Origin of the sequence: Polaromonas sp. YR568 (assembly GCF_943372955.1) — a bacterium.
Taxonomy (GTDB): Bacteria; Pseudomonadota; Gammaproteobacteria; order Burkholderiales; family Burkholderiaceae_C; genus Polaromonas.
In genome coordinates this window covers 224,627-674,002 of record NZ_CALSAL010000002.1, presented here as the reverse complement: position 1 = coordinate 674,002, position 449,376 = coordinate 224,627, and the positions used below count along the sequence as shown (strand labels likewise).

Sequence of the window (449,376 nt, the reverse complement as noted above, 5' to 3'; positions counted from 1 at the left end):
CTTTTTCTTGCGCCGCAGAAGCCACACATACAGAACGACCAACAAGGGCAGCAGCAGCAGCAGCCAAAGAAATTCTGGCCAGAGGAAGTTGGGCAGCGGGATTTTGGGCATGGCGTTGTCGGGTCAGGAGAAATTCTTGGGTGAGCTGTCGACGTTCTTGTCCGGTGTTCTCAGGCCGCGTGCCTCAAGTGCGTGGGCAGCGAGCCGCCGCCCTGGGCCGCACCACTGGCGCGGCTGCGGCGCTTGCGCAGGTCGGCAAAGCGCATCAGCGTGTCGACCAGATCTTCGTCGGTGGACAACTCCAGCGCATCCACGCCGGCACGCGCGAGCGACTGCCGCAGGTCGGCCTCGCGCTGAGCCGCGATGCGGGCGAAGCGTTGGCGGAAGCCGGGATCGTGCGTGTCCACCATCAGTTGTTCACCGGTTTCCACATCGCGGATCGGAATCAGGCCCAGGTCGGGCAGGGCCAGCTCCAGCGGGTCCAGCAGTCGCACCGCCACCACTTCATGCCGCTGTGCGAGCTGGCCCAGCGGCTTTTCCCAGCCCGGTTCGCTGATGAAATCCGACACCACAAAAATGGTGGAGCGCCTGCGTACCGTGCTGGCGGCGGACTGCAGCAAATCCTGCAAGCGCGTCGCACCCTGCCGACTGCTGTCGGGGCGGCTTTGAAGTGTGTGCAGCAAGTGGAGGATGTGGTGCCGGCCGCCGCGCGCCGGGATCACGGTGTCTGCGCCCGAACCGTAGAGCATGGCGCCCACACGATTGCCATGGCGCGTGAGGGCCCGCGCCAGTACGGCCACGAACTGCGTGGAGACATCCCGCTTTTTCTGCTCGCTGGAGCCAAAGTCCATCGAGGGGCTGAGGTCCAGCAGGAACCAGGCGCTCATTTCGCGGTCTTCGGTGAATACCCGCACATGCGGCTGCGACAGCCGGGCCGTCACGTTCCAGTCGATGTGACGCACGTCGTCATGGTGCTGGTACTCGCGCAGATCGGCCAGGTCCATGCCAGTGCCGCGCAGCAGCGTGCGGTAATCCCCCTGCAGCAGACCGTCCAGCCGGCGCAGCACCGTCCATTCCAGCCGGCGCAGCAGCTGTTCGGCGTTGGACGAGGCGCCGGTCATCGACGGACTCCAGAAGACCAGCCTGCGACAGGTATTTCAGGCAAGCAGGAGCCGCGGGACTGGCTTTGCCAGACCGCAGGCGAAGCGAGCGACCGTGGGGGCTTTTTCTTCACCAGCGGAGCCGTGGAACCGGCTTCGCCGGGCCACAGGCGGACGGCCCCCCCGGGGGGCAGCGACCCGCGTAGCGGCGGAGCGTGGGGGCTCAACATCTACGCTGCAAGTTTTTCATGCGCCAGCGGCTTGGCCGGCTGCGGAATCTTGGCCATCACCTTGGCGATTACCGCATCGGCGGTCAGCCCTTCCGACAGCGCTTCGTACGACAGCACCAGCCGGTGGCGCAGCACGTCGGGCACCAGGTCGGTCATGTCCTCCGGCAGGGCGTAGCTGCGACCGCGCAGCATGGCCAGTGCGCGTGCGCCTTCGGTCAAGTTGATGGTGGCGCGCGGGCTGGCGCCAAAGGTGATGAAGCGCTGCAGGTCCTTCAGCCCGTGCTTGGTGGGGTTGCGCGTGGCGGACACCAGCCGCACCGCGTATTGCACGAGAGATGGGTCCACATAGACGCGGCGGCACTCCTTCTGCAACGCCGCCAGCTGTTCGGTGGTGGCCACGGCGGCCACATCAACGGCCGGGCCGGTGACGCGCTGGACGATGACGAATTCTTCCTCGTCCGTCGGGTAGTCGACCAGCACCTTCATCATGAAACGGTCCACCTGCGCCTCAGGCAGCGGGTAGGTGCCTTCGGTTTCAATCGGGTTCTGTGTGGCCATCACCAGAAAGGGCGCGGGCACCTTGTGGGTTTCGCCGGCAATCGTCACCTGCCGCTCCTGCATCACTTCCAGCAGCGCGCTCTGCACCTTGGCCGGTGCGCGGTTGATCTCGTCGGCCAGCAGCAGGTTGGTGAACACCGGGCCCAGCGAGGTGCTGAACTCGCCGCTCTTCTGGTTGTAGATGCGGGTGCCCACTAGGTCGGCTGGCACCAGATCGGGCGTGAACTGGATGCGCTTGAAGTTACCTCGCACGGTGTTGGCCAGCGTCTTGATGGTCAGCGTCTTGGCGAGGCCTGGCACGCCCTCGACAAGTAAGTGGCCCTGCGCAAGGATGGCCACCATGACGCGCTCCAGAAAGCGGTCTTGCCCGACCACCACGCGTTTGACTTCATAAAGAATCTGCTCCATCAACTGGGCGGTGTCGTGACTGAGTGCGATGTGGTCCGGAGAGGGATCGTTGGGGTGGGCGTCCATGGCGTGCTTTCAGGCTTTCACTGTCAGAGGTTCAGGAACTTGGAGGGTGGTCAGATTGGGGGCGATCAGAAGGGCGGCATGCCGGCTGCTGACGCCGCGTTTTCAATCGGCACGGCAAAGCCGATGCCGACAAAGGTGCGCTGCTGGTTGGGGTTGTAGATGGCGGTGACGATGCCGACCACCTCACCGTCCATGGTGACCAGCGGGCCACCCGAGTTGCCCGGGTTGGCGGCGGCGTCGAACTGGATCAGGTTGCTCATCATCTGCTTGCCCTCCGGCGAGCGGAAGCTGCGCTTTAGCCCGGAAATCACCCCGGCAGAGGCTGATGGGCCAATGCCGAAGGGATAGCCGACGGCGGCCACCTGGTCGCCGGGCATCAGGTCTGCGGTGGAACGCATGGTGGCGGCGGTCAGGTCGTCCGGAATCTTGTGGGCCTGCAGCACTGCGAGGTCGTTTTCGGGCTGCACGCCGGTGATGCTGGCGGTCGATTCCAGACCGTCGGCAAAGGTCACCTTGATGGTGGTCGCTCCCTGCACCACATGCAGGTTGGTGAGAATGACACCCTTGTCCACGATGACCACGCCGGTGCCGACGCTGCGTTCGCCGTCTTCCTTGCCGTCCTTGTCCTTGCCGAGCCCGACGATGCGCACCACCGACGGGATGATGGTGTCGTAGGCGCGGGCCACGGGCGAAGGCAGCACGGTGGTTTCCAGGGTCTTGAGCACTGCGGCGTTGATGTCGTCCTGCGTCAGCTTGCGGGTGCCGGGCTTCATCGACATCGCCATGCTGATGGACAGCAGCAGCGCCAGCAGCCCGACGGTGGACCAGAGCAGGGCCAGCTGGTGGGTGCGGATGCGGTCGGCCAGGCGTGACCAGCGGGTTGCAGCCGCCGGAGCGCCCCCCTCGGCGGGTGCAACCATCGGGTCAGACAACGGTGGTGCGGCGGAGCCGTCACCACCCGAAGCGGGCGCGGGTGCGCGTGTCGAGCTGCTGTAGAGTGCTGGCCTTCGCATCCGTTCACCTCTGGGTTGCTGGTGGATCGCTTCGAGTCCGGTTTGGCGTCATTCGGGGGCTCTGTCGGGGCGTTGCGCCGACCAAACCAGTGGTTGCACAGCGCCCACCCATTGACAACTGCACCGTATCACGATTTGTGCATCCATGCACGTCGTTCAGCTATCCTGAGTGACCCGCCATGCCATGTCCTTCGCCATGTCTTTCGCGCCCCGCCTGCCGGCCATCGTCTGAATCCTTTTGCCACCCCTCGATGAACGTTCGATGACCCTCTGGATAGACACCCACTGCCACCTGGATGCCCCCGAGTTCGATGCCGACCGGGCTGCCGTCCACGCGCGGGCGCTCGCGGCCGGGGTGGCCCACTGCGTGCTGCCGGCGGTTGAGGTGGCCAATTTCGGGACGGTTCGTGCGCTGGCGCACCAGGTGTCCTGCAGCTACGCGCTGGGCATTCACCCGCTTTGCGTGCCCACGGCCCGGGACTCCGATATCGCCGCACTCGACGAGGCACTGACCCGGCACGCGGACGATCCCCGTCTGGTGGCTGTGGGCGAGATCGGGCTGGACCATTTCGTGCCGGCGCTGATGACTCCCACCATGCGCGAGCGCCAGGAGTACTTCTACCGGGAGCAGCTCAAGCTGGCCCGGACGCACCAGTTGCCGGTGATCCTGCACGTGCGGCGTTCTGCAGACCGGCTGCTCAAGCACCTGCGCGAACTGGTGCCTGCGGCGGGCTGGCGCGGCATTGCCCATGCCTTCAACGGCAGCGAACAGCAGGCGATGGAGTTCATCAAACTGGGCTTCAAGCTCGGTTTTGGCGGCGCCATGACCTTCGACACCGCGCAGCAGCTGCGCCGTCTGGCTGTGGATCTGCCGCTGGATGCCGTCGTGGTGGAAACCGACTCGCCAGACATTCCGCCGCACTGGCTGTACGTCACCGCATCGCAGCGCGCGGCGGGGCAAGCGCAGGGGCGCAACGAACCGGCCGAGCTGCCGCGCATCGCGGCGCAGCTGGCAGCGCTGCGGGGCATGGAGGCCGAGGTGCTGGCCCATGCCACCACCGCCAATACGCTCGATGCCCTGCCGCGCCTGAAAGCCCTGTTGTCATGCTGACCGGCCTGCCGCCGCTGGTGTCGCCGCAAACGCGGCTGCTGATTCTGGGCAGTTTTCCCGGTGTCGCTTCCCTGGCGGCGCAGCAGTATTACGGCCATCCACGCAACCATTTCTGGTCCATCCTGCGTGCCCTCTGGGGCGGCGATGTGCCGGTCGAAGGAGCGGACAGCTACGCCCGTCGCTGCGACTGGCTGCTGGCGCACGGCCTCGGTGTGTGGGACGTGTACGCATCGTGTGAGCGGGAAGGCAGTCTGGACAGCCGCATCCGGAACGCGGTCGTCAATGATTTTTCCGCCTTACGCCAGAGCTGCCCGGCCCTTGAAGCCATCGCACACAACGGCGGCGAGAGCTTTCGCCATTCGGTGCACACCCGCCAGCTTGGGTTGCCGGTCTACCGACTGCCGTCTACCAGCCCGGCCAACGCTTCCTGGAGTTTCGAGCGCAAACTCAAGGCGTGGCGCGAGGTATTTGAACAACACGGATTGGTTGGATGATGTCCAGAGACAAGAACCTGCCCGCTGCGCCACTGCCGGAAGTGAATTTTTCGGACCATGGTGGTGTGCGTTTTCTGCATCTTGGTACCGAATGGGTGCAAGGCTCCATGCTGAGCGATGCGCCTTATGACATTCAGCTGGAATACGTCCAGCGCATGATGGCCGGGCTGCTGTTTGCCGACCTGTCCAGTGCGACCCCCTTGGCCAAACAGCATGCGATGCAGCTGGGTCTGGGCTCGGCCGCGCTCACCAAGTTCTGCTACAAGAAGCTGCGCATGAAGACCACGGCGATTGAGATCAATCCGCAGGTCGTCATCGCTTGCAGGTTGTGGTTCAAGCTGCCGCGTGACGACCTGCGCCTGCAGGTGATCGAGGCCGACGCTGCAGCAGAAATCCGCAAGCCGCAGCACCACGGCTCGGTCGATTTGCTGCACGTTGACCTGTACGACCATGAAGCTGCGGCGCCCGTGCTGGACAGTGCCGAGTTCTACGACGACTGCAAGCGCTTGCTCAGCGATGAAGGCGTGATGACCGTCAACCTGTTCGGGCGCGACTCCAGCTATCCGCGTTCGCTGGCGCGCATTGCCGAGGCTTTTGGGCGGGAGGCTGTGTGGGCTTTCACGCCGACCCGCGAGGGCAACACGGTGGTGCTGGCGCAGCGTACGCCCACCCGGCCCGATCGCACCGCACTTTTGCAGCAGGCCGATGCCATCGAGTCGCAGTGGGGGCTGCCAGCCCGCAAATGGCTGCGGCTGTTCAAGCCGGTGTTTTGAGGGGCGGTGCTTGGCTGCCCACGCGGGGTCTTCCCGCGGGAGGATGCGGTAAAGTGCCAGCATGAGTGCCCTGTCGCCCCCCAAGCCCCCCCGGGAACCGCAACCCGGCAAGGGTCTCAAGGCGCCTGCTGCGGGGCCGCTGGAATGGCGACGCCTCGTTGAGTGGCTGAGTGAAGACGGTGTGATCAGCCATGCCGAGGCCGACCGCACGATTGCCCGGTGCTCACAGGTGCAGAGCGCGCAGCATCCGCTGATTCGCCTGGCCAGTGTCAGCATGACCCGCGTCGCTGACGGCAAGCCTCTGGACATTGAAATGATTGCGCAGTGGCTGGCCGGCCGTGCCGGGCTCGGCTATCTGCGCATCGACCCGCTGAAGGTGGACGTAGGCAAGGTGGCCGACACCATGTCGGCGATGTATGCCGAGCGGCACAAGGTGCTGCCGGTGCAGGTCAGCCCGAGCGAGGTGGTGATCGCCACGTCAGAGCCCTTTGTCACCGACTGGGTGTCCGAGGTGGAACGCCAGGCCAAGCGCAGCGTGCGGCTGGTGGTGGCCAACCCGGTCGAGATCACCAAGTACACCGCCGAATTCTTCGCGCTGGCCAAATCGGTGCGCGCGGCCATCAAGTCGGGCGGCAGTTCGGGCTCCGCCAGCTTTGAGCAGCTGGTGGAGCTCAACAAGAGCAACAAGCAGCTCGACGCCAACGACCAGGGCGTGGTGCAGGTGGTCGACTGGCTCTGGCAGTACGCCTTTGACCAGCGGGCCAGCGACATCCATCTGGAGCCACGCCGCGAGCAGGGCGTGATCCGCTTTCGCATTGACGGCGTGCTGCACCCGGTCTATCAGTTACCGATGGGCGTGCACAACGCGATGACGGCGCGCATCAAGCTGCTGGGCCGTATGGACGTGGTGGAAAAACGCCGCCCGCAGGATGGCCGCATCAAGACGCGTAATCCGCGCGGCGACGAGATCGAGATGCGCCTGTCTACGCTGCCCACTGCCTTTGGCGAGAAGATGGTGATGCGGATTTTCGATCCCGACACCACCGTCAAGGACCTCGACGCGCTGGGCTTTTCGCAGCACGACGCCGAGCGCTGGGAGCAGCTCGTCAAGCGCCCGCACGGCATCGTGCTGGTGACCGGGCCGACCGGTTCAGGCAAGACCACCACGCTGTACTCCACGCTCAAGCGGCTGGCCACCGAAGAGGTCAATGTCAGCACGATTGAGGACCCGATCGAGATGATCGAGTCGGCCTTCAACCAGACCCAGGTTCAGGCGCATCTGGACTTTGATTTCCCCGAAGGTCTGCGTGCGCTGATGCGGCAGGACCCGGACATCATCATGGTCGGCGAGATTCGCGACCTGCAGACGGCCGAGATGGCGGTGCAGGCTGCACTTACGGGGCATCTGGTGTTCAGCACGCTACATACCAATGACGCACCGTCTGCGGTGTCGCGCATGATGGAGCTGGGTGTGCCGTCTTACCTGATCAATGCCACCTTGCTCGGTGTGCTGGCCCAGCGGCTGGTGCGGACGTTCTGCAACAACTGCCGCGAGCCCGATGACCAGGCCTCACGCGAGGTGCTCTCCGAGATGGTCAAGCCCTGGCAGATCAGCGGCGGCTACCGGCCCTACCGTGCGGTGGGTTGTGTGGACTGCCGGATGACGGGTTTTCGCGGACGCATGGGCCTGTACGAGTTGCTCACGGTGACCGAAGGCTTCAAGGAAAAGGTTTCCAAGGAGCCGAACATCGACGCCTTGCGGCAGCAGGCCATTGCCGACGGCATGCGCCCGCTTCGGCTGGCGGGCGCGCTGAAGGTGGCCGAGGGGCTGACCACCGTCGAGGAAATCCTGGCCACCACGCCGCCGCTGTCCTGAGACAGCGGCGGTGCCCTGTCACTGCAAGGTCGGAAGAGGTCGGAGGTCGGCGCGTTTCAGCCCGACCGACAACACGCCAGACGGTGCAGATTCCCCAATCCGGTGCTCAAGAGGCGAAAGCGAAGAAGCTTAAAAAGCGGCGACGGATGGCCGGGGCGCCAGAGATAAGTGAAAGCCACATACCCGCCGGACGCCATTGAATGCACAATGCAAGGTTGGTTATTTACACAGAGGAGACAAGCCGTGAACATCAAAAGTCAGAAAGACTTTTTTTCCGGTCTCATGTTCATGGGCATCGGGGGCGCATTTGCTTGGGGTGCCAGCACCTACAGCGTGGGCACTGGCGCTCGCATGGGGCCCGGTTATTTCCCGTTGATGCTGGGCGTGCTGCTGGCCTTCATTGGATCCCTGATCACGTTCAAGGCGCTGGTGGTTGAAACCGCCGGTGGCGACAAGATCGGCAAATGGGCCTGGAAGCCGCTGTTCTTCATCATCGGTGGCAACGTCACGTTTGGCATTTTGCTGGCCGGCGTGGCTTCCCTGAAGATTCCGGCGATGGGCATGATCGTCGGCATCTACGCCCTTGTTTTCATCACCAGCATGGCGGAAGACGGCTGGAAATTCAAGACCACCCTGATTCTGGCAACGGTGTTGGCGATAGGCAGTTATCTGGCATTCGTGGTGGCGCTGAAGTTGCAGTTCCCTGTGTGGCCTTTCTTCATCACCCGCTAAGGACACGTCATGGATCTCATTACCAACCTGTCCCTTGGCTTTGGCGTGGCCTTCACGCCCATCAACCTGCTGTATGCCTTCGTCGGTTGCGTGCTCGGGACGCTGATTGGTGTGCTACCCGGTATCGGACCGGTCGCCACCATCGCGATGCTGCTGCCCGCCACCTACGCGCTGCCCCCTGTGTCGGCGCTGATCATGCTGGCGGGTATTTACTACGGCGCGCAGTACGGCGGCTCGACCACGGCGATTCTGGTGAACCTGCCAGGGGAGTCGTCTTCGGTCGTCACCTGTATTGACGGTTACCAGATGGCCCGCAAGGGTCGAGCGGGGCCGGCACTGGCTGCCGCTGGCATGGGCTCGTTCTTTGCCGGCTGCGTGGGTACGCTGATTCTGGCCGCCTTCGCGCCGCCCCTGACTGAGCTTGCCTTCAAATTCGGCCCAGCCGAGTACTTCGCACTGATGGTGCTGGGTCTGATCGGCGCCGTGGTGCTGGCTTCGGGCTCGCTGCTCAAGGCGGTTGGCATGATCGTGCTGGGCCTGCTGCTGGGTCTGATCGGTACCGACGTCAACTCCGGCGTGGCCCGCTTCAGCTTTGACATTCCCGAGTTGACCGACGGCATTGGTTTCGTGGTGATTGCCATGGGCGTGTTCGGCTACGGCGAGATCATCAGCAACCTGTCGCAGCCCGAGCATGAGCGCGAGGTGTTCACTGCCAAGGTGACAGGCCTGTTCCCGACCAAGCAGGACTTCAAGGACATGGTGCCTGCCATGCTGCGCGGCACGGCCCTGGGTTCGGCGCTGGGCATTTTGCCGGGCGGCGGCGCCCTGCTGTCGGCTTTTGCGGCTTACACCATCGAGAAGAAAATCAAGGCCCGTCCGGGTGAGGTGCCCTTCGGTCAGGGCAACATCCGCGGTGTGGCTGCGCCCGAGTCGGCCAACAACGCCGGATCGCAGACCTCCTTCATTCCGCTGCTCACGCTGGGTATTCCTCCCAACGCTGTGATGGCGCTGATGGTCGGCGCCATGACCATCCACAACATCCAGCCCGGCCCGCAGGTGATGACCAGCAACCCGGAGCTGTTCTGGGGCCTGATCGCGTCGATGTGGATCGGCAATGCAATGCTGGTGATCCTGAACCTGCCGCTGATCGGCATCTGGATCAAGCTGCTGACGATTCCCTACCGCCTGCTGTTCCCCGCCATTGTGTTGTTCTGTGCGATTGGTGTGTACTCGACCAACAACAACAACTGGGACATCTGGATGGTCGCCATCTTCGGCGTGGTGGGCTACACCTTCATCAAGCTGGGATGTGAGCCTGCACCGCTGCTGCTGGGCTTCATTCTCGGCCCGATGATGGAAGAAAACCTGCGCCGTGCCCTGCTGCTCTCGCGCGGTGACTGGTCGGTGTTCGTGACCCGTCCGCTGTCCGCCAGCCTGCTGGGGGTGGCTGTCCTGCTGTTGGTCATCGTGATGCTGCCCTCGGTGAAGAGCAAGCGCGAAGAGGCCTTTGTCGAGGACTGACAGGTGCGCGATGGCCCGGGTTGCGAAACCCGGCCGCTGCTCCCCCAAAAGGCACCCTCGGGTGCCTTTTTTGTGGGCGGTTCACTGAGTTGGTGCATCCATAGGATGCGTTCCCAGTGCGTGAAACGCCGCTGCACCGGCATGGACAGCCGTTATGGCGAAGGCGGTTGGCATTCCCGCGACAAACCGCCCATCAATACAAAACGCCAAACGCCGGATAATTGGGTATGAACTTCAACTTCACCAACCCTTACTCGTCCAGCCGCATTCCCGTCTTTGCGCGCAATGTGGTGTCTACCTCTCACCCACTGGCTGCACAGGCGGGTCTGCGCATGCTGCTCAAGGGCGGCAATGCGGTGGATGCAGCCATCGCCGCTGCGGCGGCGATCAGCGTCGTCGAGCCGGTGAGCAACGGCCTCGGAAGCGACTCGTTCTGCATTCTCTGGGACGGCAAGAAACTGCATGGCCTCAATGCCTCCGGCCGTGCGCCGCAGAGCTGGACGCCGGAGTACTTCAAGCGCAAGTACGGCGACCACAGCGTGGCGCCGCCCAAGCGCGGCCCGGACTCTGTCACCGTGCCCGGTGCGGTGGCCAGTTGGGTGGCGATGAGCGAGCGCTTTGGCAAGCTGCCGTTTGCCGATCTGCTGGAGCCTGCGATTGACATCGCCGAGCGGGGCTATCTGGTCACGCCGGTGGTGCAGGAGAAATGGTCGGCCGCCATGGCAGAGCTGCAGTCGCAGCCCGGCTTTGCCCAGGCCTTTCTGCCCTGGGGCCGCGCGCCCAACGTGGGGGAGTTGTTCCGCTTCAAGTCCGCGGCGAGGGGCCTGCGCGCCATTGCAGCCACCAAGGGCGCGGCCTACTACGGCGGTGAGATTGCCGAAGCCATTGAAAAATTTGCTGCACAGAACGGCGCGAGCATCACCGCCAAAGACTTCGCCAGCTACAAACCCGAGTGGGTGGAGCCCATTTCCAAAAACTACCGTGGCCACACCCTGCACGAGATTCCGCCCAACGGGCAGGGTATCGCGGCACTGATCGCGCTGGGCATTCTCGACAAGTTTGACCTCGCCAGCCTGGCGGTCGATGGCGTGGACTCGCAGCACCTTCAGATCGAGGCCATGAAGCTGGCCTTTGCCGACGTGTACAAATACGTGGCCGAGCCATCGTCGATGACGGTGACCGCCGCGCAAATGCTCGATGACGGCTATCTGGCCGAGCGTGCCAAACTCATCGACATGAAAAAGGCGCAGGACTTTGGCGCGGGTAACCCGGTCAAGGGTGGCACCATTTACCTCACGGCGGCCGATGAAAACGGCATGATGGTGAGCTTCATCCAGAGCAACTACATGGGCTTTGGCTCCGGCTGCGTGGAGCCGGAGTTCGGCGTCAGCCTGCAGAACCGGGGCCATGCCTTCAGCCTGCTGCCGGGCGTCAACCAGGTGGCACCGGGCAAGCGGCCTTTCCACACCATCATCCCGGCCTTCCTGACCAAGGACGGCCAGCCGGTGATGAGCTACGGCGTGATGGGCGCCAACATGCAGCCGCAGGGCCACATGCAGACGCTGGTGCGCATGCTCGATTACAAGCAGAGCCCGCAGGCGGCTTGCGACGCGCCTCGCTGGCGCTACAACGAGGGCTTCGAGATCAACGTCGAGTCGGCCTTGCATCCGCAGACCGTGCAGGGCCTGGCCGAGCGCGGGCACCGCATGGAAGTGATCAACGACTCCTACCAGGACTTCGGCGCCGGCCAGTTCATCTGGCGCGCTGGCGATCCATCGGTAGAGGGCTATGTGGCTGCCAGCGATTCGCGCCGCGACGGTCAGGCTGTCGGCTTTTAAGAGACAGTGTTGATCGACGCGGCAGAGGCACCCCCTTCGGCAGCGGACTCGGCCAGAGCCCGCAAAAAGGTGGTGTCTGGTCTGGTGCTCGCCACCGTGGGTGCGATTGCCTTCAGTGGCAAGGCCATCATCGTGAAGCTGGCCTACCGCCATGGGGTGGATGCAGTCACGCTCATCATGTACCGCATGCTGTTTGCGTTGCCGATATTTGCGGCCATGGCGTGGTGGGCCACCTACCGGCAGGGCGGCCAGCGCAAGCCACCGCTGACCCGCAAGGACTGGCTGGGTGTGCTCGGGCTGGGGTTCACCGGCTACTACCTCTCCAGCTTTCTCGACTTCGCGGGCCTTGCCTACATCAGCGCCTCACTGGAGCGGCTGATCCTGTACCTCAACCCCACGCTGGTGCTGCTGCTGGGGCTGGTGGTGTTCCGGCGTCGGATCACTGGTCGGCAGGTGGTCGGCATGCTGATCAGCTACTGCGGTGTGGTGCTGGTGTTCGGCCACGAGATCACGTTTCAGGGCGCCGACGCCGCATGGGGCGCGCTGCTGGTGTTTTTGAGTGCCGTGAGTTATGCCGTCTATCTGGTCTACAGCGGCGAGATGGTGCAGCGTCTGGGCTCGCTGCGGCTGGTGGGGCTGGCAACCTCGGTGGCCTGCCTGTGTTGCCTGCTGCAGTTCGTGCTGCTGCGTCCTTTGAGTGCCGCTGTCGTGGCGTCCGAGGTGATCTGGCTCTCGGTGCTCAACGCCACGCTGTGCACCGCTGTCCCTGTGCTGGCGGTGATGATGGCGATTGAGCGCATCGGCGCCAGCATGGCGGCACAAACCGGCATGGTGGGCCCGATTTCCACCATCCTGATGGGCGTGCTGATTCTGGGTGAGCCGTTCACCGCGTGGATTGCTGCCGGCACCGTGCTGGTGATCTCCGGCATCTTTGTGTTCACCCGGGGCGGCGGCCGCTAGGCGTCTATTTTTTGGCCGGGGGCGTCGCAGCTCGCGCCGTAGGGCGCTGACCGGCAGCAGCCAGCCGTTTGAGGCGGTCGGGCACCGTGACAGAGGGTTGACCGGCATACGAATCCAGCCGGGTGCCCATGGCTTCTTCCAGCAGATTGAGCCGTGCCTGCGGTGCCGGGTGCGTGCTGAGCGACAAGGCAAACAAGGCATCACCAGGTGAGGCGGTGCGCAACTGCTGCAGCACTGCCACCAGACCGTAGGGATCAAAGCCCGCACGGGTGGCCAGCGCCACGCCCGAGCGGTCGGCATCAAACTCGTCCTGCTGGTCCAAGCCTTTACTGTACAGATTGCGGCCCAGCGCCAGGAACTGCGACGACACTAGGCCCGCCAGATCGTTCCTGAGCTGTGAGCCGATCAGCTGCGTCACCAGTCCAGCGCGGGCGGTCTTGTTCATCGCGATCAGATGGTGCTTGGCCGTGACGTGCGTGATCTCGTGCGCCAGAATGCCGGCCAGCTCGCTCTCGTCGGTCACGCGGTCCAGCAGGCCCTTGGTGATGAACACATAGCCGCCAGGCGCTGCAAACGCATTGAAGCCCGGATCGTCCAGCACGGCGAAAGTCCAGGGCAGGTTGGGGCGCGTCGATTGCAGGCTGATCCAGCGGCCCAGCTGGTTGACGTAGCGCTGCACCGCCATGTCCGGGTACAGCGGCTTGCTGCCCAGCAGCACCGCGGCAAGTTGCTGGCCGATCTGGATTTCACGCGGCTCGTCAATCTGTTCGATCGATTGCGACAGCAGCTGGAACAGGTCGCCTCCGCCAGCTGCCGGGTTGCCCGCTGGCGCGAGGGCTGCGCCGAGCACGGCACCCGCTACGCCCGCACCGGAATCGGCCGGGGTGGCCTGACCGGGGCGGATCAGCGACTGGAACAGGTTCAGCGCCTTGGCCGCATCCTGCGCTTGCGCCATCTGGCTCGTCAGGCACAGCAACAGCACACCGGTGAGGTGACGAACACCGGCGCGAACACAGGTGTGAATTGGGTTCAGGGCAGGTGTGTTCATCGTGAATTCATCCCTGAGTCGCCGCCGCCGGTGGAGGGGCTGGTGGGTTGCGGCACAGGCAAGGGCTCGACCGTACGCGTGGTCAATGCGGCGCCGCTGGCAAACTGCTGCGCCTGCCCCGCGTCCACGCGCATGGCTTCAATTTGCGTCACAGAAGCCATATTGGGTTGTGCGTTGGCCAGGTCGGCGGCATCGAGCCCGCGAATGCCGATGGTGGAAGTGGTGACCGTGCTGCCGCTTTGGGCCTGACTGCCGCCGCGGCCGAAGAAGTTGGTCAACCCGCTGGTCAGGCCGCGCAAGGCACTGGCGCCAGCGCCGCCCTGGCTGGCGGTGCTGGCCGAGGTGACGTCGAACATGTGCAGCCAGCCTGCAGTGCCATCGGCCATGCGCACCTGGATCCACGCACCCTGACGTTCACCTGTGCGGGTCAGCGCGGTTTGCACGGGCAGCGGTGCCAGGCTGCGTGAGGCTTCACCGGGCGCATCGCGAAGCTGCGCGGCACGTTTGACGACCAGCGCCTCACCTGATTTTTCCTGTGCGTGGGTGGCTGGCAAGAAGGCAGCCGCTGCCAGGGCCATCACGATGGCTGCAGCCTGCCGATGGCGTTTCTTCTTTATCATCGCTGACTGGCCTCCACTTAAGCTCCGCCTCTGGGGCGATCAAGGAATTATTATGGATTTGGGTATTGCAGGCAAATGGGCGCTGGTGTGCGGCGCCAGCAAGGGTTTGGGTCTGGGCTGTGCGCAGGCGCTGGTCCGTGAAGGTGTGAATGTGGTGATCGTGGCGCGTGGCGCCGAGTTGTTGCAGTCCGCTGCAGCGCAGTTGCGTGCCGATGCAGGCACACCGGCCGGCACCGCTGTCGAAGCAGTCGCAGCAGACATCACCACCACCGAAGGCCGTGCCTCGGTGTTTGCGGTTCGCAAGGATTTCGACATCGTCGTGACCAACGCCGGCGGCCCGCCACCCGGTGATTTCCGTGAGTGGGACCGCGACGCGTGGATCAAGGCGGTGGACGCCAACATGCTCACACCCATCGAACTCATCAAGGCCACGGTGGACGGCATGGCGGCACGCGGCTTTGGCCGCATCGTCAACATCACCTCCAGCTCGGTCAAGTCACCGATTGACGTGCTCGGCCTGAGCAATGGCGCGCGCAGTGGTCTCACGGGTTTTGTGGCGGGCGTGGCGCGCACCAAGCTCGCTTCGCAGGGCGTGACCATCAACAACCTGCTGCCTGGCGCGTTCGACACCGACCGCCTCAAGGGCGGCATGGCCACCGCCGCAAAAAAATCAGGTCAAAGCGTGGAAGCGGTGGCCGAAGCCCGCCGCAAGACCATTCCTGCGCTGCGTTTCGGCACGCCCGAAGAGTTCGGTGCGATCTGCGCTTTCCTGTGCAGCACGCATGCCGCCTACATGACGGGCCAGAACGTGCTGGCCGACGGTGGTGCCTACCCGGGTACGTATTGAGCTGACTGGGGCGGCATGCTTCGCCGCCCCGAAGGCCCGGAAGCGTTCCAGGCCTATTTGGCGAACAGCGAATTCATGTCGGCAAAGGCCTTGAATTCCACCGCGTTGCCTGACGGATCCAGAAAGAACATCGTGGCCTGCTCGCCCACTTCACCCTTGAAGCGGATGTGCGGCTCGATCACAAACGAAGTGCCTGCGGCCTTCAGCTTGTCAGCCAGTGCCTGCCACTGCGCCATCGGCAGCACCGCGCCGAAGTGACGCACCGGCACGTTGTGGCCGTCGACCGCGCTGGTCGAGCGGTGGCCCACTTCGCCGGGCGCCAGATGCGCCACGATCTGGTGGCCGTAGAAGTTGAAATCCACCCAGTCGGGCGAGCTGCGGCCCTCCGGGCAACCCAGCAAGTCGCCGTAGAAGCGGCGCGCCTCGGCGATGTCGTGGACCGGGAACGCCAGATGAAATGGCGGAATGGTGCTTGGGTTGGGCTGGGTGCTCATGGATGTCCTAGAAATTGAAACGATAAAAACTGGGTGTCGGAACTGCGGTTGTCTTCACGGGCCGGGATCAGAAAGCATTATTGTCCAACGCCTGTGAGGTGCCATGTGTGGTTATCACTGCCTCGGTAGCTGCACTGTCACTTTCGGGAGGACACCACGATGCCACCCACAATCAGCACAAAGGCGACTGCGTGGTACACGCGCGGCAACTCGCCGAGAAAAGCGGCCGACATCAGTGCGGCAAACAGCGGTGTGAGGTTGGAGAAAAAGCCTGCGGTGGCCGGCCCCACCCGCTGCACGCCCAGCCCCCAGCACCGGTATGCCAGCACCGCGGGGCCGACCGCCACGTAAATCAGTGCGGCGATCACTGGCCAGCTCCACTGGATGTGGGCGTCGGTCACCGCCCACTCGCCGGCGGCAAAGGCGCCAGACCAGACCAGGCCGAACACAATCTGCGCCATCAGGAACGCAGCCCAATCGCTGCGGATGTGGTCGGGCTCATTCGGTTGCGACAGCAGCCAGCTGTAGAAGGCCCACGCCAGGGCGGCCAGCAGCACATAAACATCGCCGGGCACCAGCTGCACCTGCATCAACAGCGCCCACTGGCCGCGCGAGAGCACCACCAGCACGCCGGCAATCGACAGCAGGGCCCCCACCAGTTGAAGCCGCGAAATGCGCTGCCCGAAGAACAGGCTGCCAACGATCAGCATCCAGATCGGGATGCTCGCCGCCACCAGCGTGACGTTCAGGGGTGTCGAAGTCTTGAGCGCGAGGTACTGCAAGGCGTTGTAGCAGCCCACGCCGAGCAGGCCCAGCATGGCAAAGCGCTTCCAGTTCGGCCACAGGTCGCTGTCCGCACGCAGCAGTCGATGGGCCAGCGGCAGCAGAATCAAAAACGCCAGTGCCCAGCGCAGAAAGTTGAGCGTCATCGGCGGCACCAGCCCCGAGACCAGACGGCCCACCACCGCATTGCCAGCCCAGAGCAGCGGCGGCACCACCAGAAGCAGGGCGGTGGCAGGTGTCAGGCGTTGGGTCATCTGCTCACTGTACCAAGCGATCCATGGGTCTGAAGGTTCGACACCTTGAACCAGTGCTGCATCAGCGCCTGAGGCAACCGTTGTTGATTCGTGGCACGATGACGGCTTTTGCCTGTGCCCCTATTTCCCGAGGAGATCTCATGACCGCCATCACATCCCGCGCCGTGCGCATTGACCAGCACGGTGGCCCCGAACAACTCAAACTGGTGGAGGTCACCGTGGGCGACCCTGGCCCGGGCGAGATCCGCATCCGCCACAAGGCCATCGGCCTGAACTTCATTGATGTCTACCAGCGCTCGGGTCTCTACCCGATGACCATGCCGGTGCAGCTGGGCATGGAAGCCGCCGGCATTGTTGATGCAGTGGGCGAAGGCGTGACGCACCTGAAGGTGGGCGACCGCGCTGCCTATGCCAGCCAGCCCCCCGGCAGCTACTGCGAGGTGCGCGTGATGCCCGCCAAGTGCGTGTGCAAGCTGCCCGACGCGATTTCGTTCGAGACCGGCGCCGCCATGATGCTCAAGGGCCTGACGGCCCAGTACCTGCTGCGCCGCACCCAGCCCCAGGGCGGCCTGAAGGCCGGTGACTTTGTGCTGTTCCATGCCGCCGCAGGGGGTGTGGGCTTGATCGCCTGCCAGTGGGCTCGCGCCATGGGCCTGCAGCTGATTGGCACCGCCGGGTCTGACGAAAAGTGCGCGCTGGCCAAGGCCCATGGTGCGGCGTTTGTCATCAACTACGCCAAGGAAGACTTTGCCGTGCGCGTGAAGGAGATCACCGGCGGCAAGGGCGTGAAGGTGGTGTACGACTCGGTCGGCAAGGACACCTTCGACAAGTCGCTCGACTGCCTCAGCCCGTTCGGCCTGATGGCCAGCTTTGGCAACGCGTCCGGCCCGGTGGCTCCGTTCTCTCCCGGCATCCTCGGCCCCAAGGGCTCGCTCTATGTGACGCGGCAAACGCTGTTCACCCACATCGTCTCGCGTGAAAGCACGCAGGAGATGGCCGATGAGCTGTTCGAGATGGTCACCAGCGGCAAGGTGGTGATCCGCATCGACCAGCAGTTCGCGCTGGCCGATGTGGCCGAGGCCCACCGCACCCTGGAAGCCCGCAAGACCACCGGCTGCACCATCCTCACGCTGTAGTCGGTTGATGACCGCATGCGTCCCTGGGCTTTGCCATGACGCCTCCTGCATCACCCTTGCGCCTGGATCCCGACTGGCTGGCCAGCGTTCGCGCGCGTGCCAGCCAGTCGCCCGTTCGCCCGCGGGTTCCGCTGTGGGCGGGTGAGGCGCAGATCGGATCGGTCGAGCCGGGCTTCCTTCGTCAACCGGCCCTGCGCCCATTGAGTGAGGGGCCTCACGCTGTGCTGCAGGAACGCGGTGGCGAGCATTCGGGGTGGTACCTGCTGGGTGATGTGACCGCCAGTCTCGACCGGGTGGCCTGTGCGCTGCGCGAGGTCGGGCTGTCAGGTGCGTGGCGCGACGAGCAGCTGGCGGTGAACGATCAACACGGTCAACGCCAGGGCACGGTGGAGCGCGCAGCGGTGCGTCTGCTGGGCATTGCCACGCACGCGGTTCATCTGGTGGGCGTCACGAGCGATGGCCGTGTCTGGGTGCAGCAGCGCGCCTTCAACAAACCGACCGATCCGGGCCTGTGGGATACGCTGGTGGGCGGCATGGTCCCGGCTGACGAAACCCTGGACAACGCGCTGGCTCGCGAAACCTGGGAAGAGGCGGGCTTGCGGCTCGGCGAGATGCAAGCGCTGCGGCAGGGTGGTCGGTTGACCGTCTGCAAACCTTCCAGCGACGGCGCGGGTGCCGGCTACATGCGTGAAGAGATCGACTGGTCCCTGTGCACCGTGCCCGATGGCATCACGCCCATCAACCAGGATGGAGAGGTCGCGCAGTTTGCGCTGATGGAGCGCGAGGAACTTGTGCACACGCTTCAGCGCGATTCGTTCACGCTGGAGGCGGCTTTGATGCTGGCTGAGGTGATCAACAGGAAGCCCTGAGTACACCGTCAGACAAACAATCAGCGTGCCCGGCGCACCCTCAGCAGCTCGTCGAGGATGAGGCACACGGCGCCGATGGTGATGGCGCTGTCGGCGATGTTGAAGGCGGGAAAGTGCCAGCCTGCATAGTGAAAGTCGAGGAAGTCCACCACATAGCCGTGCAACAGGCGGTCAATCACGTTGCCCACCGCGCCGCCCAGAATGCAGGCCAGCGCAAACGAGAACAGCTTTTGCCCGGCATGCGCTCGGAGCATCCAGACGATGAAGATGGCTGCCGCCACGCCGATGGCCGTGAAGAACCAGCGTTGCCAGCCCGACGCAGACGCCAGAAACGAGAACGCCGCACCCAGGTTGTGCACCCGCACCACGTTGAAGAAGCTGGTCACATAGGTGGCATCGCCCAGACGGTAATAGCCTAGGATCAGCACCTTGGTGAACTGGTCAGCGATCAGGATCAGCAGCGCCAGGCCCAGCCACGGCAGCATGGCGTTGGTGTTGGAGGAGGACTTGGCCATCAGGCGTGCGTCCGGGTTTCGCCGGTGCCAAACAGGTTGCTGGTGCAACGGCCACACAGCGTGGGGTGCGCTGCATCGTGACCGACGTCTTCGCGGTAGTGCCAGCAGCGCTCGCATTTCACGGCGGTGCTGGCGCTCACGGTGGACTTCAGCGCACTGCCGGCCATCAGGTCAATCGCAGACGTGATGAAGATGAACTTCAGGTCCTCGCCCAGGCTGGCGAGCAGCGCATGGTCCGCCGCGTCAACTTCAAGCGCCACGTTGGCCTGCAGCGAGGAGCCGACCTTCCCGTCGGCCCGCAGTGCTTCAATGTCCTTGTTCACCGCATCGCGGATCTCGCGGATGCGGGTCCATTTGGACAGCAATGCCGCATCGGGTGCGGGCAGCTCGGAGTAGGTCTCCAGAAAAATTGATTCCGAATCGCCAAACACCTTCCATGCTTCCTCGGCGGTGAAGCTGAGGAAAGGCGCCATCCAGCGCAGCATCGCGTGGGTGATGTGCCAGAGCGCGGTTTGCGCGCTGCGGCGCGCCAGCGACTTGGGGGCCGTGGTGTAGAGCCGGTCTTTGAGCACGTCGAGGTAGAAGGCGCCCAGGTCTTCGCTGCAGTAGATCTGCAGCTTGGACACAACCGGGTGGAACTCGTACACCTCGTAGTGCGCCAGGATGTCGGCCTGCAACTGCGACGCACGGCTGAGCGCGTAGCGGTCGATTTCCAGCAGCTGGTCCAGTGGCGCGGCGTCTTTGGCCGGGTCAAAGTCGCTGACGTTGGCCATCAAAAAGCGCAGCGTGTTGCGGATGCGGCGGTAGGCGTCCACCACGCGGGCGAGGATCTTTTCGTCAATGCCGAGGTCGCCCGAGTAGTCGGTCGAGGCGCACCAGAGGCGGATGATTTCCGCACCGAGCTTGTCGCTCACTTCCTGCGGCACCACCACATTGCCTTCGCTTTTACTCATCTTGCGGCCCTTGCCGTCCACCGTGAAGCCGTGGGTGAGCAGGCCCTTGTAGGGCGCGTGGTCGTACATTGCGCAGGCGGTGAGCAGCGACGAATGGAACCAGCCGCGGTGCTGGTCGTGGCCTTCCAGGTACAGGTCGGCCGGCCAGGTGGATTGGGCGGCGTGGCTGTGGCGCAGCACGTGCTCATGTGTGGTGCCGGAGTCGAACCACACGTCAAGGATGTCGGTGCTCTTGATGTAGTTCGGCGCGTCGTCGCCAATGATGGATTCGGCCGTGGCCTTGCTCCAGGCCTCGATACCGCCGGCCTCCACCATGGCGGCGGCCTGGTCCATGATCTCCATGGTGCGCGGGTGCAGCTCGCCGGTGGCGGTGTGGATGAAGAAGGGCAGGGGCACGCCCCAGTTGCGCTGGCGGCTGATGCACCAGTCGGGCCTGCCGGCAATCATGTCGCGTAGCCGGGCCTTGCCGTTCTCCGGGTAGAAGCTGGTTTCCTCAATGGCGGCCAGGGCCAGCTCGCGCAGCGTTTTCTTTGCCTTGTCCTTGGTGAACACGCCCACGCCTTCGTCCATGCGCACAAACCACTGGGCCGCGGCACGGTAGATCACCGGCGTTTTGTGGCGCCAGCAGTGCGGGTAGCTGTGGGTGATGTCATGGGTGGCAAACAGGCGCCCGTGTTCGCGCAGCTTCTCGATGACCAGCGGCGCGGCCTTCCAGATGTTGAGGCCGCCAAACAGCGGCAGTTCATCGACATAGCGGCCATTGCCCTGCACCGGGTTCAGGATGTCGTCGTAGGCGATGCCGTTGGCCACGCAGGAGTTGAAGTCTTCCACACCGTAGGCGGGCGAGGAATGAACAATGCCGGTGCCGTCGTCTGCGGTGGCGTAGTCGGCTAGGAACACCGGGCTGAAGCGGCGGTAACCCGCATCGACGTCATACAGCGGGTGCTTGAAGTTGATCAGCCCCAGTTTTTTGCCCTGTGTGGTCGCGACCACTTTGCCGGTAAGCTGGTAGCGCTCCAGGCATTTCTCGACCAGCACGGCAGCCAGCAGCAGCAGGCCGCGCTCGGTATCGACCAGCGCGTACTCCAGCTCGGGGTTGAGGTTGAGCGCCTGGTTGGCCGGGATGGTCCACGCGGTGGTGGTCCAGATCACGGCGAAGGCGTCTTTCGCAAGACTGGGCAGGCCGAAGGCGGCGGCAAGCTTTTCAGGCTCGGCGCACTGAAAGCCCACGTCCAGCGTGTGCGATTTCTTGTCCGCGTACTCAATCTCGAACTCTGCCAATGACGAACCGCAGTCGAAGCACCAGTACACCGGTTTCAGGCCACGGTACACAAAGCCGCGCTCCATGATGCGTTTGAGTGCGCGGATTTCATTCGCCTCGTTGGCGTAGTCCATCGTGCGGTAGGGGTTGTCCCACTCGCCGAGCACGCCCAGGCGCTTGAAGTCGGCCATCTGGCCGGCGATCTGCTCGGTGGCGAAGGCGCGGCTCTTGGCTTGCACTTCATCGCGCGGCAGGTTACGGCCGTGGAGCTTCTCAATGGCGTTTTCGATGGGCAGGCCATGGCAGTCCCAGCCAGGCACATAGATCGCGTCCAGCCCCTTGAGCTGGCGCGCCTTGACGATCATGTCTTTCAGTACCTTGTTGACGGCGTGGCCAATGTGGATCTTGCCGTTGGCATACGGCGGGCCGTCGTGCAGCACGAACTTCGGCTTGCCGCAGCGGGCGTCACGCAGCTTTTTGTAGATGCCTTTGTCGTCCCACTCTTTGGTCCAGCCGGCCTCGCGCTTGGGCAGGTCGCCACGCATCGGGAAGGGCGTGTCGGGCAGGTTCAGGGTGCTGCGGTAATCGGTTTTGGTGTCAGACATGAAACGCTCAGAAATTCAGTTCGGGCAGTGCCCGATCGGCTGTCAGGATGAAGAGGGAGAAACAGACAAAGGGCGGTCAGTCGTGCACCGCGATCTGGTGCAGTCAGCGCCCTGGTGACGGCATCGTCTAAATTCGGTCGCGCGTGATCTGGCGGCTGGTTTCGGTGTGCATAGCTGCCGGAAAAGACCCCTGGGCTGCGCTGAAGAACGCCCGTGCGTCGTCGCAGTCTTTGGCAATGCCCGCTTTCAGGCTGTCCAGACTGTCGTATTTCAGCTCGTCGTGCAGTTTGTGCAGCAGTTCCACGAAGATGATTTTACCGTATGCCCCCTCCGGCCCCAGCTCTGGCGGCCAGCTCAGGCAATGGGTTTCCAGCAGCACCCGCCCGCCATTGACGTCGTTGGGGTCCAGCGAGGGCCGGATGCCCAGGTTGGCCACCCCGGGAATGGCCTGGGCGCCCAGGCCGTGCACCCGCACCGCAAAAATGCCGCTGGCGGCCGGTTTCCAGTGGGAAAACCGCAGGTTCAGGGTGCGAAAGCCGAGGTCCCGCCCCAGTTTGCGGCCATGCACCACATGGCCGGAAATGCTGTACGGCCGACCCAGCAGGCTGGTGACCCGGTCCATGCGGCCCTGGGCCAGCGCTTCGCGCACCGCCGAGCTCGACACCCGCGTATTGCTGACCTCGTAACTGTTCATGCGCGCCACGTCAAACCCAAGGCGGCTGCCTGCTGCATCGAGCATGGCGTAGTCGCCGGTGCGTTTAGTGCCAAAACGGAAATCGTCGCCCACCAGCACGTAGCGCGCGCCCAGCCCCTGCAGCAGCACTTCCTCGATGAAGGCCTCGGCGCTCTGGCTGGCCAGCGCCGCGTTAAAGGGCAGCACCACGCACTGGTCGATACCGCAGCGCTGCAGCTCGGTCAGCTTGTCGCGCAGCGTGGCGATGCGCGCCGGGGCCAGCTCCGGTTTGCGGGCCAGCCGCGCGAAGTAGTCGCGCGGGTGCGGCTCGAAGGTCATCACGCAGCTCGGCACGCCGCGGTGCTGTGCCTCATTTTTCAGCAGCGCCAGCATCGCCTGGTGGCCGCGGTGCACACCGTCGAAATTGCCGATGGTCAGCGCGCAGTGCGGCGCCAAGCCCGGATGGTGAAAGCCGCGAAAAATCTTCATGCCCTGATTATCGTTTTTGTAGCGGAACAGCCCCAAGGGGCGCGCTCGGGACGTGGTGAATGCCTTGATTTGAAGGCGTTTGTCATCATTTCACTGTATATTGACAGACGTGTAGCCATACAACCGGTTCGACAACGCTGTTTCCATCGTGATGGAGGTTCGTTTTGAAGGTCTTGAAGCTATCAGCCCAGGGATTGCCACAGTCGTGGATCAGCCTCGAGGAGGCCGTGTTGCACTACGCGGCCGACGAAGTGCGCTGGGAAATGGGCGCACGCATCGTGACCTTCCACGGCGGCCACAACGCCATCACCGGTGAGCAGTCGATCATCACGGTCAACAGCATCATCGGCACCAAGGGCGTGCCGAACATCAACCCCTTTGACCTCAAGCCCAGCCTGACCAACAGCAAGCTGTTCGCCCGCGACCGCAATGTGTGCGCCTACTGCGGCGGCCACTTCCACGAGGAAGACCTGACGCGCGAGCACATCATTCCGTTTGCCCAGAACGGCATCGACACCTGGATGAACGTAGTCACCGCCTGCCGTGGCTGCAACCACCGCAAGAGCAGCCGCACCCCGGAACAGGCCCACATGCCGCTGCTGTACACGCCTTATGTTCCCAGCCTGTGGGAGGACTTCATCCTGCGCAACCGCCGCATCCTGGCGGACCAGATGGAGTTCTTGATGGCGCACATTCCCAAAACGTCACGCCTGCACGCGTGATGCCTTCGATCTCTTTACGCGTACGCGTGTAACGCTCCTGGTACGGTTGCACCTTGGGTCGAGGGCCACCGCGGAACCGGCTTTGCCGGGCCGCTGGTGGCGCCCCCTTGAGGGGGAGGCGGCCGCAGGCCGCTTCGGGGGGAACGTTACTTCTAGGCAAATACCCCAGCCGTGTCCTGCATTCGGGCAGACACCTCGCCCAGATGGTGCAGGGTGTCGCCAAAGGTCATTTCCAGCTGCGTGAGCTTCTTGAAGTAGTGGCTGACGATGTACTCATCGGTCACGCCGATGCCGCCATGCAGTTGCACCGCCTGCTGGCCGACAAAGCGCATCGACACACCCATCTGGTACTTGGCCCTGGCCAGCGCGCGGCGGCGTTCGTCGGCCGGTGCGTTCAGCTTGAGAGATGCGTAGTAGCTCATCGAGCGGGCCAGCTCCAGCTGCATCTTCATATCGGCAACGCGGTGGCGCAGTGCCTGGAAGCTGCTGATGGCTACGCCGAACTGCTTGCGCGTGTTCATGTACTCGACGGTGATGGCCAGTGTCTTGTCCATCACGCCCACGGCTTCGGCGCAGGTGGCGGCAATGCCGATATCCACGGCGTGTGCCAGCACGCTGGCGCCGTCTTGCGTGATCAGCTCAGCAGGTGCGTTGTTGAGCGTGACTTCGGCGGCGCGTGCGCCATCTTGCGTGAGATAGCCGCGCGTGGTCACGCCAGCGACGGTGCGCTCGACCAGGAACAGCGCCATCTGGCCGCCAGCCATGGCAGGCACCAGAAAAGCATCGGCGTGATCGCCTGCAGGAACGACGCTTTTGGTACCGCTGACCGACCACTGCCCGCCCGCCTGCGTTGCCGTGGCGGCGCAGGTATCCAGCCGGTAGCGCGCGCTGCGTTCCTGATGCGCCAGCACCACCAGCGCCTCGCCTGATGCGATGCGCGGCAACCAGCTGGCTTTGAGCGCGTCGGTGGCATGGCCGGCGAGCACCGCGCCAGCGATCAGCGTGTGGGCCAGTGGCTCCATCACCATGCCGCGGCCGAGCTCCTCCATGACCACCATGCCATCGACCGGTCCCATGCCAAGGCCGCCGTCATCTTCTGGAATGTAGAGGCCCGCGAGGCCCAGCTCGGCCAGCTCGCCATAGGCCTCGCGCGAAAAGCCACCCGCTGCCGTGATGCTGCGTCGGCGCTCGAAGTCATAGCCCTTGTCGACCCATTTGCGGACGGCGTCGCGCAGTTGTTCCTGGTCGTCGGTGAAATCAAAATCCATGGTGTTGTCCTTGTGACCGATGACGACCGTTTAACCCAGCACGACCTGGGAGACGATGTTGCGCTGCACTTCGTTGCTGCCGCCGTAAATCGTGGTCTTGCGCATGTTGAAGTAGGTGGAGGCGAGCGGCGCGTTGCCGGGCACCCCGCCGGGGAAGTCGCCCTGCCAGCCGGCTTCCATCGCTTCTTCGATGAAGGGCAGGCTGAAGGGGCCGGCGGCAAGCATCATCAGCTCGCTGTAGCGCTGCTGGATCTCGCTGCCGCGAATCTTGAGCAGGCCAGCAATGTCCAGCGAGTTCTTGCCGGATTTCTCGGCCGACAGCACGCGCAGCACCAGCATTTCGAGCGCCACCACATCCACTTCCAGTTTGGCGATCTCATCGCGGAAACGAACGTCGTCGTACACGCCTTCGGCCTTGGCGATGCGCTTGAGGCGCTCCAGCTCGCGCTTGGCGCGGTTCACGTCGGCGATGTTGGTGCGCTCGTGGCTCAGCAGGTGCTTGGCATAGGTCCAGCCCTTGTTCTCCTCGCCGATCAGGTTCTCGGCCGGAACCTTCACGTTGTCGAACCAGACCTCGTTGACCTCGGCCTCGCCGTCCAGCAGCTTGATGGGCCGCACGCTCACGCCCGGTGACTTCATGTCGATCAGCAGGAAGGAAATGCCGGTTTGCGGCTTGCCTTCGCTGCTGGTGCGGACCAAACAGAAAATCCATTCACCGTACTGGCCCAGCGTGGTCCAGGTTTTCTGGCCGTTGACGATGTAGTGGTCACCCTGACGGTCCGCCTTGCATTTGAGCGAGGCCAGGTCCGAGCCTGCCCCCGGTTCGCTGTAGCCCTGGCTCCACCAGACCTCGCCGCTGGCGATGCCTGGCAGAAAGCGCTGTTGCTGCTCGGCATTGCCGAAAGCCATGATCACCGGCGCAACCATCACCGGGCCAAAGGGCACCACGCGCGGCGCACCGGCCAGCGCACATTCCTCTTCAAACAGGTGCTTCTGCACGGCGTTCCAGCCTGGCCCGCCAAACTGCTTGGGCCAGCCATGGCCGAGCCAGCCTTTTTTGCCGAGGATTTTGGCCCAGCGCTGCATGTCTTCACGCGACAGCCGCAGGGCGTTGTGCACCTTGTGCGAAATGTCTGCGGGCAGGTGGCTGCGAACCCAGGCGCGAATCTCTTCGCGGAATGCCTGCTCTTCAGGCGTGAAAGCTAAATCCATGGTGTCGGTGTCTCCGGGTCGGTTGGCGTGCAGCGCGTTGATGCATCAACGTGCATCAACGGCCACCATTCATTTTTTAGCACGGGCGTTCGAAACGTCATGTCTCAGTTGGGACAAACCACACGGCGTCGGGTGGTTATCGGGTGGGTGGGCTGCCCCCGGCGCGCCCTTCAGCGCGGCGGGCATGACGTTCTAAACTAAGGGGCTATGGGAAGAGAATACAAGAACATCGTCATCCTGATCTCGGGGAGCGGCTCCAACATGGCGGCATTGGCCCGCGCTGCTGAGCGCGAGGACTGGGCGGGCACAGTGGGCGCGCGCATCGCGGCGGTGATCAGCAACCGCGCCGACTCCACGGGTCTGGCGCTGGCCCGCGAGCTGGGTTTGCCCACCGCCCTGGTACCGCACAAGGACTACGACTCGCGCGAGGCTTTTGACGCAGCTCTGATGGCCGCCATCGATGCGCATTCGCCGGCATTGGTGGTGCTGGCCGGTTTCATGCGTATTCTCACGCCGGGCTTTGTCGCGCATTACGCCGGGCGGCTGGTGAACATCCATCCGTCCCTGCTGCCCGCCTTCACCGGTCTGAACACCCACCAGCGCGCCATCGATGCCGGCTGCAAGGTGGCTGGCGCCACCGTGCACCACGTGACGGCCGATCTGGACCACGGCCCCATCCTCGCGCAGGCGGTGGTGCCGGTGCTGCCGGGTGACACGGCCGACACGCTGGCCGCGCGGGTGCTGAGCCAGGAGCACCGGATCTATCCGCAGGCCGTGCGCGAGTTGCTGGATACTCTGTAGCGCTGTGTAGCTTCGCCGACATCGCCTCCCGCGATGGACCACGGCCCTCTGAGGAGTTCGCCATGCCATCTGAAACCAGTCCTGTGCTGCTCGGCCGCGAGGGCGCCATTGCCTTCCTGACCCTCAACCGTCCCGCAGCCATGAACGCACTGGACATCCCGGCGGCCGAAGCCTTTCTGGCGGCCTGCAAGTCACTTGCCGCCGATGACACCGTGCGCGTCGTGGTGCTGCGCGGTGCAGGACGCGCGTTCGGGGTGGGAGGCGATCTGGCTGTGCTTCAGCACGATTCGCAGCGCACGGCCGATGTGCTGATTGGCTGCCTGCATGAAGCGGTGTTGCTGCTGGCTGGCATGAATGCCCCGGTGATTGCCAGCCTGCACGGTGTGGTGGCCGGTGGGTCACTCAGCCTGTCCATGGCCTGCGACCTGGCGATTGCGGCGGAGGGCACGCGCTTCAATCTGGCCTATGCCAACGTGGCGGCGAACTGTGATGTGTCGGGCTCGTGGAGTTTGCCGCGCCTGGTTGGTCTGCGGCGTGCGATGCAGATTGCACTGTTGTCCGAGACTTTTGATGCCGCCGAAGCCCTGAGTCTGGGCATCGTCAACCGCGTGGTGCCCGCCGCCGATCTGGAAGAAGAAACGCTCGCCTTGGCGACGCGGCTGGCCTCGGGGCCGACGCTGGCCTACGGCCGCATGAAGCGGCTGATGCGTCAGTCGTTCGAGAACGATTTGCCAACGCAGCTCGATGCCGAACGCGACAACTTCAAGGCCGGGACGCAGACAGCCGATTTTCACGAGGCGCTGCAAGCCTTCTTGGCGAAACGGCCACCGGTGTTTCAAGGCCGCTGAACGGCAGGAGATGACCATGACACGCGACGTTTTTGTAGCTGGGGTCGGCATGATCCCTTTCACCAAGCCGGGTGCCAGCGCCTCCTATGACGTTATGGGTGCAGAAGCCATTCGCGCTGCGCTGCAGGACGCGGGGCTTGACTACGCGAAAGTGCAGCAGGTCTATGCCGGCTATGTGTATGGCGACTCCTGCTCCGGGCAGCGCGCCGTCTATGCCGTGGGCATGTCGGGTGTGCCGGTGTTCAATGTCAACAACAACTGCTCGACCGGCTCGACCGCACTGTTCCTTGCGCGTCAGGCGGTCGCATCAGGCAGTGTGGACTGCGCATTGGCCGTGGGCTTCGAGCAGATGAAGCCGGGTGCGCTGGGTTCGATTTTTGAAGATCGCCCCACGCCGTTTGACCGCTTCGAGCAGGAGGCCGATGCCCTGCTGCAGGTCGAAGGCGTGCCGCTCGCGCTGCGCTACTTCGGCGGCGCGGGTCTGGCCCACATGCAGCAGTACGGCACTTCGCTGCGCACTTTCGCCAGCATCCGTGCCAAGGCCAGCCGCCATGCGGTCAACAACCCGCTGGCCCTGTTCCGCCAGGAGTTGAGCGAAGACGATGTGCTCAACGCGCCCGCCCTATGGCCGGGTGTGATGACACGGCTGATGGCCTGCCCACCCACTTGCGGCGGTGCGGCGGCGGTGGTGTGCAGTGAGGCGTTTGCACAGCGACATGATCTGGATCGTTCGGTGCGCATTCGTGCCCAGGCGATGACCACCGACTTTCCGTCTACCTTCGAGGCGCACGACATGCGGCAGGTGGTGGGGCTGGACATGACCCGCGAGGCAGCGCGCCAGGTGTACGAAGCGGCAGGCATCGGCCCGGAAGACGTGCAGGTGGTGGAGCTGCACGACTGCTTCGCGCACAACGAACTCCTGACCTACGAAGGGCTAGGCCTATGCCCTGACGGTGGCGCAGAGAAGTTCGTGCGCGATGGCGACAACACCTACGGCGGGCGCTATGTGACCAACCCGTCGGGTGGCTTGCTCTCCAAAGGCCATCCGCTCGGTGCGACTGGACTGGCGCAGTGTACGGAGCTGGTTCAACAGCTGCGCGGCAAGGCCGACAGGCGGCAGGTCGCTGGTGCCCGGCTGGGCTTGCAGCACAACCTGGGTCTGGGTGGTGCCTGTGTCGTGACGCTTTACGAAGCGGTTTGAATTCCTCTCTCGCGGTGTTGCGTCCTGTTAGCACCAGCGCGCGTGTTACACCCGGCTACGTTTGAATGACCTGCATCTCGCCATGGATTGAATCTGTGGCCGATGGGCTGCCGTATTCCTTGCAGCCGTTTGAATCATCCTGATTTCGGCTTGAGTTCTTTACTCAACCTTTCATTCAACTTCAGACCATCTAAGGGAATTCACATGCGCAACTCCAGCAAACTCGCTTCCATCGGCCTCGCATTGGCACTGTCCTGTGCAGCCGTCTCTTCATTTGCCCAGGTGACTGTGGGCGGCGCGCCCATGTTCGCCAACAAGGACATCATCGACAACGCGGTCAACTCCAAAGACCACACCACGTTGGTGGCTGCCGTGAAAGCAGCGGGCCTGGTCGATACGCTGAAAGGTCCGGGCCCCTTCACCGTGTTTGCACCGACCAACGCTGCATTCGGCGCGTTGCCCGCTGGTACCGTCGACACCCTGCTCAAGCCTGAAAACAAGGGCGCTTTGACCGGTGTGCTGACCTATCACGTTGTCGCCGGCAAGATGGATGCAGCGGCGCTGACCAAAGCCATTGCCGCAGGCGGTGGCAAGGCCACGCTCAAGACAGTTGCAGGCGGTAATCTCACAGCGATGGCCGCAGGCGGCGGTGTGACGGTCACCGACGAAAAAGGTGGCTCTGCCAAAGTGTCGATTGCCGACGTGTATCAGTCCAACGGCGTGATTCACGTGGTGGACAAGGTGCTGCTGCCCAAGTAAGTTCCACACCTCTGGTGAAAGACGCGGCGCACGCCGCGTTGCCATTCAAAGCCCGTGTAAAGCCCGTGTGCAGTGATGCCCACGGGCTTTCTGTCGTTTCAAAGCGTCATGTCACCGAGTCATGTGCTCTGCAACTGATGCAGGGCCGCGTTGGCAATGCTTCGCGCGTTGACGCTGAAGAACTCCCGCAGTGCAGCCCGCGTGTCGCTGCGGCCAAAGCCGTCGGTCCCCAGCGTCAGGTAGGAACGGCCTGCCGGTAACCACGCGCGCACGCTCTCCGGCACGGCGCGCACATAGTCGGTGGCGGCGATGATGGGGCCGGTGCTGCTGGCCATTTGCTGCGCGATGAAGGGCTCGGCTGCAGTCTGACCCTGCAGGGCTTCGCGTTGGGTCTCTGCGCCATCGCGTGCGAGTTCGCTCCAGCTGGTGACGCTGTAAACGGTGGCGTGAATGCCTTGCGCTGCCAGCAGTTGCGCTGCCTTGATCACTTCAGTGAGGATGGCACCTGAGCCCAGCAGCGTGACACTGCGTGCGGTCTGACCTGTGCTGCCCTCGTCTTGCGCTGCGTAGCGCTTGAACAGGTAGCAGCCGCGAATGATGTCGGCTTCGGCCCCCGGCACCAGGTCCGGCTGCGCGTAGTTTTCATTCATCAGCGTGACGTAATAGAACACGTCCTGCTGCTCGACCATCATCTCCTGCATGCCGCGGTTCAGGATCACGGCCAGCTCGCCCGCGAAGGCCGGGTCGTAGGCCTTGCAGTTAGGAATGGTGGCAGCGATCAGGTGGCTGCTGCCGTCCTGGTGCTGCAGGCCCTCGCCACCCAGCGTGGTGCGGCCCGAGGTCGCACCCAGCAGAAAGCCCCGCGCGCGCTGGTCGGCAGCCGCCCAGATCTGGTCGCCCACGCGCTGGAAGCCAAACATCGAGTAGTAGATGTAGAAGGGCAGCATCGCTAGGCCATGCACGCTGTAGCTGGTGGCTGCCGCCGTCCAGCTGGCCATGGCGCCCGCCTCGCTGATGCCTTCTTCCAGGATTTGGCCGTCGAGTGCTTCGCGGTAGCTCAGCACCGAGCCGATGTCTTCCGGCGCATAGCGCTGTCCCACGCTGCTGTAAATACCCACCTGCTTGAACAGGTTGGCCATGCCAAAGGTGCGCGCTTCGTCTGCCACGATGGGCACGATGCGCGGGCCCAGCGCGCTGTCTTTCAGCAGGCTGCCCAGCATGCGCACAAAGGCCATGGTGGTGCTCATCTCCTTGCCATCGGCCGCAAGAGCGAATTGCGCGTAGCCGGCCAGCGGCGGCACCGGCACCACATCGGCGGCGGTGTCACGGCGCGGCAGGTAGCCGCCCAGCGCGGCGCGGCGTGCGTGCAGGTACTGCATCTCGGGGCTGTCGGCGGCCGGCTTGTAGAAATCGATGCGCCTGGCCTGCTCGTCACTCAGTGGCAGGTTGAATCGGTTGCGGAATTCAATCAGGTCGGTTTCATCAAACTTCTTTTGCGAATGGGTGGTCATGCGGCCCTGCCCGGCACTGCCCATGCCGTAGCCTTTTTTGGTGTGTGCCAGGATCACCGTGGGCTGGCCACGGTGATTAGCGGCTGCGGCATAGGCGGCGTGGATCTTCACCAGATCGTGGCCGCCGCGTTTGAGGCGGTCGATCTGCTCGTCCGTCATGCCCTGGGCCAGGCGTGCCAGCTCCTCGTTCTGGCCGAAGAAGTTGTCGCGGTTGAAGCGCCCGTCCTTGGCGGCAAAGGTCTGCATCTGGCCGTCCACCGTGTGAGCAAAGGCCTGCGTGAGTGCGCCGGTCAGGTCGCGGGCGAAAAGACCGTCCCAGTCGCTGCCCCAGACCAGCTTGATGACGTTCCAGCCGGCACCAGCGAAAAGCTTTTCCAGCTCGTCGATGATGCGGCCGTTACCACGCACCGGGCCGTCGAGGCGCTGCAGGTTGCAGTTGACGACCCAGACCAGGTTGTCCAGGCCCTCGCGTGCGGCGAGCGTCAGGGCGCTCATCGACTCGGGCTCGTCCATCTCGCCATCGCCGAACACGCCCCAGACCTTGCGGCCAGTGCAATCAAGCAAGCGACGGTGCGTGAGGTAGCGCATGAAGCGCGCGTGGTAGATCGAGCTGATCGGGCCGATGCCCATGGAGCCGGTGGGAAACTGCCAGAAATCCGGCATCAGGTAGGGATGTGGGTAGCTGCACAGTCCTTGCGCCTGCTGCGCCGGGGCGGTGAGTTCCTGGCGGTAAAAGCTCAGGTCCTTTTCAGTGAGCCGGCCTTCGAGGTAAGCGCGTGCATACACACCGGGCGCGCTGTGCGGCTGAAAGAACACCAGATCCCCCCGGTGTTGCCCAGGCTCCGTACCTTCGCGTGCACGGAAAAAATGATTGAAGCCGGTTTCAAACAGGTCTGCTGCGCTGGCATAGCTGGCGATATGGCCGCCCAGTTCGCTGGAGCCGCCCGATTCCGACTGGTTGGCGCGCACCACCATCGCCAGTGCGTTCCAGCGCATCAGCGAAGCGAGTCGCTCTTCAATCGCCAGATCGCCCGGGAACACCGGCTGCTCGTTCACCGCAATCGTGTTCATGTAAGGCGTGCACAGCTCGGGCTGCCAGCCGATGCGACGCTCGCGTGCGACGCGCGCCAGGGCATCCAGCATCTGCCGCGCACGGACAGGCCCCTGCGTGGCCGCGAGCGCGTGGAAGGCTTCGGTCCACTCCGCGGTTTCCTGCGGGTCCGGGTCGGTGGCTGACGGCTCGGGCGTCTGGAGGAGGTGATGGGGTGTGAGGTCGTTCATGGCAGGACTGACTCTACGCCGGCAGGCGCCAAAGGTGTTGCCTCAATATCGGGGTGAATTCCACTATGACGGCATAAAATGCTTCTAATCAAACTAAAAAGAGAATATGAAGCTGGATAACGTCGACTTGAAGATTCTTCAGGAGCTGCAGCAGGACGGTTCGCTATCGAATGTGGAACTGGCCCGCCGCGTGCACCTGAGCCCGTCGCCGTGCCTGGCGCGCGTCAAGGCGCTGGAGTCTGCTGGCGTGATTGACCGCTATGTGGCCATTGCCAATGCCGCTGCCCTGGGTCTCGGCTTGAGTGTGTTCATCTCCATCAGCCTGCGGTCGCAGAACAAGGAGTCGCTGGCAGAGTTCGAGCGCCGCATTGCCGAGCACGACGAGGTGATGGAGTGCTACCTGATGTCGGGCGACAGCGACTACCTGATCCGTGTGGCGATTGCCGACATCGGCGCGCTGGAGAAATTCATCCTGGAGCAGCTCACGCCGATTCCGGGCATCGAGAAAATCCGTTCCAGTTTTGCGCTCAAACAGGTCCGCTACAAGACGGCCTTGCCGCTGCCGCTGGCCTAAGGGCCGGTCTACGGCCGGCGTTACTTCGCCGTATTACACCTTATGGCGCCTCAGGCCATGGGCTTGCTGAGTGGCCCCGGCTCGTCCCCATGCAGCGCCGGATGCGAGACCTCGATCGCATTGATCTTGGCCAGCAGCTCCTGCCGTCGAACGCTTTCTTCCGGCGGTGCACCAGCCGGTTCGCCAACCGCATCGACAAACTGCACGTAACGCTTGGGGCCGGGGCTCATTTGCCGCAACCGGGCTTTGAGGCTTTCGATGATCTGTGCGCCGGAATGGTGGTCAGGCGTGCCGTGCCAGATGGCGATGTGCAGGTTGAAGGCGTCAGGCTGGTCCAGCTTGCCTGAAAGCCGGATGCCGTCAGCGAGGATCTTGGTCGACACCTCGGACACGGCCTCGCGGTTCACCGGCCCTTCAATCAGCATCAGGAAGAGGTTTTCCTCGTAGCGAACCACCGTGTCCATGTCGCGGGTTGCACGGCGCAGGATTTCGCCGACGCGCGACAGGGCAACGCTGCGCTTGCGGTCATTCAGCTCGTCGGCGCTCGGGGCCTGGTTGAGCCAGCGAATCAGCAGGATGCCGCATTCCGAACTGCGGCGGCGTGCGCGCTGCAGCATGTGTTCCAGCCGCTCATCCAGCACGCGCGGCAGCATCAGCCCGGTGGCGGGGTCGTAGTTGGCCAGGGCAGAGATGCGGTGGTTGGAAAACAGCGCCGCCCGGCTGCGCCACGCCAGCACAAAAAAGATCCAGAGCAGCCCGATGATGGCCGACATAACGCCGGCGGCCTGGGCCGATTCGATGTTCAGCACCCATCCCGCGTTGTGGAGGATGCGCGCCAGGGCCGCCAGACCGATGGGCGCGCAGCCCAGCAGCAGCAGCAGGTTCCAGCGCTGCCCGCGCAGGGACATCCAGGCCAGGCTGCCGAGAATCGTGACGGTGGACAGCCCCAGCCACAGGTTGCGGAGGTCGCGCGGGATGAAGTCCTGCCCGACGGCCATGAGGCCCGCCATCAGCAGGCTGCCCGCTGTGACGGATGCCAGCAGCTTGTAGATGTGCGGATGGCTGCTGCGCGCGTAGCTGGCCTGGCTGCAGAACCAGGCGCCTGCGGCCAGGCTCAATGCGGCCGAGACCCAATTCATGACCTGATTGAGGTGCGCGCTGCCCGGCCACATGCGCCAGCTGCCATAACCAATCAGCACCAGCTGTGTGAACATCAGCGTGACCACCACCGCGCCAAACCAAAGGAACACCGTGTTGCGGGCCATCACGAAGGCGGCAATACTCAACGCCGCCAGCACGCTGAACATGCCCCACATCAGGCCGATCACCACGCCCACACGCGATGCGCCGTCCACGTACTCGACCGGCGACAGCAGCATGGGGCGGTCAGTCAGCGCGCGGTGATTCTCGAAGCGCATGTAATAGGTCTGCGGGCGGTCGTCGTGGGTTTGCAGTTCAAAACTCGGTACCCGCGTGCGCAGTGACCAGTCAGACGGTGCCAGCGCTTCCCCTGCCGCCTGCACCTGCCATTCCCCCTGCGGGCCGCGTGAAAAGAGGCTGACTTTCGTCAGCGGCTGGCCGGGCAGGCGGATGAACCAGGTCTGCAGCGATTCGGTAGGCGGTAGAGAAAAGGTGGCCCAGACGTCCTGATCGCTGGAGGTGGGCAGGACGGTGGTGCTGGTGTAAGGCTGGAATTCGCGGGTGCCAGAGGTGACCAGCGCATCCGGAGAGCTCACGCTGCCCCTGGGCACCGCCACCCACTGCAGCGGTTCAGACAGCTGGATGGTCACGCTGTCCTTGTAAAGGCGGACGAAGTCCTGCGCATGGCCCGGCTGCAACAGCAGCCAGAGCAGCAGCATCAGCCAACCCCGCCAGCCTGCCTTGGTGTTCATCCGCATAGCTTATTGCAAAACCGGGTTTTGTCGGCTGCGGTGTGGCTTCAGCTGAAGGCGGGAAAAATCACATCTTGGACTGGAACACCAGGCCGGCGTGCTCACGTAGCGCGTGGAACTTGATCTTGGGCCACTGCTGCTCCACCGCGCGCAAGGTGGCGCTGTGGTCCACCAGCAGTGTGGGGGCATCGACGGCGTCGAGCGCCACCCGGTGGGAGTTGGCGTCAATGAATTTCTTCAGCTCGTTCGGGTCATCGCTGGTGACCCAGCGCGCCAGATTGAACTGGCTGCCCATGATGCGCGCCTTGACACCGTATTCATGTTCCAGACGGTGAGCGACCACTTCAAACTGCAGCTGGCCCACGGCACCCAGCAGCAGCAGCGAGCCGGCGATGGGCCGGAACACCTGGATCGCACCTTCTTCGCCGAGCTGGGTGAGACCGGCACGCAGCTGCTTGCTGCGCAGCGGATCAGCCACCTCGACCGCGCGGAACATTTCCGGCGCAAAGAAGGGCAGACCGGTGAACTGCAGGGCCTCACCTTCGGTCAGCGTGTCGCCGAGCTGCAGCACGCCGTGGTTCGGGATGCCAATGATGTCGCCGGCAAAGGCGGTGTCGAGCAGCTCGCGGCGCTGGCTCATGAAGCTGACCACGGTGTTGGGTCGCAGCTCCTTGCCGCTGCGCACCACCTTCAGCCGCATGCCGCGGGTGAACTCGCCGCTGGCCACCCGCAGGAAGGCGATGCGGTCGCGGTGCGCCGGGTCCATGTTGGCCTGAATCTTGAACACCACGCCCGAGAATTTCTTCTCTTCAGGGTGCACCACGCGCTGGATGGATTCGCGGTCTGCAGGCGCGGGTGCCAGGTCCACCAGTGCGTCCAGCACTTCCTGCACGCCGAAGTTGTTGATGGCCGAACCGAAGAACATCGGCGTCTGCCGGCCCGCGAGAAACTCGTTGCGGTCAAACTCTGGCGTGGCGCCGGCGACCAGTTCGATCTCGCCTTGCGCCTGCGCGTATTCGGCGCCAAAGCGCTGGGCGGCCTCGGCGTTGTCGAGTCCGGCGAGGATTTCATCGTCACCGCCGGCTTTTTCCTCGCCGGGGCTGAAGACACGCATGCGGTCTTCGCGGCGGTCGTACACGCCATGGAACAGCTTGCCCATGCCGACCGGCCAGGTGAAGGGCACCACGGTCATGCCGAGTTCGCGCTCAATCTCGTCCATCACGCTCATCGGGTCCTGGACCTCGCGGTCCATCTTGTTGACGAAGGTGAGGATGGGCGTGTTGCGGGCACGGCAGACCTGCAGCAGGCGGCGCGTCTGAGGCTCGACGCCGTTAGCTGCGTCAATCACCATCAGCGCGGCGTCCACGGCCGTGAGCACGCGGTAGGTGTCTTCCGAGAAATCCTGGTGACCGGGCGTATCCAGCAGGTTGATCACGCAGTCGCGGTATTCCATCTGCATCACTGAGCTGGCCACCGAGATGCCACGCTGCTTCTCGATCTCCATCCAGTCCGAAGTGGCGTGGCGGGCCGCCTTGCGCGCCTTCACGCTGCCGGCGATCTGGATCGCGCCCGAAAACAGCAGAAGCTTTTCAGTCAGCGTGGTCTTGCCGGCGTCGGGGTGCGAGATGATGGCAAACGTGCGGCGGCGCTTGACCTGCTTTTCGATTTCAGTGGGAGCGTGGGATTCGGACATAACCCATGATTATCGGTGACCTCACATCGCCCCCACGCTTTTCACTCCGTGTAATACGCTGCCCCCCGAGGGGGCTGGCCTTGCTTGGGGCGGCCCGGCGTGGCGGCCATTTTTACCCCTTGGGTTATACGCGCCAGGTTTGGTGCTTTTAATTAGGTTGGCGAGCGAAGCGCGGCTGCTTCACGCCGTCGATCACCACCTCTTCATTGAACATCGCGGCAGGCCGCACCCACAGCCCCTTTTCACCGTACAGCGCGCGGTACAGCGTCATGGCCTCCAGACTTTCGCTGTGGCGCACGGTGCCGATCACCTCATACAGCATGCCTTTGTAGTGGCGATAGAGGCCCGGAGGGGTGTTCACGGCGGGTGGAAATTCTTCGGTCATACTGCTGATTCCTCTGGAAGACGGGATTCGCCAACGGTGCTGGTCGCGCGGGTGCTGCTGTGCCCGCACTGGTCCGGGGGTAAAGTTCCTGACGACAATTTTCGTTGCGTACAAGAAGGATGCCACGCCCCATGATCTGTTACACCCGCAACTTCGAGGACGTCATCCTGCAGCGGGTGTTCAAGGACATGCCCGTCGGACGCTATGTTGACGTCGGCGCCTGTTTCCCCCGGCAGGACAGCAACACCTACGCCCTGTATGAAAAAGGGTGGTGTGGGCTGGTTGTGGAGCCGCTCCTTACCGCCGAGATGCGCAGCGAGTGGACTCGCTTTCGCCCACGGGACATCGTGGCCGAGGTCGCGGTGGGGCAGGAAGAGGGACTGCTTGATTTCCACCTGTTTCCGCAGCGGCAGATCAGCTCGGGCGACCCCGCGACCGTGGAGCACTGGAAAAGGCACGGGAACCAGCCAGTGCAAACCATCAAGGTACCGAAGCTCCGGCTGAGCAGCCTGTACGAGAAGCATTTTCCGACCGGCGATTGGCATCTGTTGTCTGTGGATGTCGAAGGAATGGAGCTGGACGTTCTGCGCGGACTGGATCTGACGGCGCACCGACCGTGGATGATGGTTATTGAGGCCGTGCTTCCCGGTCTGCCAAGCCCGAATCACATGACCTGGGAGCCTCACCTGCTGGCGCAGGGGTACCAGTTCGCCTATTTTGACGGCGTGAACCGCTTTTATGTTGCGCATGAACGCAGGCATTTGCTCAGGCATTTCGATGTTCCGCCCAACGTCTGGGACGAGATCACCATGGCTACGGAGCTTGAATTGCGACGGCGGCTTGAGCTGGCAGACGCAGAGGTCGCCAGATTGCGAAGCGAGCTCGCTGCACTCCGGAAGTAGCGCTCAGGCCTGCTGCCGGTCAGAGACAAAGCTTCTCATGCGGCTCCACTCTTTGGTCAATGCCGCATGAGCTGGTGGGACAATGCAGGGCTATGCATCCCAAAGCCTTACTCGACAGCTGCGCCGAACTTCTCAAGCAGGTTCTCAAATTCGACCACCCCGCTGACATGGTGGTGTCGCGCTATTTCCGTGAACTGCGTCTGGGTCCCCGCGAGCGGGCCACGGTGGCGGAAACGATCTACACCGTGCTGCGCAAGAAAAATCTGTTCACCTATCTCGCCCAGCACGGCAGCGGTGCACCCGAGCGGCGGCTGGCCATCCTCGGTTTTGCGAGTGCCCGCGATTTCTTGTTGGGTGCGCTGACCGAGCAGGAAAAAGACTGGCTTGCCCGCTGCGACCAGGTCAAGCCCGCCGACCTGATGGAACTGCACCGCCACAACCTGCCGCAGTGGCTGGTGGAGCCGCTGAAGGAACAACTTGGCAACGATTTCTGGCCGCTGGTGGAAAGCCTCAACGCGTCTGCCGGGTTGGACCTTCGGGTCAACACGCTGAAGGACAAGCGCGCCGAGGTTCAGAAAGAACTTGCCAAGGCGGGCATCAAGACCACAGCCACACCGTTTTCCCCCTGGGGATTACGAATCGCTGACAAGCCCCAACTCGCCAAGCTGGATGCCTTCACCCGCGGCGCGATTGAGGTGCAGGACGAGGGCTCGCAATTGCTGGCCTTGCTGGTGGATGCCAAGCGCGGCGAGATGGTGGTCGATTTCTGTGCTGGCGCCGGTGGCAAGACGCTGGCGCTGGGGGCTTCCATGCGCAATACCGGCCGGCTCTACGCGTTCGATACGTCCGGGCATCGGCTGGACGCACTCAAGCCGCGGCTGGCGCGCAGCGGCCTGTCGAACGTGCATCCGGTGGCGATTGCCCATGAGCGCGACGACCGCATCAAGCGGCTGGCGGGCAAGATCGACCGAGTGCTGGTGGATGCGCCGTGCTCGGGCTTGGGCACCTTGCGTCGCAATCCTGACCTGAAATGGCGGCAGAACCCCAAAGCGATTGAAGAGCTCAGAGCCAAACAAACGGCGATCCTGCAGAGCGCTGCACGCCTGCTCAAACCCGGCGGACGGCTGGTTTACGCGACCTGCAGCATTCTTCGAGAAGAAAACGAGGCGATTGCGGAGGCTTTCACTGTAGCTAATAAAGAGTTCAACGTGCTTGAAACGGACCCTTTGTTGACCCATCTGGGGGTGGAACACGCTGACAAGTTGTGCCGCGGGCCCTATCTGCGGCTCTGGCCCTACCTTCATCAGACGGACGGGTTTTTCGCCGCCGTATGGCAAAAAACGTGATATTTTTAGCGGAAGTTAACGTAACTTAATCGAAAGTTCTCGTTTTTTTGACCGAACTTCGCGGGTTTTCGGCGCCGAAGGGCCTTCCGGATTCCGCTTGGAGTTTGGGCCTCCCAGCCCTACAATAGAGCGGCGTTCGACGAAGCTGCCCGCCAGATGGAATTCGGTAGCCACCGGGACAGAGCGCATATAAGGATGTTTATGATTTTGTTTGATGCCGCCATCGACTGGCTGGCCAATGGACTGGTTGCCGCCACGTGGTGGCAGATCGTGTTGTACACCCTGGTGACAACCCACATCACGATTGCCAGTGTCACGATTTACCTTCACCGCCACCAGGCACACCGTGCCATGGACCTGCACGCGATCCCCGCGCACTTTTTCCGTTTCTGGCTCTGGCTGGGAACCGGCCAGGTGACCAAGGAGTGGGTGTCGATTCACCGCAAGCACCACGCCAAGTGCGAAACCTCTGAAGATCCGCACAGCCCGCAGGCTTACGGCATCAAGACAGTGTTCTGGAAGGGCGCCGAACTGTATCGCGCCGAGAGCAAGAACAAGGAAACCATGGTCAAGTATGGCCACGGTACCCCCAACGACTGGATCGAGCGCAACCTCTATACCCGCTACAGCTGGCAGGGTGTGGGTCTGATGATGATCATCGACCTGGCCCTGTTCGGCATGGCTGGTCTGGCCGTGTGGGCCGTGCAAATGGCCTGGATCCCTGTCACGGCGGCCGGCATCATCAACGGCATCGGCCACTACTGGGGCTACCGCAACTTCGAGGCGCCAGACGCCAGCACCAACATTTCGCCCTGGGGCATCATGATCGGTGGCGAAGAGCTGCATAACAACCACCACACCTACCCCACGTCGGCCAAGTTTTCGGTCAAACCCTACGAATTCGACATCGGCTGGATTTACATCCGCGCGCTGGAGCGTGTGGGCCTGGCCACCGTCAAGAAGGTGCCGCCCAAGCTGCAACTGGGCGCCATTCAGCCGGTGGCTGACGAGAAAACCCTTGAGGCTCTGATCGCCCACCGCTATGAAGTGATGGCCGGCTACGCCCGGGAACTGCGTCGCGCCGGACGCGCCGAGATCGAGGCACTCAAGGCCCGCCAGGCCGATGTGTCTGTGCTGAAGGCCGCTAACCGCTGGTTGCACCGCGATGACGACAAGGTGCCCGCTGCTGCCCGGCCGCAAATTGCCCAGGCGCGTGCCGAGCACCCGGTGCTCGACAAGATGGTGACCATGCGCGAAGAGCTGCGCCAGATGTGGATGACCACCAATGCATCGCGCGAGCAACTGGCCGCCGACCTGCAGGCCTGGTGCCACCGCGCCGAAGAAAGTGGCATCGCTGCGTTGCGTGATTTCTCGATGAAGTTGCGCGCAGCTCGCAGCTGACCCTCAGTTCAGGTGGGGCTGGTTATGCCAGCCTTCGGCCGCACTCTTGTGAACCGCCTTGGCGCTACAGCGCTCAGGCGGTTTTTCTTTGGGCGCCTGCTTCTGTTGCCCTGTGGGGCGGCTTCAGTCGCTGAACGACAGAGGCTTGTAGACGGGGTGGGATAGCCCTGCGCGCAGCGTCACAAAATCAACGCCCATGAAAAAACCCGCTGGGTTGCAGCGGGTTTTTCTGTTTTGCCCTCGGGGCGGGACAGGTTGCCCAAGGTTTCAGGCCGAATTACTTCAGCTTGATTTCCTTGTATTCCACGTGCTTGCGTGCCTTGGGATCAAATTTCATGATCAGCATCTTGTCGGGCGTGGTTTTCTTGTTTTTGGTGGTCGTGTAAAAGTGACCGGTGCCGGCAGTGGATTCCAGCTTGATTTTTTCGCGCGCGCCTTTGGCCATGATCGTTCTCCTTAGACTTCACCGCGGGCACGGAGGTCCACCAGGACCGCGTCGATGCCTTTTTTGTCAATCAAGCGCAGACCGGCGCTGGTGATGCGCAGACGCACCCAGCGGTTCTCGCTCTCGACCCAGAAACGGCGGTACTGCAGGTTGGGCATGAACCGGCGCTTGGTTTTGTTGTTGGCGTGAGAAACATTGTTTCCCACCATCGGGCCTTTGCCCGTTACCTGACAGACGCGTGCCATGAGCACTCTCCGTATAAAAAATTGGAAATCGGATGCTGAACTGCCCCTGAGTGGCCATGCGAAATGGCCCGGAGGAAGTTCGGCTAAGCCAGCGATTATAGCCTGAAAACGGAATCTGTCCAACCATCTGGCTGGCCCATTGATTCAGGCGTCCTGGTCTGCTGGCTTGGGCTGTGGCCTATTGCTCGAGAAAGCGCTGTGCGTCCAGCGCCGCCATGCAGCCGGTGCCGGCGCTGGTGATCGCCTGGCGGTACACATGGTCCTGCACGTCACCGGCCGCAAACACGCCCGGCACGCTGGTCATGGTGGCAAAACCCTGAAGGCCGGTTTTGGTGATGATGTAGCCGTCCTTCATGTCCAGCTGGCCAGCAAAGATGTCGGTGTTGGGCTGGTGGCCGATGGCGATGAAGCAGCCTTTCAGGGCGATGTCCTTGGTGGCCTCAGTCTGCGTGCTTTTGAGCCGCACGCCGGTCACGCCGGAGGCGTCGCCCAGCACCTGGTCCAGTGTGTGGTGCAACTGCAGCTCGATCTTGCCAGCAGCCACTTTCTCGTGGAGCTTGTCGATCAGGATGGCTTCGGCCTTGAACTTGTCGCGGCGATGCACCAGCGTCACCTTGCTGGCGATGTTGGAGAGGTACAGGGCCTCTTCCACGGCGGTGTTGCCGCCGCCCACCACGCAGACTTCCTGGTCGCGATAGAAGAAACCATCGCAGGTGGCGCAGCCCGACACCCCGCGGCCCATGAAGGCCGATTCCGATTCCAGACCCAGGTATTTGGCCGAGGCACCGGTGGCGATGATCAGCGCGTCGCAGGTGTAGCTGCCGCTGTCGCCGGTGAGGGTGAACGGACGCTTGCTGAGATCCACCTGGTTGATGTGGTCAAAAATGATCTCGGTGTTGAAGCGCTCGGCATGCGCCAGAAAACGCTGCATCAGCTCCGGGCCTTGCACGCCGTCCACGTCGGCCGGCCAGTTATCGACTTCGGTGGTGGTCATCAGCTGGCCGCCCTGCGCGATCCCGGTGATGAGAACGGGCTTGAGGTTGGCACGCGCTGCATACACGGCAGCGGTGTAGCCCGCCGGGCCCGAGCCGAGGATCAGAACTTTGGAATGTTTCATGATGAAAAACCGATTGGGAAAGAGGGGGAAGTCAGGTAGATTTGGGTGGTGCTCGTGCAAAAGTCAAGCGCTGCAGTGGGAGTCAGCGAGTGGCCCGCGCCAGCCGCCATGAATCCGAGGCATTTCCGTTGCCGTACCATTGTATGAAGTCAAACGAGCCACTGTCGGCTCTGAGGTCGCGAGGGAGCTGATATGACAACGATGGTGTCCAATCTTGAGCTGATACGCCGGGTGCCGCTTTTTTCGATGTTGACACCCTCGCAGGCCGAGTCGGTGGCGGCGGCCGTTGTCAAGCGCCGTTTCAAACGCGGCGAGTCCATCGTGGAGCAGGGCAAGAAGTCCAATGCCCTGTCCATCATCCTCACCGGACGCGCGCGGGTCATGGCCACCGATGCGCGGGGCCGCGAAGTCATTCTGGCGACCATGCACCCGGGTGATTACGTGGGCGAGATGAGCCTGATCGATGATGAGCCCCATTCCGCCACGGTGCGTGCCGAAATCCAGACCGACGCGCTGATTCTGGGCCGGCAGGAGTTTGCCCGCTGCCTGCCCGAAAACAGCTCCATGGCCTATGCCGTGCTCAAGGGGCTGGTGCAGCGCCTGCGGCAGGCGGACCGCAAGATTGAATCGCTGGCATTGATGGATGTTTATGGCCGTGTGGCCCGCGCGCTGCTGGAGTCTGCCATCACCGACGCTGCGGGTGATACTGTGATCCGTGAGAAAGTGTCGCGCCAGGACCTGGCCAAGGTGGTGGGCGCCTCCCGCGAGATGGTCAGCCGGGTGATGAAGGACCTGGAAGAGCGCAGCTTCATTGAAACCCGCGACGACGGCTCTGTGCGCATCATGGAGCGGCTTCATACGCTGGGCTGACCGGGGGCCTGTTACCGGGTCATTTACCGGTCTGTCACCGGGTGTTTGAGCCGGTCAACTGCGTTAAGCTCTGCCCCGAGCCATGACTTACTCCCTAGACACCTTGAACTCCGCATCGAACGGCGCCCCTGCCGGCATCAAACGTTTTGCCCACGAGGTGAGCCTCATTCTGGGCGCTCTGGCTCTGGTGTTCTGGTTGGTTGCGCTGCTGAGCTATTCGGCCCTGGACGCAGCGTGGTCCACCTCGGGGGCGGCTGACGTGTCAGGCGCCGTGCCGCTGGTGCGCAACTGGGGCGGCCGCATGGGCGCCTGGCTTGCCGATCTCAGCTACTACCTGCTTGGTTTTTCCGTCTGGTGGGCGCTGCTGGCCGGGGGCCATGTGTGGCTCTCGTCGCTGGCGCGGTGGTTGCGCGGCGAGGCAGCCGGCACGTCCGATGCCACATCCCCCCGCCTGCGCTTCTGGCTGGGCTTGACCCTTCTTCTGGTGGCCAGCGCAGCGCTGGAATGGTCGCGTCTTTACCGTTTCGAGGTCCGTCTGCCCGGTCATGCCGGCGGCGTGCTGGGTTATCTGGCGGGCGGCGCTGGCGTCAAATGGCTCGGCTTTGCCGGCTCCGGGCTGGTGTTCATTGCGCTTGGCGTGATTGCCGTATCGGCTGTCTTCAGCTTTTCCTGGGCCCAGGTGGCCTTGCGCGTCGGCGCATGGATTGACAACCTCATCGAAGGCCGCCGCGAAAAGCGCGAGATGGCCGAAGACCTGGCCCTTGGCAAGCTCGCCGCGCGCGAGCGCGAGGAAACACTGGTCGATGAACGCATCGAGATCGAAGAGCACCATCCGGTGCCGGTGTTGATTGAGCCCACGCTGGTGGATATCCCCAAGAGCGAGCGTGTCGCCAAGGAGCGGCAAAAGCCCTTGTTCAGCGAGATGCCGGACTCCAAACTGCCGCAGGTCGATTTGCTCGATGGCGCGTTGTTGCGGCAGGAAACCGTGGCCCCCGAGACACTGGAGATGACCTCGCGGTTGATCGAGAAAAAACTCAAGGATTTCGGCGTCGAGGTCCGTGTGGTCGCAGCAGCACCCGGCCCTGTGATCACACGCTACGAGATCGAGCCGGCCACCGGCGTGAAGGGCTCGCAGGTCGTGAACCTCGCCAAGGATCTGGCGCGCGCTCTGAGCCTGGTGTCCATCCGCGTGATCGAGACCATTCCCGGCAAGAACTACATGGCGCTGGAACTGCCCAACGCCAAGCGCCAGTCGATCAAGCTCAGCGAGATTCTGGGCTCGCAGGTCTACAACGAAGCCAAGTCCATGCTGACCATCGGTCTGGGCAAGGACATCAGCGGCGCGGCGGTGGTGGCTGACCTGGCCAAGATGCCGCACTGCCTGGTGGCGGGTACTACCGGCTCGGGCAAATCGGTCGGTATCAACGCCATGATTCTGAGCCTGCTCTACAAGGCCGATGCGCGCGATGTGCGCCTGCTGCTGATCGATCCGAAGATGCTGGAAATGAGCGTCTACGAAGGCATTCCGCATTTGCTGGCGCCGGTGGTCACCGACATGCGGCAGGCGGCCCACGGCCTCAACTGGTGCGTGGCCGAGATGGAGAAGCGCTACAAGCTGATGAGCAAGCTGGGCGTGCGCAACCTCGCGGGCTACAACGCCAAGCTAGACGAAGCCAAGGCCAAAGGCGAGTTCATCTACAACCCCTTCAGCCTGACACCCGAGCAGCCCGAACCGCTGGAGCGCTTGCCCTACATCGTGGTCGTGATCGACGAACTCGCCGACCTGATGATGGTGGTGGGCAAGAAGATTGAAGAACTGATTGCCCGCCTCGCGCAAAAAGCCCGTGCAGCCGGCATTCACTTGGTGCTGGCCACCCAGCGCCCCAGCGTGGACGTGATCACCGGCCTCATCAAGGCCAACATTCCTACCCGCCTGTCCTTCCAGGTCAGCAGCAAGATCGACAGCCGCACCATCCTCGACCAGATGGGCGCCGAGGCGCTGCTCGGCATGGGCGACATGCTGTACATGCCCAGTGGCACCGGTTTCCCGATCCGCGTGCACGGCGCCTTCGTGAGCGACGACGAAGTGCACCGCGTGGTGGCATACCTGAAGCAACAGGGCGAGCCCAATTACATCGACGGCGTACTGGAAGGCGGCACCGTCGATGGCGAAGACGGCGATTTGCTCGGCGAGGGCGGCGGTGGTGGCGAGAAAGACCCGATGTACGACCAGGCCGTGGAGGTGGTGCTCAAGAACCGCAAGGCCAGCATTTCACTGGTGCAGCGCCACCTGAAAATCGGCTACAACCGCGCCGCCCGTCTGGTGGAAGACATGGAAAAGGCGGGCCTCGTCAGCGCCATGAGCGGCAGCGGCCAGCGCGAAATTCTGGTGCCATCGCGCGCCGAATGACGACATGACGGGGTTTACCGCGCCTATACCGCGCCGACACATGACTGGGGCAAGCTGAGGCTTTCCGTTTTGAGCCCACCCCTTTTGTTATGTTTTCTTATGGTTTGCACATCATGAACACCAAGACATCCCCTCAAGTCGCTGCTGGCATGTGGTCGCACCGCGCCGCCCGGGCCCTGCAGGCAACGGCCTGTGCAGCGCTTCTCTCGATTCCGCTGGCGGCCAGCGCGCAATCGGCGCCCAGTGCCGGGCTTCAGGCGCTGGAGTCCTTCATCAAGACCACACGCAGCGGCCGCGCCGCTTTCACCCAGGTGGTGACCAGCCCGACCAAGGAAGGCCAAACCGCCAAGGCCAAAACCTCCAGTGGCACATTCGAATTCCTGCGGCCGAACCGTTTCAAGTTCATCTACAAAAAACCGTTTGAGCAGAGCATCGTGGCCGACGGTCAAAACCTGTGGCTGCATGATGTGGACCTGAACCAGGTCACCTCGCGCAAGCTGGGGCAGGTGCTCAACGGCACACCTGCGGCGGTGATTGCAGCGGCTGCCGACCTGAAGGGGCTGGAGGCCGATTTCACGCTGGCACCGCAACCCGAGCGCGCTGGCCTGCAATGGGTGCAAGCCACGCCCAAGGCCAAGGATGGCCAGCTGCAGAGCATCAGCGTCGGCTTTCGACCGAGTGACAAGGGGAACGAGCTGGCCATGCTGGAAATCCTCGACAGCTTTGGGCAGAAGTCGGTGATGACTTTCACACAGTTTGAAATCAATCCGTCGCTCCCTGTGAGCAACTTCCAGTTCAAGCCGCCCGCAGGTGCGGACGTGATCCGGCAGTAAATCTCGCTGCATCACCGCATTCCCGCAGACAGACCCATGGCCTCCAGGACGGACCGCACGTCGCCGCAGGTGCCTCTGGCCGAGCGCCTGCGGCCTTCGCATCTGGGTGAGGTCATTGGCCAGCAACACCTGCTGGGCGAGGGCATGCCACTGCGCATCGCGTTTGAATCCGGCCAGCCGCACAGCTGCATCCTCTGGGGTCCGCCCGGCGTGGGCAAGACCACCATCGCGCGGCTGATGGCCAGCAGCTTTGACGCCCACTTCATCACCATCTCGGCGGTGCTCGGCGGTGTCAAGGACATCCGCGAAGCGGTCGAGCAGGCCAGCATCTGGCAGGCGCAGTCGGGTCGGCGGACCATGGTTTTTGTGGACGAAGTTCACCGCTTCAACAAGAGCCAGCAGGATGCTTTCCTCCCGCATGTGGAGAGTGGCTTGTTCACCTTCATCGGCGCGACCACCGAAAACCCGTCGTTTGAGGTCAACTCGGCGCTGCTGTCCCGGGCGGTGGTTTATGTGCTGCAACCGCTGGGCCCCGAGGATCTGCAGAAGATTGTTGATCGCGTTCTGGCAGAGCATGCCCTGCCGACCATCGCAACGATGGTGCCCGAAGCAGTCGACCGGCTGGTCGCCTATGCCGATGGCGATGCGCGGCGCCTGCTCAACACGCTTGAATCTTTGGGCGTGGCGGCCCAATCGGAAAAGCTGTCCGATGTCACCGACGCCTGGCTGCTCAAGGTGCTGGGCGAGCGCTTGCGGCGCTACGACAAGGGCGGCGAGCAGTTTTACGACACCATCTCGGCCCTGCACAAGTCGGTGCGCGGCTCCGATCCGGACGCCGCACTTTACTGGTTCATGCGCATGCTCGATGGTGGTGCGGAGCCGCGTTACATGGCCCGGCGCCTGATCCGCATGGCCAGCGAAGACATTGGTCTCGCCGACCCGCGTGCGCTGCGGCTGGCGCTGGATGCCGCTGATGTGTACGAGCGGCTCGGCTCACCCGAGGGCGAGCTGGCGCTGGCCCAGTGCGTGGTCTATCTGGCGGTGGCGCCCAAATCGAACGCGGTTTACAAGGCTTTCAACGAAGCCAAGGCCTTCATCAAGAAGGACGGCACCCGGCCCGTGCCGCTGCACCTGCGCAATGCGCCCACCCAGCTGATGAAGCAGCTGGATTACGGCAAGAACTACCGCTATGCGCACGACGAAGAGGACGGCTTCGCGGCCGGCGAGAACTATTTCCCCGAAGGCATGGCGCCGCCGCAGTTTTATCGGCCCGTCAACCGCGGTCTGGAAATACGCATATCCGATAAGTTGAATGATTTGAAAAACAAGAACAATAAGCCCAACTGATAAAAATAAAATCCGGCTGATAAAGCCGTTCAACAGGCCCTAAAAGCCCTCCTCGCGAGGGTAAACCCGGGAAAAACCGGGGTGTTGGCCCGATTCTCGCTAAGACTCGCTAGCTACAATTTCTTATCAGCTCGCCAACGACGCCAGTTCATCTGGTTTTGATCGGCGGGCTTTTTGTTAGCTCGTTTCAGCCTGTGGTGATCCTGCAGGCAGCGATGCCAACGGCGTTGGCAGCTTCAATCAATCGGGAGAGTGCGTTATGGAAGTCTTGCTTCAGCAGATCATCAACGGTCTGGTTCTGGGCAGCATGTATGCGTTGATCGCCCTGGGTTACACCATGGTGTACGGCATCATCAATCTGATCAATTTTGCGCATGGCGAGGTACTGATGGTGGGCGCGCTCACTAGCTGGACCATCATCGGGCTGATGCAGGCCTCCATGCCCGGCACGCCCGGCTGGGTGATTCTGCTGATCTCGCTGCTGATTGCCTTTGTGGTGTGCGGAGCACTCAACTTCGCGATCGAAAAAATCGCCTACCGGCCACTGCGCAATTCGCCCAAGCTGGCGCCGCTGATCACGGCCATCGGCATGTCGCTGTTGCTGCAGACGCTGGCCATGATCATCTGGAAGCCGAACTACAAGGCTTACCCCACGCTGCTGCCGACCGAGCCGTTCCAGGTGGGCGGTGCGGTGATCACCGTGACGCAGCTCTTCATCCTCGGCGCAACTGCCGTGTCGCTGGCCGTGCTGATGTGGCTGGTGCATTACACCAAGTTGGGCCGGGCCATGCGCGCCACGGCCGAGAACCCGCGTGTGGCGGCCTTGATGGGTGTGCGGCCTGACACCGTCATCTCTGCCACCTTCATCATCGGTGCGGTGCTGGCTGCGCTGGCTGGTGTGATGTACGCCTCCAACTACGGCACGGTGCAGCACACCATGGGCTTTCTGCCGGGTCTGAAGGCCTTTACGGCGGCGGTGTTCGGCGGCATTGGCAACCTCGGTGGCGCGGTACTCGGCGGCATCCTGCTCGGGTTGATCGAATCCATCGGTGCCGGCTACATCGGGCCGCTGACCGGCGGCGTGCTGGGCAGCCAGTACTCCGACATCTTTGCCTTCATCGTGCTGATTTTTGTGCTCACCCTGCGCCCATCCGGCCTGCTGGGTGAGCGTGTGGCAGACCGGGCCTGATCCCCGGCCGTCCCTAGGAGAACCTGAGATGCAATCGAACAAACTCGTGAAGTTCCTGATCGTCGCGGCGGCCCTGCTGGTGCTGCCGCTGATCCTGCAGCAGGGCGGCAACGCCTGGGTCCGCATTGTGGACATGGCGCTGCTCTATGTGCTGTTGGCACTGGGCCTGAACATTGTGGTCGGCTATGCCGGTCTGCTGGACCTGGGCTACGTGGCCTTCTTTGCCGTGGGCGCCTACCTGTTCGCCCTGCTTGGCTCACCGCATCTGGCGGAGGCTTTTCCCTTCATCGCGGCGGCCTTTCCGAACGGCCTGCATTTGCCTATCTGGGCCATCATCCCGGCGGCTGCCGTGCTGGCGGGGCTGTTTGGTGTGCTGCTTGGCGCACCCACGCTCAAGCTGCGCGGCGACTACCTAGCCATCGTGACGCTCGGCTTCGGCGAGATCATCCGGGTGTTCCTGAACAACCTGGACCGCCCGATCAACCTGACCAACGGCCCCAAGGGCATCAGCCAGATCGACTCGATGAAGTTCTTCGGTTTTGACCTGGGCAAGTCGCACACCTTTTTCGGCATCGAGTTCACCTCGGTGTCGATGTATTACTACCTCTTTCTGGTGCTGGTGATTGTGTCGGTGATCATTTGCTACCGTCTGGAAAACTCCCGCATCGGCCGCGCCTGGATGGCGATCCGCGAAGACGAAATCGCCGCCAAGGCCATGGGTATCAACACCCGCAACATGAAGCTGCTGGCTTTCGGCATGGGCGCCACGTTCGGTGGCGTGTCGGGCTCCATGTTCGCGGCCTTCCAGGGCTTTGTCTCGCCGGAATCCTTCAGCCTGATGGAGTCGGTGATGATCGTGGCCATGGTGGTGCTGGGCGGCATTGGTCATCTGCCGGGCGTGATTCTCGGCGCCTTGTTGCTGGCCGCCTTGCCTGAGGTGCTGCGTCACGTCGCTGGGCCGCTGCAGGCCATGACCGATGGCCGTCTCGACTCTGCCATCCTGCGTCAACTGCTGATTGCGCTGGCCATGATCACCATCATGCTGATGCGCCCAAGGGGCCTGTGGCCCGCGTCCGAGCACGGCAAGTCGTTGAACAAGACGGCCGGCAAGGACCCCATCCAGTCAATCAACCCCTGAGGAGAATGGACATGAGCGAAACCATTCTTAAAGTGGCTGGTGTTTCCAAGCGCTTCGGCGGTTTGCAGGCCCTGTCCGATGTCGGCATCCACATCATGCGCGGTCAGGTCTATGGCCTGATCGGCCCCAATGGTGCCGGCAAAACAACCTTTTTCAATGTGCTGACCGGCCTGTACACGCCCGACAGCGGCACCTTCGAGCTGGCGGGCAAGCCCTACAAGCCGACGGCGGTTCATGAAGTGGCCAAGGCCGGCATCGCCCGTACCTTCCAGAACATCCGGCTGTTTGCCGACATGACCGCGCTGGAAAACGTGATGGTCGGGCGGCATATCCGCACCCAGTCCGGACTCCTCGGTGCGGTCTTCCGCACCCCCGGCTTCAAGCATGAAGAGGCAGCCATTGCCAAGCGCGCCCAGGAGCTGCTGGATTACGTGGGCATTGGCAAATACGCCGACTTCAAGGCCCGCACCCTCAGCTACGGTGACCAGCGCCGTCTTGAAATTGCCCGCGCTCTCGCGACCGACCCGCAACTGATCGCACTCGACGAACCCGCTGCCGGCATGAACGCCACCGAGAAGGTTCAGCTGCGCGAACTGATTGACCAGATTCGCAAGGACAACCGCACCATCCTGCTGATCGAGCACGACGTGAAACTGGTGATGGGTCTGTGCGACCGCGTCACCGTACTGGACTACGGCAAGCAGATTGCCGAAGGCGCGCCGGCAGATGTACAAAAAGACGAAAAAGTGATCACCGCCTATCTGGGCACCGGTCATTGAAGGGAAACAGCAACATGGCGAACACACTTCTTAAAGTGACGGGCCTCAAGGTGGCCTACGGCGGTATTCAGGCCGTGAAGGGCGTTGATTTTGAAGTCAACGAGGGCGAACTGGTCACGCTGATCGGCTCGAATGGCGCAGGCAAGACCACTACCATGAAAGCGATCACCGGCACCCTGCCGATGCTCGATGGTGACATTCAGTACCTGGGTAAAAGCATCAAGGGCCGGGGCGCGTGGGACCTGGTGAAGGAAGGCCTGGCCATGGTGCCGGAAGGCCGCGGTGTTTTCACCCGCATGACCATCACCGAAAACCTGCAGATGGGTGCCTACATCCGCAGCGACAGCAGTGGTGTGGCGGCAGACATTGAAAAAATGTTCGAGCTGTTCCCGCGCCTGCGCGAGCGTAAGGACCAGTTGGCCGGCACCATGTCGGGCGGCGAGCAGCAGATGCTGGCCATGGGCCGCGCGCTGATGAGCCGCCCCAAGGTGCTGCTGCTGGATGAGCCCTCCATGGGCCTGTCGCCCATCATGGTCGACAAGATCTTCGAAGTGGTCAAAGATGTGTCCGCCCGTGGCGTAACGGTGCTGCTGGTCGAGCAGAACGCCAGCCGCGCGCTGGGCATTGCCAATCGCGGCTATGTGATGGAGTCCGGCAACGTCACCATGAACGGCGATGCGAAGGAACTGCTGAACGATCCCCGGGTGCGGGCGGCCTACCTCGGCGAGTAAGGTCAAGGGCCCTGCGCTAGGGAAGGCGCAGAAAGGCTTGCGTTACAGCGGTAACTTGGGCGAGTGGGTTGCGAGGGCCAAAACCCTTGCAGCGTCGCCATCCTGGACATAAAGTTCGTGGGCGTGTGCTTCACACCTTTGAATAGAAACCAGGAACACTGAATATGAACCCATCCACTCGCTGCCCAATGAGCCGTCATCTGGCCCTTGCAGGTGCCCTGGTGTCGGCCTTTCTCGCCTCGTCCCTGATCACTGGCGCCTCCGCCCAATCGCTGCGCTGCAAGGGTGATCTGGCGCAGATTGGCAACTCCAAAAGCACCATCCTGCAAAAGTGCGGTGAGCCTGTCATGAAAGACAGCTTTTGCAAACCCGTGCAGCAAACGGTCAATGGCGCACCGGTCGTCAACCCGGCCCTGCCTGGCAATGCCGGCACGGGTACCAGCGTAACCAACAACATCACCATCAACAATTGCCAGCCCGTTGAGGAATGGACCTACAACCCGGGTTACGGGCAGTTCATGACCATGCTGCAGTTCGAGGGTGGTTCGCTCAAAAGTATCCGCTACGGGGACCGCGTCACCCGCTGAACTTGGCGCCGGTCTGGCTGACGACGGCTTGTCTTTGCCCCGCAGGTGGTTCGGGCATCCAGACCCTTCCGGAAAGGGCGTTGCGCGCTAAGATGCGGACGAAGATGCGGGTCGGGAGGGGCGGGAAAATACGGCCGGCTCTCGTGCCCGCTGAGCACAAGGGCTCCTTGAGCACATCACCATGGAGACGGCCATTCACTCCCTGTCTGCGCGCTGTGTCGAACTATTGACCCGGACCGTCTGGCGCGGGGTGGTGCTGCTTTGCGGCTGGGCGCTGGCCTTGTCGGTGTCTGCTGCGCAGACCCTGCGGGTGGGTGTCTACAACAACAGCCCGAAAATCAACGTGGCTGCCGAAGGCAAGGTCGAAGGCATTTTTTACGATGTGCTGGAGGCTATTGCCCGCAAGGAGGGCTGGACGCTGCAGTACGTGCCCGGCACCTTCAGCGAAGGCTTGGCCCGCCTGTCGACGGGCGAAATTGATCTGATGACCGACGTCGCGTTGAACAGTGAACGCGAGAAGCTCTACCAGTTCCACAAGGAGCCGGTTCTTGCCAGCTGGAACCAGATCTACACGCGGCGTGACAGTGGTATCCGCTCCCTGCTGGACCTGTCCGGCAAGCGTATTGCGGTGCTGCGGGGGTCGATGCAGCAGGACTACGTGCAGCAGATGATTGGCGGTTTCAGCATCAATGCCACGCTGGTGCCCGAGCCTGACTTTGCTTCGGCTTTTCGTGCGGTGCGCGAGGGCCGCGCGGATGCGGTGGTCACCAACCGTTTTTACGGTGCCCGCCACGCAGCCGCCAGTGAACTGGACGACACCGCCATCATTTTTAACCCCTCGCAGCTGTACTTTGCCGGCTCCAGATCCCTCGACCCGGAGGTGTTGGCATTGCTGGACCGCAATCTGCAGGAGCTGAAAAAGAACTCCGCATCGCCATACCACCGCTCTGTGGAGCGATGGACAACCGGTGACCTGCGAACGGCATTGCCACCCTGGCTGAAGTGGGCGGTGCTGGCTGCCGTGGTGCTGCTGCTTGCCAGCCTGGCATGGGGGCTGGCGCTGCGCCGCACCGCATTGCGCCTTCAGCAAAGCGAGCAGCGGCAGCGCGAGCTGGCCAGCGAGCTGGAGCGGGTGTTCGAGAACTCGCTCGATGTGATCTGCATCTTCGACGCGGACCTTCGCTTCCTGCGGGTCAGCGAGGCATCGCTGAAGGTCTGGGGTTACCGCCCCGACGAGCTGGTCGGTCGTCCCTACATCGATCTGGTGCCCCCCCAGGACCGCGAGGCGACCCTGTCGGTGGCACGGCAAGTCCGCGAGGGCCATGCCGCGCGCGACCTGGAAAGCCGCTCCTTGCGCAAGGACGGCTCGGTGGTTCACATCGTCTGGTCGGCGGTGTGGTCACCGACCGAGCAGCGGCTGTATGGCGTGGCGCGTGACGACAGCGAACGCCGGCAACTGCTGGGCGAGCTGCAGCAGCGCGCGCAGGCGCTTCAGCAAAGCGCCCTGCAACTGGAAGTGGCCAAGGACGCCGCAGAGGCGGCCGACCGCACCAAGTCCGTTTTCCTGGCCACCATGAGCCACGAGCTGCGCACGCCGCTGAACTCCATCATCGGCTTCACCGGCATTGTGGTGCAGGGACTGGCCGGGCCACTGAACCCGGAGCAGGCCAAGCAGCTGGGCATGGTGCGCGACAGTGCACGCCATCTGCTGGCCTTGATCAATGATGTGCTCGATATTTCGAAGATCGAAGCGGGTGAGCTGGTAGTGGTGAACGAGCCCTTTGATCTGGCAGCGTCCATCCGCAAGGTCAGCGGCATTGTGGCCCCGCTGGCTGCCAGCAAGGAGCTAGCGCTGGAAATTGCAGTTGCCCCCAGTGTGGGGCGCATGACCGGTGACATGCGCCGGGTTGAGCAGATCCTGCTCAACCTGCTGGGCAATGCCATCAAGTTCACCGAATCGGGCAGCGTGAAATTCAGGGCCACCCTGATCGATCAGTGGCAGCCCGATGCCTCCCTCGGGTTCACGACGCTGGAGGCAGCATCTGCCGCGCCGTGCACTGCGGTGTCGCTTCAAATCACCGATACCGGCATTGGCATTCAGCCGCAGGATATTCCGCTGCTGTTCAAGCCTTTCCGTCAGGTGGATTCAGCCCTGTCGCGCAAGCACGATGGCACCGGACTGGGCCTGGCGATCTGCCGCCGGCTGGCCAGCCTGATGGGTGGCCAGATCGAGGTATCCAGCGTGTGGCAGCAGGGCAGTACCTTCACTGTCACCCTGCCGCTGGACGGCCAACGCCAGTAGGCTCGTCAATCCACCTTCGCGCCTGAGGCCTTCACCACCTTTTCGTATTTGGCGAGTTCGGCTTTCATGAACGCGCCGAACTGCTCGGGCGTGTTGCCCACCGGCTCTGCCATCAAGCCCGCAAACCGGGCCTTGGTTTCCGGCGACTCCAGTGCCGCCACAAAGGCCTGATTCAGTTTGGTCACCACATCACGCGGCGTGGCAGCTGGCGCCACCAGTCCCCACCAGGTATCAATCTCGAAGCCTTTGAGTGTTTCCGCCACCGCCGGCACATCCGGCAGCACCGCGCTGCGCTTGGCGGTGGTCACCGCCAGGGCCTTGAGCTTGCCTGACTTGATGTTGGCCGATGCGGTTGCCAGGTTGTCGAAGTTGAAGTCCACCTGCCCGCCGAGCAGCGCGAGCTGCGCCGGGTTGCCGCCGTTGTACGGAATGTGCAGCGCAAAAATGCCGGCTTGCGCCTTGAACATCTCGCCCGCCAGATGGCCAGCACTGCCATTGCCGCCGCTGGCGTAATTGAGCTTGGCCGGGTTGGCCTTGGCGTATTTAATCAGGTCGGCCAGCGTGTTGATGTTCAGGCGTTTGGCGGTGTCAGCGTTCATCACCAGCACGTTGGGAACGCGCAGCATCTGCGTGATGGGGGCAAAGTCGGTCGCCGCGTTGTACGGCATCTTGCTGTAGAGCCACGGGTTGATGGCGTGTGTGGCCACGGCGGCGATGCCGATGGTCATGCCATCGGGGGCGGATTTGGCGATGGCGTCCACACCGATGTTGCCACCACCGCCGGGCCGGTTCTCGACGATGACCGTGCCCAGCGTGTCTTTCACGCGCTCGGCCATCAGGCGTGCTGTGACATCGATCGGGCCGCCGGGGGCATACGGCACGATGATGCGCATCACCTTGGGCTGCGCCAGCACGGTGCCAGAGAAGGAAACGAGTAACGCCGCAGCGGCTGCGAGCAGGCGGGTTTTGATTGGGGAGGACGCGATGTTCATGCCCCTATTGTGGCAAAGCGGCCAGCGCCGCACCCCCTCGAAATCCATGAGAGTGCCTGAGAATGACCCAGAGCCCCCGAGAACGCCCAGCTATGGGCGTTGTTCAGGCGGCTGCCTTGGCCTTGTCCTTCTCGGTCACGAACGAGTCGGCATAGAACTCGTCAGCGGGCAAGCCGGCAGCCGTGTAGTCGGCTTGCGCCGAGTCGACCACAATCGGCGCACCACAGGCGTACACCTGATGGCCCGACAGGTCGGGAATGTCCTGCAGCACCGCCTTGTGAACAAAGCCGGTACGCCCGGTCCAGCCGTCTTCTGGCAGCGCATCCGAAATGACGGGTATATATCGAAGATGCGGCATCTCGGCTACCTTGGTCTGCACCCACTCGTGCATATAAAGGTCGGCCGGGCGGCGACCACCCCAGTACAGCACGGCAGGGCGGGTGATGTTCTTGAACTGCATGTGCTCAATCAGCGCCTTGATGGGTGCAAAGCCGGTGCCGGAAGCCAGCAGCACCATGGGCTTGGTGCTGTCCTCGCGCAGGAAGAAGCTGCCGTAGGGGCCTTCCACCCGCAGAATTTCCTTTTCCTTCATCGGGCCGAACACATGGTCGGTGAACTTGCCGCCTGGCATGTGGCGGATGTGCAGCTCAACGCCCGGTGTGTCCGTCTGTGTGTGTGGCGCGTTGCCCATCGAGTAGGCGCGCCGGTCGCCGTCGCGCAGCAGGAACTCTACATACTGGCCCGCGTGGTACTTGAAGACATCACTGGCGGGCAACTGCAGGCGCACCACCATCACGTCGTGCGAGGCCCGCGCCATGCTGGCCACGCGCACTGGCATTTTCTTGATGGGGTAGGCGCTTTCGTCGGTGACCTGGCGCGACTCGATCACCACATCGCTGTTGGCCGTGGCGCAGCAGGTGAGGATGAAGCCATTGGCCTCTTCCTCGGGCGACAGCGCCTTGGACTGGTGCGGGCCATGGCTCACGCTACCTTCGAGCTTTTTGCATTTGCAGGAGCCGCAGGCGCCGTCCTTGCAGCCGTAAGGCAGGCCAATGCCCTGGCGAATCGCCGCGGCCAGCAGCGCTTCGTCGGCTTGCGCCACAAAAGCCCGGCCGCTGGGTTGCACGGTCACGTTGAAGCTCATAGTCGTTATCCTTGGCAGGTGTCGTTCGATGCGTTGTTTTTATCCGGACCACGGTCCGACAGGCCTCAATTTTGCCCTCAAACCTGAATCCCCTTGGCGCCCTGCCTTTTCGCTTCCGCAGGCAGCGCGTGCTCATCGTCGGCTGCGGCGACGTCGGACTGCGCGTGGCCCGGCAGCTGCCCGCGCGCGTGCGCGTGCTGGCGCTCACCTCTTCGCCTGATCGCGTGTCTGCGTTGCGCACTGCGGGGTTGGTCCCTTTGCAGGGCAATCTCGACGAAGTGGCCGGCCTCAGGCGGCTCGCGGGCCTCGCCACGCGGGTGGTGCATCTGGCACCGCCACCCAACCACGAGCCCGACTGGAAGACCGACCCGCGCACGCTGGCGCTGATGCGCGCGCTGCGGCTGCGCGGCTTGCCACGCTCACTGGTGTACGGTTCTACCAGCGGGGTGTATGGTGATTGCGGCGGTGAGCAGGTGACCGAGGTCCGGGCCGTCAATCCGCACACCCCGCGCGCCTGGCGGCGGGTCGATGCCGAGGGGCAGGTCCGCCTGCTGGGTCGCGCCACGGGCACGCCGGTGCACATTCTGCGCATCCCGGGCATCTATGCGCCTGACCGGGAAGGTGGCACGCCGCGCGGGCGCCTGCTCAAGGGCACGCCCGTGCTGCGTACGGAGGATGACGTATACACCAACCACATCCATGCCGACGACCTGGCGCGCGCCTGCATCGCTGCGCTTTGGCGCGGCAAGCCCCAGCGCATCACCCATGCGAGTGACGATACGCGTCTGCTGATGGGCGACTACTTCGATCTGGCCGCTGACCTGTATGGCTTGCCGCGCCCGCCCCGGGTGGCACGGGATTCCGCGCAGGAGGCACTGCCCTTGATGCTGCTGAGTTTCATGAGCGAATCGCGCCAGCTGGACAACACACGGCTCAAGCGCGAGTTGCGTCTGGCGCTGCGCTACCCCACGGTGGCCCAGGGGCTGGCGAGCTCACCGGGCGCAGGTGTGTGAGCCCGAGGTGCGCGAGCTCAGATGCGTGAGGGCTGCTTGAGCGTCAGCATGCGGTCCTGCGCCCGGATGACCATGGTCTTGATGTCTGCGCCCTGCAGCACGGTGAGCCGGATCTCGGCGTCCGGTGCCGAGCGGTCCCACAGCTTTTTGTAGAAGGTCTCCAGCGAGGTCACCTTGGCGTCGTCCACGGCCAGCACCACATCGCCGGTTTGCAGGCCAGCCGTCTCGGCGGGGCTGCCCTTGCTGACGCGCACGATCTGCACCCGGCCGTTCTGTTCGGACGAGGTCAACCCCAGCCACGGGCGGTGACTTTTGACGCTGCTACCGGTCTTTTGCAGCTCCGCCAGGATGGGGCTGAGCAGGTCCACCGGTACAAACATGTTGCCGGGCAGCCGGCGATTGCCGCCAGTGGCGTCGGCCACCAGCAAGGAGCCGATACCCACCAGCTCGCCCTTCTGGTTGAAGAGCGGCGCGCCGCTGTGGTTGCCGCCGCTGGCCGCCACCGGCGGGCTGGTGAATAGCGCGGTGTCGATGTGGTATTCCCAGCTGCCCGAGAAAGCCCTGCGGCTGATCAGCCGGGTCATGCTCACATCGCCGTCGTCGTCAGCTTGCGGTCCGGTCACGGCCATCAGGGGCTCGCCGGCCTGCAGGTCCTTGCTGTTCCCCAGCTTGACGGGCGTGACTGCACTGCCCGGCGGCAGCGGCAGCAGGGGCCGCACCAGCCCGAAACCGGTGGCCAGGTCATAGGCCACCGCGCGCGCGGGCACGGCCTTGTTGTCCTGCGTGATGATTTCAATTTTTTCGGCTTCCAGCATCAGATAGCCGATGGTGAGTACCAGGCCGTCTGCGCCTATCACCACACCCGAGCCAGTACGCCGCTGCCCCAGCGTTTCAGAGGAGCGCGCTGACTCATCCACGCTGACTCTCACGCCGACCACTGCGGCACTGGCTTTGGCCAGGGCCTCAATGGTGGTTTGGGCCGCTACAGGCGCTGGGGTGGCCGCTCGGACCACGCCGGTCAGGCCGACCAGACACATGATGCCGACGATGGCCAGTGGCAGCGATGAGGCCAGCAGCGCAGAGGGTGCTGGAGGAACAAATGGAACAAACCAGGGGCGGACGGGGCGCATGACAGACTCCGGAATCTGCGGAAATGCCGCGACTCAAGAATGCGCCTTATTGAATGCCGTGGCAAGCCGGTGGGATAAATTTTCCAAGTGATTTTTCGGTAATGCAGCGGATGCCAGCCAGACGAAAAAAGCCGCCAGGGCGGGGTGCGCTGGCGGCTTCCATATAACTTTTTTGCAATCTGGTGCCCGGGGCCGGAATCGAACCGGCACGACTTTCGTCGGGGGATTTTGAGTCCCCTGCGTCTACCAATTTCACCACCCGGGCCGCGGGGAGCGAAGCCTTAAATTATGGCACAGTGTGGCGTATGAACTACCCCACGATCGAAGACGCGATTGGCAAAACGCCGCTGGTCGCGCTGCAACGCATTGGTGCCAAAGAGAACGCCGCCCGAGGCAATGTGATTCTTGGCAAGCTCGAAGGCAACAACCCGGCGGGTTCGGTCAAGGACCGCCCCGCGCTGTCGATGATCCGGCGCGCGGAAGAGCGCGGTGACATCCGCCCCGGTGACACGCTGATCGAGGCCACCTCTGGCAACACCGGCATTGCACTGGCGATGGCGGCGGCCATCAAGGGCTACCGCATGATCCTCATCATGCCGGAGGACCTGAGCATCGAGCGCGCCCAGACCATGAAGGCCTTTGGCGCCGAATTGATCCTGACCCCGAAAAGCGCCGGCATTGAATATTCGCGCGATCTGGCCGAGCAGATGCAGAAAGACGGCAAGGGCCGGGTGCTGGACCAGTTTGCCAACCCGGACAATCCGCGCATCCATTACGAGACCACCGGGCCCGAAATATGGACAGATACGTCAGGCAAGGTGACACATTTTGTCAGTGCGATGGGCACCACCGGCACCATCACCGGGGTGTCGCGCTACCTGAAAGAGAAAAATCCAGGCGTCCGCATCATCGGCGCCCAACCCAGCGAGGGCTCCCGCATTCCCGGCATCCGTAAATGGCCGCAGGAATACCTGCCCAGCATTTACGACCCCAGCAAGGTCGATGAACTGGTGCTGGTGAGCCAGGCCGACGCTGAAGACATGTGCCGCCGTCTGGCGCGCGAGGAAGGCATTTTTGCCGGCATCTCGGCAGCAGGCGCCTGCTGGGTGGCGCAGCAGATCGCCGCAAAGGTGAGCGACGCGGTGATCGTCTTCATCGTCTGCGACCGGGGCGACCGCTACCTGTCCACCGGCGTGTTTCCTGCATGACGCAGGCGTTCCGGTTCTGCCCGCAGTGCGCCACGCCGCTGGCCCTGTGCGCCGAGATGGAGGACGGCGGCGAAAAAGCCCGCCTGCGCTGCCCGGCCTGCAGCTACACCCACTGGAACAACCCCACGCCGGTGCTGGCGGCGGTGATTGAGTACCACGGCCAGGTGCTGCTGGCGCGGAATGCCGCGTGGACGGGCAAGATGTACGCGCTCATCACAGGCTTCATGGAGGCGGGTGAGACGCCGCAGGAGGGCATCACCCGCGAAATCCTGGAAGAAACCAACCTGCAGACCCACGCCCTGAACTTGATCGGCGTGTACGACTTCCAGCGCATGAACCAGGTGATCATTGCCTACCACGCGGTCTGCACTGGCGAGGTGAAGCTCTCACCCGAGCTGGTGGATTACCGGCTCTATGACTTGGGCCAGATCAAATGCTGGCCTGCCGGCACCGGCTACGCGTTGGCCGACTGGCTGCGTACGCGCGGGCATGAGCCGGAGTTTGTGGAATGGTCCAAGCGAACGGATTGACCGCCGCACAGGCGCAGCGCAGTTTGCCTAAAATAGCGGCAATTGAAGGATTTTCATGAACATCGACAAAGAACTCGACACCCGCGGCCTGAACTGCCCGCTGCCCATTCTCAAAGCCAAGAAGGCCCTGACGGAAATGACCAGTGGCCAGCTCTTGCGGGTGGTTTCCACCGACGCAGGTTCCACCCGCGATTTTCAGGCCTTTGCCAAGCAGACCGGCAATGAGCTGGTGGAACAGCAAACCACCGGCAGTGACTTCATCCACGTGCTCAAGCGCCGTTAACCGGGCTCCAACACGAGCTCAGTCCGGGCTCAATCCAGCTTCAAGCTCTGCAGGTAGCTGCGGAACTGCGCCCCGACTTCGGGGTGCTGCAACGCCAGCTCCACGGTGGCTTCAAGAAAGCCCTGTTTGCTGCCGCAGTCGTAGCGCTTGCCGCGATAGGGCAGCGCATAGACCGCTTCGTCGGCCAGCAGGCTGGCGATGCCGTCGGTCAATTGCAGCTCACCGCCCACACCGGCGCTTTGCCGGCGGATATGGCCAAAAATGGCTGGCGTGAGGATGTAGCGGCCCGCCACACCCATGCGCGATGGCGCCACCTCGGGGGCTGGCTTCTCCACAATCGCACGAATCTTCAGCAGGTCGGCGCCAGCGGCGTCGGCCGCCACAATGCCGTAGCGCCGGGTGTGGTCGGCCGGCACTTCCTGCACGGCGAGGATGGACTGTTGAAGGCTGGCAAACTGCGCGGCCATCTGGGCCAGCACCGTGGCGCCGCCGGCTTCACCGACCATCAGGTCATCGGCCAGCAGTACGGCAAACGGCTCATTGCCCACCAGGTGCTCCGCACACAATACTGCGTGACCGAGACCCAGCGAGCGCGGCTGGCGCACATAGGAAAAGTCCATGTCTTCGGGCTGCATCGATCGGACCATGGCCAGCAGTTCCTGCTTGCCGGCGACTTCCAGCTCGTTCTCCAGCTCGTAGGCGGTGTCGAAATGGTCCTCGATGGCCCGTTTATTGCGTCCAGTGACGAAAATCATGTGGCGGATGCCTGCTGAATAGGCCTCCTCCACCGCGTACTGGATCAGGGGCTTGTCCACGACCGGAAGCATTTCCTTCGGCTGGGCCTTGGTGGCAGGCAAGAAGCGCGTGCCCAGCCCTGCGACGGGGAAAACGGCTTTGTTGAGGGTTAATTTTTGCATCGACGTGGACCAGGGAAAGAATTAGAGTGTTGTGTTGCCGATACAAAAGCGCTGTCAGAAAACACGCCTGAAAGGCCTGCGACACGGGCGCAATCAGCGTCAATGTCGGTACAGAGATCAGTACAACGACTAACGGGTGGACTTCCGAGTGGATATCTTACTTCTTGACCCGCTGGTGCCCGAGGCCATGGCATGGCTGGAGACGCGCCACAGCGTGGGCTATCACCCCGAGCTGGCTGATGACATGGTTTCACTGTGTCAGGCCGCCTACAACACGAGGGGTATCGTGTTTCCGCGCCAGACGGTGGTGACCCGTGATTTGCTTGAGGACCTGCCCCAGCTGAAGGCCTTGGGACGGCTGCATGTGGGAACCGATAACACTGACCTGGAGGCCTGCAAGGAGCGCGACATCAAGGTCGTGCACGCCAGCAGCGCCAATGTGCGCTCGAACGCAGAGTATCTTTTGAGCAGCCTGCTGTTGCTCTATCGCCGCGGTCTGGTGTCGTCGCTGATGGGGCGTCGCCATCCGACCACCCAGATGGGGCGCGAGCTGCACGGCAGTACCGTGGGCCTGCTCGGACTGGCGCCCACAGCCCACACGCTGGCTGGCATCCTCAACGGTCTGGGTGTGCGCGTGATCGGTTACGACCCGGCGGTCCACCACACAGCGCCAATCTGGGACCGGCTTCGCGTCCAGCCCGTGACCTTGCCCGAGCTGATGAGCCAGGCCGACGCCGTGTCGGTGCAGATGCTCTACGCCACCCGATTCAGGGGCTTTATCAATGACAAATTGCTGGCGTCATGCAAGCGCGGCCAGCTCTGGGTGGGCATCAGCCGCAGCGAGATGTTTGACGAAGGTGCGCTGGCTGCCGCCTTGTGCGATGGCCGTATCGAGGCCTGTATTCTGGATGGCGCCGAGGCCAGCTTTCTGGGTGAAGACTCGCCACTCAAAGGCCTGAAAAATCTTTTCATCACCCCGCGCCTGGGCTCGCACACGCGTGAGGCGCGGCTGCGCTCCAGCTGGTATGTGGCGCACCGCATGCACGAGGCCATCGAAGGCCTCCACGCGGGCGCCGACAGCATTCCCAGCGCGCCCATGGATCTCGGCCAGGCCGGTACTGCGTCGCCTTCGCGGTGGGCAGAGCCAGCCTGATCCGCTTAGTTCGCCACGCCCTCAGCCCAGCCGCGCGAGCTGCTGGCGGATTTTCTCCAGCGTGGCGGTGAAGTCGGCCAGCCGCTTGCGCTCCTGCTCCAGCACTGCCGGCGGCACCTTGGCCACGAAAGCCTCGTTGGCCAGCTTGGCATTCACCTTGACCAGCTCGCCTTCCAGCCGCGCGGCTTCCTTGCCGAGGCGGGCTTTTTCGGCTGCCACGTCCACTTCCATGTGCAGGCAGACGCGGGCATCGCCCACCACCGCCACCGGCGCCGCCTGCGCCGCAGCGGCCCACTCGGCTTCGGTGTCGAACACGCGCACTTCGCTCAGCTTGCCCAGCGCCTTCAGCACCGGGGCCACGCCCGTGATGAACGCGCTGTCGCCCACCACATAGAGCGGCAGGCGGGTGGCGGGTGACACCTTCATCTCGCCGCGCAGGTTGCGGCAGGCGTCGACCAGTGTCTTGAGCTTGGCGACATGGGCCTCGGCCACCGGGTCGATTTTCTCGGGCTGCGCTTTCGGATAAGCCGCGCTGCCGATCAGCTCCACCTTCTTCATGCCGGCCACTGGCGCCACTTTTTGCCACAGGGCCTCGGTGATGAAAGGAATCACCGGGTGCGCGAGCCGCAGGATGCCTTCGAGCACGCGGATCAGCGTGCGGCGTGTGGCGCGCTTTTGCGCGTCGGTGCCGGTCTGGATCTGCACCTTGGCGATTTCCAGGTACCAGTCGCAGAACTCGTCCCAGACAAACTGGTAGATGCTGCCCGCCACGTTGTCGAGGCGGTAATCGGCAAAGCCCTTGGCCACGTCGGCCTCGACGCGCTGCATGGTCGATGAAATCCAGCGGTCGGCCTGCGAGAAGCTGAGGTAGCCGTGAAACTCGGCACCCGGTGCGCACTGCTCTTTGGTGTGCTCGGCGAGGCCGCAGTCCTGGCCTTCGCAGTTCATCAGCACAAAGCGGGTGGCGTTCCAGAGCTTGTTGCAGAAGTTGCGATAGCCCTCGCAGCGCTTGCTGTCGAAGTTGATGCTGCGGCCCAGACTGGCCAGCGAGGCGAAGGTGAAGCGCAGCGCATCGGCGCCGTAGCCGGGAATGCCGTTGGGAAATTCCTTCTCGGTGTTCTTGCGCACCTGCGGCGCGGTCTCGGGCTTGCGCAGGCCCTGCGAGCGCTTTTCCAGCAGCGGCGCCAGCTCGATCCCGTCGATCAGATCGACCGGGTCCAGCACATTGCCTTCGGATTTGCTCATCTTCTTGCCCTGCGCGTCTTTCACCAGGCCGTGGATGTACACGTGGTGGAAGGGAACCTGGTCTGTGAAGTGCGTGGTCATCATGATCATCCGGGCGACCCAGAAGAAGATGATGTCGTAGCCTGTGACCAGCACGCTGGAGGGAAGGAACAGGTCCAGCTCCTTGGTCTTCTCGGGCCAGCCAAGGGATGAGAACGGAACCAATGCGGAGGAGTACCAGGTGTCCAGCACGTCCTCGTCGCGGGTGAGCTTTTTGCCCGGTGCCTGGGCCTGCGCGGCGGCCTCATCTTCGGCCACATAGACCTTGCCATCTTCGTCGTACCAGGCCGGAATCTGGTGGCCCCACCAGAGCTGGCGCGAGATGCACCAGTCCTGGATGTTGTTCATCCACTGGTTGTAGGTATTGACCCACTGCTCGGGCACGAACTTCACCGCGCCGCTGTCCACCGCATCGCGCGCCTTCTGCGCAATCGATTTGCCGGTCGGGTCCTGGTCGCTGACTTTGCTCAGTGCCACAAACCACTGGTCCGTGAGCATGGGTTCGACCACCGCGCCGGTGCGGGCGCAGACCGGCACCATGTTCTTGTGCGGCACGGCCTTTTCAAGAAAGCCCTGGGCTTCCAGATCTTTCAGTACCGCCTTGCGGCAGTCGTAGCGGTCCAGGCCACGGTACTGCGCCGGGCCGTTCTCGTTGATCTTCGCGTCCAGCGTGAAGATGGTGATCAGCGGCAAATTGTGGCGCTGGGCCACCTGGTAGTCGTTGAAGTCGTGCGCGCCGGTGATCTTCACCACGCCGCTGCCGAAGGCCGGGTCCACATAGTCGTCGGCAATCACCGGAATCTGACGGTCGCACAGTGGGAGGTCGACCATCTTGCCGAGCAGGTGCTGGTAGCGCTCGTCATCCGGGTGCACGGCCAGCGCGCCGTCGGCCAGCATGGTTTCGGGCCGGGTGGTGGCAATGTGCATGCCGCGCAGGGGCGAGCCGTCAGCCGCTTTCTGCGGGCCGTCGCTGAACGGGTACTCGATGTGCCACATGAAGCTGTCGCGCTCTTCGTTCTCGACTTCGAGGTCCGACACCGCCGACTTGAGCACCGGGTCCCAGTTCACCAGCCGCTTGCCGCGGTAGATCAGGCCCTGCTGGTAGAGCTTCACGAAGGTCGAAGTCACCACTTTGGACATCTTCGGGTCCATGGTGAAGTACTCGTGCTTCCAGTCCACCGAATCGCCCATGCGGCGCATCTGGCGTGTGATGGTGCTGCCGGACTCTTCTTTCCATTCCCAGACCTTGGCGACAAAGTTCTTGCGCCCCAGATCGTGGCGACTCTTGCCTTCGCCTTGCAGCTTGCGCTCCACCACGATCTGCGTGGCGATGCCGGCGTGGTCGGTGCCGGGCACCCACAGCGTGTTGTCGCCCTTCATGCGGTGGTAGCGGGTCAGGCTGTCCATGATGGTCTGGTTGAAGGCATGCCCCATGTGCAGCGTGCCGGTCACATTGGGGGGCGGCAGCTGGATGGCAAACGAGGGTTTGGCCGCGTCCAGCGTGGGCGCGTACTGGCCGCTTTGTTCCCACAGCGGGCCCCAGTGGGCTTCAATCGCCGCCGGCTCGAAGGACTTGGCCAGCGATTCAAGGCCCGGTTGCGAAGGCGTGGATGCAGCAGCCGTGGCGTCAGACAGGGGAGCAGGGGAGGCGTTTGGGGTCATGGAGCTGAAACGGCATCACGAAGGATGCCGTTGCGGTGGGTTGGCGGGATTGCGCTGATTTTATCCGGCGGTGCGCCTGGGCGGGACGGGTCTCGCTGGCATTGCTATTGCTTCGGGTCACAAGCCCTTCTCCAGGAGAACCGAACATGGTCAACCAGCGTGTTTTCAGCAGCCGCCAGCATTTCCAGGCCACCTCAACACCAGCCGAAGAGCCAGTTCGCTCGGTGGTCACCGAGTCAGTTGATTGCACCGTTGTTGCGTGGCATGTGCTCCCCGGGCAGGCCATCAGCAGCCACGTCCATCCCGAGGGAACCGACGTGTGGACTGTTCTGGAGGGCTCGGGCGACTATGTGCTCGGGCAGGTTGCTGGCGAAGAATTCCCTAGCCGGCGCATCAACCCGGGTGACGTTGCTGTGGCTCGCCCAGGCGAAGTGCATGGGGTTCTCAACCGGGGCGCAGTACCCTTGCGTTTTATTTCAGTGGTGACACCGCTGACGGCGGGCTATCAGCCGGTCTGACTGCTGCCAGGCGTTTGGCGCGCGGCCTCAATGCAGGCCTTCAGCACAGCCGTGTCTGCGACCTGGTTGGCCAGCAGCAGAACCAGCCGTGCGTTCAGCGCTTCGGACTCTTCCCGCGACAGCCCCCGGTGCGCGTCCAGCAGGCATTCGTAAAACGCGTCGGCGTCCTGCAGGCGTAGGCCGTGCAGCGAGGCGGTAGGGGTCTTGATGGCGTTCATGCCGCCTCTCCTTGCAGGTGGTGGCTGGCGCCAAGTGCCATCGCCACGGCGTGAACCAGCGAGGCATCGACGCTCTCGCCGGTGGCAGCCACATGGCCATCCGGCCGCAGCAGTGCCCACGCGTGGCCAAACACATGGCAGGTGGCTTGCAGATGGCCTTCGGTGTCCTGCACGTGCTCCGCGGCCTGCGCCGACTGGCCGGGGGCGATGACCTGCACGCAGTGCACGTCGGTCTGTGACGACAGGGCGCGCAGCCGTGCGCAGGCATCAGCGCTCAGATTCCCGAACACCAGCAGCAACAAACGGCCACTGGCCCAGGTGATGAGCTGCAGCAGCTCGCCGGGCGTGCCGTCAGCCCAGGTCAGCGCCGCATTCTGGGTGGGCCGGCCATCCCCCGGCGCGCACACACCAGAGCGCGTGTAGTGCATGGGCGTTGACATGCGCCCCGTGTTGACGAGCTGGCGCGCAAACGGGTGCTGGCGGGCCAGCTGCAAGGCGGCAGAGCGAAAGAGCCGCTCCACGCCATCGGCCGGGCGCAAGAAACGCGCGGTGCGGTTGGTCACGCGGATGTTGTGCTCCGCCGCTTCGTGGCGTTCGTCGTGGTAACTCTCCAGCAGCGAGTGTGGGGCTCGGCCCTGGAGAACGGCGGCCAGCTTCCAAGCCAGGTTGTCGGCGTCCTGCACGCCCGAATTGCCGCCGCGTGCGCCAAAGGGGCTCATCACATGCGCCGAATCGCCAAGAAAAAACACGAGGCCATGGCGCAGCTGGTTCAGACATTCGCTGCGGTAGGCGTAGGGACCGACCCAGACGATTTCATAGTCTTCTTCCTTCAGCATGGGGTCGAACTGCGCCCGCAGCCGCGCCCGCACCACGTCGTCACGGCTGATGGCCTGCGGGTCAGCGTCGGGTGGCATCTGGTAGTCGATGCGCCAGACGCCGTCTGCCATCAGGTGCTGCCAGACGGCGCGGCCCTCGTTGAAGGGTGCTTCAATCCAGGTGTGGCGCTCCACCGGCGGCGGGTGCTTGAACCACACGTCGGCAATGCACCAGCGGTCGTCGCCCCGGCTGCTGGTGACGGCAGCGCTGCACCACGCCCTGAATGGACTGTGTGCGCCAGTGCAGTCCAGCACATGGTCGGCCTGCAGGGTGTAGCTGCCGGCGGGTGTTTCCAAGGTGAGCGTGGCGCCGGTCTCGTCCTGCTGGAAGGCGGTGATGCGGTGGCGCCAGCGCAGGTCGATCAGCCGCTCGCCTGCGTCGCTTTTCAAGAGCTGGTCAACCAGAAACGCCTCAACATAAAACTGCTGGATGTTGATGAAGGGCGGCTGCAGGCTCAGCGAATGGGTGGCCTGCTGGCGCAAGTCGAAGGCGTACACCTCGTCGCTGCCGGCAAAGGTGCGGCCCACGCTCCACTGCACGCCTTTTTGTGCGATGCGCTCGTAGATGCCGAGCCGCTTGAAGATCTCCAGCGTCTTCTGCGCGTAGCAAATGCCGCGCGACGACGCGCCTTTCACCCCCACGGTGTTGTCTTCATCCAGCAGCACAGCACGCACGCCGTAGTGCGCCAGCGCGCAGGCCATGGCGAGACCAGTGATGCCGCCGCCGGCAATCACCACTGCATGCCGGCGAATCTCGCCAGTGGCCACTTCCTCGGGCGCCACGAAGGGGTATTCGGGCAAGGTGTAGCCCTTGCCCGGAATAAATCCGAGTGCGTGCTTGCCGAGCGTGTGGTTTGCGCTGGTGGGGGGTGGCATGGCGAATCTTTGGGGCCCAAGGGCGAGCCCAGCTCTGAATGTGCAGCAAATCGCCACGCACGTCAAAGCCGGGCCCGGCGTGTTTCTTGCGGGGTTTTGGCCAGCGGCTTGCCGCGCGCCGCGCTGGCCTGTCGTAAAGTCAGAGCTCATCTGTTTGTCCCACCCCGCCCCAGACCATGCTCTTTCTGCTTTCCCCTGCCAAATCACTCGACTACGACACGCCTGCCCATGTGGCGGCGCATACCCAGCCGCTTTTTACGAAGCAGTCGGCCCAGCTGATTGACGAGCTCAAAACCCGCTCGCCGCAGCAGATCAGCACGCTGATGAAGCTGTCTGACGCGCTGGCGGGGCTGAACGTGGCGCGCTACCAGGCCTGGTCGCCCAAGTTCACCGCCAAAAACTCCAAGCAGGCGGTGCTGGCCTTCAACGGCGATGTGTACGAAGGCCTGAACGCCACGACCCTCAGCGAGGCGCAGCTCGAATGGGCGCAGCAGCATGTGTGCATCCTCAGTGGCTTGTATGGCGTGTTGCGACCGCTGGATCGCATGCAGCCTTATCGGCTGGAGATGGGCACCTCGCTGCCAGTGGGCGCGCACAAGAATCTGTACCAGTTCTGGGGCGCGCAGGTTTCGCAGTATCTCAATGCACGCGCGGCGGCCGATGCCTCGCCGGTGATCGTCAACCTCGCGAGCGAGGAGTATTTCAAGGTGGTGGACCGCAAGGCGCTCAAGCCGCGCGTGGTGCACTGCGCGTTTGAAGACTTCAAGGGCGGCAAGTACAAGATCATCAGCTTCAACGCCAAGCGCGCCCGCGGGCTGATGGCGCGCTACGCCATCGAGAAAAAAATCGGCACGGTGAAAAAGCTGGAAAGCTTCAACGCCGAGGGCTACCGCTTTGACGCGGGCGCGTCCGAGCCCGACCGGCTGGTGTTCCGGCGCAGGCTGGCCGACTGATCCACCGGCCGGTCCATCAACGGGTGGCGGGGCGACGGTGAGGGGCTGACAGGCCGGCAGGCCCTTGCGCATAATGGTCGGGTAGCGCCCCAGCCACCGACAGTCCGCCCATGAGCCCCACCCGCCCCAAGCTCCAGCCCGTCACGCCCGAGGCGCGGGCTTGGGCTGCCGACGCGCTGGCCCAGGGCGATTCGCGCACCACCATCTTTCACGCACTGCGCCAGGCGGGTTGGCAGCCGCTTGCAGCGTGTCAGGTGCTGGGGCTGTCGCCTGAAGAGCAGCAGGCGCTGAACCTGCCGCGCACCGAGCCCGACTGGCCGCCCGCCGTGCCGGTGCCTCAAATCGAAGCCTCACCAGCGCCGGCCGAAGCGGGCGCAGACACGCTGATCAACGCCGGTGACAAGTGGGTCAAGGCGCGCCGCCTGCAGGCGCACGCGCTGTATTCCGAAGCGCCGCAGGTGTGGGTGTTTGACAACCTGCTCTCAGCCCCCGAATGCGCAGCGTTGATGGAAGCCGCCAGCCCGCGGCTGGCCCGCTCGCTCACCGTGGACACCCGCACCGGCGGCGAGGAACTCAACCCCGAGCGCACCAGCGACGGCATGTTTTTCGGCAGGGGCGAGACGCCTTTGATTGCGCGGCTAGAAGCACGCATCGCCGCGCTGCTGCGCTGGCCGGTACAGAACGGCGAAGGCCTGCAGGTGCTGCGCTACCGACCCGGCGCGGAATACAAACCACATTACGACTACTTTGACCCGTGCGAGCCGGGCACACCCGCCATCCTGCGGCGCGGCGGCCAGCGCGTGGCCAGCCTCATCATGTACCTGCAGGAGCCCGAGGCGGGCGGTGGCACCATCTTCCCCGACCTCGGCTTGCGCGTGGTGCCCCGGCAGGGCAGTGCGGTGTTTTTCAGCTACCCGCAGGCGCACCCTGTCAGTTGCACCCTGCACGGCGGCGAGCCGGTGACGGCGGGTGAGAAGTGGATTGCGACGAAGTGGTTGCGTGAAAAAGAATTCAACTAACACCCCCGTCCAGGCTCACTGCGTGTAGCCCGTTCCCCCCTCTAGGGGGCGACGCCAGCGGCCTGGCGGAGCCAGTTCCGCGGCGCCTGCTGGTGAAAACTACGCCCGCGCTGATTTGACGGCGGTGCACATAATCGGTCCATGAAAATCAAAAGCAACGGAATCGACATCGAAGTCGAAGACAGCGGCGCAGCGCCGCATGCCGACGGCTCACCCCGGCCAGTGGTGTTGCTCATCATGGGCCTGGGCATGCAGCTGATTGCCTGGCCGCCCGAACTGGTGATGGCCCTGGTGGGGGCGGGCTACCGTGTGGTGCGCTTCGATAACCGCGACGCGGGCCTCAGCACCCGCATGGAGGCGCTGGGCTCGCCCAATCTGGTGTGGGAAGGCCTCAAGCACCGCATGGGCTGGCGCATTCGCCCGCCCTACAGCATCACCGACATGGCGGCCGACACGGTGGGAGTGATGGATGCGCTGCAGATAGCGTGTGCCCATGTGGTCGGCCTCAGCATGGGCGGCATGATCGCCCAGCGCGTGGCGCTTCAGGCCCCGGCCCGCGTACTGAGCCTGACCAGCATCATGAGCTCCAGCGGCGCCCGGGGCCTGCCTGAAGCCCAACCCGCCGTGCTGCGCGCCATGCTCAGCCGGCCGGCCGACAAAAGCATGCAGGCCGCGATTGAGCACACCGTCAAGCTCTTCAAGGCCATCGGCAGCCCCGGCTTTCCGATGAACGAGGCCGAACTGCGCGCCCGCGTCGCAACCGCCGCAGAGCGAAGCCTTTACCCCAAAGGCATTGCCCGCCAGATGCTGGCCGTGGTGGCCGACACCTCACGTGCGCAGGCGCTCGCCCGCATCACCGCCCCCACGCTTGTCGTGCATGGCCGCACCGACCCACTGGTGCCTTTTGCATGCGGCGAAGACACCGCCCGCCGCATTCCCGGTGCGCGCCTCGAGGGCATTGAGGGAATGGGCCACGACCTGCCGCCAGGCGTGGTGGAGCGGCTGGTGCCGATGCTGGTGGGGCATTTTCGTGGGGTGGAGAGTGATAGGGCTACTCGGCAATAAACACGCGGTTAGTTTCGGTGTTTGTTGTTGGGCTGGTCGCTTTCTTCTGAGAAAGCTGTGCTATTTGGGTCTATCGTGCTTGTGGATGGCCTGCAAAGCGGACGCTGAGATTTTGTGGGATTCGCGATACCTGATGTCGTACTCAGCTACATGTGGCAAGCTCTTAGGTTAAAAATCACTGTTAGATTGATGGCGGGGTTTTATCTGGCAGCTAGCCATGTTTCTCGGAGTTCTTCTGAATACATCAAAGTACCGTGAACCGGCTGAATTACTTTGACTCGGAAAGGGTGGCATGAGTAGAGCGCAAGAGCTAGTTGATCGTCCAGGCGAGAGTCTTTCTGTTGAATTGAAGCAATGGATCGACCCAGACTCTCCCGAGGGGATTGCGAAAATTGCGCGGTCCACCTTGGCCCTTCGTAATTTCGGTGGAGGGTATCTTGTTATCGGGTTCGTAGATGACACCCTTGAACCAGATACAACCAACGTACCCTCGGATGTTCGTAGCGCGTTTCATATCGACAAAATTCAAGGGCTTGTTTCCCGCTACGCGTCTGAACCTTTCGAAATCGCTGTATCGTTCCCGTCCCGTCGAGAGCAGCTATATCCGGTAATTGAGATTCCTTCGGGAGTTAAAACACCCGTAGCAGCAAAAGCCGACCTTATCCATAACGGTCATAAGTTGATAGCAGCAGATGACGTGTACGTAAGAACTCTTAGGTCAAACAACACACCGAGCACCTCAAAGGCCGGATGGAAGGATTGGCCGAAGGTTGTGGAGGTGTGTTTTGACAATCGCGAGGCGGATATTGGTCGATTTTTCCGTCGTCATATCAGCGGCGTAGGTTCGACTTCGCTGCAGGAGTTGTTGGCGGAACTCATGCAACGTAGCGAGCCATTGCCAACAGCAGAAGATTTCTCTAAGGAGTTACTCCAGCAAGGTGAAGCTAGATTTCTCGCCGCGTTAGCTCAGCGAAAGATCAATCTTCCGCAACATGGTGCGTGGGAGGTGGCGCTGGTAGTAAGCGGGGCTATCGGTGAGTACGGAGCGAATCGGGACTTTCTTAACCTCTTGGACTCGACCAATCCTGGCTATACGGGGTGGCCAGTCTGGCTTGATAGCCGGAGCTTTTCCGATAGTCAATCCCGCCCCTACGTTCTCGATGGAGGATGGGAGGCACTTATCGTCAGCTTGGACTCAGGCTGGTCGAATCACATCGATTTTGAGAGATTTGATCCCAAGGGTCGGTTCTATCTTCGGCGTGCACTCCAAGACGATATTTCAGGCACTAAGCACGCCCCGACTCCAATGATTGCAATGGACTTTGCCTTACAAGTTCTTAGAGTTGCAGAGGCTCTTGCGGTTGGGACCGCGTTCGCTAAGGCTATGTCGACTGATCCAGAAAAGACAGTTGCGACGTTCTCCATACGCTGGACCCGCCTGAAAGATAGGCAGCTGGATTCTTGGGCTAACCCAGAGCGATATGTCTCGCCGGGTCGCAGAGCACATCAGGATGAGGTCGTATCGACGATTACGATTCCAGCTGATATCGCAACATCGAGCTTAGATGTTTATGTGTCAAAAGCACTTGCTCCACTGTTTGAGGTATTTGATGGATTTGTTCTTGGACAAGCCGTTTATGAAGATCTGACCAAGCGTCTAATTGAAAGAAGGCTCTAGCCGAGGAGTGCTGTACACCTGACCTACGAAAATCCTTGGCAAGTTACCGACACTACCCCCATGAACACCCCCGACCAATCGCAACTGGGCAAGGCCTCGACCTATCTGGACCAGTACGACGCCTCGCTGCTGTTTCCCATCCCCCGTGCCGACAAGCGCGCCGAGATTGGTGTCGGCAGCGCCCCGCCGTTTTTTGGTGCCGATATGTGGACAGCATTCGAGCTGAGCTGGCTCACGCCGCGTGGCAAGCCGCAGGTGGCGCTGGCGCATTTCACGGTGCCTTGCGAAACGCCCAACATCATTGAGAGCAAGTCATTCAAGCTCTACCTCAACAGCTTCAACAACACCCGCTTTGCCGAGGCGGCTGAGGTGCAGGCGCGCTTGCGGACCGACCTGAGCGAGGCCGCGTGGCGTGGCTCGGGGCAGGTGGCCACGATCGGTGTGCGCTTGCTGTTGCCGGAGTTGTTTGACCGCGAGCCGGTGCATGAGCTGGACGGCCTGAGCCTGGACCGGCTCGACATTGAATGCACCCGCTACACACCAGCCCCCGAGCTGTTGACGGCGGCGTTTGACGAGCAGCCAGTGACCGAGGTGCTGACCAGCAACCTACTCAAAAGCAACTGCCTGGTGACGGGCCAGCCTGACTGGGGCAGTGTGCAGATCCGCTACAGCGGCCCGCAGATTGAGCAGGGTGGCCTGCTGCAGTACCTGGTGAGCTTTCGCAACCACAACGAGTTCCATGAGCAGTGCGTGGAGCGTATCTTCATGGACGTGTGGCGGCAGTGCAAACCGACGCAGCTCAGCGTGTATGCGCGCTACACGCGTCGAGGCGGGCTGGACATCAACCCCTTTCGCACCAGCCACCCGCAGGGCCTGCCGCCGAATGTGCGCATGGCGCGGCAGTGACCTGCATGGCGATGGCGGAAGGCTGAGCGGTCAGCCCAAATGCTCTCAGTTGCGCCGACGGCGCGGCGTCACGGTGAGCTGCATCACCTGCTTGGCCAGTGTGGCACCCACGGTGACTTGCGCCGGTGCGATGTCGATCAACTGTTCGGGCTGCCAGACCTTGACCTGAGCTGCACCGTCGGGCAGGTCTTCAAAAATGGCCAGGCCTTCAGCCGAGGTTTTGGTGGCCCAAGGGGAGTCACTGGCATAAACATAGCCACGCATGGAGCCGTGAAAGTGGCAACCGAGCAGGGTGGCACCGATCACACCCGCCTTGTTGAGCGTGATGTCCATGGACTTGGCAGGTTTGCCTTCGGACTTGCCTTCCAGTCGCAGCTCAAACCCCGAGTTGGTGGCGTTGAACTGACCCATGCCGGCGGGTGATGAGCGGACATGGTGATCCCATGGGTCGTTGTTCACAAAGGTGACTCGCGCACCGGTGTTGACCAGCGTCACGGCGGGCATGAACTGCATCTTTTCCTGATTGACCGTAGCCTGCATCGGCAACGGCGCCTTGGGCTGGGCTGCCTTGTTGGTGGGAATCACCACCACCACGGCATCGGGCACGGGCTTGCCGTCCTTGTCGAGCACGGACACCACGAGGTTGCCAGCTTGCGCGGTGGTGCAGAGCACTGCAAGGCTTGCCAGCACGGTGGCGGTGAGGTTGTTTTTCATGGTGTCCAGTTCGGGTCAGGAGAAGTCAGGTTGAAACAGGGGTGGCTGCAGCTTATTTTGCTGCATCTTCCTTCGGCGTGATGATGTCGCGGTGCATGGGCGCCAGCAGGGCCAGCATTTCGTTCTGCTTGCGGAACGGAATGCCCTTGGCGTCCATGCTCTGCTGCAGCACCTCGACCAGCGCATGGAAGTCCGATTTCTTGATGTCCAGGTTGGCGTGCGAGCTCTTCATGTCGGCGCCCTTGTACACACAGGGGCCGCCGCCCAGTGCGCAGAGCTGATCGACCAGTTGTTCTTTCACACGCTGCTGGTTGGATGGTTTGAAATGCGGGCCGGTGCGTGGGTCGGCCAGAAGGCGAACCATGAAGTCGTCCATCAACGAAACCAGGCCAGCTTTCTCGCCAAAGGCCTTATAGAGCTGGTCGTCTTTTGGAGCCATCTGGGCAGAAGCCACCCCGGAGGCCAACACGCCAGCGGCGACGAGAACGAGAGTGAGCAATGCTTTTTTCATGTCATGTCCTTGAAGAATGATGAGATGGATGTGGTTCAGAACGCGACTTGTGCAGAGACGTAGTAACCCGTCTGCTTGCGGTTACCCGAAGTGGCCGGCACGATCACACCGAGGTCCACATAGGCCAATGTGAGCGAGACGTTCTTGTTCGGCGCCCAGGCGATGAAGATGTCCTTCCAGTCTTCGGCGCGCAAGCCGTTGCCCAGCCCGGCGCCGCGGCCGGCAGTCTCCAGCTTGTTGCGCATGAAGCGGTATTCGGCGCCTATGGCCACGTTCTTGCTGAGCAGGTAAGCGATGGAAAACTCGGGCTGCAGCGAGTATTTGTTTTCGTTGCCACCCAGCGTGGCGCCAAAGCCGAGCAGGCCGTTCTGGTTGGCCTTGGTGGCGCGCAGCGTGCCGTTGAGCAGCAGGCTTTGACCCAACAACAGCTTGGTGGCGCTGACGTAGAAGTCGGTACCGCTGCGCTTGGCGCCCAGCGTGTTGAGGGTGCCGTCCAGGCCGGTGGAGCCCAGTTGCTTGTGCTGAAAGCCCACCGCAATCTGCGGCATCAGGTTGTCGCTGTCGAGCACCGCATCGCCAAACACGCGGACCTTGCCGCCGATGATGGTCTGCTTCAGGTGCAGTCCGGGCAGGTTGAGTGCGCGGCCGGTGTCACGGGTGTTGAAGTCCTGCTGGGCGATGGATAACTCGAAGCGGTCGTTGATGCCGATGGCTGCGCCGTAGACATTCAGACCGTAGTCGCGGGTGCCCACGTTGCTGAAGAATGCGGAGCCGCCGATCTCGTCATCGGTGGCGTTGGTGCCAATCACTGCCCACGGCGTGATACCGCCACCGGCTGCGCCTTCAATGGTGCTGACGCCGCCTGTGAGCAGCAGTTTGCCGGTATCGGCCTGGGCGCTGAGGCAGATGAGAGCCGTCGCGGCAGCAACAGCGGTGATGGAAAGTGGGCGGGTCATGGTTGTCTCCAGGCAAAGAAAAGACCAGTGTTGTAAGTAAATGCGTGCTTGGGATACGGGCGGGAACGCGGTCTGGATTCAGCCGGTTGTGAAATTCGTGCAGACAATCGGCAAATCACACAAAGATTCGGTATTTCGAATCCGGAGGGCGGGCTTCTGCGTACCTGTTTGAATACGTTGTCACGCCAGCAGCCGATCTGGCCTTTCGGGGGGAAACCGTTGTTGATTCGTTTGTTTCATCATTTAGTCCGCCTGCCAGCAGATGGCGCAGCGGGTCGCCCATCTCATTGCTCATGGGCGCTCAGCCTGCTGGGCTATACCGGTGTGTGTTTGATGGTGGCGGTGTTGGCGGGAGCCTCACCTGCGTTTGCCCAGACCACCTCAGCTGTACCGGCTGCCCGGCAGTGGGTCACCCCGCCGCCGGGTGATGTGGTTCGGGGCCAGGCCCTGTACCAGGCCCAGTGCACGGCTTGCCATAACGTCGACAGCAACAAGATCGGCCCCGCCCACCGCGGCGTGATGGGGCGGCGCGTCGGCAGCTTGCCGGGCTACAAGTATTCAGACGAGCTGGCTGCATCGCGGCTGCGCTGGACGCCGCAGACGCTGAATGTCTGGCTGGCCGACCCTGAGGATCTGGTGCCGGGGCAGCGCATGGGCTTTCAGGTCGATGACCTGCAGCAGCGGGCCGACCTGATTGCTTTTTTGGCCACCTTGCGCTGAAGCGCGCCCTTAAAGACGATCAGAACGATCAGAACAGCTGGTCGGTGGTGATATCGCCGGCAGACTCGGCTGGCTCTGCGATTGCGCGCGCTGCCTTGTCACTTGGTGCAGGTTGCTCACCGGCGCGCACCAGCGTCCCTGCGCGCACCCCCAGCAGGCGCAGCTTGCGCTGCAGTGGCACGCGCTTGAGGCACTGGCCCGCCAGTTGCCGGATGGTGTGTGCGTCGGCGGTGTAGTCAGGCGCCGTGTGGTCGCGGGTAGCGATCTTGAAGTCGTCATAGCGCAGCTTGATGCCGATGGTGCGGGCCACATAGCCTTTGCGCTGCAGGTCGTCGGCCAGGCGCGTGCACAGGTCGGTGAAGATGGCGCCGAGCGCGGCCTTGTCGCGCACCGCGTGCAGATCGCGGTCGAAGGTGGTCTCGCGGCTGATGCTGACCGGCTCGCTCTCGGTCACCACCGGGCTGTCGTCGCGGCCCCAGGCGGCAGCGTGCATCCACGCGCCGGTGGCACGGCCGAAGTTGTCGACCAGCCAGCCCGGGTCTTGCGCGGCCAGCTCGCCGATGGTGTGGATATGCAGGCGCTTGAGCTTTTCGTCGGCCTTGGGACCAATGCCATTGATTTTGCGACAGGCCAGCGGCCAGATTTTGGTCTGCAGATCTTCCGGCTGGACGATGGAAATACCGTTGGGCTTGTTGAACTCGCTGGCCATCTTGGCCAGCAGCTTGTTGGGTGCCACGCCAATCGAGCAAGTGAGCCCCGTCTTGTCGAAGATGGCCTTCTGGATCAGCCGCGCCAGCACGCGCCCGCCTTCGCGCTGGCCGCCGGGCACATCGGTGAAGTCGATGTAGACCTCGTCCACGCCGCGGTCCTGCATCACGGGGGCGATTTCGGTGATGGTGCTCTTGAATAGGCGCGAGAACCTACGCACTTCTTCAAAATCCACCGGGAGCACGATGGCCTGCGGGCAGAGCTTGGCCGCTTTCATCATGCCCATGGCCGAGCCCACGCCAAACTGCCGTGCGGCATAGGTGGCGGTGGTGATCACGCCGCGGCCCACGTAGTCCTTGAGCAGCGGGAAGTCGGCCACCGGAATGAAGCGCAGCTCGCGCTCGCCCTGGCGGGCCAGCAGTTCCTCATCCACCCGCCGCTTGCCGCCACCGATGACGACCGGCAGGCCTTTGAGCTGCGGGTAGCGCAGCAGCTCCACAGACGCATAGAAAGCGTCCATGTCGAGGTGTGCGATGCGGCGCGGGCGCGGGGTGGGCACGGGTTCAAAAGGGGAGTCGCTCACTCTTCAAGGATAGCGCGGGCCTGCACCAACCAGCGGCGCCCATGGGAACTATTCACGCCAGGCAGGGCTGCGCCTTACGGGAAATTGAGGATGTCGCTGCGACAGGGCGCCACCTAGAATTTTGAAAGGGCAGACAAGCACAGCGATGAACGCGACAGGCGTGGCGACAGACGAGGACAGGATCGGGCTATGAAGGGTTGGGTGAAGTGGTCTTTGGGTGGCGTGGGTCTCGCGATCCTGCTGGCTGCAGGTGCGGTGGTGGTGGGGCTGGAGCTGGCAGACGACAAGATGCAGCGGCAGGTCAAGGTCGACGTGCTGCCGGTGGCCATTGCGGCCGACGCCACCACGCTGCCGCGTGGCAAATACCTGTACGACTCCCGCGGCTGCGTGGACTGCCATGGTGCCAATGGCGCCGGGCGCGAGTTCATCAACGACGGCAAGGGCATGCGCGTGGCCGGCCCCAATATCTCGCCCGGCGCTGGCAATGTGGTGCTGCGCTACACCCCGGAAGACTGGGTGCGCACGCTGCGCCATGGTGTCAAACCTGACGGCCGGCCAGTGCTCATCATGCCCAGCGAGGACTACAACCGCCTGACTGACGAAGATCTGGGGGCGCTGGTGGCCCATGTGAAAGCCCTGCCGCCCGCGAGCGGCCCGGCTGCCGTGCTGGAGTTGCCGCTGCCCGTTCGGGTGCTCTACGGTTTTGGGGCCATCCGCGATGCTGCGCAGAAGATTGACCACCAGCTTCCACCCGCCAAGGCGGTGGCTGAAGGCGTGAACCCGGCGCACGGGGCTTATGTGGCCAATATGTGCATTGGTTGCCATGGCGCGGGTTTGTCGGGCGGCAAGATTCCCGGTGCGCCGCCTGACTGGGCGGCCGCCTCCAACCTCACACCCGGCGAAGGCAGTGTGATGGCGCGCTACCCCGATGCGGCGGTGTTTGTGGCCATGCTGCGCAGCGGCAAGCGACCCGACGGCACGGCCATCAGCGTGATGCCTTTTGAGTCGCTGCGCGCGCTCAACGATGTGGACGCGCAGGCTCTGTACGTGTTCCTGAAGACGGTACCTGCCCGCGCGGCTGGCCAGCACTGAGCGCTGGCTTGCCGAGGTCAGTGCGTCAGAACGTGCCTGGCAACAGGATGCCTTTGTCCACCGTGTTGATGTTGGTGTGGCCGCAGAAGGCCATGGTGAGGTCCAGCTCGCGGTGGATGATCTGCAGCGCCTTGGTCACGCCTTCCTCGCCCATCGCGCCCAGCCCGTAGAGGAATGAGCGGCCAATGTAGGTGCCCTTGGCGCCGAGTGCCCGCGCCTTGAGCACGTCCTGGCCGGAGCGGATGCCGCCGTCCATGTGCACTTCAATCTGCGAACCCACTGCCGCCACGATCTCTGGCAGGACCGAGATCGACGAGGGCGCGCCGTCGAGCTGGCGGCCACCGTGGTTGGAAACAATCAGCGCGTCGGCACCGGAGTTGACACCCAGCCGCGCGTCTTCCACGTCCTGAATGCCCTTGAGGATCAGTTTGCCGCCCCAGCGTTTCTTGATCCACTCCACATCGCCCCAGTTCAGGCCCGGGTCGAACTGCTTGGACGTCCACTCCGACAGCGAACCCATGTTCTCCACGCCCTTGACGTGGCCGACGATGTTGCCAAACTGCCGGCGCGGCGTACCCAGCATGCCCAGGCACCAGCGCGGCTTGGTCATCAGGTTGATCATGTTGGCCACCGTCAGCTTGGGCGGGGCGCTCAGGCCGTTCTTCAGGTCCTTGTGGCGCTGGCCGAGGATTTGCAGGTCCAGCGTGAGCACCAGCGCCGAACAGTTGGCGGCCTTGGCGCGGTCGATCAGGCTTTCGATGAAGGCGCGGTCCTTCATCACGTAGAGCTGGAACCAGAACGGGTGACCGTCGGTGCCCTTGGACACGTCCTCAATCGAGCAGATGCTCATGGTCGAGAGCGTGAAGGGAATGCCGAATTTCTTCGCTGCCCGCGCGCCAAGGATTTCGCCGTCGGCGTGTTGCATGCCGGTGAGGCCGGTGGGCGCAATCGCCACCGGCATGGCGACCTTCTGGCCAATCATCTCGGTGGCGGTGCTGCGGTTTTCCATGTTCACCGCCACACGCTGGCGCAGCTTGATCTTCTGGAAATCGCTTTCGTTGGCCCGGTAGGTGCCTTCGGTCCACGAGCCGGAATCGGCGTAGTCGTAGAACATGCGCGGAACGCGCTTTTGCGCCAGAACGCGCAGGTCTTCGATATTGGTGATGACGGTCATGCAGTGTGTCTCCTGAGCGCCTGATCGTAGTCAGTTTGGGCAGGGCAGGTGTGAAATAAATTGGGCGTGATGAAAATAATCTCATGCACCGCATGCCCGGGCCGGGCCGGGCCGGGCCGGGCTGGGCGAGGCGGGCCGCCGCTGCCAACCGCTGATTCAGGCCTTCGGAGCCAGGCGCTGCCGGTGTTTTGCCGCCTGCAGCTTCACCTGCGCTGGCGCTGTTCCACCCAGGATGTTGCGGGCGTTCAGCGAGCCGCGCAGGCTCAGCACGTCGTACACGTCTTTTTCGATCTTCGGGTTGAATTCCTGCAGCACGGCCAGCGGCAGCTCGGACAGGTCCACCGCGTGCGAGGTGGCGGCCTTGACGGCATGGGCCACGGTCTCGTGGGCATCGCGGAAGGGCAAGCCTTTCTTCACCAGATAGTCGGCCAGGTCGGTGGCGGTGGCGTAACCCTTGAGGGCAGCGCGCTCCATCGCCTCGGGCTTGACGGTGATGCCGCCCACCATCTCGGCAAAGATGCGCAGCGTGTCCTTGAGTGTGTCCACCGTGTCGAACAGCGGCTCCTTGTCTTCCTGGTTGTCCTTGTTGTAGGCCAGTGGCTGGCCTTTCATCAGGGTGATCAGGCCCATCAGGTGACCGACCACGCGGCCGGTCTTGCCGCGCGCGAGTTCGGGCACGTCCGGGTTCTTCTTCTGCGGCATGATCGACGAGCCGGTGGTGAAGCGGTCGGCGATCTGGATGAAACCGAAGTTCTGGCTCATCCACAGAATCAGCTCTTCGCTCATGCGGCTGATGTGCACCATGGCCAGCGAGGCGGCCGCGGTAAATTCAATCGCAAAGTCGCGGTCGCTCACGGCGTCCAGGCTGTTCTGGCAGACGCAGGGCTGGCCGTGTTCGTCAACCATGCCCAGTGTGCGGGCCACGCGCTCGCGATCCAGCGGGTAGCTGGTGCCAGCCAATGCAGCGGCACCCAGCGGCAGGCGGTTGACGCGCCGGCGCACTTCCTGCATGCGCTCGGCATCGCGGCTGAACATCTCCACATAGGCCAGCATGTGGTGGCCGAAGCTCACCGGCTGGGCTACCTGCAGGTGGGTGAAGCCGGGCAGGATCACTTCGGCGTTTTTTTCGGCCATGTCGACCAGCGCGGTCTGCAGTTCGACCAGCAACTCGGCGATCAGGTCAATTTCGCCGCGCAACCATAGGCGCACGTCTGTCGCCACCTGGTCGTTGCGGCTGCGGCCGGTGTGCAGGCGCTTGCCGGCGTCGCCAACGAGCTGGGTCAGGCGTGCCTCGATGTTCAGGTGCACGTCTTCAAGGTCCAGCTTCCATTCGAAGGCGCCAGATTCAATTTCGCTGCGGATCTGCGTCATGCCCTGCACGATGGCGGCATGGTCAGCGGTGGCAATGATGCCCTGCGCAGCCAGCATTTCGGCATGGGCCAGTGAGCCGGTGATGTCGGCCAGCCAGAGGCGCTTGTCAAAGAAAACACTGGACGTGTAGCGCTTGACCAGGTCGCTCATCGGCTCGGAGAAGAGGGCAGACCATGCCTGGGACTTTTTGTCGAATTGGTTCACGTCGGGCTTTCTGTCGGGCGGGTGTTTTGCGGGGCCGTGAGGCCCGGTTGCGTGGCGTGCTGGCGAGTTGTCTGCCAGGAGTCCGAAATAGCGTCTGGAATGGCAACCCAAAACGCCCCAAACGCCCGCAGCGGTGCAATACTTGCAGCAGTCATTTTATCCGCCGTCCCGAGCAGCCTGTGGCCAGCGGGGCCTGTGCGGTCTGCTTGTGTTTGCTTGCGTCTGCCATCACTCATTTTTGCCCCTGCTTTCCGGATGACCCCTTCTAAACCTCCTGCCGGATTCGGTGAATCCACGCTGTATGGCAGCTTCATCCCCGGGGAAGAGGCGGCGCCTGCTGCGCCAGCGCGTGCCGGCATGTTCGATGTGTGCCATGTGGGCGTGGTGCTGCGCACCGTGTTGCTGGTCGAGGCTGTGGTGGGCGTTGGAGCGATGTTTGTGTCCGAGAACTTCCAGGACTGGCTGCTGCGCTTTTCCCTGCTCACGGGTGGCGTGCTGCCGGCCACGCTGGCTTGGCTGATTGCCGCCTGCTCGCTCAAGAAGTACCTGAACCCGCTTGGGGCCTCAATGCAATGGGTGGCGGGTGTGTTGCTGGGCGCGCTGTCCGGTCTGTACGGCTGCGCCATGCTGGCTTTTACCGGCATGCTCAAGTCGCCCCCGTGGTGGGCCAGCGCGGCGGCGGGCGCATTGCTCTCGGCCATCGTGCTGGCGGGGCTGTTCTGGCGCGCCAAGGCCTTGACCCCAGCGGCCACTGCAGCCCGGCTCGATGAGCTGCAGTCGCGCATCCGGCCGCACTTTTTGTTCAACACCCTCAACAGTGCGATTGCGCTGGTGCGTGCCGAGCCCGTCAAGGCCGAGCGTGTGCTGGAAGATTTGAGCGAGCTGTTCCGCAGTGCGCTGGAGGACCCGGCGGAGTCGGTGACGCTGGCGCAGGAAATCGCGCTGGCGCAGCGCTACCTGGCGATTGAGCAGGTCCGCTTCGGCGAGCGCCTGCGCGTGAGCTGGAACCTGGACCCCACCGCCGATATGGCCCGACTGCCGCCCTTGCTGCTGCAGCCGCTGGTGGAGAACGCCGTCCGGCACGGCGTGGAGCCCAGCGCCAGCGGCGCGCAGTTGACCATCACCACGCTGCGGCGCGGTGCCACTGTGGTCGTCAAGGTGACCAATTCCACGCCTGGAGGTGCTGGCGAGCGCGGCCACGGCCTGGCTCTCGCCAACGTGCGCGAGCGCCTGATGCTGCTGCACGATGTGCAGGCCCAGTTCAAGACCGCACTGAAGGACGGCGTGTTCCAGGTGCGGCTGGAGATTCCGGCATGACGAGCCCGGCCCTGACATCGCCACTCACCTCGCCACTGACACTGCTGGTGGTGGATGACGAGGCGCTGGCGCGCTCCCGCCTGCGCACGCTGGTCGGTGATTGCACGGCGCCGCGCGCCGAGGTGCTGGCAGAGGCCGCCGATGCGGTGCAGACCATGAACGCCCTGCGGCGCGGCGTGTTCGATGCGGTGCTGCTGGACATCCGCATGCCTGGTGTGGATGGCATGCAGCTGGCGCGTGCCATTCAGGCCTTGCCGCAAGCGCCTGCTGTGGTGTTCGTCACTGCACATGCCGAGCACGCCGTGCAGGCTTTCGAGCTGGAGGCGGTGGATTACCTGACCAAGCCGGTACGCCTGGAGCGCTTGCAGCAGGCCCTGCACAAGGTGGAGCGTTTGAAGCAGGCGGCGCAGAAGCCCGAGGAGGCCGCCGCAGAGATGCTGGTGATCCAGGACCGCGGCCGTACCGAACGGGTGCCGATTTCCGAGGTGCTGTATTTCAAGGCCGAGCTCAAGTACATCACGGTGCGTACCGCACAACGCAGCTACATCCTCGACGGCTCGCTGAGCGAATTGGAAGAGCGCCATGCCAGCCGATTCATGCGCATCCACCGCAATGCACTGATTGCCCGTCGGGCGGTTCGAGCGCTTGAAAAACATTTTGACCCGGAAGAAGGAGAGGGCTGGGCAGTTCGCCTGGCAGGTCTTGACGAACTGCTGGCGGTGTCGCGGCGCCAGCTCAGCGCGGTGCGTGAGGCGATCACGGGCTGATCGCAGGTTGATCGGCGGATTGATAATCGCGCTGGCCTTTGACACCACCTGAACCGACTTCGCCCGTTCCCAACCCCAGAGATATTCATGCAAGCACGCGCCGATTTCATCCAACGCCGAATCGACACCTTCAAGAATGAGCCGGCCGTCGAGCAGGCGCTGGTGCAGGAATTTTTTCAGGGTCAGCCCGGGTTTTATGTCGATGTAGGTGCCAACGATCCGACGCTGGATTCCCAGTCCCACCACCTGGAAGGCATCGGCTGGACGGGCCTGCTGGTCGAGCCAGACCCTGACTGCTGCGAGCTGCTGCGTCGCAGTCGCAAGGGTGTGGTGGTCGAGATGGCATGCTCCAGCCCAGCCAACGCCGGCAAGCTCCTGCAGCTCAATCGCGCTGGCCCTCATTCAACACTCGAAGACCGTCCGATCGCACTGGGTGCTGTGGTGCGCTCGACGGTTTCGGTGGCGTGTGCGACGCTGGACAGCATTCTTCAGACCCACGCGGCGCCGGTTGGCTTTGATCTGCTGTCCATTGACATTGAAGGCCATGAGCTGGTCGCCCTTTCGGGTTTTGACATCGGCCACTGGAAGCCGCGCCTGGTGCTGATGGAAGACCACGTCACCCATTTGCAAAAGCACCAGTGGATGACAGCCCGTGGTTATCAACTCATTTTGCGAACCGGGTTGAACAGCTGGTACGTTCCCGCGCAGCTGTCCTACAGCTTTACCTTGGCTTCCAGGTTTGAATACATCCGTAAATACTATTTAGGGTTGCCGCTGCGCAAGCTGCGCTATTCGCGCACACCCGCGAGCACCTGAGGAGACCTATGACGGAAGAATCTGCTGCGGACGCCCCCCTGGCGCCGCCTGGCGAGGTTGCGCCTGCGCCTGAACTTGTGTCGGAACCCGCACGCCTGATGCTCCACATGCCAGTGGACATTCGCAGTGTGTCGCTGGCCCTGCTGGCCGCACTGGCGGCGCTGTTCGTGCTGCACTGGGCGCAGGCGGTCTTCATTCCGGTGATGCTCAGCGTGATCTTCAGTTATGCGCTGTCGCCGGTGGTCAACTGGCTGCAGGCCCGGCGCGTGCCGCGCTGGCTGGGGTCGGCCATCCTGATGCTGACCATCGTTGGTGTGGTGAGCGGCTCGGCCTACCTGCTGCGCAACGAAGCCTCCCAGTTGGTTGATGCCTTGCCAGCCGCCGCCCAGAAGTTCAGCAAGGCCATCAAGGCCCGCAGCGGCAAGCAGGACAGCACGCTCGAAGCGGTGCAGAAAGCCGCCTCGCAGCTGGAGCAGGCGGCACAGGAAAGCGCCGCTGTACCTGGTAACCGCGGGGCCATGCGAGTGGTGGTGGAATCGCCCCGCTTCAATGTGCGTGACTATCTGTGGTCTGGCACCAAAGGCCTGATGACTTTGGTCGGACAAATGACCGCGGTGCTGTTCCTCACCTACTTCCTCATGGTCTCCGGCGATGCCTTTCGGCGCAAGCTGGTTCGCGTCGCAGGCACCACCTTGAGCCGCAAGAAGATAACCCTGCAGGCGCTCAACGAAATCACCGGCCAGATCCAGCGTTACCTGCAGATGCAGCTGTTCACCAGCGCGCTGGTGGGCGTGTTGACCTGGGCCGCGCTGCTGGCGATCGGGCTGGAGAACGCAGCGGTCTGGGGTGTGGTGGCGGGCGTGCTTAACCTGATTCCTTATGTGGGTGCGCTGATTACCGCCGGCGCTTCGGCCCTCGTGGCCTTCCTGCAGTTTGGCAACCTCAACATGGCGCTGCTTGTGGGCGGCGCCTCGCTGGCGATCCACACCGTGGTGGGCAACCTGCTGACACCGTGGCTGACCAGTCGCACCAGCCGCATGAGCCCGGTCGCGGTGTTTGTGGGCCTGCTGGCCTGGGGCTGGCTGTGGGGCGTGTGGGGCCTGCTGCTCGGCATCCCCATTCTGATGATCGTCAAGTCGGTTTGCGACCGTGTCGATGACCTCAAACCGATTGGCGAGTTTCTGGGCTCCTAGGCGTCCGTCGGTCTTGGGAGCCATTGGCTGCCAATTGACCGCAACGCGATCAACCGGTGTTTCGCAGCCCCGCAGCAATCCCGTTGATGGAGATGTGGATACCCCGCTGCACCCGCTCATCGGCCTGACCCTCGCGGTAGCGCCGCACCAGCTCCACCTGCAGGTGATGCAGGGGGTCGATGTAAGGAAAACGGTGCCGGATGGAGCGCTGCAGTGCTGCGTTGCCAGCCAGGCGCTGTTTCTCGCCAGTGATCAGCGTCAGCGCCTCGGCCGTGCGGTGCCACTCTGCCTCAATGGCCGAGAAGATGCGCTTGCGCAGGCGCGCATCGCCCACCAGTTCCGAGTAGCGCGAGGCCAGTGCCAGGTCGCTCTTGGCGAGCACCATGTCCATGTTGCTGAGCAGTGTTCTGAAAAAGGGCCACTGCTTGTACATCTTCTGCAAAAGCGCCAGCGCTTCCTTGCGGCTCGCTGGCGTCCCGCCTTGCCGCAGGAACTGCTCAATGGCCGAGCCGAAGCCAAACCAGCCAGGCAGCGTGAGACGGCACTGGCCCCAGCTGAAGCCCCAGGGAATGGCGCGCAGGTCTTCGATCTTCTGTGAGGGTTTGCGCGACGCCGGGCGCGAACCGATGTTGAGCTCGGCGATCTCGCGGATGGGCGTAGCGCCGAAAAAGTAGTCGGTGAAGCCGGGTGTCTCGTACACCAGCGCGCGGTAGGCCGCCATGCTGGCTGCTGACAGACTGGCCGCCGTCTGCAGAAAGGCCGGTGTCGCCGACTTGGTGGGCTGCAGCAGCGTGGCTTCCAGCGTGGCAGCCACAAGGGTTTCGAGATTGCGTCGGCCGATCTCCGGGTTGGCGTATTTGGAGCCAATCACCTCGCCCTGCTCGGTCAGACGAATCTGCCCGCGCACAGTGCCCGGGGGCTGCGCCAGAATGGCCTGGTAGCTTGGTCCGCCGCCGCGGCCCACCGTGCCGCCGCGGCCGTGGAACATGCGCAGCTGAATGTTGTGCGAGTTGGCCAGCTGGTCGAACAGCTCCACCAGCGCAATCTCGGCGCGGTACAGCTCCCAGTTGCTGGTGAAAATGCCGCCGTCCTTGTTGCTGTCGGAGTAGCCCAGCATGATGTCCTGCTCGGCACCACTGCGCTGCACCTGCGCCGCGATACCGGGCAGGGCGTAGAACTCGCGCATGATGGGCGCGGCATTGCGGAGGTCTTCAATGGTTTCAAACAGCGGCACCACGATCAGGTCGTGCCGGGCCTGCTGGTCTACCGTCCCTTGCATCAGGCCGACCTCTTTCTGCAGCAACAGGACCTCCAGCAGATCGCTGACGGTTTCGGTGTGGCTGATGATGTAGTGGCGAATGGCCTCCTTGCCAAAACGCTCGCGCGCGACGCGTGCCGCCTCGAAGATGGCGAGTTCCCCCTGGGTGTGGGCGGAGTAGCCGGCGCCAACCACGCGCAGCGGCCGGGCATCGCTGAGCAGGTGCATCAGCAGCGTACGCTTGGCGGCTTCGTCCAGCTGGGCGTAGCGCGCCTCGATGCGCGCGGTAGCCAGCAGTTCGGCGACCACTTCCTCGTGCTTGTCCGAGCTCTGGCGCAAATCCACGGTGGCCAGATGAAAGCCGAACACCTCCACCGCGCGGATCAACGGGTGCAGGCGCTGGGCGATCAGCGCCTCGCCGTGGTGGCTGCGCAGGGAGGCCTCAATGGTGCGCAGATCTGCCAGGAACTCTTCCGACCGCAGGTAAGGGTTTTGCGGTGCCACCGCGTGGCGCGCCGCATCGCCGCCGGTCAGCGCCTTCAGCGTAGCGGCCAGCCGCGCGTAAATGCCGGTGAGGGCGCGGCGATAGGGTTCGTCGCGGCGGTGCTCGCTGGTGTCGGGTGAGCGCTCGGCCAGCGCCTGCATCTCGGCGCTGCAGTCCACCAGCATGGCCGACAGGGAGAGCTCGCCGCCCAGAAAGTGCACTTCTTTCAGGTGGTGGCGCAAGGCCATCTCGGCCTGACGGCTCAGCGCGTAATTCAGCGTGTCTGCACTGACGTTCGGATTGCCGTCGCGGTCGCCGCCAATCCACTGGCCCATCCGCAGAAAGCTGTGCACCGGCTGGTTGCCCAGTTCGCGTTCAAGATTCGCATACAGCTTGGGAATCTCGCGCAGGAAAGTCGCTTCGTAGTAACTCAGCGCGTTCTCGATTTCATCGGCCACCGTGAGCTTGGAAAAGCGCAGCAGCCGCGTTTGCCAGAGCTGCATCACGCGGGCACGCAGCTGGGCCTCGTTGGCGGCCAGCTCGCGTGGTGTGAGGGCATCTTTGCTGGCATTGATGGCCTGCGCCAGCGCCTTGATGTCGTCGCGTGCGGTGAGCAGCTGGGCGATGTCGCGCTCGGCATCCAGAATGCTCTTGCGCTGCACCTCGGTGGGGTGTGCGGTCAACACCGGCGATACAAAGCTGTGGGCCAGGGTGTTGGAGATGGCCTTGGCCGAAATACCAGCCCATCGCAGGCGTGCCAGCGCGACTTCAATGCTGCCTTCCTGCGTGTCGCCGGCACGCTCGTGCACCGCGCGGCGGCGGATATGGTGGCGGTCTTCGGCCAGATTGGCCAGGTGGCTGAAGTAGGTGAAGGCGCGGATCACGCTGACTGTCTGGTCGCCTGAGAGGCCCTTGAGCAGTTTTTTCAGCGCTTTGTCGGCCTCCTGGTCGGCGTCGCGGCGAAATGCCACTGACAGCTTGCGCACCTGCTCGATCAGCTCATACGCCGCCACGCCTTCCTGTTCGCGGATCACGTCACCGAGGATGCGGCCCAGCAGGCGGATGTCTTCCACCAGCGGCCGTTCGTTGTCGCGTGCGCGGGCTGAGGTGCTCGCGCCCGCTCCGCTGCTGCCTTTTTTCTTCTGTGTTGAGGTGACCATCTCCGCCCTTGTTGTGCGCTTTCGCGTGCCCTTGACCATGCCCGTGAACGCAGGAAACTACCTGATTTCCCGCGTAATTTTGCATGCTAGCATTCACTCACCCCCAAAGATTACAAACAGGTTACGAGTGGCCGCTGCATCCCCAACCCATCCCGTCCGCAACAACAAGGTGGTGATTGCCACGCGTGAAAGCCGCCTGGCGCTCTGGCAAGCCGAGCATGTCAAGGCCCTGCTGGAATCGCACTTCGGCTGGGAGGTGGAATTGCTGGGCATGACCACCCAAGGCGACCAGATTCTGGACCGCTCGCTCAGCAAGGTCGGCGGCAAGGGCCTGTTCGTCAAGGAGCTGGAAGTTGCGTTGAGTGAAGGCCGCGCAGACATCGCTGTGCATTCCCTCAAGGATGTGCCGATGGACCTGCCCGACGGCTTTGCGCTGGCCTGCGTGATGGAACGCGAAGACCCGCGCGATGCCTTTGTCTCCAACCAGTATGCGTCGCTGGATGATTTGCCGCAGGGCGCTGTGGTGGGAACCTCCAGCCTGCGCCGGCTGGTGCTGCTCAAGGCCTTGCGGCCTGACCTGAACATTCATCCCCTGCGCGGCAACCTCGACACCCGCCTGCGCAAGCTCGATGAAGGCCAGTACCAGGCGATCGTGCTGGCAGCGGCTGGCCTCAAGCGGCTGGGACTTGAATCACGCATTCGCACCACCTTTGAACCCGCGCAGATGCTGCCCGCCGCCGGGCAGGGCGCGCTGGGCATCGAGGTCTGCGCCGACCGTACCGATCTGCTGCAGGCGTTGGCTACACTGGCACACCAGCCCACCTGGTTTGCCGTGACCGCCGAGCGCACGGTGTCGCGCGCCATGGGCGGCAGTTGTTCCATGCCGCTGGCCGCTTTCACCTGCAGGCCGCAAGGCACTGTGGGCGATGCCCTGATGCAACTCGACGCCGCCTGGGGCGATCCGGTCGCTGTGGACGGCGCTGCTGATGGCGCTGCAGCGGTGGCGGGCCCGTTACCACCGCTGGTGCGCGTGCGCCAGTCCGCCGCTGTGCGCAGCTTCGCTGAAGCCGAGGCACTGGGGCAGGCTGTGGCCACCGAGCTTCAGGCGCGCGGCGCCGTCTGGGCTGGAAAAGCCGCAGACCACTGATGTCTGCCGGGTTGGCGTCCCCGGGCCGCAGCGCGCCGGCAGTCATCGTCACCCGGCCCGCCCGTGAGGCCGAAGCGTGGGTCACGCAGTTGCAGCAGGCTGGCTTTGCCGCAGAAGCCTTGCCCCTGATGGGCATCGTCGCCGCAGACAACCCGGCCGCCGTGGCCGAGGCGTGGCGGGGCTTGCACGCATTTTCCGCATGCCTTTTTGTGAGCGGCAACGCGGTGGAGTTTTTCTTCCGGAGCAAGCCCGCGATGCCCTTGCCGCCCCAGACCCGCTTTCTCGCGCCTGGCCCCGGCACGGCGGCTGCGCTCGTGGCGCTGGGCGTGGCGCCGTCGCAGATCGATATGCCAGCGGCCGATGCGTCGCAATTTGATTCCGAGGCCTTGTGGCGCGTGATCGGCTTGCGTGACTGGCAGGGCCAACGCGTGCTGGTGGTTCGCGGGGACAGCGACGGTGCCGGCACCGGCACGGCCAAACCCGGGCGCGACTGGATTTCAAACCAGTGGCAGGTTGCTGGCGCGCAGGTGGATTTTTTGAGCGTGTACCAGCGTCGCGCGCCACAGCTGAACGCAGCCCAGATGGAACGCGCACGGCGTGCCAGCGTGGATGGCTCGGTATGGCTGTTCAGCAGCTCGGAGGCCGTGGCTCACTTGGCAGCCCAAGCAGACATTGAAGGCATCGGCTGGCGCCAGGCGCGCGCGGTGGCCACGCACCCCCGCATCGCCGAGACCGCACGTGCGGCTGGATGGGGTGTTGTTGTGGAGTCACGGCCCTCGCTGAGGGACATCGGGCAGGCATTGCGCTCGATAGAATCCCTTTAGCCATGAGCGACAGCCCACCCGATCAGCCTTCTTCAGCACCGACGGATTCACCTTCCGTGCGGGAGCGCGGGCTGGTGCCGGCGGTTGCGGCTGGCCCGCACGACGCCAATGTCTGGATGGTGCCGCGTAGATGGGGCCTGCTGTTCGCCGCGCTGGCGGCCGGCGGTTTGCTGGTCAGCGTCCTGCTGTGGCAAAAACTCGGCAACATCCAGGAGGAACTGGCGCGCCGCAGCACAGACTCTGGCGCACAGGCCATCGAGGCCCGCGCTCTGGCGCGTCAGGCCCAGGAGGGCACGACCGAACTCACCGCCCGTCTGGCACTGCTGGAAACCCGCATCAGTGAAGTGAGCCTTCAGCGCACGCAGCTGGAAGAGCTGATGCAGAGCCTGTCGCGCTCCCGTGACGAGAACCTGGTGGTGGATGTGGAGTCGGCCCTGCGACTCGCACAGCAACAGGCACAGCTCACTGGCAGTGCCGAACCCTTGCTCGCAGCCCTACGGTCGGCCGACCTGCGCCTGGCCCGTGCGGCGCAGCCCCGCCTGAATCCGGTGCAGCGGGCGGTGGCCCGCGATGCGGCCCGCATCCGGGCGGCAGTGCTCACCGATGTGCCGGTGCTGACACTGCGCATTGATGAACTGGTGCGCCTGGCCGATGAATTACCGGTGGCCAATGCCATGGTCTCGCATACCACCACGCCGCGGTCGGTGCCTGCAGCACCTGCTGCGGGAGGTGAGTCCGGCAAGACGGCCTGGCCAGCATGGCTGGGTTCGGACAGGCAGGCTTTCAACGCGTGGTTCGCCAACGTGCTGGCCAGCCTGCGAGAGGAAGCCCGCAAGCTGCTGCGCGTGAGCCGCATTGAGCAACCCGAAGCGGCGCTGATCTCGCCCGAGCAGTCTTTCTTCCTGCGTGAAAACCTCAAGCTGCGCCTGCTCAATGCACGCATTGGCCTGCTGTCTCGCCAGACCGACGCCGTCCGGTCGGACCTGGCCAGCGCCAGTGCGTGGATGGGCAAGTATTTCGATCAGACCTCGCGCAAGACACAGTCGGCGCAGCAGCTGCTGGCGCAGGTGCAGGCCCAGGTCAAGACCAGCGAACTGCCCCGGCTCGACGAGACCTTGGCAGCGCTGGCCACGGCGGCAGCAGGCCGCTGACAGGCAGGGCACCGCATGCGCGCAGCTCTCTGGCTTCTGGCCCTGTTCGGCGTTGCAGTGGCTGTGGCCCTGATCGCGGGTAACAACCAGGCGGTGGTGACGGTGTTCTGGCCACCGCACCGGGTGGATGTGTCCTTCAACCTGATGGTGCTGCTGCTGGCTGGTTTTTTTGTGGTGCTGTACCTCGCACTGCGGGCACTGTCCGCGCTGTTCTCACTGCCGGCAGAGGCCTTGCGCTGGCGTGCGCTGCAAAAGGAACGCGCGATGTACGGTGCGCTGATGGACGCGCTGGCTCACCTGCTGGCGGGCCGCTACATCCGTGCCACCAAATCGGCGCAGAACGCACTGGCGCAGGAAAAAAGCCTGGATCAACTCGCCGAGCAGGCAGGCCATGCCACCGGCTACAGCGCCAGTCGTGGCAGCCAGTTGCGTGCGCTGGCCCATCTGCTCGTGGCCGAGAGCGCGCAGTCGCTGCAGGACCGTCCGGTGCGCGATGCCCATTTACAACTCGCCCTGCAAAGCGCTGCGCCGCGCCATGCGCAGGAGGTGCGTGAGGGGGTGCAGTTCCGCGCAGCGCGCTGGTCACTGGAAGACCGCGATGCACAAGGGGCCCTCGACTGGCTGGCGCAGTTGCCACAGGGTGCCGCCCGGCGCACGCTTGCGCTGCGCATGCGACTGCGTGCCGCGCGGCAGGCAAGGCAAACCACCCAGGCGCTGGAGACGGCGCGCCTGCTCGCCAAACACCGCGCGTTCTCGCAAGGCGCGGCCGAGAGTATCGTGCGCGGCCTGGCGCTCGAACTGCTGGGTAACGCACATGACCCGGCGCAGCTGCAGCAGGCCTGGATGTCGCTGGACGACAGCGAGCGCGCCATGCCGGAGCTGGTGGTGCATGCCGCAGCACGCCTGATGGCCCTGCACGGCGACCCTGATACGGCACGTGGCTGGTTGCTGTCGGTGTGGGATCAGGTCATGGCGCCGCAGTCGACGATGGGCGACAACCTGCGCATCAAACTCATCGGCGTGCTGGAACTGGGCCTCGACACACTTGACGCCGCCTGGCTGGCCCGCATCGAATCAGCCCAGCTCAATCGCCCGCGCGATGCCAACCTGCAGTACCTCGCCGGCATGGCGTGCCTCAACCGGCAGCTGTGGGGTAAGGCACGGCAACTGCTCTCGCAAGCCGCTCCGGCGCTGCAGGATGTGACGCTGCACCGCAATGCCTGGCGCGCGCTGGCCCTGCTGGCGGAGCAGCGCGAAGATGAACCGGCGGCGGCGCTGGCTTACAAGCGCGCGGCAGAACTCTGAGCACTGCGATCTAAGCACTGCGGGTTGGCGCAGACAAAGAAAAAGGCCCGCATGCGGGCCTTTTTCAGTGGGGTGACGCTGCCAGTGATTCGCTGGCGCTGCGCTGTCAGGCGCCAGGCGTTGCCGGTGTCTCAAACGGCAGCTTCATTGACGCCAGATCGCGACGCGTTTCCACCAGCACGAGCGGACCTTCGTCCGACACGACCAGCGGAGGACGTTCACGCGGCACATGCGCGGGCTTGACCTCGGCCGCCATGGCGGCTTGCGCCTCGGCGATGCGGGCAGGGTCAGAGTTGACCCACACCAGACCGGAGGTCTCGGCTACCTGCGCCAGTTCCTGCAATGGCAGCGTATAAGCCTGAACGACAGGCAAGGCGGCTGCTGCAGGTGCTGCACTCGCTGCGACCGGTGCCGCAGGCGCCGGGGCGGCCGGACGCGCCACTGGAGGCGCAGAGACTGGCTCAGCAGCTGGCGCCCAGACAGGCTGTTCCGTCGGCTGAGCGGCTTGTACCGGAGCGGGCTGGAAAGCATCCTGTGCCGGAGCGATAGGTGCGTCGGCGTTGCTGCCATCGCCTGACTCGTTTTCGGCAGGAGCGCCGTTCATGCCGGGCTGCTGGGCGCGGTCACCATCGTTGCGCTCGCGGCGGTCGCGACCATAGCGGTCACGGCTGCGGCGCTCGCGCGGCTGGCGCTGCTCTTCGCCTGCGGGTCCTTGTTCCTGGCCAGGCATCACGATCTGACCGGCGTCGTCGGCTCCGACAGGGGCCATGGCTTCACCGTTCATGGCGTCGGCAGCCACCGTGCTGGCACCTTCAGCGCCATCACTGCGACGTTCGCCGCGACGACCGTTGCGGTCACCGCGCTCACGGCGGCCTTCGCCACGGGGTTCGCGTGGCTCGCGCGGACCGTGATCGCCCTGAGGACGGTCGGCGTTGGCGCTGCCTTCTTGAACGGGACGTTCCTGGCGCTGTGGAGTGCCTTCACCCATCGCAGCGGCCATGGCCGCTTGATTGGCGAGTGCCAGATCCTGTTCGGCTGCGTCGCGCGGAATGCCACGGTCACCGCCGCGATCACCACCACGGTCACCACGTTCACGGCGGCCACGGCCCTCGCGGGGTTCCCGGGGCTCGCGCTGTTCACGCGGCTCGCGGGGTTCACGTCCGGCGTTGTCGGTGCGCGGCTGGCCTTCGACGGCTGTTTCCGGGCGGGCTTCACGAGGTTCACGTGGCTCGCGCGGTGCGCGCTCCTGGCGCTCGCCGCTCCGGCCTTCGTTGCGACCTTCGCCGCCAGCACCGCGGCCCTCGCCACGCGCGTCACCGCGTCCGCGTCCACCACGGCGACCATCACGGCCACCGCGTTCACCGCCAGCGCCGCGGCCCTCGCCTCGACCCTCACCGCGGCCTTCAGTCCGACCCTCTGGTCGGCCGTCACGGCGGCCTTCACGGCCTTCGGTGCGTTCGTCTTTCTTCACTTCGCGTGCCACGGGCGCAGGGGTGGGCGTTTCCGCGCCACCGAACAGGCCCTTGATCCAGCCAAAGAAACCTTTTTCAGCCGGTGCTGCCACCGGTGCAGGCGCGGGTGCCGTGCGCACGGGGGCTTTGGCCGCTGGTGCTGCGGGCGCCACCACTTCGGGGCGCGGCGCGGCAACGGGTGCAGGTGCGTCGGGCAGCACGCCCTTGATGATGGGTTCCTGCTTGTTGTGCTTTTCCTGGCTGCGGCGGGTGACGGTGGTCGGGTCTTCGATCTCGTCGGCCATCTTGTAGCTGGCCTCGATGTTGTCCAGACGCGGGTCGTCGTGCTTCAGGCGTTCCAGGCGGTAGTTCGGTGTTTCCAGCGTCTTGTTGGGCACCAGCAGCACGTTGATGCGCTGTTTGACTTCGATCTTCGCGATCTCGGAGCGCTTCTCGTTGAGCAGGAAAGACGCCACATCCACAGGCACCTGACACAGCACGGAAGCGGTGCTGTCCTTGAGCGACTCTTCCTGGATGATGCGCAGGATCTGCAGCGCCGAGCTTTCGGTGTCGCGGATATGACCGGAACCGCCGCAACGCGGGCAGGGAATCGATGCACCTTCCGAGAGGGCAGGCCGCAGGCGCTGACGGCTCATTTCCATCAGGCCGAACTTGCTGATGGTGCCGAACTGCACGCGGGCGCGGTCTTGCCGCAGTGCGTCGCGCAGGCGGTTTTCCACATCGCGGCGGTTGCGCGACTCTTCCATGTCGATGAAGTCGATGACGATCAGGCCGCCGAGGTCACGCAGGCGCATCTGGCGGGCCACTTCGTCGGCGGCTTCCAGGTTGGTGCGGGTGGCGGTTTCCTCGATGTCGCCGCCCTTGATGGCGCGGGCCGAGTTGACGTCCACCGAGACCAGCGCCTCGGTGTGGTCGATCACGATGGCGCCGCCGGATGGCAGCTGCACGGTGCGGGCGTAGGCCGACTCGATCTGGTGTTCGATCTGGAAGCGGCTGAACAGCGGTGCGTCGTCGCGGTAGCGCTTGACGCGGTGCTCGTGCTCGGGCATCACGTGGGCCATGAACTGGCGGGCCTGCTCGTACACGTCGTCGGTGTCGAACAGGATGTCGCCGATGTCGCTGTTGAAGTAGTCGCGGATGGCGCGGATCACCAGGCTCGATTCCTGGTAAATCAGGAAGGCGCCCTTGCCGCCTTTGCCAGCGCCGTCAATGGCCGTCCAGAGCTTGAGCAGGTAGTTCAGGTCCCACTGCAGCTCGGGCGCGCTGCGGCCGATGCCTGCGGTGCGCGCGATGATGGACATCCCGTTGGGATATTCCAGCTGGTCCATGTTTTCCTTGAGCTCGGCCCGGTCTTCGCCCTCGATGCGGCGGCTGACGCCACCGCCACGCGGGTTGTTCGGCATCAGGACCACATAGCGGCCTGCCAGCGAGACGAAGGTCGTCAGGGCCGCGCCCTTGTTGCCGCGCTCTTCCTTTTCGACCTGAACCAGCAGTTCCTGGCCTTCACGGATCACATCGTTGATGCGTGCCTGGTTGACGGGCACGCCCTGCGCGAAGTACTGCCTGGAGATTTCCTTGAACGGCAGGAAGCCGTGGCGGTCTTCGCCGTAGTCGACAAAGCAGGCTTCCAGCGAGGGCTCGACGCGGGTGACGACGGCCTTGTAGATGTTGCCCTTGCGCTGCTCGCGCCCTTCAATTTCAATTTCGTAGTCGAGGAGTTTTTGTCCGTCAACAATCGCCAGGCGGCGTTCTTCGGCCTGTGTGGCGTTTACCAGCATCCGTTTCATGGGTGGTGTCCTTCTTCGTTCGTCGTCGCATTGCTCCGGCCCGTCCTGTGGAGGAGCCGAAACGTCTCAAGCCCAAGCGGGCCAACGATGCCGGGAAGACGTCGTGCGAACGGAGAGGAATTGCCGGAGAGCTTTTGACAGCACCCCACGGGCCGCGTTTGAGGCGGTCAGTGGCGTGGTCTGGGCGTAGGCGCGTGGATGGAGGGAGCGGGGGTCAAACGGATGGGGGCTGCCAGAAGGGCAGCGGTTGTCACCCACTGAACAAGGGGTCCGGGCTGATTCCTGCGATGCGCAGAGCCGGCAGCCGCGGTGAGGCGCTGCAGGTAAAGGAAAATCAGACCGACCACTGTTGTCATCAGGGGGTTACCCGTTAAAGGACTTGATCTCACCTGGATCCGCATGCAGCCTGCAGTGCGAAACTGAAGGCTACAGGCATGGTATTCCGTGTTTGTGTTCGCAAAACGTCGACGTTCTCTGCAGCTCAACAACCGCCGCGAGGTGCCTGGCACTCGTCGCTTGCGGGCAATCACCGCATGGGCATCGACCTTCCAGCGAGGCTGTTTGCTTGCCTTTTTCAGAGGCGGGGGATGTGTGTGGACTAAACTCCAGACAAATCAACCACTTACAGCGTATCGCTAGTGAAACACATTATAGGGCTAGCGTCAGGCAAGGCAAGACGGAGCGGAAACCCCAAGGATCAGCCAGCAGCGCAGCCCCTGCGCCCCGAGCCGCAGGGGGCGTTGCCGACGCCGCCCGCACCCGCTTTGCCTGCCGCCGCGCAGGCCAGCCTGGTCACGGTCGATGAGGATTACGCCGGTCAGCGGCTGGACAATTTCCTGATCCGCCACCTCAAGGGCGTACCCAAAACCCACGTGTACCGCATCATCCGCAGCGGGGAAGTGCGGGTCAACAAGGGCCGGGCGCATGCCGATACCCGGGTCGAGGCGGGCGATGTGGTGCGGCTGCCGCCGGTGCGTACCTCTGAGCGCGCAGAGCAGAAGGCCGAGGCGATGGCCCGAGAGGTGGTGCGGCATGGCGCGATGTCCACCACGGGCGGGCAGGCGCCGTCGCGTGAATTTCCCATCCTGTTTGAAGACGACTTCGTGCTGGCCATCGACAAACCTGCGGGCGTCGCGGTACACGGCGGCAGCGGGGTGAGCTTTGGCGTCATCGAGCAGTTGCGCATGGCGCGGCCCGGGGCTGATTTTTTGGAGCTGGTGCACCGGCTGGACCGCGAGACCAGCGGCATCCTGCTGATCGCCAAGCGGCGTATGGCGCTCAAGCTGCTGCAGGAGCAGTTCCGTGAGCGCGAAACCGACAAGGTCTATCTGGCACTGGTGAATGGACCCTGGCCCGCCAACCACCGGGTGATTGACAAGGCGTTGCACAAATACCTGATCGACGGTGGCGAGCGGCGCGTGAAGGTGGTGGCCAACGACCACCCCGACGGTCTGCGCTCGGTGACGCTGGTCAAGGTCCGCGCATCGGTACCTGCCAGTGCGCTGGCGCCATCGACGCCCTTCACCCTGCTGGAGGTCACCATCAAGACCGGGCGCACCCATCAGATCCGGGTGCATCTGGCCAGCGAAGGCCACCCCATTGCCGGTGATGACAAATATGGTGACTTCGAGCTGAACCGGGAGCTGCAGAAATCGGCACCCGGCGCGGTGCCGCTCAAGCGCATGTTCCTTCATGCCTGGAGCCTGAAGTTCAATCATCCGAAAACCCGCAAGGCGATTCAGCTGCGGGCTGAGCTGCCCGCCGAGTTGCAGCAGTTCCTGCCCGCCGAGCCGGCAGAAAAACCGGCTATTGGGGACTGAGGTCACGGGCCAAGCGGCAGCCGGCAGAGGCAGCGACAATTGCCGGATGCTGAAGCGCAATTTCGACCTCATCGCCTTCGACTGGGATGGCACCCTGTTTGATTCCACTGGCATCATCGTGCGCTGCATCCAGGCGGCCGTGCGTGATGTGGGCGGCACCGTGCCCAGCGACGAGGCGGCCGGCTATGTGATTGGCCTCGGCCTGATGCAGGCGCTGGCCCATGCCGCACCCGATGTGCCGCCAGAGAAATACCCCGAACTCGGCGCGCGTTACCGCCATCACTACACCGCGCATGCAGACGACCTGAGTCTTTTCAGTGGCGTACTGCCGATGCTGGATGCCCTGAAGGAGAAGGGTCATCTGTTGGCGGTGGCCACCGGCAAGTCGCGCCGCGGTCTCGACGAGGTGCTGCGCAGCGTGGAACTGCAGGGCGTGTTTGACGGCTCCCGAACCGCCGACGAGACAGCTGGCAAACCCGATCCGCGCATGCTGCATGAACTGATGGCGCAGTTTGATGTGCCGGCACACAGGGTATTGATGGTGGGCGACACCACGCACGACCTGCAGATGGCGGTGAATGCGCGCTGCCCCAGCGTGGGTGTCAGCTACGGCGCTCACGAGCACGCGGCCTTCGAGCCACTGGCACCGCGGCATGTAGCCCACTCAGTGCAGGAGCTTCACGACTGGCTGCTTGCCAACGCCTGAGCCCCGGCAGAGCACCGACTGACATGGACAGCCCGCAGCCCCTTTGCAACAGTGCGCATCTGGTCGAGGGTGGCGATGCGGTGCCCTTCGATGTGGTGTACGCGGGGCAGACCTGCCGTGCCTTTGCAATTCGTTACAAAGGCGGTGCGCACGCGTATCTGAACCGCTGCACCCATGTGGCGATGGAGCTGGATTGGCAACCCAACCAGGTGTTTGACAGCAGCGGACACTGGCTGATGTGTGCCAGCCACGGGGCAGAGTACCGACCCGACACGGGTGACTGCGCCGGCGGGCCCTGCCGTGGCGGGCTGGTGAAAATCGCGCTGTCAGAGGACGGCGGGGTGGTTTATTGGCATCCGGCTTACAACCTTCAGCCCGTGTGGCTGTGAATACTTCTCTAAACTATCGGGCATGACTGAACCCAACCGCCCGGACGACACCAACCTCTCCTTCCCGCCTTCGCCAGACGATGCGGGGTCTGCGTCGGGGAACAGAAAAGCGTCCAGAAACAACCTGACGGACGCCCCGGGCTGGGAGCGCGCCACGCTGGAAAAGCTGGCGTTCGCCGCACTTAATGAACAGAAAGCAACGCGCCGCTGGAAAACCTTTGTGCGCCTGTCCTGGCTGGTCTTTTTCATCGCACTGATCTGGATGGCGATGCACCGCGGCACACCTGCCACCGATGCGGCGGTGCCGCACACAGCGGTGGTCGAGATCAAGGGCGAAATTGCGGACGGGGCGGACGCCAGTGCCGAGTTCGTCAACGCGGCGGTTCGCGCTGCCTTCGAGGACGAGGGTGCCAAGGCCATCGTGCTGCTCATCAACTCCCCCGGCGGTAGCCCGGTGCAGGCCGGCATGATGAACGACGAGATCCTGCGGCTCAAGGCCAAGCACAAGAAGCCTGTCTATGCGGTGGTGGAAGAGTCGTGCGCATCGGCGGCGTATTACATTGCCGTGTCGGCCGACAAGATTTTTGTCGACAAGGCCAGCATCGTGGGCAGTATCGGTGTGCTGATGGACGGCTTCGGGTTCACTGGCCTCATGGACAAGCTGGGCGTGGAGCGCCGGCTGATGACAGCCGGCGAGAACAAGGGCTTTCTCGATCCATTCAGTCCGCAAAGCGAGAAGCAGCGCGTGTATGCGCAAGCCATGCTGGACCAGATTCACCAGCAGTTCATCACCGTGGTCAAGGCCGGCCGTGGCAAGCGCCTGAAGGAAACGCCCGAGATGTTCAGCGGCCTTTTCTGGAGCGGTCAGCAGGCCGTGGAACTGGGGCTGGCCGACCAGCTGGGTAACCTCGACTACGTGGCTCGTGAGGTCGTGAAGACCGAAGAGATCATCGACTACACACGCCGCGACAACGTGGCGGAGCGTCTGGCGAAGAAATTTGGTGCGGCCATGGGCGAAGGTGTCATGAAAGCCTTCAAAGCCATTCCGGCGCTGCGCTGAACGCCGCTTGCCCATCTCAACAGCCCGCCGCGTGCGGGCTTTTGTTTGGATGCGTGTGTTTGTCTATTTGTGTATTTGCTTGTGACTGCTCTGGCCTCAGCGGCCGAGGCATAACACGGCGGGCAGGGCCAGCGGTGGGTTCGGCTTCTCGCGGTTCCAGGTGCTGACCAGCGCACTGCGCGACCATGCATTGGCCAGTGTCAGCCCGCAGCTGACGGACAACCGTGTGTTGGCCTGCAGGGTTTGCAGCAGGGCCTGCAGCAAGGCCGCGTTGCGATAGGGTGTTTCGATAAACAGCTGGGCTTGCCCGGTTTTCAGGGCGAGCGATTCCAGCTCCCGAATGCGCTGCACCCGCTGACCACCGTCCTGAGGCAGGTAGCCAGCGAAAGCAAAGTTCTGACCGTTCAGCCCGCTGGAGGCGAGGGCCAGCATCAGCGACATCGGGCCGGTCAGCGGTACCACCTGCAAACCCAGATCGTGGGCCGCGCGCACCGCAGATGAACCCGGGTCGGCAATCGCGGGCATTCCTGCTTCGCTGACCAGACCCATGTCCAGGCCGTCCAGCGCAGGCCGAAGCAGCGGCCGCGCATCGAACTGGCCCGCGTGGTCGCCTTTCTTGTGAACGTCGCGGGGCAACTCCTGGATCTGCAGTTCCTGCACCGGTCGGGCCAATGGGTACAGCTCGCCAACCCTTTTCAGATACGCGCGGGTGCTTTTGGCGTTCTCGCAAATCCATGCAGGCAGCCTGGCAGCGATCTGCAGCGTGCCAGCCGGTATCACCGCGTCCAGCGGTGTTTGGGTGTCGCAGCCGAAATCCAGCGGCGCAGGCACCAGGTAGAGCTGGCCTCGGGTACCCACACTCATGCGCCTGCTCCGGTCGGCGCAAGCAGTTCAATACCCGCGGCACGAATCATCGCGCAGGTGCGGATCAGCGGCAGGCCGACCAGCGCGGTCGGGTCGTCACTCTCGATCGATGACAGCAGTGCAATGCCCAGGCCTTCACTTTTGGCGCTGCCAGCGCAGTCGTACGGCTGCTCAGCAAGCAGGTAGTTGTTGATCTCGTCATCGGTGAGATCGCGGAAGGTCACCCGCACGGCGGCAAGGTCTGCCTGCTCGAAGCCCGACTCCTGGCACACCACGGCCACTGCGGTCTGAAACACCACGGTCTGCCCGCGCATCTGCTGCAACTGGCGCACGGCACGCTCGTGGTTTCCGGGCTTGCCCAGCGGCTCGCCGTGCAGGTCGGCGACCTGGTCCGAGCCAATCACCACCGCGCCGGGAAACTGGCGGGCGACCGCCCGCGCCTTGGCCAGTGCCAGCCGCTCTGCCAGCGCGCGTGGCGACTCGTTCGGCGCCGGGGTTTCATCGACATCCGGCGCGGCCACGTCGAAAGGGATCTGCAGCCGCGCGAGCAGTTCGCGCCGGTAGCGCGAGGTGGAGCCGAGAACGAGGGGCCGCGGCGTGTGCCGAGGTGTTTCGTGCCGGGGTGTTTCGCTGGCGAGTGAGGCAATGGTCATGGACTGATTCTCTTACACTGCTGCCATGGCCAAAATCGTTCAAGCGCGCAAGCTCAAAATGCAGACCTTTGCGCAGGAAGGCGTGCCGCTTCAGGAGGTCACGCCGATCAGCGATCTGCCGCGTCTGACGGCCGAAGCGGCCGAGCTGGCGCCCGGTGCGTCTGTCGAATGGACCGCCCAGGCCGAATTGCGCGCCAGCCCGGGCCATGACGACACCGTCTGGCTGCACCTGCAGGCCAATACAGTGGTACCGCTGACTTGCCAGCGTTGCATGAGCCCGGTGCCGATCACTGTGGCGGTGGATCAGCACTACCGTTTTGTGGCGACCGAAGACATCGCCATGGCCGAAGACGACCAGTCCGAGGAAGACCTGCTGGTCATGGTGCCGCAGTTCGATCTGCTGGAAGTGCTGGAGGATGAACTGTTGATGGCGCTTCCGCTGGTGCCCCTGCATGAAACCTGCCCTGTACCACCCCGGCTTAGCGCTGGTGAGGACGACATGGCTGACGTTGGGGCGGAAAAGCCCAACCCCTTTGCGGTGCTGGCACAACTCAAACCCAAAAAATAGGCATTTGGTATTACTTTTCGCGGCTACTCGTCTTTTTTAAGCGGCGAATTGAGGCCAAGCCTGGGCGGCTTGTGCGTCCCCCAACGTGGCCATTAGGAAAATCCCCCGCTCCGGGCTATAATCTAAGGCTTCGCGTGCCCATCGGGTGCTGCAGCCGCCGTCTGAAGTCAAGACGCCGGCGCCGCCCCACTGATGAGTGATTGAAAGATCTGGTGCGCCGCGTGCTCACAAACGTTACAACCTTACACCCCATCAGGAGCGGATCATGGCCGTCCAGCAGAACAAAAAGTCACCTTCCAAGCGCGGTATGCACCGTTCGCACAACGCACTGACCGTGCCAGGCATCGCCGTGGAATCCACCACCGGTGAAACCCACCTGCGCCACCACATCAGCCCCACCGGTTTTTACCGTGGCCGCAAGGTGCTGAAAACCAAAAACGAAGCGTAACCAAACGCCTCAAGCATCGGCCCGCACTCATCCTGCGGGCCTTTCTTTTGCCTGAACCATCATTTTTGACTGCACCGGTCTGACCATGATCAGGATTGCTGTCGATGCCATGGGCGGGGACGTCGGACCCGCTGTCACGGTGCCCGCCAGTCTGGCCTTTCTTGAGGGTCATCCTGATGCGGCGCTGGTTCTGATCGGCCAGCCCGAGGCGCTTGCCGCACAGCCCCTGTTCGCCCGTCTCCGCGCGCACGAGCGCTGCCAGTTTGTGGCGGCCAGCGAAGTGGTGACCATGGACGATCCGATCGAGATCGCCCTGCGCCGCAAGAAGAATTCCTCCATGCGCGTGGCCATGAACCAGGTCAAGGACGGCCATGCCCAAGCTGCCGTCTCTGCCGGCAACACTGGTGCCCTGATGGCGATTGCGCGCTACGTACTCAAGACACTCGAAGGCATTGACCGGCCCGCCATCGCGACCCAGCTTCCCAATGCGCGGGGCGCGGCCACCACGGTGCTCGATCTGGGCGCTAATGTGGACTGCACTGAAGACCATCTGCTGCAATTTGCCGTCATGGGTTCGGCGCTGGTGGCGGCTATTACCGACAACCCCTCACCCACCGTGGGTCTGCTGAATATCGGCGAAGAGACGATAAAAGGCAGTGAAACCATAAAAAAAGCGGGTGAATTGCTGCGATCTGCCGCCAACTCCGGCGATCTTAATTTTTACGGAAATGTCGAGGGCAATGATATTTTCAAGGGCACCACAGACATCGTGGTCTGCGATGGCTTTGTCGGCAATGTGGCGCTGAAGGCCAGTGAAGGCCTGGCGAGCATGATTGGTGGCTTCATCAAGGCGGAGTTCTCGAGAAATATTTTCACGAAAATAGCTGCCATCGTTGCTTATCCGGTGCTAACTGCGTTTAAAAACCGTGTAGATCACCGTCGCTACAACGGCGCAGCCTTGTTGGGTCTGCGCGGCCTGGTGTTCAAGAGCCACGGGTCGGCCGACGCCTTCGCCTTCGAGCGGGCGCTGAATCGGGCTTATGATGCGGCTCGGAACCATTTGTTGGAAAGGGTTCGTGACCGCATTGCCCATGCAGCACCGCTGCTGGCAGCGGTGGCGCCTTCGCAGGTGGAAGAACTGCCACCAGAAACCGTTTCCGGTGCATTGTCCGGGGCACCGTCCAGCGAGATGGCCGGTGAGACCAAGGCTTCTGTCTCCCTGCCTGCACACTGATCAATCAATGACCCGTTATTCACGCATCACAGGCACTGGCAGCTACCTGCCACCGCGCCGACTGACCAATGCCGACCTCGCCACCGAACTGGCGGCGCGTGGCGTTGAAACCTCCGACGAATGGATCGTGGAGCGCACCGGCATCCGGGCGCGCCACTTTGCCGCGCCCGAGGTGACCAGCAGCGATCTGGGTGTCGAGGCGGCCAAACGCGCGCTGGAAGCGGCGGGCCGCCAGGCCGCTGACATCGATCTGATCATCGTGGCTACATCGACGCCTGACATGGTGTTCCCATCAGCCGCGTGCATCCTGCAGAACAAGCTGGGTATTGCCGGATGTGCTGCTTTCGACGTGCAAGCGGTCTGCAGCGGTTTTGTCTATGCCCTCACGGTGGCCGACGCGATGATCCGGACCGGGTCTGCGAGCCGGGCGCTGGTCATCGGCGCCGAGGTGTTCTCGCGCATTCTGGATTTCTCAGACCGTACCACCTGCGTGTTGTTCGGCGACGGTGCAGGCGCCGTGGTGCTGGAAGCGTCGGATACACCGGGTATTCTCGCCAGCGACCTGCATGCCGATGGCAGCCATGTCGGCATCCTGTGCGTTCCCGGCAATGTGTCTGGCGGTCAGATTCTGGGAGACCCGCTGCTCAAGATGGATGGCCAGGCCGTGTTCAAACTGGCTGTCGGCGTGCTGGAAAGCGCGGCCCGCGCCACGCTGGCCAAGGCTGGTCTGCAGGAGAGCGACATTGACTGGCTGATTCCGCATCAGGCCAACATCCGCATCATGCACAGCACCGCCAAAAAGCTCAAACTGCCGCTTGAAAAACTGGTGGTCACGGTGGACCAGCACGGCAATACGTCGGCCGCTTCGATTCCCCTGGCGCTGGATGCCGCCGTTCGCAGCGGCAAGATCAAGAAGGGTGACAACCTCATGCTCGAAGGCGTGGGCGGTGGCTTTACCTGGGGCGCGGTACTGCTCACGTACTGAGATGAATCGCTCACCGCTGCCAGCGACAGACAGACGGGGGTTCATTTGAATTTCGCCGCCGCACGACTCCGCAACCACGGCGGCCTCGCACTGGTGCTGGCGGCCTTTGCGCTCGCTGGCTGGAAAGTGCTGCCACTCGGCACGCTTGCGCCCGCCTCGGCGCCCACACCTGCGCTGTTTGCTTCAACAGTCGCCCCTCCAGCGCCGGCCGCCGGGAGCAGCGGGGGCTCTTCTCCAATCGCTGGCCCTGCTGCTGCACTGGCTCCCGGTCGATTGATCCAGGACTCGGGCATTCCCGTCGAAACCCGTTTCATCCCGTCCACGCCGGGCATGGCGGTGCATGCCGCATCGCTGGTTGAACTAGCCAACGGTGACTTGCGGGCGGTCTGGTTTGCGGGTTCCCGCGAAGGTGCCGGCGATGTGGCCATCCGCTCTGCCGTGATGAACGGCACGTCGCTGCAATGGGGGCCGGAGACGACGCTGCTGAACCGCACGCAGATTGAGCGCGGACTCTGGCGTTATGTGAAGAAGATCGGCAACCCGGTGATTGCACGCGCACCCGATGGCTCGCTGATGCTCTGGATGGTGACGGTGTCTCTGGGCGGATGGGCGGGCAGCTCCATCACGTGGGCGCGTTCAAGCGACGAGGGCGCCAGCTGGAGCGCGCCGCGGCGGCTGGTCACTTCGCCTTTCATCAACATCAGCACGCTGGTCAAGGGGGCGCCGGTGACATACGCCGATGGTCAGATCGGGCTGCCGGTGTATCACGAGTTCATCACCAAATTCTCCGAAGTGCTGCGCCTCGATGCCGACGGCGAAGTGATCGACAAGTTGCGGGTTCCGGCCAGCCGGCGAACCCTGCAGCCTGTGGTGCTGGTCAGCGGACCGTCCACCGCCCAGATGTTCATGCGGTCCGATCGGGCGGAGTCGGTGATGACTTCCTCAACGACCGATGCGGGCCAGACCTGGTCGCCCGCCACGGCGATGGTCTGGCCCAATCCCGATTCCGCGCTGGCTGGCGCAGTCACCTTCACCGGCGGCCGCTGGCTGGCACTCAATCCGGCGCCGCGCGGGCGCGAGAGTCTGGCGCTGCTGGGCACGGCTGCCGGTGGCTCCTTTGACACCGCCACGCCATGGCTTGTGGAGTTTGCGGCGTCCATGATGGGGACTGACCGTTCCTTGCAAGCCCACGAGCGCGCGCTGACCACCGAGTTGCTGGCAAAGGGCGTCAGCGCGGCAGACGCGCAGGCTGACATCGCCAGCGCCAAGCGTCAGCTGTGCGGCACGGCGACGTGCGCGCCCGAGTTTTCCTATCCCTACCTGTTGCAGGGGCGGGATGGTTACCTGCACCTCGTATACACCTGGCACCGGGCGCGCATCAAGCATGTGCGGCTGGATGTTGCACGGGCGCCCGGGGCTGCAACCCCCTCATTGGCTGGAGCAAAGCCATGACCTTGCCGCCGGGCACTGATCTTTTCGCGCTGATGGGTGTGGCCATCGCCGTGTGTGCGGCGTGGGCGCGCTTGTGTTTGGCCATGGCGGGACAGTGCCGATGGCTCGGCTGGAGCGCCGGGCTCGTTTTCGCATTGCTCTGGGTGCCGGTCGGCGCCGCGTCGCTGCCTATCGTCGCTTATGTCCGTGGCATCACATCGGACCTGAGTGTCACGCTGGTGGCGATTTGTGCCCTCGGTTTATGGCAGCGATTGGCTGGGCGGACTGTAGAGGCGGGGCGCGAGCAGGCAGCCGTGTCGGCATTTGTTGCGGTGGCCGCTTTGATTCTTTATCCGACGGCCCTGGGTTGGGGCGACTGGGATGCCTACCGCCTGGGCTGGGGCAGCGCCAGCCTGTGGGGTGTGTTGGCGCTGGTGTGCTTGTTTGCATGGATGAAGGATCTGCGCCGGTTGCCGGTGCTGGTGGCGCTGGCGCTGCTGGCATGGACGTTCGGCTGGATGGAGTCGAATAACCTGTGGGATTACCTGCTGGACCCCTGGTTGGCCGTGGCCTGTCTGGTCAGCAGCGTGCGGATAGGGTTCGGGCGGCTGGCCCGGCTGGTCAGGCGTGAGCGCCCGCACTCGGTGTGAGGCAGCGTTTGAGGTGTTCTTAAAATTGGCGGGCAGGCCCCGGCGGGCAGTAGCCGCTTCGTCTGCTTGTAACTTTGGAGTTGTGGTTTGAAACCGTTTGCTTTTGTTTTTCCGGGTCAGGGCTCGCAGTCCGTCGGCATGCTCGACGTATGGGGTGACCATCCGGTGGTCGCGCAGACCCTTGCTGAGGCGTCTGAAGCGCTCGGCCAGGACATCGGTCAGTTGATTCGTGGGGGCCCCAAGGAAGAGCTGGCCCTGACCACCAACACGCAGCCTGTCATGCTGGTTGCTGGCGTCGCCGCATACCGCGCTTGGCTGGCCGAAACCGGTGAGGAGCCAGCGGTGGTCGCAGGCCATTCCCTGGGCGAGTATTCCGCTTTGGTGGCCGCAGGCGTGTTGACGCTGGCGCAGGCAGCCCCGCTGGTGCGCTTTCGCGCGCAAGCCATGCAGGACGCGGTGCCGGTGGGCGTGGGGGCGATGGCGGCGATTCTGGGCATGGACGCGGCCAGGGTGATTGCCGGCTGCGCCGAAGCCGCGCAGACGTTTGGCGCTGGCAGCGCTGAAGTGGTGGAAGCGGCGAATTTCAACGACCCGATGCAGACCGTCATCGCCGGCAGCAAGGCGGCGGTGGACAAGGCCTGTGAAGTACTCAAGGCCCAGGGTGCCAAGCGCGCGCTGTTGCTGCCGGTGTCGGCTCCTTTCCATTCCAGCCTGATGAAGCCTGCGGCTGAAAAGCTGCGCGAAAAGCTGGAGTCGCTGGAATTGGCGTCGCCGCGCATGCCGGTGATCAACAACATTGAAGTCGCCGTAGAGACCGATCCGGACCGGATTCGCGATGCGCTGTATGCGCAGGCATTTGGCCCGGTGCGCTGGGTGCAGTGTGTGCAGGCCATCAAGGCGCGTGGCGTGTTCCACGTGGTCGAATGCGGGCCGGGCAAGGTGCTGGCCGGCATGGTCAAGCGCATTGACGCGGAATTGACGGGCGCTGCCGTGTTTGATCCGGCCTCCATGGCCGAAGTGAAGGAGTTGCTGGCATGAGTGACAACAAGTTTGAAGGCCAGGTCGCGCTGGTCACCGGGGCGTCGCGCGGAATCGGCGCAGCCATTGCGATGGAACTGGCCCAGCGCGGCCTGAAGGTGGTCGGGACGGCCACCACAGACGATGGCGCCGCGAAGATCAGTCAGGCGCTCGCTGCCTTCCCGGGCTGCGCTGGCAAAAACCTCAACGTCAACGATGCGGCGGCTGCCGAGGCGCTGATCGACGGCATGGTCAAGGAACTGGGTGGGCTGCATGTGCTGGTGAACAACGCGGGCATCACCCGGGACATGCTGGCGATGCGCCTGCGTGACGACGACTGGGATGCGGTGCTGGACACCAACCTCAAGGCGGTGTTTCGCATGAGCCGTGCCGTCATGCGCACCATGATGAAGCAGCGCTATGGACGCATCATCAGCATCACCTCGGTGGTGGGTGCGTCGGGCAACGCCGGGCAGTCCAACTACGCGGCGGCCAAGGCCGGTGTGGCGGGCATGACGCGTTCGCTCGCACGCGAGCTGGGCTCGCGCAGTATCACGGTCAATTGCGTGGCGCCCGGATTCATCGAAACCGACATGACCGCCGGCTTGCCCGCCGAGCAGCAAAAGGCTCTCCTTGGTCAAATTCCGTTGGGGCATCTCGGCAAGCCGCAGGACATCGCGCATGCGGTGGCGTTTCTGGCCAGCCCGCAGGCCGCTTACATTACCGGCCAGGAACTCCACGTCAACGGCGGAATGTATATGTAGGCGTATGCGGAGTAGCAGGGTTTTCCTCCGCGGCGCGCCATCAAGCAAGGCAGCCAGCGGTGGTAAAACAGGGTCCATTCAAGCCGGTTTTCATCCGTCCGGCCCAGCGGCTAGGGAAACGACTCTAACGCGGTAAAATCACGGATTAATTTACAACCCTCAGAGGGAACTATGAGCGATATCGAAGCACGTGTGAAGAAAATCATTGCCGAACAACTTGGCGTGGAAGAAGGCCAGGTCACCAACGAAAAGGCCTTCGTGGCCGATCTGGGTGCTGATTCCCTTGACACCGTGGAGCTGGTCATGGCTCTGGAAGACGAGTTTGGCATCGAGATCCCGGACGAAGACGCCGAGAAGATCACCACGGTGCAAAACGCGATCGACTACGCCAACACCCACCAAAAGGCCTGATGGCGCGCAGCCCGCTCCGGGCTGACCGCTTTGCAGTCCCCCAACAAACCTGAAACTCAGTTGCTGATTTTCAGGTTTTTTTCAGGATCTACTGAATGAGCCGTCGTCGTGTCGTCGTGACAGGTCTGGGATGTGTGAGCCCGGTGGGCAACACCGTCGCCGAGTCCTGGAACAATTTGCTGGCGGGAACGCCTGGCATCGATCTCATCACCCAGTTCGATGCGAGCAGTTTCGCCTGCAAGTTCGCCGGCGAGGTCAAGGGTTTCAACATCGCGGATTACATCCCCGAAAAAGAAGCCCGTCACATGGACCGTTTCATCCATCTGGGTCTGGCTGCTGCTTTTCAGGCAGTGGCCGACAGCGGCCTGCCGACCGGCGATGCGCTGGGTGAAGAATTGGCCACCCGCATTGGCTGCAACATTGGCTCTGGCATCGGTGGACTGCCGATGATCGAAGAGACGCATTCGGAGCTGGTCAACCGCGGCCCGCGCCGGATTTCGCCGTTTTTCGTGCCCGCGTCGATCATCAACATGATCTCGGGGCATGTGTCCATCAAGTTCGGCTTCAAAGGCCCGAACGTCGCGGTGGTCACGGCCTGCACAACCGGCCTGCACGCCATCGGGCTCTCGGCACGGATGATTGAATATGGCGACTGCGATGTGATGGTGGCCGGCGGAGCGGAGGCGACGGTGTCGCCCCTGGGCATTGGCGGTTTTGCCGCAGCCCGTGCGCTGTCAACCCGTAACGACGATCCGAAAACCGCCTCCCGCCCGTGGGACAAGGACCGCGACGGCTTTGTACTGGGCGAGGGCGGTGGCGTGCTGGTGCTCGAAGAGTACGAGCATGCCAAGGCCCGCGGCGCGAAGATTTACGCCGAGGTCTCCGGCTTCGGCATGAGCGCGGATGCGTTCCACATGACTGCGCCGGACATTGATGGCCCCAAGCGCTCCATGGCAATGGCCCTGAAGAACGCGGGCATCAACCCGGACCAGGTGCAGTACCTCAATGCCCACGGCACCTCCACGCCACTGGGTGATCTGAACGAGACCAATGCGGTCAAGGCTGCTTTTGGCGCCCATGCGAAAAACATGGTCATCAGCTCGACCAAGTCCATGACGGGTCATCTGCTGGGCGGCGCCGGTGGCATCGAGTCGGTGTTCACCGTGCTGGCGCTGCACCACCAGAAAATCCCGCCCACCATCAACATCTTCAACCAGGATCCTGAGTGTGATCTTGACTACTGCGCCAACACGGCACGGGACATGAAGATGGAATATGCGGTGAAAAACAACTTCGGTTTTGGCGGCACCAACGGCACGCTGGTCTTCAAGCGGGCCTGAAACCCTCTCTCAGTCCTCGCAGGCCAGTCTTCACACTTTCCACCACCTTGACTGTCTACAACGCCCCACCGGTGATCTACCCGGTGGGGCGTTCCCGTTTTCACGCCTGCCTGCTGTTGGGTCTTTGGCTGGCCGGTGCGGGCGTCACGCTGTTGTGGACGCAGAGCGCCGTGCTTGCGCCGGGCGGGGCGCTGCTGGCAGGTCTGCTGGTTCTCGGTCTGGCTGGATTGGCCTTTCGGGTGTGGATTCAGGCGCCTGAGGGTCAACTGGCATGGGATGGTGAAGTCTGGCGCTGGGAGAGTGCCAGCTATCAGGCCGGGGAGGCCACTTACCGGTTAACGGTGGGTGCAGATTTTCAGCGCGTCCTGTTGCTGCGTCTTGAGAATTCCGACCGGGCATCGCTGTGGCTGTGGGTGGGTGCGGCAAGGCAGCCTGATCGCTGGCTTGACTTGCGGCGTGCTGTGTATTCGCCGGGCCGGACAGCCCGTTCCAGGCGACCGGATTCCCCTCAATTGCCGGCAGCGGGGCAAGGTGTGGCAGTATCGGGCGCCATGCAGCAGCGCGCCCGACACCCCGATACCCATCCCGCCCTGCGGGCGCGTGTGCAGGATGGCGGCCGCCCATGAGTGCCGATTTGCCACTCAACCCCGTGGAAAAACCGGGCGACAGCGATGCGCTTCTGGTGGAGCGCACCGTGGCCGGCGACCAGAAGGCCTACGAACTGCTGGTGATCAAGTACGAGCGCCGTATCCAGCGGCTCATCGGTCGGATGGTGCGGGATGTCGACCTGGTGGAAGACATTGCCCAGGAGACCTTCATCCGGGCGTACCGGGCGCTGGCCCAGTTCCGCGGCGAGGCGCAGTTCTACACCTGGCTGTACCGGATCGCCGTGAACACCGCCAAAAAAGCCCTGATGGACCTCAAGCGCGACCCGACCGTTTCGGAAAATTCCTTCAAATCAGGCCAAAGCGACGACAGCGATGAAACTTCGCCGCTCGAAAACGAACTAACCAGCTCGGAAACGCCGGATGCGGTGCTCGCGAGCAAGGAAATCGCTGAAATCATCAACGGGGCCATGGAGGCCCTGCCCGAGGAGCTCCGTCAGGCCATCACCCTGCGTGAAATTGAAGGGCTCAGCTATGAAGAGATTTCTGAAGTGATGAATTGCCCCATCGGCACCGTGCGCTCAAGGATATTTCGGGCGCGTGAGGCGATTTCGGAGAAGGTCAAGCCATTGCTTGAGAACCAGTCGGGGAAGCGGTGGTGACGCCGGCGGCCCTTGATGTCCAAGCTTGTCAGTTGATGCTGTTTTTTGAATGTCCTTTTTTCGGTTGATCCCACCATGAACTCGCGCAACCTCAATCCTCCCTCTGGCGAACTTGTTTCGGCCCTTGTTGACGGGCAACTGGGTCACGACGACGTGACTGCTGCGCTTCAGGCGTGCCGGGTTGACGGGGCGTCCATTCACCGGTGGAGCAGCTACCACGTGATCCGGGAAGTGCTGAGCACGCCCGATCAGGCCGGGTTGCCTGTCACGCGCGGTGCAGACCTGGACTTCGTGAACCGCTTCAGCCAGCGTCTGGCGCGTGAGTCGCTGACCACCGTTCCGTTGCCAGCGCCAGCGGTCGTTGGCCCTGCGCGCGGTGCGGCCGCCAACGACGGCACCTTCCGCTGGAAGCTGGTGGCGGGTCTGGCCTCGGTTGCCGCGCTGTCGGTGATCGCCTGGAATACCGTGGCCTTGCAGCAGCCCGCAGCCGGCAGCCAGTTGGCTGGATTGCCGCCGCAACAGGTGGTGGTGGATTCGCCCGCCGGCCCGATGGTGCGGGATGCGCGTCTTGAAGAAATGCTGGCCGCCCATAAAGAGGTGGGTGGGATGTCGGCGCTTCAGGTGCCGTCGGGATTTCTGAGGAATGCCACTTTTGAGACACCACGCAATGTCGGACGCTGAACGCATCACCGCGCTTGAAACCGGACTCTGCCGCCACGTCCGCGTGAGCTGCAAGCCGTGGCTGCTGGCGTGGGTGGTGATGTCGGCGCTGCCGCATGCTGCTGCACAGGCGCCCGCGACCCAGGCGACCACGCCGGCAGCCGCTGCGCCAGCCACTGCCGCCGAGTCCAGAAGCATCAATGAATGGCTCGCCCGCATGCATGAGGCGGCGAGGAACCGAAGCTACATCGGCACCTTCGTGGTGTCGTCCGGCTCGACCATGTCCAGCGCCCGCATCTGGCATGTGTGCGAAGGCAGCCAACAGATGGAGCGTGTCGAGGCCTTGACCGGTGCGCCGCGCTCGGTCTTCAGGCACAACGACCAGGTGGTCACCTTCATGCCCGAGCACAAGGTGGTGGTCAGCGAGCGGCGCGAGTCGCTGGGCCTGTTCCCAGACTTGCTGCAGTCCACCGATCACCGCATTGCGGATTTTTACAAGGCCCGCCAGGAAGGCATTGAGCGCGTGGCGGGGCTGGAGGCCGACGTGGTTGCCCTGGTGCCCAAGGACAACATGCGGTTCGGCTACCGTGTCTGGACCGAGCGGAAAAAGGGGCTGGTGGTCAAGGTGCAAACCCTCGATGCCGAAGGCAAGGTGCTGGAGCAGGCCGCTTTTTCCGAGCTGCAGCTGGACGCACCGGTCAAGATGGACAAATTGCTGCAGATGATGGGCAAGACCGATGGCTACCGGCTCGAAAAGCCCGTGCTGGTCAAAACCAGCGCCAGTGCCGAAGGCTGGCTGCTGAAAGCGCCGGTTGCTGGTTTCAAGCCGATGAGCTGCTACAAGCGGCCAGTTGCAGCGTCGGGCTCGGCAACGCAGCGCCAGGGCGGGGCGGGGGATGAGCCGCTCCAGTGGATTTTCTCGGATGGCCTCGCCTCGGTTTCCATTTTTGTGGAGCCTTTTGACCGGCAGCGGCATGGGCGGGAGTCGGCCCTGTCGATGGGGGCTACCCAGACCATGACCCGTCAGATCGACACGCACTGGGTGACCGTGATGGGCGAGGTGCCCATGGCCACACTGCGGATGTTCGCCAGCGGGCTGGAGCGCAAGCGGTGACGGTTGAAGTCCAGCCTCACCGCGGGCTGGACTGATCCAGACCATATGAAAACGACATGAAGACGACAGAAATTGACAATTTACAACGAGGTTGATGATGCTTGAAATGAACTGGAATCCGCTCCGTGCGCGCGCGGCAGCTCCCTTTTTGGTGGCGTTGGCGGTAGCGACCTTCGTGCCGGCGACCGGTGCGCTGGCGCAGGGCCGTGCGCTGCCGGACTTCACCGACCTGGTAGATCAGGTGGGCCCTTCGGTGGTCAACATCCGCACGATCGAGAAAACCAGGGCTTCCAGCGCCGGTCCCGCCGATGAACAGATGCTGGAGTTCTTCCGCCGCTTCGGCATTCCGGTGCCGCCGAATCTGCCGCGTGGTCCGCGATCCGAGCGCAGCCCGGGAGGCGAGGAAGAGCGAGAGCGCCCCAGGGGTGTGGGTTCCGGTTTCGTCCTGACGTCTGACGGTTTTGTGATGACCAACGCCCACGTGGTTGATGGCGCCGATGAGGTGCTGGTGACCCTCACCGACAAACGCGAGTTCAAGGCCAGGATCATCGGCGCGGACAAGCGCAGCGACGTGGCGGTGGTCAAGATCGAGGCCACCGGCTTGCCAGCCGTGAAGATTGGAGACGTCAGCCGCCTGAAAGTGGGCGAGTGGGTGATGGCCATTGGCTCGCCCTTCGGTCTGGAAAACACGGTGACGGCCGGCATTGTCAGCGCCAAGCAGCGTGACACCGGTGACTTCCTGCCCTTCATCCAGACCGACGTCGCCATCAACCCCGGCAACTCGGGTGGCCCGCTGATCAACATGCGTGGCGAGGTGGTCGGCATCAACAGCCAGATTTATTCGCGCTCGGGCGGCTTCCAGGGCATTTCCTTTTCCATCCCGATGGACGAAGCGGCGCGCGTGGCCGACCAGCTCCGCGCCAACGGCCGGGTGACGCGGGGGCGCATCGGCGTGCAGATCGATCAGGTGACCAAGGAAGTGGCGGAGTCGATCGGGCTGGGCAAGGCGCAGGGTGCGCTGGTTCGTGGCGTCGAAAGCGGCGCACCAGCCGAAAAGGCGGGCATTGAGGCGGGTGACATCATCACCAAGTTCGACGGCACGCCGATTGAAAAATCCAGCGATCTGCCGCGATTGGTGGGCAACATCAAGCCCGGCACCAAATCCATCGTCACCGTGTTCCGCCGGGGTGCGACGAGGGACCTGACGGTCGTGGTGGCCGAGATTGAGCCTGAGAAACCCGTCCGCAAGGCATCAGCCACCGAGCCCAAGCCGCCGGTGGCGGGCGCAGGCCAGGCGCTGGGTCTTGTGGTCAGTGAAATTCAGGACGCGCAAAAGAAGGAGTTGAAAATCAAGGGCGGTGTGAAGGTTGACACCGTCGATGGCGCTGCTGCGCGCGGTGGACTGCGCGAGGGCGATGTGATCGTTGCCATCGCCAACACTGAAATCTCCAGCGTGAAGGAATTCGAGGCCGCCTTGGCAAAGGCCGACAAGTCCAAGCCTGTCAACGTACTGTTCCGTCGGGGCGAGTGGGCGCAATACGCGCTGATTCGTCCCACGCGCTGATCGCAGGCGTTGCCTGCAGGCTTGGCCAGTCGATCCGCCAGTCCCGGGAAAGCCCCCATACCCTGCCGGGTCTGGGGGCTTTTGTCTCCTTCCAGCCGCGATGCGGCCCTGCTTTCAAATATATTTTTGCGCGCTCATCGCACAGGCAAGATAAAAGTGTGTGAGCGCAAACAAACAAATTAATCGGACGTGTGACGACTTTGGATAGAATGAGCGCTGAATACGGTTGATTTTTTGCATATCAATCGATTCATTCGGGCTGATTCCTCCGGATTTGAAGGTGTTCAACCTCGATTCACAGATCACCCACAAGTTGTCCAGAGACAACCTCTTTGAAATTGTGAATAACCTGTGCATAAAATTCATGTTGCTCACCTGCAACGGGAAAAATATGGCCGTTTGGGGACTGGTCGTTGCCGGCTTTTTGCCTACAATGAAGTTCCAACTATCGCAGTTGCCATAGATTGTTGGTTCAGGGCGCGTCGCAAATCGACGCGCCCTTTTTTATGGCCCATCGCGATTGACCCCCATCTCTTCGCAGTAGTTTCAAGTACTTAGGCGCTCCCGTTGATGAATCACATCAGAAATTTTTCGATCATTGCCCACATCGATCACGGCAAGTCCACGCTGGCCGACCGCATCATCCAGCGCTGCGGTGGATTGCAGGACCGTGAGATGAGCGCGCAGGTTCTGGATTCGATGGATATCGAAAAGGAGCGTGGGATAACCATCAAGGCACAGACCGCTGCGCTGCAATACAAGGCCCGCAATGGAGAGATCTACAACCTCAATCTGATCGACACGCCAGGCCATGTGGACTTCTCTTATGAAGTGAGTCGTTCGCTCTCGGCATGCGAAGGCGCTTTGCTTGTCGTCGATGCCAGCCAGGGCGTGGAGGCACAGACGGTCGCCAATTGCTACACAGCACTCGACCTCGGTGTCGAGGTGGTGCCCGTGCTAAACAAGATGGACCTGCCGCAGGCCGACCCTGACAACGCCAAGCAGGAAATCGAGGAGGTGATCGGCATTGATGCGACCGATGCGATTCCCTGCAGCGCCAAAACCGGCATGGGCATCGACGAGATTCTTGAGGCGGTGGTCGCACGCATCCCGCCGCCCAAGGGCAACCCGGCAGGCGCACTGCGCGCCATGATCATCGACAGCTGGTACGACGCCTACGTGGGCGTGGTGATGCTGGTGCGCGTGGTCGACGGGCGGATTGCCAGGGGCGAGCGCATCAAGCTGATGGCCAGCGAAGCAACCTACAACGCCGAGCAACTGGGCGTGTTCACGCCGCACACCCAGCCCCGCCAGTCGCTGGAGTCCGGCGAGGTGGGTTTCATCATCGCGGGCATCAAGGAATTGCAGGCAGCCCGCGTGGGCGACACGGTGACGCTCGTCAAGCCGGGAACCGGCGGCGCGGCATGGACGGCGACCGAGCCGCTGCCCGGCTTCAAGGAAATCCAGCCGGCGGTGTTCGCGGGGCTCTATCCGTCCGAAGCCAGCGAGTACGAATCGCTGCGCGATGCGCTGGAAAAGCTCAAGCTGAACGATGCGTCGCTCCACTACGAGCCCGAAGTCAGCGAGGCGCTGGGCTTCGGCTTTCGCTGTGGCTTCCTGGGCCTGCTGCACATGGAAATCGTCCAGGAGCGACTGGAGCGCGAGTTCGATCAGGACCTGATCACCACCGCGCCCAGCGTGGTGTACGAGGTGGTCAAGTCGGACGGCGAGGTCATCATGGTCGAGAACCCGTCCAAGATTCCCGACACCGGCCGCGTGAACGAAATCCGCGAACCCATCGTGACGGTGCACCTGTACATGCCCCAGGACTATGTCGGCGCCGTCATGACACTGGCCAACCAGAAGCGCGGCGTGCAGCTGAACATGGCCTATCACGGCAAGCAGGTCATGCTGACCTACGAGATGCCTCTGGGCGAGATCGTGCTCGACTTTTTCGACAAGCTCAAATCGGTGTCGCGCGGCTACGCGTCGATGGACTACGAGTTCAAGGAGTTCCGGGCGTCCGACGTGGTGAAGGTGGACATCCTGCTCAATGGAGAGAAGGTCGATGCGCTGTCCATCATCGTCCACCGCAGCCAGTCGGCCTACCGCGGCCGGGCGGTGGTGGCCAAGATGCGCGAGATCATTTCGCGCCAGCAATTCGACGTCGCCATCCAGGCGGCCATCGGGGCCAACATCATTGCGCGTGAGACAATCAAGGCGCTGCGCAAGAACGTGATCGCCAAGTGCTACGGGGGCGATATTTCACGCAAACGCAAGCTTCTCGAAAAACAAAAAGCAGGCAAAAAGCGCATGAAACAGATCGGTTCGGTCGAGGTGCCCCAAGAGGCATTTCTGGCCATCTTGCAGGTGGATGAGTGATGGGCGGCGCAATGAGTTCCATCACCGCGGTTCTCCTGGCTGCGTTTGCCGGATACGGCGCCGCCTGGTACATGGGGGTGGTGGAAGGCAATTTTTCGCTGATGCTTTTCCTGGCCTCGGTGGTCACGGGCGTCTATTGGCTCGCCGAGCGCTTTTACTTCCTGCCCCAGCGCCGTCAGGCCGTTGCAGCGCTGGAGTCGAGCGCGGCGCAGCGGCGTGAAGAGCTGGCCAAAATGGGCATCACGCAGGTCGACGACCAGACTGCCGACGCGCGTGCGCGCCTGATCATGCAACCCTGGTGGCTGGACTGGACCGCTGGCCTGTTCCCGGTGATTGTGATTGTCTTTCTGCTGCGCTCTTTCCTGTTCGAGCCGTTCAAGATTCCGTCGGGCTCGATGATCCCGACGCTGCTGATCAATGACCTGATTCTGGTGAACAAATTCCACTACGGCGTTCGCCTCCCAGTCATCAACGTCAAGATACTGGACAACAACAGCCCCCAGCGTGGTGACGTGATGGTGTTCCGCTACCCGCCCAAGCCCAGCCTGGACTACATCAAGCGGGTGGTCGGCCTGCCCGGTGACGAGGTGGCGTACCTGAACAAGAAGATCACCATCAACGGCGTGCCCGTGCCCCAGAAGCCGCTCCCTGACTTCTTTGACGAAGACGCGTTGCGCTACGCCAAGCAGTTTGAGGAAACGACCGGCAACAGAACCTATCGCCTGCTCAATGATGAGGATCGCCCCGCGTTCATCCCGGGTGCGGACGACTTTCCTTTCAAGGAGAATTGCCGCTACAGTAGTGAAGGCGTGGTCTGCAAGGTGCCGGAAGGCCATTACTTCATGATGGGTGACAACCGCGATAATTCGCTGGATTCACGGTACTGGGGCTTCGTGCCCGAGAAGAACATTGTGGGCAAGGCCTTCTTTGTGTGGATGAATTTCGGCAACCTCAAGCGCATTGGATCCTTTGAGTAAGTGCGTAAGGGCAGTCGGGTACAGCGCTGTCACTTCTTACAACTGACCTTCCGGATAGCAGGAGCAAACAATGAAACATCGGCAACGTGGCATTTCCTTTATCAGTATTCTGTTCATCGCTGGCGTTCTGGCGTGTGGTGCCGTGCTGGGCGCCCAGGTTCTGCCCACGGTGATCGAGTTCCAGGCGATCGTCAAAGCGGCCAACAAGGCTGCAGCCGAAGGCACGACCGTTCCAGAAGTGAAAGCCGTCTTTGACAAGGCAGCCTCCATCGACAACATCGAATCGATTGCCGGCAAGGACCTGCAGGTCACCAAAGAAGGCGACAAGGTGGTGGTCTCCTTTGCTTACAGCCGTGAGATTCACATGGCCGGGCCGGCCTACCTTCTGCTGAAGTACACCGGCCGCTCCCGTTAAGTGCCGGTGAGTGTTGCCCTTGGCCCGCAGCTGCAGGCGCTGCAAAAGCGCCTGCAACATGAGTTTGCTGACCCGCGGCTTCTGATCCAGGCGCTGACGCACCGCAGTTTTGCGACGGATCACAACGAGCGGGTCGAGTTTCTCGGCGATTCGGTGCTCAACCTTGCAGTCGCCGGCCTGCTGTACGAACGACTCAGTGAACTGCCCGAAGGTGATCTGTCGCGTGTGCGCGCCAATCTTGTCAAGCAGGACACACTGCACAGGCTGGCGGTCGATCTGGGCCTGCCGGCTCTGTTACGGCTGGGTGAGGGCGAGGCCAAGTCAGGCGGACAAAAAAGGCCGTCGATTCTGGCGGATGCGCTGGAGGCGGTGATTGGTGCAGTCTACCTGGACGCCGGTTTCGACACGGCGTCGGCCCTGGTTCGGCGCCTGTTCCAGAACGTCGAGATCAATCCGCAGATGCAGGCGATCGGCAAAGACCCGAAGACCGAATTGCAGGAGTGGTTGCAGGGGCGCAAAATGAATCTGCCGATCTATCGTGTGGTTGGCACCATGGGCGCGGCTCACAAGCAGACCTTTGACGTTGAATGCGAAATCACCGAGTACGGCCGCACCGAGCGCGGCATTGGCGGCTCCCGGCGCGCCGGTGAGCAGGCGGCGGCGGCGGCCATGCTCATGTTCGTCAAGACGCTGGATACCTGAGGTCGGTTGATGTCGCTTCAGGTCGCTTGAGGTCGAATTTCCGGCCGTTTGGGGAATCTCCCCTCCACTGAACACACCATGAGCACAGGCAAAAAGACTTCCCCTTCCAAGCCCACCAAGGCTGCAGCACAAGACGCTCAGACGGAGGATGGCGCAGCGGCGGACCAACCGGCGCAGGCACCCGACGACCTGGAAGCCATGCTGGCCCAGGCCTTCAAGGCGCGCGGCGCCGCCGTGCCCGCAGCCGAAGCGTCGGCCAGTGTGCCTGCCGCTGACGAGCAGCGCTGTGGTCTGATTGCCATCGTCGGCAAGCCCAACGTGGGCAAGTCCACCCTGCTCAACGCGCTGGTGGGTCAGAAAATCAGCATCACCTCGCGCAAGGCGCAGACCACACGCCACCGCATCACCGGCATGCGCACCGTGGGCGCCACCCAGTTTGTCTTCGTGGATACCCCGGGCTTCCAGACGCGACACGGCAATGCCCTGAACCGCTCGCTCAACCGTACCGTGGTGGGCACGGTCAACGACGTGGACCTGATCATTTTTGTGGTCGAGGCCGGGCAGTTCAACCTGGCCGATGCCAAGGTGCTGGCCTTGCTGCCCGAGAAAACGCCGGCCATCCTGCTGGCCAACAAGTTCGACCTGATCCACCGGCGCGCAGAGATCGCACCATGGCTGCGTTCCATGCAGGAGCGCCACGACTTCGCCGAATTCGTGCCGATGTCGGCCAACAACGCCAAGGACATCGAGCGGCTTTTCGGCATCTGCGAAAAATACCTGCCGCAGCAGCCCTGGATGTACGGTGCCGATGAGCTGACGGACCGCAGCGACCGCTTCATGGCCGCCGAGATCATCCGCGAGAAACTGTTCCGTCTGACGGGTGACGAGCTGCCGTACACCTCGACGGTGGTGATCGACAAATACGAGGAAGAAGGCAGCCTGCGGCGCATCGCGGCGACCATCGTGGTCGAACGTGATGGCCACAAGGGCATGATCATTGGCGAGAAAGGCGAAAAACTCAAGCGCATCGGCACCGAGGCACGGCACGAGCTGGAAGCGCTCACTGGCGGTAAGGTGTTTCTGGAAATCTGGGTCAAGGTCCGTTCCGGCTGGGCGGATGATGAGGCGCGGGTCAAAACCTTCGGGTATGAATAGGGCCCCCACGCTTGTCACTGCGTGTACTGCGCTGCCCCCCGAGGGGGCCGCCACGCCTGGGGCCGGGCGAAGACCGTTCCGCGGCTCTGCTTGGATTTTTCTCTCTGCGCATCTTGCGTGATCTGAGTTGGGCGAGTGGTTACCAAACGCATCACTGACGAGCCGGCGTACGTGCTCCACCGCTACGACTGGAGCGAATCGAGCCTGATCGTGGAGGTGTTCACCCGCACGTATGGCCGGGTGGCGCTGGTGGCGCGGGGGGCGAAGAAGCCGAGCTCGGGTTTCCGGCCCATTCTGCTGCCCCTGCAGCCGCTTCATGTGGCTTTTGGCGGGGACGCAGAAATCCGCACGCTGAAAAGCGCCGAATGGCAGGGCGGTCATGTCATGCCGACCGGCGATGCCCTGCTGTCGGGCTATTACCTCAACGAACTGCTGATGCGCCTGCTGGCGCGTGACGATCCGCATCCGCTGCTGTTTGATGCCTATGCGGCGACAGTGCAGCTGCTGGCCAATCAGAGTCATCAGGACACCTTGCAGATCGCCCTGCGGGCCTTTGAGCTGCGCCTGCTGCGGGACATCGGCTTGCTGCCCTTGCTCGACGCTGAAACCGCCACGCTGGCGCCACTGGAGCCCGCATCGCGCTATGTGCTGGTGGCAGAGTCCGGCTTGCGCCTGGCGCATGACGATGACCGCAGCAGCCTGCCGGGCGCGCAGTGGCAGGACTTGCAGCAGGCGCTGGCGGACGATGCGCTTTTCTCCGACACGGTGCGGGCCTGCATTCCGGGGCTGAACGAACTCAAGCACCAGCTGCGCGGGCTGCTGCACTACCATTGCGGTGTGAAGCTGCTGAAAACCCGGCAGATGATGATGGAATTGCAGGCGCTCTGACGCTCAAGCGCTTTAACCCTTGGTAAATCATGATCTCTGACCTGACCACTCTCCACGGCGGCGTGCGCAAGACGGCGCTGTCGGTCAATGTCAACAAGGTGGCCCTGCTTCGCAATACGCGGCACCTGGACATTCCCAGCGTTCGCCGCGCGGCAGAGCTGTGCCTGGAAGCGGGCGCGCAGGGCATCACGGTGCACCCGCGTCCCGACGAGCGGCACATCCGCCCCGACGATGTGTACGAGCTGGCCGCACTGATGAAAGACTGGCCAGACCGCGAGTTCAATGTGGAAGGTAATCCGCTGCAGAACCTGATGCACTTTGTGCGTGATCTCACGGCCCGTGGCCTGCCACTGCACCAGTGCACCTTCGTCCCCGACAGCGAAGACCAGTTCACCAGCGACCATGGCTGGACCTTTCCGGAAGATACAGAGCGTCTGGCGCCGCTGATCGAGCAGGCGCATTCGCGCGGCGTGCGGGTGAGTCTGTTCATGGATCCGGTCGCCGGCGCCATGGCAGCCGCCAAAGCCGTGGGTGCCGATCGCGTGGAGTTTTACACCGAGAGCTACGCCCGCGCCTGGCCCACGTCTGACAAAGAGGCAGCCCTGCAGTCATTTGCCGATGCAGCGCGTGCCGCAGCCGCTGCAGGGCTGGGTATCAATGCGGGTCACGACCTTAACCGCGACAATCTCACCGATTTCCTGCGTGCCGTACCCGGCGTGCAGGAGGTGTCCATCGGCCATGCCCTGATCGCCGATGCGCTTGAGCTGGGTTACACCGCCACGGTGAAAGACTATCTGCGCTGCATTGGCAACGCGTTTTTAACAACCACTGCCGAATGATCTACGGCATCGGTACCGATATCTGCGATGTGCGGCGCATCCGCGCCAGCATCGACAAGCACGGCGAGCGCTTCGCCCGCAAGATCCTCAGCGACGGTGAGCTGGCCACCTGGAAAACGCGGTCGGCTCGCTGGCCAGACCGTGGTGTGAGCTACCTGGCCACCCGCTTTTCCGCGAAAGAGGCGTTCAGCAAGGCGATTGGCATGGGCATGCGCATGCCGATGACTTGGCGCTCCTGCGAAATCGCCAAGGCGCGCAGCGGCAAGCCCGAGATCGTCCTGCATGGCGCACTCAAGCTGTGGTTCGAATCGCGCCAGCTCCGCGCCCACGTCTCGGTGACTGACGAAACCGACTACGCCGCCAGCTTTGTGGTGGTCGAACATTCAACTTGAGTCGCAGCGCATGCGCATCCTTCAATCACTTTTCCTGAACCACCCATCCTCATGACCTCCCACCACGCCACACAGGCTCCGCTCATCATCGATGTCGCAGGCCACACCCTGACCAAGGTCGACCGCCGCCGTCTGAAGCACCCGCTGACTGGCGGCATCATCCTGTTTGCGCGCAACTGGAAAGACCGGGCACAACTCACCGCCCTGTGCGTCGACATCAAGAGCATCCGCGCTGACCTGCTGATCTGCGTGGACCATGAAGGCGGCCGCGTGCAGCGCTTTCGCACCGACGGCTTCACCCACCTGCCACCCATGCGTGCACTCGGCGAGCTCTGGATGAAAGATCAGCTGGCTGCCACCAACGCGGCCACCGCCTGCGGTTATGTGCTGGGCGCAGAGCTGCGCGCCTGTGGTGTGGATTTCAGCTTCACGCCAGTGCTCGATCTGGACTGGGGCGAAAGCGGCGTCATCGGCGACCGCGCATTCGGACGCGACCCACGCGTGGTGACTCTGCTGGCCAAGAGCTTGATGCATGGGCTGCTGCAAAGCGGCATGACCAATTGCGGCAAGCACTTCCCTGGCCATGGATTCGTGAAGGCCGATTCCCACACCGAGATTCCGGTGGACAACCGCAGCCTCAAGCGCATCCTGGCTGACGATGCCGCGCCCTATGGCTGGCTGAACACGACGCTGACCAGCGTCATGCCTGCGCACGTGATCTACCCCAAGGTGGACGCACGTCCGGCGGGCTTCTCCAGTCAGTGGTTGAACTTCATCCTGCGCAGCCAGCTGGGCTTTGGCGGTGCGATTTTCAGCGATGACTTGAGCATGGCCGGCGCGCGGCTGATTGACGGCCGCGAAGTCAGTTACACCAAGGCGGCGGTGACGGCGCTGAATGCCGGTTGCGACATGGTGCTGCTCTGCAACCAGTCGGTGGGCGATGGCCAGCCCGTGGACGAGCTGCTGGATGGCATGGCCGAAGCCCTGGTCAGAGGCCAGTGGGAGGCACTGGAGTCCAGTGAATTGCGCCGGCGTGCGCTGTTACCGGTCAGCCCGCCAGTGCCGTGGGATGACCTGATGGTTCAGCCCGCCTATGTGCACGCGGTGGGCCTGATCCCCTGAGCGCCAGTTTCTTCAGCGGCCTGCGAAGAAATCGCGCGCCGCGCTGACCGTTGCCTCGATGTCTTCCGCGGTGTGCGCGGCGCTGACAAAGCCGGCCTCGTAGAGCGCCGGAGCGTAATAGATCCCCTTGTCCAACATGGCGTGGAAGAAGCGGTTGAAGGCGGGGCTGTCGGTGGTCATCACCGTGCCGTAGTTCTGCGGCAACTGGCCCAGCAGGAAGAAGCCGAACATGCCACCTTCGCTGTCGGCGCTGAAGGGCACGCCGGCCGCCTTGGCCGCTGCGGTCAGGCCGCTCGTCAAACTGCGGGTCCGTTCACCCAGGGCTTCATAAAAGCCAGGTCGCGAGACTTCACGCAGGGTGGCCAGACCACAGGCGGTTGCCACCGGGTTACCCGAGAGCGTGCCGGCCTGATAGACCGGACCCAAAGGCGCGAGCTGCTCCATCACCGCACGGCTGCCACCAAAGGCTGCGAGCGGCATGCCGCCGCCAATGACCTTGCCCAGTACGGTCATGTCGGGCTGGAAGCCGGGAATCAGCTTGGCGTACACGCTTTGCGCGCCACCGAGGGCAACCCGGAAGCCGGTCATCACCTCGTCAAACACCAGCAGCGCACCATGTTGCGTGCACAGCTCGCGGCAGCGCTTCATGAAGGGCACGCTGGCGCGCACGAAGTTCATGTTGCCGGCAATCGGCTCGATCATCAGGCAGGCCAGTTGCGGGCCGTGCAGGGCAAAGGCTTCTTCGAGTTGCTGCAGGTTGTTGTATTCCAGCACCAGCGTGTGCTGCACGACCTCGGGGGGCACACCTGCACTGGTCGGGTTGCCGAAAGTGGCCAGACCCGAGCCGGCCTTGACCAGCAGCGCATCGGCATGGCCGTGGTAGCAGCCCTCGAACTTGATGATCTTGCTGCGGCCGGTGGCGCCGCGGGCCAGCCGCAGTGCGCTCATCGCGGCTTCGGTGCCTGAACTCACCAGGCGAACCATCTCCAGCGAAGGCACCAGGCGCACGATCTCTTCGGCCAGCTCCACTTCACGCTCGGTGGGGGCGCCATAGGAGAAGCCTTCGAGCGCCGCTTTCTGCACCGCTTCCACCACCGCCGGGTGGCCGTGCCCGAGAATCATCGGGCCCCAGGAACCGATGTAATCGATGTAGCGCTTGTTGTCGGCGTCCCAGAAGTAGGCGCCCTGCGCGCGTTGCACAAAACGGGGCGTGCCACCCACCGCCTTGAAGGCGCGCACGGGGGAGTTCACGCCGCCCGGAATCAGTTTCTTGGCGCGTTCGAAAAGGGTGTCGTTGCGGGAAGTCGTGGTCACGGCGGTCTCAGTGTTTGGTTGTTCCATTGGGGGGCAGATCGATCACGTTTTTTAGAACCAGCGCGGCATCGTCGCCGGGCTGCGTGTCTTCGGAGTCTTCGTCGTCGGTGTCCACATCGGCTTGCGCCCAGAACAGGCGGTCTGGCACGATGTTGCCCATGCCGGGGTGAAAGCCGGCATCCAGGCTGTGGTCGAGGTAGGTCAGGGCTTCTGCGGTAGCCGCTTGCAGGTCGTGCCCATTGGCCAGCAGGGCAGACAGCGCGGCCGACAGCGTTTCGCCGGCACCTGCAAACACGGCATCAAAGCGCTCGAACTTCTCGCTGTAGAGCACGGTTTGCGGCGTGGCGAGAACGTTGTCGATGAACTGCTCAGGCGCCGGGATGCCCGTGACGAGTGTGTAAGGCACGCCCAGATCGGCGGCGGCCTTGGCAATGTCGCGCGCAGACGGGTTGCGCTCGCCGGCCCAGTCTGGCAACAGCCAGCGCCACAGGCTGCTGTGGTTGCCAATCAGAACCGTGGTCTGCGGCAGCATCAGCTCGCGGAAGGCGTCGAGGTAGCTGTCGATTTCGCTTTCATCCCACCACGACAGGTTGGGCATGTAGGCAATCAGCGGCACATCGGCGTAATCGGAGGCGATTTCGGCGATGGCGCTCACGTTTTCAGGGCTGCCGACAAAGCCGACCTTGATGGCGGCCACCGTCATGTCTTCCAGTGCCGAGCGGGCCTGGTCGGTGACAGCCTCTTCATCGAAGGCGAAATGGTCAAAGATCTCGGCGGTATCGCGCACATAGGCGCCTGTTACAACTGAGAGTGCGTGTGCGCCGGCCGAGATGATGGCTGCGATGTCTGCCGTCAGCCCGCCCGCGCCGCTGGGGTCGTTGGCATTGAAGGTCATCACGCAAGCGGGTGATGCGTCAGCGTCCTCTGCCTGAGTTTGCAGACTCTCCTGCTGAGGGGTGTTGGGGTTTGCCATAGCCTGCGATTTTGACCTGTACGCGAATAAGCAACGCCGCCTCGATACAATTGTTGCATTCTATTCGAAGGCAACTTAAGCTGTGACTCAATCAATGACGTGGATGTGTTTGATTTGTGGGTGGATCTACGACGAGGCAGCCGGAGCCCCTGAGCACGGCATCGCACCTGGCACCCCATGGGCTCAGGTGCCCATGAACTGGACGTGTCCCGAATGCGGTGCCCGCAAGGAAGATTTTGAAATGGTTCAGATCTGAGCCATCGGGCGTTTGCCGGGCCCCAGCCTGAGCATCCGGTGACAGGCACCTGCGCATACGGGCTGCAAATAGAGGAGCAATCTCAGTGAGCATTTCCAGTTCAGGGTTGAAGGTTTTGGTCATCGACGACAGCAACACCATCCGGCGCAGCGCCGAGATCTTCCTGAAGCAGGGAGGCCATGAGGTGCTGCTGGCAGAGGACGGGTTCGACGCCCTCTCCAAAGTCAACGACTACGAGCCCGACCTGATTTTTTGCGACATCCTCATGCCGCGTCTGGACGGGTACCAAACCTGTGCCATCATCAAGCGCAATGCGAAATTCTCGGCGGTTCCCATCGTGATGCTGTCCTCCAAGGACGGCGTTTTTGACAAGGCCAGAGGCCGCATGGTGGGGTCGCAGGATTACCTGACCAAACCATTTACCAAAGACCAGCTGCTGCAGACCGTGCAGGAGCTCGGTGCAGCAAAACAAGGAGTAGTTTGATGGCGATTAAAAAAATACTGGTGGTGGACGATTCCAAGACCGAGCTGATGTACATCACTGATCTGCTGGTCAAGAACGGATTCACAGTCAAGACCGCCGAGAACGCGGAGGATGCCTTCCGCCGGCTGGCAGAAGACAAGCCTGAACTGATCCTGATGGATGTCGTCATGCCCGGGCAAAACGGCTTCCAGCTGACCCGTGCCATCACGCGTGACCCGCTGTACTCGGACATCCCCATCATGATGTGCACCAGCAAGAATCAGGAGACCGACCGTGTCTGGGGCATGCGCCAGGGCGCGCGTGACTACATCACCAAGCCGGTCGATGCTGACGAACTGATGGCCAAGATCAAGGCCCTGGGCTGAGCGGCTCCCGACACTGAAGCATGGCGAACAGACAAGCCCTCAGAGAGCTCCAGACCCGGCTGGCTGACAGGTTGCAGGTGGCCCGTACTCAGGGCGTCGCCGCGTCATGGCTGGCCGTCGAGGCGGGCAGCAAAAAATACCTTTTCCCGCTCAGCCAGTCTGGCGAAATCTTTCCGTGGGTCGCCATGCAGGCCGTGCCGTACACGCAGGCGTGGTTCGCGGGCGTGGCCAATTTGCGGGGTGGTTTGTACGGGGTGGTCGATCTCGCCAGCTTCGTGAGCGGCCAGGCGCCGGCTGCCAAGACCGAGTTGTCCCGCACCGATTCACGGCTGGTCGCGCTCAACAGCGCGCTGGAAGTCAACTGCGCCTTGCTGATTGACAAGCTCTCTGGCCTGCGAAATCAGGAAGCCTTCATCGATTTTTCCGAGCGCAAGCCGGATGCGCCCGAGTATTTTGGCAATCAGTATGTGGACGCCAGCGGTGCCGTCTGGCAGGAAATCAACCTTCAGTCGCTTGCCCAGCAGGCCCATTTTTTGACGATTGGTGCCTAGCGCACCTCTCCTTTTGTTGTTCCCGGAAGGCTCACCATGTCTGTTCTAGCAAATATCCAGAAGCTGTTTAAAACCAAGTCATCCCAGCCCGACGACAGCATGGACATGGCATCCATGGGCACGCTGGGTGATCCATTGGCCAGCAGCACCATGGACGAGGCTTCGCTCCGTACAGCGGCGCTGCGTTCGTCGGATGCCACCGAGGAGTTCCCGGCGAGCCGCATGGCCACGGCGGAAGACGGCCTGGTGTCGGCCAATCCTGATCTGCTGACCCTTCCGCTGCTGGGTCGCCGGACCATCGGGCAGCACCAGCGGATTCTGGTGAGCTTGCTGGCCATTGCGGTCGCGGTTCTGGGTACGGTGACATTCCTGGCGCTGAATCAGGCGGAGAAAGTCGCTCAGCAGGTGGCGGCTACCGGTCAGTCCCTGATGCAGTCGCAGCGACTGGCCAAATCGGTATCGCAGGCGCTGGTGGGTAGCGCCCAGGCCTTCCCTGACGTGCGCGAAAGCGCGGACGTGCTGGCCAAGACCGTGCGCGGGTTGAAAGCTGGCGAGGAAAGCCTGCGTCTCGCCCCGGTGTCCGAGGAGCTTCTTCCGGATGTGGAAAAGGTGGTGCCGCTGATGGAGCGGGCCGAGAAGAATGCCAACACCGTCATGGGTCAGCAGAACATCCTGACGCAGGTGGGTACCGCTCTTCGCACCATCAACCGCCAGTCATCCGACCTGCTGGAGATCGCCGAAACCGTCTCCTCACTCAAACTGCAGCAGAATGCCGCGCCTGCGGAGATTTCCGCTTCCGGTCAGTTGGTGATGTTGACGCAGCGTATCGGTAAGTCCGCCAACGAGTTCCTGACGCAAGAAGGCGTGAGCCCCGAGGCCGTGTTCCTGCTGGGCAAGGACTTGAACTCCTTCAAGGAAATCGCACAGGGCCTGCAGGAAGGCAGCCCTGAATTGCGCCTGACAGGCTCCAAAGATCCACAGACCCGCGAGCGGCTCGATGCGCTGCTGGCGCTTTACGAGCAGACCCGCGTTCAGGCTGGCGCCATTCTGGGTAACCTGCAGGGTCTGGTGTCAGCGCGTGAAGCGCAGTCGTCCATCATTGCAGACAGCGAACCGCTGCGCCGGGCCTTGGAAGAAATTCAGGGCAAGCTCTCCTCGCAAACCGGTCTGGGTGCCGGTGCGCTGGCCACGCTGATCGGCGCCGCCCTGTTTGCTCTGCTTTGCGCTGCGGGTCTGGCCCGTTTGCAGGTGCAGGACAGCCAGCAGCGTCAGGCAGTGGCTGAAACGCAGCGTCAGGAAGCGAAGAGCCAGGAACAGGACGCCAAGCGCGTCAATGACGCCAACCAGGCCGCCATTTTGCGCTTGATGAACGAGTTGCAGACAGTGGCTGAGGGCGATCTGACACAGGAAGCCACCGTGACCGAGGACATCACCGGCGCCATCGCCGACTCGGTGAACTACACGGTGGAGGAGTTGCGACAGCTGGTGGGTAACGTGCAGAACACTGCGACCCGGGTGGCGCAGACGACTGCCCAGGTGGAAAGCACGTCGACCGAACTGCTGGCGGCCTCCACCGAGCAGCTGCGGGAAATTCGTGAAACCGGCCAGTCCGTGCTCGACATGGCGACCCGAATCAACGAAGTGTCCACACAGGCGCAGGAATCTTCCCAGGTGGCGCGTCAATCGCTGACGGCTGCCGAGTCGGGCCTTCAGGCCGTGCAGAACGCCATCGGTGGTATGAACTCCATCCGTGACCAGATTCAGGAAACCTCCAAGCGAATCAAGCGACTGGGCGAATCGTCGCAGGAGATTGGCGAGATCACCGAGCTGATTTCAGACATTACCGAACAGACCAACGTGCTGGCGCTGAATGCCGCCATTCAGGCCGCGTCCGCTGGTGAAGCCGGACGAGGCTTCTCGGTGGTTGCCGAGGAGGTGCAGCGACTGGCTGAACGTTCCGCCGATGCAACGCGGCAGATTTCCGCGCTGGTGAAGGCGATTCAGACCGACACACAGGACGCGGTGGCCGCTATGGAGCGGTCCACGCAGGGTGTGGTGGAAGGGGCCAAACTGTCCGACAACGCCGGTACCGCGCTGACCGAGATTGACCAGGTGTCACGCCGCCTTGCTGACCTGATTGAGCAGATTTCCACTTCCGCCTCCCGCGAAGCTGCATCGGCCAACGTGGTGGCAGGGAACATCCAGCACATTTTTGCGGTGACGGAGCAGACCGGAGAAGGTACCCGCTCCACAGCGCAGCAGGTGCGTGATCTGTCCCGCATGGCCGAGGAGTTGCGCCAGTCAGTGTCGCGATTCAAGATCGCCTGATTGCTGTTTGCCCGTGCGGACCCTGTCCGCAGCCGTTGGCACCGATTTCTGAACCAGTTTGTCCCTTATGCAACCCAACGCTTCGAATCTGAACGCCACCGAACCGGATGTCGCTGTCAACGATCTGGGTCCCTTGGCATGGGTGCTGGACGAACTGCGCAAGTCCCTGGACGGTGCAGCCAAGGCGCTCAAACGTTTCGTGCGCGATGCAGAGGCGGCACGCGGCTCGGATCTGGCAACCATCGACGCCAGCCACCTGCGAATTGCCCGTCAGCAGTTGCACCAAGCCGTCGGTGCACTGGAGATGGTGGGCCTGGCCGGGCCCGCGCTGGTGTTGCGCGCCATGGAGGCCGCCGTACAAAAATTCGTGCAACAGCCCGAGCAGTGCAGCCAGGACGCCGCTGCCCGGATTGAGCGGGCCAGTTTTGCCCTGACCGAGTACCTTGAAGGCATTCTCGCGGACAAGCCGGTGTCTTCGGTGTCACTGTTCCCGCAGTACCGCGAGGTTCAGGAACTGGTTCGTGCTGACCGTATCCATCCGGCAGACCTCTGGTCTTTCGAATGGCGCTGGCTTGACATGGAACTGCCCGTCAAGGCGGAGCCACTGGATTACAGCGACGCAGCACGCGCGCAGATGGATCAGTCGGTGCTGCAGATGATGAAGGGCAATGCGGCGCAGGCTGGCGAAACCCTCAAATCCCTGAGTCTGGGGTTCGCAGCCCGTCAGACCGAACGCCAGCCGCGTATTTTCTGGAAGATTGTGGCGGCGTATGCCGAGGCTGTGTCCCGGGGGCTTTTGAAGTCGGATCTGCATGTGCGCCGCGCTGCATCCCGCGTGTTGATGCAGTACGCAACGCTCGCCAAAGGCGATGTGGCTGTTTCAGACCGTTTGGCCCAGGACCTGCTGTTTTTCTGCTCGCAGGCACTGCCGATCCAGGTGGCGGATACCCCGTTGCTGGCGACAGTGCGTGCGGCTTATGGCCTGAACCGCTTCAAGCCAGTGGACTATGAACTGGTGCAATTCGGCCGTTTCGATCCGGCCCTGCTGGCACAGGCCAGAAAGCGCATCACGGCTGCCAAGGAAACATGGTCATCGCTTTCGGGCGGAGAAGTCAGCAAGCTCAAGACCGTGAGCGACCAGTTCTCGCTGGTCAGTGATTCGCTGCTCAAGTTGCACCCGCCGAGTGAGCCCCTGGCCCAGGCATTGACCCGCGCCATCGAGACCACCGTACGGTCGGCGCAGGCGCCGCGCATTGAACTGGCGATGGAAGTGGCGACTTCGGTGCTCTATCTGGAGGCGGTTTTCGACGACCTCGATCCAAACGATCCGCAGCTGGCGACGCGTACGCGCAACCTGGCCGAGCGTCTGGAGAGTGTGCGCGCAGGAGGCAGCCCGCAGCCGCTTGAGAGCTGGATGGAAGAGCTCTACCGCCGGGTCAGCGACAAGCAGACCATGGGCAGTGTGGTCGGCGAGCTGCGAATCGCGCTCGGCGAACTCGAAAAATCGCTCGATATTTTCTTCCGCAACCCACAGGACAAGGCGTCGCTTCAGGCCGTGCCGGGCCAGCTTTCGCAAATGCGTGGCGTGCTGTCGGTGCTGGGCCTCGACCAGGCCTCGCAGGCTGTCCTGCGCATGCGCGGCAGCGTGGAGCAGATGCTGGTGACCGAGGTCGATGAGCAGATGGCCAAGGCCGCTGGCACCTTCGACCAGTTGGGCAACAACCTCGGCGCCTTGAGCTTCCTGATTGACATGCTCAATTACCAGCCGGCGCTGGCCAAGAAGCTGTTCGTTTACGACGATGAAAAAGGCGAGCTGCGGCCTTTGATGGGTCGTACCCAAGCTGCAGCGTCCCCGGCAGATGCACCGGCACCCGTCATCGATGCCGTGTCCCAGGAACTGCAGTCGGTGGTGCGGGGCGCGAGCGCCGGCGCATCCGACGAGGTGCTGACGGTCAAGCTCGATTCGCTCGCCACCCAGGCGGCACTAGCAGGCCAGGCTGCACTGGCCAAAACCGCCCGCGACGCCTCACTCGCTGTTTCGGCAAACGATGCGGGCGCCGCAGCCCAGGCCATGACCACGCTGGCTTCGGCCGTGACACCCGCACCTGCGGCTCCCAGCGCAGCAGTGGATTTTGAAGAAGACGACCTGCGTGACATCTTCATTGAAGAAGCCCAGGAAGTGGTAGGCCAGGGCCTGGAGGCGCTGAATGCGCTCCAGGTCAACCCGGGTGACGTCGAGCAGCTGACGACGCTGCGGCGCGCCTTCCACACCCTCAAGGGCAGCTCCCGCATGGTGGGGCTCAACGAGTTCGGTGAGGCGGCATGGTCGCTTGAGCAGCTGCTCAACAGCCTGCTGGCTGACCAGAAATCAGCCACTGATGAGTTCAGGACGCTGGCGTCGGATTCCGTGAACGGTTTCGGGCGCTGGATTGCCGACATCATGGCGGGTAGAGAGGGCGCCTGGTCCGCTGCACCCTTCCGCGCCAGTGCTGACGCGCTTCGCACACGCGGCGAATACCTGCCACTGGCAATAGGTGTCAGCGGTGCAGCAGCCGCGGCGCCGCAGGCCGTTGAGGTGCCCGCTTCGGAGATGCCGGCTGCGGTGGCACCTCAGGCCATGGCGCTGGAAGTGCCTGAAGCACCAGCGGCACCCGAGGTACAGGCAGTGCCCCAAGACATCAGTCTTGCTGGGGCGTTCGAGGCGCCAGTCACCAAGCCATCCGTTTCTGAGCCACCCGCCCAAGCGCTGGCTGACTTCGACTTTGATCTGGAACTGGACGTCACGCCCCCCGCAGTACCTGCGAGTGCTGCCGCCCCCGTGCCGGCAGCGCCAGCCCAGGACGCCAATCTTTCGGATATTGACTTCGATCTCGTGTTTGACACCCCCGCGCCTGCTGCCAGTATGGCCCCGGTGGCGAAAGTCGTCGAGCCGGAGTTGCCACCGATGGAGATCGAGGGCATCGACTTTGACAGTCTGGCCGCCTTGTCGTCTGACCGTGTCAGCGCGCCTGCCTCGCCGGTGATCGCGCCTGTGGATGAGCTCCCGGCGATGGAGCCGATGGCACCGGTCGAGCCCGAAGCGGTCGAGATGTCAGCCGCAGAATTTGAAAAGCATTTCCAGCTGGAAGAGCCCGCAGTGGTTGCGGTCCCGGCAGCGGCGGAGCAGTCGGCGGTTCCGGAAGCAGAGTTGCTGGACATCAGCCTGGATGTGACGGATCTCGACGCCATTGCCGCATCGCAGGCGGACATTCCGGGCGATACAGACCGTGGCAGCGATGGTGATGAAGGTGATGAGCAGATCAAGGTGATCGGCGGCCTGCGCATCGGTATCCCGCTTTACAACGTTTATCTCAACGAGGCCGATGAGTGGTCGCGCCGTCTGGTGACTGAAATTGCCGAGTGGTCGCTGGAGCAGGATCAGCCTGTTGCCGACTCGACGGTTGCACTGGCCCACTCGCTCGCTGGCAGTTCAGCCACAGTCGGATTCGAGGCCCTGTCGGAAATGGCCCGGGCGCTGGAGCACGCCCTGCAGCAGTCGCAGGCGCACCATCAGAATGGCGCCAGCCGCTATGGGCAGGTGTTTGTGGATGCGGCAGAAGACATTCGCCGCTTGCTGCACCAGTTCGCTGCCGGTTTCCTCAAGCTGTCTGATCCGGGCGTACTGGCGCGGCTCAAGGAACTGGAGTTTTCCGACTCCGGCTTGCCACTGGCCAGCGAATTCGACGACCTCAATTTCGCAGCGCCCGAAGCCGCCAAGTCGGCCGCGGCGCCGCTGCAAGCCGTACCTGCCCCTTCGCCTGCGGCTGCACCTGTGGTGGCACCCCTGGCGCCGCCCGCTCCTGTCAGGGTCGAGCCCGTGGCGCTTGCCCCGGTGGTGGCACCCGCTGCACCGGTCGCTGCACCGGCACCCGCACCTGTTATGGCGCCGCCTCCACCAGCGCCTGCTCCGGCAATGGCTGCGCCAGCGCCCGCCATGCCAGCAGCGGTCATGCGCGACGAGGACAACGGTGATGACGACGACATTGATGCCGTCGATGCGATCGACCCGGATCTGTTCCCGATCTTCGAGGAAGAGGCAGCCGAGCTGATGCCGCAACTCGGTGGCGCGCTTCGCCAGTGGTCGGCCCGGCCTGACAACCAGGGCGCCCGCATGGAAGTGCTGCGCGCCCTGCACACCCTCAAGGGCAGTGCACGCCTTGCAGGCGCGTTGCGGTTGGGCGAGATGGCGCACCGCATCGAGTCTGAAATCGAACACCTCGGTTCCGCTGATGCGGCGAGTCAGGATTTCGAGCCGTTGCTCAATCGCTTCGACTCGATGGAGAACACGCTCGAGGCCCTGCGCCGCGCGGATGCCGCCATCACTGAGATGCCGATGGCTGCGCCACCCGCCGCGCCGCAAAGCGTTGCCGCGCCGACTGCAGCTGCATCGACCGACGTGTCTTCGGCTGCGCCCGTTGTGCAATCTGCTGCCACGAGCGAGCCAGCGGCTGCCGAGGTGGGTGCTTCGCGCAAACTCTCTGTCCCTGCACCGCAATCGATGGCGATGCAGCCCCTGCGTCAGGCGGCTTCCGCGTCTATCCGCGTGCGTTCGCAGTTGCTGGACCGCATGGTGAACCAGGCCGGCGAGGTAATGATCACGCGCTCGCGACTGGAGGCGGAGCTCAGCCAGCTGCGCGTTTCGCTCAACGACATGAGCGGTAACTTGAACCGTTTGCGCCAGCAGTTGCGCGACATCGAACTGCAGGCCGAAACGCAAATGCAGTCGCGCTTGGCCCAGGCGAAAGAGGCGCAGGCTGGATTCGACCCGCTCGAATTCGACCGTTTCACCCGGGTGCAGGAGCTGACCCGCATGATGGCCGAGTCGGTGAACGACGTGGCGACCGTGCAGCGTACCCTGCAGCGGACGGTTGAGGCGACCGAGGACGACCTGATCGCCCAGGCCCGTCAGACCCGCGAACTGCAACGCGACCTGCTGCGCACGCGCATGGTGGAGTTCGAGGGCATTTCGGAGCGTCTTTACCGAGTGGTCCGTCAGGCCAGCAAGGACACCGGTAAACAGGTGCGGCTGGACCTGCTGGGCGGCACCATCGAAATGGACCGCGGCATGCTGGACCGGATGACACCGGCGTTTGAGCACCTGCTTCGCAATTGCGTCGCGCACGGCATTGAAAGCGTCGACAGCCGCCGTGCTGCCGGCAAGGACCCGGTCGGCCTGATCACCGTGCACCTGCGGCAGGAAGGCAACGACGTGTCGGTCGATTTCAGTGATGACGGTGCGGGCCTGAACCTGCAGCGCATCCGCGAAAAGGCGGTCAGCCTCGGGCTGGTCTCCGCCGACCAGGCGCTGGACGATCAACAGGCTGCCAGCATGATCTTCATGCCCGGTTTTTCGACCGCCTCACAGGTGACCGAACTGGCCGGTCGCGGCATCGGCATGGATGTGGTCCGTTCCGAAGTCAATGCACTGGGCGGCCGGATCGAAACCTCCACCGTGGCAGGCAAGGGCACACATTTCAAGCTGGTGCTGCCGCTGACCACCGCTGTGACGCAGGTGGTGATGATTCGCGCTGCGAACCTGTCCATAGGCGTGCCTGCCAACGTGGTGGAAACCGTTCGCCGCGCCACCGCCAAAGAGCTTCAGCAGGCCTACAACACTGGCACACTGGATGTGGCTGGAGAAGCCGTCCCCTTCTTCTGGTCTGGCGCGTTGCTGCAGGCTTCGCACCGCAGCGCTGAAGTGCAGGGCAAGACGACGCCAGTCGTGATTTTCCGAAGCGCTGCGCAGCGGATTGCACTGCACGTCGATGAAGTTCTGGGCAACCAGGAGGTGGTGGTGAAGAACCTCGGGCCCCAGCTGTCTCGTCTGCCCGGTCTTGCCGGCATGTCGGTGCTGGCCTCCGGTGCGGTGGTGCTGATCTACAACCCGGTGGCGTTGGCGTCGGTGTACGGCGAGCAGGCTCGCGCCTTGAGTTCTGACCGTGCCGAGCCGCACATGCTGGAAGAGTCCGCAGGCGGCACTGCGGCGACCGCACCCATGGTGCCAGCGACGCCACAGATTCCGCTGATTCTGGTGGTGGACGACTCCATCACGGTACGCCGTGTGACGCAGCGTTTCCTGCAGCGCGAAGGATACCGGGTGGTGATGGCTGCCGACGGCTTGCAGGCGCTGGAGCGGCTGCAGGAAGAGCGTCCCGCGCTGGTGCTGTCCGACATCGAGATGCCGCGCATGGACGGCTTCGACCTGGCGCGCAACATCCGCGCCGATGTGCGACTGAGCAAGCTGCCCATCGTGATGATCACCTCACGGATCGCCGAAAAGCACCGCGAGCATGCCAAGGAACTGGGCGTGGACCACTACCTCGGCAAGCCGTACTCTGAAGAGGAGTTGATGAGCCTGGTGCGTCACTACTGCTCTGCAGAGGCATTGGCCGCAGCCGCCACTTGAGTGGCCACTGCCCCTGACCCGGTGGGTCAGCGGCGCAGGGTGGTCTCAGCTTTTCTTCACCACCGCATAGCGCTGCAGCGTTTTCGCGCGCGCCTCGTGGTGTGCAACGACCGGCATCGGATAGGTCTCACCCAGCGCTACACCGGCAGCTGCCAGTTCCAGCGGTTTGGCGGTCCACGGGCTGTGGATGGCCGGTGCCGGCAGTTTCTCCAGCGCGGGCAGGTACTTGCGGATGAACTTGCCCTGCGGGTCGAACTTCTCGCTCTGGCTCACCGGGTTGAAGATACGGAAGTAGGGCTGCGCGTCGCAACCCGTACTGGCCGCCCACTGCCAGCCACCGTTGTTGGCCGACAGGTCAAAGTCATTGAGTTTCTCGGCGAAATAGCGCTCGCCCCAGCGCCAGTCGATGCCGAGGTCCTTCACCAGAAAACTGGCGGTCACCATGCGCAGGCGGTTGTGCATGTAGCCGGTCTGGTTGATCTGCGCCATGGCCGCATCGACTAGCGGATAGCCGGTGCGCCCCTCGCACCAGGCCTTGAACAGCGCCTGCGCCGCATCGCCTGACTCCCACGCGATGGCGTCGTACTCGGGTTTGAACGCCTGGTGTGCAGCGTGCGGGAAATTGCTCAGGATCTGGGCATAAAAATCGCGCCAGATCAGCTCGCTCAGCCAGGTGGCTGCGCCCTCATCGCCTTCACGTTGGCGGTCGAGCGCGATCGCGGCCATGCGTCGCAGCGAAACCGTGCCGAAGCGCAGGTGAACGCCCAGATAGCTGGGCCCTTTGACTGCGGGGAAATCGCGGGTGTCCTTGTACTGCGCCATGCGACCGATGAATTCGTCAAACAGCGCCTGCCCGCCCTGGCTGCCCGTCGGAATCTTCAGCGCCTGAAGATTGGTGGGCTCAAACCCGATATCGGTCAACGAGGGAACGCCAGAGGGCTCGCCCGCAGGCGGTGGCGCCAGGGCCTTTGCGTAAGGTTCGATGGGGTAGGGTTTGAGGTAAAACGCATCGATCTTCTTCAGCCATGCGTTTTTGTAGGGCGTGAACACGCTGTAGGGTTTGCCGGCCAGCGTCAGCACCTCGTCGCGCTCAAAAATCACGTGGTCCTTGAAGCTGTGCCAGGCCCTGCCGGCGCTTTGCAGGCGGGCGTTGACTTCGGCATCACGGGCCAGCGCCGCGGGCTCGTCGTCGTGGTTGGTAAACACGGCGTCCACCGACAGGCGGTCGGACAGTGCTACCAAGGCGTCACTGGCCTTGCCATGGAACACCATCAGGCCTGCCCCTGTGCTGCCAGTCCCCCCAGCGCGCTGCGCCAACTGCTGCAGTTGCCCGTCCAGATCGACCAGCGATTCCCGGATGAATTCCACCCGCCGGTCGGCGCGCGGGAGTGGGCTCAGGATGTCGCTGTCAAAAATGAAAACGGCAAACACCTTTTCGCAGGATTTCAGCGCGTGGTGAAGCGCCGCGTTGTCGTCTGTGCGCAGGTCCCGGCGAAACCACATCAGGCCGGTCTGGTATTTCTTGGGCATCCGGGGATGGTAGCCAAAACAGCGGTCTGGCGCTGCGCCGTGGTCTGGCCACGGCCTTTCCGGAAACACCTGAAAGCGGGCGCTGCGCGTAAAATACGGGCATGGCCTCGGACCCCGGATCAATCAACCTCACGCACCACTTCCTCATCGCCATGCCAGGGCTGGACGACGAGGCGTTCGCCAAAAGTGTGGTCTACATGTGCGAACACAGTGACCGCGGCGCGCTGGGGCTGGTGATCAACAAGCCCAGCGACATCAGCCTCAAGAAGCTGTTCGACAAGGTCGAACTGCCCTTGCACCGCAGCGACCTGACCGAGGCGCCAGTGTTCCAGGGCGGCCCGGTGCAGACCGAACGCGGCTTCGTGCTGCACGAGTCGATGATGCCCGGCAATGAGTCCATCTACGCCTCGACCATGACCATCCCCGGTGGCCTCGAAATGACCACCTCCAAGGACGTTCTGGAGGCCCTGTCAACCGGCGCCGGCCCGCGCAAGGTGTTCGTCTCCCTCGGCTACTCGGCCTGGGGTGAGGGCCAGCTCGAATCCGAAATCTCGGACAACAGCTGGCTGACCGTGGCCGCTGATGCCGCGGTGATTTTTGATACCCCCGTCGAGCAGCGCTACGACCGGGCCCTGCTGCTGCTGGGCCTTCAGAGCTGGATGCTTTCTCCGGACGCTGGTCACGCATGAGCGCGAAGGCTCTGCCTTCCTCGGGCTCCAGCCCCCAGACCCCCCAGACATTTCTTGCTTTCGACTTTGGCCTCAAGCGCACCGGGGTGGCGAGCGGCAACACGCTGACCCGTACCGCAAGCCCGCAGGCCACCATCGCGGCCGAGGGCGATGCGCGCTTCACGGCGATTGCAGCAAGAATCAGGGAATGGCAGCCGGACGCCCTTGTTGTTGGCGTTCCTTTTCACCCTGACGGCGCCAGCCACGACAATACCGTGCGGGCGCGGAAGTTCGCCCGGCAATTGCGCGGGCGCTTCGGCTTGCCGGTGATGGAGGTCGACGAGCGTTACAGCACCACCGAAGCGATCGCCAGTGGCGCCGCAGACGCGGATGCAGCCTCGGCCTGCATCATTCTTGAGCAGTATTTAAGGAGCCTTCCATGAGCAGTTTGACCCTGGACGCCGAGGCGCTGTACAGCGACCTGCTGAGGAGCATGCGCGTCATGCTGACCTCCTGCGCCGAGCCGCCGCTGCTGGTCGGTGTGGCGTCTGGCGGCGCCTGGCTGGCCCAGCGGCTTCGCCGTGATCTCGGCCTGAAGGAAGAGGCCGGGGTGCTGTCGTCCTCCATGCACCGTGATGACTTCTCGCAACGCGGCCTAGCGTCCAGCGGCCAGACCCTGCTGCCCTTTGATGTGAATGGCGCTCACCTGATCGTGGTGGACGATGTGCTCTATACCGGTCGCACCATCCGCGCCGTGCTCAACGAGCTGTTTGACTACGGACGACCCGCCAGCGTGAAGCTGGTGGTGCTGGTGGACCGCGGCGGGCGCGAACTGCCAGTGCAGCCCGATCTGGCCATGGCCCGTGTGGCCCTGCCAGCGACGCAGACGCTGGAACTGGCGCAGTCCCCCGAGGGGGTGTTCAGCTTCCAGGTGCAGGACCGGTAAACCCCCAAAGACCCACGAGACACGAGCAACAACAAGATCAGGCGCTGACGAGGAACCCCACATGCTGTACCGACGAAATCCGCAACTCAACAAGAACGGCGAACTGATCCATCTGCTGTCCACCGAAGGGTTGCCCAAGGCCATCCTGACGCAGATCCTCGACACCGCCGCCAACTTCGCCAGCGTCAACAATCGCGAGGTGAAGAAGGTGCCCCTGCTGCGCGGCAAGAGCGTGTTCAACCTGTTCTTCGAGAACTCCACGCGCACCCGCACCACCTTCGAAATCGCGGCCACGCGTCTATCGGCCGACGTGATCAACCTTGACATCGCGCGTTCATCGGCCTCCAAGGGTGAGTCGCTGCTGGACACCATCGCCAACCTGTCGGCGATGGCGGCTGACATCTTCGTGGTGCGGCACAGTGAGTCGGGTGCGCCCTACCTGATCGCGCAGCATGTCGCGCCCCACGTGCATGTGGTCAACGCTGGTGATGGGCGCCACGCGCATCCGACGCAGGGCCTGCTCGACATGTACACCATCCGTCACTACAAGAAGGACTTCAGCAACCTCACCGTGGCCATCGTCGGTGACGTGCTGCATTCGCGCGTAGCGCGCTCCGACATCCATGCGCTCACCACGCTCGGCTGCCCCGAGGTGCGCGTGGTTGGCCCCAAGACGCTGGTGCCTGCCGATATGGCGCAGATGGGCGTAAGGGTGTGCAACACACTGGAAGAAGGTATCACCGGCGCCGATGTCATCATCATGCTGCGCTTGCAGAACGAACGCATGTCGGGTGCCTTGCTACCCAGCAGCCAGGAGTTCTTCAAGAGCTTTGGCCTGACACCCGAAAAACTGCAAATGGCCAAGCCCGACGCCATCGTCATGCATCCAGGCCCCATCAACCGGGGTGTAGAGATCGACTCGGCGGTGGTGGACGGCAAGCAGAGCGTGATCCTGCCGCAGGTCACCTTCGGCATCGCGGTGCGCATGGCGGTGATGAGCATTGTGGCGGGGAATGAGGCTTGAGCCCCCACGGTCGCTCACTGCGTGTAGCTCCCTGCCCCCCAGGGGGGCCGCCCGCCTGTGGCCCGGCGAAGCCGGTTCCACGGCTCGTGCTTGGGAATACCGGCGCCCACCGTCGCTCGCTGCCTGTAGCTTCCGCGGGCCCTGCTCGCTTCCAGAAAGACGGGTGCTTACCGAGCTGTGATCCCGCGCCTTGTTTTGTGCTTTGCGGAGAAAAAGAATGAAGATACTCATCAAGAACGGCCGGATCATGGACCCGGCTTCGGGGCTGGACGCCATTGGCGACATCGCGGTGGCCGCAGGGCGGATTGTTTCCATCCAGTCGATTCCTTCCGACTTCACGCCCAACCGCACGATTGACGCCAAAGGTTGCGTGGTTGCGCCTGGGCTGATTGATCTGGCGGCGCGGCTGCGCGAGCCTGGCCATGAGCATGAAGGCATGCTGGAAAGCGAACTGGCCGCCGCCGTGGCTGGTGGTGTGACCAGTCTGGTCTGCCCGCCGGATACCGACCCGGTGCTCGACGAACCTGGACTCGTCGAGATGCTGAAATTCCGCGCCGAGAAGCTGCACCAGTCGCGCGTGTTCCCGCTCGGTGCGCTCACCCGTGCGCTGCAGGGCGAAACATTGACCGAGATGGTCGAGCTGACTGAAGCCGGTTGCGTGGGCTTCGCGCAGGCTGAGGTGCCTTTGGCCAACACCCAGGTGCTGATGCGCGCGTTGCAGTACGCGGCCACCTTTGGCTACACCGTGTGGCTGCGGCCGCAGGAGATGTACCTTGGCAAAGGCGTGGCTGCCAGCGGGGCCCTCGCTACCCGCCTGGGTCTGAGTGGCGTGCCGGTCGCGGCAGAGACAATTGCATTGCACACCATCTTCGAGCTGGTGCGCGCCACGCGGGCCCGCGTGCACCTGTGCCGCATCAGCAGTGCCGCCGGTATTGCACTGGTGGCGCAGGCCAAGGCAGAGGGACTGCCCGTGACCTGTGACGTGAGCATCAACAGCCTGCACCTGACCGATGTCGACATCGGTTACTTCGACAGCCGCATGCGGCTGGACCCACCTCTGCGCCAGCAGCGTGACCGGGACGCCATTCGCGCGGCCTTGGCCGACGGTACGGTGGATGCTTTGGTGTCAGACCACACGCCTGTTGATGAAGATGCCAAGACCTTGCCGTTTGCCGAGGCCGAACCCGGCGCGACCGGGCTGGAACTGCTGCTCGGGCTGGCCTACAAGTGGGGTGCAGACAGCGGCGCCGGTCTGGCCCGTTCGCTTGCGGTGCTGACCTGCGAGCCAGCACGCGTGCTGGGCGCCTCGCTCGGCACGCTGCAGGCCAGCGCCGGACGTCTGGTGCGCGGCGGGGTGGCTGACCTGTGTGTGTTCGATCCCTCAGCCGACTGGACCGTGGTGCCTGAAGGGTTGCGCAGCCAGGGCCGGCACACGCCGTTTTCCGGTCACCAGCTGTCCGCCCGTGTGCGCTGGACTGTCGTGGGCGGCCAGGTCGCGTACGACGCGGCGCTGTGACCGAACCGCGAAGCTGGTGACGCCATGAGGTCGGCGGCTGTTGTCTGGAAACTGCTGCGTGCCAGTGTGCACGCGGTGCGCGGCTTTCTCACCATCAAGCTGCATTTCCCCAGGCTGGAGCAGGGCGAGCGGGAAGCCCGGGTGAATGTGTGGGCTGCGCAGATGCTGCGCATCGTGGACATCGAACTGGAAGTCATCGGCACCCCCCCAGCAGGCGGGCCAGTGCTGCTGGTGGCCAATCACATTTCGTGGCTGGACATCCTCGTCATCCACGCAGCGCGCCACTGCCGGTTTGTCTCGAAGTCCGACGTCAAGCAGTGGCCTTTTGTCGGTACGCTCGCCGACGGTGCGGGCACGCTCTACATCGAACGTGAATCGCGGCGTGATGCGCACCGCGTGGTCGGGCAGATGGCTGATCGCTTGCGTGCCGGTGACATCCTCGCCGTGTTTCCGGAAGGAACAACAGGCGATGGCATCAGCCTCAAGCCCTTTCACGCCAACCTGATCCAGGCGGCGATTGAGGCCTCGGTGCCGATACAGCCCGTTGCACTCAAGTTCATTGACGCCTCGACCGGACAAACCAGCTTTGCTCCCAGCTATGTGGATGACGAAACGCTGGTCGGCTCCATTTGGCGAACCCTGCAGGCACAGCAGCTCAAGACCGTGGTGCGCTTCGGTGAGCCCCAGCCGCCCGAAGGGCAATCGCGCAGGACCTGGGCCCAGGCGCTGCGCGACGAGATCGAGAGTCTGCGCGAGCGCTAGGCGGGCTTTCGCCTCAGTGCGACCTTTGGGTAATTCCGTCTATCACCTGTGTGGGTGAGCTGCGTTTTGTCTGCCGCTCGCGGTGGGCAATGGATGAGGCGTATGTCAGTGAGTACCTACGCCCATCGGACCCCGGTACCTACGCCTGGGTCAAAAACGTGAACCTACAGTGAATTCACCGCAGCACAAAGTCGTGACAGCAATCCTGCTGCTCACTGCAGTGCTGGTTTTTCAACTGTTCAAGGAGTCACTCATGAATCAGGACCGTATCGAAGGCAATTGGCTACAGTTCAAAGGCAAGGTCAAGGAGCAGTGGGGCAAGCTCACCGACGACGACCTGGACGTGATTGCCGGCAAGCGCGACCAGTTGCTCGGACGTCTGCAAGAGCGTTTTGGCATCACCCACGAGGAAGCAGACAAGCAGGTCAGCGAGTGGAAAGACCGCAATCCGACCAGCTTCTTCGAGCGCTATTAAGCACTCTCCAGCCACCGGGCTGACTGCACCAGCCCCTCACAGGAACGCGCAATGCCGCGTTCCTGTTCATCCCAAGGAGAAACCCATGAAAACACGATTGATGCTGTTGACCGCAATGATGTCCTGCACCCTGGCAGGCCATGCTATGGCGTTGACCAAAGACGAATACAGCGCTGGTAAAACCCGCATTTCTGCAGACTACAAAGCCAGCCGTGACCAATGTGGCGCCATGAAAGCCAACGCCAAGGACATCTGCGTCTCGGAAGCCAAGGGCGCCGAAAAAGTGGCAAAGGCCGAACTGGAAGCGCAATACAAACCCAGCACTAAAAATACCGAGAAAGTCGCACTCGCCAAAGCCGACGCCATGTACGACACCGCCAAGGAAAAGTGCGATGACCTTGCTGGCAATGCCAAGGACGTTTGCGTGAAAGACGCCAAGGCCGCTCAGGTCAAGGCCAAGGAAGACGCCAAGGTCATGAAGGTGGCGGCAGACACCAGCAAGGACAAGGCTGAGAAGATGACCGACGTCAAGAAAGACGCCACCGCCGAAAAGCGCGAGGCGGACTACAAGGCTGCCAAGGAACGCTGTGACGCCATGACAGGGGCCGCCAAAGACAGCTGCCAGAACGATGCCAAGCTCAAATTTGGCATGAAGTAAATGCGCTGCCTGCGTGTGATGTGAATCACTTCAGGCGCTACCTCAGGGGCTAATACCATCCACCAGTCACCATCCCGGTTGCCTTTGCGGGCACCGGGATGTTCCGCGTGTGCCTTGCCGATGTCACGGTGCCGTGGTGTCGGTGATCTGCGTTTCGGGTGACTCCGGCAGATACGCTGGGCCGTGGCCTTAGACCGTGCTTACGTACCCGCTAATGTGAAGCGGAATACCGCGCCTTGGTCGATCTCACTCTCGGCCCACAGCTTGCCGCCGTGTTTGGCAACGATACGTTTGACCTTCGCAAGGCCGATGCCCTGTCCGGCTGAGCCAGGCACGGTTTCGATGCGCTGAAAGGGTTCAAACAAGGTGTTCACATACGCCATGTCGAAGCCGGCCCCGTTGTCCCGAACAAAGAAAATGGTTTCGCCGTTCTCGCCGATTTCACTGCCAACTTCGATGAGGCTTTGGTCGCGGTTGGCAGTGAAATTCCATGCATTCAGAATCAGTTCGTGCATGGCCTCGGTCACCAGCTCAGGGTCTGCCCAGGTCAAAAGCTCAGGCTGCACCAGCGTGAGAAGTTGACGTTGGGGATGCTGGCGTTTCAGGTCAGACAGCTGGGCCGTGGCGAGTTGCCCGAGGTCGACGGTAGCCCGCTGAAGCCGGCGCCGGGACAGGTTGGCGAAGTAGAGCAATGCATCGGCGCGAAGATTGACCTGTTCAATGCTGGCAGCGATGCGCTCAAGGTAGTGTTGCCCCTGGTCGCTGACGACCTCTTCTTTCAAGCGGTGACCAAAGCCGCCGATGGCAATCAGTGGCTGGCGAAGGTCATGCGCCAGCGAGTAAGACAGCATCTGCAGATCCTCGGTGGTCCGCGCCAGCTCCGTCGTTCGCAGCAGTACCCGCCGCTCCAGATCGGCATTGAGCCTTTCAATTTCCTCGCGGACCTTTTTGCGTTCCGTGATGTCCCATGCCATCACGACAAAACCAGTCAGCAGGTTGTCCGAATCATGCAGGGGGGATGTGGACACCAGCACGGAAACAGTGGAGCCGTCCTTGCGGCGATAGGTCCAGTCCCGCATTTCGGGAATGCCCATGGCTGCGCTCCACCACATGCTCTCGCCCGGAGCCACGGCCTGATCCAGCTGGGTGCTCAGTTCGCTGGCGTGCGCCTTGAGCTCCTCGTCGAGATGGACAAGGCGTATGTTCTTCTGCTGAATCAACTCCGCAGCTGAATAACCCACCAGCCTCTCGAAAGCGGGGTTCACGCTGGTGATGAGGCCTGATGGCGTCATCGAGGCAACGCCCGCCATCGCGCTGTCAAACAGAAGTTTCTGGAAATTTCGTTGCCTCACCAGCTCCTGGTTCAGCTCCTTCTCGCGGCGCACCAGCAGCCGCAGGTCCATCTGACGAATGACTTGCCGGCTCAGTGCCTGCAGTGCAGTGATCTGCTGATCGGTCAGCGTCTTGGGCTGGTCGTCAAATACACACAGCGTTCCGATGGCGCTGCCGTTTTTGGTCAACAGCGGGGCGCCAGCATAAAAACGGATATTCGGGTCGCCCGTCACCGCCGGGTTGTCCACGAAGCGCTGGTCGTTGGTGGCATCCGGAATTTCGAAAACATCCCGCCCGAGAATCGCATGACCGCAGAAGGACACATCGCGGGCGCCTTCTTGGGCCTCAAACCCTACGCGACTCTTGAACCACTGGCGATCTTTGTCGACCAACGAAATCAGAGCCATCGGTACACCGCAAATCTGGGCAGCAAGCCGCGTGAAGTCGTCGAACTCGGCTTCAGCTGCTGTGTCGAGAATGTCGTACCGATAAAGCGCGGCGAGACGCTCGTTGTCGTTGACGGGGATGGGCGCTGGTTTCAAAGGGCCACTCCAGGGCGTTTGCTGAGAATCATCCAGATAGTGTCTCGAAACGACTGCCTTTTCAAGTCAGATAACCGCCCAAAGTGTTGCCACCGTTGTGCCCGGCTTGCCTGGCGGCAGCTGTCAGCATGTCAGGGTGAGATCAAAAGTAGTACCCGGTGACTGCTTTGGTCTGGGCTGTCATGGATATGACCCGGTGTGAACCTGAAAGTTGCATCAGGGTCGCTGCCGGAGTGGTTGGTAAGCGCACTGCGTGCTGAATGGTGCCGCTTGACATGGTCTGCGCTGCTCAATGGCGCCCAGAGGCCCTGATGCGCCCCACGCCACAGTCAGACGACTCGGCTCGGAGCGCTTGGGCGGGCAGAGATTTGCCTGATGCCTGCGCTGCAGGTATTGCCCGGCCGAACATTCGGCCGAGCATCGTGACAGAGAAGAAGCCAGTGCCCGGTCAGATCACGGGAACCATTGCGCCGTCCATCATCAGGTTGGCACCAGTCACGTAGCTGGCCTGGCTGGAAGCGAGAAAAAGTACGGCCTGTGCAATCTCTTCTGGCTGTGCGATGCGGCCCAAGGGCAGCTTGTCCGTGATGCGTGCCAGCGCCACTTCTGGTGAGATCTGCGCATTTTTTGCATCGAGGGCAATCGCCTTTCCCAGACGTTCCGTCAGCGTACTGCCCGGGCTGATGGCGTTCACCCGAACCCCCTGTGACGCATAAGCGTTGGCCAGGCCTGTGGTGGCCAGTATCAGGGCTGCATTGGCAGAGCCGCCCGGCAGGTGCACCGGATTGGCAACCTTTCCGCTGTTGCCGATGATGTTGATGATCACGCCCTCGCGCCTGGCGGCCATTTTCTTGATCACTGGATCGCAGATGTTGATGTAGCTGAAGAACTTGGACTGCATCGCATCCTGCCAGGACTGCGGCGTGAGGTCAGCTGCGGGCGTGCGTTTGGCGGCGCCTGCCGAATTGACCAGTACATCGACCGGTCCGCCCAGCGCCTCAGCTTCCGTAAGAGCTGTTGCTGCAGCCGTGGCGCTGGTCAGGTCGGCGCTGACGGTCTGAACTTTGGCGCCTTCCGGTGCGCCATCGATCAGGAGTTGGCGCGCACCGGCCAGGGTTTCTGCGTTGCGCGCGACCAGCGTGACATGGGCTCCCTCCTGCAAAAAAGCGGCAGCGCACGCCAGGCCAATGCCCTTGCTTCCGCCTGTGATGAGGATGTGTTTGTTCTGAAGGTGCAGGTTCATGTGAAGGAGTCAGCGGTTAGAGAGAAAAAGGAAAGAGAAAATAGAGAAGAGAAATCATGGCCTGCGTAAAGTCAGGTGGAAGAGTTCCGCGACATTGTCAGTCTGTGGAAGTTGTTGAAGCGCTTGCAAAAGCTCTGGTGCATCGCAATGCGGGGCGCCATAGGAGACGAGGTCATGAAACTTTCGCTCCAGCAGAGCGTCACTCATGGCAAGCGGCGACTGGCCGGGGACGCCTCGCACTTCGCTTGTCATGTGTTGACCACCGTGCAGGTGCACTTCCAGGTGAGCGTCTTGTGCCGTCAGATTCTCATCGCTGACGAGCCGTATCTTGTCGCGGAACGCGCAGAGCTCAGGGTCATTCGCCGCGGCGTCAGTGAATGCGCGCACGCCAGCATCTCCCCGCAGCAGGGCAACAGCCACCGCATGCTGAAGACTCAGTTTTGACTCCAGTCCGTTGCCGGGGTGAGGTCGGTCGGCCCGTACTTGCGCAAGGGGGTGCACAGCAATCACTACGCGCTCGATGGACTCTGCATCGCCCCTGGGTCTGTCGGAGTAGGCAAGGCACGCATCCAGTGCCGGATGAAGCAGAAAGCCACAAGGGTAGGGCTTGAAGGTGTTGCGCTCGGCTTCCCAGTGCTGGCCTAACCCTTCATACAAGGCGCTGTCGAAAGATCGTGGGCCCATCACTTCTGCGAATCCGAATCGTGTTTCGAGTGCCTGATGATTGGCTGTCATGCCGTGTTTTGCCCACTGCGCCGCGAGCAGGCCATTGCGCGCGGCGTGCCCGATGTTCAGGCTCTTGGCCATTGAGCCCAGGCTCGCAACCAGGCCGCTCGACTGGGTGGCCGCATGACCCAGGGCCCAGGCCATTTGCTGCGCTGAAAGCCGCATGACCTTGCCCGCTGCCACCGCTGCACCGAACACGCCACATGTGGCCGTGATGTGCCACCCGTGCTCGTAGTGTCCGGGCGACACGGCCATGCCGATCCGGCATTCGACCTCCATACCCAACAGGAACGCATGCAGGAAGTCTTTGCCACTTATTCTGGTGTGTCCTGCCAGGGCAACCAGTGCAGAGGCCACCGTACCAGCCGGGTGGATTGCCGTTGCCCAGTGCGTGTCGTCATAGTCGAGGATATTGGACGCAAACGCATGCACCAATGCTGCGGTGCCCGGGTCAGTGGTTTCTGAGCGGCCCAGCAAGGGGCATCGGCCGCTGCTGCCGATATCCTGCACCGCGCCGAGCAACTGATCGACTGCAGCATCGCTTGCGCCACCCAAGGCACAGCCCAGCCAGTTCAGCAGGGAACGCGAGGCTGCTGTCCTGGCTGTGGCGTCAATGTTTGACCATTGAGATTGAACCACCCAGTCCGCGAGGGTCTGGGTGGGTGAGGGAGGCGCTGAAGGCATCAACCGGGTGTCGCCGCTGAAGGAACGCTATGGACGTGCTCAGTTGGCGACGATACCGGCCTTCTTCACCACCGGACCCCAACGGTCCATCTCCTGGCGCATGTAGCTGGCGGCCTGCTCGGGTGTTCCGCCCAGTGCCTCGGTGCCTTGTGCGGCAAAGCGCTCGACCACATCAGGTGACTTGAGTGCCTGGTTCACTTCGCGGTTGAGGCGCGCAATGATGTCTGGTGGTGTGCCTGCAGGGGCCATCAAGCCGTACCAGAGCGCGACATTCACTGACGGGTAGCCCAGCTCTGCGAAAGTGGGGACATCAGGCAGCAGTGGATTGCGCTTGGGGCTGGCTGCGGCTATGGCCTTGATCTTTCCGTTGGTGATCTGCGGCAACAGCGAGGGTGCGCCATCGAACATGGCTTGCACCTGTCCACCCGCTAGGTCGACAACAGCCGGTCCGCTGCCCCGGTAGGGCGTGTGAATCATGTCGACGCCTGCGGCAATCTTGAACAGCTCGCCAGCCATGTGAGGTGCGCCGCCGGCGCCGGACGACGCGAACGCGAGCTTGCCCTGATTTTGTTTGGCAACGGTGATGAACTCGGGCAGGGTCGCCGCCTTCACGTCCGCGTTGATGGTCATGATCAAAGGCAGGCTGGCCAGCATGGTGATCGGCGTGAACGAGGTCACCGGGTCATAGGGTAGTTTGGCCACCAGAAAGGGGCCAATGCCGTGCGTACTGATCGAGTTCTGCAGCAAGGTGTAGCCGTCCGGTGCCGCCTTGGCCACAAAGTCGGTGGCCAGCGCTCCGCTTGCTCCACCTTTGTTTTCCACCACGACCGGCTGACCCATCGAGGCTGACAGCTTGGTCGCCAGCAGTCGTGCGATGAAATCAGCTGCGCCGCCAGGCGGCACTGTGACGATCAGTTTGATTGGGCGATTGGGGTAACTGCCGGCGCTCTGGGCCTGTGCCCATGAGGCACCTGTCACAACCAGCATCGCGAGGAGAAACTTGGATAACTTTGACGACCTCATGAGTATCACCTTTCGTAAAAAAATGGAAAACTTCCCGTAACGATCACCAGATGCGCAAATCCGTTCAGTATTCTTCAGGCCAGACTCACGAGGCCATGCCTGTCACCGTGTCCGTTGCCAGTGCATAAGAGCGGATGGGCCAACGTCCGCTGTCAGCTTGTGTGATGAATGAGCCCAGAATCCGGTTGAACTCGTCTGGCGCTTCCAGGTTGATGGTGTGCCCGCAATTCGGAATCACACTCATCACTGCCGAACGGATGGTGGCTTTCATCATGAGTGCTGGTCCGAGACAAGGCGAGTCCTCATCGCCGTTGAGGATGAGCGTCGGCAAGGTGAGTTGCGCCATCTTGTCCTTCAATGCGTAGAGCGATGGCCTGTGCAACTGCACACCGAGCTGGGTGTTCGCCAGCCCCAGCGCCGACTGCGCGGCGAGAGTCTTCTGGAACTCCGCATATCCGCGCGGGTCGTTTCGCTCAAAAGACAAACGCGTCGGTCCTCGCGAATATTTCATGGCAAAGGCCTCGATGCCCTGCTCCAGCAGCATGGCGGCAGTGTTCTGCGTTTCCCGTTTGAACACTTCCTGCTTGGCAGGCTCGGCACCGTAGCCCACACCCGCTATGCAGAGCGAGCGGGCGCGTTCCGGATAATCGAGACCCAGGTGCAGCGCAGCGAAGCCGCCCATTGAATGCCCGACCACATGTGCCTTGTCCACGCCAATGTGGTCAAGCACGGTGATCACATCCAGCACGGCGCGCTGCTGTGAGTAAGACGTCGCCTCGGCTGGAACCTGTGAGGGCGGGTAGCCACGCGCATTGAAGGTGATGCAGGTGTACCAGCGGCTGAAATGCCGCACTTGTGCTTCCCAGCTTCGGGACGTTGCAGCAAACTCGTGGATGAACACAATCGGGGTCCCGGAACCTGTCACTTCGTAGTGCAGATGGACTCCGTCGTCGGTCGTGGCGATGGTCATGGGATGGATCCGTTCTTCCGTTCGTCAATAGGCAGGTAGGCAGGCGTGGCTGGCGCTTTGATGAGTCGGGTTTAGTAGAGGCTGAAGATTCGTTGCAGTGCCGACTGCTCGTGCGACACGGTCAGCGCCAATGACAGCAAGATCCGGGCCTTCTGGCAGGTGAGGTTGTCGGCGGCTACCATGCCAGAGCCCGTCAGGTCGTGGGCCACGTGTGCGCGACCGGAGCCGGCGCGGGTCGAGATGGCAATGGCGATCCCCTCATTCAACGCTTCAATGCAGGCTTCTTTTTGCGCGGGCGACAGGCGTCCCCCAGGGAACCCGGCGATCACAATGCCCTTCGCACCCGCTGCTGCAAAGGCCCGGACTGCAGCGCCGTCCTCGCCAGCGTAGGAGTAGGCGATATCGACCCGCGGCAGCTGTTCGAGATGATCAATCCCGAATTCCGTGGCCGGGTAACTTCTCCTGATAGGCCGTCGGTAGAAGTTGACGCCATCGCCATTGACTTCACCCAGGATTCCAAAGTCCGGCGTGCGGAAAGTGTGCAGACGTGAAGTCGCGCCCTTGGTGACATCTCGCGCGGCATGAATCTCGTCGTTGAGGCAGACCAGAACCCCCATGCCGCGCGCATCAGGGCTGCCGGCCACGCGGACTGCATTCACCAGATTCAGTGGGGCATCGGAAGAAACAGCGCTCAGGGGGCGCTGCGATCCGGTCATCACGACGGGCTTGTCGGTCTTGAGACACAGATGAAGGAAATAGGCGGTTTCTTCCAGCGTGCCAGTGCCATGAAGTACCACAAATCCGTCCACCTTTCCGTGGTCGCGCTCGAACGTGTTGATCCGCTGCACCAGTGCGCGCCAGTCTGGGTAGCTCACGGAAGTCGACGACGCTGCGCTGAACCTGATGGGCGCAATGTCCGCGTAGTGCGCCGCTTCTGGCACCGCGTCGAGTACTTCCTCGACGTTCAGCGTCGAGCCGAACGCCATGTAATTGACCATGTCGAGCGATCCCAAAGCACTGCGCGTGCTGATGGTCCCGCCTGCGCCGATCACGGCAATTCTGGGTCTTGCCTGGGGCTGGTCAACTGGCATTGGGGCAGGGCTATGATTGAATGCAGTGTTTGCCAAAGTGGATTCACTTTAATTCAAAGTGTCAACACTTTGGTGGTGATAAATGCAGGGTTTACCCTTTGTTGATAGACCTGTTCGTTACGGGCGAAAGGCCAAGCATGTCCACAGTTTCCGAAGCCCGGTCGGTGCGTGAGCGCACCACCGGCGACGAGCCTCCAGACCGGTCTGACCGGAGTCTGACCCTGCAACTCTCCGAACGCATCAAGGAGATGATTTATGCAGGCGAAGTCAAGCCCGGAGAGCGGCTGAACGAGGTTGCGCTCGCCGCCAGAATGAATGTCAGCCGGGGACCGGTGCGCGAGGCGATCCGTATCCTCACCGGCTTTGGGCTGGTGACACCCGTGCTCAACCGCGGGGTTTACGTGCGGGAACTGACAGTCGGCGAGATGGTCGAGATTTCTGAGCTGAGAGCGGTTGTATTCGGGTTCATTGCGGGCATGGCGGCAGAGCAGCGGTCCTCAAAAGACGTGGAGCGCCTGCGATCGCTGATTGAGCAGATGGACGTGGCCGTGGAGGAGGCCGAAGGCGATGGGTACTATCGCCTGAACCTGGAGTTCCATGCCGCCGTGGTCGCGTTGTGCGGCAGCAAGCGGGCCGCTGGTGTTTATTCGGGGTTCGTCAAGGAACTGCACCTGTTTCGTCGCCAGAATTTCGACAACACCGGCAACATGCGCAAGTCGCAGAGTGAACATCGCCGCATCTACGAAGCCATTGCTGCGGGCAGCAAGGCCGATGCCGCGCATGAGGCAGAGCAGCACATCCTTGCGGGCTGCCAGCGAATGTTGAGGGACGAAGGGCGTACCCAGGGGCTCTGATTGCGAATACCGCCTGGACGCGTCAACGTCCGCGCGATCAATGGGGTTCAAAGAGTGGGCCTGAAACCGGTGGAGGTTTCAGGTTCCAGGTTTCAGGTTTCGTGCGTTGCGTCCAGCCAAGGAGCAACTGACACGGGTGAACCGGGCGAATCCGGCGAAGAGGTGCCAAAGAGGGCGGATGGGTCAGAAAGGCTGGTACCACCAACAGGAATCGAACCTGTATCTAGCGCTTAGGAGGCACTCGTTCTATCCATTGAACTATGGCGGCACGGCTGCCGGTCGGACAGCGCTGTGAATTGTATGCGGTGGGTGGTGCGCGGCGAGGGGCACCCGGGGTGCGACGAGCCCTCAACCTACTTCGAGAGCAGCCGCATGGCTTCTTCAAGCCCCTTGATGGTGAGCGGGTACATGCGGTGATTCACCAGCTGCTGGATCACGCTGATGCTTTGCCGGTACTGCCACACGCCCTGCGGCTCGGGGTTGATCCAGGCGAACTTGGGGAAGGCGTTGGTCAGGCGCTGCATCCACTCGGCGCCAGCTTCCTCGTTGTTGTATTCCACGCTGCCACCGGGCTGCAGGATTTCATAGGGGCTCATCGTCGCATCACCGACGAAGATGAGCTTGTAGTCCTTGTTGTACTTGCGGATGATGTCCCAGGTGGGAAACTTCTCGCTGAAGCGGCGGCGGTTGTTCTTCCACATGAAGTCGTAGACGCAGTTGTGGAAGTAATAGAACTCCAGGTGCTTGAACTCGGCTTTGACCGCCGAGAACATCTCTTCCACGCGGTGGATGTGCTCATCCATCGTGCCGCCCACATCCATCAACAGCAGCACCTTCACGTTGTTGTGGCGCTCGGGCACCATCTTGATGTCGAGCCAGCCGGCGTTGGCGGCGGTGGAGCGGATGGTGTCGTCCAGGTCCAGCTCTTCGACATTGCCCTGCCGTGCAAACTTGCGCAGCCGGCGCAGCGCCACCTTGATGTTGCGTGTGCCCAGCTCCTGGGTGTCGTCGTAGTCCTTGTAGGCGCGCTGGTCCCACACCTTCACCGCGCTCTTGTTGCGGCTTTTTTCCTGACCGATGCGGATGCCCTGCGGGTTGAAGCCGTTGGCGCCGAATGGCGAGGTGCCTCCGGTACCAATCCATTTGCTGCCGCCTTCGTGGCGCTCCTTCTGCTCTTCAAAACGCTTTTTCAGCGTTTCCATGAGCTCGTCCCAGCCCATTTTCTCGATTTTGGCCTTCTCTTCGGGGCTCAGTTCCAGCTCCAGGTTCTTGCGCAGCCATTCGAGGGGAACCTCCTTGGTGAAGTCGGCGATCATCTCCACGCCCTTGAAGTAAGCCGCGAAGGCGCGGTCGAACTTGTCGTAGTGCTTCTCATCCTTCACCAGCACGGTACGGCTCAGGTAGTAGAAGTCGTCGATCTTGTAGGCGCCTTCGCCAAACTCGCCCCCAGGTGAGCCACTGTTGGGCCCGACCACGCCGGCCTGTAGCGCTTCGAGCAGCATCAGGTATTCCTTGACCGAGACCGGCAGCTTGGCCGAACGCAAGGTGTAGAAGAAATCGATCAGCATGGTTGCGCTCCGCTAGTAGGCTGAATCGGTGAGATCGCTGGCGAGCGGCTGACCAGCGGCGTGGCAGGCGAGGCGCAAAGCACAGACGGGCCCGCCGGCCCGGCGCGCATTTGCAACGACGCATGGTACGGCGAGGGGCAGACGAGTGACAGTGAATCTCATTGATCCAGCCTACTGATACTGGCGTTTGTCCAGCAGGTAAAGCAACTGGGCTTTCACTTCCGGCCACTCGCCAGCGACCAGGCTGTACATCACCGTGTCGCGGATGGTGCCGTCGCGGCGCATCGCGTGACCGCGGATCACGCCGTCCTTGCGCGCACCGAGCCGCTCGATGGCGCGCTGCGACGCGTGATTGAAGTTGTCGGTGCGCCAGCCGACCACGTTGCAGGCGAGCGTGTCAAACGCGTGGCTGAGCATCAACAGCTTGCAGGTGGTGTTGACATGGGTGCGCTGACAGCGTTTGGCGTACCAGGTGTAGCCAATTTCCACGCGCTTCACGGCGGGCAGGATGTCGTGGTAACTGGTGCTGCCCAGCACCGTGCTGGTGGCCTCGTCGGTCACCGCAAAGGCCATGCGCTTGCCTTCGCTGCGCATCTGCAACGCGTCCTCAATGTATTTGCGTGTCTGATCCGGCTCAGGCACCGAGGTGACGCGGATGTTCCACAGCTCGCCATCGGCCGCTGCGGCGGCCAGGCCAGCCTCGTGCGACAGGTCCAGTGGCACCAGGCGGATGCCACGGGCTGAAAGGGTTACGGGTTCCACAAAAGCCATGACAGTCAGGCCGTATCAGCGGTTGTGCCGCTGCATGAACACCAGCTTCTCGAACAGCGTCACATCCTGTTCGTTCTTCAGCAACGCGCCGACTAGTGGCGGCACTGCCACCTTGTCGTCCTTGCTTTGCAGCGCCTCCAGCGGAATATCTTCTGCCACCAGAAGCTTCAGCCAGTCGAGCAGTTCGCTGGTACTGGGTTTCTTTTTCAGACCCGGCAGGTTGCGCACGTCGTAAAACGTCTTCATGGCCGCTGCCAGCAGCTCTTTCTTGAGACCTGGGAAGTGCACGTCCACGATCTGCTTCATGGTGTCGGGGTCGGGAAACTTGATGTAGTGGAAAAAGCAGCGGCGCAAAAAGGCGTCGGGCAATTCCTTTTCGTTGTTCGAGGTGATGAAAACCAGCGGGCGGTGCTTGGCCTTGATGAGCTCGCGTGTTTCGTACACATAGAACTCCATGCGATCAATCTCGCGCAGCAGGTCGTTCGGGAATTCGATGTCGGCCTTGTCAATCTCGTCTATCAGCAGCGCGACGGGCTCATCGGCAGTGAAGGCCTGCCACAGCACGCCCTTGACGATGTAGTTGTGGATGTCCTTGACCTTCTCGTCGCCCAGCTGCGAATCGCGCAGGCGGCTGACCGCGTCATATTCATACAGGCCCTGCTGCGCCTTGGTGGTGGACTTGATGTGCCACTGCAGCAGCGGCAACTTGAGCGCCTGCGCCACCTCTTCGGCCAGCATGGTTTTGCCGGTGCCGGGTTCGCCCTTGACGAGCAGGGGCTTCTTCAGCGCAGAAGCCGCATTCACGGCCAGCATGAGGTCGGGGGTGGCGACGTAGTTTTGGGAGCCTTGGAATTTCATGGGCATGGGGCGACTATGAGGCGACTGTGGAGCAATGATGGGTGACGACCGGGGGGAATCAGACGGGGGCCGTTAAGCGGTCGGACTTCCAGTGTGCAAGAGCTGACTTGACTGGCACTGGGCGCCCCGGCTTTCTCGCCCAGATATAATCCGCAGTTGTTTTATACGATGAATTCTCACCAGATTGTGCGCGCAAAATGATTAAGCTGTTGACCACGATATTCGCTGTAGCTGTCTCTTGTGTGACGGTTTCCAGCTTCGCCCAGGAGATCAAGGGCGACGCCAAGGCAGGCGAAACCAAGAACGCCATGTGCATCGGCTGCCACGGCATCAAGGGCTACCAGGCCTCCTTTCCCGAGGTGTATCGGGTCCCGATGATTTCCGGGCAAAGTGGCAAGTACATCGTCTCGGCCCTGAACGCCTACAAGAAAGGCGAGCGCAAACACCCGTCGATGCGGGCGATTGCCCAGTCGCTCAACGATCAGGATATGGCTGACCTTGCCGCTTACTACGAAGCCGATGGCGTGGTTGCTGCAGCTTCACTGCCCGCAGAGCCTTCGAAGAAGCCCAGCGCTGAAGTGCAGGCCCTGCTCAACAAGGCCAACTGTGCCTCTTGCCACGGCGCCAATTTCAGCAAGCCGATTGACCCCGCTTACCCCAAGCTTGGCGGGCAGCATGCCGATTACCTCTTTGTGGCGCTCAAAGCCTACAAGGTGGACAACAACCCGAAAGTCGGCCGCGCCAACGCCATCATGGCTGGCATGGCCAAGCAGTACACCAACGCCGAACTGAAGCAGCTCGCCAACTACATGGCCTCGTTGCAAGGCGATCTCAAGACCGTGCCGCAAAGCCGGTTTCGCTGAGATTCGACTGAAGCATTGAAAAAGCCGCCCGTGAGGCGGCTTTTTTTGTGCGCAGCCGCAGCGGCCCCGGGGGCATCGTTCGACGGGCTCAGGACGAACGGAATTCACTGGGCACCCGTGGAGGCTAATCTCTCGTGGCCTGCCGTTGCACGCAGTCGATGTAGGCGGCCCCATCCGGCGGCCGGCCTGCGCGCTGGCTCTCCCAGACCATCTGGCCCAGGCAGTCCATGGCCTCATGGTGTGCCTCGTGCAATGACTGGCGCTTGGCGGCCAGCAGCTCCACTGCCTGCCGTATGCCGCGCGGCTGGTCGATGGAGCATTGCTCACTGATCGACAGGTGCATCGACAGATGCAAAAACGGGTTGGTCTTGCCCGACTCCACGTCGTACATCCTGAGCAGCGCCGCGTCGGTATCGGCCAGGTCTGCGTGGTATTCGGGGTGTTCCGCAATCCACTGGCTGGCCAGCGTTTCGATGGCCTCCATCGGCTGACCGGCCTGTGTCTTGGCATACACCGAGCAGAAGAAGCGGCGCACGTCGGCTTGGGAAGGGGTGAACATACAAGCCCGATTATCGGGTCTGCCCGGTATGCAACGCGCTTGCATCGCCCGGCGGCGTCCTACAGACAGGCAGTGGATGGCTCGTTACATTAGCTTGCACGATGGCGCACTTCCGGGGCAGGGCCATCTGCTTACACCACAGCCCGGCGAGGAGATTTTCAAAATGAATGCAACACGTATCGCAGGCATCGTCCTGATTGTTATTGGCCTGGCCGGCTTTTTCACCGGCGGTTTCAGCTTCACCAAGGACACCACGGCCGCCAAGATCGGACCGATAGAGCTCACTGTCCAGGAAAAGGAATCGGTGAATATTCCTCAGTGGCTGAGCATCGGCGCGGTGGTGGCGGGTGCCGCCTTGCTGGCCCTGGGTTTCCGCAAGTCCTGAGCAGCGCTCACGGGCGGTGAACGCTCAGCAGGCGTGAGATCGCCTGCGCTGCCGCCAGCAGGTGCGGCAGCATGGTGTCCTGCATGGTCTTGGCGCTGGTCCGGTTGGCCTGGCCGCTGATGTTCAGTGCGGCCACCGTCTGGCCGGCGCGGTTGGTGATGGGCGCAGCCATCGACACCAGTCCTTCTTCCAGTTCCTGATTCACCAGCGACCAGCCTTGTTTGCGCACCTGCGCAACCTTGGCGACCAGCTCTTTCATGTCGGTCACGGTGTGTCTGGTGCGCGCGGTCCGGTCCGAATTGCGCAGGCACTGCATTAGTTCGGCCTCAGGCAGGCCCGCCAGCAGCATCCGACCCATCGACGTGCAGTAAGCGGGCAGGCGAGAGCCCACCCCCAGGCTGATGCTCATGATCTTGTGGGTTGGCACGCGCAGCACATACACAATGTCGGTGCCGTCCAGCACGGCGGCCGAGCAGGACTCCTTGATCTCTGCGACCAGCGACTCCATCACCGGCTCGGCGAGGTTCCAGATCGGCATGGACGATAAATAAGCAAACCCCAGATCGAGAATGCGTGGCGTGAGGCTGAAGTGCTTGCCATCGGTGCGCACATAGCCCAGTGTTTCCAGTGTCAGCAGGATGCGCCGGGCACCGGCTCGGGTCAGACCGCTGCGGCCAGCCACTTCGGTCAGGGTTTGTTGGGGTGCATCGGCACTGAAGCTGCGAATCACCTCCAGCCCGCGGGCGAACGACTGCACATAGGCATCGCCAGGTTTAGGCGCATGAGGCTGGGTATCTGCGGCGTTTGCCATGGGGGGTGAATTCTCCTAAAATTCATTATACGAACTATTGTTCAATATACGAACAAAATAGCCGTCTCAGTATCGAACTGCATTCCTGATGTCTGGCGCCTTCCCGGGGCAGGCCATGCGTTGGATGCAGTCAGGACGCCAGCGGCACCCCCGGAGACTTTCCATGATCAACAAGATTGCGCTTTCCGTCGCCGATGCCTTGGCGGACTTGAAAGACGGCTCCACCATTCTGATCGGTGGCTTTGGCACGGCAGGCATTCCCAACGAACTCATCGATGGCCTGATCGAGCAGGGCGCCAAAGACCTCACCGTGGTCAACAACAATGCTGGCAATGGCGAAACAGGCCTTGCCGCACTACTCAATACCGGGCGCGTGCGCAAGATCATCTGCAGCTTTCCGCGCCAGGCCGATAGCCAGATTTTTGACGCACTGTACCGCAGCGGCAAACTGGAACTCGAACTGGTGCCCCAGGGCAATCTGGCCGAGCGCATCCGTGCGGCAGGGGCGGGCATCGGTGCCTTCTTCTGTCCGACCGGCTACGGAACCGAGCTGGCCGGTGACCGTGAAACGCGCGAGATCAACGGCAAGCACTATGTGCTGGAGTACCCCATTCATGGCGATGTGGCTTTCGTGAAAGCCGAGTGCGGCGACCGCTGGGGAAATCTGACCTACCGCAAGGCGGCACGTAACTTCGGGCCAGTGATGGCCACCGCTGCGCGCAAAACGATTGCGACCGTGCACGACATCGTGGAGCTCGGCACACTTGACCCTGAAACGGTCGTCACGCCGGGCATCTTCGTTCACCGGATCGTCCGCATTGAACGTGTGGCGACGCAGGCGGGGGGATTCAAGAAATGAAACACCCCCGTTGCCGCTCACTGCGTGTAGCGGCCTCCCCCCTCGAGGGGGCGGCGCCTGCGGCCTGGCAGAGCCAGTTCCGCGGCGCCTGCTTGCATTCGCGCACGGCACGTGCAAAGTGTCAATTGGTTGCATTGTGGAGAAACTGACATGACGACTACTTACCAACGCCGCACCAAGGACCAGCTCGCAGCCCGCGTGGCACAGGATATTTTTGACGGCGCTGTCGTCAACCTCGGTATCGGACAGCCAACGCTGGTGGCCAACCACCTGCCTGCCGGGCGCGAGGTGGTACTGCACAGCGAAAACGGCATTCTGGGCATGGGCCCGGCGCCTGCCGAGGGTCAGGAAGATTACGACCTCATCAACGCCGGCAAGCAACCCGTGACGCTGCTGGCCGGCGGTGCGTACTTTCACCATGCCGACAGCTTCGCGATGATGCGCGGCGGTCATCTCGACATCTGCGTGCTGGGTGCCTTTCAGGTCTCGGCCACCGGAGATCTCGCCAACTGGAGCACCGGCGAACCGGGCGCGATTCCGGCCGTCGGCGGCGCCATGGACCTGGCCATCGGTGCCAAGCAGACGTGGGTGATGATGGACCTGCTGACGAAGAAGGGCGAGAGCAAGGTGGTCCATCGCTGCACCTACCCCCTCACGGGCATTGGCTGCGTCAAGCGCATCTACTCAGACCTCGCTACGCTGGCCTGCACCCCCGAAGGCTTGAAGCTGATTGACAAGGTGGACGGCCTTGAACACGCCGAGCTTGAAAAACTGCTGGGTCTGCCGGTTGCTGTCTGATCGCTGGCGCCGAACCCCACCCCTTGTGAACGACTTTCAACGAGCGAGATTCCCATGACCCAAGCCTTTATCTGTGACGCCATCCGTACCCCCTTTGGCCGCTACGGCGGTGCGTTGAGCAGCGTGCGTGCCGACGACCTCGGTGCGATTCCCCTGAAGGCGCTGATGGCGCGCAACCCGAAGGTGGACTGGCAGGCGGTGACAGATGTCATCTATGGTTGTGCCAACCAGGCCGGCGAAGACAACCGCAACGTCGCGCATATGGCCTCGCTGCTGGCGGGCCTGCCCATCGATGTGCCGGGTGCCACCATCAATCGCCTCTGCGGTTCGGGCCTGGACGCACTGGGCACGGCGGCCCGCGCCATCAAGTCTGGCGAGGCCACGCTGATGATTGCGGGCGGTGTGGAAAGCATGAGCCGTGCGCCCTTCGTGATGCCCAAGGCCGAAAGCGCCTTTAGTCGCAGCAATGCGGTTTACGACACCACCATCGGCTGGCGCTTCATCAACAAGCTGATGAAGGAGCAGTACGGCGTCGATGCCATGCCCGAGACGGCGGAGAACGTCGCCACCGACTACAACATCAGCCGCGAAGACCAGGACAGGATGGCGCTGGCCAGCCAGCTCAAGGCGGTGGCCGCGCAGAAGAGTGGTTACTTCGACAGCGAGATCACGCCCGTGACCATCGCCCAGAAAAAAGGCGATGCCATCGTGGTCAGCAAGGACGAGCATCCGCGCGAAACGTCGATGGAGTCGCTGGCCAAACTCAAGGGCGTGGTGCGGCCTGATGGCACCGTGACGGCGGGCAATGCCAGCGGCGTGAACGATGGCGCCTGTGCGCTGCTGCTGGCCGATGAAGCCACCGCCGCAAAGAATGGCCTCACGCCCCGCGCGCGCGTCGTCGGCATGGCCACCGCCGGTGTGGCGCCGCGTGTCATGGGCATTGGCCCGGCGCCTGCCACACAAAAAGTACTGGCGCTGACCGGTCTCACCATCGCGCAGATGGATGTGATCGAACTCAACGAAGCGTTCGCCGCACAGGGCCTGGCCGTGCTGCGCATGCTGGGTGTGCGTGACGACGACCCGCGCGTCAACCCCAATGGCGGTGCGATTGCGCTGGGTCACCCGCTGGGTGCCAGCGGCGCGCGCCTTGCTACCACGGCAGTCAACCAGCTGCACAAGACGGGTGGACGCTACGCGCTGTGCACCATGTGCATCGGTGTGGGGCAGGGCATTGCCGTGATTCTGGAGCGGGTTTGATCAGCGCCGAGCTGTTGATGATCGCTGCTCGCGCAACGATGGAGTAAACGCCGGGATGCGCGTCGGCGTCACCATCGCCCCAGGCTGTTGCCGGGCTGGGTAACATGTTCTGTGCCCCGGCTATTTCGCTCCACCCCTGACTTCAACACCTGCCCATGACCTTTGAGATCATCACCGACCCGTATTTCTATGCGGTGGCGGTGCCAGCAGTGGTGATGCTGGGCATCAGCAAAAGCGGGTTTGGTGCGGGCTTCGGTTCGCTGGCCGTGCCCCTGATGGCGCTGACGGTGACGGTGCCGCAGGCGGCGGCCATCCTGATGCCTGTGCTGTTGCTGATGGACCTGTTGGGCCTGACGGCTTTTCGCCGCGACTTCGATGCCGCGTTCGCCCGTTTCCTGATTGCCTGGGGGCTGGTGGGCACGGTGATTGGTGCCTTGCTCTTCAAGGCGCTGGACCCGAAGATGGTGGCGGGCATTGTGGGCGCATTCACATTGCTCTTTCTGGCGCAGCGCCTGCTGTTTCCGCCGCGCCCCGACAGCCCACCACCACCGCGCTGGCTTGGTGCCTTGCTCACCATCACGTCAGGCTTCACCAGCTTTGTGGCGCATGCCGGTGGGCCACCGATCAGCGCCTACGTGATCCCGATGCGGCTGAGCCCAGTGCGCTTCACCGCTACCATGGCCGTGTTCTTTTTCGCCATTAATTTGTCCAAGTGGATTCCCTATGCGTGGCTGGGGCTGCTGGACATGCGCAACATGGCAACGTCGATGGTGCTGCTGCCACTGGCGCCCGTGGGGGTGTGGCTGGGTGTGCGGCTGGCCCGGCGCATCAGCCCGGTATATTTCTATCGCCTGCTCTACACCGGGATGTTCCTGACCGGATGCAAGCTGCTGTGGGACGGCTTTCGCTGAACGTCACCTGAGCGTCACCTGCACGACAGCGATTGCCGAAGCCCGGCGGGGCGCCTGTTCCAAAACTGTCAATTTCTGTAAGAATGACAGTAAGCTGACGACCATGATTCTTGAGAGCCGGCGCACCAGTCGCCGGCCTTCTGTTTTCTCCCGCACAACCTGATGACCACTGTCGTTTTCGCCGATCTCGTTGGCAGCACCAGCATGTTTGAGCGCCTGGGGGATGAGACCGCCTCGCGTTTTGTCACCCAGCTGATTGGTGTGCTGAGCCAGGTGTTCGAGCAACACAAGGGACGGGTCGTGAAACTGCTGGGCGACGGCCTGTTCGTGGTGTTCCCGAACGAGGGGGACGCGCTGGCGGCATGCATCAGCATCCAGAAGCGCTTGCAGGACAAGCCCATCTACCCGGGTGGCAGCGGGGCGCCGGTTCAGATGCAGATGGGTATCGAGTCGGGTGAGGTGGTGGAAATTGACGGCGACTGCTTTGGCGACACCGTCAATTCAGCCGCCCGGCTGGCCGATCTGGCCGGCGCCGCGCAGATTCTCACCACAGAAAACGTTTGGACAGCCCTGCTGCCCGGGCAGAGGGCGTCACTGCGCAGCCTGGGCCCGATGTACCTGCGTGGCCGTGCCGGTGCCAGCCATGTGTATCGCGTGGAATGGCAGACGGGCCGTGACGAAGACGCCACCATGGTCGGGCGTTCGATGGCGACGGACGCGCGCCAGGCTTTTCTGGAACTGCTGTTCGGCGACCAAAGCCTGAAAGTCAATCCCGGCAGCAGCAAAGTGGCTCTGGGCCGGTCCAGTGACGCGGTGCTGGTGATCAACGATCCACGGGTCTCCCGCATGCACGCCACGCTGGAGTGGCGCGGCGGTAATTTTGTGCTGACCGACGCCTCCAGTTACGGCACCTGGGTCTACATGGGCAACCAGACCGAGGCCGTGGTGCTCAGGCGCACCGAGTGCTATCTGGTGGGCAGCGGGCAGATTGTCCCGGGCTGTGACCGCGCAGACGAAAACGCCCCCGCCATCTCGTTTTCCATCCGGACTTGAGGCTGTCGTGCAGGTGCCTGTTCAGCGGCGATCGGGCGCGGGGTGCAGGCTAAAATCAGTTGAGTCCATTTGTAACAACAAGGGCCAGCGGACGGGGCGGCGTGGCATGACAGCAGCGCGGTATTCCCGGCAGGCAGAGTTTTCTTCCACTCCCCACCCATGAGCATCAAGAAGCTTGGCCGATACGAACTGATCCGGGTGCTCGGCAAGGGCGCCATGGGTCTGGTGTACGAGGGACGTGATCCCAACCTCGACCGGCGCGTGGCGATCAAGACCATCAAGGTCGAGAACCTCTCCGAAGAAGCGGCGGCCGAATACGAGGTGCGCTTTCGCACCGAGGCGCGCTCGGCGGCCCGCCTGCAGCACCCGAACATCGTCAGCGTGTACGACTCCGACCGCGACGGTGACATCGCCTTTCTGGTGATGGAGTTCATCGCTGGGGATGATCTCAAGCACCACCTCGACAAGGGCGAGTTGTATTCGCTGGAGCAGTCGCTCACCATCATGACCGACCTGCTCTCGGCGCTCGACTACGCGCACCGCCAGAGCATTGTTCACCGCGACATCAAACCGGCCAATCTGCTGATCGAAGCCAGCGGTCGCGTGAAGCTGACCGACTTTGGCGTGGCGCGCATCCAAGACTCCGGCGAAACCACGCGCACCCAAGGCTCCATCGTCGGCACGCTGAAGTACATGTCGCCCGAGCAGGTCCAGGGCCTGCCGATTGACGCCCGTGCAGACCTGTTTGCGGCCGGCATCGTGTTGTACCAGTTGCTGACCGGCAAGCGCCCGTTTGACGGCGACACCGACTTCGCCACCATCCAGCAGATTGTTGGTCATAACCCCGCACCACCCAGCACCTTCAACCCCAAGCTTCCCGCTGCGATGGATGGGGTGGTGGCGCGCGCGCTGGCCAAAAAACGCGATCAGCGCTACGCCACTGCCCAGGAGTTCTCTGCGGCGCTGGAAGCCGCCGCCCGCGAGGCGGCCGACCCCACCGTGCTGCCACCTGCTGTTGAAGGGGGGCCGGGCCGGCAATCCACCTGGACATCAACCCTGCTGGCAGGCGAAGCACTGACCGGGCTGCAATCGGGCACCAGCGGCGGCGTCTCCACCGTGACGCAGGAAGTGGAACTGGTCTACTGGAAAGACATCAAGGAATCCACCGATCTGGAAGACATCCAGGGCTTTCTCGACAAGTTTCCGTCCGGCATTTACGCCGATCTGGCACGGCGGCGCCTGCGCAAGCTGGGTGGCGGAAGTGGCGAGGACTCCGACGTTCGCCAGAGAACCGGAACCCTGGTGGTGCCGCGATCTGCGGTGACCCCTTCATCGCCTGCGGGAACAGCTGATCCCGATGGCGCATGGTCGGCCCTGGAGCAGGCGGCGCGGACTGCGCCTGCAGCCGCTGGTGTCCCACCCTCAGGCGCACCGCATCCGGCGTCTGACGATCCTGACGCCACGCGATTGGGCGCACCCGTGGGCAGGCCATCCGCAGGTGCGGCTGTTTCGGCGTCTGACGAAACAGCAGCTGCAGACAACTCAGCTGCCAACGAGGAGTCCTCGCCCCCCGCTACTGTGAGCGCTGCAGACGCTTCGGCGAGCGAACAAACGTCTGCCAGCGATACGCCAGCGCCTTCAAGGGAAGAAGCGGCGGCGCCGGCGTCCCCCGTTTCCACCGTACCGCGCACGCCTGCGTCGGCGGCACCTTCCCGTCGCGGCGTCTGGGTTGTGGCGGCGGTGGCCTTGTTGGTCGTGGGCGGGGCTGTCTTCAAGCTGTCGTCGGGTTCACCGGCCACGGCATCAGCACCTGATGCAGCGGCTGTGTCGCCAGACGCCTCGCCAGCATCGAACGAGAGCCCATCCACCCCGCCAGCACAGGCGGCTGCCGTGGCGCCTGCAGCATCAGCGGCATCAGCGCCCGCGAGTCCAGCGTCGGCAGCCAAAGCGGCTGCGGCGTTGGCTGCACGCAAGGCGGCTATCGAGAAAGAACGCGCGGCCAAGGCAGCCGCTGCCAAACAGACCGCTGAAAGCACACCGGAGCGCCCCTCCACGCCCGAGCGCCCATCCGCCGCAGTGGCCCCTGCGCCAGCCGCCGCCACAGCCGCTGGTCCCCGCCAGGCGTGCGAAGGTCGCGTGCTGATCGGCTTTCAGATCTGCATGACGGAGCAGTGCGCCAAGCCTGCCTTCACCAACCATCCGGTCTGTGTGGAGCGGCGGGCCACAGAGCAGAGGCGCCGTGAATCGGAGCAAATCCGGAACTGACCGTGTTCAGTGCTGATGCGATAGCGCCCAGCGCCGTTATCAGTCACGCCAACCAGCAGGACGGCGCTGCCCCTGCTGTCTTTCCTGTGCCAGTTGTTCCTCCAGCTGCAGGCGCCCTTGTGTCGCCACGGCAATCAGTTTGCTGCGGTCCTTGCGATGTGGGTACATCTGCTCAAACAGGGCCAGGTTGTGCTGACGAAAACGCATCGCGGCCTGTCGCGCTTCGTGCGGTGATTGACCCAGCACTTCCAGCACCGTGCGGGCGCTGCGCAGGCTGGATTCAAAGACCTCGCGCTCGACACGCAGTACGCCGCGGTCACGCAGCTGGTTCCAGTGCGTGACATCGCGGGCGCGCGCCACGATCTGCAGTTGCGGAAAGTGCTCGTGCACCAGGTCCACGATCTTCATCGACTGCTCGACGTCATCGACCGCAAGCACCAGAATCCGGGCGTTGGCAGCACCCGCCGTACGCAGCAAATCGAGCCTGGTCGCATCGCCATAAAACACCCGATAGCCAAACGCGCGCACAGTTTCAATCATGTCGGCGTCGTGGTCCAGCACGGTGGCCTGAATGCCCTGTGCCAGCAGCATGCGCCCGACAATCTGCCCATAGCGACCGAATCCCGCGATGATCACTGGCGCCTCCTGCGGCTCTGAGATCTCTTCCAGCGCAGGCCCGCTGCGCCCGGCATAGCGGGGCAGCAACAGCTTGTCGATGGCCACCAGCAGCAGGGGACTCAGCAGCATCGAGAGCGCCACGGCCCCGATCAGCAGCGACGCCACCTCGGCTGAGAAGACCTGCGCACCTGCCGCTGCCTGGAACACCACGAACGCGAACTCCCCGCCCTGGGCCAGCAACACCGTGAAGACCGGTCGTTCCTGAAACGGCAGCTTCATCAGCGCCGCCAGGCCGTAGATCACCACCAGCTTGAGCAGCAGAAAGCCGAACAGGATGGCGGCCATCAGCCCCGGCGATTTCCACAGCACACCGAAGTCGATGCTCATGCCCACGGCAATGAAAAAGAGGCCCAGCAGCAGTCCTTTGAAGGGCTCAATGTCGGTTTCCAGTTCGCGCCGGTATTCGCTTTCAGCCAGCAGCACGCCGGCAAGAAAGGCGCCCAGCGCCATCGACAGGCCCACCAGCTGCATCAGCGCTGCAATGCCGACAACCAGCAGCAGCGAAGCAGCGGTGAAGATTTCGGGTGTTCCGCTGTTGGCAATCCAGCGCAGCAGTGGCCGCAACAGCAGCCGGCCGCCCAGGATGATGCCGCCGATCACGACCAGGATCTTGATGCCTTCCAGCCAGCGGTTGATGGGTGCCAGTGCATCGCCATCGCCGGCCATGCTGCCCAGCAAGGGCAGCAGCGCCAGAATCGGAATCGCCGCCACGTCCTGAAACAGCAGGATCGAAAACCCGGCCTGCCCGCTGCGGGTCGGCATCAGGTTGCGCTCGCCGATGGCCTGCAGCGCAATGGCGGTGGACGAAAGAGCCAGACCGAGCCCCGCAACCAGCGCGATCTGCCAGCGCACGCCGAACGCCATGGCCACGCCAGTCAGCAGGGCGGCACAGGCCAGCACCTGCGCGCTGCCCCAGCCGAAAATTGGTCGGCGCAAATTCCAGAGGCGCTGCGGCTCCAGCTCCAGCCCCACCAGAAACAGCATGAGCACTACGCCGAATTCAGCGAAGTGCAGGATGTCCTGCACGTTGGTGACCAGCCCCAGTCCCCAGGGGCCGATGGCAATGCCGGCGCCGAGGTAGCCGATGATGGAGCCCAGCCCCAGTTTCTTGGCCAGTGGCACGGCAATCACTGCCGCCGCCAGATAGATGAAGCTGTTCGACAGCCAGGCCGGCGCCGTGCTCATGGGGCAACCCCCGCAGCTTTCATTTCACGCAACTTGTCATTCGCTTCGCTGGGCCGGTCTTTCATCGGCACCACGCACGCCGCGCATTGCTCAAGATCGTCCAGCTCCGGCCAGTCGGGGTAGCTTTGCAGGCGCTGGCGGAACATGCCGACATGCGCGCTCACGGTGGCCCCGTCCACGCTGTGCGCGCCATGCAGCACCAGCGGCGGAAGAAAGCGCATGCCGCAGAGCGCGGCTGTCTGCTCGTAGGGTGGCAGAAAGGCGTCAAAAAAATAGCGGTTGTAGCCTTCGGGATGGTAGGAGGACTCCGGCCCACCGGTGGTGGCGACCAGCCACAGGTCCTTGCCCTGCAAAGCCCGGCCCTGGCCCGTCGATGAGGGCGTGCCAGCTTCGGGGTCCTCACTGCCGCCGCCGTAGGCCCAACCGTAAGTCAGCACCTCGTCCAGCCACAGCTTCTGCAGCGCCGGCATGGAATACCACTGGATCGGGTGCAGCAGCACGACCAGGCTGGCGCGCGCCAGCGCGGCCTGCTCAGCCGCCACATCAATCGCGTAGTCAGGGTAGCTGGAATAGAGGTCCTGCACCACGGCGCGCGGAAGGCCCTTGGCCGTTTCCATCAACGGCCGGTTGACGCGCGATTCGCGCCAGGCGGGGTGGGCCGCGATCACATAGATGTCGGCAGCGGCGGCATCGACCGGTCGATCTCCGCCGTTGTCAGCGGTTGTGAGAACAGTGTCCATGCCGTTACCATAGCGTAAAAGCATGGCTCAATAAGAGGAGAATCGCATGTCCGTGGTTGTGATCGCCAATCCCAAGGGAGGCGTTGGCAAGTCAACGCTGGCCACCAATGTGGCGGGTTATTTCGCCAGCCAGGGCCATGCCGTGATGCTCGGCGACGCTGACCGGCAGCAGTCCTCGCGCCTCTGGCTGGGGCTCAGGCCTGCGGCCGCGCGGCCGATTGCGACCTGGGATGTCAGTGCTGACCTGATCGTCAAACCGCCCAAAGGCACGACCCATGTGGTGCTCGACACCCCCGGTGGCCTGCACGGCTGGCGTTTCAATGACGTGATCAAGCTGGCCGACAAGATCATCGTACCGCTGCAGCCCAGCGTGTTCGACATCTTTGCCACCCGCGCCTTTCTCGACCAGTTGGCCGAGCACCGCCATGCCGGCAAGTTGCAGGTCGGTATCGTGGGTATGCGGGTCGATGGGCGCACGATTGCCGCCGACAAGCTGCGCGAGTTTGTCGGGGGGCTGGGCCTTCCGGTGCTGGGTTATGTGCGCGACACGCAGAACTACATTCACCTTGCTGCTCGCGGCCTCACGCTGTTCGATGTGGCGCCCAGTCGGGTGGAAAAGGACCTCGAGCAGTGGCAGGGGATCTGCCGCTGGCTGGACCAGTAAGGGGAGCCACGTTCACCTTGTCGCTCAATGGACAGGTGGCCCCGTTGACGTTGTTGGCCGGCGCTACAGTGGCGCCATGAGAACCTTCGAGAATCTTTCCGCGTTGTCTGCCTGTGTGGGCCAGGATGTGGCCACCAGCGCGTGGATCACCATCACGCAGCAGCAGGTGAACCTGTTTGCCGACGCGACGAGTGACCACCAGTGGATTCATGTGGACCCGCAAAAGGCGTCGGCCGGGCCGTTCGGCACCACGATTGCGCACGGCTTTCTGACACTTTCCCTGTTGCCCCATTTCTTCGAGTCGTCGTTTGACATTTCGGGCTCGCGCCTGGGGGTCAATTACGGTCTCAACAAGGTCCGTTTCACGGCGCCTGTGCCTGTCGGGAGCCGCCTGCGGGCGCACATGCATCTGCTGGCAGCAGAGCCGGTGGACGGCGATGGTGTGCAGCTGACCTGGCGCGTCACGGTGGAGCGCGAAGGCGAGTCCAAGCCAGTCTGCGTGGCGGAGTCGTTGGTGCGCCGCTACCCCTGAGGGCTTGGCAAAACTTCCTCAGCGCCGGGCTGACCCGGGGGCCTGGCGTCAGATGGGCGCCAGCTGGCTGTCTGGCACCCAGCCTTCAAACACGTTGATCACGCTGTTGATGCGTTCAACGGCTTCTGATTGGTTTCGCACGCGTGCGATGCACTGCAGTAGATCACTGCGCAGGAGCCAAAGCTCGGCCGGTGTGGTCGTGGCATTGATGCGGTAAATGATGCGCTGCGCGCTCACGTCCGTGCAGTCATGCAGCAGTGCGGTAAGGTGTTCGCGGATGACTTCGACGGGTACCCGGTTGGCGGCAGCGCCTGTGCTGGAAAAGAAGGGTGGCGCAGTGACGCCAAAAATGCGTTTGATCAACATGACATGGCTCGGTTAACCCGGTCTTGTGGACCGGCGATAAAGGCTGGAGTGGGGGCCTGCGCAGACAGGTCGTGTGGCGCAGTCCGGAACAAAGGGCAGACGAAAAGCAGGCGAGATTCTAGGGTTTACCCGAATCCCGATGAGTCGCCGAGGAGACTCTGCTCAGTCCTGGTGAAAACCGAGCTGCCGCCAGGCCTCGAATACCGTCACCGCCACCGCGTTGGACAAGTTGAGGCTGCGCTGTCCCTCCACCATGGGCAGCCGAATGCGCTGCTCGGGTGCAAATGACTCCCGTAAATCTGCCGGCAGGCCCCGTGTTTCCGAGCCAAATACCAGCCAGTCGCCGCTCTGGAAGCGGACGTCAAAGACGCTGCCCGAGCCACGGGTCGTGAGCGCAAACAGGCGATCAGCGGCGGGTTGCTCGGTGTGCAGAAACGATGGCCAGTCCTTGTGGCGCAGCACTTGCGCGTACTCGTGGTAATCCAGGCCAGCCCGTCGCATGTGCTTGTCGTCCATCGAGAAACCGAGGGGCTCCACCAGATGCAGCCGGCATCCGGTGTTGGCGGCCAGACGGATCACATTGCCGGTGTTGGGCGGGATTTCAGGTTCGACCAGAACGATGTTGAACATGAGGGGATTGTCGCGCGGCGGTGCGCCCGGGGCGGCTCATTCCTCGGCGCTGTCAGTGCGTGCCAGCACGAGGGCTGTGATCTCGGCTGCACCAGCTTCTGCCAGCGCACCCGCAGCAGCAAACACCGAAGCACCACTGGTCATCACATCGTCCACCAGCACCACACGCCGTCCGGCCAGCGAGGCGGCCCGCAGCGGATCAACCTGAAAAGCACCCCGCATATTGGCCAGCCGGGCCTGCCGCTGCAATTGACTTTGGGGTGCAGTGTTCCGCACCCTGAGCAGCAATCCGGCGTCGCACTTTGCGAGCGTTCCTGAGGCGCGTGCCAACGCAGTGGCCAGGGCCCATGCCTGGTTGAAGCCCCGCGCTTCCAGGCGAGCAGCCGACAGGGGCATGGGGACGATCCAGTCGTCGCGATCCAGCTCGCCCAGTGTTGTGGCGACATCTGGCGCGCGCAGCAGCAGTGAGGCGAAGAAAGCTGCCCACGCCGGTTGGTCAGCGAATTTGTAGCGGCCAATCAGGTCTGACCATGGGTAGGCGTATGGCACCGCAGCCAGGGTGGTGCGAAGGGGCGGTGGATGCACGGCGCAGTTGGCGCATAGGTCGGGCCCGCTGCGCAGCCCTTCCGAGGTGTCTGGCGGCAGACTGATGGCGCAGCGGTTGCAGCGCCGACGCGGCATCACAAAACGCGCCACACATGGTGTGCAGACCGACTCGGCCGGCCAGCTGCGGCAGACGGCACACTGGCTGGAAAGCCGAGGCCATCCGGGCTTGCTCGGCCCTGCAAGGGACATGGTGGAACGCAACAGGGTGAACACCGTGTCAATATACTCGCGTGCAGCATGAGCACTGTGCGCTGCATGCTGCGTCGGGGCCGACCCACGCCACGCCTTCCGGCTTCTTTCATCCGCCATTTCTTTTCATGACCGCTGACCAGCGTCCTCCCACGCTCGACCCCGTTGCCGTTGCCCGCTGGCAGCGTGCGGCGCCGCAGGCGTCACCGTGGCTGCACGAGGAAGTGGCGCAGCGCATGCTGGATCGCCTGCAGTGGATCAAGTTGCAGCCCGAGGCCTGGGTGCATTGGGGCGCTTTGCGCGGCGGCGTGAAAGCCCACACCGATCTGGTGTCGCGCTATCCCCGCTCGGCGTGTTTTGTGATGGAAGCCCACGCGCATCAGACTGCGCGCGCCAGACAGGTGATCGTGCCGCCCTGGTGGGCGCCACGGCGCTGGCTGGGCGCCGCAACCCGTTTCGGTGCGCCTGCCGATGCCTCTGCCGACATGCTGTGGGCCAACATGGCACTGCATGAGGCTGCCGAACCACAAAAACTGCTGGCGCACTGGCACCGGCTGTTAAAGGTGCAAGGCTTTCTGATGTTTTCCTGTCTGGGCCCGGACACCGCGCGTGAACTGCGCGCTCTGTATGCCGAACTGGGCTGGCCCCCTGCCGGCCATGAACTGACGGACATGCACGATTGGGGTGACATGCTGGTGCAGACCGGCTTTGCCGAACCTGTGATGGACATGGAGCGCATCACGCTGACCTATGAAACACCGGCCCGGTTGCTTGCCGAGCTGGCGGAGGTGGGCCGCAATTTCCACCCGGCGCGGTTTCCGGCCCTTCGCGGCCGACGGTGGCGCGCCCAACTGGAAAACACGCTGGCTGAGCGTCTGGTCGGTGCAGACGGCCGTCTGTCGCTCACGTTTGAGGTGGTCTATGGCCATGCGCTGAAGGCCACTCCCCGCGTGAAGGTGAGCCCGCTGAGCGCGGTATCGGTGGCCGACATGCGCAGCATGCTGCAAGGTCAGCGTCCTGCCGTTTGACCCTGCGGCGCGCTGCGGTAATCGCCACAGGACGACACCTTGCGGCAGTCGGGTTTGGGCTGTCAATTACTGGGTGCCCCGAGTGAACGCGGCTACAATCCAAAGCTGATTTTTTGGGTATGTTCCCAAGCCTCATGCGGTTGTCGGCATGTCCGATCCGCTGCTTTTTTTGAGGGTTGCCACATGCTGCAGCCGCCACCCACGTTCCGTTTCGCCACACCGCCCGTGCAGGGTGGGCCCGGCCATGATGCCGTGCTCTGGCTTCTCAAGCGTCACTGTTCACTCAGGCCTGCCCAGTTGGGCTGGTTGTACGTTTCGCTGTGCGTGGTGTCCCTGGGGATTGCGGGTTTCTTCTGGGTGCAGGGCGCGCGCATGGTCATGCCGTTTGCGTGGCTGGAACTGCTGGTGGTGGGTGCTGCCTTCCTGATCTACGCCCGGCATGCCAGCGACGGGGAAAGAATTGTTCTTGAAGGTGGCCGACTGGTCGTGGAGCTCGAAACAGCGGGCCGGACGCAGCGCGCGGAGTTCAACCGCCAGTGGGTGCGGGTAGAGCCCCAGGACAGCGACGGATCGCTGATTGAGGTGTCCGGGCAAGGGCAGTCGGTGAAAGTGGGGCGGCATGTGCGCCCTGAACTGCGACCTGCGCTGGCGCGCGAGATCCGTTTGGCCTTGCGCGGCTGTTGATGCCGGCGTTGAAAGCGTCGAGTAAGTTCCTGGCGCCGCGAGTGCTCACCGGGTAACTTTATAATCAGCAGGTTGAATTGGTTGGTAATTAAAGCAAATACAGAAGCGGATTGAGTGATCACGATGAACGTAAGCAACACCATGGGCAAACTGACACGGCTTGGCATCGCGCATGCGGGCACCATTCTGGTATCGGCGGCGGCCTGGACAAGCACGGCTGCCCATGCCGTCAACGACCTGCCGGGCGGTCCAGCCGTCAACCAGCTCAACCTTCACCCGGCCGTGACCAAAATCGCCGGCGAGCAGCAGTGGCTGCACTGGTTCATGATGGCCATCTGCCTGGCCATCTTCGTTGCCGTTTTTGCGGTGATGTTCTATTCCATCGTCAAGCATCGCAAGTCTGTCGGCCACAAAGCGGCCAACTTCCACGAGTCCACGGCGGTGGAAATCGCCTGGACGGTGGTTCCCTTCATCATCGTGATCGCGATGGCACTGCCGGCCACCAAGGTGCTGGTGGCCCAGAAAGACACGACCAGTGCCGACCTGACCATCAAGGCCACTGGCATCCAGTGGAAGTGGGGCTATGACTACATCAAGGGTGAGGGCGAGGGCATCGGTTTCGTCTCGACGCTCGATAACACCCACCGCGAGATGTCCAATGCGGGCGGCCCCAAGCCCGGCAGCGAGCCTGACAACTACCTGCTCAAAGTGGACAACCCGCTGGTCGTGCCGGTGGACAAGAAAATTCGCATCATCACCACCGCTAACGACGTGATCCACGCCTTCGCGGTGCCGGCTTTCGGCATCAAGCAGGATGCTATTCCCGGCTTCGTGCGCGACACCTGGTTCCGTGCAGAAAAAATCGGCGACTACTATGGCCAGTGCCAGGAACTGTGCGGCAAGGAACACGCTTACATGCCCATTCACGTGAAGGTGGTTTCGGCTGCAGACTACACCGCCTGGGTGGCTGCCAAGGCCAAGGAAGCCGCAGCGCTGGCTGATGATCCCTCCAAGGTCTGGACGCTGGCCGACCTGAAAGCCCGCGGTGAAAAGGTCTACGCAGCCAATTGCGCCGCCTGCCACCAGGCCAGCGGCAAGGGTGCCGGCCCGATCAAGGCGCTTGATGGTTCTGCCATCGTTCTCGACGCAGACCACAAGAAGCAGATTGCCATCATGCTCAACGGCGCAGCCGGCGGTGCCATGCCTGCTTGGAAGTCGCTGAGCGACACCGACCTCGCTGCCGTTATCAGTTACACCAAGAACAACTGGTCGAACCAGACAGGGCAGGTGGTGCAGCCAGCCGAATTGCAGGCAGCCCGCAAATAACAACGAGTAGACGTCGTACCGCACGCCCGCAGGGTGCGGCGGCGTCTGAATAATTGACAGCGTATGCGCCCCGCCGAGACGGTTGGCGCCGATGACAAAGTTACCGGTAAAAGCTACCAAAGGAAGCCAAGATGAGTGCAGTTCTCGATCACCACGATCATGCGCATGATGACCATGATCACCACGCCCCCACGGGCTGGCGTCGCTGGGTGTTTGCGACCAACCACAAGGACATCGGAACGCTGTACCTGCTGTTCAGCTTCTTCATGTTGATGTTCGGTGGCGTGCTGGCTCTCGGTATCCGCGCGGAACTATTCCAGCCTGGCTTGCAGCTGGTGAACCCCGAGTTGTTCAACCAGCTCACCACCATGCACGGCCTGATCATGGTGTTCGGCGCCATCATGCCGGCCTTTGTGGGCTTTGCGAACTGGATGATCCCGCTGCAGATCGGCGCGGCCGACATGGCCTTTGCCCGCATGAACAACTTCAGCTTCTGGCTGATGATCCCTGCGGGCCTGATGCTCGCCGGTTCCTTCTTCATGCCCGGTGGCGCACCAGCAGCAGGCTGGACGCTGTACGCGCCGCTGACGTTGCAGATGGGTCCGTCGATGGATGCCGGTATTTTTGCGATGCACATCCTGGGCGCTTCGTCCATCATGGGCTCGATCAACATCATCGTCACCATTCTCAACATGCGCGCCCCCGGCATGACGCTGATGAAGATGCCGATGTTCTGCTGGACCTGGCTGATCACCGCCTACCTGCTGATCGCCGTGATGCCTGTGCTGGCCGGCGCCATCACCATGACGCTGACAGACCGCCACTTTGGTACCAGCTTCTTCAACCCCGCTGGCGGCGGTGACCCGGTGATGTACCAGCACATCTTCTGGTTCTTCGGCCACCCCGAGGTGTACATCATGATCCTGCCGGCCTTCGGCATCATCAGCCAGATCATTCCGGCTTTTTCGCGCAAGCGCCTGTTCGGCTATGCCTCCATGGTGTACGCGACCGGCTCCATCGCCATTCTGAGCTTCGTTGTGTGGGCGCACCACATGTTCACCACCGGCATGCCGGTCACGGGCCAGCTGTTCTTCATGTACTCGACCATGCTGATCGCGGTGCCGACCGGTGTGAAGGTGTTCAACTGGATTGCGACCATGTGGAAGGGCTCGATGACCTTCGAGACGCCCATGCTGTTTGCCGTCGGCTTCATCTTTGTGTTCACCATTGGCGGCTTGACGGGTGTGATCCTGTCTGTTGCACCGATTGACACCCAGCTGCAGGACACCTACTACGTGGTGGCGCACTTTCACTACGTGCTGGTGGCCGGCTCGCTTTACGCACTGTTTGCCGGTTACTACTACTGGTCGCCCAAGTGGACGGGCGTGATGTACAACGAAACCCGCGGCAAGATCCACTTCTGGTGGTCGCTGATTTCTTTCAACGTCACCTTCTTCCCGATGCACTTCCTGGGTCTCGCCGGCATGCCGCGTCGCTACGCAGACTACCCGATGCAGTTCGCTGACTTCAACGCGATTGCCAGCGTGGGTGCGTTCTTCTTCGGCTTTGCACAGCTCTACTTCTTCCTGTTCATCGTGCTGCCCACCATGCGCGGCCAGGGCGTTCCTGCCAAGCAGAACCCGTGGGTGGATGAAGGCGGCAAGGGTGCCGAAGGTCTTGAGTGGGAAGTGCCATCGCCTGCACCGTTCCACACTTATGAGACGCCCCCACGCCTGGATGCCACGGCAACCCGCGTGATTGGCTGATGCGTTCCGGAACCGATCCAGAACGGACACAGGTCATGCCAACCGAACAGAAGAAGACCAACCTGCGGTTGGCCTTGATCCTCGCCTCTGTGGCGCTGGTGTTCTTCGCGGGTTTCATGGCCAAGATGATTTTCCTGGGGCGCTGAGGCGTCCCGTGAGAATCAGTTCCAGTCATTCCACACGGTAACCCCCTGATGCGGCTCAAGCGAGAAAATTTCCAGATGCTGGGCAAGCTGAGCGTGATCGTGCTCGGCATGTTCCTGTTCGGTTATGCGCTGGTGCCGATCTACAAGGCCATCTGCGAGATGACCGGCATCAACATCCTCGCCCTGGGCGACAGGCAGATTCCCGGCGCGACGCCGACCCTGCCCGCCAACACGCAGGTGGACCGCAGTCGCACCATCACGGTCGAGTTCGATGCAAACGCACGCGGGCCGTGGCACTTCAAGCCAGCGCAGGCGTCGGTGCAGGTCCATCCGGGCGAGTTGACCACCGTGATGTACGAGTTCCAGAATATCCAGAACCGGACCATGTCGGCGCAGGCCATTCCCAGTTATGCGCCCTCCCAGGCGGGTGCCCATTTCAGCAAGCTGGAATGCTTCTGCTTCAGCCAGTACACGCTGGCACCCGGTGAGAAGAAACAATGGCCGGTGGCATTTGTGATCGATCCGCGTTTGTCCAAGGACGTCAGCACGATCACCTTGTCCTACACGTTCTTTGAAGTGGGTGGGAAGACCCCACCAGCGCCCGGCGCAGAGAGCGCGGCCGTGGCCCCTGCTGGAAAGCCCGCAGGCGTATGAGCAAGCCCGCTGAAGCTGTGGGTGAGAATTCTTTCTGGCGCACCGCCAAGGCGGTGGCCTGGTCTTTTGTCGGGCTACGCTCGCGCGGAGCCTATGAAGAAGATGTGAAGCGCCTGAGTCCGCTGCACATCATTCTGGCGGGCCTCATTGGTGTATTTGTTTTTGTAGCAGCCTTGATGCTGCTGGTGAACTGGGTCGTGGTCCGCTGAAATATCGGCGAGCTGCGTGGGGCGCAGCCCTGCGGTTCAGATGTAAGAGTTATCGGAAATCAGAGAGAAAACAGGAGTCGAGCAATGTCGTCAGCATCCCACGGGGCCACCCCCCACTACTTCATACCCGGTCCATCGCGCCACCCGGTGATGGCATCGATCGGCCTGTTCTTCGTCATTCTCGGTGCCAGCCAGTGGATCAATGGTGCTGGCTGGGGAGCATGGTCTGTGGCCTTTGGCATGGCCTGGTGGCTCGGCACCTTGTTCCAGTGGTTCCGCGACTCCATCGCTGAAAGCGAAGGCGGCATGTACGGCCGCAAGATTGACCTCTCATTCCGCTGGAGCATGAGCTGGTTCATTTTCTCCGAGGTGATGTTCTTCGGCGCCTTCTTCACGGCCTTGTGGTGGGCACGCTCCCACTCGGTGCCTGAGCTGGGCAATCTAGAAAACGCGCTGCTGTGGCCTGATTTTCGGGCCGTGTGGCCGAGTTCTGCTGCCGGCATGACGGCGTCACCCGCTGACATCATTGAGCCCTTCACCACGATGGGCCCGTTCTGGCTGCCGACCATCAACACCGCCTTGCTGTTGACCTCTGGCGTCACGCTGACGATTGCCCACCACGCGCTGCGCGAGAACCACCGCGGCCGCACTATCGCCTTCATGTGGCTGACCGTGCTGTTGGGCGTGGTGTTCTTGGTGGTGCAGGGTTACGAGTATTTCCACGCGTATTCAGCGCTCAACCTGAAGCTCACCTCCGGCGTGTACGGCTCCACCTTCTACATGCTCACCGGTTTCCACGGTTTCCATGTGTTCGTGGGCATGTTGATGCTGCTGTTCATCACGTTGCGCCTGCAGAAGGGCCACTTCACCGCAGAGAAGCACTTCGGTTTTGAAGGTGCCGCATGGTACTGGCACTTCGTGGACGTGGTGTGGCTGGGCCTCTACGTCCTCGTGTACTGGATGTAATTGATTTATCGGGGCGGCGGTTGCCGCCTGAATCAAAGGCCGCTGATGCGGCCTTTGTCATTTATCCAGCTTTTATCTTTTATTTGCCAGCAGGAATTCCGCTGGGTTGGATGTATCCGAGTTTCCAGGCCACCAGAATGCAGATGAATAGCACTATTGAAAAACCAACGCGAAACGCCAGCGCGCGCGCCATGTTGCTGGTTTTTTGCTTGCCGTCTGTGCCGTCCCGCAGCATGAAGAAAAGTGCGGAAGCCAGGCTGGCCAGAATGGCGAGAAACGCCAGTGCAACAAGGTAAGTCATGACCCGGATTATCAACCGATGATGCGCAAGCTGCACTCGCCACGGTTCTGGGTGGTCACTCTCGCCGCGGTGCTGGTGGCTGGCGTGACCTTCTCGCTCGGACAGTGGCAATTGCGCCGTGCCGCGCAGAAGGAAAGCCTTCAGGCGAGTATCGAATCGCAGCGGCAGCGCGCACCCCTTGATGTGGCGAGTCTGCTGCCTGCGGCCAGCAGTCCTGATGTCATTCATCGTCCGGCGGTGCTGCGCGGCAGCTGGCGCGCCGATCAGACGATTTATCTGGACAACCGGCCCATGGCGGGAAAGACCGGCTTTGTGGTGGTCACGCCGCTGATGCTGGAGGGCACGAATCAGGCGATTCTGGTGCAGCGAGGCTGGGTGTTGCGTGACTTCACCGACCGCGCGCGTCTGCCCGCTGTGGAAACACCCTCGGGTGTGGTCAGTGTCGAAGGCCGGATTGCCCCACCGCCTTCCAAGCTTTACGAGTTCTCGGGCGCCAGTGGTGGCCGCATCCGTCAAAATCTGGACTTGTCAGCGTTCAGGCTGGAAACTGGTTTGCCCTTGCTGGAAGTGTCCATGCTGCAAACCGGCGCAGCCAGCGAAGGCCTGCTTCGCCAATGGGCGGCGCCGGACTATGGTGTGGAAAAACATTACGGTTACGCCTTCCAGTGGTTTGGCCTGTGCGCGCTGGTGCTGGTGCTCTACGCGTGGTTCCAGTGGATAGCTCCTTTTCGATCTTCAACACGTGGCCCTGGCCGCGACACGCTACCGTGACAAACAACACCTCTGACCCCCATCCCCACGGCGCCGCAACGACCCTGCAGGACCAGCCTCTGGGCCTTACTGTGCATGCCATGCCAGTGCTTGACCAGTCCAGCACGCGTGCGCCGGGCACCGTCGCTGGCCGCTGGAAGATGCTGGGCGTGCTGCTGGTGTGTGCGGCGCCTGTGCTCGCGTCTTACTTCACTTATTACGTCATTCGCCCGGAAGGTCGGCGTAATTTTGGTGAGCTGATTGATCCGCAGCGCACGCTGCCGGCGATGACCACGCAGTCGCTGGAAGGCCAGTCGGGCGATCTGCGGGAGCTCAAGGACCAGTGGCTGCTCATCACGGTTGCCAGTGGCGAGTGCGATGCGCGCTGCGAGCAGAACCTCTACTTTCAGCGGCAGCTGCGCGAATCGCTTGGTAAGGAAAAAGAACGTCTGGACCGCGTGTGGCTGGTGCCCGATGCAGCGCCCGTCAAGGACGCACTCAAGCCTGCGCTGACGGGTGCGGCCGTGTTGCGTGTGCCTGCTGGTGAGTTGTCGAAGTGGCTGGAGCCTGCGGCAGGCCAGCGCCTTCAAGACCATCTGTATGTGGTCGATCCGATCGGCAACTGGATGATGCGCTTCCCGGCCAACATGGATGCGCCCTCGGCAGCCAAGGCCAAGCGCGATCTGGAGCGGCTGCTGCGGGCGTCGAACAGCTGGGACAAGGAAGGCCGTTGATGGAGCCCCCACGGTCGCTCACTTCGTGTAGCTCCCTGGACGTGCCCACGCCAGAGGCATTGGCCCTTCCTCCCGTCCAAGCCTGCGCAGGCAGGCTTGGAGCCGCAGTCGTCAGCCCCTCGGGGGCGCTCCGCCTGCGGTCTGGCGGAGCCAGTCCCGCGGCTCATGCTGGCCTGAAATTCTGGTGCGCGTTGCCATGAGCGGTTGGTTCTCACCATGAGTTCACAAGACCTTTACGACCTGAGCCCTGCCTTGCGCCTGATGCTCATGGGTGTGGTGATTGCACTGGGGCCTCTTGCGTGGGTATGGGTGCGAAGCCCGAATGCGTCTTTACGGCAGCGGCTGCGTGTGCTGACGCTGGTCACGCTGTTCATCACCTTTGATCTGGTGCTGTTTGGTGCCTTCACTCGGCTGACAGATTCCGGCCTTGGTTGCCCGGACTGGCCGGGCTGCTACGGCAGTGCCAGCCCGGTGGGTGCGCGGGAGGAAATCGATGCTGCGCAGAGTGCCATGCCGACCGGCCCTGTCACGCATTCGAAAGCGTGGATTGAGATGATCCACCGCTACATGGCTACTGGGGTGGGCGTGCTGATCCTCACATTGGCTGTGCTCAGCTGGCTGGAGTACCGGCGCAGCCGGGCCACGCAACGCACCGGACAAGCCATCGAGCAGGTGCAGCCGTGGCTGCCCACGGCGACGCTGGTCTGGGTTTGCGTGCAGGGCGCGTTTGGCGCGTTGACGGTGACGATGAAGCTGTTTCCCGCCATCGTGACGATGCATCTGCTCGGCGGGCTGGTGTTGCTGGCCTTGCTGCGGGCGCAGTCGGTGCGTTATGCGCGAATCGCCGGGCAGCTGATGGGCGGCGTGATTGGCCCCCGCACGCGGTGGCTGTTGCTCTTTGCGTTTGCCCTGCTGTGGGTGCAGGTCGCGCTGGGTGGCTGGGTCAGCACCAACTACGCCGTACTTGCCTGTACGGAGTTTCCCGGCTGCCAGAAGTCGTTCTGGCCCGAGATGAATTTCCGCGAAGGCTTCACCATCTGGCGTGAACTGGGGGCAGGGCGTGACGGCGCCAACATCAGTTTTGCAGCGCTGACCGCCATTCACTATGTGCACCGTTTGGGCGCCTATCTGGTGTTTGTGGTGTTCATGGCGCTGGCCTGGTGTCTGCATCGCGACGCGGTGCACCGCACGGCTGCGCGCTGGCTGGTCGGGCTCACCTTGCTGCAGGTGCTCACCGGCGTCAGTAACGTCGTGCTGGGTTGGCCGCTGCTGGCGGCGGTGTCGCACACCGGTGGCGCGGCGGGTCTGGTGGTGGTGTTGTCGGGACTTGTCTTTTCGCAGAACTGGCGGGGCGCCTTGGGCGATGCGTCAAAATCAGGGGCTTAGCCCATCGCCATGAATTCCACACCTCCTTCCGTTGCCGTGGCACCCCCGGCCCACGTGCCCTCGCGCTTTGCGCAGTACTACGCGCTGACCAAGCCGCGTGTGGTGCAACTCATCGTGTTCTGTGCCCTGATCGGCATGGTGCTGGCTGTGCCGGGCGTGCCGACCTGGCCAGATGTACGGCTGGCCCTGATCGCCTGCGCTGGCATCTGGCTGGTGGCAGGCGCTGCCGCCGCCTTCAACTGCATCGTCGAGCAGCAGATCGACTCGCGCATGCGGCGCACCGCGTGGCGCCCCACGGCCAAAGGTGAGTTGAGCAACTGGCTCACCTTCACTTTCTCGGCGGTGTTGTGCGCGCTGGGGTCGTGGATTCTCTACGCGTGGGTCAACCCCCTGACGATGTGGTTGACCTTTGCCACCTTCATTGGCTACGCCATCATCTACACCGTGATCCTCAAGCCGATGACGCCGCAGAACATCGTGATCGGCGGTGCATCAGGTGCCATGCCGCCAGTGCTGGGCTGGGCCGCGATGACGGGCACTGTCGGCCCCGAGGCGCTGATTCTTTTCCTCATCATCTTCCTCTGGACACCGCCGCACTTCTGGGCGCTGGCGCTGTACCGCGTGGAGGACTACCGCAAATCGGGCCTGCCCATGCTGCCGGTGACGCACGGCAACGAGTTCACGCGCCTGCAGATCCTGCTGTACACGTTGGTGCTGTTCCCAGCCTGCCTGATGCCCTTCATCTTTCACATGAGCGGCTGGCTGTATCTGGTGGCAGCGGTCGGCTTGAGCATTGGTTTTTGCTGGTACGGCTGGCGCCTGTGGCGCAATTACTCTGATGCACTGGCGCGCAAGACCTTCCGCTTTTCACTGATTCATCTGTCGGCACTGTTTGCCGCATTGCTGCTGGACCACTATCTCGTATGAATATTCCACCTGTATCCATCGCGCCGGGTCGCCGGGCTGTCCTGCGAATTGCCGTGGGGGCCGCTGCAGCGGCCATGGTGGCTCTGGCCGGTTGCTCGCCTGACAAGCCGCAGTTCAAAAGCATCGACCTCACGGGCGCAGACTACGCCAAGGGCTTCTCCCTGACCGACCAGCACGGTAATGTGCGTACGCTGGGCGACTTCGACGGCAAGGTGGTAGTGGTGTTCTTTGGCTTCACGCAGTGCCCCGACGTCTGCCCGACCTCCATGACCGAACTGGTGCAGATCAAGCAGATGCTGGGCGCTGACGGCGACAAGCTGCAGGCGGTTTTCATCACGGTGGACCCGGAGCGCGACACGGCCGAACTGCTCAAGCCGTACATGGCCAATTTCGACCCGGGCTTCATCGCACTGCGTCCGACTGCGGAGCAACTGGCCCAGGTCGCCAAGGACTTCAAGGTTTACTACAAGAAGGTCGAAGGCAAAACGCCCGGCAGCTACACCATGGACCATTCGGCCGGCAGCTATGTGTTCGACACCCAGGGGCGTATACGCCTGTACAGCCGCTACGGTACTGGTGCCGAGCCGTTGGCGTCAGACATCAAACTGCTGCTCAAGAACAGCTGACCGCTTTGGCGCTGGCGCAGCGTCGTTTCAGCAGACATGAAAAAGGCCCGCACCCTTTCGGGTGCAGGCCTTTTGTCCATGTGGCTGGCAGGTCAGGCGTAAGCGGCCAGGACCTTCTTCATTTTCTTCATCGCCGCCACTTCAATCTGGCGAATCCTTTCGGCGCTGACCTTGTACTCGGCCGCCAGATCATGCAGCGTCATGCCGCCTGAGCCGTCGTCGTTCACTTTCAGCCAGCGCTCTTCGACGATGCGGCGCGCGCGCGGGTCCAGTTCATCCAGCGCGGCGGTGATGCCGTCGCTGGCCAGGCTGTCCCGCTGGCGCGATTCCATCAGCGCGGTCGGCTCCTGCGTGGCATCGGCCAGGTAGGCAATCGGGCCAAAGGCGTCCTCGCCGTCGTCGCCCGGGCTCGGGTCCAGCAGGACGTCGCCACCCGACATGCGCTGCTCCATCTCGATGACTTCCTCGCGCTTGACGTTCAGCGTCTTCGCCATGTCATCGATCTGGCCCTCGGTCAGCGTGTCGCGGTGGGTCGCGGCGTCGGCGTCATCCTTGTAACCCTGTTTCATCGAGCGCAGGTTGAAGAACAGCTTGCGCTGGGCTTTGGTGGTGGCCACCTTGACCATGCGCCAGTTCTTCAGGATGTACTCATGGATCTCGGCCTTGATCCAGTGCATGGCGTAACTGACCAGACGCACATTCTGGTCCGGGTCAAAGCGCTTCACCGCCTTCATCAGGCCAATGTTGCCTTCCTGGATCAGGTCACCATGCGGCAGGCCGTAGCCCAGGTATTTGCGCGAAATCGACACCACCAGCCGCAAGTGAGAGAGCACTAACTTCCCGGCAGCATCCAGATCGTTGTTTTCCTTGAGGTTTTTGGCGTATTCCTGCTCCTGCTCCAGAGTGAGCATGGGCAGCCGGTTCACAGCAGAAATGTAGGCGTCGAGGTTGCCCAGAGGGGGAACCAGCGACCAGGGGTTCACAGCGGCCACAGCACCGCCTCCGGCAACCGGCGCGGCGACGGCGGGCGTCAGCAACTTGGGCGAGAGGGCATAAGACATGGACGAACTCCTTTACTAAGGCTAAATATTAGCACTCCCTTGGAGAGAGTGCTAACCAACAGGTTCAATCAACCGGATAGCACAAGGCTAATCAGTGGAAACCCTAGTGTTTGAGGTGTTCTGCCGGATTTAGTTCTCGGCCGAGGTGTCGGCTGGGTAAAGCCTGCTCGCGGAAGCAATTGGGTGGTTCAGGCTATCACTGGCCTGACCAGCGGCTTGCCGTCCAGCCAGGCCTCCAGGCATTCCGTCACCCCGGTGGCAAAGCGCTGAAACACCGGCTCTGTGACAAATCCAAGATGCGGCGTGAGCAGCACGTTGGGCAGGCTGCGCAGGGGGTCGTTGGCGGGCAGGGGCTCCACATCGAACACGTCGAGTGCGGCAAAGCCTGGCTGGCCTTTTTCTAGCGCCTGTACCAGTGCTTTGCCGTCCACCAGCGCCGAGCGGGAGGTGTTGACCAGCAGGCTGTCGGACCGCATCAGGGCCAGCTTGTCGGCGTTGAGCAGGTGGTGTGTGGGCGGCGTGGGCACCAAGTGCAGGCTGACCACTTTGGAGGTGGCCAGCAGTTCATCCAGCGCCACAGCAGTCGCGCCCTTCTCAGCGGCGCGCTCGGGTGTCATGCGGGGGCTCCAGGTGACGACCTTCATGCCCAACGCCTGGCCCACCCGGGCCACACGCCCGCCGATTTCCCCAAGGCCGATCAGGCCCAGCGTTTGTCCATGCAGCACGCCGGCCAGCGGCTCCGGCGCTTCTGGCCGCCACTGGCCACGGCGCAGCAGCGCGGTTTGCTGCTCCAGCTGGCGTGTGGCCGAAAGGATGAGCGCCCAGGTGATCTCGCAGGTGCTGTCCTTGCTCGGGCCCCATTCGGTGTGGCTCACCGGAATGCCACGGGCGGCCACGGCGGCGAGGTCCAGCGTGGTGTTACGCGTGCCGGTGAACACCAGATAGCGCAGCTTGGGCAACTGCTCCAACAGCGCCGCGTCGAACGGCGTGCGGTCGCGCACCAGCAACACGGCATCGGCGTCTTTCAGTGCATCCACCAGCGCCGCGCCCTGCAGCGGCTGGTGGTGAACTGTCACGTCGGCCTTGCTGTCGATGGTGCGCCAGTCCCCCAGGCGGCGCAAGGCTTGCTCACCGTCGCCCACCACCACGATGCGAGGGCGGGTAGTGCTCAAGGCCAAACTCGCCACGATCACGCCTTGGGTACTGCGAGCGCAACGATGGACGACACATTGGCCGCCTGGCCAACAGCCCAGCAGGCCTTGATCAGGTCGCTGGTTTGTGACGCGCCCAGCACCGGGTCTGAAAGGCCGTGGAATTTGGATTCGAGGTTGGCGTCGGTCATCGGGTTCTGCAGCGAGCCGATGGCGTGCTCGACAAACACATGCACGCGGCGGCCGTCGGTCAGCACCGCAGTAACGTCGGCGCTGGCTTCATCGATGGAGTCGTCCACAGTGGCCACCACCTTGCGGCGCAGGGCCACCATGTCGGGGCGGTTGACGATGTCGTCTGAAAACTCTTCTTCCGCAGCGTAACCAAAGGTCAGGCCCGCAGCGCAGCCGTGGTACACGCTGAACTTGGCCTGCAGGCCATCAGCGGGTTCCTTCTTGCCGGTCAGTTCCAGCACCAGCGAATGTACTTTCAGCTCAATGCGCTCGACCTGCTCTGGCGTCACGCCCTGGGCACGGAGCTGGGCGCAGGCGTCGATGCTGGGGTGGATCACGATGCCGCAGGCAAAGGGCTTGTAGCTGTTGAAGGAAATCTCGAAGCGCTGGCCCAGCTCATGGGTGATCTCGTTCCAGTCGTTCTTGGTCGAAACGGTCTGCATCATGCCGCGCGGCGCTTCCAGCGCCTTGGGGCTGGCAGTGAAGCCTTTGCTGGCCAGCAGGGCCGACATCAGGCCAGCGCGTGCGGCACCACCCGGGTGGAAGGGCTTGGTCATGGTGCCGAACTGTTCGCGCATGCCCACCGGCTGCGAGGCCGCAATGCCCAGAGCCATGGCGGTCTGGTCCACATCGAGCTTGAGCAGGCGTGCGCAGGCGGCGGCTGCACCCAGCGTGCCGGTGGAGCCGGTGATGTGCCAGCCGCGGTCGTAGTGCTCGGGGTACATGGCGTTGCCGACACGGCAGGCCACGTCGATGCCGATGACGATGGCGTCGATCACGTCGCGGCCGGATGCGCCGGTGTGCTCGGCCATGGCCAGCACAGCGGAGGCGACAGGGCCTGCCGGGTGAATGATGGTTTTGAGGTGGGTATCGTCAAAGTCAAAGGTGTGCGAGGTGATGCCGTTGACCAGCGCAGCGCTGGCCATGTCGACCTTTTCCTTGCGGCCGAGCACGCTGGCCTGTGCGGCGGGTTGCAGCATGTGGACGGCGGCGAGTGCAGCGTCAGCCGCTTCATGCTGTGCGGCGCCAACGGCGCAGCCCAGCCAGTTCATGAAGGTGCGGTGTGCCTCGTGGTCCACCGCATCGCTCCAGCCGCGCGAAGGGTGCGTGGCCACGAACTGGGCGAGGATGCGGGTGACGGCAGGGGCGTTGTGGTCGGCAGCGACCTGGGTATTGCGGGCCATGGTGTTGAAGTGTGTTCTGGCAAACAGGATTGCCGTGGGTTGAAAAATTCAGGAGAAGTCGGGGAGGGTGAAAAAGCTCAGGCCTCAAGCCTCAAGCGGCGCTGCGAACAGCCAGCCGCCCGGGCCAACACCGCCGGATGATTCCGGCAGTGCGTGGTCGCACAGCAATCAACGATCAGCTGTCGAGCTGGATGTTGCGGTCCTTGGCAATCTTGGTCCAGCGGGCGATGTCGGTTTTCATGAACGCCGCAAACTGCTCGGGCGTCATCACCATCGGCTCGATGGCCTCAATGGACAGCTTCTCGCGCATGTCCGGGGCCTTCAGCACCACGGCCAGCGTGTCGTTGAGTTGTTTGACCACCGGCGCAGGCATGCCAGCCGGGCCGACCACGCCGTACCACTGCTGTGCATCAAAGCCCTTGTAGCCCGACTCGTCGAGCGTGGGCAGATCCTTGAACTGCGGATGGCGCACGGTGCCGGTTACAGCCAGCGGGCGAACACGGCCCGAGCGGATGTGCGGAATGGCAGCCGCCAGACCAGGGAACATGGCCTGCGTCTGGTTGCCGATCAGGTCGGTGAAGGCGGGCGCCACACCGCGGTAAGGGATGTGCACCATGAACGAATTGACCTGCTGCTTGAACAGTTCCATCGTCAGGTGCGTGAGCGAGCCGGCGCCGGCCGAGCCGTAGCTCACCTTGCCCGGGTTCTTCTTGAGGTACTCGACGAATTCCTTGACGTTGGTCACCGGCACCGAACTGTTGACCACCAGCACGTTGGGCGTGGCGCCAATCATGCCGATGGGGGTGAAGTCCTTGATCGGGTCATAGGGCAGCTTGCGCGTGGCCGGGCTGGTGCCGTGGGTGGCGACGTAGCCCTGCAGCAGTGTGTAGCCGTCGGCCGGTGCGCGCATGGTGGCCTGGCAGGCAATCACGCCGCCGCCGCCGCCCTGGTTGTCAACGATGAAGCTCTGCTTGAGCAGCGCGCCCCAGCGTTCCGTCACGGTACGGCCAACCATGTCGCTGCCGCCGCCAGCAGCCACTGGCACGATGTAGCGGATGGGCTTGTTCGGGAAGCTGCTCTGAGCCAGCGCAAGCTGGGGTGCGCAGATCAGGGCGGGGGCGGCTTGAAGCAGGGTGCGTCTTTTCATGGGTGTCTCCGTTGTAGTGAGAAGGTAGTGAACTGAAGGAAAGCTGAGGGGAAAGCTGAGGGGAAGGTAACTGCAGTGGTGTTGGTGCCCGTTCAGGCGGTGGCGTCCGCCTGCTCTCTGGCGGGCTTGGGGAAAGGGTTCGCTGGCGTGGCTGGCGATGCTGTCGGTGTGGGTGCCGGTGCGGGTGCATGGCGCAGCCGCTGATAGGCGTCATCCACATGCCGTGCCAGCAGCGATTCGCAGCGTGCACTGTCGGCCTCGCGCACCGCTTGGGCGATGTCCCGGTGCTCGGCAATCGATGCCCGCATGCCGATGTCCTGAGACAGGTTTTTCAGACGCGACAGATGCAGCTTCTGCACGATGCCGCGGTAGCTTTCCGACAGCTGCCGGTTGCCGGCTGATTCGACGATCACCCAGTGAAAGCGCAGGTTCTCGGCGTAGTACCGCTGCACATCGTGCGCATCGGCGGCTTCGAGCATCGCCTGAATCGACTGATCGAGCAACGCCAGGAGTTCGTGGCGTTTGTCGGTGGGCAATTGCGCTGCGCAGCGACCGGCAAAGCCATCCAGCAGCCCGCGCATCTGGTACAGGTCGCGAATCTCGTCGCTGCCCAGTTCGCGCACGAACACACCCGAGTGCTTGCGCGACACCACCAGACCTGAGCTTTCGAGTTCACGCAAGGCCTCGCGCACCGGCACTCGGGAAACCTGCAGGCGGCTCGCCACATCGGGCTCATTGATGCGCTGGCCGGGGGCCAGCACGCCCTTGAGGATCAGCGCGAGCATGTCGTCCCGAACCAGCTTGGCCAACGAGGTGTCGCGTACGTCGCTGAAGCGGTCGGCGGACGATTCGGTGAGCCAGGGGAGCAGGAAGGCCATTTTGATATTCTTTATTTCGTATACGAAAATGGAATGATACCAAGCAAGACCTGCATCGGGATGACGCAATCAGATCGAAAAATCAGGGATTACCCGCAATCGACGGGTGTTATGAGGGCAGCCACTGGGCGAGAGGGGTGGTCGGTATCAGGCGCGCGGCCGAGGGTCGTCGCCCTCGGCTGCGTGGGGCTGGCCATCCAGCTGCCGGGCTGGCTCCTGCACTTCACGGGCTTCCACATCCACCACTTCGCTGCGAGCAGCGGTGTCCGCAGTGGGGCGTGCGCCGGGCCACATGCCTTGCGGGGAGTAGCGCTGAAATTTCCCGAACACCACAGCGGGTGCCGGTTTGCGGCCGGTGATGAGCGCCTTGAGCAGGCTCAGCGCCACCACAAACAGCGCAGCCAACAACAGGCTGACCGCAAAAATGGCAGCGAACACGCCCAGAACGAGTTTGAAGACAAAGCGCAGAAGCGACTGGATGAAGCTGGGCAAGAAGGCGTCCTTGAAAATGGGCAATTGGTGGCTGGGCGCGCGGTTTCAAGTCATGGGCTGGACGTTGGTGTGATGATCCTGCACACCACAGGTCCACGCATCAGGCCAGCAGCGCCTGGGCAAACTCGCGTGCGTTGAAGGTTTCCAGATCTTCCAGCTTCTCGCCGACACCAATAAAGTACACCGGCACCGGCCGCAGCTGCGGCTGGGCCAGCGCCCGCTCGCGCGCCCACAGGGCAATCGCCGCCAGCACGCCGCCCTTGGCGGTACCGTCCAGCTTGGTCACGATGAGGCCTGTCAGATGCAGCGCGTCGTCAAAGGCCTTGACCTGCGCCAGCGCGTTCTGGCCGGTGTTGCCGTCGATGACCAGCAGCACCTCGTGCGGCGGAATGGCGTCGTCGGGGCTGGCATCCGGCAGCGGGGTGGGGATGTTGGCGGGACCGGTTTTGGCAATCACCCGCTTCATCTTGCGCAGCTCTTCCATCAGGTGCAGCTGTGTGGGCAGGCGCCCGGCGGTATCGACCAGCACCACGTCCTTGCCGCGCGCCTTGCCGGCGGTCACTGCGTCAAAGCTCACTGCGGCCGGGTCGCCGCCTTCCTGGCTGACGATCTCGACCATGTTGCGATCGGCCCAGACACCAAGTTGCTCGCGCGCCGCAGCGCGGAAGGTGTCGGCAGCCGCCAGCAGCACGGTGGCGCCTTCACCCGCCAGGTGGCTGGTGAGCTTGCCGATGGAGGTGGTTTTACCAGCGCCGTTGACCCCCGTCACCATGATTACCGTCGGCTGATAGCGGCCAATCACCAGTGGCTGCTCCAGCGGTTTGAGCAGCAGCGCAATCGCATCGACTAGCGCGTTCTTTACCGCCACCGGGTGCGTCATGCCGCCTTCGCGCACGCGGCGCTTCACATCGGCCAGCAGGTGCTCGGTGGCCCGCACGCCGGTGTCGGCCATCAGCAGCGCGGTTTCGAGGTCTTCATACAGGGCATCGTCAATCAGGTTGCCTGTGAAAACCGTCGAGATGCTGGCGCCGGTCTTGCGCAAACCCGCCTGTAGCTTGCTCAGCCAGCTGGCGCGCTCAGGGGTAAGGCTGCTGGCAGACAAATCAATCGGTGTGACGAGTGCACTGCCGATCAGGCTCTGGCCGGACGCGGGCGCCAAGGGTGCTGCGGCAGATACCGCATCAGGCACCGCAGGGGCGTTCGGCGTGGGCGGAGCAGCGGGGGGAGATTTTTTCTTGAAAAAACTGAACATTCGTTATGCTTTTGGAGTCACTCCGGGTGGACTGCAAGCGCCATTTCGCGCAATCCCACACCCGACGCTCCATCTCCATTCTATGAAACCTGCCTTTTCCGGCCATTCCCTCCAGTCCGCATCGCCTTCTTCATTTCACGGTGTTGGTCATCTGCCAGTCTCCCCGGAACCCCCAGCGAGCTCCGGGCGCACCAACCGCCCCGACGCACGACACTGGGTGATGGCCTCGCTGGCGGCCTTGCTGCTGGCCTGCGTGGGCACTTCAGTACTGGCCCAGACGGCGCCCGTCAGCCAGTTCACCCTGGCCAATGGCATGACTGTCATCGTAAAGCCGGACCGCCGCGCCCCGACGGCCGTGCACATGCTGTGGCTGCGGGTCGGCTCCATGGATGAGGTCGACGGCACCTCGGGTGTGGCGCACGTCGTGGAACACATGCTGTTCAAGGGCACGCCCAGCGTGAAGGCCGGCGAGTTCTCCCGCCGCGTGGCGGCGCTGGGCGGGCGCGACAACGCTTTCACGAGCCGCGATGCCACTGGCTATCACCAGCAGATTCCAGCCGGCAAGCTTGAGGAGGTGATGCGTCTGGAGGCTGACCGCTTTGCCAACAACCAGTGGCCTGACGACGAATTCAGGCGCGAGATCGAGGTCGTCAAGGAAGAGCGTCGCCTGCGCACCGAAGATTCCCCGCGTGCACTGATGTACGAAACGGCCAACGCCGTGACGTTCATGGCTTCACCCTATCGCCGACCCATCGTCGGCTGGATGAGCGACCTCGACGCCATGACGCCTGCCGATGTGCGCGAGTTCTATCGCCGCTGGTATGTGCCGGCCAATGCCGCGGTGGTGGTGGCGGGCGATGTGGATGTGGCGCAGGTGAAAGCGCTGGCCGAGAAGTATTACGGCGCGATCGCTGCGCGGCCTGTGCCGGTCCGCAAACCCCGGGTCGAGCCTGAACAGGCCGGGATCCGGCGCATTGACTTCAAGGCACCCGCCAGCCAGGCGTATGTGAGCATGGCGTTCAAGATACCTTCGTTGCAGCCGACTGATCTGGCGGACAGTGCAGCCAGCTCACCCACTGCGGCGGCCAGCAGCGACGCGCTCGCGCTGACGGTACTCGCCGCCGTGCTGGACGGCTACGGCGGCGCCCGGCTGGATCGCGTGCTGGTTCAGGGCGTGGGCGGCACCCGCGTGGCAGACAGTGCGGGCGCCTACAGCGGCCTGTTGGGTCGTGGCCCACAGCTGTTCGTGCTCGACGGCGTACCGGCGGAAGGCAAAACCACCGCGCAGGTGGCCGATGCCTTGCGGCAGCAGGTGGCGCGCATTGCAGGTGAGGGGGTGAGCGAGGCAGAACTCAACCGCGTCAAGACGCAATGGGTGGCCAGCGAAACCTACAAGCTCGACTCGGTGTTCAACCAGGCCCGCGAGCTGGGCTCCAACTGGGTGCAGGGCCTGCCGCTCGACGGCAGCGCGCGGGTCATGGCGGCGCTTCGCCGCGTGACCGCCGCGCAGGTGCAGGCGGTGGCAGCCCGGTATTTTGGCGACGATCAGCTGACGGTGGCCACGCTGGTGCCTCAGCCGGCAGCGCAGGGCCGCAAGCCGCGCCAGCCGACAACGCCGATTCGCCATTGACAGGGACGCACCGCACATGATCTGCCTGAACGTCCCTTTCGCCTTGCACTTCCGTATCCATCCGATGAAAGCGCCTGTCCGCATGTCCTTGATGAATCTGTTGCCGCGTCTGTGCGCGCCATTGACTGCCATTTCCCGAGGCACCATTGCCTCGGCCTTGATTGCCGGTGCTGCGCTGCCCCTGCATGCCGCCATACCGATCCAGCAGTGGACACAGCCCGGCGGCGCCCAGGTGTTTCTGGTCGAGAGCCCTGCGATTGCCATGCTTGATGTGCAGATCGACTTCGACGCCGGCAGCCGGCGCGATCCGCCTGCGCAGGCCGGTCTGGCCAGCGTGATGGCTTCCATGCTGGACAAAGGCGTGCGCGCACAGCCCGGCGAAAGTGCGATGGACGAAAACGCACTCAGCGAAGCGTGGGCCGATCTGGGTGCGCAGTTCGGCGCTGGTGCCTCGTCGGATCGCCTGGGCTTTTCGCTGCGCTCGCTGACCGAGCCGGACCTGCTATCGAAAGCCGTGGCGCTGGCCGCACGGGTGATGGCCGAGCCGGCATTCCCGGATGCCGTATGGCAGCGTGAGCGCCAGCGACTAGAGGCGTCCCTCAAGGAGTCGGCCACCCGGCCCGCCACCCTTGTGGGGCGGGCTTACGCCAAGGCTTTGTACGGCAGCCACCCTTATGGCTTTCAGATGACCGAAGACACCCTTCGCCGCATCAGCGTCAGCGACATGCAGACCCTGCACCGCTCGGCCGTGGTGGCCTGTCGGGCTCGCATCAGCATGGTGGGGGCGGTGACGCGTGTGCAGGCGGACCGCATTGCCACACAGTTGCTGGCCCGCTTGCCGCAGCAGCCGTGTGCCAGCCTGCCGCCACTGGCGGTGGTGCCCGAGGTCGCACCGCTCACGCAAGCGGTAGAGCAGCGCATCGCGTTTGATTCGGCGCAGGCGCATGTGCTGATGGGCCAGCCCGGCATCAGGCGCGCTGACCCGGACTATTTCCCGCTGATTGTGGGCAACTACATCCTGGGTGGCGGGGGATTTGTGTCGCGCCTTTCGACGGAAGTGCGTGAGAAACGCGGCCTGACATATGGCGTGTCCAGCTACTTCTCACCGGGCCTGCATGCCGGTGGCTTCACCGTCAGCCTGCAGACCCGCCCGGACCAGGCACGTCAGGCGGTGTCTCTCGTGCGACAGGTGGTGAGCGACTTTGTCACGAACGGACCGACCGAGGCCGAGCTGAAAGCGGCCAAGGACAACCTCATTGGCGGCTTCGCCTTGCGACTCGACAGCAACCGCAAACTGCTCGACAACGTGGTCGGTATCGCCTGGAACGGCCTGCCACTGGACTATCTGGACACCTGGACACAGCGCGTGGACAGTCTCACGGTGGCAGACATCAAGGCTGCGTTTGCGCGAAAGCTCCAGCCCGAGCGTATGGTCACCGTGGTTCTGGGCGACGCCGCGCCCTGATGTGGCATCCCAACAACCGGATTGTCAGGGGAGGGGAAACTCCGTAATATTTGCTTACGGGCCTCACCACTTTTTGCACCTCTGATGTTGAGCCCTTCTTGACGAAGGTGCGTGGGCTGTTTTGCTTCCGGTTCCACCGGCGCTGAAAACAGTCCGGTCAGGGGGCGCATGTTCGTACTCAAAAATATTTTTTCCACCAGCAAGGCGGCCAAGCCTCGTAACACAGGCCCTGAAACGGCGCCGGTGAAGATGAACCTCGAAGAGCGCATGGCGTTTCGCCGTGAACTGCTGTTCGAAGCGATCAAGACCACGATGCAGGCGCACGGTGTCCTGTCGTCCGGTTACAAGACCAAGGTGGTCCGCAACGACAAGCGAGGTCACCAGTACTCGGTGATGATGGATTTGTCGACCGACTTTCTTCATAACGAGGAAGGGCGGCCTGAAAAACTGCTGGCCCTCGGGTCAGCGATCGCAAAAAACGCCGAGGAACGCTACGGGCTCAGGGTGGTCGGCGTGTACTGGCAGGTCAACGAAGACATCAAGGGCTTTGATGTTGTTCCTCGCGAAGCTACCAGCCCCAGCAGCCCCACACCACTGGCGGCCACCCCGCAAACGGCCCGGCAGCGGTACGAACGCGCGTCTGCTGAAGAACTCGCCGCATTTGAGGCGGCCTGGCAAAAGGGCCATGACATGCAGATTGGCGACCGCATCTATTCGTCAGACCTGGCCCCTCTGGGTGACGACTCTGCGGGCCGCAAGCGGTAATCACTGAAGGCAGCCGAGGGGCGCGGGCGGTTAAGCTCTGGGCCTGATGAAAACACGTCCCCAGCCCCCTGCCGGAGCGCCGGCCAAACCCGCCCGCCGTGTCGCCGGTGCGTCCGCCCAGTTGCCGCATGAAGTCCGCATCATTGGCGGTCAATGGAAGCGCACCAAGCTGCGCGTTTCCGACAAGCCGGGGCTGCGCCCGACGCCCGGCCGCGTGCGTGAAACCCTGTTCAACTGGTTGGGCCAGGACCTGACCGGCTGGCGCTGCATGGATGTGTTCGCTGGCACTGGCGCCTTGGGTCTGGAGGCCGCGTCACGGGGTGCTGCCGATGTGCTGCTGTGCGAGCAGGACGCCGCGCTGGTCGCGCAGCTCAAGGCGGTGCAGACGCGTCTGGGTGCAACCACGGTTCGCGTGGAGCGCGGTGATGGCCTTGCCGTGTTGCGGCGGGTCGCGCCCGGCAGTCTGGAGCTGGTTTTTCTTGATCCTCCTTTTGAGTCCCCTCATTTCGAGTCGGCGCTCAAGGCGGCCGCGCAGGCGATGGCCCCTCATGGGTTGGTGTATCTGGAGGCGCCCAAGGCCTGGGGGCCTGACGAGCTCGCGCCGCTGGGTCTGCAGGTGCATCGCAGCGGCAAGGCCGGCGCGGTGCATTTCCACCTGCTGATTCGTTCGACCACGGGGCTTGCTGCACCGGCCTGACTGCTGGCGTCCCCGCTCATGATGAGGTGATGGCTTGCAGGGCAAGGTCTGTCGCGCGCACCAGGGGGCATAATTCTGCCCATGGCCAGCCCGCGCATCGCTGTTTATTCAGGCACCTTTGACCCGTTCACGCTGGGTCACGAGGACGTGGTGCGGCGCGCCGCGCGGCTTTTCGATGCGGTGGTGGTTGCGGTGGCAGCGGCCCATCACAAAAAGACCTTGTTTTCACTGGATGCGCGTGTTGTGCAGGTGCAGACCTGTACCAGCGACCTGCCCAGCGTGACGGTGTTGCCATTCGATGGTCTCATCATGGATTTTTGTGTGGCGCAAGGCGCTTGCGCCGTGGTGCGCGGCATTCGCAACCTCAACGACTTTGACTACGAAGCGCAGATGGCGGCCATGAACCGCAAGCTCCAGCCAAGCGTGGAGACGGTATTCGTTTTGCCCGACGCGCCTGTCCAGTGCATCAGCAGCACCCTCGTGCGCGAGATCAGCAAGCTGGGCGGCGATGTGACGCAGATGGTCAGGCCCGCAGTGGCGCAGGCGCTGGCCGCAGCGCGGGGAGGCTGACATGGCCTTGATGATCACCGACGAGTGCATCAACTGCGACGTCTGCGAACCTGAATGCCCGAATGAGGCCATCTACCTCGGCCCTGAGATTTACGAAATCGACCCGAAAAAATGCACCGAGTGTGTGGGACATTTCGACGAGCCGCAGTGCGTGCAGGTCTGCCCGGTGGCGTGCATTCCGGTGAATCCGCAGCATGTGGAAACCCGCGAAACGCTTTGGGAAAAGTACCAGCGCCTGACGACGGTCGTTCCCATCGTGACAGCGCGTTAGTCGCCTGTTGGCGCGGTTGTCGCCTTTTAACCGCCCGCGCGGCGCCCTCAGTCTTCGACTTCTACCTTGCGCGGCGGTTTGGGCCGTGGCGGCTGGCTGGTGTGAATCATCATGGTGGCTTTTTCCATGTTGCCGTCCAGCAGCTCGGGTACGGCTTTCAGGCAGCGGACCACGCAGTCTTCGATGGCCACCCGGTGCTCGGGCGACGGCTTCTTCAGCACCCAGTTGACGACTTCGGCCTTCACGCCCGGATGACCCACACCCAGGCGTAGCCGCCAGTAGTCGGCAGTGCCCAGTTGCGCATGGATGTCCCGCAGACCGTTATGGCCTGCATGGCTGCCGCCAAACTTGAGCTTGACCTGGCCCGATACGATGTCCATTTCGTCATGAGCCACCAGAATTTCTGCAGGCTCTATTTTGAAAAACCGCGCCAGTGCTGCCACTGACTTGCCCGAAAGGTTCATGAAGGTCAGCGGCTTGAGCAGCCAGACGGTCTGCCCCTTCACTGTGGTGCGCGCCACCTGACCGTGGTAGCTCTTGTCCAGTGCCAGCGGGGCCTTGAGTTCGCGTGACAGCGCGTCTATCCACCAGAAGCCCGCGTTGTGCCGCGTCGCTTCGTATTCCGTGCCGGGGTTACCGAGGCCAACAAAAAGTTTGATCATGTGTGCAAAAGCGGGTGCGGTAGGGTGAGGAGAAGGCCAGTCGGGTTGCCTGCCTGCGGATTATCAGGGCTGCACTGGCTTGGGCTTTATCGGGCTGGGCGTCAGCCGACAGGCAAGAAAAAAGCCCCTGCACTCCGGAGAGTGCAGGGGCTGCAAGCCTTTTGAGGTCGAGGTGAGTCGACCCCGAAGATTACTTCTTGGCTGCAGGCTTGGCGGCTGGCTTGGCACCGCCCTTGGCTTTTGGGTCCAGAGCGGCAGCGGCTGCAGCGGCGGCTGCAGCGGCGTCGGCTTCAGCTTCTTCAGACACGGCAGACACCGACACCAGCACTGGGTTGTCCTGGCCCTTGGCCACGAACTTCACGCCCTTGGGCAGGGTGATGTCCTTGACGTGCAGCGAGGTGCCTTTCTTCAGGCCGCTCAGGTCCACAGCGATGAATTCGGGGATGTCAGCCGGGAAGCAGGAGATCGTCAGCTCGGTCAGCACGTGGTTGACCAGGCAACCTTCGGCCTTGACAGCTGGGGACTCTTCTTCGCCGCTGTAGTGCAGAGGCACCTTGACGGTCATCTTGGTCTTGGCTTCCACGCGCTGGAAGTCGATGTGCAGGACCTGCTGCTTGTAGGGGTGCATCTGCAGGTCACGCAGCAGAACCTTCTGGGTCTTGCCAGCAAGTTCCATCTCGAGGATGGAAGCGTGGAAAGCCTCTTTCTTGATGGCGTGGAACAACGCGTTGTGATCGAGTTCGATCAGCGTGGGTTCACCGGTGCCACCGTAAACAATACCGGGCGTACGACCGGTGATGCGGAGACGGCGGCTCGCACCCGTGCCCTGCTTTGCGCGCTCAAAAGCGACGAATTTCATGATCTTCTCCAAAAAGGGCGGGCCGCGACCAGCTCCACCCCGACTTTAAAAAGCTGCTCCAGCCAGGCCCATTCTTGTGACGGGCAGCTGTGCAACCACTTTTTGTTTCAGATCAGAACAGGTTGTCCTGGTCCGAAAACAAACTCATGACCGACTCACCCTTGGCAATGCGCTGGATCGTCTCGGCGATCAGCGGTGCCACGGAGAGCTGGCGAATCTTCTTGCAACCGGCGGCATTCGGTCCGAGCGGAATGGTGTTGGTGATCACCACTTCGTCCAGCGCGTCGCCCTTGGCGATGCGGTCGATGGCCGGGCCCGAAAAAATCGGGTGCGTGCAATACGCGTAAACCTTTTTGGCGCCGCGCTCCTTGAGCACTTCGGCCGCCTTGACCAGCGTGCCCGCGGTGTCAATCATGTCGTCCATGATCACGCAGTTGCGGCCTTCAATATCACCGATCACGTGCATCACTTCCGACACATTCGCCTTCGGGCGGCGCTTGTCGATGATGGCCATGTCGCAGCCCAGCTGCTTGGCCAGGGCTCGTGCCCGCACCACGCCACCCACATCTGGCGACACAACCATCAGGTCGTTGTAATTCTTTTGGCGCAAATCGCCCAGCAGTACCGGCGACGCATAAATGTTGTCCACCGGAATGTCAAAAAAGCCCTGGATCTGATCAGCGTGCAAGTCCATCGTCAGCACACGCGACACGCCCACGGCCTGAAGCATGTTGGCCACCACCTTGGCCGTGATCGGCACGCGCGCTGAACGCGGGCGGCGGTCCTGCCGGGCGTAGCCAAAATACGGAATCACTGCGGCAATCCGCTCGGCCGACGCACGCTTGAGCGCATCGACCATGATGAGCAGCTCCATCAGGTTGTCGTTGGTTGGTGCGCAGGTGGACTGCACCACAAACACATCACGCGCCCGGACGTTCTGCTGGATTTCGACGGTGACTTCACCGTCCGAAAACCGGCCCACATGGGCCGCACCCAGTGAAATGCCGAGGTGGTCGGCAATCTCGAGCGCCATGCTCGGGTTGGCATTGCCGGTGAAAACCATGAAATCGGAATTGTGCGGTTGCATGTGTGGCCCAGCTGCTACGAGATCTTGATGTGGCTCAAATGAATGACAAAGGGCTCATGACGCATCATCGAGCTAAATACGCAGCAGGAAGCGCTTGCAACAGAGGCTTGGCAGTGAGCGCCGGTTACCGCTGCTTCCAAAAAACACAGACCCGCAAAATATCTGATGAGGGTCTGCCAGCAACACCAAGGCCCGCCTGTGGCGGGCCTGCCGCGCTTGCGGGACGGGCCCGCAAGCTGCAAATTTTGGCAGGGGTGGAAGGATTCGAACCTGCGAATGCCGGAATCAAAATCCGGTGCCTTAACCAACTTGGCGACACCCCTACACAGGACAACTGTTGCAAGCAACAGCAGACCTATAACCGTATCTCTTTTGCTCTGGAGCCTATTGCTTCCTGTCGCCAAGCTTGGAATTCACCAGCCAGCGAGCGGATGCGACGCCAGATTGCTACAGATTCTGATCTGCCAGCCTTTCGGAGCATCCGAAACGTCTGGCAAGCTGTCAGCCTGCGGCAACTGTGCAAAAACAGCACTTCCTGAACCGGTCATTCGCGGTGAAAGCCCCTGCTTTTCCAGCCATTCCAGCGACTCGCTGATGGCGGGGCAGAGCTTCTGTGCAACCGGCTGCAGATCGTTGCGGCCAAATCCGAAAATCTGACCGCCTGCGTTTGCAGCAAAGCCTTGGATTGTAGCAGTTTCTGTGTCGCGTTTGAGCTCCGGCGAGCCGAAAATTGCCGGGGTGGCCACCCCCTGGGCGGGTTTGACCACCACAAAACGGGCCGAGGGCAGCTGGACGGGTGAGATTTTCTCGCCGATACCCTCCACCCAGGCGTGACCGCCCGACAGAAAAAACGGGATATCCGCGCCAAGCGAAAGCGCCAGCGACTGCAGCCGGTCAGCCGGCAGGTGCACCCCCCAGAGCCGCTGCAGGGCCAGCAGGCAACTGGCCGCGTCAGACGATCCCCCACCCATGCCGGCCTGCGAGGGAACGCGTTTTTCCAGCCGGATGTCCACCCCCAGAGAGGTACCGCAGGCGGCTTGCAATGCGCGAGCGGCCTTCACGGTCAGATCCAGCTCAGGCAAGGCGTCGGCGGCTGCCGGCGCAAGGGTTGGGTCGGCCACGTCGGTGCGCGAGATCACGCCATCCTGACGCACTTCGAAATGCAGGGTGTCGCACCAGTCGATCAGCATGAAAACCGACTGCAGCAGGTGATAGCCGTCGGGCCGGCGCCCTGTGATGTGCAGAAACAGGTTGAGCTTGGCGGGTGCGGGGACGTCGTAAATGGCTCTCATACAACTCTCATATGACTCTGATGAGATGGGTTCGTGCCGCAGGGCAAATGACAGAGGTTGACGAAGGTGCGCGTATCAGCGGTCCAGCACCACGCGCAGGTCGACGGTGGGCAGGGGCTGCGTTCGCCGGGCGACCAGCCGCCCGTCCGCCTGCCGGCTCAAATCGACGGACCATCCGGCGGCAGCGGCATTGTCGCCGTCCAGCCAGGCGAACAAGGCGGGCAAGGGCAGCGCCGCGCCGGTGGCCTGTGTCATCAGTTGGTCGATGGACTCAAAGCGCTGGACGTTTCCCTGGCCAGAGTCGAGCAGCGCTTCCCCGGGTGCCCATCGCAGCACACCCAGCACATTGCCCAAGGGGCTGGTGAGGGTGAGTTCGCCGCGATCAGCCTGGCCTTTGAGCTCGAAACCTGCCGAGAACGATTGCGCCGGCTCACTCTGCACCTGCATGCTGATGCGCCCGGCCCAGACTTTGTCTGGGCCCGTGACCGTGGTTCGTACCGGTTGCGCGCAACCAGCGACAAATCCCGCAAGACATACCGCCGCAGCAGTCAGTGCACCGCTTCGGGCGACTCGCCGAGTCAAGGCTGGCAATGAACTGGTCACCGTTTACAGCTTCACTCGCAGCCGCTTGAGGGTTTCCAGCAGGGTGTCGTTGGTCGGGTTCAGAAGTTGGCCCTCTTTCCAGATGACCGTGGCACGATCGCGCTGGCCGAGGCTCCAGAGCACTTCGCCCAGATGGGCGGCAATCTCCGCATCCGGGCGGGCCTTGTAGGCGGCCTCCAGAACTTTGAGCGCCTCGGTCTTGTTGCCCAGGCGGAATTCCACCCAGCCGAGGCTGTCGCGGATGAAGGGGTCGGAGGGCGCGAATGTCAGCGCCTTGCGGATCAGCTCGCGCGCCTCCTGCAGCCGCACACCACGATCGGCCAGGGAGTACCCCAGCGCATTGTAGGCATGGTGGTAGTCCGGCTTGATCGCGATCACCCGGCGCAGCAGCCGCTCCATCTCGTCGAGGCTGTCCAGCTTCTCTGCCAGCATCGACTGGTCGTACAGCAGTTCGACGTCGTCCGGTGTTTTGGCAATCGCGCCAGCCAGCACGTCATAGGCCGCACGGTACTGCTTGAATTCCCTGAGCAGGCTGACTTCGGCGCTGATCTTCAGCCGCGCATCGTTGGCGTTGCGCTCGGGCAATTGACGGATGACCGCACGGCCTTCTTCGAGCTTGCCCCGGCTGGCCAGGATGGAGGCGCGACGCGTCTGTGCCTGCACCAGGTCTGCGGGGTTGTCGATTTTGGCGAGCCATGCCTCGGCGGCCGCGTAATCCTTGCGCTTTTCCGCCACTTGGGACAGGGCCAGATAGGCCTGCGCCAGACCGCGGCTACGCTCAGCCTCAGACGCCTGTTGCTGGACCAGCGCGATATAGCGCTCCAGCGATGTCTGTGCGGGTGCGAGCTGGTTGTCCTGCAGCTGCAGCGAACCCAGCACCAGCCAGCCTTCAGGGTAGTCGGGCTTGTCGCGTGTGACGATCTGAAGCTGGGCACTGGCTTCGGCGTAACGCCGTGCATCGAGCAGTGCCCGTGCATAGCCCATGCGGATCTCCGGCAGGGCTTTGGGGTTGCCTTCGAAGTAACGGCGAACCAGAGCTTCCGCTTCGGGCCGTTGCGCGTCCATCAGTTCCAACGCCACCAGCACGGGGCCCTCTGCGCGTTCGTCTCCACCGGTGCTGGCCGCCTGACCACGCCTGGCGGCATCCAGTGCACCGTTGCTGTCTTCTGCCGCCAGTCGCATGCGTGCGATGGCCGTCCACGCCGCGCTCGCGGTGCCCGGATTGGTCGCGGAAGGAGCCAGGGCTTCTTCAACCGTCAGCGCCGCGAGCTTTTTGTCGCTCACCCGGGCATAGATGCGCGGGATGGCCGCAATGACGCCGCTGCGCTCAGCCTCGGGCGCCATCCTGACCTCGGCCCGCAGGGGCTCCACGGTTTCGGTGATGCGGTTCAGTGCAATCAGAATCTGCAGCACGTACCGGTTGGCCTCGCGCGAGGCGGGTTGGGCCTGCTTCCATGCCGTCGCTGCCTGCAGCGCAGCATCGCCTGAGCGCGACTGCAGCGCAATGTCGGTGGCACGCTGGTACAGCTGCGCGTCGCCTGTCTTGCGCGCCGCATCAAGAATCAGCGCATAGCCGGCACCGGGCTCGCCCTGCTGCACGGTCAGCTCGCCAATCAGCAACTGGTAGAGCAATTGCGCGTCAAGCTGCGAGCGGGGAGCGTTGTCTTGTGCTGCCCTGGCTTGTGCAAGTCCGGCCGGGGCGGGTGCTTCAGCCGGCGATGTCGGTGCAGCAGGCGGTGTGGCGGGTGTCTGTGCACGGGCGAGGCCGCCAGCCATCATCCATACGAGCGCGAGGACCAAGCCGGAAATTTTCTTCATCGGGCCATGATAATTGAAGCTCCCCACCCGTGCGCCCACTGCGCCTTTCCACCCTTCAGGGCGCACAGGGCGGTTTTTTGTCTGGCCAGGTCCAGACGGGCGGACCGATCAATCCAGACAACCCGATACAACCCGAGACGCGGTCAACCGCCCCTCCATCCATGCCTGAACTTCCCGAAGTTGAAGTCACCCGTCTGAGCTTTGCCGACCGCATTGCCGGAGCGACGGTGCAATCGGTCCGCCTGGGCCAGCCCTTGCGTTGGCCTCTGGGTTGCCTGCCGGCGCAGCTGGTGGGGCGCTATGTGCTGCGGGTGCGTCGCCGCGGCAAGTATTTGCTGCTGGATCTGAGTGAAGGCCTTCTGCTGATTCACCTGGGGATGTCGGGCAGTGTGAGCTTTGGCCGCCAGTTGCCTCTGCCGGGCAAGCATGATCATTTCGAGATGGACACCAGCCACGGCGCGCTGCGCCTGAATGATCCGCGCCGCTTTGGCGCCGTGGTGTACGCGCCAGCAGAAGACCACGCGATCGCGCAAAAGCTGCTCGGGCGCCTGGGCGTAGAGCCTTTGGGCGATGACTTCGATCTGGTGAATTTTCACGCCGCGCTTCGGCAGCGCAAGACCGTCATCAAGCAATTGCTGCTGGGTGGTGAGGTGGTGGTGGGCGTGGGAAACATCTATGCCTCAGAGGCACTTTTTCTGGCTGGCATCCGGCCGACCACGCCGGCCTGCCGCATCAGTCGTCCGCGGGCAGCCCGGCTGCATGCGGCGATCCGGGATGTTTTGTCACGTGCAGTTACAAAGGGTGGCAGCACCTTGCGCGACTTCTCCAACGCGCAGGGCGAATCCGGCTACTTCCAGCTGGAGGCCATGGTGTATGACCGTGCCGGGCTGCCGTGCCGTCTGTGCAGTGCTCCGATCAAGGGCATCCGGCAGGGGCAACGCTCCACTTTTTACTGCGCCCACTGCCAAAAACCCTGAACTTTGCTGTACCTCGGCCAGTGGTCGTTTCGGGGCGGCGATGCTATATTGAGCAGCTCAACACAGAGCACTGCGATGTCTTTCAACGAACAATTTGACCAGCACGGCGTTTGGCGACGCGAGTTTGCCTTGCGCCTGAAGCTGCTCGCCGAATGGATGAAAGACCATGACCTGATCGACGCGGCCGTTGAAGAGCGTCTGCACAGGCTGGAAGCGCAGGTGCGCTCTGACAAGGTGATGGTGGCCTTTGTCGCTGAATTCTCGCGCGGCAAGTCAGAGCTGATCAACGCCATCTTCTTTGCCGGCTATGGCCGGCGCATCATGCCGGCGAGTGCAGGCCGCACCACCATGTGCCCGACCGAGCTGGGCTACGACGCCGACGTACCGCCCTGTCTGCGTCTGCTGCCCATCGAGACCCGGCTGCAGTCTCAGGCGCTGATGGAATGGCGCGCGGTTCCCGAGAAGTGGACGCGCGTGGATCTGGACGTGAACGATCCGGCCCAGCTGGCCCAGGCGCTGGAGAAGGTGGCCGAGGTTCGCCATGTGTCGCAGGACGAAGCCCGCGCACTGGGCTTCTGGCACGACGGCAATCCGGAAGACAACCCGCGCATGGGTGCAGACGGGCTGGTCGAGGTGCCCAAGTGGCGTCATGCGCTCATCAACATCGCGCACCCCTTGCTCAAGCAAGGGCTGGTGATTCTGGACACGCCTGGCCTCAACGCCATTGGCGCCGAGCCTGAGCTGACGGTGAGCCTGATTCCGCAGGCCCATGCGGTTGTTTTCATTCTGGCGGCCGATACTGGCGTCACCAAGTCCGACCTGGCCATCTGGCGCGAGCACCTCGTGACCGAAGGCAGCGGCAATGGCAGCGACGCGCGTCTGGTCGTACTGAACAAGATCGATACGCTGTGGGATGGTCTGAGCACCCCTGAGCAGGTGCAGGCGCAGATCGAGCGGCAGCGCGCGACCTCGGCTGAAATCCTCGGCTTGCCTGAAGCGCAAGTGATTCCGGTCTCAGCCCAAAAAGGCCTGCTGGCCAAAGTCACGCGCGACAAGGCATTGCTGGAAGCCAGCCGCCTGCCGGGTTTGGAGCTGGCGCTGGGCCAAGGCGTGATGGGGCAGCGGCAGAAGATTCTGCGCTCGGCGGTGGCCACTGGCATCACCGAGTTGCGCGTGGAAGCCAGCCGGGCCATGCACATCCGCCGGCGCGACTTGGCCGAGCAGATGATCGAGCTGCGCGGTTTGCGCGGCAAGAATGTGTCGGTCATCCAGCACATGCGCACGCGCATCGAGCAGGAGCAGGCCGAGTTCGACACCAGCGGCGCCAGGATTCACGCGGTGCGCTCGGTGCACCTGAAACTGCTGCGCGAAGTGCTGACGCTGCTCAGCACCCCCACGCTGAAGGCGGAGCTCGCCGAGCTGACGGTGGCTCTCAAGCAGCCCGGCATCAAGCTGGGCGTGAAAAAGGCCTACGGCCAGACCTTCTCGCGTCTGCGTGAAAGCCTGCAGCGCGCCAAAATTTTGAGCGACGAGATCCAGTCCATGCTCACCGCCTCATTCCGGCAGCTCAACGCAGAGTTCAGTTTCTCGCTGCAGCCGCCCAAAGAGCCGGACCTGATCCGCTATGTGCAGGATCTGGAGCAGATCGAGCGCAGTCATGTGCAGTACCTCGGGCTGAGCAATGTGCTCAAGCTCTCGCAGGGTGATTTTTCCGAGCGGCTGACCCGTGCGCTGGCGACGCGGCTTCGGGTCATCTATGAGTCGGCTCTGGGCGACCTCGAACTGTGGAACAAGTCAGCCGCATCGCAGCTGGATGCCCAACTGCGCGAGCGCCGCCGCAATTTCGGGCGACGGCTGGAAGCCATCGAGCGGATTCAGCAGGCCGCTTCGGGCCTTGATGAGCGCATCACCGAGATTGAAGCCCAGCAGCAGGTGCTGGACCTGCTGGACGCCAAGCTCACCGAGCTCACGTCCCATCTGATGACAGGACCTGCACCGTCGTCAGCGTCTTCGGCGCATTTTGCGGCACGCTTTCAGCCCGCCGTGGCAGACACCGAGCCGGCGCCTCTTTCGCAAGCCGCCTGAGCATCGGTGGCTGCAAAACGTCCGGCTGCGGCGTTGCCAGCCGCCACCCCTTCGTTTGCGGACAGCGTGATCCAGTGGCAAAAAAGCCATGGGCGCCACACGCTGCCCTGGCAAAACACCCGTGATCCTTACCGCGTCTGGCTGTCTGAAATCATGCTGCAGCAGACGCAGGTCACGACGGTGCTCGATTACTACGCGCGGTTTCTTGAACGGTTTCCCACGGTGGCCGATCTGGCCGCCGCCAGTGAAGACGAGGTGCTCGGCTTGTGGAGCGGTCTCGGCTACTACAGCCGCGCGCGCCATCTGCACCGCTGCGCGCGCGATGTGGTCGCCCTGCATGGCGGGCAGTTTCCGGGCTCAGCGGCGGTACTGCAGACCTTGCCGGGCATTGGCCGGTCGACTGCTGCGGCGATTGCGTCTTTCTGCTTCGGCGAGCGGGTGGCTATTCTTGACGGCAATGTGAAGCGGGTGCTCACGCGCGCCCTGGCCTACCCGGGTGATCTTGCGCAAGCTGCGGAGGAGCGCAAGCTCTGGGACCTCGCCACTGAACTGCTGCCCGAGGGCGATCTCGCCGAGGCCATGCCGCGCTACACGCAGGGACTGATGGACCTGGGTGCCACGGTCTGTACCAGCCGACAGCCCCAGTGCCTGATCTGCCCGCTTCAGTCGCAGTGCCGGGGCTTCGCTGGCGGAGACCCGCAAAAGTACCCGATCAAGAGCCGCAAGCTCAAGCGCAGTGCGCTGGCGCTCAGCCTGCTGTGGGCGCAGCGCCCGGATGGTTCTGTGTGGCTGGAACGCAGGCCAGCCCGGGGCATCTGGGGCGGCTTGTACTGCCTTCCGGTGTTTTCTGGCGATGACGCGCTGCAGGCTACAGTGGCAGCGAAGCTCAGAATGCAGCTGCAACCGATGCCGCATTTTGTCCATGTGCTCACGCACAAGGATTTGCACATGGCGCCGTGGGCAGTACGGGCCAGTGCGCGGCAGGCTTCGCCGCTGGAGCATCCGGCCGAGGGCGCTGCACCCTCAGCGCCTGGTGCGTGGTTTTCCCCGAAAGCGTGGCCGTCGCTGGGTTTGCCAGCGCCCATCCGCAAGTTGCTGCTCAGCGACTTTCCCGGCGATTCGCGCTGAAAGCAGGGGCCTCCCGGCGCCTTACTGGCCGTCGAGCTCGCGGTGGCGCTTGATGGTTCGCCACTCTGCTTCAAAGGCAGCAGTCAGTGACTCCACCAGATACACCGATCGGTGCTGTCCGCCAGTGCAGCCGATGGCGACCGTGACATAGCTGCGGTGGTCGCGTGCCAGCGCGGTCAACCAGTGCCGCAGAAACTGCTCGATGTGGCGGAACATGTCATCCACTTCCGCATGGCCCTGCAGGTAGTGAATGACGGGCTGGTCCCGTCCCGTTAACTGGCGCAAGCCGGCTTCGTAGTGCGGGTTGGGCAGCATGCGCACGTCAAACACATAGTCGGCGTCCAGCGGCACGCCGCGCTTGAAGGCGAAGGACTCGAATACCAGCGTCAGCTGCTGCGCCGGCGCAGAGATCAGCGACTTCACATAACCCTGCAACTGCGACGACCGGATCATGCTGGTGTCCAGCACATGGGCCTGCTCGCGCAGTTCGCCGAGCAGTTCGCGCTCCAGCTCAATCGCATCGACCAGCGCGCGGTGCTGGTCCGATGCATCGGTGCGCGAAAGCGGGTGTAGCCGCCGGGTTTCTGAAAAGCGCCTCACCAGCGTTTCGGTGCTGGCATCCAGAAACAGCGAATGCAGCACCACGCCCGCGTTGCGGAACTCGCGCAGCTGCCCTGGCACCAGTGGCAGCGATGTGGCGCTGCGCACATCCATGGCAATGGCCACTTTGCGGGCGCCGTTTTGTTGCTCCAGCGCGACGAAAGGCGCGAGCAGTTCTGGCGGCAGGTTGTCGACGCAGTAATAGCCCGCGTCTTCCAGCGCGTGAAGGGCCACCGACTTGCCGGAGCCCGACATGCCTGTAATCAACACCATTTCGAGTGGCACCATTTCAAGCGCCATCACTGCCCCAGCATTTCCTTGGCGTGGGCCAGCGTCGTGCCTGAAAGCCTTTCGCCGCCCAGCATGCGTGCGATTTCTGCCACCCGCTGCTCGCCGTGGACATGGTCCACAGAACTGAAGGTGGCGCCGTTCTCGGTCCGCTTCGCCACCACCAGATGCTGATCGGCACAGGCGGCGACCTGCGGCAGGTGCGTCACGGCCATGACCTGTCGGTCTTTACCCAGTTGCTTCATTAACCGGCCGACGGTTTCGGCCACCGCACCGCCCACGCCTGAGTCCACCTCGTCAAATATCAGGGTCTGCGCCTGGCCAAGCTGGCTGGTTGTCACGGCGATGGCCAGCGCGATGCGCGAGAGCTCGCCGCCCGACGCCACCTTGCCAACCGGGCGGGGTGTGCTGCCGGCATGGCCCGCCACCAGAAACTCGGCCTGCTCCAGTCCGTGCTGCGCAGGCTGCTCAAGCCGGTTCAGTGCCACGTCGAACTGCCCGCCCTGCATGCCCAGCCCCTGCATGGCCTGGGTGATGGCTTTGGCGAGTTGGGGGGCGGCCTTGCTCCGGCTTTTGGAGATGCGGCTGGCCTCTGCCATGTAGGCGGCCTTGGCTTTGCTTTCCAGTGCTTCGAGCTGGGCCAAGTCAGCCGCGGCATCGAGACGCTGCAGCTCGCTGCGCCAGCTGGCCAGCAGTTCAGGCAGCTCGGCCGGCGGGCGCTTGTAGCGACGTGCCAGGCTCACCCACAGGGACAGGCGCTCGTCCAGTTCGGCGAGGCGCTGCGGCTCCAGCTCGGCATGTCGGGCATAGCTGTGCAGCGAATGCACGGTGTCTTCAACCTCGGCTAGCGCGCTGCCCAGCACTTCGGTGAGGCCCTTGAACTCGGGCTCAATGTGCGCCTGGTTCTGCAGCGCGGTGATCGCGCGGCCGAGCAGGGTGGCCACGTTGTCGTCAGACTCCTGCAGCGCATCGACGGCGCTCTGCACCGCATCGCGCAGAGCCTGTGCATTCGACAGCCGCGCGTGCTGGGTGTTGAGCTCTTCCCACTCGTCGGCGCCGGGCGCCAGCTTGTCGAGTTCGCCAATCTGCCAGGTCAGGCGTTCGCGCTCGCGCTGCAGGGAGTCTTGCGCACTTTGTGCTTCCTGCCAGGCCTTTTGCGCCTGACGCCAGCTCTGCCACCAGGCCAAGAGGGCGCTGGTGTCGATCTGGGCATAGGAGTCGAGCAGCCCGCGCACGGCGTCGGGCCGGGTCAGGCTTTGCCAGGCATGCTGGCCATGAATGTCCACCAGATGGTCGGCAATCTCCCGCAGTTGGGTGGCGGTGGCGGCGCTGCCATTGATCCATGCGCGGCTCTTGCCCTGCGTGTCGACCGTACGGCGCAGCAGCAGTGTGCCGCCGCTCTCGAACCCGGCATCTTCCAGCCATTCGGCCAGCTGCGCCGGGCTGTCGAATTCGGCACTCACCTCGCAGCGTTGCGCGCCCTCGCGCACCACACCCGCATCGGCACGGGCGCCAAGGGCCAGTTGCAGCGCATCAATCAGGATCGATTTGCCAGCGCCGGTTTCACCGGTCAGCACGGTGAAGCCGCTCATCAGGTCCAGCTCCAGGCTCTGGACGATCACAAAGTCGCGGAGCGAAATGCTTTTGAGGCTCATGGATCAGGTGAATCGAGTGGGGCAGTGGACTCAGGCCACGCCTTCGTTCCAGTGAAGTTTCTTGCGGAGCGTATCAAAGTAGCTCCAGCCGCGCGGGTGCAGAAAGCGCACCTGGTGCTCGGAGCGCCGCACCACAATCCGGTCGCCGTGAATCAGTGAAGCCAGCGACTGCATGTCGAAGTTCGCGCTGGCGTCGCGGCCAGCCACGATCTCGACCGCAATCTCGCCCGCATCCGACAGCACTATTGGTCGGTTTGACAAGGTGTGCGGTGCAATCGGTACCAGCACCCAGCCGGCAATCGAGGGGTGCAGCAGCGGCCCGCCTGCCGACAGGGCGTAGGCGGTGGAGCCCGTGGGCGAGGCGATGATCAAGCCGTCGGCCCGCTGGTTGGCCACAAAACGGCCATCCACCTCGACCCGCAGTTCCACCATGCCGGCGGTGGCGCCACGGTTGACCACCACATCATTCATCGCCGTGGCGCTGAATACGCAGTGGCCGTCGCGCATCACCTTGGCCTGCATCATCCAGCGGCGGTCTTCCTCGTACTCGCCGCGCAGCATGGGCTTGAGCGTGGTCTGATAATCCTCAAACGCGATGTCGGTGATGAAGCCGAGACGCCCCTGATTGATGCCGACCAGCGGGATGCCGAACTGCGCCAGCTGCCGGCCGATGCCCAGCATGGTGCCGTCGCCGCCCACCACCAAGGCCAGGTCGCATTGCGCGCCAATTCCAGCCGTGTCGAGGGTAGGGAAACGGGTCAGCCCGGTGTTGCTGGCCGTGTCCTGTTCGATGGCGACGTCGCAGCCTTGCGTGCCCAGAAACTGGGCGATGTCTTCCAGCGCAGACCGCGATCCCTGGGCATGGTACTTGCCGATCAGGGCGATATGGCGGAATTGCGATTGCATCGTCAAATTACATCACAACGCCGCCGGTGAAGCTTCGTAGAATGGGGCCATGCTTGATGATCGCGCCAGGTTGTTGCTTAAAGCGCTGGTAGAGCGCTACATCGCCGACGGGCAACCCGTCGGTTCGCGCACGTTGTCCAAGGCATCGGGCCTGGAGCTGTCACCCGCCACCATCCGCAATGTGATGAGCGATCTGGAGGAACTGGGCCTCATCGTCAGCCCGCACACTTCGGCCGGGCGTATCCCCACAGCGCGCGGTTACCGGATGTTTGTCGACACCATGCTGACCGCACAGCGCGACCAGGCTCTGGGTGGTGCAGGCTTGCCGGCGCCACGCCTTGAACCAGATCAACCGCAGAAAGTCATCAGCAACGCCGCACACATGCTGTCCAGCCTGTCGCAGTTCGTCGGTGTGGTGATGGCACCGCGCCGCTCGTCGGTGTTCCGGCACATTGAATTCTTGCGGCTGTCCGAAAAGCGCTTTCTCGTCATCATCGTGTCGCCAGACGGTGATGTGCAGAACCGCGTGATCTTCACCGAGGCCGATTACAGCCAGTCCCAACTTGTGGAAGCGGCCAACTTCCTGAACTCGCACTACGCCGGCATGGCCATCGAAGAGGTGCGCGAACGCCTGAAAAACGAAGTGGAAGCCCTGCGCGGCGAGATTGCCACACTGATGCAGGCCGCCGTGAAGGTCAGCTCCGAAGCCATCGAGTCGCGCGATGAGGTGGTGATTTCCGGTGAACGCAACCTGCTGGCCGTGAGTGATTTCTCAGGGGACATGGGCAATCTGCGCAAGCTGTTCGACCTGTTCGAGCAGAAAGCCCAGCTGATGCGCCTGCTGGACGTGTCGAGCCGGGCCGAAGGCGTGCGAATCTACATTGGCGGCGAGAGCCAGGTGATCCCCTACCAGGAGCTGTCCATCGTGACCTCTCCTTACGAGGTGGACGGCCAGGTCGTCGGCACGCTCGGCGTGATCGGCCCGATGCGCATGCCCTACGAAAAGATGATCCAGATCGTCGACATCACCTCCAAGCTGGTCAGCAGCGCGCTCAGCCACAACAAGTAGGCCCGTACAATCCTGAGCGGAGGGGGCGTTAGCTCAGTTGGTTAGAGCAGAGGACTCATAATCCTTTGGTCGAGTGTTCAAGTCACTCACGCCCTACCATTCTTGGCATGAACGGCGGTATTTGTAGCCGTCTTGCTTGCAGTGCTGTAGGTGGTCATCGCGGATGGCCTGCTTTTCTCGCACAGGCCAAGATTCATGCTTACCATGGGTCGGTGCCCCTGAAGAAGTCCCGCCCTCCTGGCGGCCCGCAAGGGGCGCGCTACCTCAGGAGAAATAGCATGGGTTTTTTCAGCAAGATTCTGGACAAGCTGGGTTTTGATGCCGGCAACAGCAAAGTCGAGGAGATGTTGCGCTCTCCGGTTCCCACTGCGGGCGCTCGTGCAGCGCCGGCCAGCGCTGCCGTCGCAGCGGTGACGCCCATGCGCGAGGTGGATGTCGTAGCGCAGTTGGAGCAAAAAGCGGCGGCTAGCGCGCAGAAGCTGAACTGGCGCACTTCCATTGTCGACCTGCTGAAGCTGCTGGACATTGACAGCAGCATCACTGCCCGAAAGGAACTAGCCACCGAATTGGGCTGCCCTGCCAATCTAATGGGCGACTCGGCGCAAATGAACATTTGGCTGCACAAGGCGGTGCTGGCGAAGCTGGCGGCCAATGGCGGCAACGTGCCCAAAGAACTGCTGGACTGACAGCCGATGACTGGCGTGGCAGGGCCCCAGCGGGGCATGGACAGGCCCGCGACGGCCTGACCGGGCCCGTGCGATCCATGACGAGTTGCCCGTGCATCGCGATCGCGGGTTATTTGGGCTATAATGCGAGGCTGCGCGGCTGTAGCTCAGTTGGATAGAGTACTTGGCTACGAACCAAGGGGTCGTGGGTTCAATTCCTGCCAGCCGCACCAAAAAACGTAAAGCCTGCAACGAAAGTTGCAGGCTTTTTCGTTTCTGAAAGACTTTTTGGGGCTTTTCGGAGCGTTTGCTGGCGCGGTCGGCACCGCCGATCCGCAACCCCTCACTGCTATTCTGGCCACGTCATGAACAAGGCATTCACCAAGGAAGGCGACAGCGACAGCGACGATGGGCCGGCTCTGCCGGCCTTGCCCGCTGGCGGCAAGAACTACATCACGCCGCAGGGCTACGAGCGTTTGCGCAGCGAACTGCTGGACCTGATCGACAACGAGCGCCCCAAGGTGGTGGACATCGTCCATTGGGCAGCCAGCAATGGCGACCGGTCTGAAAACGGTGACTACATCTACGGCAAAAAGCGCCTGCGCGAGATTGACCGCCGCATCCGCTTTTTGACGCAGCGGCTGGAGATCGCCGAGATCACCAACCCTGCCATCCACCACGGCCGAGACCAGGTTTTCTTTGGCGCCACCGTCACTTACGCTGGCGAAGACGGTGCCGAGCACACCATCACCATCCTCGGCATTGACGAAGCCAACAGCGCTGCCGGCGAGGTGAGCTGGGTATCGCCAGTGGCTCGGGCTTTGCTCAAGGCGCGGGTGGGGGATGAGGTGAACCTGATCACGCCGCACGGTGTGCAGGTGCTCGAAGTCGTGAAGGTCAGCTACCCGGCGCCTGTTTGACGTTTTTCCGCCGCGCACGCCGACGCGTCAGCGATTCCATCAAGTAACCAATTAATTCGCCGCCGGCTTGACGCGGTGCACCCGCAGCACCGAGGCAGTGCGCTTGACGCTGCGCATGGCAGAGGCCAGATGCACCCGGTCGCGCACCGACACGCCAAAACGCAGATCGGTCGCGTCGTGCGCAGGTTCGTGGCCCATGTCGACCTGTGTGATGTCGGCCTCGGCGCTGGCCAGTGCCGCGGCTACGCGGGCCAGCACGCCTTTGCCGTTCGATACGGTGACCAGCAGGTGGGTTTCAAAAGGCCGAACGGGTTCGTCCGACCAGTCCACGGCAATGAAGCGTTCGCTGTCGCGGTTCAGCAGGCGGCGGGCGACGGCGCAGTCGTCGGTGTGCACCACCAGGCCCTCGCCACGGCCCAGGTAGCCGACGATGCCATCGCCCGGAATCGGGTGGCAGCACGGTGCGAACTGGACTGAGGCGCCTTCGCTGCCGTCGAGCAACAGCGCGCCCTGCGAAACCGATTCATGCGCGGTGTAGCGCTCCCGGCTCATCAGCAGCGGGTTGGGTTTCTCGCCGTGCTCGCCCAGAATGGACACGATGCGCTTGGCCACCATGCTGGCGATGCGTTTGCCCAGACCGATGTCGGTAAGCAGATCGGCGCGCGAGCGGTTGCCGGTGAAGCGGAGAATCTTCTCCCAGGTGGCGTGGTGCGCCTCGTCGTCGTCCGGCAGCAATTGCCGGTCAATGCCTTCGGCTCGCAGGGCCTGGGCCAGCATCTTTTCGCCGAGGTCCTGCGACTCCGACAGCGCCATGGTCTTGAGGTGATGGCGGATTTTTGAGCGCGCCTTGCCGGTACGCACAAAACCCAGCCAGCCCGGGTTGGGGCTGGAGACCGACGAGGTGATGATTTCAATCACGTCGCCGTTGTGCAGTTCGGAGCGCAGCGGCACCTGCTCGCCATTGACCTTGGCCGCCACGGCCCGGTGCCCGATGTCGCTGTGGATGGCGTAGGCAAAGTCCACCACCGTGGCGCCGCGCGGCATGGCCATGATCTGGCTCTTGGGCGTGAACACATACACCGCTTCGGGGAACAGGTCGATCTTGACGTGGTCCCAGAACTCGGCGGCGTCGCGGGTTTCCTGCTGGATGTCGAGCAGCGACTGCAGCCATTGCGTGCCCAGGCGCTGCGAGGCGTCGCTGTCGGGGTCGGTCGCCTTGTAGAGCCAGTGCGCGGCCACGCCCGACTCGGCCACCACATGCATGGCTTCGGTCCGCATCTGGAATTCGATGTTGGTGCCGAACGGGCCAATCAGCGTGGTGTGCAGCGACTGGTAGCCGTTGATCTTCGGAATCGCAATGTAGTCCTTGAACTTGCCTGGCAAGGGCTTGTACAGCTGGTGCAGCACGCCCATGGCGGTGTAGCAAGTGGTCAGGTCCTGCACGATGACGCGAAAGCCGTACAGGTCGGTCACCTGCGCAAACGAGAGGTGCTTTTCGTCCATCTTGCGGTAGATGGAATACAGCGTTTTTTCGCGGCCGGATATCTGCACCGGTACCTTCGCATTGGCGAAGGCGGTCTCGACCTCGGCGCGCACCCGCTTGATCACGTCGCGCCGGCGACCGCGCGCCCGAATCAGCGCCTTGGTCAGCGTGGCGTAGCGCCAAGGGTGCAGGTGCTGGAACGACAGGTCCTGCAGTTCTCGGTAGGTGGTGTTCAGGCCCAGACGGTGGGCGATGGGGGCGTAGATGTCCAGTGTTTCACTGGAAATACGCCGCCACTTGTCGCGCGGCACATCACCCAGCGTGCGCATGTTGTGGGTGCGGTCGGCCAGCTTGATCAGGATGACGCGCACATCGCGCGCCATGGCCAGCAGCATCTTGCGGAAGGACTCGGCCTGGTTTTCCTCGCGGGTGTTGAACTCCAGCTTTTCCAGCTTGGTCAGGCCGTCGACCAGTTCGGCCACCGGGGCGCCAAAGCGCTCGATCAGTTCCGGCTTGGTGACGCCGCAGTCTTCAATCGCATCGTGCAGCAGCGCGGCCATAAGGGCTTGGGCGTCGAGCTTCCATTCCGCGCATTGCAGTGCTACCGCAATCGGGTGGGTGATGTAGGGCTCGCCGCTGTTGCGCAACTGGCCCAGATGGGCTTCGTCTGCAAACCGGTAGGCGCGGCGGATGTTGTCCACATCGGCCGCACTCATGTAGTCGAGGCGGGCGGTGAGCGCGGCAAAGCTCGCGGCGGCCGCGTTGGCTGCTGCGGGTGTCGATTTCCCGGAGGTGACGGGAGACAACAGGGCGCTCATGGCTCAAATGTATCGCGGCAGCAGTAAAACATGCAAAAAACGGCCTTTTGCCTGCCGCAAATGAAAAAAGCACCGCGAGGCGGTGCTTTTTCGCTGAACTGGAACTGGTTCAGGTGGGCACTTTTTTCAGCATCTCGAGGCCGATTTTGCCTTCGGCAATCTCGCGCAGGGCGGTCACGCCAGGCTTGTTCTTGCTCTCGATCTTGGCGGCATGGCCCTGGCTGAGCATGCGGGCGCGGTAAGTGGCCGCCAGAACCAGCTGAAAGCGGTTCGGGATTTTTTCGAGGCAGTCTTCAACAGTGATGCGGGCCATGGTGATCTCCGGGGTGATCGACAGAACAAAAGAAAGCAGGCTTCAGGGGATTTGAAGGGCCTGAAAGGTTTCGGCCCGGGCGCGGCGCTGGGCTGAAAACTTGAGCCGTTGGGCATGCACGATGGTTTTCAGGTCGAAAACCGCACGCTCGAACAACTCATTGATTATAACGAAGTCGAATTCCCGGGCCTGGGCCATCTCGGTAGCGGCGTTTTTCAGCCGCAGCTCGATCACCTCGGGGGCATCCTCGCCACGCCGCTCCAGCCGGGAACGCAGCTCTTCCCAACTGGGCGGCAGGATGAAGATCAGCACCGCGTTGGAGAAGATGCGCTTGATGTTGATAGCACCCTGAAAGTCGATTTCCAGCACCACATCAGCGCCGTGGGCGATGCGCTCTTCAATGGTCTGCCGCGAAGTGCCGTAGCGCTGGCCGTGGACATGGGCCCACTCCAGGAAGGAATTGCGCAGCACCATGCCATCGAATTCCTCCGGCGAGATGAAGAAGTACTCGCGACCATGCTTTTCCTGTCCGCGGGGCGGGCGGGTGGTGTGCGACACCGAGGGCTGGATGCGTGAATCCAGTTCCATCAGCGCCTTGACCAGGCTGGACTTGCCAGCGCCGCTGGGGGCTGCCACGACAAACAGATTTCCGGGATAGTCCATGCTTGAAGGCTTCTATGGATAGGCGTTATTTGCTATTGATTTTATAGTGAATCGAAGTCGTGAGCGAATCGCTGACGCATCATTCGATGTTCTGAACCTGTTCGCGGATCTGCTCGATCAGGACTTTCATGTCCACCGAAATGCGGGTCAGCTCCAGCGAGGCCGATTTGGAGCCCAGTGTATTGGCTTCGCGGTGCAGCTCCTGAATCAGGAAGTCCAGCCGCTTGCCCAGCTCGCCGCCGGCAGCCAGCAGGCGGTCGATCTCGTCGAGATGGGACGACAGCCGCGTGATCTCTTCGGCCACGTCGATGCGGATGGCAAACGCCGTGGCCTCGGTGAGTGCGCGGTCTTGCGCCACTTCGGGCAAGGTACCACTGCCACCCAGCGCCATGGCGTCTTTCCAGCGCTCCAGAAAACGCGTCTTCTGCTGCTCGACCAGTTGGGGGACCATGGGCACGGCCGCTTCAGCGAGCGCCCGCAAGCGCGCCGTACGGTCGCGCAGCATCTCGGCCAGACGCGCCCCTTCGCGCTCGCGGGCGGCCAGCAGGTCCTTCAGGGCCTTTTTGCACAGCTTGAGCAGTTCGTCACTGTGATCGTGAGGCTTTTTGTCTTCATTGGTGGCAATCCGCAGGATGTCGGCCACGCTCAGGCCGGCCGCCTGGGGCAGCCATGACTTGATGCTGTCTTCCAGCGAGCCCAGTTTTTGCAGCGTGGCGGAAGAGGGCGCGCGCAACTCGCTGGCGGAGGCGCTTTCCAGCCAGACCCGCAGCTCGACCTTGCCGCGCTTGAGCTTGGTGGTCAGCATTTCCCGCAGGGCCGGTTCAGTCTGGCGCAGTTCGTCGGGCAGGCGGAACGACAGGTCCAGAAAGCGGCTGTTGACGGACCGCAGTTCCACCCCCAGGCGGGCGCTGCTATCCGGTGCGGCGCCGTTGTCTGCCGTGGACGATGCAGTACCTGATTGCACCGTCGAGTAACCCGTCATGCTATAAACTGCCATAGGAGAATCCGCTTCAGGGTTGAGAAATAAAAACACGCGGCGACAGCGTCGCCTTGGCACATCAGGAACTATGTCAAAGGTCAAGCCCGCACCGTTGCCGCCGGATACCGTGATCGGTGGCTATCGTGTTGTACGAAAGCTGTCCGCAGGTGGGTTTGGCGTAGTTTACTTGGCCGTCGACAACGAAGGCCAGCAAGTCGCCATCAAGGAATACCTGCCGTCATCGCTGGCGTCGCGCTCTCCCGGGGAGCTGCTGCCCCAGGTGCAACCCGACAAGCTATCGCTGTACCGCCTCGGACTCAAGAGTTTCTTTGAGGAAGGGCGCTCGCTGGCGCAGATCTCTCACGGTTCGGTGGTCAGCGTGCTGAACTTCTTCCGCGAGAACGAGACCGTCTACATGGTCATGAACTACCTGGAAGGTGGCACGCTCCAGGATTTCATCATCACCGCACGCGAGCTGAAAAAGCAGAAGGTGTTCCGGGAGTCCACCATCCGCTCCCTGTTCGACGAGATCCTGCGCGGGTTGCGCATCGTGCATCAGCACAAGATGCTGCATCTGGACATCAAGCCGGCCAACATCTTCATCACCGACGACAACCGCGCCGTGATGATCGACTTCGGCGCCGCGCGCGAGGTGCTGAGCAAAGAGGGCAACTTCATCCGCCCGATGTACACCCCCGGCTTTGCCGCCCCCGAGATGTATCGGCGCGACTCATCGATGGGCCCGTGGACCGACATTTACGCCATTGGCGCCTGCATCTACGCCACCATGCAGGGCTATCCGCCCAACGACGCACCCCAGCGGCTGGAGAAAGACCGGCTCTCGCTTGCCTTGTCGCGTCTGCGCGGCGTGTATTCGGACAACCTGATCGAAGTGGTCGAGTGGTGCATGTCGCTTGATCCGCTGTCGCGCCCGCAATCGGTGTTTGCGCTGCAGAAAGAGCTCAGCCGCGAGGGCGAGCGGCGCTACACGAAGCTCACGGTCAGCGAAAAAGTCCGCCTGCAATTCGACAACATGGTGTCTGACACCAAGAAAACGGCACGCAAGGCCACCGGCTTGGCGACGCGATTCAAATGAAGTTCTCGGTCTTTCAGGTCAGCCGCAAAGGGGGCCGCGAGAAAAACGAAGACCGCATGGGCTACTGCTACACGCGGGAGTCGGGCCTGTTCGTGCTGGCCGACGGCATGGGTGGCCACCCGGAGGGCGAAGTGGCGGCCCAGCTGGCGCTGCAAACCATCTCTGCGTTGTATCAGAAGGAAGCACGTCCGGTCATTGAAGACACGGCCGAGTTCCTGTCGGTGGCGCTGATGGCGGCCCACCACCAGATCATCCGTTATGCCAGCGAAAAAGGCATGCTCGACACCCCGCGCACCACGCTGGTCGCAGCGATTTTGCAGGGCACCGGTGCGACCTGGGTGCACTGCGGTGATTCGCGTCTGTATGTGGTGCGCGACGGCGAGCTGCTCACGCGCACCCGCGACCATTCGTATCTTGAACAGCAGAGCGCGGGTGTGATCAAGCTCGAGCGCATCAACCGCAACATCCTCTTCACCTGCCTCGGCTCGCCCACCAAACCGGTGTTTGACGTGACGGGCCCGGTCACGCTGCAGCAGGGCGACAAGCTTCTGCTGTGCTCCGACGGCCTTTGGGGCAGCCTGAGCGACGCCGAGATCGTGCGGCAGCTTTCAGGCAAAAGCGTGTCCGATGCGGTGCCTGACCTGGTCGAAAACGCCCTACGCGCCGGCGGTGAGCACAGCGACAACGTGACCGTGCTGGCCATGGAGTGGGAAACGCCCGACGCCTTTGAATCCACCCGCGGCGTCTCGACCGACAGCATCATGGATGGCGTGTTTGCCTCCACCATCCAGGCCGGCGTGCTGGACACCGGCGTCGATGAACTCGACGAAGCGGCCATTGAACGCTCCATCGCCGAGATCAACGAGGCGATTCGCCGGTCGGCAGCCCGCAAAATCTGACCCAGCCTTTTTCGGCGTGGCCGCATTCGGCGCATCACGGCATTCCCCAGCGGGCACCGTGCACTGAGCCCTTCTTCTTCCGTTTTATGATTCCGGCCTTGTTGCCAGAAAGTCCATTCCCATGAGCCAGTTCCAACGAAGCAGCGCGCGCGCGCATGACGCCCTGCGCCCCGTGCAGATCACCCGACACTACACCGTGCACGCCGAGGGCTCGGTACTGATCGAGTTTGGTGGCACCAAGGTGCTGTGTACCGCATCCGTCGAAGAAAAGGTGCCCGGTCACAAGAAGGGCAGCGGCGAAGGCTGGGTCACCGCCGAATACGGCATGCTGCCGCGCGCTACCCACACCCGCAGCGACCGCGAGGCCGCCCGCGGCAAGCAGAGCGGCCGCACGCAGGAAATCCAGCGCCTCATCGGCCGGTCCATGCGCTCGGTGTTTGATTTGAAGAAGCTTGGCGAGCGCACGATCTACCTCGACTGCGATGTCATTCAGGCCGACGGCGGCACCCGCACCGCCAGCATCACGGGCGCTTTTGTCGCCGCGCAGGATGCCGTCAATGCACTGCTGGTCAGCGGGAAGCTGACCGAGTCGCCGATCACGCAACACGTAGCCGCCATTTCGGTGGGTATCGTTCAGGGCGTGCCACTGCTGGACCTGGAGTACACCGAAGATTCGGCCTGCGACACTGACATGAATGTGGTGATGACCGGCGCCGGGCACTATGTCGAAGTGCAGGGCACGGCAGAAGGCGCAGCCTTCTCGCGCAAGGAGATGGACCAGCTTTTGCAGCTGGCTGAAAAAGGTATCTCCGAGCTGATCGACCTGCAAAAGCAGTCTTTGTCCAAAACCAGATGACCACGTGAAGACGGGCGCCCTTTGAATGAGCCAACCGGTACACACAACGCATGAAAATCGTTCTCGCCTCCAACAACAAGGGCAAACTCGCCGAGCTCAAGGCTATGCTCGCGCCGCTGGGCTTCGAACTGGTCAGCCAGGCGGAGCTGGGCCTGCCTGAAGCTGAGGAGCCCTTCCGCACCTTTGTGGAGAACGCGTTGGCGAAGGCGCGACAGGCCTCACGCCTCAGCGGCCTGCCTGCCTTGGCTGACGACGCAGGTTTGTGCGTCGATGCTTTCGGTGGCCTGCCCGGTGTGGACACGGCCTACTACGCCACACAGTTTGGTTATCCCAAGGGTGACGACAACAACGTCAAGGCCTTGCTGGAGCAGATGGCCCATCTGCGCGAACCCGCACAGCGCCGCGCCGCACTGGTGAGCACGCTGGTGGCCGTGCGTTCGGCAGAAGACCCCGAGCCGCTGATTGCATCGTGCCGCGTGGTCGGGCAGATTGCCCCCGAGCCGGTGGGGAGCAACGGCTTTGGGTTTGATCCGGTGATGTACATCCCCGAGTTCGGCCAGACTTTTGCGCAATTGCCAGTCGAGGTGAAAAACGCCAACAGCCATCGGGGCAGGGCGACGCAGCTCATGATCGCGTTGATGCGTGAGCGATGGCTGTGAAAGACATTCAGCACTACATGCGCCCCGGCACCCTGCAGCTGGGCGCGTTGCCGCCGCTGTCGCTCTATGTGCACCTGCCCTGGTGCCTGAAGAAGTGCCCCTATTGCGATTTCAATTCGCATGAGGTCGCTGGAGTGATGCCTGAGCAGCGCTATGTGGATGCGGTGGTGGCTGACCTGGAGGCAGCGCTGCCGCTCATCTGGGGCCGGCCGGTGCACAGCGTCTTCGTTGGGGGCGGCACCCCCAGCCTGTTTTCGCCGCAGTCCATCGACCGTTTGCTGGGTGACATTCGCGCTCGCCTGCGCCTCACGCCCGACTGCGAGATCACGCTGGAAGCCAACCCCGGCACCTTCGAGAAAGACCGTTTCCGCGCCTTTCGCAGCGCCGGCGTGACTCGCCTTTCAGTGGGTGTGCAGAGCTTTGACGATCAGCACCTGAAGGCGTTGGGCCGGGTGCATGACCGTGCGCAGGCGATTGCGGCGGTGGAAGAGGCCGCACAGGCGTTTGACACCTTCAACCTCGACCTGATGTATGCCTTGCCCGGCCAGAGCATGGAGCAGCTGACGCAGGATGTGCAGCAGGCGCTGGCGCTGCAGCCACCGCATCTGTCGATTTACCACCTCACCATCGAGCCCAACACCTACTTCGCGAAGTTCCCTCCGGTGGTGCCCGAGGAAGACACGGCCTACGCCATGCTCGATCGCATCACCGAGATGACCGAGACCGCCGGTCTGGCGCGCTACGAGGTGTCGGCCTATGCGCGGTCAGCCCACCGATGCTTTCACAACCTCAACTACTGGCAGTTTGGGGATTATCTGGGCATAGGCGCCGGTGCCCACAGCAAATTGAGCTTTGCCCATCGCGTGGTGCGCCAGGTGCGTTACCGTGAGCCCAAGCTCTACATGGAGCAGGCGCTGGCGGACAACGCCGTCACGCAGGAAAACGAAGTCAGCCGCGCCGACCTGCCGTTTGAATTCATGCTCAACGCGCTGCGCCTTCGCGATGGTTTCAGTCTGCAGGACTTTGCTGAAAAGACCGGCTTGTCGATGACCGCGATCCAGCGCGGTCTGGACGAAGCCGAGCGCAAGGGCCTGATTGAACGTGACTTCGTGCGCGTGAAACCCACGGTGCGCGGGTTTGATTTCCTGAACGATTTACAGTCCCTGTTTCTGGCCGATTGACGGCACGCCTGCCCCACGCAACACATGGAAATCCAGAACATCCTTCTCCTGCTGACCACCTGCGCCATCAGCTTTCTGGTGGGGCGGGCCATCAAGAACTCGCGCCAGAAAAAGCGGCAGGCAGAGGCGGAAGCCCGCCGCCTGGAAATCCTGCGCAACAAGCCGCCAGAGCCTGAATCGCTGAACAAGGCCAAGCGCAAGCGGCAGTTGCGCGAGATAAAAGCTGGCGGACAGGGTGAAGTGAAAAACGGGCGCTGAACGTTGGGGTGCACCAGGTTGAGGGGATTTGACTGTGGCCGCACGTTGCGGCAACCCCTGTGGCGGAAGCGGTGAGATTCGAACTCACGGAGGACTTGCATCCTCGGCAGTTTTCAAGACTGCTGCATTCAACCGCTCTGCCACGCTTCCGAAGCCTGAATTTTAACCGCAGGGCGCGGGGCGACTTGGCAGGGGTCCAAAATAAGCGCTGAAGGTCACCAGTCGTCATGCCTTAGGCTACAGCCAGCATGCCTTTGGTCTCGATGAAGGCAATCACCTCGGCCAGCCCGGCCTGCGTCTTGAGATTGGTCATCACAAACGGTTTCAGACCCTTGGGTGTGGTGCGCATGCGGATGGTGTCCGCTTCCATCACGCCCAGATCAGCACCTACATAAGGCGCCAGATCGGTCTTGTTGATGACAAACAGGTCGCTCTTGGTGATGCCCGGGCCGCCCTTGCGCGGAATCTTTTCACCGGCGGCGACGTCGATCACGTAGATGGTGAGATCGCTCAGCTCGGGGCTGAAGGTGGCAGCCAAGTTGTCGCCACCCGACTCTACAAACACCACATCCGCATCGGGAAAATCCTCCAGCATGCGGTCAATTGCTTCCAGGTTGATGGAGGCGTCTTCGCGGATGGCGGTGTGCGGACAGCCACCGGTTTCCACGCCCATGATGCGTTCGGCATCGAGTGCGCCGCTCACGGTGAGCAGGCGCTGGTCTTCCTTGGTGTAGATGTCGTTGGTGATGGCCACCAGGTCGTATTTGCTTTTCATGGCCTTGCACAGCATTTCGAGCAGTGTGGTTTTACCTGAGCCCACCGGCCCGCCGATGCCCACGCGCAGTGGCGGCAGTTTTTTGGTGCGGTTGGCAATGTGGTGCATGCTCATCAGAAAATCCTTGAAAGGGGTGGGGCGCTGCTTGATCTGCGGCTGTTCATGAGCGGAACAGCCGTGAATACTGGGTCTCGTGCTGTGACGACAGGATGGCGAGTATCGGGGCAAACGCCTGGCGGTCGTCGTCCTGAAGTTCAAGTGCCGTATCAACCGCTGCAGGAATCTCCCGGCTCAGCCGCGCCAGGATGCGCTGGCCTGCGCTCTGACCCAGTGGTACCGACTTGAGCGCAGCCTGCATCATGTTCTCGGCCCAGCCGAAGGCGTAGGTTAGCAGGCAGTCGCGTACGCTGGCGCTGGTGGGCGAGGCGGCGAGCGCGAACGCGACAGGGTAGGTCGGTTGCATCGCTGCACAGTTGTCAATGTGCTCGGCGTTGGCGCCGTCGTGGTTGCGCAGCCATTCCAGCAAGGAGCGACCCATCTGCTCGGTCTGCGCGCGCAGCTCGCTGGTTTCACGGGTCTGCAGCACCCAGGCGTTGAGCTGTTCAATGCGCGGCAGGTCGGCGCGCCGCCACGCGGGAATCGCCTGCGCGATCACCGCCAGATCGGCCCGTGTGAGTGACAGGTGCAGCTGGTCAGCCAGCCAGTCACTGGCCGCCTGTTCGGTGGCGACACCCGCCCGCTCGACGGCCATCTCCAGACCTTCCGAATAGGAGAAGCCACCCACCGGCAGCGCGGGCGAGGCTAGCCAGATGAGCTGGAGCAGGCTGGAAGCCGAGGTGTCGGAAGTGGTTGGCAGGGGCGCGTGCATGCCGCAGGCCCCTAGTGCGCGTGCGGCGTGGAAGGCTTGCGCGGATGGATCGTGATGGCGACTGGCTTTGCGTCGTGCGAATGCCCGTGGTCGTGTCCATGGTCGTGATTGCAGTCCGGGCCGTGCACATGGGGCTTGGCTGTGACTGTCGTTGACGCAGTGTGTTCGTCGTGGGCGTGATTGTGGTGCGCGTCCCCGTGCGCGTGGCTGTGGCCACCCGCGCTGTAGGCACCGCCCTCAGGCTCAAAGGCCTCGTTCACTGCATTCACGATGAGGTGCATGCTCTGCAGCATCTCGGCCAGCACATGGTCGGGCTCGATCTTCAGGTGGTCGGGTTGGAGCTCGATCGGCACATGCCGGTTACCGAGGTGATAGGCGGCGCGGGTCAGGTCAAACGGCGTGCCGTGCTGGGCGCAGTGGGTGATGCGCAGCACCGGCTGCGGCGCGGCTATCACGCGCACCATGGAGCCATCTTCGGCCACCAGCACATCGCCGCCACGCACCAGAGTGCCGCGCGGCAGGAACACGCCGAGGTGGCGGCCTGCAGAGTCGGTGGCGTCGAACCGGCTTTTCTGGCGCACGTCCCAGTCAAGCTCCACCGTGGTGGCGCGTTTGAGGAGCACGGGCGCCAGACCGGCGCCGCGCGGGACAACTTTGGAGACTTGGAGCATCAGGTGATACGGAGAAGGCGATGGGGTTCAGAACAGGAAGTAGCGCTGCGTCATCGGCAGGCTGCGCGCCGGCTCGCAGGTGAGCAGCTGTCCGTCGGCGCGCACCAGGTAGGTTTGCGGGTCGATTTCCATTTTCGGCGCATAGGCATTGTGGACCATGTGGCGCTTTTGCACGCCACGAATGTTCTTCACCGCGCTCAGTGTCTTGGCCAGACCAAACTGCTGCTGGATGCCCGCGGCCATGCCTGCCTGCGACACAAAGGTGAGCGAGCCTTTGGCGATGGCGCCTCCAAATCCGCCGAACATGGGCCGGTAGTGCACTGGTTGCGGTGTGGGAATGGAGGCATTCGGGTCGCCCATGGCCGCCAGTGCAATGAAGCCGCCCTTGAGCACCAGCGCCGGCTTGATGCCGAAGAAGGCTGGCTTCCAGACCACCAGATCGGCCCACTTACCGACCTCGATGGAGCCCACCTCGTGCGAGATGCCGTGGGCCAGTGCCGGGTTGATGGTGTACTTGCTGATGTAGCGCTTGACGCGGAAGTTGTCGTGGCGCTCCGTATCGTCAGGGAGCTTGCCGCGCTGGCTTTTCATCTTGTGCGCGGTCTGCCAGGTGCGGATGATGACCTCGCCCACCCGGCCCATGGCCTGGCTGTCGGAACTCATCATGCTGATCGCGCCCAGGTCGTGCAGGATGTCTTCCGCCGCAATGGTTTCCTTGCGGATGCGGCTTTCGGCAAAGGCCAGGTCTTCGGCAATCGCCGCATCGAGGTGGTGGCACACCATCAGCATGTCCACATGCTCATCGAGCGTGTTCACGGTGTAGGGCATGGTGGGGTTGGTGGACGACGGCAGAAAGTTCTGCTCGCCCACCACCCGCAGGATGTCCGGCGCATGACCGCCACCCGCGCCCTCGGTGTGAAAGGCGCACAGCGACCGGCCCTTGGTGGCAGCAATGGTGTTCTCGACAAAGCCCGACTCGTTGAGCGTGTCGCTGTGAATGGCAACCTGCACATCGGTTTCTTCGGCCACATCCAGACAGTTGCTGATGGCCGACGGCGTGGTGCCCCAGTCTTCGTGCAGCTTGAGGCCAATCACGCCGGCGTTGATCTGCTCATGCAGCGCGGCTGGCAGGCTGGCATTGCCTTTGCCCAGAAAGCCGAGGTTCATGGGGAACGCATCGGCCGACTGCAGCATGCGCTCGATGTTCCACGGGCCTGGCGTGCAGGTGGTGGCAAAGGTGCCGGTGGCCGGGCCGGTGCCGCCGCCCAACATGGTGGTGACGCCCGAGGTGAGCGCTTCCTCGATCTGCTGCGGGCAGATGAAGTGGATGTGCGAGTCAATGCCGCCGGCGGTGACGATCATGCCTTCGCAGCTGATGACTTCGGTGCCGGGGCCGATGATGATGTCCACGCCCGGCTGGGTATCGGGGTTGCCGGCCTTGCCGATGGCGGCAATGCGCCCGCCCTTCAGGCCAATGTCGGCCTTGACGATACCCCAGTGGTCGATGATGAGCGCATTGGTCATCACGCAGTCCACAGCACCTTGTGAACGTGTGTGTTGCGACTGCGCCATGCCGTCGCGGATGGTCTTGCCACCGCCGAATTTCACTTCTTCGCCGTAGCTGCCGGCGCGCAGGGTGTAATCGGCCTCGACCTCGATCACCAGATCGGTGTCGGCCAGCCGCACGCGGTCACCGGCTGTGGGGCCAAACATTTCCGCGTAGGCGCGGCGGTCTATGGTTGCCATCAAAGGTCTCCCGCAGGGCCGCCCCAAGGGAGAGCAGCGCCCCCTCGGGGGGCAGTGAATACACGAAGTGATGAACGTGGGGGCATCAATCCTCCCGCAGGGCTGCCCCAAGGGAGAGCAGCGCCCCCTCGGGGGGCAGTGAACACACGAAGTGATGAACGTGGGGGCATCAAATCTTTCCTTGGACGAGGCCACGAAAGCCGTAGATTTTTCGTTCGCCGGAAAAGTCCACCAATTCGACGGTTCGTTGTTGCCCGGGCTCGAAGCGCACGGCAGTTCCGGAGGCGATATTCAGCCGCATGCCGCGGGCAGCGCTGCGGTCAAAGTCCAGTGCGGCGTTGGTCTCTGTAAAGTGGTAATGCGAGCCGACCTGCACCGGACGGTCAGCGGTATTGCGAACCACCACGGTCAGCGTGCGGCGACCGGTGTTGAGCGGGTGCTCGCCGGCATCGGTGATGATTTCGCCTGGGGTCATGGTTGCCTCGACTGCGTTATTTGCGCGAGAACCAGACGGCTGCCAGTGCCAGCACGCCGACCAGCACGAAACCCAGCGTGTCGGTGGCATGCCAGTGCGTGCCAGCAAGACCATGGCCGTCGTGGGCCGAGGCGCCCACGGCTGCAGTCATGAGGGTTGTGATGAATGCGCTGCGGTAGATAGTGTGGGTTTTCATGCAGTCCTCGCAATGTGGTTAGTGGTCTGTGCAAGTGCCGGCGCGGAACCGGCTCTGCCGGGCCGCAGCTGGCGCCCCCTCGAGGGGGAAGCGCCGAAGGCGCTACGGGGGTGTCTCATAGTATGGGTTGATGGACGGTGACCAGCTTGGTGCCGTCTGGAAACGTGGCCTCCACCTGGATGTCGGGAATCATCTCGGCGATGCCGTCCATCACGTCGGCACGGGTCAGCACATTGCGGCCTGAACTCATCAGCTCGGCGACGGTCTGGCCATCGCGTGCGCCTTCCATCACGGCCGCGCTGATGAGGGCGACCGCCTCGGGGTAATTCAACTTGAGTCCGCGCGCGCGGCGGCGTTCGGCCAGCAGCGCTGCCGTGAAGATCAGCAGCTTGTCTTTTTCGCGTGGGGTCAGTTCCATGGGGCTTTCCGGGTCTCGTGCGCTGCGGGTGGGCTGCCGGATCGAGTGCGGCGATCGCTACCGGCTTGCAGGAATGGTGCCACAAGAAGCGGGCGCCACCAAGGCGCCGAAAGGCGTATGGCCGTCCCTCGGCCGTCCCCTCTGCCTCTGTGTGGCACGGAATCTGCACCTTGAAGCGAATTCACACCCTGCCGCGATGTCCCATCCACCCATGGACTCACCCGTCCTGCCCCTGCCGCCCGCCAGCGGAACCGAGGCGCCGGTACGGGCTGCCTCCGCAGCGGGTGGGAGCCACGAGCCCGAAGCGGCCGTGCAGCGCATCATCAAGGTCCGGCGTGACTACAACAGCTGGGTGGCCAGCGAGACCATGGAAGATTACGCGCTGCGCTTCACGCCGCAGCGCTTTCGCAAATGGTCCGAATGGCGGGTAGCCAACACCGCTTTTGGAGCGGCCTCGTTCCTGATTCTGGAGGCGGTCGGCGCCACCTTGCTGGTGAAGTACGGCTTTGCCAATGCCTTCTGGGCCATCATGGCCACCGGGCTCATCATCTTCCTCGCAGGGCTGCCGATCAGCGTGTACGCCGCCCGCTACGGGGTGGACATGGACCTGCTCACTCGTGGCGCGGGCTTTGGCTACATCGGCTCCACGCTGACCTCGCTGATCTACGCGTCCTTCACCTTCATTTTTTTTGCGCTGGAGGCCGCCGTGATGGCCTATGCGCTGGAACTGGCGTTAGGCATTCCGCCAACTTGGGGTTACCTGATCTGCGCGCTGGTCGTGATCCCGCTGGTGACGCACGGCGTGTCGGCCATCAGCCGGCTGCAGGTGTGGACGCAGCCACTCTGGCTGATCATGCTGGTGGTGCCCTTCGTTTATGTGCTGATGCGCGATCCGGGCGCTTTTGCAGGTGTGCTGCACTACGGTGGGGAGAAAGGGCAGGGCGCGGAGTTCAATCTGCACTTGTTTGGTGCGGCGTTGACGGTGGGCATTGCCCTGATCACGCAGATGGGTGAGCAGGCCGACTACCTGCGCTTCATGCCAGTGCAGACACGCGCCAACCGCTACCGCTGGTGGGCGGGCGTGCTGACGGGCGGGCCGGGCTGGGTGATTCTGGGCGTGGTGAAGATGCTGGGCGGCGCATTTCTGGCCTATCTGGCCATTTCCAACATGGTGCCGGTCGACCGGGCCGTGGACCCGAACCAGATGTACCTGGCGGCCTATGAATACGTCTTCCCGAACTACGGCCTGGCGGTGGCTGCCACTGCGATTTTTGTGGTGGTGTCGCAGCTCAAGATCAACGTGACCAATGCCTACGCGGGCTCGCTGGCGTGGTCCAACTTTTTCTCGCGCATCACACACAGCCATCCGGGCCGGGTGGTGTGGGTGGTGTTCAACACGCTGATCGCCTTCATGCTGATGGAGATGAATGTGTTCCAGGCACTGGGCGATGTGCTGGGGCTGTACTCCAACATCGCCATCGCCTGGATCATGGCGGTGGTGGCTGATCTGGTCATCAACAAACCGCTGGGCCTGTCGCCCAAGGGCATCGAGTTCAAGCGCGCCCACCTGTACGACATCAACCCGGTGGGTGTGGGTGCGATGGTGCTGGCTTCGGTGCTGTCCATCACCGCACACTTGGGCATGTTCGGCCCGCTGGCGCAGGCGTTCTCGGCGGTGATCGCGATGGGTACGGCCTTTGTCACGGCGCCGCTCATTGCCTGGGCCACGCGTGGTCGGTATTACATCGCACGAGACAGCGACCCCTACGTTCGGCATGGTGTGCCATCGCCATCTGTTGAGGGGGCTGCTCCGCCCTGGGGTGGTACGGCGGCAGGCGAGGGTGTCTACAAGCGCTACACGACCCAGCAGTGCGTGATCTGCGAGCGTGCGTACGAGGGGCCCGACATGGCCCATTGCCCGGCCTATCAGGGGCCGATCTGCTCGCTGTGCTGCACGCTGGACGCGCGCTGCGGCGATCTGTGCAAGCCGCACGCGAGTCTCTCGGCGCAGTGGTCGGGCGCGCTGCGCTGGTTGCTGCCGCGCCGCATCTGGCCTTACCTCGACACGGGCCTCGGCCACTTCCTGCTGTTGATGCTCATCATCGTGCCGCTGCTGGCCAGCGTGTTCGGGTTGCTGTATCACCAGGAGATGGGGGCTTTCGGTCTGGGCGTGGAACTGGGTGAATCCGAGGCGGCACTGCGCTCGGGCTTTCTGAAAGCCTACATGGCGCTGCTGGTGATTGCCGGGCTGGTGGCCTGGTGGCTGGTGTTGGCCCACAAGAGCCGGCAGGTGGCGCAGGAAGAATCGAACCGGCAAACCCACTTGCTGATGCGCGAGATCGAATCGCACCGCCAGACCGATGAAGCCCTGCAACAAGCCAAGCGCGTCGCCGAAGAAGCCCGCCACCATGCCGATCAGGCCAACCAGGCCAAGAGCCGCTACATCAGCGCCATCAGCCACGAGCTGCGCACGCCGCTCAACAGCATTCTGGGTTACGCGCAGCTGATGGGTGAAGACGCCGCCATTCCGCCGCACCGCCAGCAGGCGGTTGGTGTCATCAAGCGCGGTGGCGAGCATTTGCTGTCGCTGATCGAAGGCACGCTGGACATTGCCCGCATCGAGGCCGGCAAGCTCACGCTGAACGTCAAGCCCATGCTGTTTTCCGACTGCGTGCACGAGATGGCGGGCATGTTCGAGCTGCAGGCGGCGGCCAAGGGGCTGGGCTTTGTGTTCGAGTCCAGCGGTACGCTGCCCGAGCTGGTGCGTGCTGATGAGAAGCGTGTGCGCCAGATCCTCATCAACCTGCTGGGCAATGCCATCAAGTTCACCGCGCAGGGAAAAGTGACGTTCCGCCTGCGCCATGCACGCGAGATGGCCTACATTGACATTGAAGACACCGGCCCCGGCATGAGCGCCGACGAACTGGCGCAGATCTTCGAGCCGTTTGCACGCGGCGCCACAGCAGGCCACAGCGCCGAGGGCACACCCGGCGCGGGCCTGGGCCTGACGATCGCGAGGATGCTCACCGACCTTATGGGCGGCGAGATGACTGTGAGCAGCACGCCGGGCGTGGGCTCGGTGTTCAAGGTGCGCCTCTTTTTGCCTGAGGTGCATGTCACGCCCGGCACGCTGAAAGACGCACTGCCGCCGCCGGTGCGACGCAAACCCGCCGGTTACCAAGGCGTGCGCCGCAAGCTGCTGGTGGTTGACAACGAAGAGGCCGACCGTGAACTGCTGGTGCAACTGCTGGAGCCCATGGGTTTTGAGCTGCGCACGGCCGCCAGCGGCCACGACTGCCTTGATCTGCTGGCGGCAGGCTACAAGCCCGATGTGATCTTTATGGATCTGGCGATGCCCGGCATTGATGGCTGGGAAACGCTGCGCCGCATCCGCAGTGCCGGGCATGCCGACATCCACCTTGCCGTGGTTTCCGCCAACGCGTTTGACAAGGGACTTGAGAACAACGTCGGCATTCCACCCGAGGACTTCATCCTCAAGCCGGTCCGCCACACCGAACTGATCGACTGGCTGGAGCGGCGGCTGACGCTGGTGTGGCACCATGACGCTGGCCTCACAAGCGCAGCTGATGCGGTAGTCAGCAAGGCCCCGGCCCGCGTGCTGCCCGACGCGGCGCAGATGGCGGCCCTGCTGGAGGTGGTGAATCTGGGCTTTTACCGCGGCATCATGAACAAGCTCGCAGACATCGAATCCGCGCAACCCGCGACTGCCGCCTTTGTGGAAGAGATGCGGACGCTGGCGCGGCAGTTCCGTTTCGAGGCCATGGGCCGCCAACTCACACCGACGGAGGCCAGCCATGGGCAAGGTGCTTGATCCGGCCGCGATCCGGGAGCAGGCGCGCCGAAACGGAAGCGGGCTGGACCACACGCTGGACCGCGCCAACAGCGATGTGGTGCTGATCGTCGACGACGTGCCCGACAACCTCTCGGTGCTGCACGACGCGCTCGATGAATCTGGCTACACCGTGCTGGTGGCCACCAGCGGCGAGGCGGCCCTGCAGCGCGCCCGCCAAGCGGTGCCCGACATCGTGCTGCTCGACGCCATGATGCCCGGCATGGATGGCTTCGAAGTGGCCAAGCGGCTCAAGGCCATGGCCGAGACCGCGCATATTCCCATCATCTTCATGACCGGCCTCACCGAAACCGAATACCTGGTCGCGGCGCTGGAAGCCGGCGGCGTGGACTACGTCACCAAGCCCATCAAGCCCAAGGAGGTGATGGCCCGCATGGGCGTGCACCTGCAGGGCGCGCGGCGGGCGCGGCAGGAGGCCCGGCAGGCTGGCCAGGCCCGCAATGCGCTTGATGCGTTCGGATACGCCAGCATCACGGTGCGCATGACGGGCACTGGCGATGCCAACGATGGCCGCATCACCTGGCAGACCCCGCTGGCCCGTGACCTGCTGCTGCGCTACTACGGCACCTCGGCGCCGCAAACACCTGAGCCAGTGCTGGCCTGGATGCGTCGCCACATGGCCGACGCTGCGCAGCAGATCGAGCCGCCGCGCCTGTCGGTCGACCTGGGGTCACGCCGCCTGACGTTTCGTCTGCACCGCCAAACTGGAGATGGCGAGGACATGGCGGCGTCTGGCGCCAGCCACACCGGCGACTGGTTGATCGTGATGCGCGAGATCTCTGACGATGCGGTGGTGGAGGCCATGAGCCTGAGCTTCAAGCTCACCGCGCGCGAGGCCGAGGTGCTGTACTGGGTGGTCAAGGGCAAGATCAACCGCGACATTGCCGACATCCTGGGCGCCAGCCCAGCCACCGTCAAAAAGCATCTGGAGCGGGTTTATGTCAAGCTGGGCGTGGAAACCCGCACCGCGGCGGCTGGCATGGCCATGAACCGCATCCGGCAATTGCACCCGCAGTTTGAGGGCTGAGCCGGAGGGGCTTCAGCCCGGCCTGATCCCGCCCCGGGGGCTGTCAAGCAGCGGCACCCGTCTCCCGGGTACAATAGGGGCTTCGGTAACGCTTCAGCGTTTTAGATCGAGGCTGCTTCTCACGCGGCCTCCTTGTCAAATGCGGTGCTTCTCAGAGCCCGATTCCACAGTGCCTTCAGTGACTCTCACGCATTGAATACCCTCAGCACTGTTCCGTATTCCGGCGAGCACTCCCCCCAACAGTGCCCACTCCAGGCTCAACCAGCCCAGCCCCGCAAGGGCCTGGCGGGTGAACACCGAACACTCGCCGGCTTGTCCGCAAGCCGATACCTTTTTGAATTATTTTGTAGAAACGCCGGGACATTCCTCGAACAACGACACCCGGCAAGCCATTTCATGACGAACGACCACACCCATATCGCAGTAGGCAAGTACCTTGTCTCTCCGCTCATCAAGCAGCAGGCCGAAGGCCGCTACGCTGCATCGGTTTCCATCCGCTCCGGCCGGGGCAGCGCCACGCATGACCGCGTGATGCGACTGAGCGGCCTGTTTGACACCGCTTCCGCCGCCGTGCAGCACGCCACCGAACACGCCCTGGCGTGGATTCAGGAGCGCTCATCCGGTGCCTTGACGGCATCGCCTGCATGCGCCTGACGCGCGCTGCACAGCCTGGCCCTTCGCGGGCCACGCGCCTCACCACTGATTTTTCCCATTCTCAAGGAGTTACCCCATGGCCAAAGAAGAACTGATTGAAATGCACGGACTGGTCGATGAGGTGTTGCCTGACTCGCGCTTTCGCGTCACGCTGGACAACGGCCACAAGCTGGTCGCCTACACCTCCGGCAAGATGCGCAAGAACCACATCCGCATCCTGGCGGGTGACCAGGTGTCGCTGGAGCTGTCGCCCTACGACCTGAGCAAGGGCCGCATCACCTTCCGTCACATTGCAGGCCGCGGCCCCGGTCCGGCACCGCGCCAGTCGCGCTAAGCCACCCGCAGTCATAGCAGTATCAACAGGACGAGCGACACAGCGCCGGCCTGCGCCCCGTCAGCCTTCGGCGATGGTGGGGAGGCGTGTGACCGCCCTCAGGACTTCGCCGCAGCCTGTTGCGTTGCAGCGGGCTTGGCCATCCAGGCAATCAGCGCAGAGCGCATCGCTTCCTCAACCGACATGTCGATGGGTTGCACCCACTCGACCGGAACGAACACGGTGTAGCCGCCAATCATGTAACCCATGGGCAGGTAAACCGCTACACGTTCGCCAGGTTTGCCGGGCAGAAATCCACCTGGCAAATCCGCGAAGCTTCGGCGCGTGATGAGCCCCACGATCTCCAGTGGGTGGCCCGGCATGCGCAGGATCACCACACTCTGCTCGCCGGATGTGGAGGCTGGCGCAAAGTAGTCGGCAAAACTTTTCAGCGACGAGTAAATGCTCTTGACCACCGGCAGGTTGGTGAAGGGCAGCTCCACGAAGGACAGCAGCTGGCGGATGCGGCGGTTCGACACCAGATAGCCCACCACGAGAATCGCGAGCACACCCGACAGCAGGCCCATGCCTGGCACATAAAAACTGCCAATCAGTGGCCGCAGCAGCCACAGCGTGAGCGTCTCCGTCCACGCGAGAAAGATGTACAGCAGGTACACCGTCAGCGCCACCGGCAGGATGGTGATGAGACCGCGAAAGAAATACTTGTAGAGATTCTTCATGAGGTTTCCTGGGGCGTTGTGCAGTGCAGCGTAGACGGAGGCGCCCGCTCAATATAACGATGTTGTTTGTCGCCAGAGCATTTGGTGCGAGCGGCGCCAGCGTAATTACAAAAAATCAATCAAGGTTTTCTCTTACATCTTGATGGAATTTTGGCCAGCGAATCGCATCCAAACTGTCATCTGACGGGCGTAAACTGATTCAGGGGCGAGACACCCCACCGTCGGTACTTCACAGCCAATGTTCATTCGCCTTTCTCTCCTGCCGGTTCCTGCCTTTGTGGCCAGGCCCGCCCCGTTTGATGTTTCGTTGGTTGCGACGCAGGCTTTCCATGTCGCGTGGGGGCGCCGCACACCGGGCGTCCGTCATCCCCATTCCATCCCCACTGCTTTTGCTGCGCTTTGGCACGCTGTATGCGTGTGTTGCAGTGCACCAGCCCTGTCATTTCCCCTGAAGGATACCGGTCCATGAACCATTCCACGCTTGCGAGCGCACAGCTGATCGATCCCCTGCGCTCCCTGGCACTGACTGTCGAAGAATCAGCCCCCGGCGAATTCCGCTGGCGCCTGCTGGAGCGCGGCCTGCGCACGCAGGCGTTCGAGTCTCTCGCCGTCTCTGACATCACCTTCCCGGCTTACGACACGGCGCTGGCTGCGGGCTATGGTGAGCTGCAGCGGCTGGTCGGCCCCGATCTGCAGTACGGCCCGCGCGCTGAGAGCCGGGCGCAGGCGGCACTGTTTGATGCCAAGCAGGCACTTGCCGCCTGATTCGTCACACTAGGCCACCGATCAGGCGGGCGCCAAATAGCCGCGTCTAGCCTGCAGCCGCTCAACCTGCCACCAGCGCGGGAACAGCGCCTGCACTTCAGCCCGCGTGAAGCGGTCGTCCATCAGGTACACCACCCCGCGGTCTGAGGTGGTGCGGATCACCCGACCGGCGGCCTGCACCACTTTCTGCAGGCCGGGGTAAAGATAGGTGTAGTCATGCGCCAGACTGGCGTTGAAGTTGGCCGCCATGCGCTCCCGGATCTGCTCGTTCACCGGGTTGATCTGCGGCAGGCCCAGCGTGGCGATGAAGGCACCAATCAGGCGTGCACCCGGCAGGTCAATTCCTTCGGCGAACGGGCCACCCAACACCGCGAAGCCAATACCTTGTGATGTGGGCGTGAAGCGCGCCAGAAAGGCATCGCGGGCGCGCTCTTCCATGCCGCGTGTCTGCGTCCACTGCGGAATCTGCGGGTGGCGCTGCTGCAGCATGGCTGCCAGCTGTAGCAGGTAGTCGTAGCTGCTCGCAAAGGCAAGGTAATTGCCCGGCTGCTGTGCGTACTGGCGTACCATGAGATCCGCAATCGGCGCCAGTGAGTCGCCCCGGTGCGCGTAGCGTGTGGAGACATTGCTCACCACCGATACCCGCAGCTGCTGGTGCGTGAATGGCGAGGCGACGTCAATCCACGCGGCGCTGGCAGGCAGACCCAGCAGGTCGTGGTGATAGGTCTGCGGGCTCAGTGTCGCCGAGAACAGCGTCACCGCCTGCGCTGCGTTGAAGCGGGGTGCCAGAAAGGTGGCCGGCACCACGTTGCGGATGTTCAGTACTGCTGCGCCGGGCCCTGCCGCGAAGGCGTCTTGCCCGGGTTGCTGCAGCTCCCCATCCGCGGAGTCATCGCCCTGCAAGGTGATGTCAAACAGCGAGCGTTCCGCAAAGGCATCAGCCATGCGTGAGAACTGCAGTGCTTCGAAGTAGAAGCCCTGCAGCGCGGCATCGACCCGTGTCGGGTTGGCCACCAGAAAGTCGGTGATCTGCGTCAGGGTCTGCTGCAGCACTTTGAGGAAGGACGTGGGCAGTTCGGCATGCACCACGTAGGGGGCAACTTGGGTCTGGTGCAGTTCGTGCAAGCTCTTGTTGAGGCGCTGCAGTGCGCTCTTTACCGCGCGCGGAGCGGTGGCGTACACCTGCTGCAGCTGCGTCTGGTCGAGCCGTGCGGAGTACATCTTGCGGCCGCGCTCCACTAGGTTATGCGCCTCATCGACCAGCACGCCCACACGCCACTGGTGCGCGGTGGTCAGGCTGTAGAGCAGGGCGCTGCTGTCGAAGTAATAGTTGTAGTCGCCCACCACCACGTCGGTCCATACCGCCAGCTCCTGGCTCAGGTAATAGGGGCACACGCTGTGGCTCAGCGCCACGCGCCGCAGGGCGGCTTTGTCCAGCGGGCCTTGCAATGCAGCGTGGGCCACGGCGGCACTGCGCGCTTCGGGCAGACGATCGTAAAAACCTTTGGCCAGCGGGCAGGCGTCGCCATGGCAGGCCTTGTCGGGATGTTCACATGACTTGTCGCGTGCCACCAGTTCGAGCACGCGCAGTGGCAGGCGATGCAATGCTGGAGGTGACGGATTTGCGTTGGAGTTGTACGACTGAATGCGTTCCAGCGCATCCAGCGCCAGCTGGCGCCCGGGCGTTTTGGCGGCCAGGAAGAACAGCTTGTCGAGCTGCCGCCCCGGTGCGGCCTTGAGCAGCGGGAACACCGTGCCAATGGTTTTGCCGATGCCGGTGGGCGCCTGTGCCATCAGGCAGCGCCCCGCCATCGTGGTTTTGTAGACGGCCTCGGCCAGTGCGCGCTGACCAGGCCGGAAGTCTGCATGCGGAAAGGTCAGCGCGGACAGTGCGGCGTCGCGTGCCTGCCGATGGGCCATTTCCTGCTCGGCCCAGGCCAGAAAGCGTTCGCACTGCGCTTCAAAGTACTGCTTCAGTTCATGCGCGGTGTAGTGCTTGGTCAGTGGCGTTTCCTGCAGGCTGGCCACGTCGAAGTACACCAGCGACAGTTCAATGGTTTCCAGGTCCTTGTCGGCACACAGCAGCCATCCGTAAATCTTCAGCTGCGCCCAGTGCAGATGGCGCCGGTTGTCGGCCATGGCGTGCAGGTCGCCGCGGTAGGTTTTGACCTCTTCCAGCCGGTTTTGCTCAGGGTCATAGCCGTCGGCACGGCCGCGCACCGTCAGGGTCTTGTAGTCGCCCTGCAGGCTGACTTCAGACTGGTAGCTGCCCGACCGGCGTGAGGCCACCAGCAAATGCCCCGCAATGCCTTCCTGCGCGGAAGGAGAGGGTGTGAAGCGCAGGTCCAGATCACCGTGTTTGGCGGTGAAATTGCACAGGGCGCGAACGGCAACGAGGTAGTTCAATCAGGCAGGCCCCGGGTGGCTGGCGGGTGCGGCCATGGTAGCGCACCGTTTGTGCCAGCCAGCCTGCGGCCGTCCGTGATTTCGCTGGAGATCAGCGGCCGATCTGGCGATGGGTCAGGCGATGGGTCAGGACTTGTTCAGGGCCTGCTTGAACTCTTCGGGTGAGAGATGGCTGTCCTTGTCGGTATCGGCTCGGTCAAAGTATTTGGAGACACCGCGGAAGTTGGAGGCTTCGTCCCGGCTGACCTTGCGGTCGCGGTTTTTGTCCATGAAGCTGAAGGCGCGTTCGATGTCCTGTGTGCTGTAGCGCGGGGTGCTGGTCGCGGCCACAGTGGGGGTTGTTGCAGCTGTGGCCGCAGGCTCTGCAGGCGCCTGCGCGTGTGCCAGGTTTGCCGCCAGCCAGGCCACCGCAGCCAGCAGCAACAGGCCCCCGGTGTGAGCGCGAAGCAGGTGAGTGGGCGGTACAGGCTGCGCGCGAGTGGTGAGCGAATGGTGTTTCATGACCTGATTGAACGCGATTGGCACTGGCATGACCAGCCTTCTTGCACCCTGTTGCCTCGCTTTACACAAAGCGCGCGGGATGAAACGCTTCTTTGCAATCCGTCGGCGCCGCGCTCGCAGGGCCAGGAGTGCCGTGAATCATGGAAAATCAGAACTATTGACATCCAACCGAACTGATTGCGCCATGAACGACACCACCACACCGACCTCCACCCAAACTGCACCTGAAGCCCCCCAGCGCCCCACGCTGCCCGACCACCTGTCGTGCGACCCGCGCAGCCCGCACCATGTGGCCGCCGTGTTCGAGCATGAGGTTGGCATTCGCCTCAATGACAAGGAGCGCCACGATGTCGAGGAGTACTGCATCAGCGAAGGCTGGGTCAAGGTACCGGCAGGCAAGACGCTGGACCGCAAGGGCCATCCGCTGCTGATCAAGCTCAAAGGCAAGGTCGAAGCCTTCTACCGTTGACTGCACAGGGTTGTTCGACCTGCTTTGGCCACCTTTTCAGACGCTGATTCAACATGAAACTCACTCGCCTGTACCAGCCGCGCAATCCCCTGTTCTGGATGATGGTGGTGCTCAACCTGCTCTCCGCCATCCTCGGCTGGATCGCCAACACCCACACCCTGAGTGTTTTCGTCAGCGTGGTGCTGGCGTGCTTTGCGGTGGGCAATGCGGTGCTGGGTACGTTTTTGATGTGGCGGCTGGTCAAGTCCTGAATCTGCCGACGGCCTGATTCGGCTTTCGTGAGCCGGCGTTCGACCTGTGCCTGCCGTCTGCGGCGGAACTGGCACACCACGTCCCCATACGCCACCCGGCGTATTTCCCAATCTTCTCCCGGTACCCAGAATCGACTCATCGCTGGGTAAAAGCCGCCGTTTGGGCTTCTGCGCAGCGAAATGCGTCCCCAACCTGTCGCCACCTCACGGAGAACCCTATGCAACGTTCGAATTCACGTCGATTCACCCTCAAGGCCATGACTGCCGCCGTCGCGCTGGCCAGCCTCGGTGCTGTGCCAGCCTTTGCCCAGAACACCATCAAGGTGGGCGTGCTGCACAGCCTGTCGGGCACCATGGCCATTTCCGAGACCACGCTGAAAGACACCGTGCTGATGGCGATCGAAGAGATCAATGCCAAGGGCGGCGTGCTCGGCAAGAAGCTCGAACCCGTGGTGGTCGACCCGGCCTCCAACTGGCCGCTGTTCGCCGAAAAGACCAAGCAACTGCTGGGCCAGGACAAGGTGGCCGTCATCTTCGGCTGCTGGACGTCGGTGTCCCGCAAGTCGGTGCTGCCTGTCGTGGAAGAAATGAACGGCCTGCTGTTCTACCCTGTGCAGTACGAGGGTGAAGAGCTGTCCAAGAACGTGTTCTACACCGGCGCCGCGCCCAACCAGCAGGCCATTCCCGCTGTGGATTACCTGATGAGCAAGGCCGGCGGTGGCGCCAAGCGCTGGGTGCTGCTGGGTACCGACTATGTGTACCCCCGCACCACCAACAAGATCCTGCGCGCCTATCTCAAGAGCAAGGGCGTGAAGGACACCGACATCGACGAGAAATACACCCCCTTCGGCCACAGCGATTACCAGACCATCGTGGCGGACATCAAGAAGTTCAGCCAGGGTGGCAAGACGGCCGTGGTGTCTACCATCAACGGTGATTCCAACGTGCCTTTCTACAAGGAGCTGGGCAACGCGGGTCTGAAGGCCAAAGACGTGCCTGTGGTTGCTTTCTCGGTTGGCGAGGAAGAGCTGCGCGGTGTGGATACCAAGCCGCTGGTCGGCCACCTGGCTGCATGGAACTACTTTCAGTCGATCAAGAGCCCGGCCAACACCGAGTTCATCAAGAAGTGGTCCGACTACGCCAAAGCCAAAAAACTGCCTGGCTCCGACAAGCCTTTGACCAACGACCCGATGGAAGCCACCTACATCGGCATCAACATGTGGAAGCAGGCCGTCGAGAAGGCCAAGTCCACCGACACCGACAAGGTAATCGCCGCCATGGCTGGCCAGACCTTCAAGGCACCCTCGGGCATCGTGAGCAAGATGGATGAGAAGAACCACCACCTGCACAAGTCCGTCTTCATCGGCGAGATCAAGGCAGACGGCCAGTTCAACGTGGTGTGGAAGACGCCTGGTCCGGTGAAGGCCAAGCCATGGAGTCCGTACATCGAGGGTAACGACAAGAAACCCGACGAGCCCGTAAAGAAGTAAGAAGCTACTGCGCGAACCGATCTGGGGCTCTGCGGTGCTCACGGTACTGGTGTACCGTTCCGCTCCTCAAGCCCCACCTCGGTCCGCTCGCTACGCTTCTTCCAGTCTTGACGCCTTTGGGCGTCTTGGACTGGGGTCCCGCAGTCAATCCGGGGTCTATCCTGTCCTTTAGGAAGTTGCAGTCTGGGCATGTACACGGGCAATCTGTGTGCTGTGCCCAACCTACAGGTTCTTGTCACATGCCCTTTCGCCATCTCCTTTTCCTCTTCACCCTGCCCATCGCCATTCACGCCCACGCGCTGACGGCGGACGAGGTCAGGGGCATGGCCATCGGAGAGACTGAGGCGCGGGTTGAAGCGCTGAACAAGGCCGCTGCGCAGGCGGACGACAAAATCGCCGCCTTCATCCAGGCGCTGGCCGACGACGCGGTGAAGGTCAAGGACGACAAGGTGTTTGTCGTGAAGGACGACAAGGCCTTTGACCCAGTCACTGGGGCTGAAGTGCCACTGCCCGCCGACGCGGAAGATGTGATCAATCCCAATCTGATGCGCAGCGAGCTTGACACGGCGCTCGCCGTGCTTAAGTTGTTCTCGCCAGACGAGAAGGTGCGCGCTGATGCAGTGAAGACACTGGCCGGCGAGAGCGACGAAGCCCGCCTGCCGCTGATTGAGAAGGCGCTGGCCTCCGAGACCTCGCCCGCCCTCAAGGCGCAACTGGAGCGGGTGCGTGCAGCCATTTTGCTCGGCAGTCCGGACAAGGCCAAGCGGCTCGAAGCGGCGGCTTCGCTCGCCAGCAGCAACAACCCCATCACCAAAACCGTGTTGATTGAGCGGCTGGCGGTCGAGACCGACCCTGACGTGAAGGTCACCCTGCAGGCGTCGCTCGCCAAGGTGCAGGCCTCGCTGGCCTGGGGTGAGAAGCTGGGTGCGATTTTCAGCGGCATCAGCCTGGGTAGCATCCTGCTGCTTGTGGCGCTGGGCCTGGCCATCACCTACGGGTTGATGGGTGTCATCAACATGGCGCATGGCGAACTGATGATGATTGGCGCCTACGCCACCTATGTGGTGCAGGGCGTGTTCCAGAAATACCTGCCCGGTTACTTTGATTGGTACCTGCTGGCCGCCGTGCCCGTGGCCTTCATGGCCTCGGCCCTGATGGGCGCTGGTCTGGAACGCAGTGTGATCCGCTTTCTCTACGGCCGGCCGCTTGAAACACTTTTGGCGACCTGGGGCATCAGCCTGATGCTGCAGCAGCTGGTGCGATCCATCTTCGGCGCGCAGAACGTCGGTGTGGAGAACCCGGTGTGGATGAGTGGTGGCGTGCAGGTGCTGGGCAACCTGTCGCTGCCCTACAACCGCCTGGTGATCATCGGCTTCGCGATTGCGGTGCTGCTGGGCATGGCGTGGTTGATCAGCAAGACACGCCTGGGCCTGTTTGTGCGCGGCGTCACGCAGAACCGGCCGATTGCCTCATGCATGGGGGTGAACACCGCGCGCGTCGATACCTATGCCTTCGCGCTCGGTTCCGGCATTGCCGGGCTGGCGGGCTGTGCGCTCAGCCAGGTCGGTAATGTGGGGCCGGATCTGGGGCAGGGCTACATCGTCGATTCCTTCATGGTGGTGGTGCTGGGCGGTGTCGGCCAGCTGGCGGGCACGGTGTACGCGGCCCTGGGTCTCGGCATCCTCAACAAGTTTCTCGAAGGCTGGACGGGCGCCGTGCTGGCCAAGATTGCCGTGCTGGTGCTCATCATCATCTTCATCCAGAAGCGGCCGCAGGGCATTTTTGCGATGAAAGGGCGGGAAGCATGAACATCCCCGTGGCTTGCCCACTTCGTGTGGCGTCCTCTCTCCTAAAGGGGGCAACGCCAGCAGCCCGGTTGAGTCGGTTCTGCGGCGTTTCTGGCCTGAGGTCATTTGCCTGAGATGCGACGCGAGATGCAGAAAATTTCCCTGCCCACACGCCAACCGCTGCTGACACGCACCGGCTGGAGTGCCTTCTTCATCGCGCTGATCACCGTCTGCGCAGTGGCGCCCGTGCTCAACCTGTGGGTGCCTGAAAGTAGCCCTTTCCACATGAGCACCTACATGGTGGCGCTGCTGGGCAAGATCATGTGCTACGCCATCTGCGCGCTGGCGATGGACCTGATCTGGGGCTACACCGGCATCCTGTCACTGGGGCACGGGCTCTTTTTTGCGCTGGGTGGTTACAGCATGGGCATGTACCTCATGCGCCAGATCGGCCGCGACGGCAATTACAAGAGCGACCTGCCCGACTTCATGGTGTTTCTCGACTGGAAAGAGCTGCCGTGGCACTGGACTTTCAGCGACAGCTTTGTCGCGACGCTGTTCCTCATCGTGCTGGTGCCCGGGCTGGTGGCTCTGGTGTTTGGCTATTTCGCGTTCCGCTCGCGCATCAAGGGCGTGTACTTCTCCATCATCACGCAGGCCATGACCTTCGCCGCGATGCTGCTGTTCTTCCGCAACGAGACGGGATTCGGCGGCAACAACGGTTTCACCGATTTCAAGCGCATCCTCGACATCCCGATTGCCACACCATCGATGCGCATGGTGCTGTTTGTGACGACTGGTCTCACGCTGCTGGGCTTCTTCCTGTTTGCCCGGTGGCTGGTGGGCAGCAAGTTCGGCCGCGTGCTGCAGGCCATTCGTGATGCAGAAACGCGCGTCATGTTTTCGGGCTACAACCCGCTGGGCTACAAGCTCACCATCTGGGTCATTTCAGCAGTGATGTGCGGCGTGGCCGGTGCGCTTTATGTGCCGCAGGTTGGCATCATCAACCCGGGCGAGATGAGCCCGGCCAACTCGATCGAGATCGCCATCTGGGCGGCGGTGGGTGGGCGCGCCACGCTGATTGGCCCCATCGTCGGTGCCTTCCTCGTCAACGGCGCCAAGAGCTGGCTCACCGTGGCCTACCCCGAGTTTTGGCTGTATTTCCTCGGCATGCTGTTCATTCTGGTCACGCTGTTCCTGCCGGATGGGGTGATTGGTCTGTTCAGAAAGCTGCGCAAGGGGTTGAAGCGATGACGCCAGACCTTCTGGAGCAGGGTGCGCGCCGTGTGCAGGAGCACATGCTCGCGCTGGAAAAAAGCCGTAGCAACACCGAATCGGGTGGCCGCAGTGCCGGGTTTTCGCGCGTGGCCGCTGCGCCGGGTGTCGTGGACACCACCCATGGCCGGATTCTTTACCTGGAAGATGTCAGCGTAAGCTTTGACGGCTTCAAGGCCATCAACAAGCTGAGCCTGGACATCGCGCCCGGTGAGCTGCGCTGCATCATCGGCCCCAACGGTGCCGGCAAGACCACGATGATGGACATCATCACCGGCAAGACCCGCCCCGACGAGGGCACGGTGTACTTCGGCAGCACCATTGATCTGCTGCGCCACAAGGAATCAGAAATCGCGCAGCTAGGCATTGGACGCAAGTTCCAGAAGCCCACGGTGTTCGAGCACTTGACCGTGTTTGAGAACCTCGAACTGGCACTCAAGACCAACAAGGGTGTGGCGGCGTCGATGTTCTTCAAGCTCGACTCCGCACAGAGCGACCGCCTCGCCGAGATGCTGGTGACGATTCACCTGGCTGACAGCGTGAGCCGCCTGGCGGGCAATCTGAGCCATGGGCAGAAACAGTGGCTTGAAATCGGCATGCTGCTGATGCAAGACCCCAAGCTGCTTCTGCTCGACGAACCGGTGGCCGGCATGACCGACGAGGAAACCGCGCGTACGGCGGAACTCTTCCTGTCGCTCAAGGGCAAGCATTCGCTGATGGTGGTGGAGCACGACATGAGCTTCATCAAGACCATCTCCGAGATCGTGACGGTGCTTTGCGATGGCTCCGTGCTGGCGCAGGGGACGTTGGATCAGGTGCAGGCGGATGAGCGGGTGATTGAGGTGTATCTTGGAAGGTAGGCTTTTGTCCGTTCGGGCTGCGTTTGTCGAAGTCGGGTCTTGTCATGTCGGCTTTTCCATCGCTGGGTGTTGCTGGCCGGGGGTTGCCCGGCGGCAAGTAACTTTCTTTTGCTTCGCCAAAAGAAAGTCACCAAAGAAAAGGCGACCCGAAGTCTGGGTCCCTTCGCTGCGCTACGGGCAACCTGCGCTGCTCGACTCCGGCGGGGGTCCGCAGAACTCGCCTGCGGCTCAAACAACTGCGGCCCTGATCCCGCCTCCATCTGCGCTGCTCAGCCCAGCCACACGGGACAAGCGGGAACGGAAGCCAGTACAACAAGGATACGCCGCTGCGTGTCCTTGGGAAGTTCGGTATTTGTCTTTTGTATTCCTCTTTTTCCCACCCCTTGTGAATGCGCCGAGGAGCGCAGGTTCAGGCGGATCAGGGCTGGCGTTGTCTGAGCGAAGCGAGTTTAGCCAGCCCCCGCCTGAACCGAGCACCGCAGGTTGCCCCGTAGCGCAGCGCAGGGGACGCAGGCACCAGGGTCGCCTTTCTTTTGCTTACTTTTCTTTGGCGAAGCAAAGAAAAGTGAGTTGCCGCCGGGCAACCCCCGGCCAGCAGGTCTTGGCAGAAAACGCTTCCACCGGAGCAAGAACCAGTTTCGCAAGAGAGCTACCCGACGGAGGCAGTTCATGCTCCAGGTAAAAAACATCAACCAATACTACGGCGGCTCCCACATCCTGCGCGATGTGAGCCTCGAATCCACCCTCGGCAAGGTCACCGTCCTGCTCGGCCGCAACGGTGTGGGCAAGACCACCTTGCTCAAGTCGCTGATGGGCTTGGTGCCCATCAAGACCGGCACCATTGAATTTGACGGCGAGCAGATACAGGGCGCCACTCCCTATGAGCGTGCCCGCGCTGGCATCGGATTTGTGCCGCAGGGCCGCGAGATCTTTGCGCGGCTGACTGTCGAAGAGAATCTGCGCATGGGCTTGGCCTATAAAAGCGCGAGTACGCCGATTCCGGCTGAGCTGTACGAACTGTTCCCCGTTCTCAAGCAGATGCTCAGCCGCCGTGGCGGTGACCTGTCGGGCGGGCAGCAGCAGCAACTGGCGATTGCGCGGGCGCTGGCGGCCAAGCCCAAGTTGCTGATTCTTGATGAGCCGACCGAAGGCATCCAGCCCAGCATCATCAAGGACATTGGCCGCGTCATCCGCATGCTGGCTGACCGGGGCGACATGGCCATCCTGCTGGTGGAGCAGTACTACGACTTTGCACAGGAGCTGGCAGACGACTACCTGGTGATGGAGCGCGGCGAGTTCATTGCGCGTGGCGCTGGCAAAGACATGGAAGCCAACGGCGTGCGCCAGCTGGTGGCGATCTAGCCCATTTTCCGGGGTGGGTAGCGGGGTGCTTCCCCGCATGGCGGAATGTAGGGGCTCGGCTAAACTTCGGCCTTTCAACCTGACCGCTGCCCATGAAAGCCCTGTCCAGTTACCTGGCGGCTGGCGAGAGTCTCTACGACGAAGATTTTCGTTCGACCCGCGTTGTCACGACCTTGCTGCTGGTGGCGGGTCTGGGTGCGACATCGGCCTTGTCTCTCTGGCTGCATCAGGACATCGACAACAAAGCGCGCGCGCGTTTTGACCGGCGGGTTGAGCGCATAGAGGCCGACATGCGGCAGCAGCTCAGTCTGCCCTTCAACGGCGTCAAGGGCGCAGCAGGCGTGTACGCTGCCAGTGCATCGGTCGAGCGCGAGGAGTTCCGGGCTTATGTGGACTCCAGCCGCTTGGTCAGTGGCGATCCACCCGTTCGCAACTTCGGGTTCATTGAGCGCGTGCCGCGTGCGGATTTGCCGCGCTTTGTGGCGGCGCAGAAGCGCGATGGCTGGCCCGGCTTTGCTGTCCAGAACGACCAGCAGGCCGCTGAGCTGCAACTCATCAAGTTCATGGAGCCCTCTGAGCGCTTCGGCAAGCTGATCGGTCTGGACATCACCGGCGACGCCGACCGCATGGCAGCGATGGGGCGGGCGATTGCCACCGGTGAGGAAACGCTGACCGGCCGCGTCGCCCTGACTGAAAACGGCCGCACCGTGCAGGCGCTGGAGTATCTGCTGCCGGTGTACAGGCGGGATGCGGAACCGCGCAGTGCGGCTGACCGCGCCGCCAGCCTGGTGGGCGTGCTGCGGGCGACGGTGGCGATTGATGATCTGATGCCGCATCTGATGGAGTCGGCGCAAGGGGAGGTTGATTTCGAGCTGTACGACGGCGTGCAGGGGCCTGGCGACAGTCTTGAACGGCTGCTGTTTGATGCCGACAAACACCTCAGCCGCGTGCAGGGGCTGGGGGGCGCCAGCGCGGAGCCACCGCGCAAGTTCAGCGCGTCCACCATCATCGGCATTGGTGGGCGCCAGCTCACCCTGCGCACCAGCACCACCCCTGTATTTGAGGCGCAGGTGTTCACCGCCATTCCGTTCATTGTGGGCGGCGTGGGCATCCTGCTCAGCTGTGCGATGGCCTTCAGTGCGTGGCTGTTGTTGACCGGTCGGGTGCGGGCGCTGGCGCTGGCGCACCAGATGACGGTGGATCTGGCGCGCGAACGCCAGCGCCTTGTGAACATTGTGGAGGGTACCAATGCCGGCACCTGGGTCTGGCAGGTGCAGACCGGCGAGCTGTTCCTCGATGAACGCTGGGCCGCCATGATTGGCCATACGCTGGAGTCCTTGGGGCCCCTGAACGCCAAGACCTGGCGTGAGCTGGTTCATCCGGACGACCTGATCCGCATGGAGGTGGCGCTCAATCGCCACTTCATCGGCGAGACCGAGTACTTCGAGTGCGAGAACCGCATCCGTCACAAGGATGGACAGTGGGTCTGGGTGATGGACCGCGGCAAGGTCTCGTCATGGACGCGCAGTGGCAAGCCGCAGCTGATGTCCGGCACGCAAATCGATACATCCGAGAAACAGGCCACCCTGATGGCCTTGCGGGCCAGCGAAGAGAACTTCCGCCACCTGTTCGACAACAGCCTGGAAGGCATTCTGCAGGCGCTGGCCGACGGCTCGGTACTGTACGCCAACCCGGCGGCGTGCAAGCTGTTCGCCATGACGCAGGATGAAATTCGCCAGCAGGCGCGCACCGGGCTTGCCGACCCGCAGGACCCGCGTTTCAGCGGCTATCTGGTTCAGGCCTTGCGGCACGGGCAGGCGCGCGGCGAGGCTACCATGCAGCGCAGGGATGGCTCGCTTTTTGAATGCGAGCTGTCACTGTCGCACCACCTCAGCCAGGACGGCGAGTCGTGCATCAACATCTTTCTGCGTGATGTGACCATCCGCAAGCAGGCAGAGGCCGAGATTCAGGCCCTGAATGCCGACCTCGAAGACCGGGTGTCAAGACGCACCGCCCAGCTGGAGGCGGCCAATCACGAACTGGAAGCCTTTTCATACTCGGTGGCCCATGACCTGCGCGCACCCTTGAGCTCCATTCACGGGTTCAGTCATCTGCTGCAAAAGGCGGTGGGCGACGATGTCGCTGCGCGCTGCGCGCACTACCTTAGCCGTATCCGTGCCGGTGTGGTGCAGATGGGCCACATCACCGACGGACTGTTGTCGCTGGCCCATGTCTCCCGGACCGAGGTGAAGGTTCATCAGGTGGATCTGGGGGAAATCGCACAGCTGGTGGTGCAAGCCTGCCGTGAGCGCGACCCCGGGCGTGAGGTGGAAGTGCGGATCGGTGCAGACCTGACCGCCATCGGTGACCCGACCCTGCTGCGGCAGGTGCTGGAAAACCTGATCGGCAACGCATGGAAGTTCACCGGGCGCACCCGCGACGTGAAGATCGAGATCAACAAACTGCCGGTGGCAGACGGCGCCATCACGTTCTTTGTGCGTGACAACGGCGCCGGCTTTGACATGGCCTACATCGACAAACTGTTCGGTTCGTTCCAGCGGCTGCACTCACCGGGAGAGTTCGAAGGAACGGGGATTGGTCTGGCGACATCGATGCGCATCATCCGCCGGCACGGTGGGCGCATGTGGGCCGAAGGGGCGCCGGGGCAGGGCGCGACGTTTTACTTCACGCTGCCTCTGGTGCTGGACAAATTGCTGGCCGAGCCGTCCTGAGGCGGGGCGCCTGCCGCACGACAGGCGACAGCCGTAGTTACTTGGTCTTGCTTACCGGGCTGGTGGAACCACCACCAGGTTGCCATTGGTTTTGGGCTCAACCGACAGCACGCTGCCGCCCGGTGGAATCGTCACCGTCTCGACCTGACGAATCGCGCCGCCGCCAGCCACGCTGCCGTCCACCTGGCCTTGACCAGTGACGCGCGCGCGGCAGGCGATCAGGTCTTCGCCTTGAAACACATCGCAGCGTTTGAGTGCGTTGGCCGAGAACTCGCCGTTGGCGTTGTCCACCTTGCCTGCGCGTTTGGCCGCGTTGGCGTTTCGCACTTCGGTCATGCAGGTCTCGCGGCTCTGCTGCGTGGCGCCGGTGTTGCAGGCCATCATTTCGCTGCGGGCGTTACCCGTGGCGTCAATGCCAGTGGTGCCGGAGGCGATTTGCGCGGTGGCGCTCATGGCCATCAGCGTGGTGAGTGCAAAGCAGGCGGCGCCAGCACTGATGCGCGCAAAGGTGGGCTTGACGGGAATGGCGTGAAACTGGGATGGGGTCATGGTGATCTCCTTGGATCGAATATCGATGCAGGCCAGTGTGCGCTGCGGTAGCTTCACCGCTTGAGAGAGAACGTGGCGAACGGGCTGCGACTGCCGCCTGTTCACCTGTAGGACAAGCCTTGCAGGGCCGCCGGCCGCAGGCGTGCAGCAGGCCTCAGGCCTACATCGACCAGATGCGCGGCAGCGGGGCCGTCTGTTGCCAGAAGTGCGCGCGCCAGGCCTGCCACACCTGCCGCAGCAGACCCATGGCGGGCTCCACCACCGGTGCCAGCACCCGCACCATCACGACCTGACCATCCGGGCTGGTGGCGCCCGCGCTGGCGTGCAGCGGGTGGGCTTCAATGACTTGCCGCGCCACGTCGAGTGCCGTCTGTCGGCGATGGCGGTCCAGTTTGTTACCCGCCACAAAAAACAGCGAACCCATGCAGCGCTGGCCTGCCAGACCCAGGGGACTGTTCAGCAGCCGCTGGTCGGCGGCGTCCAGGGTGGCACGCTCCAGCCATACGCCCGGCACTTCGATGTGCTGGCGAAAACTGCCCGTGGCAAACGGCAGCCCTGCGGCGGGCAGCCCCAGCGCGGTGATGTCCCAGCCGATCAGCTCTGCGCCCGGGGCCAGAGCCATGGTGAGGCGGTTTTCAGCGAGGCAGCCGCTGTAGCACAGCGCTTCGAGGGGCAGCCACTCCATGCGCGCACCTTCATGCACCTGCAGGTGGGTGCGCTGCAGCGCAGGCGCGCCGGTGGAGCGGTAAAACCGGGTAGCCCCGGGGGTGGTGATGAGGCCATGGGCGCGCGGCCTGGCAGCAATGTCAATGGTCAGCGTGTCGCCACCGACCAGTCCACCCGGCGGGTGAACGATGACGTTGTGGCAAATCGCGTCGCCTTCGGGGTAAAGGCTTTGCAGAATGCGAAGCGGCCCGGTGTGCTGGAAACGCGCAACGGTTTTGTCACCCTGGAGCGTGTAGTCGATGGCGAGATTCGCGTTCCAGGTCATGGCGCGAGTTTATCTGATGCATCATCTCAAGCGCTATGAAAAGCATAGCGCTTGAGATACCCCGGGCCCTCGGGAGATCAGGCGGCGACAGCCTCGCGGCTTTCCCTCACGCGCTGGGCCAGGTGGTCCAGTGCTTCCTGCACCTGGTCCACCAGAATCAGGCACAGGTCACCGGGTTGCAGGCGGGCCAGTGCCGTGTCGATGGCCAGGAACTCGCCGTGAATCTCGTCGATCTGGCGGGTGCGGCTGGCGTTGGCGAGACCCTCGCGCAGCAGACCGATCACCTCGCCGTCGGCACGGCCACGCTGGGCTGCGTCCTGGTAGAGGATCACGTCATCAAACGCTGCGCCAAGAATCATGGTCTGGTCCCGGATGTCGTTGTCGCGCCGGTCACCCGCACCGCTGATCACCACGCTGCGGCGCTGTGTGGGGCCTGCCAGCATGGCATTCACCGCCGAGACCAGGGCGCGCATCGCGTCAGGGTTGTGGCCATAGTCGGCAATCACCGTGGCACCGCGGTAGTCGAGCACATTGAAGCGGCCGGGCGCGTTGTGCGCGTCGCTGACAAAACTGCTGAGCCCGTTGCGGATCGATTCCCAGTGGATGCCCGCAGCCCACGCCGCGGCGATGGCAGCCATCACGTTTTCGACCTGGAAGGAGATGGTGCCGCCACGGGTGAGCGGAATGCCTTGCAGCGCAATGCGTTCCATCCACGCGCCTTCGGCCGCAACCACCATGCCGCCATCGACATACACGGTGCGCTTGCCCTGTGCCCGGTGCGTGGCCATCAGTGGATGGTGCCGGTCGGCGGCGAAGTAGATCACCTTGCCCGGGCAGGCCTGCGCCATGTCCGCCACGATGGGGTCGGCGGCATTGAGCACCGCATAGCCGGTGGTGGCAACGTTCTGGACCACCACGCGCTTGAGCACGGCGAGGTCTTCAACGGTGGTGATGTAGTTCAGGCCGAGGTGGTCGCCACGACCGATGTTGGTGACCACGGCCACCTGGCAACGGTCGAAGCCGAGGCCTTCGCGCAGGATGCCGCCGCGTGCAATCTCGAACACAGCGGCATCGACGTCGGGGTGCATCAGCACGCTGCGTGCGCTCTTGGGGCCGCTGCAGTCGCCGCTGTCGGTCTGCCGGCCATTGATGTACACGCCGTCGGTATTGGTCAGGCCCGTGCGCAGGCCGTGCGAGCTCATCAGGTGGGCAATCAATCGGGCGGTGGTGGTCTTGCCGTTGGTGCCGGTGATGGCGACCACCGGAATGCGCCCGTCGTTATTGGCCGACGGCGGGAACAGCTCATTGATCATCGCCACGCCCACTGCACGCCCCTTGCCATAGGAAGGCGACAGATGCATGCGGAGGCCCGGTGCCGCGTTCACCTCCACGACGCCGCCATGTTGCGATTCAAGTGGCTTGAGCATGCTTTCACACACCACATCGACGCCGCAGATGTGCAGGCCCACCATCTGCGCGGCGGCCACAGCACGCTCGGCCACGGCGGGGTGCACATCATCGGTCACGTCGGTGGCCGTACCGCCAGTGCTGAGGTTGGCGTTGTTGCGAAGGATGACGCGCTTGCCCTTGGGCGGAATCGATTCCGGCGTGAAGCCTTGCACGCCAAGGCGGGCTACCGCGATCTCGTCAAAGCGGATCCTGGTGAGCGAGGTGGAATGACCTTCGCCACGCCGCGGGTCCTGGTTGACGATGTCGACCAGTTCGCGCACGGTGTGCAGGCCGTCGCCCACCACCTGCGGTGGGTCGCGCCGTGAAGCGGCCACCACCTTGTCGCCGACCACCAGCAGGCGGTAGTCGCTGCCCGGCAGGAATTTCTCGACCATGACTTCGCCGTACTCTGCGGCAGCGCGGTAGGCGATTTCCAGGTGGTCGCGCGTCATGATGTTGACGGTAACGCCCTTGCCCTGGTTGCCGTCCTGGGGCTTGACCACCACCGGAATACCGATCTGCTGTGCGGCGGTCCAGGCGTCATCCAGGTCGGTCACGGGGCGGCCGAGTGGCACCGGCACACCGGCGGCGCGGAGCAGCTTTTTGGTCAGGTCCTTGTCCTGTGCGATGGACTCGGCCACCGCGCTGGTGGCGTCCAGTTCGGCGGCCTGAATGCGGCGCTGGCGTGAACCCCAGCCGAACTGCACCAGGCTGCCTTTGGTCAGGCGGCGGTAGGGAATGCCGCGGGCCACAGCCGCATCGACGATGGCGCCAGTGCTGGGCCCGAGTCGCTCGTCTTCGTCGCATTCAGCGAGTTGGGCGATGGCTGCGTCAAGATCAAACGCCAGATCGCGCAGAGCGGCGTGAATCAGCGCCTGCGCCAGCTCCAGGGCCATGCGGCCGACGGCCTCTTCGCTGTACTCGACCACCACCTGATAGATGCCGGTCTCCACCGTGGCCGCCGTGTGGCTGAAGGTGACCGGGCAGCCGGCAGCGGCCTGCAGCGCCAGGGCCGAGGCTTCCAGCACATGCGCCAGCGACAGGGGGCCGGCGTGGCCGGTCTGGCGCAGCGCGCCCATGCCGGGGAAGAGGGCACGCACCCGTGCCTCGAAGCCGGGCAGGGTGTGGATCGCACACTCGTCCGGCGTGCAGGAAACGATGACTTCAAGCGCTGTGTGGCGGCTCCAGAGGTTGGGGCCACGCAGCGCGCGGATACGGGACACGTCCATCAGTTTGCCCTCCCGGCATGTGCTTCGGCGGACTCAAAGGCTTCCAGCCCGGCGCCGATCAGGTTCAAGGGGATGCCCAGCGCCCAGGCCGCGCCCACGGCAGCGACCACGGAGGCTTCGGTGAGGCCGCGGCGTTCTCGCCAGGGCGTGAGCTTGCCGAGGCCTGGCAAAAAGGATTCGCTGGCGCCGGTGATCAGGACCACCTGGTCTTGCCGCACGGTGAGCGCGCGGCCACCAGCGTTGCAGTGGCTGGCCATCGCTGCAGCCTTGGGGTCGGTGCTGTAGAAAATCACCTCACCGTCGCACAGGTCGCGCATGTCGGCAATCCGCGCGTCGCCGGCATTGAGAACCGCAGCGCCACCCGGCAGCACGACATCGACTTGCGAGCGCATGACCTTGAACATCTGGTCTTCTTCGGTGATGTCGAATTCCGCGAGGTCTTCGGCACCGCCGAGGTCTGTGACCACGCCGACCTGGCATCGGTCATAGGCCAGACCGCTGCGCAGAATGGTTTCAGCGCCGTTTTCAAACACCGCCGCCTGCACGGCGCGGTTGATCAGCAGGCGCTGACCCGCTTCCCAGCCGGTGCAGTCAGCGGCGTCGACGCGGCGCTGGTCAAGGAACAGCCCGTCGCGGCACGCCAGTCCGGTGTGCCGCCCGGACAGGTGCAGCAGCCAGGCCACGATGCGGGCAATGTGATGGGTGTCCTGCGAGCCGGCCACGCCGATGATGGGGATGCGTCCGTCATTGCCTTCGGTCGTGAGGGGGAACAGATGCTCGCAAATCGAGCGCCCGACTGGTCGGGGCGATCCCTCGGCGGGTTTGAGGTGCATCAGCAGACCCGGCCCGGCGTTGACTTCAACAATGGCGCCGCCCTGCGCATGCAGTGGCTGCGAGATGTCCTGCGCTACCACGTCCACACCGGCAATGTCCAGCCCCACCACCCGAGCCGCCAGCGAGACGATGTAGTCCACCTCGGGGTGAACCTGGTCGGTGCAGTCGATGGCCACATTGCCGTTGTGCTGGATCAGCACCTCGCGCCCGGCGGCAGGAATGGCGTCGGGGCCCAGGCCCTGGCGCTGCAGCTCCAGGATGACTGCCTCGTCCTTGGTGGTTTCGATAGGCCCGAGCGGAAAGTCCTCGGTCAGGCCGCGCCGTGGGTCGGTGTTGAGCTGCGCATCGACCAGCCCGGTGACGGTGCTGCGGCCGTCGCCGATGACGCTGGCGGTTTCGCCGCGCGCGGCGGCAACCACCTTGCCGCCGACCACCAGCAGGCGGTGCTCGTGGCCACGCACGAAGCGCTCGACCATCACATCGCTGCCATGACGCGCGGCGACTTCAAAGGCAGCCTCGACTTCGGCACGGGTCTTCAGGTCCAGCGACACGCCGCGCCCGTGGTTGCCGTCGGAGGGCTTGACGACCACCGGCAGGCCGATGTCTTGGGCAGCTTCCCAGGCGGCTTCGGCGCTGGCGACGATCTCACCCTCGGGCACCGGCACGCCGCAGGTGGTGAGCAGGGTTTTGGTCAGGTCCTTGTCATGGGCAATGCCCTCGGCGATGGCGCCAGTCAGGTCGGTTTCGGCGGTCCAGATGCGGCGCTGGCTGGCGCCGTAGCCGAGTTGCACCAGGTTGCCGTCGTTCAGGCGGATGTGCGGGATGCGGCGGTCGGTGGCGGCGGCCACGATGGAGGCAGTGCTCGGGCCGAGATAGCAGTCGTCCACCTTGGCGCGGATGGCCTGCACGGCAGCCTGCACATCGGCCGGGCCGCAGGGCTCCTTGCGAATCACCGCCATCAGCAGGCGGTGGCCTTCAGCCAGCGCGGTACGCGCCACCTGCTCGTCGCGGGCGCGGAACACCATGCGGTAGACGCCGCGCTGCGAGGTGCTGCGTGTCTGGCCAAAGCCGGTGGGCATGTCGGCCAGGTTCAGCAGCTCAATGACCACATGCTCCAGCACATGGCCGGCCCAGGTGCCTTCGTTCAGGCGCTGGATGAAGCCGCCGCGTTCGCCGACGCCACAGTGGTGCTCCTGCAGCGCCGGCAGAAGGGCAACCAGCCGCTCGGGGAAGCCCGGCAGCAGGTTGGAGGGAAAGTCTTCAAGGACGCCGAGGTCAAGCCACACCTCCAGTACGGCGCGGTAGGTCCAGATATTGGGTCCGCGCAGGTAATTGATGCGCAGCAGCTTGATGTCGTCCGGTTGGCTCATGTTTTGCAAAATAATCAGGTCCACCGGATCAGCCCGGTGCCACAGTTGGAAGCGCTGTTGTGATGCCGGCGCTATTGTCGGTGTCTCCCCGCGATGCCTTCTGCCCTGACGTCATGATTTTTTATAGGCCAAAGGTGCTACTGGCTGTGTTCTGCTGTCTGGTCCCGGTCAGCCCGGCCATTGCCATGCGCTGCAAATATCCCGTGCATCGCATGGGGCGGTGCTTGCATCGGCGAAAATCAGGGTTTCCGGCCAACCGGCGCTGCCCTTCTTCAGCCAGGGGCGGGATCAGCCTCTGACGGGGCTCACGCCCTCACCGGAACCCAGAACACGCACAACAACAATGCCAAACAATCCACCGGTGGACGACCCCAGTCAAGCCAGCCCTGTCTTTGCAGGGTTCCGTTCACAGCTTTCAGCTGATGAGAACGTTTTGTGCACCCTGGTGGTTGACCTCGACGCCCAACTTCGTTTTGCCAAAGGGTTTCTGGCCCTGACAGACCGCCGCCTGCTCGCCTGCAGCCCGGCGGGTGAGTGGTCCAGCTGGCCCACGCTGGACACATCCGGCCACTGGCTGGGCCACCTGACGCTGCAGCACAGCGACCACGCGGGCGTGGGCGCCCTGGCCCTGCACGACGGTGACCGGCAACTGGTGCGCTGGCGTTTCACGCTGGGCGTGAACGTTCAGGTGCTCCGTCTGGTGCGCCTTTTCGATCAGCAAAAGGCATTGGCCGGCGCAGGTGTGCCGGGCGACATGCCGTCCGATGACGGCGCGGTGTGCCCGGAATGCGACCTGCCGCTGCCCCCTGACAGCGACGAATGCCCGGCCTGTGCCCGTGAGCTGCACACGCCGCCTTCGACGTGGGTCCTGCTGCGGCTGTGGCGCTTTGCTCGCCCCTACCGGAACCAGCTTCTGCTGGGTTTCGTGCTGACTCTGGCGTCGACGGCCGCCACGCTGGTGCCGCCTTACCTCACCATCCCGTTGATGGACGACGTGCTGATCCCGTTCCAGAACGGCCAGCAGATCGAGCCCTGGAAAGTCGGCGCCATCTTGGGCGGCTTGCTGGGCGCCGCCGTGATCGGCTGGGCACTGAACTGGGCCCGCACCTACCTGCTGGCGCTGGTGTCCGAGCGGATTGGTGCCGACCTGCGCACCGCGACTTTTGACCACCTGCTGGAGCTGTCGCTCGATTACTTCGGCGGCAAGCGCACCGGCGACCTGATGGCCCGCATCGGCTCCGAGACCGACCGGATTTGCGTCTTCCTGTCGCTGCACGCCCTGGACTTCGCCACCGACGTGCTGATGATCGTGATGACGGCGGTGATTTTGTTTTCCATCAACCCCTGGCTGGCGGTGGTGACGCTGCTGCCGCTGCCCTTCATTGGCTGGATGATCCATGTGGTGCGCGACAAGCTGCGCACCGGTTTCGAGAAGATCGACCGAGTCTGGTCTGATGTGACCAATGTGCTGGCCGACACCATTCCGGGCATCCGCGTGGTCAAGGCCTTCGCCCAGGAAAAGCGCGAGGCGCAGCGCTTCCGGGTGGTGAACGAGCACAACCTGGCGGTGAACGACAAGCTCAACAAGACCTGGTCGCTGTTCACGCCCACGGTATCGCTGCTCACTGAAGTCGGCCTGCTGGTGGTGTGGGCCTTCGGCATCTGGCTGGTGTCGAAGCAGCAGATCACGGTGGGCGTGCTCACCGCCTTCATTGCCTACATCGGCCGTTTTTATGGACGGCTCGACTCGATGAGCCGCATCGTCTCGGTCACGCAGAAGGCGGCCGCTGGTGCCAAGCGGATTTTTGACATCCTGGACCACGTCTCCAATGTGCCCGACCCGGCGCAACCAGTGCCCATCACGGCGCCGCAAGGCCGCATCGAGATGAAGGGGCTGGGTTTCCGCTACGGCAGCCGCTCGGTCATTCGCGGGCTGGACCTGCAGATCCAGCCGGGCGAGATGATCGGTCTGGTCGGCCACAGTGGCTCCGGCAAGAGCACGCTGGTCAACCTGCTGTGCCGTTTTTACGACGTGACCGATGGCGCCATCACGGTGGACGGCACCGACATCCGCCGATTTGCCGTGGCTGATTACCGCCGCCACATCGGTCTGGTGCTGCAGGAGCCGTTTTTGTTTTTCGGCACCATTGCCGAGAACATTGCCTACGGCAAGCCGGGCGCGACCCGGGCCGAGATCGTGCAGGCGGCACGCGCAGCCCATGCGCACGAGTTCATCCTGCGCCTGCCGCAAGGCTACGACTCACTGGTCGGCGAACGCGGGCAAGGGCTTTCGGGCGGTGAGCGGCAACGCATCTCGATTGCCCGCGCCTTGCTGATCGACCCGCGCATCCTGATTCTGGACGAAGCCACTTCGTCGGTGGACACCGAGACCGAAAAGGAAATCCAGCGCGCTCTCGACAACCTGGTGCAGGGTCGTACCACGATCGCGATTGCCCACCGCCTGTCCACCCTGCGCAAGGCCGACCGTCTGGTGGTGATGGACCGCGGCCAGGTGGTGGAAGTCGGCCCGCACGACGAGCTGATGGCCCGGCAGGGCGCCTATTGGCGGCTCTACGAAGCTCAGGCCCGACAGGTGGACCATGACGGCGAAGCCAGCGACTCCGACGACAGCCGCATCGCTGTGGCGGTGTCACAGGCCGCGCACACCGCCCAGCATGCGGGGCAGGCGTGAGCGGTACCGATTTGTTTTGCGTCGAATGCAGCACTAAGAGACTCTGATGAACACGATCTCCAATTCCCCTGATGTCGCTGCGGTGCCGTTCCAACTGGCGCGCCAGCCCTCAGGACGTCTGGTGTTCTCAGGCGCCGATGGCGTGGCGCACGAAGGCGTGGTGCCCGTGCGTTCGTTTCCGATTGCCGCGCCCAATGAAGGCATCTCGCTGGTCAACACCGAAGGCCATGAGGTGGCGTGGATTGATCGTCTGGATGTGCTGGCACCGGCGCTGCGCGAACTGATTCTGGAGGAGCTTTCCCAGCGCGACTTCGTGCCTGAAATCACCCGGCTCGTGGCGGTCTCCACCTTTGGTACCCCCAGTGTCTGGACGGTTGAGACTGACCGTGGCGAGACCTCGTTCGTGCTCAAGGGCGAGGAAGATATCCGCCGGCTGGGACGTACGGCCTTGCTGATTGCGGGTGGGCAGGGGGTGCAGTACAGCGTGAGGGATATGACTGCTCTGGATAAGGGGTCGAGGCGGTTGTTGGAGAGGTTTCTTTAGTTTCTTGCTTTTTGCTTAGGCCTGAGGCCGGGGTGGCCCGGCTGCCAGTCACTTTCTTTTGCTTCGCCAAAAGAAAGTAACCCAAGAAAAGGCGACCCTGGTGCCTGCGTCCCCTGCGCTGCGCTACGGGGCAACCTGCGGTGCTCGGTCCAGGCGGGGTCTGGCTAAACTCGCTTCGCTCAGACAACGCCAGCCCTGATCCGCCTGAACCTGTGCTCCTCGGCGCATTCACAAGGGGTGAATAAAGGAAGTCAGAAGACAAACACCTAGATACCGCACTCCACAAGGACACGCCGCGGCGTGTCCTTGTTTGTATTGGGTTTCGGATATCCGCTCCCGCTTGCCCCGTGTGGCTGGGCCGAGCAGCGCAGATGGAGGCGGGATCAGGGCCGCAGTTGTTTGAGCGCAGCGAGTTCTGCGGACCCCCGACGTAATCGAGCAGCACAGGTTGCCCGTAGCGAAGCGAAGGGACCCAGACTTCGGGTCGCCTTCTCTTTGCTTACTTTCTCTTGGCGAAGCAAGAGAAAGTAAGTCGCCCGCCGGGGCGAGTCCCGGCTTCAGGCCTCAAAGGAACCAACGCGAGCAGAACCATCAGAACCCCACTCCACCTTCCCCACCACCTCCAGATGCGTCAAATAAACCCGCAAATCAAACTCGTACTGGTGGTACCTGGGTTCCATGTAAGTGCACAACTGATAGAACGCCTTGTCATGCGCTTTTTCCTTGATGTGCGCCAGTTCATGCACGGCAATCATCTTCAGGAACTCGGCGGGCACATCCCTGAAAAGGGTTGCAATGCGGATCTCGCGCTTGGCCTTGAGCTTGTTGCCCTGCACGCGTGAGATGGCGGTGTGCGTGCCCAGTGCGTGGGCGATGACGTGCAGCTTGCTGTCGAAGCTGACGTGAGAAAGCGGCTCGGCGTGGTGCAGGTGTTCGTTTTTCAGCGCCATCACGTAGTCGTACAGCGCCTTGTCGGTGCGCACGCCGTGGGTGTTCGGGTAGCGCGACCGCAACAGCTCGCCCAGCTTGCCCTCGGCCAGCAGCTGCTGCACCTGTACGGTCAGATGGGTCGGGTAGCCCGAGAGGTATTTCAATCGGGCCGGCGTGGTGCTCAATGGCCCGACACTTCCCTGCGCAGGGCGGGGAACAGGATCACGTCGCGGATGCTCGGGCTGTCGGTCAGCAGCATCATCAGGCGGTCGATGCCGACGCCGCAGCCGCCGGTCGGGGGCATGCCGTATTCCAGCGCGCGTACGAAGTCGTGGTCGTAGTACATGGCTTCGTCGTCGCCGTCGTCCTTCGCGGCAACCTGGGCGTTGAAGCGGGCAGCCTGCTCTTCGGCATCGTTCAGCTCGCTGAAGCCGTTACCGAATTCACGACCGGTGATGTAGAGCTCAAAGCGTTCGGTCACCTCGGGGCGTGCATCGTTGGCGCGGGCCAGCGGTGAAATTTCAGTCGGGTGCTCCATGATGAAGGTCGGGTTCCAGAGCTTTTCTTCCACCGTCTCCTCGAAGTACATCACCTGCAGGCTGGCAAGTGACCGGGTGGCGAGACGATCCTTCTCTTCGCTCAGGCCCAGCTTGCGCAGTGCGGCGATCAGCCACGCGGCATCGTCCACCTGTGCGCCGGCCTCGGTGTGTTTGAGGATGGCCTCTCGTATCGTGAGGCGCTCGAAAGGCTGGGCCAGGTCCACCGGCTTGCCGCCGTAGCTCAGTTGCAGGGACCCCGCCACACGCTGTGCGGCGTCGCGGATCAGTGCCTCGGTGAAGCTCATCAGGTCGGTGTAGTTCCACCAGGCCGCATAAAACTCCATCATCGTGAATTCGGGGTTGTGCCGCACGCTGATGCCTTCGTTGCGGTAGCTGCGGTTGATCTCGAACACGCGTTCAAAACCGCCGACGATGAGTCGCTTCAGATAAAGCTCGGGCGCGATGCGCAGGAACATCTCCTGATCCAGCGCGTTGTGGTGTGTCTTGAAGGGCTTGGCGTTGGCACCGCCCGGAATCGGATGCAGCATCGGCGTTTCGACTTCGAGGAAGTCGTGCCTGACCATGAACTCGCGGATGCCGCTCACAGCCTTGCTGCGCGCCATGAAGCGCTTGCGGGCCGCCTCGTCGGTGATCAGGTCCACATAGCGCTGGCGGTACTTGACCTCCTGGTCGGCCATGCCGTGGAACTTGTCGGGCAGCGGCCGCAGGCTTTTGGTCACCAGCCGGATGTGGGTGGCATGAATGGAAAGCTCGCCCGTCTTGGTTTTGAACAGCGTGCCGGTGGCTTCGACGATGTCGCCCAGGTCCCAGTGCTTGAAGGCGTTGTGGATGTCCTCGCCCACGCCTTCGTTGTTGATGTACACCTGGATGCGGCCGTGCGACGGGCCAAACGACGAGTCCTGCAGCGTCGCAAAGCTGGCCTTGCCCATCACGCGCTTGAGCATCATGCGGCCGGCCACATGCGCCTGAATGGCAAGCGGCTCCAGCTCTTCCTTGGTCTTGCTGTCGTACTGCTCGAACAGGGCTTGGGCGCGGTGCGTCGGCTTAACGTCGTTGGGAAAGGCGACGCCCTTGCCGTCTGCCTGCTGCTGGCGCATTGCCTTGAGCTTTTCACGGCGCTCGATGATCAGCTGGTTGTCGTCGTGCGGCGTGGCAGGCACAGGTGCGGTTGGCGGGGTGGAGGACATGGATTGGTGGTTCTGGAAAAGTGGGCAAGCAACCGGCGCTGGCAAGCCAGTCGCAGTGCTGCCTGAAAGCAGCAAAAGTCTGATTTTAGTTTTTTACGCCGAGGCCTGGACACCGGCGCGGAAAAGCGGCTGCCGGGCACTGTCCGGCAAGCTCAAAGCGCGATACCGGTGCGCTCCAGAATGTCACTCACCAGCTCCAGCCGCAGCAGGGGGTTGTCGAGCTCCATCAGGCGCTGCTTGAGCTCCAGCGGCATCGGCAACAGCTCGCACCAGCGGTTGGCCACCCAGCTGCAGTCGTCGAGCTGATACGGTGCCAGCAAAGGCATCTGGTCGGTGGGCACGCCGCGGTCCTGCAGGCTCTTGATCAGCTTGCCAAGTGCATCGGCAGTGCCTTGCAGGTCTTGCGGGATTTTCACGGTCTGGTCGTTGGCGACGCAGGTGACGTCGGCAATCCACAGGCCATGCTTGAGTTTCTCGCGGCTGGAAATCTGGAACCGCTGTGCCCCGGTGCAGCTGATGACCATGAGCCCTGGCTGCGGGTTGGCGAAAGCAGTGATGGTGGCCAGTGTTCCCACGGCGTTGAAAGCCTCGTGTGCGAAGCCGTCACCACCGGGTTTGGTGTCCTTATTGCCCGCTTCGCTGGGGCGGCGCACTTCGGACCCCTCGGTGAGCGACACGATACCGAAGGGCGCGCCGGCCTTGTGGCATTTACCGATCATGTCGAGGTAGCGGACCTCGAAAATCCGCAGCGGCAGCAATCCGCCGGGGTAAAGCACCGTGCCCAGCGGGAACAGCGGGAGGGAGTTCAGCGTCAGGGCATCGGACATGGCGGGATCACATCAATGGCTATGTCGACATCATCCCACGGCCGGACGCTCGGCCTCTCAGGAATCATCAGGTTTTGAGCAGGATGAAGGGATATCGTCCGCGGCCTGCAACGTCGGCCCGGAACTGGCGCCCGGGCGGGAATTCAGCTGACGGCGTCAGCCGGCTGGCGCAGCAGCATGGCGAGCGAGGAGGCCACGGTCTTGCGCAGTTCTCGCCGGTCGCAGATGAGGTCGACCGCGCCCTTGGTCTGCAGGAACTCGGCTCGCTGAAAGCCTTCCGGCAGGGTCACGCGCACCGTGGATTCGATCACCCGCGGCCCGGCAAAGCCGATCAGCGCCTTGGGTTCTGCCATCACGACGTCGCCCATGAAGGCGAAGCCGGCACTTACTCCACCCATGGTCGGGTCGGTCAGCACACTGATGTAAGGCAGGCCCTTCTTGGCCAGCCGGGTCAGCGCAGCATTGGTCTTGGCCATCTGCATCAGGCTGAGCAGGCCTTCCTGCATGCGGGCGCCGCCGGTGGCGGTGAAACAGATGAAAGGCACTTTCTGCTCGATGGCGGCATGCACGCCGCGCACAAAGCGTTCGCCGACCACGCTGCCCATGCTGCCGCCCATGAAGTCGAATTCGAAGCAGGCCACGACCACGCCGATGCTGTGCACGGCGCCACCCATGACGACCAGGGCGTCGGTTTCCTGGGTGTTTTCCAGCGCTTCTTTCAGGCGCTCGGGGTACTTGCGGCTGTCCTTGAATTTCAGGGCATCGACAGGCAGCACTTCCTGACCGATTTCATAGCGGCCTTCCGGGTCGAGAAAGGCGTCAAGCCGGGCGCGGGCGCCGATGCGGTGGTGGTGGCTGCACTGCGGGCAGACGTTCTGGTTCTTCTCCAGATCGCTCTTGTACAGCACCGCCTCGCAGCTCGGGCACTTGATCCACAGGCCTTCGGGCACGCTGCGGCGCTCGGTCGGGTCGGTGGGGCTGATTTTTGGCGGGAGGAGTTTTTCTAGCCAAGACATGAAGGTCAGTCCTTGTGAAGTGGCGCAGAGCCAGGGCGCGGTAAAAAGGGCAAGGCCCGCGCGAGAACGTCATTATGCCGCGCTCCCCGGGGGTGAAAAACCGGCCCGAAACCCGTCCGGAGCCAGCCCCAATCAACCCAGGGCAGCGCGAATATCCTTCAAGAAGGCGTGGGCCACGCCCACCACCTTGTCACGCGGCTCGTTCTCGATCAGCTGGATGATCCGGCTGCCGATCACGACCGCGTCGGCCACCTTGCCGATGGCCTTGGCGGTGGCCGCGTTGCGGATGCCGAAACCCACACCCACCGGGATGTCCACGTGCTGGCGAATGCGCGGCAGCATGGCCTCCACCGCCTCCACGTCCAGCGTGCCGGCACCCGTCACGCCCTTGAGCGAGACGTAGTACACATAGCCGCTGGCCACCTGGGCGACCTGGGCCATGCGGCTGTCGGTGCTGGTGGGTGCGAGCAGGAAAATCAGGTCCATGTTGTGGGCGCGCAGGCGGGCTGCGAACTCCACGCACTCCTCGGGCGGGTAGTCAACGATCAGCACGCCATCGACGCCAGCTTGGGCGGCATCACGGATGAATGGGCTTTCGCTGGCATTGCCGCCGTGCTTGATGTCGTAGCGTTCCACCGGGTTGGCATAACCCATCAGTACCACGGGTGTGGTGGTGTTCTTCTGGCGGAAGGTGCGCACCATCTCCAGCACCGGTGCGAGGCCGATGCCGAGCGCCAGCGCTTTCTCGCCTGCCCGCTGGATGACGGGGCCATCGGCGCTCGGGTCCGAAAACGGGATGCCCAGCTCGATGACGTCAGCGCCTGCGTCCACCATGCCGTGCATCAGCTCGGGCGTGATGTCGGCAAACGGGAAACCGGCGGTGACGTAGGGAATCAGCGCCTTGCGGCCGCTGGTTTTGAGGGCCGCAAAGGTGGTCTGAATCCGACTCATTTCCGGACCTCAATGACCTGCTCGCCGCCCTTGACAGACTGGCCCCGGCAGCTCGGCCGGCAATAGAAGTCGGCGTTGCTCAGGTCGGCCACGGTACCGATGTCCTTGTCGCCCCTGCCGGAGAGATTGACCAGGATGCTCTGGTCGTTGCGCATGGTTTTGGCGAGTTTCATCGCGTAGGCCACTGCATGGCTGGATTCCAGCGCAGGGATGATGCCTTCGGTACGGCACAGGTAGTGGAAAGCCTGCAGCGCTTCGTCGTCGGTGATGCCGACGTATTCCGCGCGGCCGATGTCCTTCAGGAACGCATGCTCGGGGCCGACACCGGGGTAGTCGAGACCAGCGCTGATGCTGTGCGTCTCGGTCACTTGGCCGTCCTCGTTCTGCAGCACATAGGTGCGATTGCCATGCAGCACACCCGGCAGACCGCGCTGCAGCGAGGCGGAATGCTTGCCACTGTCCATGCCCTCGCCGGCGGCTTCCACGCCAATCAGGCGCGTGTTCTCGTAGGGGATATAGGGGTGGAAGATGCCCATGGCGTTGCTGCCACCGCCCACGCAGGCGATCACCGCGTCGGGCTGGGCGCCACCGGTGAATTCCGGCATCTGCGCGATGCATTCGGTACCGATCACGCTCTGGAAGTCACGCACCATCATTGGATAGGGGTGGGGGCCCGCCACGGTGCCGATGATGTAGAAGGTGTTGTCGACGTTGGCGACCCAGTCGCGCATGGCTTCGTTGAGCGCGTCTTTCAGGGTCTTGCTGCCGCTTTCCACCGGTACCACGGTGGCGCCCAGCAGCTTCATGCGGTAGACATTGGGGCTCTGGCGCTTGACGTCCTCGCTGCCCATGTACACCACGCATTCCAGCCCGTAGCGGGCGCAGATGGTGGCGGTGGCTACGCCGTGCTGGCCCGCGCCGGTCTCGGCAATGATGCGCGGCTTGCCCATGCGGCGTGCCAGCATCGCCTGGCCGATGGTGTTGTTAATCTTGTGCGCGCCGGTGTGGTTAAGGTCTTCGCGCTTGAGGTAAATCTGCGCACCGCCCTGCTCGCGGCTCATGCGGGCCGCGTGGTAAACGGGGGAGGGACGACCGACGAAGTGCTTGAGCTCGGAGCGGAATTCAGCGAGGAACTCCGGGTCGTGCTGGTACTTCGCGTAGGCGTCCTTCAGCTCGTTGATGGCATGCGTCAGCGTTTCAGAAACGAAGCTGCCGCCGTAATTCCCGAAATGGCCTGTCGGGTCAGGTTGGTGATAGTCGTACATGGTGTTCCGCAAGTTGGGTGTCGGCGGCGCGCACGGCCGCGACAAACTGATGAATTCTTTCGGCGCTCTTGATGCCCTTGAGGGTGCCACCCCCCGGTGTGGCAACTTCGACGCCGGAGCTCACATCAACGGCCAGCGTGGTGCAACGCGGCCTGACTTGCGCAATGCCATCGGTCACGTTTGCAGGCGTCAACCCACCAGACAAGACGAGGTGAGCGTTGACGCTTGGAGGAAGAAGTGACCAATTGAATGTTTTCCCGCCGCCGCCATAGCCCTCGACGTGGGCGTCGAGCAGAATGGCTTGGGCGGCCTTGAATTCTTCCGCGTATTTTACGAGATCGAACGGTTCCTGGCCGGGCGCGGGGTGTTCGTCCAGCGGAATGCGTGCCGCCCGCATGAAGGGGCGGCCAATCGCCGCGCAGGCCTCGGGCGATTCATCTCCGTGAAACTGCACCAGCGCCATCGGAATCCGGCCGCAGGCCTCCGTGATCTCGGCCGCAGACGCATTGACGAACAGCAGCACCGGCGTGACAAACGGCGGCAGGCGGCTGGCCAGCACCGCAGCCCGCGCCGCAGTCACGTAGCGGGGGCTGGGTTCGTACAACACAAACCCGACCGCATCCGCCCCTGCCGCTACGGCAGCATCCACATCCTCTTCCCGCGTCAGCCCGCAAATCTTGATGCGTGTTCTTGCTTGAAGGCCGCTCATGCTGGCACCCCATACGACACGGGCAGGCCAAAACGCCGTAGGACCGGCTTCGCCGGACTACAGGCGTTGCCCCCTTGAGGGGGGAGACGACCCACACGCAGTGGGGAAGTTAAGGGGGGGATCACGGTAACCAATCATAAGCCGCCGTCCGCGAAGGCAGCCCGTGATGCGGCTCGTAAACCGGGCCGAGAAAGTACAAACCGTCGGGCGAAAACGTCGGGGCAGCGGCATCGCGGTTGCGTGCGGCCAGCACCTCGCTGATCCACTGTGGTGGCTGGGCGCCCTGGCCAACCGCGAGCAGGCAGCCCATGATGTTGCGGATCATGTGGTGCAGAAAAGCGTTGGCCTCGAACTCGAAACGCCAGTAGCGCGCACCCGTTTCGCCGCGGTGCGAGATATCGATGCGTCGCATGGTTTTCACCGGCGATTTTGCCTGGCACTGCGCGGCACGGAAGGACGAAAAGTCGTGCTCCCCGACCAGCGCGCTGGCGGCCTGCTGCATGGCTGCTGGGTCAAGCGGGCGGAACACCCATCCGACCCGGCCTTTTTCCACGCTGGGCCTGATCGGCGACTCCAGCACCACATAGGCATAGCGCCGCGCAATCGCACTGCCTCGGCAATGGAACTCGGCAGGAACCTCGCGCGCCCACTGAACAGCGATGTCGTGCGGCAGCAAGGCATTGAGGCCGCGCACCCACGACTGGATTTCGCGCTGCACCGGGGTGTCGAAGTGGACCACCTGCATCAGGGCATGCACGCCGGCATCGGTTCGCCCGGCGCAAAGGGTGCGCACGGGCTGGGCAGTGAACTTGCCCAACGCCAGCTCGAGCTGGTCCTGCACAGTGTTGCCCGAGAGCTGGCTTTGCCAGCCTTCGTAAGCACTGCCGCTGTAGCTGACGCCCAGTGCGATTCGCACGCTCATTGGGCCCCCTCTGGGCGCAGGCTCGGTGCGCTGGAATGCCCGGCGCTCACCACGCGTTCACGACAGGCCGTTCAGGAAGGCTTGGGCCTTGACTTTCAGCGGCCCGGTGGCTTCGGCAACCACCTCTTCGGCCAGAGAGCGGGCGCCGTCGGGGTCGCCCAGCGCGCGGAATTCTTCGGCCAGCTGGAACTTCGTTTCCAGGGGGTCTGAGGATGCCGCCGCAGCGTTCTGTGCCGGGCTTTCGGTTGTCGGGCCGAGATCAAGGGACAGCGAGCCCAGATCGAACTCGAGCATGCCACTGTCTGCAGCCGCCGGTGCGGGCGCAGGGGCTGGGGCCGGCGCAGGTGCTTTGGCTACGACCGGTTTGGCAATGGGTTCCGGTTTGAAATCCAGTCCGTCGGTCGGAAACTCCAGATCAGGCAGAACAGCCGGGGCGGCCGCCACCGGCGCGGGTGCCTGCAGCACCGGTGCTGGTGGGATCGATGCCGTCGGCGCTGGGGCCGGTGCGCGGGGTGGTGCAGCCACCAGTGGCATGGCCGGTGCAGCAGCGGCCATGGATGCCATCGCCGACGGGCTCAGCGGCGCTGCGCCAGACATCGGTGAGGCTGCGGTGTCAGGCTCGTCGTCACCGAGCGAAAAATCAAGATCGAGATCGACGTCGACCGCCGCGGCAGGGGCCGCGGGCTGCGATGCGACAGGGGCCATTGCTGGCGGCACGATGGCTACCGTGGCCGCCGGATTGAATGATTTGCCTGCGCCATCCGGACGGCCGCCTGGCTGGTACAGCGCATTGGTCGCATCCAGCTCGCGGCCCATTTCCGTGATGTAGGCCCATTCAGGACCGTTGCCCTGCGTGATTTGGAAGGCCTGGGTGGCCACGCTTTCAAAGGCTTTGCCGTCGTGCCTCTTGGCGTAGATTTCCAGTAGTTTGGTGTAGATGGCCACCCGGCTTGGCGTGGTGCGCATGGCCTCTTTGAGGATTTCCTCGGCCTGCAGGTCACGCCCGTAGGCGAGGTACACATCGGCTTCTGCGACGGGATCGACATCACCCGCAGCATCAAGCTGGCTGGGGGAATAAACCAGAGAGGAGCCGGTGGCTGCGCCTTCGCTGGTGTCAATTCGCTGACCACCACTGGCACCGAAGAATGAATCGGGCTGCAGGCGGCTTTCGAGGAAAGAGCTGTCGACCTGCGCGTTGCTGTTGTGCTTGCGGTAGCGGTAGAAGATGAGACCACCGAGCAACAGCAGGATCGCGGCGCCAACAGGCAGGAGCAGCGGGTTCTCGAGCAGGTCGTCCAGCAGGCTGGGCTCAGGCAGTGGAGCCGGCGCAGGCTTCTTGGCGGCGACCGGCGCCGCTGCGCTGGCTGTGGCGGCAGGCTGAGGTGCAGCCGGTGCAGGTGTTGCGGACGCAGCGGGTGCAGGCGTCGGTACGGAAGCAATGGGTTCGGAGGTCGCGGCGACGGGCACCGGCGCGGGGCTGACGACTGGCGCTGGCGCAGCGGCCACAGGCACGGGCAGTCCAGGCGCGGGTGAAGTGGCGGCGGGCGCAGCAGGCGCCGGGGCGGCGGCTGCAGGCGCAGCGACAGGTGCGGTAGCGGGGGCTGGTGCAGCAGGGGCTGGCGCCGTCAGTTTGTTCAGGTCGCTGATGTTCTTGGACAGCTCAGCCACCCGGGTGGCGGCATCTTTGGCCTGGCGATCCCTGGCAATCTGATCTTCTGCAGCGGACTTGCCTTGAACGGCGCCTTTGGACAGCGTGAGTTTGTCGGGTGTGGCGCCGGCCGGGGCACGATCTTCCACCTTGGCCTGCACCCTGCCGCCTGCCTGACGGTCGGCCTCGCCCACCTGGGTGGTCGGTGCGCCCGCTGCCAGCTTGCGACGGAAGGCATTGAAGTCTTGGCTTTGCGCGACGATGGTCCGGCTGGCCTCGCCTGCGTCGATGGTGCTGGCAGTTTCAGCCGTCGGCATGTCGAGCACGGCACCGGCCTTGAGCCGGTTGACGTTGCCGCCAATGAAGGCATCGGGGTTGCTGCGCAGCATTGCCACCAGCATCTGGTCCAGCGAGACGCTGGGCGACTTGTTCTGTGCAGCGATTTTTCCGGCGGTGTCGCCGGCGCGCACCGTCACCTGCTTGTCGCCGGCTGGCATCCTCTCGGGTGCAGGGGCTGGCGCCGGTGCGGGTGCCCGCACGACCGGTGCCTTGGCCGTGGTGGAGGGGCGAACCGGTGGCGGGCTGGAGGGATAGACCGGCAGCGGCGCTGGCGCGGCAGACGACAGGGCCGGGGCCACAGGAGCCATCGGAGCGACGGGTGCGCTGCTGCCAGCGCGCAGGCTCGGCGGATCAAACAGCATGGTGTAGTCGCGGGAAATGCGACCGGACGCCCAGCTGGCTTCCAGGATGACGTCGACAAATGGCTCAGTGACCGGGCGGGTGCTGGACAGACGCAAGAAGGAACGGCCATCGGCCCGGCGCTGGAGGTTGACCTGAATGCCGGTCACCACGTTGGTGTATTCGAGACCTGCCGCCTTAAAGGCGTCGATGGAGGCCACGCCGGCTTTCAGGCTGGCGGCTTCTTCTGTGCTGATGTCCGTGATTTCGACTTCTGCGCGCAGGGGCTCGCCCAGTGCGGACTGAACGGTGACGCGTCCGAGCGACAGTGCATCGGCATCCAGCGAGGTCAAGCCGCCCAAAAGCGCCACAGCCGTGGCCAAGGCGCCCAAAGTCCAGCGACCGCTATGTTCGGATGGGGAGGAAGTTGCCGGAGCCCGGTCTGCGTGTAACTTTGTTCTGCTTGAGCGCACAAAAACCTCGATGCATATTTTCGAAAAACAACCTTAACATCAAGGCATTACGCTGACAAGCTAAGACTCCACTTAAGTTCTGGCGCCACGAGTTAGCATCAACTTACAAGTTTTGGATGTTGTCTGACCACAACGTCTTGTCACAGGTCGTTACGGCTCGATGTTACCGCTTCGAGCGTCGCCAGCCGGGCTCCCGTGCCGGCGGCGACGCCCGGGAGGCGCTCAGGCGTCGATCAGGATACGCAGCATGCGGCGCAGCGGTTCGGCCGCACCCCACAACAGCTGGTCACCCACGGTGAAGGCGCCCAGATATTCCGGTCCCATGGCCAGTTTGCGCAGGCGGCCGACCGGAATCGTCATGGTGCCGGTTACGGCGACCGGAGTCAGGTCCTTGATGGAGGCTTCCCGCGTGTTGGGCACGACCTTCACCCAGGCGTTGTCAGCGGCAATCATCGCCTCGATGTCAGCCAGCGGAACATCTTTCTTCAACTTGAAAGTCAGCGCTTGGCTGTGGCAACGCATGGCGCCGATGCGCACGCAGAAGCCGTCGACTGGCGTAGCGGGTGTGCCAAAGCCGGCGCCCTGGCCGAGGATCTTGTTGGTTTCAGCGCCGCCTTTCCATTCTTCCTTGCTCATGCCCCACTCGGCATCGTCCGAGTTCTTCCCGATACCGAGGTCCTTGTCGATCCACGGGATCAGAGAGCCACCCAGCGGCACGCCGAAATTGGCGGTTTCGCTGGCGTTCAACGACTGTTGCTTGCCGAGGATGCGGCGGTCAATTTCCAGAATGGCGGATTTGGGGTCGTCGAGCAGCGCCTTGACCTCATGGTTGAGCGTGCCGAACTGCGTCAGCAACTCGCGCATGTGCTGGGCGCCACCGCCTGATGCGGCCTGGTAGGTCATGCTGGTCATCCACTCGACCAGCCCGGCTTTGTACAGCGCGCCCACCCCCATCAGCATGCAGCTGACGGTGCAGTTGCCACCGATCCAGTTGTTGCCGCCCTTGGCCAGTGCGTTGTGAATCACCGGCAGGTTGACCGGGTCCAGGATGATGACGGCGTCGTCCTGCATGCGCAGGGTCGAGGCGGCGTCGATCCAGTGGCCTTTCCAGCCAGCGGCGCGCAGCTTGGGGAACACCTCGGAGGTGTAATCGCCGCCCTGAGCGGTGATGATCACGTCACACTTCTTGAGTGCCTCGATGTCAAAGGCGTCTTTCAGGGTCGTCTCGTTTTTGGCCTGCGCCGGGGCCTTGCCGCCCGCGTTGGAAGTTGAGAAGAAGACCGGCTCGATGAGGTCGAAGTCGCCCTCGGCCTGCATGCGGTCGATCAGCACGGAGCCGACCATGCCGCGCCAGCCGACGAGTCCGGTGAGATTGCCTTTGAGTTTCATGGAACTGCCCCTTCAGAAAGTGCGAAATGCGACTTTTGGGCCCGGCTCATCGAGCCGGCAGGGCACGACGAACCAGGCTTGCTAGCCTTTAATGGTGGTCGTTTTGGTGGTCTGAACAAAAGCCGGCGCGGCGCCGATTGCGCGCGAGGCGGCAATGGAGCGGGTGAAAGCGGGGCCTTTGGACATCCCCCGATTGTAGCCAGGATTCGGGTTTTCCCGGCTTCAGGCAGCACTGAAACAGCGGCGCTGGCCGCATTTTCAGGGGCCAGTGCTGCAAAAAAACGTCAAGCCGACAACGACAGGGAGACTCTATTTCAGCGCTGCGACTACGGCATCACCCATCTGCGCCGTGCCGACTTTGGTTGTGCCTTCGCTGTAGATGTCCGGCGTGCGCAGGCCTTGCGTCAACACGGCATCAACGGCTTTCTCGATGCGCGCGGCGGCTTCGGGCTGGTTCAGGCTGAAGCGCAGCATCATCGCGGCGCTCAGGATGGTGGCCAGTGGATTGGCCACACCCTTGCCGGCGATGTCGGGTGCGCTGCCGTGGCTGGGTTCGTACAGACCCTGGTTCCTGTCGTTGAGGCTGGCCGAGGGCAGCATGCCGATGGAGCCGGTCAGCATCGCGGCCGCGTCCGACAGGATGTCGCCAAACATGTTGCCGGTCACGACCACGTCGAACTTCTTTGGTGCCTTGACCAGCTGCATCGCGGCGTTATCCACATACATGTGGTCGAGTTCGACATCGGGGTACTGCTTGCCGATCTCGGTAACCACGTCTTTCCAGAGCTGGAAGGTTTCCAGCACATTGGCCTTGTCCACACTGGTTACGCGCTTGCTGCGCTTGCGCGCCGCCTGGAAGGCGACATGGGCGATGCGCTCGATCTCAGGGCGCGAGTAGCGCATGGTGTCAAACGCTTCTTCCGAGCCAGGGAAGTGGCCGTCAGGCGAGACACGCCGGCCGCGAGGCTGGCCGAAGTAAATGTCGCCCGTCAGTTCGCGGATGATGAGGATGTCCAGCCCCGACACCAGTTCGCGCTTCAGGCTCGACGCATCGACCAGTTGCGGGTAGCAGATGGCCGGGCGGAAGTTGGCGAAGAGGCCCAGGTTTTTGCGCAGGCCCAGGATGGCTTGCTCGGGGCGCAGCGGGCGGTCGAGTTTGTCGTACTTCCAGTCGCCGACCGCGCCGAACAGCACAGCATCAGCTTCTTTGGCCAGCTTGAGCGTGGCTTCCGGCAAGGGGTGACCATGGGCTTCGTAGGCGGCGCCGCCGACCAGCGCGCTTTCAGTTTCAAATTTGAGGTCGAGCGCGTTCAGTACCTTGACGGCTTCAGCGACGATTTCGGTGCCGATGCCGTCACCCGGAAGAATTGCGATTTTCATGTGGCTCTTTGTTGAAGCGCCACACCCTGAGGGCGGGGCGTGGGCAGGATGAAATGGCCGGGCTGGTTCAGCCGACGACCGTGGTATGCGCCAGCCAGGGCTTGGTGGCCAGACGCTGTGCTTCGAAGGCCCTGATCTTGTCGCTGTTGCGCAGCGTCAGGCCGATGTCGTCCAGGCCGTTGATCAGGCAGTACTTGCGGAAGGCCTGCACCTCGAAAGGCAGCTCTTCGCCCTGCGGCTTGACGATGACCTGGCGCTCCAGATCAACAGTCAGCTGATAGCCTGGGAAGGCCAGCGCCTCGTCAAACAGCTGGCCGACTTGCGTCTCGCTCAGCACGATGGGCAGCAGGCCGTTCTTGAAACTGTTGTTGAAGAAGATGTCGGCGTAGCTCGGCGCGATGATGCAGCGAAAGCCGTACTGGTCGAGCGCCCACGGGGCATGTTCGCGCGACGAGCCGCAGCCGAAGTTCTTGCGCGCCAGCAGGATGGAGGCGCCCGCATAGCGCGGCTGGTTCAGCACAAAGTCTGGGTTGGGCTTGCGTGTGGTCGGGTCCTGGCCGGGAAAGCCGGCGTCGAGGTAACGCCACTCATCAAACAGGTTCGGGCCAAAGCCAGTCTTGCGGATGGATTTGAGGAACTGCTTGGGGATGATGGCGTCGGTGTCGACGTTCTCGCGGTCCATCGGGGCCACGAGGCCCTTGTGCACGGTGAATTTTTTCATTATTTTTTCGCGGCATTCTCAATGGCCGAACCGGCCTTTTGCACATCCTGACCCACACCCCGGAAGGTGTTGCAGCCCGCGAGAACCAGGCCGAGGCAGACGACGAGCAGAGTGGTGATCTTCTTCATGGAGCTTCTCCTTGGGTAGTGGTGGGGTCAGACAAATTTCCGAATATCAACAAAGTGTCCATGCACCGCTGCGGCCGCGGCCATGGCGGGGCTGACGAGATGGGTACGACCACCAGCGCCCTGACGGCCTTCGAAGTTGCGGTTGCTGGTGGAGGCGCAGCGCTCGCCGGGTTCCAGGCGGTCTGCATTCATGGCCAGGCACATCGAGCAGCCGGGCTCGCGCCATTCGAAGCCGGCAGCGACAAAAATCTTGTCGAGGCCTTCGCGCTCCGCCTGTTCCTTCACCAGACCCGAGCCGGGCACGACCAGCGCCAGTTTGACGTTCTTCGCCACTTTCTGACCAAGCTTCTTCACAACGGCAGCGGCTTCGCGCATGTCTTCGATGCGGCTGTTGGTGCAGGAGCCGATGAACACCTTGTCGATGTACAGATCGTTCAGCGCCTTGCCCGGTTGCAGGCCCATATAGGTGAGCGCCCGCTCGATGGCGCCGCGCTTGTTGGCGTCTTTTTCTTTGTCGGGATCGGGCACGCGGTCTTCAATCGAAAGCACCATCTCGGGAGACGTGCCCCACGTCACCTGCGGCTTGATCTGGCTGGCGTCAAGCTCCACCACGGCGTCGAATTTCGCATCCGGGTCCGAGTGCAGGGTGTTCCAGTAAGACACAGCCACGTCCCATTCGACGCCGGTGGGGGACAGCAGACGTCCCTTGACGTAGTCGATGGTCTTCTGGTCCACCGCCACCAGGCCGGCACGGGCGCCGGCTTCGATGGCCATGTTGCAGACCGTCATGCGGCCTTCCATGCTGAGTGCGCGAATGGCCGAGCCGGCAAACTCGATCGTGTAGCCGGTGCCGCCAGCGGTACCGATCTTGCCGATGATGGCCAGCACGATGTCCTTGCCGGTGAGGCCGGGGGCCAGCTGGCCTTCGACCTTGACGAGCATGTTCTTCGCTTTTTTGGCCAGCAGGGTTTGCGTGGCCATCACATGCTCGACCTCGCTGGTGCCGATGCCGTGCGCCAGCGCACCGAAAGCGCCGTGGGTGGAGGTGTGCGAGTCACCACAAACCACCGTCATGCCTGGCAGGGTGGCGCCGCTTTCGGGGCCAATCACATGCACGATGCCCTGACGCTTGGAGAGGAAGGGGAAGAAGGCCGCTGCGCCAAATTCCTTGATGTTGGCGTCGAGCGTGGTGATCTGTTCCTTGCTCACCAGGTCGGTGATGCCGTCGTAGCCCAGCTCCCAGCCGGTGGTGGGCGTGTTGTGGTCGGCCGTCGCCACGATGGAACTGATGCGCCAGACCTTGCGGCCGGCCTCGCGCAGGCCTTCAAAAGCCTGCGGGCTGGTGACTTCATGGACCAGGTGGCGGTCGATGTAGAGGATGGACGTGCCGTCCTCCTCGGTGTGGACAACGTGTTCGTCCCAGATCTTGTCGTAGAGGGTGCGTCCCATGGTTTTCCTTCGTGGTCTTCGATTTTAGGCGGGCGACAGAACACCTGCCGGTGTGGTTTTTGCGGGGTTGCCAGCGGGCTCAGGCAGGCGGGTCAGGTGGTCGACCAGCAGCCGCGCCGTGAGTGGCAGGGTGGAGAAATCGCGGGCGACCAGCTGTATCTGGCGCTCCGCCCAGGCGTCGAGCAGCGCAACGGCTTCGAGGGCGCCCACGCCGTGCATCAGCTCGAAGGCGCGGCGTGGCATCACGCCTACGCCGAGGCCGTTGTCGATCATGCGGCACATGGCGTCCAGCCCGGTCACGTGAATGCGCAGCCGGATGGTGCGGCCCATGCTGGCGGCGGCCTCACGCATCGCCAGATGGATGGAGCTGTTGGCATGCAGGCCCACATGGTCGTCATCCAAGGTGTCGGCAAAAGCCACCGGGCCCTGACCGGCAAGCCGGTGGCCCTTGGGAACAATCAGTACGAGCTGGTCGTGCCGGTAAGGCAGCACCTGCAGCTCCCCGATACCGTGGGCGGTGTTGCAGACGCCGAGGTCGGCCGCGCCTTCCTGCACCGCCCGGACCACCTCGGTGCTGAGATGTTCTTCGAGGTCAATCTTGATCTCGCCGTGTTCGCGGATGAAGGCGCCGAGGTCTTCTGGCAGAAACTGCACGATGGCCGAGATGCTGGCGTGTACCCGCACGTGGCCGCGCACGCCGTCGGCATATTCGCTGAGTTCACCCTGCATCTTCTCCAGACTGAAGAGCACCGAGCGGGCGTGGTGCAGCAGGCTTTCGCCGGCCGGGGTCAGGTCCACGCCGCGTGCATGGCGGTACAGCAGCGGGGTGTCGAGCGTGGCCTCGAGGTCAGACAGGCGTTTGCTGACGGCCGACGCGGCGATGAACTCCCGCTCTGCCGCCCGGCCAATGCTGCCGAGCTCGCACACCGCCACAAAGAGCTGAAGCGAGGTCAGGTCAATGCGGCGGGCAAAGTTGCGTTCGGAGCTTTTGATGGACATGGCTTGGGGACATCGCTTTTCACGACGAATCGCGATTTTCCCATGCTGTCAGTGGCTTGGCCATCGCCAAATGCGATGGCTGACCTGCCCGAACATCGTCAATCCGCTGGTCAAGGGGGCGTGGTCAGACGAAAAAAAGCCCGCCGATGTGTGTCTGGCGGGCTTTCGGTGAGGCTGGCGCCTCGGGGAGGATCAGCGCTGGGCCATGGGCTTGACGTCGCGGGCGACGGAGCCGGTGAACAGCTGGCGTGGACGGCCGATCTTGTACTCGGGATCGCCAATCATCTCGTTGAGCTGCGCAATCCAGCCGACGGTGCGGGCCAGTGCAAAGATGGCGGTGAACAGCGACACCGGAATGCCAATCGCGCGCTGCACGATGCCCGAGTAGAAGTCCACGTTGGGGTAGAGCTTGCGCGAGACGAAGTAGTCGTCTTCCAGGGCGATCTTTTCCAATGCCATTGCCAGCTTGAAGAGGGGGTCGTTTTCCAGGCCCATCTCGGTCAGCACCTCGCGGCAGGTTTCCTGCATCAGCTTGGCGCGCGGGTCGTAGTTCTTGTAGACGCGGTGACCAAAACCCATCAGCTTGACGCTGGAGTTCTTGTCCTTGACCTGCTTGATGAACTCACCGATTTTCTCAATGCCACCCTGCTTCTGGATGTCGCCGAGCATGTTCAGTGCGGCTTCATTCGCACCGCCGTGGGCCGGGCCCCAGAGGCAGGCCACGCCGGCTGCAATGGCCGCGAACGGGTTGGTGCCCGACGAGCCGCACAGGCGCACCGTGGAGGTGGACGCATTCTGCTCGTGGTCGGCGTGCAGGATGAAGATGCGGTCCAGTGCGCGCTCCAGCACCGGATTGACCTTGTACTCCTCGCAAGGTGTGGCAAACATCATGTGCAGGAAGTTGCCAGAGTAGCTGAGGTGGTTCTTGGGGTACATGTAGGGCTGGCCCACGTTGTACTTGTACGCCATGGAGACCAGCGTCGGCATCTTGGCGATCAGGCGGATGGCCGCAATTTCGCGGTGCTCCGGGTTGTTGATGTCGGTGCTGTCGTGATAGAAGGCCGACAGGGCGCCGACCAGGCCGGTCATGATGGCCATCGGGTGGGCATCACGGCGGAAGCCGCGCAGGAAAAACTGCATCTGCTCGTTGACCATGGTGTGGTTGGTCACGCGGCTGACGAAATCCTTTTTCTGGTCCGCGTTGGGCAGTTCGCCGTACAGCAGCAGGTGGCAGGTCTCAAGGTAGTCGCAGTTGGTGGCCAGCTGCTCGATGGGGTAGCCGCGGTACAGCAGTTCGCCCTTGTCGCCATCGATGTAGGTGATGGCCGACTGGCATGATGCGGTGGACAGGAAGCCCGGGTCGTAGGTGAACATGCCGGTCTGCGCATACAGCTTGCGGATGTCCACGACGTCCGGGCCGACGTTGCCGTGGTACACGGGCAGGTCCACGTTGGGGCTGCCATCGCTGAAGGACAGGGTGGCTTTTTTGTCGGCGAGCTTCATGGGGTCTTCTTTCTTTCGTATCGGTGTCAAACTCAATTCATCACGACAGGACTGCCGCACCCGGTGCGGGCGCTGCGGGTCGCAACAACTTTAAGACTTCCAGGGCCTCGGAAGTAGAGGCAACAGTCTGGGCCGCGGGCTCTGCAAGTCCGGCCGGCTCCTTGCGTTTTAGCAACAGGTCCAGCAGGTCGTTGTCAGACAAGTCCATTAAATCATTCAAGCCTTTAGCCTGCCTGACGGTGAGTGTGGCTTCGTGGCGCTGAAAGAAGCGCTCAATGAGCAAGTCGTTCTCTAGCAAACCGCGACGGCAGCGCCACTTGAGCTTGCTCATGGCACGCTCGTCGAGCAGCACGTCATCGTGGTCCATGCAGATAGCCGGTGTCGGAACAGGAGGTGTGCTCAGACCGAGCGCAGCACCATCATTTCCTTGATCTTGCCGATGGCCTTGGTCGGGTTCAGACCCTTGGGGCAGACATCGACGCAGTTCATGATGGTGTGGCAGCGGAACAGCCGGTATGGGTCTTCCAGGTTGTCCAGACGCTCGGCGGTGGCTTCATCGCGGCTGTCGGCGATGAAGCGGTAGGCCTGCAGCAAACCGGCCGGGCCGACGAACTTGTCCGGGTTCCACCAGAAACTCGGGCAGCTGGTCGAGCAGCTTGCGCACAGGATGCACTCATAGAGACCATTGAGCTCGTCGCGCTCTTCGGGGCTCTGCAGGCGCTCTCTCTCGGGCGGCACGTTGTCGTTGATCAGGTAAGGCTTGATGGAGTTGTACTGCTTGAAGAACTGCGTCATGTCGACGATCAGGTCGCGCACCACCGGCAGGCCGGGCAGTGGCTTGAGCACGATGGTGCCGGGCAGGCTGCGCATGTTGGTGAGGCACGCCAGACCGTTCTTGCCGTTGATGTTCATCGCGTCGGAGCCGCACACGCCTTCGCGGCAGGAGCGACGGAAGCTGATGCTCGGGTCCTGGGCCTTGAGCTTCATCAGCGCGTCCAGCAGCATGCGCTCATGGCCGTCGAGTTCGACCTCGATGGTCTGCATGTAGGGCTTGGCGTCGGTGTCGGGGTCGTAGCGGTAAATCTGGAAGGTGCGTTTGGTCATGATGTTCTCGCTTCGGGTAACTGCTTGTCGCGTTTGGGGTGCCGTTTGGAGCGTATGCGTCAGAACGTACGCGTCTTCAGTGGCACGGATTCCACGGTCAGCGGCTTCATCTGCACTGGCTTGTAGGCCAGGCGGCTGCCTTCGCTGTACCACAGCGTATGCTTGTGCCAGTCGGTGTCGTTGCGGCCGTTCGGATGCTCTGGCGTGTCGCCGTAGTCATCGACCGAGTGCGCGCCGCGGCTTTCCTTGCGGGCTGCGGCAGAGACCATGGTGGCCTCTGCGGCTTCGATCAGGTTCTCCACTTCCAGCGCCTCGATGCGGGCGGTGTTGAAGATCTTCGACTTGTCTTTCAGGCCAATGCTGTTGACGCGGCCACGCAGGGCCTTGATCTTGGCGACGCCTTCGTCCATGTTGGCTTGCGTGCGGAACACACCCGCATGCTGCTGCATCGCTGCACGCAGGTCGTTGGCAACGTCTTGCGCGTACTCGCCGTCGGTGGCGCTATCGAGACGGGCGATGCGTGCCAGCGTCTTGTCGGCAGCGTCGGCAGGCAGTTCCTTGTGCTTGGTGGTCTTGTTGAATTCAACAATGTGGTTGCCAGCCGCGCGGCCGAACACCAGCAGGTCTAGCAGCGAGTTGGTGCCGAGGCGGTTGGCGCCGTGCACGCTGACGCAGGAGCATTCGCCCACCGCATACAGCCCATTGACCACCTGGCTCTGGTTGTTCGCATCCTGCGTGACGACCTGTCCGTGAATGTTGGTTGGAATGCCGCCCATTTGGTAGTGGATGGTGGGCACCACCGGAATCGGCTCCTTGGTGATGTCCACGTTGGCGAAGTTGTGACCGATCTCGAACACCGAAGGCAGGCGCTTCATGATGGTCTCGACGCCCAGGTGGGTCATGTCGAGGTTGATGTAGTCCTTGTTCGGACCGCAGCCGCGGCCTTCCTTGATTTCCTGGTCCATGCAGCGTGACACGAAGTCGCGCGGTGCGAGGTCTTTGTAGGCGGGCGCATAGCGCTCCATGAAGCGCTCGCCATTGCTGTTGCGCAGGATGGCGCCTTCGCCGCGGCAGCCTTCGGTGAGCAGCACGCCAGCACCGGCCACGCCAGTGGGGTGGAACTGCCAGAACTCCATGTCTTCGAGCGGAATGCCGGCGCGCGCTGCCATGCCCAGGCCGTCACCGGTGTTGATGAAGGCGTTGGTCGAGGCGGCAAAGATGCGGCCGGCACCGCCGGTGGCGAGCAGGGTGGTCTTGGCTTCGAAGATATGCAGGTCACCGGTTTCCATTTCGAGGGCGGTCACGCCAACCACGTCGCCTGCGGCATCGCGGATCAGGTCCAGGGCCATCCACTCGACAAAGAAACTGGTTTTTTCCTTCACGTTCTGCTGGTACAGCGTGTGCAGCATGGCGTGACCGGTACGGTCGGCGGCGGCGCAGGCGCGCTGCACAGGCTTTTCGCCGTAGTTGGCGGTGTGGCCACCGAAGGGGCGCTGGTAAATCGTGCCGTCCGGGTTGCGGTCAAACGGCATGCCCATGTGTTCCAGGTCGTACACCACCTTCGGTGCTTCGCGGCACATGTACTCGATGGCGTCCTGGTCGCCGAGCCAGTCGGAGCCCTTGACGGTGTCGTAGAAGTGGTAGTGCCAGTTGTCTTCGCTCATGTTGCCGAGCGAGGCGCCAATGCCGCCCTGGGCCGCCACGGTGTGCGAGCGGGTCGGGAATACTTTGGACAGCACGGCCACGTTCAGGCCGGCACGGGCCAGCTGCAGCGAGGCGCGCATGCCGGAGCCACCGGCGCCGACAATGACGACGTCAAATTTGCGCTTGGGAAGATTGGATGTAGCGGTCATGTTGTTGGGGTCTCTGGATTCAGATACGGCCGGGATGGGCTGAAGTGGATGCGCGGGAAGGCGCCGCAGTCTCGGGTGCGGTTACAGGCGCCACAGCACCTGAATGCCCCAGCCAGCGCAGCCGACCAGCCAGACGATGGTGAACACCTGCAGCGACAGGCGCAGCCAGACCGGCTTGATGTAGTCCATCCAGATGTCGCGCATGCCGACCCAGACGTGATAGAGCAGGGCAATGATGACGGCGAAGGTCAGGACCTTCATCCACTGGGCAGAAAAGATGCCGGCCCACTTGTCGTAGCCGATCGGGCCTTTGCTGAGGATCACCTGTGCCAGCAGCAGCAGGGTGAAAAGGGCCATCAGGACCGCAGTGACGCGCTGCGCGAGCCAGTCGCGCATGCCGTAATGTGCACCCACGACGATGCGCTTGGAGCCATAGTTGACAGACATGTGTATTCCCTTGAATCAGTGGTCGGTGATCAGTACAGACCGAACAGTTTGGCGCCAAGGATCAGCGTGAGGCCGATGCTCAGTGCCAAGGTGGCGGCTGCCGAGCTTTTGCCGAACTCCTTGCTGGCCGCCGAATGGTTGGTGTCCATCCAGAGGTGGCGCAGACCGGCGATGAAGTGGTGCAGGTAGGCCCAGATCAGTGCCAGCGCGACCAGCTTCCAGATGAAGCCCGGCAGGCCCAGCATGCCGGCATTGAATGCACCCTTGAATTTCTCGAAAGAGATTTCAGAGGAGATTGAGGTGTCGAACATCCAGAGGATGAAGGGCATCAGCAGGAACATGATGGCGCCGCTGATGCGATGCAGGATGGAGACGATGCCTGCGAGGGGAAGTCGGTAGGAGGGTAAGTCGGTGAGCGCGTTGATGTTGCGGAACTCAGGCCGTTTGGGACGCTGTTTGGATGCCAGCTCTGTCATTGTGTGGACTTTCTTGGATGGACTGAAAGGCAATCGGGGATGCAATTGCCAACCAGCGATTTTAATTCTATTGCAATGCAGCAATGGTGCTTTGACGCGTTGACTGCTAAACCGCGATGAGGAATCAGGTATTTCGCTTATTGGAAGTCATGTGTGATCGTGGATGAATGCGTGAAAAAATGCAGTGAAAAACACACGAAAAAAGACCTGAAAAAGGCGAGAAAAAATACACGGAAAACCAGATGGCCTGTGGGCATCTAAGGGTGCATCCATCTAACGGCGCATCTCCACTCAGTGTCTCAACTCAGTTCATTTTTGTAGTGGTGGGTGTCTGTGCGATAGAGTCCGCGGCGCAGCTCCATCGGGAGGTCGTTGTAGGTGTAGGCGATGCGCTCCACGCTGAGCAGCGGTTCGCCGACGGGCACATCCAGCAACGCAGCTGATGCCGCGTCTGCCGCAATGGCCCGGATTTTTTCTTCCGCGCGCACCATGCGCACGCCAAATTCGGTTTCAAACAGCGCATACATCGGGCCGCGGTAGGTGGACAGCCGCTCGGCGGTCAGCCCCTTGAATGGCCCACCGGGCAGCCACACGTCTTCCAGGATGGTGGGCGTGCCCTGGAACGCGAGCACGCGACGCAGCTGCAGTACGCCATCGCCGCTGCGCATCGACAGCGCCCGGGCGATGTCGGCGGGTGCGCGCAGGCGTTTGCAATCAATGATGTGTCGGTCGGCTGGCCCCTCGCTGCTGGTGTCGCCGGTATCGGGCATCAGCTTGAGGAAGCGGTATTGCACATGCTGCTCGGCGTGCGTCGCGACGAAGGTGCCTTTGCCCTGACGACGGACCACCAGGTTTTCTGCGGCCAGCTCGTCGATGGCCTTGCGAACCGTGCCCTGGCTGACCCGAAAGCGCGCAGCCAGGTCCATCTCGCTGGGGATCGCCTCGCCGGGCTTCCATTCTCCAGATTGCAGGCTTTGCAAGATCAGCGTCTTGATCTGCTGGTAAAGCGGGCTGAATGCCGGCCCTGCATTGGTGGAAGCAGCGGCATCAGGCGCCAGGAGGGCGGGGTCCGCGTTGGAAGAAGTGATGGCCATGAAGGTATTGCGGGTTGAAACAGGCCCGGTCGGCAGCGCTGCGGGAGGTCTGCGCGGTGGACCGAAAAGGCCTGAAGCAGGGGTGAATCATATCTTATATAAGACATAAGACAAATTGACGTCTCAGGGTTTTCGCGGGTACACTCGAAGGCTTGTTGCGGACCGCCTGTGCCCTCGTTGCCGGTGGCTCTGTCTCCAGTTTCACATCACTACCTTCTCGGAGATTCCCATGAGCAAAAAGCCCGTCCGCGTTGCCGTCACCGGTGCCGCAGGTCAAATCGGTTACGCCCTGCTGTTTCGCATTGCTTCGGGCGAAATGCTCGGCAAGGACCAGCCCGTCATCCTGCAGCTGCTCGAAGTCCCGGTGGAGGGCCCGCAAAAAGCGCTCAAGGGCGTGATGATGGAGCTGGAAGACTGCGCGTTTCCGCTGCTGGCCGGCATGGAAGCCCACAGCGACCCGATGACCGCCTTCAAGGACACCGATTACGCGCTGCTGGTGGGTTCGATGCCGCGCAAGGCGGGCATGGAGCGTGCCGAGCTGCTGTCGATCAACGGCCAGATCTTCATTGGCCAGGGCAAGGCCCTGAACGCCGTGGCCAGCCGCGATGTCAAGGTGCTGGTGGTGGGCAACCCCGCCAACACCAATGCCTACATCGCCATGAAGAGCGCTCCTGATCTCAAGCGTGGCAACTTTACCGCCATGCTGCGCCTGGACCACAACCGCGCCCTGAGCCAGGTCGCCGCCAAGACCGGCAAGGCCGTGGCCGACATCGAGAAACTGTGTGTCTGGGGCAACCACTCGCCCACCATGTACGCCGATTACCGTTTCGCCACCATCGGCGGCGCCTCGGTCAAGGACATGATCAACGACCAGGACTGGAACGCCAATACCTTCCTGCCCACCGTGGGCAAGCGCGGCGCGGCGATCATTGAAGCGCGTGGCCTGTCTTCGGCGGCATCCGCTGCCAACGCCGCCATCGACCACATGCGCGACTGGGCCCTGGGCACCAACGGCAAGTGGGTCACCATGGGCATCCCGTCGGACGGCCAGTACGGCATTCCGAAGGACACCATGTTCGGCTTCCCCGTCACCTGCGCCAATGGCGAGTACAAGGTGGTCGAGGGCCTGTCCATCGATGAATTCAGCCAGACCTGCATCAACAAGACGCTCAAGGAACTGCAGGACGAGCAAGCTGGCGTCGCCCACCTGCTGTAAATGACCCACCCGCTGCATCCACGCGAGGTATTTCTCGGCGCCCAGGCGCAGACCAGCCAGTTGCCGGTCTGCGACCATTACAGCGGCGTGGAAGCGCGGATGCGCAAGAGCCTGCAGCTGCAGGCCGACATGATCGACGAGTTCGGCGCCTGCGTGTTCGACGTGACGCTCGACTGCGAAGACGGCGCGCCCGTGGGCGGCGAGGCCGAGCATGCGGCGATGGTGGTGGCGCTGGTGGCCCTGGCCAGCAAGAAGGCCCGTGTGGCGGTGCGCGTGCATCCGGTCGACCACGCGGCTTTCGAGTCTGACGTCGCCAGCATCGCTGGCAAGGTGGCAGACCGGCTGTGTCACCTCATGGTGCCCAAGGTGGAGTCGCTGGACGACGTGGTCCGTGCCGTCGCTGCGCTCGATGCCGTGGGGGCCGAAGAATTGCCCGTGCATGTGCTGATCGAGTCGCCACTGGCTGTTCACAACGCGTTTGACATCGCGGCGCACCCCCGGGTGCAGTCGCTCAGTTTTGGTTTGATGGACTTCGTGTCTGCCCACGGTGGCGCGATCCCGGCGGACGCGATGACCAGCAAGGGGCAGTTCGCCCATCCGCTGGTGTTGCGTGCCAAGCTTGAAATCGCCGCAGCCTGCCATGCGCACGGCAAGGTGCCATCGCACTGCGTGGTGACCGAATTCAGCGATGTCGGTGCGATGACCGCTGCCGCCCGTCATGCGGCACAGCAACTGGGCTACAGCCGCATGTGGAGCATTCACCCAGCTCAGATTCGCCCGATCCTCGAGGCTTTTGCGCCGGGCGAGGCCGAGGTTGACGCCGCTACCGGCATCATCGCGGCCGCTGAAAAAGCCGACTGGGCTCCGATCAGCGTCGGCGGCGTTTTGCACGACCGGGCCAGTTACCGCTATTTCTGGCAGGTTCTTGAGCGCGCGCACCAGACCGGGCGCCAGTTGCCCGCCGAAGCGCAGGCTTACTTCACAACGGCGCTGCATTGAGTTCCGCATGGCCTTCTGCATGGATATGTGGTCTTTCACCAATGGTTACCTGCCCGCCCGGTTTCGATTTCACAATGCAAGTCCCATTCATCGCTCACGTTCACACTGCGAGACAACCATGACCCTTGCCTTGATTTCACCCCCTTCCAAGTCGGTAACCTTGACTGCTGCGCTGGCTGCAGGCTGGCTGCTGTTCGGCGCCGGCAACGCGGCCGCGCAGATCGCTCCGGCCAAGCCAGCGGCCCCCGCCAAGAAAGAAGCGAAAAAGCCGGTGGCCAAGAAGCAGCCTGTCATCAACCCCACCGCCCGTACCAGCCTCAAGAGCGAGGCGAAAAACATGGCGGCTGGCATTGAGGCAGCCGAGGCGGCCCTGACCCCTGCCGAACTGACGATTGCCGAGCGCGTTGAAGTGGGCACCTTGCCCTGCGAGCTCGGCGCAGCCGTCACCGTGACGGCCGATCCCAAGGTGCCGGGTTACTTCGATGTGCTGGGCAAGAGCTTCAAGTTCCGCATGTTCCCGGTGGCTACCACCACGGGCGCGATCCGCCTTGAAGACCAACGATCGGGTGCGGTGTGGCTGCAACTGGCGAACAAGTCGATGCTGATGAACCAGAAGCTGGGTGTGCGCATGGCCGACGAATGTGCCAGCCCGGCGCAGCGTGCGGTGGCTGAAGCGATCCGGCTGAACCCACCGGTCAGCGTGCTGGACACGCCTGCGCCAGTGGCGGTTCCCCAGCCGGTCGCTGCTGCGACGCTGCCTGCGGATGCTGCCGTGGTTGCGCCTTCAGCGGCAATTCCACCGGCAGTCGCTCCACTGGCGCCAGCAGCCGCAGTGCCATCTCCGGTTGTACCGGTTGCACCGGCCACAGGAGCCGCTGCCAACGCTGCCAAATAAGCCACATGAGGCAGATCAGGTCGACAGGGTGCTCCTTCGTTTCGTCCCACTGAAGCCCAACGCCATCCGTTTTATTCCATCTTTTCACCGTTTCCAGTTACCCCCGCTTTTTGATCACAGGAGAAGCCCGCATGTCATCTGATTTCTTGCAAACCTACCGCCAGCACACCGCCGAACGCGCGGCCCTGGGCATTCCGCCGCTGCCGCTGTCGGCGCAGCAGACCGGGCAGGTGATTGAACTGCTCAAAAACCCACCGCAGGGTGAAGAGTCCTTCCTCGTGGACCTCATCACGCACCGCGTGCCCGCAGGCGTGGACGATGCGGCCAAGGTCAAGGCCAGCTATCTCGCCGCCGTGGCGCACGGCACCGAGAAATGCGCGCTGATCTCCCGCAAGGACGCCACGCATCTGCTCGGCACCATGCTGGGCGGCTACAACATCAGCCCGATGATCGAGTTGCTGGACGATGCCGACACGGCAGTCGCCAGCCAGGCCGCGACGGGTTTGAAGAACACGCTGCTGATGTTCGACCAGTTCCATGACGTCAAGGAAAAGGCCGACAAGGGCAACGCCCACGCCAAGGCCGTGCTGCAGAGCTGGGCCGACGCCGAGTGGTTCACCAGCCGCCCTGAAGTGCCACAGTCGATCCAGCTGACGGTGTTCAAGGTGGCCGGCGAGATCAATACCGACGACCTGTCGCCCGCACCGGACGCCTGGAGCCGCCCCGACATTCCGCTGCACGCCCTGGCCATGCACAAGAACGCCCGCCCCGGCATCACGCCCGAGGAAGACGGCAAGCGCGGCCCGGTGAAGTTCATTGAAGACCTCAAGTCCAAGGGCAACCTGGTGGCCTACGTCGGTGACGTGGTCGGCACCGGTTCGTCCCGTAAGTCGGCCACCAACTCCGTGCTGTGGTGGACGGGTGAGGACATTCCTTACGTGCCCAACAAGCGCTTTGGCGGCATCTGCCTCGGCGGCAAGATTGCACCGATTTTCTACAACACCATGGAAGACTCCGGCGCGCTGCCGATCGAACTCGACGTGAGCCAGATGGCCATGGGCGATGTGATTGAGCTGCGTCCTTATGAAGGCAAGGCGCTGAAAGACGGCAAGGTGATCGCCGAGTTCCAGATCCGCAGCGACGTGCTGTTTGACGAAGTGCGCGCCGGCGGCCGTATTCCGCTGATCATCGGCCGTGGGCTTACCGCCAAGGCCCGTACCGCACTGGGCCTGCCTGTCTCCACGCTGTTCCGTCTGCCACAGAGCCCCGCGGACAGCGGCAAGGGTTTCACGCTGGCCCAGAAGATGGTCGGCCGCGCCGTGGGCCTGCCTGCGGGCAAAGGTGTGCGCCCCGGCACCTACTGCGAGCCGCTGATGACCAGCGTCGGCAGCCAGGACACCACCGGCACCATGACGCGCGACGAGCTGAAAGACCTGGCTTGCCTCGGCTTCAGCTCCGATCTGGTGATGCAGTCCTTCTGCCACACCGCCGCCTACCCCAAGCCGGTCGATGTGAAGATGCACCACGAACTGCCCGAGTTCATGCGCACCCGTGGCGGCATCAGTCTGCGCCCGGGCGACGGCATCATCCACAGCTGGCTCAACCGCATGCTGCTGCCCGATACCGTCGGCACCGGCGGCGACAGCCACACCCGCTTCCCCATCGGCATCAGCTTCCCGGCCGGCTCCGGTCTGGTGGCGTTTGCTGCCGCCACCGGCGTAATGCCGCTGGACATGCCCGAGAGCGTGCTGGTGCGCTTCAAGGGCAAGATGCAGCCCGGCGTCACGCTGCGCGATCTGGTCAACGCCATTCCGCTGTACGCGATCAAGGCCGGTCTGTTGACTGTGGCCAAACAGGGCAAAAAGAACATCTTCTCTGGCCGTATTCTGGAGATCGAAGGCTTGCCAGACCTGAAGGTCGAACAGGCGTTCGAGCTGTCCGACGCGTCTGCCGAGCGCTCTGCCGGTGGTTGCACGGTGCACCTGAACAAGGAACCGATCATCGAGTACATCACCAGCAACATCACCATGCTCAAGTGGATGATCGCTGAGGGCTACGGCGACGTGCGCAGCATCAAGCGCCGCATCGCCGCGATGGAAGCCTGGCTGGCGGATCCGCAACTGCTCAAGGCCGACCCGGACGCCGAGTACGCCGCCGTGATCGAGATCGATCTGGCCGACATCCACGAGCCCATCGTGGCCTGCCCGAACGACCCCGACGACGTGAAGACGCTGTCTGACGTGGCTGGCGCCAAGATCGACGAGGTGTTCATCGGCAGTTGCATGACCAACATTGGCCACTTCCGCGCGGCGTCGAAGCTGCTCGAAAACAAGCGCGACATCCCCGTCAAGCTGTGGATGGCACCGCCCACCAAGATGGATGCCAAGCAACTGTCCGAAGAGGGCCACTACGGCGTGCTCGGCTCGGCCGGCGCCCGCATGGAAATGCCCGGCTGCAGCCTGTGCATGGGCAACCAGGCGCAGGTGCGCGAAGGCGCCACCGTCATGTCGACCAGCACCCGCAACTTCCCGAACCGCCTGGGCAAGAACACCTTTGTGTACCTCGGCAGTGCGGAGTTGGCAGCGATCTGCTCCAAGCTGGGCCGGATTCCGACCAAGGCCGAGTACATGGCCGACATGGGCGTGCTGACGGCCGCCAGCGACACGGTGTACCAGTACCTGAACTTTGACAAGGTCAAGGATTACACCGACATGGCCGACACGGTGGACCAGGGCGTTTCTGCCTGACGACGCCCCTTCGTGGCAACACCGAAGCCCCGCAGCGAAAGCTCCGGGGCTTTTTCTTTGTCCCGTGCCCGCGTCTTGCCGCAGGCCGGGAAGCGATGTTCATGAAGGGGCCATCCGTGCCGCGACGGGTGCACGGGGCTTGCAGCCTGCCAGAATGGAGGGCAGTGATCCAACCCAAGGAGTCCCTCATGGCCAAATCGTCGCCACACGCGTCTGCTGGTGCCCATGCCTTCACCCGCGCATCGACCCATGCTTTTGCGTCCACCCTCAAGACGTTCAAGACCGCGTCCGGCAAGACTGGCAAGTTCTACTCGCTGCCGGCGCTGACAAAACAGTTCCCGTCGATTGCCCGCCTGCCAGTGTCCATGCGCATCGTGCTGGAGTCGGTGCTGCGTAACTGCGATGGCAAGCGCGTCACCGCCGAGCATGTGGCCGAGGTGTCGCGCTGGGCGCCGAAGGCCGGGCGCACACAGGAGATTCCATTCGTTGTTTCCCGCGTCGTGCTGCAGGACTTCACCGGCGTGCCCTTGTTGGCCGACCTGGCCGCCATGCGCAGCGTGGCCAGCCAGCTGGGTAAAGACCCGAAGGCCATCGAGCCGCTGGTGCCGGTGGATCTGGTGGTCGACCACTCGGTGATGGTGGACCACTATGGAAAGAAAAATTCGCTCGACCTGAACATGAAGCTCGAATTCCAGCGCAACCGCGAGCGCTACGAGTTCATGAAGTGGGGCATGCAGGCCTTCGACACCTTTGGCGTCGTGCCACCCGGCTTTGGCATCGTGCACCAGGTCAACCTTGAATACCTGGCGCGTGGGGTGCACAAGACCGCCGATGGTCTGTACTACCCTGACTCGCTGGTCGGTACCGACAGCCACACCACCATGATCAACGGCATCGGCGTGGTGGCCTGGGGCGTGGGCGGCATTGAGGCCGAGGCCGCCATGCTGGGCCAGCCGGTGTACTTCCTCACGCCCGACGTGGTGGGCATGGAGCTCACCGGCCGCTTGCGTGAAGGCGTCACCGCCACCGACCTGGTGCTGCGCGTCACCGAGACCCTGCGCCGCGAAAAAGTGGTGGGGAAGTTTGTCGAATTTTTCGGCGAAGGCACCCGCACGCTGTCGCTGCCTGACCGCGCCACCATCGGCAATATGGCGCCCGAGTATGGCGCCACCATGGGCTTCTTCCCGGTAGACGAGAAAACCATCGAGTACTTCAAGGGCACTGGCCGCACCAGGGACGAGATCGAGGCCTTCGAGGCTTACTTCAAGGCGCAGGGCCTTTTCGGTGTGGCCAAAGCGGGCGAGATTGATTACTCACAGGTCGTCAAACTCGACCTTGGCGACGTGACGCCCAGTCTTGCCGGTCCCAAGCGGCCGCAGGACCGTATCGAGCTGGGTCAGGTGGCAGCGCAGTTCACGTCGCTCTTCAGCAAGCCGATTTCCGAGAACGGCTTCAACCAGCCGGCGGGTCTGCTGGCCACACGCCATCTGCTGCGACACACTGACCACGGCCGCACGGATGCGCTTCCTGGTGCGCCGCCCACACCGGTGGGCGCGCCGCGCATGGTGGTGGAAATGGAGGGCAGCCGCCCCACGCTGGCCAGCGCGCACACCGAGGCGGTGCCAACCCCGGCTGCCAAGGCGGGCATCAGCATTGGTAATGGCGATGTGCTGATTGCGGCCATCACCAGCTGCACCAACACGTCCAACCCCAGCGTGCTGCTGGCGGCCGGCCTGCTGGCGAAAAAGGCGGTGGAGGCAGGCCTGAAGGTACAGCCGCACATCAAGACCTCGCTGGCACCGGGCTCGCGCATCGTCACCGAGTACCTCACCCAGACCGGGTTGATGCCGTATCTGGAAAAGCTCGGCTTTGCGCTGGCCGGCTATGGCTGTACCACCTGCATCGGCAATGCGGGCGACCTCACCCCCGAGATCAACGAAGCCATCACCAAGAGCGATCTGGTGTGCGCGGCCGTGCTGTCGGGCAACCGCAATTTCGAGGCCCGCATTCACCCCAACCTGAAGGCGAACTTTCTTGCCAGCCCGCCACTGGTGGTGGCTTACGCGATTGCCGGCACGGTGATGCGCGACCTGATGACCGAGCCGGTCGGCAAGGGCAAAGGCGGGAAGGATGTTTATCTGGGTGACATCTGGCCGACCAGCGATGAAATCCACCAGCTGATGAAGTACGCGATGAATGGCAAGGCCTTCCGCGAAAACTACGCCAAGGTCAAGACCGAGCCGGGCAAGCTCTGGGCAGGCATCAAGGGCGTCACCGGCACCACCTACACCTGGCCAGTCAGCACCTACATTGCCGAGCCGCCGTTCTTCAAGGATTTCACGATGGACGTCGGCCGCGCCGGCAGCGTGAATGTGCGGGGTGCCCGCATCATGGCGCTGTTTGGCGACTCGATCACTACCGACCATATTTCGCCTGCGGGTTCCATCAAGGCCAGCTCGCCTGCGGGGCTGTGGCTGCAGGCGCATGGTGTGCAGAAAGCCGACTTCAACAGCTACGGCGCGCGGCGCGGCAACCATGACGTGATGATGCGCGGCACCTTCGCCAATGTGCGCGTGAAGAACCTGATGATTCCGCCCGGTGCAGACGGTTCGCGCGAGGAGGGCGGTGTGACGCTCTTTCAGCCTGGCGGGGAGAAGATGTTCATCTATGACGCCGCGATGAAGTACATGGCCGAAGGCACGCCCACGGTGGTGCTGGCCGGCGAAGAGTACGGCACCGGTTCGTCGCGCGACTGGGCCGCCAAAGGAACGCAACTGCTCGGTATCAAGGCGGTGGTGGCGCGCAGCTTCGAGCGCATTCACCGCAGCAATCTGGTCGGTATGGGCGTGCTGCCGCTGCAGTTCAAGCCCGGCGACTCGTGGCAGAGCCTGGGGCTGACGGGCAATGAGTTGATTGACGTCATTCCCCACCCCGAGCTCAAGCCGCAGAGCGAGGCCAGGCTGGTCATCACCCGTGCCGACGGCACGCGCCGCGAGGTCGCGGTAATCCTGCGGGTGGACACCCCGATCGAGGTTGATTACTACCGCAACGGGGGCATCCTGCCGTACGTGCTCAGGCAATTGCTGGCCCGATGACCCTGGAGGTTCTGATTGCAGGTGGCGGCATCGGCGGCCTGGCCGCGGCCCTCGCCGCGTCGCGGGCGGGCTGGGATGTGCGCGTGCTGGAGCGTGCCGCCAGCTTCAGCGAGGTGGGCGCTGGCGTGCAGCTCGGGCCCAATGCGGTACGCGTGCTGGAAGGCTGGGGCCTGCTGGACGCGCTGCGCCGTGTCGCGGCATTTCCCGACCGCCTGGAAGTACGCTGTGCCATCAATGGTCGTGTGCTGGGGGTGTTGCCGCTGGGGGATGCGATGGTGCAGCGCTACGGTGCGCCCTACGCCACAGTGCACCGCGCAGACCTGCATGGCGTTCTGCTGCAGGCGGTGCAGCAGACGCCGACCCGGCTTCATGCGGGCCGCGCACTGGCCGGGTTCAGCCAGACCGCGCAGGCGGTCACGGTGCAGTGCGAGAGTGGCTTCGAAGTCGAGTGCGACGCACTGGTGGGCGCCGACGGTCTGTGGAGCGCAGTACGCCAGCAGCTGCTGGGCGACGGCCTGCCGCAGCGCAGCGGGCACCTGGCCTACCGCGCGCTGGTAGCCCAAAACACTCTGCCTGAACGGTTGCGCAGCCAGTGCGTCACGGCATGGCTGGGGCCACACATGCATGTGGTGCAGTACCCGGTGCGCAGTGGCGAGTTTTTGAATATCGTTGCTTTCATTGAAGGCAAGGCGCCAGAAAGCATGGACACCTGGGACCACAGTGCCAACGCCAGCGATCTGGCAGCGGGACTGGCGGACATGTCAGCGCCATTGCAGGACCTGTTGCATGCTGTGGGCCACTGGCGCCTGTGGGTCATGAGTGACCGACCGCCCATGCAGGGCGCGCATCAGCATGCGGTGGGCCGCGTGGCGCTGCTGGGCGATGCCGCCCATCCGATGCGGCCGTATCTGGCCCAGGGGGCCGGCATGGCGCTGGAAGATGCGGCCGAGCTGGGGCGAGCCCTGTCCATCGCCAACGATCCTGCCTTTGATGTGCCGGTGGTGCTGCAGCGCTTTGCGCTCAACCGCTGGCAGCGCAACGCGCGTGTGCAGGCGAGGGCGCTGCGCAACGGGCAGATCTTTCATGCAGACGGCGTCATGCGGAGGGCGCGCGATGCATCGCTGCGCCTGTTGGGCGAGCGGCTGCTCGACATGCCCTGGCTGTATGGAGACCGCCAGGGGACTTCCAATCAATGAGTTTTTTTCAGGAGACATTTCATGAGCAATGACAACACACAGGGCAATGGCAAGGTGGCACTGGTCACGGGGGCGGGCACCGGCATTGGCCGAGCGGTATCGCTCGCGCTGCTGAAAGAGGGTTACCACGTGGTGCTGGTCGGGCGGCGGCTGGAAGCGCTGGAAGCTGTCGCCGCCGAGGCGGGGACCGATTGCGCCCTGCCGATGTCGGCGGATGTGAGCCAGCCCGAGTCAGTGCAGGCGCTGTTCGAACGCGTCCAGCAGACCTGTGGCCGGCTGGACCTGCTTTTCAACAACGCAGGCGTCAACGCGCCCAAGGGCAAGCTCGAAGACATCAGCTTTGCCGACTGGCAGCGCGTGGTGGATATCAACCTCACCGGCTCGTTCCTGTGCGCGCAGGGCGCGATCCGGCTGATGAAGTCGCAAACGCCGCAGGGTGGTCGCATCATCAACAACGGGTCGATTTCAGCGCATGCACCGCGACCCGATTCGGCGCCTTACACGGCAACCAAGCACGCCATCACCGGGCTGACCAAATCCATCTCGCTGGACTGCCGGGCCTACAACATCGCCTGCGGCCAGATCGACATCGGCAATGCGCTGACCGAACTGTCGGCGCGCATGACCAAGGGTGTGCCGCAGGCCAACGGCGAGATCGCGGTCGAGCCGATGATGGATGTCAGCGAAGTCGCCGCCGCCGTGGTGCACATGGCGGCGCTGCCGCTGTCGACCAATGTGCAGTTCATGACCATCATGGCCACGAAGATGCCGTTTGTGGGGCGGGGTTGAGCCCGCTGGTAGCGCGAATGAGTGATTAGTTGAGACGGCCCAACAAAAGGTACTCCATGAGTGCCTTTTGCGCGTGCATCCTGTTCTCAGCCTCGTCCCAGACGACGGACTGGGGGCCGTCGATGACGTCGGCTTCAACTTCTTCGCCGCGGTGGGCGGGCAGGCAGTGCATGAAGAGTGCGTCGGGTTTGGCGGCCTTCATCATCTCGGTGTCCACGCACCAGTCGGCAAACGCCTTCTTGCGCGCTTCGTTCTCGGCCTCGTAACCCATGCTGGTCCAGACGTCGGTGGTCACCAGGTCGGCGCCCGCACAGGCTTCCATCGGGTCCTTGAACACCTGATAGCTGTCGGCCGAGCGGATGCCGGCAATCGACTGATCCACCTCGTAGCCACCGGGGGTGCTCAGGTGCACCTTGAAGCCCAGGATTTCACTGGCCTGCAGCCAGGTGTTGGCCATGTTGTTGCCGTCGCCTACCCACGCGACCGTCTTGCCCTTGATCGAGCCGCGGTGCTCGATGTAGGTGAAGATGTCGGCCAGGATCTGGCAGGGATGGAACTCGTTGGTCAGGCCGTTGATGACAGGCACGCGCGAGTGCGCAGCGAAGCGGTCGATCTTGGTTTGCTCGAAGGTGCGGATCATCACCAGGTCCACCATGCGGCTGATGACCTTGGCGCTGTCTTCAATCGGCTCGGCGCGGCCCAGCTGGCTGTCGCCGGTGGTCAGGTGCACCACACTGCCGCCCATCTGGTACATGCCGGCCTCAAAGCTCACGCGGGTGCGGGTCGAGGCCTTCTCGAAGATCATCGCCAGCGTGCGGTCCACCAGTGGCTGGTGTTTCTCGTAGGTCTTGAATTTCTTCTTGATGATCGCAGCGCGTTCAAACAGGTAGGCGTATTCAGCGGCGTTCAGGTCGCTGAACTGCAGGTAATGCCGGATTGGCGGGGAGTTTGTCATGGTCATGCTTTTTCTTTGAGAAACTGCTTGATCAGCGGACACAGGATGGCGACCACCTCATCGGCTTCTGCAGTGGTCATGATGAGCGAGGGTACGAGACGGATCACGCTGTCGGCTGTCACGCTCAGCAGCAGGCCGTTGTCGGCCGCGCGTTTGAGCAGGTCGCCGCAGGGCATAGCGAGCTCAATGCCCAGCATCAGGCCGCGGCCGCGCACTTCCTTGACCTTCCTGCTGGCCAGTTCCGCTGCGAGTTCGCGCTCCAGCGCAGCGCGCAGGTGCTCACCCACGTGCTGGGCATTGGCCAGCAGGCCGTCTTTCTCCATGATGCGAATGGTTTCGACGCCGGCCCGCATCGCCAGCGGGTTGCCGCCGAAGGTGGTGCCGTGGTTGCCCGGCTGGAAGATGTGCGCCGCCTTGGGGCCCGCCACCACTGCGCCAATCGGCACGCCCGAGCCCAGGCCCTTGGCCAGCGGCATCACGTCGGGCTTCACGCCCGACCACTGGTGTGCAAACCACTTGCCGGTGCGGCCCATGCCGCATTGCACCTCGTCGATCATCAGCAGCCAGTCGCGCTCGTCGCACAGCGCGCGCACCTCGCGCAGGTAGTCGTCAGTCATCGGGTTGACGCCGCCTTCGCCCTGGATGGCTTCAAAGAACACTGCCACCACATTCGGGTTGTTGGCCGTGGCCGCCTTGATGGCGTTGATGTCGTTCAGCGGCACCCGGATGAAACCCTCGACCAGCGGGCCGAAGCCAGCCTGCACCTTGGGGTTGCCGGTGGCGCTCAGCGTGGCAATGCTGCGGCCGTGGAAGGCCTTCTCATAAACCACCACCTCGGGCCGTTCAATGCCCTTGTCGTGGCCGAACTTGCGGGCCAGCTTGAGGGCGGCTTCGTTGGCTTCGAGGCCCGTCGAGCAGAAAAACACGTTCTCCAGCCCCGACAACTCGACCAGCTTGGTGGCCAGCGTTTCTTGCAGCGGCACGTGGTAGTAGTTGGATGTGTGGATCAGCTTGGTCAGCTGGTCCTGCAGGGCGGGCACCAGCTCGGGGTGGTTGTGGCCCAGGGTGTTGACGGCAATGCCGCCCAGCGCGTCGAGATAGGCCTTGCCATTGACATCCCAGACGCGGCAGCCCTGGCCGTGCGACAGCGCAATCGGCAGGCGGCCGTAGGTGTTCATCACGTGGGGCGAAGCGGCTTCAACGGGGGTGGGCAGGGCTGCGTTCATGGGTTGACTCCGGGCAAACAATGGAAAAACAAAGGGAAAACAGGGCAAGGGAGGCTGATTTTAGGGCTAGCCATCGGGACCGCCTGTGACGATTGTGCATGGCTGCAATGCGTGCAACGGCGCCTTGATCGGGGGCAGGTGCGGCGGAGTAGCCTGTCTGACCGGTCTCCCCGGGCGGTAGCAAAAGGCGCCAAGTCTTATATAAGATTGAGATAGAATTGTGTTGCGCTGCAGCAAGGGCAACATCCCGCCTTTCCCCGCTGACCGGCGTACCCCAACCCTCCACCCGATGGTCTCCTCCTCCGCCAAAGAAGTTTTCATCCAAGGTGTCACCCGCGACGGAAAGACCTTCCGGCCCAGCGACTGGGCCGACCGCCTGTGCGGTGTGCTGAGCCAGTTCCGCCCCGGCGGGCCGCAGCCCGGCAGCCACCTGACCTACTCGCCCTGGTGCGTGCCGACGGTCATCAACGGGGTGAAATGCGTGGTCGTCAACGCTGAACTGCGTGAGGCCGAACCGATGGCCTGGGACTTCGCCATCAACTTTGCCAAAGACAACGATTTGCAGATGGCCGAGGCCTGCCTGATTCCGGATCTGCCGCCGCGCTGAAAGCGCAAGTTGCCAGGCGCGCCCCTTTATACCCACCAACAAAAAAGCCGTCTTTCGACGGCTTTTTAGCTTCACTTTGAGCGCACCCTGCAAAACGGCGGACAGTCTGCTTGAGGCTGTCCGGGCGGTTTGCCTGACTGGGTCAGGCGGCCTTGGCGGGAGCCAGTGCCAGGGCTTTCACCTTGGCAGACAGGCGGCTCTTGTCGCGTGCGGCCTTGTTCTTGTGGAAGATGCCCTTGTCGGCAACCGTGTCCACAATACTCTGGGCCTTGGCGAACAGGTCTTTGGCCTTGTCCTTGTCACCGGCTGCAACGGCTTTTTCGACGTTTTTCACAGCGGTGCGGTATTTAGAGCGCAGCGAGGTGTTCGCAGCGTTGAGTTTGATGTCCTGACGGACGCGTTTGCGGCCCGACGCAAGGCGCGGGTTCTTTTTCTTGGGTTTGGCGGTAGCCATAAATAGTTTCCTTTAATCCTGGGGAGGAGTCTGCGGATGTTCAAAGCGAAGCCTTCCATTATAGCCCCCACGGTCGCTCACTGCGTGTAGCTCCCTGCCCCCCGAGGGGGCCGTCCGCCTGTGGCCCGGCTAAGCCGGTTCCACGGTTCCGCTGGTTAAGACAGGCCCTCAAGTGGCGCCCACTGAACTCCGTTCGTCCTGAGCCTGTCGAAGGATGGTCCTTCAGCTAGCGATAGGCCTGCGGCCCCCGCCTCGGTGGAAGCCCAGCCGGTAAACTCCGGCAGTGTCGTTATTCAAAGCCGCCTCCACCGTCTCCCTGTTCACGCTGGTCTCGCGCATCACCGGTCTGGCGCGGGAGCTGCTGATTGCCTCGACCTTTGGTGCGAGCGCCATGACGGATGCGTTCAATGTGGCTTTTCGCATTCCCAACCTGTTCCGGCGGCTGTTTGCCGAGGGGGCTTTCAGTCAGGCTTTTGTGCCGGTTCTGGCCGCCAGCAAGGCCAAACACGGGGAGGAAGCCACACGGGTGCTGATTGATCGGGTGGCGACCGTGCTCACCTGGGCGCTGCTGCTGACCTGCGTCGTGGGTGTGGCTGCAGCGCCGGTGCTGGTCTGGGCGATGGCCAGCGGCCTGAAGCAGGATCCGCGCGGCTTTGAGGCAGCGGTGTTCATGACACGCTGGATGTTTCCCTACATTGGCTTCATGTCGCTGGTGGCGCTGTCGTCAGGGGTGCTCAACACCTGGCGGCGTTTTGCCGTGCCGGCGGCGACGCCCGTGCTGCTGAATCTGTCGATGATTGGTGCGGCCTGGTTTTTGGCCCCGTGGTTCAAAACGAAAGGCATCGAGCCGATCTATGCGCTGGGCGCCGGCGTGATGCTGGGCGGTGCACTGCAACTGGCGGTGCAGGTGCCGGCGCTGGCGCGGCTGGGCCTGCTGCCCTCTATCGGATTCGGCTGGTCTGCACTGCGCGCGGCGTGGGCTGACGAGGGCACCCGCAACATCGCGCGGCTGATGGTGCCGGCTTTGCTGGGCGTCAGCGTGGCGCAGATCTCGCTGCTGATCAACACCCAGATCGCCTCTCACCTCGCGACTGGTAGCGTGAGCTGGCTGACCTATGCCGACCGCCTGATGGAGTTCCCGACGGCCCTGCTCGGCGTGGCCATCGGCGTGGTGCTGATGCCGCAGCTCGCAGCGGCCAAGGCGGCGGACGACGCCGAACGCTATTCGTCCATGCTGGACTGGGGCCTGCGCATCGTGGTGCTGCTGGCCTTGCCGTGCGCCGTGGCTTTGCTCACCTTTGCCCAGCCCCTGGTCGCCACGCTGTACCACTACGGCGCCTTCACCGACCGTGACGTGCAACAGACCACCGGCGCGCTGATGGGCTACGGCGTCGGTCTGCTGGGGCTGGTGGCGATCAAGGTGCTGGCGCCCGGGTTTTATGCCAGCCAGGACGTCAAGACACCGGTGAAGATTGCAGTGGTGGTACTGGTCATCACGCAGTTTTTGAACGTGGCGCTGGTGCCGCTCTTTCAGCAGGCCGGCCTGGCGCTGGCCATCGGGCTGGGCGCGCTGGTCAATGCCATCTGGCTGCTGGTGGGGCTGATCCGCCGCGGCAGCTATTCGCCTGCACCGGGTTGGGGCGTGTTTGCAGCGCGTGTGGTGGTGGCCAGCGCACTGCTGGGTGCGTTTTTGCTGTGGGCCGCCACTGCGGTCAGTTGGGTGGGCATGAAAACCCAGGCGCTGGAGCGCATCGGGCTGCTGGCTGCGGTACTGGCCGTGTCTGCGCTGCTTTACTTCGGAACGCTGCGCCTGACGGGCCTGCAGCTCAGACAGTTGTTGCGGCGCTGAAACGCCCCGGACAACCTATTCCCGAGCATCTTCCCAAGCCATGTCCGCAGGCTCGCAAGCGGTACGGCTTTGTGAGACAGTAGTGGCATGCAACTCAATCTGGCTGTACCGTCCCCGCTGCAGTACTTTTCCTGTCTCGTGGAAAGCGATGAGCACTTTCCCCTGCTCGAAGCAGCCATCTGTCTGGCGCAGGACGAATACCCCGATCTGGATGTGCAGCAGGTGCTGGGCGATGTCGACCAGCTGCTGGCCCGGCTCAAGCGCCGCCTGCCGGCCGATGCGCCTGCCTTGCAGCGGCTGCGCGGCCTCAACCAGTTCTTCTTTCACGACCTGAGCTTTGGCGGCAACGTCAATGACTACTACGACCCGGACAACAGCTACCTGAATGCGGTGCTGCGCACGCGGCGCGGCATTCCCATCACCCTCGCAGTGCTGTGGCTGGAACTGGCTGTGGGCCTGGGTCTGAATGCCCGCGGTGTGGCCTTTCCGGGGCACTTCATGGTCAAGGTCAACCTGCCGAAAGGTCAGGTGGTGATCGACCCGTTCAGTGGCCAGTCACTCAGCCGGGAAGAACTGGCCGAGCGGCTGGAGCCCTTCCGCCAGCGCAGTGGCGCCGCCGACGATCTGGATGTGCCGATGGGGCTGTACCTGCAGTCGGCCGCGCCGCGCGACATCATCAGCCGCATGCTGCGCAACCTGAAGGAAATCCACAAGACGCAGGAAGACTGGCCGCGGCTGATTGCGGTGCAGGATCGCCTGATCGTGCTGCAGCCCGAGGCCTGGATTGAGTACCGCGACCGGGGGCTGGCCTGGGCGGCGCACGGTGACTCGGTCCGTGCGGTGGCCGACCTCGAAACCTATCTGGCCCATGCCGAAGACGCGCTCGACATCGATGCCATGGTCGAGCGGCTGATGGAGTTGCGCCGCGGCGAGTGCTGAAAGCTCAGGAGCCGGTCTGGCGCTTGAGGAACTGCGGAATCTGCAGGCCATCCGGCAAATTCACATTGCGCGACAGCGTGGGCGCACTGGACGCCTGCACCGGCTGACTGACCGCCCGTGCCGTGCTGCGGGCCGACAGGCGTGCGCCATGCACCAGCGATTCCTGCGCCGGCATCAGGCTGCCCGGCAGCGAGCTGCCGAGGCGCGTCGGCGCCGCAGCTGGCAAGGTTTGCTCCCGCAGGGGCCGGCCGCCCAGCACGCGAGGCCCGTTTTGCGCGGGTGAGCTGGCCAACGGCGCGGGGTGTGCAGATACGATGCCCGTCATGGCGCCGGCTGCCGCAGCACCGTGCGCTGCGGAGTCGTTGGCGGCCTGCGGGGCATAGAGGGTGGGCCGCAGCCAGTCGAGGATCGGTTGCCACTGTTCCAGATCGGCGGCGACCGCGTTGCCCGGCAAGTCAAAAATGGTCATGCCCCGCTCCAGGCTGCGCACATAGAGCTGGGTTTCGCGCAGCACGCCGAGAAAAGGCAGCTTGAGGTCTTCAGACCATTGCCGCAGCGTTTCGGCGGCGTTGGTGCGCGCATCGATGCGCATGCCAATCGTCGCAAGGCGGCAGCGTCCGCTGGCGACGCGCGGCAGCGCCATCAGGTCTGCATGGCAGGCGGCGGCAGATTCGCGGTCAAACATCGAGTGGCACACCGGCATCAGGATGGCGTCTGCGAACATCACAACGCGCGCCAGCTCAAAGCCATGCATGCCGCCGGGGGTGTCGAGCACCACATGGGTGATGCCCGTGGGCACACGCAGCATGTTCTTCTGGTCAACTGCCCACGGGGCGATGGCGGGCAGTGCCGGGTCGCGCCGCTTGAGCCAGCTGCGTGCCGACTGCTGCCGGTCGACGTCGCCCAGCATCACCGAGCTGCCGTTGCGCGCGCACCATGCGGCTACGTGCGCAGCCAGCGTGCTCTTGCCGCTGCCTCCCTTGCGGTTGACGACTGCGATGACCGGCATGAATGCTCCTGAAGCGAACCAGCAGTACAGTTTGATACAAAGGAGTTAAAAAGTCCAGTCCACCCCGATTCAACGGGCGTTGCGCGCTCGTTTTTTCGTAGCAAAAAACGGACGTTGAGGCCGTTTGAGGGCGGAATGCCCCGGCTCACGCCGTAGCAGACGGCCGGGGTACGCTGTCAGCGCAGGGGACTCGCTCAGCCGACGACGACTGGCGCGCCCTCGCCACGCGGGGCGATCACGCCGATCTCATAGACCTTTTCGCCAGCGCTGCGCAGGGTGCTGGCCGTGGCGGCGGCGTTGGCTGCGTCCACCACCACCACCATACCGATGCCGTTGTTGAAGGTGCGGTTCATCTCGAAGTCGTCGATGCCAGCGGTCTTCTGCAGCCAGGCAAACAGCTCGGTCTGTGGCCAGCTGCCTTTTTTCAGGTGGGCGGCCGTGCCTTCGGGCAGCACGCGTGGGATGTTCTCCAGCAGGCCGCCGCCGGTGATGTGGGCCAGGGCTTTGATCGGGTGAGCTGCCAGCGCAGCCAGCACGTTTTTCACGTACAGGCGGGTCGGCTCCATCACTGCCTGCTTGAAGGGCTTGCCGTCCAGCGTGGCGGGCAGGTTGGTGCCGGCGCGCTCGATGCACTTGCGCACCAGGCTGAAACCGTTGGAATGCACGCCGCTGGAGGCCAGGCCCAGCACCACATCGCCGGGTTTCACACTCTGGCCAGTCAGGATTTTTGATTTTTCGACTGCGCCCACTGCAAAGCCTGCCAGGTCGTATTCGCCGGCCGGGTACATGCCCGGCATTTCAGCGGTTTCGCCGCCGATCAGCGCGCAGCCCGAGAGTTCGCAGCCCCTGGCGATGCCGCCGACCACCGCTGCGGCGGTGTCCACGTCGAGCTTGCCGCAGGCGAAATAGTCGAGAAAAAAGAGCGGCTCGGCGCCCTGCACCAGCACGTCGTTGACGCTCATCGCGACCAGATCAATGCCCACCGTGTCGTGCATGTTCCACTCGAACGCGAGCTTGAGCTTGGTGCCCACGCCGTCGGTGCCGCTGACCAGCACCGGCTCCTTGTAGCGCTTGGGTACTTCAAACAGGGCGCCAAAGCCGCCAATCCCCGCCAGCACGCCTTCGCGCATGGTTTTTTTGGCCAGTGGCTTGATGCGCTCAACCAGTGCGTCGCCGGCGTCAATGTCAACACCGGCGTCTTTGTAGCTCAGGGGGGTGGAGGAGGGGGTGGTCATGGTGTGCAGCAGGAGGGTGGGCTTGCGGTGAGGGGTCCAAGGAGGGGGACGCACGTCCTGTCAGCCCCGGCAAGCCCGATAGAATTGAGTACTGGATTCTAAAGGCTGCGCCTGCGGCCCCTCGGGACCAGCCGGAGCTGGCGCGGATGTCGCATGGATGTCGTTTCAGGCGCCATGGCGCTTGCGCCGCGTCTGTTGTGGGCGCTGCGAGCTGGACTTCCTTCAAGGACCTATGCAATTTTCCTCTACGCAAAAGCGTGCGGCCACCTGGGGCCTGATCGCTGCCGTCGCCGTGCTGGCCCTGTGGCTGCTCGGCCCGGTGCTGACGCCCTTTGTGGTGGCAGCGGTGCTGGCCTATGCGCTCACGCCGCTGGTGAACCGGCTGGACCACTTCGGCAAAGGCCGGCTGCCCCGCGTGGTGGCAGTGGTGGTGGTCGAGGTGCTGTTCATCCTCACGCTGCTCAGCCTGTTTTTGCTCATCATTCCCATCATTGCCAAGGAACTGCCCATCCTGCGCGAGCAGTTGCCGCTGCTGGCGGATCGGCTGAACACGCACCTGGCGCCATGGCTCAAGCAACTGGGGCTGAATGTGGCGCTCGACGTGGACAGCGTCAAGGCGTTTGTGCTCAAGTACCTCAATGCCAACTTCGAGGACGCGTTCGGTTCCCTGCTGTCCTCGCTGAAGCTCGGCGGCAGCGTGGCGCTGGCCCTGGTCGGCAACGCGGTGCTGATTCCCGTGGCCCTGTTCTACCTGCTGATGGACTGGGATCGTTTTGTCGCACGCATTGTGGAACTGGTGCCACCGCATCTGCGCAGCGGTTATGACAGCTTCACCGAAGAGGCCGACGGCGTGCTTGGCCAGTACCTGCGGGGCCAGCTGCTGGTGATGGGTGTGATGGCGGTTTTCTATTCGGTGGGTCTGGCGCTGTTTGGCCTGGATCTGGCGGTGCCCATCGGTGTGTTCACCGGGCTGGCGATGTTCATTCCTTATGTGGGTTTCGGGCTGGGCCTGGTGCTGGCGGTGCTGGCAGGCGCACTGCAGTTTTCTGCGCTCAAGGTGCTGGTCATGGTGGGCGTGGTCTATGGGGTGGGGCAGGTGCTGGAAAGCCTGTACCTCACACCGCGACTGGTCGGTGAGCGCATTGGCCTGCATCCGCTCGCAGTGATTTTTGCCTTGCTGGCGTTCGGGCAGGTGTTTGGTTTCATCGGCGTGCTGATTGCCCTGCCGGCCAGCGCGGTGCTGCTGGTGGGCATCCGCCGGGTGCGGGTCAGTTACCTGGCCAGCCAGCTGTACAACAAGACGGGTTGACTGTGTGTGGTGACCGCTTCCGTGTGGGTGAATTGTGGGTGACAGCGTGAGATTGCCGTGAAGCAGATCGCGCTGGACATTGGCCTGGCTTCGGCCCCCTCGTTCGCCAATTTTTTCGGTGGACCGAATGAGGCTGCGCTCAGGCATCTGGAGCTGTGGGCTGGCAACACGCTGCGCTCGCCGGTGCCCACCTACCTGTGGGGCGAAGCGGCCAGCGGCAAGACGCATTTGCTCAAGGCGGTGCGGGAAGCGCTGCGCGAACAGGGCGCGGCCAGCGGCTGGCTGGATGCCTCGATGCTGGAGCCACCTGAGTACAACAACGGATGGGCGGCGGTGATTCTGGACGACTGCCACCTCTACACCGCGGTGCAGCAGCAGGCCGCCTTCAACTGGTTTGTGAACGCTCTCAACGCCGCCGATGGCCATCCCCGCTGGGTGCTGGCGGCCGGCAATGTGCCGCCCGCCGATCTGGCCCTGCGTGAAGACCTGCGCACCCGCCTGGGCTGGGGCCATGTGTTTGCGCTGCAGGCCCTGACCGAAACCGAACGCCGCGCTGTGCTGCGGCGCGAGGCGGATGCCCGCGGCGTGTTCCTCAGTGACGAGGCGATGGACTTCATGCTCACCCGCTTCTCGCGCGATCTGGGCAGCCTGATGCAGTTGCTCGACCAGCTCGATGCCTACGCCCTGCAGACCAAGCGCGCCATCACCATCCCGCTCATCAAGTCCATGCTGGAAAGTGAATGACCTCAAAGAAAAAGATTGCCCTGTTTGACCTCGACCACACGCTGATTCCTAAAGACTCGGACTACGAGTGGGGCGAATTCACCATCGCGCTGGGCTGGTGCGACAGCACCGAGTTCAAGCGCCGCAACACCGAGTTCTTCGAGCACTACCGGGCAGGCACACTCGACATCCACGACTATGTGCGCTTTGCCACCCAGGCGGTCCGCGAGCAGGGCGCCGCGGCGTCGGCAGCGGCGCACCAGCGGTTCATGCAGGAGGTGGTGCAGCCCGTCATCACCCCGCAGGCGCTGCAGCTGGTGAATGGGCACCGTGCGGCTGGTGAAGAGGTGGTGATCGTCACGGCCACCAATGAATTCGTGACCCGCCCTATCGCCAGCGTGTTTGGCGTGACGGAGCTGATCGCGGTGGAGCTGGCGCGGGATGCCAGCGGCTGGATCACTGGCGAGATCAAGGGCACCCCGTCGTTTCGCGAGGGCAAGGTGACCCGCGTGGAACAATGGCTGGCTGCACGTGGGCTGGGCTGGGCCGATGTGGAGACCACCTTCTACACCGACTCGATGAACGACCTCGCCCTTCTGGAGCAGGCCACCCACCCGGTGGCCACCAACCCCGATGCGCGCCTGCGGGCCCTCGCCACAGAGCGTGGTTGGCGCATACTTGACCTGTTTATCTAGTTTCCCATGATCAAAAAATTCATCGACAAGCTGTTCGGCAAATCCGGCAGTTCAGATTCGGCAGCAAGCGCCAAGCGGGTCAAGAAATCACCTTACGGACAGCGACAGGACGTCGGGCCCGCCGAGCACGGCATTGACGTCAAGCTCGTGGATGACCGCGCCATGGACGTGGTGCGCACCCTCAAGGACGCCGGCTATGAGGCCTACATTGTGGGCGGCGCGGTGCGCGACCTGCTGGTCGGCTTGCGACCCAAGGATTTCGATGTGGCCACCGACGCCACGCCCGAGCAGGTCAAGAGCCTGTTCCGCCGCGCCTTCATCATCGGCCGGCGCTTTCGCATCGTGCATGTGGTGTACGGCCGTGGGCGCGAACACGAGGTGATTGAGGTCTCCACCTTCCGCGCCCATCTGGACAGCGCCGATGCGGAACAGGTCGGCGGTAACGAGCGCACCAGCAAAAGCGAACTCGCTGGCATGAAGCACGCGGTGGACGCCTCCGGCCGTGTGCTGCGCGACAACGTGTGGGGCCCGATCGAGCAGGACGCGGCCCGCCGTGACTTCACCATCAACGCCATGTACTACGACCCGGAAACCCAGATCGTGGTCGACTATCACAACGGCATCAAGGACGCGAAAAAGAAGATCATCCGCATGATCGGCAATCCGGTGGTGCGTTACCGCGAAGACCCGGTGCGCATCATCCGCGCTGTGCGCTTTGGCGCCAAGCTCAGCGCACTCGGCTTCAAGTTCGAGGACAAGACCGCAGCCCCGCTGCGCGAGATGAAGGGGCTGCTCGCCGATGTGCCGCAGTCGCGCCTGTTCGACGAAATGCTCAAGCTGCTGCAGACCGGCCACTCGATTGCCAGCATTGCCCAGCTCAAGATGCTGGGCCTGGGCACCGGCATCTACCCGCTGCTGGACGTGGTGGTGCAAAGCGCTGACGAACCTTTCCTCAAGCTCGCCCTGCAGGACACCGACCGCCGCGTGGGTGAAGGCAAGCCGGTAGCGCCCAGCTTTTTGTTGTCGTGCGTGCTGTGGGCCGATGTGCGCGAGGGCTGGGAGCGCCGCATGCGGCAGGGCGAGCACGTCATGCCGGCCCTGCAGGATGCGATTGACGACGCCTTCAACGCCAAAATTGGTGATGTCTCCGGACGCGGCAAGCTCGGCACCGACATGCGCGAAATCTGGACCATGCAGCCGCGCTTTGAAAAGCGCACTGGCAGCGCCCCGTATTCGCTGCTGGAGCAGCCGCGCTTCCGCGCCGGTTTCGACTTCCTGCGCCTGCGCGCCCAGACCGGCGAGATCGACACCGCGCTGTCTGAATGGTGGGAGACCTTCAGCACCGCCTACGACGACGAACGCCACGCGATGATTGAGCAAGTGCGGCTGGAGCAGCAGCAAAAACCGCAAGCCCCACGCGTGCGCGTCAAGCGTGCCGAGGGTGATCGCGCGCCTGCCGCCGGTCACGCGGCTGAGCGTGCGACCGATCCGGCTGACGGCCCTGCTGACGCAGAATCTGGTGAGGCAGCGCCTGCGCGCAAGCGCCGTCGCCGCCGCAAGCCGGGCAACCGCGGTGCTTCCGGCGCAGAAGGTGGTGGCTCTGCGGCCAGCGGTGCGAACAGCGGCGCTGGTAACGGCGAATAAACAGTGTCTGCGGAGCTGGCGCGTCCGCCCGTCCGTGCCTACGTGGGGCTGGGCGCCAATCTGGGTGATGCCAGCGCCGCGCTCACCACAGCGGTGAACGCCATGGCGGCGTGGTCCGACACGCAGGTGGTCGCGCGTTCCCGCATCTACAGAACCTCACCACTCGACACCGACGACGGGGGTGAAAAACCAACGGCTGGTGACGACTACCTCAATGCGGTGGTGGCGCTGGACACCACTTTGCCGGCTCTGGCGCTGCTGGCCCGGCTCCAGCAACTGGAGCTGCAGGCCGGCCGCGAGCGGCCTTACCGCAATGCCCCCCGCACACTGGACCTGGATTTGCTGCTGTATGGCAGTGGCACCGTGGATTCGGCTGCATTGACGGTGCCGCACCCGCGCATGCAGCAGCGGGCTTTTGTGTTGGTCCCGCTGGCCGAGATTGCGCCGGAGCGGGTCAGCCCCGCGTCGCTGGCGTCCGTGGCGCACCAGGCCATCACGCCGGTGGGTGCGTTTGGCGGCTGACCTGCCTCAGGGGGCCAGCCGCTCCCGCAGCCAGCCGCCGTCGTCCTGCTGCGTGTAGCGCAGGCGGTCATGCAGACGGCTCTTGCGGCCCTGCCAGAACTGCCAGTTGTCCGGCTTGAGCCGGTAGCCGCCCCAGTGCGGCGGGCGTGGCGGCTGCAGCAGGAACTTGGCTCCGTATTTGGCGGCGTTGGTCACCAGCACATTGCGGCTGGTAATCACTTCGCTCTGCGGGCTGGCCCAGGCGCCAATGCGCGAGTCCAGCGGCCGGCTGTGAAAGTAGGCATCGCTTTCCTCGTCAGAGACTTTCTCCACCACGCCTTCAATGCGCACCACGCGTTCCAGTTCAACCCAGTGGAACTGCAGGGCGGCAAACGGGTTGCCCGCCAGTTCCTGACCCTTGCGGCTGTCGTAGTTGGTGTACCAGACGATGCCGCGCTCGTCATAGCCCTTGATCAGTACCACGCGCGTCGAAGGCCGCAGGTTGCTGGCAACGGTGGCCAGCGTCATGGCGTTGGGCTCTGGCACCTGGGCGGCGATGGCTTCATTCAGCCACTGGCCGAACTGCTTCATCGGGTCGGCGTGCGAGGCATCTTCATTAAGCTCCGCCCGCTCGTAGCTTTTGCGGAGATCGGCGATGGAAGTGGAGGTGTCTGACATACTGGAAGTATAGGCAACCGACCCTTTCCGAGATGACCGCTCCCGCATTGCCCCTTGTTCTCGTCCTCGCCGCCGGACGCGGTGAGCGCTTCATTGCATCCGGTGGCACTACGCACAAGCTCGACGCGCTGCTGCAAGGCCAGCCGGTACGTGCGCATGTGTTGGATGCAGTGCGCGCCAGTGGTCTGTCGTACCACGTGGTGGAGCCTGGTCCGGATCGGGCCGGCATGGGCGATTCCATTGCAGCCGGCGTGCGCGCGACCGCCGATGCGCCGGGATGGCTGATCCTGCCGGCCGATCTGCCACTGCTGCGCAGCGAGACCTTGCGCCGCATCGCGCAGGGTGCTGGCAAGGGCGAGGCCGTCACTGTGCCCGTGTACTGCGGGCAGCGCGGCCATCCGGTGCGCTTTGCGGCGCAGTGCGGGCCGGCACTGATGGCCCTGAATGGAAATGAGGGAGCTGCCTCGGTGGTACGCACGCAGGCCGCGCTTGGCGCGGTGGCGCTCCTTGAGGTGGACGATGCCGGTACGGTGACCGACATCGACACGCTGGACGATCTGCGCCGGGCCGAAGCGCTGCTGCGTGGGCGGACTTAGCCCTCGCAGCAGTGCCCAGTGGCCATCCGCTGCGTTTAGCTGCGCGTGATGGTGGCGCAGGCCAGGCGCGGGCCAGAGTTGCCCGTCGGCTGGGTCTTGTAGTCGTCCGGGTCGCGGTGAACGATCAGGCCGCGGCCGACGATGTCACTGATGCCGGCGCCCACGGCGATGGTCCGCGAATCAAAGCTGAATTTGGCCACGCCACTGGCATCGGCCTTCAGGCTGGGCAGATCGCCGGCGTGGTGCGTGGCCACGCCGTGGTTGCCGTGGGGCTTGCCGTCGGGGTTGAAGTGGCCGCCGGTGCTCATGCCGTCGCCGCTGGAGCAATCGCCTTTCTCATGCACATGAAAACCGTGTTCGGCATTCGGCTTGAGGCCGCGGATTTCGCCGCTCACCCGCACCATGTCGCCGCTCTGCTGGAAATTCACGGTGCCTGTGGTGGTGCTGCCCGTGGTGCTCCGCAATTGGGCCACGGCTGCAGGGCCCGTCATGGTGCTGGCGCAGGCTGTGAGGGCGAGCGCGCTGGCGAGAAGGCTGAAACGAACGATCATGAAAGTCTCCGGTGGTGTAGTTATGAGAGCCTGACTCTAAGCGGCATTGCATGGGCCTGCAAGCCGGTCGGGCTTCAGTGACCCACCATCGCCAGCAGCTTGCCCAGCGCACGGTCTTCAATGCCCAGTTCGCGCAGCTTGTCGTACGTGAGCTGCGCGTATTCGCGGGTGGTGCCGTAACGGCCGCAGGCATCTGAAAAAATCTGGCGGTAGGTGTCTTCGCTCAGCACGCCGGTGTGGTTGGGGCTGCGTTTGGACAGCGTGAATGCCAAGCCTTTCACATCGCCCTGGTCGGTCTGGCAGCGCAGCCATTTCGGGTCGTACACGCCGTTGGGCATTTCGCGGGCCCACAGGGCGGGCAGTGCAGCCGCCACCTGCGCGCGTGGAATGCGGAACACCACGCCCTTGCAGCTCCCGCCATGCAGCAGGCCGAACACCAGGCCCGGGCACTCGGGCGTGCCGCGGTTCAGGCGGCTCCACATCTTCAGTGCCCGGTGATAGCCGTGGATGGTGGCAAAGCGTTTCTCGGTGAACTCGAACTCCGGTCGCCAGATCAGTGAGGCGTAGCCAAAAATCCAGAGATCGGTTTTGCCTCCCCATTCGCGGGTGATGACCTCCAGCATGTGGTCGGGGTTGCGACCCGGCGAGGGCGTGATGGGTGCGGGGGGGCGCGGGTTCTGGCGAGCGATGGAGGTCACCCCCGCACTTTACAATGCGCGCTCTGTTTGCGGTCTATTTGCGGTCAGTTTGTGAAGGGAGTCGGTTGATGTTTTCGCAGGACGACGAGAGTCCGCAGCGCGTGGCGTTGACGGTGGTTGGGCTGGTGGTCGGCGCCATGGTGCTGTCCGTGCTGGCGTTTGCGATGCGTGTTCCCGCAGCTTCGCGCGCTCCGGCGCCTTCGAGCGCTCCGGCGCCGGCAGCCGAAGTGGCAATGCCTTCCATTCCAGCCGTGGCGCCCACACCGCCGGCCACAGGCGATACGCCAACTCAGCAGAGTGCCCAGAGCATGCAGGCCCAAACGGATGCAGCCAGCGTCAAGGTCGAGCGCAACGTGGTCAAGTTCTACTTTGCCTCTGGCCGATCAGACCTCGCTGCAGGCGCTGCCGATGCGCTGGTGGGCCTGGTTCGCGCATCCGGGCCCAACGGCAAATTCGTGGTGTCGGGTTTTCATGACACCAGCGGCGACCCGGCCCGCAATGCCGAACTGGCCAAGCGGCGTGCGGTGTCCGTTCGCGATGCGCTAGTCGGCCTCGGTGTTACCGAGCAGCAGATTGAGCTGCGCAAGCCCGAATCCATCGCGGCGGCAGCGACAGACCCCGAGGCCCGGCGGGTGGAAATCACCCTGCGTTGAGCTTCTCTACGTCGGGTGCGCCGGGTTTCGTTACCACCCTGTAACTCGCGACCTGTTGCCGCGCCCGTTCACCGGTTACGATAGAACGTGTAATTTAGTTACACCCCGATCCGCGCTGCTGTGACGCGACCCCAGCGGTCCGATGCAAGCCCCGGAGTCGGCTTGTCTTTCACCACCGGGGTTTTTCACATGGCCATTCATCCCACCGTCGCCCGCGTCACCGCGCGCATCACGGAGCGCAGCCGTCCCAGCCGGACGGCTTACCTTGCACAGCTCCACGCCATGAACAGCCGTGCCCCGGGCATGGACCGCATGGGTTGCGCCAACATTGCCCACGGCGTGGCGGGCATTCCGCTGGACGACCGCTTCAAGGTGGTCACCCAGCGCGCACCCAACATCGGCATCGTCACCGCTTACAACGACATGCTCTCGGCCCATGTGCCGCTGCAGGGCTACCCGGCCCTCATCAAGGAAGAGGCACGCAAGCTCGGCGCCACCGCCCAGGTGGCTGGCGGTGTGCCCGCCATGTGCGACGGCGTGACGCAGGGCACCGCGGGCATGGAGCTGAGCCTGTTCAGCCGCGATGTGATTGCCATGGCCACCGCAGTGGCACTGTCGCACGACATGTTCGATGCTGCGCTGATGCTGGGCGTGTGCGACAAGATCGTGCCTGGCCTCTTGATTGGCGCGCTTCATTTTGGCCATCTGCCCACCGTGTTTGTGCCGGCAGGGCCCATGACCTCAGGCCTGCCCAACAAGGAAAAAGCCCGCGTGCGCGAGCAGGCCGCGCAGGGCCTGGTCGGGCGTGATGGATTGCTCGAAGCAGAATTGAAGTCCTACCACAGCCCCGGCACCTGCACGTTTTACGGCACTGCCAACAGCAACCAGATGCTGCTCGAAGCCATGGGCCTGCACGTGCCCGGCACCGCCTTCGTGAACCCGGGGGAGGCGCTGCGCGACGAGCTGACGCGTGAGGCTGCCCGCACGGTGCTGGGCATCGTCAAGTCGCGGCGCTACGCTCCTATTGGAATGGTTGTGGATGAGAAAGCCATCGTCAATGCCATGGTGGCCTTGCTGGCCACCGGCGGTTCTACCAACCACCTGATTCACTGGGTGGCCGTGGCGCACTCGGCTGGCATCGTGATCGACTGGAATGATTTTTCTGATCTCTCCGACGTGGTGCCCACGCTGTCCCATGTGTACCCGAACGGCAGCGCTGATGTGAACCAGTTTCAGGCAGCCGGTGGGCCGGGTTTCATCCTGCGCGAGCTGCTGGATGCTGGCTTCCTGCACAAGGACGTGCTGACCGTACGTGAAGGCGGCCTGCGCGAATACACCCGTGAGCCAGCCATGGGCGCAGACGGTCTGGCGTGGCATGCGCTCGGCGATTCGAAGGATGAATCCATCGTCCGCCCCGCGTCGCGGCCTTTCAGCCCGACGGGTGGCCTCAAGCTGCTGCAGGGCAATCTGGGCCGCAGCGTGATCAAGGTGTCAGCCGTGCCGGATGACCGGCATGTCATCGAGGCGCCAGCCCGGGTGTTTGATTCGCAGGAAGCCTTGCTCCAGGCTTTCAATGCTGGCGAGATGGAGCGCGATGTGGTCTGCGTGGTCCGCTGGCAGGGGCCGCAGGCCAACGGCATGCCGGAGCTGCACAAGCTGACGCCGCCGCTGGCCGTGCTGCAGGGCAAGGGCTTCAAGGTGGCGCTGGTGACTGACGGCCGCATGAGCGGCGCTTCGGGCAAGGTGCCTGCGGCGATTCATGTCTCGCCCGAAGCCGCAGCCGGTGGCCCGCTGGCCAAGGTGCGCGACGGCGACATCATTCGTGTGGATGCGCTCACCGGCGACTTGTTCGTCCGGGTGCCCGATGCTGAATGGGCGGCGCGCACGCCCGACGTGATGCCGGCAGAATTGCAGCAGGGCAACGGCGTGGGCGTGGGCCGCGAGCTGTTCGCTGGCATGCGCCGGCATGCGTTGACCGCTGAAGAAGGAGCCTTGTCGTGGATGTGAACCTCAACGTGAACGGAAAATTGACGGCCCTGCAGGTGATGCAGGACGCACCGGTGATTCCCGTCATCGTGCTGCACGATGCGGTGCAGGCGGTGGCGCTGGCGCGCGCGCTGGTGGCGGGCGGCATCCGCATGCTGGAAGTGACGCTGCGCACGCCGCAGGCACTGGCTTGCATCGAGGCGATTGCGCGTGACGTGCCTGAGGCGGTGGTAGGTGCCGGTACCGTGCGCAGCGCTTCGGATGCGCAGGCCTGCGCCATGGCCGGTGCCCGCTTTGTGGTGAGCCCCGGTTACACGCATGCGGTGGGTCAGGCCTGCCGTGATGCCGGGCTGCCGCTGCTGCCCGGTGTGGCGACTGGCAGCGAGATCATGATGGCGCAGGAAGACGGGTTCACCGAGCTGAAGTTTTTCCCCGCGATGCAGGCGGGTGGCCCCGCCATGCTGAAGGCCTGGGGTGGGCCTTTTGGCGATGTGCGTTTCTGCCCTACCGGTGGCGTGTCGGTGGCGAACGCGGCCGAGTTCCTGGCCTTGCCCAACGTGGTGTGCGTGGGCGGCTCGTGGCTGACGCCGGCCGAGGCGCTGGTGCACAAGAACTGGTCTCAGGTGACGGCACTGGCGTATCAGGCCAGTCAGCTCAAACGCTCATGAAACCCTAATGAAACGCTGATCGAACACCGATCAGGCACTGACGACTGGCGTATTGCTCCGATCGACTCTCACACAGGTTCCCGATGTCTTCAAACCATGCCGCCGCCCCCATCAATCCTGTAGACCGCTGGAACTCGCGCTTCTCCGAAGACGGCTACCTTTTCGGCACCGAACCGAATGCCTGGCTGCGTGAGCATGCCCATCATTTTTCTCGCGGGCAGCGCGTGCTCAGCGTGGCCGACGGGGATGGCCGTAACAGCGTGTGGCTGGCATCGCAAGGCCTGCAAGTCGATGCGTTTGATTTCTCGGCGGTTGGTGTGACCAAGGCTCGCCAGCTTGCCGCCTCGCGCGGTGTGTCGGTGAACTTCTGTGTCAGCGATGCCGACAGCTATGCCTGGCCGCAAGCCCTGCTCGACGGTGTGGCAGCCATCTTTGTGCAGTTTGCTGATCCAGCCATGCGCTCGCGCCTGTTCGCGAACATGGTGGCCAGCCTCAAGCCTGGCGGCACGCTGATTCTTCAGGGCTACACGCAGAGGCAACTGGTGTACAAGACCGGCGGGCCTTCCGAGCCCTCGCATCTTTACTCCGAGGCCCTGCTGCGGGAGTCATTCCAGGGGCTGGAGATACTGCAGCTGCGCGAGTACGAGGCCGAGCTGTCCGAAGGCACGGCACACAGCGGCCAGTCGGCGCTCATCGGGCTGGTCGCACGCAAGCGCTGAAACCCCCGCCGGGGGAATCACGCGGTGGCTTTTTGGACCGAAGCGCGTCGCTTTTCCAGCAACTCGAAGATCACCATGCCTGCGAGCATGGCGGCGACAAACACCACCGCTTTGGTTGAACCCATGCCAAGCGCGACTAGGCCGGGCCCCGGGCAAAAGCCCGCCAGTCCCCAGCCCATGCCGAACAGCACGCTGCCCACGATCAGCCGGCGGTCAATGTGCTGCGCGGTCGGCAGCTTCATCGGCGCGCCCAGCAGCGACACCGTGCGCTTTTTGCCCAGCAGAAAGGCGAAGAAGCCGACCAGCACGGCGCCGCCCATCACAAATGCCAGCGAAGGATCCCACGCGCCGGCTAGATCCAGAAAACCCAGCACCTTGGCCGGGTTGGCCATGCCGGAAATGATGAGGCCGAACCCGAACACCAGGCCTGCCAGAAGGGATGTCAAAACCCACATGAATGTTCTCCTTAAATGCCCAGCACGTGGCGGACGAGAAAGACGGTTGCAAATCCCGCTCCCATGAAGGCGGCGGTGGCGGCCAGCGAGCGCAGCGACAGGCGCGACAGCCCGCACACACCGTGGCCGCTGGTGCACCCTGCGCCGTAACGGGTGCCCACGCCGACCAGCAGCCCGGCAACGACCAGCGTGCTGTAGCCGGCATCCACCTGCATGGCTGGCAGTGCGGCAAACAGGGCATACACCAGCGGTGCACCGACCAGACCCGCCACAAAGGCCACGCGCCAGGCGACATCGTTGCGCACCGGCTTGAGCAGGCCACCCACGATGCCGCTGATGCCGGCGATGCGGCCGTTGAGCAGCAACAGCAGGGCGGCCGCCAGGCCAATCAGCATGCCGCCGGCCAGCGCATGCCAGGGAGTGAAAGCGTTCCAGTTGATCGACATCATTTTTCTCCTTCAGGACAGTATTGGCGATACAGCAGCGCCAGAATTTCCAGCGTCGCTGCATCAGCCACGCGGTAGTAAATATTCTTGCCCTCGCGACGCGTGGTCACGGTGCCCTCCTTGCGCAGCACGCTCAGTTGCTGCGACAGTGTGGGTTGGCGAATACCCAGAATTTCTTCCATCTCGCTGACGCACAGCTCTCCCTGCGAGAGTTGGCAGAGCAGCAGCAGGCGGTCTTCGTTGGCGAGCACTTTCAGGGCGCTCACCGCCTGCGCTGCCGCTTCGCGCAGGCGCTCAGGGTTCAGGACGGGGTGCGATGTTTTCATGGGGTTTTATGGGCAGTATTCAGTTTGCTTGCAAGTAGTATATTTAAATATATAATGTAAGTCAAGAGATTGTTTGAATTGATCCCACCGGCCTGACAACACGGTCGTGACAAGGAGCGAACCATGAGCACACCCATCGATAAGCCGACCAACAGCGCACCGCACATCGAAGCCTTTTTCGACCCGACCACCGGAACGGTGACCTATGTGGTGTCTGATCCTCAATCCGGGCGCGCCGCCATCATTGATCCGGTGCTGGACTACGACCCCAAGTCGGGCCGCACCAGCACCACATCGGCCGACAAGGTGCTGGCTTACCTGTCAGCGCAGGGCCTCAAGGTTGACTGGATTCTGGAGACCCATGCCCACGCCGATCATCTGTCGGCCGCGCATTACCTCAAGGCGCAGGTCGGCGGGCGCATCGCGATTGGCGAACACATCCGCGAGGTGCAGGCCACCTTCAGGACAATCTTCAATCTGGAGCCCTCGTTTGTGCCCGACGGCAGCCACTTTGACCACCTGTTCACCGATGGCGAGGTCTTCATGATTGGTGAACTGGAAGCGGTTGCTCTGCTGGTGCCCGGGCACACGCCGGCCGACATGGCCTACCGGGTCGGGTCTGCGGTGTTTGTGGGCGACACGCTCTTCATGCCGGATGTCGGCACGGCACGCGCCGATTTCCCCGGCGGCGATGCCCACAAGCTGTACCGCTCCATCCGGCGGCTGCTGGCCCTGCCACCAGAGACACAGATCTTCGTTTGCCACGACTATCCGCCCTCATCGACTGCGTCACCCGTCCCGCGCGAGCCGCACTGGCAGACCACGGTGGCCGAGCAGCGCGCGCACAACATCCATGTGCACGATGGTGTTTCCGAAAGCGAATTTGTCGCGATGCGCGCCGCGCGCGACGCCACGCTGGAGATGCCGGTGCTGATTCTTCCGGCCATCCAGGTCAACATCCGCGCCGGCGACATGCCGCCGCCCGAGAGCGACGGTGTGAGTTACCTGAAAATTCCGGTCAACCGCATCGGCAAGGCGGCGTAGCCAGGCGAACGGGGAGGGCTCAGCGCAGACCGGCGCCAGCTGCCATTTCAGCGCGCTGGATCAGCTCGATCTTGTAACCGTCCGGGTCGGTGACAAACGCGATCACCGTGGTGCCGCCTTTGACGGGGCCAGCCTCGCGCGTGACGTTACCACCGGCCGCCTTGATCTTCTCGCAGGCGGCGTAGGCGTCTGGCACACCCAGCGCGATGTGGCCGTAGGCGGTGCCCATCTCATAGCTGCTGGTGCCCCAGTTGTAGGTGAGCTCAATCTCGGCCTGCGCCGGATTGCCCTCGTAGCCTACGAACGCCAGGCTGTATTTGTACTCGGGGTTCTCCGAGCGGCGGATCAGCTGCATGCCCAGCACCTGGGTGTAGAAGTCAATGGAGCGCTGGAGGTCGCCAACGCGCAGCATGGTGTGGAGAAGTCGCATGGGGTGTTCCTGAAAATCAATATCGGATGAAGGGCGTGTGGCGAAGGGCAAAGACTGCCCGAACCTAGGCCGCAGGCGCGCCTTTCTGGCGGGCGGGCTCGGCCTTCACGAAGGCCTCCAGCTGATGGCACTGGGCCATGATGCGGTCAATGGTGGGCGTGTTCGGCACTTCAATCTTGAACACCTTCATCACCGCGATGATGCTGGCCAGGCAAATGTCAGCCATCGTCACGCTGTCGCCATGGCAGAAAGTGCCGGTCGCGCTTTCGGTGGCAAGCCGTTGTTCTACTGCCTGCAGGCCGGTGGTGAACCAGTGGATTTGCCAGGCGCGCCACGCCGCATCGTCAAAGCCGCCGGTGGTGGTGAGGTACTTCTTCACCCGCGGCGTGATCATCGGGTGCGTGTCGGCGGCCAGCATGGCAGCCAGCGAGCGCACGCGGGCGCGTCCGTGCAGGTCGGTGGGCAACAGCGCCGGCTGCGGATACATCTCGTCGAGAAACTCCAGAATCGCCAGCGATTGCGTGATGGGTGTGTGGAGCTGGCCATCGCTTCGCTTTTCACGGTCGATCAGCGCAGGAATGCCGCCGAGCGGATTGATCTTGAGGTAGGCCTCGCTGCGCTGTTCGTTGGCATCGATGTTGATGTTGTGCTCTTCCGGCTGCACGCCCTTGAGGTTGAAGGCTACGCGCACGCGGTAGGTGGCCGAGGTGCGCCAGAAGGAAAAAAGCTCAAAGCGGGGGGTGTCGGTCATGGGTGTTCCTGGGTTCTGGTGGGGCCGTGCCGCAGCGTGGCAAGCCGTACAAGAATAATCCACAACCCGCTTTTGTGCCGACGAAGGGCCGGCCCGCTCTGCAGCCCTGAGGTGCTTCAACCCTTGAGGTCAAACACCAGGCAGGTGGTGGTGGCGTGGGCGTAGAGCTTGCCGTCAGGCCCGACGATGCGACCCTCTGCCGTCGCGAGCTGTTTGCCGCAGTGTATGACGGTGCCGATAGCCCGCAGCGGCCCGGTGGCATGTGAGGCGGCGCGTACGATGTTCACGCTCAGCTCGGCGGTGGTGTAGCCGCGGCCGGCCGGCATCAGGGTGTGCACTGCGCAGCCCACAGCGGAGTCGAGCAGGGTGGCGTACCAGCCGCCATGCACGGTGCCCAGCGGGTTGTAGTGCTTGAGCTGTGGCGTGCCCTGAAACACCGCTTTGCCGGGGCTGACTTCCATCAATGCGAAATCCATGGTGTCGGCGATGTGAGGGTAGGGAATCTGGCCCGCCAGCATGGCTTGCATGATCTCCAGACCAGTCTTGCCCATCACCTGCGAAGGCTGGGCCAGCCCCGCCTGGCCACCGCCAGCCAGCAAGCGCTGGCGCACTGCCTGCAATTCCTCGTTCCACTGCATTGCTGTTTCTTCTGTGGTCATGTCGGCCCCCTTCAAGATAAAAATGATCAAGGTGATTTAAATTGCATATACAACAATTGTAGATACAATTGAATCCATGAAACAGGTCCCTGTCACCTCTGCAACAGATGGCGAACTCAAGGCCTTGCTGAGGGCCCAGGGCTGTACCAATCTGCGCCTGCGCCAGTTGATGCGCAGTGTGGCCCGCCACTACGACCTTGAATTCGCCAAGGCGGGACTCAAAGGCACGCAGTACTCGCTGCTCAGCCATGTGCTCAAACTCGGCCCGTTGCGGCCGGGCGAGCTGGCGCGTGGCATGCAGATCAACGCGTCAACGCTCACGCGCAATCTCAAACCGCTGGTCGATTCTGGATGGATCACGCTGTCTGCCGGCACCGACGCGCGCAGCCGCCTGGTCAGCATCACCGACAGCGGCAAGGCCAAACGGCAGGAAGCGCAGCTGCGCTGGAAAGCGGCGCAGAACAGCCTGAACGAGGTACTGGGCGTGCCGCGTGTGCTCGCCTTGCACGCGCTGATCGGTGAATCGCTGGAGCTGTTGTCAGCGCTGGGGCCAGACGACGCGCCGGATCTCTGATGCAGCGCCGCAGGGCCTCAGCGCACCGGCTCAGGCTGCAGGCGTGGCCCCGGGCTGCGGCGGCTGAAACGCCTTTCGTGCCTTCAGCGCCGCCGCACGGCTGGCACAACCCTCGATGTGGTCGTTGACCAGACCCATGGCCTGCATGAAGGCATACATCGTGGTCGGGCCGACAAAGCTCCAGCCGCGCTTTTTCAGGTCTTTGGACAATGTCACCGACGCGGACGCGGTGGTGAAGGTCTTCAGTGCGTCAAGCGTGATGCGAGCCGGGCGCTCGGCGGGTGTGGGTTCAAGGCGCCACACATAGGCGCCGAGCGAGCCGAACTCGCGGCGCAGCTCCAGCACGCGCTGGGCGTTGTTGATGGTGGAGGCAATCTTGCCCGCATGGCGCACGATGCCTGCGTCGGCCAGCAGACGCTTCACGTCACGCTGGTCGAAGCGTGCCACCTGCTCGGCGTCGAAGTTGGCAAAGCCGCTGCGAAAAGATTCGCGCTTGTTCAGGATGGTCAGCCAGCTCAGTCCAGCCTGAAAGCCTTCGAGGCAGATTTTTTCGAACAGCCGGCGCTCGTCAGCGACAGGAAAGCCCCATTCACTGTCGTGGTAGTTGCGGTACAGCGGCGTGGCCTGGCACCAGACGCAGCGCGTGGTGCCCGCTTCATCGGTAAACAGGCCGGGGGGTGGGGCGTCAGCAGGCATGGCCCATTCTAGTTTTCAGGTCAGCCACACACCGAGCCAGACCGCCGCGATGACGAGCACCAGCCCTGGCACGATGCGCGCCGCGTAAGCGCGGCCCCCTGCGTGGAAGGCCACCAGCGCCTTCATCAGCGAGTTGGTGCTCAGGCCGATGAGGACGGCCCAGAGGGCGGTGTCCAGTGGCAGTTTGTCGGCCTTCACCAGCGAGGCCGCCGAGGCGGCGGTGGCGTGGGCGTCCACCAGCCCGGTCACGGCTGCTGCCAGCAGCGTGCCGCGTGCACCCAGCCAGCCGCTGAGTGCCGCAGACACCATCAGCACGAGGCTGACGACCGCCGCAAAGGACACCGCAGTTTTCAGGTCAAAGGCGCGGCCCAGGTCTGGCTTGTCTGCCGGATCCTGTGGGTGGCCTGGCGCTGCCGTTCCGCGAGGGAAGAACAGCAGACTGTAGGCGCAGGCGGCGAGACCGCCCAGCAGCAGCGGCCACAGCAGCGCGTCAAGCAGTGCAGGCTGCACGGCCGTCACCACCACAGCGAGCTGGACGATGGTGGCAATGCTGGAGAGCACTGCGCCGGCCGTCGCGCCGTCTGCCTGTGCCCTGGACCCGGATGCACGCGTGCCCATGGCATGAATGGTGGCGGTGCTGGAGATGAAGCCGGCAGCCAGCCCCGCCAGCGGCAGGCCGTAACGCGGACCCAGCGCGCGCGTTGCGGCATAGCCAAGCGCACTGATGGCCATCACCAGCACCACCAAACGGGTGATCGCATAGGGATTGACGGCATCGAAGGGGCCCATGAAACGGTCTGGTGCCAGCGGCAGCACGATCAACGCCGCTGCCGAGAACAGCAAGGCGTCGTGCAACTCTCGCTCGGTCAGGATGCGGGACACAAAGTGATGCAGCCGGGTCTTGGCGGCCAGCAGCGCAGCCAGTGCTGCCCCCACGCCAGCCGCCAGCACGGCATGCCGCATCGCCAGCCCGCCGAGCAGGCAGGTCAGCAGCAGCGCGACTTCGGTGGTCATCCCGGGATCGGTCTCGCGCGTGCGCAGGTAGGCGGCCAGCGCCAGCGCGCCGACCACCGCCGTCACGGCCACCAGCACGGCCGTGCCGCCCAGCAGCACCGCGACGGCACCCAGCAGGGCGACGACGGAAAAAGTCCGTATGCCGGCGGCACTGCGTGTGGGCCCGCTGCCTTTGCGGCGCTCGCGCTCAGCGCCAATCAGCAGGCCGATGCCCAGCGCCACGCTCAGGCCCAGCAGCGTGGAAGCGTCAAGCGCGGTCGACACTGCGGCAGCTTCTGGCGGTATGGGTCATCGCCAAGGAACATGGTTGGGTCGAGAATGAAAGCAAGGGCGAAGCAAGGCAAATCGGCATGGTGAACTCCAGAAGCCAGAGGCCCAGTCTATTGAAACAGCAGCCTTCGGGGTGCACCTTTTGTGGTGGGCATGATCCAACTCAACGGCGCAGGGCGATTGGTCCTGCTTGAGCGACGCTGCAGGCCTTACACCGGCACGGTGTAATTCAGCGTCATGCGCCCGCCGTCGACCACCACAATCTCCCCGGTGATGTAGCTGGCGGCATCGCTGGCGAGGTACGCCACCGTGTCGGCAATCTCTGAAGGCTCACCCAGCCGCTTCATCGGCGTGCGGGTCATGATGCGCGCCTTGGCTTCGTCGCTGGTGAGCACAGCTTTGGCCGCCAGCTCGGTGGCAATGGTGCCGGGTGCCACGGCGTTCACCCGGATACCCTTGTCGGCCAGCGCCAGCGCCATCACGCGCGTGAGCTGGTTGATGCCGCCCTTGCTGACGTTGTAGCTGGCAATGGTGGGAATGGTCAGCACGCCATTGACCGAGCTCATGTGGATGATGGCCCCGCGTGCGCCGTGCGGTCCGGCTGGCGCGTTGCGGGTCATCTCGCGGGCCACTGCCTGCCCCACCAGAAAAGAACCCTTGAGGTTGATGCGCAGCACAGCGTCAAAGTCGGCCTCGGTCACATCGAGGAAATCCGCCGCCTTGAAGATGCCTGCGTTGTTCACCAGCACATCGATGCGCCCGTGCGCCGCCACGGTTTGCGCCACCAAGGCATCGACCTGGGCCTTGTCGCCCACATCGCAGTGCACATAGAGACCACCCAGCTCAATGGCCAGCGCCAAGCCGCGGGTGTCGTCGATGTCGGCAATCACCACCCTGGCGCCTTCATGCGCAAAGCGGCGGATGCAGGCTTCGCCGATGCCCTGCGCGCCGCCGGTGACGATGCAGACGCGGCCTGCGAGGCCGAAGGAGATGCTTGAAGAGGTGGTGGATGAAGTGGAAGAAGGCGTACTCATGCCCGGATATTACCCGCGCAGGCCGCCGCAAAATCCAGCGCCACCTCGCCGACTTCTGCTGTTGTCATGCCCGGCTTGTAGAGCGCAGAACCAATGCCGAAGCCATCGGCACCTGCAGCGCGATACGCCGTCATGTTGGCTGGCGTGATACCGCCTACAGGAAACAGCAGCGTGCCTGCCGGCAACACCGCGCGCAGCGCCTTCACCACGGCCGGGGTGGCCATCTCGGCGGGGAAAAGCTTCAGCCCGCTGGCGCCCGCATCCAGCGCCGCAAACGCCTCGGTGGCCGTCATCACGCCCGGCAGGCAGACCATGCCCAGACGCACGGCCTCCTGCACCACCTCGGCATTGAAGTTCGGCGAGACGATCAGCTGGCCGCCAGCCGCATGCACTTCGCGGACCTCGCTGGCGCGCAGCACGGTGCCCGCGCCGACCAGTGCGTCGAGGCAGGTGGTAGCCAATGTCGCAATGCTTTGCAGCGGGTGCGGCGAGTTCAACGGCACCTCGATCAGCCGCCAGCCGCTCTGCGTGAGCACCTTGCCCACCGGCTGCGACTCGGCCGGTGTGATGCCGCGCAGGATGGCAATCAAGGGCAGCGCGTCGAGCGCAGCAGAAAACTTGTCGTGCGATGTCATGGCTCAGGACTCCAGTGTTAGCCCAGTGTTTTCGAGAGGGCCCACAGGCCTTGCCAGGTTGCTTCATGCCCGACGGCATGGGTGGTCACGCCCTGCGGTGCCAATGCCCGCTGGTAGCGGCCCGCCAGGTCGGGCGATCCAATCACCACCACCGCTGCCGGAAACGCGGGCTGGGCGCGCAGTTCCTCGCCGATGACCAGACCCGACAGATAACTGGGCAGGGACTCGGCCGCTATGCGTTCAAACAGCGACAGTGTGCGCACGCTGAAGGCCGTGCCTAGCAGGCTGTGGCCGGTGAGCGCATGGGCCACGCCCTGATCGAAGGCACTGGCATCCAGTGGCCCGTCGTCTGGCGGCAGCGTGCGCGACAAGATCGACTGGCGGCGCAACAGCGCATAGAACTCGCCGGTCATGAAGGTGGTGAAGCCTTCGATGCGGCTGCCCCGCACCGTGACCCATTTGCTGTGCGTGCCGGGCAGCACCACGGTGGCATCTTGCAGGCCCAGCAGGCGCAGTGCACCAAACACCTGCACTTCCTCGCCGCGCATCACGTCGGGTACGCCATCATGTTCACAGCTGAGGCCGGGCACGATGGCGAGCTGACCGGGGCGCAGCCAGACCAGTTGACGCGCTACGTCATCAAAGCCGGCCGGGCAAGCGCAGTAGGGTGCTTCGACCCAACCCTGGCGGCTGCCGACCATGCCGGACATCAGTGTCAAGGTTTTGTCTTGATGCCAGCCGTCGCACAAGGCATCAAGCGCGGCCGGAAAGCCACCCGCCGCTACCGCCAGAATGCCCTGCGGTGAAGATCGCTCTTCCTCTACTTGACCTTGCGCGCCAAGCCGTGCAGCGCGCAGCGAGGTAGTGCCCCAGTCCACGGCAATCAGCGCACTCATAGCAAAGCCCTCACCGCTTCAGGGCGCGGCAGGGGTGCCACCGCGCCGTAGCCCTGCACGGCCAGTGCCGCCGCCGCGTTGGCATAGCGCGCCGCATCGGCCAGTGCGTCACCGGCGGCGAGCCGGGCCAGCAGGTTGCCGCAAAAGCAGTCCCCGGCGCCGGTGGCGTCTACCAGATCGACAGGGTGGCCGGGGATGAACTCGCAGTGCCCGCCGTGGCTGATCAGGCAGCCCTCGCTGCCGAGCTTGAGCACCACCGTCTGCGCACCCAGCGCATGGGCCCATGCCGCCACGGCTTGTGGGTCGGTCTGGCCGCACAGGTGAACGGCATCGTCCATGCTGGGCAAAAACCAGTCGCACAGCGCAGCGGCCTGTACCATCGCCGCGCGCGCCGCTTCGATGGGCCACAGCTTGAGCCGCAGATTGGTGTCAAACGACACCCGGCAGCCGACGGCGCGTGCGGCACGCATCGCGGTCAGCACGGTGTCACAGGCGGTGGCCGAGATGGCCATCGAGATGCCCGATACATGCAGGATGCCTGCCTGCGCCACCACTTCATGCGGAGCGCCAGCAAACCACGCGGGCGTCATGCGGGCCGCAGCGGAGCCGCGCCGCTGGTAGCCGAACTCATGCCCGGCCGGACCATGGGTGACAAAGTACATGCCAGTCGGTCCGTCGTCGGCCCGCTCCACAGCGCGGCAATCCACCCCTTCGGCCTGCCACAGCGCCTCCAGGCGCTCGCCCGACCAGTCCTTGCCCACACGGCTCAGGTAAGCGGTGCGCGCGCCCGCGCGGACGGCGGCAATCACCGCATTGCTGGTGTCGCCGCCGAAGCCCTGCAGATACACCGGCTCGCCGGCACGGGTCTGGTTGAACTCGACCATGCCTTCGCCGAGGGCGACCACATCAAACTGCTTTGTCATTGGAAATTGTGGCTTCGACAGGCTCAGCTCGAAAGGTCTTCAGTGGTTATCTTTAGGAACAAATGCACCGCGTTGACCGACCAGAAAGTCGAGGTCGGCACCTTCATCGGCCTGCAGAACGTGGTCGATGTAGAGCTTCCAGTAGCCGGACGACAGTGCCGGTGGCGGCGCCGTCCATTTCGCCAGACGCGCTGTCAGCTCTTCGTCGCTGATCAGCAGCTGCAGTCTGCGCTCCGGCACATTCAGCTCAATCATGTCGCCGTTCTGCACAATCGCCAGCGGGCCACCCGCAGCGGCTTCAGGTGTGGTGTGCAGCACCACGGTGCCGTAGGCGGTGCCGCTCATGCGGGCGTCGCTGATGCGCACCATGTCGGTGATGCCTTTTTTCAGCACCTTGGGTGGCAGCGGCATGTTGCCGACTTCAGCCATGCCGGGGTAGCCCTTGGGGCCGCAGTTCTTCAGCACCAGGATGCAGTTTTCGTCCACGTCGAGGTTGTCGTCGTCGATGCGGGCATGGAAGTCGTGGCTGTCTTCAAACACCACGGCACGGCCGGTGTGCACCATCAGCGCTGGTGTGGCGGCGCTGGGCTTGATGACGGCGCCGCGCGGCGCGAGGTTGCCGCGCAGGATGGCGATGCCGGCCTTCTCCTTGAACGGCGCATCGAATGGTTTGATGACGCGCGGGTCGAAGTTCTGTGCGTCGGCAATGTTCTCGCCCACCGTCTTGCCGCTCACGGTGACGATGTCACGGTGCAGCAGGTGCTGGATCTCTTTCATCACCACCGGCAGGCCACCGGCGTAGCAGAAGTCTTCCATCAGATGCTCACCGCTGGGCTGCAGGTTCAGCAGGCAGGGCAGTTCGCTGCCGAGCTTCTCAAAATCGTCCACCGTGAGCTTCAGGCCCAGCCGGCCGGCAATGGCGATCAGGTGGATCACCGCGTTGGTGCTGCCGCCAATCGCGGCCAGTGTGCGGATGGCGTTCTCGAAGGCTTCGCGTGTCAGCACCTTCGTGATGGTCTGGTCGGTGTGCACCATCTCCACAATGCGGCGGCCGGCGTTGCGGGCCAGCACATTGCGCCGGCCGTCGACCGCCGGGTAGGCGGCGTTGCCCGGCAGGCCGATGCCGAGCGCCTCGACCATCGAGGCCATCGTCGATGCTGTGCCCATGGTCATGCAATGGCCGTGGCTGCGGTGCATGCAGCTTTCGGCTTCAAAGAATTCAGTCAGCTTGAGCGTGCCGGCACGCACCTGCTCGCTCATGCTCCACACGCCGGTGCCACTGCCCAGTTCCTGGCCGCGCCACTTGCCGTTGAGCATGGGGCCGCCGCTGACGCCGATGGTGGGCAGGCCGGCGCTGGAGGCGCCCATCAAGAGCGAAGGTGTGGTCTTGTCGCAGCCCATCAGCAGCACCACGCCATCGATCGGGTTGCCGCGAATGCTTTCCTCCACATCCATCGACGCGAGGTTACGGTACAGCATGGCGGTGGGGCGCAGCAGTGTCTCACCGAGGCTCATCACCGGGAATTCGAGCGGGAAGCCACCCGCCTCATACACACCGATCTTCACCTGCTCGGCCAACGTCCGGAAATGACTGTTACACGGCGTCAGCTCGCTGAAGGTGTTGCAAATGCCGATGACGGGGCGACCATCGAACTGGTCGTGCGGCACGCCCTTGCCTTTGACCCAGCTGCGGTAGGCAAAGCCGTCGCGGTCCTGGCGGCCGAACCATTGCTGGCTGCGCAGGTCCTCGGGTTTTTTGCGGGTGGATGCGGCGGAACTGGAGGGGGTGGAGGTGTGTTTGGAGGGGTCTTTGGGTTCAGGCATAGGGAAAATCCTTAATTCACAATCATATTATGGTCATACCATTGGCGCCGCAATCTCAGTGATAACCATGATTCCCGCACCATGATCAAGAACGTCCACGGCAACACGGTTGACCACCTCGGCGAGGCCATCGTCGCGGGGCGCTACACCGCGGGCGCGTCGATCCCGCCCGAGCCCCTGCTGTGTGGCGAACTGGGCGTCAGCCGCACCGTGGTGCGCGAGGCCGTGAAGTCACTGGTGGCCAAGGGGTTGGTCAGCACCGGCCCCAAGGTCGGTACCCGGGTGCTCACCGAAGACCACTGGAACTGGTTCGACCCGGACGTCATCACCTGGCAATCGAAGGCCGGGCTCACCCCCGAGTTCCTGCGTGACCTGCAGGACCTGCGCCGCGTGGTGGAGCCCGCTGCAGTGCGTCTGGCTGCCGAGCGCGCCACTGCCCAGGATATTGCCGACATCGAGACGGCGTTTGCGGGCATGAAGCGCGCGGTGGAAGAGGGCGGCGACTACGTGACCTTCGACCTGCGTTTTCACCAGGGGCTGCTGCGTGCCTGCCGCAACCGCATGTTGGTGCAAATGAGCAAGGCATTGAGCGCGCTGCTGCGCACCAGCTTCGAGATTTCCACCACCCGCAAGGACGGCCCGAAAAACTCCCTGCCGCTGCACCGCGCGGTGCTCGACGCTGTGATCGAACACGATCCAGCCAAGGCCGAGAAGGCCATCATTGTGCTGATCGACGGCGCGCGCGACGATATTGAAATGGTGCTGTCTTCGCGCAGGCGGCTGCCGCGCCTGAATCTGCCGGCGCCGCATCTTCGCGCTGCCTGACTGCGCTCAGACCGCTCCAGCCTTCGGCCCCCAGGGATCAACAACGACAACAACATGACAAGACTGATCGATCTGTTCTTCAAGCTGCTGGAGCTGCTGGTGGTCGTGGCGCTGGTGGCCATGGTCATCATGGTGTTTGGCAACGTAGTGCTGCGCTATGGCTTCAATTCCGGCATCACCATTTCCGACGAGATGTCGCGCTACTGCTTCATCTGGCTCACCTACATCGGCGCCATGATTGCGATGCGCGAGAAAGGCCACCTCGGCGTGGACACCCTGGTCAAACACCTGCCGATCCTGGGTAAAAAGGTGTGCCTGTTCCTCAGCGAATCCCTGATGCTCTGGTGCAACGGCCTGTTCCTGCTGGGCACCTGGAAGATGCACGATCTGCAGGTCAGCAATGTGTCACCGGTGGTGGGCATCTCCATGATCTGGATATACGGCATTGGCTATGTGGTGGCCGTGGTCATGGGCCTCTTCAACATCCATGTGCTGTATCGCCTGGTCACGGGCCAGCTCAGCGAAGAGGAACTGGTGCAGGTGATCGAGTCGGAAGACGTTCCGCACCTCGTGTCGGTCAACAGCCCGGGAGCGCGCTCATGACCGTCGCTGTCTTTGTATTCAGCCTGCTGGGTGCCATGGCGATTGGCATGCCGATTGCCTATGCCTTGCTGATCTGCGGGCTCGCGTTGATGGGCTTCATGACGCTCACCGGCGCCCTGCCGTCGTTTGACAGCCAGATTCTGGCGCAGCGCTTCGTCGATGGCGCTGACAACTTCCCCTTGCTGGCCGTGCCCTTCTTCCTTCTGGCCGGCGAGTTCATGAATGCGGGCGGCCTGAGCCGGCGCATCGTCAATCTGGCGATGGCTTGGGTCGGGCATTTCCGGGGCGGTCTGGGTTATGTGGCCGTCATTGCGGCTGTGATCATGGCGTCGTTGTCCGGTTCTGCCGTGGCCGATACCGCAGCGCTGTCTGCCCTGCTGATTCCCATGATGAAGCGCGCCGGCTACGAGGTGAACCGCTCGGCCGGCCTGATCGCTGCGGGCGGCATCATCGCGCCGGTGATTCCACCGTCCATCGGGCTGATCATTTTCGGCGTGGCGGGCAATGTGTCGATCACCAAGCTGTTCCTCGCAGGCATCGTGCCCGGCATCCTGATGGGTGTGGCCATTGGCGTCACCTGGTGGTGGGTGGCCCGGCGCGAAAACGTCCAGCCGGCGCCGCGCCTGGGCATGGCCGAGCGGCTGAAGATCACGGCCGAAGGCGGCTTTGCGCTGGCGCTGCCGGTGCTCATCCTCGGCGGCATGAAGTTTGGTGTATTCACCCCGACGGAAGCCGCAGTAGTGGCAGCCGTGTACAGCTTTGTGGTGGGCATGTTCATCTACCGTGAACTCAAGCTGTCGGCGCTGTACCAGTTGCTGCTGTCGGCCGGCAAGACCACTGCGGTGGTGATGTTCCTGGTGGCAGCGGCCATGGTCAGTGCCTGGCTGATCACGGTGGCCAACATCCCGACCGAGGTGGCAGCGATGCTGGAGCCCTTCATGGGCAACAAGATCCTGTTGATGTTCATCATCATGGTGCTGATCATCGCGGTGGGTACCGCGCTGGACTTCACGCCCACGGTGCTCATCCTCACGCCGGTGTTGATGCCAGTGGTGCTCAAGGCGGGGATCGATCCGGTGTATTTCGGCGTGATGTTCATCATGAACAACGCCATCGGGCTGATCACGCCGCCGGTCGGTACCGTGCTCAACGTGGTGTGCGGTGTGGCCAAGATAAGCATGGAAGAGGCCTTCAAGGGCGTCATGCCGTTTTTCATCGCACAGGTGGCGGTGCTGTTCCTGCTCGTGTTTTTCCCCGAAATCGTTCTCGTCCCCCTGAAGTGGTGGATGAAATGATTGATTTTTTCCAACCCTGTTATTTCAAGGAGACAACCGTGTTTAAACGCAGAACCCTCGTATCCGTTCTGGCCAGCGCGTCGCTGCTGGTCGCCACCTCGGCCTTCGCGCAGTTTGCCGACCGCACCATCAAGTTCACCAACGGCGTGAACGAAGACCACCCGGTGGGCGTGGGCGTCAAGAAGATGCAGGAAGTGCTGGCCGCCAAGACCGGCGGCAAGATGAAGATCCAGGCATTCTGGGGCGGTGCTGCTGGCGGTGACCTGCCAGCCACCCAGGCGCTGCGCGCAGGCACGCAGGAAATGGTGTGCACCTCCAGCTCGCCGCTGGTGGGCATCGTCAAGGAACTCGGCGTGTTTGACCTGCCTTTCCTGTTCGCCAACGAAAAAGAAGCCGACGCGGTGCTCGACGGCCCGGCTGGCGCCTACTTCAACAAGAAGCTGGAAGAAGCCGGTCTGGTCAACCTCGCCTACTGGGAAAACGGTTTCCGTAACCTGACCAACAGCAAGCGCCCGGTGGCGAAAGTCGAAGACTTTGACGGCGTCAAGGTCCGCGTGATGCAGAACAACATCTTCCTCGACACCTTCAAGACCCTGGGCACCAACGCCGTGCCTATGGCCTTTGGCGAGGTGTTCACCGCACTCGAAACCAAGACCATCGACGGCCAGGAAAACCCCTTTGTCACCATCGAGACCTCCAAGTTCAACGAGGTGCAGAAGTACCTGAGCGTCACGCGCCACGCCTACACACCCTTCCTGGTGCTGTACAGCAAGAAGCTGTGGGACCAGCTGAGCCCGGCCGAGCAGGCTGTGCTGCGTGAAGCCGCTGTCGAGGGCCAGAAGGTGCAGCGCGCCGCCAACCGTTCGCTGAACGAGAAATCGCTCGCCAGCCTGAAGACCAAGGGCATGCAGGTCAACGAGATCACCCCCGCCGAGCAGCGCCGCATGTTCGAGAAGGTCAAGCCCGTGTATGACAAGAACGTGCCGACGATTGGCGCCGAGCCGGTCAATGTCGTGCTCGACGCACTGAAAAAAGCGCGCGGCAGCTGAGCAGGTGCTTCACTGCTGAGGCAGTGAGGTGACATTTTCTTGGGGCTGCGGGGGGTGACTCTCGCGGCCCTTTTTTTATCTGGCTCGATTCCTCTGGAGTCTGTCTTGAAGATCACCGAAGTAGAAACCATCCGCCTGGGCGAGTTTCCCAATATCATCTGGATTCGCCTGCACACCGATGAAGGCCTCACCGGACTGGGCGAAACCTTCATGGGTGCCGCGTCGGTCGAGGCCTACCTGCACGAGTGGGTGGCGCCCAAGCTGCTGGGGCAGGACCCGCTGGCTATTGAGGCGCGCAACCGCGACATCACCGGTTACCTCGGCTGGCGCGGCTCCGGTGTGGAAACCCGGGGCAACTCGGCCACTGACATTGCGCTGTGGGATATTTTCGGCAAGGCCGCCAACATGCCGGTGCACACCGCGCTGGGCGGCAAGAGCCGCGACGCGATCCGCATCTACAACACCTGCGCCGGCTACCAGTACATCCGCAGCGCCACCAACCAGACCAGTGCCAACTGGGGTCTCGCCAAGACCAACGGCCCCTACGAAGACCTGCAGGGCTTTCTGCACCACGCAGACGAGTTGGCCGAGTCGCTGCTCTCCGAGGGCATCACGGCAATGAAGATCTGGCCGTTCGATCCGGCCGCCGAGAAAAGCCACGGCCAGTACATCAGCAACGAAGACCTCGACACCGCACTCGAACCCTTCCGCAAGATACGCAAGGCCGTCGGTGACCGCATGGACATCATGGTGGAGTTCCACAGCCTGTGGCGTTTACCCATGGCGCAGAAGATTGCGCGCGCGCTCAAGCCGTTCAACACCTTCTGGCATGAAGACGCCATCCGCATGGATTCACTGGATCTGCTCAAGCAGTACGCGGTCGATTGCGAGGCGCTGATCTGCGCCAGTGAGACCCTGAGCTACAAGTGGGGCTTCAAGGACTACCTGCAGACCGGTGTGGCCGGTGTGGCTATGCTGGACCTGAGCTGGTGCGGTGGCCTGACCGAGGCGCGCAAGATCGCCGCCATGGCCGACGCGTGGCAACTGCCGGTGGCGCCGCACGACTGCACCGGGCCGGTGGTGTGGGCGGCGTCCACGCACCTCTCGCTGCATGCGCCCAATGCGCTGATTCAGGAGAGCGTGCGCGCCTTCTTCACCGGCTGGTACAAGGAACTGGTGACCGAGCTGCCCACCGTGAAGAGCGGCATGATCAGCCTGAGCGACAAGCCCGGCCTGGGGCTGGAACTGCTGCCCGACCTGCACAAGCGGGCCGATGCCATCGTCCGCGTGTCACGCCCTCAATGATGCAGCGCTGACCCATCACCTACAGAACACACCATGAAAATCACCTCCGTCAAAGCCTTCATCTTGCATGTGCCGGTCACTGGCTCGCAGATTGCCGACAGCACCCATAGCATTTCGCACTGGGGTGTGGTGGGCGCGCAGATTGACACCGACAACGGGCTGACCGGCTACGGCTTCACTGGCACCCACGCCCACCTGCCGGGCGACCAGCTGATTGCCCGCTGCATCGAGACCTGCCACGCACCGCTGCTGATCGGCGAGGACGCCAGCGACATCACCCGGTTGTGGCAGAAGCTGGCGCGTAACCCGGCGCTGCAGTGGATAGGGCGCGCCGGCATCACCACGCTCTCGCATGCCGCGATTGACGTCGCGCTGTGGGACCTCAAGGCCAAGGCGGCGCAGCAGCCCCTGTGGAAGCTGCTGGGCGGGCAGGCGCGCGAGAAGGTCAGGGCCTACAACACCGACATTGGCTGGCTCAGCATTTCCGACGACAAGCTGGTCGAAGGCGCACAGCGCGCGGTGGCCCAGGGCTTCACCGGTATCAAGATCAAGGTGGGCTCCACGGTGGAGCGCGACCTGCGTCGTCTCGCCGCCGTGCGCAAGGCCGTGGGGCCGGACGTGACCGTGGCCATCGACGGCAACGGCAAATGGGACCTGGCCACCTGCAAGCGGTTTTGCAATGCGGCGCAGGCGCACGACGTGTTCTGGTTTGAGGAGCCGCTGTGGCACGACGACGTGACGGGCCACGCGCAGCTGGCGGCCACCACAGCGATTCCTGTGGCGCTGGGCGAGCAGCTCTACACCACCGATGCGTTTGCCGAGTTCTTCGCACAGCAGGCCATCGACTGGGTGCAACCCGACGTGACGCGCATGGCCGGCCTCACCGACGTGCTGCGGGTGTGCGACACCGCCCATTCCTTCCGGCTGCCGGTGGCGCCGCATGCGGGCGACATGAGCCAGGTGCACGTGCACCTGTCGTACGCGCACCCGGCGTGCGAAGTGCTTGAATACATTCCGTGGATCAAGGACTGCTTCACTGAACCGGCCGAGGTGGTGGATGGCTACTTCGCACGGCCTGCGCTGCCGGGTGCGGGGACCACGCCGACGGCCGCAGCCTGGGCCCAGTACCGACAGCCTGTGGCCTGACGCCGCTGGCGGCTTCAGCGGCTCGGCGCCGCCATTGAAAAAGGGCTCCGTGGAGCCCTTTTTTTTGTTCTCAACAGCAACGAATCAACGTCCGCCGTAAGGGCCGGAGCCCCCACCCGTGCGGCGCGGGCCGCCACTGCGCCCACCACCGCCTCCGCCACCACCACCAGAACGGTTACCGCCCCTGAAGCCGCCACGGTTGCCGCCGGTCGGCTGGCCCGACGAGGGAAAGCCCGACGAGGCGTGGCTGGCCGGTTGCTGGTTGTCGAAATCGTTGCGCGGCTCACCACGGGACTCATTGCGCGGTGCGCGTGGCTGCTCGTCGCGAAAGCGCGGAGGCTGTGACTGGCGTGGCGCACGCTGTTCGCCAGCGGGCTGGCCGTTGTTCGAATAGCCCGAGCTCTGGCGTGGCTGGCCCGGGTTGGGTGTGCGCGGGCCACGACCTGAGCCGCCGCCACCGTTGCCACCACCATTGCCACCACCGGCAGGGCCACGACCGCGTGCACCCTGACCACCTCCACCACCATTACCACCGTTGCCACGGGACGGCTGTGCGCCCTTGGTGTCGCGGATGCGCTGCATCATTTCCGAGCGGGCAGCCTTGGCGGCGGCCTGCATGACTTCACGGCTCGGCGGTTTGCCCAAGCCACCCCAGATGGTCTGGCGGCCCATGGCCAAAGGCTCGGCGCGCTCACCGGGTTCGGCTTCAAAACCGGGGACGATGACTTTCTCAATGGTCTGCTTGGTGAAGCGCTCGATGTCCTGCATGAAGCCTTCTTCGTCCAGACACACCAGACTCACGGCCTCGCCACTGTTGCCGGCGCGGCCGGTGCGGCCGATGCGGTGCACATAGTCTTCACTGACGTTCGGAATCTCGTAGTTCACCACGTGCGGCAACTCGTCAATGTCAATGCCACGGGCAGCAATATCGGTGGCCACCAGTGCGCGGATGGTGCCGCTCTTGAAGTCGGCCAGTGCTTGGGTACGCGCAGTCTGGCTCTTGTTGCCGTGAAGCGCCATCGCCGGGATGCCCTGCTTGGTCAGGTGCTCGGCCACGTTGTTGGCACCGAACTTGGTGCGCGTGAACACCAGCACCTGGCTCCAGTTGTGTTCGTTGATGATGTGGGTCAGCAGCGCTTTCTTCTTGCTGCGGCCCACCGGGTGAATGGTCTGCGTGATGCGCTGCACCGTGGTGTTGCGCGGCGTGACCTGGATCGATTCCGGGTTCTTCAGCAGCCCATTGGCCAGCTCGCGGATCTCGTCGCTGAAGGTCGCGCTGAACAGCAGCGACTGCTTTTGCTTGGGCACCAGCGCCAGTACCTTCTTGATGTCGTGGATGAAGCCCATGTCCAGCATGCGATCGGCTTCGTCGAGCACCAGAATCTGCACCTGGCTCAGGTCCAGCGTGCCCTGGCTCGCATGGTCCAGCAGGCGGCCGGGGGTGGCCACCAAGATGTCGACGCCGCGGCGCAGCTTTTCAATCTGCGCACCCATGCCAACGCCGCCGAACATCACCATCGAGGTGAGGTCCAGGTATTTGCCGTAGGTGCGAACGCTTTCTTCCACCTGGGCCGCGAGTTCGCGGGTCGGCGTCATGATGAGGGCGCGCACGGCGTTGACGCCGCGGCGGTTGGTCAGGCGTGGCTCGCTGGAGAGGCGCTGCAGCAGTGGCAGCGTAAAGGCTGCGGTTTTGCCGGTGCCCGTCTGGGCGCCGCCCAGCAGGTCGCCGCCTGCCAGCACGGCAGGGATCGCCTGGGCCTGGATGGGCGTGGGGGTGTCATAGCCTTGCTCAAGCACGGCCTTCAGAATGGCCGGGGCCAGGTTCAATTCTTCAAATGTCATGGTGTTGCGCCGCCGGGGCGCTTTAGATCGGCCTGTTGGGTGCCCGGTGTGGGGGCAACCCGCCAGTCATAGGCAGATGGGGTCAGGGAGTCGGGCCGAAAACATCGCAGGACTAGCGGAGTAGCTGGCGGTGGAAACCGCCCCGGATGTGCCCAAATGTTGAGGGCAACTGGAGCCGCCAACCGGTGTATTGTCGCACAGCAACGATAATCAGGGGTTTGACGCCTCCTGAAGCGCCCCAGCGTGCCCCCTCTGCAGGGCCGCTCTACACAGGACAGGCGCCCGTGTTCCACTCTTTACCAAAGTAGTTTTCCGATGGCCCAGTACGTCTTCACCATGAACAAGGTCGGCAAAATCGTGCCGCCCAAACGCCACATCCTCAAGGAGGTGTCGCTCAGCTTCTTCCCCGGCGCCAAGATCGGCGTGCTCGGCACCAACGGGTCCGGCAAGTCCACGCTGCTCAAGATCATGGCTGGCCTCGACAAGGAGATTGAAGGCGAAGCCACCCCGATGCCGGGTCTTAACATCGGCTACCTGCCACAGGAGCCCAAGCTCAACCCCGAGCACACCGTGCGCGAGAGCGTCGAGGCTGGCATGGGCGCCGTGTTTGCAGCCAAGGCCCAGCTCGAAGCCGTGTACACCGCCTATGGCGAGCCCGATGCTGACTTTGACGCACTGGCCGCCGAGCAGGCGCGCCTTGAAGCCATCATCGCCACTGCCGGCACCGACTCCGAGCACCAGCTTGAAATCGCCGCTGACGCGCTGCGCCTGCCACCGTGGGACGCCAAGATCGGCGTGCTCTCCGGCGGCGAAAAGCGCCGCGTGGCGCTGTGCAGCCTGCTGCTGTCCAAGCCCGACATGCTGCTGCTCGACGAGCCCACCAACCACCTGGACGCCGAGTCGGTGGACTGGCTGGAGCAGTTCCTGCAGCGCTTTGGCGGCACTGTGGTGGCCATCACCCACGACCGCTACTTCCTCGACAACGCCGCCGAGTGGATTCTGGAACTCGACCGCGGCCACGGCATTCCGTGGAAAGGCAACTACAGCAGCTGGCTCGACCAGAAGGGCGAGCGCCTGGCGCAGGAGCAGAAGGGCGAAGAAGCCCGCGCCAAGGCCCTGAAGAAAGAGCTGGAATGGTCACGCCAGAACCCCAAGGCGCGACAGGCCAAGAGCAAGTCGCGTCTGGCCCGTTTCGAGGAACTGTCGGATTATGAATACCAGCAGCGCAACGAAACGCAGGAGATCTTCATTCCTGTCGCCGAGCGTCTGGGCAATGAAGTCATCGAGTTCAAGAACGTCAGCAAGTCTTTTGGTGACCGCCTGCTGATCGACAACCTGAGCTTCCAGGTGCCTGCGGGCGCCATCGTCGGCATCATCGGCCCCAACGGCGCCGGTAAATCGACGCTGTTCAAGCTGATCGCAGGCAAGGAAAAGCCGGACTCCGGCGAAGTCGTGATCGGCAAGACCGCGCGCATGGCCTTTGTGGACCAGCACCGCGACGACCTCGCCAACGACAAGACCGTGTGGGAAGACATCTCCGGCGGGCTCGACATGCTGACCGTGGGCAAGTTCACCATGCCCAGCCGCGCGTATGCTGGCCGCTTCAACTTCAACGGCGCCGACCAGCAAAAGCGCGTGGGCATGCTCTCCGGTGGTGAGCGTGGCCGCCTGCACTTGGCCAAGACACTGATCGCTGGTGGCAACGTGCTGCTGCTCGACGAGCCGTCGAACGACCTCGACGTGGAAACCCTGCGCGCGCTGGAAGACGCCTTGCTTGAATTCGCCGGCTCGGTCATGGTCATCAGCCACGACCGCTGGTTCCTTGACCGCATCGCCACCCACATCCTCGCCGCCGAAGGCGACAGCCAGTGGACCTTCTTCAACGGCAACTACCAGGAATACGAAGCCGACAAGAAGAAGCGCCTGGGTGAAGAGGGCGCCAAGCCGAAGCGGGTGCGTTTCAAAGCCTTGCATTGAGCCCCCGTGGGAGCAGCTCCGCCTGCGGTCTGGCAAAGCCAGTCCCGCGGCTCCTGCTTGGTTGAACAGCTGCTACAGCTATTGGATGTAGTTCCTTGAGACAGTGATGACCGACGACGAAGTCCTGACGCAAACCCGCCACTGGCTTGAGAAGGCCGTGATCGGGCTCAACTTGTGCCCGTTCGCCAAGGCGGTGTACGTGAAGAACCAGGTGCGTCTGGTGGTGAGCCATGCGCGCCATGCCGACGACCTGCTGGAAGAGCTCGACCGCGAACTCGATCTGCTGGTGGCCACACCGGCAGAAGAGATTGACACCACGCTGCTGATTCACCCCACGCTGTTTGAAGACTTTCTCGACTTCAACGACTTCCTTGAACTGGCCGATGGCGTGGTCAGTGAACATGAGCTCGAAGGCGTGATCCAGCTCGCCAGCTTTCACCCGCGCTTCCAGTTCGACGGCACCGAGCCCGACGATATCAGCAACTACACCAACCGCGCACCGTTTGCCATGCTGCACCTGTTGCGCGAAGAAAGTGTCGACAAGGCCGTCGAGGCCTTCCCCGAGGCTGACGCGATCTTCGAGCAGAACATTCAGACGCTGGAGAAGCTGGGTATCGAGGGCTGGAAGGCCTTGGGCTTGCGATAAGCGCGACGGCGGCAGACAGCTGCCTTTTGATTTGATCCATCGCAAGGCGACTGCATTATGGCCACCTGCCCATGGCCTTCTGCATCAGACTGTGAACGTGCGCAGGGCCCATTGGGTCGGCGCTGACAGTTCTCAGTCACCAGGAGTTCATATGAATGCCGCCCGCACCCTTCTCATACTTTCCGTCGCTGCGCTTCTGAGCGCCTGCGCAGCCCCTGCCCACCAGCACGCCGCAGCGGGTGCCACCGCTGCAGGAGCAGTCAGCCCCATGGCCAGCATGGAGTCGCGCATGAAAGCCATGCATGAGATGCACCAGAAGATGAAGAACGCCAAGACGCCTGCCGAGCGCCAGGCCCTGATGGCCGATCACATGAAGGCCATGCAGGGCGGCATGGCCATGATGAAGGAAATGCACGCCAAGCCGGGTGGCGGTGGCACGGCCTGCATGCAGGGAACGTCGGGCCCGCCCGCTGCTGGCGACGGCAAGGGCATGCCGGCAGACATGGCCAAGCGTCATCAGATGATGGGCGATCACATGGCCATGATGGATATGATGATGCAGATGATGTCGGACCGCATGTCTTCCCACGGAGCGGCCCACTGAGCGGCCCGCCGTTCAGGTAGGCAACAAGTCGGCGCCCGTTGAGGGCGCTCGCAGCAACCCGCGCATGTCACGACCTGCCTGATACCCCAGCCACAGGCTTTGCGCGATGCGCTCTGCCATCACGCACGCCTGCGCCGCCATGGCCTGGTTGGGTTGTGCAGCGGCATTCTCACGGAACAGGGCCAGCCAGTGCTGGAACAGCTCCGCCGTCAGCCCGGGCAGGGCGGCATGCTTGGGCATGGGTGCCCCGGTAAAGCGTCCGGTGCGGCGAAGAATGGAGGACCAGAAGTCCACCAGCTTCGCCAGGTGCGGCTCCCAGTCGTCCACATGCGCAGCGAAGATCGGGCCGAGCTGCCCGTCCTGCCGCACCCGCGCATAGAACGAGTGCACCAGGCGAGCCACTTCTTCTTCGGTGCAAAGTTCGCTCGTCATCGTCGTGCCTTCCTATTTGCCTTCGCCTTCGAGCGCAGTTTTCTCTGGCCACGGCAAGGGCTGCGATTTCGCCGGCGATTTGCCCAGCAGGCCCATCACCACCTGCAAGGCCATCGCGACCGCGCCGACGATGAACACCACATCACCAAAGGTTCGCACCCAACGCAGGTTCTGCAGCAGCGGCTGCTGCATGAACTCCTCGCTGCGGGCGTACCAGAGGCCCTGACTCACGCTGGCATGGAACTGGATCACGCCGATTGGCAGCAGACTGGTGAAGATCATCAGTACCAGGCCAGCGTTGAGGCCCCAGAACGCGGTTTTCATCAGCGGTGTGCTGAACTGGTGGTCGGGGCGCAGATAACGCAGCACCAGCAGCGTGAAGCCCAGTGCCAGAAAGCCATACACCCCGAACAGTGCAGCATGGGCGTGTACGGGTGTGGTGTTCAGACCCTGCACGTAGTACAGCGAGATCGGCGGGTTGATCATGAAGCCGAAGACCCCGGCACCCAGCATGTTCCAGAAGGCCACCGCCACAAAGCACATCAAAGGCCATTTGAGTTTGTCCATCCAGGGCGCACGCGCCTTGAGCCGCCAGTTCTCCCAGGCCTCATGCCCGAGCACGATCAGCGGCACCACCTCCAGCGCGCTGAAGCTGGCACCCACCGCCATCACGGGTGTGGTGGTGCCCGCGAAGTACATGTGGTGAAAGGTGCCTGGAATACCGCCCAGCATGAACAGCGATGCCGATGCCAGACTGGCCGTGGTGGCCATGCGCGCCGAGACCAGACCGAGCGTTGCGAAGATGAAGGCGAGAGCCGTCGTGGCAAACACCTCAAAAAAGCCTTCCACCCAGAGGTGAACCACCCACCAGCGCCAGTACTCCATCACCGAAAGATGGGTGCGCTCGCCATAGAAGAGGCCTGCGCCGTAAAACAGGCCGATGGCGCCGACCGATGCAGTGAGCAGCGCCAGCAGGTTCTTGTCGCCGCCCTTGGTCAGCAGCGCGGGCACCACGCCACGCAGCATCAGGACCAGCCACAGCAGGATGCCGATGTACTTGCCAATCTGCCACAGCCGACCCAGGTCGACATACTCGTAGCCCTGATGGCCGAGCCAGAAGCTCCACTCGGGCGGCATCACCTGTGCAATTGCGAGGTAGTTGCCCGTGAACGAACCGACCACGACGGCCACCAGTGCCCAGAACAGCACGTCGACGCCCAGTTTCTGGAACTTGGGATCCTTGCCCCCGTTAATCAACGGTGCGAGGAACAGCCCTGCGGCCAGAAAACCCGTAGCAATCCAGAACAGCGCCGCCTGGATGTGCCAGGTGCGCGTCAGCGCATAGGGAAACCAGCGCGAGACATCAATGCCATAGAACTGCTGCCCTTCGACGGTGTAATGCGCCGTGAAGCCGCCTACAAACACCTGAAAGACGAACAGCGCCACCACCAGAAACAGGTACTTGCCCAGACCGCGTTGTGATGGCGTGAGCACGAAGGTGGTCAGCGGGTCACGTGCGGCGGGCTCGGGCAGGGGTTCATCGTGCTTGCGCATGAAGGCCCAGGCCCACACCAGAAAGCCCACGCCGGCCAGCAGCACTACGATGCTAGCGATGGACCAGACAATGTTCTCTGCGCTGGGCTGGTTGCCAATCAGTGGTTCATGCGGCCAGTTGTTGGTGTAGGTGACCTTCTGGCCCGGTCGCTCTGTGGCGGCGGCCCAGGCTGTCCAGAAGAAGAACTGCGTCATCTGCTGACGCCGTTCAGCGCTGGGCAGGGTGTTCTCTTTCATGGCGAAGTGCTCGCGGCTTTTTTGCAGTGCCGGCGCGTCGGAGAAAAGCAGGTCGTAGTAGTTCGCCGTCTGCGCGATGGCTTGTGCGCGGCGTGTTGACAGCTTCAGTGCCTTGGCCGCGTCCACGCGGTTGCCACGATACTCGGCGCGCAGCTGTTCGCGCAACGCGGCCTGTGCGGGCCCGTCAAGCGCGGCGTAGGCCTTGCCGTGTGTGTCTTTCGCGGCGATGTCGAGCCAGGCGGTCAGCTCGCGGTGCAGCCAGTCGGCCGTCCAGTCGGGGGCCTGGTAGGCGCCGTGGCCCCAGATGGAACCCAGCTGCATGCCGCCCACCGACTGCCACGCCGTCTGGCCATCGAGAATGCCCTCACGGTCGAACAGCACCTTGCCGTCCTGCGTGGTCACTTGCGCCGGAATCGGCGGTGCCTGGCGGTATACCTCCACGCCGAAGTAGCCCAGCAGCGAGAAGGTGACGATCATCACGCCGATCAGCGTGAACCAGAGTTTCTTGTAGGGTCCCATGGGATGCTCCAGTCAGATCACCGCTGCGGGCGCGAAGCGCTCGAACAGGATGTTGTTTTCGGTGTGGATGTGCGCGACCAGGTCTGTGCGGAAGACTCGCAGCCCGGCATACAGCGCACGCCAGGTGGTGCAGGCGGTGGCGGGCGCTGTGATGTCGTTGGTCAGCTCGTTCACATGGCGCAGCGCCACGCCATGCTCATCGTGCTCGCTTCGCAACACCGTGATGGGCGCACCAGCCAGTGAGCCGTGGCCTTGCGAGATCAGCGGAAACAGCACGTCTTCCTCCTTGCGCATGTGGCTTTCGAGTTCCTGCGCCATGGCGGCCAGGTGGTCGGCCAGGCCGTGCGGGCAGTCGGCGCGCTCGCCATGCACCTGCTCGACCTTGCGCGCCAGACGAATCAGCTCCGGCAGCTGCTCACGGTGCACCGCGTGGTAGCGCGTGAGGATGTGTTCCACCAGTGCGGGCACCGTGGCGTCGCTCCAGTCATGTTCACTGTTGGGCGCTGTGCGACCCTCCAGAACACGCAGCTCGCTGGCAATGGGCTCCGGATCGATGCCGGCCTTCGCGGCGGCGGAGCGCAGCGAATGGTTGCCCCCGCAGCAGAAGTCGAGCTGGTTGGCGTCGAACAGGCGCGTCGCGCCGCTGATGCGCCTTGCGAGTTGGCCGAGGGATTGGTCGATGAGTTCCATCATGTGCTCCTGTATGGAAAGGGTGGATCGGTTTGACTGGCGCGGGGCGAGGCGTGCACAGGGTTATTGCGCGCCAGCCTTGTAGACGCCCGGAACCGGGTCGCCCGTCACTTCAAGCACGCCGACCGCACCCTTGCCGGCGCGAGACAGCGCGTGGTCCACCAAGAGGTAGCTGCCTGGGTGCTGCACCTGGAACTCGACGATAGTCGCCCCGCCCGGCGCCACCAGCGTGGTTTGCACGTCGTGCTTGCGGCCGGTGAACGAGCCTTCGCTGTACACGGTGTCGAAGATTTCGCCAATGACGTGGAACGACGAAATCTTGTTGGGGCCACCCACGCCAAAGTAGATGCGGATCTTCTCGCCCACTTTCGCCTGCAGCTTGTGCGTCTTGCTCAATGCGCCGACTGCGCCGTTGAAGACGTAGTAGTCCGGCAGCTCATTGGCCATCTTCTCCAGGTCAGCCTCCTGATGGCCTTTGGCACCGTGCGGCCGGCCGGTGTACATCTCGCCTTGCATCACGTAGTACTCGCGGTCCACCTTGGACAGCCCGCCCTCTGGCTCGACCAGAATCATTCCGTACATGCCCGCAGCGATATGCTGCGGCACCAGCGGCGTGGCGCAGTGGTAAACGTACAGCCCCGGATTCAGCGCCTTGAAGGTGATGGTTTTTTCCTGGCCGGGCGCCACCTGTGTGTGCTCGCCGCCGCCATGGCCACCGGTCACCGCGTGCAGGTCGATCGAATGGATCATCTTGCTGTCGCGTGCGTTGGCCAGCGTCAGCTGCACCGTGTCGCCGAGGCGCACGCGCAGCATGGGCCCGGGTACCTGCCGGTCGAAGGTCCAGTAGGTGAAGCTGGTGCCGTCATCGAGCTTGCCGGGAAGCTCGACCGTCTCCAGCCGGTACTTCAGGGTTTGCGGCGCTCTCGTTCCGATGGCTGCTGGCACCGAAGCCGGATTGCCCACCACGCTCACGGCAGACGGGTCGGCCGCGCGCTGCGGCACAGGTGCGGGGGTGTAGAGCGCCAGCGCAGAGGCACTGGAGTCGTTGGCCGGGGCTGGCAGACCGGCCTGTGCAGGGCCCGTGACTTTCAACAGGCCTTCCATGCCGATCTGGCGGTGGCCCGGAATCGAGCAGAAGTAGGTGAAGGTACCCGAGCGGGGTACCTTGAACCGCACCGTGGTCTTGCCGGTACTGGCGCTGAACTTGGCCGACGCGACTTTCAGTTCTGGAATCACCAGGTCGTGCTCTGCGCCTTCGCCGCTTTCCAGCACGATCTCGATCGTGTCGCCAGCGTTCGCCGTGAGGGTGGGGTTAACGCGCCCCTTGTCGTCAATGAAGACCATCTTGCCGTCGACGATGTTGGTGTGCAGGTCGTAGCGGCGTACGGCGGCCGGTGTGGCAGCTGTAGCGCCCTTGGATGGCGCGGCGGTGGGGGTGCTGTGCCCGGCTGTCTGGGCCTGTAGCGGCAGCGTGATGGCGAGAAGGCAGATGGCGGCGCTCATCGGAATGCGGGCGCCCAGCGAATGGATTCGTTTCATGTGGCTCTCCTGGTCTTGATGCCGACTTCGGCCCTGTTGACCTTGCGAGGGCTGTGCCAGGAAAAACTTGATATGAATCAATTGCTTGCAAGTTAGATGGTCATCAGTACCCGGTGCGGGCATGGTCAGGAATACCATGCAAGGTCCTTATGACCGTCTCCACCATCCACCTTCTCCTGCTGACCGATCTGGTGGCCGACCTGCCGGTTGCCGTGCGGCTGCAACGGCTGGTTGGCAGCCTGCGCGCCCACTTCGCCTGCGGTGCAGTGGCCCTGCTCAAGCTGGAAGGGGAGCACCTGCGACCGGTCGCGGTGGACGGCCTGGTCAACGACGCACTCGGCCGCCGCTTCGCAGTGAAAGACCACCCGCGCCTGGCCGCGATCGTGCAGCGGCGCGGCGTCACCCGCTTTCATCAGGACAGCGTGCTACCCGACCCCTACGACGGCCTGATTGATGAGCGTGTGGGTGAGCCGCTGGCAGTGCACGACTGCATGGGTATGGCGCTGGACGTCGAAGGCAAGCGCTGGGGCGTGGTCACGCTGGACGCCATCGCAGTCGGCGCCTTTGATGAACAGGCACAGGGCGACCTGGCCAAACTCGCCTGCGCCATCGAGGCCGCAGTGCGCGTGACGCGTCTTGAGGCAGAGATACGTGCGTTTCGCCTGTCTGGTGGGGCCCTGCCGGTCGGAACCCCCGCGCCCGGCGAGGACCATGAAATCCTTGGCCAGAGCACCGCCATCACCCACCTGCTGCATGAACTGCAGGTGGTGGCCGATTCCGAACTGCCGGTGCTGCTGCTGGGTGAAACCGGCGTGGGCAAGGAGCTGTTTGCGCACCGGCTGCATCGCCTGTCACGCCGGGCTGGCAAACCGCTGGTTCACGTCAACTGCGCGGCCTTGCCGGAGTCGCTTGCCGAAAGCGAGCTGTTCGGCCACGCACGCGGCGCGTTCTCGGGTGCTGTGAACGACCGGCCAGGCCGCTTCGAGGCGGCAGAAGGCGGCACGCTGTTTCTTGACGAGGTGGGTGAACTGCCGCTGTCAATTCAGGCCAAGCTGCTGCGAACCCTACAGAACGGCGAGATTCAGCGCCTGGGCGCCGACCGGCCGCGCCGAGTGAACGTGCGTGTGATTGCGGCCACCAACCGCAGCCTGCGCGACCATGTGCGCGACGGCACCTTTCGCGCCGACCTGTACCACCGGCTGTCTGTCTACCCCATCGTGATTCCGCCACTGCACGAGCGTGGCAACGACGTGCTGTTGCTGGCGGGCCGATTCCTGGAGCTCAACCGCGCGCGGCTCGGGCTGCGCAGCCTGCGCCTGTCTCCGGCTGCGGAAGATGCCCTGCGCCTTTACCGCTGGCCGGGTAACGTGCGCGAACTGGAGCACGTCATCAGCCGCTCGGCCTTGAAGGCGGTCAGCCGGGGTGCGGACCGCAAGGAGATCGTCACACTCGAAGCCGACATGCTGGACCTCGATCCGCTGGCCCTGCCGGCGGGCGTGCTGACGCGCTCCAACGATGAGGCGCTGCAAGGTGCCACCGCACCGCTGCTGGCCTCGATGCACGAGGTGGTCGAAGCCAGCCAGAGACAGGCCATTCGGCAGGCGCTCGCCCTGCATGGCGACAACTGGGCCGCTGCCGCGCGGCAGCTTCAACTGGATGCCAGCAATCTGCACAAGCTGGCGCGCAGATTGGGCGTGAAGACGGGGTTGGTGCATTGATGTGCTGACAGCGGCACGGCGAATGCGATGCCGTGCGTGGATCACACAGGCGACAGATGTGTGAGCGGCAGGTGTCGACTAAAAAGGGAGGACCCAGGCGGTGCAGACTGGACTCAAGGCGCTGGCCCACTGGAGTCCCCGGCCCTTCTGCGTAAGCTAGTCTCTGGAGAACACCACGCGTACGCCTCGGCGTCCGAGCGCCTGTGCAAGCCCTGCGGGGTCATCCACGCGGCCGAGGCGGGTGTATGAGTAAGGCGAGTCGAAGGTCAGATAAAAAATGACCACGGTACGCGATCCCCACAGCAGGAGGTCGCCATTGCGGATCGTGCCGGGCCGGTAGGTGTCTGTTGGCAGCGCGTTTGGCAGGTCCGTCTTCTTCTCATTGCCGTTGAGTTCCTCCATGTCCAGCGTCAGCGGCAACATGGCAGCGAAAGCACGAGCGGCCTCGGTGTCGGCCAGGGTGAGGGCGAAGCGACGCTCGCCGATGGTCATCCACATACGAGACTCCTCCGCTTTTCTGGGGGTCAGAGTGCTGGCCGACGTGGTGCCAGCGGGTGCCGCAGGGCTGGCCGCCTGAGCCACAGTACCGCCCCACAGTGCAAAGGGCAACAGCAGCAGGCCCAGCCTTCGCAAGACCCACCAGTGCCGGGCATGAGGACAAGTGGTCATGCCGGGGCCAGATGTTGCCTGAAGAACGACGTGAGCTTGTCAAACGGGATCAGGTCCACGCGGTCGTACAGATCGACGTGGCTGGCGCCGGGGATGATCACAAGTTCCTTCGGTTGTGCCGCGGCCGCATGGGCCGTTTCGCTGAAGTAGCGCGAGTGCGCCTTCTCGCCATGGATGAACAGCACCGGGCGCGGGGAAATTTCCGCGATGTAGGTCAGGATAGGCATGTTCATGAACGACAGCGGCGTTGTCTGCGTCCACGCGTTGAGGGAGTTGACCGCGCGCGGATGATAGCCGCGCGGCTTGGCGTAATAGTCGTGGTAGTCGACCATGAACTGCGCCTCTCCACCCTGCAGCTTGTTGTAGGGCGGCTGGTAGGCCGGGCTTCCCTTCTCCGCGTCCTTCCAGCGCTGCTGGCCCAGTTGCTCCAGCATCTGCGTGCGCTGTGCCAGGGTCACGCTGTCGTTGTAACCCCGGGACATGACGCGCGTCATGTCGTACATGGTGCTGGCCACAACGGCCTTGACCCGCTTGTCCACCGCGGTGGCATTCAAGGCCATGCCACCCCAGCCGCAGATGCCAATGATGCCGATCCGCTCACGGTCGACCATCGGCTGCAGGCCCAGGAAGTCGACTGCGGCACTGAAATCTTCAGTGTTGATGTCAGGCGAGGCCACATTGCGCGGCTCCCCGCCGCTTTCCCCGGTGTAGGACGCATCGAATGCCAGCGTGACGAAGCCACGCTCGGCCATCGTCTGCGCATACAGGCCGGACGATTGCTCCTTCACCGCGCCAAACGGGCCTCCCACGGCAATCGCCGGCAGCTTGCCGCGGGCGTTCCTGGGTTGGTACAGGTCGGCCGCCAGCAGGATGCCGTAGCGGTTCTTGAAGGTCACCTTCTTGTGGTCGACCTTGGCGCTCTTGGGGAAGGTCTTGTCCCACTTGTCGCTGAGCCTCACGCGCGTCTGGGCCAGAGCGGGAGCGGATGCGGCGGTGACCAGGCCGACGCTCATGGCGGCAAGGCCTGAGCCGGTCGTCTTGAGCAGGTTGCGACGACTTGTACTGGCAGTCCGGGTGCCAGTTGCAGCGTGGTTATTCATGTTGAAGTTCCTTTGATGCGAAAAATTCGCCGGTGTGCGGGGAATTCTCCCGGGGCTTGATCACTTTGACTAGCTAATCAATTCTTATAAATGCTATTAGTTGAGCTAATCAAAAGGCCGTGAGAAACTGAACGCATGGCCAGACGAAACCTCAACGATCTCCTCTCATTTGTCACGGTGGCGCGTGAGGGCAGCTTCACGCGCGCAGCTGCACTGCTGGGGGTGACCCAGTCCGCGCTGAGCCAGGCCATCAGCGGCCTGGAGGCCAGGCTGGAAATCCGTCTGCTGACCCGCACCACGCGCAGCGTGTCACCCACTGCCGCCGGAGAGCGGCTGCTGCACGCCATCGGTTACCGCTTCGACGAGATCGAGGCAGAGCTGGATGAGTTGTCGGATCTGCGTGACAAGCCGACCGGTACGGTGCGCATCACCTGTGGTGACCATGTGCTCAAGACCACACTCTTGCCCAAGGTCGCACCCCTGCTGCGCCAATATCCCGACGTCAAGGTCGAGTTCGACGTCAACTACGGGCTCAGGGACATCGTGGCGGACCGCTTTGACGCGGGTGTGCGGCTGGGTGACACCATCGACAAGGACATGATCGCGGTGCCCATCGGCCCCCGGCTGCGGATGGCAGCAGTCGCCGCGCCTGACTACTTCGCCAGGCACCCGAAGCCGAAGACGCCGCAAGACCTGACGCAGCACAGCTGCATCAACATACGCTTTCCCACGCACGGGGGCCTGTATGTCTGGGAGTTCGAACGCAAGGGCAAGCAGGTGAATGTCCGTGTCGAGGGGCAGGTCACACTCAACAGTACCCCGCACATTGTTCTGGCGGCGCTGCAGGGTCTGGGCATCGCCTTCCTGCCAGAGGAGGAGTTTGCCCCTCACATCGAAGAGGGGCGGCTCGTGCGGGTGCTGGAGGACTGGTGTGCGCCGTTCGAGGGCTACTACCTTTACTACCCAAGCCGGCGACAGCCGTCGCCCGCGTTCTCATTGGTGCTGGATGCGCTGCGTTCGAAGGAGGCTGCTGGAAAGAAGCGGCAATAGCAGCGGCTATGGCGTACGGCGCAGCAGCTTCAGCTGAATGTCGGCAATTTGTACAAGCTAGCGCTGAAGCTGGGGGCAAGACAGCTTTGGGGCGCTGACCATACTGGACACCCACTAACCCCCGCTGCGCAGCAACAACGCGGGGCTGAGGTTCATCTGGCGCAGCAAGTAACGCGCGCCCATGCCCAGACTGACCCCGCTTACACCCAGGGCCGTGAGCAGGCCGCTCCAGTACAGGCCGCTGGGGTCGATGTCCAGGCGCCAGCGCAGCAGGCCGGTGGCCAGGGCGCTGCCGGTCAGCACGGCAAAGCCTGCGGTCACCAGCGCCAGTACGGCGTATTCCCAGTACAGCACCCGCCGCAGCGTGGACAGGCGCGCACCCAGGGTGTACATCACGGTGGCGTCATACACCTGGCGCGACCGACTGGCGGCTACCACGCTGGCCAGCACCAGCAGGCTGGCGGCCAGGCATACGGCAGCCACCACGGCCAGGCCGTTGCTGGCGCGGCCCATGAGGTTGCGGGTTTCGCGCAGCAGCGATTCGGTGCGCACGCTGGCGATGTTGGGCGCCACTGCGGCCAGACGGTCCTGCGCGGCCAGGGCCTCATCAGCAGGCAGCCAGGCCGCACCCACGTGGCGGGTGATGAAGGGGTCGAGCACGCCGTCGCTGAAGATGGCTTCCAGCCACAGGCGTGACTGCATGCGGCGCTGGCTGTAGATGGCTGAGAGCGTCACGTCCACCGGCGTGCCCATGATCTCGAAGCGCAGCTGGTCGCCCACCTTCAGGCCGAGCTGGTCGGCTTCGCGGTCTTCCATGGCCACGAGCGGCTCCCCCGTGTGGTTGGCGGGCCACCACTGGCCACGGTCGATCACCACGTCGTCGATGTTGCCTTCGCGGTTGCTGAGCTTGTGTTCGTCGCGCGCTTCCAGAGCGCGCTCACCGTCGGCGCTGTCGCGCAGGGTTTCGCCGTTGACCGCCACCAGCCGGCCCAGCACCAGCGGCGCGGTCTGTACGCGGGCCAGGCCTGAAGAGGCCTGCAGCGTTTCGCGCAGGGTGTCGATCTGTTCGGTCTGCACGTCGTAGAACACCATGGCTGGCGCGTTGGCTGGTACGGTTTCATTGACCGTGCGCAGCAGCGACACGACCACCAGCGTGCAGGCCACCAGCAGCGTGAGCGCCGAACCCAGCGACAGCAGCGCCGGCCGCAGCGGCGAATGCGGCTGCTGCAGGCCGGCGAGTGCCAGCTGCAGTTCCACCGGTGGCTGCCAGCGGTTCATGCCCTGAACGCCGCGCGCCAGGTGCTTGAGCCCGCGCGTGATGCCTTCCAGCAGCACCAGCAGGCCGGCGGTGGCCCCCACGAAGGCCAGGCCGAAGCGTGGGTCGGGCAGGGTGAGCACCAGCAGCAGCAACACCAGACCAGCCGCTGCGGCGGTGAGCCACCAGGCGCTGCGCGGGGTTTTCAGCTGCGAACCGTTCATCCCCCGGAACAGGGCGGCGGGCGACACCGACAAGGCGCGTCCCAGCGCCGGCAGGGCAAAGGCCACAGCGGTGAGCACGCCGAACATCAGCGCCACCAATGAGGGTTGCCACAGCCCGCCCAGCAGCACCGCCATGGGTAGGCGCTCGGCGGTGACGAACGCACCGGCCAGCGCCAGTGCGTTACCCACCAGCACGCCGGCGGTGCTGGCCAGCAGCGCCAGCATGACGATCTGCAGCAGCACCATGAGTGCCAGTTGCCGGTCGCGCAGGCCCAGCGCGCGCAGCGTGGCCAGCGTGGTCAGCTTGCCTTGCAGGTAGGCCTGTACGCTGTTGAACACGCCCAGCCCGCCAATGAACAGCGCCGAAAAACCAATCAGCAGCAGGCCCGAGCCGATCTGCGCCAGCACCTCGGCCATGCGTTCGCTGCGCTGGTCAAAACTTTGCACCTCGGCATCCAGCGCGGGGAAGGCGGTCACAAAGCTGTCGCGCCACTGGTTTGCGGGCTGGTCGGTGCGCACGCGGTAGCGGTAGTCCACCCGGCTGAGGGGCTGCACCAGGCCAGTGGCCATCAGCGCGCCTTCGGCGACTAGCACTGGGGCGCCACCCCAGTCGGCGCGCAGGCTGCGATCGGGCTGCCGGGTGATGAGGGCGCGCACTTCAAGGTTCAGCTCGCCAATCTCGATGCGGTCACCGGGCTGAAGACCCAGGCGCTGGGCCAGGGCGGCATCTATGGCGGCACCCCAGTCCTTGCCGCGTTGCGCCAGTGCGGTGTCCAGCGCAGCGGCCGGGGCGAGGGTCACGTCGCCATACAGCGGGTACTGCTGGTCGGCGCTTTGCAATTCGATGAGTTGTGACTGCCCGCTGGAGGTGCGCAGCATGGTGCGCATTTCCACCATGCGCGAGACGGTGGCGGAGCGGGTCATCCAGGTCAGCACATCGGCCGGCAGCGGTTGCTGGTACTCCACTTCAACGTCACCGCCAAAGAGCAGGCGCGCATCCGAGCGCAGCGCGTCCGCCACCTGCCGGTACAAGCCGCCGCCAGCGGCCACCAGGGACACGCCCAGCACCAGGCAGGCACAAAAAATCCACAAACTGCGGCCGCTGCGGCGCAGGTCGCGCCAGGCCAAATCAAGCAGGAAGGGCATGGCGCTCGGCTCCTGTGCTGCCTTCGGCGCTGGGCTGGTGGTTTGGAAGCGGGCTGTGCACCGCGTGGGGCAAAGTCTCGATCAACTGGCCGTCGTGCAGGCGCAGCACGCGGTCGCAACGGGCGGCAAAGTCCAGGTCATGGGTGACCAGGATCAGGGTGGTGCCCATGTCGCGGTTCAGTTCAAACAGCAGCTCGCGCACAGATTCAGCGGTGGTGTCGTCAAGGTTGCCGGTCGGCTCGTCGGCCAGCAGCAGGCGTGGGCGATGGACCAGTGCGCGCGCAATCGCCACACGCTGCTGCTCACCGCCCGAAAGCTGGGTGGGAAAGTGGTCTAGCCGGCCGCTCAGACCGACCCGCGCCAGCATGCTGCGCGCCTGGTCGCGGGCGTCACGCTGGCCAGTCATTTGCAGAGGCAGCGCCACGTTGTCGAGCGCACTCAGGCTGGGCAGCAGGTGAAAGCTCTGGAACACGATGCCGACGCGCTCGCGCCGCAGGTCGGCCAGGCCATCCCTGTCCAGTTGGCCCAGGTCCACGCCGTCAATCACCACGCGCCCGCTACTGGGCCGCTCCAGCCCGGAAAACAGCAGCAGCAGCGAGGTTTTGCCAGATCCTGAAGGCCCGGCAATTGCCACGCGGGTGCCGGCCGCGATGCGCAGGTTCACGCCGCGCAGCACATCCACCCGGGTGTGGGCCAGTGGGTAGGACATGGACAGGTTGTCAACTTCGATGATGGACTGGGCGGGTTTGGTCATGGGTGAGAAACAATGAAAGTGGGTCTGTCGCCGGCCTGCACCGAACGGGCAACCAGTCAGCGCAGTGGGAGGCCTGTAGCCCTCGAAAGTTCCGATTCACTCCCGTGGTGTCAAGCCGCACGGGAGCGGTGTTTGCCGCTGCCCCTGCCGCAAGCGGACATTGGCGAGTGACCGGCGTCAGGTAGTCGTCCAATAAAAGTTTGGTACGCCCCAGAATGTCCCGCCGAGAATCCTGAATGCGTCTGAGCTACAAAGGGCGCATGCCGCGCGTTGACCTTCGTGTCTTTTAGCCCACGCTCACCAAGCCCATCATGCCGCCTGCATGGTGCTCCAGGATGTGGCAGTGGAACATCCAGTTTCCGGGGTTGTCGGCCACGAACGCAACTTCGATTTCTTCTCTAGGGGACATCAGCACAGTGTCCCGCCATTCCTGGTGCGGTGTAGCGAGCCCGTTGCGGCGCGTCACCCGAAACGTGTGCCCGTGCAGATGGATGGGATGGTGCCACGCCGTGTCGTTACGCATCCGCAAGACATAGCTCTGGCCCAGAGCCAGGCGGAGCATGGGTTCCATGTGGTGATGAGAGTCGGAAATATGGCCGTTGATGGCCCAGGCCTTTCCGCGCCGAAGCAGATCACGCATGTCGGTCGGCTTTCCATCCAGCAAAGCCTGGTGAAGGTTTCCCATCATCCCGCCGCCAAAAACAATCTCATGGGTTTTTGCACTCTTCAAGTCAGGCTCTTTCACCGGGTTTGCCGCCAAAGGCGCCAGTGGCGGCAAGCGGTCGGTAATCGGGTCGGCAATTTGGTCGGTCATGCGCGGCGCCGTGTCGTACGCGAGGTCCATCAACACGTATTGCTGGCGAGGGGAGAAGAGTTCCTGTACCGGATACCGCTCACCAGGAGATCCTGTTGCATCGATCACCACATCGCAACGCATCCCCGGCGCCAGGACGATCCGTCCACCGTCAGGCTCATGAGGTGCAACCGGGTGGCCGTCCAGAGCGATGATCATTGGCCGGTGCCCCTGGAACCGCAGCGCAAAAATGCGTGCGTTGGCAGCATTCACCAGCCGCAGACGAAGCCTTTCCCCGGCCCGGATTGGAAACTGGTCGCTCACGGATCCATTGACTGTGATTACGTTCCCGATTCGCCCCGCATGCGACATGTCGTGGGCGCTTCCGAACGACTCACTGACCAGCCCGCCCGCCGTGATGCGCCAATCGTCAAGCACCCAGGTCACATCACGATGAACCGTCGGGGGCTGCCGTTCCTGCACGATCAAGGTGCCATAAAGGCCCCGGTCCACCTGTTCCGAGCTCTGGAAGTGCGAGTGGTACCAATACGTGCCGGCATCGATGGCGTCGAATTCGTAAATGAAACGCTGTCCAGGCTCAATTGGCGGCTGCGTCACATGTGGAACACCGTCCATGGCGTTAGGCAATCTCACGCCGTGCCAGTGCACGGTAGTGGGTGCAGTGAGCTGGTTCGTCACTTGCACCCGAACGCGCTCGCCTTGACGCACGCGCAACTGGGGCCCCGGAACGCTCCCGCCGTAGGTCCACGCTGCGATCGCAGGTTTGCCCGTATCCGTCAACGCCTGGCCAGCCATTGCGACCAGCTCGAACTCGCGAGCCGGGTAGTTGTGGACTGAGGATGTGCAGCCGAGTTGGGTGCCGATTCCCAGTGAGGCGAGGCTGTAGAGGAAGTGACGACGGTCCATATCTGACATTTCGGCGGGCATAGTACCCCAGTTCTACGGATTTCTACTGGCTAACGTTGCTCACTACAACTGATTCCAGGCATCTCTGCGAGGCTTCGACAAGAGACTGCCTTGAGAGGTGAAAAGTTCAAACCCTTGGAGTTCTGCTTTGTTTCGACAGCAGGCAGGCCAGCCTTCTACAACCTCTGCAACTTCTTCCGCACCAGATGAATGTTGCTCCGCAGCGCATACAGCTCATCGGTGTAAGACAGCGGCACCGACACCTTTTCGGCCCGGCTTTCAAGGCTGTTCAGCTCTTCCAGCAGCGCCGCGTTGCTGCCGGTGCTGTCAATGCGGTTTTCAATGTCGCGCAGCTGGCCGTACCAGCGGAAGATGCGTGAACGCACGCGGAAGGCATACAGCGGCGGCACGATGCGTGACAGGGGCAGCATGATGGCCAGGATGATGCCCATGGCCAGCCACATCCGCTCAACCAGGTTGGACACCCAGAACGGCAGATAGCGCTGCAGCAGCGGCGTGCCGTTCTTGATGGCGCGTTCGGCTTCCTTTGAAATCGGCAACTCACTGTTGTCGCGGTTCGGGTACTCGCGTGCGCTCTTGAACCAGCCGGCGCCGCCGTGGATGTCGTTGCCCGCCTGTGCAAACAACTGCTGCAGCGCCGGGTGCGTGGTGGTGCGGGTAATGAGCGAGGTGGTGGGCGCAACCAGCCGCACGTCGTCGGGTGGAATGTTGCCGGCCAGGTCGACCACGCCCCGGGGCAGGCGGGTGGTGCCCAGAAAGGCAAAGCGGCGCGAGTAGGCTTCGCTCTGCGCAAAGTTCATCAGCTTCACGCCGGGGGTTTGCAGCAGCATCTGCACCATCAGCGACTCGGGTGCCGAGGCAAACACCAGCGCATCCAGTTCACCGCCGAGGAATGCCACCGTGGCGGGCGTCTGCTCCAGCTGCGACACCTTCAGGCTGGCCGGCTCGATACGGTTGCTCTCCAGCAGCTTGGTCATCAGGCTGGGCACGCCGCTGCCGGGTGTGCCGAAGTTCACCTTCAGCCCCTGCAGCTGCGTGAGCGATGTCAGGCTGGCCTCTTCGGGTTCATTGCGGCGGGCGTTGGCCAGTTTGCCCTTGTCGGCAGCGGCCAGCACTTTCCGGGCGGTGGCTTCGCGGTAGAACAGCCACAGGGGTTCGACAAACAGGCTGCCGAGCGACGCAAGGTCTTCCTCATCCTGATCGGTGTAGTCGCTGGTGCCACCCTGTACAAAACCTACATCGACCTGGCCCGTTCGCAGCAACTGCAGGTTGTCGGCCGAGCCCTGCGAGGGCACCAGCACCACCTCGATGCCCTCGGGCTTCAGCGCGGCTGCATAGCGCTTGCCAAACTCCTCGTAAGCACTTTGGGCGGGCCCGGTGGCCAGCGTGACGCGCTTGGGCGGGTTCGGGTCCAGCCACCAGTAGGTGGCCACCAGCAGGGCAATGGCGAGCGCAACGAAGGGCCCGACCGAGACGGCCAGATCGCGCAGGGACAGCAGGGTGTAGCGAATGTGGGTCGGCATGCCGGAACCTTAGCATGCATGCCGCCCGATGTGGCGTGCGGCCGATCAGCCTGCTGTCTGCGCCCCGATCAGCGGCTGCACAAACGCAAACCAGCCACCCACCACGTAAACCGCCAGACTGATGACATACACCCGCGCCGATGTCTTGCGGGTACGCAGGCAGGCGTGGCGCAAGGCCGGATCCAACGGGCAGGGCGCCGTGCGGTTGCGCCACTGCAGCAGCCCGCTGCCAGCCATCATCAGGCCGGCGAAGGCGAACACCTCGACCTTGTACTCGCTGATCCACACCAGACCGGGTACCACGGCAATCAAGCTGGACAGCGCCGCACCGGCGCCCAGCGTCACCAGCAAGGCGGGCAGGGCGCAGCACACCAGCGTGCCCGAGCTGGCAAAAAGCGTCAGCCACGACGACCAGGCTGACACCGCGCTGGCGCGCAGCCCGTCGTCTGCGGGTGCTGTGCTCACTTCGCGGCCTTCACGGCCGCCTTGATGTCGGCCACCGACTGCTGCACGGTTTCAAGCTTGACCACGTCATAGCCTGCATCGGTGATCTCGGCGGTGATGACCTTGCCGTCCAGCGTCTGCCCGTCCTTGGCTTCGACGGCGACAACCTTGTTCTTCAGGTCCACAAAAACCGCCTTGGTGGCTGGCAGCTTGGACAGGCGCTTTTCAATGCCCTGCGCACAGAACGCGCAGACCATGCCGTTGACGGTGGCCTTGACGCTTTCAGCGGCCCAGACCGGGGAGACGAACGTGCCAGCCAGTGTGAGGCTGAGGGCAATGTTTTTGAGAGTGGATGAACGCATGGTGATTTCCTTCAAAGTGTGAATCAAAAGTTGGATGAATGGATGAATGGATGAATGAGAAGACGTTTTTCAGAAGATGTACATGAAGTTGAAGCGGCCCTGCTTCATGTTGTTGACGCCCACTTCGACAAAGTAGCGGTTGTGGATGAAACGCAGCATCGGCGTGACCTCGGTCTCGTCAGACAGCCCCTTCATGCGCCTGGCCTCGAGAATGAACCAGGGCTGCACTTCGTCGTAGTCCACCTCATAAAACGAAAAGCCGGCGCGCACCGAGGCGAAGTCATGCCGTATGCCCGGTGCACGGTAAAGGCGCACCATGGCCGAGGTATAGATGCGCGTGGTTTCATAGTCGGCCGATATGCCGGGTGCCCACATGGTCCTGGTGCCACCAAAGTCGTTGCCACGCACCTTGCCCAAGCCGCCCACAAACCAGAAGTTGGCCTGTGAATGCGGTCCGTTGATGCGGTGCAGAAGCCGCGTGTAGGTGAGCTCGGCAAACTCGCGCGTGAGGCGCTTGTCGTCCGAGCGCATGTACACGCCGCCAGCACCCACAGCGTCACGTGGCGTGAAGGCGTGGTTGACCCAGGCCTCCTGCCAGTTGGGGCTGAAGTCGCCCATCGCCATGGTGCTGTCCTTGAAGCCCATGGGGCCCGCGTGAACGGCTGCGGCAGCGAGTGTCAGAAAGCTGCTGACAAGCAGACGCAACGCGGCCTTCATGGCACCCTCCGGATGCTGGTGACGGTGAGCTCATCGTTCTCCACCGCAACCGAGAAGCGGACCTTGTCGCCCACCTTCAGTGGCTTGAGCAGGGCCGCGTCCCTGACCTTGAAAGGCATGGTCATGGCGTCCATGTCGATGCTCTTGATGCGTGCATGCTTCAACACGATCTGGCTTCGTTCGGCGTTCAGTGCAACCACCTTTGCTGCGACCTGCTCTGGCGGCGCGGCATGAACGGGTGATGTGCTGGCAATGCCTAAAGCCATCAGGCAGGCCGCAAAGGCCTGAATCGGATATTTCACAGTGATCTCCAAGAAGCGGGCAGCGATGAAGCCGCCTCAGCTGAAACCGCCCGCCAGTCGATGGCGGACGCACTTCGGGTAGGGAGATCAGGAAATGGGTGGTTTGAGGCCGGTCGTGCGGTCGGCGCTGACGAACAGCAAACCGTCGGCAACTGGCCCGACGGCGGGTGCAAACGACGTGTGTGGCAACTGGAACGGAGACACCGAAGCCAGCGCAAGGCACAACTCGCAGGTTTCACAGTTGCACTTTGCGATGCCACTGTTGGCGGGTGATGCATCCGGCACCGCGTCATCCGCACCTGCCATGGCCTGCATCGGGCAGTCTTCCGGCATGGCGGTGTCGGCGGCATCACTGGCCACCATGCTGACCTGCTGCGCTGCCATGCTCACGGCCATGGCGTTGCCCATCCAGCCGCGAATGGGCAGCAGGGCAATCATCAAGGCGAGGAGCAGGACGCGCATGGCGGCGTGATTTTACTTGCTGGATTCCAGCGACAGCACGGTGTAGGTGCCGTTGATCTGGTCAGCGGTGAAGCTGACCTTGTCGCCAGCCTTGACCTTGTCGAGCAGCGCCGGGTCTTTGGCCTTGAACACCATGGTCATGGGGGGCATGTCGAGGTTCTTGATCTCGCCGTGTTTCAGCGTGATCTTGCCGGTGTCCTTGTCGACCTTGCGCACCTCGGCGTCGGCCTTGGGCAGTGCCTGCTGGGCCATGGCGGTGACCATGCCTGAGATGGACAAAGCAGCAGCGAGGATGATTTGACGGGTTTTCATGGGAATCCTTGAAAGGTGGGGCCAGAGCTATGGACTGTCAGAAGGCGAATAAAGTTCGCGGCGTTTGTCGGGTTCGCGAGCCAGCTCAGGCTTTCACGCCAGTGCGGAAGTAACTTTGGTAAACGGCTGTGCGGCCATCACGCTGCACCAGCAGCACGTCGTAGGGGTCTTTGCGGTCGCCGTAAACAGAGCCATCCATGCCGGGTGAGCCTACTGGCATGCCCGGCACGGCCAGACCCAGGGCCTGTGGCTTGTCTTTCAGCAGGCGCCGGATCTCGCGGGCAGGCACATGGCCTTCCACGACATAGCCACCCACCAGCGCGGTGTGGCAGGAGCCCAGCTTGGGAGGCATGCCCAGCCGGGTGCGGGCGGCTTCGTTGCCCACATCGTTGACCTTCACCTTGAAGCCGTTGGCCTCCAGGTGCTTGACCCAGTCCCCGCAGCAGCCACAGTTGGGGTCTTTCCAGACCTCGACTTCGGTGAACATCTGCGATTGCGCTGCGGGCAGCATGGAGGCCATGGCCGCTGCGCCAGCGAGGGCCTGGAGGAGGAATCTGCGTTTCATGAGGGGCTCCTTGTGAAGATGGATGGGGCTGTGGTCAGCGCGCGGCAACGGTGATCTTGCCGGTCATGCCAGCCTGGTAATGGCCGGCAATCAGGCAGGCAAAGTCAAACTCGCCGGCCTTGTTGAAGGTCCAGATCAGGTTGCTTTTCTTGCCCGCCGACACATGGGCCATGTAGGGTTCGTCGTGTTCCATGTTCGGGAATTTGACCATCATGGCGGCGTGTGCGTCCAGTTCGGCACGGGTGCCGATCACCATTTCGTGCATCAGCTTGCCCTTGTTCTGCACCACGAAGCGGATGGTTTCACCTTGCTTCACCGTGATGGCGTTGGGTGTGAAGCGCATGGCGTCGTCCATCACCAGCGTGATGGTGCGGTTGACGGATTTGGCATCGCCAGCGATGCCCCATTCCTTTTGCTCCTTCTTGGCGGCTGGCGCCTTGCCATGCATGTCGCCGTGGGCCAGTGCCTGGCCGGTCATGAAGGGCAGCAGGGCCAAGCCCAGGGTGAGGATGTGTTTTTTCATTGATGGCTCCGTGGATTACCGTGAATTGCTGTGAGTTAAAGGCGTGGTGGATCAGTGCTTGTGCGATGCTGCGGCAGATGTGCCGTAGCCGCGCAACTGGTTGTATTGGGCCACCTGCGCCGCCGTCAGCAGCGCGGTCTGCCGCAGATGGGTTTGCAGATGCGCGTCGCGGATGGCCGCCTGCAAGGCGCCGATGCGCTGCATGCGGGCCGTGAGCGAGGGCGAGTCGATCTGGCGCGAGGCAAAGGCCTGGTCAAGCTCGCGCTCGACCTCCACCAGCTGGCGACCGAGGGTGCGCACTTCCTCCTTGTGCGTGCTCATCAGCTGGGCCGTGCTGCTGCGCTGTGTGTCGCTCAAGCCCAGCGCTTGTGCGTTTTCAAGCACATGCATCGGGCCAGGGTAACTGTTCAACTCGGCGGCCAGTGCCAGGCCCATGCCTTTGCCCTCCATGAGGTCCTGAACATCCTTGTCCGACAGCGCCTTGATGGCGCGCTGTTGCTGGCCGGCGTAGTGCGTGGGCGCGCTCGCGCTCGCGCTGCCGTGGCTCTGCTGCGCGCTCTGTCCGTGCCCAGCATGGCCAGAGTGCTGGGCGAATACGGTGGCTGAGCCTGCCAGCGAGGCGCCAAGCACAACAAGCCGGAGGGTTGATGAAGTGATCATGAAATTTCTCCTGATGGGCATGGCGTCAGTGGCCGGCATGGCCCGAGTGCCCTGATGGCTTGCGAATCTGCACCTCGGCACTGGTCGCTGCAGCGGGCGCTGATGAGGCTGCCGATGTTTTGTTGCCGCCGGTTGCCTGTGCCCGTGGGGCGGACGGCAGCTCGCCTTTCCATTCATAGGCCTGGGTGCCGGGTGGCTGCTTGTACCAGCCGGGGTTTTTGTAGTCGCCGGGCTTCTGGTCCTTGCGCACCATCACCATGCTGAACATGCCGCCCATCTCGACGCCGCCGTAGGGGCCGGTGCCGGTCATCATGGGTGCGGTGTTGTCGGGAATCTGCATCTCCATCTCGCCCATGTCGGCCATGCCGCGCTCGCCCATCACCATGTAGTCGGGCACGGCTTTTTGCAGCTTGCCGATCAGCCCACGGTGGTCCACGCCAATGCTGGTCGGCACGTTGTGGCCCATCGCGTTCATGGTGTGGTGGCTCTTGTGGCAGTGGAATGCCCAGTCGCCTTCTTCATCGGCCAGAAACTCGATCTGCCGCATCTGACCGACGGCGACGTCGGTGGTCACCTCGTACCAGCGGGTGGACTTGGGTGTGGGGCCACCGTCGGTGCCTGTGACCAGAAACTCGTGGCCGTGCAGGTGGATCGGGTGGTTGGTCATGGTGAGGTTGCCGAAGCGGATGCGCACCTTGTCGTTCTTGCGCACCACCAGCGGATCAATGCCCGGGAAGATGCGGCTGTTCCAGCTCCAGAGGTTGAAGTCCAGCATGGTCATGATCTTCGGCGTGGCGCTGCCGGGATCGATGTCGTAAGCGTTGAGAAGGAACACGAAATCGCGGTCCACCTCGTCGATCAGCGGGTGCTTTTCCTTCGGGTGGGTGATCCAGAAACCCATCATGCCCATGGCCATCTGCGTCATTTCGTCGGCATGTGGGTGGTACATGAAGGTGCCGGGTCGGCGTGCCACGAACTCGTAGACAAAGGTCTTGCCGACGGGGATGGCCGGCTGGTTCAGGCCCGCCACGCCGTCCATGCCGTTGGGCAGGCGCTGGCCGTGCCAGTGGATGGTGGTGTGCTCGGGCAGCTTGTTGGTGACGAAGATGCGCACGCGGTCGCCTTCCACCACCTCGATGGTGGGGCCGGGGCTCTGGCCGTTGTAGCCCCACATGTGGGCCTTGAAGCCGGGCGTCATCTCGCGCACCACTGGCTCGGCGACCAGGTGGAACTCTTTCACGCCGTTGTTCATGCGCCAGGGGAGCGTCCAGCCGTTGAGGGTGACCACCGGGTTGTAGGGACGGCCATTCGGTGGTGTCAGCGGGGCGGCGGTGTCCGGCTTGGTCATGATGACCGGCTCCGGCAAGGCCGCCATGGCGACCTTGCTGACCGAGGCAGCCGCAACAGCCGTGAAGGCAGTGGCGGCGGTGCCGTTGAAAAAATCACGTCGGTTCATGGGATGTCCTGAGGGTATTTCGGGATGAATGTGTCTGACATGAAGTCAATGACTCAATGCGCCGGGGCAGCCGCGCCGGCCGCAGATGCGCCACTGCTGCGTCCAGCGCTGCCAGCAGACATCTCCGGCGTGGCGCCGGCCAGCACCGTCTGCAGGTCGGACTCGGCCAGCCAGAAGTCGCGCTGCGCTTCGATGGCGCTGTTGGTGGCAAGCACCTGGGCCTGTGCATCGGCCAGCACATCAAAAATGCTCGACAGCATGCCGTTGTAGCGCAGCACCATTTCATCGTTGATGAACTTGCGCACCGGCACCACGTCGGCCTGGTAGTGGCGCGCCAAATCATGCGCGGTGCGGTAGGCGTGATAGGCCTCGCGGGCTTCGCTGCGCGCCTTCACGGCAATCTCCCGCACCTTGGCTGAATCACGCAGGCTGTCCCACAGCGCATCGCGGCCGGTTTCGCGTTTGCCGGCCAGGCGCTGGCGGTAATCGGTCATGGCCAGTTGCAGATCGGCGCGCGAGGCGAGCACGCGGCTTTCGATGTCTGGCAGCTCCTGTGCCTGGGCGGGCAGGTCGGGCAACCGGTCGGGCAGCGTGAAGCCGGTCTGCGGGCCCCACAGACCCATCACCACGATCAGTTTCTCGCGTTCGCTGAAGGCGGCCTGTTCGGCGCGTGCGAGCTGGATGGCCGCATCCGTCAGCAGGGCCTGCTGGCGCGCCTGTTGCAGGCGGCTCCAGTTGCCCACGCGGGCCAGCCGGCGGGCCAGCTCACCACCGGCTTCGGCGCCTTCCTTGGCATCGCGCAGGTAGCGGGCGCTCTGGGCGGCAGCCACCGCATTGATCCACGCCTTGCGCGCCTGCGCCGAGGTCTGGATCAGCGCCTGACGGGCCTTGAGCTTGGCCACGCTGTTGGGGGCAGAGGCATCGGAAATGTTGATGCCATCCGAGGCCAGCGCGACCTGAAGACCGGGATTGTTGAGCAGCGCGATGCGCACCGCGGCATCGGCCGTGAGCGGGGCTTTGAGCAGCGCATTGATCTCCGCGCTGTTGTCAACTCCCGGCCGCGGGATGGGCAGGGGTTGTGCGTCGGCAGACTGCGTGCCCGTGGCTGCGAGCTTCTGCAGGCTGGTCACGCCACCGTCCAGAGGTACAGGGGGCGATGAGGTGCTGGCGCAGGCGCCGAGCACCAGCGGTAACGCGAGAGCCAGCACCCGTGCTGGCAGCGAAGGGGCGTGACCGGGCTTGGTTGCCGTTGCGGGTACGTAAAGGGAAGCGGAGGAGGTCATCATTGATTGCATGGCAGGCCTCAGCGGGTAGGAGCCGGCGCAGGCGCAGCTGGCGTGGCGGTGGGGGCTGCGGGTACTGCGGCGGGATTGCGGCTGTTGGCCTGCTCCCACTTCAGCAGATCGACATGGCCACGGCGGAACTGGCCCACATCGGCGTTGGCCTTTTTCCAGTCGACGCTGTCCTGCTCGACGCCGGACGGCAGGTCACGGAACACCGAGCGGTACAGCGTGGCTGGCACCGGGGTGGCCGGGTCTGCCGCCTGCAGGGCGGGCTGCGGGTCCACCTGGGGGTAGGGTGCCATCTGGGCGGCGACGTGACTGGTGGCGGCCAGGGCAGCCAGCAACATCAGCGGACGAGATAAGAAAGCAAGGGTCACAAGAGTCTCCTGAACAACAAGCGGGGCGACGGCAAATGTCGCGAACCTCCGGGCGGGCAGCCGTTTCAGGCCGTGCCGGATGCAAGTACAGGCCCACTACGGGCCCGGGTTTCAGGAGATGGGCGGTTTCTGGCCCTGCGCAGCGTCGGCGCTGGCGAACTGCGACTGTGCGCCGTTGGGCACGGCGCTGACGGTCTGCGCGTGTGCAGGTGCTGCGGTGCTGGATGACAGCGCCACCGAATGACAAGCCTGGCACACCGAGCAGGAATCGCAGTCGGCGTGAGAGGTGTCAGCAGGGGTGTGCGTGAGGGTGTCGGCCAGGGTGGCGATCGCATCGACATGCTGGTTTTGCAATGCTGCGGTGTGGCCTGCGCAGTCGGCCATGGCTGCAGATTCACCCTGAGGTGTGGCAGGCTCGGCCATCACCATCGCGTGGTGCGATGCGGCTGGCAGGGCGGCCGGCATCCCGAGGGCCATTGTGGTTGCCATGGCCACATCCATCCCGCCGCGCAGGAGCAGCAGGGCGATCAACAGGGCATGGACAAAACGGCGCATCGGTGAATGATAGGCTACCCGCCGGAAAGTTCCCTGATCGCCCGATAGCCCGTTGATCATTGGGGTTTTACGGCAGCGGTCTGGCGCGCAGTCTGCAGGTCAGCGCGGGCATGCTTCAGCACCGTTACGCCGCTGGTGATGGCCAGCCCGGCCATCACCGCCGCCACTGCCAGATCGGGCCAGGCCGAGCCGGTGCCCAGCACCCCCAGGGCCGCCAGCATCACCGCGACATTGCCCAGGGCGTCGTTGCGGGTGCACAGCCACACGCTGCGCATGTTGGCATCGCCATCGCGGTAGCGGTACAGCAAAAGGGCCACCCCGGTGTTGGCCACCAGGGCCAGCAGGCCCACGCTGCCCATGGTGATGGCCTCGGGCGTGCCGCCTTGCAGCCACATCCAGCCGGCGCGCCAAAGCACAAACACGCCAAAGCCGAGCATGCTGATGCCCTTGACCCACGCGGCCCGTGCCCGCACCGCCAACCCCATCGACAGGACGGCCAGCGACAAGCCGTAATTGGCGGCATCGCCGAAAAAGTCGATCGCGTCGGCCAGCAGCGAGGTCGAACCCGCGCGGAAGCCAGCGCCGGTCTCGATGACAAACATGGCCAGATTGACAACCAGCGCAATCCACAGGATGTTGCGGTAGCGCGGGCTGGAAAGGCGCGTGTCGGTGGCGGGGGTGTGGTCGCAGCAGTTTGAAGACATGGTTTCCTTATTCAGGCGATTTCTACATCGGGTTCTGATGGCATGATTGGAAACCCTGAAGTCACTTGAAGGTCAAGCGGGATTTTCAAAAGCCCGGCTTCGAGCAGGGGATCGTTGCCATCCGGCCACTGAAGCCTCTCCAACCGACGGTGGCGCGCCCATTCCGCAGGTCGCCATTTTGCATTTCCTCACATGAATCTGGCTTGTCACCGCCCGCGCCGCCACGGGCATCAAGGTGCATCAGGCCTGAAAAACCATGACCAAGACCACAAACCATCCCCGTGACGCTGCCACGCCGACGCTGCACCGCATCGGTGTGGCGGCGCGCCTGAGCGGTGTGTCCGTCGCCAACATCCGTTTCTACGAGAAAGAGGGCCTGCTGCCCGTCATGGAGCGCAGCGACAGCAGCTACCGGCTGTACAGCGTGGGTGACATCCACCAGCTGCGCTTCATCCGGCTGTGCCGGGCAATGGACATGTCGCTGGGCGAAGTGCGAACACTGCTGGGGCTGGACCTGTCGCGCAAGGCCGATTGCGCTACCGCCCGTACCGCTCTCGACGAGCACCTGCTGCATGTGCAGGCCCGCCTGAAGGAGTTGAAGGCGCTTGCGCAAGACCTGCAGGCGCTGCGCCAGCGCTGCGATGGCACCGACAACCGTTGCCACATCATCGAGGCACTGCACGAGCGGGCCGATGCGCTACCCGCGCCACCCGCCCGAGCGGCTGCGGCTGCGGCGGCGGCCAGGCGCCACGTGTGAGTCTTAATGTGTGAGTCTTAACGTATGAGTCTTATTGCGGGGGCTGCAGCCGCAACCGGGCTTTGTCCAGCCACATCTGCAGGCTGTCCAGCAAGTCGGTCTGGCTGAAAGAGCAGCTTTCTTCGCTGAACAGCGCGCTGGATTCGAGGCGTGTGAGCAAACCGTTGAGCACCTCGCCAAACGCCGGCGGCAGCGTGCCCAGCAGCTCGTTCTGGTGGGCCGCTAGGTGCGAAAAACCAGCGGCGTTGAGTTCACCGCTGCGCAGTCGTTGCAGCGCCTCGGTCATGGCTTGCAGTTGACCGGCGGCGCTCATGGCCTAGCGCCCGAGCTGGCCGCTGCGGTGTGCGCTGGTGGTGTGGAGGAGCGGTCAAACGCCAGTGTGCTCAGGGCCAGCAGGCCAAAGGGCACGCCGACCCAGGCCAGATGCGCAAAGCCCACGGTGTCGATCAAAGCGCCGCTGATGACGGCACCCAGCGCCGTGCCCACATAGAGCATGGAGCCGTTCAGGCTGAGCAGCAGGGGCGCCTGCGCGGGCGACAAGGTGGCCAGCCGGCTCTGCTGCGGCGCCATCATGCCGAAGCCGGCCACGCCCCACACCACCAGCGTGGCCAGTGTGGCGGGCACATGGCCCTGCGTCAGCGGCAACAGGCACATCATGGTCACCAGCACGGTCAGCTGTACACGCATGGTGCGGATCGCACCGAAGCGGTCGTTGGCCCAGCCACCGCTGAGTGTGCCGGCCACACCGGCCATGCCGAATACCGCCAGCGTCATCGACAGCTGTGTGGAACTCATCGGGTTGAGCGCCTGCAGCACCGGCCCCACGTATGCAAACACGCTGAAGATCGCTACGAAGTAAAGCAGGGTGCGCGTCCACACCCGCAGCACGCCGCCCTGGCGCGCGGCCGCCCGGAAGCCCGCAAAGCTGGAGCCGGCACTGGCCATCTGCGCCGGCACCAGCCAGCTGGCGGCCACCAGAGCGGCCAGGCTGGCCGCCGCCGACAACCACACCGGCACGCGCCAGCCGTACTCAAACCCCAGCCACGCGCCGATGGGAAGGCCCACCGCATAGCTGATGCTGATGCCCAGAAAGGTGATCGACAACGCACGACCGCGTTGCGCCGGCGGCACCATACTCACCGCCAGTGCGGAGGCCGCCGCGGTGAACATGGCACCCGCACCCATCAGCACCCGGCCCACCAGCAGCACCAGCAGATTGGGCGCCAGCGCGCAGATCAGGCAGCCGACGCAAAACAGCAGCAGCGCCAGCTGGATGGCCCGCTTGCGTGGCCAGCGTGCGGTGAGGATGATCAGCAGGGGTGCCAGCACCGCGGTGGCAATGGCGTAGGCCGTCATGGCCTGTCCGGCGGCGGCGACGCTGACGCCGAGCGATGCGCTCATCGGCTGCAGAATGCCGCCCAGCACAAATGCCCCGCTGCCAATGACGAGGTTGCAGAGCGCGAAGAAATAAAGAATGGGTGGCATGGTCACAGTAGAGGGATGGCGCGCGACAGGCGGTGGCTGCACCAGTGTCGCCTGCGGTGAGTGCCCTGCTATTGTGCCCCGGGCCGGGACCGGGTGCGCTCAGGCCGGCGCAGTGCTCAGGAAGCGCCGTCAAGCCGGCCCTTCGTTCAGCGCGCCGTCAAGCCGGCCCCTCGTTCAGCGCGCCGTCAAGCCGGCGCAGTGCCCAGCGTGAATGAAAAGCGCGCGCCTTCACCCAGGATGCCTTCAGCCCACACCTGGCCGCCGTGGCGCTTGATGATGCGCTGCACCGTCGCCAGCCCGATGCCGGTGCCCGAGAATTCAGCGGCCGTGTGCAGCCGTTGGAAGGCACCAAACAGCTTGTCGCCGTAGGCCATGTCAAAGCCGGCGCCGTTGTCCTGTACCGAGTACACCCGTTGCCCGGCGGTGTTGAGTGTGCTGGCAAAGCGAATGGCCGGCTTGGTTTTTTTTCCGCTGAACTTCCAGGCATTGGCCAGCAGGTTCTCCAGCACCTGACGCAACAGGGCCGGGTCGCCCGCCGCCGTGAGACCAGGCTCGATGGTGACCTCCACCTGCCGCGCAGGCTCGCGTTCGTGATAGACCGCAAGCAGCGTTCCGGCCATCGCGCTCAGGTCAATCGGCTCCCAGCGCAAGGTGGTTCGTGACACCTGGGCCAGTGACAGCAGGGCGTCGATGAGCTCCCCCATTTGCACCACGCCGGAGCGGATGCGCGACAGGTAGTGCTGGCTGCGTTCACTGCCGTTGTGCTGTGCCGCCGTGTTGATTTCCTTGTGCAGCAGGTCGCTGAAGCCGTCAATCGTGTTGAGCGGGTTGCGCAGGTCGTGCGAGACCGAGTAGGAGAAAGCCTCCAGCTCGCGGTTGGCGGTTTCCAGCTCGGCGGTGCGTTTGCGCACGCGCTCTTCCAGCTCGGAGTTCAGGCGCAGAATTTCGTCAGACGCCAATTTCTGTACGGTGACATTCATGTGCATCACGATGACGCCTTTGCCCGGTGGCCCATCAGACAGGGGGCATACCGTCATGACAAACCAGCGGTCGTCGTCAGGGGAGTGGCAGGGGTACTCCAGCGAGTAGCTTTTGATGCTGCCGCTGAGTACGGCGCGAATGCCGGCTGCGGCCTGGTCTGCCTCGCGGGCATCCGGGCCGATGGCCTGGTCGCAGATGTCGAGGTAATTGGCGCCGGGCCCGCAGCCCTGGGACTGCGGCGAATCCTGGCAGGCAAAGTGCCGCCACGCGTCATTCACCGAGATGATGACGCCTTCATGGTCGAGCAGCGCAATGTGTGCCGGCAGAGCGTTGAGGATGGATGCTTGCCGTGCCGCGTCGTCCAGTTGCAGCTGGTTGGCGCGTTGCAGGTCGGCGGTGCGCGCCTCGACCTGAGCGGTCACCCGCGCCTGCAGCACATCACTGTGGTTCTGCAGAAAGTCGCTGTATTCCTTCAGGCGCAGCAGGTTGCGCACCCGCAGCCACAGCTCGGTCCGGTCCACCGGCTTGGTGAGGAATTCCTCTGCCCCCGCATTCAGGCCGGCCAGCCGCGCAGTGCGGTCAGCCAGTGCCGTGAGCATGATGATCGGAATGTTTGATGTGGCCGGGTGCGCCTTCAGCGCGCGCGCCACCTCGTAGCCATCCATGTCCGGCATCATCACATCCAGCAGCACTAAGTCGGGCATATGCTGCGCGGTCATGATCATGGCCTCCTCGCCACTGGCTGCACTGACCGTGCGATAGCCCTCTGGCCGCAGCAGTGCTTCAATCAGCTTGCGGTTTTGCTGGTCGTCGTCAACGATCAGGATGGTGGCTTGTGACAGACTCATGCAGTCAACTCCCTCCCGGGGCGGAGGCCGTCCCGAGCAGTGCATTGATGGTGTCGTACAGCTCCTGGTAGCGCAGCGGCTTGGCGATGTAGGCCTCGCAGCCGGCGATCTGGCTTTTCTCCTGATCGGCCTTCATGGCCAGCGCGGTCAGGGCGATCACCGGAATGGACGCTGTCACCACGTCTTTCTTCAGCAAGGCGGTGGCGGCCAGCCCGTCCATGCCTGGCAGCTGGATGTCCATCAGAATCAGGGCCGGTTGTTCGGCGCGCGCCATGGTCAGGCCGGTTTCGGCATCCGTGGCGCTCAGCACCTCATGCCCCGCCTTGCTCAGCAGCACGCAGGCCAGCTTCATGTTGGCCGGGTTGTCCTCAATGACCAGGATGCGTGCCATCAAACGACTCCTCTCGAGAATCTTGAGAATCCTGAGAAGGCAGGGCGCGCCGCACCTCGTCAATGAAGCGCCCGCGGTTGAGCCCCACCTTTTCGACAATGCGGATCACGCTCCCCCTGTCCTTGTTGAGCAGGGCTCGGTCCTGTGCGGTGATCTGCTTGGCGGTGACCACCAGCACCGGAATGCTTGCGGTTTCAACGTGACGCTTGAGGATTTCCACCACATCAAAGCCGTTCATCCCGGGCATCATCAGGTCGAGGAAGATCAGGTCCGGCTGCAGCTGCCGCGCGAGCGTGATGGCCTCCTGGCCGCTGTAGGCCCGGACCACCGCATAGTCGGGCGTGGGCAGGAAGGCGGCGATCAGCTCGACCGCCTTGGGGTCGTCATCCACCACCAGAACCGTATGGGTCCGCTCCGTTGTGGGATGCAGGCCGAGGCAGGCCAGCGACATCTTCAGCTGCGCCCGGCTGATGGGCTTCTGGAGTACCGCTGCCGCACCGCTGTGAAGGCCCAGGCTGTTTTCAGCGCTGCCCGAAATGATGACCACCGGCACCCGCGACAGGCTGTCGCTGTCCAGCTCACGCAAGCGAGCGAGAAAGCTCCATCCGTCCATGCCGGGGAGCTGGATGTCCAGCGTGATCAGGCTCAGCGGCTGTTGTGGCGCGAGTAGCAGAGCCTCCTCAGCGCTGATGGCCCGCACCACCGTGAACCCTTCGGCCTCCAGCAGAAGGCGCACCAGGTCGGCAGCCTGGTCGTTGTCTTCCACCACCAGTGCATTGCGGCCGGCCAGCGCAAGGGGAGCGGCAGGCCGGTGAAGAAGCGGCTGAGTCTCCATGGCGTCGGCCACCACGGGCCGCAGCGGCAACCAGACGGCAAAGCGCGCACCTTGCCCTTCGGCGCTGCTGACGGCCACGGTTCCGCCATGCAGCTCGGCCAGTTGCTTGACCATGGCCAGACCCAGGCCGGTGCCTTCGAACTTGCGGGCCAGGCTGCTGTCGATCTGCCGGAAGGCCTGAAAGAGTTTGGACATGTCGTCCTTGGATATGCCAATGCCGCTGTCGGTGACGGACAACTCCAGAAACTCGGTGTAGTCGCTCGCGTGCAGCGGAAAGCCGTGCACCGGCCACGCACCGGGCAACAGGCCCACCGACTGGCGCGGGACGCGCTGCGCGCTCAAGGTCACATTGCCGCCGCTGGCACTGAACTTCACCGCGTTGGCCAGCAGGTTGTAAACAATCTGCTTGGTCTTGCGCATGTCCAGCATCAGCAGGCCCAGGTCCTTGGCGACATCCAGCCCCAGGGCCAGGCGCTGGGCCAGGGCTTTTTCCTTCACGATGGACAGGCTGGCGGTCAGCAGCGATGGCAGATCGACCGGCTCCAGCTCCAGGTTCATCATGCCGGCCTCGACCTTGGAGAGGTCCAGGATGTCATTGATGAGCGACAGCAGGTGCTGCCCGCTGGTGAAGATGTCACCCATGTACTCTTGCTGGGTTTCGCTCATCGGGCCCATCAGCCCGTCCTTGAGTGCCTCCGAGAAACCGATGATGGAGTTGAGCGGCGTGCGCAGCTCGTGCGACATGGTGGCCAGGAACTCCGACTTCATGCTGCTGGCATGCTGGAGGTCCACGTTCTTTTCCTGCAAGGCCTGTTCAAACCGCTTGCGCTCGGTCACGTCGCGGGCGGCGGCAAACACACCGCGCAGGCGGTGATGGCGGTCATGGAAGGTGGCCGCGTTGTAGGACACCACGGTTTCGTCGCCGTTGCGGGCGCGCACGGTGAGCTCGTAGTTGTTGACCGTGTGCTCGGTCAGCACGCGCTGGATGGCGGCGTCAGCCAGCTCGGGATCGGTGAAGAACTGCTTGGAGGGCGCGCCGATCAGCTCTTCCCGGGTGCAACCGGTGAGCGTCATCATCTGCTGGTTGACGTCAGAGATGATGCCCTGCGGGTCGGTCATCATCAGCGCATCGATGTTCGACTCGATCAGCGAGCGGGTGTAGAACTGCTGGTCGCGCAGCTGCTGGTCCAGCAGGGCTTGGGCGGCTTCGACTTCCTTGCGGGCGGTGTTGTCGGTGCCAATCAGCAGGTAGCCGATGATGGCCTCCTGGTCATCGCGCAGGGCCGTCACCGAGACCACCGCCGGAAAGCGGCTGCCGTCCTTGCGGATGTAAGTGAGCTGGTAGATGTCTTCAATGCCTCGCGAGGCCTTGAACACCAGCGCCTCGAAGCCGGGCGTGATGGCGGTGCCCAGTTCCCGGCTCAGGGCATCGGCGCGCGCGATCAGCTCTTCGGGGTCGGAGATGTCGGCCGGGGTGACGCGGTTGACCACTTCAGTGGCCGCGTAGCCCAGCATGCGCTCGGCACCGACATTGAAAATCTGGATGACGCCTTTTTCGTCCGTCGCGATGCTGGAGAAATTGGCACTGTTGAAAATCGCGTCCTGCAGCGCACCCGTCTTGAGCAGAGACTGCTGGCGCCTGAATTCAATAACGCCCTCGGCACCGTCCTGCCTACCAAAGGTGCTGTCGGTCGAGCCGGAGTTCGGCATGGAAACCCTCCAACGCGAATTCTCACTTCGGCAAGGGACTGTTTCGACAGACCCCGCGTCAGGCGGGCTCACGGGTTATCACGTCATTCAGCACTGAAACGCGAACAGGCTGGTGATAAGGAGGAGATGTGATTTGAATGTAACAGAGGCCTTGCACTCAAGGTGAGAAATAGCATGAGAATTTGGAGCGCTGCTCCGCCTCCAGTGAGGCACAAAGCACTACTGGGTAACGCCGCTGTGCCGCTGCAGGTGAGGCCTCAGTCAGCCGATGCGGCGGGACACTGCCGTCAAATCGGCGGCACCCACGGGCCGTTGACGGGAAGCGCAGAGGTGCTTTGCAGAATTTCCAGATCGACCGGGCGAGGGGTGTTGTCGCCTGCCCCCTGGATTTTCACGATGTCCTGCGGACAGGCTGAGAATGCGACGAAGCAGTCCATCTCTGCACGCAACGTGATGGAGTCCCCCGCCTTGGTGGTGGTGGGCAGGGTCTTGAGCGTGATGCCATCCGGCTGGACCTGGATGTTCATGAAGATGTTGAATGAGGCGAGGATGGCGCGTGGGGGCGTCACCCCCAGCTCGAACATGCCTTCGAACATGTTGTCGCAGCAGTTGCGGTGGTAGCCCTTGACGCCCAGCAGCTCGTAGCGGCGCCGGTCGCAAGCGGCCATGAACGTGTCGTGCACGCCCGGCGTAGCGTCTTCCACCACCGTGAGGATGGGATGGCGCAAATTGGTGACGAAGGAGTCGCCCACCACGGGATTGAGACGCTGGTTCCACACACGGGTGGTTTCCATGCACATGAATTCCTGCAGGTCGTAGGCATTGAATGCCCAGCAATCCACCACCTGCGTGCCATGGGTGTTGATTACCCTGACTGCCTGCCCAGCGGTCAGTCGCACGGCCTTGCCATGGCCAGCGGGAACGTGAAGCGTGGCGGTCGGTCGGGTGGATGTGGTGCTTGTCATCGGGGTGTTTGCGTTACTGGATCATGCCGAGGAACTGCTTGAGTTCAGGCGTCTGGGGGTGGGTGAACACCTCGTCTGGCGGGCCGATTTCGTGCACACGGCCCTGGTGCATGAACACCACCCGGTCACAGACCTTGCGCGCGAAGTTCATTTCATGGGTGACCATCAGTAGCGTCATGCCATCTGCAGCCAGGCTTTCCACCACCTGAAGCACTTCGCCGACCAGCTCCGGGTCCAACGCCGAGGTGATTTCGTCGCATAGCAACACCGAGGGCCGCATCGCCAGTGCCCGTGCAATCGCCACGCGTTGCTGCTGGCCGCCTGAGAGCTGGTCGGGCCAGGCGTCGAACTTCTCGGCCAGGCCGACGCGCTGCAGCAGCGCGCGCGCGTGTTCCTCGGCAGGCGCGCCGGTGGCCTTTTTCACCAGGGCGGGCGCCAGCATGATGTTCTTGCCTACAGTCAGGTGCGGAAAGAGGTTGAAGCTCTGGAAGATCATGCCCACCTGCTGGCGCAACTCGCGCATGACCTGGGGGTTGTCGTGCAGCAGATGCTTGCCGTCCACACGCAGCGTGCCGCTCTGGAACACCTCCAGCCCGTTGATGCAGCGCAGCAGCGTGCTTTTGCCGGATCCGCTTTTTCCGATGATGGCAATCACTTCGCCCGCGCGGACTTCAAGGTCAATGCCTTTGAGCACCTCGTTGGCGCCGAAGCTCTTTCGCAGCTGGTTGATCTCCACCAGTGTCCTCCCGGCGAGGGCAGGCCGCTCTGCGGCGGCTGGTGATGTGGCGTTAGCGTCCATTTCTTGCTTTCCTCTCCAGCTTGCGGGCGTACAGGGACACGGGGAAACACAGCGCGAAGTACATCAGCGCGACGCAGCTGTAGACCACAAAGGGCTTGAAGGTCGCATTGGTGATCATGGTGCCGGCCTTGGTGAGCTCGATGAAGCCGATCACCGAGGCGAGCGCTGTGCCCTTGATGACCTGCACCAGAAAACCCACGGTCGGCGGCACGGCAATGCGTACCGCCTGCGGCAGCACGATGTGTTTGAGCTGTTCACCGAAATTGAGCGCCAGGCTTTGTGCGGCCTCCCACTGGCCTTTGGGAATGGCGTCAACGCAGCCGCGCCAGATTTCGGCCAGGTAGGCGCTGGTGTAAAGCGTCAGTGCCACCGCAGCAGCCACCCATGCGGGCACATTGATGCCGAAGAGCGCCAGACCGAAATAGGCGAGAAAGAGCTGCATCAGCAAGGGCGTGCCCTGGAACAGCAGCACATAGCCGTCGAGCGCCCGGCGCGCGACCAGTGCCGACCTGCCTTTGCCCGGCGCGGTGCGGGTGGCCGACAGCCGGGCCACCAGCAGCAGCAGGCCGACGATGCCTCCGCCGATGAAGGCCACGAGTGACAGCGCCACCGTCCAGCGCGCGGCGAGCAGCAGGTTCCTGAAGATGTCCCAGACGGTGAATTCAATCATGGTGCGCCCACGTCCTTGCCCTTATCGACCGAACAGGAAGCGGGGGCCTGCCCAGTAGAGAAGCTTGCGCACCGCCACCGACAGTGCCAGATAGATCAGCGTCGCAATGATGAAAGCTTCGAAGGCCCGGAAGTTGCGCCCCTGGATCAGGTTGGCGGCGTACGACAGTTCCTGCGTCGAGATCTGGCCGCAGACCGCCGAGCCCAGCATCACGATGATGATCTGGCTGACCATGGCGGGCCAGACTTTCTTGAGTGCAGGTGGCAGCACCACGCGGGTGTAGATCTGCACACGGTTGAGCGCCAGACTCTCTGCCGCCTCAATCTGGCCGCGCGGCGTGGCTTCGACCCCGGCACGAATGATCTCGGTGGCATAGGCTGAAAGATTGATCACCATTGCCAGCACCGAAGCCATCTCGGGTGAGAGTTTGAAGCCTGCCGCGGGCAGACCGAAAAAGATGAAGAACAGCTGGACGATGAATGGCGTGTTGCGGATCAGCTCCACATACGCGCTGACCACCCAGCGCAGCCAGACTGGTCCGCTGGCACGCGCCCAGGCGAAGGCCATACCGATGGCCATGCCCAGCACCGAAGAGATTGCTGTCAGGCCGAGCGTCCACGCGACGCCGATGGCCAGCAACGGCCATTGCGACAGCACCGCCATGAAATCAAGCTCGACACGCATGCGATTACTTCCTGTTAAGTGGGGCTGCCTGCAGGCCAGCGGCCGCCGTGGAATCGGCTTCGCCGGACCACCAGCGGCGCCCCCTGCAAGGGGGGGAGGACGCTACACGCAGTGAGCGTCAACGGGGGTGTGCCATTTATTGCGGCAGGTTGCCAGCGGGCCGGCCCAACCACTTGATCGCGATCTTGTCGAGGTCGCCATTTTTCTTGGCCTCTGCAATCACCTCGTTGACCTTCATGCGCAGCTTGTCTTCGCCCTTGGCGACGCCGATGAAGTTGGGGCTGTCGCTGAGCAGCAGCTTGTACTCGGTATTGAGCTGCGGGTTCTTGGCCATCATGTTGCCGGCCACCGAAGCACCGGTGGCAATGAGCTGGACCTGGCCGGCGGTGTAGGCCGACACCGTGGTGTTGTTGTCTTCAAAGCGCTTGATGTCTGCGCCCGCCGGTGCGACCTTGGTGAGCTCCTGGTCTTCCAGTGCGGCGCGGGTCACGCTGATGGTTTTGCCGCTGAGGTCGGCAAAGGACTTGACGTTCAGGCTCTTGGGGCCAAACACGGCCTGGAAGAACGGCGAATAGGCGATGGTGAAATCGATGACTTTCTCGCGGTCCGGATTCTTGCCCAGTGTGGAGATCACCAGATCAGCCTTCTTGGTCTGCAGGTAGGCGATGCGGTTGGCGCTGGTCACGGGTACCAGCTCCACCTTCACTCCCAGCTTCTGGGCGATGTAGCCGGCCATTTCCACATCCAGCCCTTGCGGCTTGAGATCGGTTCCCACCATGCCATAGGGCGGAAAGTCTGTCGGGATGGCGATCTTGATCTCCTTGGCCTTCATGATGTCGTCGAGGGCGGTCTGCGCGTGGGCGCCAGCGGCGCCAAGGACGGCAGTGGCTGCGAAGGCAAGGGTGATGACGGAGGCAAGGCGTTTGCTGGACTTCATAGCAGGGCTCCAAGGTAGGTTGAGGAATCGTCAGGAAATGGCTCGCTCCCACGCGGGTTACTGCGTGTGTTTCGCGGCCTGGCAGGGGAACGGGTGGGGCTGGGTTCGGTCTGGCGCAGGGTCTGGCGCGGCAGGCCTTTGGCGGCTGTCTGTCCGGCTTTGCGGCCGCTGGCGACTGCGCTGCGCGATGCGCCTGCTTTGGGCGGCTGCGCCTCCAGCGGGCTCAAGGCGCTGCGCAAATGCGACAGCGGGTCGCCACTGCTGCTCTGCAGTCTCAGTGCGGCCTGCACGCTGCCGATGTGGGCCTGCATCAACTTTTCGGCCTTGGGCAGGTCACCCTTTTCAAGCGCCTGCACGATCTGCACATGCTCTTCGCAGGATTGGGCAGCGTCGTGTGAAGACTGGTAAAGCATGGCGATCAGGGTGGTGCGTGCGGTGAAGTCGCGCAGCGTGTCTGCCAGCAGGCTGTTGCCCAGGCATTCGGCCAGACACACGTGAAAATCGCCCAGCAGAAAACTGCGCAAGCCCACATCGCTGCCCTTGATCGCGGCTTTCTCGCGGCTCAGGTGGTTCTTGAGCTGTTTGATGGCGGTCTTGCTGACGTCACCGGTGCAGCGGATCAGCCCCATCTCGATGACGCGGCGTGCCTCGAAGGCTTCGCGGGCCTCGTCCTGGGAAGGCTCGATGACATACCAGCCGCGGCGACTGCTCACCGTGACGATGCCGCGCACCGCCAGCCGGGTGAGTGCCTCGCGCACGATGGTGCGACTGCAATCGAAAAGCATTGCCAGCTGTTGCTCGCCCAGTCGCGCACCCGGCTCCAGCTTCTGGGCCATGACGGCCTCAATGATGCGGTTGCTGATATCCGAAGCGGTGGTCATGGCCCCACCTTTGCATAAGCCGTGCCAGGCTTTTGACCGGTTCAGTCAACTGGTATACAAGTTTTGTGCACTCAATTGGTGTGCGAGTAGTGGCAACTGGCCTCTGATGCCACGCGATGGCTCGTCAGCTGCACCACATGCGTGAATCGGCCGACGGCCTCTTCCAGGACTTCAGAAAAGCCGTTGCTGCAAGTCCTGCTGGATTCGCGCAAACACGCTGCCCCAGTCGCCCGGCCGCTCCTGGCGATACAGCCGCATGGACGCGTACCAAGGACTGTCGCTGCGGTCGAGCAGCCAGCGCCAGTCGGGCGAGAAGGGCAGCATGACCCAGGTTGGCCGGCCCAGTGCGCCGCTCAGGTGCGCCACGCTGGTGTCAACGCTGATGACCACATCCATCAGCTCGCACAGTGCGGCGGTGTCGGTGAAGTCTTCCAGCTCGGCGCTGAACTGCCGGATGCCGCTGGCCTGCAGGGCTGCCTTGTCACTGGGGCGGATTTCCTTTTGCAGGCTGATGTACTCCACGCCCGAAGGCAAGCCGGTGAGCAGCGCAGACAGTGCCAAGCTGCGGTGCGCGTCTCCCTTGTGAATCGTGCTGCCGCTCCACACCAGGCCCACGCGGGGCTGTCGGCGCGGCCCGAGGCGGGTGGCCCACTGCGCCACCTTGCCGCTGTCGCTGCGCAGGTAGGGGCCGGGGCTGGGAATGCTCTGCAAGTCAGTGCCCACGGCAAGCGGCACGCTGAGCAGCGGGCAGTGCAGGTCGAACGCGGGAAAGCGCTCGCCCGGGCCAATCAGCTGGGCGATGCCGTCCACGCCCTGCAGCAGCCGCAACAGGGGTTGCGGTGTTTCCAGCAGCACGCGTGCACCGCGCGCCTGCAGCACGCGGGCATAGCGGCAAAACTGGATGGCGTCGCCCAGACCCTGCTCGCGCGTCAGCAGAATCGTCTGACCCTGCAGCGACTCCTTGCCCTGCCAGAGCGGTTGTTTGAACTGACGCTGGATTTTTTTGAACTCGGCCTGCGACCAGCGCGCCTCGTACTCGGCCCAGCCCGCTTCAAATTCGCCTTTCACCAGCAACAGCAAGGACTTGTTCCATCGGGTCAGATCGCGGTCGCTGGCGGTGACGGTGGGCAGGCTGAGCGCGGTGTCGTAGCTGGCGCGTGCCGCGTCCAGCTGCAGCAAGTCCTTGAGCAGGTTGCCCCGATTGGAGTGGGCCTTGGCCAGGTCTGGCTGCAGGCGGATGGCCGTGTCGTAGCTGGCCAGCGCGGCTTCGGGTTGCCGCATGTCCTTGAGCACGTTGCCGCGGTCGCAATGGGCGGTGGCCAGGTCCGGCTGCAAAGCGATGGCGCGGTCATGGCTGGCCAGTGCTTCCGGCAGGCGCTTGAGCTTGAGCAGCACATTGCCCCGGTTGCCGTGGGCGATGGCCAGCCCGGGCTCAAGGCGGATGGCTTCGGCGTAACTGGCCAGCGCTGCCTCCAGCTCGTCCAGGTCCTGCAGCACATTGCCGCGGTTGAGGTGGGCGCCGGCATAGCCGGGCTGAAGGCGAATGGCCGTGTCGTGGCAGGCCAGCGCGGCATCGAGCTGGCCCAGCTCCTTGAGCACAATGCCGCGGTTGGAATGCACCTCGTGGAAGTCGGGCCGCAGCCGGATGGCTTCGTCATAGCTGGCCAGTGCGGCCTGCAGCTGCTTGAGCTCTCGCAGGACGTTGCCGCGATTAGTGTGCGCTTCCACATAGCCGGGCTGAAGGCGGATCGCCTCGTCATAGCTTGCCAGCGCCGCGTCCAGTTGGGCGAGCTCACGCAAGGCATTGCCCCGGTTGCCCCAGGCATGGGCGTAAGGCGGTTGCAGTCGGATGGCCTCGTCGTAGCTGGCCAGCGCCTCGCTGGGGCGGCGCAGCCCCATCAGCAGATCGCCACGCCCGCAATGGGCTGCCGCATGGCGCGGCTGCAGGCGAATGGTGTCGTCATGGCTGGCCAGTGCCGCTTCTGGCTGCTGCAGCGCCATCAGCACCTGCCCACGGTTGAAATGCGCGGCCACATCGCCCGGGCGCAGGCGGATGGCGTGGTCGAAGCTCGCCAGCGCTTCGGTGGGTCGCCCGAGGCTGCGCAGCACAAGACCGCGGTTGTAATACGCCTCGGCATGGTCGGGCCGCAGGCGAAGGGCTGCGTCCTGGCTGGCCAGTGCCTCGTCCAGCCGGTTGAGTGCGCGCAGCACAATGCCGCGGTTGGCATGGGCTTCGACGTGGTCCGGCTGCAGTTGGAGGGCCTGGTCGTGGCTGGCGAGCGCCGCTTGCAGCTGGCCCAGTTCGGTCAGCGCGATGCCGCGGTGGGTGTGGAAAGAGGGGTTGCCCGGATACAGGGCAATCGCACGGCCAATGAATGCCACGGCCTGCGCAGCCTGCCCGTTCTGGATGCAAATCACCCCCAGCAGGTGCAGGCAGTCAAAGTGGTCAGGCTGGCTTTCGAGCAGGCGTTCGCACAGGGCCTTTGCCTCTGCCAGCCGCCCTTGCTGGTGCAGCGCGAAGGCCTCGGCCATTTTGTCCGTGGACGCAGCCGGGAGTGAATCACTCATCGACTGCGGGACGGGCTCTGACGCAGGATGGGATGAAGGTTGGGGTCGGGTCATGGGATGATGGAAGGCTTCGGCTGACTCTATGCGATTGTGGCCCCAAGCCGTATGGAGTTCATCAGGGACGGTAGCAGTCGTCGCCCTGGCGACACGGGGGCTACGGAGCTTCCCGGATGTGTTGGGCGGCATGTGCCGTTACGCTTGGACCATCGTGACGGCCCGCTGTCCTCCCTGTGATGACAGGGCTTCACGTGGTACCGTGGAATCAACCCTTGACACTTCCCCTGCACCACAAGGTCTGGCCCAAGCGGCTGCCGCGCAGCATCTCGCCGCCGGCCACGTCGCTCTGGTACAACCTCGCCGTGAGCGCGCTGCGCTTTCCGGACAAGGCCGCACTGGTCTTCTTCAACCGCACGCTGAGCTACTCGCAGGTGTTGCAGCAGGCCGAACGGCTGGCCGCCACCCTGCACCAGCGCGGCGTGCAAAAGGGCGATCGCGTCATTCTTTGCATGCAGAACTGCCCGCAGTGGGTGATTGCGCACTTTGCCATCCTGCGGGCCAATGCGGTGGTGGTGCCGGTGAACCCGATGAACCGTGCCGAGGAACTCAAACACTACATCACCGACCCTGATGTGAAGGTGGCCATCACTGCTGCCGATCTGGCGCCCGAACTGGTCCGGGCCAATGCGGAGTTGCCAGCCAGCCAGCGGCTGGCGCATCTGGTGGTCACCCATTACAGCGATGCCTTCGACATGCCTGCTGCAGGCCCTGAATCCGCAGAACAAGGCGCGCCCATGCCCGAGGCCTGGCGCGAGTGGCTGGGTACCCAGCATGCGTTGCCCCGCCACGAAGGCGGGGAGGTCATTGCATGGGCTGATGCGTTAGCGGGGCAGGGCGTAGAGCACCTGCCGCCACACACGGCGCAATCGTCGGATCTGGCGGTGCTGCCCTACACCAGTGGCACCACTGGCCTGCCCAAGGGCTGCATGCACACGCACGCCAGCATCATGCACAACGCGGTCGGGACCTGCCTGTGGAGCAACGGCACGTCTGAAAACGTGGTGCTGTCGGTGGTGCCGATGTTTCACATCACTGGCATGGTGTCGGTGATGCACACTGCCCTCTACGCCGGCGGCACGCTGGTCATCATGCCGCGCTGGGACCGCGAGCTGGCTGGTGCCCTGATCTCGCGCTGGCGCGTCACGCACTGGACCAACATCCCGACCATGGTCATTGACCTGCTGGGCAGTCCGAACGTTGCCGATTTCAGGCTGGACAGTCTGGTCTACATCGGTGGCGGTGGCGCGGCCATGCCGCAGGCCGTGGCGCAGCGCCTGTGGGAGCAGTATGGCCTGCGCTATGCAGAAGGCTATGGCCTCACAGAGACGGCGGCGCCGTCGCACAGCAACCCGCCCGACGCCACCCGTCAGCAGTGTCTGGGCGTGCCCTTCATCAGCACCGATGCGCGCGTCATCGACCCCCTCACGCTGAAGGAACTGCCGCAGGGTGAGCAGGGCGAGATCGTCATATGCGGCCCGCAGGTGTTTCAGGGCTACTGGAAGCAGCCCGAGGCCACGACCGCCGCGTTCATCGAGCTTGATGGCAAGCGCTTTTTCCGCTCCGGTGATTTGGGGCGGATCGATGAGGACGGCTATTTTTTCCTGACCGACCGGCTCAAGCGCATGATCAATGCGTCGGGCTTCAAGGTGTGGCCGGCCGAGGTGGAGGCGCTGATGTTCAAGCACCCGGCGATTCAGGAAGCCTGCATCATCTCCACCCGCGACGCCTACCGTGGCGAGACCGTCAAGGCCGTGGTGGTGCTGCGCAGCGAAGCCCGGGGCAAGACCAGCGAAGACGACATCATCGACTGGTGCCGCAACCACATGGCGGCCTACAAATACCCGCGTGTGGTGCAGTTTGTCGATGTGCTGCCCAAGAGCGGCTCAGGCAAGGTCATGTGGCGTAGCTTGCAGGAAGCCGAAAGCGGCGGGACTTGACGGCACCCGGCACGCCAGCAGGGGCCAATGGCAACGGGTTGCCGTTTTCCAGCCGCTGCGGTTATCGTGCAGGGCATGTTGAACCTTGCATCCGCCTGCCCGCTTTGGCCCGCCCGCTTTGCCGCAGCGGATGCCGCTGACATGAACTGCTGACATGACAACTCCCGATTCCAATCAATCACCTCCTTTGAATGCCAAGCCTTTGTCTGGCTGGCGACTACGCCTTTACACCATCATTTTTGAGGCTGACACCGAAGCCGGACGTCTGTTCGACAAGGTCCTGATCGGCATGATTGTGCTCAGCGTGGTGGTCGTGCTGGCCGACAGTGTGCAGGCGATCAATGCCGCCTGGGGTGCGTGGTTCACGGTGCTTGAGTGGTTCTTCACGCTGTTGTTCACAGCTGAGTACATCGCACGTCTGGTGTGTGTGCCGCGACCTGCGCGTTACGCACGCAGCTTTTTCGGCATCATTGACCTGATTGCTGTCCTGCCAACCTACCTGGCGCTGTTCTTTCCCGGATTCCATGCGCTGGTGGATGTGCGGGTGCTGCGCCTGCTGCGGGTGTTCCGCGTCTTCAAGCTCGCCGCCTACGTGGCCGAGTACCAGCAACTGGGGCGGGCGCTGGTTGCCAGTGCGCGCAAGGTGTTGGTGTTCCTGTCGGTGGTGCTGATGCTGGTGCTGGTGATGGGAACGGTGATGTACCTGGTCGAGGGGCCGGCCAATGGCTTCACCAGCATTCCCACGGCGGTGTATTGGGCCATCAGCACCGTGACGACGGTGGGCTATGGTGACATCACGCCGAAGACCGACCTCGGGCGCCTCATTTCGTCGTTCATGATGCTGCTCGGCTGGGGCATTCTGGCGGTGCCGACCGGCATCGTCACCGCGGAAATGTCGGCGCAACGCAACCAGCAGCCCCTGCCGCTGCCGACCACGCGTACCTGCCACCATTGCCTGACCGAAGGGCATCAGCCCGAAGCGCGGTTCTGTCTGCACTGCGGTGCAGACCTGCCGGCCTATCAGGTACAGCCCGACGTCCGTACCGAATAATTATTTATTCGACGGGGGCTGTCAGGCGGCGCGGCGTGATCTCGACCGAGCCGAGCGCGGTGCTCATCCACACCGTGCCGTCCTGCACCGTCACCTGCAGCTGCATGCTGCGCTCTGCCAGTTTGGCCAGCGCCTGGCTTTCGGCCGCGTCGATCTGCCAGACCACCAGATTGGCCGCACGCGTGAGCTTGGTCTCGATGTTCTTCCACCACACTGGTGTGCTGCTGGCAAAGCTGTACACACTGACTTTGCCGGCACGTCCAGCGGCTTTCATCAGGCGTTTGTCATCGGGCTGGCCCACGTCGATCCAGTGCAGGATCTGCTCGGTGTAGTCCTTGTGCCAGAGCGCTGCTTCGTCCACATCCCACAGGTCCTTGGCAAATTCCAGGTTGCCCTGCTTGTCGTCGGCCGGCACGTTGAGCGCAAAGGCCAGCAGGCGGATCATCATGCGTTCGTCGGCCTCGGACGGGTGGCGCGCAATCGTCACGCTGTGGTCGGCGTAGATGCTGCGGTCCATGTCGGAGAGGGCCAACTGGGCTTTGTAAATGGTGGCTTTGAGTGCCATGGTCGGTGGGTTTTCTTGATCGGGGTCAGGTCAGGGAGCGGTCACGTCGCCGCAACCGCAAACGCTGTATTGGAACAGAGCTGAACAGCGCAGCCGCCGGTAACCCTGTCTGAGCAGGATGAAGGCGTGCTGGCTATAGTTTGTGGATGCCCCTCAGCCTTTCCGTGCTCGACCAGTCGGTCGCCATTTCCGGCCGCGCCGAAGACGCGTCCATCCGCGACACCCTCACGCTGGCCCGGCACTGCGAGGCCCTCGGTTACCAGCGCTTCTGGGTCAGCGAGCACCACAGCCACCCGAGCATTGTCGGCTCAGCGCCCGAGGTGCTGATGGCCGCCATTGCCGCAACCACGCAGCGCATCCGCATCGGCAGCGCGGGCGTGATGCTGCCGCACTATTCGGCGCTGAAGGTGGCCGAGCAGTTCCGCGTGCTGGAGGCCTTGGCGCCGGGGCGCATTGACCTTGGCGTGGGCCGGGCGCCAGGCTCCGACATGCGCACCGCCCGCCTGCTCAGCAGCGACCCGCGGCAGTCGGCAGAAAACTTCCCGATCCAGGTGCGGGAGCTGCAGGCCTGGGTGTCGGGCTCTGCGCTGCCTGAAGGCCATCCGGGCCATGGCGTCACCGCCAACCCGACCGGCCCCACCTCGCCCCAACTGTGGATGCTGGGCAGCTCCGACTATGGCGCCCAGCTGGCCGCGCACTATGGGCTGCCCTATGCCTACGCCTGGTTCATTACCGACGGCCGGGGCGCCGACGAGGCGCTGTCGATGTACCGCTCGCTCTACCGGCCCAGCCCGTGCCACCCGGCGCCGCATGCGGCGCTGTGCGTATGGGCGCTTGCGGCCGACACCGAGGCCGAAGCCTGGCATCACTTTTCCAGCCGCGAGCGCTGGAAGATCGACCGCAACCGTGGCGCGATCTATGCGCTGCAGTCCCCGGCAGAGGTGGCCGCGCGGCCGTATTCCCCTGCAGAGCAGGCCGAGGCGTCGCGCCTGCGCGAGACGGCGCTGGTCGGCACCGGCGCCCAAGTGGCCAACCAATTGCGCGCACTGGCCGATACACTGGCGGTAGAAGAGCTGGTGGTGATCACCTGGACGCATGACCCGGCGGCTGCCCGCCGGTCTTACGAGCTGCTGGCCCGCGAGTTTTTTTGACGTTTTTCTTTCCCGCTTTCTTTTCCGTTTTCGTTATCTGCTTCCCCATAAATCCAATCGAGACAAGGATCCGACATGACCGCACCCCTCTTCAGCGCCACCATCGCAGGCAGCCTGCCCAAGCCCGCCTGGCTGTCAGAAACCAACAAGCTCTGGCCCCAGTGGAAGGCCGAGGGCGACGAGTTGAAGCAGGCCAAGGCCGATGCCACGCTGCTGTGGATCAAGGCCCAGGAAGACGCGGGTCTTGATGTGATTGGCGACGGCGAGCAGTCGCGTCAGCACTTCGTGCACGGCTTTCTGGAGCAGGTGGCCGGCATCGACTTTGAGCACAAGGTCAAGATGGGCATCCGTAACAACCGTTACGACGCGATGGTTCCGCAGGTGGTCTCCGAGCTCAAGCTCAAGGGCCGCGTGCACGCCGCCGAGGCACAGCTGCTGCGTGCCCACACCAAGAAAAAAATCAAGTTCACGCTGCCTGGCCCTATGACGATCGTGGACACCGTGGCCGACCAGTTCTACGGCGACCGCGTGAAGATGGCCATGGCTTTCGCTGAACTCCTGAACCAGGAAGCCCGGGCGCTGCAGGCCGATGGTGTGGACATCATCCAGTTCGACGAGCCGGCCTTCAACGTCTACATGAAAGATGCCGCCGACTGGGGCGTGAAGGCGTTGGAAGTCGCCGCCAGGGGTCTGACCTGCACCACCGCGGTCCACATTTGCTACGGCTACGGCATCAAGGCCAACAACGACTGGAAGGAAACGCTGGGCCAGGAATGGCGCCAGTACGAAGAGGTCTTCCCTGCGTTGGCCAAAAGCAGCATTCAGCAGGTGAGCCTGGAGTGCTATCACTCGCACGTGCCACCGCACCTGATGGCCCTGCTGGAAGGCAAGGATGTGATGGTGGGCGTGATCGACGTGGCCAGCGACGAGATCGAAACCCCCGAGCAGATCGCCGAGACCATCGGCAAGGCGCTGCAGTACGTGCCCAAGAACCGCCTGCTGCCCTGCACCAACTGCGGTCTGGCGCCAATGGACCGCGCCATCGCGATGAAAAAGCTCGAAGCCCTGGCAAAAGGCGCGGCACTGGCGCGCGAGCGTTACAAATAATGCCCCCACGCTTTGCACTTCGCCTTCGGCTGCGTGTCATGCGCTGCCCCCCGAGGGGGCGCTGCGCCTGCGGCCTGGCGAAGCCAGTTCCGCGGCTCTGGCTTGCTTAAGAGTTCTTCGATATTTGACGAGAGGGGCCGCAGATGAATTCGAACCACAGTGACAGCACTGGCCACGAGCACAGTCACGACCATGTGCACCCTGAAACGCCTGCGTGGAAGCACAACGGCGTGCGCGTGGTCCCCGGCAACCAGCTCGACAGCAACACCGCCCAGACGCCGGGCATGGACCGGCGCGCGGCCATCAACTTTGCGCGTGTGGGTGCGCAGAAGCTGTGGGCCGGCACGGTCACCATCCATGCTGACGCCAAAACCGGCGCCCATCACCATGGGCCGCTGGAAAGTGTGATCTACGTCATCCGGGGCCGCGCCCGCATGCGCTGGGGCGAGCACCTAGAGTTCACCGCTGAAGCGGGGCCGGGCGACTTCATTTATGTGCCGCCCTACGTGCCGCACCAGGAAATCAACGCCAGCGCCACCGAGACGCTGGAGTGCGTGCTGTGCCGCAGCGATGGCGAGGCGGTGGCGGTGAACCTCGACATTGAGCCGGTGGAAAAGCCCGACACCGTGCTGTGGGTGGACCCGACGCATCCGCAGGGCGGGGTGTAGCCCGGCCAGGCCTGTCAACGGCAGATGAAGGTGCACCGGAGCGCGAAAAATCGCACAGGTTTTTCAGGCTTCCAGGAGTTTTACTTACGTTTGTCACTTTGTCCTACATCTTGTATCTGCTGGATTGGGTAAAACAAGGGCTCTCTTCAAAAGGAGTTCCCTCATGGATACCCATACCAATACGCAAGTTGCACCAAGCCCTAGCGCGGGCCAGAACAAGTATTTGATTCCCATCATCGCCGTCATGGGCGTCACCGTGCTGGCACTGGTTGCCGCGCTGGTGGTGAACAGTTCCGACGCCAAGCAGAGCGACACGGCGCCCGCGGCAGTGACCGCCAAAGAGCCAGCCAAAGCTGCAACAGCACCGAAGCCGGCGTCGAACACGACGGCAAAGAACACCAACGGCACCACCACCTCCAGCAAGAGCGTCAATCAGTCCGCCCCTGTGGTCGCTCAGTCGGGCAACTCGCAGGTCTGTGCGACCTGCGGCACCGTTGAGTCGGTGGTTGCCGTGGAGCGCCAGGGTCAGGTCAATGGTGTGGCCGTGGGCGGCACGACCATCGGCCTCGGCACAGTCGCTGGCGGCGTGGTCGGTGGCTTGCTGGGCAACCAGATGGGCGGCGGCGACGGCAAGACGGCCATGACAGTGCTCGGCGTGGCCGGTGGCGCGGTGGCTGGCAACGCCATCGAGAAAAACATGAAGAAGGTCACCGTGTACCAGGTGCGCGTTCGCATGAACGACGGCTCGGTGCGCACCATCGAGCAGCCCACGGCTGTGCAGGTGGGTGCCAAGGTGGTGGTTGAAGGCAATACCCTGCGCGCAGCCTGAGGGTTTGAAGCAGAGGGCTCGACCAGGTTCGCCGCGCGACCGATCACCTCTATTGCCCGATGAACCCGTTAGCCCATGCCAGTCATGGGCTTTTTCTTTTCCGGGTGGTCTGCAGTGATGGGGCCTCTGTGCGAAGATTTGCCAAAAGCAACCCATCCGAGTCAAGGAATCCCATGAAAGCAGTCTGGAACGGCGCCGTCATCGCCGAAAGTGATGACACCGTGGTTCTCGAAGGAAACCACTATTTCCCCGAGAGTGCCCTCAACCGCGACTACGTCACCTTCAGCAACCACCACACCATGTGCGCGTGGAAGGGCCAGGCCAGTTATTACTCGCTGCTGGTCAATGGCGAAATGAACACCGACGCCGCCTGGTACTACCCCGACCCGAAACCCGAGGCCGAGAGCATCAAGGGCCGCGTGGCCTTCTGGAAAGGCGTGAAGATCGAGGCCTGAGCTTCAGGGCCTGGGCTTGAAGGCTTGAACGTCGAGGGCTGGCGTCTGAGCCCGGGCTGCCCGCTGTCTTTTTTGAGCCGGGTTTACCCTTTGCCGATCTGCCGGCAAAAGCCTGTTCATCGCGTTAACTGCTACGTATACTTATTAAAAAGACCTGTCGCAATGATGCAGGTCTTCACAATAAGGAGACATCATGACGGTTCCCGCGCCCGACCCGGCTCTGGTCGAAAAACTGGTCATCGCCAATCGCATTCTTTTCAGCCAGGGGGTGGTTGACGGCTTCGGCCACGTCAGCGTTCGCCACGACCAGTCGAACGAGCACTTCCTGCTGTCATGCAACCGTGCCCCGGGCTTGGTCAAGCGTACCGACATCATGGTGTATGACCTCAACGGTGACCCGGTGGTGCCGTCCAGCCAGCGCTCCTATCTGGAGCGTTTCATCCACAGCGAAATCTACCGCGTCCGCCCCGATGTGATGGCGGTGGTGCACAGCCACTCCACCAGCGTGATTCCCTTTGGCGCCACGGGTCAGCGCCTGCGGCCGATCTTTCACATGAGCGGGTTTCTGGGGAGCGGCAGCGCGCTCTTTGAAATCCGCGAGTCGGCGGGTAACACCGACCTGCTGATCAGCAACAGCGGCCTGGGCAAGGCACTGGCCAAGTCACTGGCGCAGCACACCTGTGTGCTGATGCGCGGCCATGGGTCGACCACGGTGGCGCCGTCGCTGGAGCGCGTGGTGTACCGCGCCATCTATGCCGAAGAAAACGCCAAGCTCCAGCTCACGGCCTCCAGCCTCGGGCCCATCGAGTTCCTCACGCCGGAAGAAGCCGAGCTCGCGATGACCTCCACCGAGGGGCAGGTGATGCGCCCGTGGGAGCTGTGGCGCCAGCAAATTGGCGATGTCCAATAACAGGATTTTCTTCAAGCGCTTTCAAATAAGACAAAACAAGACCGGAGACACCCATGAAATTCAGACAACTCCTGAGCATTGCAGGCATTGCACTGGCTGGCCAGCTGGTGGCCACCACCGCTGTGGCCGACACCTACCCCTCGCGTGCCGTGCGCATCATCGTGCCCTATGGCACCGGTGGTGGATCAGACGTGCTGGCGCGCCAGATCGCCGCCCGTCTGCAGACGCTCTGGGGGCAGGGCATTGCGGTGGACAACCGTGCCGGTGCCTCCGGCAACATCGGCACCGAGGCGGTGGTGCGCTCGCCGGCCGACGGCTACACGCTGCTGCTGCAGAACAGCACCATGGTGGTCAATCCGGCGGTGGCTGGCAAGCTCAACTATGACCCGGAAAAGGACCTGACGCCCATCATGCTGCTGGGCCTCACGCCCATCGCACTGGTGTCGCATCAGGGAACCAACATCAAGACGATGAAGGACCTGGTGGACTACTCGAAGGCCAACCCCACCGCGCTGAGCTATGGCTCCTGCGGCATCGGCACGCCCCAGCACTTCGTGATGGAACTGGTCAAGCAAAAGACCAGCGTGAACGCGACCCATATCGGCTACAAGGGCTGTGCGCCCGGCCTCACCGATGTGGTGGGTGGCCAGGTACCGCTGGCGATTCTCAGTGCCAACCTGGTGGCGCCGCACATCAAGACCGGCAAGCTCAACGGCATTGGTGTGTCTACCGCCGCGCGTTACCAGCTGATACCGCAGTTGCCTTCGTTCGAGGAGCAGGGCCTCAAGCCACTGGACTTCTCGATCTGGTATGCGCTCATGGGCCCCGCTAAAATGCCGCCCGAGGTGGTGGCGCGCATCTACGCCGATGTGCAGAAGGTGCTGGCCGAGCCGGCCATCAAGGAAAACCTCTCCAACGCCGGCGTGGAGCCGCTGTCAGGCAACGGGGCTGATCTGGCGCAACTGATCAAAGTGGATCTGGCGCGCTACGCGCAACTGGCCAAGTCTGCCAACATCAAGGCTGAATAAGGTCGAAGAAAGCCAAGTGCGGCGGGTTCGCGCCGTGAGAGTGCGGCTACTCTGATAGTGCCGCCGCAGAAATGTGAGGGCGGCTTGCGCCAGCTCAATTGACGCGCAGGAAGGCGTGCCTGAGAATGGCTCAACGGCTCGAAGGAGGCTGCGCCATGTTCAAGCATGTACTGGTTCCGGTAGACGGCTCAACAGCCGCCAGGCAAGCCATCGTGAAAGCCGTCGGCATTGCGGCAGCCTTCAAGAGCGCCGTCACCATCATCTACGTGATTGATCCCTACGCCTTCACCGGCGTGGGCACCGACTTCGCTTACGGGCAGACCGAATACCTCAGCGCCGCCACGGCAGAGGCCGACACCGCCATCACCGCCGCCAAAGCAGCTTTCGAAGCCGCCGGCATTACTGCCGAGGGCAAGGTGGTCGAAGGCCATGCGGTGTACCGCGGCATCATTGACACCGCCGAGTCGCTGGGCGCTGACCTCATCGTGATGGGCTCGCACGGGCGCCGTGGCTTGCAGAAGCTGGTGCTGGGCAGTGTGACCTCGAAAGTGCTCTCGCATGCCCATCTGGCCGTGCTGGTGGTGCGCGACTGAGCCCGCACCTGCTGCTTTCTCCACCTCTCCCCTCGCCGAAGGAGTTCCCATGGATTTGCTGAAACACGATCTGGTGCATGAGTTCCCCGACTACCTGGAGAAGATGCACACGCTCAAGGCCAGCAATGCGCGCTTTGCCAGTCTGTATGCCCGCTATGACTCGGACAACCACACCATCGCCCGCTATGAGCAGGGTGTGGGCGCCATCACCGACGAGGCATTGGAAGACCTGAAAAAGCGCCGCCTGAAAGTCAAGGACGAGATCTATCAGATGCTCAAGACCTTGTGATCCCGTGATGCGGTGACGCCGTCGTTGCGTCACCCTCCGCACGCGCCCGGCCTTTCAGTCCCGCACGTCACCAACCGGCTGTGCGCCGAAATCGCTTCTTGCCAGGTAATTCAGCACCCGTGCGGCCGCGTCGTCCGGCGAGGTGAGCTGGCCGCCGCTCTGAAGTCCGATGAAACTGCCCCGGTCGGGGAAGCTGGCCGCATCGGCCTGGCGCAGCTGTACCTGCATGTCGGTGTCAATCACGCCGGGTGCCAGCGAGCAGACTTTGGCGCCGTTGGGCTTGAGGGCTTCTTCCAGCGCTACACAGCGCGTAAAGTGGTCCATGCCCGCCTTGGCCGCGCAGTAGGCCGCCTGCGATGCCATCGCGCGGCGCCCCAAGCCTGAGGAGATGTTGAGCACCTTGCGCGGCACAGCCCATGTTTGCGTGGCACGAAGGAACACCGCGGTCAGGTGCATCGGTGCCTCAAGGCCGACACGCATGGCCTGCGCAATGTCGGCGCTGCCGAGTTCGCTCAGCGGCGCAATGCGGGGAATCACGCCCGCGTTGTTGATGAGCGTGGCGCTGCTCCATCCGGTGTTACTCTGCGCCGTCAGCCACTCTGACAGGCGGATGCCCAGCGTGCTGCTGTCGGCGAGGTCCTGCGTCCACTGCGTGAGGGACGCCTGCGTGCGTGCCGCGTGGTCTGTCAGCGCAGGATTGTCCCGACGTGAAATGCACAGCAGCGTGTGCCCCTGGTCCAGCAGCTGCCTGGCCATGGCCAGACCCATGCCGCGCGAGGCACCGGTAATAACAAAGAGATGTCGGTTCATGCGGCGACGACCATTGCAAAGCTGGCACGAAAGCCGCTGGCGTCGGGTGTGAACGGCACTGTCAGTGCCGCCTGGTCGGTGGCGTTCAGCCGGCGCCACAGGAAGTCGCGCGGGTTGCCCGGATCGTCCGCGACATACAACTGCGTGGTCAACAACTCACGCGCCCCCAGCTTGACCTTGACATGGATATGCGGCGTGCGCCCGCCGTAGGGAACCGGGCGGATGGTGCGAAAGCGGTAGCGCCCATCGGCGGCCACCGTCACACGGCCAAAGCCCTGAAAGCGCCGGTCGGCCCGGTCACCGTCACCGGCATGGTGGTAATGACCGGCGTGGTCGCATTGCCAGATCTCGACCTGCGCGCCGGACACGGGCTTGCCAGCCAGGTCACTGACGCTGCCTTCCAGCCAGGCGCTTTGGCCGCTGGAGTAATCCAGTGCGCCGTTGCGCAACAAGTCGTGGTCGCTGTCTTTGGGGAATGTGACGGGGTAGAACGGACCTTCTGTCTGCGCCGGCGTGAGGCGGCGACCGGGCACGGGCTGGGCGCGCGGGCCCAGCCAGAGCGCAGGCGCTGCTATCAGTGCTGCAGTCACTGTGCGCCGACGCAACAGGCGCTGTGCTGTGGCGTGAGGAGCGGAGGGAGGAGTTAGGGAAATGGCTACTGCAGGGCGCATGAAATTCTCCAACGTTCGGCATCGAACGCGAGTCGACAGATTACCGCGTTCGACAAGCTGGCGTCAAAAGTCGGGAATGCTTTGAAAAGCCAACGGCTCGCCAGTGGCGGGATGGACGAACTTCAAGGCGCAGGCATGCAGCAGCAAGCGGGGTGATTTGGCCTGTGCGGCAGGGGTGGCGTAAAGTGAATCACCCAAGATGGCATGGCCCAGCGCCTGCAGGTGCACGCGCAGCTGGTGCGATCGACCGGTGAGGGGTTCAAGCTCGACCCGCGTGCTTTGGCTGGTATCGTCGAACGACAACGTGCGCCAGCGCGTCTGGCTGGGTTTGCCGTTCACGCTGTCGATGATGCGCAGCGGCCGGCGCGGCCAGTCTACGGCGATCGGCAGATCAATCAGGCCCCAGCCGTCTGCGGTGTGGGGTGGTGTCATGTTGCCGTCGACCACCGCGGCGTAGCACTTGTGCATCTGCCGCGTCGCAAACAGCGCGCTGAGCGCTCGCTGCATCGCCGCACTGCGCGCCATCAGCATCAGCCCCGAGGTGGCCATGTCCAGCCGGTGCACCACCAGGGCTTCGGGGTAATGGGCCTGCACCCGAGCGCTCAAGCAATCCTGCTTGTCATCGCCGCGTCCGGGCACCGAGAGCAGGCCAGCGGGTTTGTTGAAGACCAGCAGGCTGTCGTCGGCATGCACCAGGGCGAGTGGTGTGTCGCCGGGTGACGTCAGGTTGCGAGGTGTGGCCATGGGTATGCCGGCCGCGCCAGTCAAAGGCCGGCGGACGGTGGCTTGCCAGGCGGTTTGCCGGGTGGCTTGCCAGCTTTTGGCGGGGGAAAGTTGTGTGCGGTGGGCTGGCTGCGTTTGACTTCGCGCAGCATGAAGAGGTAGAGACCCTCGACCTTCTCTCTCGCCCATGGCGTCTTGCGCAGGAACTTCAGGCTGGACGACACGCTCGGCTCGCTGATGAAGCAGCGGATGGGGATGCGCTGGCCGAGGTCTTCCCAGCCGTAGTGGGCTGCCAGCGCGGTGACCATGGCTTCCAGCGTGATCCCATGCAGAGGATCATTCATAAGGCCCCCACGCGTCTTTGCCCTATTTGTTTTTCAGTTTACCGCGCACCGGCACCTGGGTGACGATGGTCGGGCGCACAGCGTCTGGCGACACCGGCTTGGGCGGTGAGGTGTCCTTCTTGGGTTTCTTGACCATCTTGTTGTTGTTTTGCTGACCTTTGGCCATGGTGTGCTCCGGTGATTGTTGAGGGATTCTGGTAATTATCAGTGCAACTTGATGCGTGGGCGATAGGTGCGGTCCAGCATTTCAGACAGCGTGATCAGCGCCGTCTTCTTGAAGCCGCCCAGCGCCAGCTGGTGCTGCTTGTGCAGGCCCCAGTACATGAACTTGGCGAGCTGGCCTTCGACAAAAAAACTGCCGTGGCTCAGGCTGCCCATCAGGCTGCCGACCGACGAGTATTCCGACAGCGAAATCAGTGAGCCCTGGTCCTTGTAGAGATACGGCGCGACGGTCTTGCCATCAATCAGTTCCTGCAGGTGGCGGGCCAGATACATCGCCTGCTGGTAGGCCGCCTGCGCGCGCGGCGGCACCCAGCTGCCGTCGGGTTGCTGGCAGGCGGCGCAGTCGCCAAAGGCGTAGATGTGCGGGTCGCGCGTGGTCTGCAGGTTGCCGTTGACGAGCAACTGGTTCAGGCGCGTAGTCTCCAGCGGATCGCCATTGCCGATGGTGGTGAGGAACTCGGGCGCCTTCACGCCCGCCGCCCACACCATGATGCTCGACGCGATTACCTTGCCGCTGGCCATCTTCAGGCTGCCGGCCGTGACTTCGACCACCTTTTCATTGGTGTGCACCTCAATCGAGAGCTTGCGCAACTCGCGCAGCGCCGACTCGCTGAGCCGTTCCGGCAACTGCGCCAGCAGGCGCGGTGCGGCCTCGACCAGCACGATCTGCAAATCCTTCTCCGGGTGGATGTGGTCAAAGCCGAAGTTGGCCAGCACCCGCGCCGAGGCATGCAGCTCGGCCGCCAGCTCGACGCCAGTGGCGCCGCCACCGACGATGGCAATCGTCAGGCGCCCGCTGCCCGCCACGCGGGGGACGGTTTGCGCGCGGATGCAGGCATTGATGAGCCGGTCATTGAAGTGCTTGGCGGCCTGCGGGCTGTCGAGCTTGATGGTGTGTTCGGCGGCGCCCAGGGTTCCGAAGTCGTTGGTCTGGCTGCCCACGGCGATCACCAGGGTGTCGTAGCCGAGCTGCTGCGCGGGCGTGATTTCGCGCCCAGCCTCGTCGTGGCTCGCCGCCAGCTGGATTGTTTTGGTCTGCCGGTCCACCCCGGTAAGGCTGCCCAGTCTGAACTTGAAATGGTTCCAGCGGGCCTGCGCGAGGTATTCGATTTCCTCGGCATGGGTGTCAAAGCTGCCGGCGGCGAGCTGGTGTAGCAGTGGCTTCCACACATGGGTGCGCGCCGCATCGACCAGCGTGATGTCGGCCAGCTTCTTTTTGCCCAGACGCTTGCCGAGCTGCGTGGCCAGCGCCAGGCCGCCGGCACCTCCTCCGACGATCACGATGCGGTGCATGAATTCCCTCCGGTTGCAGGCGGTCTGTGTCCACCTCTGTTAGCGTAGTTGTTTGCCCATGTTAACGCTGTGCCTGCAGCCTTGCCCACGCCAGCCGGGTCGCGGCCGCTGTTAAGCTCCACCCGCCCATGTCTTCCCCCAGTTTTCAGGACCTGACCCGCCAGAGTGCCTTCATGCGCATGTGGTTTGCCCGCCTTTTCGGCACCACGGGCAGCCAGATGCTGATGGTGGCCGTAGGATGGCAGATGTACGAGCTGACGGGTAGCGCATGGGATCTGGGGCTGGTCGGCCTGTACCAGTTCCTGCCCGCGTTGTTGCTGACCCTGGTGGCAGGTCAGGTGGCAGACCGCGTGCACCGCGGCCGCATTGTGGCGGTGTGTCTGGTCACACAGGCGGGTGTGTCGATGACGCTGGTGGCCGCCACGCTGGGCTGGGGCGCTGGCTCGGGCAGTGGAGGGGGCTGGGTCTCGCGAGATCTTTTGCTGGCGCTGTCGGTGGTGTTGGGCATGGTGCGCGCTTTCCAGATGCCGGCACAGCAGGCGCTCACGCCCACGCTGGTGCCACCCGTGATGCTGCCGCGTGCCATGGCCTTCAGCTCTGCGGGCATGCAGGCCTCGGTGATCGGTGGGCCGGCGCTGGGCGGCGTGATTTTTGTGGCGGGTGCGACAGCGGTGTATGCCACCTGCGCGGCGCTGTTTGCCATTGGCTGCGTGCTGGTCTTGCTGCTGCGCTACACCCATGTGCCACCGCCGCGCGAGCCGGTCACCTTGCACACCCTGTTCGCGGGCGCGGTATTCGTCTGGCAACGCAAGGCTTTGCTGGGTGCGGTGTCGCTCGATCTCTTTGCGGTGCTGCTGGGCGGCGCTGTGGCCTTGCTGCCGATGTTTGCCAAGGACATCCTGCATGTCGGCCCCTGGGGTCTGGGGCTGCTGCGTGCAGCGCCTGCGGTGGGTGCGCTGCTGGCATCGGCCGTGCTGACGCGCTGGCCGCTGGAGCGCCGCGTTGGCCGCACCATGCTGACCGCGGTGGCGGTGTATGGCGTGTGCATGCTGGTGTTTGGCCTGTCGACCAGCTTTGTGCTGTCGCTGCTGGCGCTGGCGGTCTCAGGCATTGCCGACATGGTGAGTGTGGTGGTGCGCCAGACGCTGATGCAGATTGAAACGCCCGATGACATGCGTGGCCGCGTCAGCGCGGTCAACTCGGTGTTCATTGGTGCCTCGAACCAGCTCGGCGAATTCGAGTCGGGCGCCACTGCCGCGTGGCTGGGCCCCGTGGGTTCGGTGGTGCTGGGCGGCATTGGCACGCTGCTGGTGGCTGCCTTGTGGCTGCGCTGGTTTCCGGCTTTGGCTCAACGGGACAAAATGTGAGCCCCACGGTCGCTCACTTCGTGTAGCTCCCTGCCCCCGAGGGGCCGCCCGCCTGTGGACCGGCAAAGCCGGCTCCACGGCTCCACTGGTTTGAATACCCCCTCGCTTCGCCCCTCGACTTGTTGAATTCCGTTCGTCCTGAGCTCGTCGAAGGATGTCTTCTGGGCCAGGTGGTTCTCACGGGTCCCATATAGAAAGAAGCGGCTAACGCGCGGAGTTGGCGCGAATGCGATTGACTTCGATGGGGGTTACTTCGCTGGCCTGGTTGCCCCAGGCGTTGCGGATGTGGGTCAGTACGGTGGCAATGTCTTCGTCGTTCATCACCAGCACAAAGGGGGGCATTCCGAAGGGGCGGGGGTTGCCTTCGGTGGCTGGGGCGTAGCCACCCGCGAGGACGATCTGCACCAGATTGACGGTTTGTGTCATCGTCACCGCGCGGTTGCCGGCCAGCGCGGGGTAGGCCTTGGGCACGCCTTCGCCGCTGGCACCGTGGCACTGGGCGCAATGCTGCTCATACAGTTTGGCGCCCTTGGCGGCAGTGCCTGGTGTTACTTTGGCTGCTGCTGGCTGCGGTGCTGTAGCGACGGGTGTGCCCGGCAGCTGCTGCAGGTATTTCGCCATGGCGCCCAAGTCGCTGGCGCTCAGGTGCTGCGTGCTTCGCAGCACCACCTCGGCCATCGGTCCGGCCACCGATGCCTGCGGCGACACACCGTGCTGCAGCAGGCTCACGATGTCGGCTTCGCGCCAGCCTGCCACGCCAGCCTCCTGCGGCGAGCTGAGTGAGGGCGCGTACCAGTTCTGCATGGGAATCAGGCCGCCCGCGAGGTTCAGCCCTTGCGTGGTGGCGCCCAGCGCATTGCGTGCGCTGTGGCAGGCACTGCAGTGACCGAGGCCCTGCACCAGGTAAGCGCCGCGGTTCCACTCCATGCTTTGGCGGGTGTCGGCTTCAAACACGCCGGGCCGGAAATACAGCGCACGCCACACCGCCAGTGCGGCCTGCGACTGGAAGGGGAACTGCAGGCCATGCGGCTGGTTGGGCTGCACCACGGGCGGCAGGCTGCCGAGGTAGGCAAACAGGGCGTCGGAGTCTTCCCGCGTGACCTGTGTGTAGTTGGTGTACGGAAACGCGGGGTAGAGCAGGCGGCCGTCTTTGGAGCGCCCGTTGTGCATGGCGCGCCAGAAATGGGCTGGCGACCAGCTGCCAATGCCGGTCTTGTCGTCGGGCGTCAGGTTCGATGTGAACACGGTGCCAAACGGTGTCGGTATGCCTTTGCCGCCGGCATAGTCTGCGCCGCCGGGCGCGGTGTGGCAGCCAGCGCAGTTGCCAGCGCGGGCCAGATAGGCACCGCGCGCGATCTGTTGTTCGCTGGGTGCGGCTGCAGCGACAGGTGCATTCACATCCACCTCGTCCTGGATGTTGAGCGTCCACACCACCGCAGCCAGCACACCGGCCGCTACGCTCAAACCGGCCAGCCATTTGAGCAGTCTTTTCATGGCTTGACCCCTGCAGGCACAGGCGCACTGCCACACGCAATGGCGGGTACGCCTGCGACCGGCGGAGGCGCCGCGTTGGCAGGTCGGGTCACGGCGGGCAGGGTTTGTGCGGCCAGCCAGTGGGTGACGGCGTTGATGTCGTCCATGCTCAGGCGTGACACCACGTCCCGCATGCAGTCGGGCGCATGGGCGCGGCGCTGGCCGTTTTTCCAGGCGCCCAGCTGTGCGTTGAGGTAGTCGCGCGGCAGGCCCAGCAACCCCGGTGCGTTGGGCGAAACGCCGGTCATGCTCTGGCCATGGCATTGCACGCAGGCCGGCACCTGACGCGCCTTGTCTCCTTCCATGACCAGTTGCCGGCCCCGGTTCAGTGTTTCTGCCGACGCGCCCGATGGTGTGGGCGCCGGGTAGGGCACTTCAAGGCGCGAAAAATACTGGGCCATCTCCATCAGGTAGGCGTCGCCTGCCGGGCCGCCCAGCGGCGTGAGCAGCTGAGTCATCAGGCCGTAGTGGCGACGTCCCTCACGGAAGTTGAGCAACTGGTTGTACAGATAACCCGCCGGCTTGCCCGCCAGCCGGGGGTAGTAGCCATCGGGGGCTGCGCGTCCTTGCGGACCATGGCAGGCGGTGCAGGCGATCAGTCGCTGGGCCATGGTGTCTTCAAACGGCGCTGCGCTGACAGGCGCAGCTGGCAGCCAGCAAAGCCACGACAGCGCCACAACGGCGGTAGCACGACGGAGTGTCTGCTGCAACGAGGTGACGCGGCTGACAGTGCCAGCCGGTGAAAACGGGTTCATGGTGGTGTACCGGAAATGATGTGAAAGCTGCTCGTCAGCGGCGCGGGCCGTCCTCGTGACGAACCCGCACACAGGTCAGAAAGTGCTCCCAGCTGGTTTGTACCTCGTGCACCCGCGCGCCCTTGTCGAGCACGGCACCGCAAGCGGCCTCGGCGCGCCGCACCACCTTGGCGAGTGCGCTGGCAGACAGCGGCGGAATCTGCGCGCGCAGGCTGTTGGCCTTGGCCCGCATCTGCGCGATGCTGTCGCGTGCCAGTGATTTGTTGTTGGCGCAGGCGGTCATTGCAATCATGTCGGCCAGCTCGACCAGTGCCGGGTCCAGATGCCACGCGGTGGCAGTGCCGAGCGCCAGTACCCACAGGCGCTTGTGGGTGCCCGGCCCGGTGGATGCGATGGTTTCCGGTGAGGTCATCTCCGGCTTCGCCGCCTCTGGCTCGCCGTGCGGGCCGGACGGCAGGGCGGGTGGGCAGGTGTCGGAAGGGGAGTTCATGGCCGGGTTGCCTTGAGGGCACGTCGATATTTTGCCTGAGCCTGCCCTGCAGGGCGCGGAGGCCCGCGGGTTCAGAAGGGAATGCCCACGACGGTGCCCTCGGCTGCGATGGTGCCTTGGCTGCTGTTGTGGTTCATGTGCCTTCTTCACTCACCGGCTGCAGCGGCTGCAAGGGTGCATCACCCAGCGTGAAGTAAAAGGTGGCGCCTTTGCCCGGCTCCGAGCGCGCCCAGATGCGGCCGCCGTGCCGCATGATGATCCGCTGGGCGCTTGCCAGGCCGATGCCGGTGCCTTCGAACTCACTGGGCGAATGCAGGCGCTGGAAGTTACCGAAGAGCTTTTCGATGTAAGCCATGTCAAAGCCCGCACCCTGGTCCCTGACGAAGTAAACCGGCCTGTTGTCGTCGCTCTTGTCGCCATCGTCGTCACCGCTCTCGCTGCCGATCTCGATGACGGTCTGATCCATCCTGGAGCTGAACTTCCAGGCGTTGCTGATCAGGTTGTCCATGACCAAGGACAGCAGCTTCGGATCACCCATTACATCCATAGACCGCTGGATTTGCACTTTGGCTGTGCGCCGCGGCTCCAGCTTGGCCCGGCGTGCGACCAGACCCTGCGCCATCAGCGAGAGATCGACTTTCTCCCAGCGCAGCTGCAGGGTGGACAGGCGCGCCAGCAAAAGCAGCGCGTCGGTGGACTCGCCGATCTGCTCCACGCCCGCCCGTATACGGTCGAGGTAACGCTTGCCGCGTTCGCCCAGCTGCTCGGCCACCTCGCGTTGCAGCAGCTCGCTGAAGCCCATGATGGAGCTCAGCGGCTGGCGCAGGTCGTGTGCCATCGAATACGAAAAATCGGTCAGCTCCCGCGTGGCAACCTGCAGCTGTCGGGTCCGTTGCTTGACCCGGTCCTCCAGATCGACGTTGAGCCAGACAATCTCTTCCTCGAACTGCTTGCTCCGGGTAATGTCCTGCACCTGCGCGATCAGGTGGAGCGGCTTGCCGTCATCGTCCCGCACCAACGACACTGTGAGCGACACCCACACCACGTGCCCCTCGCGGTGGCGGTAACGCTTTTCCAGCTGAAAGTACTCTTTCCCGCTGGTGGGCAACCGGCGATAGGCTTCAAGCGACGCCGGCCTGTCCTCTTCCAGCGTGAACTCCTGGAACGACGAGGCCAGGAGCTCGGCTTCTGTGTAGCCAATCATGCGGGAAAGCGCCCGATTCACCTTGAGCCAGCTGCCATCAATGCGTGTCAGGGCCATGCCGATGGCTGAATGCTCAAACGCACTGGCCAGTTGGCGGTCGCGTTCCCGCAGGGCCATGGCCACCTGCTTGCGCTCGGTGATGTCCTGGACCGATGCGATGAAATAGCTGGCACTGTCGTTGAGCCGGAGTACCAGCGCCACCGAACACAAGCCCCACACCACAGAGCCATCGCGGTGCAGGTAACGGACTTCGGAGGTGTCCGACAGCGCTTGCTCAGGCGCGGCACGCAGGTTCTCGAAGAACAGCTGGTACTCGTCCCGGTCTTCAGGGTGCACATGGGCAAACACGGACTGGCCGACGAAGCTGCCGGGTGAATGGCCCAGCATCTCGCAGTACTTGTCATTGACCTCGATGCAGTTGCCATTCAGATCAACGTGGGCGATGCCCACAGCGGCCAGGTTGAATGCCGTCCGCTGCAGCGCCTCGGATCTGCGGGCTGTCATCAGCAGGGCCTGCTGGTGGTGAATGAGCCACAGCAGCACAGCACCGAAAAAGAGGGAGGTGAAGGTGACCACGCCCGCTGCAAGATAGTAGGTATGGCGCCGCTTCTTCACTGGCGCCATGACTTCCGACTGGGCCGTGCCGACTGCCACGAAGAGGGGGTAGTCCGTCAACGTACGGTAGCTGACGTAGCGCGTGACGCCGTCAATCACGCTCTTGCTGAGCGCATTGCCGTCTGGTTGGGTGCGCTGCAAACTCAGCAACTCGCCCTTGCTGGCATCGTTGCCGGTGGTGACCTGCTTGCCCACACGCCGCGCCCGCACCACACCGTCAAGACCTGCCAGCGCGACCACACCCTGTTCGCCCACGTCGCTCTTGAGGTAGTGGTTGGTGAAGTAAGCAGGGTCTACAGCACCGACGATCAGCCCGGCAAAGCGTCCGTTGCCAGTTTGCAGTCGGCGGGTGATGTGGATGGACCACTTGCCGGAGACCCGGCCCCGTGTCGGTTGTGCAATGTAGAGCGTCGAATCATTCACCGACTGGTGGTGCTTGAAGTAAGCCCTGTCAGATGCATTGACCGGCGTGGCGCCATCGGGTCCGGCAGCGACATTGCCCGAGGCATCCACCACCGCTAGGTAGGTGAAGTCGCGAAAGCCGTTGACGTCGTTTGCAACCGTTTCGAGTGGTCTGGCCTGCGAGCCCCGTGCCCGGAAGTCAGCCTCGACCAGATCAAATGCCAGATCGATGCTTTGCAGCGTGCGGCGCGTGTGCTGCTCGATCGCTGCAGCCAGGTTGGCGTTATTCAGGAATTCAACGCGAGCAGCCTCGGACTCCTCGTAGGCAGCGCGCTGCATGGTGGCTCGCCACTCCATCGCCACGGGTGCCACGCTCATGAGAATCACGATCAGCGACACCAGCGTGAGCCGATTCGAGATCCAGCCCGAAAACACCCGAAATGTCATGGATATCGCACACCGTGCGCTCCTGGTTCAACCGGGCCTCTGTTGAGCCTTCACCACACAACAAGCCGCCATCGCTTTGCCTGCGCGGTTTTGTAATTCCCTGTATCAAATTATGACAATTGGTTACGTTTTGAACAGGTAATTAATCACGCTCATTGCATGGTGTTGATGCACCGATTTGGGGCTTTGTGGTGACGGGCCAGCGCCCACAGGCTCTCGTGGCAAGCCAGACTGGCCGAGGTAAGCCTGCTGCCACTTTGCCTGCGCCAGTCCCGCCGCATGGGATGGTCATGAGATGGCCAATTCAGCGGCGGTTGCCTTTATGGGCTTTCTTCATTCACCGGTTGAAGCGGCTGCAAGGGCGCATCGCCCAGCGTGAAGTAAAAGGTGGCGCCCTTGCCCGGCTCCGAGCGCGCCCAGATGCGGCCGCCGTGCCGCATGATGATTCGCTGGGCGCTGGCCAGGCCGATGCCGGTGCCTTCAAACTCACTGGGCGAATGCAGGCGCTGGAAATTGCCGAAAAGCTTCTCGATATACGCCATATCAAAGCCCGCACCCTGATCCCTGACGAAGTAAACCGGCCGGTTGTCGCCGCCGGTCTGGCTACCGATCTCACTGCCAATCTCGATGATCGTCTTATCCATCCTGGAGCTGAACTTCCACGCGTTGCTGATCAGGTTGTCCATCACCACCGACAGCAGCGTCGGATCGCCCGTCACTTCCAGCCCCTGCTGGATCTGGACACGTGCGTCGCGCTGTGGCTCCAGTCTGGCCCGGCGCGCGACCAGTCCCTGCGCCATCTGAGACAGGTCCACCTTCTCCCAGCGCAACTGCAGCGTGGACAGCCGCACCAGCAGGAGCAGTGCATCGGTGGATTCGCCGATCTGCTGCACACCCGCCTTGATGCGGGTCAGGCAGTGTTCGCCACGCTCGCCCAGTTGCTGGCCGAGCTCACGCGTGAGCAGTTCACTGAAACCCATGATGGAGCTGAGCGGTTGCCTCAAGTCGTGCGCCATCGAGTACGAGAAGTCGGTCAGCTCCCGCGTTGCAATCTGCAACTGGCCGGTGCGCTGCCTCACCCTTTCCTCCAGTCTCGCATTGAGTTGGACGATCTCCTCTTCGGCCTGCTTGTTGCGGGTGATGTCCTGCACATGGGCGACCAGATGCGCCGGCTGGCCCTCGTCGTCGCGCACCACCGACACGGTGAGCGACACCCACACGATGCGGCCCTGGCGATGCCTGTAGCGCAGCTCCGTCTGGAACTGCTCGCGGCCGCTGGTGAGTAGCTCTCCGCACTGTCGCACTGAAGCGGCACGGTCTGCTTCTAGGGTGAGGTCGTGGAACGGTATGGCGAGTAACGCGGCTTCGGTGTATCCGATCATGCGGCACAGTGCGCGATTGACCTTCAGCCAGCTGCCGTCGAGCCGGATCAGCGCCATGCCGATCCCCGAGTAGTCGAACGAGGCAGCCAGCTGCCGGTCTCGCTCGCGCAGGCTCAGTTCAACCTGCCGGCGTTCGGTGACGTCGAGCACAGAGGCAATGAAGTAGCTTGCGCTGTCGTCCACCTGCAGGACCAGCGCGACGGAGCACAGCCCCCAGACCACCGAGCCATTGCGGTGCAGATAGCGTATCTCGACGGTATCGGGGCGCGACTGCTCCGGGGATGTCCGCAGGCTCTCGAAAAAAAGCTGGTACCCGTCCCGGTCCTCGGGATGGACATGGGCATAGACCGGATGACCGATGAACCCGTCGCGCGCATGGCCGAGCATGTCGCACAGCTTGCCGTTCACGTCGATGCAGGTCCCGTCCACACTGATGTGGGCGATACCGACCGCTGCCAGATTGAACGTCGCGCGCTGCAGCGCCTCTGACTTGCGTGCCGCCATCTGCAGCACCTGCTGGCGATGCAACAGCCACAGGAGAATGCCGCCCATGGCGAGCAGGGTCGCCGTGGCCACGCTGGCCGCCATGTAGTAGGTGTCCCTGCGGGCCTTCACAGGCGTCATCACCTCCTGCTGCGCCGTGGCGACCGCCACGACCAGAGGGTAGTCGGCCAGCGTCTTGTAGCTGATGTACCGCGTCACCTGGTCGATCACGCTGTCCGTGACCAGGCTGCCCTCGGGCCGGGTGCGCTGCATCGTCAGCAGTTCACCCTTGATGACGTTCTGCCCCAGGCTCACCTGCTTGCCGGTCCGCCGTGCACGGACGAATCCGTCCAGTCCCACCAGCGCGACGGTGCCTTGCTCACCCACGTCGGTCTGCAGATAGAAATTGGCAAAGTAGGCCGGCTCCACCGCGCCCACGATCAGGCCGGCGAAACTCCCGTCAGCGGCATTGAGGCGGCGCGTGATGTGGATGGACCATCGGCCGGACACCCGGCCGAAAGCCGGAGGCGCAATGAAAAGCGCCGAGTCGTTCACCGCCTTGTGGTGCTTGAAGTAGACCCGGTCGGAGGCATTGACGGGCACCGGGCTGTCGGGCCCGGCGCTCACCCGGCCGAGCGTGTCGATCACCGCCAGGTAGGTGAAGTGCTTGAAGCTGCCCGCACCCCTGGCCACGCTTTGCGCCGGATTGGCCTGTGAGCCCAGCGCCCTGTAATCGGCCTCGACGAGATTGAACGTCTGTTCAATGTTCTTCAGGGTCAGGTTGGTGTGCTGCTCGATCCCTGCCGCGAGATTGGCGTTGTTCAGGAATTCCTGGCGCACGGCCTCGGACTCCTCGTACGCAGCGCGCTCCAGGGTCACGTGCCAGATCATTCCGATGGGCGCCAGACTGGTCAGCACGACGACCAGCGGCACCAGATTGAGGCGTGCCAGCACGGACCCCATCAAAGCCTTTAAACGCATGAAACCATGCTCCTTCGGTGTTCGGGCCTTTTGTCAGTGCCTCTGCGCCTTGCTGGCACGGCGGCGGCCGCGCCGGCAGCATCTGCTCTCCGCTGGCTTATTTTCACATCTACTTACATCCGGGCAATTGACCAGGATCAAGGGGGTGTCGCGTCCAGCGAGGCGGGCGAAGGCTATCAAACGCTCAAATGCCGGCGTCCGGTGGCGGGTCCTGAAGCAGCAGGTCAGAGGCTGGATAGGCTACACAAGGCAGAATCCAGCCTTCGCTCTTTTCCTCGGCGCTGAGGCCTGGCCAAGCGATCCGGTAGGTGACCTGGCCGCCCACCGCCAGCCGCATGCAGGTCCGGCAGGTGCCGTTGCGGCAGGAACTGGGCCAGGGCAGGCCTGCAGCCTCGGCTGAAACCAGCAGTGTCTGCGAGCCGGGCGCTTCAAAGCCTGTACCGTCCCCGGCCAGCCTGACCTGGTGTGCAGAGGGGCCAGAGGGACTTGAGGCGGCGTCCGGCGGCGGGGTGAAGAGGGGTGCAGGCATCAGGCCCTCAATTTAACGCAGCCGCTGCCAGCAGCATGCGGGCCTGGAGCCAGCCCCAAGCGTTTGCCGATTTGCAGCGACAATTTCGGGTTGGCTCCTTCTGGCGCAATGCCGCTGGCGGCCTTCTGTCTTTTTCTTACTGTGACGCTTTTCATGACCACCTATTCCGTTCGCCCTGCCACCTCTCGCGATGCCCAGGCCATCGCCGATATCCACGTCTCCACCTGGCAGGCCGCCTATAAGGACCTGATGCCCGACGATCACCTCAGCAAGATCACGGTGGCCAAGCGCCTGGCCTACTGGCGCGAGGCCATCGAGTACAGCGAACCGCAGGTGCTGGTCGCCACCGCAGGCGACGAGGTCGTCGGTTTCGTCGGCTTTGACCGCTCCCGCGATGCAGGCACCAAGTCCACCGTGGGCGAGATCTGGGCGCTGTATGTGGCCCCGTCCCGCTGGGGCGAGGGCGCCGGTCTGGCCTTGTGGGACGGCGCGCGCGACGGCCTGAAGGAAGAGGGCTGCACGACAGTGACTGCGTGGGTGCTGCTGCGCAACGAGCGCGCGTTGCGGTTCTTTGAGCAGGCGGCGGGTTTCAAGCGGGAAATGCCTTCGCTCAAGACGGTGCCGTTTGGGACTGCGAAGTTGGAGGAGATTCGGTTGAAGAGGGTTGTGGATTGATTTTTTTGTAGCTGCTTCTGGGTTTTATTGAGGCCTGAGGCCGGGATTCGCCCCGGCTGGCGAGGTACTTTTCTTTGCTTCGCCAAAGAAAAGTACCCAAAAGAAAGGCGACCCTGGTGCCTGCGTCCCTTCGCTTCGCTACGGGCAACCTGTGGTGCTCGGTCCAGCCGGGGTCTGGCTAAACTCGCCTTCGGCTCAGACAACGCCAGCCCTGATCCGCCTGGCCCTGCGCTCCTCGGCGCATTCACAAGGGATTGAAAACCAGAGAAGCGGAATCGGGCTCCACAAGACACGCCTTGGCGTGTCCTTGTTGTATGGCTTCCAGTTCCCGCTTGCCCCGTGTGGCTGGGCCGAGCAGCGCAGATGGAGGCGGAGGGTCAGGCCGCACTTGTTTGAGCCGAAGGCGAGTTGTGCGGACTGCCGCCGTAGTCGAGCAGCACAGGTTGCCCGCAGCGAAGCGGAGGGACCCAGACTTCGGGTCGCCTTCTCTTTGCTTACTTTCTCTTGGCGAAGCAAGAGAAAGTAAGTCGCCCGCCGGGGTGAGTCCCGGCCTCAGACCATCGAGACACGCCCTCAGTCAGAGAAAAACCTCAACCCCCCTGCGACCCCCGATGCGCCCACCCCGTCGTGTGCTTCTCGATGTAGCTGAACAACTCATACATCGCCATCGCCATGGCACCAATCACCACCAGCCCGGCAAAGGCCAGCGCCAGTCGCTGCTGTGAGCCGGCGCTTTGCATCAGGTAGCCGATGCCGGAGTCGCCGGCGGTCATCTCGGCCAGCACGGTGCCGACAAAGGCCAACGTGATCGCGACCTTGAGTGAGGCAAAGAAGTAGGGCATGGATCGCGGCAGGCCGACCTTGACCAGCACATCCCAGCGCTTGGCGCCCAGCACGCGCAAAACGTCTTCCAGCTCTGGCTCGAGCGTGGCCAGGCCAGTGGCCATGTTCACGGTGATCGGGAAAAACGAAATCAGAAAAGCGGTGAGGATGCCGGGCCCCACGCCGATACCGAACCAGACGATCAGGATCGGCACGATGGCGGCCTTTGGTACCGCATTGAAGGCGACCAGCAGCGGGTAGACCGCCGCATAGGCCAGCCGCGACGAGCCGACCAGAAAACCCAGCAGCACGCCCACGAGGATGGAGATGCCGAATCCGCAGAGTGTGACCCAGAAGGTCTTCCACGCCGCTTCGCCGATGGGGCCGGCAAACTCGACCATCGCCTGGCCAATCACCCAAGGTGCCGGGAAGATGAATTCGGGAATGGCAAAAGCGCTGCATACCGCCTGCCACAGGGCCAGTACCAGCACCAGCAGCACCCACGGCGCCCAGCGTTCGAGGCGTTTGTTGTTCATGCGCTGGCTCCGGTCTGGCGGATGGCGCCAATGTGGCCGCGCAGTTCGTGCACGATGTCGGTGAAGGCGGCCGTGTAGGTCACTTCGAGGTCGCGTGGGCGGGGCAGGTCGATCTCGCGGCGCACCACAAAGCGGCCCGGGCTTTTGCTCATCACGTACACGGTGTCGGCCAGGAACACCGACTCGCGCAGATCGTGGGTGACCAGAATCACGTTGAAGCGCTGCTCGGTCCAGAGGTCACGCAGGATGCACCAGAGCTCCTCGCGCGTGAAGGCGTCGAGCGCGCCGAAGGGTTCATCGAGCAGCAGCATACGCGGCTCGTGGATCAAGGCCCGGCAGATGCTTGCGCGCTGCTGCATGCCGCCCGACAGTTGCCAGGGGAACTTGTCTTCGTAGCCCGCCAGCCCCACCTTTTTCAGCAGCCCACGCGCCCGATCTTCATAGGCCGGGCGCTGCGACTTGAACTGGCTGCGGTAAGGCTCGACGATTTCGAGCGGCAGCAGCACGTTGTCGAGCGTGGTGCGCCAGGGCAAGAGCGACGGCGCCTGAAACGCCATGCCTGAGATCTTCAGCGGCCCGGTCACGGGCTGCCCGTCAATGCGGATCCGGCCGCGCGAAGGCATCTTCAGGCCCGTGGCCAGTTTCATGAAGGTGGACTTGCCGCAACCCGATGGCCCGACGATGGCGATGAACTCGCCCTGGGTCACCTGCAGGTCGATGGCCTCCACAGCGAACTGCTGGCGCGCCAGCGCTTCCTCGCTGTAGGCGAGCCACACGCCCTGAAAGTCGACAAAGGACGCGCCATTCGGTATCGATGGCATGGATGGCACCGATGGCGTCATGGCGAACCCGCCGCCTTATTTTTTCGGCAGGACATTCAGCTCGGCGGCACTGGGCAGGAAGGCGGGGTTCCAGATCTGTGCCGGGTCGACACGGGTCTTGGTGTTGAAGGCGTCCGACACCTGCGACGCCATCAGCGTCAGGCGCGGCAGCCTCACCTGGCCGAAGCCTTCGGCGCGGGCGTCTGAGCTGTTGACCACGGTGTCGATGGCGAGGCGTAAGCGGCGCACCTCAAGTGGCACGTTGATGATGCCGTCGCGGGCCTTCACGAATTCAATCGCGGCTGCCGGGTCAGCCACCACGTCCTTCACGCCGCGGGCCAGGGCCTGCAGGAAAGCCTTGACGGCGGCGGGGTTCTCGCGGACCAGCTTGGGCGATGCAATCACCACGTTGCCGTAGTGCTTCACGCCGAATTCGGCATAGGGCAGCACCACCACGTCTTCGGCTTTCACGCCGCGCGCTTCCAGGTTCAGCAGGGAGGTGAAGGTGAAGCCGGTGATGGCATCGACATCGCCGCGGGCCAGCATGGTCTCGCGCAGTGGCGGGTCCATCGCGGTCCACTGGAAGCCTGTGATGTTGTTGGCCTTGGCAAACACCGGGAAGGCGCGGCGACCCGCATCAAACACCGGAGCGCCCATCTTCTTGCCGCTCAGGTCCGACGGCTTGGTGATGCCCGATTTTTTCAACGCCATCACCGATGCCGGCGTGTTGTTGTAGACCACCATCACGGCGACCGGCTTGTTGGGTGCGTCGGGATTGTTGGCGTGGAACTCCATCAGCGACGCCATGTCGGCAAAGCCCATGTCGTAGGTACCCGACGCCACGCGGGTCACGGCGCCGCCAGAGCCGTTGCCGGCGTCCACCGTCACGTCGAGCTTGTTGTCCTTGAAGTAGCCCTTGGCCACCGGCGTGAGAAAGAGCGCTGCTGGCCCCTCAAAACGCCAGTCGAGCTGGAACTTGATGGGGGTGTTCTGGGCCTGCGCGGAGCCCATGGCGGCCACGGCGAGCAGGGCGGCCAGGGTACGGCGCGAAATGGGTTGAGAAATAGGGCGAGAAATGGAGCGAAAGAGGCTGTGGATCATGAAAATCTCCCTGAAAACGTCACGATTGGAAAAGCATGAAAAGGCATGGAAAAGCGTGGATGTCACCGGCCAAAACGAGCAAGAAAGATGCCCGAACGGCGTACCCGTCGGCCCTATCGCAGGATTATCGCCAACGCCGTGCGTCCGTCTTCACCCGGAATACCCTTGGCGCCCCGGCGGCCGGGGTATCACGGGACGATGGTGGTGAACAGGTACACCGCGAACAACACCAGGTGCACTGTGCCCTGCAGCACCGTGGTGCGGCCGGTTCCCAGTGACAGCGTGGCCACCAGCAGCGAGAGCAGCAACAGCACCGATGACTTGACGTCGATGCCCAGCGTGAGCGTCCAGCCTGTCGCCAAGGAGACGATGGCCACCGCCGGAATCGTCAGGCCAATGCTGGCCAGCGCCGAGCCGAGTGCCAGGTTCAGGCTGGTCTGCAGGCGGTTGGCCCGGGCCGCGCGCAGGGCCGCGAGACCCTCGGGCAGCAGCACCACCGCCGCGATGATGATGCCGACCAGAGCCGCCGGCGCACCGGCGGCTGCAACCGCGGCCTCAATCGTGGGCGCCAGCGATTTGGCCAGCAGAACCACGGCCACCAGACACACCAGCAGCAGCCCCGCACTGGCCATGGCTGCCCGCTTGCCGGGCGGCTGGGCATGCAGATCCTCATTGCTGCCCGCGTTTGGCGGCAGGAAATAGTCGCGGTGCCGCACCGTCTGCACCAGCACAAACGTGCCATAGAGCACCAGCGAAACAATGGCAATGAAGCCGAGCTGGCTGGGGCTGTAGGTTGGCCCCGGCACGCTGGTGGTGTAATTGGGCAGTACCAGCGTCAGCACCACGATGGCGGCCAGCGTGGCCAATGAGGCGCTGACGCCGTACAGGCTGAAGGTCTGCTCGCCGTGGCGGCTGCCGCCGGCCAGCAGACACAGGCCCATGATGCCGTTGAGGATGATCATCACCGCCGCAAACACGGTGTCACGCGCCAGCGCAGCGGTGGCAGCACCACCGGCCAGCATCAGCGAGACGATCAGCGCGACTTCGATCACGGTGACCGCAATCGCCAGCACCAGCGTGCCGTAAGGCTCACCGACCCGGTGCGCGACCACCTCGGCGTGATGCACGGCGGCGAGCACACAGGCCAGCAGACCGACCGCCACCAGCACTTTGTAGATGACACCCACGCTGTCGCCCAGATCCAGCGCCGTGCCAGCCAGCAGCAGGCAACCCACCACCGGCGCGACGATGGACCACAGCGGAAGGGCGGGGTGCTGTTTCATGCCAACCAATCCATCGTTCACTGCGGGCCCAGCAGATCCCGCAGCGTGCGGGCGATGACCTTGGTCGCACGGCGAAGGTCCTCCAGTGCCAGATGTTCGTCGGCACGCTTGGCATTGGACTCCAGCACGGTGCGCGGCCCGGCACCGTAGATGACGCCCGGAATGCCTGCTTCGGCATAGAGGCGCACGTCGGTGTAGAGCGGCGTGCCCATGGCGGGAATCGGCTGGCCGAACAGGGCTTCACCGTGGGTCTGAATGGCCTGCACCAGCGGCTGGTTGCCTGGCAGCGGCCGCATGGACCGGGCCAGCAACAGGCGTTTGATATCCACCGTGATGCCCGGGCAGGCAGCGGCTGCCTCGCTGATCACGCGGCGGATACTGGCCTCGACCTCCTTCGGGTTCTCTTCCGGAATCATCCGGCGGTCCAGCTTGAAGCTGACCTTGCCGGGCACCACGTTGGTGTTGGTGCCGCCTTCGATGCGACCGACATTCAGGTAGGGGTGGGTGATGCCTTCGACGCTGGAGGTGATTGTCTTGTAGGCGGTGTTCTGCGCGTACAGCGCATTCAGGATGGCGACCGCGCCCTGCAGCGCATCGACGCCGGTGTGCGGAATCGCGGCGTGCGCCATCTTGCCGTGCGCGGTGACTTCCATCTGCAGGCAGCCGTTGTGCGCAGTGACCACCTCGTAGGAAAAACCGGCGGCGATCAGCAGGTCGGGGCGGGTGAGGCCTTGGCGCAGCAGCCAGCCAGGGCCGAGTTCGCCGCCAAATTCCTCGTCATAGGTGAAATGCAGCTCCACGCCACCTGTGAGCGAGGCGCCCAGCGATTCGAGCGCACGCACGGCAAAGGTGAAGCTCGCAAAGTCGCCCTTGCTGACCGCTGTGGCGCGGCCGTAGATCTGCCCGTTCTCGATCTCGCCGCCATACGGGTCGTGCTGCCAGCCATCGCCAGGCGGCACCACATCGCCATGGGCATTGAGGGCAATCACCGGGCCGCTGCCGGGCGCTCCGTAAGGCCGGCGCACGATCAGGTTGGTGATGGACGCCATTCCGGCGGCCTGAACTTCGGCTGCAGGCACCGCGTGTTTTTCAGCCACAAAGCCAAAGGCCTGCAACAGCTCGGCCGTGCGGTCGGCATGCGGAGCGTTGTTGCCGGGAGGCGTGTCGGTCGGCACGCGGACCAGCTCCTGCAGGAAGCGCACTTCCTCGTCGAAGTGCGCGTCGATCCACTGGTCGAGCAACCTGTAGTCTTTGGGGTAGTCTTTGGCTGGGCCAGTATGGTTGGTCAAGGCGGTCATGAGGTATCACTGGCCAGTTGGGTCAGCAGATGGCTGAAGGCGGTGATGGCCAGCTGGATGTCGTCGCTGGTGCTGCTCTCCAGCGGATTGTGGCTGATGCCGGAGTTCTCGCCGCGCACAAACAGCATGGCCTGCGGCATCACCTTGTGCAGTTTCATCGCGTCGTGTCCAGCGCCGCTGGGCATGCGGTGCAGCGGCAGACCAAGCGCGCTCACGGCCCGTTCCCAGCGCTGCTGCCACACGGTGGCGCTCGGGGCGGCGGCAGCACGCTCGGTCAGCTCTGTGCTGCAGTGCACGCCGCGGCGCGCGCAGATGGCCTGCAGTTCGGCCAGCACGTCGGCGACCATCGCGTCGCGCTGCGCGTCGTCGGGTGCACGCATGTCGAGCGAAAAGTGACAGCGCCCCGGCACCACATTGATGGACCCGTTGGGCACCTGCAGCATGCCGATGGTGGCGACCAAGTCGCCATCCTGTGCAGCGCGCTTCTCCATGTAGAGGGCGAGCTCCGCCACGGCAACGGCGGCATCGCGGCGGCGGTTCATTGGCGTGGTGCCGGCGTGGCTGGCAGTGCCCACCATTTCGCAGAGGTAGCGCACGCTGCCGTTGATGGAAGTGACGATGCCCAGCGGAATGTTGAGCTCGTTGAGCACCGGCCCCTGCTCGATGTGGACCTCGACAAAGCCGAGGTAGTCGTCTGCCTTGCGGCGTATGGCCGGAATCGCTGCCGGGTCCAGCCCGGCCTGTTGCATGGCCTCGCGCATGGTGATGCCTGCCGCGTCTTTCTGGTCCAGCCACTCGGGCTTGAAGTCACCGGTGAGTGCGCCGGAGCCAAGAAAGGTGGCCTTGTAGCGCTGGCCTTCCTCCTCGGCAAAGCCCACCACTTCAATGTGGAAGGGCAGGCGCTCGCCGCGCTGGTGCAAGGCCTTCACGCAGGCCATGGGCACGAAGATGCCGAGGCGCCCGTCGTACTTGCCGCCATTGCGCACGGTGTCGTAGTGGCTGCCGGTCAGCAGTGTTTTGGCCGGGAGCGTGTCCGCGCGGTAAATGCCCACCACATTGCCCACGGCATCGATGCGCACCTCGTCAAAACCGCAGTCGCGCATGGTCTGGCTGATGAAGGCGGCGCAGGCGCGATGCGCGTCTGAGAGGTAGGTAACGGTCAGCTGGCCCTTCTCGGCATAGCCCGGGTCGCTGAACTGCGCCATCTGCTCATGCCAGTCCCACACGGCGTTGCCCTCGATGGGCTCGGCGCCGAACTTGTCGTTGATGCGCAGCTCGACCACGCGGTGGATGTTTCGCAGGTTTTCCTGAAGCTCGAACTCGGGGTGGTTTTGCAGGCGCCGGCTGAAGGTGTCGATGATCTGCCGCTTGTTCAGTCCGGTGCCACGCGGGCCACGCACGGCCAGGATAAAGGGAAAACCGAATTTGGCGTTGTAGTCGCTGTTGAGCTGCTGCAGCGTGGCGAATTCTTCGGGTGTGCATTGCGTGAGGCCGGCCTTGCCTTGCTCATGGCTTGACTCCGCCGTAAGGCTCTGGCTCACCATTGCCTTGCCGGCGAGTTCGGGGTGGGCGCGTATCAGCGCGACCTGTGCCTCGCGGCCTGCCTCAGCCAGCACTTGGACCAGGCTGTACTTGAGGTGTGCCAGCGATACAAAAGGGCGCACCTGGAGTGCCTGCTCAGCGACCCAGGGCGAGTGTTCATACAGCCCGTCGAGCAGCCTGAGCGCCTCATCGGCAGGCGCGGCATTGACCTGTGCAAGGGTGATGGCCATGCGTCAGTGCTCCTGCACGGGTGGATTGGGTTGATAGGGGTGGGTCGTCTGCCAGTGGCGCGCAATGTCGATGCGGCGGCAGACCCAGACCTGGTCGTGCGACTGCACATGGTCCAGAAAACGCTGCAGGGCGCGCAGGCGGCCGGGTCGGCCGAGCAGGCGGCAGTGCATGCCGATGCTGAGCATCTTCGGTGCGTTCTGGCCGTTCGGTGCGCCCTCGTTATAGAGCACGTCAAAGCTGTCGCGCAGGTAGGTGAAGAAGTCGTCGCCCTGCGAAAACCCCTGCGGCAGCGCAAAGCGCATGTCGTTGGCGTCCAGCGTGTAGGGCACCACCAGCCGCGGCACCACCGTGCCGTCGGTGCGTGTCACCGGCGTCCAGAAAGGCAGGTCGTCGCCGTAATAGTCGCTGTCGTACTCGGTGCGTCCGTCGTCGGCCACCAGGCGGCGTGTGTTGGGGCTGTCGCGGCCGGTGTACCAGCCCACGCCGTGGATGCGCTGCGTGTCGTCTGCCCGCGCGCCGGTGAGCTTTTCGATGGCGTCCAGCCCGAGGCGCATGTGCTCCCGCTCGGTGGCTTCGTCAATCTGCTGGTAGTTGATCCAGCGCCAGCCGTGGCAGGCAATTTCGTGACCCAGCTCCACAAAGGCGGCAGTCACGTCGGGGTGGCGCTGCAGCGCCATACCCACACCGAACACCGTCAGTGGCAACTGGCGTTTTTCAAACTCGCGCAAGATGCGCCACACGCCAACCCGTGAGCCGTACTCGTAAATGCTTTCCATCGTCAGGTGCCGGTCGGCAAAACTGGGCGGGTTGGCCATCTCCGAGAGGAACTGCTCCGAACCCGGATCGCCGTGCAGCACGCAGTTCTCGGCGCCTTCTTCGTAATTCAGGACAAACTGCACCGCGATGCGGGCCTTGCCCGGCCACTGCGGATGCGGCGGTGTGCGGCCGTAGCCGATCAGGTCGCGCGGGTAGTCGGGGTAATGGGGGTGGGGGGGGAGTGGGTTCATGACAGCGCCATGGAGATGTCGTTGCTCGGCACCTTGCGGTCGAAGGCGAGGTTCTGCTCGACATTCAGCAGGTGCTCGGTCATCAGTCGCACGGCCAGGGGTTCATCGCGCGCTGCCAGGGCCTTGATGATGTCGGCGTGTTCGTCGTGCGAGTGCTCGGCGGCGCTGTCGGTCTGGTACATCAGCGTGATGAGAGCGCAGCGCGAGATCAGCTCGCCCAGCATCTGCGCCAGCACCTCGTTGCCCATCAGCTCGGCCATGCGCACATGGAAGTCGCCCAGCAGCGTCGTGCGCACCGGCACATCGCCGCGCTCCATCGCGGCTTTTTCCTGCGCCACATGCTCCCTGAGCGCTTTGATCTTCGCTGGCGTCACCTCGCGCACAAAGGCGCGGGTCATTTCGGCTTCCAGCATGCGGCGCACCGCAAACACCTGGCGCGCTTCCATCACCGACGGCGCGGCAACGAACGCGCCGCGTGCCGGCTCGAGTCGGATCAGGCGGTTCTGCGACAGCTGGAACAGCGCCTGCCGCACCAGCGTGCGCGAGACGCCGAAGTGGTCGGCCAGCTTCTGCTCGGCCAGTTTGGTGCCGGGATGCAGCCGGTGCTCCACAATCGCTTTGGTGAGCGCCTCGACGATGGCGCGGGTGTTGGGTGACTCCATCGCCCGATGATAGCGGCAACCCGAAAATGTATACACTTTTGGTAAACCATTTCGACTCTTCTCGGCAAGTGCCGACACACCCTTCCACAAAGGACTGCCATGGGACTGAGCACACACGTACTGGACACCATGCATGGCACGCCTGCGGGCGGCATGGGCGTTGCCCTCTACACCACCGAGGGCGAGGCGGCGACGCTGGTCAAGCGTTTTGTTCTCAATGCCGACGGCCGCAATCCGGACGGGCTGCTCTATGACAGCGCCACGCTGAAGGTGGGCACCTACCGGCTGGTGTTTGAGGTGCAGGCCTATTTCCGCGCCAAAGGTGTGGCGTTGCCCGAGCCGGCTTTTCTGAATTGGGTAAGTCTGGATTTCGGTGTGGCCGATCCCCGGCAACATTACCATGTGCCCTTGCTGGTCACCCCCTGGAGCTACTCGACCTATCGGGGCAGCTGACAGGCCCGCCGTCGGCAGGTGAGGGTGTCACACCAAGGTCACTGGCGCCGGTGACAATCACTGTCGCCAGCTGACCTGGTTGGTTTTCTTTGCGTGATGTCCATGACCTTCAAAATTTCCCTCTCCACCCCTTCGTTCCCTCGCCGACTGGCCTTGCAGTGGGTGGCCTGCGCTGCCTTCGGTATTGCCGGCATGGCGCATGCGCAGAGCGCCGGTGCGGCCAACCCGGCCGGTGTTTATCCCGACCGCCCGGTCAAGATCGTTGTGCCGTTCGCACCCGGCGCAGGCACCGATGCCATGGGGCGCCTGGTTGCGCAAAAGTTGGGTGAGGCATTGGGCGGCACTTTCGTGGTCGAGAACCGGGCAGGTGCCTCAGGCGCCATCGGCACCCAGTTTGTGGCGCAGTCGCCCGCCGATGGCTACACCTTGCTGCTGGCCGCGTCGCCATTCACCACCGTGGCGGCATCGCTGCCGAGCGCCAATTACGACCCGCTGCGCCAGTTCACGCCGGTCGGCATGATTGCCAGCGGCCCGCTGGTCTGGGCCGCCAACACCAGCCTGCCGGCGAGCAACATGAAGGAGCTCGTCACGCTGGCCCGCCAGAAACCGGGCGCGCTCAATTACGGCTCGGCTGGCGCGGGTGGCGTGAACCACCTGGTACTGGAACTGCTCAAGTCGCGCACCGGCACCTTCATCACGCACATTCCGTATCGCGGCGTGGCGCCAGCCACCATGGACATGATTGGCGGGCAGATCCAGCTCATCACCGGCACTATTCCGGCGTTGTTGCCCTTCATCAAGGACGGTCGGGTCAAGCCGCTCGCCGTGACCAGCGCCAAGCGCTCCAGCGCCTTGCCCGATGTTCCCAGCATGGCTGAAGCCGGCTTGCCGGGGTTTGATGTGGTGAATTACTTTGCCCTGATGGCCCCTGCCGGCACCCCGCCTGCCGTGGTGAATACCATCAACGCAGCGATTGCCAGGCTGGTGGTGCAGCCTGATGTGGTGGCGCGCTTCAAGACCGATGCAGTAGAAGCCGCCCCCGGCTCACCCGCATTGCTCGGCCAGTTCATCGAGGCCGATTACCGTGCGTGGCGCAACGTCGTGACGACGCAGAATCTCAAAATAGATTGAAATTCCGCGAAGGGAATGCCCTTCGATACCTCAGGACGAACGGCGCGTAGTCAGCGACCGTAGAAGCCTGTCTTTGCCAGTGGAGCCGCGGAACCGGCTTTGCCGGGCCGCAGGCGGACGGCCCCTCGGGGGGCAGCGAACCACACGAAGTGGGGAGCGTGGGGGCCTAATTCTGCCCTTCGGTCAGCGTGTCGAGCTGGAATTTCCCGCTCTTGTGCCACAGCCAGGTGTCGGTGTAGACCACCCGGCCCATCTTCACCGGTGCAGGGAAGGGCGCTGCTTCACGGATGGTGCGCTCGATCTCGGCAATCACCTCTGGCGCGTGGCGCGGCGCGCGCATCCAGTCGAAGCGGGTGACGCGACCGACGCGGTCGATCTCCACATTCAGTACACCCACGGCGTAAAGCAACGGTGGCATACGGCCCTTGTAGATGCGGTCTGAATTCAGTCCGTAAATATGGCTGGCACCGTCTTCGCGGTAGGCGCGTGGCGTGCTGGCCGATGACCGGCGGGCGGAACCCTGCTCCTCGGGAATGGGCCCGATCACCGTCGGTACAGGCGCCGGTGCCGGGCTGCTGGGTGGCGGTGTTTCTGGCGCACTCTTGCAAGCGCTCACCAGGCTCGCGACCGCGCCCGATAAGGCGGCCAGCAGCCAGAAGCGGCGCGGGTTGGAGTCGGTGTCAGTGCGTGGCATGGTGGGGTCTCCGGTCGCTTCTGTGAGTCAAGTCAGTCGCCATTGTCGATACGCGCGTCTGAACCTCGCACGGGCGAGCATTCAGGAAGTGATGCTAAGGTCTGTCTGTTCTGATTGTCCTCCCTATTTTCCCGGCCCCGTTTCTTTCAGCCCTGTTTCTCCCGGCCTGGTGCCGCAACAGTTGTCACTTATGGTTTCACGTTGTTTCAGCTCTGCGGCAGAACGTTTCCTTTCGCTGGCGTCTGGCCCACCCTCGGTGCTTGTCAGCGTGGTGGCGACCGAAGGCTCGGTGCCTCGTGAGGTGGGAACGTGGATGGGTGTTTTTGCTGACGACCTGGTCGGCACGATTGGCGGTGGTCATCTGGAGCATGAGGCCATCGCCCGCGCCCGGGCCATGCTGCAAAGGGACACAGGCAAAGCTCAAGCCTTTGAGCCTGTCACCGTCAGGGTCGCACTCGGGCCGTCGCTGGGGCAGTGCTGCGGTGGCGTGATGCACCTGCGGTTTGAGGCGGTGCATGCCAGTGATGTGCCCGCGCTCGCGCAGCGGCTGGCTTCTGTGCACCGCATGCCGGTGGCGCTGTTTGGCGGGGGTCATGTGGGCCACGCGCTGGTGCAGGCGCTGGCGCCCTTGCCGGTGGCGCTCACTTGGATTGACAGCCGCGATGGGGTGTTTCCTGAGGTGGTGCCGGCGCAGGTGAAATGCGAGCACTCGGACCCGGTGCAGGCGGCGGTGCCGGGTCTGGCGCCACAGTCCCGCGTGCTGATCATGAGCTTCAGCCATGCCGAAGACCTGGACATCGTGGCCGCCTGCCTGCAGCGCCAGCGTGAGCGGGGCGACCTGCCTTTCATCGGCCTGATCGGCAGCCAGACCAAGTGGGCGAGCTTTCGGAAGCGGCTGGGGGCCCGTGGCTTTACCGAGGCGGAACTGGCGCAGGTGACCTGCCCGATTGGCGTGCCCGGCGTGGTGGGCAAGGAGCCCGAGGTCATTGCCGCTGCGGTGGCGGCGCAGCTGCTGCAGACCCGACAGACCGCAAAGCCGATAAACTCGTAGCCTCGGGCCGCAGCGGAGCCGCGGGGTTGTTCCTTCCAGAAGGAACGCAGCCCCTGTTGTTCGTGGCCTTGTCTTGTTCTGCTTACAGCGCCCGCAGTGGTGAGCAGGTTTGCATGGGTTGAGAAACATGGAAAGCTACCTTCTCGACTGGGCCAACCTGCTGCTGCGCTGGGTCCATGTCATCACCGCCATCGCCTGGGTCGGTTCCTCGTTCTACTTTGTCTTTCTCGACAGCAGCCTCACGCCGCCTGTTGATGAAGAACTCAAGCGTCAGGGCGTCAGTGGCGAGCTCTGGGCGGTACACGGCGGCGGCTTTTATCACCCGGTGAAGTTCGCAGTGAAGCCGCCGCAGCTGCCCGCTCACCTGCACTGGTTTTACTGGGAAAGCTACAGCACCTGGCTGTCGGGCTTTGCGCTGTTCAGCGTGTCCTATCTGTGGCATGCGGGCACCTACCTCGTCGACAAATCGCTGATGGATTGGTCGCCAGTGGCTGCCGGTGCGGTGGCGCTGTCGTTCTTTGTGGTGTTCTGGCTGCTGTACGACGGCATCTGCCGCGTGTTCGGCAAAGGCCCACGCGGCGATGCCTGGGTGGGGGCGGGCGTGGCGGTGCTGGTGGTCACCGCGTCGTGGCTGGCCTGCCACTGGTTTGCCGGGCGCGCCGCCTTCCTGCTGGTGGGCGCCATGATCGCGACCGCGATGAGCGCCAATGTGTTCTTCTGCATCATCCCCGGCCAGCGCAAGGTGGTGGCCGCGATCCGTGCCGGCGAGCCGGTCGACCCGGTGCACGGTCAGCGCGGCAAACAGCGCAGCGTGCACAACACCTACTTCACGCTGCCGGTGCTGTTTGCCATGCTCAGCAACCACTACAGCTTTGTCTGGAGCCATCCACAGAACTGGCTGGTGCTGGTGCTGATGATGGCCGCAGGCGCGGCGATCCGGCAGTTTTTTGTGCTGCGCCACGGCTACAAGCTGGGCCGCAACCGTCACCCTGCCGCCTATGCGGTGGCGGGTGTGGTGGTGATTGCTGCGGTGGTGCTGTGGCTGGCGCCGCAGGCTTCGCCGGCCGGGGCAGGTGGCGCTGACAAGGCCAAAGCTGCAGTCTCCTACGCCGAGGTGCAGACCGTGCTTGCGCAGCGTTGCTACCAGTGCCATGGTGCCGAGGTGCAGATGAAGAATGTGCGGCTCGACTCGGCCAGCGCTGTGAAAACCCACGCGCTGCAGGTCTACCAGCAGACGGTGGTGCTCAAGCTCATGCCGATGAACAACGCCACTGGCATCACCGATGCCGAGCGGCAGTTGCTCAGGCGCTGGTTTGAAGCGGGCGCCGAGATACCGCCGTCTTGATGCTGCGCTAGGCCCTGGCTACCACTCCACGACCAGCCCGGCCGCGCGGGTGGACGACTTCTCAAAGTGCGCCGCCAGAAAATCAACAAACGCACGCACCCGGGCCGAGGCCTGCAGCCGCTGCGGGTACACCGCATGGATGTCGGCCGGCGGCGTGCGGTAGCTCTCCAGCACCGGCTTGAGGCGTCCGCTGCGCAGGTAGCGGGCAATGTCCCACTCGGCGCGCATCACGATGCCGTGGCCGGCCAGTGCCCAGTTCACGGCGATCTCGCCGTCGTTGGTACTGAGCTTGCCGCGCACCTTCACCGCTTCGGTGTGCTTGCCTGACGACAGCCGCCAGGTGCCATAGGCCTCGTCACCCTGCCGGATGCCGATGCAGTCGTGGCGTGTCAGGTCGTGCGGCACTCTTGGCGTGCCTTGCCGCGCCAGGTATGCGGGTGCCGCGCACAGCAGGCGCCGGTTGGGTGCCAGGCGCCGTGCCACCACGCGGGCATCGGGCGGCTCGCCGAAGCGGATGCACACATCGAAGGCATCGTCGCTCAGCGGTGGCGGGTCCACAGACAGCTGGAGCTGGATCTGCACCTCTGGATGCAGCTTGATGAAGCCCGAGATCAGCGGCGCAATGTGGCTGCGGCCAAAGCCCAGCGTTGCGTTCACGCGCAGCAGACCCTGCGGGGCCGCCACTGCGCTGGAGACCAGTTGCTCCATGTCGTCGATGTCGGCCAGGATGCGGCGCGCGTGCTGCAGATAGGTCTCGCCCTCGGGTGTGAGGCCGACCCGCCGCGTGGTGCGGCTCAGCAGCTGCACGCCCAGGCGCGCTTCCATCTGCGCCAGGCGTTTGCTCACCGCCGGTGTGCTCACCTCCAGCTCGCGTGCGGCTGCGGAAAAACTGCCACAGCGGGCCAGCAGGCTGAAAAAAGCCATCTCGGAGGGAGCAGAAACAGGGGTGGACATTGTTAATTCAAAGTAAACAATAACTTAACTCTAACGACTTCCATTGACTCGGGCAATGCCTAGACTGCGGGTATCGCAGCAAAGCTGTTCACTACCCAGAGACACCGAATGAAGACGTACAAGATTGCCTGCATTCCCGGCGATGGAATTGGAAAAGAAGTGGTTCCCGCTGGCCAGCAGGTGCTGGAGGCACTGGCCGCCACGCAACAGAACTTCCGCTTTGACTTCACCACCTTCGGTTGGGGTGGCGACTGGTACCGCGCGCACGGCGAGATGATGCCGCAGGACGGCCTGGACGCCCTGCGGCATCAGGATGCCATTCTGTTCGGCTCGGCAGGCGACCCGCACATTCCCGACCACATCACGCTGTGGGGTTTGCGCCTGAAGATCTGCCAGGGCTTTGACCAGTACGCCAACGTGCGGCCCACGCGCATCCTGCCCGGCATCGACGCACCGCTCAAGCGCTGCGGCCCGAAGGACCTTGACTGGGTCATCGTGCGCGAGAACTCGGAAGGCGAGTACGCCGGGGTCGGCGGCCGCGCGCACCAGGGCCACCCGATTGAAGTGGCGACCGATGTGTCGATGATGACGCGCGCCGGTGTCGAGCGCATCATGCGCTACGCCTTCAAACTCGCGCAGTCGCGGCCACGCAAGCTGCTGACGGTGGTCACCAAATCCAACGCCCAGCGCCACGCGATGGTGATGTGGGACGAGATTGCGCTGCAGATCAGCAAGGAGTTTCCGGATGTCACCTGGGACAAGGAACTGGTCGACGCCTGCACCGCCCGCATGGTGAACCGGCCTGCGTCACTGGACACCGTGGTCGCCACCAACCTGCATGCCGACATCCTGAGCGACCTCGCCGCCGCGCTGGCCGGCAGCCTGGGCATTGCACCCACCGGCAACATCGACCCCGAGCGCCGCTACCCCAGTATGTTCGAGCCCATCCACGGTTCGGCTTTTGACATCATGGGCAAGGGGCTGGCCAATCCGGTAGGCACCTTCTGGAGCTGTGTCATGCTGCTGGAGCATTTGGGCGAGAACGCCGCCGCGCAGGCCCTGATGGTCGCCATCGAGAACGTCACCGCCGACAAGGCCCTGCACACCCGCGACCTGGGCGGCACCGCCACCACGGCGCAGGTGACGCAGGCGATCTGCGACGCGGTGGGCCGCCAGCCCTTGCGTAAGGCGGCCTGATTCTTTTCACCTTTTTTCTTTCCCCTTTTATTCCAGAGGCCTTTCACCTTTTTCCTTCGCGTGAGACTGGCGAGCCTGCATGATGGGCGCGGACCAGTGAGTTCCCCAGAAAAATCCATTTAGGAGACAAGCAATGACAAGCGTCATGAAAAACGGCATCAAGAAGTGGTTCGGCATTCTCTGTGCAGTGGCGGCGCCTGCTGCCATGGCGCAGCTCCCCGCTGCAGGCACCCCGGTGTGCCCGGACAAGAACCTGTCGTACTGGCAGGCCTTCCCGCCGGGTGGCGAGTCGGATCTGTCGGCACGGCACCAGCAGGTGGTGCTGAAGAAAAAATGCGCGGCGATTGAAACCATCATCCAGTACAAGGCCGGCGCCGGTGGCGCGCTGATGTGGTCGCAGATGAACCAGCTACCCGGTGACGGCGTCAACGTGGTCGGCATCAACCTGCCACACATCGTGTTCCAGCCGATCGAGGGCCAGGTGCAGTACAAGACGCAGGACATCACGCCAGTGTTCTGGTTCCACTACACGCCTGACATTCTGGTGGTGCCAGAGCAGAGCCCGATCAAGAACTTCGCCGATTTCATCAAGGCGGCCAAGGCATCGCCCGGCAAGCTGAGCCTGGGTGGCTCCGGCCAGAACTCGGCCAACCATGCGGCGCATGAGCGCATGAACGCTGCATTTGGCGTCAAAACCATCTATGTGCCGTTCAAGGGCACCGGCGATATGGCGACCTCGGTGATGGGCGCGCAGGTGGATGGTGCGATGACCTACACCGCGTTTGCCATCAACAACAAGACCCGCATCCGCCCGCTGGCCGTGGCGATGGAAAAGCGCCATCCGCTGATGCCTGATGTGCCGACCTTCAAGGAACTGGGTGTGGACTGGGTCGACGGCGCCTACCGCGGCATCGGCATGCCCAAGAGTACGCCGCCCGAGGCACGCAAGAAGATCTCCGACATGTGGATGGCCCTGAACAACGACCCCGAGATGAAAGAGCTGGCCGCCAAGAGCGGGTTCGAGCTGGTCAACGTGGGCGTGGACCAGATGGATGCGTTCATGAAGGAAAAAACGCGCCTCTACACCGACGGTGCACAGCTGCTCGGCCTGGGCAAGAAATAAGCGCCCGCGGCAATCCCCTGATTCCTTACCTGCCGTGGGCCGCACCCACGGCACTTTCTTTTTCTGATTTCTTTTTTGATTTCATTTCTGCCTGAAAGACGCCTGTGAAGATTGTTGACATCCGCGAATCGACCCGACCCATCCAGTCGAACATCCGCAACGCCTACATCGACTTCTCGAAGATGACGCTGAGCCTGGTAGCCGTGGTCACCGACGTCATCCGCGACGGCAAGCCGGTGGTCGGCTATGGCTTCAACTCGAATGGCCGCTATGGCCAGGGCGCGCTGATGCGTGACCGGTTTTTGTCGCGCGTGCTGGAGGCCAAACCCGAGACCCTGCTCGACGACACCGGCAACAACCTCGACCCACACCGCATCTGGGCCACCCTGATGACCAACGAAAAGCCGGGCGGCCACGGCGAGCGTTCAGTCGCTGTCGGCACCATCGACATGGCGGTTTGGGACGCGGTGGCCAAGATCGCCGGCAAGCCGCTGTATCAGCTGCTGGCAGACCGCTACGGCAACGGCGTGGCCAACCGCAAGGTGTTCGTCTATGCGGCCGGTGGTTACTACTGGGCAGACAAGGGCTTGCAGGGTCTCACCGACGAAATGCGCAGCTACCTCGACCGTGGCTATTCGGTGGTGAAGATGAAAATCGGCGGCGCCCCGCTTGCGGAAGACTGTAAGCGCATCGAGGCGGTGCTCAAGCTGCTCGGCCCGGGCCAGCGGCTGGCGGTGGACGCCAACGGCCGCTTCGACCTGCCCACCGCGATTGCCTACGCCAAGGCCATGTCGCCCTACAACCTCTTTTGGTACGAAGAGGCCGGTGACCCGCTGGACTACGCGCTGCAGGCCGAACTGGCCAAGCACTACGAAGGCGCCATGGCCACCGGCGAAAACCTGTTCTCCATGCAGGACGCCCGCAACCTGATCCGCCACGGCGGCATGCGGCCGGACCGTGACTGGCTGCAGTTCGACTGCGCGCTGAGTTACGGGCTGGTCGAGTACCTGCGCACGCTGGACATGCTGAAAGAAAACGGCTGGTCTGCCACGCGCTGCATTCCGCACGGCGGGCACCAGATGTCGCTGGCGATTGCGGCAGGCCTGGGACTGGGCGGCAACGAGAGTTACCCGGACCTGTTCCAGCCCTACGGCGGCTTCCCGGATGGCGTGGCGGTGAAAGACAGCTTTGTGATGCTGCCGGAACTGCCGGGCATCGGCTTTGAAGGCAAGGCGGACCTGTATGCGGAGATGAAGAAGCTCTCTGGCCAGTGACCAGACTGTGCGGCCGGGGTGACTGGCTACCCGGCAGTTACCGCCCGGTTACCGCGTCACAATACCGGCGGGAGACTTTTCATGACCGCACCCAGTTTCAGCGACCTGCATGCTGTTCGCGCCCAGCCCGGCGCCTTTCTCCGGCATCTTTTTGATACCGCCGTCACGCGCGCACTGCCGCTCCAGAGCACGGCCGCGCACCTGCCCCAGCCACCGACGCCAGCCAGCGGTGGCCGCACCATCGTGATCGGTGCCGGCAAGGCGGGTGGCTCCATGGCGCAGGCGGTCGAGGCACTCTGGCCCGCCGATGCGCCGCTGCAGGGCCTGGTCGTCACCCGCTATGACCACATTCCACCGCGGCCTGAAGGCCTGAAGCAGCGCATCGAGATCGTCGAGGCGGCCCATCCGGTGCCCGACGCTGCCGGCATGGCCGCCGCCGAGCGCATTCTGGCGATGGTGCAGGGTCTGACGGCCAACGATCTGGTGCTGTGCCTCATCTCCGGTGGCGGCTCCTCGCTGCTGACCTTGCCGGCCGAGGGCCTGACGCTTCAGGACAAGCAGCGCATCAACAAGGAGTTGCTCGCCAGCGGCGCCAACATTTCCGAGATGAACTGCGTGCGCAAGCACCTCTCGCGCATCAAGGGCGGGCGCCTGGCGGCGGCGTGTGCGCCAGCGCGCGTGGTCACGCTCACCATCAGCGATGTGCCGGGCGATGACCCGTCCATCATCGCCAGCGGCCCCACCGTGCCCGACGCCACCACCTGCGCCGATGCGCTGGCGATCCTCAAGCGCTACGGTATTGCAGTTCCACCGGTGATCGAGGCCGGTCTTCAGAGCGGTGCGCTGGAAACACCCAAGCCCGGCGATGCCCTGTTCACCGGCCACGAGGTCCACATGATCGCCACGCCCCGCCAGTCCCTGGACGCCGCTGCGGCTGCGGCGCGTGCGGCCGGTCTGCAGGCGCACATCCTGAGCGACGAGATGGAAGGCGAATCGCGCGAGGTCGGCAAGGTGCATGCGGCACTGGCGCGGGCGGTGGCCATGACCGGCCAACCCTTCAGCAAGCCCTGCGTGATCCTCAGTGGCGGCGAGACCACGGTGACGATTCGCAAGCAGCCCGAGGGCATGCCGAAGGACCAGCGGGGCCGGGGAGGCCGCGCCGGTGAGTTCTGCATGGGGCTGGCGCTGGCGCTGCAGGGGCAGCCCGGTGTGCACGCACTGGCGGCTGACACCGACGGCATCGACGGCATGGAAGACAACGCCGGTGCCTGCGTGGCGCCCGACACACTGGCCCGCGCCGAGGCAAAGGGCATGAAGATCAACAGCTTCCTGGACCGCAACGACGCCTATGGCTATTTCGAGCCGCTGGGCGATCTGGTGGTGACCGGCCCGACGCACACCAACGTCAATGACTTCCGGGCGCTGCTGATTCTTTAGGTTCGCGCTGGAACGCCTCAGGCATTCGTAGGGTTCTTCTCGTTCAGCGCCCGCAGCATATGCTCGGCGGTGGCCGGCGCCTCCAGCCTCACCAGGCCTTGGCGCCCGGCGCCCACCGCGTCGCGCAGCGCCTCGTACACACTAATCGCCAGCATGAAGGGCGGCTCGCCGACTGCCTTGCTGCCGAACACGTTGTCTTCGCGATTGGGTTCTGGCCACAGCTCTACCTTGAAGTGGTCGGGGATGTCGCCCGTGGCCGGAATCTTGTAGGTGCTGGGGGCGTGGGTGGCCAGCGCGCCTCTGTCTGTCCACACCAGTTGCTCGGTGGTCAGCCAGCCCATGCCCTGCACAAAGCCGCCTTCGATCTGGCCGATGTCTATGGCCGGGTTGATGGAGGTGCCGACGTCGTGCAGGATGTCGACCTTCAGCACGCGGCTCTCACCGGTGAGCGTGTCAATCGCTACTTCGGTGCAGGCGGCGCCATAGGCGAAGTAGTAGAACGGCCGGCCGGTGAGGGTGGTCTTGTCGTAATGGATTTTGGGTGTGCGGTAAAAGCCGTCGCTCCACAGCTGGATGCGGTTGGCATAGGCCAGCTTCACCACATCGGTGAAGAGGCGCGTGCCTTTGGGCGTGGTGACTTCACCGCCCTTGGCCCCCGCCGCAAACTGCACTGCACCAGCGCCGCAACCGTCGAGCCCGGCGACAAACTGCGCCAGGTTGTCCCGCACATGGCGCGCGGCGTACTGTGCGGCGCGGGCGTTCAGGTCGGTTCCGGCCGAGGCGGCGGTGGCCGAGGCGTTGGGAATCTTGCCGGTGTCGCTGGCGGTGGCCAGCACCTGCGCGAGCGGCAGGCCCAGCTCGTCGGCCACGATCTGCGCCACCTTGGTATGCAGACCCTGGCCCATCTCGGTACCGCCGTGGTTCACCTGCACGCTGCCGTCGGTATACACATGCACCAAGGCACCTGCCTGATTGAACAGCGTGGCCGTGAAAGAGATGCCGAACTTCACCGGCGTGATGGCGATGCCGCGCCGGATCACCGGGCTTTGCCGGTTCCATGCGGCGATGCGTGCGCGCCGCTGTGTGTAGTCCGATGTGCGCGCCAGTTGCGCCAGCAGCGGTTCGAGGATGTTGTCTTCCACCGTCATCTGGTAGTGCGTCACATTGCGTTCGGCCAGACCGTAGAGGTTGCGCCTGCGCACCGCCAGCGGATCCAGCCCCAGCGTGCGGGCGATGTCGCCCATGATGGTTTCGATGACGATCATGCCCTGCGGCCCACCAAAACCGCGGAAGGCGGTGTGGCTTTGCAGGTTCGTCTTGCAGCGGTAAGACGCGATCTCCACGTCTTCCAGAAAGTAGGCGTTGTCGGCATGGAACACCGCACGGTCGGCCACCGGGCCGGACAGGTCGGCGCTAAAGCCGCAGTTGACGGCCATCGTCAGCTTCAGGCCCTGCAGCCGGCCGGTGTCGTCAAAGCCCACGGTGTAGTCGTAAGCGAAGGGGTGGCGCTTGCCGGTCACCATGAAGTCGTCGTCGCGGTCCAGCCGCAGCTTGACCGGGCATCTGAACTTGCGGGCGGCCAGTGCCGACCATACCGCAAGGTGACCGGCCTGCGTCTCCTTGCCGCCAAAGCCACCGCCCATGCGGCGGCATTCGACGCGCACCGCGTGCTGGTCCAGCCCCAGTGCGTGTGCCACCCAGTGCTGCACCTCGCCGGGGTGCTGCGTGCTGGAATACACCAGCCACTGGTTCTGCTCCTGCGGCACGGCATAGGCCACCTGGCCTTCGAGGTAAAAATGCTCCTGCCCACCCACGTCGAGCGAACCGGTCAGTTTGTGCGGCGCTTGCGTCAATGCGCGCTCTGCATCACCGCGCCGCACAAACACTGGCGGCAGCACAAAGCTCCTCGCCTTCAGCGCCTCGCGCACGTCCAGCAGCGCGGGCAGGGGCTCGATCTGGCAGGTGACCCGCCGCGCTGCGCGCCTGGCCTGCATCACCGAATCGGCCACGACCAGCCCCAGCACCTGGCCGACATGCTGCACCGTGTCGCTCGCGAAGATCGGCTCGTCGTGCCCGAAGCTGGCCAGCAGCGGATCGCCCGGAATATCGCTGGCCAGGACCACGCCGCGCACGCCCGGCAAGGCCAGAGCGGCAGCGGTGTCTATGCCCAGCAACCGGCCGTGAGCCACAGTGGAAAGAATCGGCGCCGCATGCAGCGTGCCGCGGATCTCTGGAATGTCGTCCACATAGATGGCCGCGCCCGCCACCTGCGCGCGGGCGCTTTCGTGGGCTTGCGATTGACCCGCAGCGCGACTCACGACAGTTCCTCGTCGGTGATCTGCCGGGTGGTTGCAAGGTCAATCGCCTGCAGGCCCTGGCTTTCCAGCCAGTAACGCTGCAGCAGGTTGCCCAGCACCTCGCGGCGATAGGTGGCTGACGCGCGCATGTCGGAAATCGGCGAGAACTCGGCGCGCAAGGTGGCGATGGCGTTCTGCATGGTGGGCCAGTCCCAGGGCTGCCCGGTCAGTGCCGCTTCGGTCTGGCTCGCGCGCACTGGTGTGGCGGCCACGCCGCCTGCGCCGATGGAAGCCAACGCGACCACGCCGTCTTTAATTTGCAGGTTAATCGCCAGACAGACGGCGGAGATGTCGTCGTCATAGCGCTTGGAGATTTTGTAGATACGGCTGGCCTCGCCTGGTGTGGGTTTGGGCACCTTGATCCAGACCAGCACCTCGTCGGGTGCCATCACGTTCTGGCGGTAGCCGGTGTAGAGATTTTCAAGAGGCAGTTCGCGATGGCCGCGCACGCTCATCAGCACCACGTTGGCGTGCAGCGCAATCAGCAGTGGCATGCTGTCGCCAATCGGTGAGCCATTGGCCACATTGCCGCCCAGCGTGCCCGAGTTGCGCACCGGCAGGCCCGCAAAGCGCGTGGCAAAGCTGTGCAGCTGCGGGCGCTCTTTCACCAGCGCGGCAAACGCATCGGCCAGAGTCACAGCCGCGCCAATCGCGATGTGATGGGGGTAGTCCTCGATGCGGCGCAGCTCCCGCACCCGGGTCACATCCAGCACGCTGTCGAACTGCCGGTGCTGCTTGGTGATCCACAGGCCGACGTCAGTACAGCCGGCGACCAGTTGTGCGCCGGGGTGATCGGCGCGGGTTTTGAGCAGGGCGGGCAGGGTGGTAGGCGCGAGGTAGCTGGAGTCCAACGCTGGGCGTATTTTTGGGGCAGGCTCAGCCCGAACGGATTCCAGCAGTTTCAGAATACGTCGCTCGTCCACCGTCGCTTGCGGCAAGTCCTGCATCTGCTGCGCAGCATCCAGAATCGGCCGGTAGCCGGTGCAGCGGCACAGGTTGCCCGAGAGCTCTTCCTGCGCCAGCGTGCGGCTGACGGTCTGGCCCTTACAGATGTGGTTTTGATACATGCCAAAGAGGCTCATCACAAAGCCGGGTGTGCAGAACCCGCATTGGGAGCCGTGGCACTGCACCATGGCTTCCTGTGCAGGGTGCAAACCTGCTGCGCGAACGGGGGGCGTTGTTGCACGGTGCTCGAAATCCTCATGGACGTGGCTGTCCATTCCGGTTTCTGCGCGCCGTGCGCCTAGCCCGCCGTCCGCTCGCGACGGTTTGATCATCGGATCGACCGCCAGATCTTCTACAGTCCACAGCGCCATGCCGTCGATGGAATGGGCCAGCCGGATACAGCTGTTGATCGCGCGGTAATGAAGGCCATCGCCGGACACCCCGGGTTCGGCCACCACCACGGTGCAGGCGCCGCAGTCGCCCTCGCCACAACCTTCCTTGGTGCCGGTGCAGGCAAGGTCCTCCCGCAGCAGCTCCAGCAGGGTGCGGTCGGGTGGTACATTGGGCAGCGACACAAGCGCGCCGCGTCGGATGAAGCGGATGGTTTTCACTGAATTTGAGGCAGCAGAACGGTTCGCCATGCCAGACTTCCGGCACTTCTTTGGTATCAGGGTAATGCCGCCGGGCGGCCCCCGGCATACAACAGCGCGTATCAGCCGCATGGGTGAACGGGTATGAGGGAACAGGTGCCCTTCGACAAAATTGCCGACAAGATCGATCTTCACCTCATCCGGGTCCTGAACACCGTGCTTGTTGAACGCAGCGTATCACGCGCCGCCATCCGCCTGGGCATGTATCAGCCCGCCGTCAGCGCCGCCCTCAAGCGGCTGCGTACGCTGGCGGGCGACCCGATTCTGGTGCGCTCCGGCGCGGGCATGGTGCCCACCGATGCCGGGCTGCGCATGATCGAGCCTTCGGCCAGCATCCTGCGCGCCGCCGGTGTGCTGTTCAGTGATGCGCGCGGGTTTGACCCGGCCACTGCCGAGAGCACCTTCCGCATCGCCGCCAGCGACTACCTCGATCCGCTGTTTCTGCCGCATCTGGTGGCGCAGATCAAAAGCCAGGCGCCCCGCTGCCGCATCGAGATCCTGCCGCTGTCGGCACAGGCTGATTACCGCACCCAGCTGGCGCAGGGCCTGGCTGACATCGTGATCGGCAACTGGAGCGCGCCGCCGGACGACCTGCACATGGCGCGCCTCTTTGGTGACGAAGTGGTCTGCCTGGTTGCTAAAAACCACCCAGCGGTGCGCCGCGGCTGGGGCAAGAATGCCGATGCCTGGCTGCAGGCCGAACACATTGCGCCCACGGCGCTGCACCCCGGCGCCAAGGGCGTGATCGATGAGCACCTCGACACCTTGGGCCTGCAGCGCAACATCACCGTGCGCAGCCCGCACTTTGGCCTGATGCCGGCGATGGTGGCCACCAGCCTGCTGGTGATGACCACCGGGCGCCAGTACTGCGAGCGTTTTGAGGGTGTGCTGCCGGTCAAAATCCTGCCGTGCCCGGTGGCCTTTCCCCGCATGATGTACTACCAGCTCTGGCATGAGCGTACCCACGCGTCGGCCTCGGCACGCTGGCTGCGCGAGCGCGTGAAGTCGGTCGCTGCCGCACTGAAAAAAGAAAAAGCATGACGCTGGAGACGTCTTTACCCATGACTGCGCCAATGACGCCACCCCGCCTGCAGCTGAGCGGCATCACCAAGCGCTACCCGGGTGTGGTGGCCAACAATGGCATCTCGCTGCAGGTCGCCCCCGGCGAGATTCACGCCGTGCTGGGCGAGAACGGCGCCGGCAAGTCCACGCTGATGAAAATCATCTACGGCTCGGTCAAGCCCGATGCCGGCAGCGTGGCCGTCGATGGCCTGCCGGTGCTGGTGCGCAACCCGCAGGAGGCGCGGGCGCTGGGCATCAGCATGGTGTTCCAGCACTTCAACCTGTTCGACACGCTGACGGTGGCCGAGAACGTCTGGCTGGGGCTGGACAAGCATCTGACGCTGAAGGCGGTGTCGGCGCGCATCCGCGAGACCACGCAGGCCTACGGGCTGGACCTGGACCCGACGCGACCGGTGCACACGCTGGGTGTGGGCGAGCGCCAGCGCGTCGAGATCGTGCGGGCCCTGCTCACGAACCCGAAAATTCTGATTCTGGACGAGCCCACTTCGGTGCTGACGCCACAGGCGGTGGAGAACCTGTTTGACACCCTGCGCCGTCTGGCCGCGCAGGGCTGCAGCATTCTCTACATCAGCCACAAGTTGCATGAAATCCGTGCGCTGTGCACGTTCTGCACCGTGCTGCGCGGCGGGCAGGTGACGGGCGTCTGCGATCCGCGGCAGGAGTCCAATGCCTCGCTCAGCCGCCTGATGATTGGCGCCGAGCCGCCGGCCCTGGAGCACCGTGAGGTGCCTTTGGGCGATGTGGTGCTGGACGTTCGGGCGCTCAGCCTGCCGCGTGCCGAGCAGTTCGGGGTGGACCTGCACGAGATCAGCCTGCAGGTGCGCGCAGGCGAGGTGGTGGGTATTGCCGGCGTCTCGGGCAACGGCCAGAAAGAGTTGCTGTATGTGCTCTCGGGCGAGGACACGCGTGCCGGGGCCGCGGCCATCACCTTGATGGGGCGCGATGCCGGGGGGCTGGGCCCGGCCCAGCGCCGCGCCATGGGGCTGCACTTTGTGCCGGAAGAGCGGCTGGGCCGCGGCGCTGTGCCCACGCTGGGCCTGGCGCACAACCTCCTGCTGACCCGTACCGAAGCGATGGGCAGCAGCGGCTGGATCAGAGTCAAGGCGCTGGAGGCGCAGGCGGCGGGCATCATCGCGCGCTTCAACGTCAAGGCCGGCGGGCCGAACGCGGCAGCCAAGTCGCTGTCGGGCGGCAACCTGCAGAAGTTCATTGTGGGCCGCGAGATCGACGCCAACCCCCGGCTCCTGATTGTTTCCCAGCCCACCTGGGGTGTGGACGTCGGCGCGGCGGCGCAGATTCGCGGCGCAATCCTCGCGCTGCGCGATGCGGGCTGCGCGGTGCTGGTGGTCAGCGAGGAACTGGATGAGCTGTTTGAAATCAGCGACCGACTGCATGTGATGGCCAAGGGCCGGATGTCACCGTCTGTCGCCCGGGCCGACGCCACGGTGCCGCAGATTGGCGAATGGATGAGCGGGCTGTGGGACGCACCAGCGGAGGCCGCGCATGCTGAAGCTTGAGCCGCGCCCGCAGCCGTCGCCGTTCTGGAGCTTTGGCTCGCCGATTCTGGCGCTGCTGATCACCGTGGTCATTGGCGTGCTGCTGTTCGCCGCCCTCGGCAAGGACCCGGTGCGCGGGCTGCAGGTGTTCTTCTGGGAGCCGATCAAGACGCCTTACGCGCTGGGCGAGCTGATGGTCAAGGCCACGCCGCTGCTGGTGATTGCGCTGGGCCTGGCGGTGTGCTTCCGCTCCAATGTATGGAACATTGGTGCCGAGGGGCAGTTTGTGATTGGTGCGGTGTTCGCCGGTGGCGTGGCGCTGCTGGCCGACAAGACCACTGGCGGCTGGATTGTGCTGGCCATACTGCTGGCGGGCATGGCCGGCGGCATGGTCTGGGCTGGCATCACCGCGCTGCTGCGCGACCGTTTCAATGCCAACGAAATCCTCGTCAGCCTGATGCTGGTGTACGTCGCCGACATGGTGCTGAGCTACCTCGTCTATGGCCCGTGGAAGGACCCGGCGGGTTACAACTTTCCGCAGACCAAGACCTTCGAGTCGGTCACGCAGATTCCCCGGCTCATGACCGGCTCGCGCGTGAGCATCGGCTTGCTGATCGCGCTGGCTGGTGCGGCCCTGCTGTGGGTTTACCTGTTCCGTACCCGGGCCGGCTTCGCCCAGCAGGTCGGCGGGCTGGCACCGGCGGCAGCCCGCTATGCCGGTTTTTCCTCGCGCAAGGCGCTGTGGGTGGCCTTGCTGACTTCGGGTGGCGCGGCCGGGCTGGCGGGTGCGCTGGAAGTCGCTGGGCCCATCGGCCAGCTCACCCCTTATGTGCCGGCAGGCTATGGCTTTGCCGCGATCATCGTGGCCTTTGTCGGGCGGCTGCATCCGGTCGGCATGATCTTCTCGGCCATCCTCATGAGCATGTTCTACATCGGCGGGGAACTGGCGCAGTCGCGCCTGGGCCTGCCCAAGTCGCTGACCGGCGTGTTTCAGGGTCTGCTGCTGTTCACGCTGCTGGCCTGTGACACCCTGATCTCGTATCGTCTGCGCATCACCGGCCTGTCGGCCTCCGGGGGAGCGCGCTGATGGAAAGTTACGCACTCCTGCTGGCTGCCACGCTGAATGCGGGCACGGTGCTGGCCATTGCCGCGCTGGGCCTGCTGATCAATGAAAAATCCGGCGTGGTGAACCTGGGCGCCGAGGGCATGATGCTGTGCGCCGCCATCGCCGGCTTTGCCACGGTGGTCCATACCGGCAACGACTGGCTGGGTTTTGCGGCGGGCATGGGCGCCGGTGCGCTGCTGGCCGGCGCGTTTGGTGTGCTGGTGATCTGGCTCAACACCAACCAGTACGCCACCGGGCTGGCGCTCAGTCTGTTTGGCGCCGGCTTCTCGGCGTTTGCCGGCATCAGGTACGTGCAGGAAAAGTTGCCCGAGCGGCCACAGTTCTCCATCCCGCTGCTGGGTGACGTGCCCTTGCTTGGCCCGGCGCTGTTCCGCCAGCACCCGATGGTGTATCTGGCCATCCTGCTGGCGGTGGGACTGATCTGGTTCTTGTACTGCTCGCGCGCCGGGCTGGTGCTGCGCTCGGTGGGCGAGTCGCCCGAATCCGCCCACGCCCTGGGCTACCCGGTGCGGCGCATCCGGCTGGCGGCGGTGGTCACGGGCGGCGCGCTGTGCGGCCTTGCGGGGGCGTACATCGCCGTGATCTACACGCCGCTGTGGGTCGAGGGCATGGTGGCCGGCAAGGGCTGGATTGCGCTGGCGCTCACCACCTTTGCCACCTGGCGCCCGGCACGGGTGTTGCTTGGTGCCTACCTGTTCGGCGGTGTGACCATGCTGCAGTTTCACCTGCAGGGCATCGGTGTTGAGGTGCCGAGCCAGTTTTTAACCATGTTGCCCTACCTTGCCACCATCGTGGTGCTGGCCCTGATCTCGCGCAATCCGGCCTGGATTCGCATCAACATGCCGGCATCGCTTGGAAAGCCGTTTTACCCCGGTTCATAATTGTTCGAATTCACCCGCTTTTTTAGCCACTTTTTTTAACCAACCTGTCGCAACCCTCAAGAAGGAATTGACATGACTGACCTGAAGAAACGTTCCCTGCTCAAAGTCGCGGCGCTGTCCGCCGTGGCAGCGGCAGCCCTGGTGGGTTGCGGCAAGAAGGAAGAGCCGGCACCGGCCCCGGTCGCTGCGCCCGCCGCCGCTCCAGCACCCAAACCCGAGCCGCTGAAGATTGCGTTTGCCTACGTGGGCCCGGTGGGCGACGGTGGCTGGACCTTCGCCCACGACAACGGCCGCAAGGCCATCGAGAAGGAGTTTGGCGACAAGGTCGTCACCAGCTTCGTCGAGAAGGTGCCCGAGTCGGCTGATGCCGAGCGCGTGATCCGCGACATGGCGGCCCAGGGCAACACGCTGATTTTCGGCACCACCTTCGGTTACATGGAGCCCATGCTCAAGGTGGCGGCTGACAACCCGAACGTCAAGTTCGAGCACGCCACCGGCTACAAGACCGCGCCGAACATGCGCACCTACGACAGTCGCACCTACGAAGGCGCCTACATGGCGGGTGTGATTGCCGGCAAGATGACCAAGTCCAACACGCTGGGCGTGGTGGCCTCGATCCCGATTCCTGAAGTGGTGCGCAACATCAATAGCTTCACGATGGGAGCGCAGTCGGTCAACCCGAAGATCAAGACCAAGGTGGTGTGGGTCAACGAGTGGTTCAACCCGCCCAAGGAGACCGAAGCCGCCACCTCGCTGATCAATGGCGGGGCTGACGTGCTGTTCCAGAACACCGATTCGTCGGCTGTGCTGCAAACCGCAGAAAAGATGAACAAGCGAGCCTTCGGCTGGGACAGCGACATGACCGCCTACGGCCCCAAAGCCCACCTGGGCTCGGCCATCATCAACTGGGGTCCGTACTACGTGAAGGCCACGCGTGAGGCGCTGGAAGGCAAGTGGACTGGCGGCACCGGCGTGTGGTGGGGCGTGAAGGAAGGCGCCATCGACATGGTGTCTGTTGCTGCCGACGTGCCGGACGATATCAAGAAGCGGGTCGATGAAATCAAGGCCGGCCTGAAAGACGGCAGCTTCGCTATCTGGAAGGGCCCCATCACCGACAACACCGGCAAGGAACTGCTGGCCAAGGACGTCGTCGCCGACGACAAATTCCTCGGTGGCCTCAAGACCTATGTGAAAGGTGTGGAGGGCAAGGTGCCGGGCAACTGATGTTCGGTACCTGATGTTGGATGTCTGATGCCCTCTCCTGTGTGGGGAGGGCAGACACACAAAATCCTGTCACGGCTGCCTTCGGGCAGCTTCTTCGTTTCTGGAGTTCGAATGATTCCACGTGAATTGGCTGTCAAACCGGTGGCAGCAGACCGCTTGCCCGATCTGCTGCGGCTCATGCCCAAGGCCGAGCTGCACATCCACATTGAAGGCTCGCTGGAGCCCGAGCTGATCTTTGCGCTGGCGCAGCGCAATCGCGTGCAGATTCCCTATGCCAGCGTGGAGGAACTGCGCCGCGCCTACGCCTTCACCAACCTGCAGAGCTTCCTCGACATCTATTACGCCGGTGCCAGTGTGCTCATCACCGAGCAGGATTTCTACGACATGGCCTGGGCCTACCTCGTGAAGGCCGCTGCCGACAACGTGGTGCACGCCGAGCTCTTCTTTGACCCGCAGACCCACACTGCCCGCGGCGTGGCGATGAAGACGGTCATCGACGGCCTGCACCGCGCCTGCACGGACGCTTCCGCCAAACTCGGCGTGAGTGCCTCGCTGATCCTGTGCTTTCTGCGCCACCTCAGCGAAGAGGAGGCGTTTGAAACGCTGGAGCAGGCCTTGCCGCTGCGTGACAAGTTCATCGGTGTGGGACTGGACTCCAGCGAGTTGGGCCACCCGCCCGAGAAGTTCGCGCGCGTCTTTGCCCGCTGCGGCGAGCTGGGCCTGCACCGCGTGGCGCATGCCGGCGAGGAAGGCCCGCCCGCCTATGTGTGGTCGGCGCTCGATGTGCTGAAGGTCGAGCGCATCGACCACGGCGTGCAGTCGGTGCACGATGCGGCGCTGATGCAGCGGCTCGCAAAAGACCGCATTGCGCTGACGGTGTGTCCGCTGTCCAATCTCAAGCTTTGCGTGTTCCCCGATCTGGCCAGCCACAACCTGGGTCGCCTGCTGGACGCAGGCCTGGCAGCCACCGTCAACTCGGATGACCCGGCCTACTTTGGTGGCTACATGAACGACAACTTTGTCCAGACCTTTGCCGCTACCGGGCTGCAGGCCCGGCATGCCTACACACTGGCGCGCAACAGCTTCGAGGCCAGCTTTCTCGATGCGACGGCCAAGGCCCGCCACATCGAGCGGCTGAACGAGAGCTTTGACACCTTTCAATGACCTTGAATGACTGCCCCTGAATCACGCCCGACACCTGCCCGGGCCAGCCCCTGGCCGATTGCGCTGGCCGGGCTGGTGGCGCTGGCTGTGGCCATGGGGCTGGGACGCTTTGCCTTCACGCCCCTGTTGCCGATGATGCTGCACGACGGCGTGGTCGATCTGCCCACCGCCAGCTGGCTGGCCAGTGCCAATTACCTCGGCTACATGCTGGGCGCAGTGCTGTGCACGCTGCAGCCGTGGATCTGGTCCAAGGTCAAGGGGCTGCCCCTGTTTGCGTTTTCTTCGCTGGTGCGCGCAGGTCTGGTCATGACCGGTGTGTTGACCCTGGCGATGGCTTGGCAGGTTCCAGCGCTGTGGCCGCTGCTGCGTTTTCTGGCCGGCGTGACCAGCGCCGTGGTGTTTGTGTTCACCTCGGGCTGGTGCCTCTCGCGCCTGGCCAAACTGGGCGTGCCGGCGATGGGCGGCCTGATCTACGTCGGCCCCGGTGCCGGCATCGTGGTGAGCGGCCTGTTCGCCACCGGCATGGTGGCCTGGGGATGGACAGCCGCCACCGGATGGCTGATTTTTGGTGTGCTGGCCTTTGTGCTGACGGCGCTGGTGTGGCACATCATGCGCGGCGGCGAAGAGCGCCTGATCGTTCTGCCCTCCGGCACCCCGGCGCAGGGCAAGGCCGCCCCTGCCGCGCTGCCAGCGCAGGCCAGCGCCGAGATGCCGCTGCTGACGCTGGCCTACGGCATTGCCGGTTTTGGCTACATCATCACCGCCACCTTCTTGCCGGTGATTGCCCGCGCGGCGCTGCCGGGCTCACCGTGGCTGGACATGTTCTGGCCCATCTTCGGCATGGGCGTGATGATCGGTGCGGTGCTGGCCACCCGCATGCCCCCGGGCCAGGATTTCCGCATCCTGCTGGCGGGCTGCTACTTCGTGCAGGCGCTGGGCATTGCCGCCAGCCTGTGGAGTCCGAGCCTTGCCGGTTTTGCGATTGGCAGTTTGCTGCTGGGCATTCCGTTCACTGCGATCACTTTCTTCGCGATGCAGGAGGTGCGCCGCCTGCGGCCTGTCACGGCGGCCAGCTTCATCGGCCTGCTCACCGCAACCTACGGCGTGGGCCAGATCATCGGCCCGCCACTGGTGGCCTTGCTGCTGCGCCACACGCCAACGGCGGGTGCCGGTTTCACGCTGTCGCTGGAGATGGCGGCCAGCACATTGCTGGCCGGTGCCGTGCTCTACCTGTGGATGGCGCGGGCGTATCCAGTACGAGAGGCCAGTCCCGGCTGAAAGCGCCAAACCGGTAAAATAGCGCTACGCGTTGTCCCGGCGCCCCATTTTCATTCGGGACCATGTAGAGGAACACCATGTACAAAAACCTCGCTGCCCCGGGCCTTTTTGACGCCTGCGGGGCTGCCAGTTTTTCCATCTCCTGTATTGACCGTCGTGGCGCCATGTCGTCGCTGGCGCATGCGCGTTCGAGCCTGTTGGCGCGGAGGCCTGCATGAGCTACCAGGTCAAGGAAATTTTCTACACCCTGCAGGGCGAGGGCGCCAATGCCGGGCGGCCGGCGGTGTTCTGCCGTTTTGCCGGCTGCAATCTGTGGTCTGGCCGTGAGCATGACCGCGCCACCGCAGTCTGCCGTTTCTGCGACACCGACTTTGTCGGCACCGACGGCACACTGGGCGGCAAGTTTGCCGACGCCGATGCGCTGGCGGCGCAGATCGAAGCCCTGTGGCCCGTCGGCGATGCCGGCCACCGTTTTGTGGTGATGACCGGCGGCGAGCCGCTGCTGCAGGTCGATGCAGCCCTGATTGATGCCCTGCACGCGCGCGGCTTTCAGCTGGCGGTGGAGACCAACGGCACCATCGCGGCGCCTGCAGGCATCGACTGGATCTGCGTCAGCCCCAAGGCCGGTGCGCCCTGGGTGCAGCGCGAGGGGCATGAGCTCAAGGTGGTGTGGCCACAGCCCGCCTTGAGTCTTGATGAGCTGGAGGCGGCGCACTTCACCCACCGCTACCTGCAGCCCATGGACAACCCCGCACGCCAGCGCAACACCGAAGACTGCATTGCGCTGTGCATGGCACGGCCGGCATGGCGCCTGAGCCTTCAAACCCACAAGATCACGGGCATCCGATGAACAACGAACTCCCACCCCCAGAGACGACCTGCGATCTGAGTTGTGAAATCAGCCAGACCTTTTACTTCGACGCCGCTCACACGCTGAACCGCGCCATCGAGGCCGAAGGCAGCAAGCGTGTGCATGGTCACACCTACAACGCCGAGGTATTCATCGCCGGCACGCCGGACCCAGCCACCGGAATGGTGATGGACTTGGGCCTGGTGCGGCGCGAGATCGCCGTTCTGCGCGAGCAGCTCGACCACCACATGCTGGACGACGTGCCCGGCCTCGGCCCGCCGACGCTGGAGAACCTGTGTCACTTCATCTTCCGCAAGCTGTCGCCGCGTCTGCCGGCGCTGGCTTCGGTGCGGGTGTGGCGCGAGTCGCTGGGCGATGGCTGCCGCGTCACGCGCCCGGCGGGTCGCTGACCACTGCATAGCGTTAACAGGCCCTAGTCGCATGAAAGCCTTTCGCGCTGGCATCCTGCATTTCCCCCGACCGGCCGAGGCCGTGCTGGAGTCTGACGGCCTGCTGGTGATTGGTCCCAACGCAGAGGGGCAGGAGGTGGTGCATGCCGTGGGCAGCTACCAGCAGCTGGCACCGCGCTTTGCCGATGTCTTTGGCGATATGCCCGTAACGCACTGGCCGGGCCGCATCATCGCCCCCGGTTTTGTGGACATGCACATCCACTGCCCGCAGGTCGATGTGATCGGCTCACCCGCCGAAGGGCTGCTGCCCTGGCTGGAGAACTACACTTTTCCGCAGGAGATGCGTTTTGCAGACCCGGCACACTGCGCCGAAGTGGCGCGCTTTTTTGTGGCCGAGCTGCTCCGCAATGGTGTGACGACGGCGCTGGCCTTTTCCACCTCGCACCCGGCATCGGTCGATGCCTTGTTTGCCGAGGCATCGAAGCAGCAGATGCGGCTGATGACGGGCAAGTGCCTGATGGACCAGAACGCGCCCGAAGGCCTGCGCGACCACACCGAACAAAGCCTGCTGGACACTGAGGCGCTGATTCGTCGCTGGCACGGCATGGGTCGTCTGGGCTATGCCATCACCCCGCGCTTTGTGCCCAGTTGCTCGGCAGCGCAACTGCACGGCGCCGGGGAACTGGCCGCCGCCTACCCGGATGTCTGGGTGCAATCGCACGTGGCCGAGAATCGTGATGAAATCGCGTGGGTGCACCGGCTGTACCCGGCGGCACGCAGCTATTTGAGCGTGTACGAACAGTTCGGCCTGCTGCGGCCACGGGCGGTGTATGCGCACTGCATCCACATCGACGACGAGGACCGCGCACTGATGCGCGATACCAGCACTGCCGCCGCCGTGAGTCCGACCAGCAACCTGTTTCTGGGCAGCGGATTCTTCGATTACGCCAGCGCTGACCGCATGGGCTTTGCCTACGGCTTGGCCAGCGACGTGGGCGGTGGCACCTCGTTCAGCCCCTTCCACACCATGCTGGCCGCCTATTACGTGGGCCGGGAAGGCCAAACCAAGACCGGCCTTTCGCTCACCCCGCAACAGCTTTGGTGGCAGCACACAGGGGGTGCGGCGCAGGCCTTGGGCCTGGGTGGCGTGGTGGGCACCCTGCAGCCCGGCTGCGAGGCCGACTTTGTGGTGCTCAACCCGAGCGCCACGCCGCTGCTGGCCCGTAAGACCGCGCAGGCTGCGAGTCTCGACGAACTGCTGTTCTCCCTGATTGTGCTGGGGGACGACCGGCTGATCGAGCGCACCGTGATGGCCCAGCGCACCGAAGCGGCCACCGCCTAGGCCACGGGCTGCCTACAATGGCGGCACAGCAAGGAGCCTTCCGCATGAGCATCAAGAGCGACAAATGGATACGCCGCATGGCAGAGACCACCGGCATGATCGAGCCCTTCGAGCCGGGCCAGATTCGTGTGGCGGCTGACGGGCACAAGATCATCAGCTACGGCACGTCCAGCTACGGCTACGACATCCGCTGTGCGCCCGAGTTCAAGGTCTTCACCAACATCCACAGCACGGTGGTGGACCCGAAGAATTTTGACGAGAAGAGCTTTGTCGATTTCCACGGTGACAGCTGCATCATTCCGCCCAACAGCTTCGCGCTGGCCCGCACCGTCGAGTACTTCCGCATTCCGCGCAATGTGCTGACGATCTGCCTGGGCAAGAGCACTTATGCGCGCTGCGGCATCATCGTGAACGTCACGCCTTTCGAACCCGAGTGGGAAGGCTATGTGACGCTGGAGTTCTCCAACACCACGCCGCTGCCGGCCAAGATTTACGCTGGCGAGGGTTGCGCCCAGGTGCTGTTCTTCGAGAGCGACAAGGACGACGTCTGTGAAACCAGCTACAAGGACCGCGGCGGCAAGTACCAAGGCCAGGTCGGCGTGACGCTGCCCAAGGCCTGACCAGCCGTCTGACGGCCCCGCATGCGATCTGTTACAACCGGACGCATGCGCCTGCTTCCTCCCCTGAATCAACCGATGCCCGTGCGCTGCACTGCGGGCGCAGGCATCGTGGCACCCCACTCATCTGTCGCTGGCTTGGCTATCCACAACCCTTGGGGAGAGGGCTGACTTGGCCCTGTGGAACGCCACTGCGATGAAGTCCCGGGGCGGTGTGCTCCGGCTGTTCTGCGAAGTGGTACTGATCGCGGTGGTGTCGGAGCTGCTGATCGCCTTCACGCTAGGCCGTATCTGGGGCGGCAGCAACACCACATCGGCCTTTCTTCATGCCCTGCTGCTGATGGCGGTGGTGGCGCCGCTGTTTGTCTGGCGCTGCATCGCGCTGACACGCCGTGAAGCCAACCGGCTTGATGCGACCTACGACATTCCGCGCTGGGTACTGGCGCTGACCACTGGCGTTTTTGTGCTCGGTCTGGGCGTGGCGCTGGCCTTCGCGCACTGGCAGCACACCCGCATTGAAGCCGAAGCCCGGCAGCGGTTTGACCGCCAGATGGAAGTGCTGGCCGGCGAGATTCAGCGGCGCTTTCTGCAACCCATTTATGGCATGAAGGGCGCGCGCGGCGTCTATGCGGCCAGCCCGGTCGTGAACCGCGAGGCCTTCCGGGCCTATGTGGCTTCGCGCGACCTGGCGGTCGAGTTTCCGGGGGTGCGTGGCTTTGCAATGGTGCAGCGCGTGATGCGGCAGGACATTGATGCGTTTGTCGCGGCCGAGAAGGCCGATGGCATGCCGGACTTTGCAGTGCGCAGCAGCGGCAACGCGCCCGACCTGTATGTGGTCAAGTACATCGAGCCGGTGGTCTCCAATGCCGGGGCGATCGGTTTTGATCTCGGCGGCGAGCCACTTCGCCGCGCCGCGCTGGAGCAGGCTATTCGCACGGGCTTGCCGACACTGAGCAACCGGGTGGTGCTGGTGCAGGACGAGCAAAAAGGCGCTGGATTCCTCTATTTTCTGCCGGTCTATCGCGCGGGCGTGCCGCTGAACACCGCGCAGCAGCGGTTTGACGGCCTGGTGGGCGTGTTGGCATCACCCATCGTGGCGCGCGAGCTGCTGGCCGGCACGGTGCGTGCAGTGGCGTCGCAACTGGATTTCGATCTCTACGAGGGCGCGATCCACCCTGAGGACCTGGTGTATTCCCACCGGACAGACAGCCCAGCCGCAGCCGCCACACCGTCTCCCGCCCTGGTGCGGCCATCGGCGTGGTTGCGCGAGGAGCGCGAGCTGGTGGTTGGCGAGAGGCCTTTTGTGCTGAGCGCACGGACGTCGGCGCAGTTCGAAGCCACGGTGGACTTCACCACCCCCATCGTCACCCGCATCGGCGGCAGTCTGCTCAGCGCCCTGCTGGCCCTGACGGTCTGGCTGCTCGGCAGCAGCCGTACCCGCGCCTACGCGGTGGCGCAGCGCATGACGGCCGATCTGGCGCGGCTGGCCGAGGTCGCGCGGCTCACCTCGAACTCGGTGGTCATCACCGACCAGGCCCAGCGAGTCACCTGGGTCAATGACGGTTTCACCCGCCAGTACGGCTACACGCCCGAAGAGGCGCAGGGCCGTCAGGTGCAGGAGCTGACCGGACTGGCAGGCAACGACCCCGCGGCCCTGCAGCGCATTGAGCAGGCGGTGGTTTCGGGGCAGGGCTGCCAGGTCGAGGTGATTCACCATGCACGCGACGGCCAGTCCCGCTGGATGCAGCTGGAAATCCAGCCACGCCGCAACGAGGCGGGCGAGCTGGTCGGCTTCATGCAGATCGGGCTGGACATCAGCGAACGCAAGCGCGCCAAGGAACAGATCCAGCAGGCCAATGAGGCGCTGCAGAATATTCTCGACAACCTGCCCTGCGGTTTGAGCGTGTATGACCGAAACCTCAAACTGGTAGCCTACAACCAGCAGTTCCGCGACCTGACCGGCCTGCCAGACACGCTTTTTGAAAACCCCGATCTGGGCTTTGAGGAAATCATCCGCTTCATGGCCACGCGCCGGGATTACGGCTCCGGCGATGTCGAGACCTCTGTCGCCTCGGCGATTGCGCGTGTCCGCGCGCCGGAAAAGCGCATCTACGAGCGTCTGCGCTTCGACGGCCTGCCGCTGGAGGTGCGCGGCGTGCCGATGCCGGACGGCGGCTTCGTCAACACCTATGTCGATATTTCAGAGCGCCGCAAGACCGACCGGCTCAAGAGCGAGTTCATCTCGACCGTGTCGCACGAGCTGCGCACACCGCTGGCGGCCATTTATGGCTCGCTCAAACTGCTGGCGGGCGGTGTGGCCGGCACGCTGCCCGCGCCGGCGCAGAACCTGCTGGGGGTGTCCATCCGCAACAGCGAGCGGCTGGTCAAGTTGATCAACGACATCCTGGACCTTGAAAAACTGCAGGCCGGCTCGATGAAGCTCGACCGCTCAGACCTGCCGCTGCGGCCAGTGCTGGAGCATGCGATGGAGTCCACCCGGCCCTATGGTGAGCCGTATCAGGTGAGCTTTGAGATGGTGCCGTGGGACGGCGAGGCGGTGGTCAACATGGACCCCGACCGCATCACGCAGGTGGTGGTCAATCTGCTGTCGAATGCAGCCAAGTTTTCGAAGCCGGGCGGTGTGGTGCGGGTCGAGGTCAGCCGCAGGGACAGCCATGTGCGCGTGTCGGTGATTGACCAGGGCGAGGGCATTCCAGACGAATTCCGCGAGCGCATCTTCTCGCGCTTCTCCCAGGCCGATGGCTCGGACACCCGGCAGAAAGGCGGTACCGGTCTGGGCCTGAGCATCTGTAAGAGCCTGGTCGAGCAACACGGCGGCCGCATCGACTACCGCAGCGAAGTGGGCAAGGGCACCGAGTTCTATTTCGAGCTGCCGCTGGTCCTCTAGGCAATTGGTAGGCAATCGCCAGGCAATCGTCACGACAGGTTTCACCGCAGGAGCTGGTATGTCCGACAACGAAATCATTGAACTGACCGCGACACAGATCGCTGCAGCGGTCAGGGCCAAACGCCTGCGCGCTGTTGATGTCGTGCAGGCCTTCATCGCACGCACCGAGCGGCTGGAGCCATTGCTCAACACCTATGCGCACTTCATGCCAGAGCAGGCCATGGCCGACGCGCAGGCGGTGGATGCCTGTATCGCGCGCGGTGATGACCCGGGGCCTTTGGCGGGTGTACCGGTCAGCGTGAAAGACCTGATCGCGGTGGGCGGCGTGCCGCAGGCTTTTGGCTCACGCCTGTTTGCCAGCAACATCGCTGGTCACGATGCGCCCAGCGTGGCGCGGCTGCGCGCGGCCGGCGCCTGCATCACTGGCAAGACCACCACCAGCGAGCTGGGCTCCAAGGGCGTCGGTGATTCGCCGCTCACCGGCATCACGCGTAACCCGTGGAACACCGGCTTCACACCGGGCGGCTCCAGCGCCGGTGCGGCGGCTGGCGTGGCGGCTGGCCTGGTGCCGGTGGCATTGGGTACCGATGGCGGCGGCTCCATCCGCATCCCCGCAGCGTTTTGCGGCCTCACGGGTTTCAAGGCGCAGTACGGCCGCGTGCCGGTGTGGCCAGCGTCGGCCACGCCCGGCCTGGCCCACGTGGCGCCGCTGGCGCGCAATGTGGCCGATGCGGCACTGCTGCTGTCGTTGATGGCCGGCCCCGATGAACGCGATGCCACGTCGGCTCAGGGCGAGGCGTCTGACTTCCTGTCGACGCTGTCTCAGGCCTTCACACCGCTGCGCGTGGGTTGGTGCCCGGATTTCGGCGAAGGCGGTGCCGAGCCCGACGTATTGGCGGCGTGCGAGGCAGCCGTCGAGCGCCTGCGCGGCGCCGGCTGTACGGTGGTGATGGTGCCACCGTGGCTGAAGACCGGTGCACGCTCACCGTGGGAGACCGAGTTTTACGCAGGCATCGCCCAGCGCATTGCCAGCCTGCCGGATGCCTTGGCGCAGATTGATCCCGCACTTCGCCGGCAGGTGGAGGGCCTTCAGTGGCCGGTGGATGCCGCGCTGCTGGCCCGGCAGCGCGCAGCCATCCGCGCTGAACTGGACGCCGTGTTTTCAGAGGTCGATGTGCTGCTCAGCCCGACGCTGCCGGTCGCAGGTATTCCGGCGGGGCAGGACGCGCCCCAGGCCTGGGCTGACCGGGGACCGGTGGCGTGGTCGCATTTCACCTATGTGTTCAACCTCACCGGCAACCCGGCGGCTTCGGCGCCAGTGGGCTGCAATGCGCAGGGCTTGCCCATCGGATTGCAGGTGGTAGGCCGGCCGGGTGATGAGTGCACGGTGCTGCGCGTGTTGCAGAGGCTCGAATCTAATGGGCCGGATTTCTCGGTGGCCGCTATTGATCGGATGCGCGCTGATTGAGGCGCTAACAGGCTTTGTCTTGCTCCCGTTCGCCCTGAGCCCTTCGGCGTGGCTCGGGACAGGCCTGTCGAAGGGCCAGTCGCTGGGACAAGCACTCAGTAATGCGGCGGCAGGTCGTCGCCGGGGCGGCTGAAACGCGTTGGGCCGCCTTCTGCAGATTGCTGGTCGAGTTGCTGGCGCAGTTGCGTGACCTCGCGCACCAGCAGGTCGATCTGTTGCTGCTGGCGCACCACGACCTGGTTCAGCTCGTCGAGCAGGTCTTCCTGAAAGCTGGCCTTGATCTCCAGTGCGGTCAGGCGTGCGTCGGTCGGGTGGTCGTGGGGAGGTGTGTCTGGCAGATCGGGCATGCCGCTATTGGACACCACTTCGGCACAGCGCTTGCCAAGCCGCTACCACGTGGCAATAGCGCCATCCGTGCGCGGCTCGGTCCCGCCGCAGAGCACACCGGCCGCATTGCGCCAGATGATCTGCCCGCGGCCGAAGCCGATGCGGTTGTTGGACCAGGACACTTCGTGGCCCAGTCGCGCGAGGCTGTGGTACAGGTGCTCGGGTGTGCTGCGCTCCAGGCTCACCTTCTTGCCGCTTTCCCATTCCCAGCGCGGCGCGTCCAGCGTGGCCTGCGGGTTGAGCCCGAAGTCCACGGTGTTCATCACCACCTGCACATGGCCTTGCGGCTGCATGAAGCCGCCCATGACGCCGAAGGGGCCGACCGCTTCGCCGCCCTTGGTGAGGAAGCCCGGAATGATGGTGTGGTACGGCCGTTTGCCCGGTGCCACACAGTTCGGGTGACCGGGCTCGACAGAGAAGTTGTTGCCCCGGTTGTGCAGCGAAATGCCGGTGCCGGGAACCACCATGCCGGAGCCAAAACCCATGTAGTTGCTCTGGATCAGCGAGACCATGTTGCCTTCGCCGTCGGCGGTGCTGAGGTACACGGTGCCGCCACGCGAGGGCTGGCCCGGCATCGGCTGCAGTGCCTCGGTGCCGATGAGGGCGCGGCGCTCGTCGGCATAGGCGTCCGACAGCATGTCGGCCACCGACATCTTCATGTACGCCGGGTCGGCAATATAGGCCTTGCCGTCGGCATAGGCCAGCTTCATCGCTTCGATCTGGCGGTGGTAGGTGGTGAGCGTGTCGCGGTCCTGGAAGTCAAAACCCTTGAGGATGTTGAGCGCCATCAGCGCCACCATGCCGTGGCCGTTGGGGGGAATCTCCCAGACGTCGTAGCCACGGTAGTTCACGCTGATCGGCTGGCACCAGTCGACCTTGAAGTCGGCCAGGTCCTGCGCGGTCAGATGGCCGCCCGCTGACTGGATGAAGGCGCCAATCTTCTCTGCAAGGTGTCCGCGGTAAAAACTCTCAGCTTTGGTCTCCGCAATCGACTGCAGTGTGTCGGCGTGACCGGCCGAGCGGTACATTTCGCCCGCCTCGGGCGCGCGCTCCGGCGAGAAGGTGTCGAACCAGTGGCGGAAATAATCTTCCTTGAACTGGGTGCGGAACAGCTTGGTGGCCTGTTGCCACGCAAAGGCCACCGTAGGTGACACCGGATAACCGTCACGCGCCAGCTCCACCGCACGCGCCATCGAGGTGGTCAGCGGCAGGCGCCCGAAGCGCTCGGCCAGCGCCGCCCATGCCGCAGGCGTGCCGGGCACGGTGACCGGCAGTGGGCCATATTTCGGAATTTCGGTCAGGCCCATGGTCTGCACCTTGTCCAGCGTCAGGCTGCGGGGTGCCGGGCCGCTGGCGTTCAGCCCATGCATCTGACCCTTGTGCCAGACCAGTGCAAACACATCGCCGCCGATGCCGTTGGCATTGGGTTCCACCACCGTCAGCGCAGCGGCGGTGGCAATGGCGGCGTCAATGGCGTTGCCACCGGCTTGCAGCACCTGCAGGCCAGCCTGTGCGGCCAGCGGCTGGGAGGTCGCGACCATGCCGCGGTGGCCGTACACCACATTGCGGCGGGAGGCGTAGGGGTAGTTCAGGGAGTCGAATTGAAGCATGTTGGATGAGAGGTTATTCAGCGCTTCTTTGGCGCTTGTTCAGGTTTCTTCAGTGCTTATTTGTGCTTGGGGTCCAGCGCGTCGCGCAGGCCGTCACCCAGCAGGTTGAAAGAGAGTACCAGCAGAAAGATCGACAGACCGGGCCAGATGGCCATCCAGGGTGCATTGTCGACGTAGTTCTTGGCGGTGTTCAGCATGCTGCCCCAGCTGGGTGCGGGGGGCTGCTGGCCGAGTCCGAGAAAGGACAGACTGGCCTCGGCAATGATGGCGGCGGCAATCGCCAGCGACGCCTGCACGATCAGTGGTGGCAGCACGTTGGGCAGGATGTGCCGCAGCGCGATGCGCCAGTGCGGGTTGCCGACGGCGCGCGCCGCCTCGATGAAGTCTTCCACCTTCACCGCCAGCACCTGGGCTCGCGTGAGGCGGATGAAGACCGGTGTCGCCGACACGCCAATCGCGATCATGGCGTTGGTGAGCGAGGGGCCCAGAAAGGCGGCCAGCGCGATCGCCAGAATCAGAAAGGGCACGGCCAGCATGGAGTCGGTGAAGCGCGAGATCAGGCCATCGGTCCAGCCACCGACATAGGCGGCGAGCAGTCCGATGGGCACGCCCAGCGCCATCGAGATGCAGACGGACACCAGCCCCGCCAGCAGCGAGGCGCGAGCGCCCCACACCACACGCGAGAGCACGTCGCGGCCGATCTCGTCAGTGCCGAACCAGTACTCGGCACTCGGCGCCTTGCGCACCGCACTCCAGCTGGTGGCAATCGGGTCATAGGGTGCGATCCATGGCGCAAAAACGGCGAGGGTCACAAACAGCAGAACAATCACCAGGCCGACCATGGCGCCGCGGCGGCGCATCAGCCGTCGCAGGGCGCGGCGGGCCGGCGAGGCTTCGCGGGGCGCCACGGCAGGAATGGCAGTGGGCTTGACAGGAAGAACAGCGCTCATGCGTCAACCTCTCAGACGTGGGTTGACCACAAAGTAGGCCAGATCGGCCAGCAGGTTGAGCAGGATGTAGACGCTCGACGTGAACAGCACCACGCCCTGCACCACGGCGTAGTCGCGGTTGAAGACGGCGTCCACAATCAGTTTGCCAAAACCGGGGATGGAGAACACCTGCTCGGTGAGCACCGCGCCCGACAGCAGCGTACCGAACTCCAGCGCACCCAGCGTGATGATGGGTGTGAGCGCATTGCGCAGCCCGTGCTTGAGCACCACCACGCGCTCGTTCAGCCCCTTGGCACGCGCGGTGCGCACATAGTCGGCGTTGAGCACCTGCAGCATCGCGCTGCGGGTGTGGCGCATCAGCACCGCCGCAATCGCATTGCCCAGCACAAAGGCCGGCATGATCATCGCCGCCAGATTGGCGCCGAGGTTTTCAAACGGACTGGTGTACCCGGACGCCGGCAACCAGCCGAGCGACACCGAGAACACCAGAATCATCAGAATGCCCAACCAGAAGTTGGGCGTAGACAGCCCCCACAGCGCCACCACGTTGGCCACATAGTCCCACACCGTGTCCTTGCCCACAGCCGACACGATGCCGGCCGGAATGCCGATCAGCAGCGCGATCACCATGGCCATACCGGCCAGTTGCAGCGTGACCGGCAGTTTGTCCTTGATGAGGTCCAGCACCGGCTCCTGAATGCGTAGCGACTCGCCCAGGTCGCCCTGGAAGACGCCCGAGATCCAGTAGAAGTAGCGCACCGGGAGTGGCTCGTCCAGGTGCATCTTCTTCTGCAGGTAGGCGATCACCTCCGGGTCCTGGTTCTCACCCGCCAGGATCACGGCTGGATCGCCGGGCAGCAGTTGCTGCAGCCCGAAGATGATGATCGTGACGAAGAACACCGTCGGAATGATCGCGGCGAGCCGCTTGAGCAGGTACTGGAACATGGGTGGCGTATGTCTCTGTGGAGGCTGGGGGCTACCGCACCTTACATCTTCAGGCCCTGCACACGGACCAGACCGTCAGGAATGGTGCGCATACCCTTGAGCTTGACGTTGTAGGCCCAGAGCCAGTTGCGGTGGTAGAGGTAAACGATGGGCTTGACCTTGTCGGCTTCAGCAGCCAGCGTGGCAAAAGTCCTGATACGACCTGCAGTGTCCAGCTGGTTGCGTGAACGGTTCAGCAGCTCATCCCACTGCGGGCGGCACTCACCGTGGTAGTTCAGCGGCTGCTTGCAGCCATAGAAACTGAACAGGTTGCCATCCGGGTCGGCGCGGCCGCTCCAGGCCAGCACATAGGCATCGAACTGGCCCTTGTCGGCAAGACCGAGCGAGGTGGCAAATTCGGTGGACTGGATCTTCACGTCAAAGCCGGCTTCCTTGGCCATCGCCTGCACCACCTGGGCCACGCGCTGGCCGTCCGAGGTGGTCGGTGTCATCAGCGTGAAGGTCGGGTTGGGAACACCGGCTTCTTTCAGCAGCTGCTTGGCGCGTGCGACGTCGCGCTTGGGGATGGGCACGTTCTTGGCATAAAACGCGTTGCTCGGTGGCACCCACTGGTTGCCAGGGGTGGCTTCGCCGTCCATGGCCACCTGCACGATGCCAGCCCGGTCCAGCGACAGCTCAAATGCCTCGCGCACGCGCGGGTCGCGGCCCAGCGGGTTCTTCTGTGCCAGATCGCTTTTCGCGGTGTTGATGGTGATGCCCTGGTAGCCCAGCTCGGTGATGCGTGAGAGGCCCAGCTTCTTGTCGGCCTTGATGGAGGCAATGTCGGACGGTGCCACGCGCTCGATGAAGTCGAGCTGGCCGGAGCGCAGGTTGGCCAGGCGCACGGTCGCATCGACGATGGGCAGGAACACCACCTTGTCGAAGTGGATGTTGGCCTTGTCCCAGTAGTTGGCAAAGCGCTCCAGCACGATGCGGTCCTGCGCCACGCGCTCGGTGAACTTGAAGGGGCCGGAGCAGACTGGCCGTGTGCCGAAGTTGGTCGGCATCGCTTGCGCCGCCTTGGGCGAGACCATCATGCCGGCACGGTCGGCAATCACCGACAGCAGGGGCGAGAAGGGCGCGCTCAGGTTGATGCGCACTGTCAGGTCGTCAACCACATCGACAGTGGTCATCGGTGCGAGCTCGCCGCGGCGGTTGGAGCCGGCCAGGTTCTTGTGGCGCTCCAGGTTGTACTTCACGGCAGCGGCGTCCATCTTCTCGCCGTCATGGAAAGTCACGCCGGGGCGCAGCTTCATCGTCAACGCCTTGTTGTCGGCCGACCACTGCCACGAGGTGGCCAGCTGCGGCACGATGTTGAGTTTTTCGTCAATGTCGACCAGTTTGTCGCACAGGGACGAGAACACGATGCGACCCACAAAGCTGCGTGCCAGCGTCGGGTCCAGAATGTCCGGGTCCTCGGCCAGACCAATGCGCAGGGTCTGTGCCTGTGCAGCACAGGCGGTGATGGCCAGCGTCAGCGCCAGCAGTGTTTTCTTGCTCATCGCTTCATTCCTTTACGGTTGTCCATGAATCAAATTACCCAACAAAAAAATCAATGCAAAACCAGTGAACAGATCAGGCGGCGCGGAAGGCGGCCTGCAGCCGCATCAATCGCTCATTGGCCGCGCCTTCAGTGGCCACCACGGCCGGCGCCTCGATGCTTTCCCAGAAATGGCAGGCCACCGAATGCCCATCCACCGTGCGCAGCTCGGGCACCTCGGCGGCGCAGCGGTCCTGTGCGTGCGGGCAACGGGTGCGGAAGCGGCAACCCGATGGCGGGTTGATTGGGTTGGGCACGTCACCCTGCAGGATCACCCGCTCGCGGCGCAGGCCGGGCTCGGGGATCGGAATCGCCGACAGCAGGGCTTGGGTGTACGGGTGGCGCGGGTTGGCGAACAGGCTGCGCTTGTCGGCGTACTCCACCATCTGGCCGAGATACATCACCGCCACATGCGAGGCGATGTGCTTGACGACAGCCAGGTCGTGCGCGATGAACACATAGGCGAGGCCCAGTCGTTTTTGCAGGTCCTGCAGCAGATTCACCACCTGCGCCTGAATGGAGACGTCCAGTGCCGACACCGCCTCGTCGCAGACGATGAGGCGCGGCTCGACCGCCAGTGCGCGGGCAATGCCAATCCGCTGGCGCTGGCCGCCTGAAAACTCGTGCGGATAACGCTGCAGGTACTGCGGCGCCAGCCCGACCAGTTCCAGCAACTCGGCGGCGCGCTCGCGCCGGCGGCCCACGGCCAGACCATGCAGGGCCAGTGGCTCGACCAGTGTCTGCTCGACCGTCATGCGCGGGTTGAGCGAGGAGTACGGGTCCTGAAAAATCATCTGCAGCTCGCGCCGCTTGCTGCGCATGCGCTCTGGCGGCAGCTGCATCAGCTCTTCGCCGTCAAACCACACCTTGCCGGAGGTGGCCTCCAGCAGGCGCAGCACCAGACGGCCCACGGTGGATTTGCCGCAACCCGATTCACCGACCAGCGCCATGGTGTCGCCGGCACGCAGCTCGAAGCTCACGCCATCGACCGCATGCACCACAGCCGTCTGACGGCCAAAGAGATGGTTGCGCACCGGGAAGTGCTTGACCAGTTTTTCAACCTTGAGCAGCGGGGCGGTCATGCGGCCAGCTCCTCACGGGATTCAGTCATGCCGGGGACCGTCAACGGCGCCATCCAGCAGGCGGCCTCATGGCCGTCGCCCATGTCGCGCAGCGGCGGCACTTCCTCCCGGCATTGCTGCTGCGCAAACGGGCAGCGCGGCGCGAAGCGGCAGCCGGATAACACCGTCATCGGCGTTGGCACCTGACCTTCAATGGCATTCAGGCGGCTCTGCTCCAGATGCAGCTTCGGGATGGAGCCCAGCAGGCCGATGGTGTAGGGGTGGTGCGGGTGGGCGAACAGGCGGCTGACACTTGCGCGTTCGACGATCTTGCCGGAGTACATCACCACCACGTCGTCTGCGAGCTCGGCAATCACGCCAAGGTCGTGGGTGATCAGCACAATCGCAGCGCCGGTTTCCTCACGCAGTGTGCGCATCAGGTCCAGCACCTGCGCCTGGATGGTCACGTCCAGCGCGGTGGTGGGCTCGTCGGCAATCAGCAGCTGCGGCTCGCACGACAGTGCCATGGCAATCATCACGCGCTGGCGCATGCCGCCAGAAAGCTTGTGCGGGTATTCGTCGATGCGGCGCTCGGGCGAGGGAATGCGCACGCGGCGCAGCATGTCGATGGCGTGTTCGCGCGCAGCTTCAGGTGTGATGTCGCGGTGGCAGCGGATGCCCTCGATCAGCTGATCCCCGATGGTGAAGGCCGGGTTCAGCGAGGTCATCGGTTCCTGGAAGATCATCGCCATGCGGTTGCCGCGCAGCGTGCGCATCTCTTCTGGCGACACGGTGGCCAGGTCCTTGCCCTCAAAACGCACCGAGCCACCCGAGATGCGGCCTTGCCCTTTGGGCAGCAGGCCCATGATGGAGAGAGAGGTCACGCTCTTGCCGCAGCCGGACTCTCCCACAATGCCCAGCGTGCGGCCGGAGCCCACCGAGAAACTGATGCCGTCCACCGCTGTGAATTCGCCGCCGCCTTCTAGCTTGAAGCTGGTGCGCAGGTCTTTGACTTCGAGCAGCGCGGTCACGCGGCGACTCCTCGGCTGTTGGCGTGAAGGGCGGCGTGGAAGCGTTCGATTTCGGCTTCGATGATGGTGCGGTCGGTGATGCCGGCGGGGCGGGCTTTCGACGGCAGGCAGGTGCTGAAGGGCTGAAAGCGCTCCAGGCTTTTGGCGTACAGGCGTTTCAGTTCCTCAATGGGTTCCACGTGGTCGTCTACACGGATGTCGAGCGCGCAGTAGTCTTCGGTGGTGTAGGTGAGCAGGGCGGCGGCCTGTTTGCCACGCTTGTCGCCACCGGCTGCTTCGCCAGCGGCCAGTGCCAGCAACAGGCGCTCGGCAAATGGCAGCGCCGCGTGGGCTTCATAGGCGGCGGCGGTGGCTTCAATGACTTGCGGGCCGGCCAGCATGTTGCCCGCCACCGAGTAACCCGGGCCAGCGGTGTGTCCGCACCAGTCGATGCATGCGCTGCCGGTGTAGCCGGCGGTGACGCCGTCGGCACTGATCATGTGGAGCTGGCGATGGTCGCGGCCCGCGTCGGCGGCCGTGAGTTGTTCAATCACCAGGGCGGGGGCGGTGCCAAGCGCCATCGCATCGAGTGCGGGCACGGCGTACAGGGGATTGACGAGGGCTTGGGTGGCCAGTGCGCCTGTGCCAGCGCGCGCGTGGGGACACAGCGCACCCACGGCAAAAAATCGACTGGCAACTGCCACGCCAAACGCGCCGGAAGAATCCCGCGCGACGATGGACCACGTCATGAAGAAGCTTTCGTCAGCAAATGCGCCTTTGACTTGCTGACAAGCCGGGCGTCTTCTGTGCTCCCCGAAACCACCGGCCCTTGGCGGGGCCGGTTGCTATGACATAGCAGTCAGCAGGAATCATGCCAGTGATGGCACGGCACCCGCTTGAATCCTCTGCTGTATGGTCGCCGCTTTCAGTTTATTCCACTTTGGCGCCAGATGCTTTCACCACGCGCGCCATGCGCTCGTAATCGACTGCGAGCAGCTTGCCGAAATCGCCGCTGCTCATCGCCAGTGGCTCGATGCCCTGCTTGTCGAGGCGTTCCAGAATCACCGGGTCTTTCAGCAGCTTGGCCATGGCCGCGTTGACGCGGGCCACCTCGGCGGCAGGCGTGCCGACCGGGCCGAGCAGACCGAACCAGGAATCGAACTGGTAGCCGGGCAATCCGCTTTCGGCAATCGTCGGCACATCAGGCAGATAGCGCGAGCGCTTGGGCGAGGTCACGCCGATCAGGCGTATGCGGCTGTCCTTGGCAAATGCCAGTGCACCGATGCTGGCCGCAATCACCGCCTGAGCGCGGCCGGAAATCACTTCGTTGATCGCTTCGCCGGTAGCCTTCAGCGGCACGTGCACCACGTCGATGCCCGCCAGGCCGTTGAAGTAGGCCATCGACAGATGGGTTGCGCTGCCCACGCCGGCAGTGGCGTAGTTCATCTTACCGGGGTTGGCTTTGGCGTAGCGGATGTATTCACCCGCCGTCTTGGCTGGCACATCGGGGTGGATCATCAGCACATAGTCGGCGGTGCCGATGTGTGCGATCGGTGCGAAATCCTTCTGTGGGTCGTAGGTGAGCTTGGTGTAGAGCGAGCCGGCAATGTTGTGGCTGGCTGCGGCCATCACCATGGTGCCGCTGTCGGCGGGGGACTTGGCCACAAAACCGGTACCGACCGTGCCACCGGCACCGGGGCGGTTTTCCACAATCACCGTCTGGCCCAAGGCGATTCCGAGTTCGTTGGACATTGCACGTGCAAGGGTGTCCTGCACGCCACCGGCTGCAAAGGGAACGACGATCCGCG

The 449,376-nt window shown here is 63.6% G+C and carries 422 protein-coding genes, 6 tRNA genes and 1 pseudogene (2 of these 429 only partly in view); 220 read left to right on the top strand and 209 right to left on the bottom strand.

The annotated features are described in order from the left end of the window. The 4 genes from AAG793_RS09105 to AAG793_RS09090 all read right to left on the bottom strand — a co-directional run. Positions 1 to 111: the 5' portion of a VWA domain-containing protein gene (locus tag AAG793_RS09105; RefSeq protein ID WP_341906988.1), read on the bottom strand. The gene continues 957 nt to the left of window position 1, outside the view; the window shows 111 of its 1,068 coding nt (coding positions 1-111); its start codon is at positions 109 to 111; its stop codon lies off the left edge, out of view. A 59-nt stretch (positions 112 to 170) separates the two neighbouring features. Further along, positions 171 to 1,121 carry a DUF58 domain-containing protein gene (locus AAG793_RS09100; RefSeq protein WP_341906987.1) on the bottom strand — a complete coding sequence of 317 codons (951 nt, stop codon included), beginning with the start codon at positions 1,119 to 1,121 and terminating at the stop codon, positions 171 to 173. Positions 1,122 to 1,330: 209 nt separating this feature from the next. After that, positions 1,331 to 2,362, bottom strand: coding sequence for a MoxR family ATPase (locus tag AAG793_RS09095; RefSeq protein WP_341906985.1), 1,032 nt, complete (start codon positions 2,360 to 2,362; stop codon positions 1,331 to 1,333). A 65-nt stretch (positions 2,363 to 2,427) separates the two neighbouring features. Further along, positions 2,428 to 3,375, bottom strand: coding sequence for a trypsin-like peptidase domain-containing protein (locus AAG793_RS09090; RefSeq protein WP_341906982.1), 948 nt, complete (start codon positions 3,373 to 3,375; stop codon positions 2,428 to 2,430). A gap of 262 nt (positions 3,376 to 3,637) precedes the next feature. On the opposite strand from AAG793_RS09090, the gene AAG793_RS09085 reads away from it, so the two are divergent. The 8 genes from AAG793_RS09085 to AAG793_RS09050 all read left to right on the top strand — a co-directional run bounded on the left by AAG793_RS09085 (position 3,638) and on the right by AAG793_RS09050 (position 12,680). Further along, entirely contained in the window at positions 3,638 to 4,486 is an 849-nt protein-coding gene (locus AAG793_RS09085) for a TatD family hydrolase (RefSeq protein ID WP_341906979.1), read from the top strand. Beyond that, positions 4,480 to 4,980: a DNA-deoxyinosine glycosylase gene (locus AAG793_RS09080; protein ID WP_341906976.1), complete on the top strand. Its 501-nt coding sequence runs from the start codon at positions 4,480 to 4,482 to the stop codon at positions 4,978 to 4,980. Before AAG793_RS09085 ends, AAG793_RS09080 begins: the two co-directional genes overlap by 7 nt. Further along, on the top strand, positions 4,980 to 5,753 hold the full coding sequence (locus AAG793_RS09075; RefSeq protein WP_341907686.1) for a spermidine synthase: 774 nt from the start codon (positions 4,980 to 4,982) through the stop codon (positions 5,751 to 5,753). Before AAG793_RS09080 ends, AAG793_RS09075 begins: the two co-directional genes overlap by 1 nt. Before the next feature lie 61 nt (positions 5,754 to 5,814). Beyond that, positions 5,815 to 7,629 carry an ATPase, T2SS/T4P/T4SS family gene (locus tag AAG793_RS09070; protein WP_341906973.1) on the top strand — a complete coding sequence of 605 codons (1,815 nt, stop codon included), beginning with the start codon at positions 5,815 to 5,817 and terminating at the stop codon, positions 7,627 to 7,629. A 243-nt stretch (positions 7,630 to 7,872) separates the two neighbouring features. Further along, entirely contained in the window at positions 7,873 to 8,361 is a 489-nt protein-coding gene (locus AAG793_RS09065; protein ID WP_341906971.1) for a tripartite tricarboxylate transporter TctB family protein, read from the top strand. A gap of 9 nt (positions 8,362 to 8,370) precedes the next feature. After that, positions 8,371 to 9,882, top strand: a complete 1,512-nt coding sequence (locus AAG793_RS09060) for a tripartite tricarboxylate transporter permease (protein WP_341906970.1) — start codon at positions 8,371 to 8,373, stop codon at positions 9,880 to 9,882. A gap of 227 nt (positions 9,883 to 10,109) precedes the next feature. After that, a complete protein-coding gene (locus tag AAG793_RS09055) occupies positions 10,110 to 11,720 on the top strand; it encodes a gamma-glutamyltransferase family protein (protein ID WP_341906966.1) in 1,611 nt (536 codons plus the stop codon). 69 nt (positions 11,721 to 11,789) lie between these two features. Next, a complete protein-coding gene (locus tag AAG793_RS09050; RefSeq protein WP_341907684.1) occupies positions 11,790 to 12,680 on the top strand; it encodes a DMT family transporter in 891 nt (296 codons plus the stop codon). A gap of 4 nt (positions 12,681 to 12,684) precedes the next feature. On the opposite strand, the gene AAG793_RS09045 is transcribed toward AAG793_RS09050, so the two are convergent. Both AAG793_RS09045 and AAG793_RS09040 read right to left on the bottom strand, forming a co-directional pair. Continuing rightward, entirely contained in the window at positions 12,685 to 13,728 is a 1,044-nt protein-coding gene (locus tag AAG793_RS09045; protein WP_341906963.1) for a M48 family metalloprotease, read from the bottom strand. Next, the gene (locus tag AAG793_RS09040) at positions 13,725 to 14,348 is read right to left on the bottom strand and encodes an SH3 domain-containing protein (RefSeq protein WP_341906961.1); all 624 of its coding nucleotides are present in this window, start codon (positions 14,346 to 14,348) and stop codon (positions 13,725 to 13,727) included. The genes AAG793_RS09045 and AAG793_RS09040 overlap by 4 nt, the downstream gene beginning before the upstream one ends. Positions 14,349 to 14,400: 52 nt before the next feature. Between AAG793_RS09040 and AAG793_RS09035 the strand changes: the two genes are divergently transcribed. Next, entirely contained in the window at positions 14,401 to 15,195 is a 795-nt protein-coding gene (locus tag AAG793_RS09035) for an SDR family oxidoreductase (RefSeq protein ID WP_341906956.1), read from the top strand. 53 nt (positions 15,196 to 15,248) lie between these two features. Here the strand turns inward: AAG793_RS09035 and AAG793_RS09030 are convergent, their stop codons facing one another. Further along, positions 15,249 to 15,689: a VOC family protein gene (locus AAG793_RS09030; RefSeq protein ID WP_341906954.1), complete on the bottom strand. Its 441-nt coding sequence runs from the start codon at positions 15,687 to 15,689 to the stop codon at positions 15,249 to 15,251. Positions 15,690 to 15,826: 137 nt separating this feature from the next. Then, complete coding sequence (locus tag AAG793_RS09025; protein WP_341906951.1) at positions 15,827 to 16,726, bottom strand: DMT family transporter; 900 nt, start codon at positions 16,724 to 16,726, stop codon at positions 15,827 to 15,829. Between the two features lie 140 nt (positions 16,727 to 16,866). On the opposite strand from AAG793_RS09025, the gene AAG793_RS09020 reads away from it, so the two are divergent. Beyond that, entirely contained in the window at positions 16,867 to 17,862 is a 996-nt protein-coding gene (locus AAG793_RS09020; RefSeq protein WP_341906947.1) for a quinone oxidoreductase, read from the top strand. A gap of 56 nt (positions 17,863 to 17,918) precedes the next feature. Next, the gene (locus AAG793_RS09015; RefSeq protein ID WP_341906943.1) at positions 17,919 to 18,731 is read left to right on the top strand and encodes an NUDIX domain-containing protein; all 813 of its coding nucleotides are present in this window, start codon (positions 17,919 to 17,921) and stop codon (positions 18,729 to 18,731) included. A 20-nt stretch (positions 18,732 to 18,751) separates the two neighbouring features. On the opposite strand, the gene lspA is transcribed toward AAG793_RS09015, so the two are convergent. The 3 genes from lspA to AAG793_RS09000 all read right to left on the bottom strand — a co-directional run bounded on the left by lspA (position 18,752) and on the right by AAG793_RS09000 (position 23,227). After that, positions 18,752 to 19,246 (bottom strand): signal peptidase II, encoded by a 495-nt coding sequence (gene lspA, locus AAG793_RS09010; protein ID WP_341906940.1) that lies wholly within the window; start codon positions 19,244 to 19,246, stop codon positions 18,752 to 18,754. After that, positions 19,246 to 22,065, bottom strand: a complete 2,820-nt coding sequence (ileS, locus tag AAG793_RS09005) for an isoleucine--tRNA ligase (protein ID WP_341906937.1) — start codon at positions 22,063 to 22,065, stop codon at positions 19,246 to 19,248. The genes lspA and ileS overlap by 1 nt, the downstream gene beginning before the upstream one ends. A gap of 127 nt (positions 22,066 to 22,192) precedes the next feature. After that, entirely contained in the window at positions 22,193 to 23,227 is a 1,035-nt protein-coding gene (locus AAG793_RS09000) for a bifunctional riboflavin kinase/FAD synthetase (protein ID WP_341906934.1), read from the bottom strand. Between the two features lie 164 nt (positions 23,228 to 23,391). Here AAG793_RS09000 and AAG793_RS08995 point away from each other — a divergent pair, with 164 nt between their 5' ends. Continuing rightward, a complete protein-coding gene (locus AAG793_RS08995; RefSeq protein WP_341906931.1) occupies positions 23,392 to 23,949 on the top strand; it encodes an HNH endonuclease in 558 nt (185 codons plus the stop codon). 152 nt (positions 23,950 to 24,101) lie between these two features. Here AAG793_RS08995 and AAG793_RS08990 read toward each other — a convergent pair whose 3' ends face one another. Beyond that, a complete protein-coding gene (locus AAG793_RS08990; protein WP_341906926.1) occupies positions 24,102 to 25,217 on the bottom strand; it encodes an acyl-CoA dehydrogenase family protein in 1,116 nt (371 codons plus the stop codon). A gap of 30 nt (positions 25,218 to 25,247) precedes the next feature. Continuing rightward, positions 25,248 to 26,429: an acyl-CoA dehydrogenase family protein gene (locus tag AAG793_RS08985; RefSeq protein ID WP_341906923.1), complete on the bottom strand. Its 1,182-nt coding sequence runs from the start codon at positions 26,427 to 26,429 to the stop codon at positions 25,248 to 25,250. Between the two features lie 207 nt (positions 26,430 to 26,636). Here AAG793_RS08985 and purN point away from each other — a divergent pair, with 207 nt between their 5' ends. From purN to AAG793_RS08965, 4 genes are all read left to right on the top strand, one after another. Continuing rightward, on the top strand, positions 26,637 to 27,230 hold the full coding sequence (purN, locus tag AAG793_RS08980) for a phosphoribosylglycinamide formyltransferase (RefSeq protein ID WP_341906920.1): 594 nt from the start codon (positions 26,637 to 26,639) through the stop codon (positions 27,228 to 27,230). A 62-nt stretch (positions 27,231 to 27,292) separates the two neighbouring features. After that, the gene (locus AAG793_RS08975; protein WP_341906917.1) at positions 27,293 to 28,078 is read left to right on the top strand and encodes an enoyl-CoA hydratase-related protein; all 786 of its coding nucleotides are present in this window, start codon (positions 27,293 to 27,295) and stop codon (positions 28,076 to 28,078) included. Between the two features lie 16 nt (positions 28,079 to 28,094). Further along, on the top strand, positions 28,095 to 29,279 hold the full coding sequence (locus tag AAG793_RS08970) for a lipid-transfer protein (protein WP_341906914.1): 1,185 nt from the start codon (positions 28,095 to 28,097) through the stop codon (positions 29,277 to 29,279). A gap of 204 nt (positions 29,280 to 29,483) precedes the next feature. Beyond that, positions 29,484 to 30,038, top strand: coding sequence for a fasciclin domain-containing protein (locus tag AAG793_RS08965; RefSeq protein WP_341906912.1), 555 nt, complete (start codon positions 29,484 to 29,486; stop codon positions 30,036 to 30,038). 119 nt (positions 30,039 to 30,157) lie between these two features. Here the strand turns inward: AAG793_RS08965 and mdeB are convergent, their stop codons facing one another. Continuing rightward, positions 30,158 to 32,830 carry an alpha-ketoglutarate dehydrogenase gene (gene mdeB / locus AAG793_RS08960; protein ID WP_341906909.1) on the bottom strand — a complete coding sequence of 891 codons (2,673 nt, stop codon included), beginning with the start codon at positions 32,828 to 32,830 and terminating at the stop codon, positions 30,158 to 30,160. A 106-nt stretch (positions 32,831 to 32,936) separates the two neighbouring features. On the opposite strand from mdeB, the gene AAG793_RS08955 reads away from it, so the two are divergent. Further along, complete coding sequence (locus AAG793_RS08955) at positions 32,937 to 33,404, top strand: Lrp/AsnC family transcriptional regulator (protein ID WP_341906907.1); 468 nt, start codon at positions 32,937 to 32,939, stop codon at positions 33,402 to 33,404. A gap of 50 nt (positions 33,405 to 33,454) precedes the next feature. Here AAG793_RS08955 and AAG793_RS08950 read toward each other — a convergent pair whose 3' ends face one another. The 3 genes from AAG793_RS08950 to AAG793_RS08940 form a co-directional block, all read right to left on the bottom strand. Next, complete coding sequence (locus tag AAG793_RS08950; protein WP_341906904.1) at positions 33,455 to 35,296, bottom strand: 7TM diverse intracellular signaling domain-containing protein; 1,842 nt, start codon at positions 35,294 to 35,296, stop codon at positions 33,455 to 33,457. Between the two features lie 67 nt (positions 35,297 to 35,363). Further along, positions 35,364 to 36,989, bottom strand: coding sequence for a peptide chain release factor 3 (locus tag AAG793_RS08945; protein WP_341906902.1), 1,626 nt, complete (start codon positions 36,987 to 36,989; stop codon positions 35,364 to 35,366). Between the two features lie 148 nt (positions 36,990 to 37,137). Continuing rightward, entirely contained in the window at positions 37,138 to 37,374 is a 237-nt protein-coding gene (locus AAG793_RS08940; protein WP_341906901.1) for a DUF1653 domain-containing protein, read from the bottom strand. A gap of 131 nt (positions 37,375 to 37,505) precedes the next feature. Here AAG793_RS08940 and AAG793_RS08935 point away from each other — a divergent pair, with 131 nt between their 5' ends. The 3 genes from AAG793_RS08935 (at position 37,506) to AAG793_RS08925 (ending at position 41,023) form a co-directional block, all read left to right on the top strand. Further along, positions 37,506 to 38,276 carry an FkbM family methyltransferase gene (locus tag AAG793_RS08935; protein WP_341906898.1) on the top strand — a complete coding sequence of 257 codons (771 nt, stop codon included), beginning with the start codon at positions 37,506 to 37,508 and terminating at the stop codon, positions 38,274 to 38,276. A 92-nt stretch (positions 38,277 to 38,368) separates the two neighbouring features. Further along, a complete protein-coding gene (locus tag AAG793_RS08930; protein ID WP_341906896.1) occupies positions 38,369 to 39,622 on the top strand; it encodes an RsmB/NOP family class I SAM-dependent RNA methyltransferase in 1,254 nt (417 codons plus the stop codon). A gap of 201 nt (positions 39,623 to 39,823) precedes the next feature. Beyond that, entirely contained in the window at positions 39,824 to 41,023 is a 1,200-nt protein-coding gene (locus tag AAG793_RS08925; RefSeq protein WP_341906894.1) for a fatty acid desaturase, read from the top strand. Positions 41,024 to 41,300: 277 nt separating this feature from the next. Here the strand turns inward: AAG793_RS08925 and rpmG are convergent, their stop codons facing one another. The 3 genes from rpmG to trxB all read right to left on the bottom strand — a co-directional run bounded on the left by rpmG (position 41,301) and on the right by trxB (position 42,830). Beyond that, positions 41,301 to 41,468, bottom strand: coding sequence for a 50S ribosomal protein L33 (gene rpmG, locus AAG793_RS08920; protein ID WP_007863188.1), 168 nt, complete (start codon positions 41,466 to 41,468; stop codon positions 41,301 to 41,303). Positions 41,469 to 41,479: 11 nt separating this feature from the next. Then, on the bottom strand, positions 41,480 to 41,713 hold the full coding sequence (rpmB, locus tag AAG793_RS08915) for a 50S ribosomal protein L28 (RefSeq protein ID WP_293403299.1): 234 nt from the start codon (positions 41,711 to 41,713) through the stop codon (positions 41,480 to 41,482). Between the two features lie 178 nt (positions 41,714 to 41,891). Continuing rightward, a complete protein-coding gene (gene trxB, locus AAG793_RS08910; protein ID WP_341906891.1) occupies positions 41,892 to 42,830 on the bottom strand; it encodes a thioredoxin-disulfide reductase in 939 nt (312 codons plus the stop codon). A 192-nt stretch (positions 42,831 to 43,022) separates the two neighbouring features. Here trxB and AAG793_RS08905 point away from each other — a divergent pair, with 192 nt between their 5' ends. The 10 genes from AAG793_RS08905 to AAG793_RS08860 all read left to right on the top strand — a co-directional run bounded on the left by AAG793_RS08905 (position 43,023) and on the right by AAG793_RS08860 (position 55,016). Continuing rightward, on the top strand, positions 43,023 to 43,700 hold the full coding sequence (locus AAG793_RS08905) for a Crp/Fnr family transcriptional regulator (protein ID WP_341906888.1): 678 nt from the start codon (positions 43,023 to 43,025) through the stop codon (positions 43,698 to 43,700). Between the two features lie 82 nt (positions 43,701 to 43,782). Further along, positions 43,783 to 46,110: a DNA translocase FtsK 4TM domain-containing protein gene (locus AAG793_RS08900; RefSeq protein WP_341906886.1), complete on the top strand. Its 2,328-nt coding sequence runs from the start codon at positions 43,783 to 43,785 to the stop codon at positions 46,108 to 46,110. Between the two features lie 149 nt (positions 46,111 to 46,259). Continuing rightward, a complete protein-coding gene (gene lolA, locus AAG793_RS08895; protein ID WP_341907682.1) occupies positions 46,260 to 46,943 on the top strand; it encodes an outer membrane lipoprotein chaperone LolA in 684 nt (227 codons plus the stop codon). Positions 46,944 to 46,979: 36 nt separating this feature from the next. Then, a complete protein-coding gene (locus tag AAG793_RS08890; protein ID WP_341906882.1) occupies positions 46,980 to 48,290 on the top strand; it encodes a replication-associated recombination protein A in 1,311 nt (436 codons plus the stop codon). A 259-nt stretch (positions 48,291 to 48,549) separates the two neighbouring features. Beyond that, positions 48,550 to 49,479, top strand: coding sequence for a branched-chain amino acid ABC transporter permease (locus tag AAG793_RS08885; protein ID WP_341906880.1), 930 nt, complete (start codon positions 48,550 to 48,552; stop codon positions 49,477 to 49,479). A 28-nt stretch (positions 49,480 to 49,507) separates the two neighbouring features. Next, positions 49,508 to 50,617, top strand: coding sequence for an ABC transporter ATP-binding protein (locus AAG793_RS08880; protein ID WP_341906877.1), 1,110 nt, complete (start codon positions 49,508 to 49,510; stop codon positions 50,615 to 50,617). Positions 50,618 to 50,628: 11 nt separating this feature from the next. Continuing rightward, positions 50,629 to 51,396 carry an ABC transporter ATP-binding protein gene (locus AAG793_RS08875; protein WP_341906874.1) on the top strand — a complete coding sequence of 256 codons (768 nt, stop codon included), beginning with the start codon at positions 50,629 to 50,631 and terminating at the stop codon, positions 51,394 to 51,396. A gap of 14 nt (positions 51,397 to 51,410) precedes the next feature. Next, positions 51,411 to 52,127 carry an ABC transporter ATP-binding protein gene (locus tag AAG793_RS08870; protein ID WP_341906871.1) on the top strand — a complete coding sequence of 239 codons (717 nt, stop codon included), beginning with the start codon at positions 51,411 to 51,413 and terminating at the stop codon, positions 52,125 to 52,127. A gap of 164 nt (positions 52,128 to 52,291) precedes the next feature. Continuing rightward, positions 52,292 to 52,714 carry a DUF2845 domain-containing protein gene (locus tag AAG793_RS08865; RefSeq protein ID WP_341906868.1) on the top strand — a complete coding sequence of 141 codons (423 nt, stop codon included), beginning with the start codon at positions 52,292 to 52,294 and terminating at the stop codon, positions 52,712 to 52,714. A 181-nt stretch (positions 52,715 to 52,895) separates the two neighbouring features. Further along, positions 52,896 to 55,016 (top strand): transporter substrate-binding domain-containing protein, encoded by a 2,121-nt coding sequence (locus AAG793_RS08860; protein ID WP_341906865.1) that lies wholly within the window; start codon positions 52,896 to 52,898, stop codon positions 55,014 to 55,016. A gap of 5 nt (positions 55,017 to 55,021) precedes the next feature. Here the strand turns inward: AAG793_RS08860 and AAG793_RS08855 are convergent, their stop codons facing one another. Continuing rightward, complete coding sequence (locus AAG793_RS08855; RefSeq protein WP_341906861.1) at positions 55,022 to 56,008, bottom strand: tripartite tricarboxylate transporter substrate binding protein; 987 nt, start codon at positions 56,006 to 56,008, stop codon at positions 55,022 to 55,024. 103 nt (positions 56,009 to 56,111) lie between these two features. Continuing rightward, the gene (locus tag AAG793_RS08850) at positions 56,112 to 57,152 is read right to left on the bottom strand and encodes a CDP-6-deoxy-delta-3,4-glucoseen reductase (RefSeq protein ID WP_341906859.1); all 1,041 of its coding nucleotides are present in this window, start codon (positions 57,150 to 57,152) and stop codon (positions 56,112 to 56,114) included. Positions 57,153 to 57,223: 71 nt separating this feature from the next. Between AAG793_RS08850 and AAG793_RS08845 the strand changes: the two genes are divergently transcribed. Then, complete coding sequence (locus AAG793_RS08845; protein ID WP_341906856.1) at positions 57,224 to 58,165, top strand: NAD-dependent epimerase/dehydratase family protein; 942 nt, start codon at positions 57,224 to 57,226, stop codon at positions 58,163 to 58,165. A gap of 17 nt (positions 58,166 to 58,182) precedes the next feature. Here AAG793_RS08845 and AAG793_RS08840 read toward each other — a convergent pair whose 3' ends face one another. Beyond that, a complete protein-coding gene (locus AAG793_RS08840; protein WP_341906854.1) occupies positions 58,183 to 59,295 on the bottom strand; it encodes a S1C family serine protease in 1,113 nt (370 codons plus the stop codon). A 180-nt stretch (positions 59,296 to 59,475) separates the two neighbouring features. Next, positions 59,476 to 59,560 (bottom strand) — tRNA-Leu (locus AAG793_RS08835). Between the two features lie 40 nt (positions 59,561 to 59,600). Here AAG793_RS08835 and cysM point away from each other — a divergent pair. From cysM to AAG793_RS08820, 3 genes are read left to right on the top strand one after another with little or no spacing between them, the layout of a single operon-like run. Next, entirely contained in the window at positions 59,601 to 60,503 is a 903-nt protein-coding gene (gene cysM, locus AAG793_RS08830) for a cysteine synthase CysM (protein ID WP_341906852.1), read from the top strand. After that, positions 60,500 to 61,033 carry an NUDIX domain-containing protein gene (locus AAG793_RS08825; RefSeq protein WP_341906849.1) on the top strand — a complete coding sequence of 178 codons (534 nt, stop codon included), beginning with the start codon at positions 60,500 to 60,502 and terminating at the stop codon, positions 61,031 to 61,033. The genes cysM and AAG793_RS08825 overlap by 4 nt, the downstream gene beginning before the upstream one ends. 55 nt (positions 61,034 to 61,088) lie before the next feature. Next, positions 61,089 to 61,316 (top strand): sulfurtransferase TusA family protein, encoded by a 228-nt coding sequence (locus tag AAG793_RS08820; protein ID WP_341906846.1) that lies wholly within the window; start codon positions 61,089 to 61,091, stop codon positions 61,314 to 61,316. A 29-nt stretch (positions 61,317 to 61,345) separates the two neighbouring features. Here AAG793_RS08820 and galU read toward each other — a convergent pair whose 3' ends face one another. Continuing rightward, a complete protein-coding gene (galU, locus tag AAG793_RS08815) occupies positions 61,346 to 62,233 on the bottom strand; it encodes a UTP--glucose-1-phosphate uridylyltransferase GalU (protein ID WP_341906843.1) in 888 nt (295 codons plus the stop codon). Between the two features lie 148 nt (positions 62,234 to 62,381). On the opposite strand from galU, the gene AAG793_RS08810 reads away from it, so the two are divergent. Next, on the top strand, positions 62,382 to 63,386 hold the full coding sequence (locus tag AAG793_RS08810) for an NAD(P)-dependent oxidoreductase (protein WP_341906840.1): 1,005 nt from the start codon (positions 62,382 to 62,384) through the stop codon (positions 63,384 to 63,386). Between the two features lie 21 nt (positions 63,387 to 63,407). Here the strand turns inward: AAG793_RS08810 and AAG793_RS08805 are convergent, their stop codons facing one another. Then, a complete protein-coding gene (locus tag AAG793_RS08805) occupies positions 63,408 to 66,332 on the bottom strand; it encodes a valine--tRNA ligase (RefSeq protein ID WP_341906837.1) in 2,925 nt (974 codons plus the stop codon). A 146-nt stretch (positions 66,333 to 66,478) separates the two neighbouring features. On the opposite strand from AAG793_RS08805, the gene AAG793_RS08800 reads away from it, so the two are divergent. After that, positions 66,479 to 66,850 (top strand): cupin domain-containing protein, encoded by a 372-nt coding sequence (locus AAG793_RS08800; RefSeq protein WP_341906834.1) that lies wholly within the window; start codon positions 66,479 to 66,481, stop codon positions 66,848 to 66,850. On the opposite strand, the gene AAG793_RS08795 is transcribed toward AAG793_RS08800, so the two are convergent. Together AAG793_RS08795 and AAG793_RS08790 are read right to left on the bottom strand one after the other, a co-directional pair. Next, positions 66,838 to 67,068: a DUF2783 domain-containing protein gene (locus AAG793_RS08795; protein WP_341906831.1), complete on the bottom strand. Its 231-nt coding sequence runs from the start codon at positions 67,066 to 67,068 to the stop codon at positions 66,838 to 66,840. The two genes, AAG793_RS08800 and AAG793_RS08795, sit on opposite strands and share 13 nt — an antisense overlap. Further along, a complete protein-coding gene (locus tag AAG793_RS08790; RefSeq protein WP_341906828.1) occupies positions 67,065 to 68,819 on the bottom strand; it encodes an FAD-dependent monooxygenase in 1,755 nt (584 codons plus the stop codon). The genes AAG793_RS08795 and AAG793_RS08790 overlap by 4 nt, the downstream gene beginning before the upstream one ends. Before the next feature lie 176 nt (positions 68,820 to 68,995). Here AAG793_RS08790 and yaaA point away from each other — a divergent pair, with 176 nt between their 5' ends. The 5 genes from yaaA (at position 68,996) to queF (ending at position 74,440) form a co-directional block, all read left to right on the top strand. Continuing rightward, complete coding sequence (gene yaaA, locus AAG793_RS08785; protein ID WP_341906826.1) at positions 68,996 to 69,772, top strand: peroxide stress protein YaaA; 777 nt, start codon at positions 68,996 to 68,998, stop codon at positions 69,770 to 69,772. A gap of 110 nt (positions 69,773 to 69,882) precedes the next feature. Then, positions 69,883 to 70,791 carry a 2OG-Fe(II) oxygenase gene (locus AAG793_RS08780; protein ID WP_341906823.1) on the top strand — a complete coding sequence of 303 codons (909 nt, stop codon included), beginning with the start codon at positions 69,883 to 69,885 and terminating at the stop codon, positions 70,789 to 70,791. A 141-nt stretch (positions 70,792 to 70,932) separates the two neighbouring features. Next, positions 70,933 to 71,856 (top strand): alpha/beta fold hydrolase, encoded by a 924-nt coding sequence (locus AAG793_RS08775; RefSeq protein WP_341906820.1) that lies wholly within the window; start codon positions 70,933 to 70,935, stop codon positions 71,854 to 71,856. 292 nt (positions 71,857 to 72,148) lie between these two features. Further along, positions 72,149 to 73,534: an ATP-binding protein gene (locus AAG793_RS08770; RefSeq protein ID WP_341906817.1), complete on the top strand. Its 1,386-nt coding sequence runs from the start codon at positions 72,149 to 72,151 to the stop codon at positions 73,532 to 73,534. 60 nt (positions 73,535 to 73,594) lie between these two features. Beyond that, positions 73,595 to 74,440, top strand: coding sequence for an NADPH-dependent 7-cyano-7-deazaguanine reductase QueF (queF, locus tag AAG793_RS08765; protein WP_341906814.1), 846 nt, complete (start codon positions 73,595 to 73,597; stop codon positions 74,438 to 74,440). A gap of 45 nt (positions 74,441 to 74,485) precedes the next feature. On the opposite strand, the gene AAG793_RS08760 is transcribed toward queF, so the two are convergent. From AAG793_RS08760 to AAG793_RS08750, 3 genes are read right to left on the bottom strand one after another with little or no spacing between them, the layout of a single operon-like run. After that, positions 74,486 to 75,154, bottom strand: a complete 669-nt coding sequence (locus tag AAG793_RS08760; protein ID WP_341906811.1) for a plastocyanin — start codon at positions 75,152 to 75,154, stop codon at positions 74,486 to 74,488. Positions 75,155 to 75,206: 52 nt separating this feature from the next. Continuing rightward, positions 75,207 to 75,665, bottom strand: a complete 459-nt coding sequence (locus AAG793_RS08755; RefSeq protein WP_341906808.1) for a group 1 truncated hemoglobin — start codon at positions 75,663 to 75,665, stop codon at positions 75,207 to 75,209. A gap of 35 nt (positions 75,666 to 75,700) precedes the next feature. Continuing rightward, the gene (locus AAG793_RS08750) at positions 75,701 to 76,621 is read right to left on the bottom strand and encodes a DUF3034 family protein (protein WP_341906806.1); all 921 of its coding nucleotides are present in this window, start codon (positions 76,619 to 76,621) and stop codon (positions 75,701 to 75,703) included. Between the two features lie 231 nt (positions 76,622 to 76,852). Between AAG793_RS08750 and AAG793_RS08745 the strand changes: the two genes are divergently transcribed. Beyond that, positions 76,853 to 77,341: a c-type cytochrome gene (locus AAG793_RS08745; protein WP_341906803.1), complete on the top strand. Its 489-nt coding sequence runs from the start codon at positions 76,853 to 76,855 to the stop codon at positions 77,339 to 77,341. A gap of 28 nt (positions 77,342 to 77,369) precedes the next feature. On the opposite strand, the gene AAG793_RS08740 is transcribed toward AAG793_RS08745, so the two are convergent. Continuing rightward, entirely contained in the window at positions 77,370 to 78,569 is a 1,200-nt protein-coding gene (locus AAG793_RS08740) for a DNA polymerase IV (protein ID WP_341907680.1), read from the bottom strand. 252 nt (positions 78,570 to 78,821) lie between these two features. Between AAG793_RS08740 and AAG793_RS08735 the strand changes: the two genes are divergently transcribed. Beyond that, entirely contained in the window at positions 78,822 to 79,724 is a 903-nt protein-coding gene (locus tag AAG793_RS08735; protein ID WP_341906800.1) for a cytochrome c, read from the top strand. A 25-nt stretch (positions 79,725 to 79,749) separates the two neighbouring features. Here the strand turns inward: AAG793_RS08735 and AAG793_RS08730 are convergent, their stop codons facing one another. Then, the gene (locus tag AAG793_RS08730) at positions 79,750 to 80,898 is read right to left on the bottom strand and encodes an alpha-hydroxy acid oxidase (protein ID WP_341906797.1); all 1,149 of its coding nucleotides are present in this window, start codon (positions 80,896 to 80,898) and stop codon (positions 79,750 to 79,752) included. Positions 80,899 to 81,054: 156 nt separating this feature from the next. After that, the gene (gene argH / locus AAG793_RS08725; protein WP_341906794.1) at positions 81,055 to 82,473 is read right to left on the bottom strand and encodes an argininosuccinate lyase; all 1,419 of its coding nucleotides are present in this window, start codon (positions 82,471 to 82,473) and stop codon (positions 81,055 to 81,057) included. Positions 82,474 to 82,728: 255 nt separating this feature from the next. Between argH and AAG793_RS08720 the strand changes: the two genes are divergently transcribed. From AAG793_RS08720 to AAG793_RS08705, 4 genes are all read left to right on the top strand, one after another. Beyond that, positions 82,729 to 83,790: a histidine kinase gene (locus AAG793_RS08720; protein ID WP_341906792.1), complete on the top strand. Its 1,062-nt coding sequence runs from the start codon at positions 82,729 to 82,731 to the stop codon at positions 83,788 to 83,790. Next, complete coding sequence (locus AAG793_RS08715) at positions 83,787 to 84,557, top strand: LytTR family DNA-binding domain-containing protein (protein WP_341906787.1); 771 nt, start codon at positions 83,787 to 83,789, stop codon at positions 84,555 to 84,557. Before AAG793_RS08720 ends, AAG793_RS08715 begins: the two co-directional genes overlap by 4 nt. 87 nt (positions 84,558 to 84,644) lie before the next feature. Further along, complete coding sequence (locus tag AAG793_RS08710; RefSeq protein ID WP_341906784.1) at positions 84,645 to 85,373, top strand: FkbM family methyltransferase; 729 nt, start codon at positions 84,645 to 84,647, stop codon at positions 85,371 to 85,373. Positions 85,374 to 85,381: 8 nt separating this feature from the next. Next, entirely contained in the window at positions 85,382 to 86,566 is a 1,185-nt protein-coding gene (locus tag AAG793_RS08705; RefSeq protein ID WP_341906781.1) for an AI-2E family transporter, read from the top strand. Between the two features lie 49 nt (positions 86,567 to 86,615). Here AAG793_RS08705 and ppc read toward each other — a convergent pair whose 3' ends face one another. Next, the gene (gene ppc, locus AAG793_RS08700) at positions 86,616 to 89,468 is read right to left on the bottom strand and encodes a phosphoenolpyruvate carboxylase (protein WP_341906779.1); all 2,853 of its coding nucleotides are present in this window, start codon (positions 89,466 to 89,468) and stop codon (positions 86,616 to 86,618) included. A 127-nt stretch (positions 89,469 to 89,595) separates the two neighbouring features. Between ppc and hemC the strand changes: the two genes are divergently transcribed. The 4 genes from hemC to AAG793_RS08680 are packed head-to-tail and all read left to right on the top strand — an operon-like array spanning position 89,596 to position 93,895. Next, positions 89,596 to 90,615: a hydroxymethylbilane synthase gene (hemC, locus tag AAG793_RS08695; RefSeq protein ID WP_341906776.1), complete on the top strand. Its 1,020-nt coding sequence runs from the start codon at positions 89,596 to 89,598 to the stop codon at positions 90,613 to 90,615. Beyond that, entirely contained in the window at positions 90,615 to 91,439 is an 825-nt protein-coding gene (locus AAG793_RS08690) for a uroporphyrinogen-III synthase (protein ID WP_341906773.1), read from the top strand. The genes hemC and AAG793_RS08690 overlap by 1 nt, the downstream gene beginning before the upstream one ends. 2 nt (positions 91,440 to 91,441) lie before the next feature. Further along, complete coding sequence (locus AAG793_RS08685) at positions 91,442 to 92,590, top strand: uroporphyrinogen-III C-methyltransferase (protein WP_341906770.1); 1,149 nt, start codon at positions 91,442 to 91,444, stop codon at positions 92,588 to 92,590. 15 nt (positions 92,591 to 92,605) lie between these two features. Further along, positions 92,606 to 93,895: a heme biosynthesis HemY N-terminal domain-containing protein gene (locus AAG793_RS08680; RefSeq protein ID WP_341906766.1), complete on the top strand. Its 1,290-nt coding sequence runs from the start codon at positions 92,606 to 92,608 to the stop codon at positions 93,893 to 93,895. 106 nt (positions 93,896 to 94,001) lie between these two features. Here the strand turns inward: AAG793_RS08680 and AAG793_RS08675 are convergent, their stop codons facing one another. Next, positions 94,002 to 97,154 carry an Rne/Rng family ribonuclease gene (locus tag AAG793_RS08675; RefSeq protein ID WP_341906763.1) on the bottom strand — a complete coding sequence of 1,051 codons (3,153 nt, stop codon included), beginning with the start codon at positions 97,152 to 97,154 and terminating at the stop codon, positions 94,002 to 94,004. Positions 97,155 to 97,894: 740 nt separating this feature from the next. Between AAG793_RS08675 and AAG793_RS08670 the strand changes: the two genes are divergently transcribed. The 4 genes from AAG793_RS08670 to AAG793_RS08655 are packed head-to-tail and all read left to right on the top strand — an operon-like array spanning position 97,895 to position 101,129. Beyond that, the gene (locus AAG793_RS08670; protein ID WP_341906760.1) at positions 97,895 to 98,974 is read left to right on the top strand and encodes an RluA family pseudouridine synthase; all 1,080 of its coding nucleotides are present in this window, start codon (positions 97,895 to 97,897) and stop codon (positions 98,972 to 98,974) included. Positions 98,975 to 99,020: 46 nt separating this feature from the next. Further along, on the top strand, positions 99,021 to 99,680 hold the full coding sequence (locus AAG793_RS08665; protein ID WP_341906757.1) for an HAD-IA family hydrolase: 660 nt from the start codon (positions 99,021 to 99,023) through the stop codon (positions 99,678 to 99,680). 23 nt (positions 99,681 to 99,703) lie between these two features. Next, complete coding sequence (locus tag AAG793_RS08660; RefSeq protein ID WP_341906755.1) at positions 99,704 to 100,069, top strand: Rieske 2Fe-2S domain-containing protein; 366 nt, start codon at positions 99,704 to 99,706, stop codon at positions 100,067 to 100,069. 22 nt (positions 100,070 to 100,091) lie between these two features. Next, complete coding sequence (locus AAG793_RS08655) at positions 100,092 to 101,129, top strand: S49 family peptidase (RefSeq protein WP_341906752.1); 1,038 nt, start codon at positions 100,092 to 100,094, stop codon at positions 101,127 to 101,129. A gap of 96 nt (positions 101,130 to 101,225) precedes the next feature. Here AAG793_RS08655 and AAG793_RS08650 read toward each other — a convergent pair whose 3' ends face one another. Continuing rightward, positions 101,226 to 101,993: an SAM-dependent methyltransferase gene (locus AAG793_RS08650; protein ID WP_341906748.1), complete on the bottom strand. Its 768-nt coding sequence runs from the start codon at positions 101,991 to 101,993 to the stop codon at positions 101,226 to 101,228. After that, a complete protein-coding gene (locus AAG793_RS08645) occupies positions 101,990 to 102,646 on the bottom strand; it encodes a Maf family nucleotide pyrophosphatase (protein WP_341906745.1) in 657 nt (218 codons plus the stop codon). Before AAG793_RS08645 ends, AAG793_RS08650 begins: the two co-directional genes overlap by 4 nt. 25 nt (positions 102,647 to 102,671) lie before the next feature. On the opposite strand from AAG793_RS08645, the gene AAG793_RS08640 reads away from it, so the two are divergent. From AAG793_RS08640 to nagZ, 24 genes are all read left to right on the top strand, one after another. After that, positions 102,672 to 103,214 (top strand): DUF177 domain-containing protein, encoded by a 543-nt coding sequence (locus AAG793_RS08640; protein WP_341906741.1) that lies wholly within the window; start codon positions 102,672 to 102,674, stop codon positions 103,212 to 103,214. A 265-nt stretch (positions 103,215 to 103,479) separates the two neighbouring features. Continuing rightward, positions 103,480 to 103,662 (top strand): 50S ribosomal protein L32, encoded by a 183-nt coding sequence (gene rpmF / locus AAG793_RS08635; RefSeq protein WP_341906739.1) that lies wholly within the window; start codon positions 103,480 to 103,482, stop codon positions 103,660 to 103,662. Positions 103,663 to 103,747: 85 nt separating this feature from the next. After that, positions 103,748 to 104,896, top strand: a complete 1,149-nt coding sequence (gene plsX / locus AAG793_RS08630) for a phosphate acyltransferase PlsX (RefSeq protein WP_341906736.1) — start codon at positions 103,748 to 103,750, stop codon at positions 104,894 to 104,896. Positions 104,897 to 104,903: 7 nt separating this feature from the next. Next, complete coding sequence (locus AAG793_RS08625) at positions 104,904 to 105,881, top strand: beta-ketoacyl-ACP synthase III (protein ID WP_341906734.1); 978 nt, start codon at positions 104,904 to 104,906, stop codon at positions 105,879 to 105,881. A 45-nt stretch (positions 105,882 to 105,926) separates the two neighbouring features. Then, complete coding sequence (locus AAG793_RS08620; protein ID WP_341906731.1) at positions 105,927 to 107,333, top strand: sialidase family protein; 1,407 nt, start codon at positions 105,927 to 105,929, stop codon at positions 107,331 to 107,333. Next, on the top strand, positions 107,330 to 107,962 hold the full coding sequence (locus tag AAG793_RS08615) for a hypothetical protein (RefSeq protein WP_341906728.1): 633 nt from the start codon (positions 107,330 to 107,332) through the stop codon (positions 107,960 to 107,962). Before AAG793_RS08620 ends, AAG793_RS08615 begins: the two co-directional genes overlap by 4 nt. A gap of 87 nt (positions 107,963 to 108,049) precedes the next feature. Beyond that, on the top strand, positions 108,050 to 109,000 hold the full coding sequence (fabD, locus tag AAG793_RS08610) for an ACP S-malonyltransferase (RefSeq protein WP_341906726.1): 951 nt from the start codon (positions 108,050 to 108,052) through the stop codon (positions 108,998 to 109,000). After that, a complete protein-coding gene (fabG, locus tag AAG793_RS08605; RefSeq protein ID WP_341906724.1) occupies positions 108,997 to 109,743 on the top strand; it encodes a 3-oxoacyl-ACP reductase FabG in 747 nt (248 codons plus the stop codon). Before fabD ends, fabG begins: the two co-directional genes overlap by 4 nt. A 171-nt stretch (positions 109,744 to 109,914) precedes the next feature. Beyond that, positions 109,915 to 110,154: an acyl carrier protein gene (gene acpP, locus AAG793_RS08600; protein WP_007873885.1), complete on the top strand. Its 240-nt coding sequence runs from the start codon at positions 109,915 to 109,917 to the stop codon at positions 110,152 to 110,154. A gap of 95 nt (positions 110,155 to 110,249) precedes the next feature. Then, positions 110,250 to 111,494 carry a beta-ketoacyl-ACP synthase II gene (gene fabF, locus AAG793_RS08595; RefSeq protein ID WP_341906721.1) on the top strand — a complete coding sequence of 415 codons (1,245 nt, stop codon included), beginning with the start codon at positions 110,250 to 110,252 and terminating at the stop codon, positions 111,492 to 111,494. Between the two features lie 47 nt (positions 111,495 to 111,541). Continuing rightward, the gene (locus AAG793_RS08590) at positions 111,542 to 112,120 is read left to right on the top strand and encodes a hypothetical protein (protein ID WP_341906718.1); all 579 of its coding nucleotides are present in this window, start codon (positions 111,542 to 111,544) and stop codon (positions 112,118 to 112,120) included. Then, a complete protein-coding gene (gene rpoE / locus AAG793_RS08585; RefSeq protein ID WP_341906715.1) occupies positions 112,117 to 112,761 on the top strand; it encodes an RNA polymerase sigma factor RpoE in 645 nt (214 codons plus the stop codon). The genes AAG793_RS08590 and rpoE overlap by 4 nt, the downstream gene beginning before the upstream one ends. Before the next feature lie 75 nt (positions 112,762 to 112,836). Then, the gene (locus tag AAG793_RS08580; RefSeq protein ID WP_341906712.1) at positions 112,837 to 113,442 is read left to right on the top strand and encodes a sigma-E factor negative regulatory protein; all 606 of its coding nucleotides are present in this window, start codon (positions 112,837 to 112,839) and stop codon (positions 113,440 to 113,442) included. After that, positions 113,429 to 114,535, top strand: a complete 1,107-nt coding sequence (locus AAG793_RS08575; RefSeq protein WP_341906709.1) for a MucB/RseB C-terminal domain-containing protein — start codon at positions 113,429 to 113,431, stop codon at positions 114,533 to 114,535. Before AAG793_RS08580 ends, AAG793_RS08575 begins: the two co-directional genes overlap by 14 nt. A 97-nt stretch (positions 114,536 to 114,632) precedes the next feature. Then, positions 114,633 to 116,099 carry a DegQ family serine endoprotease gene (locus AAG793_RS08570; RefSeq protein ID WP_341906706.1) on the top strand — a complete coding sequence of 489 codons (1,467 nt, stop codon included), beginning with the start codon at positions 114,633 to 114,635 and terminating at the stop codon, positions 116,097 to 116,099. A 570-nt stretch (positions 116,100 to 116,669) separates the two neighbouring features. Then, a complete protein-coding gene (gene lepA, locus AAG793_RS08565; RefSeq protein WP_341906703.1) occupies positions 116,670 to 118,481 on the top strand; it encodes a translation elongation factor 4 in 1,812 nt (603 codons plus the stop codon). 11 nt (positions 118,482 to 118,492) lie between these two features. Then, positions 118,493 to 119,458 (top strand): signal peptidase I, encoded by a 966-nt coding sequence (lepB, locus tag AAG793_RS08560; protein WP_341906701.1) that lies wholly within the window; start codon positions 118,493 to 118,495, stop codon positions 119,456 to 119,458. Positions 119,459 to 119,528: 70 nt separating this feature from the next. Further along, positions 119,529 to 119,873, top strand: a complete 345-nt coding sequence (locus tag AAG793_RS08555; protein WP_341906699.1) for a DUF4845 domain-containing protein — start codon at positions 119,529 to 119,531, stop codon at positions 119,871 to 119,873. Positions 119,874 to 119,879: 6 nt separating this feature from the next. Next, complete coding sequence (gene rnc, locus AAG793_RS08550) at positions 119,880 to 120,575, top strand: ribonuclease III (protein ID WP_341906697.1); 696 nt, start codon at positions 119,880 to 119,882, stop codon at positions 120,573 to 120,575. 198 nt (positions 120,576 to 120,773) lie between these two features. After that, a complete protein-coding gene (gene era, locus AAG793_RS08545; RefSeq protein WP_341907674.1) occupies positions 120,774 to 121,730 on the top strand; it encodes a GTPase Era in 957 nt (318 codons plus the stop codon). Positions 121,731 to 121,865: 135 nt separating this feature from the next. After that, positions 121,866 to 122,618, top strand: a complete 753-nt coding sequence (gene recO, locus AAG793_RS08540; protein WP_341906695.1) for a DNA repair protein RecO — start codon at positions 121,866 to 121,868, stop codon at positions 122,616 to 122,618. A gap of 29 nt (positions 122,619 to 122,647) precedes the next feature. Next, the gene (locus AAG793_RS08535; RefSeq protein WP_341906693.1) at positions 122,648 to 123,457 is read left to right on the top strand and encodes a pyridoxine 5'-phosphate synthase; all 810 of its coding nucleotides are present in this window, start codon (positions 122,648 to 122,650) and stop codon (positions 123,455 to 123,457) included. Further along, positions 123,454 to 123,849 carry a holo-ACP synthase gene (gene acpS / locus AAG793_RS08530; RefSeq protein ID WP_341906691.1) on the top strand — a complete coding sequence of 132 codons (396 nt, stop codon included), beginning with the start codon at positions 123,454 to 123,456 and terminating at the stop codon, positions 123,847 to 123,849. Before AAG793_RS08535 ends, acpS begins: the two co-directional genes overlap by 4 nt. Before the next feature lie 51 nt (positions 123,850 to 123,900). Continuing rightward, on the top strand, positions 123,901 to 124,971 hold the full coding sequence (nagZ, locus tag AAG793_RS08525) for a beta-N-acetylhexosaminidase (RefSeq protein WP_341906689.1): 1,071 nt from the start codon (positions 123,901 to 123,903) through the stop codon (positions 124,969 to 124,971). 12 nt (positions 124,972 to 124,983) lie between these two features. On the opposite strand, the gene hemL is transcribed toward nagZ, so the two are convergent. Next, on the bottom strand, positions 124,984 to 126,312 hold the full coding sequence (gene hemL / locus AAG793_RS08520; protein ID WP_341906687.1) for a glutamate-1-semialdehyde 2,1-aminomutase: 1,329 nt from the start codon (positions 126,310 to 126,312) through the stop codon (positions 124,984 to 124,986). Continuing rightward, positions 126,293 to 127,258 (bottom strand): bifunctional hydroxymethylpyrimidine kinase/phosphomethylpyrimidine kinase, encoded by a 966-nt coding sequence (locus AAG793_RS08515; RefSeq protein ID WP_341906685.1) that lies wholly within the window; start codon positions 127,256 to 127,258, stop codon positions 126,293 to 126,295. The genes hemL and AAG793_RS08515 overlap by 20 nt, the downstream gene beginning before the upstream one ends. Positions 127,259 to 127,340: 82 nt before the next feature. Between AAG793_RS08515 and AAG793_RS08510 the strand changes: the two genes are divergently transcribed. The 6 genes from AAG793_RS08510 to AAG793_RS08485 all read left to right on the top strand — a co-directional run bounded on the left by AAG793_RS08510 (position 127,341) and on the right by AAG793_RS08485 (position 137,687). Further along, entirely contained in the window at positions 127,341 to 127,514 is a 174-nt protein-coding gene (locus AAG793_RS08510; protein ID WP_011482089.1) for a rubredoxin, read from the top strand. An 85-nt stretch (positions 127,515 to 127,599) separates the two neighbouring features. Continuing rightward, positions 127,600 to 127,998, top strand: a complete 399-nt coding sequence (locus AAG793_RS08505; protein WP_341906683.1) for a response regulator — start codon at positions 127,600 to 127,602, stop codon at positions 127,996 to 127,998. Beyond that, positions 127,998 to 128,363, top strand: coding sequence for a response regulator (locus AAG793_RS08500; RefSeq protein WP_341906681.1), 366 nt, complete (start codon positions 127,998 to 128,000; stop codon positions 128,361 to 128,363). Before AAG793_RS08505 ends, AAG793_RS08500 begins: the two co-directional genes overlap by 1 nt. 20 nt (positions 128,364 to 128,383) lie before the next feature. Next, on the top strand, positions 128,384 to 128,914 hold the full coding sequence (locus AAG793_RS08495; RefSeq protein ID WP_341906679.1) for a chemotaxis protein CheW: 531 nt from the start codon (positions 128,384 to 128,386) through the stop codon (positions 128,912 to 128,914). Positions 128,915 to 128,950: 36 nt separating this feature from the next. After that, positions 128,951 to 131,242, top strand: a complete 2,292-nt coding sequence (locus tag AAG793_RS08490) for a methyl-accepting chemotaxis protein (protein ID WP_341906677.1) — start codon at positions 128,951 to 128,953, stop codon at positions 131,240 to 131,242. 67 nt (positions 131,243 to 131,309) lie between these two features. Continuing rightward, positions 131,310 to 137,687 carry an Hpt domain-containing protein gene (locus tag AAG793_RS08485; RefSeq protein WP_341906675.1) on the top strand — a complete coding sequence of 2,126 codons (6,378 nt, stop codon included), beginning with the start codon at positions 131,310 to 131,312 and terminating at the stop codon, positions 137,685 to 137,687. A gap of 45 nt (positions 137,688 to 137,732) precedes the next feature. Here the strand turns inward: AAG793_RS08485 and AAG793_RS08480 are convergent, their stop codons facing one another. Continuing rightward, positions 137,733 to 139,217 (bottom strand): deoxyribodipyrimidine photo-lyase, encoded by a 1,485-nt coding sequence (locus AAG793_RS08480; RefSeq protein WP_341906673.1) that lies wholly within the window; start codon positions 139,215 to 139,217, stop codon positions 137,733 to 137,735. A gap of 101 nt (positions 139,218 to 139,318) precedes the next feature. On the opposite strand from AAG793_RS08480, the gene AAG793_RS08475 reads away from it, so the two are divergent. The 8 genes from AAG793_RS08475 to AAG793_RS08440 all read left to right on the top strand — a co-directional run bounded on the left by AAG793_RS08475 (position 139,319) and on the right by AAG793_RS08440 (position 145,266). After that, positions 139,319 to 139,906, top strand: a complete 588-nt coding sequence (locus AAG793_RS08475; protein ID WP_341906671.1) for a YqgE/AlgH family protein — start codon at positions 139,319 to 139,321, stop codon at positions 139,904 to 139,906. Beyond that, complete coding sequence (gene ruvX / locus AAG793_RS08470) at positions 139,903 to 140,328, top strand: Holliday junction resolvase RuvX (RefSeq protein ID WP_341906669.1); 426 nt, start codon at positions 139,903 to 139,905, stop codon at positions 140,326 to 140,328. Before AAG793_RS08475 ends, ruvX begins: the two co-directional genes overlap by 4 nt. Further along, on the top strand, positions 140,325 to 140,831 hold the full coding sequence (gene pyrR, locus AAG793_RS08465) for a bifunctional pyr operon transcriptional regulator/uracil phosphoribosyltransferase PyrR (protein ID WP_341906667.1): 507 nt from the start codon (positions 140,325 to 140,327) through the stop codon (positions 140,829 to 140,831). Before ruvX ends, pyrR begins: the two co-directional genes overlap by 4 nt. 61 nt (positions 140,832 to 140,892) lie before the next feature. Next, entirely contained in the window at positions 140,893 to 141,855 is a 963-nt protein-coding gene (locus AAG793_RS08460; RefSeq protein ID WP_341906665.1) for an aspartate carbamoyltransferase catalytic subunit, read from the top strand. Between the two features lie 217 nt (positions 141,856 to 142,072). Continuing rightward, positions 142,073 to 143,371 (top strand): dihydroorotase, encoded by a 1,299-nt coding sequence (locus tag AAG793_RS08455; protein ID WP_341906663.1) that lies wholly within the window; start codon positions 142,073 to 142,075, stop codon positions 143,369 to 143,371. A gap of 24 nt (positions 143,372 to 143,395) precedes the next feature. After that, positions 143,396 to 144,133 carry a lysophospholipid acyltransferase family protein gene (locus tag AAG793_RS08450; protein ID WP_341906661.1) on the top strand — a complete coding sequence of 246 codons (738 nt, stop codon included), beginning with the start codon at positions 143,396 to 143,398 and terminating at the stop codon, positions 144,131 to 144,133. A gap of 253 nt (positions 144,134 to 144,386) precedes the next feature. After that, the gene (locus AAG793_RS08445; protein WP_341906659.1) at positions 144,387 to 144,608 is read left to right on the top strand and encodes a CsbD family protein; all 222 of its coding nucleotides are present in this window, start codon (positions 144,387 to 144,389) and stop codon (positions 144,606 to 144,608) included. An 85-nt stretch (positions 144,609 to 144,693) separates the two neighbouring features. Beyond that, positions 144,694 to 145,266 carry a hypothetical protein gene (locus tag AAG793_RS08440; protein ID WP_341906656.1) on the top strand — a complete coding sequence of 191 codons (573 nt, stop codon included), beginning with the start codon at positions 144,694 to 144,696 and terminating at the stop codon, positions 145,264 to 145,266. Positions 145,267 to 145,466: 200 nt separating this feature from the next. Here AAG793_RS08440 and AAG793_RS08435 read toward each other — a convergent pair whose 3' ends face one another. The 6 genes from AAG793_RS08435 to AAG793_RS08410 all read right to left on the bottom strand — a co-directional run bounded on the left by AAG793_RS08435 (position 145,467) and on the right by AAG793_RS08410 (position 152,877). Further along, positions 145,467 to 147,140 carry an ATP-binding protein gene (locus tag AAG793_RS08435; protein WP_341906653.1) on the bottom strand — a complete coding sequence of 558 codons (1,674 nt, stop codon included), beginning with the start codon at positions 147,138 to 147,140 and terminating at the stop codon, positions 145,467 to 145,469. A 448-nt stretch (positions 147,141 to 147,588) separates the two neighbouring features. Next, on the bottom strand, positions 147,589 to 148,383 hold the full coding sequence (locus AAG793_RS08430; protein ID WP_341906651.1) for an SDR family oxidoreductase: 795 nt from the start codon (positions 148,381 to 148,383) through the stop codon (positions 147,589 to 147,591). Between the two features lie 54 nt (positions 148,384 to 148,437). After that, positions 148,438 to 149,793, bottom strand: coding sequence for an MmgE/PrpD family protein (locus tag AAG793_RS08425; RefSeq protein WP_341906649.1), 1,356 nt, complete (start codon positions 149,791 to 149,793; stop codon positions 148,438 to 148,440). A 39-nt stretch (positions 149,794 to 149,832) separates the two neighbouring features. Next, a complete protein-coding gene (locus tag AAG793_RS08420; protein WP_341906648.1) occupies positions 149,833 to 150,780 on the bottom strand; it encodes a tripartite tricarboxylate transporter substrate binding protein in 948 nt (315 codons plus the stop codon). Positions 150,781 to 150,901: 121 nt separating this feature from the next. Beyond that, on the bottom strand, positions 150,902 to 151,786 hold the full coding sequence (locus AAG793_RS08415) for an alpha/beta hydrolase (RefSeq protein WP_341906646.1): 885 nt from the start codon (positions 151,784 to 151,786) through the stop codon (positions 150,902 to 150,904). 71 nt (positions 151,787 to 151,857) lie between these two features. Next, positions 151,858 to 152,877 (bottom strand): asparaginase, encoded by a 1,020-nt coding sequence (locus tag AAG793_RS08410; protein ID WP_341906644.1) that lies wholly within the window; start codon positions 152,875 to 152,877, stop codon positions 151,858 to 151,860. Between the two features lie 137 nt (positions 152,878 to 153,014). Between AAG793_RS08410 and AAG793_RS08405 the strand changes: the two genes are divergently transcribed. Then, positions 153,015 to 153,731 carry an FCD domain-containing protein gene (locus tag AAG793_RS08405; RefSeq protein WP_341906642.1) on the top strand — a complete coding sequence of 239 codons (717 nt, stop codon included), beginning with the start codon at positions 153,015 to 153,017 and terminating at the stop codon, positions 153,729 to 153,731. Positions 153,732 to 153,924: 193 nt separating this feature from the next. On the opposite strand, the gene AAG793_RS08400 is transcribed toward AAG793_RS08405, so the two are convergent. From AAG793_RS08400 to AAG793_RS08385, 4 genes are all read right to left on the bottom strand, one after another. Continuing rightward, a tRNA-Arg gene (locus AAG793_RS08400) sits at positions 153,925 to 153,999 on the bottom strand. Between the two features lie 85 nt (positions 154,000 to 154,084). Then, positions 154,085 to 155,299 carry a VWA domain-containing protein gene (locus AAG793_RS08395; RefSeq protein ID WP_341906640.1) on the bottom strand — a complete coding sequence of 405 codons (1,215 nt, stop codon included), beginning with the start codon at positions 155,297 to 155,299 and terminating at the stop codon, positions 154,085 to 154,087. A 171-nt stretch (positions 155,300 to 155,470) separates the two neighbouring features. After that, the gene (locus AAG793_RS08390; protein WP_341906638.1) at positions 155,471 to 156,070 is read right to left on the bottom strand and encodes a GNAT family protein; all 600 of its coding nucleotides are present in this window, start codon (positions 156,068 to 156,070) and stop codon (positions 155,471 to 155,473) included. A gap of 15 nt (positions 156,071 to 156,085) precedes the next feature. Then, positions 156,086 to 156,928 carry a MoxR family ATPase gene (locus AAG793_RS08385; RefSeq protein ID WP_341907671.1) on the bottom strand — a complete coding sequence of 281 codons (843 nt, stop codon included), beginning with the start codon at positions 156,926 to 156,928 and terminating at the stop codon, positions 156,086 to 156,088. 197 nt (positions 156,929 to 157,125) lie between these two features. On the opposite strand from AAG793_RS08385, the gene AAG793_RS08380 reads away from it, so the two are divergent. After that, positions 157,126 to 157,791, top strand: coding sequence for a c-type cytochrome (locus tag AAG793_RS08380; RefSeq protein ID WP_341906636.1), 666 nt, complete (start codon positions 157,126 to 157,128; stop codon positions 157,789 to 157,791). A gap of 124 nt (positions 157,792 to 157,915) precedes the next feature. On the opposite strand, the gene AAG793_RS08375 is transcribed toward AAG793_RS08380, so the two are convergent. Then, positions 157,916 to 158,350 carry a DUF1841 family protein gene (locus tag AAG793_RS08375; RefSeq protein WP_341906634.1) on the bottom strand — a complete coding sequence of 145 codons (435 nt, stop codon included), beginning with the start codon at positions 158,348 to 158,350 and terminating at the stop codon, positions 157,916 to 157,918. Positions 158,351 to 158,513: 163 nt separating this feature from the next. Between AAG793_RS08375 and AAG793_RS08370 the strand changes: the two genes are divergently transcribed. Then, positions 158,514 to 158,735 (top strand): hypothetical protein, encoded by a 222-nt coding sequence (locus AAG793_RS08370; RefSeq protein WP_341906632.1) that lies wholly within the window; start codon positions 158,514 to 158,516, stop codon positions 158,733 to 158,735. Between the two features lie 7 nt (positions 158,736 to 158,742). Here the strand turns inward: AAG793_RS08370 and AAG793_RS08365 are convergent, their stop codons facing one another. Continuing rightward, complete coding sequence (locus tag AAG793_RS08365) at positions 158,743 to 159,546, bottom strand: IclR family transcriptional regulator (RefSeq protein ID WP_341906629.1); 804 nt, start codon at positions 159,544 to 159,546, stop codon at positions 158,743 to 158,745. 163 nt (positions 159,547 to 159,709) lie between these two features. On the opposite strand from AAG793_RS08365, the gene AAG793_RS08360 reads away from it, so the two are divergent. From AAG793_RS08360 to AAG793_RS08335, 6 genes are all read left to right on the top strand, one after another. Continuing rightward, on the top strand, positions 159,710 to 160,405 hold the full coding sequence (locus AAG793_RS08360) for a 3-oxoacid CoA-transferase subunit A (RefSeq protein WP_341906628.1): 696 nt from the start codon (positions 159,710 to 159,712) through the stop codon (positions 160,403 to 160,405). A 150-nt stretch (positions 160,406 to 160,555) separates the two neighbouring features. Beyond that, on the top strand, positions 160,556 to 161,203 hold the full coding sequence (locus AAG793_RS08355; protein ID WP_341906627.1) for a 3-oxoacid CoA-transferase subunit B: 648 nt from the start codon (positions 160,556 to 160,558) through the stop codon (positions 161,201 to 161,203). Positions 161,204 to 161,257: 54 nt separating this feature from the next. Then, a complete protein-coding gene (pcaF, locus tag AAG793_RS08350; RefSeq protein ID WP_341906624.1) occupies positions 161,258 to 162,460 on the top strand; it encodes a 3-oxoadipyl-CoA thiolase in 1,203 nt (400 codons plus the stop codon). Between the two features lie 155 nt (positions 162,461 to 162,615). Beyond that, positions 162,616 to 163,371, top strand: coding sequence for a sulfite exporter TauE/SafE family protein (locus AAG793_RS08345; RefSeq protein ID WP_341906622.1), 756 nt, complete (start codon positions 162,616 to 162,618; stop codon positions 163,369 to 163,371). A gap of 162 nt (positions 163,372 to 163,533) precedes the next feature. Further along, positions 163,534 to 164,424: an adenylate/guanylate cyclase domain-containing protein gene (locus AAG793_RS08340; protein WP_341906620.1), complete on the top strand. Its 891-nt coding sequence runs from the start codon at positions 163,534 to 163,536 to the stop codon at positions 164,422 to 164,424. Positions 164,425 to 164,583: 159 nt separating this feature from the next. Beyond that, positions 164,584 to 166,689, top strand: coding sequence for a protein kinase (locus AAG793_RS08335; protein ID WP_341906618.1), 2,106 nt, complete (start codon positions 164,584 to 164,586; stop codon positions 166,687 to 166,689). Between the two features lie 39 nt (positions 166,690 to 166,728). Here AAG793_RS08335 and kefC read toward each other — a convergent pair whose 3' ends face one another. Together kefC and AAG793_RS08325 are read right to left on the bottom strand one after the other, a co-directional pair. Next, complete coding sequence (gene kefC, locus AAG793_RS08330; protein WP_341906616.1) at positions 166,729 to 168,552, bottom strand: glutathione-regulated potassium-efflux system protein KefC; 1,824 nt, start codon at positions 168,550 to 168,552, stop codon at positions 166,729 to 166,731. Continuing rightward, the gene (locus tag AAG793_RS08325) at positions 168,549 to 169,292 is read right to left on the bottom strand and encodes an NAD(P)H-dependent oxidoreductase (RefSeq protein WP_341906614.1); all 744 of its coding nucleotides are present in this window, start codon (positions 169,290 to 169,292) and stop codon (positions 168,549 to 168,551) included. Before AAG793_RS08325 ends, kefC begins: the two co-directional genes overlap by 4 nt. Before the next feature lie 46 nt (positions 169,293 to 169,338). Between AAG793_RS08325 and AAG793_RS08320 the strand changes: the two genes are divergently transcribed. Together AAG793_RS08320 and AAG793_RS08315 are read left to right on the top strand one after the other, a co-directional pair. Further along, positions 169,339 to 169,956, top strand: coding sequence for a ParA family protein (locus AAG793_RS08320; RefSeq protein WP_341906612.1), 618 nt, complete (start codon positions 169,339 to 169,341; stop codon positions 169,954 to 169,956). Positions 169,957 to 170,032: 76 nt separating this feature from the next. Further along, positions 170,033 to 170,488 (top strand): MaoC family dehydratase, encoded by a 456-nt coding sequence (locus AAG793_RS08315; RefSeq protein WP_341906610.1) that lies wholly within the window; start codon positions 170,033 to 170,035, stop codon positions 170,486 to 170,488. 48 nt (positions 170,489 to 170,536) lie between these two features. On the opposite strand, the gene AAG793_RS08310 is transcribed toward AAG793_RS08315, so the two are convergent. The 3 genes from AAG793_RS08310 to AAG793_RS08300 all read right to left on the bottom strand — a co-directional run bounded on the left by AAG793_RS08310 (position 170,537) and on the right by AAG793_RS08300 (position 172,279). Beyond that, positions 170,537 to 170,854, bottom strand: a complete 318-nt coding sequence (locus tag AAG793_RS08310) for a hypothetical protein (RefSeq protein WP_341906608.1) — start codon at positions 170,852 to 170,854, stop codon at positions 170,537 to 170,539. A 162-nt stretch (positions 170,855 to 171,016) separates the two neighbouring features. Beyond that, complete coding sequence (gene trmL / locus AAG793_RS08305; protein ID WP_341906606.1) at positions 171,017 to 171,484, bottom strand: tRNA (uridine(34)/cytosine(34)/5-carboxymethylaminomethyluridine(34)-2'-O)-methyltransferase TrmL; 468 nt, start codon at positions 171,482 to 171,484, stop codon at positions 171,017 to 171,019. A 36-nt stretch (positions 171,485 to 171,520) separates the two neighbouring features. Further along, positions 171,521 to 172,279: a phosphoribosyltransferase family protein gene (locus AAG793_RS08300; protein ID WP_341906603.1), complete on the bottom strand. Its 759-nt coding sequence runs from the start codon at positions 172,277 to 172,279 to the stop codon at positions 171,521 to 171,523. Between the two features lie 128 nt (positions 172,280 to 172,407). Here AAG793_RS08300 and AAG793_RS08295 point away from each other — a divergent pair, with 128 nt between their 5' ends. The 8 genes from AAG793_RS08295 (at position 172,408) to AAG793_RS08260 (ending at position 179,058) form a co-directional block, all read left to right on the top strand. Further along, positions 172,408 to 173,307, top strand: coding sequence for a methyltransferase domain-containing protein (locus tag AAG793_RS08295; protein WP_341906600.1), 900 nt, complete (start codon positions 172,408 to 172,410; stop codon positions 173,305 to 173,307). Between the two features lie 183 nt (positions 173,308 to 173,490). Next, a complete protein-coding gene (locus tag AAG793_RS08290; protein ID WP_341906599.1) occupies positions 173,491 to 173,991 on the top strand; it encodes a DUF2244 domain-containing protein in 501 nt (166 codons plus the stop codon). Positions 173,992 to 174,114: 123 nt separating this feature from the next. Next, the gene (coxB, locus tag AAG793_RS08285) at positions 174,115 to 175,317 is read left to right on the top strand and encodes a cytochrome c oxidase subunit II (RefSeq protein WP_341906597.1); all 1,203 of its coding nucleotides are present in this window, start codon (positions 174,115 to 174,117) and stop codon (positions 175,315 to 175,317) included. Positions 175,318 to 175,448: 131 nt separating this feature from the next. Beyond that, positions 175,449 to 177,083: a cytochrome c oxidase subunit I gene (gene ctaD, locus AAG793_RS08280; RefSeq protein ID WP_341906595.1), complete on the top strand. Its 1,635-nt coding sequence runs from the start codon at positions 175,449 to 175,451 to the stop codon at positions 177,081 to 177,083. Positions 177,084 to 177,118: 35 nt separating this feature from the next. Next, positions 177,119 to 177,229, top strand: a complete 111-nt coding sequence (locus AAG793_RS08275; RefSeq protein WP_341906593.1) for a cytochrome oxidase small assembly protein — start codon at positions 177,119 to 177,121, stop codon at positions 177,227 to 177,229. Positions 177,230 to 177,277: 48 nt separating this feature from the next. Then, positions 177,278 to 177,883: a cytochrome c oxidase assembly protein gene (locus tag AAG793_RS08270; protein ID WP_341906591.1), complete on the top strand. Its 606-nt coding sequence runs from the start codon at positions 177,278 to 177,280 to the stop codon at positions 177,881 to 177,883. After that, the gene (locus AAG793_RS08265) at positions 177,880 to 178,092 is read left to right on the top strand and encodes a DUF2970 domain-containing protein (protein WP_341906589.1); all 213 of its coding nucleotides are present in this window, start codon (positions 177,880 to 177,882) and stop codon (positions 178,090 to 178,092) included. The genes AAG793_RS08270 and AAG793_RS08265 overlap by 4 nt, the downstream gene beginning before the upstream one ends. A gap of 84 nt (positions 178,093 to 178,176) precedes the next feature. Continuing rightward, positions 178,177 to 179,058: a cytochrome c oxidase subunit 3 gene (locus tag AAG793_RS08260; protein WP_341906587.1), complete on the top strand. Its 882-nt coding sequence runs from the start codon at positions 178,177 to 178,179 to the stop codon at positions 179,056 to 179,058. A 79-nt stretch (positions 179,059 to 179,137) separates the two neighbouring features. Here the strand turns inward: AAG793_RS08260 and AAG793_RS08255 are convergent, their stop codons facing one another. Beyond that, on the bottom strand, positions 179,138 to 179,359 hold the full coding sequence (locus tag AAG793_RS08255; RefSeq protein ID WP_341906585.1) for a twin transmembrane helix small protein: 222 nt from the start codon (positions 179,357 to 179,359) through the stop codon (positions 179,138 to 179,140). Between the two features lie 18 nt (positions 179,360 to 179,377). On the opposite strand from AAG793_RS08255, the gene AAG793_RS08250 reads away from it, so the two are divergent. The 5 genes from AAG793_RS08250 (at position 179,378) to AAG793_RS08230 (ending at position 183,782) form a co-directional block, all read left to right on the top strand. Next, complete coding sequence (locus tag AAG793_RS08250; RefSeq protein WP_341906583.1) at positions 179,378 to 180,130, top strand: SURF1 family protein; 753 nt, start codon at positions 179,378 to 179,380, stop codon at positions 180,128 to 180,130. A gap of 80 nt (positions 180,131 to 180,210) precedes the next feature. Then, entirely contained in the window at positions 180,211 to 180,843 is a 633-nt protein-coding gene (locus AAG793_RS08245; protein WP_341906581.1) for a hypothetical protein, read from the top strand. 216 nt (positions 180,844 to 181,059) lie between these two features. Next, positions 181,060 to 182,229: a COX15/CtaA family protein gene (locus AAG793_RS08240; RefSeq protein ID WP_341906579.1), complete on the top strand. Its 1,170-nt coding sequence runs from the start codon at positions 181,060 to 181,062 to the stop codon at positions 182,227 to 182,229. A gap of 9 nt (positions 182,230 to 182,238) precedes the next feature. Further along, on the top strand, positions 182,239 to 183,156 hold the full coding sequence (cyoE, locus tag AAG793_RS08235) for a heme o synthase (protein ID WP_341906577.1): 918 nt from the start codon (positions 182,239 to 182,241) through the stop codon (positions 183,154 to 183,156). A gap of 74 nt (positions 183,157 to 183,230) precedes the next feature. Next, entirely contained in the window at positions 183,231 to 183,782 is a 552-nt protein-coding gene (locus tag AAG793_RS08230; protein ID WP_341907668.1) for an SCO family protein, read from the top strand. A 92-nt stretch (positions 183,783 to 183,874) separates the two neighbouring features. Here AAG793_RS08230 and rpoH read toward each other — a convergent pair whose 3' ends face one another. The 7 genes from rpoH to ftsY all read right to left on the bottom strand — a co-directional run bounded on the left by rpoH (position 183,875) and on the right by ftsY (position 191,178). Next, complete coding sequence (gene rpoH / locus AAG793_RS08225; RefSeq protein WP_341906575.1) at positions 183,875 to 184,843, bottom strand: RNA polymerase sigma factor RpoH; 969 nt, start codon at positions 184,841 to 184,843, stop codon at positions 183,875 to 183,877. 188 nt (positions 184,844 to 185,031) lie between these two features. Further along, positions 185,032 to 186,015: a D-2-hydroxyacid dehydrogenase family protein gene (locus tag AAG793_RS08220; protein WP_341906573.1), complete on the bottom strand. Its 984-nt coding sequence runs from the start codon at positions 186,013 to 186,015 to the stop codon at positions 185,032 to 185,034. A 17-nt stretch (positions 186,016 to 186,032) separates the two neighbouring features. Then, positions 186,033 to 187,409, bottom strand: coding sequence for an MmgE/PrpD family protein (locus tag AAG793_RS08215; protein ID WP_341906570.1), 1,377 nt, complete (start codon positions 187,407 to 187,409; stop codon positions 186,033 to 186,035). 175 nt (positions 187,410 to 187,584) lie between these two features. Further along, positions 187,585 to 188,556, bottom strand: coding sequence for a tripartite tricarboxylate transporter substrate binding protein (locus AAG793_RS08210; protein ID WP_341906568.1), 972 nt, complete (start codon positions 188,554 to 188,556; stop codon positions 187,585 to 187,587). A 92-nt stretch (positions 188,557 to 188,648) separates the two neighbouring features. Then, complete coding sequence (locus tag AAG793_RS08205) at positions 188,649 to 189,434, bottom strand: GntR family transcriptional regulator (RefSeq protein WP_341906566.1); 786 nt, start codon at positions 189,432 to 189,434, stop codon at positions 188,649 to 188,651. 147 nt (positions 189,435 to 189,581) lie between these two features. Further along, on the bottom strand, positions 189,582 to 189,926 hold the full coding sequence (locus AAG793_RS08200; RefSeq protein ID WP_341906563.1) for a hypothetical protein: 345 nt from the start codon (positions 189,924 to 189,926) through the stop codon (positions 189,582 to 189,584). A gap of 100 nt (positions 189,927 to 190,026) precedes the next feature. Beyond that, on the bottom strand, positions 190,027 to 191,178 hold the full coding sequence (gene ftsY, locus AAG793_RS08195; protein WP_341906561.1) for a signal recognition particle-docking protein FtsY: 1,152 nt from the start codon (positions 191,176 to 191,178) through the stop codon (positions 190,027 to 190,029). Between the two features lie 220 nt (positions 191,179 to 191,398). On the opposite strand from ftsY, the gene AAG793_RS08190 reads away from it, so the two are divergent. The 6 genes from AAG793_RS08190 (at position 191,399) to AAG793_RS08165 (ending at position 196,576) form a co-directional block, all read left to right on the top strand. Continuing rightward, positions 191,399 to 192,808: a pitrilysin family protein gene (locus AAG793_RS08190; RefSeq protein ID WP_341906558.1), complete on the top strand. Its 1,410-nt coding sequence runs from the start codon at positions 191,399 to 191,401 to the stop codon at positions 192,806 to 192,808. 82 nt (positions 192,809 to 192,890) lie between these two features. Beyond that, the gene (locus AAG793_RS08185; protein WP_341906556.1) at positions 192,891 to 194,273 is read left to right on the top strand and encodes a pitrilysin family protein; all 1,383 of its coding nucleotides are present in this window, start codon (positions 192,891 to 192,893) and stop codon (positions 194,271 to 194,273) included. A gap of 168 nt (positions 194,274 to 194,441) precedes the next feature. After that, complete coding sequence (locus AAG793_RS08180) at positions 194,442 to 195,038, top strand: hypothetical protein (protein WP_341906554.1); 597 nt, start codon at positions 194,442 to 194,444, stop codon at positions 195,036 to 195,038. A 46-nt stretch (positions 195,039 to 195,084) separates the two neighbouring features. Continuing rightward, entirely contained in the window at positions 195,085 to 195,735 is a 651-nt protein-coding gene (gene rsmD / locus AAG793_RS08175; RefSeq protein WP_341906552.1) for a 16S rRNA (guanine(966)-N(2))-methyltransferase RsmD, read from the top strand. Between the two features lie 81 nt (positions 195,736 to 195,816). Further along, a complete protein-coding gene (coaD, locus tag AAG793_RS08170; RefSeq protein WP_341906550.1) occupies positions 195,817 to 196,305 on the top strand; it encodes a pantetheine-phosphate adenylyltransferase in 489 nt (162 codons plus the stop codon). Position 196,306: 1 nt separating this feature from the next. Further along, positions 196,307 to 196,576, top strand: a complete 270-nt coding sequence (locus tag AAG793_RS08165) for a YfhL family 4Fe-4S dicluster ferredoxin (protein ID WP_341906548.1) — start codon at positions 196,307 to 196,309, stop codon at positions 196,574 to 196,576. Positions 196,577 to 196,623: 47 nt separating this feature from the next. Here the strand turns inward: AAG793_RS08165 and pth are convergent, their stop codons facing one another. From pth to AAG793_RS08130, 7 genes are all read right to left on the bottom strand, one after another. Further along, on the bottom strand, positions 196,624 to 197,238 hold the full coding sequence (gene pth, locus AAG793_RS08160) for an aminoacyl-tRNA hydrolase (protein ID WP_341906546.1): 615 nt from the start codon (positions 197,236 to 197,238) through the stop codon (positions 196,624 to 196,626). A gap of 190 nt (positions 197,239 to 197,428) precedes the next feature. Continuing rightward, positions 197,429 to 198,097 (bottom strand): 50S ribosomal protein L25/general stress protein Ctc, encoded by a 669-nt coding sequence (locus AAG793_RS08155; protein WP_341906543.1) that lies wholly within the window; start codon positions 198,095 to 198,097, stop codon positions 197,429 to 197,431. 112 nt (positions 198,098 to 198,209) lie between these two features. Beyond that, positions 198,210 to 199,184 carry a ribose-phosphate pyrophosphokinase gene (locus AAG793_RS08150; RefSeq protein WP_341906542.1) on the bottom strand — a complete coding sequence of 325 codons (975 nt, stop codon included), beginning with the start codon at positions 199,182 to 199,184 and terminating at the stop codon, positions 198,210 to 198,212. 246 nt (positions 199,185 to 199,430) lie between these two features. Further along, positions 199,431 to 199,507 (bottom strand) — tRNA-Gln (locus AAG793_RS08145). A 90-nt stretch (positions 199,508 to 199,597) separates the two neighbouring features. Continuing rightward, complete coding sequence (gene ispE / locus AAG793_RS08140) at positions 199,598 to 200,476, bottom strand: 4-(cytidine 5'-diphospho)-2-C-methyl-D-erythritol kinase (RefSeq protein ID WP_341906539.1); 879 nt, start codon at positions 200,474 to 200,476, stop codon at positions 199,598 to 199,600. A 75-nt stretch (positions 200,477 to 200,551) separates the two neighbouring features. Then, positions 200,552 to 201,079, bottom strand: a complete 528-nt coding sequence (locus AAG793_RS08135; RefSeq protein ID WP_341906537.1) for an outer membrane lipoprotein LolB — start codon at positions 201,077 to 201,079, stop codon at positions 200,552 to 200,554. Positions 201,080 to 201,082: 3 nt separating this feature from the next. Further along, positions 201,083 to 202,897 carry a tetratricopeptide repeat protein gene (locus AAG793_RS08130; RefSeq protein WP_341906535.1) on the bottom strand — a complete coding sequence of 605 codons (1,815 nt, stop codon included), beginning with the start codon at positions 202,895 to 202,897 and terminating at the stop codon, positions 201,083 to 201,085. Between the two features lie 161 nt (positions 202,898 to 203,058). Between AAG793_RS08130 and mutM the strand changes: the two genes are divergently transcribed. The 3 genes from mutM (at position 203,059) to mutY (ending at position 207,087) form a co-directional block, all read left to right on the top strand. Continuing rightward, the gene (gene mutM / locus AAG793_RS08125; protein ID WP_341906533.1) at positions 203,059 to 203,874 is read left to right on the top strand and encodes a bifunctional DNA-formamidopyrimidine glycosylase/DNA-(apurinic or apyrimidinic site) lyase; all 816 of its coding nucleotides are present in this window, start codon (positions 203,059 to 203,061) and stop codon (positions 203,872 to 203,874) included. 75 nt (positions 203,875 to 203,949) lie between these two features. Beyond that, positions 203,950 to 205,959: a dynamin family protein gene (locus AAG793_RS08120; protein WP_341906531.1), complete on the top strand. Its 2,010-nt coding sequence runs from the start codon at positions 203,950 to 203,952 to the stop codon at positions 205,957 to 205,959. A gap of 6 nt (positions 205,960 to 205,965) precedes the next feature. Next, positions 205,966 to 207,087 (top strand): A/G-specific adenine glycosylase, encoded by a 1,122-nt coding sequence (gene mutY, locus AAG793_RS08115; protein WP_341906528.1) that lies wholly within the window; start codon positions 205,966 to 205,968, stop codon positions 207,085 to 207,087. A 21-nt stretch (positions 207,088 to 207,108) separates the two neighbouring features. Here mutY and rapZ read toward each other — a convergent pair whose 3' ends face one another. The 3 genes from rapZ to AAG793_RS08100 are packed head-to-tail and all read right to left on the bottom strand — an operon-like array spanning position 207,109 to position 210,536. Then, entirely contained in the window at positions 207,109 to 207,975 is an 867-nt protein-coding gene (gene rapZ, locus AAG793_RS08110; RefSeq protein WP_341906526.1) for an RNase adapter RapZ, read from the bottom strand. An 11-nt stretch (positions 207,976 to 207,986) separates the two neighbouring features. Next, a complete protein-coding gene (recN, locus tag AAG793_RS08105) occupies positions 207,987 to 209,630 on the bottom strand; it encodes a DNA repair protein RecN (protein WP_341906524.1) in 1,644 nt (547 codons plus the stop codon). A 30-nt stretch (positions 209,631 to 209,660) separates the two neighbouring features. After that, positions 209,661 to 210,536, bottom strand: a complete 876-nt coding sequence (locus AAG793_RS08100; protein WP_341906522.1) for an NAD kinase — start codon at positions 210,534 to 210,536, stop codon at positions 209,661 to 209,663. A 49-nt stretch (positions 210,537 to 210,585) separates the two neighbouring features. Here AAG793_RS08100 and hrcA point away from each other — a divergent pair, with 49 nt between their 5' ends. The 5 genes from hrcA to greB all read left to right on the top strand — a co-directional run bounded on the left by hrcA (position 210,586) and on the right by greB (position 213,190). Then, complete coding sequence (gene hrcA, locus AAG793_RS08095) at positions 210,586 to 211,605, top strand: heat-inducible transcriptional repressor HrcA (protein ID WP_341906520.1); 1,020 nt, start codon at positions 210,586 to 210,588, stop codon at positions 211,603 to 211,605. A 22-nt stretch (positions 211,606 to 211,627) separates the two neighbouring features. Further along, positions 211,628 to 211,704, top strand: a tRNA-Ile gene (locus tag AAG793_RS08090). An 8-nt stretch (positions 211,705 to 211,712) separates the two neighbouring features. Continuing rightward, entirely contained in the window at positions 211,713 to 212,291 is a 579-nt protein-coding gene (locus AAG793_RS08085; RefSeq protein WP_341906518.1) for a DUF3597 domain-containing protein, read from the top strand. A 135-nt stretch (positions 212,292 to 212,426) separates the two neighbouring features. After that, positions 212,427 to 212,503: transfer RNA gene (locus AAG793_RS08080), tRNA-Arg, on the top strand. Between the two features lie 132 nt (positions 212,504 to 212,635). Next, a complete protein-coding gene (gene greB / locus AAG793_RS08075) occupies positions 212,636 to 213,190 on the top strand; it encodes a transcription elongation factor GreB (protein ID WP_341906516.1) in 555 nt (184 codons plus the stop codon). 51 nt (positions 213,191 to 213,241) lie between these two features. On the opposite strand, the gene AAG793_RS08070 is transcribed toward greB, so the two are convergent. The 4 genes from AAG793_RS08070 to AAG793_RS08055 all read right to left on the bottom strand — a co-directional run bounded on the left by AAG793_RS08070 (position 213,242) and on the right by AAG793_RS08055 (position 217,464). Continuing rightward, complete coding sequence (locus AAG793_RS08070) at positions 213,242 to 215,491, bottom strand: bifunctional (p)ppGpp synthetase/guanosine-3',5'-bis(diphosphate) 3'-pyrophosphohydrolase (protein WP_341906515.1); 2,250 nt, start codon at positions 215,489 to 215,491, stop codon at positions 213,242 to 213,244. A 109-nt stretch (positions 215,492 to 215,600) separates the two neighbouring features. After that, positions 215,601 to 215,804 (bottom strand): DNA-directed RNA polymerase subunit omega, encoded by a 204-nt coding sequence (gene rpoZ / locus AAG793_RS08065; RefSeq protein ID WP_092132810.1) that lies wholly within the window; start codon positions 215,802 to 215,804, stop codon positions 215,601 to 215,603. Between the two features lie 42 nt (positions 215,805 to 215,846). After that, entirely contained in the window at positions 215,847 to 216,467 is a 621-nt protein-coding gene (gene gmk / locus AAG793_RS08060; RefSeq protein ID WP_341906513.1) for a guanylate kinase, read from the bottom strand. A 79-nt stretch (positions 216,468 to 216,546) separates the two neighbouring features. After that, positions 216,547 to 217,464: a YicC/YloC family endoribonuclease gene (locus AAG793_RS08055; RefSeq protein WP_341906511.1), complete on the bottom strand. Its 918-nt coding sequence runs from the start codon at positions 217,462 to 217,464 to the stop codon at positions 216,547 to 216,549. A gap of 70 nt (positions 217,465 to 217,534) precedes the next feature. On the opposite strand from AAG793_RS08055, the gene AAG793_RS08050 reads away from it, so the two are divergent. The 6 genes from AAG793_RS08050 (at position 217,535) to AAG793_RS08025 (ending at position 222,395) form a co-directional block, all read left to right on the top strand. Beyond that, entirely contained in the window at positions 217,535 to 218,542 is a 1,008-nt protein-coding gene (locus tag AAG793_RS08050; RefSeq protein ID WP_341906509.1) for a serine/threonine-protein kinase, read from the top strand. Then, the gene (locus AAG793_RS08045; protein WP_341906507.1) at positions 218,539 to 219,441 is read left to right on the top strand and encodes a protein phosphatase 2C domain-containing protein; all 903 of its coding nucleotides are present in this window, start codon (positions 218,539 to 218,541) and stop codon (positions 219,439 to 219,441) included. The genes AAG793_RS08050 and AAG793_RS08045 overlap by 4 nt, the downstream gene beginning before the upstream one ends. A 121-nt stretch (positions 219,442 to 219,562) precedes the next feature. Then, positions 219,563 to 220,297 (top strand): ribonuclease PH, encoded by a 735-nt coding sequence (gene rph, locus AAG793_RS08040; RefSeq protein WP_341906505.1) that lies wholly within the window; start codon positions 219,563 to 219,565, stop codon positions 220,295 to 220,297. 50 nt (positions 220,298 to 220,347) lie between these two features. Next, entirely contained in the window at positions 220,348 to 220,956 is a 609-nt protein-coding gene (locus AAG793_RS08035; RefSeq protein ID WP_341906502.1) for a non-canonical purine NTP pyrophosphatase, read from the top strand. Continuing rightward, positions 220,947 to 222,137, top strand: a complete 1,191-nt coding sequence (gene hemW / locus AAG793_RS08030; RefSeq protein ID WP_341906500.1) for a radical SAM family heme chaperone HemW — start codon at positions 220,947 to 220,949, stop codon at positions 222,135 to 222,137. Before AAG793_RS08035 ends, hemW begins: the two co-directional genes overlap by 10 nt. A 24-nt stretch (positions 222,138 to 222,161) precedes the next feature. After that, positions 222,162 to 222,395 (top strand): hypothetical protein, encoded by a 234-nt coding sequence (locus AAG793_RS08025; RefSeq protein WP_341906498.1) that lies wholly within the window; start codon positions 222,162 to 222,164, stop codon positions 222,393 to 222,395. A 60-nt stretch (positions 222,396 to 222,455) separates the two neighbouring features. On the opposite strand, the gene AAG793_RS08020 is transcribed toward AAG793_RS08025, so the two are convergent. The 8 genes from AAG793_RS08020 to AAG793_RS07985 form a co-directional block, all read right to left on the bottom strand. After that, positions 222,456 to 222,545: transfer RNA gene (locus AAG793_RS08020), tRNA-Ser, on the bottom strand. An 82-nt stretch (positions 222,546 to 222,627) separates the two neighbouring features. Further along, positions 222,628 to 223,284, bottom strand: a complete 657-nt coding sequence (gene ureG, locus AAG793_RS08015; protein ID WP_341906496.1) for an urease accessory protein UreG — start codon at positions 223,282 to 223,284, stop codon at positions 222,628 to 222,630. A 46-nt stretch (positions 223,285 to 223,330) separates the two neighbouring features. Beyond that, a complete protein-coding gene (locus AAG793_RS08010; RefSeq protein ID WP_341906494.1) occupies positions 223,331 to 224,038 on the bottom strand; it encodes an urease accessory UreF family protein in 708 nt (235 codons plus the stop codon). 11 nt (positions 224,039 to 224,049) lie between these two features. Beyond that, on the bottom strand, positions 224,050 to 224,709 hold the full coding sequence (gene ureE, locus AAG793_RS08005; protein WP_341906492.1) for an urease accessory protein UreE: 660 nt from the start codon (positions 224,707 to 224,709) through the stop codon (positions 224,050 to 224,052). A 27-nt stretch (positions 224,710 to 224,736) separates the two neighbouring features. Next, positions 224,737 to 226,455: an urease subunit alpha gene (gene ureC / locus AAG793_RS08000; protein WP_341906491.1), complete on the bottom strand. Its 1,719-nt coding sequence runs from the start codon at positions 226,453 to 226,455 to the stop codon at positions 224,737 to 224,739. Positions 226,456 to 226,624: 169 nt separating this feature from the next. Further along, on the bottom strand, positions 226,625 to 226,930 hold the full coding sequence (locus tag AAG793_RS07995; protein ID WP_341906489.1) for an urease subunit beta: 306 nt from the start codon (positions 226,928 to 226,930) through the stop codon (positions 226,625 to 226,627). Between the two features lie 16 nt (positions 226,931 to 226,946). After that, positions 226,947 to 227,126 (bottom strand): hypothetical protein, encoded by a 180-nt coding sequence (locus tag AAG793_RS07990; protein WP_341906488.1) that lies wholly within the window; start codon positions 227,124 to 227,126, stop codon positions 226,947 to 226,949. A 115-nt stretch (positions 227,127 to 227,241) separates the two neighbouring features. Then, positions 227,242 to 227,544, bottom strand: coding sequence for an urease subunit gamma (locus AAG793_RS07985; protein ID WP_341906486.1), 303 nt, complete (start codon positions 227,542 to 227,544; stop codon positions 227,242 to 227,244). A 367-nt stretch (positions 227,545 to 227,911) separates the two neighbouring features. On the opposite strand from AAG793_RS07985, the gene AAG793_RS07980 reads away from it, so the two are divergent. From AAG793_RS07980 to infA, 4 genes are all read left to right on the top strand, one after another. After that, the gene (locus AAG793_RS07980; RefSeq protein ID WP_341907665.1) at positions 227,912 to 231,376 is read left to right on the top strand and encodes an ATP-binding protein; all 3,465 of its coding nucleotides are present in this window, start codon (positions 227,912 to 227,914) and stop codon (positions 231,374 to 231,376) included. Continuing rightward, positions 231,360 to 232,442, top strand: coding sequence for a response regulator transcription factor (locus AAG793_RS07975; protein ID WP_341906484.1), 1,083 nt, complete (start codon positions 231,360 to 231,362; stop codon positions 232,440 to 232,442). Before AAG793_RS07980 ends, AAG793_RS07975 begins: the two co-directional genes overlap by 17 nt. Positions 232,443 to 232,838: 396 nt before the next feature. Then, positions 232,839 to 233,096: a hypothetical protein gene (locus tag AAG793_RS07970; protein WP_341906482.1), complete on the top strand. Its 258-nt coding sequence runs from the start codon at positions 232,839 to 232,841 to the stop codon at positions 233,094 to 233,096. A 76-nt stretch (positions 233,097 to 233,172) separates the two neighbouring features. Beyond that, positions 233,173 to 233,430, top strand: a complete 258-nt coding sequence (gene infA / locus AAG793_RS07965) for a translation initiation factor IF-1 (protein WP_011800392.1) — start codon at positions 233,173 to 233,175, stop codon at positions 233,428 to 233,430. Positions 233,431 to 233,528: 98 nt separating this feature from the next. Here the strand turns inward: infA and AAG793_RS07960 are convergent, their stop codons facing one another. Beyond that, positions 233,529 to 234,149: a DUF502 domain-containing protein gene (locus AAG793_RS07960; protein WP_341906480.1), complete on the bottom strand. Its 621-nt coding sequence runs from the start codon at positions 234,147 to 234,149 to the stop codon at positions 233,529 to 233,531. 465 nt (positions 234,150 to 234,614) lie between these two features. Between AAG793_RS07960 and AAG793_RS07955 the strand changes: the two genes are divergently transcribed. Beyond that, positions 234,615 to 234,914, top strand: a complete 300-nt coding sequence (locus tag AAG793_RS07955; protein ID WP_341906478.1) for a hypothetical protein — start codon at positions 234,615 to 234,617, stop codon at positions 234,912 to 234,914. Positions 234,915 to 234,935: 21 nt separating this feature from the next. Here the strand turns inward: AAG793_RS07955 and AAG793_RS07950 are convergent, their stop codons facing one another. Together AAG793_RS07950 and AAG793_RS07945 are read right to left on the bottom strand one after the other, a co-directional pair. Next, on the bottom strand, positions 234,936 to 237,320 hold the full coding sequence (locus AAG793_RS07950) for an ATP-dependent DNA helicase (protein WP_341906476.1): 2,385 nt from the start codon (positions 237,318 to 237,320) through the stop codon (positions 234,936 to 234,938). A 126-nt stretch (positions 237,321 to 237,446) separates the two neighbouring features. Beyond that, positions 237,447 to 237,851, bottom strand: coding sequence for a hypothetical protein (locus AAG793_RS07945; protein ID WP_341906474.1), 405 nt, complete (start codon positions 237,849 to 237,851; stop codon positions 237,447 to 237,449). A 154-nt stretch (positions 237,852 to 238,005) separates the two neighbouring features. On the opposite strand from AAG793_RS07945, the gene AAG793_RS07940 reads away from it, so the two are divergent. From AAG793_RS07940 to AAG793_RS07905, 8 genes are all read left to right on the top strand, one after another. After that, the gene (locus tag AAG793_RS07940; RefSeq protein ID WP_341906472.1) at positions 238,006 to 238,290 is read left to right on the top strand and encodes a DUF3297 family protein; all 285 of its coding nucleotides are present in this window, start codon (positions 238,006 to 238,008) and stop codon (positions 238,288 to 238,290) included. Positions 238,291 to 238,343: 53 nt separating this feature from the next. Next, positions 238,344 to 238,541, top strand: a complete 198-nt coding sequence (locus AAG793_RS07935; protein ID WP_341906471.1) for a hypothetical protein — start codon at positions 238,344 to 238,346, stop codon at positions 238,539 to 238,541. 218 nt (positions 238,542 to 238,759) lie between these two features. Beyond that, positions 238,760 to 240,031, top strand: coding sequence for an urea ABC transporter substrate-binding protein (gene urtA / locus AAG793_RS07930; protein ID WP_341906469.1), 1,272 nt, complete (start codon positions 238,760 to 238,762; stop codon positions 240,029 to 240,031). 239 nt (positions 240,032 to 240,270) lie between these two features. Beyond that, positions 240,271 to 241,839, top strand: a complete 1,569-nt coding sequence (gene urtB / locus AAG793_RS07925; RefSeq protein ID WP_341906466.1) for an urea ABC transporter permease subunit UrtB — start codon at positions 240,271 to 240,273, stop codon at positions 241,837 to 241,839. A gap of 126 nt (positions 241,840 to 241,965) precedes the next feature. Continuing rightward, positions 241,966 to 243,072: an urea ABC transporter permease subunit UrtC gene (gene urtC / locus AAG793_RS07920; RefSeq protein ID WP_341906464.1), complete on the top strand. Its 1,107-nt coding sequence runs from the start codon at positions 241,966 to 241,968 to the stop codon at positions 243,070 to 243,072. After that, positions 243,069 to 243,953: an urea ABC transporter ATP-binding protein UrtD gene (gene urtD / locus AAG793_RS07915; protein WP_341906462.1), complete on the top strand. Its 885-nt coding sequence runs from the start codon at positions 243,069 to 243,071 to the stop codon at positions 243,951 to 243,953. Before urtC ends, urtD begins: the two co-directional genes overlap by 4 nt. A 669-nt stretch (positions 243,954 to 244,622) precedes the next feature. Further along, positions 244,623 to 245,315: an urea ABC transporter ATP-binding subunit UrtE gene (gene urtE / locus AAG793_RS07910; protein WP_341906459.1), complete on the top strand. Its 693-nt coding sequence runs from the start codon at positions 244,623 to 244,625 to the stop codon at positions 245,313 to 245,315. A 92-nt stretch (positions 245,316 to 245,407) separates the two neighbouring features. Continuing rightward, entirely contained in the window at positions 245,408 to 248,047 is a 2,640-nt protein-coding gene (locus tag AAG793_RS07905) for a CHASE domain-containing protein (RefSeq protein ID WP_341906457.1), read from the top strand. 51 nt (positions 248,048 to 248,098) lie between these two features. On the opposite strand, the gene AAG793_RS07900 is transcribed toward AAG793_RS07905, so the two are convergent. The 4 genes from AAG793_RS07900 to cphA (AAG793_RS07885) all read right to left on the bottom strand — a co-directional run bounded on the left by AAG793_RS07900 (position 248,099) and on the right by cphA (AAG793_RS07885) (position 254,469). Further along, positions 248,099 to 248,596: a hypothetical protein gene (locus tag AAG793_RS07900; protein ID WP_341906453.1), complete on the bottom strand. Its 498-nt coding sequence runs from the start codon at positions 248,594 to 248,596 to the stop codon at positions 248,099 to 248,101. A gap of 160 nt (positions 248,597 to 248,756) precedes the next feature. Next, entirely contained in the window at positions 248,757 to 249,587 is an 831-nt protein-coding gene (locus AAG793_RS07895; RefSeq protein ID WP_341906451.1) for an urease accessory protein UreD, read from the bottom strand. Positions 249,588 to 249,664: 77 nt separating this feature from the next. Continuing rightward, entirely contained in the window at positions 249,665 to 252,265 is a 2,601-nt protein-coding gene (gene cphA, locus AAG793_RS07890) for a cyanophycin synthetase (RefSeq protein ID WP_341906450.1), read from the bottom strand. Then, a complete protein-coding gene (gene cphA / locus AAG793_RS07885; protein WP_341906448.1) occupies positions 252,265 to 254,469 on the bottom strand; it encodes a cyanophycin synthetase in 2,205 nt (734 codons plus the stop codon). The genes cphA (AAG793_RS07890) and cphA (AAG793_RS07885) overlap by 1 nt, the downstream gene beginning before the upstream one ends. Positions 254,470 to 254,812: 343 nt before the next feature. On the opposite strand from cphA (AAG793_RS07885), the gene AAG793_RS07880 reads away from it, so the two are divergent. Together AAG793_RS07880 and AAG793_RS07875 are read left to right on the top strand one after the other, a co-directional pair. Next, positions 254,813 to 257,161, top strand: coding sequence for an ABC transporter ATP-binding protein (locus AAG793_RS07880; protein WP_341906446.1), 2,349 nt, complete (start codon positions 254,813 to 254,815; stop codon positions 257,159 to 257,161). Positions 257,162 to 257,207: 46 nt separating this feature from the next. Further along, positions 257,208 to 257,705: a DUF1854 domain-containing protein gene (locus AAG793_RS07875; RefSeq protein WP_341906444.1), complete on the top strand. Its 498-nt coding sequence runs from the start codon at positions 257,208 to 257,210 to the stop codon at positions 257,703 to 257,705. Positions 257,706 to 258,262: 557 nt separating this feature from the next. Here AAG793_RS07875 and AAG793_RS07870 read toward each other — a convergent pair. From AAG793_RS07870 to AAG793_RS07765, 22 genes are all read right to left on the bottom strand, one after another. Further along, positions 258,263 to 258,820 carry a YgjP-like metallopeptidase domain-containing protein gene (locus AAG793_RS07870; RefSeq protein ID WP_341906441.1) on the bottom strand — a complete coding sequence of 186 codons (558 nt, stop codon included), beginning with the start codon at positions 258,818 to 258,820 and terminating at the stop codon, positions 258,263 to 258,265. Next, entirely contained in the window at positions 258,817 to 260,382 is a 1,566-nt protein-coding gene (gene lysS / locus AAG793_RS07865) for a lysine--tRNA ligase (RefSeq protein WP_341906440.1), read from the bottom strand. The genes AAG793_RS07870 and lysS overlap by 4 nt, the downstream gene beginning before the upstream one ends. A gap of 152 nt (positions 260,383 to 260,534) precedes the next feature. Continuing rightward, complete coding sequence (locus AAG793_RS07860; protein ID WP_341906438.1) at positions 260,535 to 261,209, bottom strand: LON peptidase substrate-binding domain-containing protein; 675 nt, start codon at positions 261,207 to 261,209, stop codon at positions 260,535 to 260,537. A gap of 143 nt (positions 261,210 to 261,352) precedes the next feature. Then, a complete protein-coding gene (gene accD, locus AAG793_RS07855; protein ID WP_341906436.1) occupies positions 261,353 to 262,225 on the bottom strand; it encodes an acetyl-CoA carboxylase, carboxyltransferase subunit beta in 873 nt (290 codons plus the stop codon). A 132-nt stretch (positions 262,226 to 262,357) separates the two neighbouring features. Continuing rightward, positions 262,358 to 263,176 (bottom strand): tryptophan synthase subunit alpha, encoded by an 819-nt coding sequence (gene trpA, locus AAG793_RS07850; RefSeq protein ID WP_341906435.1) that lies wholly within the window; start codon positions 263,174 to 263,176, stop codon positions 262,358 to 262,360. Beyond that, a complete protein-coding gene (trpB, locus tag AAG793_RS07845; protein ID WP_341906433.1) occupies positions 263,173 to 264,441 on the bottom strand; it encodes a tryptophan synthase subunit beta in 1,269 nt (422 codons plus the stop codon). The genes trpA and trpB overlap by 4 nt, the downstream gene beginning before the upstream one ends. Beyond that, complete coding sequence (locus AAG793_RS07840; protein ID WP_341906431.1) at positions 264,419 to 265,150, bottom strand: phosphoribosylanthranilate isomerase; 732 nt, start codon at positions 265,148 to 265,150, stop codon at positions 264,419 to 264,421. Before AAG793_RS07840 ends, trpB begins: the two co-directional genes overlap by 23 nt. Positions 265,151 to 265,271: 121 nt before the next feature. Beyond that, positions 265,272 to 266,066, bottom strand: coding sequence for a tRNA pseudouridine(38-40) synthase TruA (gene truA / locus AAG793_RS07835; RefSeq protein ID WP_341907662.1), 795 nt, complete (start codon positions 266,064 to 266,066; stop codon positions 265,272 to 265,274). 63 nt (positions 266,067 to 266,129) lie between these two features. Continuing rightward, complete coding sequence (locus AAG793_RS07830) at positions 266,130 to 268,781, bottom strand: FimV/HubP family polar landmark protein (RefSeq protein WP_341906429.1); 2,652 nt, start codon at positions 268,779 to 268,781, stop codon at positions 266,130 to 266,132. A gap of 312 nt (positions 268,782 to 269,093) precedes the next feature. Next, on the bottom strand, positions 269,094 to 270,260 hold the full coding sequence (gene asd / locus AAG793_RS07825) for an aspartate-semialdehyde dehydrogenase (RefSeq protein WP_341906427.1): 1,167 nt from the start codon (positions 270,258 to 270,260) through the stop codon (positions 269,094 to 269,096). Between the two features lie 309 nt (positions 270,261 to 270,569). Then, a complete protein-coding gene (gene leuB / locus AAG793_RS07820) occupies positions 270,570 to 271,640 on the bottom strand; it encodes a 3-isopropylmalate dehydrogenase (RefSeq protein ID WP_341906425.1) in 1,071 nt (356 codons plus the stop codon). A gap of 67 nt (positions 271,641 to 271,707) precedes the next feature. Further along, positions 271,708 to 272,361, bottom strand: a complete 654-nt coding sequence (gene leuD / locus AAG793_RS07815) for a 3-isopropylmalate dehydratase small subunit (protein WP_341906423.1) — start codon at positions 272,359 to 272,361, stop codon at positions 271,708 to 271,710. After that, complete coding sequence (locus AAG793_RS07810; protein WP_341906422.1) at positions 272,361 to 272,489, bottom strand: entericidin A/B family lipoprotein; 129 nt, start codon at positions 272,487 to 272,489, stop codon at positions 272,361 to 272,363. The genes leuD and AAG793_RS07810 overlap by 1 nt, the downstream gene beginning before the upstream one ends. Positions 272,490 to 272,516: 27 nt before the next feature. Then, the gene (leuC, locus tag AAG793_RS07805) at positions 272,517 to 273,938 is read right to left on the bottom strand and encodes a 3-isopropylmalate dehydratase large subunit (RefSeq protein ID WP_341906420.1); all 1,422 of its coding nucleotides are present in this window, start codon (positions 273,936 to 273,938) and stop codon (positions 272,517 to 272,519) included. Between the two features lie 24 nt (positions 273,939 to 273,962). Then, on the bottom strand, positions 273,963 to 274,931 hold the full coding sequence (locus AAG793_RS07800) for a LysR family transcriptional regulator (protein WP_341907659.1): 969 nt from the start codon (positions 274,929 to 274,931) through the stop codon (positions 273,963 to 273,965). A gap of 198 nt (positions 274,932 to 275,129) precedes the next feature. Further along, positions 275,130 to 276,440, bottom strand: a complete 1,311-nt coding sequence (gltA, locus tag AAG793_RS07795) for a citrate synthase (protein ID WP_341906418.1) — start codon at positions 276,438 to 276,440, stop codon at positions 275,130 to 275,132. Between the two features lie 40 nt (positions 276,441 to 276,480). Beyond that, on the bottom strand, positions 276,481 to 276,807 hold the full coding sequence (locus AAG793_RS07790; RefSeq protein ID WP_341906416.1) for a succinate dehydrogenase assembly factor 2: 327 nt from the start codon (positions 276,805 to 276,807) through the stop codon (positions 276,481 to 276,483). A 32-nt stretch (positions 276,808 to 276,839) separates the two neighbouring features. Next, positions 276,840 to 277,544, bottom strand: a complete 705-nt coding sequence (locus AAG793_RS07785) for a succinate dehydrogenase iron-sulfur subunit (RefSeq protein WP_341906414.1) — start codon at positions 277,542 to 277,544, stop codon at positions 276,840 to 276,842. Positions 277,545 to 277,603: 59 nt separating this feature from the next. Continuing rightward, entirely contained in the window at positions 277,604 to 279,397 is a 1,794-nt protein-coding gene (gene sdhA / locus AAG793_RS07780) for a succinate dehydrogenase flavoprotein subunit (protein ID WP_341906412.1), read from the bottom strand. 81 nt (positions 279,398 to 279,478) lie between these two features. Beyond that, entirely contained in the window at positions 279,479 to 279,844 is a 366-nt protein-coding gene (gene sdhD, locus AAG793_RS07775) for a succinate dehydrogenase, hydrophobic membrane anchor protein (RefSeq protein ID WP_341906410.1), read from the bottom strand. A gap of 29 nt (positions 279,845 to 279,873) precedes the next feature. Then, the gene (gene sdhC / locus AAG793_RS07770; protein WP_341906408.1) at positions 279,874 to 280,320 is read right to left on the bottom strand and encodes a succinate dehydrogenase, cytochrome b556 subunit; all 447 of its coding nucleotides are present in this window, start codon (positions 280,318 to 280,320) and stop codon (positions 279,874 to 279,876) included. Between the two features lie 299 nt (positions 280,321 to 280,619). Continuing rightward, the gene (locus AAG793_RS07765) at positions 280,620 to 281,414 is read right to left on the bottom strand and encodes a GntR family transcriptional regulator (RefSeq protein ID WP_341906406.1); all 795 of its coding nucleotides are present in this window, start codon (positions 281,412 to 281,414) and stop codon (positions 280,620 to 280,622) included. 229 nt (positions 281,415 to 281,643) lie between these two features. On the opposite strand from AAG793_RS07765, the gene AAG793_RS07760 reads away from it, so the two are divergent. The 7 genes and pseudogenes from AAG793_RS07760 (at position 281,644) to AAG793_RS07730 (ending at position 292,351) form a co-directional block, all read left to right on the top strand. Continuing rightward, complete coding sequence (locus AAG793_RS07760; RefSeq protein ID WP_341906404.1) at positions 281,644 to 282,630, top strand: malate dehydrogenase; 987 nt, start codon at positions 281,644 to 281,646, stop codon at positions 282,628 to 282,630. Further along, positions 282,631 to 283,629 carry an aldolase/citrate lyase family protein gene (locus AAG793_RS07755; protein WP_341906401.1) on the top strand — a complete coding sequence of 333 codons (999 nt, stop codon included), beginning with the start codon at positions 282,631 to 282,633 and terminating at the stop codon, positions 283,627 to 283,629. 118 nt (positions 283,630 to 283,747) lie between these two features. Continuing rightward, a pseudogene (locus tag AAG793_RS07750) lies at positions 283,748 to 284,347 on the top strand (hypothetical protein); the annotation flags it as partial. A 308-nt stretch (positions 284,348 to 284,655) separates the two neighbouring features. Next, entirely contained in the window at positions 284,656 to 287,271 is a 2,616-nt protein-coding gene (locus AAG793_RS07745) for a bifunctional aconitate hydratase 2/2-methylisocitrate dehydratase (protein ID WP_341906399.1), read from the top strand. A 188-nt stretch (positions 287,272 to 287,459) separates the two neighbouring features. Continuing rightward, positions 287,460 to 290,366: an aconitate hydratase gene (locus tag AAG793_RS07740; protein WP_341906397.1), complete on the top strand. Its 2,907-nt coding sequence runs from the start codon at positions 287,460 to 287,462 to the stop codon at positions 290,364 to 290,366. Next, entirely contained in the window at positions 290,363 to 291,562 is a 1,200-nt protein-coding gene (locus AAG793_RS07735) for an FAD-dependent monooxygenase (RefSeq protein WP_341906395.1), read from the top strand. Before AAG793_RS07740 ends, AAG793_RS07735 begins: the two co-directional genes overlap by 4 nt. A gap of 21 nt (positions 291,563 to 291,583) precedes the next feature. Then, positions 291,584 to 292,351, top strand: a complete 768-nt coding sequence (locus AAG793_RS07730; protein ID WP_341906393.1) for an SDR family oxidoreductase — start codon at positions 291,584 to 291,586, stop codon at positions 292,349 to 292,351. A 25-nt stretch (positions 292,352 to 292,376) separates the two neighbouring features. On the opposite strand, the gene argF is transcribed toward AAG793_RS07730, so the two are convergent. Continuing rightward, a complete protein-coding gene (gene argF, locus AAG793_RS07725) occupies positions 292,377 to 293,306 on the bottom strand; it encodes an ornithine carbamoyltransferase (RefSeq protein ID WP_341906391.1) in 930 nt (309 codons plus the stop codon). Between the two features lie 2 nt (positions 293,307 to 293,308). Further along, entirely contained in the window at positions 293,309 to 294,532 is a 1,224-nt protein-coding gene (locus AAG793_RS07720) for an aspartate aminotransferase family protein (RefSeq protein WP_341906389.1), read from the bottom strand. Between the two features lie 289 nt (positions 294,533 to 294,821). Here AAG793_RS07720 and AAG793_RS07715 point away from each other — a divergent pair, with 289 nt between their 5' ends. Further along, positions 294,822 to 295,139, top strand: a complete 318-nt coding sequence (locus tag AAG793_RS07715; RefSeq protein WP_341906387.1) for a DUF3579 domain-containing protein — start codon at positions 294,822 to 294,824, stop codon at positions 295,137 to 295,139. 142 nt (positions 295,140 to 295,281) lie between these two features. Here AAG793_RS07715 and rpsT read toward each other — a convergent pair whose 3' ends face one another. Continuing rightward, positions 295,282 to 295,593 carry a 30S ribosomal protein S20 gene (gene rpsT, locus AAG793_RS07710; protein WP_341906385.1) on the bottom strand — a complete coding sequence of 104 codons (312 nt, stop codon included), beginning with the start codon at positions 295,591 to 295,593 and terminating at the stop codon, positions 295,282 to 295,284. A gap of 283 nt (positions 295,594 to 295,876) precedes the next feature. On the opposite strand from rpsT, the gene murJ reads away from it, so the two are divergent. Continuing rightward, a complete protein-coding gene (gene murJ / locus AAG793_RS07705) occupies positions 295,877 to 297,442 on the top strand; it encodes a murein biosynthesis integral membrane protein MurJ (protein WP_341906383.1) in 1,566 nt (521 codons plus the stop codon). 87 nt (positions 297,443 to 297,529) lie between these two features. Next, positions 297,530 to 298,381, top strand: a complete 852-nt coding sequence (locus AAG793_RS07700) for a tetratricopeptide repeat protein (protein WP_341906381.1) — start codon at positions 297,530 to 297,532, stop codon at positions 298,379 to 298,381. 4 nt (positions 298,382 to 298,385) lie between these two features. Here the strand turns inward: AAG793_RS07700 and AAG793_RS07695 are convergent, their stop codons facing one another. Both AAG793_RS07695 and purM read right to left on the bottom strand, forming a co-directional pair. Beyond that, positions 298,386 to 299,390 carry a ParA family protein gene (locus tag AAG793_RS07695; RefSeq protein ID WP_341906379.1) on the bottom strand — a complete coding sequence of 335 codons (1,005 nt, stop codon included), beginning with the start codon at positions 299,388 to 299,390 and terminating at the stop codon, positions 298,386 to 298,388. Positions 299,391 to 299,584: 194 nt separating this feature from the next. Then, a complete protein-coding gene (gene purM / locus AAG793_RS07690) occupies positions 299,585 to 300,625 on the bottom strand; it encodes a phosphoribosylformylglycinamidine cyclo-ligase (protein WP_341906377.1) in 1,041 nt (346 codons plus the stop codon). A gap of 232 nt (positions 300,626 to 300,857) precedes the next feature. Between purM and AAG793_RS07685 the strand changes: the two genes are divergently transcribed. The 5 genes from AAG793_RS07685 to folK are packed head-to-tail and all read left to right on the top strand — an operon-like array spanning position 300,858 to position 305,518. Beyond that, on the top strand, positions 300,858 to 301,934 hold the full coding sequence (locus tag AAG793_RS07685) for an AI-2E family transporter (protein ID WP_341906375.1): 1,077 nt from the start codon (positions 300,858 to 300,860) through the stop codon (positions 301,932 to 301,934). A gap of 57 nt (positions 301,935 to 301,991) precedes the next feature. After that, positions 301,992 to 302,678 carry a DnaA regulatory inactivator Hda gene (gene hda, locus AAG793_RS07680; protein ID WP_341906373.1) on the top strand — a complete coding sequence of 229 codons (687 nt, stop codon included), beginning with the start codon at positions 301,992 to 301,994 and terminating at the stop codon, positions 302,676 to 302,678. Continuing rightward, positions 302,675 to 303,352 carry an HAD family phosphatase gene (locus AAG793_RS07675; protein WP_341906371.1) on the top strand — a complete coding sequence of 226 codons (678 nt, stop codon included), beginning with the start codon at positions 302,675 to 302,677 and terminating at the stop codon, positions 303,350 to 303,352. Before hda ends, AAG793_RS07675 begins: the two co-directional genes overlap by 4 nt. A gap of 6 nt (positions 303,353 to 303,358) precedes the next feature. Beyond that, on the top strand, positions 303,359 to 304,996 hold the full coding sequence (gene pcnB, locus AAG793_RS07670; protein WP_341906369.1) for a polynucleotide adenylyltransferase PcnB: 1,638 nt from the start codon (positions 303,359 to 303,361) through the stop codon (positions 304,994 to 304,996). A 3-nt stretch (positions 304,997 to 304,999) separates the two neighbouring features. Further along, positions 305,000 to 305,518: a 2-amino-4-hydroxy-6-hydroxymethyldihydropteridine diphosphokinase gene (gene folK / locus AAG793_RS07665; RefSeq protein ID WP_341906367.1), complete on the top strand. Its 519-nt coding sequence runs from the start codon at positions 305,000 to 305,002 to the stop codon at positions 305,516 to 305,518. Positions 305,519 to 305,524: 6 nt separating this feature from the next. Here the strand turns inward: folK and pdxH are convergent, their stop codons facing one another. Beyond that, positions 305,525 to 306,175 (bottom strand): pyridoxamine 5'-phosphate oxidase, encoded by a 651-nt coding sequence (pdxH, locus tag AAG793_RS07660; protein WP_341906365.1) that lies wholly within the window; start codon positions 306,173 to 306,175, stop codon positions 305,525 to 305,527. A 32-nt stretch (positions 306,176 to 306,207) separates the two neighbouring features. On the opposite strand from pdxH, the gene AAG793_RS07655 reads away from it, so the two are divergent. Next, positions 306,208 to 306,771 (top strand): nucleotidyltransferase family protein, encoded by a 564-nt coding sequence (locus tag AAG793_RS07655; protein WP_341906363.1) that lies wholly within the window; start codon positions 306,208 to 306,210, stop codon positions 306,769 to 306,771. A gap of 35 nt (positions 306,772 to 306,806) precedes the next feature. On the opposite strand, the gene AAG793_RS07650 is transcribed toward AAG793_RS07655, so the two are convergent. After that, complete coding sequence (locus AAG793_RS07650; protein ID WP_341906361.1) at positions 306,807 to 307,322, bottom strand: superoxide dismutase family protein; 516 nt, start codon at positions 307,320 to 307,322, stop codon at positions 306,807 to 306,809. 74 nt (positions 307,323 to 307,396) lie between these two features. Then, positions 307,397 to 307,945 carry a gamma-glutamylcyclotransferase gene (locus tag AAG793_RS07645; RefSeq protein WP_341907657.1) on the bottom strand — a complete coding sequence of 183 codons (549 nt, stop codon included), beginning with the start codon at positions 307,943 to 307,945 and terminating at the stop codon, positions 307,397 to 307,399. A 143-nt stretch (positions 307,946 to 308,088) separates the two neighbouring features. Between AAG793_RS07645 and AAG793_RS07640 the strand changes: the two genes are divergently transcribed. The 4 genes from AAG793_RS07640 to AAG793_RS07625 all read left to right on the top strand — a co-directional run bounded on the left by AAG793_RS07640 (position 308,089) and on the right by AAG793_RS07625 (position 312,046). Then, a complete protein-coding gene (locus AAG793_RS07640) occupies positions 308,089 to 308,673 on the top strand; it encodes an OmpA family protein (RefSeq protein ID WP_341906359.1) in 585 nt (194 codons plus the stop codon). A 189-nt stretch (positions 308,674 to 308,862) separates the two neighbouring features. Next, positions 308,863 to 310,680, top strand: coding sequence for a phosphogluconate dehydratase (gene edd / locus AAG793_RS07635; protein WP_341906357.1), 1,818 nt, complete (start codon positions 308,863 to 308,865; stop codon positions 310,678 to 310,680). Further along, positions 310,671 to 311,327: a bifunctional 4-hydroxy-2-oxoglutarate aldolase/2-dehydro-3-deoxy-phosphogluconate aldolase gene (gene eda, locus AAG793_RS07630; protein ID WP_341906355.1), complete on the top strand. Its 657-nt coding sequence runs from the start codon at positions 310,671 to 310,673 to the stop codon at positions 311,325 to 311,327. The genes edd and eda overlap by 10 nt, the downstream gene beginning before the upstream one ends. An 83-nt stretch (positions 311,328 to 311,410) precedes the next feature. Next, positions 311,411 to 312,046 (top strand): class I SAM-dependent methyltransferase, encoded by a 636-nt coding sequence (locus tag AAG793_RS07625; protein WP_341906353.1) that lies wholly within the window; start codon positions 311,411 to 311,413, stop codon positions 312,044 to 312,046. A gap of 17 nt (positions 312,047 to 312,063) precedes the next feature. Here the strand turns inward: AAG793_RS07625 and AAG793_RS07620 are convergent, their stop codons facing one another. The 3 genes from AAG793_RS07620 to AAG793_RS07610 are packed head-to-tail and all read right to left on the bottom strand — an operon-like array spanning position 312,064 to position 313,273. Continuing rightward, the gene (locus tag AAG793_RS07620) at positions 312,064 to 312,501 is read right to left on the bottom strand and encodes a YeeE/YedE family protein (RefSeq protein WP_341906352.1); all 438 of its coding nucleotides are present in this window, start codon (positions 312,499 to 312,501) and stop codon (positions 312,064 to 312,066) included. An 11-nt stretch (positions 312,502 to 312,512) separates the two neighbouring features. Further along, entirely contained in the window at positions 312,513 to 312,947 is a 435-nt protein-coding gene (locus AAG793_RS07615) for a YeeE/YedE family protein (RefSeq protein ID WP_341906351.1), read from the bottom strand. Further along, a complete protein-coding gene (locus AAG793_RS07610; RefSeq protein WP_341906349.1) occupies positions 312,947 to 313,273 on the bottom strand; it encodes a metalloregulator ArsR/SmtB family transcription factor in 327 nt (108 codons plus the stop codon). The genes AAG793_RS07615 and AAG793_RS07610 overlap by 1 nt, the downstream gene beginning before the upstream one ends. A gap of 123 nt (positions 313,274 to 313,396) precedes the next feature. Between AAG793_RS07610 and AAG793_RS07605 the strand changes: the two genes are divergently transcribed. Then, the gene (locus tag AAG793_RS07605; RefSeq protein WP_341906347.1) at positions 313,397 to 314,317 is read left to right on the top strand and encodes an MBL fold metallo-hydrolase; all 921 of its coding nucleotides are present in this window, start codon (positions 313,397 to 313,399) and stop codon (positions 314,315 to 314,317) included. Positions 314,318 to 314,336: 19 nt separating this feature from the next. Here the strand turns inward: AAG793_RS07605 and gloA are convergent, their stop codons facing one another. The 3 genes from gloA to AAG793_RS07590 all read right to left on the bottom strand — a co-directional run bounded on the left by gloA (position 314,337) and on the right by AAG793_RS07590 (position 316,157). Then, the gene (gene gloA / locus AAG793_RS07600) at positions 314,337 to 314,747 is read right to left on the bottom strand and encodes a lactoylglutathione lyase (protein WP_341906345.1); all 411 of its coding nucleotides are present in this window, start codon (positions 314,745 to 314,747) and stop codon (positions 314,337 to 314,339) included. A gap of 64 nt (positions 314,748 to 314,811) precedes the next feature. Then, positions 314,812 to 315,498, bottom strand: coding sequence for a maleylacetoacetate isomerase (gene maiA / locus AAG793_RS07595; protein ID WP_341906343.1), 687 nt, complete (start codon positions 315,496 to 315,498; stop codon positions 314,812 to 314,814). A 116-nt stretch (positions 315,499 to 315,614) separates the two neighbouring features. After that, complete coding sequence (locus AAG793_RS07590) at positions 315,615 to 316,157, bottom strand: PaaI family thioesterase (RefSeq protein ID WP_341906341.1); 543 nt, start codon at positions 316,155 to 316,157, stop codon at positions 315,615 to 315,617. A gap of 76 nt (positions 316,158 to 316,233) precedes the next feature. On the opposite strand from AAG793_RS07590, the gene AAG793_RS07585 reads away from it, so the two are divergent. After that, positions 316,234 to 316,731 carry a MarR family winged helix-turn-helix transcriptional regulator gene (locus AAG793_RS07585; RefSeq protein ID WP_341906339.1) on the top strand — a complete coding sequence of 166 codons (498 nt, stop codon included), beginning with the start codon at positions 316,234 to 316,236 and terminating at the stop codon, positions 316,729 to 316,731. 30 nt (positions 316,732 to 316,761) lie between these two features. Here AAG793_RS07585 and AAG793_RS07580 read toward each other — a convergent pair whose 3' ends face one another. The 7 genes from AAG793_RS07580 to AAG793_RS07550 form a co-directional block, all read right to left on the bottom strand. Further along, positions 316,762 to 317,427, bottom strand: coding sequence for a DNA-3-methyladenine glycosylase I (locus AAG793_RS07580; protein WP_341906337.1), 666 nt, complete (start codon positions 317,425 to 317,427; stop codon positions 316,762 to 316,764). A gap of 15 nt (positions 317,428 to 317,442) precedes the next feature. Further along, on the bottom strand, positions 317,443 to 318,705 hold the full coding sequence (locus tag AAG793_RS07575) for an MgtC/SapB family protein (protein ID WP_341906335.1): 1,263 nt from the start codon (positions 318,703 to 318,705) through the stop codon (positions 317,443 to 317,445). A gap of 215 nt (positions 318,706 to 318,920) precedes the next feature. After that, the gene (locus AAG793_RS07570; protein ID WP_341906333.1) at positions 318,921 to 319,745 is read right to left on the bottom strand and encodes an SDR family oxidoreductase; all 825 of its coding nucleotides are present in this window, start codon (positions 319,743 to 319,745) and stop codon (positions 318,921 to 318,923) included. Then, a complete protein-coding gene (locus tag AAG793_RS07565) occupies positions 319,742 to 320,380 on the bottom strand; it encodes a 2-dehydro-3-deoxy-6-phosphogalactonate aldolase (RefSeq protein ID WP_341906331.1) in 639 nt (212 codons plus the stop codon). The genes AAG793_RS07570 and AAG793_RS07565 overlap by 4 nt, the downstream gene beginning before the upstream one ends. 17 nt (positions 320,381 to 320,397) lie before the next feature. Then, entirely contained in the window at positions 320,398 to 321,276 is an 879-nt protein-coding gene (locus AAG793_RS07560; protein ID WP_341906328.1) for a 2-dehydro-3-deoxygalactonokinase, read from the bottom strand. Then, positions 321,273 to 322,199 (bottom strand): sugar kinase, encoded by a 927-nt coding sequence (locus AAG793_RS07555; protein ID WP_341906326.1) that lies wholly within the window; start codon positions 322,197 to 322,199, stop codon positions 321,273 to 321,275. The genes AAG793_RS07560 and AAG793_RS07555 overlap by 4 nt, the downstream gene beginning before the upstream one ends. Positions 322,200 to 322,238: 39 nt before the next feature. Beyond that, complete coding sequence (locus AAG793_RS07550; protein ID WP_341906324.1) at positions 322,239 to 324,023, bottom strand: IlvD/Edd family dehydratase; 1,785 nt, start codon at positions 324,021 to 324,023, stop codon at positions 322,239 to 322,241. An 81-nt stretch (positions 324,024 to 324,104) separates the two neighbouring features. Here AAG793_RS07550 and AAG793_RS07545 point away from each other — a divergent pair, with 81 nt between their 5' ends. The 6 genes from AAG793_RS07545 (at position 324,105) to AAG793_RS07520 (ending at position 330,246) form a co-directional block, all read left to right on the top strand. Continuing rightward, complete coding sequence (locus tag AAG793_RS07545; RefSeq protein WP_341906322.1) at positions 324,105 to 324,848, top strand: FadR/GntR family transcriptional regulator; 744 nt, start codon at positions 324,105 to 324,107, stop codon at positions 324,846 to 324,848. Between the two features lie 54 nt (positions 324,849 to 324,902). Continuing rightward, entirely contained in the window at positions 324,903 to 325,451 is a 549-nt protein-coding gene (locus AAG793_RS07540) for a TRAP transporter small permease (RefSeq protein WP_341906320.1), read from the top strand. Next, the gene (locus AAG793_RS07535; protein ID WP_341906318.1) at positions 325,448 to 326,746 is read left to right on the top strand and encodes a TRAP transporter large permease subunit; all 1,299 of its coding nucleotides are present in this window, start codon (positions 325,448 to 325,450) and stop codon (positions 326,744 to 326,746) included. Before AAG793_RS07540 ends, AAG793_RS07535 begins: the two co-directional genes overlap by 4 nt. 38 nt (positions 326,747 to 326,784) lie before the next feature. Then, entirely contained in the window at positions 326,785 to 327,795 is a 1,011-nt protein-coding gene (locus AAG793_RS07530; RefSeq protein WP_341906316.1) for a TRAP transporter substrate-binding protein, read from the top strand. Positions 327,796 to 327,900: 105 nt separating this feature from the next. Continuing rightward, complete coding sequence (locus tag AAG793_RS07525; RefSeq protein ID WP_341906314.1) at positions 327,901 to 329,100, top strand: mandelate racemase/muconate lactonizing enzyme family protein; 1,200 nt, start codon at positions 327,901 to 327,903, stop codon at positions 329,098 to 329,100. Between the two features lie 33 nt (positions 329,101 to 329,133). Continuing rightward, positions 329,134 to 330,246, top strand: a complete 1,113-nt coding sequence (locus AAG793_RS07520) for a mandelate racemase/muconate lactonizing enzyme family protein (protein ID WP_341906312.1) — start codon at positions 329,134 to 329,136, stop codon at positions 330,244 to 330,246. Between the two features lie 84 nt (positions 330,247 to 330,330). On the opposite strand, the gene AAG793_RS07515 is transcribed toward AAG793_RS07520, so the two are convergent. Then, complete coding sequence (locus AAG793_RS07515; protein ID WP_341906310.1) at positions 330,331 to 332,088, bottom strand: DEAD/DEAH box helicase; 1,758 nt, start codon at positions 332,086 to 332,088, stop codon at positions 330,331 to 330,333. Between the two features lie 315 nt (positions 332,089 to 332,403). Here AAG793_RS07515 and ettA point away from each other — a divergent pair, with 315 nt between their 5' ends. The 3 genes from ettA to AAG793_RS07500 all read left to right on the top strand — a co-directional run bounded on the left by ettA (position 332,404) and on the right by AAG793_RS07500 (position 335,315). Next, the gene (gene ettA / locus AAG793_RS07510) at positions 332,404 to 334,065 is read left to right on the top strand and encodes an energy-dependent translational throttle protein EttA (protein ID WP_341906308.1); all 1,662 of its coding nucleotides are present in this window, start codon (positions 332,404 to 332,406) and stop codon (positions 334,063 to 334,065) included. A gap of 106 nt (positions 334,066 to 334,171) precedes the next feature. After that, a complete protein-coding gene (locus tag AAG793_RS07505) occupies positions 334,172 to 334,711 on the top strand; it encodes a DUF1415 domain-containing protein (protein WP_341906306.1) in 540 nt (179 codons plus the stop codon). A gap of 151 nt (positions 334,712 to 334,862) precedes the next feature. Continuing rightward, positions 334,863 to 335,315 carry a hypothetical protein gene (locus tag AAG793_RS07500; protein ID WP_341906304.1) on the top strand — a complete coding sequence of 151 codons (453 nt, stop codon included), beginning with the start codon at positions 334,863 to 334,865 and terminating at the stop codon, positions 335,313 to 335,315. A gap of 12 nt (positions 335,316 to 335,327) precedes the next feature. Here the strand turns inward: AAG793_RS07500 and AAG793_RS07495 are convergent, their stop codons facing one another. The 4 genes from AAG793_RS07495 to nirK form a co-directional block, all read right to left on the bottom strand. Continuing rightward, positions 335,328 to 335,747 carry a group III truncated hemoglobin gene (locus tag AAG793_RS07495; protein ID WP_341906302.1) on the bottom strand — a complete coding sequence of 140 codons (420 nt, stop codon included), beginning with the start codon at positions 335,745 to 335,747 and terminating at the stop codon, positions 335,328 to 335,330. Positions 335,748 to 335,759: 12 nt separating this feature from the next. After that, positions 335,760 to 338,057, bottom strand: a complete 2,298-nt coding sequence (locus AAG793_RS07490; RefSeq protein WP_341906299.1) for a nitric-oxide reductase large subunit — start codon at positions 338,055 to 338,057, stop codon at positions 335,760 to 335,762. 12 nt (positions 338,058 to 338,069) lie between these two features. Next, positions 338,070 to 338,747, bottom strand: a complete 678-nt coding sequence (gene ytfE / locus AAG793_RS07485) for an iron-sulfur cluster repair protein YtfE (RefSeq protein ID WP_341906297.1) — start codon at positions 338,745 to 338,747, stop codon at positions 338,070 to 338,072. Positions 338,748 to 338,810: 63 nt separating this feature from the next. Continuing rightward, positions 338,811 to 340,286 (bottom strand): copper-containing nitrite reductase, encoded by a 1,476-nt coding sequence (gene nirK / locus AAG793_RS07480; protein WP_341906295.1) that lies wholly within the window; start codon positions 340,284 to 340,286, stop codon positions 338,811 to 338,813. Between the two features lie 149 nt (positions 340,287 to 340,435). On the opposite strand from nirK, the gene norR reads away from it, so the two are divergent. Further along, a complete protein-coding gene (gene norR / locus AAG793_RS07475) occupies positions 340,436 to 342,004 on the top strand; it encodes a nitric oxide reductase transcriptional regulator NorR (RefSeq protein WP_341906293.1) in 1,569 nt (522 codons plus the stop codon). Positions 342,005 to 342,160: 156 nt separating this feature from the next. On the opposite strand, the gene AAG793_RS07470 is transcribed toward norR, so the two are convergent. Both AAG793_RS07470 and AAG793_RS07465 read right to left on the bottom strand, forming a co-directional pair. Beyond that, positions 342,161 to 342,502 (bottom strand): cyclophilin-like fold protein, encoded by a 342-nt coding sequence (locus tag AAG793_RS07470; RefSeq protein WP_341906291.1) that lies wholly within the window; start codon positions 342,500 to 342,502, stop codon positions 342,161 to 342,163. 167 nt (positions 342,503 to 342,669) lie between these two features. After that, entirely contained in the window at positions 342,670 to 343,773 is a 1,104-nt protein-coding gene (locus tag AAG793_RS07465; protein ID WP_341906289.1) for an alpha/beta hydrolase, read from the bottom strand. Between the two features lie 135 nt (positions 343,774 to 343,908). Here AAG793_RS07465 and AAG793_RS07460 point away from each other — a divergent pair, with 135 nt between their 5' ends. Continuing rightward, positions 343,909 to 344,823 carry a LysR family transcriptional regulator gene (locus tag AAG793_RS07460; RefSeq protein ID WP_341906287.1) on the top strand — a complete coding sequence of 305 codons (915 nt, stop codon included), beginning with the start codon at positions 343,909 to 343,911 and terminating at the stop codon, positions 344,821 to 344,823. Positions 344,824 to 344,937: 114 nt separating this feature from the next. Here AAG793_RS07460 and AAG793_RS07455 read toward each other — a convergent pair whose 3' ends face one another. The 18 genes from AAG793_RS07455 to AAG793_RS07370 all read right to left on the bottom strand — a co-directional run bounded on the left by AAG793_RS07455 (position 344,938) and on the right by AAG793_RS07370 (position 360,188). After that, positions 344,938 to 347,448, bottom strand: a complete 2,511-nt coding sequence (locus AAG793_RS07455) for an FtsX-like permease family protein (RefSeq protein WP_341906285.1) — start codon at positions 347,446 to 347,448, stop codon at positions 344,938 to 344,940. Further along, positions 347,432 to 348,202, bottom strand: a complete 771-nt coding sequence (locus tag AAG793_RS07450) for an ABC transporter ATP-binding protein (protein WP_341906283.1) — start codon at positions 348,200 to 348,202, stop codon at positions 347,432 to 347,434. The genes AAG793_RS07455 and AAG793_RS07450 overlap by 17 nt, the downstream gene beginning before the upstream one ends. Before the next feature lie 286 nt (positions 348,203 to 348,488). Then, positions 348,489 to 349,922, bottom strand: a complete 1,434-nt coding sequence (locus tag AAG793_RS07445) for a multicopper oxidase family protein (RefSeq protein WP_341906280.1) — start codon at positions 349,920 to 349,922, stop codon at positions 348,489 to 348,491. A gap of 176 nt (positions 349,923 to 350,098) precedes the next feature. After that, entirely contained in the window at positions 350,099 to 351,466 is a 1,368-nt protein-coding gene (locus tag AAG793_RS07440; protein ID WP_341906277.1) for a TAXI family TRAP transporter solute-binding subunit, read from the bottom strand. 45 nt (positions 351,467 to 351,511) lie between these two features. After that, positions 351,512 to 351,931: a hypothetical protein gene (locus AAG793_RS07435; protein ID WP_341906274.1), complete on the bottom strand. Its 420-nt coding sequence runs from the start codon at positions 351,929 to 351,931 to the stop codon at positions 351,512 to 351,514. After that, the gene (locus AAG793_RS07430; RefSeq protein ID WP_341906271.1) at positions 351,928 to 352,272 is read right to left on the bottom strand and encodes a heavy metal-associated domain-containing protein; all 345 of its coding nucleotides are present in this window, start codon (positions 352,270 to 352,272) and stop codon (positions 351,928 to 351,930) included. Before AAG793_RS07430 ends, AAG793_RS07435 begins: the two co-directional genes overlap by 4 nt. Before the next feature lie 69 nt (positions 352,273 to 352,341). Further along, positions 352,342 to 352,989: a hypothetical protein gene (locus AAG793_RS07425; protein WP_341906268.1), complete on the bottom strand. Its 648-nt coding sequence runs from the start codon at positions 352,987 to 352,989 to the stop codon at positions 352,342 to 352,344. Continuing rightward, positions 352,986 to 353,291, bottom strand: a complete 306-nt coding sequence (locus tag AAG793_RS07420; RefSeq protein ID WP_341906266.1) for a copper-binding protein — start codon at positions 353,289 to 353,291, stop codon at positions 352,986 to 352,988. The genes AAG793_RS07425 and AAG793_RS07420 overlap by 4 nt, the downstream gene beginning before the upstream one ends. Before the next feature lie 87 nt (positions 353,292 to 353,378). Next, complete coding sequence (locus AAG793_RS07415; protein WP_341906264.1) at positions 353,379 to 353,753, bottom strand: hypothetical protein; 375 nt, start codon at positions 353,751 to 353,753, stop codon at positions 353,379 to 353,381. Positions 353,754 to 353,765: 12 nt separating this feature from the next. Beyond that, positions 353,766 to 354,065: a copper-binding protein gene (locus tag AAG793_RS07410; protein ID WP_341906261.1), complete on the bottom strand. Its 300-nt coding sequence runs from the start codon at positions 354,063 to 354,065 to the stop codon at positions 353,766 to 353,768. 85 nt (positions 354,066 to 354,150) lie between these two features. Further along, the gene (locus AAG793_RS07405; protein ID WP_341907654.1) at positions 354,151 to 354,585 is read right to left on the bottom strand and encodes a DUF411 domain-containing protein; all 435 of its coding nucleotides are present in this window, start codon (positions 354,583 to 354,585) and stop codon (positions 354,151 to 354,153) included. A 79-nt stretch (positions 354,586 to 354,664) separates the two neighbouring features. After that, on the bottom strand, positions 354,665 to 355,108 hold the full coding sequence (locus AAG793_RS07400; RefSeq protein ID WP_341907651.1) for a cupredoxin family protein: 444 nt from the start codon (positions 355,106 to 355,108) through the stop codon (positions 354,665 to 354,667). 96 nt (positions 355,109 to 355,204) lie between these two features. Next, positions 355,205 to 355,813 carry a periplasmic heavy metal sensor gene (locus tag AAG793_RS07395; RefSeq protein ID WP_341906257.1) on the bottom strand — a complete coding sequence of 203 codons (609 nt, stop codon included), beginning with the start codon at positions 355,811 to 355,813 and terminating at the stop codon, positions 355,205 to 355,207. Positions 355,814 to 355,838: 25 nt separating this feature from the next. Further along, positions 355,839 to 357,269, bottom strand: a complete 1,431-nt coding sequence (locus AAG793_RS07390) for a copper oxidase (RefSeq protein ID WP_341906254.1) — start codon at positions 357,267 to 357,269, stop codon at positions 355,839 to 355,841. Positions 357,270 to 357,322: 53 nt separating this feature from the next. After that, positions 357,323 to 358,564: a hypothetical protein gene (locus AAG793_RS07385; RefSeq protein WP_341906251.1), complete on the bottom strand. Its 1,242-nt coding sequence runs from the start codon at positions 358,562 to 358,564 to the stop codon at positions 357,323 to 357,325. An 8-nt stretch (positions 358,565 to 358,572) separates the two neighbouring features. Next, positions 358,573 to 358,929 (bottom strand): hypothetical protein, encoded by a 357-nt coding sequence (locus tag AAG793_RS07380; RefSeq protein WP_341906248.1) that lies wholly within the window; start codon positions 358,927 to 358,929, stop codon positions 358,573 to 358,575. 111 nt (positions 358,930 to 359,040) lie between these two features. Beyond that, positions 359,041 to 359,418 carry a hypothetical protein gene (locus AAG793_RS07375; RefSeq protein ID WP_341906245.1) on the bottom strand — a complete coding sequence of 126 codons (378 nt, stop codon included), beginning with the start codon at positions 359,416 to 359,418 and terminating at the stop codon, positions 359,041 to 359,043. Positions 359,419 to 359,540: 122 nt separating this feature from the next. Next, complete coding sequence (locus AAG793_RS07370) at positions 359,541 to 360,188, bottom strand: cation transporter (RefSeq protein ID WP_341906242.1); 648 nt, start codon at positions 360,186 to 360,188, stop codon at positions 359,541 to 359,543. A gap of 256 nt (positions 360,189 to 360,444) precedes the next feature. Here AAG793_RS07370 and AAG793_RS07365 point away from each other — a divergent pair, with 256 nt between their 5' ends. After that, positions 360,445 to 360,945: a MerR family transcriptional regulator gene (locus AAG793_RS07365; protein ID WP_341906240.1), complete on the top strand. Its 501-nt coding sequence runs from the start codon at positions 360,445 to 360,447 to the stop codon at positions 360,943 to 360,945. A gap of 31 nt (positions 360,946 to 360,976) precedes the next feature. Here AAG793_RS07365 and AAG793_RS07360 read toward each other — a convergent pair whose 3' ends face one another. The 12 genes from AAG793_RS07360 to AAG793_RS07305 form a co-directional block, all read right to left on the bottom strand. Then, positions 360,977 to 361,258, bottom strand: a complete 282-nt coding sequence (locus AAG793_RS07360; protein WP_341906238.1) for a hypothetical protein — start codon at positions 361,256 to 361,258, stop codon at positions 360,977 to 360,979. Next, the gene (locus AAG793_RS07355) at positions 361,255 to 362,430 is read right to left on the bottom strand and encodes an MFS transporter (RefSeq protein WP_341906235.1); all 1,176 of its coding nucleotides are present in this window, start codon (positions 362,428 to 362,430) and stop codon (positions 361,255 to 361,257) included. The genes AAG793_RS07360 and AAG793_RS07355 overlap by 4 nt, the downstream gene beginning before the upstream one ends. Positions 362,431 to 362,615: 185 nt before the next feature. After that, positions 362,616 to 364,259: a response regulator gene (locus AAG793_RS07350; RefSeq protein ID WP_341906232.1), complete on the bottom strand. Its 1,644-nt coding sequence runs from the start codon at positions 364,257 to 364,259 to the stop codon at positions 362,616 to 362,618. A gap of 4 nt (positions 364,260 to 364,263) precedes the next feature. Then, a complete protein-coding gene (locus AAG793_RS07345) occupies positions 364,264 to 364,650 on the bottom strand; it encodes a response regulator (protein ID WP_341906229.1) in 387 nt (128 codons plus the stop codon). Continuing rightward, entirely contained in the window at positions 364,628 to 367,195 is a 2,568-nt protein-coding gene (locus AAG793_RS07340) for a response regulator (protein WP_341906226.1), read from the bottom strand. Before AAG793_RS07340 ends, AAG793_RS07345 begins: the two co-directional genes overlap by 23 nt. A 287-nt stretch (positions 367,196 to 367,482) precedes the next feature. After that, positions 367,483 to 368,160 (bottom strand): urea carboxylase-associated family protein, encoded by a 678-nt coding sequence (locus tag AAG793_RS07335; protein WP_341906223.1) that lies wholly within the window; start codon positions 368,158 to 368,160, stop codon positions 367,483 to 367,485. 13 nt (positions 368,161 to 368,173) lie between these two features. Then, positions 368,174 to 368,959: an amino acid ABC transporter ATP-binding protein gene (locus AAG793_RS07330; protein ID WP_341906221.1), complete on the bottom strand. Its 786-nt coding sequence runs from the start codon at positions 368,957 to 368,959 to the stop codon at positions 368,174 to 368,176. Further along, the gene (locus AAG793_RS07325) at positions 368,949 to 369,629 is read right to left on the bottom strand and encodes an amino acid ABC transporter permease (protein ID WP_341906218.1); all 681 of its coding nucleotides are present in this window, start codon (positions 369,627 to 369,629) and stop codon (positions 368,949 to 368,951) included. Before AAG793_RS07325 ends, AAG793_RS07330 begins: the two co-directional genes overlap by 11 nt. A 21-nt stretch (positions 369,630 to 369,650) precedes the next feature. After that, the gene (locus AAG793_RS07320) at positions 369,651 to 370,313 is read right to left on the bottom strand and encodes an amino acid ABC transporter permease (protein WP_341906215.1); all 663 of its coding nucleotides are present in this window, start codon (positions 370,311 to 370,313) and stop codon (positions 369,651 to 369,653) included. Between the two features lie 136 nt (positions 370,314 to 370,449). After that, positions 370,450 to 371,250 carry a transporter substrate-binding domain-containing protein gene (locus AAG793_RS07315; RefSeq protein ID WP_341906212.1) on the bottom strand — a complete coding sequence of 267 codons (801 nt, stop codon included), beginning with the start codon at positions 371,248 to 371,250 and terminating at the stop codon, positions 370,450 to 370,452. Beyond that, complete coding sequence (locus AAG793_RS07310; protein WP_341906210.1) at positions 371,247 to 372,131, bottom strand: GntR family transcriptional regulator; 885 nt, start codon at positions 372,129 to 372,131, stop codon at positions 371,247 to 371,249. The genes AAG793_RS07315 and AAG793_RS07310 overlap by 4 nt, the downstream gene beginning before the upstream one ends. Before the next feature lie 171 nt (positions 372,132 to 372,302). Next, complete coding sequence (locus tag AAG793_RS07305; protein ID WP_341906208.1) at positions 372,303 to 374,699, bottom strand: tetratricopeptide repeat protein; 2,397 nt, start codon at positions 374,697 to 374,699, stop codon at positions 372,303 to 372,305. A 269-nt stretch (positions 374,700 to 374,968) separates the two neighbouring features. Between AAG793_RS07305 and AAG793_RS07300 the strand changes: the two genes are divergently transcribed. Continuing rightward, entirely contained in the window at positions 374,969 to 376,693 is a 1,725-nt protein-coding gene (locus AAG793_RS07300) for a long-chain fatty acid--CoA ligase (protein ID WP_341906206.1), read from the top strand. A gap of 154 nt (positions 376,694 to 376,847) precedes the next feature. Next, on the top strand, positions 376,848 to 377,744 hold the full coding sequence (locus tag AAG793_RS07295; RefSeq protein WP_341906205.1) for an ion transporter: 897 nt from the start codon (positions 376,848 to 376,850) through the stop codon (positions 377,742 to 377,744). A gap of 4 nt (positions 377,745 to 377,748) precedes the next feature. Here the strand turns inward: AAG793_RS07295 and AAG793_RS07290 are convergent, their stop codons facing one another. Next, a complete protein-coding gene (locus AAG793_RS07290) occupies positions 377,749 to 378,309 on the bottom strand; it encodes a YaeQ family protein (RefSeq protein WP_341906203.1) in 561 nt (186 codons plus the stop codon). Positions 378,310 to 378,455: 146 nt separating this feature from the next. Here AAG793_RS07290 and AAG793_RS07285 point away from each other — a divergent pair, with 146 nt between their 5' ends. The 9 genes from AAG793_RS07285 (at position 378,456) to AAG793_RS07245 (ending at position 385,339) form a co-directional block, all read left to right on the top strand. Next, positions 378,456 to 379,460, top strand: coding sequence for an LLM class flavin-dependent oxidoreductase (locus tag AAG793_RS07285; protein ID WP_341906202.1), 1,005 nt, complete (start codon positions 378,456 to 378,458; stop codon positions 379,458 to 379,460). 75 nt (positions 379,461 to 379,535) lie between these two features. After that, positions 379,536 to 380,567 carry a methionine synthase gene (locus AAG793_RS07280; RefSeq protein ID WP_341906199.1) on the top strand — a complete coding sequence of 344 codons (1,032 nt, stop codon included), beginning with the start codon at positions 379,536 to 379,538 and terminating at the stop codon, positions 380,565 to 380,567. A 143-nt stretch (positions 380,568 to 380,710) separates the two neighbouring features. Continuing rightward, complete coding sequence (locus AAG793_RS07275; RefSeq protein WP_341906196.1) at positions 380,711 to 381,235, top strand: cupin domain-containing protein; 525 nt, start codon at positions 380,711 to 380,713, stop codon at positions 381,233 to 381,235. A 163-nt stretch (positions 381,236 to 381,398) separates the two neighbouring features. Beyond that, positions 381,399 to 382,064: a glycine zipper 2TM domain-containing protein gene (locus AAG793_RS07270; protein WP_341906192.1), complete on the top strand. Its 666-nt coding sequence runs from the start codon at positions 381,399 to 381,401 to the stop codon at positions 382,062 to 382,064. Positions 382,065 to 382,237: 173 nt separating this feature from the next. Beyond that, positions 382,238 to 382,519, top strand: coding sequence for a DUF427 domain-containing protein (locus tag AAG793_RS07265; protein WP_341906189.1), 282 nt, complete (start codon positions 382,238 to 382,240; stop codon positions 382,517 to 382,519). Positions 382,520 to 382,712: 193 nt separating this feature from the next. Then, positions 382,713 to 383,429, top strand: a complete 717-nt coding sequence (locus AAG793_RS07260) for a class II aldolase/adducin family protein (RefSeq protein ID WP_341906187.1) — start codon at positions 382,713 to 382,715, stop codon at positions 383,427 to 383,429. Positions 383,430 to 383,482: 53 nt separating this feature from the next. Continuing rightward, positions 383,483 to 384,457 carry a tripartite tricarboxylate transporter substrate binding protein gene (locus AAG793_RS07255; protein WP_341906186.1) on the top strand — a complete coding sequence of 325 codons (975 nt, stop codon included), beginning with the start codon at positions 383,483 to 383,485 and terminating at the stop codon, positions 384,455 to 384,457. A gap of 155 nt (positions 384,458 to 384,612) precedes the next feature. After that, the gene (locus AAG793_RS07250; RefSeq protein ID WP_341906184.1) at positions 384,613 to 385,050 is read left to right on the top strand and encodes a universal stress protein; all 438 of its coding nucleotides are present in this window, start codon (positions 384,613 to 384,615) and stop codon (positions 385,048 to 385,050) included. A 49-nt stretch (positions 385,051 to 385,099) separates the two neighbouring features. After that, the gene (locus tag AAG793_RS07245; protein WP_341906181.1) at positions 385,100 to 385,339 is read left to right on the top strand and encodes a DUF465 domain-containing protein; all 240 of its coding nucleotides are present in this window, start codon (positions 385,100 to 385,102) and stop codon (positions 385,337 to 385,339) included. 54 nt (positions 385,340 to 385,393) lie between these two features. On the opposite strand, the gene AAG793_RS07240 is transcribed toward AAG793_RS07245, so the two are convergent. The 6 genes from AAG793_RS07240 to AAG793_RS07215 all read right to left on the bottom strand — a co-directional run bounded on the left by AAG793_RS07240 (position 385,394) and on the right by AAG793_RS07215 (position 389,402). Next, complete coding sequence (locus AAG793_RS07240; protein WP_341906178.1) at positions 385,394 to 386,149, bottom strand: SDR family NAD(P)-dependent oxidoreductase; 756 nt, start codon at positions 386,147 to 386,149, stop codon at positions 385,394 to 385,396. Continuing rightward, complete coding sequence (locus AAG793_RS07235; RefSeq protein WP_341906175.1) at positions 386,146 to 386,820, bottom strand: protocatechuate 3,4-dioxygenase; 675 nt, start codon at positions 386,818 to 386,820, stop codon at positions 386,146 to 386,148. Before AAG793_RS07235 ends, AAG793_RS07240 begins: the two co-directional genes overlap by 4 nt. A gap of 63 nt (positions 386,821 to 386,883) precedes the next feature. After that, positions 386,884 to 387,564 (bottom strand): RluA family pseudouridine synthase, encoded by a 681-nt coding sequence (locus tag AAG793_RS07230; RefSeq protein WP_341906171.1) that lies wholly within the window; start codon positions 387,562 to 387,564, stop codon positions 386,884 to 386,886. Between the two features lie 20 nt (positions 387,565 to 387,584). Next, positions 387,585 to 387,887, bottom strand: coding sequence for a VF530 family protein (locus tag AAG793_RS07225; RefSeq protein ID WP_341906167.1), 303 nt, complete (start codon positions 387,885 to 387,887; stop codon positions 387,585 to 387,587). Between the two features lie 22 nt (positions 387,888 to 387,909). Continuing rightward, a complete protein-coding gene (locus AAG793_RS07220; RefSeq protein ID WP_341906166.1) occupies positions 387,910 to 388,053 on the bottom strand; it encodes a hypothetical protein in 144 nt (47 codons plus the stop codon). A gap of 38 nt (positions 388,054 to 388,091) precedes the next feature. Continuing rightward, positions 388,092 to 389,402, bottom strand: coding sequence for an NAD(P)/FAD-dependent oxidoreductase (locus AAG793_RS07215; RefSeq protein WP_341906164.1), 1,311 nt, complete (start codon positions 389,400 to 389,402; stop codon positions 388,092 to 388,094). 128 nt (positions 389,403 to 389,530) lie between these two features. On the opposite strand from AAG793_RS07215, the gene AAG793_RS07210 reads away from it, so the two are divergent. Next, positions 389,531 to 390,769 carry an MFS transporter gene (locus AAG793_RS07210; protein ID WP_341906160.1) on the top strand — a complete coding sequence of 413 codons (1,239 nt, stop codon included), beginning with the start codon at positions 389,531 to 389,533 and terminating at the stop codon, positions 390,767 to 390,769. Between the two features lie 204 nt (positions 390,770 to 390,973). On the opposite strand, the gene AAG793_RS07205 is transcribed toward AAG793_RS07210, so the two are convergent. The 6 genes from AAG793_RS07205 to AAG793_RS07180 all read right to left on the bottom strand — a co-directional run bounded on the left by AAG793_RS07205 (position 390,974) and on the right by AAG793_RS07180 (position 399,590). Next, positions 390,974 to 392,263 (bottom strand): cytochrome c, encoded by a 1,290-nt coding sequence (locus tag AAG793_RS07205; RefSeq protein ID WP_341906158.1) that lies wholly within the window; start codon positions 392,261 to 392,263, stop codon positions 390,974 to 390,976. Continuing rightward, positions 392,260 to 392,913, bottom strand: coding sequence for a c-type cytochrome (locus AAG793_RS07200; RefSeq protein WP_341907648.1), 654 nt, complete (start codon positions 392,911 to 392,913; stop codon positions 392,260 to 392,262). The genes AAG793_RS07205 and AAG793_RS07200 overlap by 4 nt, the downstream gene beginning before the upstream one ends. Before the next feature lie 178 nt (positions 392,914 to 393,091). Continuing rightward, positions 393,092 to 393,547 (bottom strand): hypothetical protein, encoded by a 456-nt coding sequence (locus AAG793_RS07195; protein ID WP_341906156.1) that lies wholly within the window; start codon positions 393,545 to 393,547, stop codon positions 393,092 to 393,094. Positions 393,548 to 393,680: 133 nt separating this feature from the next. Then, positions 393,681 to 396,215: a PAS domain S-box protein gene (locus tag AAG793_RS07190; protein ID WP_341906153.1), complete on the bottom strand. Its 2,535-nt coding sequence runs from the start codon at positions 396,213 to 396,215 to the stop codon at positions 393,681 to 393,683. A gap of 320 nt (positions 396,216 to 396,535) precedes the next feature. After that, complete coding sequence (locus AAG793_RS07185; protein WP_341906151.1) at positions 396,536 to 399,061, bottom strand: PAS domain S-box protein; 2,526 nt, start codon at positions 399,059 to 399,061, stop codon at positions 396,536 to 396,538. A gap of 184 nt (positions 399,062 to 399,245) precedes the next feature. After that, positions 399,246 to 399,590 carry a 2Fe-2S iron-sulfur cluster binding domain-containing protein gene (locus AAG793_RS07180; RefSeq protein WP_341906148.1) on the bottom strand — a complete coding sequence of 115 codons (345 nt, stop codon included), beginning with the start codon at positions 399,588 to 399,590 and terminating at the stop codon, positions 399,246 to 399,248. A 153-nt stretch (positions 399,591 to 399,743) separates the two neighbouring features. Here AAG793_RS07180 and AAG793_RS07175 point away from each other — a divergent pair, with 153 nt between their 5' ends. Beyond that, on the top strand, positions 399,744 to 400,265 hold the full coding sequence (locus AAG793_RS07175) for a GNAT family N-acetyltransferase (protein ID WP_341906146.1): 522 nt from the start codon (positions 399,744 to 399,746) through the stop codon (positions 400,263 to 400,265). Between the two features lie 590 nt (positions 400,266 to 400,855). Here the strand turns inward: AAG793_RS07175 and AAG793_RS07170 are convergent. The 8 genes from AAG793_RS07170 to AAG793_RS07135 form a co-directional block, all read right to left on the bottom strand. Next, the gene (locus AAG793_RS07170; protein ID WP_341906143.1) at positions 400,856 to 401,623 is read right to left on the bottom strand and encodes an ABC transporter permease; all 768 of its coding nucleotides are present in this window, start codon (positions 401,621 to 401,623) and stop codon (positions 400,856 to 400,858) included. Continuing rightward, positions 401,620 to 402,444: an ABC transporter ATP-binding protein gene (locus tag AAG793_RS07165; RefSeq protein ID WP_341906140.1), complete on the bottom strand. Its 825-nt coding sequence runs from the start codon at positions 402,442 to 402,444 to the stop codon at positions 401,620 to 401,622. The genes AAG793_RS07170 and AAG793_RS07165 overlap by 4 nt, the downstream gene beginning before the upstream one ends. A gap of 36 nt (positions 402,445 to 402,480) precedes the next feature. Further along, positions 402,481 to 403,455 (bottom strand): ABC transporter substrate-binding protein, encoded by a 975-nt coding sequence (locus AAG793_RS07160; RefSeq protein WP_341907645.1) that lies wholly within the window; start codon positions 403,453 to 403,455, stop codon positions 402,481 to 402,483. Between the two features lie 278 nt (positions 403,456 to 403,733). Further along, positions 403,734 to 404,828 (bottom strand): ionic transporter y4hA, encoded by a 1,095-nt coding sequence (locus tag AAG793_RS07155; protein WP_341906137.1) that lies wholly within the window; start codon positions 404,826 to 404,828, stop codon positions 403,734 to 403,736. A 17-nt stretch (positions 404,829 to 404,845) separates the two neighbouring features. Further along, positions 404,846 to 406,126: a M20/M25/M40 family metallo-hydrolase gene (locus AAG793_RS07150; protein WP_341906134.1), complete on the bottom strand. Its 1,281-nt coding sequence runs from the start codon at positions 406,124 to 406,126 to the stop codon at positions 404,846 to 404,848. Continuing rightward, positions 406,123 to 407,898, bottom strand: a complete 1,776-nt coding sequence (gene uraD / locus AAG793_RS07145; protein ID WP_341906131.1) for a 2-oxo-4-hydroxy-4-carboxy-5-ureidoimidazoline decarboxylase — start codon at positions 407,896 to 407,898, stop codon at positions 406,123 to 406,125. The genes AAG793_RS07150 and uraD overlap by 4 nt, the downstream gene beginning before the upstream one ends. Positions 407,899 to 407,901: 3 nt before the next feature. Beyond that, on the bottom strand, positions 407,902 to 408,906 hold the full coding sequence (gene puuE, locus AAG793_RS07140; protein ID WP_341906129.1) for an allantoinase PuuE: 1,005 nt from the start codon (positions 408,904 to 408,906) through the stop codon (positions 407,902 to 407,904). Continuing rightward, positions 408,903 to 409,568, bottom strand: a complete 666-nt coding sequence (locus AAG793_RS07135; RefSeq protein ID WP_341906126.1) for a GntR family transcriptional regulator — start codon at positions 409,566 to 409,568, stop codon at positions 408,903 to 408,905. Before AAG793_RS07135 ends, puuE begins: the two co-directional genes overlap by 4 nt. Positions 409,569 to 409,667: 99 nt before the next feature. Here AAG793_RS07135 and uraH point away from each other — a divergent pair, with 99 nt between their 5' ends. Beyond that, entirely contained in the window at positions 409,668 to 410,021 is a 354-nt protein-coding gene (gene uraH, locus AAG793_RS07130) for a hydroxyisourate hydrolase (protein WP_341906123.1), read from the top strand. 102 nt (positions 410,022 to 410,123) lie between these two features. Further along, a complete protein-coding gene (locus tag AAG793_RS07125; RefSeq protein WP_341906120.1) occupies positions 410,124 to 411,152 on the top strand; it encodes a tripartite tricarboxylate transporter substrate binding protein in 1,029 nt (342 codons plus the stop codon). Between the two features lie 166 nt (positions 411,153 to 411,318). Here AAG793_RS07125 and AAG793_RS07120 read toward each other — a convergent pair whose 3' ends face one another. After that, a complete protein-coding gene (locus AAG793_RS07120) occupies positions 411,319 to 411,846 on the bottom strand; it encodes a hypothetical protein (RefSeq protein WP_341906117.1) in 528 nt (175 codons plus the stop codon). Positions 411,847 to 412,036: 190 nt separating this feature from the next. On the opposite strand from AAG793_RS07120, the gene xdhC reads away from it, so the two are divergent. Continuing rightward, positions 412,037 to 412,897, top strand: coding sequence for a xanthine dehydrogenase accessory protein XdhC (gene xdhC / locus AAG793_RS07115; protein WP_341906114.1), 861 nt, complete (start codon positions 412,037 to 412,039; stop codon positions 412,895 to 412,897). Positions 412,898 to 413,024: 127 nt separating this feature from the next. After that, a complete protein-coding gene (locus AAG793_RS07110; protein WP_341906110.1) occupies positions 413,025 to 414,242 on the top strand; it encodes a urate hydroxylase PuuD in 1,218 nt (405 codons plus the stop codon). Between the two features lie 18 nt (positions 414,243 to 414,260). Here AAG793_RS07110 and AAG793_RS07105 read toward each other — a convergent pair whose 3' ends face one another. Beyond that, entirely contained in the window at positions 414,261 to 415,196 is a 936-nt protein-coding gene (locus AAG793_RS07105) for a LysR family transcriptional regulator (protein WP_341906108.1), read from the bottom strand. 108 nt (positions 415,197 to 415,304) lie between these two features. On the opposite strand from AAG793_RS07105, the gene AAG793_RS07100 reads away from it, so the two are divergent. From AAG793_RS07100 to AAG793_RS07085, 4 genes are all read left to right on the top strand, one after another. Beyond that, entirely contained in the window at positions 415,305 to 416,393 is a 1,089-nt protein-coding gene (locus AAG793_RS07100) for a tartrate dehydrogenase (RefSeq protein ID WP_341906105.1), read from the top strand. A 133-nt stretch (positions 416,394 to 416,526) separates the two neighbouring features. Beyond that, positions 416,527 to 417,516: a tripartite tricarboxylate transporter substrate binding protein gene (locus AAG793_RS07095; protein ID WP_341906103.1), complete on the top strand. Its 990-nt coding sequence runs from the start codon at positions 416,527 to 416,529 to the stop codon at positions 417,514 to 417,516. Between the two features lie 104 nt (positions 417,517 to 417,620). Next, the gene (locus AAG793_RS07090; RefSeq protein WP_341906100.1) at positions 417,621 to 418,790 is read left to right on the top strand and encodes a mandelate racemase/muconate lactonizing enzyme family protein; all 1,170 of its coding nucleotides are present in this window, start codon (positions 417,621 to 417,623) and stop codon (positions 418,788 to 418,790) included. A gap of 81 nt (positions 418,791 to 418,871) precedes the next feature. Further along, positions 418,872 to 420,227 carry a glycerate kinase gene (locus tag AAG793_RS07085; protein ID WP_341906097.1) on the top strand — a complete coding sequence of 452 codons (1,356 nt, stop codon included), beginning with the start codon at positions 418,872 to 418,874 and terminating at the stop codon, positions 420,225 to 420,227. A gap of 17 nt (positions 420,228 to 420,244) precedes the next feature. Here AAG793_RS07085 and xdhB read toward each other — a convergent pair whose 3' ends face one another. Together xdhB and xdhA are read right to left on the bottom strand one after the other, a co-directional pair. Beyond that, positions 420,245 to 422,545 carry a xanthine dehydrogenase molybdopterin binding subunit gene (gene xdhB, locus AAG793_RS07080; protein WP_341906093.1) on the bottom strand — a complete coding sequence of 767 codons (2,301 nt, stop codon included), beginning with the start codon at positions 422,543 to 422,545 and terminating at the stop codon, positions 420,245 to 420,247. Beyond that, positions 422,542 to 424,170: a xanthine dehydrogenase small subunit gene (gene xdhA, locus AAG793_RS07075; protein ID WP_341906089.1), complete on the bottom strand. Its 1,629-nt coding sequence runs from the start codon at positions 424,168 to 424,170 to the stop codon at positions 422,542 to 422,544. Before xdhA ends, xdhB begins: the two co-directional genes overlap by 4 nt. Before the next feature lie 93 nt (positions 424,171 to 424,263). Between xdhA and AAG793_RS07070 the strand changes: the two genes are divergently transcribed. From AAG793_RS07070 to AAG793_RS07010, 13 genes are all read left to right on the top strand, one after another. Next, positions 424,264 to 425,220 (top strand): LysR family transcriptional regulator, encoded by a 957-nt coding sequence (locus tag AAG793_RS07070; protein WP_341906086.1) that lies wholly within the window; start codon positions 424,264 to 424,266, stop codon positions 425,218 to 425,220. 32 nt (positions 425,221 to 425,252) lie between these two features. Further along, entirely contained in the window at positions 425,253 to 426,779 is a 1,527-nt protein-coding gene (locus AAG793_RS07065) for an ABC transporter ATP-binding protein (RefSeq protein WP_341906084.1), read from the top strand. Next, the gene (locus AAG793_RS07060) at positions 426,766 to 427,845 is read left to right on the top strand and encodes an ABC transporter permease (protein ID WP_341906081.1); all 1,080 of its coding nucleotides are present in this window, start codon (positions 426,766 to 426,768) and stop codon (positions 427,843 to 427,845) included. Before AAG793_RS07065 ends, AAG793_RS07060 begins: the two co-directional genes overlap by 14 nt. Then, entirely contained in the window at positions 427,845 to 428,765 is a 921-nt protein-coding gene (locus tag AAG793_RS07055) for an ABC transporter permease (protein ID WP_341906078.1), read from the top strand. Before AAG793_RS07060 ends, AAG793_RS07055 begins: the two co-directional genes overlap by 1 nt. A 72-nt stretch (positions 428,766 to 428,837) precedes the next feature. Beyond that, the gene (locus AAG793_RS07050) at positions 428,838 to 429,989 is read left to right on the top strand and encodes a BMP family ABC transporter substrate-binding protein (protein ID WP_341906075.1); all 1,152 of its coding nucleotides are present in this window, start codon (positions 428,838 to 428,840) and stop codon (positions 429,987 to 429,989) included. Between the two features lie 111 nt (positions 429,990 to 430,100). After that, positions 430,101 to 431,153: an adenosine deaminase gene (locus tag AAG793_RS07045; protein ID WP_341906074.1), complete on the top strand. Its 1,053-nt coding sequence runs from the start codon at positions 430,101 to 430,103 to the stop codon at positions 431,151 to 431,153. Positions 431,154 to 431,159: 6 nt separating this feature from the next. Beyond that, positions 431,160 to 432,431: a YbfB/YjiJ family MFS transporter gene (locus AAG793_RS07040; protein WP_341906071.1), complete on the top strand. Its 1,272-nt coding sequence runs from the start codon at positions 431,160 to 431,162 to the stop codon at positions 432,429 to 432,431. 214 nt (positions 432,432 to 432,645) lie between these two features. After that, positions 432,646 to 433,281, top strand: a complete 636-nt coding sequence (gene queE, locus AAG793_RS07035) for a 7-carboxy-7-deazaguanine synthase (protein WP_341906068.1) — start codon at positions 432,646 to 432,648, stop codon at positions 433,279 to 433,281. Positions 433,282 to 433,316: 35 nt separating this feature from the next. Further along, positions 433,317 to 433,691 carry a 6-carboxytetrahydropterin synthase gene (locus tag AAG793_RS07030; protein WP_341907642.1) on the top strand — a complete coding sequence of 125 codons (375 nt, stop codon included), beginning with the start codon at positions 433,317 to 433,319 and terminating at the stop codon, positions 433,689 to 433,691. A 31-nt stretch (positions 433,692 to 433,722) separates the two neighbouring features. Further along, a complete protein-coding gene (gene guaD / locus AAG793_RS07025) occupies positions 433,723 to 435,033 on the top strand; it encodes a guanine deaminase (RefSeq protein WP_341906066.1) in 1,311 nt (436 codons plus the stop codon). 44 nt (positions 435,034 to 435,077) lie between these two features. After that, positions 435,078 to 435,653, top strand: coding sequence for a dCTP deaminase (gene dcd / locus AAG793_RS07020; protein ID WP_341906063.1), 576 nt, complete (start codon positions 435,078 to 435,080; stop codon positions 435,651 to 435,653). Between the two features lie 169 nt (positions 435,654 to 435,822). Continuing rightward, a complete protein-coding gene (locus AAG793_RS07015; protein WP_341906060.1) occupies positions 435,823 to 438,558 on the top strand; it encodes a CHASE domain-containing protein in 2,736 nt (911 codons plus the stop codon). Positions 438,559 to 438,616: 58 nt separating this feature from the next. Next, entirely contained in the window at positions 438,617 to 440,026 is a 1,410-nt protein-coding gene (locus AAG793_RS07010) for an amidase family protein (RefSeq protein WP_341906058.1), read from the top strand. 95 nt (positions 440,027 to 440,121) lie between these two features. Here AAG793_RS07010 and AAG793_RS07005 read toward each other — a convergent pair whose 3' ends face one another. From AAG793_RS07005 to AAG793_RS06965, 9 genes are all read right to left on the bottom strand, one after another. Then, complete coding sequence (locus AAG793_RS07005) at positions 440,122 to 440,373, bottom strand: SlyX family protein (protein WP_341906055.1); 252 nt, start codon at positions 440,371 to 440,373, stop codon at positions 440,122 to 440,124. A 42-nt stretch (positions 440,374 to 440,415) separates the two neighbouring features. After that, positions 440,416 to 442,023, bottom strand: a complete 1,608-nt coding sequence (locus AAG793_RS07000; protein WP_341906052.1) for a gamma-glutamyltransferase family protein — start codon at positions 442,021 to 442,023, stop codon at positions 440,416 to 440,418. A gap of 56 nt (positions 442,024 to 442,079) precedes the next feature. Continuing rightward, positions 442,080 to 442,973 carry an ABC transporter permease gene (locus AAG793_RS06995; protein WP_341906049.1) on the bottom strand — a complete coding sequence of 298 codons (894 nt, stop codon included), beginning with the start codon at positions 442,971 to 442,973 and terminating at the stop codon, positions 442,080 to 442,082. Positions 442,974 to 442,976: 3 nt separating this feature from the next. Next, positions 442,977 to 443,918, bottom strand: coding sequence for an ABC transporter permease (locus tag AAG793_RS06990; RefSeq protein WP_341906044.1), 942 nt, complete (start codon positions 443,916 to 443,918; stop codon positions 442,977 to 442,979). Between the two features lie 41 nt (positions 443,919 to 443,959). Then, entirely contained in the window at positions 443,960 to 445,459 is a 1,500-nt protein-coding gene (locus tag AAG793_RS06985; RefSeq protein ID WP_341906043.1) for an ABC transporter substrate-binding protein, read from the bottom strand. Positions 445,460 to 445,532: 73 nt separating this feature from the next. Then, the gene (locus tag AAG793_RS06980; protein ID WP_341906040.1) at positions 445,533 to 446,579 is read right to left on the bottom strand and encodes a dipeptide ABC transporter ATP-binding protein; all 1,047 of its coding nucleotides are present in this window, start codon (positions 446,577 to 446,579) and stop codon (positions 445,533 to 445,535) included. Further along, positions 446,576 to 447,589, bottom strand: coding sequence for an ABC transporter ATP-binding protein (locus AAG793_RS06975; protein ID WP_341906037.1), 1,014 nt, complete (start codon positions 447,587 to 447,589; stop codon positions 446,576 to 446,578). Before AAG793_RS06975 ends, AAG793_RS06980 begins: the two co-directional genes overlap by 4 nt. Next, positions 447,586 to 448,317 (bottom strand): DUF1028 domain-containing protein, encoded by a 732-nt coding sequence (locus AAG793_RS06970; RefSeq protein WP_341906036.1) that lies wholly within the window; start codon positions 448,315 to 448,317, stop codon positions 447,586 to 447,588. The genes AAG793_RS06975 and AAG793_RS06970 overlap by 4 nt, the downstream gene beginning before the upstream one ends. A 181-nt stretch (positions 448,318 to 448,498) precedes the next feature. Further along, positions 448,499 to 449,376: the 3' portion of a tripartite tricarboxylate transporter substrate binding protein gene (locus AAG793_RS06965; RefSeq protein ID WP_341906032.1), read on the bottom strand. The gene runs 82 nt beyond the window's last position; 878 of the gene's 960 nt are visible here — the last part of the coding sequence; the start codon falls outside the window, past its right edge — the gene reads right to left on this strand; it ends in the stop codon at positions 448,499 to 448,501.

Bases quoted from the DNA above. Each gene is read 5' to 3' on its own strand.
- AAG793_RS09100 (WP_341906987.1), bottom strand. From the start codon at position 1,121: ATGACCGGCGCCTCGTCCAACGCCGAACAGCTGCTGCGCCGGCTGGAA.
- AAG793_RS09095 (WP_341906985.1), bottom strand. From the start codon at position 2,362: ATGGACGCCCACCCCAACGATCCCTCTCCGGACCACATCGCACTCAGT.
- AAG793_RS09090 (WP_341906982.1), bottom strand. From the start codon at position 3,375: ATGCGAAGGCCAGCACTCTACAGCAGCTCGACACGCGCACCCGCGCCC.
- AAG793_RS09085 (WP_341906979.1), top strand. From the start codon at position 3,638: ATGACCCTCTGGATAGACACCCACTGCCACCTGGATGCCCCCGAGTTC.
- AAG793_RS09080 (WP_341906976.1), top strand. From the start codon at position 4,480: ATGCTGACCGGCCTGCCGCCGCTGGTGTCGCCGCAAACGCGGCTGCTG.
- AAG793_RS09075 (WP_341907686.1), top strand. From the start codon at position 4,980: ATGTCCAGAGACAAGAACCTGCCCGCTGCGCCACTGCCGGAAGTGAAT.
- AAG793_RS09070 (WP_341906973.1), top strand. From the start codon at position 5,815: ATGAGTGCCCTGTCGCCCCCCAAGCCCCCCCGGGAACCGCAACCCGGC.
- AAG793_RS09060 (WP_341906970.1), top strand. From the start codon at position 8,371: ATGGATCTCATTACCAACCTGTCCCTTGGCTTTGGCGTGGCCTTCACG.
- AAG793_RS09055 (WP_341906966.1), top strand. From the start codon at position 10,110: ATGAACTTCAACTTCACCAACCCTTACTCGTCCAGCCGCATTCCCGTC.
- AAG793_RS09045 (WP_341906963.1), bottom strand. From the start codon at position 13,728: ATGAACACACCTGCCCTGAACCCAATTCACACCTGTGTTCGCGCCGGT.
- AAG793_RS09040 (WP_341906961.1), bottom strand. From the start codon at position 14,348: ATGATAAAGAAGAAACGCCATCGGCAGGCTGCAGCCATCGTGATGGCC.
- AAG793_RS09035 (WP_341906956.1), top strand. From the start codon at position 14,401: ATGGATTTGGGTATTGCAGGCAAATGGGCGCTGGTGTGCGGCGCCAGC.
- AAG793_RS09030 (WP_341906954.1), bottom strand. From the start codon at position 15,689: ATGAGCACCCAGCCCAACCCAAGCACCATTCCGCCATTTCATCTGGCG.
- AAG793_RS09025 (WP_341906951.1), bottom strand. From the start codon at position 16,726: ATGACCCAACGCCTGACACCTGCCACCGCCCTGCTTCTGGTGGTGCCG.
- AAG793_RS09020 (WP_341906947.1), top strand. From the start codon at position 16,867: ATGACCGCCATCACATCCCGCGCCGTGCGCATTGACCAGCACGGTGGC.
- lspA (WP_341906940.1), bottom strand. From the start codon at position 19,246: ATGGCCAAGTCCTCCTCCAACACCAACGCCATGCTGCCGTGGCTGGGC.
- ileS (WP_341906937.1), bottom strand. From the start codon at position 22,065: ATGTCTGACACCAAAACCGATTACCGCAGCACCCTGAACCTGCCCGAC.
- AAG793_RS09000 (WP_341906934.1), bottom strand. From the start codon at position 23,227: ATGAAGATTTTTCGCGGCTTTCACCATCCGGGCTTGGCGCCGCACTGC.
- AAG793_RS08990 (WP_341906926.1), bottom strand. From the start codon at position 25,217: ATGGATTTTGATTTCACCGACGACCAGGAACAACTGCGCGACGCCGTC.
- AAG793_RS08985 (WP_341906923.1), bottom strand. From the start codon at position 26,429: ATGGATTTAGCTTTCACGCCTGAAGAGCAGGCATTCCGCGAAGAGATT.
- purN (WP_341906920.1), top strand. From the start codon at position 26,637: ATGGGAAGAGAATACAAGAACATCGTCATCCTGATCTCGGGGAGCGGC.
- AAG793_RS08975 (WP_341906917.1), top strand. From the start codon at position 27,293: ATGCCATCTGAAACCAGTCCTGTGCTGCTCGGCCGCGAGGGCGCCATT.
- AAG793_RS08970 (WP_341906914.1), top strand. From the start codon at position 28,095: ATGACACGCGACGTTTTTGTAGCTGGGGTCGGCATGATCCCTTTCACC.
- AAG793_RS08965 (WP_341906912.1), top strand. From the start codon at position 29,484: ATGCGCAACTCCAGCAAACTCGCTTCCATCGGCCTCGCATTGGCACTG.
- mdeB (WP_341906909.1), bottom strand. From the start codon at position 32,830: ATGAACGACCTCACACCCCATCACCTCCTCCAGACGCCCGAGCCGTCA.
- AAG793_RS08955 (WP_341906907.1), top strand. From the start codon at position 32,937: ATGAAGCTGGATAACGTCGACTTGAAGATTCTTCAGGAGCTGCAGCAG.
- AAG793_RS08950 (WP_341906904.1), bottom strand. From the start codon at position 35,296: ATGAACACCAAGGCAGGCTGGCGGGGTTGGCTGATGCTGCTGCTCTGG.
- AAG793_RS08945 (WP_341906902.1), bottom strand. From the start codon at position 36,989: ATGTCCGAATCCCACGCTCCCACTGAAATCGAAAAGCAGGTCAAGCGC.
- AAG793_RS08940 (WP_341906901.1), bottom strand. From the start codon at position 37,374: ATGACCGAAGAATTTCCACCCGCCGTGAACACCCCTCCGGGCCTCTAT.
- AAG793_RS08935 (WP_341906898.1), top strand. From the start codon at position 37,506: ATGATCTGTTACACCCGCAACTTCGAGGACGTCATCCTGCAGCGGGTG.
- AAG793_RS08930 (WP_341906896.1), top strand. From the start codon at position 38,369: ATGCATCCCAAAGCCTTACTCGACAGCTGCGCCGAACTTCTCAAGCAG.
- AAG793_RS08925 (WP_341906894.1), top strand. From the start codon at position 39,824: ATGATTTTGTTTGATGCCGCCATCGACTGGCTGGCCAATGGACTGGTT.
- rpmG (WP_007863188.1), bottom strand. From the start codon at position 41,468: ATGGCCAAAGGCGCGCGCGAAAAAATCAAGCTGGAATCCACTGCCGGC.
- rpmB (WP_293403299.1), bottom strand. From the start codon at position 41,713: ATGGCACGCGTCTGTCAGGTAACGGGCAAAGGCCCGATGGTGGGAAAC.
- trxB (WP_341906891.1), bottom strand. From the start codon at position 42,830: ATGAAACATTCCAAAGTTCTGATCCTCGGCTCGGGCCCGGCGGGCTAC.
- AAG793_RS08905 (WP_341906888.1), top strand. From the start codon at position 43,023: ATGACAACGATGGTGTCCAATCTTGAGCTGATACGCCGGGTGCCGCTT.
- AAG793_RS08900 (WP_341906886.1), top strand. From the start codon at position 43,783: ATGACTTACTCCCTAGACACCTTGAACTCCGCATCGAACGGCGCCCCT.
- lolA (WP_341907682.1), top strand. From the start codon at position 46,260: ATGTGGTCGCACCGCGCCGCCCGGGCCCTGCAGGCAACGGCCTGTGCA.
- AAG793_RS08890 (WP_341906882.1), top strand. From the start codon at position 46,980: ATGGCCTCCAGGACGGACCGCACGTCGCCGCAGGTGCCTCTGGCCGAG.
- AAG793_RS08885 (WP_341906880.1), top strand. From the start codon at position 48,550: ATGGAAGTCTTGCTTCAGCAGATCATCAACGGTCTGGTTCTGGGCAGC.
- AAG793_RS08880 (WP_341906877.1), top strand. From the start codon at position 49,508: ATGCAATCGAACAAACTCGTGAAGTTCCTGATCGTCGCGGCGGCCCTG.
- AAG793_RS08875 (WP_341906874.1), top strand. From the start codon at position 50,629: ATGAGCGAAACCATTCTTAAAGTGGCTGGTGTTTCCAAGCGCTTCGGC.
- AAG793_RS08870 (WP_341906871.1), top strand. From the start codon at position 51,411: ATGGCGAACACACTTCTTAAAGTGACGGGCCTCAAGGTGGCCTACGGC.
- AAG793_RS08865 (WP_341906868.1), top strand. From the start codon at position 52,292: ATGAACCCATCCACTCGCTGCCCAATGAGCCGTCATCTGGCCCTTGCA.
- AAG793_RS08860 (WP_341906865.1), top strand. From the start codon at position 52,896: ATGGAGACGGCCATTCACTCCCTGTCTGCGCGCTGTGTCGAACTATTG.
- AAG793_RS08855 (WP_341906861.1), bottom strand. From the start codon at position 56,008: ATGAACATCGCGTCCTCCCCAATCAAAACCCGCCTGCTCGCAGCCGCT.
- AAG793_RS08850 (WP_341906859.1), bottom strand. From the start codon at position 57,152: ATGAGCTTCAACGTGACCGTGCAACCCAGCGGCCGGGCTTTTGTGGCG.
- AAG793_RS08840 (WP_341906854.1), bottom strand. From the start codon at position 59,295: ATGCGCCCCGTCCGCCCCTGGTTTGTTCCATTTGTTCCTCCAGCACCC.
- cysM (WP_341906852.1), top strand. From the start codon at position 59,601: ATGAACTACCCCACGATCGAAGACGCGATTGGCAAAACGCCGCTGGTC.
- AAG793_RS08825 (WP_341906849.1), top strand. From the start codon at position 60,500: ATGACGCAGGCGTTCCGGTTCTGCCCGCAGTGCGCCACGCCGCTGGCC.
- AAG793_RS08820 (WP_341906846.1), top strand. From the start codon at position 61,089: ATGAACATCGACAAAGAACTCGACACCCGCGGCCTGAACTGCCCGCTG.
- galU (WP_341906843.1), bottom strand. From the start codon at position 62,233: ATGCAAAAATTAACCCTCAACAAAGCCGTTTTCCCCGTCGCAGGGCTG.
- AAG793_RS08805 (WP_341906837.1), bottom strand. From the start codon at position 66,332: ATGACCCCAAACGCCTCCCCTGCTCCCCTGTCTGACGCCACGGCTGCT.
- AAG793_RS08800 (WP_341906834.1), top strand. From the start codon at position 66,479: ATGGTCAACCAGCGTGTTTTCAGCAGCCGCCAGCATTTCCAGGCCACC.
- AAG793_RS08795 (WP_341906831.1), bottom strand. From the start codon at position 67,068: ATGAACGCCATCAAGACCCCTACCGCCTCGCTGCACGGCCTACGCCTG.
- AAG793_RS08790 (WP_341906828.1), bottom strand. From the start codon at position 68,819: ATGCCACCCCCCACCAGCGCAAACCACACGCTCGGCAAGCACGCACTC.
- yaaA (WP_341906826.1), top strand. From the start codon at position 68,996: ATGCTCTTTCTGCTTTCCCCTGCCAAATCACTCGACTACGACACGCCT.
- AAG793_RS08780 (WP_341906823.1), top strand. From the start codon at position 69,883: ATGAGCCCCACCCGCCCCAAGCTCCAGCCCGTCACGCCCGAGGCGCGG.
- AAG793_RS08775 (WP_341906820.1), top strand. From the start codon at position 70,933: ATGAAAATCAAAAGCAACGGAATCGACATCGAAGTCGAAGACAGCGGC.
- AAG793_RS08770 (WP_341906817.1), top strand. From the start codon at position 72,149: ATGAGTAGAGCGCAAGAGCTAGTTGATCGTCCAGGCGAGAGTCTTTCT.
- queF (WP_341906814.1), top strand. From the start codon at position 73,595: ATGAACACCCCCGACCAATCGCAACTGGGCAAGGCCTCGACCTATCTG.
- AAG793_RS08760 (WP_341906811.1), bottom strand. From the start codon at position 75,154: ATGAAAAACAACCTCACCGCCACCGTGCTGGCAAGCCTTGCAGTGCTC.
- AAG793_RS08755 (WP_341906808.1), bottom strand. From the start codon at position 75,665: ATGAAAAAAGCATTGCTCACTCTCGTTCTCGTCGCCGCTGGCGTGTTG.
- AAG793_RS08750 (WP_341906806.1), bottom strand. From the start codon at position 76,621: ATGACCCGCCCACTTTCCATCACCGCTGTTGCTGCCGCGACGGCTCTC.
- AAG793_RS08740 (WP_341907680.1), bottom strand. From the start codon at position 78,569: ATGGACGCTTTCTATGCGTCTGTGGAGCTGCTGCGCTACCCGCAGCTC.
- AAG793_RS08735 (WP_341906800.1), top strand. From the start codon at position 78,822: ATGAAGGGTTGGGTGAAGTGGTCTTTGGGTGGCGTGGGTCTCGCGATC.
- AAG793_RS08730 (WP_341906797.1), bottom strand. From the start codon at position 80,898: ATGACCGTCATCACCAATATCGAAGACCTGCGCGTTCTGGCGCAAAAG.
- AAG793_RS08720 (WP_341906792.1), top strand. From the start codon at position 82,729: ATGACCCCTTCTAAACCTCCTGCCGGATTCGGTGAATCCACGCTGTAT.
- AAG793_RS08715 (WP_341906787.1), top strand. From the start codon at position 83,787: ATGACGAGCCCGGCCCTGACATCGCCACTCACCTCGCCACTGACACTG.
- AAG793_RS08710 (WP_341906784.1), top strand. From the start codon at position 84,645: ATGCAAGCACGCGCCGATTTCATCCAACGCCGAATCGACACCTTCAAG.
- AAG793_RS08705 (WP_341906781.1), top strand. From the start codon at position 85,382: ATGACGGAAGAATCTGCTGCGGACGCCCCCCTGGCGCCGCCTGGCGAG.
- ppc (WP_341906779.1), bottom strand. From the start codon at position 89,468: ATGGTCACCTCAACACAGAAGAAAAAAGGCAGCAGCGGAGCGGGCGCG.
- AAG793_RS08690 (WP_341906773.1), top strand. From the start codon at position 90,615: ATGTCTGCCGGGTTGGCGTCCCCGGGCCGCAGCGCGCCGGCAGTCATC.
- AAG793_RS08685 (WP_341906770.1), top strand. From the start codon at position 91,442: ATGAGCGACAGCCCACCCGATCAGCCTTCTTCAGCACCGACGGATTCA.
- AAG793_RS08680 (WP_341906766.1), top strand. From the start codon at position 92,606: ATGCGCGCAGCTCTCTGGCTTCTGGCCCTGTTCGGCGTTGCAGTGGCT.
- AAG793_RS08675 (WP_341906763.1), bottom strand. From the start codon at position 97,154: ATGAAACGGATGCTGGTAAACGCCACACAGGCCGAAGAACGCCGCCTG.
- AAG793_RS08665 (WP_341906757.1), top strand. From the start codon at position 99,021: ATGCTGAAGCGCAATTTCGACCTCATCGCCTTCGACTGGGATGGCACC.
- AAG793_RS08660 (WP_341906755.1), top strand. From the start codon at position 99,704: ATGGACAGCCCGCAGCCCCTTTGCAACAGTGCGCATCTGGTCGAGGGT.
- AAG793_RS08655 (WP_341906752.1), top strand. From the start codon at position 100,092: ATGACTGAACCCAACCGCCCGGACGACACCAACCTCTCCTTCCCGCCT.
- AAG793_RS08650 (WP_341906748.1), bottom strand. From the start codon at position 101,993: ATGAGTGTGGGTACCCGAGGCCAGCTCTACCTGGTGCCTGCGCCGCTG.
- AAG793_RS08645 (WP_341906745.1), bottom strand. From the start codon at position 102,646: ATGACCATTGCCTCACTCGCCAGCGAAACACCCCGGCACGAAACACCT.
- AAG793_RS08640 (WP_341906741.1), top strand. From the start codon at position 102,672: ATGGCCAAAATCGTTCAAGCGCGCAAGCTCAAAATGCAGACCTTTGCG.
- rpmF (WP_341906739.1), top strand. From the start codon at position 103,480: ATGGCCGTCCAGCAGAACAAAAAGTCACCTTCCAAGCGCGGTATGCAC.
- plsX (WP_341906736.1), top strand. From the start codon at position 103,748: ATGATCAGGATTGCTGTCGATGCCATGGGCGGGGACGTCGGACCCGCT.
- AAG793_RS08625 (WP_341906734.1), top strand. From the start codon at position 104,904: ATGACCCGTTATTCACGCATCACAGGCACTGGCAGCTACCTGCCACCG.
- AAG793_RS08615 (WP_341906728.1), top strand. From the start codon at position 107,330: ATGACCTTGCCGCCGGGCACTGATCTTTTCGCGCTGATGGGTGTGGCC.
- fabG (WP_341906724.1), top strand. From the start codon at position 108,997: ATGAGTGACAACAAGTTTGAAGGCCAGGTCGCGCTGGTCACCGGGGCG.
- acpP (WP_007873885.1), top strand. From the start codon at position 109,915: ATGAGCGATATCGAAGCACGTGTGAAGAAAATCATTGCCGAACAACTT.
- fabF (WP_341906721.1), top strand. From the start codon at position 110,250: ATGAGCCGTCGTCGTGTCGTCGTGACAGGTCTGGGATGTGTGAGCCCG.
- rpoE (WP_341906715.1), top strand. From the start codon at position 112,117: ATGAGTGCCGATTTGCCACTCAACCCCGTGGAAAAACCGGGCGACAGC.
- AAG793_RS08580 (WP_341906712.1), top strand. From the start codon at position 112,837: ATGAACTCGCGCAACCTCAATCCTCCCTCTGGCGAACTTGTTTCGGCC.
- AAG793_RS08575 (WP_341906709.1), top strand. From the start codon at position 113,429: ATGTCGGACGCTGAACGCATCACCGCGCTTGAAACCGGACTCTGCCGC.
- AAG793_RS08570 (WP_341906706.1), top strand. From the start codon at position 114,633: ATGCTTGAAATGAACTGGAATCCGCTCCGTGCGCGCGCGGCAGCTCCC.
- lepA (WP_341906703.1), top strand. From the start codon at position 116,670: ATGAATCACATCAGAAATTTTTCGATCATTGCCCACATCGATCACGGC.
- lepB (WP_341906701.1), top strand. From the start codon at position 118,493: ATGAGTTCCATCACCGCGGTTCTCCTGGCTGCGTTTGCCGGATACGGC.
- AAG793_RS08555 (WP_341906699.1), top strand. From the start codon at position 119,529: ATGAAACATCGGCAACGTGGCATTTCCTTTATCAGTATTCTGTTCATC.
- era (WP_341907674.1), top strand. From the start codon at position 120,774: ATGCTGGCCCAGGCCTTCAAGGCGCGCGGCGCCGCCGTGCCCGCAGCC.
- AAG793_RS08535 (WP_341906693.1), top strand. From the start codon at position 122,648: ATGATCTCTGACCTGACCACTCTCCACGGCGGCGTGCGCAAGACGGCG.
- acpS (WP_341906691.1), top strand. From the start codon at position 123,454: ATGATCTACGGCATCGGTACCGATATCTGCGATGTGCGGCGCATCCGC.
- nagZ (WP_341906689.1), top strand. From the start codon at position 123,901: ATGACCTCCCACCACGCCACACAGGCTCCGCTCATCATCGATGTCGCA.
- hemL (WP_341906687.1), bottom strand. From the start codon at position 126,312: ATGGAACAACCAAACACTGAGACCGCCGTGACCACGACTTCCCGCAAC.
- AAG793_RS08515 (WP_341906685.1), bottom strand. From the start codon at position 127,258: ATGGCAAACCCCAACACCCCTCAGCAGGAGAGTCTGCAAACTCAGGCA.
- AAG793_RS08500 (WP_341906681.1), top strand. From the start codon at position 127,998: ATGGCGATTAAAAAAATACTGGTGGTGGACGATTCCAAGACCGAGCTG.
- AAG793_RS08495 (WP_341906679.1), top strand. From the start codon at position 128,384: ATGGCGAACAGACAAGCCCTCAGAGAGCTCCAGACCCGGCTGGCTGAC.
- AAG793_RS08490 (WP_341906677.1), top strand. From the start codon at position 128,951: ATGTCTGTTCTAGCAAATATCCAGAAGCTGTTTAAAACCAAGTCATCC.
- AAG793_RS08485 (WP_341906675.1), top strand. From the start codon at position 131,310: ATGCAACCCAACGCTTCGAATCTGAACGCCACCGAACCGGATGTCGCT.
- AAG793_RS08480 (WP_341906673.1), bottom strand. From the start codon at position 139,217: ATGCCCAAGAAATACCAGACCGGCCTGATGTGGTTTCGCCGGGACCTG.
- AAG793_RS08475 (WP_341906671.1), top strand. From the start codon at position 139,319: ATGGCCTCGGACCCCGGATCAATCAACCTCACGCACCACTTCCTCATC.
- ruvX (WP_341906669.1), top strand. From the start codon at position 139,903: ATGAGCGCGAAGGCTCTGCCTTCCTCGGGCTCCAGCCCCCAGACCCCC.
- pyrR (WP_341906667.1), top strand. From the start codon at position 140,325: ATGAGCAGTTTGACCCTGGACGCCGAGGCGCTGTACAGCGACCTGCTG.
- AAG793_RS08460 (WP_341906665.1), top strand. From the start codon at position 140,893: ATGCTGTACCGACGAAATCCGCAACTCAACAAGAACGGCGAACTGATC.
- AAG793_RS08455 (WP_341906663.1), top strand. From the start codon at position 142,073: ATGAAGATACTCATCAAGAACGGCCGGATCATGGACCCGGCTTCGGGG.
- AAG793_RS08450 (WP_341906661.1), top strand. From the start codon at position 143,396: ATGAGGTCGGCGGCTGTTGTCTGGAAACTGCTGCGTGCCAGTGTGCAC.
- AAG793_RS08445 (WP_341906659.1), top strand. From the start codon at position 144,387: ATGAATCAGGACCGTATCGAAGGCAATTGGCTACAGTTCAAAGGCAAG.
- AAG793_RS08440 (WP_341906656.1), top strand. From the start codon at position 144,694: ATGAAAACACGATTGATGCTGTTGACCGCAATGATGTCCTGCACCCTG.
- AAG793_RS08430 (WP_341906651.1), bottom strand. From the start codon at position 148,383: ATGAACCTGCACCTTCAGAACAAACACATCCTCATCACAGGCGGAAGC.
- AAG793_RS08425 (WP_341906649.1), bottom strand. From the start codon at position 149,793: ATGCCTTCAGCGCCTCCCTCACCCACCCAGACCCTCGCGGACTGGGTG.
- AAG793_RS08420 (WP_341906648.1), bottom strand. From the start codon at position 150,780: ATGCTGGTTGTGACAGGTGCCTCATGGGCACAGGCCCAGAGCGCCGGC.
- AAG793_RS08415 (WP_341906646.1), bottom strand. From the start codon at position 151,786: ATGACCATCGCCACGACCGACGACGGAGTCCATCTGCACTACGAAGTG.
- AAG793_RS08410 (WP_341906644.1), bottom strand. From the start codon at position 152,877: ATGCCAGTTGACCAGCCCCAGGCAAGACCCAGAATTGCCGTGATCGGC.
- AAG793_RS08405 (WP_341906642.1), top strand. From the start codon at position 153,015: ATGTCCACAGTTTCCGAAGCCCGGTCGGTGCGTGAGCGCACCACCGGC.
- AAG793_RS08395 (WP_341906640.1), bottom strand. From the start codon at position 155,299: ATGCTGATCGATTTCTTCTACACCTTGCGTTCGGCCAAGCTGCCGGTC.
- AAG793_RS08390 (WP_341906638.1), bottom strand. From the start codon at position 156,070: ATGGCTTTTGTGGAACCCGTAACCCTTTCAGCCCGTGGCATCCGCCTG.
- AAG793_RS08385 (WP_341907671.1), bottom strand. From the start codon at position 156,928: ATGAAATTCCAAGGCTCCCAAAACTACGTCGCCACCCCCGACCTCATG.
- AAG793_RS08380 (WP_341906636.1), top strand. From the start codon at position 157,126: ATGATTAAGCTGTTGACCACGATATTCGCTGTAGCTGTCTCTTGTGTG.
- AAG793_RS08375 (WP_341906634.1), bottom strand. From the start codon at position 158,350: ATGTTCACCCCTTCCCAAGCCGACGTGCGCCGCTTCTTCTGCTCGGTG.
- AAG793_RS08370 (WP_341906632.1), top strand. From the start codon at position 158,514: ATGAATGCAACACGTATCGCAGGCATCGTCCTGATTGTTATTGGCCTG.
- AAG793_RS08365 (WP_341906629.1), bottom strand. From the start codon at position 159,546: ATGGCAAACGCCGCAGATACCCAGCCTCATGCGCCTAAACCTGGCGAT.
- AAG793_RS08360 (WP_341906628.1), top strand. From the start codon at position 159,710: ATGATCAACAAGATTGCGCTTTCCGTCGCCGATGCCTTGGCGGACTTG.
- AAG793_RS08355 (WP_341906627.1), top strand. From the start codon at position 160,556: ATGACGACTACTTACCAACGCCGCACCAAGGACCAGCTCGCAGCCCGC.
- pcaF (WP_341906624.1), top strand. From the start codon at position 161,258: ATGACCCAAGCCTTTATCTGTGACGCCATCCGTACCCCCTTTGGCCGC.
- AAG793_RS08345 (WP_341906622.1), top strand. From the start codon at position 162,616: ATGACCTTTGAGATCATCACCGACCCGTATTTCTATGCGGTGGCGGTG.
- AAG793_RS08340 (WP_341906620.1), top strand. From the start codon at position 163,534: ATGACCACTGTCGTTTTCGCCGATCTCGTTGGCAGCACCAGCATGTTT.
- AAG793_RS08335 (WP_341906618.1), top strand. From the start codon at position 164,584: ATGAGCATCAAGAAGCTTGGCCGATACGAACTGATCCGGGTGCTCGGC.
- kefC (WP_341906616.1), bottom strand. From the start codon at position 168,552: ATGAGCACGGCGCCGGCCTGGCTGTCGAACAGCTTCATCTATCTGGCG.
- AAG793_RS08325 (WP_341906614.1), bottom strand. From the start codon at position 169,292: ATGGACACTGTTCTCACAACCGCTGACAACGGCGGAGATCGACCGGTC.
- AAG793_RS08320 (WP_341906612.1), top strand. From the start codon at position 169,339: ATGTCCGTGGTTGTGATCGCCAATCCCAAGGGAGGCGTTGGCAAGTCA.
- AAG793_RS08315 (WP_341906610.1), top strand. From the start codon at position 170,033: ATGAGAACCTTCGAGAATCTTTCCGCGTTGTCTGCCTGTGTGGGCCAG.
- AAG793_RS08310 (WP_341906608.1), bottom strand. From the start codon at position 170,854: ATGTTGATCAAACGCATTTTTGGCGTCACTGCGCCACCCTTCTTTTCC.
- trmL (WP_341906606.1), bottom strand. From the start codon at position 171,484: ATGTTCAACATCGTTCTGGTCGAACCTGAAATCCCGCCCAACACCGGC.
- AAG793_RS08300 (WP_341906603.1), bottom strand. From the start codon at position 172,279: ATGTCCCTTGCAGGGCCGAGCAAGCCCGGATGGCCTCGGCTTTCCAGC.
- AAG793_RS08295 (WP_341906600.1), top strand. From the start codon at position 172,408: ATGACCGCTGACCAGCGTCCTCCCACGCTCGACCCCGTTGCCGTTGCC.
- AAG793_RS08290 (WP_341906599.1), top strand. From the start codon at position 173,491: ATGCTGCAGCCGCCACCCACGTTCCGTTTCGCCACACCGCCCGTGCAG.
- coxB (WP_341906597.1), top strand. From the start codon at position 174,115: ATGAACGTAAGCAACACCATGGGCAAACTGACACGGCTTGGCATCGCG.
- ctaD (WP_341906595.1), top strand. From the start codon at position 175,449: ATGAGTGCAGTTCTCGATCACCACGATCATGCGCATGATGACCATGAT.
- AAG793_RS08275 (WP_341906593.1), top strand. From the start codon at position 177,119: ATGCCAACCGAACAGAAGAAGACCAACCTGCGGTTGGCCTTGATCCTC.
- AAG793_RS08270 (WP_341906591.1), top strand. From the start codon at position 177,278: ATGCGGCTCAAGCGAGAAAATTTCCAGATGCTGGGCAAGCTGAGCGTG.
- AAG793_RS08265 (WP_341906589.1), top strand. From the start codon at position 177,880: ATGAGCAAGCCCGCTGAAGCTGTGGGTGAGAATTCTTTCTGGCGCACC.
- AAG793_RS08260 (WP_341906587.1), top strand. From the start codon at position 178,177: ATGTCGTCAGCATCCCACGGGGCCACCCCCCACTACTTCATACCCGGT.
- AAG793_RS08255 (WP_341906585.1), bottom strand. From the start codon at position 179,359: ATGACTTACCTTGTTGCACTGGCGTTTCTCGCCATTCTGGCCAGCCTG.
- AAG793_RS08250 (WP_341906583.1), top strand. From the start codon at position 179,378: ATGATGCGCAAGCTGCACTCGCCACGGTTCTGGGTGGTCACTCTCGCC.
- AAG793_RS08245 (WP_341906581.1), top strand. From the start codon at position 180,211: ATGCCAGTGCTTGACCAGTCCAGCACGCGTGCGCCGGGCACCGTCGCT.
- AAG793_RS08240 (WP_341906579.1), top strand. From the start codon at position 181,060: ATGAGTTCACAAGACCTTTACGACCTGAGCCCTGCCTTGCGCCTGATG.
- cyoE (WP_341906577.1), top strand. From the start codon at position 182,239: ATGAATTCCACACCTCCTTCCGTTGCCGTGGCACCCCCGGCCCACGTG.
- AAG793_RS08230 (WP_341907668.1), top strand. From the start codon at position 183,231: ATGGTGGCTCTGGCCGGTTGCTCGCCTGACAAGCCGCAGTTCAAAAGC.
- rpoH (WP_341906575.1), bottom strand. From the start codon at position 184,843: ATGTCTTATGCCCTCTCGCCCAAGTTGCTGACGCCCGCCGTCGCCGCG.
- AAG793_RS08215 (WP_341906570.1), bottom strand. From the start codon at position 187,409: ATGGCCCGCAATACCCAGGTCGCTGCCGACCACAACGCCCCTGCCGTC.
- AAG793_RS08210 (WP_341906568.1), bottom strand. From the start codon at position 188,556: ATGAAAAGACGCACCCTGCTTCAAGCCGCCCCCGCCCTGATCTGCGCA.
- AAG793_RS08205 (WP_341906566.1), bottom strand. From the start codon at position 189,434: ATGGCCTTCCTGCTCCCCTGGCTCACCGAATCGTCCGCCGACCGCTTC.
- ftsY (WP_341906561.1), bottom strand. From the start codon at position 191,178: ATGTTCAGTTTTTTCAAGAAAAAATCTCCCCCCGCTGCTCCGCCCACG.
- AAG793_RS08190 (WP_341906558.1), top strand. From the start codon at position 191,399: ATGGCCTCGCTGGCGGCCTTGCTGCTGGCCTGCGTGGGCACTTCAGTA.
- AAG793_RS08185 (WP_341906556.1), top strand. From the start codon at position 192,891: ATGTCCTTGATGAATCTGTTGCCGCGTCTGTGCGCGCCATTGACTGCC.
- AAG793_RS08180 (WP_341906554.1), top strand. From the start codon at position 194,442: ATGTTCGTACTCAAAAATATTTTTTCCACCAGCAAGGCGGCCAAGCCT.
- rsmD (WP_341906552.1), top strand. From the start codon at position 195,085: ATGAAAACACGTCCCCAGCCCCCTGCCGGAGCGCCGGCCAAACCCGCC.
- coaD (WP_341906550.1), top strand. From the start codon at position 195,817: ATGGCCAGCCCGCGCATCGCTGTTTATTCAGGCACCTTTGACCCGTTC.
- AAG793_RS08165 (WP_341906548.1), top strand. From the start codon at position 196,307: ATGGCCTTGATGATCACCGACGAGTGCATCAACTGCGACGTCTGCGAA.
- pth (WP_341906546.1), bottom strand. From the start codon at position 197,238: ATGATCAAACTTTTTGTTGGCCTCGGTAACCCCGGCACGGAATACGAA.
- AAG793_RS08155 (WP_341906543.1), bottom strand. From the start codon at position 198,097: ATGAAATTCGTCGCTTTTGAGCGCGCAAAGCAGGGCACGGGTGCGAGC.
- AAG793_RS08150 (WP_341906542.1), bottom strand. From the start codon at position 199,184: ATGCAACCGCACAATTCCGATTTCATGGTTTTCACCGGCAATGCCAAC.
- ispE (WP_341906539.1), bottom strand. From the start codon at position 200,476: ATGAGAGCCATTTACGACGTCCCCGCACCCGCCAAGCTCAACCTGTTT.
- AAG793_RS08130 (WP_341906535.1), bottom strand. From the start codon at position 202,897: ATGAAGAAAATTTCCGGCTTGGTCCTCGCGCTCGTATGGATGATGGCT.
- mutM (WP_341906533.1), top strand. From the start codon at position 203,059: ATGCCTGAACTTCCCGAAGTTGAAGTCACCCGTCTGAGCTTTGCCGAC.
- AAG793_RS08120 (WP_341906531.1), top strand. From the start codon at position 203,950: ATGTCTTTCAACGAACAATTTGACCAGCACGGCGTTTGGCGACGCGAG.
- rapZ (WP_341906526.1), bottom strand. From the start codon at position 207,975: ATGGTGCCACTCGAAATGGTGTTGATTACAGGCATGTCGGGCTCCGGC.
- recN (WP_341906524.1), bottom strand. From the start codon at position 209,630: ATGAGCCTCAAAAGCATTTCGCTCCGCGACTTTGTGATCGTCCAGAGC.
- AAG793_RS08100 (WP_341906522.1), bottom strand. From the start codon at position 210,536: ATGCAATCGCAATTCCGCCATATCGCCCTGATCGGCAAGTACCATGCC.
- hrcA (WP_341906520.1), top strand. From the start codon at position 210,586: ATGCTTGATGATCGCGCCAGGTTGTTGCTTAAAGCGCTGGTAGAGCGC.
- AAG793_RS08085 (WP_341906518.1), top strand. From the start codon at position 211,713: ATGAACGGCGGTATTTGTAGCCGTCTTGCTTGCAGTGCTGTAGGTGGT.
- greB (WP_341906516.1), top strand. From the start codon at position 212,636: ATGAACAAGGCATTCACCAAGGAAGGCGACAGCGACAGCGACGATGGG.
- AAG793_RS08070 (WP_341906515.1), bottom strand. From the start codon at position 215,491: ATGAGCGCCCTGTTGTCTCCCGTCACCTCCGGGAAATCGACACCCGCA.
- rpoZ (WP_092132810.1), bottom strand. From the start codon at position 215,804: ATGGCCCGCATCACTGTTGAAGACTGCCTCGAAAAAATCCCGAACCGC.
- gmk (WP_341906513.1), bottom strand. From the start codon at position 216,467: ATGGACTATCCCGGAAATCTGTTTGTCGTGGCAGCCCCCAGCGGCGCT.
- AAG793_RS08055 (WP_341906511.1), bottom strand. From the start codon at position 217,464: ATGGCAGTTTATAGCATGACGGGTTACTCGACGGTGCAATCAGGTACT.
- AAG793_RS08050 (WP_341906509.1), top strand. From the start codon at position 217,535: ATGTCAAAGGTCAAGCCCGCACCGTTGCCGCCGGATACCGTGATCGGT.
- AAG793_RS08045 (WP_341906507.1), top strand. From the start codon at position 218,539: ATGAAGTTCTCGGTCTTTCAGGTCAGCCGCAAAGGGGGCCGCGAGAAA.
- rph (WP_341906505.1), top strand. From the start codon at position 219,563: ATGAGCCAGTTCCAACGAAGCAGCGCGCGCGCGCATGACGCCCTGCGC.
- AAG793_RS08035 (WP_341906502.1), top strand. From the start codon at position 220,348: ATGAAAATCGTTCTCGCCTCCAACAACAAGGGCAAACTCGCCGAGCTC.
- hemW (WP_341906500.1), top strand. From the start codon at position 220,947: ATGGCTGTGAAAGACATTCAGCACTACATGCGCCCCGGCACCCTGCAG.
- AAG793_RS08025 (WP_341906498.1), top strand. From the start codon at position 222,162: ATGGAAATCCAGAACATCCTTCTCCTGCTGACCACCTGCGCCATCAGC.
- ureG (WP_341906496.1), bottom strand. From the start codon at position 223,284: ATGAGCATGCACCACATTGCCAACCGCACCAAAAAACTGCCGCCACTG.
- AAG793_RS08010 (WP_341906494.1), bottom strand. From the start codon at position 224,038: ATGCACGCGCCCCTGCCAACCACTTCCGACACCTCGGCTTCCAGCCTG.
- ureE (WP_341906492.1), bottom strand. From the start codon at position 224,709: ATGCTCCAAGTCTCCAAAGTTGTCCCGCGCGGCGCCGGTCTGGCGCCC.
- ureC (WP_341906491.1), bottom strand. From the start codon at position 226,455: ATGGCAACCATAGACCGCCGCGCCTACGCGGAAATGTTTGGCCCCACA.
- AAG793_RS07995 (WP_341906489.1), bottom strand. From the start codon at position 226,930: ATGACCCCAGGCGAAATCATCACCGATGCCGGCGAGCACCCGCTCAAC.
- AAG793_RS07990 (WP_341906488.1), bottom strand. From the start codon at position 227,126: ATGAAAACCCACACTATCTACCGCAGCGCATTCATCACAACCCTCATG.
- AAG793_RS07985 (WP_341906486.1), bottom strand. From the start codon at position 227,544: ATGGAACTGACCCCACGCGAAAAAGACAAGCTGCTGATCTTCACGGCA.
- AAG793_RS07980 (WP_341907665.1), top strand. From the start codon at position 227,912: ATGGAAGATTACGCGCTGCGCTTCACGCCGCAGCGCTTTCGCAAATGG.
- AAG793_RS07975 (WP_341906484.1), top strand. From the start codon at position 231,360: ATGGGCAAGGTGCTTGATCCGGCCGCGATCCGGGAGCAGGCGCGCCGA.
- AAG793_RS07970 (WP_341906482.1), top strand. From the start codon at position 232,839: ATGACGAACGACCACACCCATATCGCAGTAGGCAAGTACCTTGTCTCT.
- infA (WP_011800392.1), top strand. From the start codon at position 233,173: ATGGCCAAAGAAGAACTGATTGAAATGCACGGACTGGTCGATGAGGTG.
- AAG793_RS07960 (WP_341906480.1), bottom strand. From the start codon at position 234,149: ATGAAGAATCTCTACAAGTATTTCTTTCGCGGTCTCATCACCATCCTG.
- AAG793_RS07955 (WP_341906478.1), top strand. From the start codon at position 234,615: ATGAACCATTCCACGCTTGCGAGCGCACAGCTGATCGATCCCCTGCGC.
- AAG793_RS07945 (WP_341906474.1), bottom strand. From the start codon at position 237,851: ATGCCAGTGCCAATCGCGTTCAATCAGGTCATGAAACACCATTCGCTC.
- AAG793_RS07940 (WP_341906472.1), top strand. From the start codon at position 238,006: ATGAACGACACCACCACACCGACCTCCACCCAAACTGCACCTGAAGCC.
- AAG793_RS07935 (WP_341906471.1), top strand. From the start codon at position 238,344: ATGAAACTCACTCGCCTGTACCAGCCGCGCAATCCCCTGTTCTGGATG.
- urtA (WP_341906469.1), top strand. From the start codon at position 238,760: ATGCAACGTTCGAATTCACGTCGATTCACCCTCAAGGCCATGACTGCC.
- urtB (WP_341906466.1), top strand. From the start codon at position 240,271: ATGCCCTTTCGCCATCTCCTTTTCCTCTTCACCCTGCCCATCGCCATT.
- urtC (WP_341906464.1), top strand. From the start codon at position 241,966: ATGCAGAAAATTTCCCTGCCCACACGCCAACCGCTGCTGACACGCACC.
- urtD (WP_341906462.1), top strand. From the start codon at position 243,069: ATGACGCCAGACCTTCTGGAGCAGGGTGCGCGCCGTGTGCAGGAGCAC.
- urtE (WP_341906459.1), top strand. From the start codon at position 244,623: ATGCTCCAGGTAAAAAACATCAACCAATACTACGGCGGCTCCCACATC.
- AAG793_RS07905 (WP_341906457.1), top strand. From the start codon at position 245,408: ATGAAAGCCCTGTCCAGTTACCTGGCGGCTGGCGAGAGTCTCTACGAC.
- AAG793_RS07900 (WP_341906453.1), bottom strand. From the start codon at position 248,596: ATGACCCCATCCCAGTTTCACGCCATTCCCGTCAAGCCCACCTTTGCG.
- AAG793_RS07895 (WP_341906451.1), bottom strand. From the start codon at position 249,587: ATGACCTGGAACGCGAATCTCGCCATCGACTACACGCTCCAGGGTGAC.
- cphA (WP_341906450.1), bottom strand. From the start codon at position 252,265: ATGGACGTGTCCCGTATCCGCGCGCTGCGTGGCCCCAACCTCTGGAGC.
- cphA (WP_341906448.1), bottom strand. From the start codon at position 254,469: ATGAGCCAACCGGACGACATCAAGCTGCTGCGCATCAATTACCTGCGC.
- AAG793_RS07880 (WP_341906446.1), top strand. From the start codon at position 254,813: ATGCCAAACAATCCACCGGTGGACGACCCCAGTCAAGCCAGCCCTGTC.
- AAG793_RS07875 (WP_341906444.1), top strand. From the start codon at position 257,208: ATGAACACGATCTCCAATTCCCCTGATGTCGCTGCGGTGCCGTTCCAA.
- lysS (WP_341906440.1), bottom strand. From the start codon at position 260,382: ATGTCCTCCACCCCGCCAACCGCACCTGTGCCTGCCACGCCGCACGAC.
- AAG793_RS07860 (WP_341906438.1), bottom strand. From the start codon at position 261,209: ATGTCCGATGCCCTGACGCTGAACTCCCTCCCGCTGTTCCCGCTGGGC.
- accD (WP_341906436.1), bottom strand. From the start codon at position 262,225: ATGTCTTGGCTAGAAAAACTCCTCCCGCCAAAAATCAGCCCCACCGAC.
- trpA (WP_341906435.1), bottom strand. From the start codon at position 263,176: ATGAGTCGGATTCAGACCACCTTTGCGGCCCTCAAAACCAGCGGCCGC.
- trpB (WP_341906433.1), bottom strand. From the start codon at position 264,441: ATGTACGACTATCACCAACCTGACCCGACAGGCCATTTCGGGAATTAC.
- AAG793_RS07840 (WP_341906431.1), bottom strand. From the start codon at position 265,150: ATGAGCGGCCTTCAAGCAAGAACACGCATCAAGATTTGCGGGCTGACG.
- asd (WP_341906427.1), bottom strand. From the start codon at position 270,260: ATGAAACTCAAAGGCAATCTCACCGGACTCGTCGGCTGGCGCGGCATG.
- leuB (WP_341906425.1), bottom strand. From the start codon at position 271,640: ATGAAAATCGCAATTCTTCCGGGTGACGGCATCGGCACCGAAATCGTC.
- leuD (WP_341906423.1), bottom strand. From the start codon at position 272,361: ATGAAAAAATTCACCGTGCACAAGGGCCTCGTGGCCCCGATGGACCGC.
- AAG793_RS07810 (WP_341906422.1), bottom strand. From the start codon at position 272,489: ATGAAGAAGATCACCACTCTGCTCGTCGTCTGCCTCGGCCTGGTTCTC.
- leuC (WP_341906420.1), bottom strand. From the start codon at position 273,938: ATGGGACGCACCCTCTACGACAAGATCTGGGACGAACACGTTGTCCAC.
- gltA (WP_341906418.1), bottom strand. From the start codon at position 276,440: ATGAAGCTCGCCGACAAAAAAGCCACCCTGTCCTTCAGCGATGGCAGC.
- AAG793_RS07790 (WP_341906416.1), bottom strand. From the start codon at position 276,807: ATGGACCACGATGACGTGCTGCTCGACGAGCGTGCCATGAGCAAGCTC.
- AAG793_RS07785 (WP_341906414.1), bottom strand. From the start codon at position 277,544: ATGACCAAACGCACCTTCCAGATTTACCGCTACGACCCCGACACCGAC.
- sdhA (WP_341906412.1), bottom strand. From the start codon at position 279,397: ATGACCGCTACATCCAATCTTCCCAAGCGCAAATTTGACGTCGTCATT.
- sdhD (WP_341906410.1), bottom strand. From the start codon at position 279,844: ATGTCTGTCAACTATGGCTCCAAGCGCATCGTCGTGGGTGCACATTAC.
- sdhC (WP_341906408.1), bottom strand. From the start codon at position 280,320: ATGACAGAGCTGGCATCCAAACAGCGTCCCAAACGGCCTGAGTTCCGC.
- AAG793_RS07765 (WP_341906406.1), bottom strand. From the start codon at position 281,414: ATGGCCATCACTTCTTCCAACGCGGACCCCGCCCTCCTGGCGCCTGAT.
- AAG793_RS07760 (WP_341906404.1), top strand. From the start codon at position 281,644: ATGAGCAAAAAGCCCGTCCGCGTTGCCGTCACCGGTGCCGCAGGTCAA.
- AAG793_RS07755 (WP_341906401.1), top strand. From the start codon at position 282,631: ATGACCCACCCGCTGCATCCACGCGAGGTATTTCTCGGCGCCCAGGCG.
- AAG793_RS07745 (WP_341906399.1), top strand. From the start codon at position 284,656: ATGTCATCTGATTTCTTGCAAACCTACCGCCAGCACACCGCCGAACGC.
- AAG793_RS07740 (WP_341906397.1), top strand. From the start codon at position 287,460: ATGGCCAAATCGTCGCCACACGCGTCTGCTGGTGCCCATGCCTTCACC.
- AAG793_RS07735 (WP_341906395.1), top strand. From the start codon at position 290,363: ATGACCCTGGAGGTTCTGATTGCAGGTGGCGGCATCGGCGGCCTGGCC.
- AAG793_RS07730 (WP_341906393.1), top strand. From the start codon at position 291,584: ATGAGCAATGACAACACACAGGGCAATGGCAAGGTGGCACTGGTCACG.
- argF (WP_341906391.1), bottom strand. From the start codon at position 293,306: ATGACAAACTCCCCGCCAATCCGGCATTACCTGCAGTTCAGCGACCTG.
- AAG793_RS07720 (WP_341906389.1), bottom strand. From the start codon at position 294,532: ATGAACGCAGCCCTGCCCACCCCCGTTGAAGCCGCTTCGCCCCACGTG.
- AAG793_RS07715 (WP_341906387.1), top strand. From the start codon at position 294,822: ATGGTCTCCTCCTCCGCCAAAGAAGTTTTCATCCAAGGTGTCACCCGC.
- rpsT (WP_341906385.1), bottom strand. From the start codon at position 295,593: ATGGCTACCGCCAAACCCAAGAAAAAGAACCCGCGCCTTGCGTCGGGC.
- AAG793_RS07700 (WP_341906381.1), top strand. From the start codon at position 297,530: ATGCAACTCAATCTGGCTGTACCGTCCCCGCTGCAGTACTTTTCCTGT.
- AAG793_RS07695 (WP_341906379.1), bottom strand. From the start codon at position 299,390: ATGCCGGTCATCGCAGTCGTCAACCGCAAGGGAGGCAGCGGCAAGAGC.
- purM (WP_341906377.1), bottom strand. From the start codon at position 300,625: ATGACCACCCCCTCCTCCACCCCCCTGAGCTACAAAGACGCCGGTGTT.
- AAG793_RS07685 (WP_341906375.1), top strand. From the start codon at position 300,858: ATGCAATTTTCCTCTACGCAAAAGCGTGCGGCCACCTGGGGCCTGATC.
- AAG793_RS07675 (WP_341906371.1), top strand. From the start codon at position 302,675: ATGACCTCAAAGAAAAAGATTGCCCTGTTTGACCTCGACCACACGCTG.
- pcnB (WP_341906369.1), top strand. From the start codon at position 303,359: ATGATCAAAAAATTCATCGACAAGCTGTTCGGCAAATCCGGCAGTTCA.
- pdxH (WP_341906365.1), bottom strand. From the start codon at position 306,175: ATGTCAGACACCTCCACTTCCATCGCCGATCTCCGCAAAAGCTACGAG.
- AAG793_RS07655 (WP_341906363.1), top strand. From the start codon at position 306,208: ATGACCGCTCCCGCATTGCCCCTTGTTCTCGTCCTCGCCGCCGGACGC.
- AAG793_RS07650 (WP_341906361.1), bottom strand. From the start codon at position 307,322: ATGATCGTTCGTTTCAGCCTTCTCGCCAGCGCGCTCGCCCTCACAGCC.
- AAG793_RS07645 (WP_341907657.1), bottom strand. From the start codon at position 307,945: ATGCTGGAGGTCATCACCCGCGAATGGGGAGGCAAAACCGATCTCTGG.
- AAG793_RS07640 (WP_341906359.1), top strand. From the start codon at position 308,089: ATGTTTTCGCAGGACGACGAGAGTCCGCAGCGCGTGGCGTTGACGGTG.
- edd (WP_341906357.1), top strand. From the start codon at position 308,863: ATGGCCATTCATCCCACCGTCGCCCGCGTCACCGCGCGCATCACGGAG.
- AAG793_RS07625 (WP_341906353.1), top strand. From the start codon at position 311,411: ATGTCTTCAAACCATGCCGCCGCCCCCATCAATCCTGTAGACCGCTGG.
- AAG793_RS07620 (WP_341906352.1), bottom strand. From the start codon at position 312,501: ATGTGGGTTTTGACATCCCTTCTGGCAGGCCTGGTGTTCGGGTTCGGC.
- AAG793_RS07615 (WP_341906351.1), bottom strand. From the start codon at position 312,947: ATGTCGATCAACTGGAACGCTTTCACTCCCTGGCATGCGCTGGCCGGC.
- AAG793_RS07610 (WP_341906349.1), bottom strand. From the start codon at position 313,273: ATGAAAACATCGCACCCCGTCCTGAACCCTGAGCGCCTGCGCGAAGCG.
- AAG793_RS07605 (WP_341906347.1), top strand. From the start codon at position 313,397: ATGAGCACACCCATCGATAAGCCGACCAACAGCGCACCGCACATCGAA.
- gloA (WP_341906345.1), bottom strand. From the start codon at position 314,747: ATGCGACTTCTCCACACCATGCTGCGCGTTGGCGACCTCCAGCGCTCC.
- maiA (WP_341906343.1), bottom strand. From the start codon at position 315,498: ATGACCGACACCCCCCGCTTTGAGCTTTTTTCCTTCTGGCGCACCTCG.
- AAG793_RS07590 (WP_341906341.1), bottom strand. From the start codon at position 316,157: ATGACCACAGAAGAAACAGCAATGCAGTGGAACGAGGAATTGCAGGCA.
- AAG793_RS07585 (WP_341906339.1), top strand. From the start codon at position 316,234: ATGAAACAGGTCCCTGTCACCTCTGCAACAGATGGCGAACTCAAGGCC.
- AAG793_RS07580 (WP_341906337.1), bottom strand. From the start codon at position 317,427: ATGCCTGCTGACGCCCCACCCCCCGGCCTGTTTACCGATGAAGCGGGC.
- AAG793_RS07570 (WP_341906333.1), bottom strand. From the start codon at position 319,745: ATGAGTACGCCTTCTTCCACTTCATCCACCACCTCTTCAAGCATCTCC.
- AAG793_RS07565 (WP_341906331.1), bottom strand. From the start codon at position 320,380: ATGACATCGCACGACAAGTTTTCTGCTGCGCTCGACGCGCTGCCCTTG.
- AAG793_RS07560 (WP_341906328.1), bottom strand. From the start codon at position 321,276: ATGAGTGCGCTGATTGCCGTGGACTGGGGCACTACCTCGCTGCGCGCT.
- AAG793_RS07555 (WP_341906326.1), bottom strand. From the start codon at position 322,199: ATGACAAAGCAGTTTGATGTGGTCGCCCTCGGCGAAGGCATGGTCGAG.
- AAG793_RS07550 (WP_341906324.1), bottom strand. From the start codon at position 324,023: ATGCCTGAACCCAAAGACCCCTCCAAACACACCTCCACCCCCTCCAGT.
- AAG793_RS07545 (WP_341906322.1), top strand. From the start codon at position 324,105: ATGATCAAGAACGTCCACGGCAACACGGTTGACCACCTCGGCGAGGCC.
- AAG793_RS07540 (WP_341906320.1), top strand. From the start codon at position 324,903: ATGACAAGACTGATCGATCTGTTCTTCAAGCTGCTGGAGCTGCTGGTG.
- AAG793_RS07535 (WP_341906318.1), top strand. From the start codon at position 325,448: ATGACCGTCGCTGTCTTTGTATTCAGCCTGCTGGGTGCCATGGCGATT.
- AAG793_RS07520 (WP_341906312.1), top strand. From the start codon at position 329,134: ATGAAAATCACCTCCGTCAAAGCCTTCATCTTGCATGTGCCGGTCACT.
- AAG793_RS07515 (WP_341906310.1), bottom strand. From the start codon at position 332,088: ATGACATTTGAAGAATTGAACCTGGCCCCGGCCATTCTGAAGGCCGTG.
- ettA (WP_341906308.1), top strand. From the start codon at position 332,404: ATGGCCCAGTACGTCTTCACCATGAACAAGGTCGGCAAAATCGTGCCG.
- AAG793_RS07505 (WP_341906306.1), top strand. From the start codon at position 334,172: ATGACCGACGACGAAGTCCTGACGCAAACCCGCCACTGGCTTGAGAAG.
- AAG793_RS07500 (WP_341906304.1), top strand. From the start codon at position 334,863: ATGAATGCCGCCCGCACCCTTCTCATACTTTCCGTCGCTGCGCTTCTG.
- AAG793_RS07495 (WP_341906302.1), bottom strand. From the start codon at position 335,747: ATGACGAGCGAACTTTGCACCGAAGAAGAAGTGGCTCGCCTGGTGCAC.
- AAG793_RS07490 (WP_341906299.1), bottom strand. From the start codon at position 338,057: ATGGGACCCTACAAGAAACTCTGGTTCACGCTGATCGGCGTGATGATC.
- ytfE (WP_341906297.1), bottom strand. From the start codon at position 338,747: ATGGAACTCATCGACCAATCCCTCGGCCAACTCGCAAGGCGCATCAGC.
- nirK (WP_341906295.1), bottom strand. From the start codon at position 340,286: ATGAAACGAATCCATTCGCTGGGCGCCCGCATTCCGATGAGCGCCGCC.
- norR (WP_341906293.1), top strand. From the start codon at position 340,436: ATGACCGTCTCCACCATCCACCTTCTCCTGCTGACCGATCTGGTGGCC.
- AAG793_RS07470 (WP_341906291.1), bottom strand. From the start codon at position 342,502: ATGTGGATGACCATCGGCGAGCGTCGCTTCGCCCTCACCCTGGCCGAC.
- AAG793_RS07465 (WP_341906289.1), bottom strand. From the start codon at position 343,773: ATGAATAACCACGCTGCAACTGGCACCCGGACTGCCAGTACAAGTCGT.
- AAG793_RS07460 (WP_341906287.1), top strand. From the start codon at position 343,909: ATGGCCAGACGAAACCTCAACGATCTCCTCTCATTTGTCACGGTGGCG.
- AAG793_RS07455 (WP_341906285.1), bottom strand. From the start codon at position 347,448: ATGCCCTTCCTGCTTGATTTGGCCTGGCGCGACCTGCGCCGCAGCGGC.
- AAG793_RS07450 (WP_341906283.1), bottom strand. From the start codon at position 348,202: ATGACCAAACCCGCCCAGTCCATCATCGAAGTTGACAACCTGTCCATG.
- AAG793_RS07445 (WP_341906280.1), bottom strand. From the start codon at position 349,922: ATGGACCGTCGTCACTTCCTCTACAGCCTCGCCTCACTGGGAATCGGC.
- AAG793_RS07440 (WP_341906277.1), bottom strand. From the start codon at position 351,466: ATGCCGACCCACATTCGCTACACCCTGCTGTCCCTGCGCGATCTGGCC.
- AAG793_RS07430 (WP_341906271.1), bottom strand. From the start codon at position 352,272: ATGCGTTCATCCACTCTCAAAAACATTGCCCTCAGCCTCACACTGGCT.
- AAG793_RS07425 (WP_341906268.1), bottom strand. From the start codon at position 352,989: ATGAAGGCCGCGTTGCGTCTGCTTGTCAGCAGCTTTCTGACACTCGCT.
- AAG793_RS07415 (WP_341906264.1), bottom strand. From the start codon at position 353,753: ATGCGCGTCCTGCTCCTCGCCTTGATGATTGCCCTGCTGCCCATTCGC.
- AAG793_RS07410 (WP_341906261.1), bottom strand. From the start codon at position 354,065: ATGAAAACCCGTCAAATCATCCTCGCTGCTGCTTTGTCCATCTCAGGC.
- AAG793_RS07405 (WP_341907654.1), bottom strand. From the start codon at position 354,585: ATGGCCTCCATGCTGCCCGCAGCGCAATCGCAGATGTTCACCGAAGTC.
- AAG793_RS07400 (WP_341907651.1), bottom strand. From the start codon at position 355,108: ATGACCGGCCAGGCACTGGCCCACGGCGACATGCATGGCAAGGCGCCA.
- AAG793_RS07395 (WP_341906257.1), bottom strand. From the start codon at position 355,813: ATGATCACTTCATCAACCCTCCGGCTTGTTGTGCTTGGCGCCTCGCTG.
- AAG793_RS07390 (WP_341906254.1), bottom strand. From the start codon at position 357,269: ATGAACCGACGTGATTTTTTCAACGGCACCGCCGCCACTGCCTTCACG.
- AAG793_RS07385 (WP_341906251.1), bottom strand. From the start codon at position 358,564: ATGCAATCAATGATGACCTCCTCCGCTTCCCTTTACGTACCCGCAACG.
- AAG793_RS07375 (WP_341906245.1), bottom strand. From the start codon at position 359,418: ATGGCAACCACAATGGCCCTCGGGATGCCGGCCGCCCTGCCAGCCGCA.
- AAG793_RS07370 (WP_341906242.1), bottom strand. From the start codon at position 360,188: ATGTCTTCAAACTGCTGCGACCACACCCCCGCCACCGACACGCGCCTT.
- AAG793_RS07365 (WP_341906240.1), top strand. From the start codon at position 360,445: ATGACCAAGACCACAAACCATCCCCGTGACGCTGCCACGCCGACGCTG.
- AAG793_RS07360 (WP_341906238.1), bottom strand. From the start codon at position 361,258: ATGAGCGCCGCCGGTCAACTGCAAGCCATGACCGAGGCGCTGCAACGA.
- AAG793_RS07355 (WP_341906235.1), bottom strand. From the start codon at position 362,430: ATGCCACCCATTCTTTATTTCTTCGCGCTCTGCAACCTCGTCATTGGC.
- AAG793_RS07350 (WP_341906232.1), bottom strand. From the start codon at position 364,259: ATGAGTCTGTCACAAGCCACCATCCTGATCGTTGACGACGACCAGCAA.
- AAG793_RS07345 (WP_341906229.1), bottom strand. From the start codon at position 364,650: ATGGCACGCATCCTGGTCATTGAGGACAACCCGGCCAACATGAAGCTG.
- AAG793_RS07340 (WP_341906226.1), bottom strand. From the start codon at position 367,195: ATGCCGAACTCCGGCTCGACCGACAGCACCTTTGGTAGGCAGGACGGT.
- AAG793_RS07335 (WP_341906223.1), bottom strand. From the start codon at position 368,160: ATGACAAGCACCACATCCACCCGACCGACCGCCACGCTTCACGTTCCC.
- AAG793_RS07330 (WP_341906221.1), bottom strand. From the start codon at position 368,959: ATGGACGCTAACGCCACATCACCAGCCGCCGCAGAGCGGCCTGCCCTC.
- AAG793_RS07325 (WP_341906218.1), bottom strand. From the start codon at position 369,629: ATGATTGAATTCACCGTCTGGGACATCTTCAGGAACCTGCTGCTCGCC.
- AAG793_RS07320 (WP_341906215.1), bottom strand. From the start codon at position 370,313: ATGCGTGTCGAGCTTGATTTCATGGCGGTGCTGTCGCAATGGCCGTTG.
- AAG793_RS07315 (WP_341906212.1), bottom strand. From the start codon at position 371,250: ATGAAGTCCAGCAAACGCCTTGCCTCCGTCATCACCCTTGCCTTCGCA.
- AAG793_RS07310 (WP_341906210.1), bottom strand. From the start codon at position 372,131: ATGACCACCGCTTCGGATATCAGCAACCGCATCATTGAGGCCGTCATG.
- AAG793_RS07305 (WP_341906208.1), bottom strand. From the start codon at position 374,699: ATGAGTGATTCACTCCCGGCTGCGTCCACGGACAAAATGGCCGAGGCC.
- AAG793_RS07295 (WP_341906205.1), top strand. From the start codon at position 376,848: ATGACAACTCCCGATTCCAATCAATCACCTCCTTTGAATGCCAAGCCT.
- AAG793_RS07290 (WP_341906203.1), bottom strand. From the start codon at position 378,309: ATGGCACTCAAAGCCACCATTTACAAAGCCCAGTTGGCCCTCTCCGAC.
- AAG793_RS07285 (WP_341906202.1), top strand. From the start codon at position 378,456: ATGCCCCTCAGCCTTTCCGTGCTCGACCAGTCGGTCGCCATTTCCGGC.
- AAG793_RS07280 (WP_341906199.1), top strand. From the start codon at position 379,536: ATGACCGCACCCCTCTTCAGCGCCACCATCGCAGGCAGCCTGCCCAAG.
- AAG793_RS07275 (WP_341906196.1), top strand. From the start codon at position 380,711: ATGAATTCGAACCACAGTGACAGCACTGGCCACGAGCACAGTCACGAC.
- AAG793_RS07270 (WP_341906192.1), top strand. From the start codon at position 381,399: ATGGATACCCATACCAATACGCAAGTTGCACCAAGCCCTAGCGCGGGC.
- AAG793_RS07265 (WP_341906189.1), top strand. From the start codon at position 382,238: ATGAAAGCAGTCTGGAACGGCGCCGTCATCGCCGAAAGTGATGACACC.
- AAG793_RS07260 (WP_341906187.1), top strand. From the start codon at position 382,713: ATGACGGTTCCCGCGCCCGACCCGGCTCTGGTCGAAAAACTGGTCATC.
- AAG793_RS07255 (WP_341906186.1), top strand. From the start codon at position 383,483: ATGAAATTCAGACAACTCCTGAGCATTGCAGGCATTGCACTGGCTGGC.
- AAG793_RS07250 (WP_341906184.1), top strand. From the start codon at position 384,613: ATGTTCAAGCATGTACTGGTTCCGGTAGACGGCTCAACAGCCGCCAGG.
- AAG793_RS07245 (WP_341906181.1), top strand. From the start codon at position 385,100: ATGGATTTGCTGAAACACGATCTGGTGCATGAGTTCCCCGACTACCTG.
- AAG793_RS07240 (WP_341906178.1), bottom strand. From the start codon at position 386,149: ATGAACCGACATCTCTTTGTTATTACCGGTGCCTCGCGCGGCATGGGT.
- AAG793_RS07235 (WP_341906175.1), bottom strand. From the start codon at position 386,820: ATGCGCCCTGCAGTAGCCATTTCCCTAACTCCTCCCTCCGCTCCTCAC.
- AAG793_RS07230 (WP_341906171.1), bottom strand. From the start codon at position 387,564: ATGGCCACACCTCGCAACCTGACGTCACCCGGCGACACACCACTCGCC.
- AAG793_RS07225 (WP_341906167.1), bottom strand. From the start codon at position 387,887: ATGAATGATCCTCTGCATGGGATCACGCTGGAAGCCATGGTCACCGCG.
- AAG793_RS07220 (WP_341906166.1), bottom strand. From the start codon at position 388,053: ATGGCCAAAGGTCAGCAAAACAACAACAAGATGGTCAAGAAACCCAAG.
- AAG793_RS07215 (WP_341906164.1), bottom strand. From the start codon at position 389,402: ATGCACCGCATCGTGATCGTCGGAGGAGGTGCCGGCGGCCTGGCGCTG.
- AAG793_RS07210 (WP_341906160.1), top strand. From the start codon at position 389,531: ATGTCTTCCCCCAGTTTTCAGGACCTGACCCGCCAGAGTGCCTTCATG.
- AAG793_RS07205 (WP_341906158.1), bottom strand. From the start codon at position 392,263: ATGAAAAGACTGCTCAAATGGCTGGCCGGTTTGAGCGTAGCGGCCGGT.
- AAG793_RS07200 (WP_341907648.1), bottom strand. From the start codon at position 392,913: ATGGCCCAGCGACTGATCGCCTGCACCGCCTGCCATGGTCCGCAAGGA.
- AAG793_RS07195 (WP_341906156.1), bottom strand. From the start codon at position 393,547: ATGAACTCCCCTTCCGACACCTGCCCACCCGCCCTGCCGTCCGGCCCG.
- AAG793_RS07190 (WP_341906153.1), bottom strand. From the start codon at position 396,215: ATGACATTTCGGGTGTTTTCGGGCTGGATCTCGAATCGGCTCACGCTG.
- AAG793_RS07185 (WP_341906151.1), bottom strand. From the start codon at position 399,061: ATGCGTTTAAAGGCTTTGATGGGGTCCGTGCTGGCACGCCTCAATCTG.
- AAG793_RS07180 (WP_341906148.1), bottom strand. From the start codon at position 399,590: ATGCCTGCACCCCTCTTCACCCCGCCGCCGGACGCCGCCTCAAGTCCC.
- AAG793_RS07175 (WP_341906146.1), top strand. From the start codon at position 399,744: ATGACCACCTATTCCGTTCGCCCTGCCACCTCTCGCGATGCCCAGGCC.
- AAG793_RS07170 (WP_341906143.1), bottom strand. From the start codon at position 401,623: ATGAACAACAAACGCCTCGAACGCTGGGCGCCGTGGGTGCTGCTGGTG.
- AAG793_RS07165 (WP_341906140.1), bottom strand. From the start codon at position 402,444: ATGCCATCGATACCGAATGGCGCGTCCTTTGTCGACTTTCAGGGCGTG.
- AAG793_RS07160 (WP_341907645.1), bottom strand. From the start codon at position 403,455: ATGGGCTCCGCGCAGGCCCAGAACACCCCCATCAAGTTCCAGCTCGAC.
- AAG793_RS07155 (WP_341906137.1), bottom strand. From the start codon at position 404,828: ATGAAACAGCACCCCGCCCTTCCGCTGTGGTCCATCGTCGCGCCGGTG.
- AAG793_RS07150 (WP_341906134.1), bottom strand. From the start codon at position 406,126: ATGACCGCCTTGACCAACCATACTGGCCCAGCCAAAGACTACCCCAAA.
- uraD (WP_341906131.1), bottom strand. From the start codon at position 407,898: ATGGCCATCACCCTTGCACAGGTCAATGCCGCGCCTGCCGATGAGGCG.
- puuE (WP_341906129.1), bottom strand. From the start codon at position 408,906: ATGAACCCACTCCCCCCCCACCCCCATTACCCCGACTACCCGCGCGAC.
- AAG793_RS07135 (WP_341906126.1), bottom strand. From the start codon at position 409,568: ATGGAGTCACCCAACACCCGCGCCATCGTCGAGGCGCTCACCAAAGCG.
- uraH (WP_341906123.1), top strand. From the start codon at position 409,668: ATGGGACTGAGCACACACGTACTGGACACCATGCATGGCACGCCTGCG.
- AAG793_RS07125 (WP_341906120.1), top strand. From the start codon at position 410,124: ATGACCTTCAAAATTTCCCTCTCCACCCCTTCGTTCCCTCGCCGACTG.
- AAG793_RS07120 (WP_341906117.1), bottom strand. From the start codon at position 411,846: ATGCCACGCACTGACACCGACTCCAACCCGCGCCGCTTCTGGCTGCTG.
- xdhC (WP_341906114.1), top strand. From the start codon at position 412,037: ATGGTTTCACGTTGTTTCAGCTCTGCGGCAGAACGTTTCCTTTCGCTG.
- AAG793_RS07110 (WP_341906110.1), top strand. From the start codon at position 413,025: ATGGAAAGCTACCTTCTCGACTGGGCCAACCTGCTGCTGCGCTGGGTC.
- AAG793_RS07105 (WP_341906108.1), bottom strand. From the start codon at position 415,196: ATGTCCACCCCTGTTTCTGCTCCCTCCGAGATGGCTTTTTTCAGCCTG.
- AAG793_RS07100 (WP_341906105.1), top strand. From the start codon at position 415,305: ATGAAGACGTACAAGATTGCCTGCATTCCCGGCGATGGAATTGGAAAA.
- AAG793_RS07095 (WP_341906103.1), top strand. From the start codon at position 416,527: ATGACAAGCGTCATGAAAAACGGCATCAAGAAGTGGTTCGGCATTCTC.
- AAG793_RS07085 (WP_341906097.1), top strand. From the start codon at position 418,872: ATGACCGCACCCAGTTTCAGCGACCTGCATGCTGTTCGCGCCCAGCCC.
- xdhA (WP_341906089.1), bottom strand. From the start codon at position 424,170: ATGGCGAACCGTTCTGCTGCCTCAAATTCAGTGAAAACCATCCGCTTC.
- AAG793_RS07070 (WP_341906086.1), top strand. From the start codon at position 424,264: ATGAGGGAACAGGTGCCCTTCGACAAAATTGCCGACAAGATCGATCTT.
- AAG793_RS07065 (WP_341906084.1), top strand. From the start codon at position 425,253: ATGACGCCACCCCGCCTGCAGCTGAGCGGCATCACCAAGCGCTACCCG.
- AAG793_RS07060 (WP_341906081.1), top strand. From the start codon at position 426,766: ATGCTGAAGCTTGAGCCGCGCCCGCAGCCGTCGCCGTTCTGGAGCTTT.
- AAG793_RS07055 (WP_341906078.1), top strand. From the start codon at position 427,845: ATGGAAAGTTACGCACTCCTGCTGGCTGCCACGCTGAATGCGGGCACG.
- AAG793_RS07050 (WP_341906075.1), top strand. From the start codon at position 428,838: ATGACTGACCTGAAGAAACGTTCCCTGCTCAAAGTCGCGGCGCTGTCC.
- AAG793_RS07045 (WP_341906074.1), top strand. From the start codon at position 430,101: ATGATTCCACGTGAATTGGCTGTCAAACCGGTGGCAGCAGACCGCTTG.
- AAG793_RS07040 (WP_341906071.1), top strand. From the start codon at position 431,160: ATGACTGCCCCTGAATCACGCCCGACACCTGCCCGGGCCAGCCCCTGG.
- queE (WP_341906068.1), top strand. From the start codon at position 432,646: ATGAGCTACCAGGTCAAGGAAATTTTCTACACCCTGCAGGGCGAGGGC.
- guaD (WP_341906066.1), top strand. From the start codon at position 433,723: ATGAAAGCCTTTCGCGCTGGCATCCTGCATTTCCCCCGACCGGCCGAG.
- dcd (WP_341906063.1), top strand. From the start codon at position 435,078: ATGAGCATCAAGAGCGACAAATGGATACGCCGCATGGCAGAGACCACC.
- AAG793_RS07010 (WP_341906058.1), top strand. From the start codon at position 438,617: ATGTCCGACAACGAAATCATTGAACTGACCGCGACACAGATCGCTGCA.
- AAG793_RS07005 (WP_341906055.1), bottom strand. From the start codon at position 440,373: ATGCCCGATCTGCCAGACACACCTCCCCACGACCACCCGACCGACGCA.
- AAG793_RS07000 (WP_341906052.1), bottom strand. From the start codon at position 442,023: ATGCTTCAATTCGACTCCCTGAACTACCCCTACGCCTCCCGCCGCAAT.
- AAG793_RS06995 (WP_341906049.1), bottom strand. From the start codon at position 442,973: ATGAGCGCTGTTCTTCCTGTCAAGCCCACTGCCATTCCTGCCGTGGCG.
- AAG793_RS06990 (WP_341906044.1), bottom strand. From the start codon at position 443,918: ATGTTCCAGTACCTGCTCAAGCGGCTCGCCGCGATCATTCCGACGGTG.
- AAG793_RS06985 (WP_341906043.1), bottom strand. From the start codon at position 445,459: ATGAGCAAGAAAACACTGCTGGCGCTGACGCTGGCCATCACCGCCTGT.
- AAG793_RS06980 (WP_341906040.1), bottom strand. From the start codon at position 446,579: ATGACCGCCCCGCTGCTCAAGGTTGAAAAACTGGTCAAGCACTTCCCG.
- AAG793_RS06970 (WP_341906036.1), bottom strand. From the start codon at position 448,317: ATGACGTGGTCCATCGTCGCGCGGGATTCTTCCGGCGCGTTTGGCGTG.